We start from the raw sequence: 461,373 nt of genomic DNA, 5'->3' as shown, positions 1-461,373 counted from the left end.
TCGATTATGAGTTGAGATACGATCTGATTCCATTTATAGAATCAAACTACAAAACCTACGCAGATATAACAGTCACTTCACATGAGGGAATCATATATAACCGCACGCGCAGAGCGATCGCCGGGCTTTCGATGGGGGGAATGCAAGCCTTGAATCTGATCCTCGGCGGTTACCGATATGATTCGACGCGAATCACGGGCACAGAGAGTCCCTGGAACAACGGGTTGGATAAAACTGTGCTCGCGCCAGGCATGATAGATTTGTTCGCATATGTCGGAGCTTTTTCAAACGCTCCTACATCGAGTGATGGCGAAACTCTGGGAGTCAGTCTCACATCATGCGTCCATAATCTTCATTTGCTATATACCACCTGCGGCGATGCAGACGGAGTAGCAATTGGCAGCTATATAAAATCGATAGATGGGCTTATACACCAATCGGGGAATCATCTTAATCATTTTTATCAAATTCTGATTAAGGATGGTTTTCATGATTTCCATGTTTGGAATAACGGTGCCTACAATTTTAGTCGTTTGATATTCAGAAATTGTGATGATCATGTAAGGTCCCATGTTGTGAGGAAGACACTTTAATGAGTATTGTAGAGCAACACGAACAGATTCTTCGTTGGTTGGGCTTGTTGCGTTGATTTTTGGATTCCTGGTGACGCTGATGAACATAATTGGTTGATTGGACGCTGCAGACCAAGGGACATATCGTTTAGACGGGAAGGCAATTACGGAAGCAAAGTTATCGTAGCGTTCTCTGTGCGTTTGTGATTACGACTGGAAATCTGCCAGGATCTAGAGGAGTCCCTGAATCTATTCATGGGACTCCTGTATGTGCGCCACGCATGGCGATTAACTAGGTGGTGAAAGTCCACTGTGGGGGTTTGTAGTTACCAACCACTAGCCGAGAGCAAGGGTATCCATCGTAAGGTGGAATCTGAAGGAAGCTGGAGGCAAAATTCCGACCCAAGGAACACGAACATTATCAGGCATAAGGTATGGGATGAGTTTGCATAACAAAACGAAGTCCAATAACTACACGGACATACCAATGTAAATGATGTGGGTACATGGAAGGAAAGTGAATCGTCTTACCGTGGGAGATCTCATGGACGTGAGAAGATCATTTCGAATCACGGTTGAAATAAGATTTATCATGAGAAGTCAGCAGAGGCCATAGTACCTGATGTAGTCGACGACATGAGGGAAGGGCTGAACCTTAGGAGGTGTTAGTCAATGAAAGTTACCAATACAGGAATAAAGGGCAGCCAACTTCGAGGAGAAGGCTCCATGCAGAAAGATAATGCGGAACATGAAGGATATGCGGGAGTGCACAATCCTGAGAGGATAACTGAAACAGGCAACACCAACGCAACCGAGTCGAAGAAGGGACTACTTGAGGAAATCGTGAGCAGAGACAACATGAACCAAGCGTTTAAAAAGGTCAAAGCGAATAAAGGCTCTCATGGTATCGACGGGATGAAAGTAGATGAACTTCTGCAATATCTCAAAGAGAACGGAGAGAACATCAGGCAGTCCATTCTGGACGGAAACTATCGTCCGAATGCCGTTCGAAGGGTAGAAATACCGAAAGAGAACGGTAAGAAAAGAAATCTAGGAATCCCGACCGTGGTGGACCGAGTGATTCAGCAGGCAATTGCCCAGGTGCTTACGCCCATCTACGAGAAGCAATTCTCAGAGAACAGCTTCGGATTCCGACCCAAACGAAGTCAGCACGACGCCATTGGAAAAAGCCAAAACAACATTGAGCAAGGGTACAAATATGTTGTGGACATGGACTTGGAGAAATATTTTGACACGGTAAATCAAAGTAAGCTCGTCGAGGTATTATCAAGAACCATCAAAGATGGTCGAGTCATTTCACTCATACATAAGTACCTGAAAGCTGGCGTGGTCGTGAAACACCGCTTCGAGGAAACAGAGGTCGGTGTACCGCAGGGCGGAAACTTGAGTCCAATTCTCAGCAACATTATGCTGAACGAGCTGGATAAGGAACTGGAAAGCCGCGGACACAAGTTTGTGTGAATGCATGGCGCGTAAGAAAGCCAAAGCAATGCTGAACAAAAGATGAAGGCGGGCCCTTCGGAGCCGCTGTGCAGGCGGAGGCTTCAAACCACCTTAAGCTGCTGTGGTCAAAAGCCGTCGGTGGTGAGCGTTAAGGAAAAGGCAGAGCAAGACTCTGTCAGGTGAGTGTTACGGAGACGAACACAAGTCAATGGCTGATAAAGTGTCGAAAGCGTAGGGACGTCATCAAAACCAGGAGGGAGTCGTTGGCCTGGGATGAGTCTGGAGGAAACCTGTTTACTGTCCAGATGGTGACCGGCATGAAGGCGGCGTGAACGTAACACAGGCTTTTGTTCGGAACGTGGGAACCTACGACTCCGATGCGAATGGAAAAATCCAAGCGGAAATCCCGCAAGGATGAAAGTACAAATGCGGAGTATAGGGGCGGAATAGCCCGTAGTAGCGATGAACCCACTGAAAAGGTGGCGGAGCCAAGGGGTTGTGTTATCCAGTTTTGAAAATACGTCAACCGCGAAAGTGGGAGGAACAAATGGACAAAACAAAGTCGTATGAAATTTCAAAGCACACCGTTTGGGAAGCTTATGAGCGAGTCAAAGCGAAGAAGGGAGCAGCCGGAGTCGACGAAGAGTCGATTCAAAAGTTTGAGGAAAACCTGAAAGCCAACCTCTTTAAAATCTGGAACAGAATGTCCTCGGGAAGTTACTTTCCCCCACCAGTTAAAGCGGTAGAGATACCGAAGAAGAACGGCGGGGTAAGGATATTGGGGATTCCAACCGTCTCAGATCGTATCGCGCAAATGACAGTTAAGCTGATCTTTGAGCCGATGGTGGAACCTATATTTCACTCCGACTCTTATGGGTACAGACCGGGAAAATCCGCGATTGATGCGGTTCGAGTAACAAGAACCAGATGTTGGAGATATGACTGGGTGTTGGAATTTGACATTAAAGGTCTATTCGACAACATCGATCATGGGTTGCTTATGAAGGCAGTAAAGAAACATACGGACTGTGCGTGGATCATTCTCTACATCGAAAGATGGCTAAGAGCTCCGTTCCAAATGAAGAATGGAGACATCGTAGAACGAACCTCCGGCACGCCGCAAGGTGGGGTCATCAGTCCAGTACTTGCGAATCTGTTCATGCACTATACATTCGATAAATGGATGGGAATCGAGCATCCCAATAATCCGTGGGCAAGATATGCGGATGATGCAGTGATCCACTGTCGTACGAAAGAGGAAGCTGAACGGCTGCTTGAGCAACTCAAAGGACGGTTCACGCAATGTAAACTCGAACTGCACCCGGATAAAACGCGAATTGTGTATTGCAAAGATGATGACCGCAAAGGGGAGTATTCCGAAATTAAGTTCGACTTTCTGGGGTACACCTTTCGGCCAAGACGATCGAAGAATCGGTTTGGAAAACATTTCATCAACTTCACGCCAGCAGTGAGCAACAAGGCGTGCAAAGCAATGAGGCAAACGATTAGAGGATGGCGGATGCATTTGAAGCCGGACGTGGCCATTGATGACCTGTCGCGGATGTTCAATGCCTCGATTAGAGGGTGGATCAACTACTATGGACACTTCTGCAAGTCGCAATTATATCCCGTTTTACGCCATATGAACGAGGCACTCATCCATTGGGCAAGAAGGAAATACAAGAAACTGGAGAGGCACAAGACACGGGCGACAAATTGGATGGGACGACTGGCAAAGAATCTACCTAAACTGTTTGCTCACTGGCAGATGGGAATACTGCCTACGACTGGATAATGGGAGCCGGATGAGCCGAGAGGTTCACGTCCGGTTCTGAGAGGGCCTGAGGGTGCGATTCCCTCGGGCTACTTACCTCCTTATCTTCTGCAAAAGTAGAAGGAGTGCGGAGCGAACACTGGAAAACATCCTGCCCTTCATCGAGAAGAAGCTATTCCTCAAAGTGAATCGGGAGAAAACGGTAGTGGACGAGGCAAGGAGAGTCAAATTTCTTGGATTCTCGTTTTATCAACATAAAGGAGAAGCGAGGATCCGAATACATCCGAAATCCATTATCAAGATGAAAGCTAAAATAAAGGAACTGACATCGAGAAGCAATGGAATGGGGAACGCAGAAAGAGCAAAGAAGCTTAGTCGCTATATCATGGGGTGGGTTAACTATTTCAGAATAGCGGACATCAAGAAACTGCTCAAAACCACGGATGAATGGATGAGAAGGCGGATTCGCATGGTCTTCTGGAAACAATGGAAACGAGTAAAGACGAAGTTCGAAATGTTGATGTCACTCGGAATCCAAGAACAAAAGGCATGGGAACACGCAAACACAAGAAAGAGTTATTGGAGAACCTCAAAAAGTCCTATTCTCTCAATATCCCTCGGAAATAACACCATCAAAGGACTCGGATTTATATACTTTTCTGATTATTATCGACAAGTAAATGTGTGAACTAAGGAACCGCCGTATACCGAACGGTAAGTACGGTGGTGTGGGAGGTCGGCTACTCAATTAATGGGTAGCCTCCTACCCGATGTTAGAGGAGAGCTGGCTGTCCTTACGGGAGCGTCCGGGTTATCTTCTCTTGCGCGAGCGGGAATCGCTGCAATCCTGGCACAAACCTTTTACCCGATTGTCGATTACTTACGGCTTAAGTTCAATCGCCAGGCAGTTGACGTACGGCGTCGGCTGTCGGTCCGGCAGCGAAACGATTAGCCCTCCGTAAGGCTGTTCGAACGGTACTTCGCCAACGCCAAGCTGCCGGACGGATTCCACCTTGTCAGCCAGTGTCAATGTACGGATGACGGCACAATGATCTTCCGGCCACCGCATTTGGAATGCGTAAAGTGTATTTCTCTTTTGGGTGAAACGGAAGTCGCTGGAATTCCATTCCACTCTGTCCTCCTTGAAATGATCGATGACCACGCGCGACTGGCCTTCGCCCGATACGCGGAACGGCCTGGTGCCGTACACGCCTTCCCCGCATATCCGGATCCATTTGGCCATCTCCTACAGGATATACGTGCACTCATCATCGATCGTACCGTCCGGTTTCTGCGGAATGTTGAGGAGCAGGTTGCCGTTCTTGGCAATGATGTCGACCAGAATTTCGATAACGTGCCCCGGTTTCGCCAGATGCTCCGATACGCCAAAATGTACAAAGAAGACGAATACGTACGGTCATTCAAAATATGATGTAATTGCTGCACGCGTTGTACGGCATGCTAGGCTGATCTCCTATAAGTTCGACTGTTACAGCCCATGGTTCAAAGCGGCTCGGAGAGTGTACAATGCGATAAGCCTATAGTCATTTAAGAACCAAGTGAACCTACTATTTCCAAGCGACCAGTAATTTAGATGGCTTCTTTGAGTTACCCAAAAACAAAGAGAAAGTAGTCGAGTTAGAAAGGCATGAAGCCAGACAGAACCACAGATGAGTAAGAAGTACTGTCTTGATCACTCCGACACTTCTAACTACCTATATTGGGAAATTGAATACAAGGCCGTCACGTATACAGGAATATAATAAATCCTCTATACATGCTTGGGGCTCAGCTGTTAAACAAAGGAGCATCCCCGAGCATGTTCAGAAATACAACGGAGAAATAATCTTCGGTGATATTTTGACCTTAGAAACCACGGTTTCGCCAACGGCGAAGCCGTTTTTATGTTGTGTGAAGGAAATGTACCCCTTCCGGAAAAAAAATGTACCCGTCCCCGACAGCTTGCTATACAGGTTCGGATGACGGGCGGTTTTCTACATTTGGCTGATCCATGGCTCGACACGGCTGAACATGTAAATATAGGAAAGGGGGGGGGGACTGTTGAATCTGATCTCTGTCAACGAATTGACGAAAGTATATCATGTACGCAGTAAAAAGACTCAGCAATAATAATAGAATGCCGGTTCTCACTTCTTCATCATGATATTTGGCAGCCAAACCTGGGATGTAATTTCGGAAAAACAATTTTGAAAGATTGGTCCTATGTTGGCCAAGCCACACCCGGTGCGGATGTAAGCCAGACAGCAGTGCAGGATTCGACCAATGACAGGATTCATCCAAATTAGTATAGAAGTACATTCTTATTCGACGGACAGAGCTTTAAGAGCCTACCTGATTAGTAAGAAAAACTTAAGTTAAACTTTAGCTAATTATCGCATGATATCATAACCAATTTTCAAGGTAGTTTAGTCATTAATTACAATATAGAATGATTATTATCCATTCATTTACAAGGGGGATTATGGAAATAATTTATAATAATTTGGATTAATGTTATAAAGTGTTAGCGAAGTACAGCTGGATTAGAAAATGGGAGGTAGTTATGGACGAATTGTTATTAGTACACAAGCTAATGAAATCAGTAAAACTTAGTAATGAAAAAGAAGAAGATGGTGGTAAAAACATAGAGTATTTACTGTCGTGTATTAAGAAACACAATCTCCAACCATATTTTAAAAAAATTATGGATAAAGAGATTCCACAGCTCGAGAAGCAAATACAAGAAATTACGAATCACTATAATGCATCAATATCCTTTCTTAAGGAACTACAACAAAGCTTAGAGCAACCAGTAGTAGTTGTTAAGGGGTTTAGCAATCACCACATAACTAATGGAAGGGTTCTTCTCAGGGGTGCGTCGGATATTGATCTACTATCGTATGATCCGATTGCACTTAGAGATGCATTACTAGCTCAAGGATTTGATGAGAAGAAAACAGAAACAGGGCACGAACTTTCAGAGCTTCAAAGAAACAATATCTTAATTGATCTACATAAGTTTGTTCCCGTGATTTCATATCCCGCAGATATTAACAATATTTCTAGAGAAAATAAAATGACAACCGGCAAAGGAATTTTATTCGCTGGAGAAATTTCTTATAGCGACCTTGTTCAAAATTCAATTAAGTTATTCGAAAACGTTTTAATTCCTGATGTAAATATGTCGTTAATTATTTTGTGTACATCAATGTTTAGAGACTATATTACAAGTGGTGATGAAGTCCCTCATTTCAAGTTGATTAACTTGGTAGAGGTATACTTGTTACTACAAGAACCCAACTTTAATGCTACTAAATTCTTGGAACTCACTAAAAAATATCATGCTAACCACAGCGTGGAATTTGTTAATACCCTTTTACAACAGATTTATCAAGTAAGTATAGTGGACACCAAGACAAATCTAAGATGGTTTCCAAAGGTATTGTCTTGGGGATTCAATAAGTGGTTCATTCCAAATGATTTAATTAAAACTGTTTTTGATACTTCATTTGAAAACGTTTTATCAACTTTAGGAGCAGCTCCTATACAGTTGAAAAGTGATAATATACTACATCTTGATGTATTTGGAAATTTAGACTCAGTATCACATGCACATTATATAGCAAGGAATAACAATCAAAAGCAGGTGATTTTAAAAGTTGAATGGACGAACGATCTTCTTGTTCAAGTGATTATAAACGATGTTGAAAACATTCATGAGAAGGATATCATTAATTTTAATTTTGAAAATATGAATAAAAAAATAACATTATTCGGTTGTGAAGATAGACAAAAGAGCTTTGGGGTTCAAAATAGTTACGGAAGTCTTGTCTATAACGAAAAGTGCAAAACACTGGTAGCTGAGTTCATAATACCTAACAATGAGTTGAGTGACTATTTACTTGAGAATAACAAGCTAGGAATGAATATTTTTATTGAAAAGCATGAAAGAGAGAATGAGGTGAATTGTTATATACCGATGATCATTTTACGAAATGAGGCAAACTCTTGAGCCTTTACTTGAAATTTTTCAAATTATCTTTTATGGAGAAATATGTTTATAAATTTAATTTTGTCACTTCTGTTTTAGCTGGTTTTATCATGATTCTTATTCAGATTAATGTGTGGACTGCACTATATAAAAACAATGTAACTGGCGAATCTAATTTAAACGAAATGATTATTTATGTACTAATTTCTTCTTTTATTTTTAATATTACAAGATCAGAAGCTGGCAATAAAACTGGTGAAAAAATCGAAAAAGGAACCATCCTATCTGATTTCACAAAACCAATTCATTTCAGAAATTATATGTTCGCAGAAGATGTCGGTAACAATTTATTTCATTTAATTTTTATATTTTTACCATCTTTCTTATTCTTTTCAATCTACTATCGTCTGCAAATAAATGTTAGTAATATCAATTTTATATTTTTTGTTTTAAGTCTAATATTTGCTGTATTTATAGCGTTTCTAATTAAATTTATAATTGGTTTGTTTGCGTTCTGGTTAGAAACTTCTTGGTACATTCCATTTATTGTGGGAGCTATTTTTGAACTTTTTTCAGGATCCACAATTCCAATATGGTTCTATCCAAACTGGCTCATTCAGATTTGCAACTATTTGCCTTTAAGATTAATTTTTTATGAACCAATTTCAATATTTCTCGGAAAATACACACTATTACATACCTTATCGTTGTTGTTCGCTCAGTTACTCTGGGTTTTAATTTTATTTTGTGTAGAGAGATTAATTTGGAAAAGAGTGCAAAGAAAGGTGATAGTACATGGAGGGTAAATAAATGCAGTATGTTTCCTTATATTTTGAATTTATTAAGATCCAATTATTAGGGATACTTCAGTATAAGAAGGCTTTTACACTTGGATTGATGGCTCAATTAGCATCTTACGGAGCAGAATTTTTTTTGTTATGGATAATTATTAATAAATTTAATGAAATTAATGGTTGGGGTTCCTATGAGGTTCTACTTTTATATGCGTTTAATCTTTGTTCATATGCTTTAGCAAGCTTCTTCTTAGCCAGCCCAAGTTCTAGACTTTCAATGATGATTAAGGATGGTACTTTTGACGAGGTTCTGACAAAACCATTAAATAATTTCCTGTATCTGGTATGCAGAGAATTTAATTCAGGGTATATTAGCCACCTACTATTGTCTATCGTCGCAATGGTTATAGCACTATCAAATTTAAATATTTCTATGTCTCTTATTCACATTCTCTTCTTCATAATTGTTATTCTGAGCGGGGCTTTAATACAAGGAGCAGCTTTGTTATTAACAGCCATTCCATCATTCTGGGTGGTAGAAAATAGCAGTCTTAAAGACGTATTATTTTTTCAAATGAAGAATTTTATAAGATATCCTATTTCTATTTATCCAACATTCATTCAAATTTTACTGACGTTTGTTCTTCCATATGCTTTTATAAATTTTTATCCGGCACAATTTTTTCTCAACAAAAATGATTTCCTGCTCTTTCACCCACTATTTCAATTTATGGCTCCGGTTGTCGGTATAGTACTTTCCGTGATTGCCTATGCTCTTTGGTTAGTAGGAATTAATAATTACAAGAGTACAGGATCTTAGAATGGAGTAGGTAATAGAACATGGAAAATATTATTGAAGTAAAAAAAGTATCCAAAGATTTTAAAATTCATGAAAGACAAAAAGGTCTTTACAAATCCATTCAATCGCTTTTCCAAAATAAGTACGTTATAAAAAAAGCAGTGAATGATATTTCCTTTAACATAAAAAAAGGAGAGATAGTTGGTTACATTGGAGCTAATGGAGCCGGAAAATCCACGACGATCAAAATGCTTTCAGGAATTTTAGTTCCTTCTTCAGGTTCCATAATGATTAACGGAATAATTCCTTATGAAAATCGTAAAGAAAATGCTAAGAAAATAGGTGTGGTGTTTGGTCAAAGATCACAGTTATATTGGAATTTGCCAATGGAAGAGACATTCGACCTATATAAGAAGATATACAAAATTCCTGATAAGGACTTTAAGGATAATGTGAACTTTTATGTCGAATTATTGGGAATGACGTCCTTTTTAAGGACTCCTGTTAGACAATTGAGTTTAGGACAAAGAATGCGAGCTGAACTCGTAGTGGCTTTGTTACATAATCCAGAAATACTTTATCTGGACGAGCCTACCATAGGCCTTGATGTAGTTGTTAAGCAGAAAATAAGGACATTCATTAAGGAAATTAATAGAGAGAAAAAAATAACGGTTATATTAACAACACATGATATGGATGATATTGAGCAGATTTGCAATCGAATTATTACTATTCATAGCGGTGAAATCGTATATGATGGATCAATTAACCATTTTAAAAATAAGTACAGTTTAGGTCACCAAGTCATTGTAGAGTTTACACGAGATGATGTCTTAATAAACGATCCTCGTTTCAAAATTATAGAAAGCTATGAAAACAGAATGGTCATCAGTTTTAATAAAGATGAAATTAAAGTAGCTGAAGTTCTTAATATCTTATCAAAGGATAATGAGATCCTAGATATACAGTTAAAAGAACCCGACATCGAAGATGCAGTTGGTTTCTTTTATAAATAATCAATAGCGGATAAAACCGGTATGCTAATCCCAATTTTTTTTGTTTATTTCAAATACTCAGTTTATGGGGTGCTTCCATGATCCAAGCCAAAGAAACTAATTTGGAAGAATTGGCGAAGGAACTTCGCTTTTTGATCATTGATTCCATTGCCAGAAGTGGTTCCGGTCATATCGGTGGATCGCTCTCGTGTGTGGAGATTTTATTGTCTCTTTATGCCAATGTGATAAAGCACGATCCCGCCAATCCTCACTGGGAGTTAAGAGACCGATTTATAATGAGCAAAGGTCACGCTGAGGCTGTTTATTACGGAACACTCCATTTGTCGGGCTATATTCCGAAAGAGTGGCTTCTGACCATGAGGAAATTCGGCAGTCCGTTGCAAGGCCATCCTGATCCGAATTGGCTAGATGTAATCAATTTTGCGGGAGGTTCTCTGGGGCAAGGGTTGTCGTTTGCTGCAGGGCAGGCGATCCATGGCAAAAAGGTTGGATTCAGAACATTCGCTCTATTGGGAGACGGAGAACTGCAGGAGGGACAGATTTGGGAAGCGGCGATATTTGCGCCCAGATACAAACTGGACAACCTGTTTGCTTTTGTCGATTGCAACGGCTACCAGTTGGAGGGAAGCACACTTGGCACTGCCAATCTCGTAGACATGGAACGGGCGTGGGAAGGGCTTGGCTGGAATGTGCGCATTATTGATGGACACGATTTCGGGGAGATCTGTAGCGCATGCGTTAAGGTGGAAGGAAAACCGACGCTGATTCTGGCGAAAACGATTAAGGGCAAGGGCATCAGCTTTATGGAGCATAATAACGATTTTCACGGAAGGGGACTAACAGCCGAGGAGATCGAATCAGCGTACCGAGAATTGAGCTAAGGAGAGGGATGCGTACATGGATTCCCTAAGAGATGCATTTGGCCGAGAGTTGGTCAATCTCGCGAAAGAAGATGAGAGAATTGTCGCAATCGATTGCGATATGGCGAAGCATACGCGACTGAATTGGTTTTTCAGCGAATTTCCTGAACGGAGCTTTCAGGCGGGGATCAGCGAACAGCATGCCATAGGGCTTGCCGCAGGGATGGCGAACTGCGGATTAGTGCCTGTAGTTAGCTCAAGTGCTTCGTTTATTCTACCGAGATGTTGGGAACAGGTTCGCCATTCTGTGGGACTTACCATGCAGAATGTTAAAATCATCGGCACGCACGTAGGGTTTGCCGGGGGAGAGGACGGACCTTCGCATCAATGCTTTGAAGATATTGCTTTGGCACGGGCGATTCCCAACCTTGTTGTTCTGGCTCCTGCCGACTCGATTGAAATGAGGGAGATGACCCGCTTTGCCATTCAGCATCAAGGGCCGGTGTACATAAGAATGGGGAGAAAAGTGTTACCGACGATTTTTGCATCGTCTTATTCGTTTGAGTTGAGCAAGCCCGTCAAGTTGAGAGACGGGGAGAAGCTGGCGGTGATCTCTACGGGAGAAAATATTCATGAGTGCCTATCCGCTTGTGAACAGGTGAAGGTAGAAAATGGTATCGATGCTGCATTGATTCATATTCCAAGCATTCATCCTATGGATAGTGAATTGCTCCTTACCTACTTGGAAGGAATTAAGCATGTAGTGCTAGTGGAAGATCATCTTATCGCCGGGGGATTGTCCAGCTTGGTTAGCGAAAAACTGTTCGGACGTCTTACGGTGGAGACTTTCAGGATTTTGTCCGTTGGTAATCAATATGGGCAAACGGGCACAGAAGATGAATTGCGCAAACACTTCGGTCTTGATAGCCAAAGCATCATAGATGTGATGAGAGGGTGTTTGAATGCTGTCTAATCTCGAGTTTCCATATGTTAAACGTTTCCGGTTTGACTTTCTTGAAATAGAATGTTTTTCGGAGTGTGATTGGGAGCCGCATTTACTGTTAGATGCGGGAGTAGAACGTGAGATGATGGACGATAAGATAATGACTATCGATAGGGATTTAACCTGCGACCGTATTGTTGCCGATTCAGATGGGTTAATATGCGAGGTATCCGCTAACGATCAACAATCCGGCGAAATAGATCGATTCCGCATCTACCTTTTTAAAGAACAAAAAGATTTTATGAAAGATTGGGAGCAGTCGACCTACCGGGAACAAATTATGTTGAAGGGCTTTTACGTCGGCCATCATTTCGGCGCACCTGCGTATTACAAGCTTTTTGATGATGCGATGGTGTTCGTTACGACTGATCCCAACCGAATCGTATGGTCGTTCGCGGTCAAATATCTACTTACCGTCAAAAGCATCCAACACGGCTGGCTGCATCTTAAGGCCGGCGCAATTGAATGGAACGGTAGAGCAATCTTGCTCTTGGGTAGGGGCGGCTCGGGCAAGACGGTGCTGATTGAAGAAATGTGTAAGGAAAAAGCCAAATTGGTAAGTAATACCCACGCTTGCGTACAAGGAAAAATGGTTTCGGGCATGAAGACGAAGGTTCGCTATCGAGAGAACGGGACGGAGAGATTCGTCGATCCGCGAGAGTGGCTGAATGGCAGAGTTACGAACAACCGATTGGAGATCTCGGCGATATTCTGGGTTCAGTACCGAACCGATGACGTGGTGAATATAGCTCCGCTCAACGCCGATGTACTGTACCATAACGCCAAGCTCTTTAGCGAAGCCATCTGTAACTGGGAGCTGAAAGAAGATATCGTCGATTACTTTCACAACGATATGGAGCAAGTGGCCCGAACAATGCACGTTCTCGACTCCGGCTTGAAAGAACTATGTAATACCATCCCTGCCTATTACCTGAATGTTAATATCCATAATCCGAAAGCGCGCGAATCGGTTATTAAGCTGTTAGATCAACTCATTCACTAAATTCATGTATGGAGGAGAAACGATGTCACTATACACAATGAAAGAATTGCTGCAAGACGCATATGCCAAACAGTACGCTATTCCGGCTTTCAACTTTGACAATTTTGATCTGTTGATGGGGGTTTTTGAAGGAGCGACGGAAGCGCAGTCTCCCTTGATCCTGCAGATTACACAGCCTGCCATCGAATTTTTCGGGATTGAAAACGTGGTAGACATCGTGAGGAACGAAGCGGCAATACGAAAGCTTCCAACCGCACTTCATCTCGACCACGCGGATAATCTGGAGATCATCGAAAGCGCGATCAAGACTGGCTTTACATCGGTGATGATCGATTATTCGGAGAAAGATTTTGCAGACAACGCAAGGATGACGCAAAAAGTAGTGGAGCTTGCCAGACCATTCAATGTGACAGTTGAAGCGGAAATCGGTCAGGTTGGCGTTACGGCAGACCCGTTGAGCTGCAGTTCCATCTCCACCGATATGATGACAGACCCGCAAGCTGCTATTACATTCAAAGAAGCGACCGACGTAGATGTGCTAGCGGTCTCCATTGGGACGATCCACGGAATGAAAGTAAAAGAGATGCAGCTTGATATTGAGAGATTGCAAGAGATCAACGCCAAACTGGGCATTCCGCTTGTACTCCATGGCTCGTCCGGCGCTCGCGAGGCGGATTTGAAGAAAGTGATTAATTACGGCATCACCAAAACCAATGTTGAAACGGAGCTTCGCGTCACCTTCCGCAACACACTGGAAAAGATGCTTGCTGAAAATCCGAATGAAATCAAACCGCGTAACATCATGAAGCATGTACGCGAGGCGATAAAGCAAAAGGTGATCCAGCGCCAAACCTTGCTTAAAAGTGCTGGGAGAATTGCGATGAGTGTGAAGTCATGAAAATATGCTTAATTCCATCCGCCAAACTCTCATACGAATCGGGCAGCACACTGTATGCGGCAATGGTTGCAAACAGACTGACCGATCTTGGGCATGACGTACACGTGATTTGCAGTGAATTGCCGAAGAAATCGGTGGAAAAGGCAACGTTTCACCTGATTGATATTTTGGAACATCCCGTCATTGACGACTATCCTGTTTCCAATCGTGATTTGCTGGATACAATGAACAAGCTAGAAGAGCATCTGTTCGCGATTTTATCCGAAGAAGAATTCGATGTCGTGCACGCTCATTATGCAACCTTTAATAGTCTAGCCGCGATCAAAGTGGCGAAGACGCTGTTTGGTGTGCCGCTGGTTCTCTCCTGCTTCGGCAGAGATGTCTTCAACGGCTTTGAGAATGACAGGCGTTATCGGCGAATGGTGGAAATAAGCGTCCACGGGGCTGATGCGATCGTATGCAGCAACGAATCGGTATTGGCGAAGGTTCGTCTGCTCGGGGCCAAATGCCCGACGGAAATTCTCCGAATGCCGGTGGATGATTCCCAGTTCAGCTTGTCTAGCACCGAGAATCGCGTGCGGGAGAAATACGGATGTAAGGAAAAGGATATCGTCGTTTTAAATATCGCATCTTGCTTCGCTCAAGAAAAAGGCATCGATACGGCGATTGAGGGCTTTGCCAAGGTGTCACAATCTTTCAACAATGCAAAGCTGTTGATTGTAGGTGGAGATGAGCATCCCGAGTTAATAAATGAACACCGTCTGAGAAAAATGGTGAAGCGGCTTTGTCTAGAAGACAAGGTGATTTTCACGGGCTACGTAAGTCATTCCGATATTCCGCAATATATCGCCGAAGCAGATATTTTCATCGACTCACGCTTGGTCGGTAACTACAGTTCCGTCATTCTTGAATCGCTCTCTATGGGCAAAGCGATTCTCGCATCCGATGCTCCTGGCAATCGGGAATTTATCAAGCACGGCGAAAACGGACTCCTATACGCGCATGGAGATGCAGACGCATTGAGCCAATCGCTTGCGAAGCTGATCGCAGAGAAAGAACTGTCATCCGCATTGTCCTCACGGGCAAAAGCATGGTTCGCGGAAAACAAATCATTCTACGCACTTTACGATCATATAAAGCACTTGGAGAAGATTTATCTATATGTAAGGGAGAACAGTGCGCCATGAATTTCCACAATCTTTTTCAAGGGATTATTAAACAGGCGGAGTTGGCCTACACCAAGCACCGTCACACTGATGGAAATTTCAGCATCGTAGGAATAGGTGCGGACGGCACGGAGACGACAAAGCTAGACAAAGTCTTGGAAGATGTAGTCATCAACGAACTGCATCGATCAAAAGTGGGCGGTTCGGTTTTATCAGAGGAAATCGGTTGGACCGAACTGGAGGGAGAGAAGAGCGGCTATACCTTCGTTATCGACCCCCTGGACGGTACGTCTAATGCGAAAATGAACTTCCCTTATTTTGCGCTTTCGATTGCGGTCGTGAAGGAAGAGCAAATCGTGTCTGGGCTGATCTATAATTACGGTTCGAAGGATACGTTTTACGCCGCCCAATCAGGCGGTGCGTTTAACAATGGCAGACCAATTAGGATAGATAGTGAGACTCCGACGAAGGATAATCGACTTGTTCTCTCCCGTCCGTTTAGCTGGGAAGAATCGGATTTGTACATGAAGTGCATGATGAACACCAAGCGAATTCGTATGACCGGATGCCCTTCTCTTGATGTCGTTTCCGTGGCAAGCGGCACATTTAACGGCTACATCGACTACCATCCGGCAAAAGGTCTGATAAAAACTCACGACATCCTTGCGAGCCAGATCATTTTGGAAGAAGCTGGGGGTCTGTTACTCGACGAAACAGGGAAGCCGTTGAAATTATGTCTCGACGTAGAGTCGACGTATAACGTCTTTGCGGTGAACAACATGGAGACGTTCAGAGCAGTATCCACGTTTTTCGGATTATAAACATAAAGGAAGAGGTACTTATGATACTAGCAACCATTTTGTCACTCGATTACGACAAGCTTAATCCCATTGGCAGGTACGATAAGCTTAAAACGGAAGCTAAGTGCGAATTGACCCCGGTCGTCGATTTTGCCTACGCAGAGAATCTGGGGGAAATCATTCTGCTTACGCTGTATACGATCGATTTCATTCTCAAAGAAGAAGGGGAGGCCACCTACAACTTCTACATTCTCGGCGACCTTTCCGTGAAGAACCTGATCGAAAAGTCTTTTAACATCCAGCTTGAGTACAAATCCTTCATGAACCATCTGATCCTGATCGACGAAGCCAAGCTAACCTACCGTTTCACCTGCGCGAAGAAGTTCCTTATTTCCGACGATTCGATCAAACAGCTTCGCTTGAATAGTTGGGGGCATGAATATATCAAGGAGTACGACCTGCTGAACACATATGCGGATGAATCCGCCGCTCTGCGTGACACCTTTACCCGCTATTTCCGCGATAACAAAGAAACTTATTTCTCCATTATGAACCGTCTTCTCACCACCATCGACCCTGACAACAGTTTCGCCATTCAAGCGCTTAATGAAAAGATCGACATCAAGCTACTTTCATAGGAAAGGAACAAGAATTAGATGATAAAAGAAGAAATCGCCACAAACGCTGCACACCTTGACGAGATACAAGCGACGTCGCTGAAAATTTACGGCAGATACGACCTCGAAAAATCAATGATCTGGATGGTTGAAGAGATGGGGGAAGTGATTTCCGCTATTCGAAAGGGCAAGTCCAAGGAAGAAATCACCGGGGAGATGGGCGATTTGATGGCGTGGCTTTTCTGCTTGGGGAACATTCTCGACATCAAAGTATCCGACGCCGTAGAAGGCACATTTCACAAAGAAGTCAATCGCCAACTAAGACTCTACAGCGAATTGAAATATTATAAGACCATTGAAAAATAAGAAGAATGGGTGATTACTGTGATTCGCATAGGACTGCCTAAAGGTGTTGTAAAGATAAAGTCTCTTACGGTTATCGAGCATTTTTTACAAGAAAAGATTGATTCTAAGAAGCTTGGGTTCATCGGTAAGAACGATACCTACTTCTATCTTCTGAAACATCGGGATATTCCTAATTTGGTGAGCGAAGGCATTCTGGACGTAGGCATTACCTCCTCCGAGTGGATTGAGGAAAAAGGATTCTCGCTTCATATTAATCGCGAGCTGGATTGGTGTGATACGCGTGTCAGCCTGATCAGCGATATAAATATGCCTGTATTGGAGAAAACCACTCAGATCAAGTGCGTTACGGAATTTCCCAATTTGACGAAGCGATTTTTTGCAGAATACGGGTTGGAGAACGTGCAGGTGGACTCTATTTCCGGCTCAAGCGAAGGGCTTATTCCCACCATTTACGAATGTTGCGTGGATTGCGTAGAGACAGGCTCGACGCTTCAGCTTCACAACTTAGTTGAAGAAAAAGTTATCTACGAATCGAAAGTGGTGGTCATCACTAGAAACGGTTCTGATCCCGGGCTGAATTGCCTAATTAATGAGCTGTTAGCTCCGTTCTTCCCGAACATTCCGTTACCAAAACGGAAGGCATCTTCTGAGAAACAATCAACTATAATCACTTTTTAGTATATACAAATTTCGGTTAGGTTATGGTATCATTTATCCTGTGGTTGGGTAAATTACATACATTTAATACAACATTCTCGAAAATGTAGATTCAGTAATAACACTAGGATTCGTTTAACAGCAATTCAGTACCACAATAAAATAGACTCTCGGAGTTAGGGAGTCGATGTGAGCTAAGTTCAGTCAGAAGTGGAGAAGAGGGAAATACTGGAATTTTTAAGCCCGTTTTCAAAAATGGGAGGCTACTATTAAATTGGGAGGAAGGAATATATCTATGAATGAACAGTTTACATATGAAAAAGCGGGGGTTAATATTCAAAACGCGGACGAAACAAAACGAGAAATGGCAAGAAGTATGGATACCAAAGATTCACGTGTGCTAAACAGAGCAGGAGCATTCGCTTCTTTGTTTGAAGCTAACTTCGAAGGTATCAAAAATCCTGTGCTCGTTTTGAAAGCAGAAGAACCGGGTTCCAAGCAATTACTAGCGTTCCAAAACAACAAAATTAACAACATTTGCTACGACTTGATCAACCATCTTATTAACGATATTATCGTGATGGGTGCAAAACCGGAAGTGGTTCTCGACATTATATTGTGCGGCAAGATGGAGAAAGAAGTTGTAGTGCAAATCGTAGATGCCATATCCAAAGCTTGTAAAGAACAGGATTGCAGCCTCGTTGGTGGCGAAACGTCCGAACAGCCTAAAGTTCTAAACGAAGGTACATACATGCTCAACGCCAGTGTTCTTGGCGTTGTAGATAAAGAAAAGATCATCGACGGTTCCAAGATCGAAGCGGGAGACGTGGTTCTCGCACTTCCGTCCAACGGTTTGCATACCAACGGCTATACACTGGTTCGCAAGCTGATGGAAGAGAAGCCTGAGATTCTAAACGAAACCATCAACGGTGAATCTTTCATCGACGCGATTCTCACTCCGCATAAATGCTACTATCAAACGTTGAAAGGTTTGTTCGCCGTGGATGAACTTCACGGTTTGGCTCACATCACAGGTGGCGGTATCGAAGGAAACCTTAACCGCATTCTGCCAAGCGGAACCAGTGCAAAAATCGACCTCGAAAAACTTAAAGTTCTTCCAATCTTCGAATTGATCAAACGTTATGGAAACGTACCAGATTCTGATATGATGCGTACGTTTAACATGGGTGTAGGCATTACACTTGTTGCGAAAGCGTCTGTTGTTGGGCAAATCCAAGAACATCTTGCGAAAAACGGATGCGAGTCGTATGTCCTCGGCGAAATCGTGTCGGGCGATCAAAACGTTCTTTTGGAAGGTTGCGTAAACTACGCTATTTATTAAATAGACGCAACTTACAAAACCTATTCCAAGAGAGGGTAACTGAAAAAGGAAAACGATATCAAAATACCAAAAATCCTAGGCTGCCGCGTGCAGCCTTTTGTGTTAGTTGCGGAGCCAATATTTCAATTTCTATGATTATTCCTTCTTTATATATTGAAAGCGAATTTTATTTCTACATAAATCGATTTGGTTTTCCTCCTTGTACAACATGACCGGACAGATGTATATATCATGCTATTCTTTGACCTGAAAATCAGGGTTTAATGTCAACAGAGAAAACACTAATTTTGACGGGATTTTAAGTGGAATTTATTGGGTATTCTCATGAAAACGATTTCGTTATAATTGAATGACAAAGAGGTTGAGAGTGTGCCCGCATAATGAATCTGTGGAGCAAAACCTAAAGCAGGTTCCACCGCTGAGAGGGAGTTGATGAGGAAATGTCATAACAGCAGGAGTTCCAGACCTTCTAATATAGCTGATTTGAAAATCCAAGTAAAAGTAAAGCCGGAAGTAACGCTGACGGTATTCTCGACGCTGGCTAACTATGCCGGAGATCAGCCAGGATGGTTTGCTAAGCTGATCAAGGATAAGTTCAATATCAAATTGAACATCATCGCTTCCAACCTGGCCGGCGGTCAGCAAAAAATCGCCACGATGATGGCGTCCGGCGATTTGGGCGATATCGTTGTAGGACTCGGCGGAAGAGACTACACAGATGCCATCAAAGCCGGCATGCTGCTAGACTGGAAGAAAGACGGATACGGCAAAGACATCGTGAAATATGCAAGTAAGGCGCTCGATGCCAATAGCAAGCAATTCGGCAACGGTCCGAGCGAAGGCGCCGACATGACGTTTGGTCCAATGCTCCGTTGGGATTTGTATCAAAAACTGGGCAAACCGGAAATCAAGACGCTTGACGACTATCTGAAAGTCGTCAAGCAAATGCAGCAGCTTAGTCCGAAGAGCGATTCCGGCAAGCCGACGTACGGGTTCTCTCTGTGGTCGGATTGGGACAGCAACTATTCCATGAACGCGAAGGTCACGGCTCAAATGTTCGGCTATGCAGAAGGAGACTCCTTCAACAACAGCGACCTGATCCTGACGAAAGCGGGCGAAGCGAAATGGCAGGGCATGCTCGACGACAACAGTTACTACATGCAAGGCCTGAAATTCTTTTTTGAAGCTAACAAGATGGGGCTGCTTGATCCGGACTCCTTGACGCAGAAGTACTCCGATGCGAACAATAAGTACAAGGACGGACAAGTTCTCTTCGCGCAATTCCCTTTTGTAAGCAATATCTATAACTCGCCGGAGCATACGTCCGCGGGCAAAGGCTTCCAGTTCGTACCTTTCGCCGATGAGCAAATGTTCTCCTCCGGATTTTCGCCTTACGGCGGACAGCGCATTTGGTCAATCGGTGCGAAGACGAAGTATCCGGACCGTGTGATGCAGTTCCTTAACTGGCTGTACACGCCGGAAGGCATCGAAGAATCCAACTACGGTCCGAAAGGCTTGATTTGGGATATAAAGGACGGCAAGCCGACTTTGACCGATTTCGGTTACAAAGCAATCGTGAACTCCGTCAATATGCCCGGCGAATACGGCGGCGGGCTGTACAAGGACGGAACGAACTCTATCAACAACACGACGATCGCCTTGTCCATGACCAATCCGGAAACCGGAGAACCGTATGATTACACCTTGTGGTCTTCGTTCTTGAACCACAATCCGGATCCGGTCGTGAAGAGTTGGCGAGATACAATGGGCTCGATGACGATGAAAGACTACGTCGTCAAGCACAACCAAGTGCTCGTGCAACCGGCGTACTTTAACGGACAGCCGCCGGCGTCGGAACCGTCCGATATCAAGCAGAAGCACGGCGAAGTGGGTAAAGTCATCAAGGAGTACTCATGGAAGATGATGTTCTCGAAGGACGACAATGATTTTAACAGCCTGAAGCAACAAATGATCTCGAAAGCCAAAGGCCTGGGCTACGACGATGTTGTCAAGTGGGAAGCCGACCAATACGAAAAAACGGTTGCTACGGCCTTGAAAAAGTAATAAGTTTTTTTTCCGGCTTCCCGAAAAACCGGAACACCATCGGATGCAACCATGGTTGTAGCAAAATAAGTTTCATAAAAGGCGAAAAAATGCCCTCGATCTTGCCGCTTGGCGAGATTGAGGGTGTTTTTATGCTGCAAATGCAACACCGATCTTTTTTGTGTTAGGATTTAAATATCTAATATTGACATAAACCGAGCGGCACGTTCCAAATCGATTACAACGGCGAAAACGTCGAAGTTCGCCATCGAGTCTCTCGTTCCGGACGCAGAGGCACGGCTTTGAGGTGATCGGGGAAGCGGGCAAGGCCGGAAGGCGCTACGCTCCTTCGGCATCATGAGCTGAAGCCCGACCAGATGGTCATGGATGTCCGCATGTTCGAAGAAATTCGCAAGACCGATAAGGAATGCCAATATAATATTTCAAGCGGTCATGCCGATTTCTCGTACGCCAAGCGAGCGCTCTCCTGAGGGTAACCGCCTATTTGCTCAAGCCGGTAGATACGGATGAGTTTGCTCCGGAGCTTGCCAGGATCGGCGGAGTATTGCGCAGTGTAACCGTATCTTCCCGGAGAGTTGATGAGAGGTCGGCGGTCGGCGCCGAAACCTCCGCTCCGGCGCCCGATATAACCGAATTAGCAGATATGCTCGGATGCGCTTCCGATGGTTGCGGAAATTTATGGGCAGACGGATGTTCGAACTTTACTGCAAACGCTTGGGCACATGATGTGCGGGCTGACGGAGCGTTTGTGAACGTTCAGCAGCGAACCTGCCATCAAGCAAATTGGGGGAATTCCCTCCCGTTACAAGGGAAAGCCGCTGCAGAAATGACAAGTTTGCATATGATTTCGCAACCAGTTTACCGGGTATCGTCCTCCGAAAGAAAACGGTATCATGAAGGTATCAAATAAAAGGAGGGACGATATGGAATCGCTCACATCCCGGGAAATCCTCCAGACAGACCGTAGGATCAGGAAGAGGGGCTTCTGGAAAACATTTCTCCAGCAGCGTTATCTGTACATGATGTCTATCCCGTTCGTCATCTGGGTGTTCGTGTTCAGCTACATGCCGCTTTGGGGCTGGCTCATGGCATTTCAGAATTACAAGCCGAGCAAGTCGATTTTGGAGCAGAAATGGGTAGGCCTGCAAAATTTCCAGCAATTGTTTGCGGACGACAAATTCTACGTCGTGCTGCGCAACACACTGGCGATGAGCTTCATGGGATTAATCGCAGGCTTTACGGTGCCGATTCTGTTCGCGATTCTGATCAATGAAGTGAAGAACCGGGTGTTCAAACGGTCCGTGCAGACGATTTCCTATTTGCCGCACTTCGTTTCGTGGGTCGTCGTTGCCGGCATGGTGTCGAAGATGCTGTCGACCGACGGCGGGATCGTGAACGTGCTGCTGCTGAAGCTGCATCTGATCTCGGAGCCTGTACAATTTATGGCCAAAGGCAATTTGTTCTGGGGGATCGTAACCGCTTCCGACCTGTGGAAAGAAACCGGCTGGAACTCCATCATCTATTTAGCAGCCATTGCGGGTATCGACCAGGAGCTTTACGAAGCGGCGACCGTTGACGGAGCCGGAAGGTTCCGCCGCATTTGGCACATCACACTGCCCGGCATACGCTCGACGTTCATGGTGCTGCTGATCTTGTCGATCGGGAATTTGATCAGCATCGGCTTCGAGAAGCAGTTCCTGCTTGGTAATCAGCTGGTAACGGACTATTCGCAAGTGCTCGATTTGTATGCGCTTAATTACGGGATCGGGCTCAGCCGCTATTCCTTCGGTACCGCTGTCGGCATGTTCAATTCGGTTGTTAGCGTCGCCCTGGTGCTCACGGCGAACGCGCTCTACCGCAAAGCTACGAAGGAAAGCGTCATTTGAGAAAGGAGGGAGGAAGATGACCGGTGCAGTGGGTGACCGCTCCGAGTTTGGCTTCCAATTGTTTCTGTATGTGCTTCTGACCGCCGTCGCCATCGTCACGCTTTATCCGTTTCTGAATGTGCTGGCGATTTCGCTGAACGATTCGACCGATACGGTCCGAGGCGGCATCTACGTTTGGCCCCGCGAATTTACGTGGGCGAATTATGCGACGATTTTCCATTACCAGTCGCTGCTCACGGGCTTTCGTAATTCCGTGCTCCGAACGGTGCTCGGCACGGTAATCGGCGTGTTTAGCGCCGCGATGGTCGCTTATGTGCTCAGCCGGGCGGATTTTCAGGCAAGACGCCTGTTCTCGCTGTATCTCGCGCTGACGATGTATTTCTCCGGCGGGTTGATACCGGGGTATATGCTCATGCGGAATCTGCATCTGATCGGGACATTCTGGATTTACATCATCCCGGCGATCATGAGCGTCTGGAATGTCTATGTCATTCGCTCTTATATCGACGGCCTGCCTTATTCGCTGCAGGAGTCGGCCAAGCTGGACGGAGCCAACGACTTTGTTATTTTTACGAGAATTATACTTCCGCTCTGCAAGCCGGTGCTGGCCACCATCGCGCTGTTCATCGCTGTCGGCCACTGGAACGCCTGGTTCGACACGTATTTGTTCAACAGCAACAAGCCTAACCTGACGACGCTGCAATTTGAGCTGCAGAAAATTTTGCTAAGCACGACGCAGGACGGAAGCAACGCGCATAAAGTTAACTCCGTCGCCAGCATTGCGACTGTATCCCCGGAATCGATCAAGATGGCGATCACGATCGTGGTGACCGCTCCGATTCTGGTCGTGTATCCGTTCCTGCAGAAGTATTTCGTGAAGGGCATTACGCTGGGGGCAGTAAAGAGCTAGTACGAACAAGGCAAGCGGTAAGCGCAGGGAGACCTGTTCGCATACAATCATTCACTCAAGAAGATAAGGGAGGATCATTCACATGAAAAAGCCATTTCGTATGGCGGCGAGCCTCGTGCTCGCGGGGGTTATGACATTCACGGCCGTCGGCTGCAGCAAGACGCCGGCAAGCGATGTTGGACAAGCGCCAGCCCAATCCGCAGCGGGCGACGCCGGCAAAGGCGCTGCCGACAATAAGCCAATCACGCTAACGGGGTTCTCTGGCAATAATGCGAATTGGGACGACATGCAGAGCGAAGTCGGCAAAATCATTCAGCAGAAAACGGGCGTTAGCCTCAAGATGGAGTTCAGCCTCAGCTCGACGGATCAGAAAATTCCGCTCATGATTTCCAGCGGACAGTATCCCGATCTCATCCTGCCGAGTGGCGATGCCGGCAAGCTCGTGGATGCGGGCGCACTCATCGACTTGACGGATTTGATTGATAAATACGCGCCGAATCTGAAAAAAATATACGGCCCTTATATGAAACGTTTGCGTTGGAGCAATGATGACCATGCCATCTATGTGCTGCCGACACTGGGGGGCGTGGATCAAACGGATTTCGATGCGGGCGGCATCTTCGCTCTGCAGCATGCGGTGGTGAAGGAGCTCGGTTATCCGAAAATCCGCACGCTTCAGGATTATGAAAATGTGATCAAGACGTATAAAGACAAGCATCCGACCATCGACGGCAAACCGACGATCGGGCTGTCGCTTAATGCCGACGACTGGCGCATTCTGATTTCCGTAACGAATCCTGCCGTTTATGCGACGGGACTTCAGGACGACGGCGAATTCTATATCGATCCGAAAACGTACCAAGCGTCGCTGCATTACCTGCGTCCGGAAGAAAAGGAATATTTCCGCTGGCTGAACCATATGAACGATATTGGCCTGATGGATCCGGAGAGCTTCGTACAGAAGTTCGACCAGTACAACGCGAAGATCGCCTCCGGCCGCGTACTCGGCTTGATTGACGCGTGGTGGGATATCGGTGGCGGAGTGGATGCACTGAATAAAGACGGCAAGTCCGATCGTACGTACGGCTTTTATCCGGTTACGATGAACGAGAACATTAAAGACCATTCTTTCCAGGATAGAGGGTATTTGGCGGGATGGGGCACCGCCATTACGAAGAGCAACAAGGACCCGGTCCGCACAATCAAGTTTCTGGATTGGCTCGCTTCCGACGAGGCGCAAGTGCTGAACAATTGGGGCGTAGAGGGCGTCGATTACAAGGTGGAGAACGGCAAGCGCGTCATTCCGCCCGATCAGCTCGAACGCAGAACGAAGGACACGGCAAACTGGCAAAAAGCGACAGGCATAGGGAACTACGGCGGCTTTTCCGCGAGATGGGGCGACGGCGTGACCGATCCGACCGGCAACACGTATACGACGAATAACGTCGAACAAATCGTCCAGAAATATCCCGATGCGGCGAAGGACGTGCTCTCTCACTACAACGCGAAGACGTGGAAAGACCTGTTCCCGAAGAAGGAAGAGTTCCCAGTCAAGCCTTGGGGAGCAGCCTGGAATATCCCAATGCCGACGGGATCCGATGCCGACGTCATCTTCCAGAAATGCGAAGAAATCATGAAGAAGCGTGTCCCGGAAGCAATCTTGGCGAAGCCGGATCAATTCGATACGGTATGGCAAAACTTTATGAACGATTTGGATAAGGCAGGCGCGAAAAAGCTCGGCGAGATGTACACCAAGCTGGTGCAGGACCGCGTCAAACTTTGGAACGAGTAAATGAAGATGATCAATCGACTTTGTCGAATAGTTTCAGAAAAGGCGAAAAAATGCCCTCGATCTTGCCGCTTGGCGAGATTGAGGGTATTTTTATGCTGCAAGCTGGCGGGTCATCATGCAACGCCGATCTTTTTGTGCTAGGATATAAATATCTAAATTTGACATGAAATTACGATGAGTCCGCTGGGTAGGATGCTTTCGAAAGTTATTTTATAATAATTAATGCCCCATAGCAGAAGTATGAAACTAATTGTTTTACATTAATGAAAACGCTGTCAAGGGGGCGAGGTGCTTATGAAATGGATAGACAAAACGAACAACATTCATATGAAAAAGAAGTTGATCATTTCATTTATCCTTGTTGTGTTTATTCCGGTCGGGATCGTTGGCGCTTTGCTGACCCAATCGCTCCGCCAGACGGCACTTAACGATGCGGTCCAGCAAACGTCGAACGACGTGGAGAAGGTGAAGACGCGCATCGGCGAAATATTGAAGATGTCGATCGAGATTTCTAACAAGTTGTCGACGGACCCGCGATTAGAAGCTCTCGTCAATAAGCGTTATGAATCGAACTATTCTGTTGTAGAGGCTTATAGAGAATATCGGGAGTTCGAGCAATACGTGCGGCTGTATAAAGAAATCGCCAATATCCGGTTGTACGTGGATAATCCGACGCTGCTGAATAATTGGGACTATTTACAGCCAGAGCCGTCGATTGCGAATTCGGAATGGTACAAGGCGACGATAAAGAACTCGGATAAAATCGGCTGGTATTACATCGGAGACGAAACGAAAGGCAATAATGCTTACCTGAGCCTGGTGCGCCGCGTCTATTTTCCGAATTACCGAACGGTCGGCGTGCTCGTCATCGATATCAGCCAAACGGAGCTGAACGGAATTCTGAGGCAGGAGCAGTTCGATACGATGGTCATCGACGGGAACGGATATATCGATGCTGCCAAAAACACGGGCCTCGTGGGCAAGCATATTCGCGACTTTCACATCACCCAGGAAATGCTGGATAAACCGAGCGGCACGTACCAAATCGATTACAACGGGGAAACGTCAAAGCTCATTATAGAGTCCCTCATTCCGGACGTGAGCAGTAACGGCTTGAAAATCATATCCGTGTTTTCGGTGCAAAGCATCGTTAAGGGAGCGAACCGGATCAGCATGTTCGCACTCTCCATTATCATCATGAGCCTGTTAATCGCCTTGGTGTTCATCTATATTTTTTCCTCCCTGTTGTCAAAGCGCATCCTTCGCTTGAGCAAGCAAATCAATAAAGTGGCTTTAGGCGATTTGCATGCCAGCTCCGTGATTGATGGTGACGACGAAATCGGCCAGTTGTCACGGCAATTCAATAATATGGTCGGCAATATCCGCGAGTTGATGGAGGAAGTGACCGAATCGAATCGGCAAAAAGCGCAGCTGGAGCTCAAGCAGAAAGAAATCAAACTAAAAATGATGGCCAGCCAGATCAATCCCCATTTCTTGTTCAACGCCCTTGAGTCGCTACGGATGAAGATTCATTTGCGGGGGAGTGCGGATATCGCCGACATCGTCAGGGTGCTTGGGAAACTGATGCGCAAGAGCCTCGAGATCGGAGGCGGTACGATTACACTCGGCGAAGAGCTGGACATGGTCCGATGTTATTTGGCCATTCAACAATTCCGCTATGAGGACCGACTTACCTACGAGCTTGAGCTCGACCCGCCATCAAGCGAAATCCGGATTCTTCCGCTCGTCATGCAGCCTTTGGTGGAGAACGCCGTGATCCACGGGATTGAGAATAAAGAAGAGGCCGGCTTCGTACGGATTCGTACGGAACTACAGGATGACGCCCTGTATGTGACTGTTGCCGACGATGGCGCCGGAATTCCGGAAGCAAGACTGGATGCGCTGATCAGCTCGCTGGACGACCCCGAAGACGGGAAGAACCATCGCATTGGCCTGCGCAACGTGCATCAGCGGCTTATCCTTACCTATGGGGAGCAATCCGGACTCCGCATCGTCAGCCGGGAAAATAAAGGGACGGAAATTCGTTTCATGATACCGATTGGAGGAGATTCGCATGTATAAAGTTGTTCTCGTAGACGATGAAAATGCGATACGCCAAGGCTTGAAGGCGATTGTGGACTGGCGGCGGCACGGCTTCGAGGTGATCGGGGAAGCGGGTAACGGCCGGGAGGCGCTGCTTCGGCACCAGGAGCTGAAGCCCGACCTTATGGTCATGGATGTCCGCATGCCTGGGATGGACGGGCTTCAGGTTATCGAAGAAATTCGCAAGATCGATAAGGAATGCCAATTTATCATTTTAAGCGGCCACGCCGATTTCTCGTACGCCAAGCGAGCGATTTCATGGGGAGTGAACGCCTATTTGCTCAAGCCAGTAGATACGGATGAATTCGACGCAGAGCTTGACAGGATCTGTGGAGTGCTGAAAGAGGCCACCGGATCGCTGCAAAAAACGGAACAGACGTCGGCGCAGCAGCTCGCGGATCAGATCGTATCGCTGCTCATGTATGAAGAGGAGGGTCACCGTACGGCGATGGAACCGCTGGAGGAGCCGGAGCTCGATTGGCGTTCGTATCGGGTAATGCTCCTGAAGCTGCATCCGCCGCTTGGCAGTCATGCAAACGGTCGGGCCGAAGTCAGGCGAAAGCTGGCGCAGCGTTTTGAGTTGTCGGGTACAGGCATCGTATTCTCCGTAGAACCCTTTGTCGGCGTTTTGCTGAATGAGAGGGCGCCAATTGAGTTACAGGCTAATTCAATGTATCTGGATTTGGAAGAATCACTTCTGGGACTGAACGGCGGTTTCTCCGCAGCGGCGGGAGACCCGGTGCATCAGCTCGCCGATATCGGTCTATCCTATTCGCAGGCTGTCCGTCTGCTGAAGGAAGAGTTCCTGTTTCGCGGAGAACGGACGGTCATCCTTAAGCGTCCGCCGCTCAACCTTGCCGCGAACGGCGCAAGAGACAGCGAGCCGACCGGACCCGATATAAACGCTTTGGCGGATAAGCTATTTTATGCGCTCGATATCGGCAGCAAGGACGCAGTTCGGCGCATTCTGGATGAAGGGGGGCAGTCGATCGCCGCGTACGACGGCGCGGAGCAAGCGATGAAAACCGCCGTCTCGCAATGGATATCGCTCGCGCTGACCAAGCTGTCGAAGACAAGCGATACCGCCTTCACCGCCGTACAGGATGCCCTTTCGGTAGTCGCGGAAATCTATGAGCAGCCTGATCTTCGGTCGTTGTGTCAGATGCTTGAGGACAGGTTGCTCAAACTGACAGAGCACAAAAGCACGTTCAGCAGCGAGTCTGCCGTCAAGCAAATTCTCGACTTCGTGGAGCGTCATTACGCTGAGAACTTAAAGCTTGAGACACTCGCCGAGCTATTCAATTACAATAGCGGGTATTTGGGGAAGATGTTCAAAAGCTTCACGGGCGACACCTTTCACAACTACTTGGACAAAGTCCGAATCCGGAACGCCAAGCACTTGCTGGCCGGCGGGCTCAAGGTGCATCAGGTAGCGACGCGTGTCGGGTATGCCAACGCCGATTATTTCCATTTGAAATTCAAAAAGTATATAGGTGAATCGCCGTCCCGCTATAAGATGAAGCCGACTAAAACCACTTCGGGGTGAAACCTTCATGGATTCGGAAAGTCCGCTGGAAGCTCCTGTGTTCAACGAAGCTATGAAAACGCTTATTTTCACATGATTTATAGATGAATTTCTCGGGTTTTGGCGTCAGGCCGGGTACGTTTGTTGCACCGATCCGATTGAGAGGGGACCGCCATGGAGTGCGGTCCCTTATCTCATGCCGGCGTTATGGGGACAAAACTTAGTTCATACAGTTGGAGGGATAACTATGCTGCGGCTTTTTCGAACGAATGAAATACGCGATGTGCAAGAACTGGAAGGCGACTGGGATTTTCAACCGATTGACGGGACTGTGGGGTTGCCGTCCGTCTACCGGTACCGGATGCCTGTGCCCGGGTGCTGGGAGATGCATCCTCAGTTTACAACCTATCGGGGGAAAGGCGTATACCGGCGTACAGTAGAAATATCGCGGAAAGGCGCAATCCGGCTTGTTTTTAAAGGCGTGAGCCATACAGCTGACGTTTACTTTGACGGAAAGCCGACAGGGCAGCATTATAATGCGTACACGCCGTTTGCCGCTGTCGTTCCGGATGTCGAACCGGGCACGCATGAGGTTGCGGTTATTGCGGATAATTCGTTCGGGGACTCGTCCGCACTTCATGTCCCGAACGATTATTATACATATGGGGGATTGATCCGACCCGTAGCGATTGAGCTGCTGCACGAGTTGTTTATCGAACGAATCGCATTTACACCGATCCGTTCGGCTGAAGGCTGGCAGGGGACGATTCGCTTTTATGTACGGAATATCGGTAAACGAGTGCGGCGAGCGCGGGTGCAACTCCATCTGGCGGGTCGGGACATTACCGCAGGCGAGGTGGACGCGTTGCCGGGCGTGATCGCCGAGCTTTTGATTACGGAACCGTTCCCCGGCGTCGTCCCGTGGTCGGCGAACGATCCGAAGCTGTATCTATTGAAGGTGCAGCTGTATGTAGAAGGACAGGAAGCTCCCGTGGACGATTTGATCGAGCGGGTCGGCTTTCGAATGGTGACAACGTTAAATGGGCGCATTCAGGTAAATGGCGAGGACGTTGTTTTAAAGGGCTTCAACCGGCATGAGGATCATGCGTTGGCAGGAGCTGCCATACCTTACTCGCTCATGGTACACGATATCGAATTGATGTTGGATATGGGCGCAAATACCGTACGGACCAGCCACTACCCGAATGACGAACGTTTTCTTGATTTATGCGATGAACGCGGCTTACTCGTCTGGGAGGAAAATCATGCGCGCGGCCTAAGCCTGGAGCAAATGTAGCACCCCTTGTTCGCAAAGCAGTGCGAGGATTGCAACCGGGAGATGGTGGAAAGCCATTTCAACCATCCGAGCATCATCATCTGGGCGATATTGAACGAATGCGCAAGCGATACGCCGGAAGGCCGGGAGATGTACAGGACTCAGCTCGAGCAAATTCGTGCGATGGATGCGTCCCGACCGCTTAGCTTTGCTTCGCATCACCGCGACCGCGAGCTCTGCTTCGATCTTGCGGATATCGTCTCGTTCAACCTGTATCCGCTCTGGTACGAAGACGAAGAGCCGCAGGAACTGGTCAAGCGAGACTTTGGGCGGATCAGGCAGGCGGACTGGGGAAGCCGATGATCATGAGCGAATTCGGTGCCGACGGCTATTACGGATATCGCGACCCGAGCCGGGTTAAAGGAACGGAGGAGCGCCAGGCCGATATCATGGAGCGCAATTTGGCGGCTTATACGTCCGTCCCATTCTTGTCCGGCATGCTGATCTGGCAATTTTGCGACTGCAGGGTAACGGAAGGGACTGGATGGCTGTTGACCCGCGCCGGAACACAGAACAGCAAAGGAGTCGTCGACCGGTACCGCAGGCCGAAGCTGGCGTATTCCGTTGTAAAGCGTTATTTTACAGATCAGCATCCAAAATATTGAATTTCCACATGATTTTTAGATGATTTTATGAAGTATTATCGTAAACGTCATACAGTTAAAATAATAATGTCACCGCTTACATGAAGCGTCCAATAAGGAGGTGCAAGAAAAACAACACCGAAGTGCGGTCACAAATGCCGATGAGAATTGGTTTGCTCGAAAGGTAGCAGTGCCTATTTTTCAAAGCAGAGGAGGATATTCAGGCGTGCCTCAGTAAATGCACGGCAAGCAACACATGTACAGAATCAATCCAATATATGAAATCAAAGGAGAATTTCTATGCATACAAAAAGATCATATCTGTCGGTCGCAATGATCGTTGCCATGCTGATGGCGTTGTTTTCACCCGTCAGCTCGGCCGCTGCTTCCCCGAAAGAAACCAAACTTGCAAAACCCAAAGATCATTACCAGTTTCAAAATGTAGTTACCGGTGGTGGTGGCGGATACATTCCAGGCATCATCTTCAATCCGAAACAAAAAGATTTGATTTATATGCGAACAGACATAGGGGGGGCCTATCGCTGGAATCCGGAAACAAGCAGCTGGATTCCTCTGTTGGATTCAGCGGGATGGGAAGATTGGGATAAAATGGGAGTAGATGCGCTGGCAACCGATCCTGTCGATCCCAATAAGGTCTATGCTGCCGTAGGAATGTACACCAATAGCTGGGATCCTCATAATGGGTCTATCTTGCGTTCCGATGATCAAGGGAACACATGGAAATCAACGGAACTGCCTTTTTAAAGTCGGCGGTAATGAGCCTGGACGTGGGCAGGGACCTCGGTTGGTTATTGATCCCAATGACAATCATGTTTTATATTTTGGCGCTCGCAGCGGCAATGGATTATGGAAGAGTACAGATTCCGGTGTAACTTGGTCAAAAGTCAACAATTTCCCTGATGCGGGTACATATATTCCTTTTCCTGGTCAGGCTTATGGCGGTAATCCGACCGGTCTTTCCTGGATCGCTTTTGATCCGCGTACAGGAACTGCAGGCCACCCGACGCAGACTATTTACGCTGGTGTAGATACCAACACAGGCAACAATCTTTACCGCAGTACAGATGGCGGGGAAACTTGGGCGGCAGTGCCGGGACAACCAACTGGATTCCTTCCGCACCACGGGATCTTATCATCGACGGGCATGTTGTACATTTCCTTCAGCAATGGCGTAGGTTCCTATGATGGAAGCAAGGGGGATGTCTGGAAGCTCGATACCCATACAGGAACTTGGACCAACATCAGCCCAGTTGCAAGCAGTGATAGCAGCGATTTCTGGGGATATGGCGGACTTGCGGTCGATGCTCAGCATCCAGACACTTTGATAGTTGCGACACTGAATTCCTGGTGGCCAGACGCGAATATTTATCGGAGTACGGATGGAGGGAAAACGTGGAGCCCCATTTGGCAATGGGGGGCGTATCCGAACCGTAACCTCAAATACACAATGGATATTTCGGCAGCGCCTTGGCTTACGATGGGAAGTCCGTTCAATCTGCAGGCGCAAGCTCCAGCGCTTGGATGGATGATTGACGATTTGGAAATTGACCCTTTCAACTCCGATCGCATGATGTATGGAACAGGGGCTACTTTGTATGGGACTAATAATTTGACAGCATGGGATACTGGCAGTACTGTCAATATTTCCGTGATGGCAAAAGGGGTGGAAGAAACCAACGTTCTGGATCTGATCAGTCCGCCGGCTGGCCCTCATTTAATCAGCGCAATAGGCGATATAACTGGATTCACACATGAAGATATAACAAAAGCGCCATCCATGATGTTTACGAATCCTTATGTTGTCGTACCGACAAGCTTGGATTACGCGGAACTGAAACCAAACGTGATTGTTCGGGTAGGAGATTCATACAACAATAGTACTAAAAATCCGAGTGGAAAAGTGGTGGGAATTAGTACCGATGGGGGTACGACCTGGAGCCCGGATGCTACGGAACCACCTAATGCAAGCGGGGGAGAAATAGCTGTCTCTGCTGATGGAAGCGCGTTTGTATGGGGCGGTGGGGCTTCAAACAGTGTCTATTATACGACAGATAACGGAAATACATGGTCAGCAAGTCAGGGTGTTCCTAGTCAAGCGCAGGTCATTTCAGATCGTGTCAATCCGAAGAAATTTTACGCATATTGGGCAGGTAAGTTTTATGTGAGTATTGATCAAGGAGCTACCTTTACACAAACAGCAACGACAGATCTACCTCTAAATACTGCTCCGGGTGTCGGACCTACAATGTCGATCAAAGCTATGCCTGGTCATGAAGGGGATATTTGGATTGCAGGCGGAAATACGGTTGAGGGCAAATATGGCATCTGGCATTCTACAGATTCCGGAAATAGCTTTACGAAGCTGAAAAAAGTGGAAGAAGCAGATTCGATTGGCTTTGGAAAAGCAGCGCCGGAGGAGGACTACATGACATTGTATACCGTCGCGAAAATTGATGGACAACGTGGAATCTTCCGCTCCACGAATGGCGGTAATAGCTGGAAGCGGATTAATGATGATCAACATCAGTATGGAACTCCGAAATCCATTATAGGCGACCCACGAATTTATGGACGGGTTTATTTCGCAACCAATGGTCGTGGCATTATTTATGGGGATCCGGTGAAGGATAGGGATTAGGATCATCCTGATGGCAACAAAATCAAACAAAACCTCGCTATCAGTAGCAGCGAGGTTTTGTTTAGATGGATATGCGATTTGATCATACCAAGCGTTTATTGTTGGAAAGCGATGCACCCATTTATGAGATCGATCGATGACAGGTTTTGAAGATGACAACTATTTTAGTCGTCTCTAATTGTGTGCTAATTCATGGCTCGAAAACCAGGGATTACGGTGGTACCGAATTACTTATAAGAGAAATGGAACAAAAATCGAAAGTGATTATGAATTTTTCGGGAGGTGATGTGCAGTCTGAAAACGAGTTGATGTTGCATCATGAGTCTTCCGGCATGATAAAAAAGCTAATCTAAATAGGTAGGAGGATTGTTTAAAGAATGAAAAGAACAAGATACTTAAGACGATTGACAGCATTTCTGGTAACGTTATCGATTGTGATTACGTTTGATTTTGGCAATTTACAGCCCGCATCGGCTGCAGAATCCCAATCTCCGTCGCTGGCCTATGCTCAGGCAATGGGCCAAGGCTGGAACATATTTAATACGTTTGACAGCTTTAATTCGAACGACTTCTCGCTATCCGATGAGACTTCCTGGGGTCAGCCGAAGGTAACTCAAGATTTGATTCTGGCAGCTAAAGCGAAAGGCTTCAAAAGTGTGCGTATTCCAATGACCGCTTATACAAGATATACATTAGGAGCCGATGGTCATTACGTCATCGATTCGGCATGGCTGGCGAGATATAAGCAAGTTGTTGACTGGGCCGTAGATGCAGGTTTTTATGTAATGATCAACCTCCATCACGATTCCTGGATTTGGCTTAAGAACTGGGATGGAAATACGTCATCCGAGGAATATAAAAGATATGTTGATTTATGGACACAACTAGCGAATTATTTTAAGGATGAACCGGGTACCGTAAACTTCGAGACTATAAATGAGCCCCAATTTGCAAGCGATACAGGAACGATCACGCAACAAGACAAATTGAATATGATCAACAAAGCTGCATTTGATGTTATTCGTAAATCGGGTGGAAAAAATGCAACAAGAATGATTATAATACCATCGTATCAAACAAGCTCTGATGTTGATAAGGCTGATGCAACGTATAACTTTATTGCCGGTCTGAATGATCCGAACCTTATTGCCACAGTGCATTTTTATAGTGACTGGGTGTTTAGCGGCAACCTGGGCATAACAGGCTTTGACGAACAACTTTATAAAGGTTCTCCTGATACGCCAAGATCACACGTAGATTTGTTTTTCAATAACATATACAATTCTTTTATGGCCAAAGGGATCGGCGTTGTCATCGGCGAATACGGTTGGTTAGCTCCAGATCAAGGCGCTGCAGTTAATCAACCGGGTGAAAAGCTGAAATATTTGGAATATTTTAACTACAAGGCATCGCAATATGGAGTTTCTCCGATGATATGGCCGCCTGCATTTGATAGAGTTGCGCCATATGGCTGGAATTCTCTAATCGGCTCTACGATAAATGCAGCTATTCAGGGACAGCGTTCCTCCTATTCAACAGGGCTAAACGAAATCTATATCAAACAGAAGGTTACAAGCGGCATCCGGATTCCGCTTACTCTGAATGGCAATAGCTTCGTAGGCATTGCGGGAATGAAGAAAAGTGATTATTCCTATGATGCTACAACGGCAACCCTTACTCTTTCCAAGGAATTTGTAAATAAAAATTTCAAAGAAGGTTCATACGGCGTCATTGCCGATTTGGATTTGCAATTCTCGGCGGGTGCCGATTGGCATCAATATATAATCAAATATGCAACGCCTGTATTTCAAACGGCTACGGGCACAACAACAGAAGGAATTACGATTCCGGTAAGCTTCAATGGCGCTAAAGTAAGACGTGCTTCCGCCTACGATGCATCCGGCAACAGAATAGGACCTAATTCCTGGTTTCCCTATATGCAGTTTGGCGGTGAATTTACAGCAGACTATAATAAGGGCACATTCAGTATCTTAAGCGGCTTTTTTAATAACTCCGTATCGGATGGAACCATCAAGCTCACGATCGAATTCTACGATGGGCAAGTCATTAACTACGCAATACAAAAGAGCGGAACGAATGTTACGGGAATAGGTGTAGTTCCATGATTTAATGTTACTATAATTTCCAAGGGACTAGGGAGTGTACGTAGAATTGTTTTCACAAATCTATGTATGCTCCTTTATTTTATTGATTTTTTTAAGTCGTATGTTTAATTGTGCGAAGAACGCCATAGATGCCATTCTTCATTTGGCGCGTCACAACATTACCCATATGCTGTGGGACAACGGCACTCGTTTTGACCGCAACAACGTATCAGTGGAAAGATCAGGATACTTACAATATCACCATGGCAGCCTTGAAAAGCCGTTCCTCCAACGCCGAATCTGATCTGATCTTCGTCAGGAAAGGCGCGCCGGCCCAGGACGCCGGGATGGAGCCGCTGGCCTGTCCGCTATCCGAAGTGGCTGGCGTGTACGTGTCGGAGTACGACCCGATCGGCAAAGACGTCCACACTATTCGGGCGAAGAATGGGAAGACCTACACATGCATGCAATGGTGCGATATTCTGGAGCTTTCCGGCGGGGAACCGGTCGCATGGTACGAAGACGATTTCTTCGCCGGCAAACCGGCCGCTGCGGTTCATTATTTTGGAAGTGGCAAGGTGTATTATTTAGGGATGGTTGCGAGGAGAACTTTTATTTGGACTTTTTTCGGGAGACTGCTGCGAAAGCGGGCGCGAGCGTATTCCCCGATCTGCCGGAGGGCGTACAAATTTCGGTTCGCAAAAAGAGAGAGAAGCGATATTTGTTCCTATTGAATCTTTCGCGGAAGCGGCAAACGTTAACGCTCGGTCAAGGTTATCCAAGTGTTCTCAGCGAGAGACGGGTCGGGCCAAAGCTGGACATGGAGCCATACGCTGAAGAAATTGTCGAGCTTGCCTAAACCGGCTGCATTTCATCAACCGGGGCCTCAGCGGTAACCGGGTTTCGCATTCCGCTGGGACGGTCATGAAACCGGTCGGTTTTTTGAAAGCTAATGAATAGGAGCTTCGCCCTTGGCGTTTTCGAGGCAAAGCGATATGAGCCCATTCATAATTTTTGTATGATTTCTGTATTAATTCTTGGGGTAATTTTTTTTCATGATTGTTGTAAAATTATATCTATGTGCCCGTGAAGGGGGAAATCGTGGCGCTAACGCTCCGGCTCCCGAAGGGCCATGGAGCGATCCTGTCCCGTTAGTCTTGGAAGCGATCGATCCGGGGCTGGATTGGACACATACGGGGAAGTGAGAGTCATGTTCAAAAGCTTTCAATACCGGAGCTTTTGAGGGCTCCGGGGAAGCAACAATATATGGTCAGCTGCTTGGCGGCTGGGCTGTCAGATGCCATGAAAACAATTGGGGGTACATAAACATGTGGAGTTCATATGCTTCAGCGACGTCTCTATCGACGGCCACAAATTATATCATGAAAAGCGATTCCGTTTTTACGCATACGTACAGAGCTCACATCAAGATGGCTGAATGCGGGAAAATGGAGCTGAAATTCTGGTGCAGCAATCTGGTGGATTCTACATGGGCAGACGGCTCCGAATCGAGAGCCAATCTGCCGGGAGGCTTGTGGAAAATCGAGGCGGCTTACATCGCTGACGGCGGTCGACTGCCTGACGGGAGCGTTGTAGAGGGCACTCAAATCCCGGTAACGTTCGATTCGTCCATGGCCAGGACGGCGTTACCTGGAGAGACGTTCTGGAGCGATGCCGCCGAGATCACAATCCCGGAGGAGCATTATTTGGCATTTTCGTGGACGATCACGACACTCGCTTCCGGCGACAGCTTTCCTTACAATACGGAAGCACCATTGGTACCTGCCTATGATGCGCCCGGGAATGCCGCCGGCCAAACGTCGGCGGGTGGTTTCCGAAAATCCGCAAACTGTCTGTTTCTGCCGGATTTCATAGGCTGCAAACGAAAGGAGGCAAGGCGACTAGCGTTCTTTGGCGATTCCATCACCCAAGGCGTGCGAACGCGACCGGACACTTACGAATACTGGGTTGCCCGCATTGCAGAAAAGCTTGCCCCTACACACAGCGTATGGAACATCGGTTCGGGCTGGGCGCGAGCCTACGATGCCGCAAGCGACGGAGCTTGGTTGCATAAAGCCAAGCAGAATGATGAGGTTGTCGTAGCATTAGGGGTCAACGATATGACAGCCGGACGAAGCGCCACTCAAGTGCTGGAGGATTTGCAAACGATCGTGGCCAAGCTTAAAGGCAGCCGTAACGGTATGTCGGTGATCCTTTGTACCGTACCCACGTTCAATTTCACCGGCTCTGAGGAGCTTGTCTGGAGGCATGTGAATCAGGCGATAAGAAGCCATGCCATCTCCGGCGTTGATCGAGTATTCGATATAGCGAAAGTGCTCTCTCAAGCCGCTACTCGCGATAACCTGCTAATGCCTGAATATTTGTCCGAAGGGGGCGATCCGCACCCTAATGGAAAAGCGGGTTCAGCCATTGCCGCCGCATTCTTATCCTGGTACTGAATAAATGATTATGAATATGCTTTACACCAATTGAATCAAACTTTGAAACGAGTAGGAGTGCATCCAAATGCCGTATACGAATCCGGTCATTCCCGGCTTTTATCCCGATCCGAGCATCTGCCGGCTCGGGGATGACTATTATTTGGTGACAAGCTCTTTTGCATATTTTCCTGGAGTCCCCCTATTTCACAGCAAGGATCTCGTCAATTGGCGCCAGATCGGACATTGCCTCACAACCGAGCAGCAGTTGCAGCTGGCAAACAGTTGGATCGCGGGAGGAATCTACGCCCCGACGATCCGCCATCACGAAGGCTGGTTCTATATGGTAACGACGAATGTGAGCGGGTTGGGCAACTTCTATGTCCGCAGCAAGCAGCCCGAAGGTCCCTGGTCCGAACCGATACCCGTTGCGCAGAGAGGCATCGATCCTTCCCTATTATTCGATGAAGACGGCAGTGTATACTTTCAATCCACTTACGACGGCAATGAAGGCTGCGGCATTTATCAATGCGAGATTGACATATCGACCGGAAGTATGCTGACGGAGAGCCGTCTGATCTGGAGAGGAACGGGCGGAGCGCATCCGGAAGCGCCTCATCTTTACAAGATCAACGGACTTTATTATTTATTAATTGCCGAAGGGGGGACGGAATACGGCCATATGGCGACGATAGCGAGAAGCAGCGCTCCCTACGGGCCGTACGAACCGTGTCCCCATAATCCGATTTTGTCTCACAGAAGCTTGAAGAGCAGCATACACGCAACCGGGCATGCGGATCTGGTGCAGGCGCATGACGGCAGCTGGTGGGCGGTTTTCTTGGGCATCAGACCGGTCTCTTATCCCTACCGGCATCATTTGGGCAGAGAGACTTTTCTGGCGCCTGTGTCATGGACGGATGACGGCTGGCCGATCATCGGTAACGGTGGGCGTATCGAGTCCGTTATGGAGGCTCCGCAGCTGCAGGAAGTCCAGTGGCCGTATAAGGCAAACAGAGATGATTTTGACGATACAACGCTAGGTTTTGACTGGGTGTTTCTGCGGAATCCGACTCTGGAAAGCTGGTCGCTCCACGAAAGTCCGGGAAATTTGGTGCTACGCGGGAACAAGGTGTCGCTCGATGACGCCGGCGCCCCCGCCTTTGTGGGCCGGCGTCTGCGCCATTTGTCATGCAACATTGCCGCCCTACTCGATTTCGAACCAAAAAGCGAAGGCGAGGAAGCTGGACTTACCGTATTTATGAACGAAAGATATCATTATGATTTGGCCGTAAAGTTCAAGGACGGACGCAAGGTGATCGCATTCCGGAAGACCGTGGGATCATTGAGAACGGAGCACACGTACGATTGCGCAGCAGGCCCGGTCGTGCTAAAGATTGAGGCTCAGCCGGAATGGTTTGTTTTCACCATTCAGCCCAATCAATCCGAAGTCCTTGCGTTGGGCTCGGGAGAAACGCATCTGCTCTCAACGGAGGTAGCTGGCGGCTTTACGGGAGTAATCATTGCGATGTATGCCGTTTGCGAAACAGGACAGAGTACGCCGGCGCTCTTTGATTGGTTCGATTATGAGCCGTTAAATCATATCGAATAGGTCTGCTTGGGTGGTTAAGGATTGCAAGTGGTAATTAAATGGAAACATAAGGTAATAATCCAAATTTATGGAAAGGTATGACCGATATTATGGAAAGCAATATTAAACCTAGGCTGATAGGCAGTGATATGGAACGAATTATTCACCAAACCTTCGGAAGCCGGGTCGTCGAAACGAAAGAATTAACGGATGGGTGGGCAAACAGCGCATACGCGATCACCACAAGCGACGACCGCGACGTTATCCTCAAAGTGGCGCTGTTCAAGGGAACGAAAATGATGCGTTATGAGGCAAACTTGATGCGCACGGAAGTCGAGGCGCTACGCTTGTTTGGCAACAGCGGCACGCTTCCTGTACCCAAGGTGCTCGTACACGACGATACATGCACCATGATTCATGCGGAGTACTTTATTATGGAGCGGCTTTCAGGGGTTCCTTACAACAAAATCAAAGATACGCTTTCTCAGGGAGAAAAGGATGCGATCGAATTTGAGCTTGGCATTTATAGCCGCTTTATCAATGAAGTGCAAGGGGAGAAATTCGGCTATTTCATGCAGCAAGAATCGTGGAAGGACTCCTGGGCGGAAGCGTTTCAACAGATGATCCGGGGTGTGCCCAATGTCATTAAGTTAAGGCGCAGGGCCAAAAATCAAGAACAAGAGCAGGTTATCGAAAAGATAGCCCGCTCTTTTTTTTGTGCGAAATCGAGAAAAAAGACTTGACAAGCAGTTGGAAATGTGAGGCGAAGCCCCTTGAAAACCAAGGAGGTTACGCCAATGAATGAGTACGCGAATTCGCTAAAACAAACGCTGACATCCCTCATCCGAGAAATGTCAGCCGCACCAGCACCTTATGTCAAAAGCCCTGAAAAAGATTTTACCCGCAAGAAAAAGCTGCCCTTTGAAACGGTTATGCAACTCCTGATCTCCATGATGGCAACAGCATATCAAGGAACTCTTTATGGTCGACCGTTCCCCCATCAAGGGCAAAACCATTGTTACGGCCGATCGAGGTTATGAAAGTTACAACAATTTCGCGCATATGGAACGCAAGGGATGGAACTACATCATACGAGTAAAGGATTTGGATTCCGATGGTATTCTTTCGGGCTTGCTCTTGCCCTCTGTGCCGTTTCTGGAACAGGATTCTGTTCAAGTAGAACAGGGGGGAAGAGACTGCCGCTCATAAAGGTGCCTATTTGTTGATCAGCAATCGCTACGATGTTCCGAAAGACTTGGTGCAAACCTATGTTAAGCGCTGATGCATCGAAGAAAGAGTCCTTTATTTTGTTTTGAGAAAATTATATTTATTACGTGATTTTGAGAAAAGTCTAATATTTACATGAAAAGTAATACAAAAATATAGGTATTTTTAAAAAAAACAATATGGTAATATTTGTTAGATGAAAAGGGATATTTAGGAAAGTAAAGCTGACTTGCAGAGGGGGTTATTACTTTAGGGCTTATTGGAGAGGGCATACTTTCAAGTCCTCAGCAGGAATACTGAAGTTGTCGATATACGTGTGACATTCCGCTTGATTCTGATATTACGTGCGAAAAGAACTCAAAAAACATCTGATGGAAAATCCTTGTTCTGGGAGGGAAATTGAAAGAAAACATTAGGCAATATTGAACTGCTCAATGCCAATGAGCATATCAAAGAAAAACTCAAGAGACGGTTTTTTTATAAGAATTATCGAGAAAGCTGATTATTCCAAGCTATTCGAGCGGCTTCCACCCATACTTAAACAAGGAGGTGATCCTGTTTAACGGCAAAGCAGCGGGGTGCATGAATCGCTGCAACGGTAATGAGAGGTCAAAGAAAAATTCGAAACGAGGAGAGGATTTTGATGAAGGAAAAAATTATTCAAATGATCAGCCAAATTAAAAATGATCCGTCGTTATTGGACACGTTAAGCGGGAGCTCCAGCGTTTTGCACGATTCGGGGATGGAATCGCTGCAGATCGTCCATTTCATTTTGCAGGTGGAGGATGAGTTCGGCTGCGAAATTAATTTCGACGAATTTGATATGGAAAATTTGGGGTCTATTGATACCTTTTGTGAATATATTCGGCAAAACAATCACGATCTTAGCAAGCAAGGTCTGTGATGACATCAATAAAGAGGATTGCGAAAATTCATTGCGGCACATTCGATGCGGAGCAGTATTGGAGGGAGCCGGACCTGGCAAAGCTGCCCGGGCTTGCGGATCCTGAAAATTTGCGCATCGTAGCGATGATGGACGAGTTGCTGTTCGTTTTTTGCAGCCCGTCCGAAGCGCTCATTACCCGCAAAGCGATGAATCAGGCGCACAAGCAGTATTTGACCGGTATCGGCTTCCGTTTCGAAAACAATTCGTTCGACGTGGACGGAGAACTGAAACAACTGAACAAGAGCATGCTGCAGCTTTTGGCTGAAGCGGACGCTTCTGCATTTGCTAAAGTGGCGGCGGGGAAGCCGGAGCTTGTGCCCTTTGCGCCAATACCTTTTACCGGAGAAGCAAGCGAGCGGCACGGGTTTGTCTGCCGGATGCCCAGTATGGATATTATCCGCAGGGTGAACACGAAAACGTACTCGACGGACATGAAAGAGCGGCTCGGGCTGCCGAATGTGAGCTTCATCGCAAGCAGTTGCGCCGAGCTGAGGGAAACTGGCGCTTCGCTGCTGAAGAAAGGCGCCTTTCTGATCAAGGATAATTACGGCGTCTCTGGACAAGGCAATCTGTTCATCGATTCCGCAAGCATTTTGGAACGTGTTATCGCTTATACGGAGTCCCAAGAGAAGAAAGGCAAGCAGGTGCGGTTTGTCGTAGAGCCGTATCTGGATAAGCTGTGCGATTTTTCCTGCCAATTCTCCATCGACGAAAGCGGGGAATATCGGCTGATTTCGCTGCAAAGGCTGGCCAACGACGAATTCGCGTATCAGGAATCGTACACGCCGGAGCCGGAGTTTCTTCAGCTTCTTGAAGGTGAAGGCTATTTCGAGCTGATGAGGAGAACGGCGGAGGAGCTGTACAAGGACGGTTATTACGGGCATGTTTGCGTCGATTCCATGCAACTCAAAGACGGAGGGCTTGTTCCGCTCGTAGAGATTAACGCCAGAAAATCAATGAGCCTGATTAAACATCAGATAGATCGGTATTTGGCTCCGCATGAGCTGCAGGGCAACCTCCGGTACTTTTCACTAAGGAGCGTGAATGCGGATTTGCGGTTCGAAGACCTCATATCGGGTATGGAGGAAGCAGGCATCCTGTATCAGCCGGGGATGTCAGCCGGCATCATTCCGCTTACGGCCAATACTCTGACCATCAATCGCAAGCCAGGCAAGCCTTACAAAGGACGATTGTATGTCTCGATGGCCAGCCGGAACGCGGATATACGCAAAGACCTGCTAATGCAACTGCACAGCTTGTTCAAGACACTATCTCTCCAAGTATTGAACTGATTCGGCGTTAAAGAGAATGGAGGGTGACTAGTGATGGGGAGGAAGACGATTTTAACTTCCGGGTTCGGCCTCGGCTTCTATATTCCGGCGCTGTTGCTGGAATATCAACTAAGTGAACGTCAGGTTCCGGCGGAAGCCGTCGTGTTCGAGAATTTCATCGTGAAAGAAAAGAAGGATAAAATTGCCGAAAGCCGCCACGACTACCATATCAATTTTGCCGTTGCCCGCGTTGCGCAAAAGTTTCCGATGGATATCCGTGACAGCATTGATTTTGCCGCTGTTGACCAGCTGCTTGCCGCATGGGAACGGGAGCGGCGGCGAGATTTTATCGTATTTTCGGGCCACTGGATTTACATTCTCGACATGTATGGAGAGCGGGTCGGGAGCGAGTCTCTCAACGTGGATCTGCTCTATGTCGATACGGATTTATCGCCATCCTGGAAAAGCGTGAAGAAATACGTGCCTGACTATGCCGAACGTTATCGCGAAGTATGGCTCTTCGATGCGGCCAATGGGCAAATCCGCTGTCGGGTTCCGGCTGCGGACGAACCGGCCGTAACCTATGCGGGACGCCCGCAGCGGCTCGCCGTGCACGGCGGCGGCTGGGGAATGGGCACCTACTTGGAGAAGATTAACGAGCTGGAGCGCCATTATGAGCTGGATATTGTCATCGCAAGTGAAGCCGATTGCGACGTTTCCAATACAAGGCACCGCTATTGGATGAACGATCCTTCTTGGGAGGCTTGGGAGAAAGGCCCGGAAACAGGCAAACATACGTTTCCGAGATTCGGGGAGATCAAGGCGGGAGAGAGCCCTGTCTTTGCCACGCAGGAAAGCCATCATCGGCTGTATGATCTCATCAAGGGAGCGAAAGCGATCGTCAGCAAGCCGGGCGGCGCAACGCTGCTCGATTCCCTGTCGTCGGCGACTCCGGTCGTGTTTCTCGAACCGTTCGGACCGCACGAGCAAAGGAATGCCGATCTATGGACGCAGCTCGGTTTCGGGATTCCCTACGAGCAATGGAAGCTGGCGGACTTTTCGCCGGAGCTGCTTGAGCCGCTTCATGAAGCGCTGCTTGCGCATAGAAAGGCCGCTCCAAGCTATGCCGATTTATTGTTTGATAATTCTATAATGAGGTGAAACAGCCATGCAGCCGAAAAGCAGTGTCGTTATTGATGAGAAAGCATTTCAGGTCATGAAACGGACGATGAGAAATATGGCGGTTCCTTACCGGGAACGTGCCAAAAATCCGAAATACAGAACACCTGTTCCTGAATCAGTCGGCATCAAGCTGACAAACCGCTGCAACCTCCGCTGCATCCATTGCTTCCAATGGAACGAGGACGGCTATCATCATGCTATGGATAAAGAGGAGCAGAACAAGGATATCGACCTCGACGTGTTCCGCAAAATTATGGAGGAGACGGCCGAGGCGAAATCGCGATTGTATTTGTGGGGCGGCGAGCCGATGTTCCATAAACAGTTCGATCAAATATTGGAGATGCTGGCCGCTGATCCGCGGGAAATGACGATTTGCAGCAATGGTCTGCTGCTTGACAAGTATTTGGACGGCATTATCCGCATTTCACCTGGGCTCGAGCTGCTAATCGCCGTGGAAGGGCTTGAAGCGGAGCACGATTTTATCCGGGGGAAGGGAACCTTCGCGAAGACGATGAAGCAGATCGAGCGTCTGGTCGAACTGCGGGAGCAAGGGATTTACAAAGGGCGCATATCCGTCCATTCCGTTGTCAACGACAGCATGATCCCGAAGCTTTACGAGCTGCTAGAATATTTCGAGTCGCTCAAGCTCGATCTCGTCATCCTATGCTTCCCATGGTATATCTCCAAGGAAACGTCGGTGCAGATGGACAGTTACTTCATGGAAAAGTTCAGTTGGCTGCGCAAGCTGCAAGAAAATCAGGTCAATTCCTGGCACGCCTTCAAATACAAGATGAACGAGGATCATGTCGGGGCCTTGATCGAAGCCTTGGAACGGATCAACGAGCGCGTGTGGAATATCCGCGTCCGTTACCAGCCAGGGCTGGATTATGACGAAATCGAGCAGTTCGTCCGAGGCGAAGCGATGACAAGCCGCTGTGCGACGACGTGTATGGCGCTATCCACAAGAATGGACGTCTTGCCTACCGGCGATGTGACGGCATGCAAGTTTTTCTCGGAATTTACGGTCGGTAACTTGAATGAGCAGGGGCTTCAGGAGCTTTGGGATTCGGATCAATACGACCGTGTCCGCGAGATCATTAATATAGAAGGCTTGACGCCTGCCTGCTCCAAGTGCAGCGTGCTGTATTTGCACGGTATTTGATTAGCATGAAAACAAACAAAAACATCGGCGTCATCGGCTGTGCGGCCATCCTGCCAAGAGTGCTTCTCGAGCCGGTGAAAAGTATCGGGCATTTGCAAGTATACGGAGTCTCCAGCCGGACGAGGGTCAAGGCGGAGGCTTATGCGGAGCAATACGGCATCCCTGTCGTCTTCGACAGTTATGAGGCGGTGCTCGCCAGTCCGGAGATCGATTTTGTCTATATTATGCTGTGTAACGATTTGCATGCGAAATGGATTGTGAAGGCGATCGAGGCGTGCAAGCATGTGCTTGTGGAAAAGCCTCTCTGTCTGAACGGCAATGAAGCCGACAGCATCAGGCAGGCGCATGAACGGGGACGCGTTCATGTACTGGAAGGGCTCATGGTGCAGCATCATCCCTGGCAGCGTGCGATCAAGGAGATCGTCGATTCCGGCGCATACGGCGCGCTGCGAACAATCGAATCCACGATCAGCTTCCTGCCCAAGGAATCGTTTCAAACCAATTATCGCAGCTTTCCGGAACGGGGCGGCGGCTCCTTCTACGATCTTGGCTGCTATTGGCTGCAATTTCTACAGGCTGTTGCCGGGCTTGAGCTTGAATCGTACCGGGGGCAATCCTTGTTCGACGGACCGAACGGAGCCGATTGGACTTTCCACGCCGAGCTTCAGCTCGCGGGCGGCGTGCCCGCGCGCCTGACGACCTCGTTCGAAATGCCTTACAAGGCAGCTCATACGCTCATTTTCGAACATGCTACCGTCAGCATGGAGGATTTCTTCCGGGCCAATCTAGGCTTCTACAAGGTTTCGTTCAAGGTGACCGATCTACGCACAAACGAAACCCGCAAGGTCATGTTCGAGCCGCAAAGCTATTATGTGAATCAATTGAGTTTCTTTAGCGATGTGATCGACGGGCTCAAGACGAACATTCCGCTCGAGGCGTCGCTGGAACGAATTATTTTGCAGGAAAACATTTATCAAGCAGCCCGTCAGCTGGTATAGGCACATTTGCGGTACGCAATTATACTAGCGCGAGCAGTTGAGGTGATTACGATGGGTGATTTGCCTAAGGTCGTCCTGTTATGCGGCGGCTTCGGCACCAGATTGAGCGAGGAAACGGTCACGACGCCGAAACCGCTCGTCGAGATCGGCAACTTGCCGATCATGTGCCACATTATGAACGTATACAGCCATTACGGATTTAAAGAGTTTGTCATCGCACTAGGCTATAAGGGAGAAGCAATCAAGCAGTATTTTTTGAATTTCCCGTATTTACAAAGCGATTTTACGATCCGGCTCGCGGATTCGAGCGTCCAGGTAACGGAAAGCCGTTGCAAGGATTGGATTGTCCATCTGTGCGATACCGGATTGCGTACGTCGACCGGCGGGCGGCTTCACCGGCTGAGGGATCAACTAAAGAGCGGCACCTTCATGATGACCTATGGCGACGGGGTCAGCGACGTCAATCTGCGGGAGCTGCTAGATTTTCATTATTCGCATGGCAAATTAGCGACCGTGACGGCCGTGAAGCCGAGGGGCCGGTTCGGCACCATCAGCTTTGACAGCGATGAGGTGGTCGGATTTAAGGAGAAAGAACCCGCGGAAGACAGCTGGATTAACGGAGGCTTCTTCGTATTTGAACCGGGGGTGCTCGATTACTTGCAGGACGATCAAGCCCAACTGGAGGGCGAGGTGCTGGGCCGCTTGGCTCGGGACGGCCACATGGCCGCTTATAAGCATGAGGGATTCTGGGATTGCATGGACACACTGCGGGACAAACGATACCTGGACAGCTTATGGGAGCGCGGGGACGCTCCGTGGAAGCTGGTTTAAACATTCCATTAATGCTGAAAATTTGCGGGAGATTGAATGGATCGACAGCGAGCAGGCAACTGCTGGAGCGGCAAGCTCAGTTGCTGCATCATTTTGTTGACGATTTGAGGTCGCCTTTGCTGACTTGACAACCCATTTTCTGTAGGAGTTGGTCGGATGTACGATTTGGGTTTTTGGAACGGGCGAAACGTTTTTATAACGGGGAACACCGGGTTTAAAGGGGCGTGGCTCTCCATTTGGCTCCACAGGTTGGGGAGCCGTGTGACTGGGTATGCGCTTGAGCCTGATAACGAATGGAGCCTTTTTCGGCAAAGCAAGCTTGACCGGCATATTCCTACAGTCTTCGGCGATGTCCGTGATTATGAGAAATTAAAGCGGGCGATCGGGCAAGTCGAGCCGGAAATTGTTATTCACATGGCTGCCCAGCCGATTGTGCGGGAATCGTATCGTGATCCGGTCGGGACGTACAGTACGAATGTAATGGGAACTATCCATCTGCTGGAAGCCGTAAGGGAAGTTAATGCTCGCAAAAAGTCAATCCATGCGATCTTGAACGTGACGACGGACAAATGCTACGAAAATCGCGAATGGATGTGGGGCTACCGCGAGAACGAACCGCTTGGAGGCTACGATCCGTACTCCAGCAGCAAGGCATGCTCCGAACTGGCGACGTCCGCATACCGCTGTTCCTTCTTTCCGCCCGAACGTTATGCGGAGCATGGAGTCGCCGTCGCCACGGCTCGCTCCGGCAATGTGATCGGTGGCGGCGACTGGGCCGCAGACCGGCTCATTCCGGATTGCGTGCGGGCGATCATCAGCGGCCAGCCGCTTAAACTCCGATATCCGGAAGCCGTTCGGCCGTGGCAGCATGTGCTCGATCCGCTGTACGGCTATATGCTGCTTGCGGAGCGGTTAGTAAAGGAAGGGCCGGAATTCGCGGAAGCGTGGAATTTTGGTCCGCGCGACGACGACATGCGGACCGTCGAATGGATGGCCGGGCATTTCTGCAAAACCTGGGGAGGGGGAGCCTCCTATGGCCTTCCGGCTGACCGCCCGGAGCTTCATGAAAACCAATTGCTTCGGCTCGATTGCTCCAAAGCGACCGGCAGGCTCGGTTGGCATCCGCGCTGGAATGCCGGCCAAACGATCGATAAAGTTGTAGAATGGACGAAGCAATATATGCAGCGGGAAGACCCCTATGACATTTGTTTGCGGCAAATCGACCAGCACTTTATAGCAGAATGAATCAATGAGGCTGACGAAATTAATTTTTTTCAGCCTCGCTTTTATGTGCTGGAGCAGCTTACGAACTGCTATGTCTTGGGGGTTCCGATCCATTGGGACCGCCTGTATACGGGGGAAACACGGCTCAGAGCCCGCTGCCCACTTATCCGTTTCAACCGTATTCCTGCTGGTTTGATATGCCGGAGCCTGGCACTTCGGCCTGTTCCAAGTGCAGTGTGCTGCATTTGTACGGTGTATTGCTACTCTACATCACATTAAACGGGGTGCACCAGTGAGCCTAATCAAAGTCGAACAACTATGTAAAAGCTTCGAATATTACGAGAAAGAATTAGGGTTTAAAAATTCTCTGAAAAATTTGGTGAAACGAAGAACGTTAACCAAAGAGGCGGTAAGCAATATTTCCTTCGAAATCGAGCATGGGGAAATGGTCGGGTTTCTGGGTCCGAACGGCTCCGGCAAAACGACGACGCTGAAGATGCTGTCCGGCATCCTGTATCCGACAAGCGGCGAGGCGATCGTATACGGCTATGTCCCATGGGAGCGCAAGAAAGAATTCAAGATGCAGTTCTCGATCGTGATGGGGCAGAAATCGCAGTTGTGGTGGGATTTGCCTGCCAACGAATCGTTGTACCTGAATAAATGCATCTACGAGCTTGAGGATAAGCCTTACAATCTGGTTCTGGAGGAGCTAACGGAGCTGCTGGACGTAAAGGATCTGCTCAACATCCAGGTACGAAGGCTCTCGCTTGGTGAACGGATGAAGATGGAGCTGATCGCGTCGCTGATCCATCGGCCGAAGGTCATTTTCCTGGATGAGCCGACCATCGGTCTCGACTTGATTTCGCAGAAGCGCATTCGGGAGTTTCTGAAATATTACAACCAGCAGACGAAAGCGACGGTCATCTTGACGAGCCATTACATGGCGGATATCGAGGATCTGTGCAAACGGACGATCATCATCAATCGTGGGAAGCTCGTTTATGACGGCGATCTTCGGCGAGTGAACGAGCTGTTCAATGCCAAGAAGATCATCAAGCTGCAGTTTACGGACGAAGTGCCGATGAACGAATTGACCGGCTATGGCGCCATCTTGGAGCATGACGGCATGAATGCCGTACTGGAGATCGATAAGCAGGACCTTAAGCAGCTTTCCAAGATCATGCTTGAACGCTTCCCAATTCTGGATTTCACGATTGAAGATATTCCGATCGAGCAGGGCATTGAAAGCTTGTATCAGAAGGATGGGGTCAGACATGAAGTCCTTGCTTAAGTATAAAATAACGTACGTGCTTGCCCTTCAGAATGCGATGGAGTATCGGACCGATTTCCTGCTGAGCATCATCAGCGGCAGCTTCATCGTCGTCGTCCAATGCTTCCTATGGACGGCCGTTTATCAAAGCTCGCCTCATGAGATCATCAACGGCTATACCTATTCTCAAATGATCATTTATTCCGTGCTGTCCGGCGTTGTCTCCAAGCTGGTCTCGGCCGGCTTCGAAGGGGAGATCGCAAACGATATCAAGACGGGCGGTCTAAGTAAATTCATCACTCAGCCCATCCATTATTTCAGTTATCGGATATGCAGCTTTTTCGGAGGAAAGACGGTGCAGACAGGGATTGTTCTCGTTCTTTTCGTCCTTTTGATGCTGATCTTTTCCCGGATATGGGATATCCGCTTCAGTGCGGTCCAGATGATGCTGTTCCTGGTCAGCATCCTGCTCGGGCTGCTTATCAACTTCCTTCTATTCTATTCGATAAGCGCTTTCGCATTCGTCGTGACGGAGGTATGGGGAATATTTGTCGCATTTAACCAAGGGGTGTACCTGCTAAGCGGCGCCATCTTCCCCCTTAATATATTCGGTGATACGGCTACGGCGATCTCCAGCTATTTGCCTTTTCAATATGTCGTGTACTTCCCGGTTAACATCATCAATGGGAGCCTGGCGCACGCTGAGATCGTCAAAGGGCTTATGGTACAGGCGATCTGGGTGATGGTACTGATGGTCGTTTCCAGGCTTTCGTGGGCAGCGGGGATGAAGAAATATGTTGCCGTTGGAGGTTAAGTCGGTGAAGATAAGCTTGAGGGAAATACGGAAGCATTTACGTATGTTTTTTATTTTTGCCAAGAACAGCATGATCGGTTATATGGAATACAAAGCGAACTTCTACTCCAGCTTGACCATGGAGATCGTATTCCTGTCTTCCAAGCTGATCTATATCTTCTTCGTATTGCAGCTGGGGATCGAAATCAACGGGATATCCCCGGACGAAATGATGATATTCACCGGGACCTATACGATCATGATCGCGATCTATACCGGATTGTTCATGGACAATTTTTACAGCTTATCGGGCCATATTCGCAACGGGACGCTGGACTTGTATATGACGAAGCCGCTTTCCCTGCAGTTCATGGTTTCGTGCCGGCATGTCAACTTCGCTCTTCCGATCCCGAACCTGATCGCGGGAATTGCGCTGGTCGTTCTTGCTTGGAAGCGTCTCGGCATCGATCCAAGCTTCATCCACATTGCCGGTTATATCGGAGTGATTCTCAGCAGTGTGGTCGTCACCTATTCGGTGCTGCTGCTTCCGCAAATATTCTCCTTCTGGACGGTGAAATCCGGTTCGATTACCGAAATTCTAGACAAATGCTGGGAACTAAACAACATGCCGATGTTCATATACCCCAAGTGGCTGCGAAGATTGGGGATGTACGTGGTGCCGATCCTGTTCATTACCAACATGCCGTCGATTTATTTGATTCAACGGTTGAATGTATACCTTGGCATATGGATTTTTGCGGCTCCGGTCTTATCGCTAATTGCGGTCAGGCTATTCTGGAAGCTTGCCATCAAACGCTATGCGAGTGCCAGCAGTTAGTGGGATGGACAGCAAACAGACGAAGAAACGGCTGCCTAACGGGATCGAAATCTATCAAAACAACGAAGGCGAGACCGAGTTCCTCTTTAACGAGATTTTCCATAAGGAAATGTATTTCAAGCACGGCACGGTCATGGGCGTCGGAGCCAATATCGAACGTGAGGTTATTTGAGAAAGCGGTCTTGTCCGTGATCCGAAATCAGGATGTTACTTCGAATGTCCTGTTGTCGTGTGACGGGAACGCAATGCAGCGGACAGGGCCGCAAGGGATAGCGAACCAAGCCAACGCGGACACGAACATTGCGGACATCGGCGATTTTATCGCGCTTCCCGGCTCAAAGAAGTATCAAGAGATGAGAGACGGAACAGGGCAATACCCAATGATGAACCTTGTAAAGAGGTAATTCCAGAGGAGCAGGGGTGGTTCTATGAACACGACTTCCGAAATCATTCAACCGATCAAGATTTTTGATAGTTTCTGGATTGACTGCCTTTCGAATAATTTGATCAATCTGTTAATAACGGAAGACGAGTCCAATAAAGCCTTGCCTTTTCTGATGAAGAACGAATATTTTATGACACCGATCAAAGGGACTTACCCTGATATGAAATTCGATGAATGGCACATAACATCGGGAAGTTCGTGCGTACAGGTATCCTTCACTCCGCCATATGGAGAGTTGATCGACAAATTTGAACACGTGGACTACAAACCACATCACGACGAGGATTTAATCGGCAAAGTCGAGGAATGCATTAAGGAAGGATATTATGTATTTGTTACCGTTGACCGATTCTATTTTCCCTCTACACTCGACTATAAAAGAAAGCATTTGATTCATCCAACATTAATCTATGGATTCAACTCTTTAAAAAATGAATTTTATTTGATTGACGATGTTATCAAAAACGGAAAGCAAGATAAGTATGTTCTATCATACTCATCCTTTCTTGAATCGACCGGCAGTGTAAAGAAAACAGGCGAGATCGAAATAGGTGCCGTTCGTGTAAAAAAACCGATGATGGTTCATGACTTCGAGGAACGGATCATCTTGGATAATCTCCGTTCCATTCTGGAGTTTAAAATCGTACCAGATCCAAAATATGACAAGGATTGGATTTATGGAATCGATCTCCTATTGGAATACAGTAAGATTATGGAGGACGTTCTTCCGCTTGCAGAGGATTCGATGAGAAGTATCTTTCTTGCCAATCAAGCCTACCAAGTGCAATTCAAGAATTTGGAATTGGTAAACATCCTCTTCGAGAAGAAAAGATTACCTGACAACCAATTGCGATTACATTTTGAAAAAATTTGCTCGAAGTGGAAAGCATACAAATATTATATGATTTTATATTATGAGAAACAAAAAGCATTTGACATCAAAAAAATGAGTGGCATTTTGGAAAGTTTACATGCCATGGAAGTCGAAGCTACAGAGCTGTTTATCCGGCAATTGTCATGAGTGTGGGCCCATTGCTACACGATGCTTTTTGAAGCGAATGCGGATGAAGGAACTGGGGGATGTATCGCTCACGAACAGGATCACCTCGAATAAACCACGAAAATGTTCTTGCCCAGTCCGAACTTTACCTAGCAGGGCCGCGGCTTGGCCGGCGTTAAAAAAATTGTAAGTATTACACTGCCGCTGCTTTCTCAGAAAAGAAAATGCTTACATCGGAAGTAACCGCCAAATTACATCGGTACTTGTTCATATCCTCAAGAAAATACGCAAGACGAAACTGAAGAAGTTACTCTGGAAGTTCCTGTAGTTTTAACCGCCCATACGACAATTGAAGTCTCTGCGATATTATTACAGGGGATTATTGATGTACCTTATACAGTTACATTCGAAATTGAAATATCCAAATCAGAGGGTGGAAGAAACTTCCTCTGGCAAATTTAAAGGCGTTAACTCGGTACCGTTAACAGCGGAGTATAAAACGGTAGAATCTGTTTGAAAAGCTGGTTATCCATCCTCGAATCCACTTCAACAGCAGGTTCAATCAGGGATGATATATTCGCCTAGGCTCCAATATAGATAAATGTAAAGCAGCCAACTCGGCTGTTTTTTTTTGTTTGTATGATCCTGATAAAACAATGATTGACCGTATTGGGTTGCAAGGGGATGCAATGACTGTATCCGTTTGTGTAGAAAATCCCATGATTGATGACATTAAACTGTTCGCTCAGGCTCTAAATGATGATGGCGAAATGATTGGCGAACGACTTCACGTATTATCCCGTTTACTGAAAGAAATGGGGTATTAAGATATTTGGAAGGGAGAAATGTTATGAACACCCACGAAGAATACATGTTGTCCCCTGGACGACAACTGACAGATATAGAGAATCCAAGTCGTTCATCTACGATTCAGGCACTCAGATCGGGAAAATGTTGATGTTCAATGATATTACGGAATTGAAAGACAATGAGGCTCGATTGCGCGAGAACGCTAGGCAATTGTCCGAAATGAACACTTTCAAGGATAAAATGTTCACTGTCATAGCTCACGATATTCGTGATCCAATTGCGCTACTCGTCAGCTTAACCGAACTGTTGGGTGAGGAGCTTGCTGCCGTCGAAGCTGAGCATGCCGATTGTTCCTACAGATCCAAGGACAAGTACAAGGCATGTACCATCTCGTCGAGAATTTGCTCGACTAGTATCGCAACCAGAAAGGGAATCAACCGTTAGGCTGGAATTTGCAGCACGTTGTTCGGCAGTCTCTGTCGCTTGAAGGTGCGAAGGCAAGCATGAAGCAGATTCGGATGTCCGAATTAATTGATGAGAAGCTTTGGGTTATCGTGGATAAAGAGATGCTTGATCTTATTTTGCGAAATTTGCTCTCTAACGCGAATAAATTTACCGGTATCGTCGGGATGATTGAGATCGGAGCGTTTCTGGAAGGCGATCGGATCATTGTATCCGTAAGCGACAACGGGGTGGGAATCGATGAGAAGACGGCGGGCAATTCGACCGAACGACCTACCAGTGGAAGGATCCGGACGTATACAATATCATCAAGCAAAGCTTTACGGGCAGTTCGCCCACCGCAGACACGGACCTGATCTTCGTGAAGAGCGGCGCAGCTGTTACGGACGCATCCCTTGCGCTGAACTTGAACGGCAATAGCTTCGTCTCGCTCCAAAACGGCACTTCCACATTGAAATCCGGCAGAGACTATACACTGAGCGGCAGCACCTTAACCGTCAAGGCAAGCTATCTCTCTAAGCTCGCTTCTGGCGCGCTGGGCGAAGAAGAGGTATTGACCGCCAACTTCAACTCGGGTCCCGCATGGAAGATCCATGTGCGCTACTATAACACACCGGTGCTGCAAAACACATCGGGCACCACCAGCAGCTTTGCGATTCCCACAGCCTTTAACGGCGACCAGCTTGCGACGATGGAAGCCGTCTACGCAACTGGCGGCAATGCGGGTAACGGATAGATGGACTTCGTATAAGATGTGGTACTATAGTTTCGCACCTGACTATACCCAAAACACGATAAAGCTGACGACGGACTTCTTCAATGCAACGAATGACGGCGTTGTGAATTTGACGTTCCACTTCTGGAGCGGGCAAATCGTCAAGTACACTTTTGTAAAAAGAGGTACGAGCGTCATAGGCATGGCCCAGTAATATGGCAAAGCGTTCCGGCGGGGGATTTACATTCCTGTTGGAACGCTTTTTTATTGTCAGCCTGCACCTGCCGAGCACCTTTCTCCCGATTGACAATTTTGGAGCCTTCATAAACTGTTAAGGAGCGCTAAATTTGGAAGTGCGTCTTCCGAAAAGGCACGATGCCTGCGGAATTCTCGCTGCCGACCAATCCGCGTTATGGGGATGTATTGCCGGCTATTTTCCGGCACGGAAAAACACTAATTATGACTGGATTTTTAGTGGAATTTAAAGGGTATTATGGTGAAAGCGATTTCATTATAATCGAAGACAAAGAGGTTGAGAGTATGCCCGCATAATGAATCTGTGAAGCAAAACCTGAAGCAGGTTCCACTGCTGAGAGGGAGTTGATGAGGAAATGTCATAACGGCAGGAGTTCCAGACCTTCTAAGATAGCCGATTTGAAAATCCAAGTAAAAGTAAACAAATGAAAGAAAACATTATTTTAGAGTGGGGGAGAAAGATGAACACGAACCTGTCTGAACACGCTAATACCCCAGTTATTGGAAAGCGCTCTCATTTTAAAGATAAACATAAATTATTTCTAATGGCGTTTCCTTTTCTTGTACTCGTATTTTTATTCTCTTATTTGCCTCTGTACGGCTGGGTCTATGCCTTTTACGATTACCGGCCCGGCATTCCGTTGTCCAAGACCGAGTTCATGGGCTTGCATTGGTTTACCGCAATGGTATCGAATCCGATTCAGCGGCAGGAAATTGTCCGAGTACTGCAAAACACGTTCGCGATCAGTTCGCTGGGTATTTTGACTTCGGTTCTGCCGGTCATCTTCGCCATATTCCTGACGGAAATCAAGAACGTGACGTTCAAGAAAATGGTGCAGACGTTTACGACCCTGCCGAACTTTATCAGCTGGGTCCTGGTTTACGCGTTCGCTTTCATGTTGTTATCCGTCGATAACGGCTTCCTGAATAATTTACTGATGAGCTTGCATCTGATTGCCCACCCGCTAAATCTGCTTGCCTCGGACAGCCATACTTGGTTAGTCATGACCTTGTGGGGGGTATGGAAAGGGCTCGGTTGGGGCGCGATCATGTACATTGCCGCGATTACCGGTATCGATCCTGAATTATATGAAGCGGCGAGAGTTGACGGAGCAGGACGTTTCCGTCTGATGTGGCACGTGACGGTGCCGGGGATTCTTCCGACATACTTCGTACTATTGATCTTGGGTATCGCGAACTTCATCAATAATGGACTTGAGCAGTACTATGTATTCTCGAACGCGATGAACATGAATCATATCGAGGTTCTCGATCTGTACGTTTACAACATCGGGATGGCGAACTCCAACTTCGGTTTCGCGACGGCGGTCAGCATTCTGAAATCGATTGTAAGCTTGTTCCTGCTGTTCTTTGCCAACATCTTGTCGAAGCTGGTTCGCGGAGAAGGCGTCATCTAAGGCATCGTTAGAAGAGAGGAGAGTTGATATGGGAAAGATGAAGAAGATTACGATTTTTGACGTCCTGAACTATACGTGGTTTGCGATTTTCACTTTGGCTTGTTTCTTTCCGTTCTATTATTTGTTCATCAATACGATCAGCAATAACGACTTGAGCAGCAGAGGGCTCGTCATGTTCTACCCGAGAGGGTTTCATTTGAGCAACTACACGGAAGTATTCAAGATTCCCGGATTGGCTACTGCCACTCTCGTGTCAGTAGGCCGTACCGTGATCGGCACGGTATTGACCGTGGCTGCATCGGCTTTTCTCGGCTACTTGTTCACGAAGAACGGAATGTGGGGACGCAGATTCTGGTATCGGTTCTTGATCGTCACGATGTATTTTAACGCCGGTTTGATTCCCTGGTTCCTGACCATGCGCAATCTCGGCCTGACCAACAATTTCCTGGCCTATGTCTTGCCCGGGATCGTCTCGCCGTTCTTCATTATCCTTGTAAAAACCTTCGTCGAGTCGACGCCTATCGCCTTGCAGGAATCGGCGCAGATCGATGGAGCCGGATATTTCACAATCTTCTATAAAATCATCATGCCTTTGATTACGCCGATTCTGGCCACCATCGCCATCTTCTCGGCCGTCGGACAATGGAACTCTTTTCAGGACACGTTGTTCCTAGTCACGAATCAGAAGCTATTCACGCTGCAATTCATCCTGTATCGGTATATGAACGAAGCGACATCGCTGGCAACTTTGATGAAATCCACCCAAGGGGCTCTCAATATAAAATTGGCCAACATGCAGACGGCTACTTCGATTCGGACGACTGTATCGATGATCGTCGTCATCCCGATTTTGCTCGTATATCCTTTCTTCCAACGTTTTTTCGTCAAAGGCATTATGATCGGAGCCGTGAAGGGTTGATCCCTTCTTCGTTTTCAAAAGTCAGTGAAGGAGGTGAGGCGGGTTTTGTAAGCGTTTTTTGCAGAAGGACGGCATGTTTCTTGGCCGCATCACAAAAAGAAGCTTTTTGCAAGTACATTACAAGGAGGTCAACCAACGTATGATTAGGGGTAAAAAATGGACAGTGATCGCTGCTACGCTGAGTGCGATGCTGGTATTCTTGTCGGCATGCAGCAGCAGCGGCAGCAGCAATACAACGACAGACAACAGTTCTCAGCCGCAAACGAGCACTAGCGGCGACAAAGGAAGTACCAATCCTTCGAAGCAGCCGGAAGTCACGCTGACGGTATTCTCGACGCTGGCTAACTATGCCGGAGATCAGCCAGGATGGTTTGCTAAGTTGATCAAGGATAAGTTCAATATCAAATTGAACATCATCGCTTCGAACCTGGCCGGCGGTCAGCAAAAAATCGCCACGATGATGGCGTCCGGCGATTTGGGCGATATCGTTGTAGGACTCGGCGGAAGAGACTACACAGATGCCATCAAAGCCGGCATGCTGCTAGACTGGAAGAAAGACGGAATACTTGACAAATACGGCAAAGACATCGTGAAATATGCAAGTAAGGCGCTCGATGCCAATAGCAAGCAATTCGGCAGCGGCACGGCGATTTACGGTATCGGGTTTAACGCAGGCAACGGCGACGGTCCGAGCGAAGGCGCCGACATGACGTTCGGTCCAATGCTCCGTTGGGATTTGTACCAAAAACTGGGCAGCCCGGAAATCAAGACGCTTGACGACTATCTGAAAGTCGTTAAGCAAATGCAGCAGCTCGCTCCAAAGAGCGATTCCGGCAAGCCGACGTACGGGTTCTCTCTGTGGTCGGATTGGGACAGCAACTATTCGATAAACGCGAAGGTCACGGCTCAAATGTTCGGCTATGCAGAAGGAGACTCCTTTAACAACAGCGACCTGATCCTGACGAAAGCCAACGAAGCTAAATGGCAGGGCATGCTCGACGACAACAGTTACTACATGCAAGGCCTGAAATTCTTCTTTGAAGCTAACAAGATGGGGCTGCTTGATCCGGACTCCTTGACGCAGAAGTACTCCGACGTGAACAATAAGTACAAGGACGGACAAGTTCTCTTCGCGCAATTCCCTTTTGTAAGCAATATCTATAACTCGCCGGAGCATACGTCCGCGGGCAAAGGCTTCCAGTTCGTACCTTTCGCCGATGAGCAAATGTTCTCCTCCGGATTTTCGCCTTACGGCGGCCAGCGCATTTGGTCAATCGGTGCGAAGACGAAGTATCCGGACCGCGTGATGCAATTCCTTAACTGGCTGTACACGCCGGAAGGCATCGAAGAATCCAACTACGGTCCGAAAGGCTTGATTTGGGATATCAAAGACGGCAAACCGACCCTGACCGATTTCGGATACAAAGCGATCACCAACTCCGTCAATATGCCTGATGAATACGGCGGCGGGCTGTACAAGGACGGAACGAACTCTATCAACAACACGACGATCGCCTTGTCCATGACCAATCCGGAAACCGGAGAACCGTATGATTACACCTTGTGGTCTTCGTTCCTGAACCACAATCCGGATCCGGTCGTGAAGAGCTGGCGAGATACAATGGGCTCGATGACGATGAAAGACTACGTCGTCAAGCACAACCAAGCGCTCGTGCAACCGGCGTACTTTAACGGACAGCCGCCGGCGTCGGAACCGTCCGATATCAAGCAGAAGCACGGCGAAGTGGGCAAAGTCATCAAGGAGTACTCATGGAAGATGATGTTCTCGAAGGACGACAATGAGTTTAACAGCCTGAAGCAACAAATGATCTCGAAAGCCAAAGGCCTGGGCTACGACGATGTTGTCAAGTGGGAAGCCGACCAATACGAAAAAACGGTTGCTACGGCGTTGAAAAAGTAATCAACAAAGATGGAATGGCGACTATTCTATTAAATGTTCCATCGAAATTACTTGAAACGATTAAGCTTCGTGAAATCTAAATTCCGTGAGCATTACTAGCTCACGGAATTTTTACGATCAGCCTACTTTTTTATCGTTACTTCGTTGGTTGTCACGCTTCCGGTCCATCGGCCTAAGTTTGCAGTGAAACAGCCGTTTTTGTTTCAGATTATCAAAATAAGATACATTATTGCAATTATACGGCATTTTTTTTGCTTATTTCATCTGATAAAATACTTGTAGAATAGGTCTATTAAGAGGATCTGAATCATAAAGTTCATCGTTGCAATCATAAATTGTAAACGCTTTAGAACCATTTTATGGAAAAATTATTCCGAATTGGGTGGATTTAAATGAACAAAACCTGGTTTCGTCGAATGATATGGTCCTATCTTCCAATCTTTTTAATTATTTTCACGGTTATATTTTTTGTTTTTTTTCAAACATTAATTGAACAAAACAAGAAGAATGCGGTGGAAGCTAATAAAATTTTTGCCGGACAATTGATGCAATCGATCGATATTTCCCTTAAAACGATAGATCAATCGATCATTAATGAAATTTTAAAAAATAAGTTGATCCTACAATTTTTTGAAGAAATTGACGATCATAACGTCTATCTAAACTACCAAGTGGCTAAAAGATTACAAGAGCTAAAACAAGAAATGCCGATGATTGATTCCATTTATTTGGTTCGTCTTCATGACCAATTCATATATAGCGGCAATGTCTTCCATCAAGTGGAGGAATTCGGAGATCATGTATTTGTTCAGGAACTCGAGCGGAATTCGCATCAATCACAGTGGACAAATTTAAGGCAATATAGGGAATTTTCCGATCAAGACTATAAAAATGTAATTAGCTTGGTTCGTGAAGCTCCCATAAGTAATGGGACAAAAGGGTTCTTGGTTGTGAATATCAGTACCGCTACGTTTCAAGCTAAAATGAATGGAATGTATAACGTTAAGAATGCGTTCGTATCCCTAAAGGACCGTAATGGAAATGTTCTTCTTACAAATCAAGATCTTTCATCCGGAAATGAAAAGCCGCTTTCCAGCGTGATCTCCGAATATACCGAATGGAAAATGGAAAGCGGTTTAAATAATGGGATGCTTCTGGGGATTGTTTCAACTTTTTCGAGCATTTGGTTTGTACTGGGAGTTCTGGTTTTCATTTCAGGCATTGTTTCGATTGTTTATGTGACCAGAAAAAATTATAAACCTATAAGGGAGATCATTTCTCGAATTGATGCTTACGTGTTCAAACAAAGGGATTCGTTAAAAAGTATTGAATCGGATGAATTTACATTTATTCATTCCGCCATCGATAATTTTATCGAAAAATCCGAGTTGTTTGAGAAACAATTCGAAGAAATCGCAAACTTCAAAAGAAAAAATATCTTCAACGAATTAATCACAGGCAAATGTAAGAGCGTTCCGGATGAAGATGATATCGGAATGAAGCTGCCGGCTCATTGCAACAGACAACAGGTTATGATTATTGAGATCGATTATTATAGAGAATCGTTTTCTCTATACCAGGAGCATGACCAATATTTATTTAAATTTGTGATCAGCAGTGTGGTTAATGAAATAATGAACAATCATTCTTTCGCCATTAGATCGGAATGGACTTCAAATCATCAATTAACCGGAATCGTATTCTTGCCGGATATGATTTCCGATATGACTCCAACTTGTGAAAAAATAATTGAGTGGGTCAAACATAATTTAAACTTTACCGTCACGATCGGTATAGGGGGACCTGTAGAGAGTCTTTTGCATCTTTCACATTCGAATAATCAAGCTTATTTATCATTGAAATACAAGCCGGTCTTAGGAAATAACCGAATCATTCTATATGGAGGAACACCAAATCAATCAAACAAGGAGTCCCATAAATCATTACGTTTAATCCACGACGCGGTCGATTCTTACCGGTTAATGGCGGATGATTGGGAGGAAAAATTCGCGGCTATTTTCAATGAAATAAGGCTCTATTTTAAAACGAAGGATGAAATTATCGACCTTTTGACTTATTTCATTTATAACCTGGATCTGCAAATGTCACAAACGACAAAAGAATACCTTGAAATATGGAAAAATGAAGTCTTGCCCCACTTGCATGAAAGTGTGAAATACTTCGAAACCACAGAACAAATCCAGCATCGGTTGTTCCTTGTTTTACATACTTTCTCCGATCGAATTGCAGCATTACGGCAGGAGCGAAATTATCACCAGTTATTGAAAGAAGTCAGAAAATATATGGAAGAACATTTTTATAATCCGGACTTATCGCTTGATTATTTGAGCGAAAGATTTCAATTAAATGCAAAATATCTAAGCCAATTGTTCAAAGAACAATTTGGAGAAAACTTTTTGGATTTTTTGACGATGGTGCGGGTGGAACATGCAAAACATATGTTATTGAACACCAACAGCTCCATTCAAGAGATAGGAGACAAAGTAGGTTACACGAATGCGGTTTCTTTTCGCCGTGTTTTCAAAAGAATTGAAGGAATTTCGCCGGTCGACTTTCGCAATTTAAAATCAAAACGAATAACATCAGGGGGGGGTTCCTGATTGAGAAAAATGATTGTGATGCTGGGTTTAATTTTTGTCGCTGCGGGTTTGTTGCCGGCATGCCGATCACAAAAGGTTAACTTGATAACCGGACTAACTGATCAACCCGTTACATTGTCTACATTTGTTTCGCCTCCGTCGGATATTGAGGATGTACGCACAAATGCGTTTACGAAGCATCTGGAAACGGCTTTGCATATTAAATTTGAATTTGAAGTGGTGCCGGAATCGATCATGAACGAAAGGAAAAAAATTGTAATGGCTAGCAGTGATTATCCGGCTGTTTTTCTAAGCAGCGATTTCACGCAGGATGAACAGTTAAAGTATGGCCGGCAAGGCAGATTGATACCTTTAAACAATCTGATCGAAAAATATGGCAGTGAGATCAAAAAAACCTTTCAAAAAAACCCCGAACTGAAGAATGCAATTACCGCTCCGGATGGAAATATTTATGCGCTTCCTTCCGTCAACGAGTGTCTTCATTGTTGGTATGCGCAAAAGCTTTGGATCAATCAAGAATGGCTGAAAAAATTAAATTTGCGGGTACCGACAACGACAGAGGAGTTTTATCATGTATTAAAGGCTTTTAAAACCATGGATCCGAACGGCAACGGAAAACAGGACGAAATCCCTTTGATCGGTGCTTCAGAAGGGTGGCACACGAAAATAACCGGCTTTCTTATGAGTGCTTTCATTTACGACAATGAACAAGATTACTTTTACATGCAGAATGGGAAAGTAAAACTGGCGGCTGCGCAGCCTGAATGGAAAAAGGGCCTGGCATATATAAACAGGCTTTACAGTGAAGGTTTGATCGATCCCGCAAGCTTTACCCAAACTACGGACGCTTTGTGGCATTTGGCAAATCGGCCTGGGCCCAATATGATTGGAAGCGCAACCGTGGGACATATCGGCAAGGCCTTCAGTATGGAGCCGGGGGAAACAAGACATATGGAATATATGACCGTTCCGCCGCTTACAGGACCTTCCGGGTTTCAAGCGGCCGGCTATTTTAATACGGTGGGTAACGGCCAATTCGCGATAACCGATAAAGCAACGGAATCCGAACAAGCGGCTGCGATGAAACTGGCGGATTATCTGTATTCGGAAGAGGGGACTATTTTCAACGAGTGGGGACCCGATGGGTTGTGGTGGAGAAAAGGAAAGACGGGAGAAATCGATGAGCACGGAAGACAAGCTAAATATTTTTTGAAGCCGGAGTTTTGGGAACACCGAACACAGAATGTAAGCTGGAGCCAAATGGGCATTCTCTATCGGAATAGAGACCTTCGCGAATCTTGGGCCGTTCCTGACAATCCATATGATGATAATGGTTACGAGCACCGTTTATATATGGAAACGATTGAAAACTACAAGGGTAAAGAACCCAAAGAACTGTTCCCTTTGAATATGTTTATGGCATCGGACGATGCGTTCGAAGCGGCACAGTTAAGGGCACAAATAAATGATTATATTGAATCCAATACGGTACAGTTTATAACGGGCAGTAAAAAAATGGACAGCGACTGGGACGCTTATTTGAAAGGCTTTGAAGGCTTGAAATTAAACAGGTATCTGGAAATCTATCAAAAATCGTACGATACTTATTATAAATAATAAAAATGCAAAAATCCTAATTGTGCAGACCCGCACAATTAGGATTTTTTTCATTTGACAGAATATTGTACCGAACTGAATATTGTTCGCTTGTGATTTCTTTACTCACAACAGGCTATTTCTGAATATTGTCCTCGGCAGAATAGTGTTCGTTGACCTGTATCAACAGGATAGGCTAACGTTTTACCAAGAAGATGCAATTAAAAAAGAAAGGATGTCGAGGACGGAACATGAGCGTGAATAGCAGCGTAAAATTACAAAAATTTGGCAGCAGCAAAAACTCGTTAGCAATCAGCAGAAATGGAGCGGTAAAAAAAATCAAAAAGCATTGGCAGCTGTATGTATTGGTCTTGCTTCCCCTAGCGTACATCATTATTTTTAAGTATGTTCCGATGTACGGCGCTCAAATAGCTTTTCGCGATTTCAGTGTGATTCAAGGTTTCTCAGGCAGTGACTGGGTCGGATTAAAAAATTTTGAAGACTTTTTCTCATCCCCTAATTTCTGGCTGTTAATCAAAAACACCTTACTTATTAGCTTATATTCACTACTTTTAGGGTTTCCTGCACCGATTATTTTAGCACTGGCTTTAAATGAAATCGGCGGGGGAAAATTCAAACGTTTTGTGCAAACGGCTACATTTGCTCCTTATTTCATTTCAACTGTTGTAATGGTCTCTATGATCATTCTTGTTCTCTCCCCCCGTCTAGGTATTGTTGATCATATTGTAAGGTTATTCGGCTTCGAAACGATTAATTTTATGGGAAAGCCGGAATATTTTAAAACGATTTACGTGTTATCTAACATTTGGCAGGGCTTGGGATACGGAGCGGTCATATATCTCGCTGCCCTCGCGGGAATCAATCCTGATTTATACGAAGCCGCCAAAGTGGACGGCGCATCCAGATTTCAAAAAATGATCCATATTGATATTCCGGGGATTCTTCCGGCAGCCATTATTTTGTTAATTTTAAATGTAGGACAGTTAATGAACGTTGGCTTTGAGAAAATTTACTTGATGCAGAACCCGCTGAATATATCCGCTTCCGAGGTCATATCAACTAACGTTTATAAGATCGGGTTGCTCGGAGCGAACTTCAGTTTTTCTTCGGCAGTCGATCTATTCAACTCAGTCATCAATCTCATTTTGTTGTTAACAGTGAATGTTATTGCTAAACGGATGACGGAAACGAGTTTATGGTAGAAAGGAGGGAAGCAAATTGAAAAGAAGTGCAGTTAAGGAATCGTTGAATGACAAATTATTTTTATTAGGAGTTTACGCTTTTCTTGTTTTCATTCTAATTATTATTCTTTATCCGTTGATTTATATTTTGAGTTCATCTTTCAGTTCTCCTCAAGCCGTCATTAGCGGAAAAGTCTGGCTCTTGCCGGTGGAGCCGAGTTTGGCGGGGTATAAGGCGATCTTTGCAAACAAGCAGATTCTCACAGGTTATGCAAACTCCTTGTTTTATACGTTTTTCGGCGTGCTGATCAGCGTATCGTTAACCATTATGCTTGCATACCCGCTATCCAAGAAAACTTTTTACGGGCGAAGTTTGATCATGATTCTTCTCGTTATTACGATGATGTTTAGCGGCGGGTTGATACCTTTATACTTGACCGTGAAAAAATTGGGCATTCTTGATACCCGATGGGCGATGCTGTTGCCTGGTGCATTAGCGGTATGGCAAGTGATCATTACCCGCACCTTTTTTCAAATGACCATACCAAGCGAGCTTTCGGAAGCCGCAGAGCTTGACGGATGCAGCGATCTGGGATTTTTGACAAGAGTCGTAATTCCTCTTTCCAAACCGATTCTTGCCGTATTGGTATTGACGTATGCAGTTGGACAATGGAATGCGTTTTTCGATGCGTTAATTTATTTAAAGTCGCAACATTTATTCCCACTGCAGATTGTTCTAAGAAATATTCTCATTTTGAATACGATTGACCCGAGCATGATGGTGGATGCGAATGAACTGCAGGTAAGACAAGGTTTAAAGGATTTATTGAAATATTCGTTGATTGTGGTCGCGACGGTTCCGGTGCTGGCCATCTATCCGTTCGTGCAGAAGCATTTTGTAAAAGGGATTATGATCGGTTCGTTAAAAGGATAATTTTTCTCGGGTAAGAGCTTTGTTTAAAGGGGGTGATGCTATTCGATAAGCTGATCGATAAACGTATTTGCAACTCAAAAACGTAAATCAAACAAGACCATTTTCAAGGAGGAGTCAAAGATGGCAAAGAAATTTTTGAAGTTTCAAGCAAGCGCCGTGCTTGTCCTTTCGTTACTTTTATCGGCTTGCAGTAACAGCGACAGCGGCACCGATAAAGAGAAAGCAGCGTCGGATACTGTCGGGAACGGTAAGGCCGCAGGTATTGTGCAATTGCCGGTATTTGTAACCCCATCTTCCAAGATTGAGAATTTGGAAACAAATTCAGTTACTACATATATAGAAGACAAATTTAATGTGAAATTCAAGTTCGAGGTGGCCCAAGGCAGCAACGCAGGAGATAAGAAGAAACTGTTGCTTGCCAGCGGAGACTATCCGGCTGTTTTCCTATCCGGAGACCTGACTCAAGCCGAGCAAATCGAGTACGGGAAGCAAGGGGTATTGAAGCCTTTAAATGATTTAATTGAAAAATATGGGGTGGAAATCAAGAAGGCATTCCAACAGGATCCGGAGTTGAAAAAGTCGATCACGGCTCCGGATGGCAAAATTTATGCGCTTCCTCATATTAACGAGTGTTTCCACTGCTGGTACTCGCAAAAAGTATGGATCAATACGACATGGCTGAAGAAATTAAATCTTCAGATGCCTACTACGACGGATGAGTATTATCAAGTTTTGAAAGCATTCAAAACCCAGGATCCGAACGGGAACGGTAAACAGGATGAAATTCCGTTATCCGGCGCTGACAAAACATGGCATGGCAATCCGGCACATTTTCTTATGAACTCTTTTATCTATGATAATGATGATAACTTCTTCTTCATGAAGGACGGAAAAGTCGGACTGTCGGCTAATCAACCCGAATGGAGAAAAGGACTTGAGTACATGAATAAATTGTACAGTGAAGGTTTGATCGATAAGGAAGCCTTCACCCAGGATAACGACGCCATGTCTCAAGTAGGCAACCGTGAAGGGGATAATATTGTAGGAACTGCTGCTGCCGGACATATCGGCATGTATTTTAGTCTGGCGAAAGGTCAAGACAGACATAAGGAGTATGCTACCGTCGCCCCGCTGAAAGGGCCGCAGGGAGTAGCATACGCAGGATATTACAAAGCGTATGGCAATGGCCAATTTGCGATTACCAACAAGGCGACTGAGGCGCAGGCCATTGCAGCGATCAAACTAGCGGATTATTTATACTCTGAAGAACATGCGATCATGAATGAATACGGACCAGAAGGGAAGTATTGGAGAAAAGGACAGCCGGGTGAAGTGGATGAACACGGCAGACAGGCGAAATACTTCTTGAAACCCGAATATTTCTCCATCGGCTCTACGGAAAATGATACTTGGGAACAAATGGGCATTACCAGACGTACGAGGGATATTCGGGAATCCTGGGCCGTACCTAACGATCCATTGTCCGATAACGGTTATGAGCATCGCTTGTATTTGGAAACGGCCAAAAATTATGAAGGAAAACAACCGAAAGAGACTTTCCCGCTAAGCGTCTTTATGGAATCCGCAGATGCCAAGGAAGCGGCACAATTGAAAACTCAAATGAATGACTACATTCATTCGAACATGGCCCAATTTATAACCGGCGCCAAAAATTTAACGGATGCGGAATGGGATAATTACGTCAAAGGCTTTGATGGCCTGAAATTAAAGCGTTATCTTGAAATTTATCAAAAAGCATACGATACGAGCTTTAAGAAGTAATCGAGGTTACTTAAGCATCTAGGGGTCCCGCCAACAAATCATGTCTTGTTGGCGGGACCCATTTATGAAAAAGAGGGCAGCCTTTTCAAAAAGGCTACCTTCATGCTATATCTTATATTTACGGCTTAAGTTCGATCGCCAGGCAGTTGACGTACGGCGTCGGCTGCCGATCCGGGAGCGAAACGATGAGCGCCCCGTACGGCTGTTCGAACGGTACTTCGCCAACGCCAAGCAGCCGGACGGATTCCACTTTGTCTGCCTGGGTCAATGTACGTATAACGGCACGTTGATCTTCCGGCCACCGCATCTGGAATGCGTAAAGTGTATTTCCCTTTTGGGTGAAACGGAAGTCGTCGGAGTTCCATTCCACCTTATCTTCCTTGAAATGATCAATGACGACGCGGGAATGGCCTTCGCCAGAAACGCGGAACGGCCTGGTGCCGTACACGCCTTCCCCGCAAATCCGGATCCATTTGGCCATTTCCTGCAGGATATGCGTGCACTCGTCATCAATCGTACCGTCCGGCTTCTGCGGAATATTGAGGAGCAGATTGCCGTTTTTGGCAATGATATCGACCAGGATTTCGATCACGTGCCCTGGTTTCTTATAGACAGTTTTCACATTATAGAACCAATCCCCGACACAAGTATCGGTCTGCCATGGTTCAGGCTTGATACCCGGCTCCTGGCTGCGCTCAATGTCGAGGATGCCGATGCGGTAAATGTCCTGCCTGCGGTCTTTCTGGTTATAAACTGCGCGATTCACACCGCCACTTACCGCAGCGCTCGTATTGTACAAATGCGCGACCGCATTCAGTCCGGCTGCGAACGACGGGTCCTCCAAGGAGACGTCCGTTTTATCCCAGGAGCTGGCGAACGGCAGCCCGCCGTCGGAGTACAACAGATCCGGCTGGTACAGATCGATGACTTCCTTGATGATATCGAACCATCGCTGATGCCACCAAGGATTGGATGTATACCAGGGATCCTTGGGGTCCCACTGCGGTTTGTCCGGGTGATAATGCTTGCGGTTCGGCAAGTACAAATCCTCCTGCTCGGGATCGTTTCCGTCATAAGGGATGCCCGCATAAGAGCCTTCCTTATCCCGTCCTTTATTGAATTGAAACCAGCTGAACGTCGCTCCCAGATGCTCGGTCAATCCGAAGGGTAGTCCCCGGCGGGAAGCGGCAGATTTCCACAGTGCAACGATATCTTTCTTCGGTCCCATATTGACCGAATTCCAGCGGTGGATTTTCGAATCGTAGTTGAAAAAGTTGTCGTGGTGCATAGCCTGTGCGACGAAATATTTGGCACCGGCAGCCACGTACAAGTCCATCAGCGATTCCGGATCGAATTTCTCCGCTTTCCACAGCTGAACGATATCTTTGTAGCCGAATTTTGACGGATGTCCGTAATGGCGTATATGGTATCGGTATTGCTCGGAACCTTCGTAATACATGTTCCGGGCATACCAATCCCCGTACATTGGCACCGATTGTGCGCCCCAGTGCGACCATATGCCGAGCTTAGCATCCCGGAACCATTCCGGGCACTCGAATTTCCTGAGCGATTCAAATGTGGGTTCGAAAGGACCCTTGGCGATGTGCGCCTTAACCATACTGATCAGGCCTCCTATTTTTTGCTACAGCCTTATCCTAGCAGTATTGTGGTATACTCATGAATATAGAATCCTAACTTCCTGTTGTATAAAACTATCTATCTTTCCATATTCGGTGATCACCCATGGACAATGCTGAGCAACAACTGATCCGGCTTTATCTTGATAACCTTCAGGTTCACGTAACCGCAATGGGATATAACCAGGTTTGGACCGACTGGCGGGATCTCGATTACACACCGGACTATAACAAATTTTATTTGATTTGCGATGGCGAAGGCTGGCTGAAAATCGGCGATACGGAATATGCGCCTAAACCGGGTCAGTGGTTCCTAATGCCGCAAGGAGTGAAGCAATCGTACTCTTTTACGGACGGCCCGCGCTATACGAAATATTGGTGTCATTTTACGGCAAAGGTCGGGGAAAACAATCTTTTCGAATTGCTGAAAATCCCCGTATTTCTCGAGCTGGAAGATGATGATGAGCCGCAGCGACTGTTCCAGGAACTGCTTTCTTACGAACCCTATAGGTCCCTAACCGCTCCCTTGCTCGTAAAAGCCGCCATAATTAAGCTGATTGCATATTATATTGAGCATGCAGTTTCTGATGCGTCAGGCGTAGAACCCGCTGCAATGTCTGAACCGCTCCAAGCCGTTATTGAGTACATTCATCTTAACTACTATCGAAACTTAACGATCGACGAGCTGGCGGAACGCGCCCATCTGCATCCCAACTATTTTATCCGCGTGTTCAAAAGGCGATTCGGCACATCTCCGATTCAATACGTGAACAGAAAAAGGATCGAAGAAGCGAAGTGGCTATTGACCGCAACGAACCTCATGCTGGCGGAAATCGGCGCCAAAGTTGGCATCCCCGATATCTCCTATTTATCCAAATTATTCAAATCATCGACAGGCTTATCTCCGACTGCTTATCGATTGACTCATCATCCGAATACGTCTAATTCGACAATATGAATGAAGATATGGAGGGGGCAAAAGCCCTTTCTTTTTTTGTATGGGAAACTCCAACAGAAAGCTGTTTTCAATGATAACGACTCTCTCGTCGTCCAAGGTTTTAAGCGGCATAGAAGAGGAAGTTGGAACATAATGGAGGTTGTTATGGATCGTCTCATGCCCGTCAAAAATGTCGTTAAGATTAGCAATCAAACCGTCAGGAAACCTGTGAATTGGCGGCAGCACGCAGCGGGGTATTTGTTTCTTGCTTCACTGCTGTGCGTGATGGCCGTTTTCTTCGTGTATGCTTTTTAACTGAAGATTCCAAGATGCAGGAAACCATTCTTGATCGCCTGCGTTCCAATGGATTTCCGGATGCCCAGGCGCTGCCTTCGGCGATCGACCTTGCAGCGAGCCGGTTTGGTGTCATTCATTCTGCTGTCTTTTATAGCTCAATAAACTTACTGGCATATGCGATGAACATCAGGCCCTTTGATTTGGCGGTTAGTACCCGGGCCACCCAAATGCTGACCGACAAAGGAAGAGTTAGCGGCGTAAAGGTCATGACCACTTCCAAAGAAACATACACAATTAGAGCCAAAACGGTTGTGCTTTCGGCAGGGACATGGGAGACACTTCGCCTTCTTCTTCATTCCGACATACCAGGGAAAGCCATCGGGCACTATTTGGTTACTCATCCCAAATTAACTTCTGTGGCCAAAGCAAGCCGTGAGCAATTCGGCGAAATATCGGGAGTCATCAGCCTGATGATTCCAAATCAAGATAACCACAAGTTGTTGATTACCGGCATAGGGACTGGTCCTGAAGATTATTATTGGTATGCTTATCAACAAAAGCCGTTCATAGAGGAACCCAAATTCAGATTTTTCGGTCCCGGCAAGATGGAAGCGCGTTATGAAAACCATGTGTACCTGAACCCGGAAATCCTCGATGAGTACGGCATGCCTAAATTACAAACTACGTTTTCATATAGTAACCAAGATCGGGTTATGATAGAGGAGATGTTCCGGTTTATGCGAAATGCGGTTGCAGCTATGGGGTTGACTTTTGAAGTTGAGCCCTTCCTGCTTACACAAGGAAATGTCAACCATGAGACCGGAACCTGCCGGATGGGGCTCGATCCCAATACTTCAGCTACTAACCCACACGGACAAATTCATGGTGTTCCTGGCCTTTATGTAGCCGACAATAGCGTTGTGCGCCTTACCGGACCTGCCAACCCTACTTTGACTACGACCGCATTAGCTATTCGAACTGCATGATTATATCATCGAGACCATGTAATCAGGAACAAATAGTTGAAGTGAAAACATGACCGTCCCATTCGGGGCGGTCATGTTTTGCTTTTAGTCGGCATGGATGGCAAATAAATAACGAAAGCAAATTTATTACCAACGACATCAAGATAGTACATTCAATTTCCATTCAAATTATTATAAATTTACTCTAGAAGCGGAAATCATGAAATGGTGGTGGGAAAGATGTTACATTACAGAAAAAATTTAAAAATTGCGTTGTTGTTTTTATTTCCAGCACTAATCGTTTACCTGTTATTCGAAGTTATACCCATGTTGACCTCGTTTTATTTTGCTTTCCATGATTGGCCCGGCATTAAAAACGTTCCTTTGAAATTCGTAGGTTTGGCTAATTTTAAGGAATTATTCACTGACAAGGAATTTATAGCCTCTATCAAAAATGTGTTTTTATATGTTTTTTGGAGCGTTCTTACGCAAATACCTATTGGTTTTTTTATAGCTATTGTCTTGAGCCGTATCCAAATAGCGACGAGATTTTTTAAGGCAGTATTTTTCTTTCCTTTAATATTACCGGCCACCTCCGTTTTTCTGATGTGGAATTTTATCTTTTTCCCTACCGATGCTGGAGCGCTTAACCATTTGCTTCATTCTTTGGGACTTAGCAATTTAACGAGAACTTGGTTGGTTGACGAAAACACCGCTTTTGGGGTCGTTATTTTGGTTACTACTTGGTCAAGCTTTGGATATTACATGACGATTGGTCTTGCAGCTTTAGCGGGCATACCTGATGAAATTCATGATTCTGCCAAAATGGACGGAGCTGCAGGATTCCGAAAATTAGTGCATATTACACTTCCAATGATTTGGGAATCGATTAAAATTTCAGTTGTTTTTGTGATTACGGGCGTATTAAAAATATTCGATATCATTTTTGTTATGACGAATGGCGGTCCAAATGGTTCAACCCAAGTCCCGGCGACATTGATGTACGAAGAAGCATTCAAATATGGGCATTATGGCTTGGGAAGTGCAATTTCAACAGTCATATTTGTAATCAGTTTGCTATTAACAGTAATAAGCTTAAAGCTTATGCAGTGGAAAAAAGAAGAATTATAAAATAAAGGGGCGAACATTATGGTAAATCAAACATCAGCTATTCCACCGAAAATAAAAATCAATATTGCGTCCTTGTTATTTTATATGTTTTTAGCTGGATTTACTGTTTTTTGCTTGTATCCTATTTCGTTTTCAATGCTTTCTTCATTTAAAAGCAATGACGAAATATTTGCAAATCCTTTTAGACTGCCTGATTCGTTTTCCTTTGTCAACTATATCCACGCTTGGAATGCAGGTCATATCGGAATCTATTTTCGGAACACTGTTTTTTTGACGGCAGCTACACTTATATTTACCGCGTTGGTTTGCTTATTAGCCGCATTTGTTTTATCCAGATTTACACTGAAATTTAAAGGTGCTATTTTGCTTTTTTTTGTTGCCGGCCTAATGATTCCCGTACAATCGACCATTATTCCTTTAGCTTATGCCTTTGGTAAGTTTCAATGGAATGACAACTATTTTATTATGATCCTTTTATTTTCGGCATTTTGTATTCCAATGACTATATTTGTCCTTGTGGGATTTATGAAATCGATCCCAACGGAATTAGAGGAGGCTGCAGTCATAGATGGTTGTTCCCATTGGCGTATTCTTGCACAAATTATTGTTCCGTTGACTATGCCGGCTCTAGCTACAGCATCTATCTTCAATTTTATTCAAACCTGGAACAATCTGATTTTTCCGCTTATGTTTATTCATAAGCCAAGCTTGAGCACAGTTTCCATAGGGTTACTATCTTTTTTTGGTGAAAGGACGAATGATTATGGCGGAATAAGCGCAGCTGCAGTAATTACAATTATACCGCCTATTGCAACATATATTTTTTTACAGGAAAAAGTGGAAAAGGGACTTTTGGCAGGAGCGGTCAAAGGTTAAACAAAGCAATACAGCAATCTTTACGATGGACACGGCAAAATTTGTCGGTCCTTTTGTTGTTTCTATTCGTTACGCAAGGCTATATAATTGATTCTGAAATGGAGGCGTGTTTCTATGGCAAGATTAAACGGGATCTTACAGAAATGGTACTATGATTTGTCGATCATCAAAAAAATTATTTTCTCAAGCATCATTACTATTGTGATTCCGATTATTTTATTAGCTGCCCTAGCGAATAAGGTTTCCTCTAACATCATCATCCAAAAAACAATGGACAACTCCTTTCAGAACTTGGAATTGCTTACGCAGGGCTTGGATAGCTTGCTCAATTCCGCAGAGCATTCTGCCAACATTCTCATAGCAAATAACTTTGTGCAGGACATATTAAGTCAGAGCAAAATGACGGATAGTTTAGAAAGATTGAACAACGAAAAATTGCTGGGCGTTGTTATGGATAGTGTATTGGAGCCTAGAAACGAAGCGAGTACAGCCGTCATCTATGCCAATTACAATTTCACGGTTGGATCTGGTTTTGTAAACCCGAGCAAGCTAAAAACCGAAGCGATGAATTCCGATTTGCAAGATGAGCGTTTTAAAGCAGAAAATAGCAAATGGATAGATATGTATAAAATACACTATGAAACGACCCAACCGAGTACAAATGTCATTTCCTTCAAGAAAAATATTATTGGATATAACAATGGAGCCGTGCTAGGCAATATTTTAATTAATATTAATGAGGAAATCATCTCGAACAATTATTCGCAGTTGCATTACGGAATAAATGGGAGGTATTTTATAGTAAATGAAAAAGGAAGCATTGTTTCTTCGCAGAATAAGTCAGAAATATTCAAAAATATCAGCAATGAAAGTTACTTCATACAGGCGAAGGAAATGATTTTAGGAAACCAAATTGTTGATATTCAATCTGAAAAATATTTGATTACCTCTAAACATTTTGAACGGATGCATTGGATTGTGATGGGGGTCATTCCGCTAGATGAAATTACGGCTGACAACAGCAAAGTTTCCTTTATCATCTATCTAGCCGGTTTTATCTGTGTTTTATTAGCAGTTCTTTCCTCAATCTTACTTTCTCGTTCGATTTCAATGCCATTAGTAAAACTATCGAAGTCTATTAAAAAAATGGGGCTTGGCGATTTTGATGTGACGATTCCTACTCTAGGCAATGATGAGGTGGGCGTAGTGTCAAGACGCTTTAATATTATGACCAAACAAATATCCGAATTGATCGATCAGGTCTACGAGGAGCAACAAAAGAAAAGAAATTATGAGCTGCTTGCATTGCAAGCGCAAATTCATCCGCATTTCCTCTACAATACGTTGGAGAGTGTTTGCTCGCTTGTACAAATGAATCGAAACGAAGATGCTTTTCAGATGGTTAAAGCACTCGCCAGGTTTTATCGTTTCGTCTTAAGTAAAGGGGAGAAGGCTATCACTATTCGAGAGGAGCTGCAAATTGCAGAGAATTACCTTATGATTCAAAAATTCAGATATCAGGATAAATTTGATTTTAAAATCAACGTGGACCCTCAACTGCTAAATAACCTAATTATCTGCCTTTCCATTCAGCCTATTCTGGAAAATTGTTTATATCACGGCATTCGTAATATACGCAAAAAAGGGTTGATTGCAATAGAAGGTTATCAGGAAGGAGATAAGGCGATTCTTTACGTTTCGGATGATGGGGTTGGTATGAATGAGGACGAAATCACGCAAATTTTTGCAAATGAGAAAACATCGACAGGGCGAAGCTCCTTCGGTATCCGCAGTGTGAGCGAAAGAATCAAATTATTTTTTGGCCAGGAATACGGCATTCAAATTTATAGTACAATCGGTCACGGCACCCGAGTGAAAATCATTTTGCCTGTGTTACAGAAAACGGAGGAATCATGGGATGATCAAAGTATTGATCGTGGATGATGAATTTCTAATCGTACAGCTTATTAAAAATTCAATTGATTGGAATTCGCTGGGCATGGAGATTGTCGGCGAAGCTTTTGATGGGGAAATGGCTTTAGAATGTATATCGCAAATGGTTCCACAGATTATTATTATGGATATAAACATCCCATTCATAAACGGTATTGAGCTTTCCCAAATCATTCGAGAACGTCATCCCGAGCTGATGATCATTATGCTAACGGGTTACGCAGAGTTTGAATATGTGAAAGAAGCAATCAACATAGGCGTAATCAGTTATCTGCAAAAACCTCTCGAACATGACGAATTTATCCGCGCTCTATTAAAAGCCAAAAGCAACATCATGGAAAGATCGAGCCAAATCGGCATCATTCGAAACATGGAATACAAAAGCCAGTTGAATGAAAAGGAACAATTTCTAAATCGTCTTTTGGTTGCTGACAACAGTTTTTTTGTCCCGGAGGAGCCGATCAAGGAGAAGTGCAATTTGTTTCAGATACAACTGAATGCAGATAGTTTAATGGTTTGTATCATTAGCATTGATCATCTTAAGGAGAAATTTAATGATGAATTCAAAATTAAACTGAGAACGTTTGCAGTCTTGAATGTTTCCACTGAAATTCTTTCACAATTTTACCCTGCGGTGGTCTTCAATGGTTCAGATGATCAAGTCATTGTGCTCTTAAGTACGGAAGGTCAAACAGATGATAGGCTGCAACGAACATTCAAACTTATTTTCGGAAATATTAGAAATTTTATTCATACTCATTTTGGTCTAACCATTACAATGGCCGTTGGCGGAGTACACCAAGGATATACGAATGTGCCCGTTTCTTACAAGGAAGCGTTATATGCAATGAAACAACGATTTGTCAGTGGTAATAATCAAGTCATTTTTGTAAAGGAAGCGAACGAATCTACAGAAGTTCCAGCCAGTTATAGTCCCGCTGAAGTAATGATCGATCTAAGATTGGCTAATTATGACTCCGCCGTTCAAAAGGTGAATCAAACATTTAAAGAGCTGAAAGAGGAGCGTACCATCAAGGAAGTTGTGATGTTAATATCGGTAGGCTTTATTTCTGTACTTACAGAGTTTATCGTTGAAAATAATCTCGCAATAACCCATGTGCTTAAAAATAAAGCCGAATTTTTTGACTATTTAAACAGAAGGGAAACATTAATCGAGGTCGATACGGCTGTTAAACATTTATTTCAAGAGACGATCCGTTACGTTAGCAGCCATAAAAAATCCATTACTGTTAAAGTGGTCGAGAAAGCCAAAACCTTCTTGGAAAGTCATTACGCGAATGCGGATTTAACCATTGAAGAAATCGCACACCATCTCTATCTAAATCCAAGTCACTTAAGCCGGGTGTTCCGCAAAGAGTTAAATTGCTCTTTAGTTGAATACTTGACGAAAATTCGATTAGGCAAAGCCAAGGAACTGTTGGACGGCGATCTAAAAATTACATTAAGCGATATAACAGAACAAGTGGGTTATAGCGATCCGTATTACTTTAGCAAATGCTTTAAAAAATTTTTTGGAGTAACGCCTACTGTATATATCGAAAATAAAAGTAAATAAGAAGCAAAAATATTACCACTCATATCAAAGTAATACATTTTTTTAACCTTTCATTTTTTTTATAATAAATCTTGTAAGAGCGCTTACACGCACATCAGAAATTGGGAGGTCAAGAAAATGAAGAAATCAGGATTTAGCAGGACAAGCTTGGCATCATTGGCAGTTTGCGTATCGTTGGTCTCTGTTATCGCAGGCTGCGGTGGTGGAAAAACTGAAAGTACAACCTCACCGGATAAAAAAGCAGCGGAGGCTGGCGCGACTGCTTCAGTCGCCGGAAAAAAGGATGATGAGAAAGTAACGATCCACATTTTAACCCGGTATGCCGGGGACGATTCGCATGTAGGACCTTTAAAGGATGCCAAAGATGCTTTTATAAAACTGCATCCCAATGTAACGATTCAGGATGATTCCGTTGCTGAAGAAGCTGCCTACAATAATAAGCTGAAGACGGCAATCGCGACCGGTGAAACCCCAGGATTCTTCTACTATCCTTCTGTGGCAGGTCTGGCAGACTGGGCTAAAAATGGACTTCTTATGGATATAACCCCATTGATGGCTGATAAATCGTGGTCGGATGGCTTTATCTCGAACTCATTTGAAGTTTGGAATCTGGAGAAATTTGGAGTAAAAGGACATTATGCCATTCCTGTTGAGTTTGCTCCCGAGGTTGTATACTACAATCCTGATTTATTTGCTAAGGCGGGGATTACGAAATTACCAGAGACTATGGATGACTTGAATGCCGCTATCGATAAATTAAATGCCGCCAATATTATTCCTTTCGGTACCGGTGCGAAAGATACTTGGAGAACAGGCCATATTCATAATAATATTATTTATCGAACGGTTGGCGTAGATAAAGTGAAGGATCTCGGTACTAGAAAAGCGAAATGGACAGATCCTGATGTTGTTCAATCCTTAGCAATCTTAAAAGACATGAAAACGAAAGGTGCGTTCCAAAAGGGGTTTGAAGGTATTGACTATAACACGGAAAAAAGCGACTTTTTAGCGGGGAAATCAGCGATGAGCGTGAACGGATCATGGATGATTGGAGAAATTACGAATTCCAACTCGCCTTACAAAGATAAAATTAGCTTCTTCCCTTTCCCTTCTTTAAAGGATAAACCACAATTTAAATCGGATTCGGTTATGTTTAATGTTGGATTTATGCTAAGTGGAACGATGAAGGGCCTAGAAAAGGATATGACTATCGAATTTGCTAAATTTTTCACAGGAAAGGAACAGCAACAAAATAAATTGGACAAAGCGAAACTGCTAGGTTCAAGAACAGATACGACTTCACCTGAAGACGCGCCAAAAATCTTCAAAGATATGGTTTCCTACATGACAACCATTAAAGAGCCTGGCGGAGACTATTTTGATTATGACCCGGATCCAGCGTTAACGGACACCAGCCGCAATGCTATCATCGATATGCTTTTGAAATTTTCGCCGGAAGAAGCTGCCAAAAAGGTGCAGGATGAGATTGATAAATATGAGGCCAAGAAGAAGTAATCAAAAGTGTCATTACTTTTCTAAGCGCTAAGTCTCCGCAGTCTATAATACTACTGATCAATCTTTAATGATCATTCTTTCATAGTATTATAGACTATAGACTGCTTTATTTACGCAAATTTACTAAAAAGGTATGCCAGGCTTTTTATTATGAGAGGAGTAAGTTATGGGTAAGTTTGAACTGAATTTCCGTCAGGTACATCTGGATTTTCACACCAGTCCGTTGATTGAAGGTGTAGGCAGAGATTTCAATGCCGAAGAATTTGTGGATACCCTGGAGAAAGCCAGGGTGAATTCCGTCACCTGTTTTGCAAGATGTCATCACGGAATGATCTATTACGACTCAAAAATCAATCCTGAGAGAATCCATCCGCATCTTGTGAATAAAAACCTTCTGAAGGAGCAAATTGAAGCGTGCCATAAAAGAGGTATACGGGTACCTATATATATCACGGTTCAATGGGATTATTACACAGCACAGGAGCATCCGGAGTGGTTATCCGTAAATGAAGACGGCAGTATCATCGGATCTCCTGAAGATATCGTTCAGAAACCGTTTGAACCGGGATTCTATCATACGTTATGTGTGAATTCCCCATACAGAGATTTTTTGAAAGCCCATACCAAGGAAGTTCTCGAAACGTTTCATCCTGTGGATGGTTTATTCTTTGACATTGTGTTTCCTGTAGGCTGTGCATGCAGGCACTGTAGGCAGGGGATGGTTGAAAAAGGTTTAAAACCCCATAATGACATGGACCGTTCCATCTATTCGCAAATGACGATTGACGAATTCCAGATTGATATGACGAATTTTGTCCGCCAATATAGCGAAGATTGCAGTATATTTTACAACAAAGGGCATATAGGAACCGCGCACAGGTCCGTTACCGAGGCGTTCACCCATTTTGAGCTTGAGTCGCTGCCCAGCGGTCTATGGGGATATCTGCATTTTCCCATTACCATGCGCTATGGTCGCAATCTCGGACTTGATTGTCTCGCACAGACGGGGAAGTTCCACACCATGTGGGGGGATTTCCACTCTTTTAAAAATATGGCGGCCCTTGAGTTTGAATGCTTCAATATGCTTGCACTGAATGCGAAGTGCCTGATCGGCGATCAGCTTGATCCCAACGGCAAGCTGTCAGAGCCGGTGTACCAACTAATCGGGGGGGTCTATTCCGAGATTGAGAAAAAAGAACCCTGGTGCAAGGCAGCAAAACCTGTTACTGAAATAGGTGTATTTACATCTGAAGAATACGAAAAGAGATTTAACCGGGACTTGACGCCTTCGCTGAGAGGCGTTACTAGAATGCTGCAGGAAGGTGCGCACCAGTTTGACATTATCGATACAAAGAGTGATTTATCTTTGTACAGGTTGCTTTTACTCCCGGATGAAATTCCCGTATCGGAAGAGTTTGCTGTAAAGTTAGACAACTATATTAGGAACGGCGGCGCTGTAATCGCATCCTTTGAGTCGGGATTAGACGCAGCAAAAAGCAATTTCAATTTGAAGGAACTGGGTGTAAGGCTTAAAGAAGAAGCGACGCGAGATCTTGACGGAAATCTTGTCCGCGGTGAAAACTATCCTGTATTTAATTATGCGGACTATATAATTCCAAAGGGAGATATTGGGAAGGGACTTCCTGAAACCGAGCACGTCATGTATATGAAGGGGCTGGAAGTTGAAGCCCTTGCCGGCAGTGAAGTGCTGGCGGACGTGATTTTATCCTGCTTTGACCGCACTTATGAGCATTTCTGTTCCCACCGCCAGACTCCTTCTTCAGGAAAAACAGGTTACCAGGGTATCGTCAGGAATGGGAAGGTCATTTATTTTGCTCATCCCATCTTCAAGCAATATCACCAAAACGCACCAAGATGGTGCAAGCAACTATTCTTAAATGCTGTAGAAATGCTTATACCGGACCCTGTTCTAAAGCATAACGGGCCAAGTACAATGCTTACTGCCGTTAATGAGCAGGTGAAGGAAAAGCGGTTAATAGTTCACCTCTTGCACTATATACCGGAAAGGAGAGCTGTTGACCTCGATATTATTGAGGATGTCATTCCTTTATACAATATCAGTTTGATTTTAAAGCCGGGCAAAGAGGTGGATAGTGTCATCTGTGTTCCGCAAGGCAAGGAAATCGAATTCAGGCTTCATGAAGGAGGAATTGCTTTTACAGTCCCGGAAGTTCAAGGACATCAGATGATAGCATTAAACTACAAGTAGGGATTCCATGAACTTCCCCGCAGCAAGCTGCGGGGAAGTAGACCCACAGAGATTAAAACGAGAGGCCATTAAATTACAAGGGAGGAAGAATCATGTTCAAAAAGTACAAACTAATTGCGTACGCTATAATAACAGCATTACTGCTGCAGGTGTTTGCGCTTTCACCGGCGGTTGTCTATGCAGCGGATTATACCATTGGAACAGATGAGAATTTTACGTACAAGCTGGTTCAGGACACCGGGTTAAACGGATATAAACTGGAGATTTACAACGGCGCTTCTGTTGTATGGTCATCTCCAAACGGGCCTGTAGGAATAAGAACCGTAGACGCCAATAATGCTGTAAGTGATTTTCAGTATAAAGCTTATAGCACACTCGCAGTAAATGGGAGTGAGTACGTAGGCACAGCTTCATTCACTACCTCGAATGGAAGCACTATTAATGTCGAAGACAGATATACGTATGTCGGCGGAAAGATAAATATTAGCAGGAGGTCGACAGTTGCCTCAGCGAACCAGAATGATAAAGGATTTATGACTACCCTGGTGGTCAGGAGCTCGGATGCCAAACAGCCTGCAGACTATAAATGGTTTGCTCCGTCCATGTGGTACGGGAATGACAGCGATAATTTTACTGATCGCTCAAGGGCTGCATTTAAAGGCTTTGAATCTTCTCTGGCAGTTGATGCTCTGTCCGTTCCCTTGATTTCAAACTATGACGCATCTACCGGCCTTTCATTAAGTGTAGCAGATGCCACGAACGGGAAGATGGAGACGGTCGATGGAGATATGAACGTAAATTCGAAAATCCTTATCGATGACAGGATTAATGTGGCGGGCTTGGGCTTGAGGAAGGTAACTTCCGGTACAAGCAACTACACGGAAATGTTCCAGACATTCCCAGGTTATACCAGAGACTGGCAGGGAGCCTTCGGTGACAACCAGGTTATATGGCGGTTTTCACCCATGACGGCCAATTCAATCAAGAATTCCGATATCCGGCTTAGCTTAAAATCCTATGCTGACTTCAGCACATCCATCAAAACCAGATGGCGTGACGCCTACGGCAATGTTACGGATAATTACCGGAGTGATGTACAGTCTGTCTTTGAGGAGCTTGTTGCGTACATTGACAGGGGTTTCGGCTACGTTGGTTCGGCTGCCAAGTATATGGCTAATTCCACCATTGCGACAGAAGACAGTGGTTTTATTGGCAGAGCGGCAGATCTGGCGTCCATCATGCTCTGGGCCGGCAACTATTATGGTCATTCAGAATACCTGGACCATGCCAGGGCAGTCATAAATTACCAGATATCAAGCAACAAAGTGGGCGCCGGCTATATGCCTGACAGATCCTATGCAGAAGCTCTTCAGAATATATTGAAAGCATATATTGTGGATAAGAATAAAAACGGCGTTACAAATACAAGTTGGTATAATTACGTAATATCCAAGGTTGATTCGCTTTGGATCAGCCCGACCGGAACATACTATAACGACAGGTTTGGAATTCCTCTTCTGATGGAGGTATACAATTATACACATGATGTCAAATACCTGAATCAAGCCATAGCTATAGGCGATGCTCAATGGAACGGCGGATGGAATACGCTGAGGTTCAATAACGGCGTTGTCGATTATGGGCCAAGCGGTGTGTGCTTTGACAGGGAAATGGCCGGCAAAGCCTTGGAATCCTTTATGGCGCTGTATAGAGCGACTTCCGACAGCAAGTGGCTGGATCGAGCCAAGACTACAGCAGACTACCTTGAAACATGGCAGATCAGGGAAAATTTTCAGATGACGCCTTTCAGTACCAATCAATATGAAACTGATCAGATAGCGAAGCCTTACGGTTTAAGCTTTGTAAATGCCGGTTCAGCTTCGATAGATCAATATATGATAAACTGGGTGCCGGAATTCACCAAGCTTTACCAAGCTACAGGGGACTCGCACTACAAGGATTTTGCCAACGATGTACTGTATAACTCACTGGAATATGTCAATATGAATGATAGGATTGGCGCTTTGGGAGATACGCAAAGGGATACCGGGATCGGGTTCACACTGGAGGTTATGTGGTCTTCGGTGGACAGGGAAAGGACCTGGTGGAACAGGGGCAAGGGGCATGTTGACAATGTGCCGTGGGTTCCTTATACCATTATGACTGGAATTCAGCAGTTAAAGGACTTAACCGGATTCTGGGGACTTGATGCGACAACCTATCCAACTCAGGTTGTGAAGTATGAAGCGGAAAATGCCGCATTGTCCGGCGGCGCTGCCATTGCTACAGACCGTACGGGCCGTACAGGAGCAGCTCATGTTGGCGGTTATGGTTCGCAAGGGGCTACAACAACCTTTACGGTAAACGTTCCGCAAGCAGGCAATTACAGGGCTGTAATCCGATACGGCGCCGCTTCGGGAGACAAGAGAAACAGCTTATATGTTAATGGCAATAAGCTTGGCGTGCTTACATTCCCAAATACGGCAAATTGGGATACATGGGCGGACAGGCCGGTGGATTTAAGCTTGAATTCAGGCAGCAATACAATCGCTATTAAATATGATACGGGTGATAGCGGTAATATCAACTTAGATAATCTGATTGTTATACCGCTTGATCAGAAGTATGAAGCCGAGGATGAAGCTACGCTTATAGGACAATCCGCGGTAACGAATGGAAGCGGCAATTATTCCGGTACAGGCTTTGTCGGATGGACGCAAACACCGGGCGCAGGTATCAGGTTTGCATTTAATGTAACCAATGATGGGAACTATACTTTGAAAACAAGGTATGGCGCTGGTGACGCAAACAAAACCATGAGCCTGTATATTAACGGCGTGAAGACCAAACAGGTTGCCTTCAACAAAACAGCGAACTGGAATACCTGGGCGGACGAAAACGAAATCGTATATCTCAAGTCAGGACTGAACATGGTCGAGTACAAATATGATTCCGGAGACACAGGAAATATAAACCTTGACTACATTGTAGTTTCACCTTATGCAAAACGGCTTGAGGCGGAATACGATGCAGCGCGTGGTGGAAACGTAACGAAGGATCATGTCGGCAGCGGTTTCTCGGGAGGAGCTTACCTTAAAGTACCTGCACAGCAGGGAAATATGGTTTCATTCAATACAACCGTTCCTGCGACCACTTATGAGAAATTATCTTTGATCTATTCGGCAGGCGCCGGCACTGTCACTGCAAGTTTGTACGTGGATGGGACCAAGCTCAAACAGATCAGTTTGAACGGTACCACAAATTCGAATGCTTATGCTTTAAGGGAAGATTTTGTTAATCTCACTGCTGGATTCCATTCCATAGATTACAAGATTGATTCCGGCGATAGCGGAAATTTCAATATTGATTATCTTCAACTGGGTGAAGTTAAACAGCTACCTATACCGAGCGGAACTAACGCAGTATTGAACAAGACTGCGGCTGCAAATGCATTCTTTACCGCAGGTCGGGGCGTGATTGACCAGGATCCGGCATTAGCGGTTGACGGAACAACAGCTAACGGCAAGTGGTGCACAAATGTGGACTACGGCGCGCAGTGGCTGCAGGTCGACATCGGCCAGCCTGTCGACTTGAACAGGTGGGTGGTCAAGCATGCGGGAGCCGGCGGCGAAAGTGCTACTTTGAACACCAAGGACTTCAAGCTGCAAGGAAGCATGGACGGGTCGACGTGGTTTGATGTTGATACTGTAACTGGGAACACCGCAAGCGTAACCGATAGAACGGTGTCCAAATTTACTGCGCGTTATGTAAGGCTTTACATCACCACTCCGACGCAAAACACCGATCAGCATTCAAGGATTTACGAGTTTGAGGTTTATACGAGTACCGTCACAACCGTAAAGGTTGATGACAAGAATGCTGCGGTGACCTACAACCCGGCATGGGGCAATTGGAACGATGTAAATGACTACAATGGTTCCGAAAGCAGTACAAACACTGTGAACAGCTATGCGCAATTTACATTCACAGGAACCTCAATCAAATACATCGGTCAGACCCAGCCGAACTATGGCAAGCTTGATGTATATATCGACAATGTGCTTGATGCTGCCGACATTGATTTGTATGCGCCGGTCACAACCAAGCAGGCTGTTATCTATACAAAAACGGGACTTACAAATGCACAACATACCATAAAGATCGTTGCAAAGGGTACCAAGAATGCAGCATCATCCAACACGTATATCGGTGTTGACGCGTTTGAATACACAACACAATAGTATCGGGAACGACCTGCAAGATCATAGTCCGTCACAGCGGGAAAGTGCTTGACGTGAGCGGGGCTTCAACGGCTGATGCCGCGACCGTAATACAATGGTCGTGGAGCGGAGGCGGCAACGAGCATTGGTCGCTGGTCAAGCAGTAATAGGGATATCTATAGGACAGAGTAATGTATATTGCTGACAATTATTAATGCGGTAGTCTCTTTTGGTGGTGAATCATGGAAGGGGACTATTGCAAACCTTTAATCTCTAAGGGGCTAATTCCCCGCAGCTTGCTGCGTATCATAATTAAGTATTGCTGTATATTAGCACATAAAAGAGCGTAGAAGGAGAAGCTGTGATTTGAGTGAGTATATTCATAAATCACCCAATAAGTCGGTAAATATGTATCACTTTGTTTGGATATGTCTAAACGATATGAAATCGAGTTTCTGGAGATTGGAATCGAGAATAAAACGTACATTTCTGGTACAGTCGATGTCGAGGGATACTCCAATGATGGTCATACAAACGATAAGGAGTCTCACGGCTAGAGAGATATTCGCTAGACATCCCGAAGTTAAGAAGAAGTTACGGGGTGAGCAATTCTGGTCGGATATATACATCATCAGTTCGGTGAGTATGTTCGGAAGCGATGCGACAATCCGAAACTATGTGAAAAAACAAGGAACGGATCATGATTATGAAAAATTACATGAAAAGGTCGACGTTGGTTAACAGTGTATATCTGAGTGAGCAAAGTGGGTGACTATAAGATACCCCGCAGCTTGCTGTTGCTGCGGGGAAAATTTATTTTTAAATTTGATTAACTCTTGACCGTTTCATTACTGAACGGTCTTTTTTAACATATCAGAAGGAGGATAGTAATGGAGAATGCAGACAATGAAATAGACGATTTGCTCATGAAAAATATCCTGTTTCAGAGGTACGAGGGTTTAAGATCCGAAATGGAGATATTGGGTGCGGAATTAGGGCTTCATTATCCTGCGGTATTGAAGATTAGTCAAAAGTTAGATCAACTCCAAAACAAATTAGTGAAGTTGAGGGAAGGATAACGGCCGCGGAACGGAATTCCATATGCCTCCTCTCCCTGCGTATTTACGGCATATTTCTGTCAAGTTTTACGTCCGATTTCTTTTCAATGAGCTTATATTTTTGCTACAATTACAATACTATTAAATCTTCTATGAAATGGGTCTTGTATGATTTATCATAAGATGCAAAGGAAAATCCAACAAATCGTACAGAAAATAGACAACAATGAGGGGCTGACAATGATAAGGATCAGAGGTATTCCGTTGAAAAATTCGGTATTGGTGAAAACGGTGTTTTTTCATTCTATGCTCGTATTGATTTTGGTTAGTGTAGTTTCGTTTTTCATGACGAATACCGTCTCCAGAGGCTTAACCAAGGAAGCTAAAGCATCAGTTGATACAATGACGGAGCAAGCTTACCACACGGCTGACGTGCTTCTGAGGTCTACCTATTACTACTTCGGGCAGCTTTATACGAATGATACGGAGATATTTAATGCGATGTACGGGGATGAATTTACCGGCATGCAATCCAAGCGGATCCGGGATAAGCTCGTGGATTTAAAAGCAGCCAATCCCTTAATAGAATCGGTTTATATCTATAACATGAATCATGACATCGTCTTTTCCTCCGAAAGCACCCGAAACACGGTAGATTCCTTCTACGACAACGAGATGACCGAACTGTTAAAACAAGGACAGAAATTCTTCAGCAGGGGAGTTTTTATTCCAAGAAGGGAGCGGTTTTCTTATGATAACACGCCAGTAGACATGAATTTGTTATCGATCGTTTATACACAGTTTAAACAGGATGGAACTTCAGATGGGGCGCTGGTTGTTAACTTGAATCAACAAACGCTTCAAGAGCTTATTAGCAAGGCAGGGCAGGGAATATCACGGCAATCGATGATTATCAATCAGCACGGAATGGTGCTTTCCCATTCGGACCCACAATTTCTCATGAAACGTATTGCGGATGAACGTTATATCGATGAGATCTTGCATTCCGAACATACAAGGGGACAAATCAGTGTTTCGATCAAAGGGGATAACTATTTGGTCGCATATTTGAAATCCGATCAACTAGGATGGATCGCAATCAGTATGGTGGAGGAAAACAGCATTTTGGGTACCGTAATCATGGTTCAGTGGTTCATCCTCAGTATTACCGGTCTATTTATCATTATCGCAATTGTAAGTGCTATTCTCTCCATTCGGTCGATCTACATTCCCGTTCGGAATTTGGCAAGGAAAATAGGGGGGAGTTCGACCAAACCGTTGCATCCACCGCATGCGAACGAATATGAAATGATCGAATCATGGATTTCCCATCAAGAAGAACGGGTGCAGGATTTGCAGAGCAGTATGTCAAGGCACAGAGATGCCAGCAAGAGGGAATTGCTAAAGGAGATTGTACTTGGACAATTTAAAGAAGATCCCAACAATCTAAAGCGGCTTCATAGTCTTGGAATCGATTTGGCAGGTGGACCTTATCTGGCCGCTGCGATTCGGATTGATGATTATTATTCACTAAGCAACAGATTTCAATTGAAAGACCAAGCATTGTTCAAGTATGCGATTATGAATATGGTTGACGAAACTTTGGTTCCCTACTGTACTGCGGAGCTATTCGAATATAATGAAGATACGATCGCTGTTCTAATGAACATGGCTAAAGACCAACCAAACAATGCCGATGCTTATCTTAAAGCTTTCCATGAAGTGCTGGGAAATATAAGGGGATATCTCCCTTTATCCGTAACCATATCCTTTGGTACTGTTGTACAGCGTCTCGAGCAAATGACTTATTCTTGGCACGAGGCATGTCAGGCGGCACAATACAGAATTATTCACGGGACAGGAACGGTGATCCCTTATGTGCCGGAGATGTCACAGCGGATGCCAGCGGATGAATACCCCTACCAATTGGAAAAGATGATTACGGATCAGATGAAGACGGGAAACAAACCGAAGCATCGTGCGCTTGTAAATGAGTTTTTCGAGACGATATCGAAGTATCATTATGAAGAGATCATGCAGTACCTGTCCCAAATGGTAATCATGTCAGAACGTGTTGCGAAGGTGATTACAGATGATGATGAGCTGCTGCACATGGATATGTCCTCATTATCGGAATCCTTGCGCCAATGGGATACATTAGCCTATATCAAGGACGAATACATTAGAATATGCGAAAAGATCATGGATTTCCGGGATCATGATTTTTCGTTACGAGGTGTCAAGGTTGTTGATAAGGTGAAGGCGTACATCCACATGGAATACAGCAACCCGGATCTAACCATTGACGACCTGGTGAAGCAAACCGGAATGACCAAAAACCATGTCCGCAAAATTTTCAACGATCTATGCGGTGAGACCATTAGTCAATATCTCAGCAATTACCGTTTTGAGAAAGCCAAAGAACTGCTGACCCAAACTGATTATCCTGCGGCTAGGATCAGCGAGATGGTCGGCATAGCAAATTCCAACTACTTTTATGTCTCGTTCAAGAAGTACGTTGGCAAGTCGCCGCAGCATTACCGAATGGAGCATCGATTGAATTAATGGAAAGGAGGAAATCGCAAGTTGAAAAGAAAGTCGATCAAGAACGCAACCTTATGGATGGCGTTTGCAACAATGGTGCTATCCGTTGCAGCTTGCTCCGAAAGTAATGGAGATGCCGGAGCTTCAACTGCTCCGAGCGACGCCGCTTCCACAGCTTCAAGTGCACCGTCTACGCCACCGTCACCTGTAACATTGAAATTACTGTTCCAGCAATCCAAGCCGCCAGAGATGGATAAGGTGCTGGCCGAGTTCGAGAAGCGCACCAAGGATACACTAAATACCAAGCTCGATATCGAGTTTCCCAGCAGCGAACTAACGCAGATGCTTGGACTGAAGATGGCCGCTGGCGATGAAGTGGACTTGTCGTTCGACTATCTTGGCGCCGGAACCTTGTATCAGAATATTGCACGGGGGTACTATCAACCGCTAGAAAAGTATTTCAACAATGATGCATACCCGGGACTTACGAAAGCGTTTCCTCCGGAACTCATTGAAGCCAATAAAGTGAATGGCCATCTTTATAGCATTCCAATGACGGAGGCATGGAAGATTCCGGGCGCCATTTATTACCGTAAGGACTTGCGCGAGAAATATGGCTTGCAACCGATCAAGACCATGGAAGAGTTCCAGGTGTTCATGGATAAGGTGAAGGAGCAGAACCCGGAGCTGGTTCCTCTGGCTGTACGAAATACTCGCGGCTTTGCCAATGGTGAAATGTTTGCTAATGAAGAGGTACAAAAAAACATTCGTACCAACCCGTACTTCATCTCCGGCACAGGTGTGAATTTCAGCGTGGTTCTCTCCGATGACGGCAAAAAGGTATTAGGTGCTGTAACATTGGGTGACCGGGCATCGGATTATGCAAACCTCCCGGATCCGTATAATAAACCGGATTACCTGTACCAATACCTGGATAAGTATGTTCAATGGAACAAATACCTTGAGATAGATGTTTTGGCTCAGAAGAACCCCGGAGCACTGTTCAATTCCGGCAAAGCCGCAGCAAGCGAATGGAATGTAAGAGCGATGGCTGACGTTAAGAAAACGATCCAACAAGCTATTCCAGGCGCAGATATCGAGTACTTCGTCTATAACACCAAAGTCGCCAATCTTCAACCCCAAGCTCTCGGAACCAACTATATCCCATACAACCACGCTGTCGTTCCGGTTACGTCCAAAAATGTTGACCGTACGATGAAAGTTTTGGATTGGATTTTCAGCAGCCAGGAAAATAACGATCTGTTCACTTGGGGAATCGAAGGCGAGCACTGGACCAAGGTCGGAGATCATGGCTATTCGCGTTCGAACGATCAAGCTAAAAAATACAGCTTCCCGTGGTATGAATTGTCGATGAACTCGATGTATGAACGCATGAATGCTGATACGGATCCGTATGCGAAAAAGGTACTCCAGTTTGTAAAAACGAATAACGCGTATTTTACGCTTTCTCTGGCCAAATTTGTATTCGACGCAACGCCTGTAAAGACTGAAATTGCCAAAGTATCTCTCAAGCTTGAGGAATACAAGCCTCTCTTCGTAACAGGTTCTGATCCGAACTGGAGGGATACGGCCACGAAGATGAACAAGGAACTTCGTGCGCTGGGATTGGATAAGATTCGGGCAGAGCTGGTCAAGCAAGTCCAAGCGTATCTTGATAAAGGCGGTAAATAATCCTGTAGCCGTCACTTGAAACGCACGATTAGTCCGGAAATGAGCAAAAGGATCAGTTAAGAGGGGAAGGCATTATGCCTTCCTCTTTTCATTTTTGACATATACGATTCTTCATTCGGAGGACGTCCTTCTCATTTCTAAAATCATAGGAATCATGCACGATTGCAGTGTTTGAAAGAGTTCAATCACAGTGTTCGTTAAATATTAAAGTACTCTGCAAGCGCTATTTTCTGCATACTGAAAGCATTGAGAAGAAAGTATCTTGTTAAAGTGAGGAAAAAATTGATGAGCTTTTTAAAGATTTGGGAGGCACCCGTAGGGGCGGTAGGCCGGGATGATTTTGAGGTTAGCGTCCGCATTCCAGGGGAGAGCTGGCAGCCACTCTTCGTATATGAAGCGAAGGTGGACATGCACAATGTCAGACAGGCCTCCATGGCCTATTTTGACATGGAAGGAACGGTGGAGGTACGGGTCGAGTGCCGGAAGGGACCTGTTCATCAAGCCGTTATCCGGCCACTCTCGAAGCAAATTCCATTCGAGGTGGAAGGAGAGGCTGTTACCTTCCGTTTGAATGAACCTTGTAAGCTGTCCATAGAAGTGAACGGGGACCGGTTTGGCAATCTTCATCTTTTCGCGAATGCTCCGGAGGAGAATCCGCCGGAACCGGACGCCTCGAACGTGCTGTTCCTGAAGCCTGCCATCCATCGGATGGCGGATATTCATCGGCTGGCGGGCAGCCCGAAGGAGCCCGGGGGAGCGGCGCCGGAAGTGATCTATTTCGGGCCGGGGATGCATTATCTGGAGGAGACGATCTTCCGCATTCCGTCCGGAAAAACGGTCTACATCGCCGGTGGCGCCATTGTTGTCGGGTCTCTGGTTTGTGATCATGTGCAGGATGTCACGATCCGTGGAAGAGGGATACTGTATTTGTCCGACTTCCACCGGTTTTCCGCTTTCCGGGGCGTCCGTATTATTTATTCGCACCATATTACGGTGGAAGGAATCGTACTGCTGGACCCGCCGCATTACAGCATTTATATCGGCAAGTCCGAGCATATCCGGATCCGCAACTTCAAATCCTTCAGCATGCGGGGATGGTGCGACGGCATCGACATGATGGCCAGCTCGCATATTGAGATCGAGGATGTGTTCCTGCGGACGTCCGACGATTGTATTGCCGTATACGGAAGCCGTTGGGATTATAAAGGGGATTCACGCTGCGTAAGTGTCAAAGACTCCGTCCTTTGGGCTGACGTAGCTCATGCGATGAATATCGGCGGACATGGGGACTACCGTCGGGGAGGCGACTTGATCGAGGATATCGAGTTCAGCAATATCGATATTTTGGAGCATCATGAGCCCCAGCCCGGTTATTGGGGGGCCATGAATATTAATGTCGGTGATAATAACACGGTGCGGAACGTCACCTATGACAACATCCGTGTGGAGGATTTTGAACTGGGCCAGCTGGTGGACATCCGTGTGGTGTGGAACGAGAAATATAACCCTGTCGCCGGTAAGCGTATTGAGAACATTCATTTCCGGAATGTGACCTATAATGGGAAAAATGAAAACAAAAACCGCATATACGGGTTTAACCAGGAACGGGCCGTGGAGGGAGTTACTTTCACGAATCTGCGGATAAACGGCGAGTGGATTCTGGATGCGGAGCAAGGACATTTTGACATCAACGAACACGCCCAAGGCATTCAGTTTCGTAAAGAATCCTGAATGTAACTTCACCAGTGATCTAAGCGGTTGGACCTTGGACGAATTGGGGGGCTGCAAAATGAAAGTAGATCGTGTAGGGGGCAGGCTAAAATCCCACTATAGAAGAAATTCTTTATTAATAAAAATCTTATCATCCTATATAGTTATTGTTATCGTTCTATTATCCGTTTTTTCCTTCGTATTATTTCGTGCTTACAGCAAAAAAAGTATAGAGCAAGTAAGTAATACCTCTAAAAATTTTATATCTCAATCTTATTATATTGCGGATCTGATGCTCATAAATGTTTACTATAATTTTTATCAGTTATTTGTCAATAGTTTGGATAGTGATCTTAATTATGGTTTGTATGTTAATAAATCAGATTTATTCGCCGATCAGGATGTATTAAAAAAACTCAAGCAATATGTGACGTCAAGTCCGCTTATTCGCTCCATTTATATTTATAATTCAAAGGCTGACAGAGTAATTTTCAGTATTTCTGAGCATGGGGAAGGGATTCAGACTACAACTGATTTTTTGGATCAAGATATAATCCATATACTGAGAAGTCCGAAAAAAATCGTTTCAGATGCATATTTTACAAGACAAGTGGATTATGTATTAGATAATAAAAATGTAAGCGAAAATTTCTTGACCTTGGTTCTTACAAACACTACAAATAATGGTGAAATTGAATCATCATTGGTCATTAATCTTAATCAAAGAATACTACAGCAGATGGTTACCAGTGGAAGAACCGGAGATCTTAATCAGGTATTGATTATGTACAAAAACGGTAATGTATTATCTCATGATGACACTTCTATGATCAATAAAAATCTTGCCAATGAAAGCTATACAAAACAAATACTGGAATCTAATGATGAAAAAGGAAGTTTTATAACGAAGATTAACGATAAGGAATCCCTTGTCAGCTATGTGAAAGCAACGCATTTAGGCTTGATATTTATAGGCATTGGTGAATATAGCAAGCTTTTATCGTCAGCATATTCTATGCAAAATACATTATTGATTTTAACCATTGTTTTTATATTTGCGGGGATCATTATAGCAGCCTTTTTTACATCAAGTATATATAATCCCTTTAGAAAATTGCTTCATGATATACAACTAAGAGTTAGGAATCAGAAAAAAAATTCAGTTCTTGATGTATACGATTATTTGAAACATACTTTCAATGAGCTGGCTGACGATGTTGATAAATACAGACTGGATTCAAGTAGATTATTGAATACGAAGAAGAAGACATTATTGGAGAAATTAGTTGAGGGGAATATTGACGAAAAAATCTACGACAAAGATTATTTGATGGAATACGGGGTAAGTTTTGACCATCCATTCTTCTTGACCCTTGTACTTAAAATGGATTCTTTTGAAAAAGTTCTTTCAGGTTCATGGTCGAAAGATGTAAGATTAGTTAGATTTGCTATTCTTAACATAGCAATTGAACTCTTTCGTGAAAAACAATGTAAGGTAGAGGGAATTGATAACGGACATGATTATGTAAGCATTATTTTAAATGTGAACAATGGAAATGACGAGATTATGAGTAAATTAATCGATACTACAAAGGAAATACAAGATAAAGTAAACAAATATTTGAAGATTTCTGTATCTGCGGGAATTGGTGATCTTGTAGAAGGAGTTAAATCTATTAGTGAATCCTTCCAGAATGCGCTGTCAGCTTCGAATTACCGAATTATATTCGGTAGAGAAGCAGTAATAAAATATGGTGATATAGCTGAACGAAATAATAATGATCTTCATGAATATCCGTATGAAATTGAGAAGAGATTGATCGAAGCCATAAAGGAACTCAATTTGAGAAAAATAGACACAAGCCTTCAAGAGTTTTTTGAAATGCTTGCATTATTTAGTGCCGATATCATACAAATAACCCTGTTGCAGCTGGCAGTGCTACTTACAAAGACACTAAGCAGTATAACCAAGACTAGTATTGAGAATGGAGAATACAGCATAAAGGTGCTGGTTTCCAAGATACAAACTTGCGAAACCTTGGAGGAAATACAACAGTATCTCTATTCACTCTGTTCCGAAGTTGTAGAGGCAAAAGGGAATGATTCTAAAGAAAATGTCAAAACAATGATTGTAAATAAAATGAAAGATTATGTTGGAAAGCATTATGACGGTGCCAATTTATCAACGGATACCGTTGCAGATTATGTAGAACTGTCTCGTAATTATGTCAGGTCTATTTTCAAAGAGATAACGGGTATATCATTGTCAGATTATATTACACAATACAGGATGACAGAAGCACAGAGACTTCTAATTGAAACGGATTATCCTGTCAGAAGGATTGCTGAATTGGTTGGGTATCCAGAGAATAGTAAACACTTCTTTACATTATTTAAAAAACATTTTGGCAGTACTCCGGAGAATTATAGAATTAGTATGCAAAATAATGTGAGTTCAAAAAGTGGGTGACGGACAGGAAACCGGGCCAAGAAGGCGAAAAATCTAAAGCAAGCGAATACTGTTGCCGCTCAGTTTCCCTGTCGGGAAATGAGCGGTTTTTTTCTTGCCAAGGAGCGGCAACAGAATACCTTCGCCAGAAACCGCCTGAGTTCAAAAAGCATCGGGAACCTTTTTAGTAGTATTTTGAACAGGTTCAAAAACCATCAAACCGGCATTTTGGCAAAACGAGAACTTGAACACTCCTAAACTCGGTATTAAAGTCAAAAGGGGAAAGGTGTTAGTCGATTTCTGGGGGATTCAAATCCAACTCATATATAAGGAGGACGATAAATGTGAATGTAGCTTTGAGCAATAATAAAGCAGACAGCGTAGTAATTAAGAAGAAGAAAAAGACCTTCCTATCAGAGATCAAACAAAATTTTTATCTGTACTTATTGGTTTTTCCAGGTATTTTATATTTTTTCATCTTTAAGTACCTGCCGATGGTAGGGATCGTTGTTGCTTTTCAAGACTTTAATATTATGAAAGGATTTTTTAAAAGTAAATTTGTCGGTCTGAAAAATTTTGAGTATTTCTTCACTTCAAAGGATTGGCTGATTGTAACCTGGAACACGGTGTATTTAAATCTATTATTTCTTATCACCGGTTTGTTTTTTTCTGTCCTTATTGCCATTGTTTTATCTGAAATCAGCTCCAAGTATTTCAAGAAAGTGACACAATCTGTTGTCATTCTGCCTAACTTTATATCTTGGACCTTGGTTTCCATGTTTGTTTTTGCATTGCTATCTACGGATGTAGGATTTATTAATTCCGTTTTAAAAGCGCTTGGTTTTATACAAGAAGGGCAGGAAATCAATTATTATTCAAATACGAATTTATGGGTCGGAATACTTATTGTTTTAAAAATATGGAAAGGGGCAGGCTTCGGTTCCGTTGTATATTTGGCGGCTATAGCAGGTATTGACCAGGAAATCTATGAAGCTGCCAAAATTGATGGAGCCAGCCGTATGCAGTGTATAACAAAGATCACTCTGCCGCAGCTTAGATCAACAGCGGTGCTATTGACCTTATTTGGCATCGGCGGTATATTCCACGGGGATTTAGGGATGATTTATGCCATCGTAGGCGATAACCCCAATTTATATGACACTACCGATGTCATTGACACTTATGTATTCAGAATGCTTAGGCAAATGAATGACTTCAGCATGACTACTGCGATCGGACTTTATCAATCACTTGTAGGTTTTGTCATCGTCTATATAACGAATTATTTTGCCAAGAAATATGATTCGGATTCAGCCATTTTTTAAAGGAAGGAGATAAAAAATGAAAACCAACCTGGAGAATAAAGTAATAGATTTATTTTCTTATCTTTTCATGGCTATATTTTCAATATTTTGCATTGTGCCTTTTATCCTTATTATATCAAGCTCCTTATCAGACGAAAAAGCTGTACAAAAGACCGGCTTTGTTCTTATTCCAAAAGAATTCTCGTTATTTGCTTACAAGGTCATATTTCAGGATAACGCAATATTCAACGCTTACAAGACAACGATCATTTTCACGGTTCTGGGTACAATCCTTTGCCTGATCCTTACCAGTGCTATGGCTTATGCCCTTTCTGTTAAAACTTTCACTCACAGAAACAAGATTGCTTTTTTCGTGTATTTTACGATGCTGTTTAACGGAGGTTTGATCCCTTCGTATCTTCTAACCGCCAAATATTTAGGCTTAAGAGACAATATCTTGGTTTATATTCTACCGGTGTTGATTAATCCGTTTAATATGTTTCTGTTAAGAAATTTCTTCAAGCAAATCCCGGATTCGCTGGCGGAGTCCGCCAAAATAGATGGAGCTAATGACATCTATATTTTATTTAAAATCATCCTTCCATTAGCAAAACCTGCATTGGCAACGATCGGGTTGTTTTATGGACTCGGTTTCTGGAACGAATGGTTTACAGCCACCCTTTATATTGACAGTAAAGACCTGTATTCTTTGCAATATATGATCATGAAGGTACTCAGAGAAGTGGACTTTATGAATCAAATGAATGAAATGCAAGGATTAGTTATGGCTAATTATATAGTTCCAGCCAATACAGCCAAAATGGCTACTGCCGTCGTCACTGTAGGTCCCATTATTTTTGTTTATCCATTTATACAAAAGTACTTTGTTAAGGGATTGGTAGTTGGAGCAGTTAAGGGCTAGACCCGCAAAAGCGGTTTAGTATATATGATTATTTATCATTGGGGAGGAAAAAACATGAACAAAAAGTTCTTGGTATTGCCGCTTGCTGCAACAATGCTTGCCGCTTCAATCGTTGGATGCAGCAAGGAATCAAGCAAGCCGGCTGAAAGCACTGCGCCTAAAGGCAATACGGCAGAAAGTACTGCATCCGCAAAAAAGAAGGACCCGGTTACGCTTAATATTCGTTTCTTCGGGACGGAAAACGGGCATTACCGCGCTGTCGATCCCGCCTTTAAAGAGTTTGAGAAACGGACGAAGGATACTCTTAATACGAACTTGAATGTGGTATGGACACCGCCTGCCGACTATGGTACCAAGCATCAATTGTGGATGACATCGGGAGAAGATGTCGACCTCTTTATCCCGTGGGAATTGAACAAATTCGCCAAAGACGGCGTATTGGCAGATTTGGGTAAATACTTTAACAACCCTCAATATCCCGGACTTCAGAAAGCATTTTCACCAGAATATATCAATGACAATAAAATCTTTGGCAAAACCTATGCCATTCCGATTACAAACACGTTTATGGATATGGAAGGCGTAATTTACAGAAAAGATTTATTAAAGAAGTACGGAATGAAGGATATCAGCAGTTATGACGATTTGTATAACTACCTTGAAAAAGTAAAAGAAAACGAAAAAGACATGGTACCATATGGTAACTACGGAAATACAGCTTTCTTTAAATTATTTACCGATATCAATGCACAACAGCTGGAGGGGAAAGTATTTCCATTTACCGGCATCGGAAATCCGAAGAAAAATTTCGTTTACGCTCAAATAGCCGATGATGGGAAATCCGTTGCAGGTGTGGCAGCTCTTGGAGATCCGGCATCGGAATGGGCGAACTTTAATCCCAAATACGGTCTGGATTATCTGATGAACGAGTTTAATCAAGCGAAGCGGTTTAACAAATTTATCCCGGCAGATACCTTAGCAAACCCGGGTGGACTAGCAGGTAAGGAAGAGTTAGTAGCTGCCGGATATGTAACAGTAGGTGGTTTCAAGGGAGCTGCAGACAAAATAAAGGCAAAGAATCCGAACGCTGAACTAGGTTTCTGGCCTATTTTTAAGAACAATCAAGAAATGAAACCAGGCACTCAATCTACGGATGGCAAGGCGTGGAACTTCATTGCCATACCTGCTTCTTCCAAGAAAATTGACAGAACCATGGAATTCCTGGATTGGATTTTCTCCAATCAGGAGAACAATGATTTATTTGCTTACGGTATAAAAGGTACAAACTGGGAGCCTGTAGGAACGAATCAGTGGAAGGTTCCGGATGGAGTCGATCCGGCGAAAAATTACGCTTTCCCCGGTTACCAGTTGACCTGGAATCCGACATTAAACAGAATCCCTGCCGGATTGCCGGAGCAAGTTCAAAAATATTATGAATATCAATTTAAACCGGATACATTTAAGAAAAATGTACTGGCCGGATTTACATTTGATCAAGAGCCTGTAAAAAGTGAATTTGCCAAATGTAACACCGTTATGGATAAGTATCTTCCATTTTTACTGTCCGGCTTCGGCGACGTGAATGAGAACTTGTCGAAGATGAATGCGGATTTGAAGGCTTCAGGTGTAGATAAAATTAAAGCAGAATTAACGAAACAAATTAACGCCTTCCTCGCTCAAAAGAAGTAATTTGAAGTGATTTAGGGACACCTATAGATTTTGGTAAATCAAATCTATAGGTGTTTTTATCCTATCCTAGATAGATGCCGGCTATGTGAATCTTATTTAATCAAACAAAGGAGGATTATTGAAAACGCTTTAATTTTCTAACAAAATGAAAGGATGATTATAGATGAAACAAAAGGGAAAAAGAGTGGCATCCCTTGTTACAGCCATTGTAATGATAGCACAGATGCTTTTAATCGCTTTGCCGGTTGCCGTTAAGGCAGATACAACGTCGGTCTTTACAGATTATCTGCCGCAGATCACTCAAGTAACCGATGATGCCGGGTTTATCCATCCCGGTGTAGGACAAACCAAGGAGCTTCTTGACAACGTTAGATCGAAGATAAGGGCAGGAGCACAACCTTGGACGTACTATTTTAATTCCATGGTGCTCCCGGCTCCTGAAGCTTCAAGGACGATTGGTTCAAGCAACAGCAGAGATGGTGTGACAGTACTCAGCGATAATTTTGACAGTCAGGGTATTGAAGGAAGGTTTATTGCAGATGGCCTAAAGGCATATACACAGGCGTTAATGTATTATATTACCGGTGATGACGTATACCGTGCCAATGCAATGATGATTATCCGCATTTGGGAACAGATGGATCCTGCGAAATATGCGTACTATACAGATGCGCATATTCACGCTGGAATACCTCTTAACCGAATGGTCATGGCGGCGGAGATTTTAAGGTATACAAGCACTCAAACAGCATCACTGGCTTGGACAGATCAAGATACTACGAAGTTTACCAACAATCTTATTGTTCCGGTAACGGAAACATTACTTCATAGTCAAAACCATTTTATGAACCAGCATAATTATCCGCTTTTGGGAGCCATGGCAGGTTATATTTTCACAGGCAATAGAGCCAGGTATAACGAAGCCGTGGAATGGTTTACCGTTAACCGTACAGCGAATGACCAAGGCTTCAACGGATCGATTAAGGCGCTGTTCCGGTGGGTAACGGAGGAGGAACAACCGGGAACGATCGTCGGGCAAGGAACGCCGGTAGAACCCCACGTTCAACATATGGAGATGGGAAGAGACCAAGCGCACGGCGGCGGCGATTTAACCAATGCAGCCATCATAACCCGTTTAATCCAAGCCCAGGGAACCAAAATTGATCCAGTGGACGGAACCCCGTCTACAGCGGACAATGCAGTAGATATCATGAAGTTTCTGAATAATCGGATTTTAGGGGCAGCCAACTATTTCTGGCAATTCATGCTCGGTTATGACACGCCATGGACACCGCAGGCATACGCCATTACCGGTGGCGACCCTGATAACATTGGTATGGGTGGATATATAAGAGATACCTATAATAGTATCTCAACTGGTTACAAGGGAAGATTTGGGACGGCTAACTTCTGGGATTTTTATTCCTATTATACGTATGTCAAACATCAGGATGTAGCCCAGATCGCGCCCAAATATTATGAAGCCTTTACGAAGAAACTGGTGCCATCTGTTGGCGGGTGGGAAAATAAGGATGCAGGAAATGATTTCTGGATCTATTTGCCACCGGAGGCGGAGGCTGACGCGGCGAAGTTTATTCCTCAGGATCAAACAAGCGGCACTACCTTGCATCTCGAGGATCGCTACGCGAGTCTTGACAACAATACGGCTACTATGCAAGAGGGCGATACCCGCTTCATCCGATTTAATGCAACGCAAGAAGGAAGTAAAATTGCTGTACTCAGTTTTGGAGGCGTTGCAGGTTCAGGTACGGGACCCTTTGGATTCAAGATTCGTACCAATGGCGTAAGCACATTGGATGCGCTAGGTTCGACCATTACCCTTCCGGATACGAAGGGGCAGTGGAAATATGTAGTGCTGGCCGGAGTCTTTGGCGATTTTGTCACTATGACGGTAAAAGGAACGCCGGGTGTTACTGTCGATCTTGACTCCGTTGATACGGCGGCAGGTACGAATCTGACACCGCCGGTATTCAAAGCAGGAAGCTCGGATTTGAAGATTTATACCTATGTAGGAGCGTCCGTGAATGTGGATTTGTCTGCTACGGATGCAAGCAGCACGGATGTGATTACGTATGAGCTTCAGAATAATTCCAAAGGGCTTCCGTTAGATACCCATACAGGCGCATTTACCTGGCAGCCTACAGAGGCCGGAAACTATTCCGTTGTCCTCGCGGCTACGGACGGCACTACCGTTTCAGCCAAAAATGTTAACATTTTCGTAAGCAGCGATCGCGCTTCTGCAGTACAAGCAATCACTGCGTCCTACGATGCAAACCAGGTTTACGTGCAAGCAACACTCAACAATTTCCAAATGGTTTATAACGACACAATCAGTAAGATCAACACGGCGTCCAATGTAGATTTCGATAAGCAGTTGCAAGCGCTAAGGGCTGCAACCGAAGGTCTGGCTGTAGTCACACCTTTAAACAATTTAGGAGGTATGCGTTGGTCCAAGGTTATAGCCTGGTCCTCTTGGGGTTCATGGGCCTCTGTTATGGACGACGGAGACTGGGAAACCGGCGGAGGGTGGGGGCTGGGGTCACCGCCGCATTTGTACCAATTGTTGGATTTCGGTCCCGATTATAAGGTTTCAGCTACCAAGTTTGGGTTCAAGAGCAATATTTTCGTAGATCGTCTCGCCAACTCCACGGTATATGGATCCAATGATAAAATGAACTGGACTCGCCTGACACCGGGAGTCACCCAGTATACGCAAGCTTTTCATACCATTGATGTGGATCCAGCTTACCAAAATGAAAAATACCGTTATATCAAATTGGAAATGATCAAACCGCTGCCCGATGTTCTTCATAATGGTGTGGTTAATATTTTGGAATTGAGAGATTTTGACATCTTTGGAACGCGTTGCGAAATTGGCAACAAGCTTCAATCGGTTTCCTTAAGTTCGGATCAGGCTCTTAACGGCAGGGCTGCACTGGGCAATACAATCAAAGTATCCGTCACGGCCAAAGAAGCGATCCAAAACGTAAAGGTTAAAATTCAAGGCCAGGATGCCACAGTCAGTACGACGGACAATATCAACTGGACGGCTACGGCAATTTTGACCGGAAAAGATCAAACCGGCGATGTGAAGGTTAGTGTCGATTATCAAAGGCAGGACGGAACGAACGGAGATACCTTGTATGGCACAACCGATGGTTCCAAGCTGTTCGTTGCCGATGATTCGGATTTGCTTACGAATCTGGCCAGCCTCGCCAATTTGGTTGGTTACAGCGCGGCAGATACGTTAACACAAGCGAATTATCTATTTGACAACAATGCAAGTACGATTTTCTCTGGAGCAGCGGGAAGCTACATGACCTTTGACTTCAGGGAAGGCAATTTTGTGACGCTTTCGAATGTAGAACTGCTTGCAAGACAAGATTCATTATATTCCCGAATAAGCGGTTCAGTCGTTCAGGGCTCCAACGATAATACGACGTGGAAGACTATCACCAATGGAGCGACATCTACCGCGGATTGGCAAATGTTGAACGTTAGCGATACGACAGGGTACCGTTATATCCGAATTTACAATCCTACGTGGAACGGCAATATGGCGGAAGTAAAATTCCATGGCGTTGTGAAGTCCCTGAGCAAGATCGCGTCGGCTTCCATCAGTTCGGCTCAGAGCGTGGTCAACAGGATTGTTCCAGGCAACACGGTCAAATTGGCCTTCACATCCAAAGAAGCGATCAATAACGTCAATGTCACGATTCAAGGCCAGGCCGCGACGGTTACATCTACGGACAATATCAATTGGACGGCCACTGCGACCTTGAATCAAGGTGTTGCAACAGGCACAGTAAATTTCGCCATTACTTACAACCAGCAGGATGGAGCAGTCGGATTCCCGATTCACACTACTACAGATAACTCCACGCTGTTCCTTGTAGACGAGTCGGATTTAATTAAAAATGTGACTAGTATCGCCAATTTAATTGACTCTACTTCAGGAAGAACAGCAGCGCAAACCTTGCAGGCGGTGAACTATTTGTTTGACAGCAATGCAAGCACGGGTTCCGATATCCGTATCGGAAGCAACAACTCCGGCTCCGGAAGCTACATCATCTTTGACTTCAAGGAAGGCAATCAAGCCACGCTTACGAGTGTAGAGCTGCTTGCAAGACAAGATCAATATTATGCGAGAATCAATGGTGCAGTGGTCCAAGGCTCCAACGATAATACGACCTGGACGACTCTCACCAATGCGGCGGTATCTACACAGAATTGGCAAACCCTTGCGGTCAGCAGTAAAGTACCGTACCGTTACATCAAAATTGTCAATCCAAATGCTTGGTTTGGAAATATGAATGAAGTGAGATTCCACGGAAAAGTTGAAAATCTGATCAGAATCCAATCGGCTTCGATCAGTTCGGCTCAAAGCATCATGAATAGGATCGTGCCCGGCAACACAGTAAAACTGGCAATTGTAGCCAAAGAGCCCATTAAAGACGTAAAAGTCGCGATTCAAGGCCAGGATGCAACTGTAACCTCCACAGACAATATCAACTGGACGGCTACAGCAACCTTGAATCAAGGCGTGGCAGCAGGGCCGGTGAAATTCACCATTAATTACAATAAACAAGACGGAACGGCAGGGTATCCGGCTACTCAAACAACAGACAACACTTCTCTTTACGTTGTTGATGAGTCGGATGTGATTAAAAATGTCACCAGCATCGCGAATTTTATAGATTCAACTTCAGGAAGAACTGCAGCATCGACCCTGATACAGGTGAATAATCTATTTGACAGCAATGCAAGCACGGGTTCGGATTTCCGTATTGGAAGCAACAACTCTGGTAACGGAAGCTACATTATCTTTGACTTTAAGGCTGGCAATCAAGCTACGCTTACGAGTGTAGAGCTGCTTGCAAGACAAGATCAATATTATACAAGAATCAATGGTGCAGTGATCCAAGGCTCCAACGATAATTCGACCTGGACGACTCTCACCAAAGCGGCGGTATCTACACAGAGTTGGCAAACCCTTGCGGTCAGCAGTAAAGTACCATACCGTTACATCAAAATTGTCAATCCAAATGCCTGGTTCGGCAACATGGCTGAAGTGAGATTCCACGGGGCAGTGAAACCGGCAGACGTGACGCCTCCGGTAACAACCGATAATGCGGCGCAGGGATCGGTCAAGTATAATGCGACGGTAACCCTCAGTGTCTATGATGATAGCTCCGGCGTTGCGGCAACCTACTACAAAGTAGACGGCGGCGCGCAGCAAACCGGGAACTCGGTTGTGTTGACTACCGAGGGAACGCATACGATCGTGTATTGGAGCGTAGACTGGGCAGGCAATGCGGAGCAGCCGCACACGGTTACCTTAAACATCGCCGATACTACTCCGCCTGTTGTGGCCGGCTTGTACGCAGATATTACAGTGCCGACCAACAAGGATGTTCATGTGTCCATCTTCTATCCGCTTGACGCAGCGGTGCAGGAGTACAAAGTTGGCGATAACGGCGTATGGACAGCGTACACTGTTCCTGTAACGGTTTCTGACAACACCACACTGTATGCAAGAAGTGCGGATGCAGCAGGCAATGTATCGGACGTAGCAAGCTACACGGTCAGCAACATTTACAAAACAGCACCTTCGGATGCCGTCTTCACAGCGGACGTTACAGATCCGACCAACGGCAATGTTACCTTGACGATCAGCTATCCGAACAACGTGACGGTCAAGGAATACAAAGTCGGGGATAGCGGAGCATGGACAGCGTATGCTTCTCCTGTTTCCGTAACTGACAATGCTACCGTTTATGCACAGAGCAAGGACTTTGTGGGGAATGTATCGGATGTGACCCACTATACCGTCAGCAATATCGACAGGCTGCCGCCTGCGGACGCCGTATTGTCCGCTGACATTACAACGCCGACGAACCAGGATGTGACCGTAACGGTCACTTATCCGAGCGATGCGGCGGTGAAGGAGTACAAGGTAGGCGAAACCGGCGTTTGGATCGCGTACGGAGCACCTGTGGTGATCTCCGAAAACAGCACGGTGTATGCAAGAAGTAAAGATGCTGCGGGTAACGTCTCGAACGTCACCCATTATGCGGTCGGCAATATCGACCGAATCCCGCCAACCGACGCAACCTTGGCGGTAGATACCAAGGCTCCGACCAACCAAAGTGTTACGGTAGCGGTTTACTATCCGGAAGATACGGCGGTGAAGGAGTACAAAGTTGGCGATAGCGGCATGTGGACAGCTTATACGGCTCCGGTTGTTGTCCAAAACAATGATACTGTATATGCAAGAGGAACGGACGCTGTAGGCAATGTATCGAATGTAACTAGCGCCGTTGTCAGCAACATTTGGAAGATTGCTCCTGTCACCACCGCAACGTTAAGTCCTGCTACACCTAACGGCAAGAACAGCTGGTACAAAACGGATGTTACGGTTAGCTTATCCGTATACGCCAGTGTATATGGAGGTACGGTGAAAACGGAATATCAAGTGAATGACGGTGCTTGGATCGTCTACACCGGTTCCATTCCTGCATTTGGCGATGGAGTTTATAAGCTGGGTTACCGCAGTACGGATCAAGCCGGAAACGTGGAACAACTCAAAACGATTGAGTTCAAAGTGGACAAAACAGCCCCGGTATTATCTGTCCAGTTGGATAAGACGATGATTTGGCCGCCGAATCATAAGATGGTGCCGATCAATGCCACTCTGCTTTCGAGCGACGACGGTTCAGGGGTCGAATCGGTGGTGTTGACCTCCATCACGAGCAATCTGCCGGATAGCGGCAGAGGCTGCGACATTCAGGCCAATTTCGGCACAGCCGCCACTACCTTCAGCGTGCGTGCGGAAAAAGGAAGCATCTACACCATCACGTACACGGCTACCGATAAAGCGGGCAACAAAACGGTAGTAACGGCAACCGTAACGGTGCCTCATGATCAATCCGGCATTCAGTAATTAGAACCATTCTATGGGAGGAAGGCATTTGCGCCTTCCTCCGATAAAATGTTCTTTGTTACTGATTATTTGCAAGATGATGCGGTGGATGACGCAAAATGAATCACGTACAGGAAATCCAAACGGGGCGTGATGTGGGGCATTCTTATGACGACGTTACAGGGTTGTCCACATTGGCGCAAACCATCATCGGCGCAGTGAAGGGCTGATCCCGCAGATAGGCTGAACTCGCTTCGGCGGTTTAGTATAGATTTACGACTAAAATAGGGAGGAGAACAGAAATGTAAACGAAATTCAAACAGGTTTGTCGTTTTGCCCGCAATGGGCTCAATCTTGAAAGGAGGATTAGAAATGAAAGGGTTTCTGACAACTTGCAAGCGCTCTCTTTCCATCGTACTATCTCTGCTAATTTTAGGTAGCGCCATACCGGTTGGCAATACAACCGTACAGGCTGCCGAATCTTCGGCCGTTCCACCCTATACGCCTTATGTTTCCAATGTGCCGACGCCGCAAAATAGCGCAGTCATCAATCCGAACTATGACCGAAGCTATGACAACTATGTGGTCACAGGTCCGACGGGACTTGTCCACCCGGGTATTCTGCAGTCACGAGCGGATCTGAACACCATGAGGGATATGATTTGGCTCGGGAAAGAGCCTTGGGCGTCTGCATTCGATGTATTCAGAAAGAGTGCCGAATCTTCGAAAAATATAGCGGTCTATGGGAACGGAGGAACGCAAAAGCAATTCACTTTTCCCCAAGTCTCCGACAGCAACGGGGACAAGGAATTGCGCGAGGATGCCACGACAGCCTATCAACAAGCGCTCATGTGGTACATCACGGGTGACCAGGTTTACCTGGATAATGCCAAAAAGGTAATGGACGCCTGGGCCGTTGGTCTCAAGCAATTTTTCGATACGACGGAGCCGGCCAATTGGGATACGATCTCAAAGGTGTGGGGAGCATCCAGCGTTCTCGCTTCCGGTACATCAGGTCAGAAGATGGCTGCCGCGGCAGAAATTCTTCTCTATACGCCAAGCTCCGGATGGTGCCGGGACGCCCAAGGCAATATCGATTATGAAAAAAAGAAGCCCTTCGATAATTTCTTAAGACTCATCTGGCAGGAAACGAACAAGTGGTTCGGATTTTATAATCAAGCGGCCATAGGGAACATGGGGTATATGTCCATTTCCATCTTCCTGGACGATATTAACGGTTATAATGAAGCGGTGGAGCGGTTTGCCGTCAATAAAAAAGCCGTAGACCAAGATAATGCAAGCGGGGCAGAAAGTATCAATTTCTCGCTCGCCGCGGCGATAATGGATAATGGAGAGGTCGTCGAGATGGGACGCGATCAGGGTCACTCGAACCTTGACGTGGCGACATACGGCGTAACGGCCCGAACCATTCATGTCCAGGGGACGAAGCTTGATCCTGTTACCGGGGTTCCGGTTGCCGAGGGCGGAGTAGACCCCTTCGAATTCCAGGATCAAAAGCTGCTAAAGGCCCTCTCTTATTATACGAAATACAATGCAGGGTACGATGTGGAATATTTCCCTCATATCAACGGCGTGGGACAAAAGACCGGGTGGACCGGCATCAGTCCGAGAGGTGGATCCATAACAGAAGCCGCTTCCATCTACAATTATTATAAATATGAGAAAGGATATTCCGGCGGTAAATATGACGAATTGTTCAAATATCCCGAGATCTTGATGGAGCATCCTGAAGTCCCGGCCATCGATACACCGGGGTCTGGCACGCTTCTCTTTACCCCTGCGAACGGGGCCTTGGACACGGAGCCGAAGGGTCCGCCGCAGCCTTGGCAGGAAGTGGCAAATTTAAATGGTCTGTATAACCGGCACCCGGCTATACCTTTTTCTTTCAACAACCAAATTTTTTATAAGAACGGCTTTGTAAAACCTGGAATCGCCAGTTATCTGGACGAAAACGGTGCCGTCCAATACAAAGCCGAAGGGACGATGAACGGCAACTGGTTCGGCTACGAAAACTTCGATTTCGGTTCGGTTCCCGCAGATACGCTCGCGTTCACCTATGCCCAAAACTCGACGGCCGGGTCGATCATTTCCATGTACGTTACCGAGCCCGACGTGAAGTTGGACGACGCTTCCATGGCCTTAACGACGCCGACAGCCATCTTTAAGGTCCCCCATACAGGCTGGTGGACGATACCGAACACCTATGTTCAGAAATTCAATAACATCGGCGATACACTGAAAGGCAAGAAGAATCTGTATTTCAAAACTACGGGCTCCAACAATGCATATAATTTTTCCGCCGAAGCGCGCTGGTTTCAATTTTCCGGCGGTTTTGCCAAAACCGATAACAAGGCGTTTGAAGCTCCTATTGCGAGCGGAACAGGTTATGTGAAAAACGAGGCGTCGAATAACGTTACCCTGACAGACGGCGGTTATATCGGGTATCGCAACATGAATTTTGACAGCGGCACCGTACAGCTGCAGTTGAATCACATAGCCGCTGGAAGCGGCATGCTTGAAATGCGGCTTGGAGGCCCGCAGGGCCAGCTCGTCAAGAGCTATCCGATTGCGGATACGGCAGGCAGCACGGTGACCGCCGCTTTCAACCATCAGAATGATGAGATTATTTATGGCAATAACGGAGGCAACAACGATTTTTATTTGGTCTACAGAGGGACCGGCTCTCTGACCGTTAACAGTTTTAAATACGTAACGCCATCCTCTTCGGGATCGGTTCCGACGACAAAGAGGCAGGGCGGAAGCTATCTTTCCGATCTGTACGGCAATGCCCAAAAAATCGGGGATCATGTCGTATTACAAGGAGACAACTCCGCAGTCACATATCGTCAAGTCGATATGGGGGCTAAAGGTGATGACCGGCGCTATATGGTTTTGCGGGTGAAGAGCAACGAGCCTGTTGTCATGAAAGCCATCGATCTTGGCAATGGAGATGCGACTGCCAATACCGTAGCTGAATTTGCTGTTCCGAATACGAACGGCGAGTTCGTCACGATCCCGTACGATTTGGGGAAATCGGGTTATGCTGCGCGAGAAGGCATGATTTATCTCAGACTGCAAGCAACCGGTGGAACGGCCAATGGCAATGTGGAAGTCGATTACTTCAGCTTTGATAATGCCGATATCCCGTTTGTCAATCTGCTGCAATCAGTATCCATCGGGTCCGATCATCCGGGCAATCCTTCCATCGCAACGCGGGGAGATACCGTGACCTTATCGTTTACGGCCAGCGAACCGATCGATAATGTTGCCGTTTATTTCGGCAGTACGAAGCTGGATGCCGTTTCCACAGATGCGCGTCATTTTACCGTGACGCAGAAGCTTGGAGAAATTTATACGCTCGGCAAAGTCCAGTTCCGCATCGACTACAATCAAGGTGCGAATTTCGGGAAATCGGTCAAGGTTACGACCGACGGCACCTTGGTGACGATCGTGAATGAAGATGGGCTCATCAACGATGTATTCAAGAATCTTTCTTTGATTGATTCTACACCGGGTCGAAGCATGGATGCGACCATTCAGCAAGTCGCCAATATGTTTGATGGGAATGCAACTACCATCTCTGATTTTCGCTCCAGTAACGGAGGCTGGGGCTCTTGGGTGGCATTTGACCTCGGCGATCAGGATAAAGTGCAATTAACCCAAGTAAAACTCATTGGAAATCAAGGCGCTCCAGCCCGGACGGCAGGTGTTATCATCCAGGGAACCAACCACGTGGATTATGAGCCGTGGGTGACGTTGTCCGCCCCAGCTGTCAATACGGTGAATTGGCAAACGTTAACGGTCCAGAATCCGAAAGCCTATCGTTATATCCGGATTTACAATGGGGCCCAATGGTTCGGCAATGTTGCCGAAGCCAGTTCTATGGTACCGTCATCCATACGGGAAGCCCGGTCCTTCTGGACACCGTTTCGCTAAAGTCGGATAATCCGGAGAATGCTTCCTTAGCCGTGACGGGGAATACGGTCACCTTGGATTTTGCTGCCGGTAAAGCTCTTGAGAATGTCAAGGTTTACTTCGGCGATAAATTGATGGAGACCGCATCCGACGACCAGCTTCATTGGAAAGCCCGGTATACGGTTGGAACCGCTTATCAAACGGGCAAAATTCCATTTACGATCCTGTACGATAATGGGCCTGTCGTAACCGGTACCACGGACGGTACGTCGGTAACGGTCATTGACCCGCTTCAGATTGCACTCGATAATGCGGCAAAGCTTCCGGCGGGAGATTATTCAAGACTGAGCTATTATTTGTTCAGCAAAGAAGTTGAGCGCATCAAAGCGGAAATGAATGCTCCAGGTTATTCGGATTTGAAAATCGCCAAGGAGCTGTACGATGCGAAGAGCTTGCTTGCCCGCAACCCGATGTCCCTTTATTCATTTGAAGGAAACGCGGATAATGCATTCGGGTCTGCCAATGGGAAAATTTCCGGTACCCCTGCGTTCAAGGATGGGGAAGTCGGGAAAGCGATCGAATTGAACGGCACCAATAGCTATGTCACGCTGCCCGCTACGCATCCTTTGTCCAGTGACAATGAGATGACCGTGTCGACATGGGTGTACTGGAAGGGCGGCAAAGATTGGCAGCGAATCTTCGACTTCGGTAACAGCACAAGCCAATACATGTTCCTGACACCGAAAACGGGTAATTTTATGCGGTTTGCCATCAAGAACGGCGGCGGCGAGCAAATCGTGCAAACTTCGCTGCTCCCAACGAATACGTGGGTTCATGTGGCGGTGACACTTGGCAGCGGCAAGGAGAAGCTGTATGTGAACGGCGTGGAAAAGGCATCCACTAACGTCTCGATCAAGCCGAGCGACTTCAAACCGGCACTCAATTATCTCGGGAAGAGCCAGTTCGGTTCCGATCCGCTGTTCAACGGCATGCTGGACGAATTCCGTATTTATGATCATGTATTAAGCGCCGACGAGATCCTTCAGTTAGCAAACAATACGGCGCCAAATGGGGAAAAATCCTTACTGGTGTACTTGCTGGATAAAGCTGCAGCGCTTGACGCCAAGCTTTATACCGAATCGAGCTGGCAAGCGGTTGCGGCAGCCGTCGAGAACGCAAATGCATTGGCATCGAATGCCGATCAAGCTGCCATCGATGCTGCGGCTGCACAACTGCTGAGTGCGCTTAATGCGTTAGAATTCGACAAGACGCCGCCGGCGGACGCAGCGTTGTCGGCAGGTATTACAACGCCAACCAACAGCGATGTCAAAGTAACGATCAGCTATCCGGTTGACGCTGCAGTTAAGGAGTACAAAGTAGGAGATGACGGTACATGGACAGCATACGGCGCTCCTGTGGTTGTTTCCGAAAACGGCACGGTGTATGCGCGGGGAACGGATGCAGCGGGCAACGTGTCGAATGTGACGAGCTACACGGTCAGCAATATCGACCATATTGCGCCTGCCGATGCAACTTTGGCTGTTGATACCACTACACCAACCAACCAAGGCGTCACCGTGACGATCAGCTATCCGGACGACGCTGCGGCGAAGGAATACAAAGTAGGCGAAAGCGGGGCATGGACAGCGTACACCGCTCCGGTCGTTGTTGAAAGCAATGATACCGTGTATGCAAGGGGAACGGATGCCGTAGGCAACGTCTCGAACGTAACCAGCATGACCGTAAACAACATCTATAAGATTGCCCCTGTCACCACCGCAACGTTAAATCCGGCTGCGCCAAACGGTAAGAACAGCTGGTACACGATAGATGTTACTGTAAGCTTGTCCGTATACGCCAATGTGTACGGAGGCGCCGTAACAACGGAATACCAGGTGAATGAGGGTTCGTGGATTGTTTACAACGGATCCATACCTGCCTTCGGTGAAGGAACTTACAAGATTGCTTACCGCAGTAAGGATCAAGCAGGCAATGTCGAACATCTCAAAACCGTAGAGTTTAAGGTTGACAAGATGGTGCCAGCGCTTTCCGTCCAGCTTGATAAGACGACGATTTGGCCGGCGAATCATAAAATGGTGACGGTCAATTCCACGCTCAATTCGGGCGATGCAACATCGGGTGTTGACTCCGTGGTGTTAACGTCGATCACGAGCAATAAGCCGGATAGCGGTCAAGGCGACATTCAGAACGCCGATTTCGGTACAGCCGACACATCATTCAACTTGCGTGCGGAAAAAGACCGAATCTATACCATCACGTATACAGCAACTGATAAAGCGGGCAATAAAACAGTTGTAACTGCAACTGTCACCGTGCCTCACGATCAATCCGGAAATTAATAAGTAAGTAAGTAAGTAAGTAAGTAAGTAAGTAAGTAAGTAAGTAAGTAGAACCCAGTTTCGGGGAGGGCTTCAACACTCCGTTGCTCCTGGTCGTCGAGCCCAAAGGTTGTTCTAACAAAGTCACCGTAGACCGTATGTTGCCGAACCTTGATGTCAAGGGTGACAATCTGATTGCCGCACTGAAAGCCAATGACGGCACCCACGTCATGTTGAATGCTCATCAGGCGAATTAACGCCTCCACATGGGAGATCTTCAGTGTCGGGCAAGTGCACGGTGAGTTACCACTAGACGGATAACGCCGGCAATATATAAGCGGCGAAGGCGATCAGATTCAGTCGAAAGCTTCATCATGTAATAACCGTTTTTGTTCAGCCCCCCTCTTGTGCAGAAAGAACGTAACTAATTGACTCCATGCACAAGAGGGGGATAAATCAAGGAGGTGATTGTAGGGACGTATCAGATCGAAAGCACTTTGAACATCTTGTCAGGAACCGCCGGATTCAGGGCGAAGTGGAAAGTTAGCATGGGAGGGATGCGAGTAAAGAGGCGTTTGAAAATAGTTGCGAAACTGTCGGCTATGGTATGCAATAAAAAAGGAGGACAATTCATGAATCTCAACAAAAGGAAAAAACGCTTTCAAAGGATTGCTTTAAGTATTCTTTGCTTTATGTTGGCAATGACGGGCTTTCTCAGTATCGGCAGTCAGACAGCGAAAGCGGCCATTTCACCGTTGATTACGTCTTACAAACCGCAGGTAGTCAATACAGATACCAATGTGTCCTATACGGACGGTAACGGGAATACGATATCCGGAGTTCTCCATCATCCGGGCATTGCAATGAGACAGTCTGATTTGGACAATATGCGCGATCACGTAAGGGCGGGGGACGAGCCTTGGAATACGGCGTTTAATAAGTTTGCCAGCGACGGGCGTTCCAGTAAAACCCCCAGAATTTTATATGAAGGGAATTACATTTTTATCCACGTTCAAGGTCCTTGGGGGTTTACCGATCCGAACACGGGTGTTTTTTACAGCAACCCCAGCGACTATGTAGGAACCCGTGCCAACACGGATTCCGAAGTGGCTTTCATGCAAGCGATTATGTGGTATATTACCGGCGATGAGACGTACCGTTCCAATGCCATGACGATCATAAGGGATTATGCGGCTATCCAGGATTGTGTTACGCATTACAGCTTCCGTTTTGCCACAGCGACATATCTGCTCGGGGCAGCGGCGGAGATTTTGCGTTATTCCGATACGCCGACGCAGAGTCTGAAATGGGCGGGTACGGATACGACGAATCTGACCCATATGATGGATGTTCTTTCCGTCACCTATAACGCTCATTCTTTTTTTATGAACCAGCATCAGTTTACGGTTATGGGAACGATCGGAAGAGCCATCTTTAAAAATGACTATGCACTTTATGCCGAGGCCGTAGAAGCTTCGACCGTGAATTCCGCAGGAGATGTCGGAGGAAGAAACGGTTCCATTAAGTATCAGATGCGGTGGATGACGCAAAATGAGGTAACAGGAGCGGCACTCGATCCTGCGGATTATCACGTGCAGGAAATTGAAATGGGGCGCGATGCGGGGCATTCTTATGACGACATTGCAGGACTGTCTACATTGGCGCAAACCATTTATGCCCAAGGCACGAAAGTGGACCCGACAACCGGAGCCATGTCTACTGCTGCCAACGCAGTAAATGTGTTCAACTTCCTGGATGACCGGCTACTCGCAGGCACCAACTATGTGATCAAGTATCATCTTGGTTACGATGAGTTATGGACACCTGCATGGGCGAATCAAGCAAGCGATATTCAATATTACGAAACGATCAACTCAGGTGGCAGGGGCCGAATCGATGCGTTTTACAGTGTTCTATATGATTATTACAAATATATCCAACACGTGGATATGACCCAGGAAAAGTACAAGTACCTGGCTTATGTCTACGAAACGAGAATGCCGGAGGTTGCAGGTAAGGATTATCCGCTTGCGATGTTGTTGTATACACCGGATGCAGCAAAGTCTGTTGGCTTGAGCAACCAAATAACGTTAGGCGCGATAACGGGGCTCACAGCTACGGCTGCAGGCGCGAATACGATCAGCTTGAGCTGGAATGCCGTATCGGGTTCTTTGGGCTACAATATTTACCGTTCGACCCGGTTCGATGGTACCTATGCCAAAATCAACAGCGCGCCTGTATCGGGAACGTCTTACAGCAGCACGGGACTGGATCCCGATACGATCTACTATTATAAGGTCGGAGCGGCAGGTGGCTCGGCATCGAATGCGGTCTCGGCGCAAACAGGCGGCACTAGCGTGATCGACGCCGGTATGATGAACTGGTATAAATTCGACGAATCGAGCGGGACCACAACTTTTGACGCATCCGGATCGGGCGGCAGCGGGGCGGTCAATGGAGGTGCCTCCTGGGTTAACGGCTATAGCGGCAATGCGGTAGACCTGGATGGAACGGACGATTACGTTTCCTTGCCTTCCGGCGTGGTCTCCGGTGATGACGCGATCACGATCGCCGCTTGGGTCAATCTGGATTCCGCAAGCAACTGGTCGCGCATCTTTGACTTCGGTTCCGGAGCGAATACCTATATGTTCCTGACACCGAAGAACGGAGCCAATGGCAATATCCGCTTCGCGATCAAGAACAACGGTTCGAGTGAGCAGATCATCGACGGGACGTCGGCGTTGGCAACAGGGGGATGGCATCATGTGGCCGTTACTTTGAACGGCTCAACAGGCATCCTTTACGTCGATGGTGTGCAAGCAGGCAGCAATACTGCCATGACCATCAGACCTTCCGCTATGGGCGCTACCACGAGGAATTGGATCGGCCGCTCCCAATATTCCGGCGATCCGTATCTCGACGGACGAGTGGACGACTTTCGCATCTATAACCGTGCCTTGCCCCCCGCATTAGTGGCTGATGTGATGAATGGGGAGTCCGTACTGCCGACAGCGCAGCTTGCGTTCGACGAGACGAGTGGAACATCGGCCAGCGATGGCACCGGAGACGGCTGGAATGGCATGCTGGTCAACAGTCCCTCCTGGGTTTCCGGGTATAGCGGCAATGCGGTGGATTTGAACGGATCCAACCAATATGTCTCCCTGCCTAACAGCGTTGTTTCCTCCGACAGTACGGTCACCATTGCCTGCCGGGTGAATCTGGATGCCGTCAGCAATTGGTCGCGGATCTTCGACTTCGGTACCGGAACGAATACCTATATGTTCCTGACGCCGAAGAACGGGTCCAACGGCAAAATCCGATTCGCGATCAAGAATAACGGGTCGAGTGAACAGATTATCGAAGGGACGTCGTCGTTGGCCACAGGAGGGTGGCATCATGTGGCCGTCACCTTGAATGGTTCAACCGGCACTTTATACGTTGATGGCGTGAGGGTAGGCAGCAATACATCTATGACCATCAAACCATCCGATATGGGCTCCACCACGCAGAATTGGATTGGCCACTCCCAATACACCACAGATCCTTATCTTAATGGTCGAGTGGATGATTTTCGCATCTATAGCCAGGCATTATCGGCAGCAGACATCGCTGCCCTGGCTGCCCTGGCTGCCAGATCTTCATAAGGTAGAAAATGACAGATTCCATCGTGAGGACAACGCTCTATGGCTTCGCTCAGTACGAATGCGACATGGGTCATACGTGTAGCCGTCCGCCAGAAGGACGACCGCATTGGTGTTGATGATGGTTAGCGGGGTCTTTAACTCGTGGGAGGCATCGGCGATAAAACACTTTTGCTTCTCGAATGCCTCCTTGACTGACTTGTCCGAGTTCCGGGCAATACCGCGATGACCCTAAAACCTTCCACTATGGGAGGCACCACGCAAAACTGGATCGGGCGCTTCCAATACGCTATCGATCCTTATCTCGACAGAGGGGTGACGACTTCCGGCTCTAAGACTGTGCTTTGACCGCTTAGAAAGTATCTGCTGTGATGAACGAACAGATGAGCATTTGATCATAGCAGGAAGCTTCCTGCTGGCAAGTCGCCGCAGCATGTTTCATGTCCTTAAATTACAGGATTCATGCACGGTTAAAGTGATTAAAAGGGTTTAAGAGGAGTAAATTAAAGTGTTCGTTATATCTTAAACTGGTATGAAAATGATGTTTCGTGCATACTGAATGCATCAAAAAGAGAGAGTACAGAGCACCTCTTTACCGAAGGCATTCATCTCCTTGTTTATTGGAGCGTGGATCAAGCCGGCAAGGCGGAAGAGTCGCATACGGTTATGGTAAACATTGACTAGACAGCATCTGATACTACAACAACTGTAAATCCGTCATCGACGAACGGCAACAACGGCTGGTATACGTCGACCCTGTACGACAATTTATCCGGGGTTGATGGAAGTAAAACGACGGTAACATTGAATGACCAGGCTTTGGTCGCACGCTTTATGGATGCCAAATGGATCGACGGAAATTATATCTGGATCGATAACATGGTATCGCCATAAGCTTGCAAAGCAAATTGGCTGCGAATGGCATATTACCGGGAAAGCTGTTGATTATTTGTATTTGTTGAATATGAAATAGATCTTTGCACATGTTTCGGGAGGATGGTCGTAGCGCCTTCCTCCCGATAACATTTTTCTGATGCTGTTGAACCCTGCATTTTTTGCTACCGAGTATCGATTGAGGGGCATCATGAAGTAAAATTAAGACTGGAAAGGATGACTCTGTTATGGAGGATCACTACTATCAGTTATCAAAGGAGGGCGCTTGGGGAGATCAGGGGGACGGCACCTATGTTAATCCTGTCTTGCCAGGAGATTATAGCGATCCGGATGTCATTCGGGTCGGAGAGGACTACTACGCTATCTCCTCTACTCTGCATTGCTCTCCGGGGATGGCGGTACTGCATTCCAAAGATCTTGTGAATTGGAGAATGATCGGGCATGTTGTGAAAGATTTGATAAGCATCGGCCCGGAATATAATTACGATCGAATGAACCGTTATGGCAGAGGAGTCTGGGCAGGCGCGATCCGATTCCACAAGGATAAATATTGGGTCTATTTTTTCACGCCCGATGAAGGATTGTTTATGAGCACGGCAGCCGACCCGGCGGGACCTTGGGAGCCGCTACATCAGGTTTGGGCGGTTAGTGGCTGGGACGACTGCTGCCCGTTTTGGGACGATGATGGACAAGGCTACTTCGTTGCCACTCATTTTGCCGATAATTATAATATCCATTTATTTAAACTCAGTGAAGACGGCAAAGAGCTGTTGCATGACAGCGATACGATTATTCATCAGTACAAAGGGAGCGAAGCCAATAAGCTCTACAAAATTGAAGGAACCTACTATTTTTTCCACAGCGAGGTTCGTCGTGAGGAAGGAATTGAAGTCAGAGTCGTCATGATGTTAAGGTCTGAACATATTTATGGGCCTTATGAGGAAAAGGAGCTTATCCATACGCACGGCCCGGATGTAGACCGGGAGCCGAATCAAGGCGGACTTGTGCAGACGGTTTCCGGGGAGTGGTATTTTATTTCTCATCAAGGAAGGGCCGGTATTTACGAAGGGAGAACGCTTCACTTGCTGCCCGTAACGTGGGTTGACGGATGGCCGATCATCGGCAACGATACGGACGGCGACGGAATCGGGGAGATGGTATGGGGAGGCAGGAAGCCCATAAACGGGCATCCCGTGACGGTTCTTTCCACGAATGACGATTTTGACCGGGCGGTGCTTGAACCGTATTGGGAATGGAACCATCAGCCGAGAGCCGACAAATGGTCGTTAACGGAACGGCCAGGCTATTTGCGTCTATACGCATGCCAACCCATCGATAAGGACAATTTTTTTACCGTATGCAACATTCTTTCGCAAAGGTCGTTTAGAACGGTTCACAATGAGGCAACCGTTAAAATAGACATTAGCGGCCTGGCAGACGGGCAAGAAGCGGGGCTTTGCCATTTTTCAAAAACCTATTGCACGATTGGCGTACACCAACAGAATGGGACAAGGGTTCTGAAGTTTAACCATTCGGGGACGATGGAATGGGGACCGCAATTAACAGGTAACACCCTTTGGTTAAAGTCCGTGTGGAACATAGACGGAATCAACCGGTTCGAATATAGCATCAATGGGGACCATTTCACGGCCTTTGGAGACACCTATCAGATGGGGTGGGGGTATTACAGGGGAGACCGGATCGGGTTATACAGCTATAACTGCGAGAGTGAGCAGGGTTATATCGATGTGGACCAATTTAGCCATGAGGTCGCAGGAAAGGTAAGCGCACATGACCGTTCGAACATACTTTATAGTGGGAGTGGAGAATGAATGAAATCACCATTGTTTAGGGACCCAATCTTTGACGGTGCGGCAGATCCTGTAGTCATTTGGAATCGGCAGGCCAGGGAATGGTGGATGATCTATACGAACCGGCGGGCAACGCAGGAAGGTCCGAAATACGGATGGGTGCATGGCACCGATCTCGGTGTTGCTTCTTCATCGGATGGAGGATCAACCTGGTTATACCGGGGAATCCTGGAGGGGCTCGAAACAGAATGGGGCAGAAATACGTTCTGGGCGCCTGAAATCATTTGGCATGATGGGCTGTACCATATGTATGTCACTTATGTCCACGGCGTACCGGAAGGTTGGACGGGCAAGGCTCGTATCAGGCATTATACAAGCCCCGACCTAATTCGTTGGAAGTTCCAGTCCACGCTTGGAATTAGTGAGGAGAACGTGATCGATGCCTGTGTGTACCAGCTGCCGAACGGCACGTTTCGAATGTGGTTTAAGCAGTGGAATCATACCTACGCTGCCGAGAGTAAGGATCTGTATGATTGGCAGCCGATTGGTCCGGTGATAACCGAAAGAGGCCACGAAGGACCGAATGTATTCCGCTTAGGCGGCTATTATTGGCTTATTATAGACGAATGGAGAGGACAAGGTGTTTTCCGCTCCGATGATCTTGAGACGTGGGAACGAAACGGCCTCATTCTCGACCAACCTGGCAAGCGTGAGGATGACGGAACGATCGGCCTTCACGCAGATGTGGTCGTACAAGGAGAAGAGGGGTATATCTTTTATTTTACTCATCCTGGGCGTGTTCATGGGCATAATGAAGATTCGGGTTATGAAATGCGCCGCTCGTCCATTCAGGTTGCCAAGGTGGAAGTTGTGGACGGTGTGCTATACTGTGATCGTGACAAGGAATTTGAGTTAAATCTAGGAGCGGAAGATTGATAGGCTTGCTTTCATAGTAAAGTGATATAAATCAACCATCCGTATATCTATTAATGAATGAGGGGGACATAAGATCATCATGAATATCCAATTTCAATCTCCTGCCGTATATTGGACAGAAGCGCTTCCTGTTGGGAATGGCCGACTGGGCGCGATGGTATTCGGCGGTGTCGAGAAAGAGCGCATCGCTTTAAATGAAGATACGCTCTGGTCAGGCTACCCTAAGGATTGGAATAATCCGGGGGCGAAAGAAGTTTTACCTAAGGTGCGGGAGTTGATTACAGAAGAAAAATATGAGGAAGCGGATCGGCTCTGCAAGGAAATGATGGGTCCCTACACGCAATCTTATTTGCCTTTCGGCGATTTGCATGTAAGGATGGCACATGGCGATGTTAAACACCAGTATAGCCGGAAGCTTGATCTGTCTACCGGCATCGTGACTGTCACTTATACCGTTGGCGGCGTTCAGTACACCAGAGAAATATTCGCTTCTTATCCCGATCAAGCCATTGTTGTACGGTTAACGTCGAGCAAGGAAAGTTTGCTCAATTTTCGTGCTTGGCTGGACAGTCCCATTCGTTATGAATCGTCCTTTGATGCCGATCAATGCATGATATCCGGTACAGCGCCTGAGCAAGTATGGCCCAACTATTACTACACGGAAAATCCCATTATTTACGGCGACCCAGAGACTTCACAAGCATTGAAGTTCCATGGACGATTGGCCGTGGTGCATGAAGGCGGGGCGATGAAGGCCGATTCGGACGGTTTGCATATTATTGGAGCGACCAGCGCGACCTTATATTTCAATGCGGCGACAAGCTTTGATCCGAACATTGGCGCGAGCTGCAACAAAAGTGATCCGAAGCAAAGAACCGCTGAAGCGATCGATGCCGTTCGCGGAAAACGATACCAAGATATTCTTCAGCATCATCTTGACGATCATAGCAAGCTATTTGGCAGAGTTGCCTTGTCTCTAGGAGAAAGCAAAGCACCCTCAGATATGCCGACCGATCGGCGGATTGCTGAATTTGGCAGCAGCGATCCGGGGCTGGTTGAACTTTTGTTCCATTATGGACGGTACCTGATGATAGCAAGCTCACGCCAGGGAACTCAACCTGCCAATCTTCAAGGGATATGGAATGAGGAAACGAGAGCGCCGTGGAGCAGCAACTATACGCTCAATATTAATGCAGAGATGAACTACTGGCCTGCAGAGCCTTGCAATATGGCGGAATTGCATGAACCACTCCTTGATTTTATCGGCAGATTGGCACTGAACGGCAAGAAGACGGCTGAAACAAATTATGGCGCTAGAGGGTGGGTGGCACACCATAATTCCGACCTTTGGGCCCAGACGGCACCGGTTGGCGATTATGGCCATGGAGACCCAGTTTGGGCGTACTGGCCGATGGGCGGTGTCTGGTTAACGCAGCATTTATGGGAGCATTACGCCTTCAGTGGGAATGACGTATTTTTACGAGATACAGCATACCCCATTATGAAGGAAGCGGCGTTATTCTGTCTGGATTGGCTCATGGAAGATCAAGACGGCTATCTGATTACATCGCCTTCCACCTCTCCAGAGCTGAAATTCCGGGTTGGCGATAAGCGCCATGCCGTAAGCACTGCGTCGACCATGGATTTATCTTTGATAAGTGAATTATTTGACAACTGTATCCAGGCAGCGGAACAGCTGAAGATGGATGAAGATTTTATGATGACACTTGCAAAGGCGAAGCAAAGGCTACTGCCGCTTCAAATCGGCAAGCACGGTCGATTGCAGGAATGGTCCCAAGATTTCGAGGAGGAAGATGTCCATCATCGTCATGTTTCTCATCTTGTGGGGATTTATCCGGGCCGGCTGATTACGGAGCAATCTGCTCCCGATCTCTTTCATGCTGCGAGAACATCACTTGAAATCAGAGGAGACGGAGGGACGGGATGGAGCCTTGGCTGGAAAATCGGCTTATGGGCAAGATTCAAAGACGGTAATCGCGCAGAGCGGTTAATCTCAAATTTGTTAACGCTAGTAAAGGGTGACGCGCCGATGAATCACGGAGGCGGTGTATATGCCAATCTGTTTGACGCGCATCCGCCATTCCAAATCGACGGCAACTTTGCCGCAACAGCAGGGATCGCAGAGATGCTCCTGCAATCGCATCAAGACTATTTGGAATTCCTGCCGGCGTTGCCGGGTGCCTGGAATGACGGGTATGTCAAAGGACTGCGGGGCCGGGGAGGTTATGAAGTCGATTTGGAGTGGAAGAACGGCGCATTGGCAAAAGCAGAAATCGCAGCTTCAATAACGCAGAGTTGTAAAGTGCTTGCCAAGCAGATGGTCAGGATAACGCAAGATGGCGAAGAAGTAACTTATTCTCAAGTTGGGAACGGCTGTATCGGGTTTCATGTTGAGAGCGGAAAGCGTTACATCGTATCGACCGTCTGAAAGAAATGAGAGAATTGAAGCGGGAGTTAATTCGGTTGGTGCAAATCGATTTGATAAGGACGTAGTCTACAACAGATTGGAAAAAGGCAAAAAGGAGATTGCGTCGAATGATGAATATATCTTTGGCAATCATGACAGATCATAACAATCGATGCATCTTTTATGGCGAGATAGCGATCATAACACAATTGGAGCAATATTTTGGACAAGAGACTAGAAGGTTTACCCTGGATCAAGATTTTGTTAAAGAATTGCAAATAGTCGTAGAAGAACATCCGGATTATACCATAAGAAGAGCTCAGGAAGTATTCGCTAAAGTATTGGCGACAAACAGAAAATAGCACGAAGACGCGACTGGAAAACCGGTCGCGTCTTCGTGCTTTTAGAGTCTGTTATGGGCAAAAATAAATCGTGCTCCGATACGCCTATTTGACTCCAGATGTTTGTCAAAAAAAAGGAGCCAAATAAACATAAAGTTTATGTCAACCGGTTGACACATGACATGTCGACAAGTTATCATAATTTTGGTAGCGCATTCAAAAATACAGTTTCAAGGGGGAAAAGGTTTTGAAAAAGATGAAGAGTATCACCACAGCTGGAATTTGTTCAATCTTGTTGCTTTCCTCGTTGGTGGCATGTTCCCAAAACAATGAGCCAAGCTCCGCGCCGGCGGCCACCCAACAAGCAAAGGGAGTAAAGCTTACTTTCTTTAATACTTCAGCTGAAGTAAACAACGTGTTCGAGGACCTTTTTAAAACGTATCACGAACAAAATCCAAACGTAACGATTGAATTGATTCCGACGCCAATTGGAGGAGCACAATTAGAGAAATTTCAATCCCTGTTGGTATCCGGCAATCCGGCCACAATAGCCAACCTTGACCCGGGAACGATTCTCCAATATAAAGATAAGTTCATGGACTTGGAGTCGGAGAAAGCGAAATATGAAAAACTAACAAAGCCAGGGGCGGTTGACGGCGCTTTGCTGGACGGCAAATTCCTTGGCGTTCCATGGACAGCTCAAAGCTATGGCTTATTATATAACAAACGGGTGGTTGAGGAATCGATCGGGGGGACCTTTGTTCCGGCTTCCATAAAAACCCGTAATGATTTGGAAGCATTGTTCAAAAAAATCGAAGCTGCCGGCAAGGCGCCTGTGATGATTCACGGGGCGGATTGGTCCTTAGGCGCTCACTATCTGGGATTGGCCTATTCTTTGCAATCGCCAAAAGTGGAAGAGAATCGCAAGTTTGTAGAGGATTTGAAAAACGGCAAAGCCAACTTGGCGGACAATCAGCCGTTCAACGGTCTGATGGATACATTTGACTTATTGAAGAAATACAATGCCAGAAAAAGTGATCCGCTTGTCGCAGATTACAATAAAGACAGCACCGATTTCGCAAAAGGCAATGCAGCATTCTATTTTATGGGGGACTGGACTTGGTCTGTCATTGGCACTCTTGAAGGAAGAGATAAAGACTTTGGAATCATTCCGGTACCGATTAGCAACAATCCAACGGATTACGGCAACACTCAAGTAGCCTACACGGAGCCGAAGTTGTTCGCTATTGACAAATCCGGATCTACCCCTGAGCAGCAGGCAGCAGCTAAAGCATTCGTTGAATGGATGGTTACAAGTGAGCAGGGACAAAGTGCGATAGTGACCAAAATGGGCCTGTCCTTGCCCTATAAGGACGTAAAGGCAAAAGGCACGAATGTGATTTCCGATGCCATAGCGAAATATGTCGATCAAGGGAAGGTCCTGAATATCGGTGTTATTAATTATTTTCCGCAAGACTATTGGTCAAAGACAGGCGCTTCCATGCAAAAATATTTGGTAGAAAAAGCCGACCGAAAGGCTTTCACGACAGAGGTTCAGGATTATTGGAAATCGAATGCCGGGAAATAGGGGCTGAGGTTAAAAACTGGTTGTAAAGGGGCGGCGCTATGAGGAGTAAGATTTATATAAGGAATACGGGAGCCTTTCTGCTTTTTGGGGCTCCTTCCGTACTGGCATTTGCTGCTGTCGTTTTGATCCCGTTCTTGGTTGGATTGTACTTGACGTTTACGAATTGGGATGTACGAACGGCCGACATATCATTTGTCGGCTTGTCGAATTATACCAAAGTTTTTCATGATACCGTTTTTCTCGTCCAATTGTGGTTTACCATTAAATATGTAGTGTTTACGGTATTGATCTCCAATGCGGCGGCTTTCTTTATAGCACTGGCGTTGACCAGCGGGGTGAAAGGAGAGAAATGGCTTCGAACGGGCTTTTTTACTCCGAACTTAATAGGCGGAATCGTGCTCGGGTATTTGTGGCAGACGCTATTCTCGCAAATCATGCCATACATTGGGAATAAGTATGGCTGGGCATTGTTTAAATCATCGTGGTTAACGGATACGGATACCGCATTTTGGGCGCTCGTGATCGCAACAGCTTGGCAATTGGTCGGCTATCTCATGATCATTTATATTGCCGGATTCTCGGGTGTTCCTAATGATGTGTTGGAAGCTGCGAGCATTGACGGGGCGAACGGTTATGCAAGACTTCGTAGAATCATATTGCCGCTTTCGATCCCGGCTATCGTCATCTGTATTTTTATTTCCATCTCTCGCTCGTTTTTAACTTACGATATTAACCTTGCCCTAACGAAAGGCGGACCTTTTCATTCCACCGAATTAGCCTCTTATCATATCGTTCAAAAAGCGTTCTTGTCCAATCAATACGGAATCGGGCAGGCGGAAGCGGTTGTCTTATTTGGTGTTGTAGCCTTGGTTGCGCTTACTCAATCTTACTTACTCAAAAAATTGGAGGTCGAATCGTGATGGCTTTTCGACAGTCCATAGTAAGGATCAAATCCTTATTCCTGTATGCATTTTTAGTTGTTTTTTTAATTCCTTTTTTGCTGGTCGTCATGAACTCTTTCAAAAAAACGCAGCAGTTCATCGAAAATCCATTATCGATACCCAGCAATGTTCATTTCGAGAACTACACCAAGGCATTGACCAGCATGAAATTCATGCAAGGACTTACCAACTCCATCTTTATTACAGTTGCTGCAGTTTTCATTATCGTTATTTTTTCGTCAATGACCGGGTATTTGTTTGTTCGATTCAAATGGAAGCTGAATACGGTGCTATTTTTCATGATGCTTGGCTCCATGGCGCTTCCGTTCCAGGTCATCATGATCCCCATGGTCATGTTGTACGGAAAGCTGGATCTGCTCAATATGAAGGGAACTCTGCTGTTTTTATATTTGGGGTTTGGCGTTCCCTTCGGCGTTTTTACTTTCCATGGGTTTATCAAAGGGATTCCTTACGAATTGGAAGAATCGGCTTTTATAGAGGGCAGCTCGAGGCTGCGAACTTTTTTCCAGATTGTACTGCCCCTATTGAAACCGGTTTTCGTGACGCTTATTGTTTTGGATGTACTCTGGATCTGGAATGATTATTTATTGCCCAGTTTGGTCTTAATGTCGCCGGAACAAAGGACGTTGCCGCTTTCTACGTTTACTTTCTTCTCGTCTTACTCTGTTGATTACGCACCCTTGATGGCGGGATTAATCATGACGATTATTCCTGTATTGGTTTTATATCTTTTCGTTCAAAACCAAATCATCAAAGGGATAACGGAAGGGGCCTTGAAATAAGGCCCCATCACACATGGAACAGAGTTCACAACGGCTGAAATAATTGTAAATTAAGCGTATAATGGCTTTAAAAAAGTCAGGTGGTCAAGCGATGCCTAAAATCGAAGATGTTGCAGAAAAAGCAGGGGTTTCCGTTACGACGGTTTCCCGTGTTCTCAATAACCGGGGATATATCAGCCAGGCGACGCGTGATAAGGTATATCAGGTTATGATGGAGCTAAATTATCATCCCAATGAAATGGCCCGTTCTTTGTTCAGAAAAAAATCGAATATGATCGGCCTCATAATTCCTACAGTTTCTCATCCTTTTTTTAGTGAATTAGCTCATTATCTTGAATATTATGCTGACCAAAGCGGGTATAAAATTCTATTGTGTAATTCGAATCGAGATGTAACGAAAGAACGCAAATACATCGACATGCTGAAAAAGAATCAAGTGGACGCCATCATTATGGGCAGCATGGTTTTGGATGTTGAACATTATCGGAATCTGAACCTTCCTATCGTAGCTTTCGATCGAGTCGTAGATGATACGATTCCTGTTATTAACTCCGATAATCTGATGGGCGGCAAACTTGCAGCGCGGTTACTTGTGTACAAAGGTTGCCGAAAGCTGGCTTATATGCAAGGTGGAGTTGGCGGGCCGCATCATCATGGTCTGCTTGCTGGAGGAAGGTTACAAGGGTTTGCTGAGGAACTGCAACATGCAGGGGTTGAATATGTTCACTTGAATTTAGAGGTACATGACATAGATACTGTGGCAAGTGAGGATACAATTGTTCGTTTCCTTCTGGAGCATCCGGAAGTAGACGGTGTTTTTGCCAGCAGTGATGTGATCGGGGCGATGGTTATGCAAGCCTGTTATCAATTAAAAAAGAGGATTCCGGAAGACATAAAAATCATCGGTTATGATGATGTGAAGATCGCATCTTTAGTTGTGCCTCGTCTTACAACCATTAGGCAGCCTATTCAAAAGATGAGCGAGCTAACGATCGAATTAATTGCAAAACAAATTGAAGGGGAGGAGGTTCCGATGGTCAATTCTTTACCGGTTACATTAATTGAACGAAGTACGACGTAACAAATAGTGGAGGCTTGTTGAATGGACTTTAAGAACAGAGTGTTACCGGAAATTAGGGAATCTTTGACATCCCTTCCGCTTTTTCGGATTCCGGATGATTTGGCAATTATAAGGCAAACCCCTTTACCGCAGGCGTTGAAGTCTGATTTTGTTCGGGTCACCGACTGTACAATATCCGGTGCAGGTAAACAAGAGATGTTGGTCAAAATTGTCGAACCGGCTCAGAGGGATGAAACGAAGCTGCCTGCTTTACTTTGGATTCATGGCGGAGGGTATGTATTAGGACACCCTGACGGCGAGCAAAGTCTCTGCGAATGTTTCGTGAGAACCGTCAACTGCATTGTCATTTCGCCTGATTACCGGCTTGCCCCTGAACACCCGTTTCCGGCAGCAATCGATGACTGCTACGCTGCTTTGAACTGGATGACGAGGGCCGCGGATGAATTGAACATCGATTTGTCGCGGATTGCGGTTGGCGGAGGTAGCGCTGGCGGTGGGTTGACCGCAGCATTAGCATTGATGGCTCGTGACAAAGGCGGCCCTTCCATTTGTTTTCAAATGCCGCTATACCCGATGATCGACGATCGAAACATCACGCCTTCCAGCCATGAAATCACGGATCCTGCTGTTTGGAATAGGGCAAACAACCTGGCGGCTTGGAAGATGTACCTTGGCGGCGAATATGCCGATGGCGACATTTCTCCTTATGCGGCGCCTATTCGAGCGGAGAGCCTGGCCGGCCTTCCTCCGACATATACATGTGTAGGCCAGCTTGATCCGTTTCGCGACGAGACGATCGAGTATGTTGCACGGCTGGCCCAAGCAGGCGTCGACGTGGAATTTCAACTATATCCCGGATGCTATCATGCCTTCGAACACGTTGTTCCCGACGCGGAAATCAGTCAACGTGCCCGAAACGGATACGTGAATGCTTTGGCAAAAGCTTTTCAATGTTGATTTTTTATTCGGGAAAATGTCAAGCGGTTGACATATTCCCGAAGACACTATAAAGCTGTATGATGATTTTAATAGATGGAATGGGTGGAGAGAGGCTTACGCCTCTTTTCGCTTATTTTCGAATCGAAAAAAATGTTCTTTTAATGAGGAAGGATGACATGTTTAAGAGGACAAAGCCGGTTTCACTGGTTTTCAAATTTTCGCTTCAAATTACGTTGATATTGGCTATTCTTGTCGCTGTTCTGATTATTAGCAATGTATATTCCTTTAATGTGGTCGAAACGAATATCGTGAACAACTCCAAATACACCATGGGAATTCACATTAATAATATTCAAAATCGCTTGAACAGCGTCTCCAAAGATCTAAATGAAGTATTTGAAAATCATATCGACGATGTCGTTCTATTTCCGAAAAAAGATGAAAGCAGCAAATACTTCGAGGCCTTGCGCTTGAAAAATGCATTACTCTCGAAAGTGTCGAATAACGAAAGCATAGACGCTTTATTTATTTTGGAGCCCAGTGAACATCTCTTTTTGGTGCAGTTCGGCAAAAACATACGTTCCAATGAAAATCAAACTTTATCCGATTATTTAAAGAGTGAACAATTCGCGAGTAATACGATGATCGGAAGGGATTGGTCCTCGATTCAATTGAATGGAATTGGTTATGAAATCAAATGCTTCAAAGTATCGGACATTATGATTGGCGCCGCTGTCAAAGCAGACACACTCATGAATGTTGTGAAAAAAACGTCAGATTCCCAAAACCATTATGGATTAAGCGATAAAAATGGAAGGTTGCTTTCTGTAACTGATCCAGTCTTTAATCAACTGAGTACATTGCAGGACACCGGTAAAACTTCGTACAAGATTGCTGGCAACTATTTCGTTATTTCAGAGGACATTCCGGAGATCGGGAAACTTTCGAATATGATAGAAAGAAAGAGCGTTTTATCAGGGTTAGATTTTATCCAATGGGTGATTATTTCTCTTGGAGCCGTTTCCTTAGTGATCGTGCCTGCTGTATTAACTTCGCTTTCACGCCAGATTATTAAGCCAGTTCTTGAACTTGTTAAAGCGACGAAAGAATTGGAGAAGGGAAACTGGGACTACCAGCTGCCGCAGCATAAAGCGTCTATCGAGTTCGCCAAGCTCTTTCATTCATTTACATCGATGATTAAAGAAATCAAACAGTTAAAAATCCATTCCTATGAAGAGAAGCTGGAACGTAACAAAGCAGAGCTCAAGTATCTTCAAATGCAAATAAAACCACACTTTTTCTTGAATGCCATTACGACCATCTCCAGCCTTACGTATCACAATAAAAACGAAGAAATCAGGAAACTGATCAACTACTTGTCGGAACATCTTAGATATATGTTCAAAGGAGGCTTGGTGAAAGTAACGGTAAGGGAAGAAATCGAACACGTGACCAATTACATTCACATGCAAGAGATCAAATTCCCCAACCACATTTTCCATATGATCGATATCGATCCGGCTTTGGAACAATATATGCTGCCGCACTTTCTCATGCAAACCTTTATTGAGAATACGTTCAAGCATGCGTTAGTTTACGGAGATATTCTGTCGATATTTATAAAAGTGGAAGCATACTCGAATCATCAAGAGGACTTTGTCAAAATTACACTGGAAGATAACGGGGAAGGTTTTCCTTGTGAGATCATAGAAGAAGTGAATGCCGCCGGTATGCATGTCAATGATACGGGGCAAAGAATCGGTATTTCCAATATCAAAAAAACGTTGCGTTTACTTTATAAAAGGGATGGTTTATTAAAGATTTCCAGTAACGAACCGTCTGGAGCAAAGGTGGAAATTTTGATTCCTTTTCAGTCACCCGCGGATCAGGCTTAGGAGGGAACAAATTGAAGTGTCTCATGATTGATGACGATATTCCTACTGTAGAGGTCATGCGTGACTTTATCGACTGGAATTCGTTGGGAATTGGGGCTGTATTAACGGCACATAATATTACGGATGCCAAAGTTCTTATTGACGCTGATAAACCGGATATTATCATTTGCGATATCGAAATGCCCAGGGGTTCTGGACTGGACATGATCAAATGGGTGCGGGATAACCATCATGACTGTGCATTTATTTTTTTTACCTGTCATGAAAATTTTGAATTCGCGTCGACGGCGATTTCTTACAATACGGACGCTTACTTAATCAAGCCTTTTGACAAAAGTAAGGTTGAAGCGGCTCTCGCCAAAACTGTAAATTCGCTGAGGGCGAAAAATCAGTTGCAAGCATACAGCCAATTCGGTGCCAGTTGGTTAAAGAATAAGTCATTTGTCGAGCAAAGCTTTTGGAGGGATATTTTATTTGCCCAGATTTCCCCCCGTTTAGACTTGATTCATGGCGAAATTCGGAAGAGAGACCTGTCTCTGGAGTTGGAACATGGTTACTCTCTAGTGCTGACGAGCATTGGCAAATCGGATATACAGGATAGTTGGAATGAAAGCACCTTCATCTATGCGTTCTCCAATCTAACTTCAGAAACGATGCTGGACAATCTGCATCTCAGTCATGTCATCAATTATCAGCAAGACGATCGCTATTATGTTGCGACGATCATCAGCGGAAGCAGTTCGCTGGAAGAGATTACAACGAGATGCCGTCAGCAAATCCGTTATTGCCGGGAGTTTTTTCAGTGTACGGCGACCTGTTATATAAGCAAGAAAGTACCGATTGACGTATTGCATGCAACGAAAACGATCTTGGAGGTCATGGATAGGAATAACATTATTTATAAAGGAAACGCTCATTACCAAGAAGATCGCTTTGAATATGTAACGAATGAATCTTATACGCTTGATGTGAACGGATTCGAATCATTGTTTATCGAAGGCGAAAAAGTACAAATCGTGAACAAGCTAAAAAAAGATCTCGAATCGCTCACCAAAAGCAATAAACTTGACGCGGGCATCATGCATTCCATCAAACAGGACTTTATGCAGCTAGTTTATTCGATACTTTACAAAAATAAAATACATGCACATAAGTTGTTTTCCGATAACTTCTCCGGAATCTTGTTGCAGAAATCCGAACATAGTGTCATGGACATGATGAAATGGGCTGCTTTCGTAACCAATAAAACAATCGATTATTTAAGAGAAGTGAAGCAGTCCGAAAGTGTTGTGGAGAAGGTGAAAACGTTTATCCGCAATCATTACCATCAGGAACTGAGTCGCGAGGATGTTGCGGCCAGCGTCTATTTGTCACCCGATTATCTTGCAAAGATGTTTAAAAACAAGACAGGATTATCGATGAAGGATTACCTGAATGAGCATCGTATTCTTATTGCAAAAGAACGGCTCATTCAAGGAAACGAGAGCATCGGAACGATTGCCGTTGAGATTGGCTTTGACAGCATCTCTTATTTCTCAACGGTTTTCAAAAAAATAACGAATGAAACTCCGAATGCTTTTAGAGCCAAACATAAACAATAATGCAAAGAAGGCCGAAATGGCCTTTTTCTTTTTGCGACATCACGGATTTTTACAAAAAAAACGCTGATTTTTTAAAGATAATCACACCGATAAGGATTAAACTGAAATCGTATTCAGAAACTACTTCAGGAGGCTTCAAACTATGATAAGGACAAGGGGTATCTTAGCATCAGTCATGTCTGTAACACTATTCGGCACCGTCTTGACAGCTTGCTCGACCGGGACTGACAAATCGACCGAATCAACCGGTTCTAAGTCGGGCGGGACCAGCAGCAAGATGGAAAAAGTTGTTATAGCGTTGCCGTCATTCAATAAAATTCCCGATGATATGAGCAGCATTAACGAGGCGATCAACAAAATTACAACTAAGAAGATTAATGTGCAAGTAGACTTTAAAGTGTACGGACCTGCAGACTACGGTCAAAAAGTAAATTTGGCGCTTCAAAGCGGCGAACAACTGGATCTGTTCACCAGTCCGGGGCAGTTCCCGAGCTATGCCGCTAAAAAACAGGTTTATCCGCTGGAGGATTTGATCAGTAAATACGGTCAGGAAACAAAAGCGATACTGGACAAAGACTTCGGTGATGGTTTGCTGAGAGCAACAACGATGAACGGTCATATTTATGGCATTCCCGCCAATAAAGGAATGTCGGTTCCGCTGAATATTGTATATAACGCCGATTTACTGAAAGAAACCGGTTTTACGGCTGATGATATGAAGTCGGTCAACGATTTGCCGAAAGTGTTCGACGCCATAATGAAAAAGCACACGGATGTCGTGCCTTTTGCGCCGATTAATGTCAATCCAAGCGATACGAATCTAGTTAGACTGTTAAGAGGAACGAATGACATCGATCTGTTAACGGATGAGTCAGGGGTCGGGGTCGTTGTTGGCAATAGCAATAAAGTAGTCAATCTTTATGAGACGGATGTGTTCAAAAACGGCGTTAACATGATGAGAGATTGGTACAACAAAGGCTATTTGCAAAAAGATGCGGCGACAACGTCAACCAATTATGCCGATTTAGTTTCGTCGGGGCGCGGATTCTCCACGCTAGGCGGTTATAGCGGTTTGGAAGCCGGCAAAGCAGTAAGCGCACAGACCGGTAAGAATATCGCCATGAAACGAATTGCTCCGTTCTATTTTGATACACAAGCTGTGGATTTCGTTGTGTGGATGATGTCGAGTACAACCAAAGTACCTGATGCTGCCATGAAAGTTTTGAACTTGACTTATACGGATAAAGATCTGTTAAATACGATGCTCTATGGAGTCGAAGGCCGGGACTATGTCAAAGTGGACGATCATCACGTTAAATATCCGGATGGTAAGGATGCTGCAAGCGTACCGTATACTGCGCAGCTATCCTCCGGTATTCTCGGCTCCGAGTCGCTTCAATATCTGTTCGAAGGCGCGGATTGGAAGGATACCGAACTGAAACTGAAAGAAAACAAAGAAACGAAAAGATCGCCGTACTTCGGATTCATCTTCGACCAATCATCCGTAAAAACGGAGTTAAGTGCAGTAAACAATGTGGTTAACCAATACATTCCTGGTTTGGTCACTGGCGTGCTGGATCCTGAAACGACGATTACTAAATTTGTAAAAGCATTGAATGATGCCGGTGCTCAAACCATCATTCAGAAAAAGCAGGAGCAACTGGACAAATGGATCGCTGAGCAGAAAAAATAAGATTTGGGTGAGGAATGGAGCCGGAAACTGCTCCATTCTGTCTTCCTTAAGGGGGGCAGTGGCATGGAGAAGCCAATAAAGAAAAACAGCAAGCAAGCAAGCAATACGCTGCCGCTTTTACTAATTGCGGCTCCCGGTTTGCTATATTTGTTGATCAATAACTATATTCCGATGTTTGGGGTATTTATCGCTTTTAAAGATGTTGATTTTGCCAAAGGCATATTCGGAAGCGATTGGGTCGGATTGAAAAATTTCGAGTTTTTATTTCGGACTTCCGATGCGTTGATCATGACAAGAAATACGATTCTGTACAATGTTGCATTTATCATTCTCGGCACCATTGTTTCTATATTCATCGCGATTCTGATGGCGGAGCTGTTGAGTAAGTTTTACTCGAAGTTTTTCCAGTCTGGTTTGATTCTTCCGAACCTGGTATCGATGGTCGTCGTATCTTTTCTCGTATTTGCTTACTTGAATGCCGATAGCGGATTTATCAACCATACAATTCTAGAACCGCTTGGCATATCGGCTATTAATTGGTATTCGGAGCCTAAATATTGGCCGTTCATCCTTGTGATCATACAGCTTTGGAAGACGGCGGGATACGGTTCTATCGTATATTTCGGATTTATTGCAGGAATCGATAAAAGTATTTATGAAGCCGCTAAAATTGACGGTGCAGGCAAACTTAGACAAATTTCTATGATTACCTTGCCTTTGCTGACGCCAACCATTATCATACTGGGCTTAATGTCTGTAGGAAGAATCTTCAATTCCGATTTCGGACTCTTTTATCAAGTGCCATTAAATGCGGGGGCTTTATACAGCACGACACAAACCATCGATACTTATGTGTATCGTGCTCTCATGCAAGTTAACGATATTGGGATGTCGGCTGCTGCTGGTCTGTACCAGTCACTGGTAGGCTTTATTCTAGTCATAGTAGTCAATGGTATTGTAAGGAAAGTAAATTCCGACAATGCACTGTTTTAGGGGGAATCCATCATGACAAGTTTACAATCAAGAGGAGAACGGGCATTTACGATATTCTCTGCAGCAGCTATGACCCTGTTGACCATATTTGCTTTCTTGCCTTTTATTCTGATGCTGCTGGCATCGTTTACCGATGAAAAGACGCTTATTAGAGACGGATATAGCTATTTCCCGAACAAAATGAGCGCCGATGCCTACGTATACTTGTTCAGCAATGTGTCAACCTTTGCGCGGGCATACGGAGTGTCGATTTTTGTGACTGTTGTCGGAACCGTCATCAGCCTCGCCATCACGGCCATGCTTGCCTATCCCATGTCGCGGAAAGATTTCAAGTATCATAATGTCCTTGCATTTCTTGTATTTTTCACCATGTTATTTAACGGAGGCATAGTCCCTTCCTACATGATGTGGACCAAAGTGTTTTCGATTAAGGATACGTTAGCCGCATTGATCATACCGAATTTGCTCATGAATGGATTCAATGTTCTGCTGGTAAGGAACTTCTATAAGCATAATGTACCTGCCGCCCTCATCGAATCGGCTCAAATCGATGGGGCTAGCGAAATAAGAACGTTCTATAGCATTATGCTGCCGCTTTCGATTCCGGTTATGGCAACAGTCGGTTTGTTTACGGGACTTGCCTACTGGAACGATTGGATTAATGCCTTATACTTTGTCACGAAACCTCAGTATTATGGCATTCAGAATTTGTTGATCCGTCTGATGAATAATATCCAATTTTTAAAATCGAGCCAGGCGAGCAGCTTGCTGGGAGCTGGTGCAGCCAATCTTCCAACTACGGCGGTACGGATGGCCATGGGTATTATCGGAATCGTGCCGATCTTGATCGTACTGCCTTTTCTGCAGAAATATCTCACGAAGGGCGTCGTTGTCGGTGCCGTAAAAGGTTAATCGCTTTACGAAACGAAGGAGGGCTATAGCATGAATGTTCAACAGGTCATAGATGCGATTATTACGGATTCTTGCGGCACTTTCAGACTGGAAAAAACCGGCGATGTACTTGTGTCCGGAAGTCCGTATACAGAAGTAACCGGTATTGTAACGACGTTTATGGCAACTATCGATGTGATTCATCAGGCTATCGCTTGCGGGGCTAATATGATCATTACACACGAGCCTACCTTTTATACGGGGATAGACGAAACGGACTGGCTTCAGGAGGATCCTGTATATATAGTAAAGCGTAAATTATTAGAGCATCACCGGATTGCAGTCTGGCGCTATCACGATTACATGCATATGGCCAAGACTGACCGAATCTACGATGGACTGCTTAAGGAGATCGGATGGGAAGACAAATTGCTGGAAAAGCATCCGCCGCACACCTACCAAATTGATGAGGTCACTTTGAAAGAATTGGCCGCCTTTTTTAAATACAAATTGGGAATGAATGTTCTGCAAATCGTGGGCAATCCCGAGATGAAGTGTTCCAGAGTCGGAATTTTGGTAGGCGGAGGCAGTTTAGGTCTTGGGAGAGAGCAAATGCCGATGGAACTGATGCGAGATAAGAACCTGGATGTCATCGTCTGCGGTGAAATCGTGGAATGGACGCTTTGCGCTTATGTCAACGACGCCCGCATGCTCGGACTGAATAAGGCCATGATCGTCGTAGGACATGAGCGGAGCGAGGAATGGGGAATGAAGTTTATGGCCGAATGGCTGAAGCCGTTGGCCGGCGGACTCCCGGTTACTTTTGTCGATGCGAAGGAGCCGTTTCTTTACTTGTAAGACGAGGGCATAGTCCTGAAATGAGAGAAAAGGAGAATGGATACCATGGCGACACTGCAGGTTAATTTTTACTCAAAGGCTTTGCGGAGAGAAGTCACGTTCAATGCGCTTGTACCTTTGGACGATTTTGAATTTCCGGGGATGCCGAAAGCGGAGAAGAAGCCGCTTAAAGCGCTCTATTTGTTGAACGGATACTCAGGCAGCTATTCGGATTGGATTAGCTTCACGAGAATTCGGGAGTTGTCCGACAAGCACCGTATTGCGGTTTTTATGCCGGCAGGGGAGAACCACTTTTATGTGGATGATGTTGATAAAGGGTCATTATACGGAGAATACATCGGAAATGAACTGGTGGAGTTTACAAGGAAAATGTTTCCATTGTCGGAGCGAAGAGAAGACACTTTCATCGGCGGTTTATCCATGGGCGGGTACGGAGCCATTCGGAACGGGTTCAAATATGCCGAGCATTTTAGCCGGATCATCGCGTTGTCATCGGCTATTATTACCTATAAAATCGCTAACGCAAATCCCGATTATAATGACGGCATAGCGGATTATAAATATTTTACGAGAGTATTCGGTGATTTGGACCGGCTTCAAGGGAGCGATAAAGATCCGGAGGCTCTGGTCCTGGGCTTGAAAGAGAAGAAGTCGGCAATTCCAGCGATCTATATGGCTTGCGGTACCGAAGATTTTTTGTTGGATGTCAATCGTAGATTTCACGATTTCCTAGTTTCGGAACAGGTTGAGAACACGTATGTGGAAAGCCAGGGAGGACATATCTGGGATTTTTGGAATGAATACATTGAAAAAGCTTTACTGTGGGCGGTGGAATAAAAGTCGGGAGATGGAAGCGTGTTTGAATTCGAGGCTAGTATACTGTTCAGTGATAAGAAGTATGATATTTTGACCGTCGGTGAGCTTCTGATCGATATGATGACAACGGAATATGACGATAGCGATCAATGTGATACGTACCGAAGGCTATTTGGAGGCTCTCCTTCCAATATTGCATTGAATGCAAAAAAATTAGGGCTGCGCCCCCTTGTAGCTTCTTCGGTCGGAGATGACGGATTTGGCAGATTTCTCGTTGAACAGCTACAGCAAGCGGATATTGCTACGGATTTGATTCAGCGTGTCGATGATTCAACGAGCATGGTCGTCGTAACCAAGAGTGTAGCTACGCCGATTCCAATATTTTATCGGGGGGCGGATTGTCAATTAGCTTATACAACTGGGCTGACGGATGCCGTAGTCAACTCCAAAATCGTCCATTTCTCCTGTTGGCCTATATCGAGAGTTCCGTCCCGTTATACGATCGAAAGCGTGATGGACACGGTAAGAAAACACGGTACTTTGATCGGTTTTGACCCTAACTATCATCCGATGATATGGCAAAAGGGCGAGAATGGAATCGACTACGTGAAATCTATCATCGGTAAGGTTGACATTGTGAAACCTTCAGAGGACGACGCAGAGAGACTGTTTGGGAAAGCGTCGCCTGAGCGTTATCTCGAACATTTCTTGGAACTGGGCGCTAAGCTGGTTATTTTGACATTAGGGAAGGATGGCGCTATCGTTTCTAATGGAAAAGAGACGATTGCATTCGACTCTTTGGCTACTCAGGTCGTAGATACCACGGGAGCCGGCGATGCATTTTGGTCGGGATTTTATGCGGCGATCGTCAAAGGTTATCCATTGAAACAGGCTCTTTCTCTGGGATTTGCCGTCAGTGCCTATAAATTGAAGTATACCGGAGCCATCGTGGATTTACCGCATCTCGAGGTTATCAAAGGAGGTATCGCCGTTTTTTACCACGAGGATGAGGTCAGAGCGATAGACAACCGATGTCCTCATCTCGGCTTTCCGCTTCATTTAGGAAGCGTTTGCAACGGCATGGTGACATGTCACTGGCATCATGCTCGCTTCGACATCTGCAGTGGCGGGACGCTGGATCCCTGGGCAGACGACGTGCCCGCTTACGACGTTAAGGTCGAGAGTGAGGCAGTCTGGGTTAGCTCAAGACCAAGGAACATCGGCAATGCCGAGAAGCTTAAGCACCGTTTGCGGGAAGGACTTGAGCAGAACATCGGCATTGTGATCGCCAAGGCGGTCATCGGGTTGGTCGAATCCGGAGTCCCGGTTGATGAAATTGTCCGTATCGGCGTCACGTTCGGTACGTCGCAAGGGAATGGCTGGGGAGCGGGTTTGACCATTTTGACCGCGATGAGAAACGTACTGCCCAAGCTCGATGTATCTGGTCGAATTCTCGCCTTGTACCACGGATTGGTTCAAGTAGCCAGGGCTAGCTCAGGACGTGCTCCCCGTCACCTGCTCGGGGCGCTGCCTTCCTCACCGGCTTCCACGGAAAGACTGATGGAGTGGTATCGCAACTGTGTCGAGGTGCGCGATACCCAAGGCGCGGAAAAGGTATTGCTGACTGCCATAGCCAAGCGAGCTACATCTGAACAATTAGCGGACATGATGCTGATTTCGGTGACAGACCACTTTTATTTGGACGGCGGCCATACTTTTGATTTTCATAATAAAGCATTTGAGGCGCTGGAAGACTTGGGAGATTCACTTACGGAGCCTATCCTCGCTTCGCTTGTACCACTCCTCGGATCGCCAACCCGCAGCGAAGAACTTCATCATTGGCAGGCGCCGGTCGATCTCGTTACTCCGCTTCGGCAGGCTTTCGAAAAGTTACAGCAACCTCCAACTTCGGAACAATCCGACCAGCTTGATGAACAAGCTTTTGTGGAACAATTGCTCAGTGATAAGGCGATTGAGACGGTCGATCAGTTAACCAGGCTTTTGCTAGGAGGAGCGGCACCCGAACGGCTGGCCCAACTGATCTGCCTGGCTGCGGCCGAAAGGATCGTGCGGTTTCACACCCAAAACGAGTTCGGCGATTGGATAGCCGTGCTGCATACCTTTACCTACGCTCACGCGGTACACGAACGGCTGCGCCGCTCCAAGGAGCCGCTTCTGGGTAGGGCGCTCTATTATGGGGCGATGTCCATCTACCATGATCGTTTTCTTAATGTGCCGCGGGCACCGAAGCCCAAACCCGCTAGCGGCCGCAGCTACGCACCGGAGGAGCTGCTTGAGCTTATGGACCGCAGGCAGCAGGTGGATGAGGCCGCGAGTTGGGTAGCGGGATACCTTAGCGAACAGCGGGACCCTCAGGTTCTGCTCAGCACACTGGGTCTCAGTCTGCTTCGCGAGGACGCCGAATTTCACACATTTCAGCTTTATGAGGCTGCCGTCACCGAATATGATCATTGGGATACGCGTTCCGATGTATTTGCAAAGCAGGCTAAGGAGACTTGCCTGCTCGCCTGTGCCCGATATTTGGCGGCCCACGCCCCAAGTGCGCGGGAGCTGCCGCATACGGCTAAGATTGCTTGGCGTTTGTACCGCGGTGAAAGACTGTTCGAGGAAGAGTAGTCGCAAAAACAGGGTCGGCTAGGAAAACTCTTATTGATTCGTGCCTTAAATTCAAAACAATTCTGGAACAATAATAACGGAGCCACGCGGGTTTGCGGGCTCCGTTTTCTAATTAATTATGGAATATTGCAATAGATTTTCAAAATTGTTGAGAAATCTATCATTATGCTTTAACATACAGGAAGTAGTTTATCCAAGTGATAAGAAAGCACATGTACGCTTCATAAGTAGAGTAATTAAAGCTATATTTTCAATTACGAGACATGTTGAGTGCTGTTCACTCTTAGTTTGGAAGGGAATAAAGGGAAGTAACGCCGTTACAAATTTCTAGTTCAATCAATTATTCTGGTAATACCATTTTACTTCTTAGGAGCGTCTGAAGGATTATGATAAAGAAAGAACTCGCACATATTCGCAAACAGTTTAAGTTGGATCATGACAAGCTTGAAATTTTCAACATTCTTAACGTATATATTATGAAGGAAAGCAACGAGATCTATCACTACGAGCGACAGTCGTTCGCCCTTGTGGACAGGGAGAAGCAGGAGCTCTATATGGCCAATTTCAAAAAACTGCTGACCGGCGAATTGGATCAGAAAATGTTCGAGTTAAAGTTTCAGGAGGATGCGGAGTCGCCTTCGCAAGTGCTTCTCCATCAAGGTCTTGTGACTGGTAATCCGGAAGAATGGCAAGATCTGATGCTCTTGTTGGTGGAGAAAATGTTGGCGGATACCAAATATGAAAGGGATACGGTCGTTACTTTCGTCCACGGACAATATTTTAAGCCGACCAAGGCCCGGAATGAAGAAGCTGAGATTAGCGAAAAGGACGAGATGTTTTCAAACCCGTTCATTCTATGCAGTGTGAATTCCACGGAGCAACCGCGGAAAACCCTCATGTTTGATTATGTCGAGCGGGAATACAAGTATAATGTATTCGTAGATCCGATCATTAAATTGAACACACCGGAGCAAGGTTTTTTCTACCCTAGTGTGACGGATAATTATTCCGACGTAAATCGCATCTTGTATTGTGCGGGGAAAGCGCATGAACCTAATCCGCAATTTATTGAGCAAGTCTTAAATGCTGAGCAGACGGTGACGGCGCTAGAAGAGAGAGCCATTTTTGAGGATATCGTGAAGGAAATAGCGGGCGAACATCTGGATGCCTCTACGATCGCACATGTGTACGAGGAAATTCATCGAGTTATCGAGTCCAACGAGGAGGAAGAGCCTCCAAAACTGGATTATAAAGATGTAGAACGCATGCTGTCGGTGAGCGGCGTGGAGGACGTGACGTTGGAAAAGGTGGAACGAGCGTTCCAAAACGTTGTCGACGACAAAAACTATGAAATCAAAGCAAGCAGCGTCATTCCGAAGTTCACATCAAAATCGATTAAGATTGATACGAAGGTAGCTACAATAACGATCAGTCCGCAAGATTTAAAATACGTGAGACAGGTGAATTATCAAGGAAAACGATGTATCTTGATCGAGGTCGACGAAGACGCCGTGATCGAAGGATTTACGCTCAGCACGGAGACGTTGTAGAGTAGGGAGCGTTCATGCAGCGGCGCATTAAGAGTGCTGCTCACTGTTGGTATGGAAAGGAATCAACGAGTGAGAAGTCAATGTGGTTTGTCCTCTCATTAATAAGAATTAATGTCATTGGGAAAGTATTCCTTTTATTAGTAACGATACGATAACAACTCTAGATGTTGAAAAGCCCTTTTTTAGGGCTTTTTTTGCGTTAACTGCAAGTATTGTGCTTGAGAATAAGGCTCTTTGATTAAAAGGGGTTAATATCCTGAATTTGTAAATTGGTGATATAATAAGGCGATAGCAGCTAGTATAGTCTGAAAAGCGGTACAGGAGGATTTCATGGAAATTTCAAACAAAAGAACTGCTTTAGAAATGTGGAATGAGCAATTTAGTCAAGTTAAGGAAAATGGGATTCAATATTTTGAACAGGATTCATGGTTGAAAAGTTATCTGCCCATCCTGCATGAGAGAGGTTTCAAAAAAGTCCTTGAAATTGGTTGCGGTAGTGGAAATGATACAAGATTTTTGGATAGCAACGGATTTATTGTGACTGCGACTGACTTTTCAGAAGTTGCGGTGTCAATTATCAAAAACAACATTCCTAGCGTTCAAATTTTGCATCATGATACTCAAGACAAGTTTCCATTTGAGGATGATGGATTTGAATTTATTGTTGCTGGTTTGTCATTACACTACTTTGATAAAAACTTATTAAACCAGATTTTGAGTGAAGTTAGAAGAATGCTATGCGACAAAGGACTATTTCTTATAAGATTAAATTCCGTCAACGATGAAGATGCACAAAAAGAGCATGTTATTGACAGATACTTTTATAGTGTTGAATCGTGTAGAGAACTATTAAAAGGATGGAAAGAGATTGAACTTGGCGAATATGCCATAGATTACTATGGTAAAAATAAAATTATTATTGAAGGTTGCTTTCAAAAGTGAAGTTAATCTAGGAAAAGTTGACCTATTGAAAGCGCAAGAAACATACATAAAACTTCAATTTTAACTTAGGCATAGGATACCAAATTTCAGGAGAGGTGAAAAGATGAATCAAAGAGAATTAAAATGGGCGGATTTAAGCGATCCAGTTAAAACGATAATAGAACACATCGATATTAATCGTTGTGATGAAGATTTTCAAATTGGAACTAAGTTAAGTATACCGTATTTTAAAGGGAGATTTACTCAAGAAATGGCAGATGCAATTCTCGAATATCAATTTTCAACTGAAAATGTAAACGAAGGTTCTTATTCTGCCGAATTACTCAACAATGTTTTGTCAATGAAATTCCTAAAAAGAGAATTATAATCGTATGAAGTTGGTTGAAGAAATAGTAATTTCCTTTAACCGATTGAATGAGAAGAATGACTACTTCATAGAAACAATGGAAAGAGAAGAATTGGCGATAGAGCGCAACAACTTAAAGGCTGTCACATGGCAAGTCAATAAGGCAATAAAAATGATAATAGACCCCACACATAATGCGTGGAGTCTGTTATCATTTTTATTGAAGAGCTCGAACTAACCTTACAAGAATGTCCCCTTGTTCCATTGTAATTCGCTTGCCTCTTTGAGCATCAATCTCATGAATGAGAGCATCGATTTGCTGGTGTTCCAGCTTTTTCAAAAGTGAATTCTCGATACCTTGTTCACCAGGTCCCGTGACGAATTCACGGATTAAGTTCGCGAGACTGTTCTCAGTAACCTGCACTTTGTACGAAGCAGAACCTGTTCCTACGTTGCCTGCATGATCCGTAACTTGAACCGTGACATTGTGGGATCCGAGCTCCAATTGATAAGCCGGAGCACTAACCAACGGCTCAGCGCATGGGTTATACACGATGCCGGATACGGTATCTACAGCCGTGCACGTGATCGATACCATCTGATCGACGGTATACGCATTCGCCCCTGTAATTTGTATCGTCGGCGCCGCCCGGTCAATTAAGATTTGCACCGTTTGTGTTTGTTCTACGTTGCCGGCATTATCCGTAGAACGGTACAACAATGTATGAATACCATCAGTAGTTAAGGTGAAAGGAGATACATATAAATTCCAGTTTAAGCCATTATCCGTGCTGTATTCTGTTTGCTTTATACCTGTTAGATCGTCACTTGCCGATAGTTTAACCCGAACTTCCGACACATACCAATCGTTATTTTGGGTGCCTTCGATGGCAGATGCAGAGACAGGTGGTGTAACGTCGAGGATGTTGGTCATCGTAACGGGGGTGCTGGCAGCACTTTCGTTATGAATCCGGTCAACCGCTGTTACGATATACGTATATACTTTTCCATCTGTCACATTCTTGTCTACGTAAGTGAGATCGAAACCCGGTTGCTTACGAACTTTTGCGATAATATGAGAGGGATCCTGCAGGTCTAAGGCAGCCCCTCCGTCAAAACGATAAACGATATAATAGGCTGTGTTACTTGGTTGGGCATTCTTCCATGTAATCTCTATCCCTGCCGCTTTTCGAAGTGCGGATGCCAAGACCGGCGCATCGGGAGCAGTCTGATTGAGCCAAGGCATCGCAGGGACTAAAGCCGGGTACCGATAAAAGTCGTTCTTCAATTGATCCGTGAACCCGAGAGGATTTTCTTTAAACCATTGAGCACTGAAAAATATGCTGCCGTACACTTGGTCAAAGTTTCGATTATAAGCGATTTGGTTAGGCATTTCGTCGGGGTTTTGCCACGCCGGGTCGGCCGAACCTATCCGGTAGACCGCCTGACCGCTGTACAGGTGGACATTTTTCCCTGCCGTCACGCCGCTCCACCACTCGATTAACTTATCGTAGGATGCTGGCGAATAGCCCATATACCAATAAATTTGCGGCGCAATGTAGTCGATCCACGCTTGATCAACCCATCTTTTCGTATCCGCATAGATGGCGTCGTAACTGCTAAGTCCGTTGGTATCAGAGCCGTAAGGATCTTGGCTTTTGTTTTTCCATATCCCGAAAGGACTAATCCCAAACTTGACCCAGCGTTTTTCTTGTTTGATGGCGGCATTCATGTCCTGAACGAACGTATTTACATTGCTGCGTCTCCAGTCCGCTTTGTTCGGGAAAGAGGAGCCATATTTCGCATAGGCGTCCTGGTCCGGGAAATCCACGCCGGTAACTGGGTACGGATAGAAATAATCGTCAAAATGTACGGCGTCGATGTCGTAATTTTTCACTACTTCCATGATGCTGTCTGAGATGAACTGTTTTGCTTCCGGGATCCCCGGGTTGAAGTAAAGCTTTCCGCCATATGTAACGACCCAATCAGGATGCTGCCGTGCCGGATGATTGGGAACCAGTTTATCAATACGATCCTGCAGACTGATCCGATAAGGGTTGAACCAGGCGTGGAATTCCATATTCCGCTTGTGGACTTCCTCCAGCATAAACGCGAGAGGATTATAACCTGGGTCCTTGCCTTGTTCACCTGTCAGCCATTCCGACCAAGGAGCGTACGCCGAGGGATAAAAGGCATCTGCGGTCGGCTTCACTTGAACGATGACCGCATTCATGCCAGCCGCTTGCAGCTCATCTAACTGCTCGATAAAATCGCTCTTTTGCGCTTCCGCTTCGACAACGCCTTTTTTCGGCCAGTCGATATTATCGACGGTAGCAATCCAAGCAGCTCTTAATTCTCGCTTCGGCACAGTCGCCACTTTGTTCACCACCAGGTAAAAATCACTCGATTTGCCCCCGTACGTCGCCGTAATTCTCGAGGTTCCCATCTGCATTGCCGTAACCAATCCGCTTGCGTTAATGGTAGCGACTCCAGGGTTACTGCTTGTGTAGGCAACGCCACTTGTCAGTTCGACCGGATCAGGAAGCCATGTGTAAGTTCCGATTACTTTCGTTTGCCTCGACTCTCCGACGGTCATCGCCTTCAGGCCGGTTAGCTCGATTTTTTGCAATACCGGAACCGGGTTCGTTACCGTGAGTACGTATTGTGTGGAGATTCCGCTATAGGAAGCAGTGATCGTCGTCGTACCGGCCTTCACAGCTTTAATGAGTCCGGAGGCATCGACAGTCGCAATGTCCGGGCTGCTGCTCTGGAAGTTGGCTCCGGTCAGAATAGAGACCGGTTCTGCAGCGCCGCTGTATGCGGCGTACACTCTCAGCCGGTTTGTCGCGCCGGTTTCGAGCTTGGAGAGCGCTGAAAGCTCCAATTTCTGTGGAGTCGGCGCTTCTGCGGTGACCGTTAACGTAAAAGCCGCTTCCGGTGCATTACCGTATGCTGCAGCAATCGTTACCGTACCTGCTTGCAGCGCCCGGACGGTTCCGTTAGGTTCGACTGTCGCAATCCGTTCATCGCTGCTCCGATAAGTGATCCCACTTACGACAGGAACCGGTTCGGTGCCGTTTTGATAAGTAGCGTAAACAGTTGCTTGTTTCGTATCCCCCACTTGCATGGGTGGGAGTCCAACCACGTCGAGACCAAAGACAGTTGAGTCCGTATAGTAGGCATTCAACTGGTCAAACATCAGCACACCGCTGTTTTTGTTGTTGACCTTCGTTTCTACGACATAAATTTGATTGATCTTAAGAGGAGCTATGAGGTTGTTAGGCACAGTGATCGTGACATACTTCCAACCGCTCCAATTAAGACCGTTGCTGGTTGTGAAATCAACTACAGGTTTCGTTCCGTTCGCATCCTGTAGTTGTGCGCGCAGCCAATGGTTGTTTCCGTCGCCGTAAACCCACACCCCCAGCTTCTTCGGAATCCCTTGAAGTGTACGCCCGGCTGATCCGCTCGGGTCTTTGAAGTTGATATATGCTGCCGACGTTCCCGGCATCCCCGTGAAATCGTAAGCTAATTTTACAGCATGGTAACCATAATAGATTGTCTCCGGTCTGCTGATTAAGCCGATACTGACAGACTTAGCTTGTGCAGAGGAAGCAGACAGGTTTGTTGTCTGTTCAAAATTATCCACATTGGCATAAGCCGGCGAACTTGCAGAATTGATTTCGATTACAGAATCTGCATACACGGAAGGTAATACATTACCAAATCCCAAGATGATTGTACCGATAAAGAAGATAAATGCTGTTAGAATGGGAATCAAAATGGTCAGCTTTCGTGAACTATTTGTCACCAAATCACATCCTCCTAAAAGTATGAAACCGCTCTCAAATGTTTGTGTTCAAAATGCCTTGGCCCATCTCCTCCTTATCGTATCGTTTTGGTTTGGTAAAGATTGGGTATGGTTCAACTCTAGACTATTAAATTTTATTACAAAAATCAATAAGAATTTTAAAATTTTATTTCAATAAAAAATGAGCGAAATGAACACTTAGGTTTAGACAAGTAGTCATTTTATTGATGATCAGCATCATATTAAATTTGCGCCGCAAACCGATAAGTATGCGACGATCTTTACAACGCTTTCGGAGGATCTCCAAAGCATCGTTTTGGGCGGGCTGGATCCGGAAGCAGGGCTGGCAGTCCTAGAGAAGAAGATAAACGATATTTTAGCCAATTAGTTCGTATGGCCTTAATTTTGACAAGAGATGATGATCGAAACTAATTAGCTGTTTAGTTGACCAAAAAGAGGTTATCCTACATTAGGGATAACCTTTTTAGTTTTATGCTTATTTAATTCTATAAAAGCGTTTGAAAGTTATCTCTTTACCTAACTTTATGCTATAATATAGTCATATAGCGGTACAATTATTGAGGAGGCTTTTCGGTGCGTAAAATCAAAAAGCTACAGCTGCACGAAATCGCTGCACAAGAAATTATTGAATATATTAGGAAATCTGGTTTGCAAAAAGGGGACAAGCTGCCTCATATTGAAGAAATCGTTCAACTGCTAGGTGTAAGCCGTACCTCGATTCGGGAAGCGCTGCGCTCGCTGGAAGCCATGGATTTTGTCAAGATCAAAAATGGCAGAGGCATTTATGTTGAAGATCCCTCATCCTACCGGTTTTCGATGAAAATTGATATAGAAGACGAAAAATCGTTCATGATCCAAGCCTGTCAAGTTCGCAGGGCGTTAGAAGGACTCGCAGTTGAGCTCGCTGTCGAGCATGCATCGGCAGAACAAATCGGGCTCATGCAGCAATACTTGGATGAAATTCGGGGCAATCAAGAGGTAATTGAAATTACGACGGTTGCAGACAGGAACTTTCACAAGACCATTTATGAAGCATCTGGAAACTTGGTGCTGCAAGGCATTATATTATCGTTTTCCACTTTCTTCGAGAAGTTCTGGGCACGCGCTCCACTCGGTCAAGAGCGGCTTTTTGAAGATACCTTCCCATTCCACCCAATCATTGCTCAAGCCATTGCTGATCGTGACAAAGCAAAAGCGTTATCAACTTTCCATCAATTGATGGATGCTATTGAATTGGCTATTCTCAATGTTCCTGTTCAAGGAGAACCGAAGTATTGAACTGAGTGAATGGACGTATGCGCATATGAAGTTCCTTACTATGTTTTATTAATGAAAAAAACTTCAGAAATCTCAATTTAGTTGAGAGATCTGAAGTTTATTTTTTGTATCACCGTATAAATAGCAGCCTTGACATGTGTTCTAAATTGCACGCTGAGGATGAGCTTCAATGGCGGCAAACGCCTGTTCTAGGTCACGAATCAGATCATCAGGCTCCTCTAGTCCCACATACAATCGAACGATTACTCGATTATCGGGCTGATTTGGTATGTATACCAAACTCTCGAAACCGCCCCAGCTAATACCCTTGCGGAAGTACTTCAGCTGATTCGACCAACTCCGCATGCGCTCCTTCGGAATATGGGTTTCAAAGGAAAAGAGACTTCCACTGCCCGTCATTTGTGAATGATAAAGCTCATGCTGGGGATGGCTTTGTAACCCGGGATGGTTCATTTTTATGATAAAAGATTGATTTTCCAAGTAATGGGCAACCTTCAATCCATTCTCTTGAAGTTTATGCAACCTGAGTGGCAAGGTACGCAATCCGCGCATAAACAAGTTGGCGCTCTGGGGATGAAGGATGCCGCCGAACAGCTGAAACTCCTCTCGGAACAGTTGATCCATGTTCTGTTTGGAACCAATCACGACGCCGCCGATGAGGTCGCTATGACCGGAAATATACTTTGTCATGGAATGAACAACGAAGTCAATACCGAAGGAAAGCGGTTTTTGAAAAATAGGACTTGCCCACGTACCATCAATAATCGTCTTCGCTCCGATTTTTTTCGCAAGCGCTGCGCATTGTTTCAAATCCTGCAATTCAAATAAGATACTCGTCGGGCTTTCTAAATAAATCAATCTTGTGTTGGGCTGCACGGCGTTCTGGATCTGCATCATGTCTTTTCCGTCAACAAATGTCGTTTCGACTTGAAATTTCGAGAGATACTGTTCCATAAGTCTCTTAGCGGGTCCGTAACTGCCGTCTACGCAAATAATATGATCGCCTGCTTGAATGGTTGACAGGATTGCAGCCGTAATCGCCGCCATACCTGAAGCAAAACATCTAGCTTGCTCTCCGCCTTCAAGTAGGGCCAAACGCTCTTCCAATGCTTGAACAGTTGGATTGTTGCCTCGGGTATAAATGATATGGCTCACTTCAAACGCAAGCGCTTCTTCCAATTGTTCATGCGTCTCAAACGTGAACAAGCTGTTCTGATAAATGGGATGCGTGACCGCACCGTAGTGTCGTTCATCATGCAAGTCATGTGTAACTAAAGTCTCTGAGCTGTTTGTATGTAAAGCATGCATGTATTTCTCCACCTTCTCCTTGGCATCTATATATCTATTTATTCTTCTAGCCTTTTTCAGCGCCTTGCGTTAACCCTTCAACGATTAATCGCTGACATAAAGCAAAAATAATAACGGTAGGAATAACGGATAATACCGCTCCTGCGGACATCGGACCCCAGTCAATATTAAACTTGGTAATGAAGCCGTTCATAGCAACAGGAATCGTCTTAGCCGATTCTTTATCGATAAACATGATAGACATGAACAGCTCATTCCAATTCTGTACAAAAGCAAAAATGAATGTCGCCGCAATACCCGGCAGCATAACCGGCATAATAATGCGAAACAATGCAGATAGCCTTGAGCATCCGTCAATCATTGCCGCTTCTTCCAAGCTGGCAGGAATACGTTGAAAAAAACCGCGGAGCATAATCGTACAGAACGGGATAAGTCCGGCTGTGTACAAAATAACGAGCGAATATAACTGATTCAGCATGCCGAATTTCGACATCATGACATACAACGGGGCAAATCCGATAAAAGCCGGAATCATCTGCGTCATGAAAAAAGCGAACATAATTTGCTGGGCACCTTTAAATTTATGACGTGCCAATACATAGGCGCTGAGCGTTGTAATGAGAAGCACCGTGAATGCAGAAGCAAGAGATACAATTAAACTATTGAAGATATAAATGTGAAAATTAGATATTTTGAAAATATGAACGTAGTTTTCAAACGATAATGTGGAAGGCCAATATTCCAGCGGCATTTTGAAAATTTCCTTCGACGGCTTAAGGGAAGTGATAAAAATCCAATATAATGGAAACAACATGACAACCAGCACAATGCCGAGAAATAATACTTTACCGGGGAGCCTTAACTGTTTCAGCAGATGATTCATTAGAAATCAGCTCCTTTCTCAGCCTTGGTCGCCATTAAGTAAAACACTGTATACATGGCCAATAGGACCACCATGATGACTCCAGCTGCAGCCGCTTGACCATAATCCCCGCCGAACATGATTTTATCCATCATGAAGGTAGCTAAAATATGTGATGCGCCAGCAGGTCCTCCGTTTGTCATCGCATATATAATATCCGGAAAATTAAAAATCCAGATTACCCTCAGCAGTGTAGTAGCAATGATCGTCGGCATAATGTACGGGATCGTCACGTACCAGAGCTTTCGCCATGCGTTAGCCCCATCAATACCAGCAGATTCATAGAGATCAGCAGGGACCGACTGAAGCGCAGCCAGCAGCATGATGGCAAAAAACGCGACGCCGTACCAGACGTTAGCTGTAATCACCGAGGGCAACGCCCATCTAGGATCCGATAAGAAACCAATCCTTTCGGAAATGATGCCCATCTTCAGAAGCAGGTCGTTAATGACACCGATTTGACCATTAAACAACCATCTCCAAATAATTCCGATCAGGAATCCGGACATCGCCCATGAGTAGAAAATCAATCCCTGGTAGATACCTCTGCCTTTGAATGGTTTCTTTAAAACCAGTGCTAAAATGAACCCTAAAATAAATTGTAAAATGAGAGAGATAAACACCCAAAAGAAGCTGTTGGACAGAGCTTTCAAAAAGGCAGGCTGGCTAAAAATGAGTGTGAAATTGTCAAATCCAATGAAATGAATATCGGTTAAATCGAATAACGTATACTTCTGGAATGCCATCCCAACACCCCGGAAAAAAGGGTAAAAGGTAAATACAGAAACAAATAGTATAGAAGGCAGCAAGCAGTAAAATATAAATTTGTTCAAATTGACTTTCATATATGTTCTCCTCCTAGAAGTATCCAAAGAGAGGAGGAGCCCCTTTGAAAAAGACCCCTCCAAAACAATCCTGTCATCCTACTCATTTTTTCTGAGTAGCTTTTTCATTTTTCCAATATGCGTCCCATTTTTCTAGAACTTTATCCAGCTGCATACTGCCTAGGATCAACGCCTGATTGTCTTCAACTTGAAGTTTTTTGAATTGGCCATTACCTTGATAGTTTGTCGCATCTCTCATCAAAAAGTAATCTTTGGAATTATTATTCATATTGATAAAGGCTTGGTAGGCCCCAACTTTAAAGAATTCATCATCTTGCGCCGAAGTGTGAATCGGAATGAGTCCAATGCCCTTGGCGAACTTCAAGTTCTGCTCGGGGCTCGATAAGAATTCGATCAACTTCCAAGCCTCTTCTTTATGCTTGGTGTATGACGTCATTCCCCATCCTGCTGCGCCGACGAATCCTGGAGCTTTACCACTTGGTCCCAGTGGAATTGGCGCTGTCGCCCATGTTCCTTCTGCCATTTTCTCTTTCGTTACGGAGATAACTTCCGGATCGTTAATCAACATCGCGGTTACACCCGAGACGAAGCTTTCCACTGTTTCCGCAAAAGCCCAGTTCGTTGAATCCTTTGGCGAAGCTTCTTGATAAATTTTCGTGAATAATTCCATGGCTTGTTTCGCTTCCGGCGAGGAGAAGATCGTTTGACCGTCCTTCAAGAACATGGAATCGTTCGGATTAATTTTATCGCCAACAAATGCCTGCATGATCATGAGAGTAAAGTTATCGCCGCCGGCACCGCCACGGTAAGCGTATCCATATCGATTCTTAGCCGGATCGGTCAGCGCCTTGCCTTTTTCATATACCTCTTGCCACGTTTTGGGCGGGGTCAATCCTTTTTCTTTGAACCAATCTTGACGATAGTACAATACTTTCTGGTACAGCCCGTAAGGTATGTAATATGGCGTGTTATCGATGTACTCAGCTGACATTTTCGCACTATCATTTAATGATTTGTAATTCCCCCACTTGGTTGTAAACGGTTTCAAATCCTCTATAAAGTGATTCGTCACAAACTGTTTTGCCGTAACATCGCGTACTTCTAGAACGTCCAAACTTTCTTTCGCACTTAACATAGCTGCTATCTTCGTATCCGCATTCTGAAGTGGAGGCGAGATCAACTCTACTTTAATCGTTGGATTTTGTTGTTCGAATTCGCCGATCATTTGTTTAAGAAGCGTTGTTCTTTCTGGGCTGGTCAAGCTCTCGACCATTTTGAGTGTAACGGTTTCTTTCTTGTCTCCACTGACGGTGCCCTTCTTCTCATCCGATGAGCAGCCTGCCAATACCGTTCCAGCTAACATGACAACGGCTAACCCTGAGACGTACATCTTCTTTCTAATAACAGTCATGCAAATAACCTCCCTATGATTTGTTCTAGTTTTTTGTATGCTATATAACTGTATAGCTATCATACAGCTAAATCTTAATTGAGTTGTATTTTCCTGTCAAGCATGAAAAAAAGACGAAACCATCTTACGGACAAGAGTGTAGAATACTGCAATGTAATCGTAGATTCCAGTTATTGAAAGCGCGATCAAACGAGTTACAATGTAAATATAAGTCATTTATTTGGGAGGTGATAAATCCTATAAATTGTTGTGTTAAGGCGGTATCGTGTAATTTAAAACTCAATAATGGAGGTAGATGAGAGCGAAAGAAATGTGAGCGGTTTCTTCATATTGCTAGTAGCGGTATAACATGAAAAAGGAGCTGAAGAAATGCGTCGATTTTCAATATCTATACTTATAATGGCTGTATTATCCAGTGTATTTAGCTTTAATTTAACTGTTTTTGCTGCAGGACCGTACGTTATTGAAGCTGAAAACATGACATTAAACAATTTCACGACAGGTACTGTGACCTACATGAACTATGTAAATAATCAGCCTCTCGAAACGATGACGTATGTTCAAGGTGTATTAGGTCAAACAAGTACAGCCAGCGCCGTATTTAACGGTGTGTCCGGTACCTATGATATAGGTACACGTTTGGTCGGGCAGGTTCAAAATGGAGTAAGTTATACCGTAACGATCAACAGTAATGCTATTGATCAATGGAACACCTCGCAAAGATATGGCACCAATTATACCGACCCGCGTAACATCGATATTCATACGTCCAGCAAGGTTAACCTTAGCCCGGGAGACGTAATTAAGCTTACGGCTGTCTCTACCGGCGAAGTAGCGCGTATTGATAAGTTGACTGTCCAAACCTACCAGGGACCGCCAACAAGCACGCTATCCATCGATTCTCCTAATGCAACTTTAAATAATGGTTTTAACTGGGCTAAAGATCGGGCGTTGGGGCTCGCCTTCTATCCTGGGAATCCTATGATCGGACATGAGTCGGAATGGTGGCGTCTCTCTGATTCCACACACACCTCGCTTACACCCGGCTATTGGGGAGCGTACGTGAATCGTGAAAGCTTTTACAACCGTGATATTTCCCATCAGTCGGATGCCGGGCATTTGCTCAGCTTGGATAATGAAACCTTTAACATGATGAAACTATTTGCCGGTGATTCCACCGCTTCGGGCCAGAATAGCTGGCCGCTTTGGGCGCATAGCTCGTATGGCATCATGTACTATATTGACGGCACGGGCTTTAGAGAATTACCTTCGCCTTTTGATATCATGCATAAGGCATACCAACAGTATCTGTGGACGGGCAACAGCAATTGGATCAACGATCCGACGTTGTCAGCTTATTATGATTCAACGGTCGGACAATTTCTTACTAATCACGGTGTAGTTTGGAACGATGCAAATCCGTCGATCGAGCAGCCTGTAGTTAAGAAGATTTCGGGAGAATTCTCTTCCACGTACCACGAAGATTCACAAGACAGCTTGGTTTCTGCTGGCGATTCGTTGGGGGTGGAATACCAGTCGCTGCTCGCTTATGCGGGAATTAAAAAAGCGAAAGGCGATCTTACCGGGAGCACGCTCTGGAATAACCGGGCTCAGCGGTTGAAAGACTTTTATGAAGCACATTGGTTCGATGCGACTACCGGTAGGTATATACGCGGTTTCAATGCAACTGGAGGCTTCAAGAGCGATTGGGGTCATGAGAACAGCTTTTTCATGCCTCTGAAAGGATTGGGAGACTTTGGATCAAGAACAAATACTTATCTGAATTACATTGATGCTAACGATGACGGCTTGGGAATCGAAGCGACCACATATCTTCCGGAGATGTATTACAATTACAACAGGTCTGCAACTGGCTGGTCCTGGCTAAGCAAAATTTTGACCGATCGAAATACTTATCCCGAGGTAGCCTTCACAGCGATCAGCAATATCATTAGCGGTATGTTGGGTGTTCAACCGGACGCACCTAATCACAAAGTTTCTACCATATCGCGTCTTACCGCCGATGTACCGTGGGTGGAAGTGAATCATGTAAAGATTGGCGCAAATGATCTGAAAATCAAGCACAATGGAGTTACGAATTCTACACTGACCAATTATTCCGGCGGGACCGTTACTTGGGAAGCTCAATTCTATGGAACGCCAACCACCATATATGTAAACGGTGCAGCACAAACGCCACAGACCAAGACGCTGTACGGTCAAACGATTTCGTACGTTAATGTTCAGGTTAACAATGGTGCTGTTATGAATGTCGGTCCTCAACTTATTGATTACACGGCTCCAACAACACCAACCAATTTGACAGCAAGCAATGTAACTCAGACTGGCGTACAGCTGAATTGGACTTCGTCCTCTGATGACGTAGGAGTAACTGGCTATGATATCTATAGCGGTTCAACAGTGATTGGCAGTACAACTTCGACCAGCTATATGGTATCTGGGCTTGCTGTACCAGGAACGTCCTATACCTTTACCGTAAAAGCGAAGGATGCTGCCGGGAACGTGTCACCTGCAAGCAATTCTGTCAATGTAACGACGCCAAATGCACAGCAGGTTTATATGAGCGACCTGACATGGGTATCTGCAACAGCAGGATCGGGTACCGTGCAAAAGGATAAAAGCGTGGACGGACACGCAATAATTTTGAACGGAAAAACCTATACAAAAGGACTCGGAACACACGCCACAAGCAGTATTACTTATAATCTGAACGGACAATACACTTGGTTCCAATCGTTTATAGGCGTCGATGATGAGGTGAATTCTAGTGCAACCGTTGTGTACCAGGTATGGGCGGACGGCAACAAAATTTATGATAGTCAGACCATGACTCCAACGAGCGCAACGAAATCCATTGATGTTAGTGTAGCAGGTGTAAATCAATTGGTGCTTACTGTAACTGACGCAGGAGACGGGATAAACAGTGACCACGCCGATTGGGCTAATGCTCAGCTTTTTCGAAGTCAGGTCTATTTGAGTGACCTTACTTGGGCGTCTGCGACAGCAGGATGGGGTACAGTTCATAAAGATGCTAGTGTGAATGGAAATAATTTGAAGTTGAATAACCAGACTTATAGCAAGGGGATCGGAACGCATGCGAACAGTGAAATCGTTTACAGCTTGAACGGGCAGTATGCCACTTTTACCGCAAAAGTAGGTGCGGATGATGAAGTAGGCACTGCTAACGGTTCCGTCAAATTTCAAGTATTTCTCGATGGTGCTGCCAATCCGAGTTACGAAAGCGTAACGAAGAGAGCAGGTGACATTCCGAGTGATATAACGGTAAACGTCACAGGAAAAAACACATTGAGATTGATCGTAACCGATGCCGATGGCAGTATCTCTAACGACCATGCGGATTGGGCGGATGCAAAGCTATCCAGGTAATAGCAAACAAAGCACCCCTCGAGGGTGCTTTGTCCAGTTTGTCACAGCAACATCAAAACAACGTCAGTCAAACGATTTTTACGCGAGCGCTCTGCAGGCGGGTGACTTGGCAATAAGGAGGAAGCGGAAATTAACGACTGCAAATTCAGGCGCGTCGTGGTTGCTAAAATCACTATTTCTTGTGATACTGCTCCCGGAATTGTATTGGAGAACAACCATGTAATTCTGAAAAAATCTTTATAAAATGACTGCTGCTGTAGTAACCTAATTGCTTCGCAATTTCTTGTACCCTCATACCTGAGTCTGCGATTAATAATTCCTTGGCTTTGTGCATACGAATTTGAGTGACATACTTAGAGAACGTGACCCCGCATCGCTTACTAAACAGAGAACTCAAGTAATTAGGTGTAATATGAAGGATAGAGGCAATTTGATGAATGCCTATGTCGTCCATATAGTGCTTTTCAATATACTGGATGACTTGCTGAATCAATTCATGATGGGAGACTTCTTTCTTGGAGGATGCCGTTAGCAGCTTTTCGCCCAAGCCCCGTAATGCCTTCATCCATTCCTTTGTATCGTCTTGAGTCTCAATTATTTTTTTGATTGAAGTATTGAGGAATTCGCCTAAGCAATTTTTGATTTTTTGCTGATGCTCTGGAATGGCCAGTAATTGCCTTTCCATATGATCTAGCTCTTTCATGAACGGAAGGTAGTCGTTTTCTTGGTACAAATGACTTAACTTCTCTGCGCATTGGCTCAATTCGAATAATTTGGGGTCGTTCTGCTTATAAAAACTTACATCTTTCCATGACCATAGTCCGCTATGGGGAAATATAGCCCGCAATGAAGACAAGCTCTGCAGTTGAGCGATTTGCTCCAACAGCACATCGATGTGTTCACATAGCTCACTTTGAAAAGCGGTTAAAGCAAAATAATCCGTTTGATATTCAGTCATTTTATCGGTCACATAAGCAACGAGCTTCGAACGGAAATCGAGCATCTTGGAGCGATGTAACGGATTCCAAGCGCAGATCATCGCATAATCCCCATCTCGCAAATTGATGATTGCATATCGAATATCATTATCAAGCAGCGTCTTCTTCGAATAGGAATGAATCTCACTCATCCATTTCTGAATCAGCTGCATTTTTAACGACTCGGATAAAGAACTATCGAAACAAAGTAGTACACTGAATAGATGAAAGGAGTGGATGTCCGCAAGATCGGTAAACGATCGATTGCCCCAGGCATAAGAAGAGACCACGTATTCGAATTCCTCATTAAGCTTCAGTAAATCTTTATTGCAATCCACTATCATTTCATCTACGCATGCGGATAGGGATTTTCGATCAACAGGTTTTACTAAATAATTTTTGGCTCCCAAACGTATCGCTTCTTGCGCATAATGGAAATCGGAAGAGCCAGATAAGATGACCCATTTCGTGAAGGGGGTTAACTCCTTGCTTGCCTGAATGGCTTCAAGACCGTTTAATATTGGCATCCGAATATCAACAAAAACAAGCTGCGGTTGGTGCAGGTGGGCCATTTGAATGAGTTCTTCACCATTGCTGGCTTCTCCAACAATATCAATTGGAACGTCAAGTTCAAGCAGCATATTTCTAATGGTTGTTCTTACCCAAGTTTCATCATCTGCTATCACAATTTTCATTGGTTTACCCCTTTAATCGGAATGGTAATCACAACAGTCGTTCCATAACCGGGTCTACTCTGTATACGAAACACCGAGTCAGTAAAAGTCATTTGTAATCTTGCTTTTACATTCAATAAGCCTATATGCTGCTTTGTTGAAGAATTCGAATTTATCTCAAAACCTACGCCATCATCGCGAACTTCAATTCGTATAAACTCCGTTTCTTCTTGAATATGAATAGCTGCCTTGATTTCAACCGTACATGGTTTATGAGAAGGTTCAACGCCATGAATGATTGCGTTTTCGAGTAAAGGTTGAATGATCAATTTAGGAATTTGGAAATCTCCAACCGATTTTTCATGATAAATATGAATCTGCAATTTTTCGTCAAAGCGAAGCTTTTGGAGCATCGCATAACCACGTAGAATATCGAATTCCTGCTCGATTGTCGTATGTGGGTGGTTGGCTAAAATATAGTGCAGCATGCCGCTCAAAGCTAATATGGCTTCTTCCAGTTTCCGAGTCTCACCGATTTGATTTAAGCCTATAAATCCGGTTAACACATTGTTAAGGAAATGAGGTTTAATTTGCGACTGTAAGGCTTGATACTCCGCTTTTTTAAGCGCTAGTGCCGTCTTATATTCTCGGTTAATCATATCGTCTAATTGGAAGATCATTTTATTGAGCGACTGACCTAGCTGCGAAATTTCATCTTTCCCGGTCAAGGTATAGCGTGCTTGTAAATTTCCTAGTCGCGCTTTCGTCATGACGTCATTGATTTGTTTGAAAGGAGTTACAATCCAGCGTGTCAAATAGAGAAAGACAATAAACGTAACCAAAATCCCTCCGGCAGAAACAATCACGGCTATGATGAAAATCCATCGTATTTTGGAGGCCATCTCCGCTTCGGAGAGCAATACGACAATGTTCCACTTCGCAGATTCCACCTTCTTGGTCAGGGTAACATAATTCTGGTTATCCCATGAGATTTTGCTTTTTTTGTCTGCGAGTTGTGTCATGATATGATCAGGCAGATTGGTACTGGTATAAAGAAGTTGATTGTCTTCATCCATGATGGCAATCTTCGCATTCACGTCGAATGAAACTTCATTGATAATTTGGTTAAGTGCACGATAATCCGCATCTGCCAGTATGACCGCTAAGGGCTGCCTAGAATCCGGGTCTTTAATCAGGCGAGCAACGGAAAAGACGCGGTTAATGCCTATGCCAGATAAGTAGTCTTGATCATGTGAACCGATAAATGCAGCATGGCCATCGGCAAGGAGTGCTTTCTTGTACCAGCTTTGCTTCGTAAACGGAAAGTTCGGCAAAAGATCGGCAGAGTTAAATTTCGTGCTCAAATGGCCTTGTCCATCTTTCGTCACGATTAACGTATTAAGAATCTCTTTCCTGGTATTAATGAGGTAACTAGGAAGAGTTCCGTTGAGAGATCGATTCGTTCTTAATTTCGTGTAATCATCAAGTGAGCTCTCGGGTTGATATGCCGTAATTTTAAGCGCTTGCATCAGATCGTCATTGTAATAAGGCAGTGATGTCAGACGATCTAAATCATCCAAATACGTTTCAATGTTTTTGGATAAAGAGTTCATCGCTCCTGATGTCAGCTTCTGTGTTTCAGCGCTAATCAAATGTTTAAAGTAAGAAGGCAAGATAATAGCGAGCGTAAGAAATGGACCAACAATCGTGACGATAAAAATAATAGCCAATTTGCTGCGGAGAGACAAATTGATTGACATGATCCTGCCTCCCTGCTGTGTTCCGTTAGGTACAATGTCGCGTAAGCGTTTCCTCAAGGTAAGAATATCGCTAGGATGAAGACGTGTCAATATAAAGCGGAAATTGTAGAAAACAGCAATCTCAGTGTAGATTTGAATTATTGTAAACGCCATCATTCATGTTACGATAAGAATGTAAGCAGTTACGAAACGTATCTACTAGAGGGGGATAAACGAGTGAAAAATCTAAAATGGATATCCGTTGCTTGTATTTTGTCAGTGTCCATGGGGATTATATCCGCATGCGGTACGGCGAAGCCGACACCGACACCTGATACCAAGCCTGTTGCAACGACTGAAGCAAAAAAAGAAGAAAGCAAAGAGGCGGCCAAGCCAGTAACGATTGCAGTGGCAACTAACGTTGTCGGTGAACAAGCCAAAGTATTACAAACGATCGCGGATAATTTCATGAAGGAAAATCCTACGATTAAAGTTGAATTCAGCGCACCAGGTAAAGACTATGAGAACATGATGAAAGTGAAGATGGCAAGCAATGATATGCCGGATGTTTTCTCCACACACGGCTGGGCCAAAATCAGATATGGCGAGTTTCTCGCAGATTTGAAAGATCAAGCTTGGGCAGGAACGCTCGATGATGCCATCAAACCTGCAGTAACCGATGATAAAGGTAAAGTATATGCGCTGCCTATGGATCAAGATAAATCAGGTATCGTCTACAATTCGGATGTGCTTGCTAAATACAATATTGAAGTTCCAAAAACGTACGATCAATTGATGCAAGCAGCAGAGACAATCAAAACCAAAAGTAACGGTGCCGTAACACCTTTCCATATGGGTGGATCGGATAACTGGCCGGTTGGCCAATATTTCGATTATTTTGCAAACCCGCTTTATGCAAGTGCTAAGACCAACAGCGCATCCGCCTTTTTGGACGGCAGTTTTGACTGGACGAACTGGGATAAATTTGCCCAAATGTTCTATGATCTCTACAAAAAGGGATACTTAAACAAAGACGTGCTAACAGCGAAATACAATGATGATGCGAAAGCATTGGCAGAAGGTAAAACAGCTTTCCTCTTCTACGGAGCTTATGTCATTGAAGAGGCTAAGAAAGTGAATCCTCAGTTGAATGCTGCCTTTATGCCGATTCCATCTGTCATTGAAGGTGACACACCTTCCTTTGTAGGTGGAGAGAAAACAACATGGGGTGTTTGGAAAAACTCTAAAAACAGCGAAGCTGCCAAAAAGTTTGTAGCCTATTATGCAAAGCCTGAAAATGCTGAACTCGTAGCTGCTTCCAATGCGCTTCCTTCTGGAATTAAAGGTACGAAAGTGAATGCAGGGGATCTAAGCAAATTCTATGAGCAGTATAAAGATGTACGTGTACTTCCTTACTTTGACCGTGTTTATTTGCCAAATGGTATGTGGGATGTAATGTGCAAAAATGGGCAGGACATCATTGCAGGCGGAATTACAGCCAAAGAATTCTCTGAAAATATGAAAAAAGAATTTACACGTCTACGTGCAGCAGCAACGAAATAAATGAGGCGAAGAAGGTAAGTAAAGAGCCCGTGACAGAGCGTTTATTGTCATGGGCTATTTTCTTCCACCGTAGATGGTATAGGAGGAGAGACAGAATGAATACTGTGCGGAAAAACGCGATTAATATTATGTACATCCCAGCTTTGTTGTTATTTGCTTTATTTATTTTTTTTCCCTTGTTTAAAGGGATAAGAATTTCTTTTACGGATTGGGATGGCTATTCGCCTAGTTTCAATTTCGTTGGCTGGGATAAGTATGCTCAATTGTTCACCGACAAAAAAATTGTTCTAACGATGAAGAATACTTTAATTTATGGACTTGGAAGCACATTATTTCAAAATTTGCTCGGCCTTGGCTATGCGCTATTTCTGGATCAACAAATAAGAGGGAAGGGTTTGGTAAGGACCATTGTTTATCTGCCCGTTATTATTAGCCCTTTAATTATGGGATACATATGGTATTTCTTTTTCCAATATGATGGTGGAGCTATTAATGACATTGTGATATTACTTCAGCAATCTCCCGTAGACTGGCTTTCAAAAGGCCAAGTGGCGGTATGGATTATCACTTTTGTCAATACGTACCAGTTTATGGGTGTGGCGATGATTATTTACTTGGCTGGACTTCAATCCATTCCGAAAGATTACTATGAAGCAGCATCCATAGATGGCGCAAAGTGGTTATCTAAATTTAGAAATGTTACGCTTCCGCTTCTTATGCCTTCAATTACAGTCAATGTGGTCGTGAACATAATTGGGGGACTTAAGTTATTCGATGTTATTGTCGCAATGACGAACGGTGGTCCGGGCTATGCAACACAATCTTTATCCACAATGATGTATAATCTGTACTTTGCAAGGCAAGACGCTGGATATGCGGCTGCGCTTGGCAACGTTATGTTTCTGTTCATTGGTATCGTCAGTTTAACGACGCTTAGTCTGTTACGTAAAAAGGAAGTGAGTCTATGAGTAGAATAATGAAAACTATTCTCATCAGTGTGATAGCTATTGTTCATATTCTTCCTTTTTATATCCTCGTTAATATGTCATTCAAAAGTGGAATAGAAGTCAGTTCAAAGTGGCTTCCGGCACATACATGGCGTCTGTCTAATTTTGTGGAGGTCTGGAAAGCAGCACATTTGGGGAAAGCGATCTTGAACAATGTGATCATTACAGCCATAGTTTTGGTATTGGTCATCGTGCTCGGCTCCATCGCATCGTATCCGCTCGCGCGGAATCGAACCAAATTGAACAATTTCGTATACACACTTTGCGTGTCTTGTCTCATCGTTCCTGCACTGACAATTCTCGTACCACTGTATAAGCTGATTGTAGACTTAGGCGGTGTAAACACGTATTGGGCGATTTCATTGACGCAAGTGACCTTTGCTCTGCCAATGACGATCTTCTTATATACAGGCTTCGTGAGTACCATTCCCAAAGAATTGGATGAGGCAGGTCTAATCGATGGCTGCAATAAATTCACCATTTTCTTTAAGCTCATATTGCCATTGTTAAAGCCGATTACAGCCACGATTGTCATTCTTATCGGCGTACAGGTATGGAATGATTATCAGTTCTCCTTGTTCTTTCTGCAAAAGAGAGAGGTTCAAACCATTCCGGTTGTTCTCTCCATGTTTATTTCACAGTTCCAAAGCAATATCAACTGGGTGGCAGCCGGTTGCTTAATGGGCATGCTTCCTATTACCGTGGTCTATTTATTCTTACAGAAATACTTTATTAAAGGGATGGCCGACGGTGCGATAAAAGGATAAGATAAAAAACTATAACATAATTTAAAAGTAAATAACAAACATAAATAAGTATCTTCTGAAAATCGCTTTCAAAAGCGATTTTTTTTGTTTTCACAATAAAAAAATAAATCATTAAGGAGGGGCGTGAGCCCACGTGAGCAAAGTTGCTGCCATCAATCCATTCGCTTTACAAATGTATGGGCTACTAGTGTTTGCGTAGGAACGGTGGTTCCACCCCACTGCATTTGCATCAAATTTACAGCATTTATTCCCATCTCTACTTCATTTTGACGAATGAAACTGAACATAGGTTCTTCAAATAGATCGTCTGGTGAGTCGAAACAAACGATTTCGTATTTCGTGAGTAAACCTAGTTTATTTAATACCTGTCGTAAATGGATAGCTAATAAATATTCACCTACCACGAACGCTGTGATTTGCGGATTTCTCATAATGAATTGAGATATGATTTCACGGTCTTCCAAAATGTTGGAGTCCTTGTTCAATTGATTTGGAAGTGTAGCACTTAAATTTGTAATAAAATACTGCTTGTCTATACCCATCCCTCGGTGCAGTAATGCATCTGTATACCCATGAACTCTTTCTTCAATGGTAGATGTATTTTCTGGAGGAGTAGAAACAAAGGCAATATGTTTATGTTGTTTATCAAGTAAATAGTCTGTGAGTTCTTGCGCTGCTTTTTTATTGTTTGTACATACCGAACAAGCATTAATTCCTTTTAAATAGCGATCGAGTAGGACTAGCGGGAAATCATTTAAGACAAGCTTCAAAAGCTCTCCGTTGTAATGCTCTCCATGAATAGGATAAACAATTAATCCATCAATCCCCATTTTTACAAGTGTGCGAATCGCGATTTCCTCTTCTTCTCTTAGATCATTGGTTAGTTTTAAAATCATCCGAATACGAAGTTTGGTGCATTCACGTTCAATTGCCCGCAGCATTTTTGCACCATAAGATTCTGAGAAATCCGGTAAAATGACCCCTATTAAGCGCCAGTCGTCTGAAATAGGTTGTTCCATATCCGCCATTCCTTCTGTCAAAGCTAAGGATTGCAGTTCTGGTAAATGACTGCTTACATAGGAGCCTCTGCCGCGATGACGCTCAATTAAACCGGCTTGTGCTAACATTTCCAAGGATTTTTTTGTTGTAATGCGGCTGACATGGAATTGATCTGCTAGTTCTAGCTCGGTAGGGATACGATCCCCTTCTTTCAGTACGCCACTTTTTATTTCGTTCCATATATGTTGGTAAATCTGTTCGTAGAGTGGAATTGCCATATAAAACATCCTTCGCTTATTTAATGATATACCTAATATACTATTTAATTTTTGCGAATACAATACAATTAAACTAATCATGGCGCTAAATTAATGACCAAAATCAATGAATAAAATTATATTGACATAATGTTACAGGTGACAATATACTAAACACATAACATGTATATATCAATATTTATATTAACTAACAACGAGGTGCTGCCTTCGGATACGATTCCTTTTAAAGGAAAGGGGACTCGAACGAATTATACGGGCATGGTATGGTCGGGTTTTAGGCGGCCTAATTATGCAAGGGCTTACATCGAGGGATCACAAAGAGCAGGATGCCATTATTCAAATGCTGCTTCAAACGAATGCAGGAACAGGATTTATGCATGAAATGGGCTGAACAAAGGGAATTGATAAAGGAGGTATCATATTGAAAGCAATCGTGCAAAAAAAGAAATTAAAAGCCTTGATCACCGGTTATTTATTCATTTTACCTTCTATTATCGGCTTTAGTGTGTTTGTTGCTTACCCGCTCATAACCTCATTTTATTATGCTTTAACAGAATGGGATGGCTTTAATAAACCAAAATTTGTCGGGGTTGAAAATTACAAATATATGTTTACAACGGACCCTGCTTTCTGGACTTCTATTAAAGTAACCTTTTATTTTGTAATTTTTAGTGTTCCTGCTTCACTAGCACTGGGTCTTCTATTAGCAGTGCTTTTAAATAAAAATCTTCCGGGCATTAAGTATTTTCGCACTTTTTATTACTTGCCCACTGTCCTGCCCATTATTGCATCGTTGACCCTATGGAAGTTTATATATCAACCCCAATATGGCCTTGCCAATCAAATCTTAAATTTGCTGGGACTCCCTCAGGGAACTTGGTTGACGGATGAACATACAGCTTTGATCTCAGTTATTATTAACGGATTATGGCAGGTTGGAGGTACGATGATTATTTTTTTAAGTGGTCTCCAATCTGTCCCGCAGGACTTTTATGAAGCCGCACAAGTAGATGGAGCCACAAGGTGGATGAGCTTTATCAAGATTACCATCCCGATGATTACTCCAATTCTTTTTCTTCAACTCATCTTAGGGATTATTGGAGCTTTCCAAGGGTTCACTCAAGTACTTGTATTAACGAATGGAGGACCTAATTTTTCCACTATGCTTCTTAACTTTAAAATATTTAAGGATGCCTTCAATGAAAAGATGTTCGGCTACGCGATTTCAGAAGTCAGTATCCTGTTTGCCATCATTATGCTATTTACATTGATTACATATAAATTTTCCAATCGCTATGTTTATTACGAAAATGACAATAGATAAGAGGTGAGACGGTTTGAAGAATTCTGGTTTTCAAGTACTCCGATTTCTAATTCTAACAGTTGGATCCATCTCGATGTTATATCCATTATTTTGGATGATCATTATAGCGCTAAAGGGAAACGATGATGTATTCAGTCTTCCGCCTGATTGGTATCCTAAAGAATTCAATTGGGAAAACTTTGTAATTGGTACTGAACAAATTCATTTTTGGAAAGCGTTTTCAAATTCAATGATTATTGCAGTCCTATGTACAATCGGGCAGATTATTAGCTCTATTCTAGTAGGGTATGGCCTAGGTCGTTTGAGATTTCCAGGTCGTAAAATGTGGTTTTCTTTATTTGTTGGAAGTCTGATGTTGCCTGGATTTATTGGTTTGATTCCGTTATTCCATCTATACACATCACTGGGTTGGTATAACACATGGCTTCCTATCATCGTTCCTGCATTTTTTGGGAATGCATCCTTTACATTTTTGTTTATTCAATTTTCGAGTACCATTCCAAAATCCTTTGATGAAGCAGCGAAGATAGATGGTGCGAATGAATTGCGAATATTATGGAACGTTATTGTGCCGATGTCTATGCCCATTATTATCACGATGATGATTTTTTCGTTTCAGGGTTCTTGGAACCAGTATCTGGAACCTGTTATCTATTTGGTCGATCAATCCAAGTGGCCTTTAGCTGTTTCCATGGCTTCATACGCATCCACATGGACAACGCAATGGAATTATTTTATGGCGGCTGATCTGCTTTATATGCTACCCATGCTGATTATCTTTTTTGTCGGACAAAAGTATTTCATGCAAGGTCTTGGATCGGTCAATTCCGCAGGTTTGAAATAGCCTGGACGCATTGAAAGGGGGGATGTGGGGGGGAAACGGTTTTAAATTATCATTTAAGCCCTCATAGTAAAAAAGTTTCTATAATAAACGGGAGGTATTACAAAATGAAGAAATATCAAGTAAGAGCAAGTTTATTTTTAGCGGTCGTTATGGCAGTTCCTTTCGCTTTGTCAGCTTGCAGTACTAATGATAAGACGCCAACTTCAAGCGCTTCGCCTTCATCTACTACGAATGCTCCTGCAGCAACTACAAAGGAACCTGCAAAAGCGGCACCTATTGAAGTCACTATTATGACCTGGGAATCTCCCTCGATGAATGACAAGATTATGGCATCTATGAAAAAATTTGAAGCAGCGAATCCAGGTATAACTGTGAAAATGATTCCTGCGCCATTATCCGATTATGGCCTGAAAGTCAACCAAATGATTGCAGCCAATCAAGGTCCCGATATATTTATGACGGGCAATGATATGGTAATTGCAAACGGCGCAGAAGGAAGACTGTATGACTGGAGTGCCAAGGCAGCTGGAGACAAGGAGTTTATGGATAGTTTTTATAACGGTGTATTAGATGCTTGGAAACAAGATGGCGGTAAATTATATGGGCTGCCGGGTTTATTAAATACGTATGGTTATTTCTATAATAAGAAGCTCTTCAAGGAAGCGGGATTAGCTGAGCCCAAAGCCGGTTGGACTTATGATGAAATGTTTGCAGATGCCCTTAAGCTTACTTCTAAAAAGGGAGGCGTGCAGCAATATGGCTTGTATGCAACCGTTGATCCGTTCAAATTATCCTTATATTCGGTTTCTGCCGGTGGTGCGCCATTTGCCAATGGAATCGTGAAACCTACCAAAGTCGAAGTCAGTCCGCAGTTTATTGAAGGTTTGGAAAAATATAAGGCTGCAATCGCGAATGGTTCGATGATCCCGCCAACTTTCGATCAAACAAATGTCATGAGTAATTTTAAGGCTGGTACGGTGGCGATGACGCAACAAGGTCAATGGATTGCGGATGATTTGATCAGAACTGCACCTAATTTAGATTGGGGCTTTGTTCCAGGACCTGTAGTAAGCTCACAATCGGAAATCTACGATGCAGTTGGTTGGAGCAGCCCTTCCAACATTAAAAATCCGGATGCGATCTGGAAAGTACTTAAATATATGGATTCGACGATGTATGCAGAAGTATTGCCGCAAAATCCCGTTGCTCCTGCCGCACAAAAAGATGCAGCAAAAGCCTACTTCGACTTTTTGACTTCCTCTAAGCATGCGGATGTTGCCGAAGGTGTAAATCACATTCTCCAATCCAAAAATGTTCAACCCGTCCGGTTCCTAACCACATGGGCAGGTAAGGCAAACCCGTTTGTAGATGCAGCATGGAATAATATTTTGACAGGGAAAGCACCGATCAGCAGCTTAAATGATATGGTTGACAAGATTTCTAAGGTAATTAAATAGTTCTATTACGTTGGAGGTGTGAGATGGGATTGAAAAAAGCTAAACTATTTAAATTTATAGGATTAACATTGGCGTGTTCCTTGAGTTTAACTACAATTTCTTCCATGAATAGCACAAAAGCACATGCATTTACTTCATCAGATGCAGACGTTGCCATAGAAGCATTTAACGCCAAGTTTTGGGATAGCAATGCCAAGTATTTTTGGACGAATTCTAATCATGGCAGCAACTATCAAGGCTTCTGGGTAGAAGCGGAGCTTTGGGAAACGGTCATGGATGCCTATGTCCACACATCGAATCCTAGTTTGAAATCAAAACTTAGAACTCAGATCGATGATATATTTGACGGTACCGTAGCCAAATTCGGAGAAGATTGGACTAATAATCATTTCAATGATGATATCATGTGGTGGGCCATGGCGTCCGCAAGAGCTTATGACATTACTAAGGAACAGAGATATTTAGATAAAGCCAAGTATTATTTTGACTTTGTGTATAACACGCAATGGGATGACAACTTTGCCAATGGCGGCATTTGGTGGATGAATAGTGAGCATACCACAAAGAATGCCTGCATTAATTTCCCGGCGGCTGAAGCAGCTGTTTATCTGTATAACATGACGAAAGATGACCATTATTTAGATGCGGCTTCTCAGATATACAGATGGGGCAAGACTATGCTTACTGATGGGAATGGAAAAGTCTTTGACCGTATAGAGCTTGAGAAAGGCGCTGTCCCGGATGCAACTCATTATAATCAGGGTACTTTCATAGGCGCAGCAGTAGGCCTGTATCAAATAACCGGAAATACGGTATATCTTGATGATGCAGTGAAAGCAGCTAACTTTACCCAAACTCATTTAGTTGACACCAACCATTTGTTGGACTATGAAGGGCCGAATGGAGACTTAAAAGGCGGTAAAACGATATTAATTCGAAATCTGGCCTATCTTCAAAAGGCAGTGAATGAGAGAAGTGAAAGTGCATATAAGCAGTTTAGCAGCGGTTTTAATGACTGGCTCGCTTTCAATACTCAGATGGCATGGAACAATCGCAATTCAGAAAATATCGTAGATGGTAACTGGGCAGGGCAGCTGCTTTCCGGAACCTATGAATCTTGGGCGTCATCAAGTGCCGTTGAAGCCTTAACCGTTATAGAAGCAAAGGATGTTGCTATACAATATGCTGCAAAAAATCCTTACAAAACAATAGAAGCAGAAAACTATAATGTGGGCACCGGGTTTATCATGGAGGGCAGTACAGAAGGTACACTGCAACTTGGCGGCATTCAGCCGGGATTCTTTGCAGCTTATAAGAATGTTGATTTTGGTACTACCGGTGCGATCGGTTTTATTGCTAGAGCAGCAAGCGGAACAGGTGGAGGTAATATTGAAATAAGGCTTGATTCGTTGAATGGTCCCAAAGTTGGCACCTTAAACGTACAAGGAACAGGCGGATGGAACAACTATACGGATGCTGTTACCCTTCTTAAGGATGATCAAGGGAAACAAAGTACAGTAACAGGAATACATGATGTTTATCTTGCCTTCACAAAAACGAAAGATCAATACTTATTTAATTTAAATTCATTCAAATTTACTACAACGGATCCTACAAAAACAGACGCATATGCAAGGCTCAAGGCTGGTAATTTCGACAGCAGTTCAGGTCTAAGCAGAAATGCGGATTGGGGATTCATAGACGGTATTAAAAACAATGCTTATGCCGCTTATAAAGGAATTGACTTTGGATCCGGTGCCGCTGGTGTTACGGCTCATGTAACAAGTGGTAATCAAGGCGGTACGATTGAAGTTAAGTTAGACAGCTTGAACGGACCCACTGCAGGTGTTATTGGAATTCCGGCTTTAGGTAATTGGAATAACTGGGTAGACATCATGTCTAACCTCGATGATACCAAAGCCGTGGGTGTTCATGATGTATATCTCGTGTTTCATGGAACAAACGGAAGTGATTCACCCTGCAATTTGGATTGGTTTACCTTTACGACAGTGAAGGGCAAAACAAGAGATGCTTATGGTAAGCTAGAAGCTGAAAACTATACCAGTGGCGTAGGTTTCGGTACGGAAAATGGTGGAGGGCAAACCTACCTAGCAGGAATATATGGCCCTAATAATCCATATGCCATGTACAATTACGTCGATTTTGGAAGTACAAGTCCTTCAAAATTCTATGTTAATGCTGCAAGTGATACAGGTGGCGGAACGATAGAAGTCAGAATGGATAGCATGAACGGTCCCGTTATTGCGACTAATGCTGTTACTGGAACCGGCGGATGGCAGAAATTCAAGGTTTTCTCAGCGGATATAACGACGCCTATAACAGGAAAGCACATTGTGTTCATGTTGTTTAAAGGTGGGGATTGGTTATATAACTTTGATAAATTTACCTTCGGTGACCCGGCTGTATTTACAGCGCCAACTACACCTCCTGTACCTGTGAAAGACAATGTTCCACCAGGCGAGGTTGAAAATGTTCAAGTGATCAACGGAACTGACAATATGAAGCTGTATTGGGACGGCCCCTATGATGTTGATGGCAAAAAGGTGCAAATTACTCTTTTAAGCAATGGACAACAGGTTGGAAATGTAATAGATGTTAATAGAGGAGTACAAACTGCTGTTCTACCGGGAATTCAAAAGGGTAACGACTTTACTATTTTAATAAAGACTATTGATACCTCAGGAAATGTATCTCAGGGAAAAACGATAGCGAGTATGGAGTTGCCTTCATTTTCGCTTTCCGCTAACGGTAATATTTTGAAAGAAGGAGATTCCTTCGAAGATTACATGGCTCTAAATTTCAAAGTTTGGGATAACTTATCAGTCATCAAATCTGCAAAAATCATCGTGGATGGTACGGAGTATAAGATTAATCCTCAAACAATGCAAAGTATAGATATCGATATGGCCGGAAATGTAGGAGATAAGACGACAACGGTTGCAATCGAGGATGCTGCGGGTAACAAGCTTCAGAACACATTTCATGTTAGCGTTACAACTAGCGTGTATGCCATGGAGCATTTAATAACTCGTTTCACGGATTCAGGAGAATTGAGCGGAGCGATGATACCGCAGCTTACCAATGCTCTTAAGCAGGTTCAGCATCAACTTGAAATAGGGAAACAGGATAGTGCGATTAAACATATGCAGGATTTTATAAAGCACTTAAATAATGAAGCCTTACGTAATCAAGTTAAGGATAGTGCCAAAGCGATTCTTAATAAGGATGCTGAATCGCTTATAAATACCTGGCAGAAAGTCAGCTCAAAATAGATTAGGGGCAGCCTGGATGGGCTGCCCTTTCTTTTGAATATTCAATTCGTCACCCTTTCATCATCAACCGGAACGAAACCAAAATAAGAAAGACCGATAGTAGTTTTAAAAGCAGCTTGGCAGGAACACGTTTGGCCAGTCGTGCGCCGATTTGACCGCCGATTATGGCACCTGGTGCTAGAAATAACACCATATACCAGTCAATATTCAACAAGAAGGCATGCGTTGTCGTGCTTACGATTGCGGAAAGAAAAATTTGAAGCATAGAAGTTGCAACAGCAATATGCGGCGAAAAAGAGAGCAGCAAAGTCATTGTCGGAACCATGAGACTGCCGCCCCCTACACCAAACAGGCTTGCCATGAAGCCTACGAGAAAACTGATGACTATCCCGGTAGGCATATGATAAGCATATTCGAAGCGCTCACCGCTATGATCGATAAAGTTCCGCTTCACCGTTGGTTTGAAAGGCCAAGCGATTGGCTTTTTTGGCTTGAATAGGAGCAACAGAGCAATAAAGATTAAAAAAATGCCGAAGCTAACGAAAAACATTTTCCCTTCCATATGCTTTGCGAAGAGCGCACCTATCACCGAACCGGGAATAGAGGCTGCAGCGAACCGGACCGCTGCTTGATAATCGATTCTCTTCTGTTTTGCATACACATAAGTGCTTGAGATGGAATTGCAAAGAAGCATCGCCATGGATGTACCAGCTAGATGAGACGGCTGCATATCAGGAAAGATGAAGGTAAGTGCAGGTACGACGATGAACCCGCCACCAAGACCGACCAAAGAACCGGAAATACCCGCTGTCAGCCCAATGCCTAATAAAAGTAAGTAAGTTAACACACAACATGGTCCTTTCCGTATATCTTGGATTCATCAATCATTCATCTTTCCAGAAAAAACGACCTGCGAAAAGATCCGTTTTAAGCCAACTGCACTGTTCTGCCGATAAACGAGCATCTGCGCCCATTCTAGACATGATTTCTTTTGTTGCAAGCTTCAGGTCCATTTGAGCAACAGCATGTTCTTCACTCGCATCTAGCCAGAGGATTTCGGCAGACTGGGGATTGTTGGTCCACCGGTTCCAAGCAGGCAGTCCTGTACCGTTTGGATCACCCGCGTATAAAAAGCGCCGTAAATAACCACGCATTAGGGAAGAAAGCATCCTACGCCCAGGTTCGTTATGCTCGGAAATCATGCCCGTAGGAAAATTGTGCAGGACAGGCGAGAAGTCCCCCGTGTAGAAGGGGATATCCCCTCCATGAGGAGCACCAATCAGAAAACGGATGGACGGATCGATAACACCGTCTCGCAGCCCCCAGCGAAAGCGGTAAGCGAAAATTGGTATCTCCGGGATTGCGGTTATTAATTTCTCCGCTACTTGCTCTACATTGAATGCTGCATAAAGCTCGCTTCCATATTGAACCGCTGCTTCATAGAGTATCTTTTGCTCCGCATCTCCGGCTAACTGTCCCTTCTGTACCTGGGGTAAAAAGTGGGGATCCATTAATGCGAATCCGGAAAATTCGCTGGCAGTGCTCCCTAAGATGATCGGCAGGCAAGGTTGCTCGTGGTTATTAAGACATTTGAAGCCTCCTACCGGAATGACCGTGCCGTCTTCGAACAGATGGGGAAATGATGTCATTCGAAGTCCAGTCTCTCTGATTGTTTCGACAATGTGAATAGCCTTCTGACTATGCAGGTAATTGGAGATGGTGTCGGCTGATTGCGATGTTATCCAGTCTCGTGCCTCATCCTGATTTTTCGCTATCCCGGTTCTGACTAATAAGGCAATTAGAATATCGTTTGCTTTGGCTTCACCATGTTCAGACGTAGCAGTCGTTAAACCCCCGCTCATCAGAAAAAGCTTGTGAAAGAGTCCACTGCCTAGCGGTGAAAGATAAGTAGCTAATGCATTTCTTGCACCTGCAGACTGGCCTGCCAACGTTACATTTCCCGGATTCCCGCCAAAGGATGCGATGTTCTTTTGTACCCAACTTAGAGCATGAAGAATATCGAGAAGGGCGTAATTTCCCGAGTCATCCAAGGGATCGCCGGTTCGGAGTGCAGGATGTCGGAAAAATCCCATCGCTCCTAGACGGTAATTCACCGTGACTACAATACTATTGGTCTCACACGCCAAAAGTCCACCCTGGAAATCCCGTCCTGAACCAGATATATTACCGCCTCCGTGCAGGAAGACGAAAACAGGTAAGCTCGACTCGGCATGATCAGGTCGCCAAATGTTCAAATATAAGCAGTCTTCACTTCCGCTCGTTCCTTCTTGAAGGACTTGGACGCTGTTATTTTGAAAATCACATACTGGTAATACGCCCGTCCAAGGTTCGACCTCACGTGGTGCTTTCCATCGGAGCTTATCCACCGGAGGTTTTGCATAAGGAATCCCCAACCACGCGATCGTGCCGACCTCGGTCAGACGAATGCCCTTAATCCGACCGCCAGAGACTGTAACCGTTTCTACCATTGGTTCTTCTGCGTTCATGACTTAACCCCTTTACCTCTTCACATTTTAAGCTTTCTTACCTATTGTCTTCCCTCTATTATACGGTTCCGGTATTATAATTAATAATATATAGTTTTAAATATCATATATAACTGTATGGTTATGGTTATGGTTATGGTTAAAGGGGGGATCTCGATGGATTTACTTGCTCTTCGGTACTTTCAAACGGTTGCTCGGCTTGAGAATATGACCAAAGCAGCCGAAATGTTGCAAATCTCTCAGCCTGCTTTAAGTAAAGTAATCGGAAAGCTCGAAAAGGAATTGAAAATCAGATTGTTCGATCGCACCGGGAAGTACATTCGACTAAATGAATACGGGAAACGGTTTCTTGCGAAAGTAGATATAGCTCTTCAAACGCTGGAGGATGGAAAAATGGAGCTCCTGGACATGGCCGAACGACCGACAGGATCCGTTGTTTTCTTCATCCAAGTCGGATCCTATCTGTTTCCGGATATGATCACATGTTTTCGGCAGCAGCACCCGGAAGTCCAATTTAAGATCCTGCAGCATGATCAGGATATCTCTGCTGCTTACCCGGCCTTTGATCTGTGTATTTCTTCTTCTCCGTTCCAAATACCGGGAACCGAGTCCATCCCTTTACTAACGGAAGAAATCATGCTCGCGGTCCCAAGCGATCATAGGCTTGCCGACCGCGAAAGCATTCGCCTGTCCGAACTCTCGGAAGATGGCTTTATCAGTTTAAAGCCCGGCAAACAGCTGCGCGAAACGACGGATTCCCTCTGCCACGCGGCCGGATTTACGCCTAGAATGATTTATGAATGTGATGAGCCTTCGATGGTACGCAGCCTAGTCCGTTCGGGGCTTGGGGTTTCTTTTTTTCCATCTGTCACGTGGGGCGGTTCTCAAGGATCTTCAGTCGTTCTCATTTCAATTGAAGAACCAGTATGTACCAGGACTATTGAAATCTCATGGTATACCAACCGTTACATGACGAATGCCGCTAAGAAATTCAGGGAATTTGTTCAAAATTATTACAAACAGTTTGGAGATTACACGAAAATACGCTAAATAAGAATTGTCAAATGTTGAAGAGGTTGATAATTGAGGGTTAAAGGGGAGAGGGTTCAGGCCGTTGTGTGCAGCCTGAACCCTCTCCTTATGTCTTTGAAACGAGGAGTTGGGAGGTCAGTTTGTCCGGAGCGAGATAGGTTCTTTCATATCGGCGGTGGATGGCATCTCGACCGCTTGTTTTACACGTTTGATGAAGAACGAGAGCAGCAACCCGATAACACCGATCCCAACAATAACGAGATAGGCATCGTTGATCCCCTGTATGCTTGCTTCCGTGATCATTTGAGCTTTCGTTGCACCCGCTGTTCCACCGGAAGACATCATATCCTGCATATGCGTTTTTGTCCGGTCGGTCATGACGGTTACGAGCAGCGAAGTGCCAATAGCGCCGGAAACTTGACGAATGGTATTAGAGATTGCCGTACCGTGTGCACTCAACCGGTTTGGCAATTGATTCAAACCTGCGGTTTGGATCGGCATCAGAAGCAATGCCATCCCAATGCGGCGCGCAGTAGACATTAGCAACAGGTAGGTGTAGCTAGTCGAATCAGTTAAGTTAATAAAACCTAGCGTTGTAACGATCGTAACGATCATGCCAATGATGGATAACCATTTTGCGCCAAAGCGGTCGAAAAGCTTGCCTGTAATCGGCATTAGAAAGCCCATCACAAGCGCGCCGGGAAGCATCAGGAAACCGGATTCCAAGGCTGTATACCCGCGTGCATTTTGTAAATAGAGCGGCAGCAGCATCATATCCGCATACATGATCATCGTGACTGCGATATTAATGATCGTTGTCAAGGAAAACATATTATATTTGAATGCTCGCAGATCGAGTAAAGGGTTACTGGAACCCAGCTGACGCCATGTAAATAATACAAGTGCTAGGATACCTACAACGATAGAAAGAATAACCTCTGAGCTCGACCAGCCTTGGCTCCCCGCCCGGCTGAATCCGTACAGCAGTGTACCGAAGCCAATGGTGGAAAATACGACACTGAGAATATCAAGCCCAGTTTCAACACGTTCCGATACATTCCTCAAATAAACGAACCCGCAGGCAATGACAATAAGGGCGAGTGGAATCATGCCATAAAACAACGTTTCCCAAGCATAATTCTCCAGAATGTAACCAGCAAGCGTCGGTCCAATCGCCGGGGCAAAAATAATGGCAAGTCCCATCATTCCCATCGCAGCCCCTCTTTTATCGGGCGGGAACAGCGCTAAAATGACATTCGTAAGAAGCGGCATAATGATGCCCGCACCGGCTGCTTGAATCATACGTCCGGTAAGCAGGACGGGGAAGTCTGTCGCAATTGCGGAGATAATTGTTCCTATTAGGAATAATATCATGGAAGCCTGGAAAAGCTGTCTTGTGCTGAAACGCTGCATGAAATAGGCCGTAATGGGAATCAGAACGCCGTTGACTAACATATAGCCCGTGGTCAGCCACTGAGCGGTTGCGGCAGAAATGTTAAAATCGGTCATCAATTCCGGTGTCGCAACACTCATGATGGTTTGATTCAGCGTCGCTAGAAAGGCTCCCAAAATCATAACAAACAAAATGGGTCCTTTTTTGATTGGCTCCTTACTTTTACTCAATTTTCTCTCCATCCTCTCCATATTTCTCTAGACTTATTTTACAGGTTGTTAGATAATTAACACTGTATAAATTAGATTATATATAGATAGATGTTTCTTGCAAGCGACGATTATGGGCAAAAGTGTAAAGTAATAAACCTTTATTACATTTATGTAGCTTAAGTTTTATTTAAAAGACAAGAATGATGAAACTGTAAATTAACATGGAAAGGAATCATCCGCATGAATCAAGACAAGCCTCGTACGGACCCGAGGATACTTCGAACGCGCCAACTGCTGAAAGATGCCTTGATCGATTTATTACAGGAAATGGAGATCGAGAAAATATCGGTTAATCGAATCTCAGAGCGGGCAACCATTAACCGAGTAACCTTTTACCTGCATTATCGTGATATCCCGGATATGCTGGAGAAAATGGCCGATGAAATGATTGGGGACATTCAAAATGCCCTTAACAGTAAGCCGCTGCATCCAAATTCTGCTGAAGAAAAGGATTTGTGGGTTATGGTAAATTTGCTTGAACACATTGCAGAACATGCTAAATTTTATAAAGTAGTTCTAGGCTCGAAACGGACGCCAATTTTTACGGAGCGTTTGCTAAAAATGTTGTCAGAGACCATTACGAATAGTTTGGAGAACCACCGAAAATCCTTCATCTTAGATGCCGGAATTCAAAAAGACATCGCGATATGGTATGGTTCAGCAGCCTTGATCGGCACGATTGTGGCTTGGATTCGGAACGACATGCCTTATACACCACAATTTTTGGCTAAACAGTTTTTTTTGCTGCTGAAACTTCATCATAAGGATCTTTTCATTCCTCCCAAAATGGATCTTCACTAATTACGAGACGAAGCATTGATTACCATTTTGACGCATCATGAATTTACCACATATATAAATGACACGGTCCATTAGGCGACTGTGTTTTTTTTTGTTCATTTTTAGTAATTCGTCATTTATTACATACAAATTGGGCCCCAAAAAGGTCCTCAAATATTCTCAATCTGATTGTTTGTTCGGTTATATCGATTTAACACAAATGCGGAGTTTAAAAATGATATTGACACGACACCGAATGGTGTCTTATAATCGAAATGTCACCAAATGGTGTCCGATAAGGAGATAATTATTTGGAAGTTTGAAGTATGAATTTAGGTCACTTGAATCAACAATTATGAGGAGGAACAAAATGAGTGTGATCATCGGTGCGGAAACAACTGCGAAAGTACAAACCCAGCCTCGAGGGAAAGTTATCGCTTATTGGGTTACAACGTCAATGCTTGCATTCGTTGAGGGAAGCGGAGGAATTGGAGAGCTAACCCATCAATGGGGGACGCTCGAGACGGTGGAGATAGTAGGGTACCCGGTGTACTTTCTGACCATTCTCGGGATTTGGAAAGTTCTTGGGACGATAGCTATCCTCGTACCGGGTTTTCCGCGGCTTAAAGAATGGGCATACGCTGGCATTTTCTTTGGAATGACGGGGGCAGCTGTATCACATGCATTCGTGGGAGACTACGGGGCTTATGCGTACCACCTATTCAGCACCTTTGGTTTTGCAATTCTCACTCTCGCCTCGTGGGTGCTACGTCCGAAGAGCCGCATGCTTTAATTAGGTAGTATTCTACAAAATTTTGGAGTACAAATATATTGCGTTTGAACCAGCTATTAGAGGAGGAAGAAGAATGCTCGTGCGTTCGAAGACGCCAAGTATGGCTGGGTTAATATGGGCAGCGAGCTTGAGAAGGTGTTGGAATAATAACCACATTCGAAACATAGCCACGGCGGGATTCTTGCCGTGGCTATTTGTCATTTGTCGATGTAAATATAATCGAACTGACGAGTAGGTCTTTTTTGTCTTTTAAGAAAGTCGTTAAAACGTTAGTGAAGAGTCGTTAGATTGTTAGTTGCCTTTGGAGGATCCTTATAAAATGAGGTTGCAGCAATTAACCGAAGTTAAGGAGGAGTAGGCATGGCACTTCAATTTCCAGAAAGTTTTTTATGGGGGGCATCGACTGCAGCCCATCAGGTAGAAGGCAATAATACGAATTCTGATTTTTGGCTGATGGAAAACTTGGAGGGTTCCGTGTTCACGGAACCGTCAGGCAGCGCGGTAGATCATTATAACCGTTTTAGGGATGATATTGCTGAGATGGCCAAAATGGGCTTAAATTCCTATCGGTTCTCTATTGAATGGGCTCGAATCGAGCCGGAGGAAGGGCAATACGAAGCCTCAGAAATCGAACATTATCGGGAAGTTCTACTTGCGTGCAAAGAAAATAATATTACTCCAATTGTGACCCTACATCATTTCAGTTCCCCACAATGGCTAATTCGTCTTGGGGGCTGGGAGTCGGCGGATACACCTGCCCGATTTGCACGATATTGTACACATGTCATGGGTGAATTAGGCGAATTGATGCCATATGTATGTACGATTAATGAAGCGAATATCTCCATAGGGATCAAGAAAATTATGAAGCGATATGAACTTAAATCTGGCTCTCCTGGAGCACAGGTCGGCATGAATATGGAAAAAATGGCGCAAATGCAAACATACTTCGCGGAACTAAGTAAAGCCTTTGGTGTGCCTCCTACCGAGGTTCATTCGTTTTTGGCACCACGCTCGGAGCAAGGTCTGGCAGTTATCTTTCAAGCGCATGTGGAAGCGAGAGCAGCCATTCGGCAGGTTAGTCCGCAAACCAAAGTCGGAGTTACCTTGTCGCTCTACGATATCCAAAGTGTTCCTGGCGGTGAAGAAAACGCGAGACATGCATGGCAAGAGGAGTTTGTTCAATTTGTTCCGTACTTGCAAGATGATGATTTCTTCGGGTTGCAGAACTATACGCGTGCCGTATATGGACCAGATGGCCTTCTCCCTGTTTCAGAAGATGCAGAGACGACACAAATGGGGAACGAATTTTACCCGGAGGCACTTGGGGCTGTTGTCCGATATGTTAGCACGCATCTGAAAATGCCGATTATGATTACTGAGAATGGCATAGCAACGGATGATGATACACGGCGTATTGCTTTCATTGATCAAGCCCTGAAAGGTGTCCATGATTGTATTGCGGACGGATTCCAGGTTTTGGGCTATATGCATTGGTCCTTGATGGATAATTTTGAGTGGCAGCTTGGCTTCTCCAAACGTTTTGGTCTCATTGAAGTGGACCGTACCACTCAGGAACGAACCATTAAGCCTAGTGGCATTCATCTAGGGAACATCGCTAGAGAAAACGCGATCTAATGAGAGGAGATAGGGAAAGATGGGTATGAAACTGCAAAATAAAGTAGCTATTGTGACAGGAGCCGCTTCAGGTGTTGGTAAAGCGATTGCGGAACTGTATGCGGAGGAGGGCGCTAAGGTTGTGGTAGTGGACTTGAATGAGGACGCCATCTTAGCCGTTGTCGACGCGATTAGCCAAAAAGGGGGGACAGCCGTCGGCGTTGTCGCGAACATCATGAAGGAAGAAGACATCAATGCCATGGTGGAAAGGGCTTCTGAAGCATTTGGAAGCGTCGACATTCTCGTGAACAATGCAGGAATCATGGACGGCTTCCGATTAATCGAAACCATCGAGGATGATTTGTGGGACCGGGTCATAGCCATTAATCTGACAGGTCCAATGCGCGCTATTCGCAAAGCGCTTCCGTTCATGTTGAAACAGGGGGAGGGCGTCATTGTAAATATTGCTTCCGCCGCGGGGATAACAGGGGGGAAAGGGGGAGTTGCCTATACTTCCTCCAAGCATGGTCTAGTGGGACTCACCAAGAACGTTGGTTACATGTACGCGAAATCCGGCATTCGCTGTAATGCCATCGCACCAGGCGGTGTTCTAACTAGCATCATGAATTCGATGGGCAATATCGACATGGCAGCTTTCCAGGTGTTCCAAGAAGGTGCAGGTACACAACGGCGAGAACCGGTGGACCCGAGTGAAATTGCTACTGTTGCTCTTTTCCTTGCATCCGAGGATTCGAAGTTTGTAAATGGGACTGTCATTACGGCTGATGGTGGCTGGACGTCATATTAAGGCAAATGAAGGGCTGAACGGGTGAATCCCGGTCAGCCTTTATTATTTCAGGGAAGGGATAAGTCGTTAAAACGTCAATAGGAAGTCGTTAGATTGTTAGTTAGACAAGAACGTATCCATTATGATCAAGGTAAGACATTTGAGCATGAAACGGAAAGGAAGGGAACTTTTAATGGAAAAAGCCATATCAGCGACTGTACCGCGGGCGGGTATCCAGTACAAGAAAAAAGAAAATCGGTTTCGTAAATATTTGCCGCTTCTGACTATGATGGCCCCTGGACTTCTTTACTTGTTGTTTAATAACTATCTCCCGATGTTAGGGATCGTAATTGCCTTCAAAAAAATAAATTTTGCTAAAGGCATTCTTGAGAGCGACTGGATTGGATTTAAAAACTTTGAATATCTCTTTAAGACATCGGACGCTTTTATCATTACCCGAAATACGATTCTATACAATTTATTATTTATTGTTGTCGGAACCTTTTTGTCCTTAGCCTGTGCAATCTTGTTGAACGAGATCAAAAACAAAGTATTGCTTAAGTTTTATCAAAGCGTGATCACGTTGCCGCATCTGATTTCCATGGTCATCGTCAGCTATTTGGTATATGCCCTCTTAAGTGCGGATACGGGATTCATGAATCACACAGTACTCCCTTGGTTCGGACTAAAAGACGGCATTTCTTGGTACACCGAGGAAAAGTATTGGCCATGGATTCTAACTTTGGTTCACTTCTGGAAAAGTGTTGGCTACTCGAGCATTGTTTTCTTTGCGGCATTGCTTGGAATTGACGAAGAGTATTATGAAGCTGCGAGACTCGACGGGGCAAGCCGATTGCAGCAGATCCGCCATATTACCTTGCCAATTCTAACACCAGTCATCATTATGTTGACGCTGCTCAGTATCGGAAGAATTTTCTACTCTGATTTCGGGTTATTCTATCAGGTTCCTATGAATTCCGGAGCATTATTTAACACAACGGCGACGATTGATACGTATGTATTTAAAGGATTAACGGGCAATGGTGATATTGGCTTGTCCACAGCAGCTGGTGTGTATCAATCGGTAGTTGGATTTATACTTGTTATGCTTGCAAACTATATGGTGCGACTGTACAGCAAAGATAGCGCATTGTTCTAAGCTTATGCTTACGAGGCAAGTTTTTGCTGACGCAAAAACTCTAAGGAGGTAGACACCCTTGAAAAAAGAGAGCAGAGGCTTAACGTGGTTCAGCCATATCATGATGTTCTTGTTCACAGTCATTTGTATTCTCCCTTTCATTCTGCTCATTTCCGCTTCGCTAACGGATCAGAATGATATAATAGCCAACGGTTATTCGTTCATCCCCCATACGTTTAGTACAGCTGCGTATGAATATTTGTACGAAAGAGGGGGGGAAATTACCCGTGCTTACGGTGTGACCGTTTTCGTTACGGTAGTCGGAACGGTGTTAGGGGTAGCCATTACAGCGCTTCTGGCGTATCCTTTATCCAGAAGCGTGACCCCTTATCGCAATTTGATTATGTTTATCGTCTTCTTCACCATGTTATTCAATGGTGGCCTAGTTCCCTCATACTTGGTGTACACACAAATCTTCCATATTAAAAATACAATTTGGTCCTTGATTGTGCCGGGACTCCTGATGAATGGGTTTTACGTGATGTTGATGAGAACCTTCTTTCAAACAACCATTCCAAGTGCATTGATTGAATCCGCACAAATAGATGGGGCCGGAGAATACAGGACCTTATGGTCAATCGTCTTACCGCTGTCGACCCCCATATTGGCGACAATTGGTCTCTTTGAATGTATTATGTACTGGAATGATTGGCAGTTGGGCATGATTTATATTACCAATCCCAAACTGTTCAGTATACAAAATCTGCTTAACCGAATCATGCAAGATATTCAATTCATAAGCACGAATATGACGAACAATGCAGGTGATGCTATGCAGCAAATGCCTACAGATGCTGTGAAAATGGCTATTGCTGTCATTGGGGTCCTCCCGATCTTGGTAGCGTACCCATTTTTCCAAAAATATTTTATCAAAGGAATTATGATTGGTGCCGTAAAAGGATAAAGGTGCCGATTGGATATCCCATTTGCGTTAGCGCCACAACTTACTTACTATGGTTGTGGCGTTGCCAGTTCTTACAAGAGTATGATAGATTTGAAATTTAAATCTAAGTAACAAAAGGAGCCGAAACGATCATGTTTACGCCTGTAGGGTACTGGAGACGAGCCTCATTGCGAGCCAAATTAATCGTCAGCGTGCTTATAATGACGATGCCGCTGGTGGGGATGCTTTTATACAACAACTACTATGCTATTCATGTCGTTCGCGGTCAGGTTGCGGATTCTTATAAGAACATGTTGCACCTGTACACGAACCAAAGCGATTCTCAATTAGACGACATCGACTCTTATATGAGAACGGTGGCTGGTTCTGGTTATGATTTGCTTTCGCTTAGCCAGGAGGAAACGGATGGAGATTATTACAGCGCTAAAATATTTTTGTTTAACAAGTTGAATAAAGATATTAACTTGTACGATCCGATAAGTTCTTTTTTTGTATATACGGATCACAGGCAAGATTATTTTAACATTTCAAAGATTAACACTTCAGACATTAAGGAAAATGATATTATACAAAATTATATTATTGATTATATTCATTCTAAGCGATTTTCGACGGGGAGTTCCTCTAAGGTTTGGAAATATGTGCAGATTAACCAAGTTAATTACCTCATTGACATTGTGCGTGCGGGGGACACCTACCTTGGAGCTTTGATTAATACGGACGAATTAGTAAAGCCCCTTCGATCTCTTCAAATTGGAGAAGAGGGAGAGGTTTTATTAGCCAATATGCAAGGCCAGCCTATTTCCGATTCAAAACTAGTAAGCGAATATGGAATTGAACTGCAACAAAAATTAAACGAATATTATATTTCAGGTGTTAAAAAGAAATTTCTTGTAGTAGGAGCTCCGTCTCATCGAGGAGACTTCAGTTTAAATGCTTTGATACCCGATCATTATATATTGGCTAAGCTTCCTTATCTACAGTCCATTGTTTGGTTTATCACGATCGCTGCATTCCTCTTTATCCCTATAGGGTTGTATGCCATGAGGCAATCTGTTTTGGTGCCACTCTATCGTTTACTGCGCACAATGAAGAAGGTTCGAGAAGGAGATTGGAGCAGCAGGGTAGAGCTTAGTCATACTTCGGGGGAATTTCAACTAATAGGCGGGGCGTTTAATGCCATGATGTCAGAGGTTGAACGGCTCCGCATTAACGTTTATGAGGAGCAGTTAAATAAGCAAAAGGAGGAGTTGCAGCGATTGCAGCTGCAAGTCAACCCTCATTTTTTCCTGAATACGCTTAATATCGTTTATAATCTGGCCAAGATCAAGAATTATGAGTTGATTTTGGACATGACCATGTCGTTAATCGAATATTTCCGATTTATGTTTCGCAGTAATACTTCTTTCGTACCGCTCAAAGACGAACTTGAACATACTCGTAATTATTTAAAGATCCAGAACTTGCGGTTTCCGGAGAAGTTGAAGTGGACGATCCACTCGCCGGATTATTTATCGGATGTCCCTATTCCCCCGCTAGTCATTCAATCCTTTGTTGAGAATTCCATTAAACATGCGGTTACGTTGGATGAGCCGCTTACCATTGAGGTTCAGATTGAATTTCTGATTGAAGAGATCGGCTCCAGAATGAAAATAAGCATTAGAGATACAGGTCTTGGATTTAAGAACGACGTACTTGAAAACCTGAAAGCAGGTAGAAGTGTGGAAAATGAACGTGGTGAGCATACTGGGATTTGGAATGTGGAGCGGCGATTACGACTCTTGTACGGTGAAGCCGCATTCATCGTATATGATAACGACAAGGAATCCCACGGAGCTAAAATAGAGATGATTATTCCTACAAATCCAGGAATGGAGGAAACCAGATGAATGTTCATCTACTCATTGTTGACGACGAAGTTCTCGCCATTGAAGGGGTGAAATCTGATCTTGATCTGAATAAATTAGGCATCAGCAAACTGCTCACAGCCATTAATATCAGACAAGCCAAAGAATTGTTCGTAAAGGAAAGGATCGATATTCTGCTATGTGATATCGAAATGCCCCAAGGCAGCGGATTTGATTTGCTGACTTGGGTGAGAGAGCATCACCCGAATACGGCGACGATCTTCTTCACAAGTCATGCTGATTTTAAATACGCGAAAGAAGCGCTTCAGCTTGGGAGCGTTGATTATTTACTCAAGCCTGTCCGTGCAGTTGACTTGGAAAATGCCATACGAAAGGCACAGGACATTATAAATCGAAATAGTGAATTCAATAGAAATAGTCAATCCCATCAGTTATGGCTCAAGCATCATTCTTTTATTATCGAACGGTTCTGGGTGGACTTAATCAACCATTCCATACCCAGCCAGCCGGCCGCGATACGAGATCAAGTGGAATTGCATCACATTCCTATTACGGAAGAATCGGTCTTTCTCCCCATCCTCATTTCGGTCCAGAAATGGAAAAGAGAGTTAAATCGGAGAGATGAGAAGATCCTTGAGTATGCCCTTAAAAATTCAGCCGAAGAAATTCTGATCGGTGACGGCTCAAACGGAATATGTTTTCACTTGGATCGGGGAATGCTCTTGGTGATCATGGTTGCAAACAGGGGAACGAATTGGGAATACGAACAACTCTACCGAGCTTGTGAACGATATATCGATTCTTGTAACGATTATTTTTACTGTGACCTCTCCTGTTATTTTGGACAATCTGTAGAAGCATTTGAAATGGCTGAAATAGTAGCAGAATTGCGGAGACATGATCGGAACAATGTTGCCTTCGTGAACCAAGTCTATCTTCAGCATCATAACGGCACCTCCATGCCCCATGCAAAGCTGCCAGCATTGGGAGGAGTCGCCTCTCTTATGAAGACAGCTACTAAAGATGCAGTCGTTCATGAAGTGGAAACGATTGTAGGCAGTCTTGTCAACAATCAAGGAATAAATGCTGAAATCTTACACCAATTCAATCAAAATTTCACACAAGTCGTATTCTCCTATCTAAACTTGAGAGGCATTGAAGCCAACCAATTATTTGGAGATGAAGAGTCAAGACGTATTTCGGAGTCGGCGGTGCGGTCTATAACGGATATGCTCGCCTGGGTTCGTCATGCTGTGAGCAAAGCGATGATCCATGCAGAAGCGGTCAAAGAGACAGAAAAGATCGTTCAGACCGTGAAAAGCTTTATATCCCTTAACTTGGACCAAGATATGACGCGCGAAATCATCGCAGATCAAGTATTTCTCCATCCGGATTATTTAACGAGGATTTTTAAAAAAGAGACGGGTTATGTCCTATCCGATTATATTGTTCTTGAAAAAGTCAAAGTTGCCAAAGAGTTATTGTCGCATACGGAGCGCCCTGTAAGCGCTATTGCATCAACTTTGGGGTACACGAATTTCTCCTATTTTACAAAACTATTTAAAAAACACGTCGGATTAGGGCCGATGGAATATAGAAGCCAAAACAACAAAGATCAATAAGTCGTGAAAACGCTATTATGAAGTCGTTTGAGTGTTAGTCGCTCACTTCATTGAACGATATGATGAAGGTGTAAAGAATGATAACTTGTGGGGGGGATACGATGAAAAAGAAAGCGAAGTTGGCGACATTGTCGCTTGTCACAGTCATGTTAACGGGAGTGATTGCCGGGTGTTCGTCTTCGAAAAATGAAGGAAGCAGTGGCGCTGCTGCATCTCCGGCTTCCAGCACAAACCCGAGCAGTGCTACGAAAGACTCCTATGAGATTGCAATTGCCATTCCGGCATTCGGAGCAGCACCTAAGGATACCCAAGCGGTACAAGATGAAATTAACAAAATCACAAAGGCCAAAATCAATGCAACAGTAAAAATTATGCCGATCAGTATCGGGGCCTGGTCGCAACAAATGAATTTGATGACTTCTGGCCGTGAGAAACTGGATTTGTTCTTTGAATTTGGTGCGGGGTACAGCCCCGATGTGGCAACAGGAAAAATAGTCGCGATCGACAGTCTGCTCGATAAGTATGGCGACGGTATCAAAAAGCAGATCGATCCCGCCTATCTTTCTAGCGTTAAAATTGAAGGAAAAACCTATGGAGTGCCTGTCTATAAGGATTACACGTCAGGGGTTCCCGGGGTACTTATGCGGAAAGATTTAGTGGATAAGTACAAAATTAATGTAGCATCCATCAAGACGATTGATGACCTGGATCAAGTGTACAAGACAATTAAGGATAATGAGCCAACTATCGTTCCGCTCGGAGCTGGGCTATCTGTGCCGTCGGATTTTTATGTTTGGTATGATAAACTGGGGGACCGTTTGGGCGTGTTGCCTGGATATGACAATGGTCTAAAGGTCGTGAACTTGTTTGAGACCAAAGAGTATGAAGACTACTTGAACAAGGTTCATAGTTGGGCTAAGGCGGGATATATCAATAAGGATGCCGCGACAACGCAAGCTAACGCCTCTGATTTATTGAAAGCAGACAAGGCATTTTCTTATTTCATCGGTCTTAGACCGGGCAACTTGGAATCTGAAACCCGAGCGAATGGCAAAGAGCTCGTTTTTGCACCATTAATGCCTAATATTTATGCGACTACTTCCAGTACGCAATCGGGATTGTGGACGATATCCGCTAATTCTGCCAACCCTGAACGCGTCATGATGCTCATGAATTTGATGTACACGGATAAGGATCTTGCTAATTTGTTTGTATATGGTATTGAAGGGAAGCATTATGTGAAAGTGTCGGATAATGCGATCGATTACCCTGCCGGTATTGATTCGAAGACGGTTGGATATTCGATTCAAAGTTGGATATACGCTAATCCATCCATCGCATATCTGATGAAGTCAGACTTGCAGGCAATGTGGAAATTGACTGCAGAAGCCAATCAAAAAGCGACCAAATCAAAAGCACTCGGCTTCACATTCAATTCGGAGCCTGTCAAAAATGAGGTTATTGCTCTTAAAAACGTAACAGATCAGTATGCGAAGGGGTTGGAGTCAGGAACGCTCGACCCGGCCGAAAAGTTACCCGATTTCAGAGCTAAACTGAAAGCCGCGGGTATCGATAAAGTTATTGCTGAGAAGCAAAAGCAGCTTGAGGCTTGGGCGGCTGCAAACAAACAAAAATAAGTTCAAAACCAGGTTTCCATTTTAATGGGCCTGGTTTTTTCATTAGCCCATAGCTTGTAAACAGGATGTCGGTAAAACGTTATGGATAAGTCGTGAGAGTGTTAGTGAGTGATTTAGATTGACCTTATGATGTTAATAGATCCTTAAACGAGGAAAGGGAGATAAAATGGCTGATTCGACTATTCAATATTCAAACCCGGTAATCCCGGGCTTCCACCCCGATCCGAGTGTTTGTCGGGTAGGTGCAGATTTTTATCTGGTCACAAGTACATTTGAATATTTTCCGGGCGTCCCGATCTTTCATAGCCGAGATCTCGTTCATTGGAAGCAGATTGGACATTGCCTCACCCGCCAAAGCCAGTTAGATTTAGAAGGCTGTAGAAGTTCAATGGGCATTTATGCGCCAACCATTCGTTTCCATAACGGACGATTCTATATGATTACAACGAATGTTAAAATGTTTCGCAATTTCTATGTTTGGGCGGAAAAGCCAGAGGGACCATGGTCCGAGCCGATTTGGCCGGAATGGCCGAGTGTAGATCCATCCCTGTTTTTTGATGAAGATGGGCGCGTCTATATTACAGGAACTGGCGGATTCTTTGGGGATGAGCCGAAGGGGATATATCAAGCGGAAATCGACCTGGAGTCCGGAAAACTGTTATCCGAACGACGTCTCATCTGGCAAGGCACGGGCGGAAAATCTGCGGAAGGCCCGCATCTGTATCGGGTTAACGGGAAGTATTTTTTGATGATTGCAGAGGGAGGAACCGAGTATGGTCACATGGTTACGATCGCAAGGAGCAATTCGCCATACGGACCGTTCGAAAGCAATCCTGACAATCCGATCCTGACTCACCGGAGTTCGGGAAGTTCCATCCAGGCAACGGGCCATGCGGATCTCGTCCAACTGGAGGATGGAAGCTGGTGGGCCGTTTTCCTGGGGATTCGCCCCGTATCCGTTCCGTTTAGCGGGCGGCACCACCATTTGGGACGTGAGACCTTCCTAGCCCCGGTTACTTGGTCCGCGGACGGATGGCCGGTGATCGGGCAGGGCGGCAGGATTGCCGAGAAGATGGATGCTGGAACGCTTCCGCTTGTAGTCGATGAGACGCCTACGCCTGACGTTGATGATTTTAATTCCAACCGGTTGCAGTTGGAGTGGAACTTCTTAAGAAATCCGCAGGACGCGGACTGGTCCCTGGAAGAAAGACCGGGTTGGCTGACTCTTCGCGGCTCTGCCGTGACCTTGAATGATATCGGTTCTCCGGCGTTTATAGGACGGAGACAGCAGCATTTTCGATGCAGCGTTTCTACGCTTATGTCATTTGAACCCGTAGAGGAAGGCGAAGAAGCTGGGCTTACGGTGTATATGAATGAGAGGTTCCATTATGAGATAGCGCTTACCTGTGGAGCAAATGGAAGACGTCAAGTGATCCTTCGCAGGCGAATCGGGTCGCTCTGGAAAGTGGAGATGGAAGAAGAGTTTGAAGGCTCTGACATCATCCTCGGTTTGGAAGCGGATCCAGCTAAATACTCGTTCTATTACTCCTCCCCGAATGGGGAGCGAAAACCATTTGGGTCTGGTGAGTGCGCGTTGCTCTCGACCGAAGTGGCTGGCGGATTTACGGGCGTGTACTTTGGTCTGTATGCAACAGGTAACGGCAAATCGTGTACGGTTCCCGCAGCTTTCGATTGGTTTCAATATACGCCTACTATGTGACGTGGCACATGAACTGCGTAAAAGATCGATTCCGGACTTTAATTATCAATCTTAGCTTTGGGAGGTTACCAACATGTTGAAAGTAGTATCATTGCGAACGGAGTATTTGGAAAATCCCTTGGGATTGGATACGCAAAAGCCTCGTCTAGGTTGGAAACTTCGGAGTGACGGCAGGAACGTCATACAAACCGCATATCAAGTTCAAGCATCGGCAACCGAGAGCTTCACTAACAAGATTTGGGACAGCGGCAAGGTTGAGACGGACAAATCGCAGGGCACTCTGTATGAAGGTCCTGAATTAAAATCGCTTGAACGGATCTATTGGAGAGTTAAAGTTTGGAGTAATCATGAAGAGGAGTCACCTTTCAGCGATCCTGTTTTCTTTGAAACTGGATTGCTGAACGCTTTGGATTGGAAGGCTCGATGGATTGAACCGGAGAAAGAAGTGGATATTCACGCCTATAAGCCGGCTCCGTATATCCGGAAGGAATTCACCGTAAAGAAGGGGCTCAAATCGGCCAGAGCTTGCCTGACATCGAAGGGATTGTACAGCTTTTATCTGAATGGAATCGAGGGCACGGACCATCTGTTCACGCCCGGTTTCACTTCTTATTACAAACGCCTGCAATACCAAGTTTACGATGTAACTCCATTCTTGCAAGAAGGCGCAAATGCGCTAGGTGTCATTCTCGGGGACGGTTGGTGGAGAGGGGCTACAGGCGGAGCAAGTCTAAAGAACAATTTTGGTTATAAAGTAGCTTTTTTAGGACAATTAGTGTTGGACTATGAAGATGGAAGCCGCGAAATCATCGGCAGTGACGACTCCTTTAGAACTTCCATTGGACCCTTGCTTAAATCGGACATGAAAGCTGGAGATCTTTATGACGCCCGAATCAACATAGAGGGATGGAATCAACCTTCCTATGACGATTCCTCCTGGGAGCCTGCCCAGCTCGCAGCCGATGGATTCGACAACTTGATTGGTACCCGAAGCGTCCCGGTAAAACAGAAAGAAAGGTTTACGCCGATAGTATTGCAGACGCCGAATGGAGAAACGGTGCTGGACATCGGACAAAATATCGCGGGCTGGGTCGAGATGGAGGTTCAGGGAGTTGCGGGAACGGAAGTGGTTTTGATTCATGGAGAAGCCTTGGATCGGAACGGAAACTTCACGTTGCAAAACCTTGCGGGGCATGGGACACTAGAGGATTTCCAAGAGATTCATTACATTACAGCTGGCAATGGTGTAGAGAGCTACCGTCCACGTTTTTCGATCTTCGGGTTTCGCTATGTACTCGTTAAGAATTATCCAGGAGAAATAACTCCCGAGAATTTTACAGCTGTGGCGGTGTATTCCGACTTAGACGAAACGGGGGATTTCACCTGTTCGAATCCGTTAATCACGAAGCTGGTATCTAACTCCAAATGGAGTCAGAAGGGAAACTTTATGGAGGTACCTACCGATTGCCCAACCCGGGAAAGAGCGGGATGGACAGGGGACGCCCAAGTATTTTGTAGAACGGCGTCAGATTTCATGAATGTGTACCCTTTCTTTGAAAAGTGGATGGCCGACGTTGCGGCGGAACAATTTGCTGACGGTTCGGTCGGCAGCACAGTGCCAACCGTTATTGGGCATCACAGCGTGGAGGAATGGGAAAGATTCATGGAGCAAAATAACAATCCGATGGTGACCATGCGCAGGCCAAAACCTGGTACAGCCAGTATTCTTGACGGTTCTGCAGGCTGGGGCGATGCGGCAGTTATCATTCCATGGACGATGTATCTTTGTTATGGAGACAAGGCTATCTTAGAGAAGCAGTTTGATTCAGCGAAGGCATGGGTCGATTACATGGCTGCCTGTGCGAAGAATGCGAATGAGCTATACCAAGATTCGCCTCCTTATCAACATTATACGGACGGGGAACTTGACGCTGATTACATCTGGGATACGAGGTTCCATTGGGGGGAGTGGCTTGAAACGGATACTGAGTTTGGTGATCTCATGGCCGTTTTGAGCAAAACCAAAGGAAACCATCCGGATGTATCAACGGCCTACTATGCCTATTCCACCCGATTGCTCTCAGAAATGGCATCTGTGCTTGGGAAGACGGAGGAAGAAGCCAAGTACCAAGCCCTATATGAGAAAATTAGACGAGTATATAATCAGTATTTTATTAAAGATGACGGCTCTATATTGGAAGGCAGGCAGGCCCCGAATGTCCGTACTCTTGCATTTGACTTGGCGTCTGAGGATAAGAAACAAGCGGTCGCCGACAGGCTGGCCGAGATGGTCGAAGAACAGGATTATCACTTGAATACTGGTTTCCTATCGACACCTTTCATCCTTCAGGTGTTGGCGGATTACGGACATGCGGATATCGCTTTCCGGTTGTTGGAGCAGCATACGTGCCCTTCGTGGTTGTATGCCGTTAGCAACGGTGCGACGACCATTTGGGAGAGCTGGAAAGGAATTAAGCCGGATGGTGAGTTGTCAGGATCTCTGAATCACTATTCGTATGGCGCTGTTTGCGACTTCCTCTTCGCGGGTGTAACGGGAATTCGTCCCGTTTGGGAGGCCCCTGGTTACAAGCACTTTATGTTGAGTCCAACAGTGGGAGGTACGCTCACGCAGGCGTCTGCAACGTATGAATCCCTCTATGGAACCATTAAATCGAGCTGGGAAAAAATGAATCAGGGCGTAACCTATCGTTTTGAGGTGCCGGTGAATACGACGGCGACGATCATGCTTTCAGGCAATCAAGATGATCTTAAGGAAGTATCCAATGAATTCCCGGATGCACGATATGAAGATGGACGAATTGTATTTAATGCGGGAAGCGGCAAATATCAATTTACAATTTTGGTAAGGAGAGTGGCTGCACAATGAGAAGATGTATGGAGATGAATGATGCTTGGCGATTTATTCGGCAGAACGAAGAACAAGCTGAAAGTGAATTGTACAATGATGAGCATTGGAATATGGTGAACATTCCCCATACATGGAACGCGATCGATGGAGCAAATGGCTATGAATATTATCAAGGTGCGTGTTGGTACAGAAAGGCTTTTACGGTTGAGCCATCATACGAGGGAAGTAAAGTGTTTATCGAGTTCAATGGATCTAACAGTATTACTGATGTATACGTAAATGGTCAGCATATGGGGCAGCACAGAGGCGGGTACTCCACCTTCAGGTTTGACATGACAGACGTCGTTAAACATGGAGCTGAAAATGTACTTGCGGTAAAAGTTGACAATACGGTTGTGGATGACGTTTATCCTCAGAAAGCAGACTTTACCTTCTACGGGGGGATTTACCGCGATGTGAAAATGGTTGTTACGGATCCTGTTCATTTTGACTTGATGGATTATGGTTCAAATGGCGTATATATTGTTCAGGAAGAAGTATCTAAGGAAAAAGCCCAACTGAACATTCGATCAAGACTTGTAAATGACAGTCATGAAGAGAAAAAAGTTAGACTTTGGGCGGATATTCTCGATGCTGATAATCGTATTGTAACCTATGCCTCTAAGGAAGTTATCCTGGCTGCGGGAGAAACCAAAACAGAAGAGCTGCCTTGCGTTATTGACAATCCAACACTATGGCAGGGTAGAAAAAATCCTTATATGTACAGTGCCAACATTTCAATGACTAGCTTTAATGACACGATCGATGAATTATCGATTCCTTTTGGAGCCAGATACTTTCATGTTGATCCTGAAAAAGGCTTCTTCTTAAATGGCGAGCATCTGCCTTTGCATGGTGTATCAAGACACCAAGACAGAAAGGATATGGGCTGGGCCATTACGGAACAAGAGCAAGTCGAAGATATGGCATACATTCAAGAAATCGGAGCATCCTCCATTCGGTTAGCCCATTACCAGCACAGCCAATATTTTTATGATTTGTGTGACAAAGAAGGTATGGTGGTATGGGCTGAGATCCCCTTCATTTCGGTTATGTCGCAGAATGAATTGGAAGGGATTAATGCGAAGCAGCAGATGGTAGAATTGATCAGACAGAACTATAATCATCCTTCCATCGTATTCTGGGGGATACAAAACGAAATTCAAATCGGCGGTGAACGACCGGAGGTTAGAAGACTCGTTAGAGAGTTACATGAATTGACGAAAAAGGAAGACCCAACTAGGCTAACGACGATGGCCAATGTTTTATTTGTCAATGAGGAAGATGAATATAACCGTATGACGGATGTGATTGGTTACAATAAATATTATGGTTGGTATCACGGTAAGACTGAGGATTTTGCGCCTTGGCTTGATAAGTTTCACAGCATTAACCCCGATGTGCCGTTGTGTATATCCGAATACGGGGCAGAAGGTATAGTCCAATACCACAGTACGGATCCAAAGGTAAAAGATTACACGGAAGAATATCACGCCCTGTTCCATGAGAAGGTTTGGAAGACCTTCGAGGAGAGACCTTTCCTTTGGGCTACTTATGTATGGAACATGTTTGATTTCGGAGCGAATATCAGAGATGAAGGTGGAGTCAAGGGGAGAAACAACAAGGGTCTTGTCTCCTATGACAGAAAGATCAAGAAGGATGCCTTCTACATGTATAAAGCTCATTGGTCTGAGGAAAAATTTGTTCATATCACCAGTAAACGCCATATTGATAGAGCAGAGGGCAGCATTCATGTTAAGGTGTATACAAACTGCAATCAAGTAACGCTATACGTAAATGGAAATGAATTTCAATCTAAAACAAATGATGATAAAGTTTTCGTCTTCGAAAATGTATCCCTGGCTGAGGGCATGAATGAAATACGTGCAGTGGCCAATGAAGATAATGCTCAATACGTAGATATTGCAAAATTTAATAAGGTGAATGAACCGAATCCAAGTTATGAAGCCCCTGTAGAGGAAAAAGGCGGCGAAGTTACTAACTGGTTCCAAATGCCTGATTTAGATGGAGAGATCGAGGAGTTACAGTTTACGGACGATGTTTACTCCAGTCGTTGCACGTTTAAAGAGCTTTTTGAGAATAAGGATGCGGAAGCGGTCTTAAATAAATATTTAGGAGAAGGTTTTAGAGCGCAACCAACGTATGGCATGACGCAAGGATTTAAGATCGATATGTTGGCGGAAATGGCGCCTGAACACTTCACTGAAAAGCTGTTATATGCACTAAATAGAGAACTGACAAAAATTAAGAAGAACAAGTAATATCAAGAAGGTTTGAGCAGGCAAGGCGCCTGTTCAAGCCATCTTTGTTTTTCATAATCATAAGGATCTTTACAAGGGACCATTGCCGCGTACAATATGAGGAGACGACATAAGAGCCGAGGAAGTGCCACATATGAAGCAGAGCAACTGGATAGGAAGAATCATTTCAACGATAAGAAATATGAAGCTCCAGAGTAAGCTGATGGGGGGGTATCTACTTGGTTGCGTGATTCCAGTTCTAGTTGTAAGTACATTAATCTACACGCAATCGGTTGCGGGGCTCGAGGATTCTTCCCAAGAGTTCGCAACGCTGTATACTTCCCAAATTGAGAATTCCTTGGATCAACTGATGCAAGAATACGACAAAATAACCAAATCCGTATTGGTCGACAAAGATTTTATCTCAAAGCTAAGGGATACAAAGAAAATGTCCATGGACGAGTTAATTCTCCAAAGGGAAACGGTTCGGAGTACTTTAAGGCGAGTTGCTCTGCTCAAACAGGATATTGATACCGTCATGCTGATAAGCGCTGATAGCACTGTATTTCAATATACGAATACGGTAAGTACTGTCAACGAAAGTGCATTGTTATCCCAAGTTTGGTACAAGCGAACGCGAAACACGGACGATACGTTCTTTGTAACGGGGTTACATGACCGCTCTTACTACGAGGATAAAGGTGTAGGTGCTATAGTTACTGTAGGAAGGATGCTATTGACCGCAGATGGGGCGTTTGCGGGCTGGCTTCTCCTAGATTTGGATCCGTTCACGCTGCTTGCGCCGAATCCTGACTTTGTGCTGGCTCGTGATAAGTACGCGATGAGTGTGATCATTAGCGATGCCTTAGGGGAAACCGTCTATCACTCAGACGCAGCAAGCGGCAAGGTATCCTGGAAGCATGTTTTGGATTCCGGGATCAATTACACTGGGGACGTGAGCGATAAAGATCGCATCATCATTTCTGGAAGTACGAAATTAGGGCAGCTGATTATTAAGACAGAAATTCCCCGCCAAAAGCTGCTGCTAAGAATTCAAAAGATTCAAGCCGTAACAGGCATCGTCATCCTGATCGGGTTTATCATTATGGCGTTCGTTTCAGTTGGTCTTAATTATGCCATCTCCAAGCCGATCAAAAGCTTACGACGAAGCATGAAGCAAGCCGAAGCCGGACAGTATATGCCGATCGAGAAGGTGCAGTCACATGATGAGATTGGCAGTCTAGTCAAAAGCTATAACAATATGATCATAACGATCCGAACATTAATCGAGGATGTGTATATGGCGGAAATCAAACAACGGCAAGCGAAGTTTCTTGCTCTCCAGAACCAGATTAACCCTCATATGCTATATAACACCTTAGAATCAATTCGCATGAAGGCGCTGATGAAAGAGGACCAGGAAGTTGCCGACATGATTAAAATTCTTGCGCGCATGTTTCGGCTTGTTTTAAACAAAGAAGGCAGAAAGCATTCGATCAAAGATGAACTGGATTATACAATTAATTACTTAAAGCTTCAGAATATCCGCTTCGACGACAGGTTCCGTCTGGATATCCGTCTTTCAGATGACATGCTGAAGTGCGGCATTATTCCCCTTGTTTTTCAACCTATTGTGGAGAACAGTATCAGTCATGGTTTTATAGATTATACCCAGTCTATGACGATTGTCATCGAGGGTTCTTGGACGGAGGACGATGGGGTTTTAATTCGGATTATGGATGATGGCATTGGGATGACGCGAGACAAGCAGGAAGAACTATACGCCTTGATCGAAGAGGCGGAGTCGGCCAAATATAAGGTGGAGCAGAGCGAGGAATCGGTCGGCAAAGGGCTTGGTCTCAAGAACATCGCAGAACGCATTAAATTACATTACGGAGATCGTTATTATCTAAACATTGACTCGAAAGACGGGATAGGCACGTCAATCGAAATTCATATCCCTAAAATGTTCATTTAGCGCGATGAAACCGCATGGAATGGGAGGTAGCTTATGAAAGTTTTCCTGGTGGATGACGAGAAAGGCATTGTGGACGGGCTGAAAAAAATCATTGGCCGCTATATCCCGGAATGCGAAATTGTAGGTGAGGCATACAACGGTATACAAGGTGTAAGCTTGATCCAAGCATGCAACCCGGATATCGTGATTACGGATATACGGATGCCGCAAGCTGACGGTTTAGAAATGATCGCAATGTTAAAAGATGTCGATTGTCAGGCTAAATTCATTCTGCTGAGCGGATACGCCGACTTCGAATACGCGCGCAAAGGTATGCGGCTCGGCGTTCAGTTTTATATTAACAAGCCAGTGGAAGAAGAGGAATTGCGTGACTGTGTTCATAAAGTGATGGAGGCTATTCGGGAAGAACGAGCCAACATGCAAGAAGTGGACACCCTCAAAGTCCGCATGCTTGAGAACACGCTGTGTGACATCGTAGACGCCGGCAGCGATAACCCCATTTATGTGAGCGAGTTGCTGCGGCTAGCTCGTATTCCGATGGAACAAGCCAGATATGCCTGTGCACTGCTGGAGTTTGACAATAGTCAGGGTGCCTTGACGGAATACGAAATTATTGAGGTATTTAACCAAGTGGATCAGTTGTTAAAGAGGCAGTACCAAGGTGTGTATCGGTTCCGATATTCTGTCCTGCAAATCGCCATATTAGTAACGGATAGTGGTGTTATTGCTTACAATAAGCTGGTTCATGCCATTCACCGCTTGAAGGAGGAGGTATTCCGGGAGCTTCAAAAGACGATGACTGCTGGCGTTGGTACTGTAAAGGAGCAGTCGGTCGAGATCAGCTTATCCTTTGAGGAAGCCCGTCACGCCTTAAGCTATAAAGTCATACAGGGAGACGGGGCTGTAATTCCATACCCTGATATCATGAACTTGATGGGGGGACGGCATACCATCCCGGAAACGTTGATTGAGAAGCTTGAGGTTGCTTTGGATAATACAGATGAAAAGGAATGCGTGAATCTCATCCATGATATTTTCCGACATATGGAAGCAGAGCGAAGTATAAGTCCGACCAACATCCAGTTGCAATGCCTGAATATATTATTATCGAGTGTGCGCAAGATGTCCTTCCAGCAGTTGCAACAGAACGAGCTTCTGGGGCGTCATATCCTTTCGCTGGAGGCGATTTCGAGGTTTCGGACACTTGAGCGTCTGGAAGCGTGGATGGTTGAGGTTATACGAGGAATTATTTCGTTTAAATTGGAAAATAATATGACCAAGAAGAAAGATATCATTGCAGAAATCAAGAAATACGTAACAGAACACTACAATGAATCAATCAGCCTAGCAGAACTTTCCGCCCGATTTTTCATCAATCCCTATTACTTAAGCCAGCTGTTCAAACAAAAATCAGGGGACACGTATTTGAATTTTCTGGCGCAAACTCGGATTAATAAGGCTAAAGAACTGTTGGAGAAGACGGATCTTAAGGTGTATGAAATTTGTGAGACGGTAGGTTACTCGGATACGCAGTATTTTGCCAGGCAGTTTGAGAAACTTACAGGCTTTAAACCGAGCGAATACCGCAAGAACGCGCTGAAAAATTAAATGTTGGAGGCCCTTTCGCCATGTTCCTACGGTGATGGGGCTTTTATTATTTCTATAAAATGACCTTGTAAATACTTAAAAACGACCCTTTGAGCAATTTCACCCCCAAAGGTATAGTATGTGTAAGCGAATACATGCAACTAGAATTTAGGGGGAATCAAGTTGATCCATCGAATGAAGGTGTTTTGGCCGTTGTATATCATGGCCATACCGGGTATCGTTTTTCTCATTATATTTAAGTACATCCCGCTGGCCGGCTCCGTAATCGCTTTCCAGAACTATTCGGTATTCAAAGGTTTTCTGGATAGCCCTTGGGTAGGTTTCAAAAATTTCGAAACCCTGTTTCATTATCCCGATTTTATCAGAGTGTTCAGCAATACTCTGGTACTTGGATTTCTGCGCATTGTGATTGTGTTCCCAGTGCCTGTCCTATTGGCGCTTATGATCAATGAAATCCGGAAATCGGCTCTGAAGAAAGGGATTCAAACGGCGCTGTATGTGCCACATTTTCTGTCATGGGTCATCGTAGCCGGTATTGCCTTTGATTTGTTCTCATTAAGCGGATTGTTTAACGTGGTGATTGGGTGGTTTCATCATGATCCCATTCTGGTCATGCAGGAAAGCTCATATTTCCGCATAGTTTATGTGCTTACTTCCATCTGGAAAGATGCGGGGTGGGGAACTGTCGTTTATATGGCAGCCATGAGTTCGATTGATCCGCAGTTGTACGAATCAGCGATGATCGACGGAGCATCCCGGTTCAAGCAAATTCGCCACATTACTTTTCCACTGCTGCTGCCTACTGTATTAATCTTGCTCTTGTTGGAAATTGGCAACTTCTTGGACTTGGGCTTTGATCAAGTGTTTAATCTACAGACGCCAATGACATATAGCGTAGGGGATATCCTAGACACTTACGTATTCCGGACGGGTATTCAGCAAGCGCAGTATAGTTTCGCGACAGCCGTCGGTTTATTCCAATCAGTTATCGGATTCATGCTAGTTTACATGTTTAATAGGTTGTCCAGAAAAGTATCAGACGGGGGGTTATGGTAACCATGCTTGAATCAAGAGGGGAAAAACTATTCGGTTCCATCGTTACTTTCATCCTTCTGTTATTATCCTTTATCGCCATTATACCGATGCTTTCCGTACTCTCGACCTCATTCAGTTCTAAACGAATGGTGGATCTGAACCTGGTCACAATTTGGCCGAAGGAATTTACGCTGGCCTCCTGGGATTTCATGATGTATCGACCCGACTTATGGAAGTCATTCTTCCTGACACTGGGCTCTACCGTCATCGGTACGATTCTGGCGCTGCTCGTCACAGCCCTACTTGCTTATCCGTTGTCTAAAACGGAATTCCGTTGGGGCCCCGTCATTATGATCGGCGTCGTGATCGCGATGATTTTCAAGCCGCCAATTGTACCTTATTTTCTTACAGTGCGAGGTATCGGGCTTTACAATAATCCATTGGTCTTGATCATACCTCATATTCTAAATCCGTTTAACCTGATTATTATGCGAAGCTTCTTTAAGGGGTTTTCCAAGGAGTTGGAGGAAGCCGCCTTCATGGAGGGCTGCGGATATTTCCGAATGCTGTTCCAATTCGTACTTCCACTATCCAAGGCTGTGCTAGCCACGCTGGCGTTATTCTACGGTGTTGTGTTATGGAACCAGTTCCAGCATCCTTTGATGTTTTTGCAAGACACGAATTTATTCCCGTTGCAGATCAAGATTCGGCAATTCATCACTGATGATAACATCTTGACTACAGGAGCCGTCTCAACAGCTGGTTTAGCTTACAATGAGCGCACTCTTCGGGCGACAACTGTTATCTTTGCAATAATTCCTGTTGTAGTGGTCTATCCTTTCTTACAGAAATACTTCGTTAAAGGTGCCATGCTCGGTTCAGTGAAAGGATAATCTCTCATTGGTTTTACGACTCTTTGAGTCTTAGAACATATACGATTTCAAATCATAGGGGGAACATGGAATGGTCATTAAAAAGCTTGGGGTACTTGCTGCAGTCAGTGCTCTTGCATTTACAGTAGTAACAGGCTGTAGCGACAAAACGGATTCTTCTAAAGGTGCAAGTTCTTCATCGGCGGTGCCGAACCAAGGGACAGCTTCGAAGGCGGAAGAGATTGTTGATGTTGAAGTTTGGGGTACAAACATCGGCTATAAACCGATCACCAAAGGCAGCAAACTGTATGAATTTTACAAGGAAAAGTTGGGTGTTGGTGTTATCAGTCCCTATGTGGAATGGAACGGTGGGACTGCCTATTTAAATCAGTTAAATTTAAAGATTGCATCTGGTGAAATGCCCGATTTGTTTCTACCCAATTCGGGAATTGAAAATAGTTTGGCAAAAAACGGAGCAATCGCTGATTTGACCGACCTGCTGCCGAAATATGCTCCGAATTTATGGGAAGCGATTCCTAAAGATATGTGGGATGTTGTTAAAGCGAATGATCCTACTGGTCAGGGCAGAATATATTATATCCCTGGTATGGTAGACTACGGAAGATATTCTGGTATGATCCGCAAAGATTGGCTTGACAAGCTGGGTTTACAGATGCCGAAGACACAAGACGAATACGTCAAGGTTTTGGAAGCATTTAGAGATAAGGACCCTAATGGCAATGGGCAGAAGGATGAACTTCCGACTGGCGGCCGTCAAGAGGCGCGTTGGATGGATCAATTGTTTGCCATGTATGGTGTAGCCATGTTTGAAGGCTATCCGGATTGGGACATGTATGATGGCAAGCTGACGTATTCCGCGGTTTCACCGAATATGAAATCCGCCTTGGAGTTTATCTCCAAACTGTACAAAGACGGATTAATTGATAAAGAATCTCTTCTAAACGATAAAGCGAAGTGGGATGGCAAGGTTGCGGCTAACAAGGCAGGGAATTACTTCCACTGGGCAGAGCAAACGAATCTCTATTTGGATAATTTGCAAAAGAACAGTGGTGTGAAGGGGAATTTTGCTTCTCTTCCAATACCTGAAGTTCAAGGTTATAAAGGATTCTATACTTGGAAGAGGTTTACACCGCCAGCTTGGGTCGTGAAGAATCAGAAGGATCAAAAGAAATTGATGGCCACTTTAAAATTATTGAACAACATGTATGACAAGAAGAATTGGAATGCTCTGTACCTCGGCGTGGAAGGTATGCACTATACGATGAAGGATGGCAAAGCCATTAAACTTCCGGATGACAAGAGTACACAGGAAAATCTAATTCTTGATCCGTATGCCAAAATTTCGACCCTTGATTTTACAACCAATCTTCTAAAAAGTACGGCATCTGAAGATAGAATGTGGGAGATTGACCAAACTGTTCAAATCATGCAGGATGCTCAGAAGTATGCGAAAGTCATTGCTGGAGACGGCATGCCGGCCAGCGTTTATGATGGTTTCCCTGATATCAACAGTCGCACGCTCTATATTGAATACGCGAGTAAGATCATTACCGGACAATTCCCGATCAGCAAGTTCGATGAATTTGTAGAGAAGTGGAACAAATCGGGTGGTGAAGAGGTTACGAAGCGTGCAAGAGAATGGTATGCAAAAGTGAAAAAATAATAATTTGATCAAGAATATCCGCCTTGCTTCGATTCGAAGACGGGCGGATATTTCATTAACAGGAGGAAATCATGAGTAATCGTCTTAAGGAAGTGCTTGAGGGCCAAGAACAAAATTATATCCTTCCCTTTCTCTGGCAGCATGGCGAGGAAGAGCAGGTGATACGCGAGGAGATTGCCCGAGTTCATGAAGCTGGCATCGGAGCCGTTTGCATCGAAGCTCGTCCTCATCCTGATTTTCTAGGACCGAAATGGTGGACGGATATGGACATTATTATGGAGGAAGCGCGGAATCGGGGCATGAAGGTATGGCTGCTCGATGACGATCATTTTCCAACGGGCCACGCGGCAGGTAAGGTGAAGGACGCTCCGGAAGAGCTGCATCGCAAGTTTTTGGGTGAACGTTACATCGATACGATCGGTCCTGCCCAAGGAACGTCTCTGCTGCTGGATACTTTGCTGATGCGCGGGCTTCGACCGACCATCTCGGATGGCCAAAAAGCGATCGGTAAAAATAAGCTAATTTCCGTTGTCGCGGTCCGTCGAAATCCATCCGATGGAACATTACTCAGCGACTGTATCGACATCACTGAATTCGTGCATGACGGTATCCTATACTGGGATATCCCTGAAGGATATTGGCGAGTATTTATTATTTCCGAAAATAAGGATGGCGGCAGCCAGCAGCAGGAAGATCATCTGAACCCGCTGGATCGGGGTTCCGTTCGTATTCTGATCGATGCGGTTTATGAAGCTGTGTATGAACGATACAAGGCGGATTTCGGGAAAACATTCGCCGGCTTCTTCTCGGACGAACCCGGATTTTACAATGATAAGACCACCTTCGACTTCCATTCGAAGCCCGGAAAAAAAGGGGTGCCGCTTCCCTGGAGCAGTGAAATGCCGGCCTTGCTGGAGGAGGCGTTGGGCGAGGATTACCGTAAGCTCCTGTATCTGCTCTGGCACGATGCGGGAGAACAGACACATATCGTACGGTATACCTATATGAATATTGTCAGCAAGCTTTATGCAGAAAACTTCTGCAGCCAAATCGGAGAGTGGTGCAGATCGCGTGGGGTAGAATATATCGGACATGTACTCGAAGACAACAACGTTCATGCAAGACTTGGCCCCGGCCCAGGGCACTTCTTCCGTTCGATGTGGGGACAAGACATGTCGGGCCTCGATGTAGTGTTGTGGCAAATTGTCCCCGGCTTCGATGAATTGTCTTTCAGCAAGCCGGGGGGAGATACGGACAGCGAATTTTTCCACTATGGTCTCGCTAAGCTAGGAGTGTCTCTTGGACACATCGATCCGAAAAAACAAGGCCGGACGATGTGCGAAGTGTATGGGGCCTATGGCTGGGCAGAAGGCTTGAAGCTGATGAAGTGGATCACGGACCATATGCTCGTTCGCGGCGTTAATTATTTTGTCCCGCATGCCTTTACCCAAAAGGATTCGGATCCGGATTGTCCGCCGCATATGTATGCGGGCGGGAAAAATCCGCAGTACCGCTACTACAAGCATTTAAATCAATATATGAATCGGATTAGTCACCTGATTTCAGGTGGAAGGCACGTGGCTTCTGCGGCCGTCGTGTATCACGCCGAAGCCGAATGGTCCGGGGAAGCGATGCTTTTCCAGAGGCCTATGAAGAACCTGATGCAGCATCAGATCGATTGCGAAGTAGTTCCCGTCGATGTTCTGCTGGATTCGGCAAGCGTGATCGACAGCAAGTTGTACGTAAATCAAGAAGATTATGACTGCTTGATCGTGCCTTATGCAGAAGCGCTTCCGGATGCGATGATTCGGCGTTTGACCCAGCTTGCCGATCAAGGACTTGCCTTACGTTTTGTTGACGGGCTGCCGCTTCGATCGAGCGAGGGCAGAGAGGTTTCCGCTGAGCTGTCCTCTCTTGCTGATCACCGGAATGTGAAGGTTGTAGCATTAGATAAGCTGGCGCAGGAACTTCTTGCCGACGGACATTACGATATTACAGTCGAAAAGCACGAGCCGTATCTTCGGAACTATCATTATGTACATGACGGTTTGGATGTTTTTATGTTCTTTAACGAACATCCGCATCAAACGATCCGAACGAAGATTGGTTTGCCCATCCAAGGCGAAGTTTATGCATATAATGCCTTCCAGAATCAGTTGACCCTTTTGAATGCAACCAAGGAGGAAGGTGCGACAGCGGTGCAGCTTGAGCTTCATCCGTATGAATCTATCGTATTGCTTCACGGAGCTGACCTTGAAGGATATGCTGCGCTGCCACAGTACGAGGTAGGTTCGGAACTTGAGCTGAAAGGGAAATGGACTGTAGCCATCTCTGAAGCCGAACATTATCCTCATTTCAAGGAATGGGGAGAACTGACGGCTTTGACGAATATGAGCGCGCCTGGTCGCTTGCCTCGATTTACAGGCACCTTCCGTTATGAAACGGAATTCGAGTGGAACGAATCAGGGAACCAAGCTCTTTTAGATTTGGGGGAGGTCTATGAAACGGCGGAAGTATGGATAAATGGCGAGGAAGCAGGAGTACGCATCTGTCCGCCATACCGCATTGAGATCGATGGCCTGATCAAGAAGGGTAAAAACAAGCTAGTCATTGAGGTTACGAATACGTTGGTGAAAGAACAACCTGATTTCTTGTCTGCTTATGCGCAGCAGGAACCGAGCGGACTTATTGGGCCGGTACGAGTGATCCGGTTATAATATCCTGTTGGGCAGGGAAAAAGCGCTGCAGAGGTGCAAAATCACGGATGTACGCTTAACCTAAAAGGACCGTCAGGAGGATCTGACGGTCTTTTTTATGCACATTTCGTATTTGCTTTTTATATTGTAGTTCGTGGCAACGAACCGCGATTACAAATTAGACCCAAGCACAATAGGCAAACTCTTTAAAGACTGACCTGTGATAGACTCAGTCAAATGCTCGCCAACGTCGAAGCCATTCACCTGACGGATATCGTCAAAGCGTTTCACAACTGAGGCTATGGCCATATTCGCTTCCATTCGAGCGAGCGGAGCGCCTAAACAGAAGTGCGGACCTGAGCCGAATGACAAATGATACTGATTGCCTGGACGATGGATGTCGAATACGTCCGCACTGGCGAATTGGGACTCGTCCCGGTTAGCGGCTCCAATCCACGCTACGATGGCTTGCCCTGCCTTCATCTCGGGCCCGAAGACGTTGGTATCCTGGGCTATCCTCCGATCCATCGAAGCCGGAAAGCGGAACCGCAGTACCTCCTCGACCAGCTTGGGAACCAACGACAAGTCGGCTCTTAGTTCTTGATATATGCCCGGTTGGTCGTAAAGCATGGCATAAAAAATATTGGAAAGTAGCGTTGTCGTCGTTTCGTTGCCTGCTCCGAGCAGTCCGATGGCTGACATCACCACTTCTTCATTCGTTAGCTGTTCGCCTTCCAGTTCGGCCTTAGTCAAGTCGGTTATAATGTCATCTTCCGGGTGCTGACGTTTCGCCAGAACGATGGGATACAAATACTCGGCGAATTCCTTCATAGCTCTTCCCTTTTGCAGTTCGATGTCGGCATAAGCCTCTGTATTATATGGAAGGAAGAGGATGTCGGACCATTCTTTGATCAGGTGACGATCTCTGGAAGGAACTCCGAGCAGATCCGCGATAACGGTAATCGGCAAAGGAATCGCTAGCTTTTGCACAATATCTACGGTTGGAGTGCCTTCCATTTCAGCTATTAGCTCGTCGATGATGTTCTGGATTCGCGGTTCCCACTCTTTGAGGCTGCGGGGAGTGAAGGCTTGGGAGAGGAGGGCCCGCCTTTTACGATGATCCGGCGGATCGACCAGATTGACGTTGCTACGGCTTTCCAACCTATCGGGAATTGGAATCAAACTTCTCTGCTTTTTGTTGGAGAAAAGCTCGTGGTCGAACAGTACACGCTTGACATGGTCGTATAAAAACACATTCCAAACATCTTGCTGGGCATCATAATATACAGGATTATTGTCTCTCATTTCCTTGTACCAGGCATACGGTTCCCATTGTGCTTGTTTGGTGGCAAGTTTCGTTATTTCGTGCAGCATGATCATTTGTCGGTTCGCATTCATCGTAGTTTCCTCCGAACTGGAATAATTTTCTAGACTCGAATTTGTTCACTCTGTTAATCGACTGGCTTCGCATGATCAGGTTATAAAGAAATCTTTTGTAACGGAACACCTCCTTCATGATTGGCTTTTCAATCATTATATGTTAATCTTACATATGTTAGTTTAACATATAAATTTGGATTTTCGTTGTTTGGATCAAATCTTTCACTAAATATTCACACGAAGGTGGATCATATGTACGCAGACATATTAATACTGGGACAGTTATTGTCAGGTCCGAAGCATGGCTATGAAATTAAGAAAAACGTTCAAGAGGCGCTTGGAGAGTCGTTTGAAATCAACAATAATTTGCTTTACCCCGCATTGCGGCGTTTTGTGGAAATGGGAGCCATTACCAAGAAGGTTGAGAAGACGGAGGGCAAGCCCGATCGGCATGTTTATCTGTTAACGAATGCGGGGGAAGAAATTTTTAATGAGTTGATTCGTGATTTCCCGAGGAAAATGGCCGCCAATCCGATGGAATTTTTAGTGCGCGTCGCGCTGTTCGATCGAGTGGAGACCGATGTGCAGCTTGACATTTTGAACAATCGGATGGCGGTGTTGGAAGAGGAGATGGAGCATCAGAGAAAATTCGACGAGGTCCATTCGGAAAATCGGTTTGCCGTGGAGGTCATTCAATTCAGAATAAAACAAACCGAGCATGAATGGTCATGGTTGAAGCAGTTGATGCACATCGTCCAATCGTCGGCTTCGGAATCAAACAATGTGGAGGCTTAACTTATCTATAAATCGTATCGAAAATGGATGCTATCTTACTAACGATATCAAACCGACCATTGTCGAATTTCCAAGTAACAATTGTGCCAATAATAGCAACCGTAAATGTATCAATTAAATTTTTGGCAGTTTCAGTTGAATGAATTTCATTCAATTCGATAGCCTTATTGATTAAATCAATAGACTGAGGTTCTGCATTAAAATAGGTATAAAAATGTTTACCGTAAAGTTCGAATTCTGCCATAAGAATATGATACATAAAATCAATGCCTATTTTATTAATGGTATTTGCGTAATCCAGAGCATGTTTCTTCAGAATTTGTTTTGGAGACTCTAAACTCATATCAATTACAATATTGTTCTTCACTTGAGAAGAAAACCAATGTAACAATAATTCATTTTTACTATTAAAATGATGATAGAAAGAACCGCGTGTTACTTCTAACTTATTACAAATCATATTAATACTAACATTTTCAAAACCAAGCTCTTTAAACATAGTAATAGCTACTTCACACATGTTATCTTTTGTAGTAATCATATTTTTCAACTCCTACAATGGATTATAGCATAAAGAAAATAACTTCCCCTGTAGGAAGTTATTTTTGATAGAAGATATAAATTAATCCAGAATTTCCGGATTAGACCATCGGGAAGGAGTAATCTTACCAGCACTGGAGCCAGCATCTATTGATATAGCAGTACCACTTATGTAACGTGCCAAATCAGAAGCTAAAAATAGTGCTAAATGACCAACTTCCTTAGGATCACCAAGTCTACCACTCGGAGAAAATATCTTTGCGTATTCATTAATTACTTCTTCAGGTGCCTGTCCCCAAACCGAAGTTCTAAATGTTCCCGGACAAACAGCATTAACTGTAATGTTATATTGCGCATAATCTAGCGCAGCACTCTTTGTTAAACCTATTACGCCATGCTTAGCTGAAGAATAAATAGCCATTGAACTATTACCCAATATACCTGCTAAAGAAGCAACATTAATGATGAATCCACTAGATGACTTTGACTTAAGAATAGCTTGGGCGGCGAACTTCATACCCATGAAGACACCCTTTAAGTCAATAGACAATAATTTGTCAAATTCTTGCGTTGAATATTCATGCGTTGGTCTATTTTCGGCGGCAATACCAGCATTATTAACAAGACCATCTAAACGGCCGTAAGTTTCGACTGCAAAATCAACCAGTCCCTTCACATCTTCTTCTTTGCTTACATCAGCTTTAAAGAAAGATGCTTCTCCGCCTTTCGATTTTATATCCTCAACAACCTTCATACCCTTTTCAACATTGATATCTGAAACAACGACTTTCATACCGTTTTCTGCGTAACACAGTGAAATTGCCATACCTAGGCCATCGGCAGCGCCAGTTACAACGGCAACTTTGTCTTTTACACTTGAAAAATCTGTCATATAATCCTCCATTTTCAAAACATACATATGTATGTTTTTTCTATATTCTAAATTTGATATGCCTTCTTGTCAAGCGTACTTTTAGCTGGCTGGTCAGATGAGCAGTCAAGCAAAAAGTCGTAAAAATGCAATTTTGAAGTCGTTAAATTAGTAGTGTGGATGAAATGATATCCGTATAATTATGAGTATGATTAGAAGCATGCACCCAACAGAACAAACATCACTTTATGTGGGAGGAATTTCAATGGGGAGAAGTTACTACACGATTACGGAGATTACGGATTATGGTCCGTTCATTACTAAACTAGTACTACCGATGCCGGTAAACGTAACGGCAGAAGCTGTAAATCCGCAATGCTTTAGTGTCTATGTGGAACGGAAGGATCAGAAGGGAGAAATCCTTATGCTTCCAACTAGCTGGGTTGAGAAGGATATCAAGAAACCGAGCAAGGGCTACTGCGTGGTGAAGGATGTCTATCCTTCCAGTCAATACGGCCGGCGTACGGAGGAAGGAGAGTACGTGACTCTAGAAATGAAGTATGGACCGAATGATGCCCTATCCGCTGCAATTGCCGCACCGAACGGAATGAACGTGTTTGTCGCCAGCGATTACCGGGTTACCCAGATTGCAGAAGTTCCGGCAGAGGGAAAGAAGCTGACAGGTTTGGTATTCGACAAGTGTGCGGGCAATACGATGAAGCAAGCGGAAAAGTTCTTGCATGGGATTTCCTCCTATGAAGATGAGCCTTTAAAGTATGGCTACTTCGTGCCGCAGACTGGCAACGGCAGACGGCCGCTCATCATCTGGTTGCACGGTGCAGGGGAGGGCGGGCAGGATCCGACCATTGCCTATGCAGGCAACAAGGTGGTGAACCTGGCCAGCGATGAAATCCAAGCCAAGTTTGGCGGAGCTTTCGTATTGGTGCCGCAAACACCGACTTTCTGGATGAACGACGGCAGCGGAGAGTACGGAAGATCAGGTAAGTCCATGTATGGGAAGGCCTTGAAGGCCTTGATTGATGAGTTTATATCCAGAAATGATGCGGCGATCGACACGAACCGGATCTATATCGGAGGCTGCTCTAACGGTGGATTCATGACCATGCGAATGGTACTAGACTATCCGGACTTTTTCGCGGCAGCTTATCCGGTATGTGAGGCGCTGTATAATGAGGTTATCAGTGATGCAGATATCGAGGCGATTAAACATGTGCCGATTTGGTTTACGCATTCCAAGGATGATTTAATAGTGAAACCGGAAGAAACAGCAGTGCCGACCTTTGAGCGCTTGCTCAAGGCCGGAGCGAAGAGCGTGCATTTCTCTTTATTTGACAAAGTCGTAGATCTCCATGGCCTGTTTACGGATGAGAAGGGGGAGCCGTATACATATAATGGGCATTTTTCCTGGGTATATGCCTTGAACGACGACTGTCTCCTTGATTATGATGGGAAGCCGGTCGTGGAGGATGGTAAGGAAGTGTCACTGATGGCGTGGCTGGCTAGGCAGAGGATCAAATATTTTACATTACTCAACTCTAGCAATTAACATGATAATGGCCGGTGTCCCATGAAGGGAATACCGGCCATTTACGCTCATGCATTACACCACTTCGTGCTGATAATCATCAGCCGATTTCGTAAGATTGCGGCCGTCCCGCTTTGCGTTGTACATCGCCAGATCGGCCATTTCGAACACTTGATTGAAGTTATCCCCATGCTCAGGATAGCTCGCCAGACCTATGGACACGGTAATCGGTTTCCCCGTCGGGCTTACTGTACTTTCCACCTTCTTCCGAATTCGTTCCGCCAACTGTCTTCCTGCTAGCAAGCTTTGAGAAGGCATTACGATGACAAACTCTTCACCTCCGAATCTACAGACTAGATCTTCATCGCGTGTCTGCGATTCTAGTATGCGGGCAAGATGAAGGAGAGTTTCATCACCAGTCTTATGCCCAAAGGTGTCATTTACCGACTTGAAATGATCAATATCCAGGATAAGCAAAGACCAGTTGAGGCCTTCCGACATCCACTTTGACAACCGTTCGTCGAGCGCCAACCGGTTCGCTAAACCCGTCAGCTTATCGGTCCGTGCCTCTTCTGACATCTGATCCGCTTGATCCTGCAGCCCTCCGAATGCCCTCATCATTGCCCTGGCTAAGTGGTGTGCTTCATAATTCCAATGATTAGTAAAAGGCGGATCAGTGATCCGCTCCCCGACAAAAATACTACGGGCAGTTGCCGTCAAAAGCTTGAAAGGATGCGTTACTTTCTGCGCGACCCACAAGCTGACAGCCACTAATACACCGAAAAGCGGAATAACTACCTTGAGCTGCGAGATGATGAGCGACCTCATTGCTTCATCCACCGCTGTCGCAGGCGATTGAAAAACGACCCCCCACCCGATATTCGGTATCGCCACATAGCCAGCCAGATAAGCTTGACTGTTCACATCTATCGTTGCAGTGCGTCCTTTGTCTTTCATAAATTGAGCCTGAAGTTCCTCAGCGTCTGGAACCTCGCCAATTCGTCCTTTGTCAGGATTGAACATCAGCTTACCGGACCGATCAACTACATACGCATAGGATCCCTTTTGGCTTCGAATCGCATGATTGAAAATATCGCTGAACACGTTCAGTTCCTGCAAGTATATAAATCCGGCTATGAATCCCCGGTATTGCTTGGTCCTGTCGAATAACGGATGGGAGATCATAACGGTCAACTGCCCTTTGGAGTCCATATACGGCTCCGAAACGAACGGTTTTCTATCTTTCAGCGCTTTTGAGGCAGCAGGGGTATTGATTTTCCCTTCCCTTAATCCTGCGGATTCGGGTGTTGAAGAACGAATAACTCCACTCTCATCAAAGATAACTACTGAATTAAAAGACCGCTGGCCGCTCAACATGGTGCTCAAAAAGTTGGAACTCTGCTCCAGCGTCAGGTCGTTATCCGCAATATATTTCCCAGCCGAACCTAAACTGCGCTGCATGGAATCGAGCAGCATGTTCATGGCCACATTCAAGTTCCGTGCGCCCTCAAAGTTGGATTGCAACGTCGATTCGGTCAACGTATTCGTTTGTGATTTCAGTGCCACACTGGTAAGAATGGCTGTTGTTCCGAGCATGGTAAAAACCAAAAGCCCGATAATGAGAAGATGAAATCGAATTTTCCCTTTGTTTTTAAACATTTGTCCGGCCATTCTGGCGCTCCCCTCAAGTTCTTGAGCCAACACCTTTCTTTCGACATGATTCATCATTTTTCCTGCATGGCATGATAGTTTCGTGATTCGGATTCAAACAATTTAATGATCCATTGAACATCGGAAATGGCAGGTATTGACTTTGATGGCTCATTCTCATTCTGAGGTTCTTTTTTTCATGCTCGCCTTTGACGGAGGATAGCCTTTAATGGATCTGAATACATTGCTGAAATAGCTGATGTCTTTGTACCCGCATCGTTCCGCCACTTCTGAGACGGAAAACCCGCCGCCGGACAGCATCATTTCCGCGTTGTTGACCCGAATGATGTTGATGAAATGCTTGACGCTGAAGCTCGTGCTGGTTTTGAAGAGCTTACCGAGATACACAGGGTGCAGATTGACTACCTTGGCGACGGTCGCCAAATCCAGATCATTCGGGTAGTGGTCGATGATGAACTCCTTGACCTTGTCGATCCGGATATCGAAATGGGATTTCGGAGAATGGTGAAAGGAAATCGCCAGCAATCGGTGGAGAATCAAATGAAAGATGCCCCTCGCAAACATCCGATATCCGGGCTGCATGCCACTCCAAACGCGATTAAACTCAAGAATGTAGTTTAAGATTTCGCTTGAGATTCGATTTTTGGTTACGGTTTCAAACGGAAATCGGATATTACCTGAGGGCTGCAACAGAGTAAAGTTGAAGGCATAGGAATGCATGGGATCATCTTTGAAGGTATGCGCCTCGCGGATACTTCCCTGGGGAATGTAGAGCATATCCCCAGCCTCAACCGTGATTTTCTTGCCATTAATAAAATAATTCGATTTTCCTTCAAGGATGAACGTCAGGTCGTGAAAATCGATTTCCTGTCGGATGATTTCCCAATCAGGGAAACAGCGGCGGTCGACGAATAAGAAAACCTCGGGGACAATTGATTCGAACTGCTCGAAGTACATGGCAAGGATCAGCTCCAAGATTATTCAAGATCGCTTCCTTATTTTTTTGGAAAAGGAGGCACTATGTCCATCATAACATGCACATACGGCGCGTAAAAAGATATTTAATAATTACAAGTTTTCTTGTATTCTTCTATGGTAAAAAAAAGGGCCATTTTATAAAATAATATTAAATAATTGGTGCTTATCCTACAAATGCAACCGCACCAATTTGCGATGAAAATATTTAATAATTACAGGTTTTTATGACTCGGATAACGCGGGGAATGGCAATTGATGTGCCAATTACGTAGGCAATGTAACCGTTTTTCAGAACATCTTGTATGCGGTTTCAGAAAGCGCATACGAATCCAAGGGGCTGGTGATGAAGCGCGATTGCGAAGATTTTTTGGGTGTATGATTTAGGGACAATTTTCCAATAGAAAGTGGTGTGTGATTGTATGTCAGTTGCGAATAAGGCGGTTTTACTGACCCCTCTTCTGAGACACGTCAGGAAAGAGTGGAAGTTGTATTCCTTTCTAATTATTCCCGTTATTTACTTTATCATTTTCAAGTACGTTCCTATGCTTGGTAATGTAATCGCTTTCCGCAAGTATAGAGGCGGCACCAACTTGTTCGGGACGGAATGGGTAGGATTATCTTACTTTACCATGTTCATGAAGGATCCCTCCTTTTGGAGGGCCTTCCGCAATGATTTGTATTTAAGTGTGTTGTATTTAGTCATTCGTTTCCCGCTCACTTTGGTTTTTGCGCTGTTACTTAATGAACTGCGGCGGATTCGCATCAAGAAATTCGTCCAGACCGTATCGTATCTGCCTCACTTTATCTCCATGGTTATCGTCGCGGGCATGGCCAAGGAATTGCTATCCATGTCCGGGCCGATTAATACACTGCTCGCCAATCTGGGTTTCGAGAAAATGGCATTTATTTCCTTGCCGCAATGGTTCCCGACGATTTATGTGACGTCCGGCATTTGGCAGGGGCTCGGTTGGGGCACCATTCTCTACTTGGCGGCGATGACCGGCATCAATACCGATTTGTACGAAGCGGCCAAAGTGGATGGGGCTAATCGGTTACGGCTAGCATGGCACGTTACGATTCCAGGTATTTTGCCGACGATCATGACGCTGCTCATTCTCGATATTGGCGGCATATTGGGGGCGAATTTTGAGAAAATCCTGCTCTTGTACAATCCATTAACCTATGAGTCGGCAGATGTTATCTCCACGTATGTCTACCGGATGGGGATCACCGGCGGGAATTTCAGTTATGCCACTGCTATTGGTCTGTTCGAAGGCGTCATCGGTCTTATTCTGGTCACATCGGCGAACTACATTTCCAAGAAAACAACGAATTCGAGCTTGTGGTAGAAAGGAGCAGTTCTGGTGAAGGAGTCGGCATCTTACCGAGTGTTTCAGGTTTTTAACGGATTTATCATGGCCCTTGTCGTCGTCATGACTTTGTATCCGTTCCTATATCTAGTCGCCCAGTCGTTCAGCTCGGAGGCTGCCGTATATGCAGGGAAAGTAACCATATTCCCCGTTGACTTTACGGACCAAACGTACCGAGCCGTGCTAAGCAGGCCGGAATTCTTCAAATATTATGGCAATACGATCCTGTATGCCATTGTAGGAACGGTGATATCGGTAGCGGCGACGGCCGTCATGTCTTATCCGTTGTCGAAGGATAGGTTGCGCCTTAACAAATTTTTTATCCCTTTCGTCTTATTCACGATGTATTTTGGCGGCGGGCTGATCCCGAACTATATCTTGGTCGCCAAAACGCTGCACATGAGGGATACCATCTGGGCCATTATCATACCCGGCGCCATCAGCGCCTTTAATGTCATCCTAATGAAGACCTTCTTTGCAAGCTTGCCGAACGAATTGGAAGAATCGGCTAAGGTTGACGGCTTAGGTGTTTACCGCATTTTCCTAAGGATTACGCTTCCCCTATCCAAACCGATCCTGGCCACGATGGTGTTGTTCAGCATGGTCTCCATCTGGAACAACTGGTTCGGCCCATCTCTCTACCTGGAATCGAAGGACAAATGGCCGGTCGCCCTCTATTTGCGGCAGATCATCGACAGTGCGATTAATCCGACCGAAGCTGGACTCAGCAGCGATGCGACCGCTCAGATCGCGGCAACCATTAAATCCACTGCGATGGTGTTGACATCTTTGCCGATTATTTGTCTCTATCCTTTTGTGCAGAAGTATTTTGTGCAAGGCATGATGATTGGTTCCGTAAAAGGGTAATTACGTTATGTTTGACTCGGAAAGACTGCAATTGGGGGCTGTTACTAATAGGCATCTACATGGCAGCGTTTCTGTTATATAAAATAAACACATTTGAAAGGGTGGTATTAAATGAAGAGATATGCAAAAGTATTAGGGGTCGCATTGGCGGTCACGATGGCTGTCGGCATGACAGCATGTACGGATACCGACACGAGAGAATCGTCCAGCAGCGCATCCCCAGGGACGAGCTCCGCAGCACCACAGAATTACACCTTTGGCGAAGGCCAAACGTTCCGTTCGAATGAGCCTGTGAACTACTCGATCATGTTCAGTGATCAACCGACCTATCCGTATAAGAAGGAATGGCGGCTCTGGAGCGCGATCACGGAGAAAACAAACGTATCGTTTGACGTAAACGTAGTTGCGGCTTCCGAATACGAGAATAAGAAGTCACTTTTGGTCAACAGCGGCGACGCTCCTTTCATTATTCCTAAAACTTATGATGAATCCGCTTATGTAGCTGGAGGCCAAATCGTACCTATAAGTGATTGGGTGCAATACATGCCGAACTATCAGAAGGCTGTAAAAGCTTGGGGAATGGAAAGAGACCTGCAGCAGAAGCTGAAATCGGACGGGAAATATTACGTGCTGCCAGGGATGTGGGAATCGCCGGGTGCAGGATACTCCTACATGATTCGGAAAGACATTTTCGAGAAAGCGGGAGTCGACGTAAAAGGTCAGGAAGGCAAATGGACGTATGAAGACTTTTACCAGGCTCTCAAGAAAGTGAAAGAGTTTACCGGCGCGAAGTACGTATTGTCCGATGAATTTACCGGAAAATCGACGCTGAGTATTACGGCAGCTCAATATGGCGTAACCGGAGGTTGGGGAGTTGGCAACGGCACGCGCTTCAACGAACAGACGAAACAGTTCGAATTCGCTAATTCGACCAATGAGTTCAAGGATTATGTGACGTTCTTAAATAAGCTGGTCAAAGAGGGGCTTCTCGATCCGGAGTCCTTCACCCAAGACGATAAAACCGCACAAGCCAAGTTCTATAAAGGCGATACTTATGTCATGAACGCCAACTACCAGATACTGGCCGATTCCAAGACCAAGATGCAGGTGCCGAATGCCGATCTGTATATGATCGTTCAACCGGGCGGTCCGAAAGGGATGCTTCAAATCGAAACGTCCCGCCTCGAGAATGGAGTTATGATCAGCCAGAATGCGCTCAAGAAGCTCGGCAAGGACAATTTTATCAAAATGCTTCGCTTTGTTGACTGGCTGTGGTATTCAGACGAAGGCCAAACACTCAGTTTATGGGGTGTCGAAGGCGAGACTTATACGAAGGATGCGAGCGGGAACATTACGCTCAAACCGGACATCTCCTTTAACGGCATGAACCCGACAGCAACGAAGAAATTAAACGTCGACTTCGGCTTCGGCGGCGGCAACTTCGCGTACGGCGGTTCCACTAAACTGCGGATGTCCAAAATGACCGAAGGCGAGAAAGACTACCTAAGCCGCATTCAGACTCATCGTAAACCGAGAACAATAGCTCCGCCAATCATGGGGACCCCGGACGAAAGCGAACAAATGAACCTGATCTCGAAGCCGCTGCTGGATTATGTGGATACGATGACCCTGAAGTTCGTAACCGGTCAAGCTAACATTGCAAACGATTGGAATGCCTATGCGGCTCAGGTCGAAGCACTCGGCGCATCCCGCTATATCAAAATGGCGAATGATATTTTTAATAAGACGAAGAGCAAGCTTGGATACTAATCATAACAAATAGTGCCCTTATAGGATCTGCGACAATAGACATTGTCGCAGGTCCTGAATTTTATAATATGAAAATTACTCGTGGCGTTAGCCCGAGTCATTTATATATGAAATATCTTGGAGCCGGGAGTAAACGATGAATAAAAAGACACTGTTTAATAGTGGATGGGAATTTGCCAAGAGCAGCCTGGATGTGACGGATGGCGCCGGTTTGACATTTGAGCCGGTAGACCTCCCTCATGATTGGCTGATCTACAATACTTTGAATCTGTATGAAAATAGTATCGGCTGGTACCGTAAAAGATTTACATGGACTCGAGAAGCGGACCGGCAAATTTTATTATGCTTCGATGGGGTCTATATGGACTCATCCGTATATGTGAATCAGCAGTTTATAGGAGAGTGGAAGTACGGATATTCTTCCTTCGAACATGAGATCACGGATGCGATCATTGACGGGGATAATGAAGTCGTGGTGAAGGTCGTTCACCAAAGTCCGAATAGCCGGTGGTATTCGGGGGCCGGCATCTACCGCAACGTGTGGCTAAAGACGCGAGTCTGCAATCACATTGTAACAGATGGCATTTATGCTGCCGTAAAAAGGGTCGACGACAGCTGGGAGGTAGAAGTCGAGACGGAATTGAGCCTCCAGGAGGACGCCCAAATCTCGCATACGATCCTGTACAAGGGTGAACTTGTTGCAATTGCGACAGATAAGATTGTTGCAGGCGGCTTTATTCATCGACAAAAGTTATCGATAGATCGCCCTCATGTATGGAGCACGGCTGAGCCGCATCTGTATCAGCTTGTCACCCAATTGCAGCGTGATGCAGAGGTCCGGGATGTCATAGTCGTAGAGAGCATCACTCAGAATCTCGGGCTTCGTGAGATCAAGCTTGACCCTCAGCTGGGTTTTTATTTGAACGGCACAAGAATGAAATTGAACGGGGTTTGTGAGCACCACGACTTGGGAGCGCTTGGAGCAGCCTTCAATAGAGTAGCCTTGAGAAAAAGGCTAACGATTTTGAAGGAAATGGGCGTTAACGCTATTCGAACCGCTCACAATATGCCGGCGGTAGAACTTATGGATCTAGCGGATGAGATGGGGTTTCTGGTCGTCTCTGAAGCGTTCGATATGTGGGAAAGATCCAAAACCCCACACGATTATGCGAGGTTCTTTAAGGATTGGGTAAAGGTCGATGTGAAAAGCTGGGTCAAGCGGGATCGGAATCATCCGAGCCTGATGATGTGGAGTATAGGAAATGAGATTTACGACACTCATGCAGATGCAAGAGGGCTAGAAATCACTCGAATGCTTAGGGATGAAGTGCTGAAATACGATCCAAAGCAAAACGGCCGAGTGACCATCGGTTCCAATTATATGCCTTGGGAGAACGCACAAAAATGTGCGGATATCGTGAAGGTGGCCGGCTACAACTACGCCGAGAAATATTACCATAGGCACCATGAGGAGCATCCCGATTGGATCATTTACGGCAGCGAAACGGCCTCTCTCGTTCAAAGCAGAGGCATTTATCGATTCCCGTTCGAGAAGTCCATTCTTGCCGATGACGACGAGCAGTGCTCGGCTCTGGGAAATAGTGCGACGAGCTGGGGAGCCAAGTCAGTCGAGGCCTGTATTATCGCTGAACGAGATGCGCCTTTCTCTCTAGGGCAATTCATATGGACCGGCTTCGACTATATTGGGGAACCGACGCCTTATCATACTAAGAACTCCTATCTCGGACAGATGGATACAGCTACATTCAAGAAAGATTCGTATTACATCTACCAATCGGCATGGACTGATTACAGGACGAATCCGATGGTTCATATTTTTCCCTATTGGGACTTTAATCCGGGCCAATTGATCGATGTTCGAGTGTGCTCGAATGCGCCGAAAATCGAATTGCAATTGGGTGGCGCTATCGTGGGAACTTTTGATATCAATCATGAGCATGGAACTCAGCTGGTAGGCTGGTGGAAGCTTCCTTATGAAGCAGGGGAATTGAAAGCAATAGCCTATGATGATACGGGCCGTGTAATTGCGACGGATATAAGAAGGTCCTTTAGGGATGCGAAGAAGATTTGTCTGCTGCCGGATAAAGAGAGCCTGATGGCCGATGGCACGGACTTGATCTTCCTGGAAATCTTCATGGCAGATTCAGATGGCAATCCGGTGGAGAATGCAAATAATCGGGTTCGTGTTGAGGTGATGGGGGCAGGCCGTTTACTTGGTTTGGATAATGGCGACAGTACGGACTATGATCCGTATAAAGGGATTAGCAGAAGGTTATTCAGCGGCAAACTTATGGCGATCATCGGGGCTACCCTGCAGCCCGGCAAGATTCGGGTTGTGGTTTCTTCCGTTGGTTTGGAGAGTCAGACGGTGGAATTTGAGGCTCTTCCCGTAAGGGATGAAACTCCCTTAGAAGGGGTTTCCGCCCAAACCAAGAATCAAGAGCTGCCACCGGTCATAGGAACCATAGACGAAATCCCTTTACGCAAGATTGAAATCGTAAGCCCGTCCGGACAAATGTTCGACGAAGCAAGAAAAGAGATCACGGTGCAAGCCTATCTGTACCCATCAGATACCTCCTATCAGGAGGTCGAGTGGAGTGTAGTGAATGATGCGGGAATTGCCTCGAACCTTGCGAAAGTAGAAGCGTTCGGTCATGAAGCGAAAATCACCGCGTGTGGCGATGGCGATTTCCGGCTTCGCTGTGTGAGTAAGAACGGTACGAACAAGACGAAGCTCATCTCCCAGCTGGAATTTAAAGCAGTCGGACTCGGCACAGCTTACAAAGATCCATATGGATTTATCTCTGCAAGCCTTTTTGATTACAGTAAAGGGGAAGTTGGAAACGGGAACGAAAGAGGCGTAGCTACAAGCCGAGACGGTGAAACTGAAGTCGGGTTCCGGGATATTGATTTCGGAACGAACGGGTCCGATCTAATTACGATTCCGATTTTCGCCTTGTCCAGTGAAGAATATTCCCTGCAAATTTGGGAAGGCATACCGAATGAAGCGGGCAGTGTACTCCTAGCGGATGTCATCTATCAGAAACCGTCCAAGTGGAATGTGTATCAAGAAGAAACTTATCGGTTAACCAAGCGTCTTTGCGGGATCACTTCCATTTGTTTCGTCCTTCAGAAGAAGGTTCATATCAAGGGTTTTTCGTTCCAAAAGCAGAACAGAGCCTTCGAGAAAAATGACGCCACGGAATGCGACCGCATTTATGGTGATACGTTTACGATTTCGGAAGCCAGCGTTGAAGGGATAGGAAATAATGTTTCCTTGGAATTCGACCAAATGGATTTTACAAGTCTAGGGGCAACGCAGCTTGTCGTCTATGGCCGATCGCTTCTTGATAAAAATACCATTCATATTCATTTCGCTAGCCCGGAAGGTGAGGGAAATCAACTCATCGAGTTTACACAGTCCGATGGTTACGAAGAGCGGGTATTTGAATTGGAAAAAATAACAGGCCTCCAAAAAGTAACCTTCCTATTTTTGCCGGGAAGCCATTTCGATTTCGGTTGGTTCCGATTTGAGAGGTCGTTTACCTGAATGAACATAACTAGCGGAGGTAACACGATGAGTCACATCACGAACGCATATGCCTGCTGGTTGCGCAATGCGCCGATAAACGATGATAAGAGGGTAGAGGAATATCGGGAGTGGGCACGGGAGCTTGTCGTGCCCGGTTCTTTATCAGAGGTGCTTCAGACTGCGGTCGCGGAGTTAATGGATGGTCTCGATGCCATGATTGGCGTGAGGCCCCTCCGTTCAACGGCTTCCAATGGGAGCGTCGGCATTCTGATCGGCGTTCGCGGGCAGTTACAGGATCTTGATGCAAAGTTAAGTTGGCAGGATGGATCCGAGGACAGTTACGTGATCAGAAACGTATCGATAGATGGACAATCAAGGCTTGTGGTTGCCGGCCAATCGGCAAAAGGAGCCTTGTACGCGGTTTTCCATCTACTGCGGCTGATGCAATGCGGCGAGAGTTTGGCTGATCTTGCGATAACGGAAACACCTGCGAACGGATTGCGAATGCTAAACCAATGGGATAATATGGACGGTTCGATTGAACGAGGCTATGCGGGGAAGTCCATATTCTACCGAAATAACGAGATTGTTCGAGACATGTCGCGAATCCGTGATTATGCCCGCTTACTGGCATCGGTGGGGATCAATGCCATTTCGATCAATAACGTGAACGTACACTCCGTAGAATCCTTGCTGATTACGGATAAGCTGCTGCCGGATGTCGCTCGGGTTGCCGGCGTATTTCGGCGCTATGGAATCTCAACGTTCCTAAGCGTCAACTACGCCAGTCCGATAGAGCTTGGAGGACTGACCAGCGCAGACCCGCTTGACCAAAGCGTCAGGCAGTGGTGGAAGGAGAAAGTTGAGGGAATTTACCGGGATATCCCGGACTTTGGCGGCTTCCTGGTAAAGGCAGATTCCGAGGGGAGACCCGGGCCGTTCACCTATGGACGTGACCATGCCGATGGTGCGAATATGTTTGCTGAAGTGCTTCAGCCCTTCGGTGGGATCGTCATTTGGCGATGCTTCGTATACAATTGTCAACAGGATTGGCGCGATAGCAAGACAGACCGGGCGAGAGCGGCGTTCGATCATTTTACACCACTTGATGGGAAATTTCGCGATAACGTCATTCTGCAGATTAAGAACGGCCCCATGGATTTCCAGGTCCGTGAACCGGTTTCTCCGCTTCTCGGAGCGATGCCCGCGACGAATCAGGTGCTGGAGCTGCAGATTACGCAAGAGTACACGGGTCAGCAGAGACATCTGTGCTACCTGATCCCCCAGTGGAAAGAGGTTCTCGATTTCGATACGTTTGCCCATGGGAACGGAAGTACGATTGCGAAAGCGGCCAGCGGTCAGTTATTCGGGAGACGGCTTGGGGGCATTGCGGCGGTATCGAATATCGGAGACAACCCGAATTGGACCGGACACACGCTTGCACAAGCCAATTTATATGGCTTTGGAAGGCTTGCTTGGAATCCGCAGCTATCAGCTGAGCAAATCACGCAAGAATGGATTTACATGACATTCGGTTCTGACCCCGATGTAGTACGCAGTGTGTCGAAGATGCTTCTTCAATCGTGGAGAATCTATGAAAATTACACAGCTCCTCTAGGCGTTGGATGGATGGTCAATCCGGGTCACCATTATGGTCCAAACGTAGACGGCTACGAATATTCGAAATGGGGGACGTACCATTTTGCCGACTGCCATGGCATCGGCGTAGATAGAACCATCAAATCGGGAACAGGGTACACATCCCAATACTTTGCGCCTCGTTCGGAATGGTACGAGTCAAGGGAGTTATGTCCTGATGAATTGCTTCTCTTTTTCCATCATGTGCCATATACGCACAAACTGAAGACGGGTAAGACGGTCATTCAGCACATCTACGATACTCACTTCGACGGCGTTCTTCAGGTGGAGGAATTGGCCCAGATCTGGAGTTCGATAGAGGGGGAAATAGATGCAGAGCGCTTCGAAGATGTGAGGAGCCGACTGCGAGAGCAAGCGGCACATTCGAAGGAGTGGCGTGACCAGATCAATACTTACTTCTTCCGCAAATCGGGTATTCCTGACGAGTACGGCCGCATCATAAATTAAAATATGGATGGCGGGACAAACGAGATGACGTGGTCACCGGTGTCTATCTACAGTCCCGTCTATATTTTGCTAATCACTTTATATAAGGGACGGTTAGGATGACGATTACAATTGGACAGGTTATTGATCGATTGTTAGAGGAGGCTCCAGTAAACGAGCCCACTGTGGATTCATTGAGAGTCGGATCGGCCCAAACGGAAGTAACGGGAATTGTCGTTGTTTTTTTGGCCACGCAGGCTGTGATTGAGCAGGCAGCGGCTTTAGGAGCCAACTTGATCATTTCACACGAAGGGCCGTTTTACCGCCATCAGGAGGATATGAAGGGGGCGCAGGATGATCCGGTTATCAACGAAAAGCGCGAATTGCTTGATCGTACTGGAATCGCCATTTATCGTTATCACGATCATATTCACCGTTACAAAACGGATGGTATTATGATGGGGTTAATAAACGCACTGGGCTGGGCGCCCTACGTTGAAGAGCATCTGCCCGCTGCAACAGTTGTGCAAATTCCTTGCATGACCCTTGAACGAACGGTGCAATATTTGAAGGAAAAGCTTCAAATACCATTCGTACGCGTAGTGGGGGAAATAGAGATGCCTTGCACCCGCATTGGACTATTGGCAGGCTACAGAGGGGGGGCAGCCTTGGCGCTCCCTTTGCTGAAAGATTACAATCTCGACTTGGTTATCGTCGGAGAAGGACCTGAATGGGAAACGCCGGAATATATTCGCGACGCCGTTCATCAAGGCAAGAACAAGGCATTCATCGCATTGGGTCACGCGGAAAGCGAAGAGCCGGGCATGAAGGAATTGGCGGAACGACTGCGGGAACAGTTCCCCGGACTTCCCGTTCATTTTATAAGGGAAAAGCCTTTATTTCTTATTCTGTAAGATGTGAATTTATATGTTTTGAGTGATCGAGAGGTTACCCTTTATTATAGAGGTGCCGGAAAAGCCGATTAAATACAGGCAGATTTCGAGAGCTCAGAGGAATTATATTCCAAATACCATCTCGCGGTTAGTAAAATGATCGCTGATATATGAACAAAAAGGGGCAAAACGAATGTAATCATTCGTCGCCCCTTTTTAATAGCTATTTGTTTTTTATTTGCAGTCGAATAACGTTCCATGAAGCTTTGCTGAGATCAGCCTTAACATATCCGTCGTCGGCTTTGGCGCTACCGCCTTTATGAGGGACGACATGGTCCGGCTTCGTTTTTGTGTTGGTCGCTTTTAAATCTTCATTCTCCAACACGACATGCTCGATAATGCTAACTTCGCCGAAGCTGCGGACGTCAACGGTAAGCTCGAGTCCCTCTGATAAATGACGATTTACAGCGAAGATCGTAACTTCACCTTGCTCTTCATTGAAAACACTGATTGCTTCTAGATACGGAACATCGGTGAAATCCTTTGAATCGTATTTAGGTGACGAGATAATCGGGTGAAGCACCGTTCCTCTACCATACAAAGAAGCATGAAGGTACGGATAATAAGTGGTTTGCAGCCAAAGAGGGCCGCCATTTTCAGTCATAATCGGTGCAATCACATTAATCAATTGGGCGATGCACGCCATTTTAACACGATCCGCATGTTTCAGCAGTGTAATCAGGAAGCAGCCTACGGCAAGAGCGTCTTCCAACGTATAAACATCTTCGAATTCCGGCGGTGCAACCTGCCAGCGTTCAGTTGCACGGCTTGTTCCGATGGAATTCCAAACATTCCACTCATCTAATGAAAGCATGAGCTTCTTCTTGCTCCGTTTCTTCGCTTTCATGTAATCGCAAATAGCTGTTACACTGTAAATGAATTGATCCATATCCAACGATTTCGCCAAGAAATTAGAGGAATCATTCTCATTATTATTGTAATAGGTGTGCAAAGATAAATAATCCACTTGATCGTAGGTAAGATCGAGCACGGTAGCCTCCCAATCAGCGAATGTACTCATTCCACTTGATGAACTGCCGCACGCCACAAGCTCTATGGATGGGTCAACCCACCGCATCACTTTGGCCGTTTCATTCGCTAATCTGCCGTATTCGACAGCCGTTTTTGCTCCGATTTGCCAAGGGCCATCCATTTCATTCCCAAGGCACCACGTTTTGAAATTATGCGGATCTTTATAACCATGTGAGATTCGCAGATCACTCCAGTAGGAACCAGAAGGATGGTTACAATATTCGACGAGATTTCTAGCCGCGTCAACGCCGCGGGTACCCAGATTAACGGCCATCATGACTTCTGAACCGACTAGTTTAGCCCACTCCGCGAATTCATTGGTTCCCATCTCATTGGTTTCTGTTGTCCACCACGCTAGTTCCAATAGACGCTTCCGCTCGGCCTTTGGACCGACACCGTCCTCCCAGTTATACCCGGATACAAAATTTCCCCCTGGATAGCGAATGATTGGAACATTCAGTGCACGAATAGCATCAAGAGCATCGCGTCGGAAGCCGTTCTCATCTGCCGTTGGATGGTTTGGCTCATAAATTCCGCCATATACGGCACGTCCCAGGTGTTCGATGAATGACCCATAGAGCCTTGGATCTACTTCTGAAATGGTGAAATTCTTATCAATAAGCATAGTCGATTTCATGGACATAGCGTATAATCCCCCTAGATGAATTAATGAAATGATTAAATCATAAATGTTGATATTCTATATAATATTTATCATAATAGATAAATACTTTCAATGCGTTAAATGTGAAAAATATAGGATTAACTAAATTACTGATTCAAGAATGGGTGTGTAATCATGTACTTAACAACGGATTCGGAATCGCTTCGGGTCTACGAAGCATTGGCGAGTGAGGTGCGGCTGCAGATTATTGATTTATTATATACAAAAGAGATGCATATTAAAGAATTGGCTTCTGAGCTTTATCTAAGCAGTGCAATTGTCAGTTCGCACGTTACCAAACTGCAGAGAGCAGGCCTTGTAAGCTATAAAATGAAAAGGGTTAATGGCGGGACCTATAAGTATTGTTCGTTGTCAACGGAGTACCTGCAAATAAAATTATCCCGTTCTACTTTGTTGAAGAGAAAATTCGTTGAGGTTGTTATGCCTGTCGGCCATTACACGGATTTCGCAGCTTCCCCTACGTGTGGCATTGCAACAACAGAAAAGATGATCGGTTATTACGATAATCCGACCTATTTTTTGGATCCTGAACGCGTTCATGCAGGCATTTTGTGGTTTGCCCGAGGGTTTGTAGAATATAAATTTCCGAACTATCTCTTCAAAGATCAAATCGTACAAGAAATTGAAATCTCCATGGAGATCGGTTCCGAAGCTCCCCATATTAATGAAAACTGGCCATCGGACATCCGATTTACAATCAATGATCAATTACTGGGCATGTGGACGAGTCCCGGAGATTTCGGTCGAATGAGAGGTAGATTGTCACCAGATTGGTGGCATTCTGACGTTAATCAATACGGATTAATGAAAGTACTTCGAATAACTGCAAATGGTACATTTATAGATGGTCAGCAAATTTCTGATGTCACGATTAAGGATATACAATGGGATAGCACGCAGTGGACATTGCGAATAAGTGCAGAAGACACCGCTCGAGGTCGAGGTGGATTAACCTTATTCGGCAGGGGGTTCGGCAACTACGATCAAGATATCGTGATTCGAAGTTATTACGAATGATTGGAAGAAGGTAATAGAAATATATTGTGGAGGTAAAGGGATGGCTCGTTCTTGTCGTGTACTTATTGTAGATGATGAAATTTTAGTCAGACAGGGTATCAAGCACTTGTTGCACTGGGAACAAGAGGGGTTTCAGATCGTAGGAGAGGCTTCGAACGGCAAAGAAGCTCTTGAACAAATAGAGCGCATGCAGCCGCATATCGTTATTACCGATATCGTGATGCCTGTGATGGGGGGAGCGGAGCTTACTCGTGTGATAAAGTCGCGGTTCCCGGAAATTGAAGTGATCATATTAAGCAGTTTCGGTGAGTTTGATTATGTTAGATCAACCTTTCAAAGCGGGATTGCTGATTATATATTAAAACCAAAGCTTGAAGCTGAGCAGCTGCTCGACATATTGAAGCATACAGCGCGCAAGATTCCCTCTTTAAAGCTGGAAGAATCGAATGACGATGCCAGCTTGTCCATCAAGTTTGTCATCGATAAGCTTATTTCCGGTTATGAGGTTGATGACGATTTGAAAGATATCCATGTTTCTTTTCCATATCCTAGTTACATCCTGCTGGGGGCTGATCTCAAGCAATTGCCGAGCAAGAGCGAGGATCAACATACCGCTTCACAATGGATGGCGAAAATGGCTGCTGAGCTTGATAGTGGCTTGGAACATGCGGTTTATTTTCCCGTACCCACAGATCCTAACATGGTTGTTGTGCTGGTAAACATGGACAAGAGCGAGTGGGATCGTTTCACGTTTATCGTTCGGAAGCTTGCCGCTTGGACAAGGAAGCAGCAGCCGGAGATTGGTTGGACGGTCGGTGAGGCATTTAGCGATTTGAGACAGCTCGGCAAGAACTTTAGGGATGGGTTCCTGAAAATAAACGCTTATCGCTTTTTTTTACCTGCTTCCAACAATTTAATTGTATATGGGGAACTGCCGAAGCAATCTGAAGAGGTTGCGAAATTTAATATGACTCGCTTTACCGAACAAATGAATCGACAACAGTTCGAAGAGGCCTTTCAGGAGTTGCTTAGGTACGTGCAATCCGCGTCAAACCATTATCAAACGGATGTGTTTGAGTTCAAGTCCTTTTTGGGGAACATCATTTTTAATATAACCATTGTGCTTGGCCGTTTGGAATTGGATATGAAGAATTTGGAAGAAGCAAAATATGCTTATTTCAAATCAATAGGCGAAGCGTCGCATGTCAGCGAAGCGGTCAGGCTTCTTGAGACATTTATTCAGGAAACAAACGCTGTTATAAAAACGAAGCGGTCAACGGGCGGAAATCCAAATATGACGATGCTTCTTGATTATATCCATCAGCATTACGCTGAGCCACTCAGCCTAACGGAAATAGCTAAGCACTTTCATTTTAATCCTTCTTATTTGTCGAGTTATTTCACATCGCATAATAAAGAAGGTTTCAGCGAATATTTGAACAAGATCAGAGTCGAGAAGGCAGCGGATCTTCTGAAGCAGGATTTCGCATCCATATCCGAAATTAGTGGAAAAGTAGGTTATTCGGACCATAGTTATTTTACAAAAGTATTCAAGAAATTAACGGGCATCTCTCCGAGCCAATACAAAAAAATTCATCTCAACAAGAAAAGGAACTAGGTTATGAGGAGACTTCTGGACAAATTTAAATATCATGGTCTTTTTATTAAAATGTTTATCGTCACGGTGGTTAGTATTATATCCGTGTCGCTCTTCACTTCAGTTGTCACGATTCAAATGTCGGAGCAACTCTTCATGAATACGTTCAGTATTACGAACTCAAAAATCATTAGCCAGATCCAAGCGAATTTCGAATCGTTTAATTATTCTATCGTTACGGCATCGAATAATGTGCTGCAGAACGGCACGATAAAAGAGTTTCTGACGAATCCGGATATGGACACACTTTCTACGGTGCGAAGTCAGTATGAGGCTAGCCAACAGATGAAACGGATTCAGTCTAATGTAGCCGCCTACCCAGTTACAATTACGATCAGTGGCATGAATAAGAAAAGCCACTCGACGGATAGCTATTATTGGCCGAGCTCATTGGAAAAGCTGAGAAACAGCATGTTAACCGTCAATACCTTGGCCACGCCAAAGCGGCTTATCTATCAATTGGATAAAGAAAGCATAACCAATACGTCTGAAGCTGACCCGGTGATTGTCGCTTCTAGAGCACTTATGGAGAGAACGAGCGGCAATCCATATGGTGTTCTTTATTTTGCCATACGAGAAAGTGACTTTAAGCGATTCTTCACGAATTTCACCAGCGATGGCAACGACGTTATCATATTGGATCGTTCGGGCAACGTCGTATCAAGTAACCGCCATGAGTTAATTGGCGAAGAGGCACCTGATTTACTTGGCTATGCCAAAGAAATTGAACAAAAAAAAATAAATGTCAAAGATGTAAGTGTAATGGGGAAAAACAGTCTAGTGCTTTCGGTATACCTTCCTACGTATGATTTTTATCTAGTCAATCTCATTGATAAACAAATGGTGCTTAGCCAGATGGTTGATGTCAAAAGAGTTGCTCTTATCTGTATGGCTATCGTATTCGCAGCTCTGCTTATTGTATTTATGATTTCAAGACGTTTGACAAAGTCATTAACCCTCCTAGCCAAACAAATGTCGGGCATTACGGCAAATAATTTCGATAATTATATAACGGTTACTGGCAGCTATGAAATCAAGGAACTCGGACATGCCTACAATTACATGCTGGACGAGCTTAACGAATATATAAAGAAGCTGATTCAGACACAGAAGGACCAGCGCAACGCGGAGCTATCCGCTCTGCAAATGCAGATTAACCCGCATTTTCTATACAATACACTGGCATCCGTGAAAATTTTGGTCCAGCAGGGCAATAAAGAGAAAGCCGCCGCGACCATCAACTCCCTTATCTCCCTTCTCCAGAATACTGTCAGCAACATTAGTGAAACGATAACCGTGGAGCAAGAACTAGTTAATTTGAAAAATTATGTATTTATTAATCACGTGCGTTACGGTGAGCAGATCAAAGTCGATTATTTTGCAGCCGAAGATTGTATGTCCTATCATGTTCCCAAACTCATCATCCAGCCTTTTATCGAAAATGCATTTTTTCATGCCTTTCATGAAAGGAACGAAGGGTATATTTATGTCCTGGTGTCGCGCGAGGCAAATGCGCTGGTCTGCGAGGTCATCGACAACGGTATTGGAATGAAAGGCTTTGATAATGGGAATAATCCGCAGAGCTCCGTTAGCAGCAGTCGTTTTTTCTCAGGTATTGGCATTCGAAATGTACATGACCGTATAGCACTGCTTTACGGAGAGGAGTACGGCGTTACCATTGTGAGTAACATCGGCGAAGGAACGAGAGTGAAAATAAAGCTTCCGCTCCTTGATACCTAAAAAAAATACCAATAAACAAATTAATTGCTATTTACATAAAAAGCCAATAGAAAGCTAACAATAGAATGACAAATCCACACAAATATATTACTAACGGGTCATTTTAACGAATTGTTATAATGACTATTGTTAGCGGGCAAACGCTTTCAAAACTAATTTACAGTAATTTAAAAGGGGCTGAATTTTTGTGAAAAAGGTACTCGCCATTCTATTGGCCAGCTTAGTACTATTGACGGCATGCGCGAGCAAAGGGAATAACGTGCCGAAAACGGGTGGACAAACCGCTGAAGCTACGCCTGCAGCTGCAAAGGAAATTACAGTATGGGCGTGGGATAAAGTATTTAATATTGGTGCTATGGAACGTGCTAAAGCAGCTTACGAGGCGAAAAATCCCAATTCCGGTTTGAAGTTCAACATTGTGGAAAACGCGCAAGCCGATATCATTCAGAAATTGAACGCAGGATTGAATGCAGGCACGACAAAAAGCTTGCCGACAATCGTGTTGATCGAAGATTATCGTGCACAAAGCTTCCTGCAAGCTTATCCGGATTCGTTCTTTGATTTAACAAGTGTAATTAAACCGACTGATTTCGCCGATTACAAAATCGGACCTACAAGTTTAAATGGCAAACAATACGGAGTTCCTTTCGATTCCGGCGTTGCAGGATTGTATGTAAGAAGAGATTACTTAGAGCAAGCGGGATACAAGGTTGAGGATCTGCAGGATATCGACTGGAAGAAGATGATTGAGATTGGTAAAGCAGTGAAAGCCAAAACAGGCAAACAACTGCTAACGCAAGATCCGAACGATCTTGGGCTTATTCGCATGATGATCCAGTCCGCTGGCTCGTGGTATTTAAAAGAAGATGGAAAAACGCCTAACTTGGCAGGCAACGCGGCCTTGAAGGAAGCGGCTGAAACCTATAAAGAAATCATGAAAGCGGACATTGTAAAGGCAACATCGGATTGGAGCCAATTCGTTGGCGCATTCAACAGTGGCGATGTAGCTACGATTCCAACCGGTAACTGGATTACGGCTTCGGTTAAAAAAGAAGCATCGCAGTCCGGCAAATGGGCTGTCGTACCGTTTCCTAAATTGACAAACAACCCAAAATCCGTTCATGCATCGAACCTTGGCGGCAGCTCGTGGTACGTCATGAATGTCGATGGAAAAGAAGCTGCGGCTGATTTCTTGAAACAGACATTTGGATCTGACGTTGATTTGTATCAGAAGCTTGTTACGGAGATTGGTGCAATCGGTACGTTAAAAGCCGCGGCATCGGGACCTGCCTACACACAAGCTGACGAATTCTTCGGTGGTCAAAAAGTAATTGCTGATTTCGCCAAATGGACAGAGCAAATTCCTAAAGTGAACTATGGTATGCATACGTATGCGATTGAAGATATTCTTGTCGTCCAAATGCAAAATTATTTAAAGGGTGCGGATATCGACAAAGTGTTAAGTGACGCTCAAGCTCAAGCAGAAACACAAGTTAAATAATTGAGATCATACGGTAATGAATAAAACCTGGGGCTTCGCCTTCTCCTGATTCCTAAGTCAACGTTCCGGCTGGCAGGAGTTGGAGGAAGCTCCATGGTTTTATTTCCGTAAAGAAAGGGGTTAGGCTAACGTGAAAGCAGCGAGGCCTGGCGTAAATATTCGCACAAGAGCTAATTTGACTGGTTGGATGTTTATTATCCTAGCGGTCATCATGATTGCAGTGTTCTATTTCTATCCCATGATTCAAGCTCTTATTCTATCATTTAAATCGGGTAAGGGAATGAATTTACACTTCGTCGGCTTCGATAACTACGTTCGTCTGTTTAGCGATAAAACGTTTATAACCGCGGTTAAGAACACGTTTATTTATTTGATTATCCAGGTTCCAGTAATGATCGTTCTAGCTATGTTTATCTCGGTGTTATTGAACGACAGTAAGTTGAAATTGAAAAGCTTTTTCCGTACGGCGATTTTCTTGCCGGCTGTTACCTCGCTTGTAGCGTATTCCGTTATTTTTAAATATTTGTTTGCCACCGAGGGCTTGGTTAATCAACTTCTGATCAAGATTCATCTTATTGCAGCCCCGATTCAATGGATCACGGATCCTTTCTGGGCGAAAGTGACGGTTATTATTGCAATCACATGGCGCTGGACAGGCTATAATATGATCTTCTACTTGTCCGCGCTTCAAAATATCGATCCATCGATTTACGAGGCAGCAAAAATTGATGGTGCTTCATCAACGAGACAGTTTTTTGGAATCACGATGCCTCTGCTCAAGCCCATTATTTTATTTACTTCCATTACATCGACAATTGGTACGCTGCAGTTGTTTGATGAAGTTGTTAACATTACGAAGGGCGGACCGGGGAACGCATCGATGTCCATTTCCCAGTATATTTACAATTTATCTTTTAAATATTCAGCGGATTTCGGATATGCGGCAACGGTGTCGTATTCCATCGTGATCATGATCATTATATTGGCGTTTGTTCAGTTTAAAGCAGCAGGTGATAAAAATGGATAAATGGAAACGTATCTTTATTTATATATTTCTGAGTGTCGCTGCGTTTATTTCTATATTCCCGTTTCTATGGATGATTATCAGCGCCACCAATAAGTCGGCTGATGTGACGAAGGGAAGATTACTTCCCGGAAGCCACCTTGTGGATAATATTACAAATTTATTTAGTAAGGTAGACTTTTTACCTGCTTTACTGAGTTCTGCAAAAATATCGATTACAACGACCGTATTGGCCATGTTAATCGGCTCTTTAGCCGGGTACGGCTTTGAAATTTATAGAAGTAAGGCGAAGGACGTCGTATTTAACATTCTGTTACTTTCGATGATGATTCCGTTCGCGGCTATCATGGTACCATTGTTTCAAATGTTCGGTGGTATCTCGCGCGTTATTCCATTTATCGGGCTGGATACCGTATCCGGCGTTGTGCTGCCGACATTCACCACGGCATTTCTTATTTTCTTCTTTCGTCAAAATACGAAGATGTTTCCGAAGGAACTCTTGGAGGCGGGCCGAATAGACGGGCTGAATGAATTAAGTCTGTTCTTCCGTATTTTCATGCCAACGATGAAGACGACATACGCCGCAGCGGGCATCATTACGTTCATGTCAAGCTGGAACAACTATTTATGGCCGCTTATCGTTCTTCAATCACCGGAGAAAAAAACAATACCTATGCTGATATCGAATTTGGGATCAAGCTATTCACCAGATTATGGTATTATTATGATGGCTATCGTGATTTCGACGATTCCGACTGCGCTCGTATTCTTCCTCATGCAGAAGCATTTTGTAGCAGGTATGACAGGCTCGGTGAAATAGAAAAAAGAGTCAGGTGATTACGCACACAGCGCATATCATCTGGCTTTTAAATAACTTTACGGGGGAAATGTAATGAAATTGACGAAGCCAAGCCTAAACTGGCTTACAGATGTAGGCGTATTTGCTGTGAACCGTCTGGCGGCGCACTCTGATCACCGTTATTACGAAACATTAGAGGAAGCAGAAGCAGCAGCGCCGATGTCGCTGCGGCACGACCTGAACGGCAGTTGGAAATTTAACTATTCCGTGAAGCCTGCTGACCGTCCCGAGTTGTTCCACCAGCTCGATTATGAGTGCGACAGTTGGAGTCAAATTGAAGTGCCTGGACACATTCAATTGCAGGGTTATGGAAAGCCGCAGTATGTAAATACGATGTATCCATGGGATGGACATCACGATATTCGTCCGCCAGCTATTCCGGAACATGATAATCCGGTTGGCAGTTATGTGAAGTACTTCACACTGCCTGATCATATGAAGGGCAGGCCCATCTACATCTCGTTTCAAGGTGTGGAGTCAGCTTTTTACTTGTGGTTGAACGGAGAGTTTGTCGGCTATAGCGAAGACAGCTTCACACCGGCGGAATTCGACCTGACACCATTCCTGCAGGAAGGTGAGAATAAACTTGCTATTGAAGTTTATCAAAGAAGCACAGGCAGCTGGCTGGAAGATCAAGATTTCTGGCGATTCTCAGGTATTTTCCGCGATGTTTATTTATATACCATACCGAGCATTCACGTTCGCGATCTTTTTGTCCATACGGATCTTGATGCCGCTTATGCGAATGGCAACCTACGTGCAGATATCAAGCTTGCTAATAGGCAAGAAGCTGCTGTTTACCTTGAATTAAAGGATGCGGTGGGGCATACTGTTGCGACGGCTCGCTCTGAAGTGTCAACCATCGAAGCTATATCATTGTCTATCGATGCTGGACAAGTTACTCCCTGGAGTGCAGAGAAGCCTTATTTGTATGTTCTATACGTTAGCGTTTATGATCATAAAGGTAAGCTCGTTGAGGTTATTCCCCAGAAGGTTGGCTTCCGTAAATTTGAGATGATGAATAACATCATGCACCTCAATGGCAAACGGATCGTCTTCAAGGGTGTAAACCGTCATGAATTCAACAGTCGCAGGGGACGTGCCATTACGAAGGAAGATATGTTGTGGGATATTGCTACGCTAAAACGCAACAACTTAAATGCCGTCCGGACGTCACATTATCCGAATCAGTCGTTATGGTACGAATTGTGTGACATCTATGGCATCTATGTCATTGATGAGATGAATTTGGAAACGCATGGTTCATGGCAGAAGATGGGCGCAGTAGAGCCGTCTTGGAATATTCCGGCGAATAAGCCGGAATGGCAGGATATCGTGATGGACCGGGCCATTTCGATGGTCGAGCGCGACAAGAACCATCCTTCTATTCTGATCTGGTCGGTCGGTAACGAAGCCTATGCGGGTGAAGTCCTGCTAAACGTGTCGAACTATTTCCGGGAGAAGGATCCAAGTCGACTTGTTCATTATGAAGGGGTTTTTCATAACCGCAAGTATAACGATACGAGCGATATGGAGAGCCGTATGTATGCGAAGCCGGCAGACATTGAAGCCTATTTAAACGATAACCCGCAGAAGCCTTATATAAGCTGCGAGTATATGCACGCGATGGGCAATTCGGTAGGCGGCATGCATAAATATACAGAACTTGAACAGAAATATGCCATGTATCAAGGTGGCTTTATCTGGGATTATATCGATCAAGTAATCGTCAAGAAAGATCGTTATGGCAAAGAGTTTCTCGCATTCGGCGGAGATTTCGGCGATCGGGCCACGGATTATAATTTCTGCACGAATGGTATCGTTTATGCGGACCGCAAGGTGTCACCTAAGATGCAGGAAGTGAAATTCCTCTACCAGAACATCAAACTCGTGCCGGATCGCCAAGGTGTGAAGGTGACGAATGAGAACCTGTTCGAAGGTACGGAGGCCTATGATCTGCTAATTGTCCTTCATAAAGAAGGCAAGGAGATATTCCGAGGCAAGAGAAATATCGACGTTCCGGCGCAAAGCGAGGCTTATGTGCCGCTTGAGCTGCCGTCTGCTGATGAACCAGGTGAGTATGTTGTACATGCGTCGCTCAATTTAAAGGAGAACAACCTATGGGCTGATGCCGGACATGAGGTTTCATTCGGGCAGTACGTATTTCTGGTTGAGAATCTGGCTTCGTCTGCACAACCTGAAGGATCATTCAGAGTCGTGGATGGCGATGTAAACATAGGGGTTCATGGACGAGATTTTAGTATTATGTTCTCGAAGCAGGCGGGAAGCCTGATTTCACTGAACTATGCCGGCCGAGAGATGATCGCCATTCCGCCAGCGCCGTTATTCTGGCGTGCGACAACGGATAATGATAAAGGATTCTCGCTTGGCTTTGACTCGGGTGCTTGGTACGCGGCCAGCTTAACGCGCAAATGCATCGGCGTCGAATTGACGAAGCAAGCGGGAAGCGTAACAGTAACGTTTCAATACAAGCTTAGCATCAGCGCGGAGGTTCTAGTGACGGTTGCATACACGGTGTATGTCGACGGCAGTTTGAACGTCAAATCTCGCTACGAGGGAGCAACAGGTCTTCCGAAACTGCCGATATTCGCGTTGTCGTTCAAGGTTCCAGCTGATTATTTCCATTTGGATTGGTACGCGATGGGGCCTGAGGAGAACTATATCGATCGTGCCTTTGGAGCAAGGCTCGGGGTGTTCAAGAATGACGCTGCGGATAATGTGTCTGGCTATGTCGTGCCGCAAGAGTCGGGGAACCGCACAGGCGTCCGCCGTGTGAACATTACGAACAACGATGGCCACGGTATTCGGTTAACCGCACCAGCTGCTCAGCCGGTGGAATGTAATATTTCGCCGTTTACGGCGTTCGAGTTGGAAAATGCCTACCATCATTACGAGCTGCCGAACGTTCATTACACGGTCGTCACAGTAGCGGGTAGACAGATGGGTGTTGGTGGTGACGACAGCTGGGGCGCGCCGGTACATGATGAGTATCTGATCAAAGCCGATCAAGACCTAGCGTTTGAATTTAATATTCACCGGCTATGATGGCTTCATTCGACGAGCTTTGATCGGTGAAAACAAAGAAAAGTGGTTGAGTGGGGACTAATGATCCCTCTCAACCACTTTTTTGATGGAGGCTAGCCGCCCCCACTTACTCGATTTATGATTCGAATACGGATAATTAATTGTTTTCCAAGACATTCTATAAATAGCATAAATGTCAATGGAAGGATTTTCACAGTGACGACATGGTTACGGAAATGGTTAGTGAGCAATCCACCCATTATGGATGAAAGAGTTAATAATACTCTCGGCAAGGAAGCTGTGACGTCCAATATCGAACAAAGCGAAGCCTTTGTGAAACAAATGTTTCAAAAATGCTCGGATTTGGTTTGCCATAAAATTCATGCGGTTGACGGTAAAGCCAAGCGATTAATTGTCTATCTTGAAACGATAACTGACGAAAAAAAAGTGAGCGATCTAGTCTTAAAACCATATGAAGTTGCTGAAGAAACGGTAACAATGAATAGCGAATCATTTCCGGTCGGCAAATCGGTAACATCGTCGAATTGGGCGGAAATCGTCAAACTTTTGCTGCGCGGGTATGCCGTCGTGTTTACTGCCGATGAAGCGAGTGCTGTTTGTCTTACAGTAAATAGTACGGTTCATCGGAGCATCGAAGAGCCTTCTTCGGAACCGGTTATTCGGGGGCCAAAAGAGGGATTCATCGAAAGGCAGTCAGTGAATGTAGGGTTGTTGCGCAACTATATTCGTAGTTCTCGTTTGAAAATAGAGACCTTCACTGTAGGCGAGATGACGGAAACGAATGTGTTAGTGACTTATATCGAAGGAATTGCCGATGAATCGGTCGTTGATCAGGTACGAGATAAAATCGCTTCTATCCGGATTGACGGTGTATTGGAGAGTGGTTACATCGAGGCATTGATTCAGGACGATCCATTTCCTCTATTTCCAACCGTTCAAATCACGGAACGGCCCGATGTCGTAGCCGGGGGACTATTGGAAGGAAGGGTAGCGATTCTTGTAGATAATACCCCTTTCGTTCTCATTGTTCCAGTTACTTTTTGGAATGGAATGCAGGCAAGCGAAGATTATTATCTACGTTTCCCTATGGCTACTTTCATACGGTGGATCCGATTTGTTTTTATGTTTATCGCTATCTTTGCACCTTCTTTTTTTGTAGCGGTGACCACATACCATCAGGAAATGATACCCACCAGTTTATTGCTGAGCATCGCCTCCGCTCGGGAGCCGGTTCCATTACCGATTATGATAGAAGTCATGCTGATGGAAATTATGTTTGAAGCTTTACGTGAGGCTGGGATTCGCTTACCAAGAACGATAGGACAAACGGTAAGCATCGTTGGAGCGCTAGTCATCGGGCAGGCGGCCGTACAGGCGGGCACTATTTCAGCTCCCACCGTTATCGTCGTATCTACGACAGGTATTGCCGCCTTTGTCATACCGCGATTTAATTTTGCCAATGGGATCCGTTTACTTCGGTTTCCGATCATCTTCTTGGCGGGATCTCTGGGATTATACGGCATAGCCCTCGGTTTTTTAGGGATTTTGCTCCACGTCGTGCATTTGAAATCTTTCGGCGTTCCTTATTTTACACCTTTGGCTCCCTTTTCCCTAAGGGCAATAAAAGATGTGTTATTCCGGTTTCCACGAAAAAATGACGTTGGCATATCCGTTCCCTCTTACGAAAGGGCTACTAAAGCGCCGCAGCGGGAAGGAGGAGAATAGTTGAAGCGATGGTTACGAATCGGGATTTTATTGATTCCACTGGCCATTACGGGCTGTTGGGATCGCATGGAAATCAATGATATCGGTTTGGTTATGGGAACGGGAATCGACTTGATGGAAGACGGAAACATAAGAGCAACACTTCAGATTTCCGTACCTGCCCCGTCCTCACAAACTACAGGGGGAACCTCAAAAGAAGGGGACAGGTTCTTTCTGATTTCGGAGGTTGGAAAAAATGCGTTTGATCTTGACCAAAAGCTTCAGCAAAAAATGTCCAGAACGCTATTTTTTTCGCATCGCAGCGTTATCCTAATCGGTGAATCTTTGGCTAAGCATGGAATTAACGACATTCTGGACTCTTTCAGCCGTCATCCGCGGAACCGGCTGAAAACATATGTATTTGTCGTCAAAGGAATGAAAGCTGGGGATCTGCTGCAAATCCGTTACCCCTATGAATTGGCTCCCGCCGAAGCTTTGAAAGAAATGCAAATCATGCGGGGAGAAGGAATATCCACGACGTTGAGGGATTTCTTGATAGAATCGGCGAGCGAGGGAATATATCCGGCGGTCGGGGTTTTGGAGCCGACTCAATTTTTTAGTTCGTCGCAAAACAACAAGGACGAACTATTTCGTATGAAAGGTACGGCAATTTTCAAATCGTCTGCATTGGTCGGCTTTTTGGATAATGCGGAAACCCACGCTTTTCTCTGGTTCAAGAAAAACAAGAAGACGGATAAAATCGTTGCCGATCTGCCTGAAGGAAAGGGGAATGTTGGTTATTTTCTAACGAGCAGCGACGTCATTATCAAACCGGATATAGTAGGAAATCAACTTAAATTTAAAGTCGATATCAAAGGAAAGGGAGACCTGCTTGAAAACAATTCTCGGCTCGACGTAGGCAAAACGAACAATCAAAATCTTATCAAAAAGGCGTTGGAAAATCAGGTTGAACATGATATGAAGGTGTTCTTGCATAAAATACAAACTCAATACAAAACAGATATTGTAGGCTTCGGCCAGCAATTGCAAAGAATAAATCCTCAAAAATGGCGTACCGTAGAGGAACAATGGGATCAATATTTTGCAAAAGCTGAAATTTCCGTGTCCGTGAAACTTAACATCAACAATACGGGAGTTGTTGGACCTTCCTTACAATTGAAAGAAAAGGAGATTATGAAGTGAAGCTTGTCATGTCAGCAGGATATGTATTGTGTCTTTGTATGTACACCTTATTTCAAATTCGCCATTTATGGGGGAGTAATGAGAAGCGAGAGGCTTCAATTTATGCACTAGTTATGACCGTAGCCGCTGTCATTGGAGCGATTCTGATAGCGGGAGTTGAACTACCTAGCCTTGTCGTTCCGTACAAATTCCTATTCGAACCCCTCGGAAAAATGATGTTATCTCCATAACTTTGCGGCTTTTATTTTGAGAGTATCAATGATAAGCAGGATCAATGGGAGCAAGCTTTGCGTAAAGAGTGCCAATACGGGATAGGCGAACGTAATCCAGGCTTGAAATTCAGCGTCATTTTTAAAAATCCAGACGGAACCGACAGCAGATAACAGAGTTACCGGAACAACGGTTTTCCGATAATTTGACGTACCGAACAACTGACTTACACTTAAAGAAAACATATAGAGCAGCATCGAGATCTTGGTGAAAATCCCAAGAATCCATATGGCAATAGCAATGGCTTCCAGCCTTTCCACGGGACCGATAACACCGATATATTGGATGACTTTCAAAAAAGCGAACTTCAAACGGGGCGTTATCGGACCGAACATCATAATGGTAACGATGTCGATAGCCATGATTAACAGGACAACTCCTCCCATTGCCGATAACAAATTCATTCGGACATTTTGCGGCTTTTCGTTTAAATACGGGAGGAACCATCCCAAAAAAAAGAACTGGCTCATCCAAGCGGACGGAACCACTGCACCCTTAAGTACCGGAAATAGTCCATCTGCTAAAAACGGGGTCAAGCGACCCAGTTCAATCTCCCGGATAGAAAAAACGAAGATCGGGATCAGCAGGACGATGATAATGAGAACAATCACTTCATTGCACCTGGCAATAGCTTCGACTCCTGCCAGTACGGCCAGGCAGCACAAAAACAACATGGAGACCATCAATGCCAATGGGGGAGTATTCATCAGGAGGATGGTGTTAAGAAACCCGGCATGTTCGTTTACAGTGCTGGAAATAAAGAAAAACAAATAATAAGTCAAATAAAATCCAAAAATTTTGCCCGCCCAGTTCCCACAAATCTTGACAGTATACTGAATGATCGATTGACCGGGATAACGTTTGGACAGAGTGGTTAGTACCCAGATGTTCACGACTCCCGTAAGCGAAGCTGGAAAAATAGACAACCAGGCATTCTGCTTGGCGAAAGATACCATAATTCCGGGTACGGATAAAATGAGCGTAGAAACAATAAAGGTGAAAAAAAGTAAGCTTAACTGATTTCCGGATATTTTCCCGCTGGATTGCACTCTTTTTTCACTACCCTTAATGCTTATTTGATATTTACCTATTTTATCCTTATTGTTTAAACATTAATCCACATTGGTGGAGTTGTCGTCGGTAAAAGAAACATTCAAGTGTTGAAAAAGGCATTACATCATGTTGATGAAAATGAAGATAGTGAGCAGGTAGGATGAAGATAGATGCTGAGACTGTTGCTACAAAGGATCATGAGTGCGCTCATTGAAATAGCGGCAGCTTAGGATTATTTCTCTTCCAGGCTACCGCTGTTTCTCTTGTTGAGGTTGTTGTGTTCTGCGTCGCAGATTCACGTTGACACCGTAACCTTCCTTCCAAGGTAAGCAAGAAATGGAGAGTAGCCATCGGTCCCCTTGTAGGTCCGAGAAACCTTGAGGCAGGGGTCAATTGCGATTCCAGAAAACATGGTGATCTTTAAAATTCCTGGTCAAGATGTAAACCAAACAAGCGGCACTTCCTGCATATCGCAGATAGCACCGCTTGTTTAAATAAAAAAAGGTATTTTTGGATTTAATCTAAAAATTAACTTTGGAGTTGAGTCGGCTCCTACTCAGTACTGCGTTGAATCAGCTCAGTGTGGCAAGTGCCTCCCGCGTGAACGGTTGCAGCTCATCGGTGCGGTCATCGCGGATCTTGGCCGCCCAGGCTGGGTCAGTCAGCAGCGCGCGACCAACGGCGACGAGGTCGAATTCTCCGCGATCCATACGCTCGATCAGGTTGTCGATGCCTGCGGCCTGACCGCCCTTACCCTCCTCGAACAGGCTGGTGAAATCGGAGTCAAGGCCGACGGAGCCGACGGTAATAGCCGGCTTCCCGGTCAGTTTGCGCGTCCAGCCCGCAAGGTTGAGGTCTGATCCCTCGAACTCAGGCTCCCAGAAGCGCCGCGTGGAGGCATGGAAGATATCGACGCCTGCCGCAGATAGCGGTGCGAGGAAGCGCTCCAGATCTTCTGGATTCGCTGCCAGCTTGGCGCCGTAATTAACCGGTTTCCATTGGGAGTAGCGGAAGATAATCGGGAAGTCGGGGCCGACCGCGGCTCGCACCGCCTCGATAATCTCCACCGCGAATCTGGTGCGACCAACCAGGTCACCGCCATACTCATCCGTGCGCTTGTTGGTGACGTCCCAGAAAAACTGGTCAATGAGGTAGCCGTGGGCGCCGTGAATCTCCACCGCATCAAAGCCGATTCGCTTCGCATCAGCTGCGGCCTGGGCATAGGCCTGTACGAGACTGTGAATCTCCTCGACCGATAGCGGCTCGGATACGAGCTCTCCGGTCAGGCTAAGGCCCGACGGTCCGATCGGGTCGACATTCGAATCCGGGAATTTCTTCCTATCGCGGGCCGTGCCGGTATGCCAGATCTGTGGAGCGATTTTGCCGCCGGCTTCATGCACTTCGCGTACGACACGCGCCCATCCTTCCAGAGCTTCCTCCCCGTAAAAATGCGGCACCCCGTGGTCGGCAGCCGCAGCCGGATGGTTAATGATTGTTCCTTCAGTGATGATGAGGCCGACGGCGTTTTCCGCTCTCCGGCGGTAATATCCGGCCACGTTGGGACCTGGAACGCCTGTTGGCGAAAAGGTGCGGGTCATCGGGGCCATGACAATACGATTTTCAAGCTTCAGTCGGCCGTCTTCAAAAGGCTTGAACAGAGCCGCTGCTGTTTTGGATATGGTCATCTTATTCTCTCCTCCTGTATAAAAAGGTTTTTTATTTATCTATAAATACAAATATATAGATCAATAGATGGAAATGCAAGTGCTTCGGAGAAAACTTGGGCTACTCCTTCTTGGTCTGCAGCCCGGCTGCGAAGTTCTCCAAAAAGGCGGCGATCGCTTCTTCGTTGCGCCTGTAATAGGTCCATTGGCCATAGCGTCGGGACTCCAGCAGTCCGGTTTTCTGCATGGAGGAAAGGTACGAGGAGATGACCGACTGCGCCAAACCGGATTTTTCCTGAATGCTTCCCACGCAGACACCTCCAGGGAACTCCTCTTTGATAATGCTCGGCAGATTCTCGTTCATCTTTTCGGGCTCCCGCAGCCAGCAAAGGATGTTGAGACGAGTCTCATTAGACAGAGACTTCAGCACCGCAAGCATATCTTCATTTTTCAATACTCGACACCTCTTCTTAGTTGGTTTGTTCCTAGTATACCAAAAGTACCGCTCGTGAGAAATATGATAACCAAACGCCTCCGTTTACTTAGTTCTTTTTGACCCTTCCATTTTCTAGTTGTATTCGAATTAGATCATATCCGTGTAATTGATTTTCCAATGGACGTTCTTGATAAATGCTTCCAGGCCTTGAGCATCTTTCGCTTTGAAGTATTGGATAATTTGTCTGTGCTCTTCATTCATTTGGGCCAGGACAGTAAATAATTTTTGCTTGTCCTCACTTAAGTAAATTTGCCTGATGAAGCTGTGCTGCAAAGATTTGAGCAAATCGATCAGTGTGCTGTTGTTGCATTTTAGCAAGTACACGTTATGAAAATCGTTTTGATAGAGCTGGTAGTCAGTATAATTTTGCTCTTGTATGGAAATGTCGATTTTATCAGCGAGTCGTGTCATCTCTGAGATGTCTTCATTTGAAACGAAGGCCACGGATAAAGAGGCAGCTAAAGCGTCGAGTGCACCGACAATCTGAAAGACGTCCAGCTTATTTTTGGTTTCCATCTCTTTCACAATAAATCCTCTGCGCGGAATATTCTCCAGCAGGTTTTCGGAGGCTAGCTGGATCAAAGCTTCTCGGACAGGGGTGCGGCTTACACCAAGTTTTTGGCAGATGGAGGCTTCATTTAATTTCTGATTGGGGAGCAGTGAGCCGTTCTGAATCTTTTCAGCTATATAATTGTACACATGATCTTTTAAGGATTGGTATTTGTTAATGGTCATTTTCGTTACTCCCTCATACGCATAAAAAATACAATATACGGTATATTTCCAATCTATGATAAATAGTAACATTGTAAAATGCTTTATTCAAGATAATCGAACATCAATTTGAAAGCGCTTCACAAAATGGTTGATTTTTAAAATAAGCCGTGATATGATCGAAAAAAACAAAGAATACAATATATTGTATACAAAATTAGGATGCCTAAGTCAAGAAAAAAGGGGGTATTCGCTAATAATGGACGTTTTACGATCATATTTGTATACAATATACAAAATACAAAATATTTAAATGGATGAGTGAGGGTGAACGATATGCAGGAGAAAATGGATAATAAAGCACGAATTGGTACGCAAGCTGTATGGGCGGGAGAAAAAGATTATCGAGTGTTCGGTGGGACACAGGTTCCCGTGGTACTTAGCGTTGCTTACGATTATAACGATGTGGATGAATGGTACGATGTTGCGATGGGCCTCAAACAGGGCTATACCTACAATCGGATGTCGAACCCTACGGTTCGGGCGTTGGAAGAGAAGGTTAGGTTGCTCGAAGGGGCTGAAGCGGCTATCGCTTTTTCTTCCGGAATGGCAGCGATCAGCAGCACCTTGTACACGTTCCTGAGACCGGGGGATCGGGTTGTATCGGTTAAAGACACGTATGGCGGCACGAACAAAATTTTCACAGAGTTTCTGCCTAACATGAATGTCGAGGTTAATCTTTGTAACACGGGTGATCATGAGGAAATTGAAGCTGAAATCGCCAAGGGTTGTAAAGTGCTTTACTTGGAATCGCCAACGAATCCGACGTTGAAGATTACAGATATTCAGCGTTTGGCCAAAGCGGCTAAAGCAGTCGGAGCTCTTGTATTGATTGATAATACGTTTGCTACGCCGATCAATCAAAATCCGCTTCGTCTGGGCGTCGATATCGTGATCCACAGCGCGACGAAATTTTTAAGCGGTCATGCTGATGTGCTGGGCGGTGTTGTATGCGGCTCCTCGGAACTGATGGATAAAGTGTACCATTATCGCGAGATTAATGGCGCAGCGCTCGATCCTTTGGCGGCGTACCTGATTATCCGAGGCATGAAAACTCTTCATCTTCGTGTTCGTCAGCAGGCGCAAAGCGCGATGGCGATAGCGAAATATTTGCAAAAGCAGCCGCTTGTTGAAGTCGTTAATTACCCAGGACTCGAATCGCATCCTAATCACGACATAGCGAAACGGCAAATGAGCGGATTCGGTGGCATTTTAAGTGTTGTGCTAAAAGGCGGCATGGAAGCGATCAAGCTCTTGCTCCCCATGCTGCAATATGCGAACAGAGCGGGGAACTTGGGAGCTGTTGAAACGATATATGGACCTGCAAGAACGACAAGTCATGTTGAGTGCACGCTAGAAGAGCGCCAAGCACTTGGAATTTCCGAAGGGCTGCTTCGCATCTCGGTTGGAATTGAAGACACGGATGATTTGATTGCTGATTTGGCTCAGGCTATAGCCTACGTGGAAACACAAATGCCTGTAAGCCTTAATCATAAATAAGGGGGAGACGTTGATATGGAACTTAAAATAGCGCTGCTTGGATTTGGAGTCGTCGGTCAAGGTCTGACGGAAATTTTGGAAGAGAAGAGTAAAATTTTGGCCGGGGATACAGGTTTTCAAGCCAAAATTGTGGCGATTTCGGATATGATGAAGGGCTCTATCTACAATCCTGACGGCTTGAATGCAGCGGAAGCTCTTCGGGCTGTCAAAGAAACGGGGAAACTGGATACTTATCCCGATGAGCCAGGTCTAATCAGGGGCTGGGATAGCTTTAAGACGATACAAGAAACGAATGCGGATACGATTGTTGAGCTTACGTTCACAGATGTGCGCACAGGCCAGCCAGCTATTGATCATTGCCGTGCTGCATTTGAATGTAAGAAGCATGTCGTAATGAGCAATAAAGGCCCCGTTGCATTGGCCTATCAGGAGCTGTCTGAACTGGCGCGCAAAAATGGCGTTCGTTGGGGCTACGAAGGAACCGTCATGAGCGGAACACCGGCGCTAAGAATGCCGATTACTTCATTGGCGGGCAATCGCATTGATGAGATTAAGGGGATATTGAACGGGACGACGAACTATATGCTCACCCAAATGGAAGCGGGTATGAGCTATGAGGAGGCTTTGGCGGAGGCTCAGGCGCTCGGTTATGCCGAAGCGGATCCGACAAGTGATGTCGAGGGCTATGATGCCCAGTATAAAATCACTATTTTGAGCAATATTGTCATGAATATGCCGCTCAAGAGGGAGGATGTCGTCTGCGAAGGGATCAGCAAGCTGACGCAAGCGGATATTCAAAAGGCAAAATCAGAAGGGAAACGATGGAAGCTAATCGCCAAATGCTACCGGGAAGGCGACCGTCTTCTGGCAAAAGTAGGTCCTGAAGCGATTCCGTTGACCGATCCACTCGCTGGTGTCGGAGGCGCTGTGAATGCGATTACTTATTATTGTGATCTGGCAGGTCCGATCACACTGATGGGAGCCGGAGCCGGTCGCAAGGAAACAGGCTTCTCGATTCTGATAGATTTGATTAATATTCACCGCAGCCAGTTGTAGACAGAGAATCAAACGAATTAATCAAACCTAGGGAGAGGTGTCACATATGATTATGGAAACGATGACAAAGAATAACAAGATGTTTTTAGCTGGGCAATGGGTGCTTCGGGAGAACACAATGGATGTTTGTGATCCACAGGATAACCGGTTGATCGCGACAGTGCCGGCTGCTTCCATAGTGGATATGGCATTCGCCATCGAAGAGGCTCAAGAAGGGTTTCGTGTTTGCTCCGAACTCCCGATACATGAGAGAATCGCTATCCTCCAACGAGCTGCCGACTGGGTAGACGAGCATAAGGAAGAATACGCTGTCACGATTTCCTCAGAAGGCAGTAAAACGATCAAGGAAGCGCGGAAAGAAGTAAGAAGGTGCGTTGAAACTTTGCGGATCAGTGCGGAGGAAGCAAGACGCTTGAATGGAGAGACGATTCCTTTCGATCAGATGCCCGGAAGTGAAAATCGGTTCGGCTACTATTACCGTTCCCCGATCGGTATCATTGGCGCCATTACGCCGTTTAATGATCCTTTGAATCTTGTTGCCCATAAAGTAGGCCCGGCCATCGCAGCGGGCAATGCGATTATCGTGAAGCCAGCGCCAGCCACGCCATTAAGCGCGCTTATGCTGGCGGAAGCGTTCGACAAGGCGGGGCTGCCAGCCAAAGTCCTGTCTGTGATCACAGGCAATGCAAGTGAAATCGGCGATGTGCTGGTAACACACCCGTATGTAAGAATGATCTCCTTCACAGGAGGACTGAAGACAGGCAAAGCGATTATGCAAAAGGCAGGCTTGAAAAAAATGGGCATGGAGCTGGGCTCCAACTCGCCGGTTATCGTTTTGAACGATGCGGACATCAACGATGCTGTAGAATCCAACGTTTCCGGAGCTTTCTGGGCAGCTGGCCAAAACTGTCTGGGCGTACAACGCATTTATGTGCAAGAGGATGTATATGACACGTTTGTAGCTCAATTCGTTGGGAAAACAAAGCAGTACCGCGTTGGCAGCAAATTATCGGAAGACACAGATATGGGCCCTATGATCAACGAAAGAGAAGCCAAGCGTGTTGAAAGCTGGGTGAATGAGGCGGTAGACCGCGGAGGGAAGCTGCTTTGTGGTGGAAAGCGGGACGGTGCTTTCTACGAGCCGACAGTTATGACAGACGTTCCGAAGGACTGCCGCTTGGTGATGGAAGAGGTTTTTGGTCCGGTCGTCACCATCTTTCGCGTAGCCGATCTGGAAGAGGCGATTCTCGAAGCAAACAGTGTTGATTTCGGTCTGCAGGCAGGCATATTCAGCCGCGATATTGAAAAAGTATTCCATGCCGTGCGTAAGCTGGATGTCGGAGGCGTGATGGTAAATGACAGCTCGGATTACAGAATCGACGCGATGCCGTTTGGCGGTGTAAAAGGTTCGGGAATCGGCAGAGAAGGCGTGAAATTCGCCCTCCAGGAAATGACGGAGCCGAAAGTTGTTTGTATTAGGATGTCCCGCTAAGAAATGGATCAAGCCAATTGGCTTTAAGGAGAGAACGACCATGTCGAATCGCATTGAGAAAGATTTCTTAGGTGAGAAAACAGTTCCCGATTGGGCTTACTTCGATATACAATCGATTCGGGCAACTGAAAATTTTCCTGTAACCGGAACGTCAGTTAATGACCGTTGAAGAGTTGGAAGAGATATTAAATCCTTATGAAATGACGACACCTGGTATTGCTGGGTTTCAATACCTTGAAAACTTGGATAAGGGAGCGAATCGATATGAGAAGCATTAGCGGAAGCGAACAAAATAGTTTGAAGCGTACGATGAAAAGTAGGCATTTATTTATGATTTCTCTTGGGGGCGTTATTGGAACGGGGCTTTTCTTAAGTACAGGATATATATTGAACCAAGCTGGACCCGGAGGGGCTATCCTTGCCTATTTGTTTGGCGGACTCATTATGTATCTGGTCATGCTTTGTCTCGGAGAGTTAAGCGTGGCTATGCCGATAACAGGTTCTTTCCCCGTATATGCTGCTAAATTTATCGGACCTGCAACCGGGTTTACGATTGGCTGGCTGTACTGGCTCACATGGGTTGTCACGGTAGGCTCCGAGTTTACAGCGGCCGGCTTGCTGATGCAGCGATGGTTTCCTCATGTATCCGTTTGGATATTTAGCGCAATATTTGCCGTCATGCTGTTTGTATTAAATGCAGTTACTGCCAAGTTTTTTGCGGAATCGGAGTTTTGGATTTCCGGCTTCAAGGTTATCGTCATTATTGTGTTTATTGTGTTGGGCGGAGCCGCAATGTTCGGGTTCATCCCTATGGAAGGCCAATCGGCTCCGATGCTAAGCAACATTTTTGATAAAGGCGGACTATTTCCAAATGGTTTTCTTCCTGTATTGTTCGTGATGATTTCGGTTAACTTTGCCTTCTCAGGAACTGAATTGATCGGCGTTACTGCCGGTGAGACGGAAGATCCGGACAAGAGCATTCCGCGTTCCATTCGTACAGTGGTGTGGCGCACAATGGTATTTTTTATCGGTGCAATCATCGTGCTCGCTGGTCTTATTCCCTGGCAGGAAGCCGGAGTTATTGAGAGTCCCTTCGTTCTAGTGTTTGACAAGATCGGGATTCCTTATGCCGCTGATATTATGAACTTTGTTATTCTAACAGCACTCTTGTCCGTTGGAAATTCGGGGTTGTACGCTTCGACGCGTATGCTGTGGGCGCTTTCCCAGGAAAAAATGGTCAGCCCATGGTTAGGAAAAATAACATCGCGCGGTGTTCCGATGAATGCGCTTATTGTCAGTATGCTTGTTGCTTGCTTGTCACTTCTCTCCAGCGTCATTGCTGCTGATACCGTCTATGTGGTGTTGATTGCTATCTCAGGCTTCGCTGTTGTCGCCGTGTGGATGGGCATTGTGGCTTCCCAATTTATGTTCCGCAGACAATTTCTGAGAGAGGGCGGAAACCTTAAGGATCTGAAATACCGCACTCCGTTATATCCGGTTGTACCTATCGTTGCTTTCTTGTTGTGTCTGGCTTCTTGCGTCGGTTTGTACTTTGACCCTGCCCAACGAATCGCTTTATATTGTGGAATTCCCTTTGTTGCGCTTTGCTACTTGATTTATTATTTGAAAAACAGAAACAGGAAAACAGAGCAGGGTGAGTTAAGATGACAGGAACTGCAAGCGGAAGTACAAGCATTGTAATACGACTTGAAATTGCTAAGGATCTGGTAAGCTTCGGCCAAATTGCCACTGCGATTGGCGATGCCGGCGGAGATGTGGTTGCCATTGATGTAGCACAATCCAGTAAAGCGAAGACGATTCGAGACATTACGGTTCATATAACCGACCACCAACAAACCGATGTTGTTGTAAGCGCTGTTAGTAAATTGCCGGGCATACAAGTTAAACATGTATCTGATCAAACGTTTCTCGTACACTTGGGCGGGAAGATTGAAACCGTGCCGAAAATGCCGATCAAGAACCGGGACGATCTGTCGCGGGTGTATACACCGGGTGTGGCGCGGGTATGTATGGCTATCTATGAAGATCCCAAAAAAGCGTATTCGCTTACCATTAAGCGGAACACGGTAGCTGTTGTTTCGGATGGTTCCGCTGTACTCGGACTCGGCAACATTGGACCCGAGGCTGCGATGCCGGTGATGGAAGGGAAAGCCATGCTGTTTAAGCAAATGGCTAATGTCGATGCGTTCCCGATATGCCTGGGAACGCAGGATACGGAGGAAATTATCCGTATCGTCAAGGCGCTTGCCCCGACCTTTGGCGGCATTAATCTGGAGGATATATCTTCGCCACGTTGTTTTGAAATCGAGCAGAGGCTGATCGAGGAACTTGATATTCCTGTCTTTCACGATGACCAGCACGGTACGGCTGTCGTTCTGCTGGCCGGTTTGTTGAACGCCGTCAAGGTCGTGAAGAAGGAACTGAGCCGCTGCAAGATTGTCGTGTGCGGTATCGGCGCGGCAGGGATCGCATGTACCAAAATGCTGCTGGCTTCTGGTGCCGTTAACATTATTGGTGTGGATCGTGAAGGCGCCATTGTGCGAGGGGATATGTATAGCAATCCGGCCTGGCAGTGGTACGCAGACAACACGAATCCCGACAGGCTGAGAGGAACCTTGAGCGAAGTGATCAGCGGAGCCGATATTTTTATTGGCCTTTCGGGACCTAAAGTGCTAAGCGTTGCAGATGTGAAAAAAATGGCGCAGGATCCCATCGTATTCGCAATGGCTAATCCGACACCGGAAATCGCACCAGAGGAAGCGGAGCCGTATGTCCGTGTTATGGCGACAGGCAGGTCGGACTATCCGAACCAGATCAATAATGTGCTCTGCTTCCCAGGTTTGTTCCGAGGAGTTCTTGACTGCCGAGCATCGAGAATTACGGAGGAGATGAAGCTGGCAGCCGCAAGCGCGATCGCCTCCGTCGTTAGCGAAGAGGAGCTTAACGAATATTACATTATACCGAGTGTTTTTAATCAAATGGTCGTTGAGAAAGTACGTGAAGCCGTTATTTCCGCTGCGTACCAATCTGGAGTTGCAAGACGGAACAAGGGCTGGGAGCCTGCGAAAGAAGCCGCTGTTTTGACAGCTAACGGTGGGCTTGCATGAATGAGCATTTGAAAAATGGAGCCGCCATATTCGCTGGTTCAGCAATCATGGGCTTTGGCATCAACTATTTCAATACGGCTAATGGGCTGGCTGAAGGGGGTATTACAGGAGTCAGCTTATTGCTGAAATATATGTTCGGTTGGGAAACGGGAATAACTAATTTTTTGCTGAACCTTCCGCTTTTTTTTATAGGTTGGAAAGTGTTGGGTCGAAGATCATTCGCTTATACCGTCTTTGCAACACTGATGTTTTCACTCTTTGTTTACGTATTCAGAAACATTCATTTTGTAATGAATGATCTTCTTTTAGCTTCCCTATACGCAGGTGTAACCGTGGGGGTAGGCCTAGGGATCGTCTTTCGCTTTGGAGGAACAAGCGGCGGTACGGATATTCTCGCTCAGGTGCTGAAAAAATATTTGGGCTGGCCTATCGGAAGAAGTGTGTTTATATTTGACAGCTTTACGATTATCCTCTCTCTCATCTACTTGGATAGAGAGAGAGCGATGTATACGATCGTAGCTGTATTTGTAGGCTCCAGATTGATCGATTACGTGCTGGAAGGAACGGGAAAAGGCAAAGCGGCCATCATCGTGAGTCAGCATGCAGAAGAAATATCAAATCGCATTCATACTGAGTTGGAAAGAGGCACCACTTTTTTTTACGGAAAAGGTGGTTACAGTGATACGGATAAAAAAATCATTTACTGTGTTGTTAGCCGCTCCGAAGTAGGTAGGTTAAAAAAGCTGGTGTATGCTACAGACCGGCAAGCATTTGTTACTTTGAATGATGTATTTGAGGTGTTTGGAGAAGGCTTCAATATCATGCAGGAAAAGGCGTGAAACTTATTATGAATCCAATAGAAAACATTCTTAAAGATTTTCCTGTCATGATTCTAGATGGCGCATTATCAACAGAGATGGAACGCCGTGGTTGTGATATTAACGACTCACTTTGGTCTGCCAAAATGCTGATGGAAAACCCCGACTTGATCGGTCAGGTACATACAGATTATTTTGCTGCTGGAGCTGACTGTGCGATAACGTCAAGTTACCAGGCAACCGTTGAAGGCTTTGTCCGTCGAGGTTTAAGTGAATCCGAAGCGCTAAGGCTTATAAAGACATCTGTGGAAATTGCGGTTAAAGCAAGGGATGATTTTTGGGATAGTTTGTTGGAAAAAACAAAAAGACCACGACCGATCGTGGCCGCTTCCGTAGGTCCATACGGTGCTTATCTGGCAGATGGGTCAGAGTACCGTGGAAACTACAAACTAACTGAAAACGAGCTTATTGAATTTCATCGACCACGTGTTAAGGCTCTGATCGATGCCGGCGCTGATATACTTGCGTGTGAAACCATACCGTGTTTGATGGAAGCTAGAGCAATTGTTCGATTGCTGAAGGAATTTCCCGGAATTTACGGATGGATTAGTTTCAGTGCAAAAAACGAGCTGCAAATAAGTAATGGAGATCTAATAGCCGATTGTGCTGATTGGTTGAACTGCCATGATCAGGTGGCGGCAGTTGGCGTAAATTGCACGCCTCCGGAATATATTCCTTCATTGATTAGTGAAATCCGAAGTAAAACAAATAAGCCTATTATCGTTTATCCCAATTCCGGTGAGAATTATGATGCAAGTACACGAAGCTGGAAGGGTGTTTCTACAAATGAAAGCTTTGGCAGCGGCGCTCGAAGCTGGTATGAACTTGGTGCCCGGTTATTAGGCGGTTGCTGTCGTACAACTCCTGAAGATATCAAAACCATTGAAGCTTGGGTTAAAAACATATAGAAATGTTTGGATGAAATTGCGGAAGATTTGTCGTCGCAAAATGTAAACTTTTTCATAAGGTCGCCTTGGGACTGTCCCATTAGCTGTTTCTATGGCTTATGGGACAGTCCCGTTTTCATTAGCGAGTAGTACGATTGCTGGAACTAAATGACATGCTCTCGCAATATATTTCTGCTTCGATAAACAGAAGTTGCCTGTATATTGAAGACAGAGATATCCCAATGCTGTAGTTTTCGTCACTTCAAGTGGAGCTGATTCCTTCAAATGCATTCATAACCAAATGCTTCACATAGGAATCGTCCAATGTTCCGCCAGTCACCAGCAAGCGATAGAAAATCGGCCCGTAAATGAGATCGGTGCTTAATTCAATATCGAGATTTTTTTTCAATTCCCCACGCTGAACTCCCTGCTCTAGAAGACTCCTAGCCTCAAGCCGGCGTGGCTGGAAATATTGGGTCCGGTAGGCTTCCGCTAATCCTGAATCAAACTGCCCCTCGCCTAATAACTCCGTAATGATTATACCCTCCCGACTTGTCAAAAACCGTGCTAAATTCGTGGCATGAATAAGAATATCATTGAATACCGAACCTGTGTTAGGCAAGGGTAGTCTTGACGATGCGGCAGATAGAAAACCATCCATCACCACGGCAGATTTATTAGGCCACCATTTATAAATCGTGGCTTTACTAACCTTGGCGCGATCAGCAATCTTTTCAACTGTGACCGATCCGAAGCCATCTTCCAGCAATAAATCATAGGAAGCGGTAAGGATAGCCTTTTGCGTTTCGACATTACGCGGCCGCCCTCTTTTGACCTGCACGGAAATCATCCCTTTCGCTATTTGAATCTAAACTAAAAAATATAAACTATACGTTCAGTATACATAATACGAAACGAAAAGTAAAAATAAAAAGCTATTTACAAAACCGTACGTTCAGTATATGATTTAGTCAATAATTAATGAACTATACGTTCAGTATTTAATTTGAGGAGGGCCCTCAAAAGGAACAAGGAATGAAAAGGATCTGCATTTTCTAAAATAAGGAGTGATTTCTATGACTTTTTCACAAAAACAAGCCATCGAAAAGAATATTCCAACATGGTTAACCGTGATTCTGGCGACCGCATGCGGTATCATCGTAGCTAATCTTTATTATGCACAGCCTTTGGTGGGGTTAATTAGTTCTTCAATCGGACTATCTGCTAGCGGTGCTGGCTTAATCGTAACATTAACCCAGATTGGATATGTTGTCGGTTTGCTATTTATCGTACCTTTGGGAGATATTGTTGAAAACCGCAGGCTAGTAGTACTATCGTTACTACTCACAGCAGTTGCACTAATCGTCACAGCATTGACGAAAAACCCAATACTCTTCTTAGCGGCGTCCCTCTTTATCGGATTGGGGTCGGTCGCAGCACAAGTGCTCGTACCCTTTGCATCATACCTTGCATCAGAATCTACACGCGGCCGCGTTGTTGGCAATGTCATGAGTGGTCTGTTACTTGGCATCATGCTCTCACGTCCGATATCGAGCCTCGTGGCTGACTTTTTTAGCTGGCATGCCATATTCGCCTTGTCGGCCACAGCTGTCATTGTTTTGGCGATCGTATTGTCAAAAGCACTGCCTGCAAGAAAGCCAACGGCAAGCACGCACTATGTAGCGCTGCTTGGCTCCATGTGGCATCTGCTGCGAACAACCCCAATCTTACGTCGTCGCGCTGCCTATCATGCGTTTGTGTTTGCGACATTCAGCTTATTCTGGACAACGGTTCCGTTATTATTATCTGGCCCGGTTTTTCATTTTTCTCAAAAGGCCATTGCGTTGTACGCTCTAGTCGGAGTTTCAGGTGCGATAGCTGCGCCTGCAGCTGGCCGCTTAGCTGATCGCGGCTGGACTAGACCCGCCACAGGAATAGCTCTCGGTATTGTCATCGTTTCAATGCTGCTGCCGATGCTGTTCCAAACAAATTCACCTGTTGGAATAACAGTTTTAGTTATATCAGCCATTCTGTTGGACGCTGGAGTGTCCGCCAATCTTGTACTTGGACAACGCGCGATCTTCTCGTTGGGACCGGAAATTCGCAGCAGACTGAACGGGCTTTTCATGGCTATTTTCTTTTTCGGTGGCGCCTTGGGATCTGCTGTGAGTGGATGGGCTTACGCATCAGGAGGATGGAATGCAGCATTATGGATTGGAATCATTTTTCCGATCATGGCCCTGCTTTATTTCACGACGGAGAAGAAAAATCTGGGGAGTGGCGCTTGATTACGATAAACAGTTAATTTGTGATATAAATATACGAGTTTGAAATGGCGTTTCATATCTTCTGCATCGACAGTAGCCCCTATTCGAAAAAAGCTTAAGTACCATTAAAACGCAGGTTATCACTAACAAGCCATCCTGAAAATGCAAAAAAGACGACACTCTTAAGTTTCTTAAGAGGTCGTCTTTTTTTGTACTAATGTTTGTCAGGTAGGTAAAACAACCTACTTTCTCTCCGCTTTAAGCCGCTCCAGCGGTTGCTGAAAATGCGCTGAATGTCGTTCCATTCGATTTTTGCCTATTTACATGACACAATGTCTTAGTGTACTATTGAATTAATACAATAATGCAATTTCTTAATTCATTAAGAGGAGAGATTTGGATGAGGGCATGGGTAGCTTTATTAAAAAAAGATTTTAAATTAACAAGAACCGTATTTTTCGTAGGACTTGTCATTAATTTATTGATTGTCCTGTTGACGTTATATATGGGGATGAAAGCAGATCATACATTACTTATTTTCATACCCTTAGGAGTTGCTGTTGTTTTGCATATTTTATATGTTCCGATTATTTTATTTATCAGTTTGAAAACGGAGGCAAATCAGCTGCATCTATGGCTGCATAATCCCCACCCGGCATCTACATTGTTAATTAGTAAGATAGTGAATGGGCTGATGATGCTCGTTATTTCACTCGTGATGTTATATGTGATGTCTGGATTGCTAATCATACCCAAGTTCAACTTAATTGAAGCGTATTGGGCGGATACTTGGATATCGGGTTTACTCATATTTCTTCATATTATTATCATTTCAATCATAATTGGCGTTTGGGTGTTATTTCTTTGGGCGCTATATCAATCCCTTAAATTTTCCATCGGGCGTTGGAGCTGGTTAGTCGTTATTGGAGCAGTTATCATACCGTATTGGATAGATGTCCTATTGGAATCCACTAAACTGTATCGTTTAGTAACGAAATGGGGGAGTATGACTTATGAATTTCCTTCTTTTTCATTACAACCCATACAAACCTATGCAGGAGAATATTTGTATACCTTCCTTATCATCATTGGATTATTCTTTCTGAGCGCTTGGATCGTTGACAATAAAGTTGAGGTGTAGATATGGAAGAATTTAATGCTTCAAAACCCATTTATCTGCAATTAGCGGATCGAATCAATCGACAGATTGTAAGCAAAGAATTGAAAGCTGGTGAGAAGCTTCCTTCTGTCCGAGAAATGGGGGTCAAATACAGTGTTAATCCAAACACAATTCAGCGCACTTATAGTGAGTTGGAGCGTGAGGGTATCCTGGAAACGAAAAGAGGTCAAGGCACATTTGTCACAGAACAAGAGGATCGCTTGGTTCAACAACGTGAAAATTTAAAAAATGAGCAGATCCTATCGTTCGTCAAGGTGATGAAGGAAATGGGATTTAGTTCTTATGAAATCATATCAGGGCTCCAGGACCACTTAAGCAAAATTGATAAAGGAGATGAGTAATTTGATTCAATTGACGAATGTTTCTAAGAAATATGTTAAACAACCCGTACTCCATAACATTTCGGTCACTTTGCCTTTAGGTAAAATCATTGGCATTGTGGGTGAGAACGGCAGTGGGAAGTCAACGCTATTGAGACTTATCTCCGGACTGGCGCTTCCAACGAGTGGGAGGGTAACCGTAAATGGAGAGACTGCCAATCGAAGAATCAGCAAAGTAGTTTCTTATTTATCGGAGATTGGTTCTTTTTATTCTATATTCACAGTACGTGAAGCGATGGATTTTCAGGCTTCCCAATATACGGACTTTAACATGGCTAAAGCAGAAGAAATCATGATATTTATGCAGCTGGAGCCTCATATGAAAATCAAAGATCTCTCGAAAGGAAATCGTGGTCGATTAAAAATCATGCTTACTTTGGCGAGAGAAGTACCCTACATTCTAATGGATGAACCACTGTCCGGACTTGACCCGATGGTGAGAGAATCTATCGTTAAAGGAATGATTTCTTATGTTGACTTGGAATCTCAGACACTTATCATGACAAGCCATGAGATTGCGGAAATTGAATCATTACTGGACTGCTTCATTGCGGTCAAAGATGGATCATTACTTAAAATGGCTGATGTAGATGAATTACATGAATCAGAGGGTCTAGGAATCACGGATTGGATGAAGAAGAATTATGTCTAATAATCATAGGGAGTGACAACTATGAGAGCAATAATATACACCAATTACGGATCACCCGATGTTCTTCATCTGAAAGAGTTAGAAAAACCTACACCCAAGGACAATGAAATATTGGTCAAAAACTATGCGACAACAGTAACAGCGGGGGACTGGCGTATGCGAAAGGCTGACCCCTTCGTTGCAAGACTTTACAATGGCATCATAAGGCCCAAAAAAGTAACGATATTAGGGTTTGAATTAGCTGGGGAAGTTGAAGCAGTAGGCAAAGATGTCAAACGATTTAAGCAAGGTGATCAAGTTTTTGCGTTCTGTGGTATTCGCTTCGGTGCATATGCCGAGTACAAATGTCTACCTGAAGATGGCGTGATTGCTTTAAAACCGACTAATCTGACATATGAGGAGGCCGCGGCTATTCCTGTTGGAGGCATAACTGCATTGAATGCTCTTAAAAAAGGAAATATCGCGAGTGGAATGAAGGTTCTTGTTTATGGTGCTTCTGGAAGTGTAGGTACTTATGCGATACAGATTGCCAAATATTTTGGGGCGGATGTAACAGGGGTATGCAGCACTACGAATCTTGAATTGGTGCGATCTATAGGAGCAGATAAGGTAATTGATTATAAGCAACAGGATTTTACATCGAGTGGAGAGCATTATGATTTAATCTTTGATGCCGTTGGGAAAAAAATATCGAAAATCACAAAATCAACATGCAAGAAAGTGCTTCGTTCGAACGGAACCTATGTGAATGTGAATATGTCACAAAAGGTCCGTGTTGAACATCTAGTCTTCCTGAAGGAGCTTATTGAGGGAGGAAAGATAAAACCGGTCATCGATAAATACTTTCCGTTAGAACAAATTCCCGAGGCTCATAGGTATGTTGAGAAAGGACACAAAAAGGGGAATGTGGTCATAGCTGTTGAGGACATGAATTCAAAAAAGGAGATAAATAAATGAATACTAACAGGAAAACAGCAATAATTGTGGAGGTCTCATTGTTTCGTCTTTATTCGTTAAGGGCCCTGTACCTTCTTGTCGTCGTAGGACTCGGGATTGTGGTATGGCCTGGAGTCATCCACCATGAAAAGCCGTGGGAACTTATGGAAGGAGTGGTTCAATGCATGCTGGCCGCCTTTTCAGCTCTGTCAGTTCTGGGGCTGCGGTATCCGCTGCAGATGCTGCCTTTGCTTCTGTGGGAATTGGTGTGGAAGACGATCTGGATGTTTATCGTTGCGCTCCCACTGTGGACCTCCGGTCAAATGGACGAGTCAACCTTGGCGATAGCCTTAGAATGCTTGATAGTCGTGATTTTTCCTTTCGTCATCCCTTGGCGCTTTGTGTTTGCGCATTACGTGAAGAATCGCGGAGATCGGTGGCGCTGAGGGAAGATAGACAGCGCAGTCCGCTGCCGCATCTGAAAAGGGAACGTGGTCATAACTGTAAGGTAATAAATTCAAAAAAGGAGATAAACATATGAATACGAATAGAAAGAGCGCATTCATTGTGGGAGTATTGTTTATTCTTGCAGCGGTTACGGCGATCATAGGTCTTATTTTATACGATCCTATCTTAAATGGTCCGGATTACCTGATGGAAGGTTCCAAACATGCCAACCAGGTGATACTGGGAGCGCTTATGGAGTTAATTCTTGTTGTTTCAGCGGTTGGTACTGCAACTACAATGTTTCCATTTTTAAGAAAATATAATGAAACTATTGCTCTTTGGCATCTTTGTTTTAGGTTTCTTGAAGCCATCATTATTACTATTGGTATAATCAGCGTACTGTCTCTGTTGACCTTAAGCCGGGAATTTGCAGCAGCAGCGGCTTCGAATACTGCCTCTTTTCAAGCTTCTGGTATCGTATTAAAAGCAATACATGATTGGACCTTTATGCTTGGGCCTCTTTTCATGCTGGGTATAAATACGATGATGTACAGTTATATATTCTATAAATCCAAGCTCGTTCCGAGGTTTATACCCATCTTGGGTATGACAGGAGCAACTCTTGTTTTTATTTGTGCCTTGTTAGTCATGTTCGGTGTAATTCAACAAGTTTCTGCTTGGGGTGCTATTTTGGCGCTGCCAGTAGCAGCTAATGAAATGATTTTAGCAGTATGGCTCATCGTTAAAGGATTCAATGAATCTGCAATTGCTTCCATGTCTGTAAAAAGGGCCTAAATGAAAGTAATTGCAGCACAAAATTCGAATGACTGTGGTTGGTTATGGGTATGCGTCGAGTTTGAGCAGAAATTGTCGAAAAATCGTGTATGTATAGCAATTTCTCAAAGGAAAAAAGACACTCTTGAAGAATATACATAGTGACTATGTTAATTCTTGGGGGTTTTGGTTACGTCACCGAAAAAGCTATATGTACTGTTTCTTGTTTTCATATTCTCTGTACTGCTTCCTGGCGCATCTGTTTTAGGCAAAGACTCTCAGCCCGAGGCAGTGAAAGGCATTCTCGATTTGTCAAAGTGGAATTGGGAATACAGCGGACTTGCTAAGCTGGATGGCGAGTGGGAGCTGGTCTGGAGCAAGTTTTTGACGCCTGATGAATTTGGTCGCAGTTCGTACAACAGCTCTCCCACCTATGCGCAAGTGCCGAAGGAATGGAAAGGTTTGCGGATAGACGGCGGGCAGCTGTCGAACCAAGGCTACGCGACATACCGCCTGCGGATTCGTACAGATTCTGCCGATATCGGTAAAGATATGGGGCTCTATGTCCCGAGTGTTGCGACGGCATATAAACTATGGATTGACGGAAGGCTGGCAGCCGTGAATGGTGTTGTCGGGACGAGCAAAGAGGAAATGGTTCCAGCCAACTTTCCGAAGCCTGTATTTTTCCATCTACAGCGTAGTCAGACGGAGCTTGTTATTCAAGTGTCCAATTTTGTGCAGCGTAAAGGCGGTTTGTGGGAAGCTTTTCGTTTAGGTAATTCACAGGAAGTGATTTATGAGCGTGAGAAGGAGATGACTTCTCAACTGCTGATCGTTGGCAGCTTGTTTACGATGGGGCTTTACCATATGGGTCTCTTCTTGGCACGTAGAAAGGATAAGTCGCCGCTTGTTTTCGGATTCTTTTCCTTTGCTATTGGGATTAGGACAATGGTCACCGGGCAAACGCTAGTTGCTTACCTGTTTCCGCACATTTCCTGGGAAATACAAGTTCACATGGAATATTTGTCGGCGAGTCTTAGCATGATCATGTTCGCCTTGTTCGTCTATTACCGGTATCCCGCTGAAATGCACAAAGGATTGCGCAACCTGTTTGTTGGGGTGCTATTGGCATACAGCCTGTTCGTTCTTGTAACACATGCTTCCGTTTATACCTACACTATGCTGCATTTTCAACTTGTTATTCTTGCGTTGATAGGCTATGCTCTCTATGTTTTTGTGCGAGCTTTTATGCGCAAAAGAGAAGGAGCTCGCCTCAATATGGCAGCGGTGGTCGTGTTCTTAGTCTTTGCGCTGAACGATGTCCTTTTTGACAATCGGATTATTGCTAACGGACATTTGGTGCAGGTGGGAATGCTGTTTTACGTATTCATGGAATCAGTTAACTTGTCGCATCAATTTTCAAAGTCGTTTGCACGTGTCGAAACGTTGTCTGCGCAATTGCAAGAATGGAACGACATGCTGGAGGAAAAGGTGCAGGAAAGAACTGAGGCGCTGGAACAATCCAACGAGAGCATGCAAAGGGTCAATAAGGAATTGGTCAAAATGGAGACGTCGCGCCGGCATATGTTATCCAATATTTCCCATGAACTAGGGACGCCGCTGACGCTCATTCAAGGGTATGTGAAGGCGGTTTTGGATCGAATAGACGAAGATAATCACGATCGGTATTTGCGGTTGACCTATGAAAAGACGCTGATCTTGGATCGCATTATCGGCGACTTGTTCGAGCTTTCGAAGTTAGAAACAGGCAAAATCCGTTTTGACTGTCAAGCGGTTGCCCCGGCAGCGTATATTCGCTCGCTCTACAATAAATACGAGCTGTCTATTAAACAAGAAGGATTCATCTTTGAATTTATTGATCGTTCTGCTTCTGCTGCCCATCGAGGAGCCCCTGTGTGGATTGATGTGGTGCGAATAGAGCAAGTCGTTACAAACTTGTTGTTCAACGCGCGAAAATTCACTCCCCCAAGTGGTTTCATTTATCTAATCGTCGAGCAGTCAGGTTCCCAGGAGAAGGGTGACTTGGGTGTAAGGATCACTGTTCAGGATTCCGGAAGAGGAATTGACGAGGAAGATTTGCCGTTTGTTTTTGATCGCTTCTATAGAGGGAAGGAATCGAGCAAGAACAGTTCGACTGGATCGGGTCTCGGGCTGGCGATTTGCAAAGAGATTATTGCCCATCATGGCGGAACGATTGAGGTGGAAAGCAAGGCAGGCAGCGGAAGCGCGTTTACCTTTACACTTCCAGTTATGAACGATATGGAGGGGGAGCTAGGCGCATGACAAAGGCAGCGAAAATATTGATCGTCGATGATGAAGAAGAAATTCGGGGACTGATCGGCCTCTACTTGCGAAATCACGGATTTCAGGTAGTTATGGCGAAAGACGGGAGCCAGACAATTGCGCTGCTCAAACAGGAAAAACCTGATCTGATCGTGCTCGATATTGTGCTTCCTGATACGGATGGCGTAGAGCTGTGCAGGAGGATTCGCCAACACTCGGATATACCGATTGTTTTTCTAAGCTGCAAGCGGGAGGCGGAAGATATTATTGCTGGACTCGATACCGGCGGTGACGATTATATGACCAAACCGTTCGATCCGATGGTGCTTGTCTCACGGGTTAAGGCGAACCTGCGGCGGGCGGCAGCCGATCAAAAACGAGGCAAGGAAGATAGGCTTATCACGTGCGGCGAATTGCAGGCAAATTTGCAGAGCTTGGAGGTCCTGGTGAAGGGGGAGCTTATCGATTTGTTCGCCAAAGAACGGCAGCTGTTGCTTTTTCTATTGCAAAATCAGAACCAAGTGTTTAGTGCGGAGCAGCTGCACAAGCAGGTGTGGGGCTGGGACAGCTTTAGCGACGAACGGACGGTAATGGTGCATATTAGCAATCTGCGCAAGAAGATTGAATCTGATTCGGCAGCGCCCAAGTATATTCATACGGTTAGGGGCTTTGGGTATAAATTTTGTTTGGATGCGTAAATTTTAGTTTAAAGCAGAGCGATTATTCCTTACGAGGAATGTCGCTTTTTTTTGTTTTTTTAACCGTTTTTAAACTTGGGTTGATACAATCGTAACTTAAATATTACGTTTATCGTTTTGCCAAATGAACTGTTCTTGGGGAGGAACTGTATGTCTTCGTATAAGTATAATTTTGAAACAAATTGGAAATTTGAGTCTGATATCCATCAAGTTTGGGGACTCATCGCCGGATTTAAGTATAGCGATTGGTGGCGTGGCGTAAGTTCTGAGAGTATATATCAAGGCTCTAGGCAAGATGGGATTGGCGATAAGTACAACTATGTTTTCCGCACGAAGCTTTCCTATCAGCTAGCTTTCGTGACGGAAATAGTAAGAAAAGAAGAGCCGAAGTATTTAGAAATCAAAGCTACCGGGGAATTGGAAGGCAGAGGCGTTTGGAAATTAACACAAGAAGGTAACATTACGCATGTGCAATATGTTTGGCAGGTAAATGCAAATAAGAAATGGATGAACAGGCTAGCCCCGATCTTGAGACCTGCTTTCATATGGAATCATGATCAAGTTATGGATGAGGGTGCTAAAGGAATTGCTGCTGCATTGGGAGTAAAGCTGCTTTCTTATTAAGTTTATGTTTCAAGCCATCGCTTTTAAACTTTGAATAATTAACTTATAGAGGTGACAGAAGTTGTTTACGACAAAAATAAAAGGTTGTCTTATTTTGCTAATGTTGATTATTGGCGCAGCTGCTTTAGCGGGCTGTGTCTCCAACTCCACAAGCATTACTTTCCGAATCGAAAAAGGCTATATGACCGTTCAAGATTCCGTTTATGTCAGATATGCAGACAGTACCGTAACTAAAGCTGTTTATCAAGGGACGGCTCCCAACCTGACGCATGACGATTACTTGGTGAACAATGCTACGAATAAAACGATTGTAAGCGGTTTTGTAACGAATGGCACAGTAAGCTGGGCTCCTGATAATATTCAGAATGATATATGCAGATGTTACGTTATTTACAATCATGATAATAGGAAATTATACGATGACTGGGGCAAGCCTACGATCCCAGCGGTGAGCGCTGAAGTTCAAAGCGTATCGGCGAATGCTGCAAATGCTCAACATGTGGATGTGACATTCGCCGTTTATGGGGCTCAGCATCAGCTTGTTGATGGTCTTACCGAAATTTTTGCGCACACCAATAATCCAGATGTCAAATTTGAAATTAACAACTCACCAAGCTTGGCTTATGAAAGCGGCTATTCAAAAAGCGCAAGTGGCGGCTTGGTTACTTTCACGCTAGCTCCCGATCCGCTCAATGCTAGCGCGGCTCAGCTGGAAATCGCCAATTTGGATTCGTTTCAAATTTCCTTGAAATCGGGGTTCAAAGACATCCCGATCAATCATGAAGCGACTGCCATTTCGGTTAGCGATAAAACCATCAGTACGCCGAATGGAATTACATTGCATGGGAATGATTTGGCTAGTGATGCGGATACGGGAGATCAACTAAAAATCGGCTCAGCGAGTGCCCAGACTCCTGGCGTCGTGAATCTTACCGTGAACAACGGAGAATTGAGAATTATACCTCAGTCAGTTGGCTCGACCAACATAACGGCAGTTGTATACGATACGTATAGCGCAAGTGCGAGAGTCACTTTTAACGTGATCGTTGAGGCGTCTGCCATACCGAGACCAAGCGGCAGCACGGATCCGGACATCGGGCCCGTTACGAGTGCGCAAGCCGATGTAAGTCCGACCACAGGTGCCGAAGTGAAGCTGAAAGACCGAATTCGTGTAACGGTACCTGCGGGAGCTGTATCGGCGAAAGGCACCGTCAAGGTAGCCCTAGTTCCTGACAATCAGGCCCCAGTGGCGAATGGTCAGCAAGCATTAAGTCCGACATTTGAATTGACGAGCACGACAGGTCGTACATTCGCGAAGCCTGTGGAGTTGACATTCACTTACGATGCAGGGCATGTGGTCAACGGACTAAGAGGCGCGGTGTATTATTACGATGAGCAGCAACAGCGTTGGATTTTTATTGGAAGAACGCAGAACAGCGATGGGACAATAACAGCTTATGTCAATCATTTCACGAAGTTTGCCGTATTTGTTTATGAGCCGAAGATGTTTTCGGATATGGCGGGTCATTGGGCAGCGATATATACGGATCGTCTTATCGGTATGAAAGTGACATCGGGCTATCCGGATCACACGTTCCGTCCCGAGGAAAAGGTAACGCGGGTACAGTTTACCAAGATGTTCGTAGAAGCGCTTGGGCTGCCGATAAGTGATAGCGCGATAACTTTTTCCGATAACAGCGCTATTCCTGTGTGGGCGAAATCTGCTGTAGTCGCTGCTGTGAAAGCAGGCTACATCCATGGCTATGAGGAGAACAGCGCAACGCTGTTCAAGCCGGACCAGACGATTACGAGATCGGAGATGGCGGTACTCATCGCCAAGGCGCTTCAGACGGAAGTCGCGCCAGCTGCCAGCAAAGCGATTCGATTTAAGGATGAGACTGACATTCCGGTTTGGGCTAAGCCGTCAGTTGCCGCCGCCGTTTCAGCGGGCATATTGAACGGTTTCGAGGACGGTACGTTTCGTTCTAACAATGCGGCAACAAGAGCGGAAGCAGCAGCGATGATCTACAAGCTGCTGGAGGCGCTGCACATATAGCGATATAAGTACAGGGATTTGGAGGTATTGCCATGTATAGAAAATTATTAATAGTCGCTATTATTTTTTCAGGCCTAGGTTACCTTTTTGCATTATCAGGTGAAAATATGACGATGCGTTGGATCTTAAAGCCAGGCACTATCATTCTTATGATCGTACTGGCGGCAACAATGCGAAATGCAGCCAAACCCTATAAAAATCTAATCATTGCGGGGTTATTCCTCTCCGCCATTGGTGATAGCTTCTTATTGTTGTCAGGTAACCAATGGTTTACGTTTGGGTTGGTCGCTTTTTTAGTCGCACATCTTGCATATGTCGCTGCTTTTGCGACTCGTTGGCGTTTTTCTCCCTTCCATTTACTTGCTCTTATTCCGATTATGGCATACTCCTTTTTGTTGCTACGCGGACTCCAAGAAGGCATGCTTGCAGGTGGAAATGCTGGATTATGGATTCCGGTGTTGGTTTATGTCATCGTAATTTCTATGATGATTTGGAGCGCAGTTATTAGTAGGAGTTGGATTGCCATAGCAGGTGCAATTATATTCTTCATGTCTGATTCGCTGCTTGCTTGGAATATGTTTGTCTCTTCAGTTCCATGGGCGGGTTACGGAGTGATGATCTCCTACTATCTTGCTCAATTTCTACTTGCTGCAAGCATTGAAGAATCAAAGAGGAGTGTGATCTCATATGCAAATCATCATTCGCCCGTATGAACAGTTGAAGCAATTTTTTGAAACTGAAAGGCTCATTCTTCCTAGGGGACTGGGGTAGTGGAATCGGCCAATCTTTCAATTTTGGTTCTTTTCGGTGAAACAGGATTGAACTGGATGCCGCCGCCATGTAAGATAAAGCACATAGTGTTGCAATAGGAAAGGTGCATCTATGTGGACGTATACCGTAAATTTAGTTCGTGATTTATCTCCTGGAGTAAAGCGGTTCATCGCGACCGAAAGCTTGTTTGGCATCGGAGTGGGCATTTTAGGCCTCATCCTGAATTTACATCTCTTGGACCTCGGCTTCTCCAAAAGCGACATCGGCAGAATAACGTCGATGGGTGCTCTGACAATTGGCCTGGCTAGTCTGCCGGCAGGTTTCATCGTGAAGATCGTTGGGCGCAAAACGATGCTCGTCACCGGTATGCTCCTGGCATTCCTGTCACTCGTGCTCTTTGGCTTCGGAACCAGCCTTGGCACGGTTACCGCAGCGCAGCTCATCTGGTCGCTCGGCATTACAGCGATCGTGAACTCTGAGATTCAGTTGATCTTCCAATATTGCCGAAGCAAGAAAGAAGAGACGAGCGCGTATTCGTTGTTGTTCGCCATATTTACATTTTTTACCGGCCTTGGCACATGGCTCGGCGGCTACTTGCCGGTTTGGCTGCCAGGGAATACCACGTTGTACCAGTTTGCATTCTTCGTTGCTGGCGGATGCTTAGCACTCTCAGGTATATTAAGGGGATTGCTGCTTCCGTCTACACATGCAAGGGTGAAAAACGCAGCGGCAGATGATGTCAGCGGCATTCAACCATCGAAGCCTTCGGACAGGCCGAAGAGAGGGCAAACGATGTATTTTCTGCTGCTGCTTTCGCTGCTTATTTTCAACTCCGGCTTTACGTTCGGGCTGCTTAGCCCGTTCCTGAACGTCATCCTGAAATTCCGGTTTCAGATGGAGGACGGCAACATCTCCGGTTTGCTCGCGTTATCCGGATTTTTCTTCTTTCTCGGCTCAATCATTATGCCGTACGTTGTAGAAAGATGGGGCAGCCGCAAGACGTTCGTGTTCCTGTTTCTGTATAACATGTTTGTCGTGGCGTTGATGGCGCTCGCTATGCCGGCCTTCGTATTTGCAGTACTGCTGCTCATTCGCGGGACGGGCTTCACGATGTTAAACAACCTGATGGACAGCGAATGCATGTCGGCTGTCGCTGAAGAAGAGCGCAACTTGTTCGCAGTCATGCGGACGGTATCGCGGAGCATCGGCAACACGATCGCCTCATACTGGGCGGGTTATATTTTGGCTGGAAATCATTATTCGCTGCCCTTCCTTCTTACGGCGGTTGCTATACTAGCGGGGTATGCCGTTTATGCGTGGTTCGTGCAAGGCATGTTGGATCGGAGACTGAAAGGACAGTCTTGACGTGAACGTGCATGTCATTCGGGGTGGAAAAACGTGTGCCAGCCGTCAACGAGGTTCTCTACTAAATGGTTTCGGCTGTCATCACTAATGTAAAGCCAAGGGACACCTGGGTTGTCTGAAATGGAACAAATGAATGCTCATTGGCTCCTATACAGCATGATCCAAATCCTTTGGCTTTTTATTATCTCTTATTTGTAGGAAGATAACGGCGCTAGCCAAACGAGACCCGTCCCTCGGTACACGTTGACAAGCCCCTCACCAGATGTGGCTGATCCGAGCAGCGTTTTGCCAGACCTTTCAACCGTGAAGTCTAATGAATGCGACCACATCATTGCAAAATTTCCGTCCACTTTCAAGACATCGTTCGTCAGTTCCACAATGACCGCTTCTTCCGACGGGATCGGCGCTTCCAATACGAGCACTCCCTTGCCTTTGGCGCTAAGATTAAATAATCCTTCTCCTCCCAAAACAGTTGACGACACATTTTTGCGGGATACCATTTGTATTTGCAGCGTCGTCTCGCAGGCTAAAAAAAGACCATCATCCAAGACAATATGATCGTTGTCGACATCGATCAGCCACAAATATTTGAAGGTTGGCTCCATCATGATGGTGCCTGTCCCCTTATAAACGGGCTTGATCGCACTTTCCACGGTTACGGCTCCTGAAACAAGATTTCGGAATAAGCCCCCCGCTCCTTTTACCCCTGTTATCATCTCGATATTGCCGACATAATATTGCATCGCACCGGCGCTCATCATGATCTCACCGTTCAGCTCAATAATGACTTGCCTTTTTTTCATATTACTTTTGCTCATGTAGAAGTTGGACTGTGCGTCCGCGACCGTGGTGCTGCTCAAATCCTGTTTATATTCAAGTACACTAAAGGATCTCAATTTTTCTTTGATCTCGACATTGCTGTTATCCGTTAAATTGCTAATCGTAAATGTCATACTGTTTCCTCCGTAGTTTTGTGGTGATTATCGCGTCCGTCGATTCATTCATACAATCTTGAAGTGTTTAAATTGGAATCAAACGTCATATATGCTCACTTGAGGTTGCTGGTGAATGAATTTATATTCTCGCTTGAAAGATGTTATAGAAAGTGCAACAGTTTCCTTCTAGATCCCGCCATCTCCCCCTTAATGTTGTAAAATGTGCAACAATTAAGCCCGATTCTGGCGATTTCTCAGCAAATGGGCCTAAAATGTTGTACGAAATGCAACTTCGAGTAGCAAAAGAGCCTTTAGGCGTGCGAATTGTTGTAGAAATTGCGACATTGTTAACCAATATAGCCCATCTACTTTCACGATGCTGTTGAACGAGGCCAAAATCGAAATTTTGAAGTTCTGTCTGCGAGGGTCTATACCTTTAATAAGTAAAACGATACGTCCCTGAACCAAGTGTCAGTGATACACCTGATTCTGTTTGCCTAATTCCCCTAATGCCAGTGGTTTGTTCAAGCAATTCGCCATTCTCGCGAAGGTTTGTTTCTCTAGCATTCGGAAGAAGGACTGAGGCCGTCGTATTCGGAGGAATACTTAGCGTAATTCCCATTGCATGCTCGCTTAACTGCCGCCATTCAGTGTGAATCCATCCATACATAGAATCCAGCTTCGCTTCTGCCCAAGTTAATCCTGGACCTGGCTGAGGTTTGATATGAATATGCTTATAACCCGGTGCATCTTCATCTACATCAATACCGGCAACACAGCGGTACAACCATTCGCCAATCGCGCCGTAAGCGTAGTGATTGAACGAGTTCATGTCCCTGCTCCAGAAACTGCCGTCTTCCTTGATGCCATCCCAATGCTCCCATATCGTGGTGGCCCCTTTGGTAACTTGGTAGAGCCAGGATGGATAATCTTGTTGAAACAATAATTTATACGCCGATTCCGTATGGCCAATTTGGCTTAAGACGAGATTCAAATAAGGAGTTCCGACGAAGCCGGTGGTCAAATGGAACTTGCTTTCTTCTAAGAGCTCCAAAAGCTTTTTGACCGCTCGCTCCTTTGCGGTTCCATCCAGAAGATCGAACATGAGCGCCAATACGTTGGCAGTCTGTGTAGGGACAGATAGCTTTCCAGATGGGGTGACAAACTCGTGCTGAAAAGCATGACGTACTTGAGCGTATAAGCGCGTATATAATTCCCAATCGGCTTCCTTTGATAACACTTTTGCTGTTTTCGCGAGCAATGAAACGGAGTAGGCATAGAAAGCCGTTGCGATAAAGTCTCGATCCGTGGCGCCAATATAGCTATCTGGCTTCGCGTCCAAAGCTAACCAATCGCCAAAATGGAAGCCAGTATTCCAAAGGAATTCATTCTCACCTTGTTTGCGTATATAGGATACCCATGCTTTCATGCTCTCATATTGCTGTTCCAGAATCCGCTTATCACCATAACATTGATAAATGACCCACGGACATATAACGGCTGCGTCTCCCCAAGCGGCTGACGAATGACTGTTTTCACTCAATACATGCGGAATAACGAAGGGAACACCTCCATTTTCTAACTGGTCGGCTTCTAAGTCATGCAACCATTTGCTGAAAAATGGGGCTACATTCATTAAAAAAGCGGAGGTACGGATAAACATGTGAGCGTCTCCCGTCCATCCCAAACGTTCATCCCGCTGCGGACAATCGGTCGGCACATCAAGAAAGTTGCCTTTCTGACCCCAGAGGATATTGTGCTGCAGCTGATTGATTAACGGATCCGAGCATTGAAAATAGCCTGTGCGTTCCATAGCGGAATGAAGAACAATACTAGTAAAGTTGGCAAGCTGAATAGACTCGCCAAAACCGGCGAGCTTCACATAACGGAATCCTTGAAAGGTGAAATGAGGCTCATAGACTTCAGGTTCTCCACCTTTTAACACGTATCGGATGGCTTGTTTCGCGTTTCGCAAATTATCCGTATAGAAGTTGCCTTCCTGATCCAGGACTTCAGCATGCTGCAGCGTCACTTCCTGACCTGACTGGCCTTGAATCGTAAAACGTACCCATCCGACCATATTTTGTCCCATGTCGATGACCGTTTCTCCAGACGGTGTTGTGATGAGGGCAATTGGGGAGATTTCTTCGATTTTGCGAACAGGCTCGTTTTCTTGTGCCACCACCATATCTTTTGAGTGCTGTAGCAGCTCCACAGGAAACCAATCCGCATCATCATAGGCTGCCGTACTCCAATTTATTTTCTCTAAGCGAGCGTCATAGGTCTCCCCATGATAAATTTCGGACATTAAGACGGGACTTTCAGCTGCTCGCCAACTTGGGCTGGATGTTATAATTTCTTCTGTTCCATCTGTAAACTGAATGTGCAGCTGCATGAGAAAGGCCGTACGATCTCCGTACATATTTTTCTTTTCACGCCCAGTTAATTTCCCTTTATACCACCCATTTCCAAGCATGACACCGATCGCATTTCCTCCGTTTGTCAATAAGTCCGTTACCTCATAAGTCTGATACTGAAGACGATGTTTATAGCTGGTCCAGCCGGGAGCGAAAGCCTGTTCTCCCACGTTTAAGCCGTTCAATTTCATTTCATATAGCCCCAAGCTAGTCGCATAGATTCGAGCACGTTGTACATGACCATTCACCTGAAACGTATGTCGGAGTAACGGACATATCTCTGTTTCCAGAGGGAATTGCTCAGTCGGAGCGCTGATCCAATCGGCTATCCAATCACTGGATTGAAGCAATCCCATTTCCCAATAAGCGATATCGGACCAATCTGTCTGTTCGCCTTGATCACTCCAAACTTTGACACGGTAATAATAGCGCTTGTATTTTTCTACTACCAAATTGTGAATCTCGACGTGAACGGATTGATTTGAGAGGACTTTCTCTGAATTCCAGAGGAGGTTCTTAAATTCGATATCCTGCGAAATTTGTATGTGATAAGCTGCTTGAAGCCATGAGCGTTTATCGGACTGAATCTGCCAGCTAATTCTGGGTTGCCTACAATCAATTCCGATCGGATTCTCTTTGTATTCGCAACGCAGTTTTTTAACGATTGACATGATGGCTCACACCTTTCTGATAACTATGTTTGATTTACCCCTTTTTTGATTTCCATTATAATAATAAGAGAAAACCTGTTTCTTTTTATCTTGGCATAAAGGACATTCAATACCGGTAGAATAGACATTTTATTGGAAAATGGAGAACAATGGATGAAGCATTCGAAGCAAACACTCAAAGGGGAACGCTTTTTCCGTCATGATTTGAAGCTTTACGTCAATCGGGAGACAGAAGCTTTTCGCTTGTCGCAACATTCGCATGAATTTATAGAGCTGGCCTATGTGATGGAGGGTAGAGGCTTTCATTATGTTGAAAACGAGGTCGAGCGCATATCTCCAGGTCAGTTATTTGTCATCCCAATAGGGGTCTCTCATGTATTTCGCCCCGCATCCGCAGATATAGTCAAAGAACCGCTAATTATTTACAACTGCATATTTACACCAGAGCTCATCGAGAGCTTAATGCCTTCCGTCACGGATAAACCGATCCTTACTTTAATGGAAGAGTTAAAACAAGCAGGGCTCCGTTATTATTCGGTTTCGGATGTCGATGCTGCGATAGAGAAGCTGTTTCTTTCCCTTTATCGGGAATATTCTCTGTCTCAAAGCGGTTCTTCAACCTATTTAAACAGTCTTCTTCTACAGTTGATTGTCACGATGCACCGTTTTAAACATAATGAAAATAAGGCACTTCCAAGTAAACAAGATCGATTCATGCAAGTTCTTCTATATATCGAACAACATTACGCGATGGAACTCACCTTATCCCATTTGACCGAAAAATTTCAGTGGAGCGAGAGGCATTTACAGCGCTTATTCAAACAGCATACAAACCAAAGCTATCATAACTATCTTCAAAGCATGCGAATACGAAAAAGCTGTGAACAATTAAGAAATTCTCAGCTTAAAATCAGCAGAATTGCTGAATCAGTAGGGTACAAAGATATCAATTCTTTTATTGGATTGTTTAAAAGAATGATTGGACAGACGCCTAGCAGCTATCGCCAGCAATTCAAATAAACGCTTAAGGTACATGGATTCGCGGAATTGTTCAAAAAAATCGTGGAAAAGGGAAAGCATTCATGGAAAGGTCCTGCCATAATAAACAATAAAAATGCCGATAGATGGAAGCACTTCTATTGAAATGAAGAAAAAGGGCGGATCGGAAATGAAAAGGTCAGAACTGCAGCACATATTTTCAAATCCTCCTATAGAAAATCGTTCCGTACCGTTCTGGTCGTGGAACGGCCTACTTGAGCAGGATGAACTGAATGCCCAAGTCGAGGGATTCAAACAACAGGGCATGGGCGGTTTTATGATGCACGTGCGGGAAGGACTTGAGACACCTTACATGGGTAAGGAGTTCATGGAACATGTTCAACAAACGGTCGCCAAAGCGAAAGCGGAGGGCGTTCACGCTTGGTTATATGACGAAGACCGCTATTCTTCAGGTATGGGAGGCGGCAAGGTGCCCCAAATCGGCGGCGATGCTGTGCGTGCAAAGGCGCTATCGCTGAACATTTGCAGAAGTTTTGAATCCGATGAGTCCATACAAGCCGTATACCAAGCGAGAATACTCGGAAATGAGTTGTTAAGCTGCACTAGGGTGATGGACTTTCATGCGTGCATTTTACTCGATGAGGATCACGTGTATTTGGTCTTTAGCAGGCAGGTCGCTACTCCAAACGAGTGGTGCCACGGTGATACCTATACGGATAACTTGAATCCAGAATCAGCGGAAATATTTATCGAGACGACGTACGAGCGCTACAAAGAAGCCGTCGGAGAAGAGTTTGGAAGCACGGTACCCGGTATTTTCACGGACGAACCCAGTATCCTCGGCTTTCAGGAACAACTTAAAGCGCCAGAGATGACCTGGATCTCGTGGTCCGATTTGTTACCTCAAGCGTTTGCCGAAAAAAATGGTTATGAGATTTGGGAAGCGCTTCCCTACTTTTTTTATCACGGTTCGCCGTCCTCCAAGATTCGGCACGACTACTGGAAGACGGTCACGGAAATGTTCTGCGATGCTTATACGATGCAAATTGGTGATTGGTGCCGAGTGAATGGGATTTCATTTACCGGGCATTTCTGCGATGAGGCTGATCTGGTAGGTGCAGTCAGGCATAGTGGCTCCATCATGCCTCATTATCGCTATCTTGACATTCCCGGTATCGATACATTATGTGAGCAAACGGAGGAAAGCTTAACCATCAAGCAGGTGTCAAGCGTTGCGAATCAGTATGGCAAGAAAAGAGTCATCACGGAAACATACGGAGTAACGGGATGGGATCTGTCATTCGAAAGCCGCAAATGGATCGGCGATTGGCAGTTCGTACTTGGCGTCAACTTACTGACCCATCACCTGGCACTTTATACGCTTCGCGGATGCCGCAAGCGCGATTATCCGCCTTCGTTTAATTACAATGTGAATTGGTGGGAGCATAATCATGTGTTGGAAAATTATTTTGCACGGCTCGGAGCGGTACTGAGTGAAGGGCGTGTGACAAGAGACGTGTTGGTCATCCACCCGGCGACTTCCGTTTGGGCGAAGCTCGGGAGAGATGTGCGGGCGCATGAATGGCGCAATGAAGCAGGCAATACCGATGAGCTTGGCAAATACAGTCAGGAATTCAACGAATTTGTTCGCCAGCTGCTTGGTTGGCATTACGATTTTGACTTAGGTGACGAGCTGATCTTGAGAGAGGTCGGCCGCGTACAGGAGGAACGGTTATTCGTTGGTCAAGCAAGCTATCAAGTCGTCGTACTGCCGTCACTTAATAATTTGCTAAGTTCAACGTATGAATTACTAATTACTTACCTGAATGCTGGAGGATGGGTACTGTCTTTTGGAAACTTACCCACATTAATGGATGGAGAACCATCTGATGAATGGCAGCTCCTGATCGACCATTCGCGTTTTAAGCAGCTTTTGTCCCATAATGACCTTTCAGCTGAAATAGAAAGAATCGTACCCCGCTGTGTTAGCCTTTTGGACCAGAACGGACGAGAGGCAGATCGGCTATTGTACATGCGCCGTGAGCTGCAGGACTGCACGGTTGTTTTCGTCGTTAACAATGATCGGGATGCGGCGCATGAGGTAGAAGTACACATTCAAGGAGGTGGACGGGTAGAAGAGTGGAATCTGCTCACAGGAGAAGTATTCGACAAACCTATGAATACGCAAAACAACTATGCCGTATTCCACGAAAACTTCGGTCCCGCCGACTCCAAGCTGTACGTTATATCCCCATGTAGCGAAGGAGCAAGCTCGAAGGAGCGGAATACGAAAGTGCTTCAGCCAATGTCCAGTTTGGGGCCGGTCGCTTCTTTTACACGGACGCATCCAAACGCCCTTGTACTGGATAGATGCCAGTATCGACTGCGGGATGAAGAATGGTCGGAGAAGATGGATGTATGGCAAGCTCAGAGAAAAGTACGCGAACAACTGAATATGAGGCAAATCTATGCGAACGGCAATCTCCAACGGCATTTTTGGGTTCATGTTCCTCATGAGAATGATGGCACGATTGTCGCTTTCCGTTTCTTCTTCCATGTGAAGGATGTTCCTGCGACGGATACGTTCCTGGTCTTCGAACAGGCGGAGCGATTCGGTTTTCTTCTGAACGGACAGCTAATCATGGAAAAGCCGAATGGCTGGTATCTAGACCGCTCGATGTCAACGGTCAAGCTCCCTGTTCTGCTCGAGGGAGAGAATGTGCTGGAGGTCATCAGTGAATACACGCATGATATGGAAATCGAGGACGCGTTCTTGATCGGTGATTTCGCCGTGGATAACAGCTGCTGTCTCGTCACAGAGCCAGAGACGCTCAGATTCGGAGATTGGTGCCAGCAGGGCTATCCGCATTACTGCGGAAGCATAGTCTACCATTTCGACCTTGATGCGGATATTAGGAAAGGTGAACGGATCGTCTTGGAAGTAGGGACATATGAAGCGGTCACCTTGAATCTCAAAGTAAACGGACAACATGAGCAGGCCATTCCGTGGCGAGCTGCGGGGACGGTTGAGCTCACCGATTGGCTCGTCCAAGGAATTAATCAGATTGATATCGAGGTTATTGGCAGTCCCCGCAACCTTTTGGGTCCGTTTCACGAAATTCGGTCGGATCGGGCATGGATAGATTGGTGGTCGTTCCATCCTACAGGAGCTGATTATACGCCGGAATATATACTGCGACCTTACGGATTGATGGGGCAGATTCTTGTTAACCGTATGGAGGAAAGGCCATGACCGGGCCACATGAAGGGAGAACGGTTTACACCTTTCAACCTGTTTGTTAAGATATGTATCAACAAGAAGTTAGATTAATTATGATAAAAGTGGGGGTTGTATGAAAAATCTTCAACCGATCCTTTTCATTCGAAATAGATCTAATTCGCTTTTTATACGGCTCATTGCAGGATTTCTATGCATCATTCTTCTACTTGCCTCTTTTATCATGTATGCCTTCTCGGTTTCTAAACAGAATGTCAGGCAGGAAATTGTCAAATACAACACGCTGATGCTCGAAAATACGAGTGAGAGATATGAAAAACAGTTGGATCTGATCAAAAAACAGATGGTTCTGTTTTTTTTCAGTGAAGAAGTTCAGAGGTTGCAGAATACCCCTAACTACGTGAATTTTCTTCCTATCGTGCGTGAAATATCTGGTTTTACAGCGAATCCCTACCTATTTATCGATAACATCGTTCTATATTCGAAGAAAGATGGACTCGTGCTGGAGAAAAGTACGAGCACGAATGCAGAAGCGATGTTTAATGTGTTTTACTCAAGCGATAAATATTCTTTGGACTTTTGGAAACAACAGTTCAAAGAACCCTACACAAGCCGAATTTTCCCAGCTGCTCCGGTCATTAATTCCACTTTTCAGAACCAACCGCAGACGCTGGGTGAAATGATGCCGATCATCTTCAAAAATAAAGATGATTTTTACATGGTGGCTTTTCTCGATGCGATGAAAATGTACCAAGAGTTCCATCGAAGCATCTATAACGATTTTATCATTTACAACGAAGTTGGAGAGATATTGTTCAAAAGTGCGGAACATGAACCGGGCATTTCTTTTGACGATCTTCAGAAATATGGAAGCAACAACTTCATTCGGGATAATAAATATCATTTTGTGATGACAGGAAAGAGTACGGGTTATAAGTATCTCTACCGGGTTCCCGTTGAACGAATTGCGAACCAGTCCCGTTTGAGCATTACACTGATTGTCATTATGGCGGCAGCGATATCGCTCAGCATCATGTTTTCGTTCTTGTTTGCGGCACGCATCAATAACCCGCTCAAAAGAGTGATCGAGTCTTTGCGTCAAATGAAAGACTATGTACCATTTCGATCGAACATCAAGGAATTTAATATTATTAGTAATGAAATACACGGCAATCATATGATTCGAAAACAACTCTCTTTTATCAACCATCTCAAAGCGATTCGATATCACGAACATGATGCTTGGAAGCTTGATTTTACTAACAAGCCGTTCGTTTTTGTTCTTTTTCAAATCCAGCCTTACAACACGATTTCAAAATCATCCATCCAGCAATGGCTTTATTATATGAAGACCTACATTGACAGCAGGCTAATTCCGACCTATCCAGATTCACAAACGTTTCAAATTGAACGCGATCAGATATTAAGTCTCGTTTTTACGGATCAACTCACTGTTGTAGCCGATCTGCTTGGCGAAATGAAATCTGTTTTCGATCATGATCGGGAGTACGGCATCGTTACCATTGCAATTACTTCGATTTATACGGATTCAGCTCAGTTGACTGCAGCATACGAGGAAGTTCAGGAACTAGTTGGTGAACGTCTGTTAATTAACGAAACGCAGATTATACGCAAGCGTGCAGTGACACAAATGGCTGTGGGCTTTTCGCCCGATCAGGATAAAGAGCTTGAAGTTCATTTGAGAGAAGGGAATACGCAGCAACTGATTGCACTTATGGAACGTCAGTTTGCCAAATGGCATAGTAAGGAATTGACGGCTGTCGTGATGCTGCGGTTTGCCGAATCTCTGATCGACAAGATCAGGAATGCAACCATTCCTTATCACCTTGATCCTAATCGATTGGAGATCATTTTGGGCAAAGCGGGAGAAAGAATCCTGCAATGCAGCACGTTAAAAGAGCTGGAGCAGCTTCTGCTTGATTGGGTGACGCAAACCTCAGAAGCTGTTCGAGAAAAAAAGGAGGAGAAGCACCCGGTTACATCCTTCGTGATTGACTATATCAACGAGCACTTAGCGGAAGAAATATATCTGGAAATTCTGGCAGAAAAGCTAAAGATGAGCAGCGGATACTTGTCTTCTTATTTCAAAGCAAAGACCGGCAAGAGCATCGTGGATTATATCAATGAAACCCGGATCACGAAAGCGACAAGCCTCCTTACCGATAATCGGATCAAAATTCACGATGCCGCCATGGCTGTCGGGTATCAGAATATCACGTCTTTCAACCGGATGTTCAAAAAATATACAGGCATGACACCGAGTGAATATCGGAAAAGAATCGACTCCTCCACATAGAAAAATTGAAACGGATAGGCCAACTTTGGATGGCTTATCCGTTTTTTTTTACATTTCCGAACGTTTAACCCTCTTCCTGATTCCATCCGGACGACAAGCATGATTAGGCTCTTTTGCGGAAATTGGCATTTTTTTTGGAAGATTGAAGAAAAGTTGAACGATTGCAGGTTCTGTTCATATACGAGCCGATTCCTGACAAGTACTATTATTTTAACGAAAGGAGGGCGATTATTTGAAAGCGGATTCACACAACAAGAATCGGCAACTGTGATTTTTCAATAATGGATGGAGGGGATGATTTGAAAGTGAGAGGTTGGATAAAGGCAAGACAACTGGCGATAGGTATGGTTTTTGTGTTGATTGCAGGTTCACTTAATCTAAGTCCAATTTTGAACTCTTCCGTGGCTCTGGCAGCGTCTGCATGGCCTTCTTCGGTCTTAACAGGGTTTAATATGCCGTTCGGCCCGGAGGATTCGCTCGTGACGACGCAGAACCCACCTGATTTCAAATGGCCTGTTGTCTCTGGAGCGGACAAATACGACTTGCAGGTAAGCCGCAGTGCTACGGTTTCAAGCGTTGTCTACGAGAATGCTGAGCTGACTGTTAACTATTACAATTTCCCTCATGTGTTTGATAGCGGCACTTGGTATTGGCGAGTAAGGTATCATACTGTGGCTGACGGCTGGTCGGAATGGAGCGTTACTCGCAAATTTCGTATCGAGGAGCAAAATGTCCCGTTCGTCGTACCATCGGTTGATCAACTGATGGGCCAGGTCGGCAACCAGCATCCGCGAATCTGGACGAAAGCTGATAAGCTAGCTGAGTTTCGCAGTTTAGCTCTGACTTCGGGCAAGGAGTTCTATGATGAGAAATATGCATGGGTAATGGCGAATATAAACAAAAATCCGCCACCGGCGCCGACATCGGTTGACCGCGCCTATTCCGATAAAGTCGTCAACGAAATGATGGATATGGCCTTCGTCTATCTCATCTCGGGGAACACGGAGGTCGGAAATCGAGCGAAACTACGACTGCTTGATATTGCCGGTTGGGATACGAATGGGGTAACCAGCTACAAAAGTCATGACCAAATTCACCGCTACATTACCTATAAGTCTGCGATGGCATATGACTGGCTTTATGACTTATTGGAGCCCGTAGCAGAGAAGCCGAAGGTTCAGAACATGGTTCAAACCCGAACCGAAACGATGATGCAAGATCTCGTCAATAATCATTCGATTGCGAAGAATCCATTCGACTCACACGGTTGGACGGCATTCGGCTATCTCGGCATCATCGCAACAGCGATGCTTCACGATATCCCGGCTGCCGAGGATTGGTTCCGAAGTAGCGTTCCTGCCTATATCAATTTCATGCCGCCTTGGGGTGGGGAGAACGGGGGATGGTCTCAAGGAACTGGGTACTGGCAGTATTCGAACTTGTTCGGCAAGGAGTTTATGGATGTCCTTCTATCGGCAACCGGATTTAATTTGTATGACAAAGCGTATTCCCGAAACGAAGGCTTGTATCCGCTCTATGCTTGGCCGAAAGGCAGTCCGAAGGGCATCTTCGGCGATGGCAGCGAGGACTCGCCAGGAGGCTATAGTGTGTCCGCCTATACCCGACTTGCCCAAATGACGGGAGATCCGCGGCTCAAATGGGCGGCGCAAGCGGTCGGATCGGGGATGTACCCGGATTTGAGCAACTATTTCTACGGGGACAGTAATCTGGCTGTGAGACCGCCGGTCGATATGCCGGACTCCAGATGGTTTCAGGATATCGGGGTCGTGGCGATGCATTCCGAATTATACGATCCGGACGCCGTGTCGCTCTACTTTAGATCCAGCCCATATGGCAGCTACAATCATATGCATGCCGATCAGAACAGCTTCATTATCAATGCCTTCGGCGAACCGCTTGCTATAGAGAGCGGATTTTACGACGACTACGGCACGGACCATCATATGTATTACAACAAGCAAACATTCTCCTCCAATGCGATTACATACGACGGGAAGAACGGTCAGCCGATTAATGACATCAATGCCGACGGTAAAGTGGTTAGCTTCGTCACACATCCCGACTTTGACGCGGTGAGCGGCGACGCGTCCGTCGCGTATGGCGCTGCCTTGTCCAAAGCGGGCCGCAATGTCATCTATGTGAGGCAGAATATGTTCGTCGTCATCGATCAACTGCAATCGAAGAGTACAGAAGGAAACGAGTTTGCGTGGCGCCTGCATGCCGAGGATGAATTAAATATCGATGCAGATCATGCCGGAGCAACGATTCTGAAAGGCGCAGCGGGCCTCAAGGTCCGATTCCACGCTCCTTTAAATCTGCGAACAGAATACGATGACCAGTTTCTTGGCATCGACGGATCGGAACTAAAGCCTGGCGGGGCGTACGCCGGTGAGCAGCAGAAGCATGCGGCATTCATTACGCCGAAGACGGAGGAGGCGACGTTCGTCTCGACGCTGGAAGCCTATAAACGGGATTCGGCGCCGCAGAATGTCGTTTCGGAAAACCATGGAAATTACATGAAGTTGACATTTGCGGACGGTACAGTCGTGTACATCCGGATGACAACGACTGCTGATGAAATCGATACGGGCAGCATTCGCTTTAACGGAACCGCTGTGGCGCTGAAAGGCGATTCGGTACTGCTCGTCGACGGGACGAAGGTCGACAAGGATGGCGTCACGTTGATCGAGAGCGACCAACCGTCCACGATCGTGTATGGACGCGATCGGTTGTCCGTTTCGAGCCAATCGGATTCGCAGGTGGCTCTGCATGCTCCAGGAGTTGAACGCCTGCGCGACGGTGTCAGCGGTGCGGACATTCTGCGTGGCGGACCGGTGACGGACGGCATGGGATTGCGCGGTGTGCATTGGGATGCAGCCGGAAGTACGCTGACCATTCATGTCGAGAAGGGGCAGCGGGACTTCAAGCTGAACCAGATCGCGATGCCGCAGCCGCTCCCTGAGCTGGAGCTGCAGACCGTTATTGACGGCGTGTCGGGATCGACGACGCTGCATGCGTACAGCGATACGGAAGGGACATCCGTCGCTCGGGGGAATTTGACTAACATTGCTGGGCTGTACGAGGTGGAGGAGGCTCCTGAAGGATTACTATTCGAGCAGCATGGGCGGCGGAAGAGCGTTTACCTGGAAGCGAACGCAGCCGTCATCCTGCAAGGCGCGACCGGTATGCTGAAGATGAAGAAGATTGGATCGGGAGCTCCTTCCAATGCGGAACTTTGGACTAATCCGGATCAGATGAGGTCGAGCTTGTATGTCAACTGGAAGGAAGCAGAATCGTACGTCGCCTTCGGCGGCAAGAGCTTTTCCAAATATTCGACCCGTCCTTTCCTATCCGGCGGAGTCGGCTTAGCGGGCTGGGATCAGCCGGGACAGTGGGCGAAGTGGACGATGAATGTTCCGAAAGCCGGCAAATATGATCTCGTCCTGAAATATACGTCAGGTATGCCGGCAGGCACGATTGTAGGCCGATTGGCGATGATCGGAAATCAGGCATACTATCTCGAGGCGCCGCCGACGACCGATTCGAATGGAAATCCCAACTGGGGGACGACTCCCGATGTTTGGAAGGGACTCCGGGTCAAGACGAGACAGCAGCTGGCGCCTGGTCCTGTCGATATTACACTGTGGAACGCCGGTAGTGCGATGAATCTGGATTGGATCGGATTAATCGAAGAGCAGCCGGACGAGGAACGGCCGTTAGCTCCCACCAATCTGCAGTTGGTTTCTCAGGCGGACTCGACCGCTACCGTCAGTTGGACGGCGTCCACTGACAATGTCGGGGTGAAGGAATACGTTCTCTATGCCAACGGCGTGCAGAAGCTGGTTGTCCCGAGCAGCTCGACCACGGCAACGATCACGGGATTGACTGTCGGGAAGACGTATTCGGTCACTATTGTGGCCGTGGATACGAGCGACAATCGTTCCCTGGATAGCTTGCCGCTCAGCTTTGCGTCGATCGATACGATCGCTCCTGTATGGGAAGTGACGGCATCGCTCCAGACGGGTCATCTATTTCCGACAACCGCAAGGCTCATGTGGAGCCCAGCAACGGACAATTCGGGCAATGTAGCCACGTACTCGATCTATCGAAAGGATGGAGCCCAGTCATCCTTCATGAAAGTAGGAACAGTTGCGGGACATGTGAACGCATATGATGTGAATGGTCTGCAGCCGGGAGGAACCTATACGTTCCGGGTACTGGCGGCAGATGCGCAGGGGAACGAGACCGCCGATGGACCGAGCTTATCGGTCACGATGCCGAGTGAAGCCAGCGTAGGCGAGTATTATGAACCGTTCGACAACATGGCCACGGGCAATGTTACCGACAGTAACTGGAAGGTGGAGTTGAAAACCGGGTCGACGTCGACGGTAACGATCGAACCTTCTCCCGATTTAAGGGGCAACGTTCTGCAGGTGAAGGATTCAAACTATGTGAATAATGATGACTTTGCAGTAGACCCGATTGTGACGAGATCGAACACGGCATTAAACGGGAAGGTCACGTTCGAAACAAGGTTCATGTTTAAGAAGTTGAGCGGCACGAGCCCCGACTCCGATAACTTTGAGCTTAATCTCCGCAGCTTCGGGACGGATGTCGTAAGGTTTACCGGCTTTTCAGACGGGTCATTCGGCTTTTGGAAGTTGGATAACAATGGCGTCCTCTCGCCGTTCAAAATTCCGAAGCAGAGCGGTTTCACGCTGCCGCGCGACCAGTGGATCACGCTCCGCGTCGATCTGGACACGGCGACGAAAAAGGTTGACCTCACGTTGCAAGCGGATTCGCTCAAGGGCTATACTGGTTTGGCTGATAATGGATCGCTGAATCGGTCGACAGGTGTCTTCAAGGTCAAGGAGATTCCGTTTTATTACACCCCATCTCTCGAGGGGATCGATTCGTTCCGCTTCAGTACGAATCGATACGCGGGCAATTACCTATTCGATTACGTGACGATGTACGATTCAACGGAAGATACGACACCTCCTTCGTGGGAAGGAGCAGCTTCGGTTCGGCCGGCTCAGCTGTTCCCAAGCGTAGCAAGGCTGGAGTGGGATCCAGCAACGGACAACTCGGGCAAAGTGGCCTCGTATTTGATCTATCTGAAAGATGCAACGCAGACAGACTTCGTGAATGTAGGTACGGTTACTGGCGGCGTGTACGGGTATGACGTAACCGGTCTGACGCCGGGGGGCACTTATATGTTCCGGGTTCAGGCTGCAGATAGCAAGGGCAACGTATCGACGGATGGTCCGAGTACAACGGTGACCATGCCTGCTGCAAGCATCAGCGGCGAGTATTATGAATCGTTTGACGACATGACGACGGGCAATGTGAACGCCAGTAATTGGAAGGCGACACTCAAAACCGGGTCGACGTCGACGGTAACGATCGAGTCGTCTCCTGATGCAAGCGGTAAAGTTCTGCAGGTGAAGGATTCGACTTATGCGTCCGACAGCGACTACTCGGAAGACCCCATTGTGACGAGAACGAACGTGGCGCAAAGCGGGAAGGTCATGTTCGAAACCCGATTCATGTTTAAGAAGCTGAGCGATACGAGCCCGAACTTCGGCAACTTCGAGCTTAAGCTAAGTGGCGCAAGTAGTGATGTCGTACGGTTTACCGGCTTCTCGGACGGTACATTCGGCTATTTTAACAACGCGACAGCCTACAAGATCCCTAAGTCCACAGGCTTCACTTTACCACGTGACCAGTGGGTCACGCTCCGTATCGAATTGGATACGGTAACGAAGACGTATGATCTCTCGGTCCAGACGGATGCACTCAAGGGCTATGTCGGCACGACGGATGCGGGTACGGTGAATCCGACAACTGGCGAATACAAAGTCAGCGGGGTCAAATTCTACAATAACTCGTCTGCGACTTCGATCGATACGTTCCGATTCAGTACGAATCGGTTTGCGAGCAAGTACTTGTTTGATTATGTGGCATTGTACAAAAAAACGTTTGCTCCAGCGGATGCTACTTTCACCGCCGATAAGACGACGCCTACCAATTCGGATGTCAACTTGACGATCCATTACCCTGTCGATGCGGCGATAAAGGAATATAAAATTGGCTCTGGCGGCGCATGGATGGCATACACAGCTCCTATCGTCCTCTCTGCCAATGACACAGTGAATGCCAGGGGAACAAGTGCGGGGGGCAAGGTGTCCAATGTGAGCAGCTATACAGTAAACAATATCGACCGGACCGCTCCGGTGACAACGTCTAACGCATCCCCGTCGCAGCCTGATGGTCCGAACGGCACGTACTTGGGACCGGTCACGGCCACGCTCTCTGGCAGCGACGACGCATCAGGTGTGGCGAAAACCGAATTCAGTTTGGATAACGGGTCTTCCTGGCAAACGTATACAACGCCAGTCACGTTCGATAAGCAAGGGTCCTACGGGCTGCTTTTCAAGTCAACGGACCGGGCGGGAAATATCGAGCCCGCTAAGCAGCTAGCCTTTACGCTCGCTGCAACAGCCGTCAAGGTGCAGCTTAAGGACAGCAACGGCAATCCGCTCAGTGGCGGGGTCGTATCGTATTATGACGGCGGCTGGAAAGAATTCGGCGTCACGGACGCTTCCGGAACGGTCAGCAAATCGCTGCCGAATAAGTCCTACGACTTCGCGATCACGTATGAAGGTACGCGCAAGCAGAAGTCGCAAAACACGGGGACCGACGCCGTTGTCCTCTTTCAAACGGTAGGCGTCAAGGTGCAATTGAAGGACAGCCAAGGGAATCCGCTTAGCGGAGGCAGTGCAAGCTATTACGCGGGGAGTTGGCGTACAATCGGTACTGCAGCGAGTGGCGAGATCAGCAAAGAGCTGCTGCCCGGATCGTACACCTTCGCGATGACGTACGAAGGCACGCGCATACAGAAGGAGCAGGATACGTCAGTGAATGCTACCGTTGTCTTCCAGACGGTGAATGTCAAGGTACAGCTGAAAGACAGTCAAGGGAATCCGCTCAGTGGAGGCAGCGCTAGCTATTACGCTGACAGCTGGCGGACAGTAAGTACGGCTGTTTATGGCGAAAGCAGCAAGGAACTGCTGCCTGGGTCTTATTCCTTTGCGATGATGTATGAGGGCACGCGCATGCAGAAAGAGCAGAATACATCGGTGAATGCCGTTGTCGTCTTCCAGACGGCGAACGTCACAGTGCAGCTGAAGGACAGCCAAGGCAGCCAGCTTGATGGCGGTCAGGTTACCTATTACGCGGGCAGTTGGCGGACGTTCGGCACGACGAGCGGTGGCGTGATACGCAAGGAGCTCCTGCCCGGCTCGTATACGTTCAGCGTCGCTTACGGAGGAAGGCGCAAGGAAAGCTTGGCCGATACAGCGGTGAGCCCGACGATTGTTTTTCAGATGTAACTCCATTTGAAGGGTGCTGTCCAAAAAGGGTGATAGTCTTTGAGGGGTAGCTACAAGGGGTATTTAATTTGAAATAGTTACACGTATCCATGAGGACTTCCGCCAGTAGGGGGAGGTCCTTTTTGGTCAGCGTTATTCTGAACGGAACGACAAGCCTCTAAATTGTATAATATGAGCAGCAAATTGAATTGGCGGAACGAGAGGGTATTTGATGAAATTATAGGGGATGACCTGCAAAGGATACATCTAAATCGAACGTTTTATTCACTATTGGCGTTTTTCGAGCAAATGAGATGCAGGTTTTACAGGTAAGCACCTTGAAAACGGCAAATCCTTTAAAATAAGATGTACGTTTTGCAGGTCGAGGCTGGTCGGCAGACAGTGAAGTTTATTTGTTCGACTTATTCGGAAATCGAAAATATACCGCATAAGATTGTTCAGAAATTTGATCGGATGGATTCAGGAGATGCCGCAGTTCCCCCGCAGTTCGTTTGTGAAACCGGCAAGACTGGAATGGGCTTAGGAAAGCCCAATAAATGAATAAGCTTTTTTGTGGAAATTGGTATTATTATTAGAAAAGCTTAAAGTAGTTGCAACTTGATCAGTTCTGTTGATTTACTGATGTTGAAGAGATGACTTATGATGACGATATCAGGCAGGTTAACGCATTTGAAAACGAATACATAATCGCTTGATGCAGAACAATCTATTTTCCGAAGGACAAATAAAAAGGAGGGTGTATTCAACTTGATACAAAGAAAACAAATGAAAAATGGAGCCATTGTATTCACCGTAATAACAGCGCTGCTAGCAGGCTGTACGGGGAAAGAAAGCGGTACGAGTTCAACTGCCACTCCTAGCCCGAGCGCAGCAGCCTCAGTCAAACCAGCTGAAGCGGCAACTCTACGTTTATTAACCGATCTATCAAGTGCCTGGCCGGTTAAGAAAGATTGGGCTGTATGGAAGTGGGTCAAGGAGAAGACGAACATCACGATCAATCAGGAGACGCAAACGGGTCCAGAGTCATTGGCACTTGCCATCGCATCCGGAGACATGCCGGATTTAATGTCTGTTTTTCCGCCTGACGCTCAAAAGTATGGGCCGCAGGGCGCTTTCCTGGATTTGTCCAAACATCTGAACAAGATGCCTAATCTAAAATCCTTCCTAGCATCCAGACCCGATGTTGCTCAAAGAATGACGTCACCGGGTGGAGAAATGTACCATGTGCTCAATGATGGCATGGGGGCAGGAAACCAGACTGTCTATTTTTACAGGGATGATATTTTCAAGAAGCACTCCCTCCAGGAGCCGAAGACGTGGGATGAGTTATATGCAACTGCAAAGAAACTAAAGGAGCTATATCCTGATAGCTATCCATTCGTGTTCCGTCATGGAATCAATACCTTGAAATACTTTGCTCCAGCGTTTGGCGTATACCCATCTTTCTTCGAGGACAAAGCTACCGGTAAAATCAAGCATGGGGTGACCGATCCGGGCTTCAAGAAAATGGTGGAATATCTAAACAAGTTCCATAAGGAAGGTTTGACGCCTCCGGATTGGCTTTCGATGGACTATAAGGCCTGGACGCAATTCATTACAACGAGCAAATCGTTCATGACCATTCAATTTATCGGACAAATCGAAATCATGAACACGCAGCTTCAGAATGGCGGAAATGGCGCTCATTTGAAATTCATGGCACCACCGTTAGGCTACGGCAGCAAGGCGTATATCCCGAACACGAACTTTGAAGAATACGGATTCGCCGTATCCTCCAAAACGAAAAATTTGGACGCCGCACTGCGCTATCTTGACTTCATCTATTCCAAAGAAGGGAAAGACATTCTCAGTTGGGGTAAAGAAGGAGAAACGTACACAGTTGAAAACAATAAACGTAAGTTTCTGCCACGTTTCAAAGAGCCTAATGACCTGCGCAAAGAAATGGGTATGTTTACGACAGGTGCTTATGGGCTGGCTGATTTTGAAGCCTCGAAATCGCTTAGTAATGAAAATGAACAGTATTCTTTCACAGAAGCTGCGAAGTATCAATTCCCTGTCATCAACGCATTACCTCCATTAACAAGCGAAGAGAAGAGTGCGATCTCACTCTTAGAGGAGCAAATTAACAAATATTATGAATCATCTGTAGCCAAATTTATTTTGGGCGAGACCCCAATGACGGAGTGGGATGCATTCCTTGCCCAGCTGAACAAGATGGGCTCACAGAAGCTGATTGATACCTATCAGATTGGATTGGACCGACTCAAAAAAAACAATAAGTAGTGAGTATTAACGATAGGGCTGATCGCCTACTGAGGGTGCTTCAGCTCTATCTCTTCAGAAAGGAGAACCAGCATTGAAGCCATCTATTATAAAGCAAATAAAACGTGATCATATATTTTTGCTGCTGCTGGCACCCGTGCTGGTCTATTACATTCTGTTCAAGTATGTTCCTATGTTCGGAATTGTTATATCTTTTATGGACTACAATCTATTCAAGGGTTTGTCAGGGAGTCAATGGGTAGGTTTTAAATATTACAAGCTGTTCCTTGAAAATCCCGATGCCCTTATCATTATCAAGAATACAGTCGTACTCGGGGGATATAAGCTGCTTTTTGGATTTCCCGCTCCGATCGTGCTGGCCCTTTTATTGAATGAGCTTCGAAGTTCGGTTTATAAACGATTCGTGCAAACGGTAAGTTATCTTCCCTATTTTCTATCTACGGTAGTAGTTTCAAGCATCATTGTCATGTTATTATCGCCGAGTACCGGCTGGCTCAGCCATATGTTTCAACGGTTGGGATTTCCGACCATCAATTTTTTACAGGAATCCGAATGGTTTCGAACGATCTATGTCAGCTCGGAAATATGGCAGCAAGTGGGCTGGGGCTCCATTATTTTTCTTGCGGCCATGACGACCATTGATCCACAGTTGTATGAGGCAGCAAAAATGGATGGCGCCGGCAGGTTAAGGCAAATCTGGCATGTGACGCTTCCTGGCATTGCGACAACGGTTGTTATTATGTTCATTCTGCAGATCGGTCATGTTCTGGAAATCGGTTTTGAAAAAGTGTTTCTATTGTCCAATGCAGCTACTTACGACACGTCAGACGTCATCTCAACTTACGTTTACCGGGTTGGCCTATTGCAAAGCGGATTTAGTTACGGTACGGCCATCGATTTATTTATGGGGATCATCGGATTCATACTCGTATATACGAGCAATAAGCTCAGCAGCAGATTTGGGGAAACAAGCCTATGGTAAGGGAGAAGATGAGGTTTGAATAAGCGTACTAGTCTTTTTGACATTGTTAACGTCCTGCTGATGGGAATCTTCGCGTGTTTCATGCTATTTCCCTTCATTCATATGGCAGCAGTTTCAATAAGTTCCGCAGAATATGTGACCGGAAATCAGATCAGTCTATGGCCAAAAGGCATCAATTTCGATGCATACAAAGCCGTTCTAAAAGATAATCGTATTCTGGTCGGCTACAAAAATACACTCATCTATGTTGGGCTTGGAACTACGCTTTCGCTTGTTTTCACTACGATGGGAGCCTACGCACTGTCGCGAAGAAATCTCGTCTTCGGCAGGACATTTATGCTGATCATCGTGTTCACCATGCTGTTCACAGGCGGACTGATCCCGACGTATCTCGTTGTTCGCAGTTATGGTTTGTTAGATACCATATGGGCAATGGTCTTGCCTGGACTCGTTTCCTCCTGGTTCCTGATCATCATGCGCACTTTTTTTCAAGGCATTCCGCGAGAACTTGAGGAGTCTGGTAAAATCGACGGGTTGTCTGATCTTGGCATCCTGTTAAGAATTATTCTTCCCTTGTCTAAACCCGTGATGTTAACGATCTCATTGTTCTATGCCGTCCAAATCTGGGGCAACTTCTTCACCGCACTTATCTATTTACGAGATGCTAACTTATATCCGCTTCAGGTTACGATTCGGAATATCGTCCTGATCGGCCAACTCACGGATACCACTGTAAGTACAGCCATCGGAGATAAGGCGGTCGTATTGGAATCGCTGAAATATGCTGTCATTCTCGTCGGTACACTGCCGATTATGATCGTGTATCCTTTCATTCAAAAGCATTTTGTTAAAGGCGCAATGATGGGGTCAGTAAAAGGATGAGTCAGGCATAAAATCAAAGTAGCATGGAACATGGGGGAGTGGAAATACGATGGTTAAACCGTTTTGGAAGAGCAAATTGACGGAAATTGAGCATTGTATGAATGTCACGAAGGGCAAAGCGAGGGGACTAGCTTCCTCAGCAGGCGGACGTAACATTTATTTAGTCGAATACGGCGAGAAAGAGAACTTTGGACGAAAAGCTAATTATAATTCGGCTTGCGGAGCAGGAAATCCGGACCATTACGCACTTAAAAGCAAGGATAATAAACCTGTGCTATTGATTGTCGGAGGCATTCATGGCGGCGAACTGGAGGGCATCGTCGCTGTGATGAATCTTATCCAACTGCTCGAAACAGGGACTGATTACAGGGGGAAAGGGCATGATTATTTATTTGAAAACGCCCATCGATTCCGGCTGCTGCTCATCCCCTGCATGAATCCCGACGGACGAGCAAGGCTGCCGATCGATTCACTGATCGATGTGTCTTACGAGAAGTTCGTCTATTATATGCAAGGAACGTGGAAAGACGGCACGCTTTGTTCATGGCCAGACTGCAAGGCGGTTCATCCCATCAAGGACGCTGCTGATTACCTTGGGTCTTATTTTAACGATGATGGCGTTAATCTGATGCACGACAATTTCTTTGCTCCGATGGCAGAGGAGACTCGTGCGCTGCTCGCGCTTGCCGATGCGGAAGCACCAGATCTATCCGTTTTGCTGCATGGCGGTGCAAATAATGACAATCATTTTTGTGAAATCTCTTATTTGCCATATGCGGTCATGCAAAAACAGCAGGAGTTTAATCACAAACTTGTTGATGCTTACGCGTTGCAAGGACTCCCATTTACGGAAAGGAATCAATTGGTGGTGGATGATGGGAGGAAGCCAAATCCTTCATTTAATCTAACATCTGCGATCCACCACGTTTGCGGTGGAATGAGTATGACCTTCGAATCCAATATGGGGCTGGATGCTCCCGGAGTTAAATTGACGCCAGATGAAATCTTGGATAGCCATTTCGTATTGTTTGAGGAAATGTTCCGGTTTCATTTGGACGGGAGCGGGTCCTGATCACTTCATAGAAAAGAACCACCCTGCGACTAAATAGTCGTAGGGTGGTTCTTTTCATTTCCCTATTGCTTCAGCCAAGCATTGCTGAGCAGCATAGCACCGCGAGTTGATTCGGTTTCAGCCATGTTATTAAGCATGACAAAGTCGTGGATAATACCTCGAAAGCGCACGGAAGTTACCGGAACCCCAGCTTGTCTAAGCTTGTTGGCGTAAGCCTCTCCCTCATCTCGTAATACATCTGCTTCACCGTTAATGATTAGTGCTTTAGGAAGCCCCTTTAATTGCTCAATAGATGCACGAAGCGGAGAAGCATAGATGTCCTCTCTTTGTTTCGGATTGGTCGTGTACTGGTCCCAGAACCATTGCATCGTATCACGGCGGAGGTAGTAGCCTTCAGCGAATTGATCATAAGAAGCTGTATCGAACGCCGCATTAGTTACTGGATAAAAAAGCAGCTGCTTCTCGATCTTCGGACCCTTACGTTCTTTGGCCAGCAGTGTAATTGCTGCTGATATATTCCCTCCGACACTGTCGCCGGCTACCGTAATTTTTTTGTCATTCATCCCGTACCTCTTGCCGTTTTTAGCCACCCAATCTAACCCAGTGTAAACCTCTTCCAGGGCAACAGGATATTTCGCTTCTGGTGAAAGACTATAATTGATGAAAACGACGGCTGATTGTGAACCTACTGCAAGCTCACGTATTAGGCGATCATGCGTATGTGCGTTACCAAGTACCCAACCGCCTCCGTGACTATATAGAATTACAGGTAGATTTTTTGGTGCATTTTTCGGTTTAATAATCCGTATGGAAACCTTTCCAGTAGGTCCGCCTGGGATTATTAGATCTTGTATATCCACAGGAGGCTTATTAATTGGACCGGATTGAAGTTTATCAAGAGCCTCACGGGCTTTTATCGGTCCAAGGTCAAACGGATACGGCGGGTTAGCGGTTTCTTCTACATACTTCTGAGCTGCTGGTTCAAGGATAATTTCGTTCTGCTTCACGGGTTGTTGTGAAGATTGTGAATCATTGTTAAATTGTACTTGAGTTGGATTTGCTAAAGATGGTTTTACTCCATTTGAATGCAATGGACCGCAGCCAGTTGCTACAAGCAAGAATGTTAAGCTGGTTGCTACTAATGCATTTCCTTTTTTATTCATGACCGACTCCTCCAATTTATGATATTTCACATTAATATTTCCAGAGTCGAAAGTTCTTATGTATAGAACCGTATTGCCATTTCTACCGGAATGTTCCCTACTGCCAGGTAACTAGAAAATAGACCCATTAAAATCCGCCTGAATGTTATGGGGAGTATACAAGGAAAAATCAAAGAAGACATCAAACCATGTAAAAAACCAAAAACAATAGGAGAAAACGAAAACAGAACCAAGCCAAGGGGCTTGATTCTGTATTTTTGTTGTATAGGAAATTATGATAGATGCCGATCTGTGGACTAGTGTTGCAAAATGACGAAGTCGATTTTCGGCTTCTCAGACTCTATGGGCGAGCTTCGGCTCGTAGAGCTCTAGCTGTAAGCGCGGAAAACGCGCTTACAGCTAGGGACGCTCCTGAATAAGCGCGGTTTCCGCGCTTATTTGTTGTTCAACCTTACAACGTCCGGTTAAACTTTTCAACAAGATGATCAATAATTGGTTCTATGTTTGAATCGTCGACGATTGAAAGTTTTTCCGCTTTGAATAACTGTATTTTTTTGAACTGATAATAATCATTGAGAACTTGTTGAATCGACATTTGGTTATAAAGTAAATACTTAACATCAATAATCTCTCGGAGCAAAATATCGTCTTGAAGCAAAATGAATTTCTCGTTGATTGGATTAAAAATGCCTTTGTTTTTTCCTTCCTGGTAAAATTCGGAGGTCATCTTTTCACGCTTATTCAAAGCACCTTTTAGAATATCATATAAATCTGGATACATGGCTTGAAGATCCTTTAAAAATACGTCTGAAATCTTCCCGACAAGTGTCACCGATTGTTCAAACAATTTTTGGAACCAGAGGCCGAACCATTTTTCGTCATCTTCCTTCGTTCGATCTTCCAACTTTTCCAAATAATCTATAAAAATTTGTACTACACCCTCGATAACTTCTTCTTTTGAAGAAAAGTGTTTGTACATGGTGGCTCTGCTTACGGCCATATATTTGGCAATGTCGTCCATCCGCAAATGTTGAAAACCTTCCACCATGACTGATGAGATTAATTTTTTTAGTAATTTATATTTCGTGGTATCTTGTTCATTCTCAAAAATAATTTTCATTAGAAACCCTCCCACCAACTCTCCTACTTATTATACATAATTCATAAAATAAAATACACAAAAAATAAGATAGACAAAATATGCATAAAGTGTTTACTTTGGATATGTTGTGTGCTATAGTTCAAATCAAGCATTTGAGAAGGAGAGGCGAACAGCATGCATCAGTCCAAACAAATTATTTTAACCATTATCATTGCATGTCAACTAATGGTTGTACTCGATTCATCCATCATGGTAACGGCGTTGCCAGAAATTGGTCGTACACTTCATATATCGACAACCAATTTGACATGGCTGCAGAATGCCTATATTTTGGCTTTTGGGGGTTTCTTGCTGCTAGGTGCCCGGGCGGGGGATATCTTGGGGAGAAGGAGAATGTTTAGTGTTGGTATTGCGTTATTTACGCTTGCCTCTATCATGGTTGGTTTGGGACAATCAGCGGAATTTCTGATTATTACTCGTGCCTTGCAGGGCCTTGCGGCAGCAATAGCAACTCCATCTACGCTCGCATTATTGTCGGTGACTTTTGTAGAAGCCAAAGAGCGTACAAAAGCGATCGCCATTTACAGTGCAGTATCTGGAGCAGGCGGCAGTATTGGTCTCATCCTTGGTGGCGTACTGACGGATTTAATTACTTGGCGTGTAGGGATGTTTATCAACGTACCCATTGGTATTGCCTTGCTCGTTATGGTGCCGCGATATTTAAAGGAAACGGAGAAAAACACGGGGCGCTTTGATCTAATGGGGGCGTTGACATCCGTTATCGGAATAACGGCACTGGTATTCGGTTTTGTACAGGCGGCAGCTCATGGATGGGGGAATAGAGAGACATTGATTTCACTTCTGTTGGGTGCTGCATTGTTAGTGACATTCGTGTTTATCGAAGCTCGTGCGAAGCAACCCATTACACCGCTCCGTTTGTTTTCAAGCCGTCAGCGGTCGGGGGCATATCTCGGAAGGTTTCTGTTTTTGTGCGGCAATTTTTCATTGTTTTTCTTTATCCCGCAATTTTTACAAAATATACTTGGATTTAGCTCTTTTGAAGCAGGGCTTGCGTTTCTGCCTTTCACGGTTGTGCAGTTCGGGATGATGTATCTCATGCCTTGGTTGATAACCCGGTTTGGAAATTTAAAGGTGCTCATTACCGGCCTGATCATTGCAATGATAGGAACGGGTTGGTTGAGCCAAATCTCAGTAGATTCTCAGTTCTTTCCGCAAATCTTCGTTCCGTTTATCATTATGGGGATGGGCGCAGGGATGATATTTCAACCGTTAACGTCTTTTGGTTTATCTGGCGTAGATTCAGGAGATTCGGGTGCCGCGTCAGGTCTTATCAATGTCGCACAACAAACGGGTTGTTCGATGGGCTTGGCTATTCTTATTACCGTTTTTGAGACAGTAAACCGATCGGCGTCACCAATAAAACAACAATTTGCACACGCCATTTCAGTATCAATCATGGGTTCAGTCATATTTATAACAGCGGCTCTCGTTGTTGTGCTCCTCTGGTTTCTGCCGGCACGCAGAACTGTTAAAGAACCAGCTCGAAGAGCTGCTTAATATAAAGGAGGATTACAAAAAAGAAGACTTTCCGTTCATTGACAACCATCACCTACCATGTTATATTTCATTTAAGTGTTCAATCGTTTAGAAATTAGTTATTTAGAAGATCGGGGCTAAAGTATTTGGGATACGATAAGTATCTTCATACTTTTAACGCGATCTTTTTATTTTTTTATTGGAATAAAAGGAACAGAAAATAAAGTACAGGTTTGCATTTATGATTAGGGATGTAAGCGTTATCTCCTTCTGGCTGCATGAAAGTCTTGCCCGTTTAATAATTTTGAAGGCAATAAACTCGGTGATGTGTTTGATCTAAATAGTATGAAATAAGAATTGTAGGGGGAGATCCAATGACGAGTCCAGAAAAGACATCTTTTCCGATTGGTAAATTGTCGATGTTATTAGCAGTTTTGAAGGATCACTCATGGAATGATGCCGTTGAAAATGAGTTGAAAGAAAAAGGCTATCGTTACGTTGTAGGTAAGGTTGGAGCAATGGATTTAAACAAAGTTATCGCAGCCATAGAAACGACGGCTAAAAACAATCATATTATTAACAAAGATATTTATCACGAAGTCCACGCTTTATACCATGCTATCATTGAAGCTCTTCAGGGAGTTGGCAGAGGTATGGTACAGTTCGGTGATATTTTACGGACCGTAGGGCTGACATTTTCCATTGTTCGCGGGAAGTTAGGAGAATCTTCTGAGCAAGGCGGAGAGTGGATCGCTGTATCCATTTATGGAACCATTGGTGCTCCGAAAAAGGGTTTTGAGCATGAAGCCTTTGGCTACGGATTTAATCATATTTAGATATTAGATATTTAGTGACTAGTGACTATTCTTTGCACATGGAACAATGGAAGTGAATTTAATAATATAAACCAGGCTATAGTAAATTTAGTGATTTAGGAGCCGATACCTTTATTTGGTATTGGCTCCTTTTTATTTTTTCATACGAGGAGAGATTATCATGCAAACATTAAAGACAGAAATCTTAGTAGGCAGCGGAGTAACATTAACATTAAAAGATATCATTGAAGTTTCTCGAAACAAGGCTAAGGTGGCTTTGAATCATACAAGTATAGAAAAAATTAATCGCAGCAGAAGTTATGTGGAAAAGCTCCTCCGAGAGAAAAAAACGGTTTATGGACTTACTACAGGATTCGGTAAATTCAGTGATACTTATATTTCAAATGAAGATACCAAAGAACTCCAGGCAAATCTCATTCGCAGTCATGCTTGCGGAATAGGTCTTGCATTGCCAGATGAAGTCGTTAGGGCGATTATGCTGCTTCGAATCAAATCGCTTTCGTTAGGTTACTCAGGTATCCGGCTTGAGGTTGTCCAAACCATGATCGATATGCTGAACAAGGATGTCGTTCCGGTCGTTCCAGAGAAAGGCTCGCTTGGCGCCAGCGGCGATTTGGCTCCTTTGTCTCATGTGGCGTTAGTCATATTTGGAGAAGGAGAGGCTGTCTATGAAGGTCGGCGTATGGATGGCGGAATGGCTATGAAATTGGCGGGCATACAAACGATCCCCTTAGAAGCTAAAGAAGGATTGGCGTTAATTAATGGCACCCAAGTCATGACCGCGGTAGGGGCAATAGCGTGTTATGACGCTTTGAATTTGGCGAAATGGGCGGATGCGACAGGAGCATTAAGCTGCGAGGCCTTAAGGGGGATTAGAGACGCTTTCGATGCGCAAACGCATGAAATTAGACCGCACAAAGGCCAACTGCAGGTTGCTGAAAATATAAGAAGACTGACGATGGGAAGCCAATTGATGACAAATCAAGGGGAATTAAGGGTGCAGGATGCCTACTCTCTTCGCTGCATCCCACAGGTGCATGGAGCGAGTCGTGATGCTCTTTCGTATGTCGTGGAAAAAATCGAGGTGGAGATTAATTCCGTTACGGATAATCCACTCATCTTCGAGGAGCAAGAGAGGGTGATCTCTGGCGGCAATTTTCATGGACAGCCGATCGCCTTGGCCATGGACTTTTTATCCATCTGTATATCAGAATTGGCCAATATATCCGAAAGAAGGATCGAGCGCTTAGTAAATCCGCAGTTAAATGGTGATTTGCCGCCCTTTTTGACGAAACATGGCGGTCTTCAATCTGGGTTTATGATTGCGCAATATGCCGCTGCTTCAGTGGTGTCCGAAAATAAATCTTTAGCTCATCCAGCAAGTGTCGATTCCATTCCATCTTCAGGCAATCAAGAGGATCACGTAAGCATGGGGACGATTGGAGCCCGAAAAGCGAAGCAAATTGTGGAAAATGCGTATTCCGTTATCGCCATTGAACTATTATGTGCTTCTCAAGCTATCGACTATCGCAATCCCGAGCATCTAGGCAAAGGGACTAAGTGGATTTATGCCAAATGTCGTGAACAGGTACCATTTTTGGAGAAAGATAGAGTCCTGTCTTACGACATCAAGAAAGTAACTTCTATGCTACAAGAGACAGATCTTGCGGCTGAATTGGCAGCAATTACAACGATTCTATAAATTTGTTGGGTTCCCGTGGCGCAGCCCTACGGACTATTGCTCATCCACCGAGTGTTAATAACCATAATAAAAGCGAAAATCCAACCCTTTATAGGCTGGATTTTTTGCATTTCAAGCATTATATGTGGCTATAAGGCATCTTCGGGACAAGGATACTGCCGATAAAGTAAAGCAGCATGACGGTTCCAAAGCTGCAAAGAGCTGCCAAAACAACGATTAGACGAATAATGGTTGAATTAACTCCTAGCCATTCTGCAAGTCCTCCGCATAGGCCGGTAAATTTACTGTCTGTAGTGGATCTGAATAATTTGTTCATTGTATAAATCTCCTCTCAAATGTAAGCATTTTGGATGTCTGCTTCGTTCTTATGTCTTTATTGTAGCGTCTTCGAACTTCTACGAAAACGGACCGCCGACGGTTATGGAAGCTGTACTAAAGTCGGGGAAGCTCCAATACTTAAGGGGGAGTTTCGGCTGAGAGGAGTGATTATTTAATATGTTGGTCCTAACCAAAAAGAAAGTCGCAATAGGCGACTTTCGAATAATTTGAGCTATGAGAAACTTATAGCTGGCGGTTCTCGAATTACAAAATAGATAAGGCTACATTCACTGCATCCTGCAGAGATTGCCGATCGGAAGCAGTTTTGCCCATGACATAAAGGCCGTTGCGCGTATTAACCAAAAACCGTGAAAGCTCGCGTAGTGTATGGTGGAGCTTCATTTTTCCGTCTTTTTGCGCTTTCAGCAGAAAATGATAAAATCGGGATTCCATATCGAGGTTATAAGCTTCAACCCTACTTGCGATGCCGGGTTCGGTTGCTGCCCGCTCCATGGCCGTATTTGCTATAAAACATCCCCTTCGCTGGGTTCCGTTACCCAAAGCACTGTCGATCACCCTATCAAAGAAATGGGAAAGCACCTCTTTGGGAGAACCGGGTTCCTCTAAGATGGAAAAGATTCTATGGTTGGAAACTTGACGGAACCGATCCAGGCAGGTCAAGAAAAATTGATTTTTGTCTCCGAACGTATCGTACAGGCTCCCGCGGTGGACACCTGTCTGTTCCACGAGGTCTTGAATAGAAGTTCTTTCGTAGCCTTGCCGCCAGAATAGCTCCATGGCTTTATCTAATGCGAGTTCCTGATCAAATTCTTTCGGTCTGGGCATAAGATAACCTCCTTAAGGATAGTATAATTATTTAAGAATAATTAGTCAAAAATAATGGCTAATATTCTTTTGAAATCGATCAATAGGGCGTCTAAAAGCCAATATTTTATCCTCAAAACCAAATATTATAGTTGACTGATCATTCTTAAATAACGTATAGTTAATTATCATATTTGGGGCATATATAAGAATAAAGCTTGAGGAGGGTAAACAGTGACGTTTAAGATAGAGAACATTTCTGGCCCTGCAAAAGATCAGGGTGTTATGAAAGAAGGTGTGGTTACCCTTCTACTCGGTATAACGATCGTACTCGTCATCATGAACACGATGATGTTTAATTTGGCTTTACCTACTGTTTCAAAAGACTTTCATCTGTCTGCTTCATCTACTTCATGGATTGTGACGGGATATTCCATTGTTTTCGCAATGGCATCCATTACGTATAGCCGAATATCCGATTTCATTCCAATCCGAAGGCTCTTTATTATAGGCATATTGTTTCTCAGCCTTGCGGCAATCGCCGGATTGTTCACTCACAATTTTATCATGCTGCTAATCGTCCGAATTCTGCAAGCATCTGGCGCAGGTTCAATCCCTGCCTTGTCCCTAAACTTGATTTCCCGGTATGTTCCGATTGAGCGACGGGGTAAGGCAATGGCTCTGATCATGTCTTCCGTATCGCTCGGTCTTGGTTTAGGTCCGGTCGTCGGTGGAGCCATTGTTGAATATCTGGGCTGGCATATTTTGTTCGTCGTGACTGCCATTACATTGCTGTTAGTGCCTTTTTTTGTTGTTCTCATACCTAAGGAGGAGCCGCGTAAAGGGTCTTTTGACGCCCTAGGCGCACTATTTATTGGCATTGGAACGACAGGACTTCTTCTTTTCTTAACCAACCACTCATGGATCACGCTGATGGTTGGGCTTATAGCATTAGCTTTATTTATCGTTCGCATTCGATCGGTTAAGGAGCCTTTCGTACTCCCATCACTATTCCTAAATCGGTCTTTTCTCATACTAGGAGCAGTCGGAATCGCAGCGTATCTCTGCAGCTTTGCAACACTATTCCTAATGCCACAAATCCTAGTTAAACAGTATGGCCTAAGCGCTATTCAAGCGGGACTTGTGATTTTCCCAGGTTCGATATTGGCTATGTTCGTTTCCAGGCGGGTCGGACGTTTCATTGATACGCGCGGGAACAACTCTATTATCAGGATTCTTCCGTTGTTTCTTCTCGTTTCTGTTATTTTGTTCGCCTTGTTCGAAGGAACTTCTTTTATTTCGATCATGTTGATTTACATGTTAATGAGTGTAAGTTTCACTATCATAAATAGCAGTGTATCCAATGAAATGTCTAGAATCCTACTGCCTTCACAGATTGGATCTGGTCTCGGTCTGTTTCAGCTTCTCCAATTTTTTAGCGGCGCTTTTGGAATTGCTATGACAGCTAGTGCCCTTGTTTGGCAGAAGAACCTTCCGCTAGCAAGTGCTTTTAGCAACATCTATTGGGGATTGGCAGTTGTTGTAGTGTTATCCATCGGTTGCTCATTCGGTTACCTCCGATTGACATTAAGAAAACCACAGAGGGCATGAGTGATAAAACGATAGCGTAATAAACCAGTCCAACATGCATTCATGTTTGGCTGGTTTTCTTGTTATTCAGGTTGTACAGTCTTTGATTTTTGCTGTGAGATTTTGCTTCGAATTAGATGAAGGATAAAGAGTAGCGGGATATACCCATAAATAAAATAAAATCCAATCTCAACAACATTTTTTCCTAACCAGTGGATCTCAACGCGATCGTTGAATGGAAGAGTGGCCAGGAAGAATGCTATAAGGATAAAGAATAGTGACAATGAAGGTTTAAGATTCGTAACTCTTTTTATAATTCTTGTACAGCTCCAAATCGAGAGACAAAGCATGGGGATAATAATCATAAGCAAAATAGATATAAAAATAAATTCAACCCTTGCAATAAGTGAAAACTCAATCACTTTTATCATGACCAAGGTTGGCCAGTAGGTATGCCTTAATAACCCCTGACTAAAATATATGAGGGTTACAAACATTAGTAAGGAGTACTTGATTGTGCTTAAAAATAAACCGAGATGAGCCCATTTTACATTTTTCTCGGGGGCTTTTATAAATGGAAAATAAACGAGTAAACTTTCGAATCCCATAAACATGACGCCTGAGTATTTAGGAGACGTGAGCAGATCTTTTATAGAATGATTAAGTATAGGCAATATATGAATAACATGTCCATATTGGATATTGAAGTACAGTAACAATGGTATCAGCATCGAGAAAATAACCCCGAAAAAACAGTAGCCGGCTAATACTCGAAATCCTCCAGAAACGATGTAATAGATGATACAGATGAATAGGAATGCCAGAATCCAGGTTCTAAGGGTTGGAAACATCCAAACTTGTATGATTTCGATGAAGCTGCGAAAAAGCGTTAGAGCCAGTATAAAATAGTATCCGACCATCACTAAAGAAACGGCATTCCCAATGGATTTACCAAAAAGTAGGCGATGTAAGTCGATGACATCTTTGGTTGGATGGCCAAGCATCTTAAATATCATCCAAATGATGACATGAAGGCTTAATCCCATTAAAAGAACGGAGATCCAAGCATCGTTGCCTGCAAATTCAAAAATTAAATGTTGAAGACTAAAGCCACCAACTCCGACCATAGAAGCATGAATGAGGAAAAATACAAAGAAACCGGAGATCAAGTAGTTTTCCTTTACCACGTTCTGCACTAATGTCCAACTCCCAATGATAATATTCTAACATCTGTCTGCACATCAAATTGTATGTTTGGGTAAATTTGAGCAGTAAATTTTTGCTCATTCCAATTCCGTTGGCGAGATCTATGAAGATTGCCTATCCCAATGGGATCGACAAGATTCTTTTGGAAATTTTCCAGCGTGGCTTTAATTTCGGCTGTTAAGTTATTTTCGATTTGTTTCTTTAAATCAAGCATATCGTTGTTGTTTTCAAAAACTTTTAAGGTTACTGGATATTTTCCGAGGTCAATATCGAGCTTAAGTGAGATTAAGGCTTTTTCATTTTGTACGATCATTTTTCGTTTCGCGTAAATAATTTTAAATGAAATTTGCTCGTTTTGATCATTATTGAAGATATATGTGCTTTTCTTGATGTTGACTTTATCGTCTGTAAGGAGTTTAATGAATAAACCTTTATGATTTGTCAGCAAAAGCTTTAATTTATCACCATGAAAAACACCTACACCATCCATTTGCAAAACACCTTTAGGGTCTTTTACCAAAATGGGCAAAAAAACATCTTGGCCTTCTCCAAAGTATTGGTCAAGAAATATATGGCCATTTGTGGAAGGTGTATTCCCGTTCTCCATATTTTGTTTGATCAGATTTGATAAATAGATGGGTGGATATTTTAAAGTTTCAGCTAAGATATCTCTAGCCTGATCAGTTGATAAAACAAGTGTAGAGCGATTACTAATAAGGGGGTCTCGAACAACGGTGTTGGCAAGCTCTGAAATTCCTCTTCTTGCTATTTTTTCACTAATGACTAATGTCTGCAATTGACCGATTGCAATCTGGCGATCCGATTGCGAAGTGAAAATTGGAAGTACCTCAGTTAACGTTTTACCTTTTCCATCAAGCAAAAACAATTTCGCTTTCTTTTCATATGCAGAATAGGTGGCACTCATCTTAAATGTATTTCCTTGCAAGTCATATCCCATACTTTGTATGAGCTTAACCCGATCTATTATTTGTTCTTTTGCGCATCCCGATAAAATAAAGCAAAAGAAAAGGAGGGGGAAATATCTTTTCATTGACTCTAGTTCCCTTACTTAGAAATTTATTCGTTATTGTAATCGTCAGGAATATCCTTCGATTTGCTTACCTTATATCTTTTCAACGAGAGCGGGCGAAAGTAACGAGGTCGATTAAAAGTAAGACTGAGCGAGGAGCGAATAAAACTATCTTTGAATTCATGGAAACGAAATGGGAACAAAGGAACTATGTAGGGAGTACCCAACGATTTCAATCTCAATAAATGGCCTAATAGAAGCGTGAGCCCAATTATTATGCCTAAACTACCCCATGCTGCCGCTAAGCCTATCAATGGAAACCTTAGAAAACGTATAGTATTAGCCATTTTAAAGATGGGTGTAGTAAATGAGGAAAGTGCAGAAAGAGAAACAATGATAATTAATATATTACTCGTGAGAGAGGCTTGCACGGCTGCTTGCCCCAGTACGATACCGCCTACAATCCCTAATGTTTGTCCGACTTTGGTTGGCAATCTGACGCCAGCTTCACGTAGTAGTTCCACGGTTAATTCTAATTGCAATACTTCAAGAAACGGCGCAAAGGGGACGTTCGCTCTAGATTCGATAATCGGGCCTAGAAGAGATTGCGGTATGACGGAATAATGAAAAGTTAACACGGCAACATAGAAGGGAGTTGCAAGAATAGAGAAGGCAACCCCTAAATACCTTATGCATCGAAAGAAAGAAGCCAAAACCCATGGCAGATAATAATCTTCGGGTGAGACGAAAAAATCAAACACGGTGGTAGGTCCGGCTATGAAATAAGGAGACCCGCTGCTAAATATGGCCACTTGGCCGCTCAATATACTATATTTTGCCCTGTCTACGCGTTCTGAAGACATAAATAAAGGGAATGGTGATTTTGCGTTATCCGTTATGATTTGGTCAAGAATAGAACTATCAAATAACACATCAACACCTGCATCTTCAATTCTTTGTCTTACTGTATTTACATGCTGGGGGTTACAAACACCGTCCAAATAAACAATCGTTACTCTTGATTGGGAAAGTGAACCTACTATGTACTCCTCAAAACGTAAATTCTCAGAAATAAGCTCTTTTCGAAGTAAATTTAGGTTGGTATCGATATCTTCGACGAAGCCGACTTTCGGACCAATGACACTGTATTCGTTATCCGCTTCATTGTTAAGCCGATACCCGCGTCTTAGATCAGCAACATGGACTAATAGCCCTTCATTTAAATCAGGTTCCAGCTGAATATAAATGAAGCCTTTCGTCAAACTCTGTGAAATTTCGTCCACATTTGATGATAACTTGATATTCTCCAGCGGAATCACATTTTTTAACACAAGAAGATGATTAATTTCTGCTTCTGAGATTTGAATCCGGTGCAATAATTCATTCTGAATAAGTTCCTGGTCTACAATGGCTTTGCAATATGTAAAATGAATCCGTTTAGCGTGGATAGTATGCACTGTTTGCACAAAATCATTCGATTTAAAGGTATCTTTCAAAACCGTGTGTATATTTTCTGGAATTGGAATCAACACCTCTCAGTCATATCTTCCACTTATTATGAACATGGATATGGAAATTATTCGTAAAAAGGGAGTCGATTCACGTTAGGAGAAGGGAATAACCTCTGAATAAAGAAATGAACAATAGCAGGTATTTCTAAACTGGAGGCTGAACATGGGAAAAACGTTATTTCATCGGCTGCTGCTTTCGTATGTACCCATCTTTTTTATCGTGGTCACGTTTACGTTTTTCGTATTTTTTCAGCTGCTAAGCGAGCAAAGCCGAAAGGAGGCGCTGAACGCCAATAAAATGTTGTCACTACAGGCGATGCGTCTGATCGACACCTCCCTGAAAGCGATCGACAATATGGTGATGACCGAATCGATTAACAATAAACAATTGATTGATTTCTTTAATAATGAAGCGAAAGATAACGTTTACATTAACATAAGTGCGGTAAAAAAAATGCAGGAAATGATCTCTTCCTATCCGATTATCGATTCGATCTATTTGGTGCGTTTTGAAGACAATTTCGTTCTCAGCAATGCGACAAGCGATCAGCTCAGCAATTATAAGGATGAACCGTTCATTAAACGGGCCATGATTCCGCAGATGTCCAAACACTGGTCGGGTGTTCGAGACTTTGAGCAGTTTGAGGTGAAAGGCAGCAAACCGGTTGTCAGTCTTGTCCGGGGGGCGCCGTTCATAACGAGCGAGAAAGGGATGATCGTTGTCAACGTGGCGACCGATTCTTTGCAAAAAAATATTGCCGACCTCTACGATTCGAAAGCAAGCTTTATCGGGGTCCAGGACGCTTCAGGCAACGATTTGTTTAAAGATTCGAGCGCTAAGGAACAAGCAAGGGTCTTCTCCAATTACGTATCGAGCTATACGGGATGGTCCTATCAAAGCGGACTTGTCAACGGCAAGGTGTTTCATATCGTCTCCTCGCTGTATAACGTGTGGTTTATTATCGGGATCGCCATGATTGTGTTTGGATTCATATGGCTCGTTTATGTGACCAGACGCAATTCGAAACCGCTTGAGCAGATTGTGGCGCGTATTCGCGGTTACCGTCTTCCGCTATCAGGCAGTGTGTCCAAGGAGGGCGGGGATGAGTTCTCGTTCATCGAGTCTGCACTCGTTAATATTATTGAGCAATCTAATCAGTATCAGCAAAAGCACAAAGAGGACATGCATCTTAGAACGCGGTACTTGTTCCATCAACTCATTGAAGGCGGTACGGGCTTAACGATCGACGAATGGATAGAAGAAACGAGCAGTCTGCAGCTTCCGCGCCCTTCCACCGGACAAGTTGTGCTTGTGATCGAAATGGATAAATACAACGACTTTTGCCGCCAATACTCGCGCATAGACCAGAATCTGCTGAAATTCGCGCTTCGCAGCGTCATTCAGGAGCTTGCCCCCAAGCATGGACTCGAGCTGTGGGCAGAGTGGACTTCCGCGTCTCAGCTTAGCGTCATGGTGTTCGTCGACAGCGAGGAGGAGGCAAACGAGTATTCCGCGATTCTCGAGCTTTTTGAAAGCGTTCGTGTGTGGACGCAGGATAACCTGAAGTTTACGGTAACGATCGGTATTGGCGGCGAGCAGGTTGTACAGCTTTCCGATGTTGCAAATTCGTACAAAGAGGCGCTTACAGCACTGAAACACAAAATTGTGCTCGGAGAAAACCGGCTCATTACGAGCAAGCACATCGCAAATCACGGCCAAGCCGAAGTGTTCTCGCATCTGAATGCGATTCGTACTATTGTCCAGTCATTCAGACTGCTCGAAGAAGAATGGAGGACGAAGTACGACGAGCTGTTTGGCGAAATGAAACAGGGGCTGCTGACGAAGGACGAGATTACAAATCTGATGAATTATTTAATTTACTATTTGGGCCGTGAAATGGCGGGAATGACGAAAGAGTTTCAAGAAATATGGGCACGGGACGGTTTGCCGAAGCTTAGTGAAACGATTGATAATTGCCATTCTCTCGATCAAATGCGGGAAGAGACTTTGGCCGTGCTGAATAGTCTGGGCACCGTTTTGCAGGAAGCGCAGGAACAGCGCCTGCATGCGGCTACGATTCGCGATATGCGGAAATTCATCGAAGAACAATACGCCAATCCGAATATGTCGCTAGAATATCTCAGTTCAAAGTTCAATATCAATGCCAAATATGTAAGTAAGCTGTTTAAGGAAGAGACCGGGCAGAAGTTCGTCGACTTCCTGATTGATATCCGCATGCAGGCTGCACAGAGTCTCCTTGCGGAATCGCAAGTTTCCATGCAGGAGGTAGCCGAGCAGGTCGGTTATACGAGTGCAATCTCATTTAGCCGCGCATTTAAGAAAGTGGTCGGCTGCTCCCCTAGCGAATTCCGTGAGGAAGCGGCACGTAGGCAGACTGGGTGAAATTGGTTAAGCAGTAGAAAAGAGTTTGCAGAGCTTGCTCACCAATCAGTTTCATAATGATTATCAAGCAGCAGCTCCGGCTATTAACCGGAGCTGCGCGCATTTTCAGGCGATGCGAAAAAGGTTAGGGCCACGATTCTTGTTTCTTGCAGCAGCCTACTATTGCACTCTAGTATTAGGGTATGAAAGCGCAATCAGTACAGACGAAAGGAGAAGGAGCTTATGTCAATCATACAAAAGGAAATAAGGACGTCATTACCTCCAAAGATTCGCAAGCAGCATAAAACGGCAATGACCGGCAGCAAGTCATCTTTTAACATGGTTAGAAAAAAGATGAAGCGTCACTGGCAATTATATTTGGTCGTATTGCTGCCGCTGCTTTACTTGGTTATTTTTAAGTACATTCCGATGGCCGGTGTCGTCATTGCTTTCAAAGACTATAACGTCATCAAAGGCATTTGGGGAAGCCCCTGGGTCGGTATGAAATATTTTGAACAATTTTTCGAGTCGCCGAATTTTTGGTTGTATATGAAGAACACGCTCGGCATCAGTATGTACGGCTTGCTTGTTGGTTTTCCAGCCCCGATCATACTGGCGCTTGCTTTGAATGAAATACGTAATGGATTTTTCAAAAAGAGTGTACAGATGGTCACTTATGCGCCTTACTTTATTTCAACGGTTATCATGGTGTCCATTCTTATCGTAACTTTGTCGCCGAATGTCGGAATCATCAGCAAGTTCCTGCACATGCTCGGCGTGGAAAACACGAACTTCATGGGCATTCCCAGCTTGTTCAAATCGATCTATGTCTGGTCAGATGTTTGGCAGTATACGGGTTACGGTGCGATCATTTATATAGCGGCTCTATCAGGCGTTAACCCTGAACTGTATGAATCGGCTAAAGTGGATGGCGCGTCTAGACCGCAGAAGATCATTAATATCGATATCCCAAGTCTTATCCCGGTTTCTGTGATCCTGCTTATTTTGAATTTAGGTAACATTATGAAGCTTGGCTTCGAAAAGATATATTTGATGCAAAATCCACTCAATGTCAGCACGTCGGAAGTCATTTCGACCTATGTGTACAAGGTGGGTCTGCTAAGCTCCAGCTTCAGCTTCTCAGCAGCAATTGGCTTCTTTAATTCAGTCATCAATCTAATTCTTCTCGTAGGTGTCAATTATATAGCCAAGAAGCTGTCCAATTCGAGCTTATGGTAACAGACGGAGCTGCTAGAACTCGAAGTTGCGCACAAATCCGAGCGTCAGTCCGTGAAGTAAGGAGGATTAATTATGTTAAAAACGACAACGATTCGGGAATCGAAGAGCGACCGGTTGTTTCTGCTCGGCATCTACATGCTATTAACTGTGGTGCTGATCGTCGTCCTGTTCCCGCTGATTTTTATCATCAGCTCATCGTTTAGTTCGCCGCAAGCGGTTGTATCCGGTAAGGTGTGGTTATTTCCAGTCGAGTTTACGCTGGAGGGCTATAAAGCGGTGTTCCGCAATCCGCAAATCGTATCCGGTTACATGAATTCGCTCATTTATGCAATCGCCGGTACGGCCGTCAACGTTGCGTTGACTGTCATGCTTGCTTATCCGCTGGCGAGAAAAACGTTCTACGGCCGCAATTTGATTATGGTACTTCTGGTCATCACGATGATGTTTGACGGAGGGCTTATCCCGTTCTATCTGGTCGTGAAAAACCTGCATTTGCTCGATTCTCGCTGGGCGATGATTTTGCCGGGAGCGATGGCGGTGTTTCAGGTTATTGTCGCCCGCACCTTTTTCCAGACAACGATTCCCGATGAAATTGCCGAAGCTGCCGAACTTGATGGGTGCAGCGATATCCGGTTCATTACCAGTATCGTGCTTCCGCTCTCCAAACCGATTCTGGCTGTGCTGACGCTGATGTATGCTGTAGGCCATTGGAACGCTTACTTCGATGCCTTGATATTCTTGAAATCGCCGAATTTATTCCCTCTGCAAATTGTGCTGCGCAACATTCTGATTCTGAACACGATCGATCCGACCATGGTGTCCAAAGTCGATCAAATGTTGGCTCAGCAGGGGCTGAAGGACTTGCTCAAGTATTCGCTTATCGTTGTTGCGAGTGCTCCCGTGCTGATCATATATCCGTTTGTGCAGAAGCATTTTGTGAAGGGCGTCATGATTGGTTCATTGAAAGGGTAGCGCTATGATTGCCAAACAGCCCAATTCACATGAAAGGTGGTGGTGAGTTCGTCGTGCAGCTTAGATTACTTCCTTTGGGTTCAAATGGCAGGGTTCGATAAAATGGGAGGAGTCGTCAATATGAAAAAATGGAATAATGTTTACACGGGTACGATGGGGGTAGCATTGAGCTTTTCGCTCGTTTTGAGCGCTTGCAGCACAGAATCAGGTACGCCTGCGGCAAACACACCTTCAACCAGCGCGCCTGTCGCGACTGATGTGTTCTCACCTGTAGGACAATACCCGATCGTAAAGAAACCGATGACGATTAAAATGTTTGCACCTCAGCTCGCCAGCATCGAGAATATGGAGACCAATACATTTACCAAATACGTTCAGGATAAGACGAACATTCAAATTAAATGGGATCTCGTACCTGACAAAGCGCTTAACGACCGCAAACAGCTCATGCTGGCAAGCGGTGATTATCCGGAAGTAATTTTACATGGGTCCTTGACAAAAGATGAGCAGATGAAGTACGGCAAGCAGGGCGTGTTTATCCCGCTGAACGATTTGATTGATAAATACGCGCCGAACTTCAAGAAAGCGATGGCCGATCTGCCTTATCTGAAGAGCTCCATCACGGCACCGGATGGCAACATTTATGCGCTTCCGCAAATTAACGAATGCTATCACTGCAACTACGCCCAGAAGCTTTGGATTAACAAGTCATGGATCGATAAGCTGGGGCTAAAACTGCCGACAACGACGGATGAGTTTTACGAAGTGCTAAAAGCGTTTAAGGAAAAAGATCCGAACGGCAACGGCAAAAAAGACGAAATTCCGCTTACGGGTTCCGACGACATGTGGGCAGGCAACATCGCCTCCTTTTTGATGAACTCATTCATTATCGACGACCAAGTTGACAAAGACAGCGGCACGTTCCTCCAGTTGAAGGATGGCAAAGTGGATTTGTCCGCAAATAAGGCAGAATGGAAGCAGGGATTGTTGTATTTGAACAAGTTATACAAGGAAGGACTGATCGATCCAGCGTCATTTACGCAAAATTCCGATGCGATTCAGCAGTTGGGCAACCGCCAGGACGCAAATGTGATGGGAGGTATAACGACTGCTTTGATCAGTTACGCGCACTCGCCGGACGAAAAACATCCGCGCCATAAAGAGTATGTAACCGTCCCTCCGCTTAAAGGACCGAATGGTGTGCAGCAAGCAGGGTATTTTGCGGGAGTGGGCAGCTCGCAGATGGCGATAACGAATAAAGCGACGAAAGAACAGCAAATTGCCGCAATTCGATTGGCTGATTACTTGTACACGGAAGAAGCGATCGTACTTGAGGAGCACGGGCCGGAGAACCAAGGATGGCGCAAAGCGAAGGACGGCGAGCAAGACATGAATGGCAAGCCGGCGAAATATGCCATTATTCCGAGTGCTGATACTAAAACGACGCACAACGATGGTTGGGAACAGATCGGTCCGTCTCTCCGTACGTTCCAATACCGCGATTCGTGGGCAGCCCTTCAAGATCCGCTTGCTGAAGGCGCATACGAAGTTCGACTGAAGCGTGAATCGGCGAAATATGAGCCTTTCCAATCGAAGCAAATGTACCCGTCCAGCGTGTTCATCGCACTGGAAGATGCGGAAGTAGCAGCCCAACTGAAAACGACAATTCGCGATTACATTAAGTCGAACATGGCGCAGTTCATTACGGGCAGCAAAGACATCGAGAAAGATTGGGATAGCTATGTAAAAGGTTTTGACGGCCTGCAGTTAGGCAAGTATATCGAAATCTATCAAAAGGCAATTGCCAAAAAGTAATGCAAACTATGTTCCGCCTTCGGATCTGATCGGATGGCGGAACTATGCGATTTCTGACTGCTATAGCATAAAGCGAAGATCATATTTGAAAGAAAGCGAGTGTGGCTCAGTCATGGATACTGAAGTTTTAGCAAAACCGACCCTGCAGCAATTGGCCTGGCAGGACTTGGAGTTGGGCATGTTTTGTCATTTTGGCATGAACACGTTTTGCGATCAAGAATGGGGAGAGGGCACGGACTCACCGCAGAAGTTCAATCCAGCGCAGCTGGATGCGCACCAGTGGGTGAGGACGGCCAAACAGGCCGGGTTTAAATATTTTGTTTTGACGGCTAAGCATCATGACGGGTTCTGCTTATGGCCAACGAAGACAACCGACTATTCGGTCAAGTCGAGCCCATGGAAAGACGGACAAGGGGACGTTGTCCGCGAAGTGTCCGATGCCTGCCGGGAGGAAGGCTTGCAGTTCGGTTTGTACTTGTCGCCATGGGACCGCCATGAGCCGTGCTATTCGGACAAAGCGGCATACGACGATTTCTATGTGGAACAACTGACGGAGCTGTTGACACAATACGGCCCGCTTGTCGAGGTGTGGTTTGATGGGGCGGGCTCTCAGGGACGGGAGTACGACTGGCAAAGAATTATCGGACTTGTTAACCAGTACCAGCCGGATGCGATGGTGTTCAATATGGGACAGCCTACGATTCGCTGGGTTGGAAACGAAGACGGCGTCGCCCCATACCCATGCTGGAATACGGCGGAAAGCGCTAGAGAGAGCATGTTCACAAGCGACATGCTTACTTGGATGGAAGGAACTTCGTCTTGGGTGCCTGCGGAGTGCGATGTGCCGATCCGCAAACGTCACTGGTTTTGGCATCCGGATGACGAGAGCAGCCTCCATAGCTTGGAACACTTGATGGATCTTTATTACCGATCAGTGGGGCATGGCGCGACACTGCTGTTAAATATAGCTCCCGATGACCGCGGTTTACTGCCGGATGTGGACGTGCAGCGTGTAATCGAACTGGGCGATGAAATCCGTCGCCGGTTTGATGCTCCGCTAGCTGTCACAACTGGGGAAGGCATGGAAGTAACCCTACATTTGGATGGCGAGCAATCCGTCGACCATGTGATATTGATGGAAGACATCGCACATGGCGAACGGGTTCGGGAATATGTACTCGAAGCGAAGTGTAAGGGCGAGTGGGTGGAGCTTGTAAGTGGAAGCGCCATCGGCCACAAAAAAATCGACAAGTTTGCAGCGGTAGAGACAAGCGAACTGAGAGTCCGGTTTACCGCGTGCGCAGCGACACCGATCGTGCGCAAATTTGCCGCTTACTTGGTAAACGGACTAATTAATGAATGCTCGGAGGTATGAAGATGAAAATCGGGCTTAGTTCATATAGTTTATTGCCGGCGTTGAAGTCGGAAAAAATGACCATTCTGGATGTTGTTCAATGGGTGAAAGACAACGGCGGCGAGCATCTGGAGCTCGTTCCTTATGGCTATACGCTTGTGGATAACCTAGAGCTGGCGGATGCACTCAGGGATAAGGCGAGTTCGCTCGGCATCGACTTATCGAATTATTCCATTCCCGCTAACTTCGTGCAGGAGACGGAAGAAGAGTTCGAAGCGGAGATGGAGCGCGTCAAGCAGCACGTTGATCTCGTGCATCGATTAGGCATGAGGCATATGCGCCATGATGTTACCGCCTTCACACTGCCTCCGGAGAAAATGACAATCGAGTACTTTGAAAACAGTTTACCGCTCATCGTTCGCGGAAGCCAAATTATTGCCGACTATGCGGCAAACTACGGCATTACGACAACAATTGAAAATCACGGTTTCTCCGTGCAGGCAAGTGACCGGGTGCAGCGTGTGCTGGCCGAAGTGAACCGCCATAATTTTAAAACTACATTGGATGTAGGCAATTTTATGTGTGTGGACGAAGCCCCGCTTGTCGGTGTTCGCAAAAATCTGCCTTACGCGTCCTTAATCCATTTTAAAGACTTTTATTTCAGACCGTACTATCAAGATCCAGGAGAAGGGAACTGGTTCAGGACTACAAACGGCAATTACTTACGGGGCGCGATTGTTGGCCATGGGGATATCGAGATCAGAGAAATCATAAAACTGATCAAAAACTCGGGCTATGACGGCTATGTAACCGTAGAATTCGAAGGGATGGAAGACTGCGAAATCGGTTCACGGATTGGCATGAATAACTTAAGGAAATTGTGGAATGAAATGTAGGTGAAAGACTTCAAGCAGAGAAAGCAGCCGTCCAGAATGGATTGGCTGTTTTTTCTTCTGATTAGCAGCGTTAGCGACAGACTTGGTCGAGCCGAATGAGGATGTGGATATATGCATAGCCATTCGGTAAGTGACTAATTTCTCCAGTGGTTTCGTTTTCTGGCTCACGGGAGAAAGGAGGAAACAAGTAGGCAAGTTGTACAATGTACAACAATTTCCTTGGTTTTTTCTGGGTTTGCTGCAGATGTTGTATGATGTACAACAATTTATCCCTTTTTTGTGAGATTGAGCGGATTTTGGCCGAAATTGTTGTATGTGGAATGCAACAATGACGCGAAAAACGCTAATTAGCATGCGAAATGTTGTACAAAATGCAACAACACGTAAGCAAGCGGTGTTTAAAACTTATACGTCTTAAGCCGTTTTTCTCATATCGTAGCAAGCTAACTCAAACTTTCACTTTACAATATTTGGTTTTTCTCCTAAGGTAGAAAATAATTTATAACATTTCAAGGGGGAAGAATTATGGACGAAACATTACCGTTGTTTATAGTAACAGGTGCAAGTGGTTCAGGGAAGACAACAGTTATTAAGGATCTCAGAGGGTTATTACCAGATGTTGATATTTTCGACATTGATGCTATTCATCCATTTGTTGGAGACGATTGGAGCAAAATTCAAAATATTTGGCTTCGTGTTGCTAGAAATATCGCTGAAAGCGGACGTGTATCTATCATATGTGGAACCATGATGCCTTGGGATGTTGAAAAGTGTGAGGATTATCCATACTTCAAGCATATTTACTATTTGAACTTACATTGTGACGATGAAACCCGTGAATTACGATTACGTGCAAGGAACTGGTCAGAGGAAATGATTCAAGATCATAAATCCTTTGCCAAATGGTTGCTTGAAAATGCTGACAATGCATACACACCACCAATGCCGACCGTTGATACTTCTGAAACAGGAGTAAATGAAGTGGCTTTTCAAATAAGTGAATGGGTACGTGGACGGATGTTTTAGGGTTTATTTATAAAAAATGCTAGTAACTGGCTCGACAGCTTAAAATGATTACCTAACGATAACGATAGATAGCGGGGGGAGCTTGCAGTCGATGCAGCTCCTCTTTTTCAATTGAAAGGGCAGGATGGTGCAATAGAGGTTGTCGGTGGCTCTGCGGCCTTGCGGCCTCAAATTTCTAATAATACAGATACGTGCCGACACTCGAAAATCCTAGATACATTGGTGCAATCATGTGATTTGGAAAATGGAAATAACCATGTACCGGTCCGATAAAATGCACTCCCGGAGGAAGGCTCCCATAGATCTTGACACCGGTAATCCCGGGCGGCCATACCGTTCCGACATTTCCAACGGCTTCGGGTTGCCGCCATTCGTTTGCTATCATACCATCCAACCCCGCATCCTAATTATTTGGCCTGATGTCATGATATGAAGCTTTTGGTTATTCCGTACCCCGTTATGGACTTTGCATCAGGAATAAATCAAAATGAAGAAAGCATAAAACGAAAGAGCGGAATGAGAATGACTCATAACGCCAGGCAGACCATTGGGTCCAAATTGAAAAAAATTCAATTGAACTAACGGAGCTATTTGATCTTCTCAATTGATAGGCTGAGCTTATAATTTCCGTACTTCAGAACTTCCTCCAACAGCTTGTTCAACTCGGAACCGTCGCTGGTCCGAATGCATAGCCAATAGCAGCCTTCTCCGCCTACGCGATGCACCTCCGTCACGGACTCGGCCGAATGGACGAATTTACGGAAGGCTTGATGCGCTTGATTCGAGTTCATGAACACGATTAGAAAGGCGTGAACGTTGAGCCCGATTCTCTCGGGATTCCAACGAATCGTATACCCATCGATAACTCCTAGATCTTGCAGTTTGCGTACTCGTGCACCAACCGCCTGTCCAGTGAGATGAACAATCTCTCCGATCTCCTTGTGGGTGAGGAGCGCGTTGTTTAGCAAAGCTTGCAAAATCTGCAGGTCAATATCGTCAATTGATTGATTGGCCATTTGGCATGCTCTCCTTTCAAGGTGAAAGTAAATCTAACTGAATACGTTCATGAAGTTATGTATCTGACGCTGGGCCGATGCTATCATCAATATTATAACTAATGAACCATTCAGGGGGTATTTAAATGAACATTCAACTCATTCGCCATGCGACTTTATGGTTGGAATATGCAGGAGCAACCTTCTTAATCGACCCTATGTTCAGTGATCAGGGAGTCAATCCGCCGATCGCCAATTCTAGTAACGAACGGCGCAATCCACTCGTCCCATTGCCCGGCGCGCTGGACGCGTGGCTCGCTCCGAAAGCTGTCCTCGTAACGCATTTGCACCGCGACCACTGGGACGAAACGGCAACACGGATGCTACCCAAGTCGTCGGCAATATTATGCCAGCATGGTGATAGGGATGCTATCAGCTCTTCTGGATTTACAGATATAACGGAGATTCAAACCTCCGTGAACTTCCAGGGAATAACCATTCATCGTACGGGTGGCCAGCATGGAACTGGTGAAATTGGTCAGAAAATGGGGCAGGTATCCGGCTTTGTCTTTCAGGCACAGGGGGAGCCCACACTGTATATCGCGGGAGATACGATCTGGTGTGAGGATGTGAGGACCGCACTTGTTACCTATAAACCCAATATGACAATTATCAACGCTGGAGGGGCAAGATTCGTGAACGGCGATGCGATTACGATGGATGAAGATGACGTATTCGAGCTTATCGCATACGCGCCATATACTCGTGTAGTTGCTGTTCATATGGATACGATCAATCATTGCCTTATAACACGCGAGATGCTACGCAGTAAATTATCCTCAAAAAATTTACTCAATAAAGTCGTTATTCCGAATGACGGTGAATGGATATGACCCCAAATATATTGAATGCGAATGGTATTCATACCTCAAATATGAAGATTACTTCTGGGGTTATCCCGTTCTGGTTTATCTCGTAAGTTAAAGGAAAACAAACAAGGAGCAGCAGCCTCGAAAGCTACTCCTTGAGCTTCGTACCACAATCTCTTAAAAAGAGATGTACGCTTGCGTATGATCAAATAAGTATGCTCGATCCCAGAAGTATCTTTGATCCTCGTAGTTTTTTAATGCAAGTTGTCCAATTAGTTCCACTAATACTGACTCAATTAATTCGAATCTCACGGGTCCCCATGCCTCTTGCTTTAGTAGTGCGTAGTTCATGCTCTCCATCAAGGTCAGACCCTTGATTCGCTGAAAAAGAGCAGCCCACATAGTCAAATCGAACTTCAGGCTTTTACAAGGGATCGCAAATTTCCTTAAGCCAACTGCTCCCGTATTTGTAGAGATTGCAATTATCCCGCAGAAATCATCTGTCCCATGACCAAGTTTCAGCTTTTCTGCAAGCTCACTGTCAAATCGAAAACATTCTATTCGGGTAATCTTACACTGCTGCAAACTTTCAAAAGAAAGACCAATCGCCGTTTTTTCCAAATTTAGCAAAGTAATACGAAGGGGATGAATATCCTGGTGATACTCGACAGCTTCATCCATAGTAATATTGTCAGGAGTCGTGATCGGCATCCTGTCCCTCCTTTACACAAATTTAGTTAGTTCATGAAAGCAAAAATGACCTTCTCTGGAGTCAGAGAAAGGTCATAAATTCAAAGTCATATCCTCGCTCTTATCTCCCGGATTCACTTAGCAGCGTTTCCGCAAGAATTAGCACCGTGCACTCCTTTGTTTGACAAAGGTATGTCGGTTGCCGGGTTTCATCGGGCTAGTCCCTCCACCTACTCTTGATAAGAAAATTCAACATATTCGATTATTTCTATATTACTATAAAGCATTCTGATGTCAAGGGATTTCACATTCCCTGTTCAATCATGACTATGCGATACTAGTTGAATAATGAGTTGGAATGCAACTAACGGGCAGCATACTTCCAATATGTGTTAATATTATTAGTGTTCGAATTGTGATGAAACTCGGGCAAGAACTATCACGTCCCCTAGGGAGGAATGAGACTTACATGGCTTGGAGTGAATTTAAACCGATGCTAAACGAATATAACGAGGAATTTAGATCTATTGACGAAAGTCTAATAAGACTTTTAAAGGAGCGGAAAAGTCTTGCTAAAGGTAAAAGATTCTTCCCATCGAAGGAAATTATACAAGAGTGGGCGTCAAGTTACGAAATGGATATACCGCAAATTAATTGGTTAATCCATAGCCTTAATGAAGGTAGCTATTCTGTAATGCCTGATGAACCAGGGGAACTACTTAGTGTAATTCCAATTATGCAGAAATCCATCGTTGATGATTTTGAGTACCAATTAACACATTCGATGCAACATAAAAATGGAAGCATTATATTTCTTGAAATAAAGCTTCTCGAAAATGGCGAACATATTGGTCATATTCGTCCACAATTGCTTTTAGAAGTGAAAGGGAGCAAAGAGTACCAAGTTCGCAGAAATGGTTCTCATGGCGGTGGCGGACAAGCACAAGTACGCTATCTGGTCACCCCGCAACTACCGAATAATATTAGCGAAATAAGTTTTGCTTTAAAACCCTATGCTATTCCAATGGAAAACCCGCCAAAAGAAATAATTTTAGATAAGGAAGTTAATTTTGAATAGCCAATGAACTCAATTCAAGAGATTACGAGAAATGATAGTGAGGCGGAGCAAATTGCATTGAACGATCCGATTTTCATCCATAAAGTGGTAACAGCTGTCATCGCACCGTGGGAACCGCTATTCAACAGATATAACAACCTTAGCCCCGGCTACAATTCCGAAATGCTAAAACATTAGCTACACTTCCGCATAGCTGGCAAAGGTGAGATCCTGCGAATAAGTGAGCATTCGTGAGAAAACTGAATCCTACTGAGAGTGAGAACAAATTGTATGAGTGCTATTCCTGGTTATGAGTTACTTTAGGCAATACACCTTTGGCTGTTTCAGATGGAAAAAGCAGTAAAGACATGATCTTCAACAAAGCACAAAAACGCATTGTCGAAGACAGTGCGTTTTTGTGCTTTGTATTCATATTTAATGTTATTGTAGCTCTTTGAATCTGACCCATCAATCCTTCATTTCTGCTAAGTCGAGCTGGCGAACGCGCGCTTGATCGGCAATCATGTCGATCTCGGTGATCTTGCCATTCACAATTTTGAGTTCGAGTACGAAAAGCATTTGACCGCGAGGAGCAACAACCACGCCTACAGATCCGTTCACGAGCACCGGCCGTGCACCCTGAGCGCGACCAGCGAAGCCCTTGGCCACAGCTTCCGCACCGTGAACAACTGGCCATGCTGCGACCGGAGGAAACGCAGGGTCTTGTCGGAGCACAACATCGGGATCTAATACCGCAAGAAGCTTCTCAAAATCTCCAGAACGCGACGCAGCTAGGAAAGCATCTACAAGCTCCCGTTTTCGCTTGAAATCCTCTGAATCCGCAGTCGCTTTCGCTCCCTGAACCCGACGGCGTGCACGGCTTGCAAGTTGTCTGGCTGCAACTTCGTTACGCCCTATAATCGGGGCGATCTCCGAGAAAGATAAGGCGAAAATATCGTGCAATACGAATGAGATGCGTTCGGCGGGATTCAAATTTCCAAGGACCATCAGCATCGCAAGACCAACAGAGTCGGCCAACAATGTTTCGTGCTCAGGATTGCTTTCGTCCTGACGGCTATTAACCGGTTCAGGTACATCCACCAGCGTAAGCTCCTCACGCCGCGATTTACGATTTCGCAGCAGATCCAGACACACCCTAGAGACTATCGTTGTCAGCCAACCCCCCATATTCTCGACCTCTCTAGTATCGGTGCGGCTAAGACGAATCCATGACTCCTGTACAGCATCATCCGCTTCGCTTAAAGATCCGAGCATCCGGTAAGACACCTTTTGCAGGTGATTTCGATGCGCCTCGAATTGTTCCACAAGCCATTCATGATCGTTCATATATCATATTCCTTCCTTCGGTTCCTTTTTACTTATATGTCGTACGAAACTGGGCAAACGTGACAGGGAGATGTACGAAATCTGCATTTTACTCATCCTAAAAAAATTTCACCCGTATCCGTCACGTTTCCTCGCTGACTTACGACATAGTAAGTGACAAGGGAAACCGGATCATAGGAAGAATACCGGGGTGCCCCTGAAAGAACATTTAAACTAAGGAGTTGTTTATTGTGAGTACTTGTTTGATACCTTTTCTTGAAATGAATGGAAGTGCCCAGGAAGCAATAGATTTTTACGTAAAGGCACTGGATGCCAAGGTCGCCTATATGCTGCGATTCGGTGACATGCCGGAAGATCCCAAAGCTCCACTGCCTCCGGAAAAGAAGGACTGGGTTAATTACGCTATCTTGAAAATCGGCGATTCGGAACTACAGATTACCGATCATATCACAGGAAGCACCTACGAGAAGGGAACACAAATCACCATAGTTGTTCAAACCAACGATAAAGATAAAGCTACCCAATATTTTGAAGCATTGAAGGAAGATGGTCAAGTGAACAATCCGCTTCAAGCTAGTTTCTTCAGCCCCGCTTATGGCAATGTTACGGATAAATTCGGCATCACGTTCCGAATCCTTACAAAAGGTCGCCAGTAATCAATTAGGGAGGAAATCCATATGACTGTATTTTCCATCGTACTTCAAAGTCTGCTAGTTTTATACTATGCCTTTTCAGGAGGCGCCAAGATCGCAGGGGCCAAATACTGGGTTGATATTTTCAAGAATCTTGGGCTACCACAGTGGTTTCGTGTCGTCACAGGTATCGTCCAGTTAGTCGGAGCAGCATTACTCATCATCGGCTACTGGTATGTAGGGGCGGTTGCATGGGCTGGCATTTGGCTTGGAGTCACTATGTTATTGGCGTGTCTCGCGCATTTCAGGGTCAAAGATCCAATCAGCAAAACAGCACCGGCCATCGTTTTTACTGCGCTAATCATCATTCTAACCATTATGAATGCAGATGGTCTGATTCTTCCTTTATCTTAAGAAAGCATTATCTCTATTGTTTTCGGCGACTGGTTTTGTCGGCTACGAATGAAAGAGCACTCTTGTGGTACGGGGGTGCTCTTTCTTTGTTATAATTATACATATTCTATTTTAAGCGTTTGGGGGCATCTACAATGAAAGTACTAGAAACAGAACGGCTAATTCTTCGTCACCAAACCATTGAGGATGCGGCTTTTATCCTTGAGCTAATGAACGATCCTTCTTGGATCCAGTACATAGGCGATAGAGGCGTGAGAAACATCGATGACGCACGGGACTATATGTTAAAAGGAGCTCTAGACATGTATGCCCGTTTGGGTTTCGGATTTTATTTGACGGAGCTGAAGGATGGAGGCATTCCGATCGGCATCTGCGGATTGGTTAAAAGAGATTTCTTAGAAGATGCAGATATTGGATTTGCTTTTCTTCCTAAGTTCTGGGGGAAAGGATACGCCTTTGAGGCTGCTTCCGAAGTGATGAGTTATGCACAATCAGTATTAGAGCTAAAACGCATTGTGGCTATTACCTCTGAAGATAATCATGCGTCGGCCAAACTATTAGAAAAACTGGGGTTGCATTTTGAAAGCATGATCCGTTATGCGGGTACAGATGAAGAAGTCCGCTTATTTGCGATTAACGTCTAAAATGGACAATGAATTGAGGCATTCAATTATGAGAGAAACCAATGTCAGGGAAATTAGGGTAACTGATTATCACGATATTTATTTGTTGAATCAAGATTTTAACCCAAATCTGAATGTATTTTCTAAAGAGAAAGTAAAAGAGAAGATTGAAATCATTTCAAAGAATACTAAAGATATCATTTTTGTTTACGAACAAAACAACGAGGTAATAGGATACATTCATGGAAGCCCGTACGAATTACTTTTTTCCGACTCTTTAGTAAATGTCTTGGGATTTGTTGTTAAAAAAATTTATAGAAATCAAGGTAAGGGCAGCATGTTGATTGAGCGTCTTGAACAGTGGGGAAAGGACAATGGATTTTCTGGGATGAAACTGTTATCCCACCCAAGTCGAGTACATGCTCACCGATTCTACGAACGACGAGGCTATATATTTACAAAGGACCAAAAAAATTTCATTAAAAAATTTGAGGACTAACAAACGAGAAACGATAGAGAAGGAGCTTGCCTCGCGGGAGAAGGAGGGGACAAGTAGGCAATAAAATACAACAACACGTAAGTAAGCGGATGTTTAAAGCCTATACGTCTTAAGCGCATCTTGCCTTGCGTCAACTTTATAGACCCTCGTATTCAAGGACGGCGTAAGCCGTTTTTCTTATTTGATTAAGTAACGCTCAGGATAGTTTAATTAAAATGGGATTTTCTCCGTGCAAGGATAGTAAAATTAGGTTAAAAGCCTATGAAGGGGAATATAAAATGCTGAGTAATATTTGGTCTGGTTCAAAAGTCAGATTACGCCCTGTGATGCCATCGGACTGGAAAGCATTTCATGAGAATGACCAAGATTCGGAAGGTGCAAGACTGTGCGATTTTATACATTTTCCGAGATCTGAAGATGGAACAAAGTCGTGGGCGGAACATACATCATCTAAATCTTCCGAAGGCGATAATGTATTTCTTGCAATTGAAGCACTCGATGGAACTCTTGTTGGAAGTATAACGGCAAGCAGTTGTGACACACGTAATGGTACCTTTAAATATGGTGTAGCTATCTTCCGTAAACATTGGCGAAAAGGATATGCCTCTGACGCAACAAGGATATTGCTTCGTTATTACTTTGAAGAATTACGGTACCGTAAGGTAAATGCTTATGTTTATGCCTTCAATGAGGGGTCACGTGCTTTGCAGGAGCATCTTGGATTCGTTCAAGAAGGGGTACTCAGAGAAATGATTTTTACTATGGGCAAGCATCACAACGAGTACGTGTATGGACAAACCAAAGAGGAGTTTGAGAAACTCAATATTATTTGATGACAACTGATTAATTAACGGAACGATAGCTGAACGCCTCACTCTTGAGAGGGGGAAGCCGAGGAGTCCTCGTTCGAATGTGGGAGTAAATATTCGGGAAGAAGGCCAGTAAAAATGAAAAAAATATTGATAATTGATGATGAAGCTGATCTTCGAAAAATGCTGGCGGATTATTTTGAAGTTAACGGGTATCTCGTTTTGACGGCAAAGGATGGCAATGAGACCTTGCGGCAAGTAGAGAAGCAACCGGACATTGTTTTGCTGGATATCAATATGCCTGAGATGAATGGTCTCGACATATGCAGGAAGATCCGGAGTTATGTGTCTTGTCCTATATTATTTCTTACCGCTCGTGTAGAGGATGCGGATAAAATATCCGGTTTTCAGGCTGGAGGAGATGATTATATTCAAAAGCCGTTCAGCATCCACGAACTCGGCGCTAGAGTAGAGGCACATTTACGCAGAGAACTGCGGAGTCAAAAGAAATCTCTGGTAAAGTTTAGCGACGATCTGGTCATTGATTATTCAGAGCGAGCACTTTACTGTAATGAACTACAAATTTCATTGGCAAAAAAAGAGTTTGATATCATAGAGCTTTTGTCCACACATCCTGGAATGGTTTTTGATAAAGACCGCATTTATGAACGAGTATGGGGGACGGACGAAGAAGGAGGCAGCTCGGTCATCGCTGAGCATATTAGGCGCATTCGATATAAATTGAAGGAGCATGGCTGCGAAAACAGGTTAGAAACCGTGTGGGGTGTAGGATATAAATGGCGAAAATAATAAGCTATCTCCAACTGAAAAATATGACCCTACTGCAATCCTTCATCGCATTAAATTGCGCGTATTTAGTCACCGTTTTAACAGCCATTGTGTTCGAGTTCGAATGGGCCGATCGGATTAAGCGCCGCTTTGCCGATCATCCTTCAGGAAACGAATGGGTTCTAACTGCTCAGATTATCGCGATACTTTTGACGGTAGGATTTGGAATCGTTTTGATGGCCGGACTCTTTTATAAACTGAAATTGAAAAAACCTCTGGAAATTTTGATGAGCGCATCGGAGAAAATCTCTTCGAATGATTTAGGTTTTCACGTTTCCTATGACAGCAGGGATGAAATGAGTGAGCTTTGCCGTGCTTTTGAGAAGATGCGCAGCCAACTGGAAAGCAATTTTAAAGCCCTCTGGCGATCGGTCGAGGAACGCAATCAGATCAATGCTATTTTTGCCCATGACTTGCGAACGCCGTTGTCTGTCATGAAAGGATATTTCGAGTTTGTAACTATCTATCTTCCGCAAAAAAGAATTTCCGAGGAAAAACTTCTAGATACGATCAAAACGATGGAAACCCATATTTTGCGTATGGAACGTTATGTAGAGGCCATGAACTCGATTCAGAAGCTGGATGATATGCCGATTAACAAAAGGGAAATTGAAATCGACACAATGATCGCCTTACTGGATGACAGCGCCAGCAGGATCGCAGACCAAAGCGGCAAATCATTCGACTCATCCAGAGTTGCAGATATGACAACATTGGCTGTCGACATGGATATCGTCATGCTGGTTTTTGAAAATATGGTCGCCAATGGAGCGCGCTATGCATCTAGTCATGTGAATGTCGATTTCCTAGTATACAACGGTAGTTTTTCCATAACGGTCACCGATGATGGCAATGGGTTTTCCGATGAAAAGCTGCGGAAGGCTGTTCTCCCATTTTATCGCGGGGAGGTGCAGGGAGCGGACGAGCATCAGGGGTTAGGGCTATACATTTGTAAAACATTGTGCGAAAAGCATGAGGGAGGCTTTCAGGTGGCAAACAGTTCCCTTAGCGGTGGAAAAGTAACAGCCAGCTTTGTATGCCATGTTGATAAATAGTTGATATTTATAGGTTAGCATTTCCTTATCTCAAAATAAGGAGTGCTAATATGACTGTCACGTATAAGTTCATACCCGCTTGCTTAATCTGCTTGCTTCTGACGTTGTTTATTTCCACAATGCCTTCTGCCGCTGTTAAATCCTTAAGTAAAACAGAGATCGTGGCCGAAATTGATGACTATGTTAAGAAAAATATGGAAGCCAACCATATCTCTGGCGCATCTCTTGCAATCGCTTATGGGGAAAATATGTTTTATACGCAAGGTTACGGTGCATATTCCGATGGAAGAAAAATAACCGCCAGGACGCCCTTTCCAATTGCCTCTTTAAGCAAATCCATGACGGCACTGACCGTATTACAGCTCGCGGATAAGGGACTGATTGACCTTGATGCCCCTTATGTCTCATACTTTCCCGACATCTTGCTCACGGACGATCGTGTCAACCGCATCACGGTCCGGCACTTGCTAAATCAGACAAGCGGTCTTAACGATAAAGTGAATCCAGACATGACGAAAGCCGACCAATTTCAAGCATTACAAGAGATAAAAAAGTCGTTGGAGCAAGTAAACCTTGCCAATATACCTGGTGAAACTTATAGCTACCACAACCCAAACTACCAATATTTAGCATTGCTTGTTGAACAGATCAGCGGGCAGAAGTTTGCTGAATTTCTCCATGATCATGTCTTTGCGCCATTGGGGATGACCAATACTTTTAGTGTCAGTACCACGCAACAAATCAACGAGAATTCTGCTATACCGCAGGGGCACTATCTATTGTTGGGCATGCCGATAAGAACAGACGAACCATTATGGTTTATAGATGGTCCCGCCGGTGTGATTTCCACTGCCGAGGATATGGCAAAATGGATGCGTGCGCAGTATGATCCTCGGCTTCTATCCCCTAATTTTATGGAACAATACCATGCTGCCGGGCAACACGCCCCATATGGTATGGGGTGGCTTGCATCCAATGATAATGTTTGGGGCCAGACAATCTCCCATTCGGGAATTTTTTGGACTTATAAGGCGGAAGAAACCGTATATTTAGATAAGCGACTAGGGATCAGCATGATGTTCGACACAGGTATCAACGCTTTCGTTGATTATTCGGCGTTTGTAAGAGGCATTGCCCAAATCATGGATGGAGGAAAGGCCGAAATTTCTAACATCAACGGCCGAAACATGGAAATCGCGATCATTCTGCTGATGGCGGTAACGATCCTATGGGGAGGGTATTCATTCTACCGGATGAAAAAGAACAAGAACCGGCTCACGGCGGTTCGCCGAAAGCTGATCTTCGCGAAGGTAAATACTTTACTCCCCGTACTTGTTCTTTTATTTCTATCCCCTATTGTTTCCTTCATAGGTGGCGGGAGAGTTATCCCTTTGAAAGGAATATGGATGACGATGCCATCGCTTATATTATGGCTAGTCATATTGTGTCTGGTAAATATCGTACGATTTATTTACCGTTGCCGCATTTATTATCATGCAATAAAAGAGAGTAAAAGGTCCGCAATCCCATGGACAAAAGCCAATAGTACACAGCGGAATTGACCCCCTGAAATCGACAGAATTCGACGAATCCTTATAAAAGCTATGCATAAGGAGTGAATCACGATGGCGAATAATTACAAACGCTTCATTCAAAATCAATTCGAAAAAGCGAAGTCTACCGCTTCCGAATTCATTTCTTCAAGAAATGAAGAACAAGAAGAAGGTACTATACAACTCAATCCGCAATATTATGCCCAGCTGAAAGCAATCGCAGATATGCAGCATACGACCGTGCAAGAGATCGTCAATGGAATCATTGTCAAACACTTGGCAAGCGCCCCATACAAATCAATCCCCATCTCAGTCGATCAAAAGGAAGATAACCCGCTTCTGTATTTGGTTGGTATTTGCAAACTAGAGGATTAAGGAGTGCTGACATATGGATAACCACTTGAACGTTCAGGATGCAATTTTTCTGGATGAAACAGCTTTAGCTGCTTTAATGAACCCTGAAGACCCCCACTACGCGAAAGCCCGTTCCCTGTTTCTGGATTTGCATGATCTTGAGCGTAATTACTTGACGACAAACTCTATTATATTTGATCTACACGAATGGCTTCGCAATGAATACAGCTATCAGCAGGCGGAATATTTTCTGAATGCAATTGATAAAGCAGTGAGTAAAGGCAAGCTGGCGCTCGTCTCCAGCGGCCCCGAATTAGAGGGGGAATCGCGCAGACTGCTTATGGATAGGCCTGAACTCCGTTTCTCGCTAGGCGAAGCATTCACTGCTGTGACCATGTCCTATTATCAGGTAAAACGCATCTTTACTTTCAATCGCAATTTCATGATGCTTGCCAATTTGGATAAGGATATCCGAATCATTCCATCCAATTAGAAATACACAATTTTAAACCCCATTTATTCAATATCCCCTTCAAAGGCTGCCGGAACGATCGGTAGCCTTTTTGCTTAACTGATTGATGTTGGTGATGTCTCCCTTACAGCCGATGGTTTAAAGCAAGCACATGCGACAGCAAGTCATTTTAAGCAAATGCCCATATCAAGAATATTCAGCAGTCCACTTAACATAGCAAAACAGACCGCTCAGATTATTGGAAATGCAACAAGAATACCGATTTTTGAGTATATTCGCTTACGAGAGCGTGCTAATTGGGAGAAATACCAGGACAAACCTTTCAGGAATTTGTTGAAATGTGGAATCGATGCACAAAGGAAAGAGGCTTTTCGCCTCCCATCGGAGATTCCGCAAGAAGAGCTTATTATAAACACCTAGAGACGGTAGCCATTAATTGGCTGCCGTTTTCTCATCTAATGGCATAAAGTTCAACGAGATTCATTAGAATATAGCTACCAATAAGCTAGGCAAGCTCACTGATTAATTCTTCCATTTCAGTTCCTCTCCAGTCACATACATTAAGTCGGTGCAGGGCTGGTATTTTAAGTTGGTTACTACTGTCAGCTGAAAATAAAGTATTAGTCTGAAAAGTATTAGACTAGGAAAATAAAGTTGTAGACTGGCCGCAGCCGTTAAACGGGCAGGATAGTTGAATTAATTAGTTGAACCACACATTGCTGCTGCTAATCCTAAGCTTGCATCTTTACATGTTGACATGTTTACTTTAGTGTATTGGATTTTCAATAGCCCAATGAAACTTTGGCATTGTTTTTTCTTTTTCTTTGACATATTAAGAGGCCACGGCAATCTTACTCAGTAGCCTCTTATAACTAGAATAAAGTCATTTTGCCGCCATGAGCAATCAAATGTTCTGACCACCCGAGATTTCGATTCTCTGTGCATTAACCCAGCGATTGTCGGGATCGAGTAGACTGGCGACTGCGGGACCAATGTCGTCAGGCACGCCGACACGACCAAGGGTAACCATCGAAGCAAACGCATTATTGTAAGCAGGCGTGTCACGCACAGCGCCGCCTAAAAAATCGGTTTCAATTGCACCAGGTGCAATAGTATTAACGGTGATACCGCGGTGGCCCAGCTCTTTTGCCATATAAATGGTTAGAATTTCTACTGCACCCTTAGCTGCAGAGTAAGCCGAGAAGCCGGGATAAGAGACACGAGTAAGACCTGATGAGAAGTTAACAATACGACCACCATCTGCAAGAAGCGGCAGTAGGGCTTGAGTCAAGAAAAACACGCCCTTGACATGCACATTAAACAGGCCGTCGAATTGAGCCTCTGTTGTTTCGGTAAAGCTTACCATTTCTCCATGACCGGCATTATTCACCAGATGATTGAAAGTGGTGTTACCCCAATTAGATTGCAAAATAGAACCAACCGTCTCAGCAAAGTCAGAGAAGCTGGATGTGTTTTCAATATCGAGTTGTAGAGCGACCGCTTTACGCCCCAGAGCCTCGATCTCAGCAACGACTGATTTTGCTTCTTCTGCTCGGCTACGATAGGTCAAAATGACATCACCACCATGACGTGCAATACTAATGGCAGTATTACGACCAAGCCCACGGCTGCCGCCAGTGACGATTGAAATAGTGGTCTGTGTAGTTTCTTGTACTAAAATTTTCCCTTTCAACGATATACATCCTCTCAAAAATCGTTTTTTAATTACCTTGCTATCATAGTTTATGAAGTTCACTTTAAGTCAAGGTCTTTTTTGGAAAATAATTGGAGTATAATAGAACAGAAAATACCTTGATTTAATAGTATTTTTTTCTTTTATGGCATGAAATCAGAAAATCCAATTTGTAAAGTTGAAGAAATCATTTAAAGTATACTTTAACAGGAGGCGATGGAAGTTTATTATGCTGACTATAAAAGAAGTTACTGAACTAACGGAAATAGCCGCACACACACTTCGATATTACGAAAAAGAGGGATTGCTCCCGCATGTTAAAAGAAACGAAAATGGAAAGCGTTTATACGACGAAGAAGATTTAAGCTGGATACACTTTGTTACAGCGCTTCGGGCAACAGGAATGCCTATTGCTCAAATTCAGAAATACGTTTACTTATACAAAGAAGGGGACTCAACAATTTCAGAACGAAAATTGATGATGCTCAATCACAAAAAAGAAATAGAGAGAAGTATAGGGGATCTCTATTTTAACTTGGATAAAATAAATTATAAGCTTGCTCTATATGATGTTTTACAATCTCAGATTGAACGAACTAGTATTAAAATTTAGGCTCCATTTAAGAATCAGCGGTTTTTCATCAGAAATTTAACGCTAATGACGTAGGTATTCGCCTCAACGGCAAGGATATCGAGGTAAATCCAAAGGCGAAGGTGATTGATGGCAGTACGTGGGTTTAAGGTTGTTTTTTGATCGATGTGTTGGTTATTGTATTATGGATAATAGAACAAGTGCCTCAATGGGCGTTTTATAATATAAAACATAGGAGGATGAAATGGCCTGGAGCAAATTGAAACAACATCTGGAGAGTTTTCTCAGTCCTGCGTTATATGGAAGGGTCGAATACCTTTCAAGCAGCTACTGTTATTTACCAGATAAAGCAGGACTTTGTTATATTGCGGTAGATAAAAAGAACGTGCTCAATATGAGTGATACCTTAATCAAATGGTATCAGACGGAGTTGGAAATTAAGAATGATTCAGATATCCAGATTCCTATCAACAATGAAGATATCGAAGCGGTCAGAAAAGATACCAAAGGGAGTGTTCCGGAGGATCGTTTAGAAGTAATAGCAAGAAGTAGAAAAATATCGGAATATGCAAAGGAGCTTTTGTCAGCACAGTCATCATTAAGTAAATCAAATTTTATCGTTATAGCTAACAAGTTTTTATCCATTTCTATCGAGGAAAGCATAGAGAGCAATGATATCTTATTGAATATTCTAGCTTTGGTTGACAGACGGGTTGGAAAAAAGCGAATTTTAAACATGACCGAGAAGATAAAGTTAAAGCATCCAATTGTACAGTATTTTTTTGAGCTACGACTTAGTACATTATAAAAATAAATTACTCATTCACCTCCAAACGGGAGGTTTTTTATGCGAACATTCGCTTATTTGCGAAATGTTTACTCCCGCTCAATTTAATTAGGATAGATTTAGCAAAACAAACTAGATGATGACTTAACATTAAGTTCAACCCGCGGGGCTGCTGTATGACCGCCGCGACTACTGTTAGAGCTAACGTGACACAATATCTTAATCATGGCAGATGGCAGTCGGAAATAAAATTTGGTTGCAGTTTTGAAGCTAGCGGGCAGAAATCATTTGAGGTGACGCGGTAGATATGCAAAAAATCTCTAAGCAGTCATTGTTACGTTTGGTAACGGGCAGATAGCGTGGGAAGTTTCAGTTATAATAGCTGTTAGTAAGAGTACCAAAGAGAACCTCGGAAACCTAATGTTTTTCCCTTTACTGTTTACACTAAGTTAATGGTACGCGGCTAGCCCCATTTAAAAAACCTCTTATACATCACCATATTTCCTTGAAAGGGGACATCTGTTTTGGATGCGCAGTTTCTAGATTTATTGGCCCAGAAATATGATACGGAAGAAAAAGTTGTAACAGAAATCATCAACCTTGAAGCGATCTCCAATCTTCCCAAGGGAACTGAGCATTTTGTCAGTGATTTGCATGGGGAGTTCCAAGCTTTTCAGCATGTACTAAGAAACGGTTCGGGTACCGTAAAAGAGAAAATCAAAGCCTTGTTCCATGAGGTTTGGACGGACCATGAAATCAATGATTTTACGGTGTTAGTTTATTATCCGGAAGAAAAGATACAGCTGGTTAAAGGAGACCTGTGCAATAAACAAGCCTTGAACCAATGGTACAGACAAACGATTGAACAAATGCTTAAGCTCATTTCTTATGCCTCTTCCAAATATACGCGCTCGAAATTGCGTAAAGCTCTGCCGGAGCAGTTTGTATATATTGTAGAAGAGCTTCTATACAAGACGGATTCGACCAACAATAAGGACCCTTATTATGAGGAAATATACCGGCAAATTATTTCCTTGGGCCAGGCGGACAAGCTCATTATCGGCCTTGCTTATACGACCCAGCGCCTGGTGGTTGACCATCTTCATGTGGTCGGAGATATCTATGACCGCGGGCCGGACCCCGATAAAATTATGGACACGCTGATCAACTACCATTCTGTAGATATTCAGTGGGGGAACCATGATGTCCTGTGGATAGGCGCCTATGCGGGTTCCCTGGTCTGCCTTGCGAATATTATCCGGATCTGCGCCAGATATGACAATCTGGACATCATCGAAGACGTATATGGAATCAATCTTCGCCCACTGCTGAACTTGGCGGAGAAATACTATGATGACAATCCGGCCTTCAGACCGAAGTTGCAGACCGACCATAACGGTTCGGAGCAGGAAATCCTGCAGATTACCAAAATTCATCAAGCCATTGCCATGATCCAGTTTAAGCTTGAAATCCCTATTATCAAGAGACGCCCATTCTTTAATATGTCTGAAAGGCTTTTGCTTGAGCAAATCGATTATGACAAAACTGAAATCAAGATCGGCGGAAAAACGTACCCGCTGGAAAACACCTGTTTCTCAACCGTAAATCCGCAGCAGCCTGAACAATTGCTGGAGGAAGAACAGCAGGTGATGGAAAAGCTGCTGTTCTCCGTTCAGCATTCCGAAAAACTGGCCAGACATATGAATTTTTTTATGAAAAAGGGGAGCCTTTATTTAAAATACAACGGGAATTTGTTATTTCATGGCTGTATTCCTTTGGATGAAGAAGGAAACATGGAAGAAATGCAGATTGAAGACAAGACGTATTCGGGCCGTAAGCTGCTCGATGTTTTTGAATATTATTTACGTTACGCCTTTGCGCATCCGGAAGAGACGGAAGATCTGGCTACGGACATGGTATGGTACATCTGGACAGGGGAATGTTCCTCGCTCTTTGGAAAGAGAGAAATGACCACCTTTGAACGGTACTTTATTCAAGATAAAGAAACCTATAAGGAGAGAAAAAACCCTTATTACCATTTGCGTGAAAATGAGGAGATCTGCCGGAAAATTCTGATGGAGTTTGATATGAATCCGGATCATGGACATATCATTAACGGCCATACGCCAGTAAAAGAAATTCGTGGAGAGAACCCCGTTAAAGCAAACGGGAAAATGGTTGTCATTGACGGCGGTTTTTCCAAAGCCTATCAATCCACAACGGGCATCGCCGGATATACCTTGTTGTATAATTCCTTTGGTATGCAGCTCGTTGCCCATCAGAAATTTAATTCAAAAGAAGATGTGTTATGTAACGGAACAGACGTATTGTCTGTAAAAAGGCTGGTGGACAAAGAACTGGAGCGGAAGCTGGTGAGGGAAACCAATGTCGGGGAGAAGCTGCTGGAGAATATCTCGAATTTGAAGAATCTCCTGGAATCTCGCTACATGAAATGAAACAACTGTTACAGCCGCGAAACGCTCCCTCGAAATGATTTAGTTTCCTCACTCAGACTCATGAAAAGCATCCGCAGAAATTGCGGATTTTTTTTGAATCAATAGGAGGGCGATGAGGTGGTTCCAAAACATTGTGTTTCTGACGCAACAATTGTGCTTAATGAGTGTAACGAAATATTAGACCAATCGGAGGAGAGTTAACATGGAAATACGTAAGTTAGATACTTGCGAGTCGCCTCCAATGGAGCTGTTATTGTTAGCTGACCCTTCTGAACAGATTGTTAAAGAATATCTCAAACGAGGGCAATGCTACATAGCAGAGATGAATAACACGATTATAGCAGTTTATGTACTACTACCTACAAGACCTGGGACAGTTGAGTTGGTGAATGTTGCTGTCAACGAGAATCACCAAGGTAAAGGGATAGGTAAGAAAATTGTACAGCATGCAATTAAGAATGCTAAGTTTCAGGGTTATAAAACAATGGAGATTGGCACGGGGAACTCAGGAATAGGGCAACTCGCTCTATATCAAAAATGTGGTTTTAGAATTGTTGGGATCGATAGAGACTTCTTTGTAAAACATTACTCTGATGAAATTTTTGAAAACGGTATACAATGCAGAGATATGATACGTTTATCTCAAGACTTATAATTCGTTTTTCTCAAAATAAATGGAAAGTACCGAGATTTAGCAAAATTGAAGAAATATCGACCTGGTTATTTTCCAATTGCAGGTATAACATCAAGGATAACGAATAGATAACCTAAATACGAAGCTAGGTGGTGTGAAATTATGAAAGTTCTTGTTACCGGTGCTGCCGGCAATGGTGGCCAAGCTGTCTGCAGAGCATTAATTCAAGCCGGTTATTCGGTTAGGATGGCAGACGTTATGCCTCCAAGTGCGGACGATTTGAGCGAAATCGAATTCGTCAGGTGTGACACGAGATCACCCGGTGATGTACGTACAGCGGTAAATGGAATGGATGCGGTCGTTCATCTTGCAGCATGGCATTGCGCACATAATCCACCCGTAAGTGATGAAACGATTTTTGCTGTAAATGTGGATGGAACATTCCATGTTCTGGAAGCATGCAGGCAGGCTGGGATTCAATCTATTGTCTATGCTTCTTCAATGGCATATGGATGGTGGTCGGTCTATGGCGTTAGTAAAGTTATTGGGGAAGATCTGTGCAAGACCTATCATGAGATGACCGGTGCATCGATCGCTATGCTTCGTTATCATGAATTCATTCCTCGACCCTACTTAGAGTTCGGGGCTCGGCTGCTTCGTAATGGCGTGGATAGAAGGGACGTTGCTGAGGCTACAGTTGCTTCTGTCAAGGCAGTTTTGGAGAAGAGAGTGGGGCTTTTTCGTACAATTGTTCATACAAATCACGGCATGCCGATAGATGTAATTCAAGATTTCAAAACATATGGTCCAGCGTGGTGTGAGAAACAGGTTCCTGGCGCAATTGATTTGCTTAATAAATATGAGATCGAATTGCCTGAGCAAGTGGAACAACATGACCTTTCTGAAGCTGAAAAGGCAATTGGTTGGAAACCTCGTTATGGCTTTCTAGAGTTTTTAAAAGACTTAAAAGCACGCGACGAAAAAGGAATCGATGTAACACACTTGAAGGTGCCTTCTGAAATCCCGGCAATGTGAGTTAGTCGTTCAAATATAGACGGAGCCACGCGGGTTTGCGGGCTCCGTTTTCTAATTTATAATCATCTCTGTTTGTCTCACGGCGTCGCAACATATTGGATCGCGCCAATACTTGGGTTCGTCGCATTCCAGGCATTTCCGTAGAAATCTACGAATCCACTGCCCAGTACGGCAGCGTACGCATTCGTGCCGGAGGCTTTAATGGGCGAGCTGGATGTCAGCCTCAAATCGCGGTTGGCATAGTCTGCAAATAATGGATCCGCTGCAGTGTTCGCATCGCAGGTGTCCGGAGTCGTATTCGGACACGTATTCAAATCTGTGATCGTATAATGAGGGGCTGATGGTAGATCTTTGAAACGGGCAACTTTAGCGCTGGTATCCCAAAAATTATTGTTTTTTACGTATAAAGTTCCGACTACATTAGCCCAAACATCTAAGGCAACTTCTGCATTGACCGCGCTGTTGTAGCCATAATGCCCAAAAATATTATTGGCGATGACATTATTCGTGACGGTGCCAGCTGTAGCTGGATTGGAATCAAGCACTTGCAATGAAAATTCGTCAGTATCCAAGATGGTATTGTTGACAACATACAGATCACGGGCCTCCATTTGAACGCCATTATACATCCAAGGGGCAATATCAATCGCATACGGCTGCTTCTTTTGGTTTTGTGTTGTCAAAGTAACACCGGCAATTATATTACTGTAAAACTTGTTATCTCTTCCGCCAATATGACTCGTGCTGGTGAATTCATGAAAATAGTTTCGTCTTATTGTATTGTTAGTAGTTCTGTCAGGAAAGCCATCAACATCAAATGCATGCATATAACCGGACTTGCCAGCCGAAACATCATTCTGTTCTACGATCACATTATGAACCCCATAAACGTTTGTTGCTTTATAAGAAGACAGGACAATTCCGCCATGTCCAAAATTGAGCAGCGTATTTCCTCGAACCAATCCACCTTCCACCGCATCAAGGAGAAAGATACCATCCCCAAGTAATGCCACAGCGGTATTGTTTTCTTCCGTCGTCCAAACTTTATCGATTAAGTTATTCGTAATCGTAATGTTGGATACATGTTGAGACAAGTTTGTTGTACTGCTGTTCCAAACACGTATCCCGTGTTGATTCGATTCCCGAATGATACAATTATCGATTGTAATATTGGAGCTTGGCGAGTCAATATCCACAAGGCCGCCTCTTATATCAAGATCTTTGATTGTTACATAGTCGGTATTTTTCATCATCACAGGTGGATTGTTGGTAGGTAGTATCAGTTCCACTTTTTTAGGACCAACAGCCGTTGAACCTGAATTCGCATACACCCATCCAGATTTGATAAACCATTCATAGGTTTGGTCAACGTCTGTTTCGTTTGCGTTGGCATTGATGGTATTAACCTTGTATTTGGATACGCCGTTGACGAATAGACGCAAAGCGTCGGAAAAGTCGGATATCGGATGCTTCCACCGATTGTTAGCGCCATCGTAGGTCCAGCCTGCATCATCCAATAATTTCATGCTGGATATGATCGGATTAGCTCCGGTGCCGTATGCGCCAATTGTGATGGGATCGGTGGTGCTCCCCGATTTATTGGTCAAATTTAGAGTGCTTTCATACCACGCATCTCCTCTTTTAAATAAAATCGTGTTCCCTGTAGTTCCGGAAGTCAATAAAGTATTTGCTTTGGTAATGGATTTCCAGGGTGAGGCTTGGGTGGTGCCTAAATTCGAATCACTACCTGTTGACGAAAAATAATAGACATTTCCGCTAGCTGAAGCAACTTTCGCATGAGGGACGACAACAGAGCCAAAAGCCAATACGAGTAAAAGTAAAACTAGTAAAAAGTTTTTTACTTTTGAATCGTTGTGTACGGCTAACATCATACCACTCCTCCCAAGATTCGCGTTCAGGCTTATTGTAATGAATACTTCATGAACATGTAAGTCAATATGCAAAAAGTGTACAGATGTACAAATTAGTGTAGTCATTTACGTTAAAAACTTCAGTTCTTTCTATAGATTGTGAAGTATACGGGGGATTGCGGCGTCGACTACAATGAGATTAGGAAACCGATCATCCTGTTTTTGATTCCATTGTATAAGGAGAAATGAAGAACATGCCGATCTTGGATATGCCGTTAGACCAGTTAAAGCAATATGCAGGGCGCAATCCGAAGCCCGTAGATTTTGACGAGTACTGGAGTAGCGCGCTCGACGAAATGAAATCGGTCAACGCGAATGTTGAGCTGATTGAAAGTGATTTCCAGGTGCCGTTTGCGGACTGTTTCGATTTATATTTTACAGGTGTACGGGGGGCGAGAATTCATGCGAAATATGTCCGTCCGAAACATATCGCAGAGCCACATCCAGCCATCATTCAGTTTCATGGCTATTCAGGAAATGCGGGAGATTGGAACGACAAACTAATTTACGCTTCGCTTGGGTTTTCCGTAATTGCGATGGACTGTCGGGGGCAAGGCGGATTATCGGAAGATACAGGCGGAATAAAAGGAACTACGCATAGCGGTCACATCATTCGTGGGTTAAACGATACGTCCAATCATTTGTTATTTAGACATATTTTTCTGGATGCAGCACAGCTGGCGGGAATCGTGATGGATATGCCTGAAGTCGACGCGGATCGAGTTGTGGTTACTGGTTTTTCTCAAGGCGGAGGGATTACAATAGCCTGTGCAGCGCTAGAACCGCGAATTAATAAGCTTGCACCTGTCTATCCTTTTTTAAGTGACTACAAGCGGGTATGGGAAATGGATCAAGCTAAGGATGCTTATCTCGAGCTTAGAACTTTTTTTCGTCATTTTGATCCTCAACATACGCAGGAGGAAGAGATCTTCAAGAAGCTGGGTTATATTGATATTCAGCATTTAGCAGCACGAATCAAAGGAGAAGTGTTGATGGGTGTTGGCTTAATGGACAGCATTTGTCCGCCATCGACTCAGTTTGCTGCATATAATAAGATAACTGCGAAAAAGAGACTCGAAATTTACCCAGACTTTGGTCATGAGGGACTGCCAGGACTACATGATAAAATAATCAAGTTTATGTTGGAGCTTTAACGTGAGAGTCCATTTTTAAAGAAAGAAGGGATTCAATATTGGCGTATGTACTATCCCAAATTAACCAAATGGGCATTCCGCCGCTTTTGCATGGGATTGAGAGTTATGAACAGTGGACAGAGAAGCTGGCTGAAATTCGCCAGACCTGGCTTGATTACATTGGCGAACTGCCTGCAACGGTGCCTGTACGAGTTCAAATCAAATTCCAGAGCAAGCAATCAAGCCATATCCGGCTTCATGTTGAATATGATACCGTTTATGGCGATAGAATTACCGCTTATATCCTAATTCCGGATGAACATGTATCCAAACGTCCAAGGAATTCAGGCTACCCTGCTGTTATTGCACTCCATTCGACACATGAACAAGGGAAAGACTTTATTGCTCTTCCTACTGGCGGGATTAATCGCATGTATGCCGTTGAATTGGTTGAGCGCGGTTATGTGGTGCTGGTCCCTGATGCTCTGACTGCTGGTGAACGGATCTATCCGGGCAGAGGGGCATTTGAGAGTGAGCCTTTTTATGAACAGCATCCTGAGTGGTCAACGGTAGCCAAGAACTTAACAGATCACATACAGGGCATTGATGTTTTATGCTCATTGGATTATGTTAATCCGCTTTCCATCGGGGCGATCGGACATTCGTTTGGCGCTTATAACGCTTATTTTCTGGCTGGTATGGATGATCGAATTAAGGCTGTTGTTTCCAGCTGCGGGTTCAGTCCATTCACTGGCGATCCGCATCCGGAGCATTGGGGCCACCGGCCTTATCCATACACGCATATCCCGAACGTTTCGGAGGATTTGCAGCAGGATCGGATCCCATTTGAATTTCACGAAATTGTCGCCTTATGCGCCCCAACGCCTTTTTTCAGCTACGCAGGACAGGACGATCATATTTTTCCTCATTGGAAATCGGTTGGGGAAGGGATGCTGGAGCTTTCGAAACTGTACCGTTGGTTAGGTAAGGAAGACCGCTTTCAGTCCTACCTCGGGACGGGCGGACATGATTTTCCGGGGGAGATAAGGATGATAGCCTACCGGTTCCTGGATCAATGGTTGAAAAGGGATGGCGAATAACGGATGCACAACCAAATAAAAAGGCTTACGCTTGTATCTTTCTAGCGTAAGCCTTTTCGTGTTATGTTCCGTTATTTCGATATTCGGCTGGCGTAATTCCGGTATATTTTTTAAACACTTTATAGAAATAGGTACTATTGTTATAGCCGGTCTTCTGCGAGATTTCCTCAATTGGAGCAGGCGTGGAAACGAGAAACTCCTTGGCTCGCTCGATTCGGTATTCGTTTAAATAATCAGGAACCGACTGGTTGGCGAGCTTTTTGAATATACGCCCCAGATAGGCGGGGGATAAGTCGAGGAGCTCGGCGATTTTAAATAAGGACAATTCCCGGTCGGAATAGTTTTGATGAATGATTTTATCAATTGATGCGATCAGGTTATCATGCTTTGAGCTTTTCTTGTCTTTGAAGCGCAGACATAGCTGATCGATCAATTCGCAAAAATGATCGTGTACGTCTTGAAGCGTCTCCAGCTTATGCATGTGATGGATAAAGGAACTGAAATCGTAATCCAAAGGTAAGCCAGAGTTCTTATCCATTTGGAGTGCCGTCGTACTGAGTGAGAAAGCCAACTGATTAAATAACATGTTATAAACGATATAGGAGGGAGGTTCGACAGCATGTACGATTTCACCGAACCATTTTTTAGACTCTTCCGCTTTGCCAAGCTTAAGCGTCTCCAACATGTTATTCTCAAGAACAGCAGGATGGATGAACGGAGTGAGCGCTTGCGGACGATGCTGACGGCTATGTAAAATACAGCGGTAACCGTCGGTAAATTTGTATTTCAACTGCTGCAGCGCCTCGGTGAATAATTCGGATACTTCAACCAGACTATCGCCGGTTCTGCTGATGGAGGCGGACATTGAGATGCCAAGGAATTGCTCGGCTGAGTCTTGCACGTTTTTTACCGTATCCATCCATGCATGATCGCTCTGGAAGGTGCCGTTTAGTAGAACCGCAATGGTCTTCTCATCGATATCAATACATTCGCAGCTGCCGACTTTAGCGAATAGTTCGGAAGCGATGTTCATAATGCCGTATTTGAGCAGCACGCGGTCTTCAAAGTGATATTGCTTAGAAAATGAATCAAAATGGTCGATCACGAAAAGAACGATTGCATAGTCACTGGCCGGATCCATCGAAATATCGAATTCCTTGAGTTTGGTTTCTATTTCAAGCGGTTTCTTGAATCCGCTATTATGAAGAAGCTGGCGTAAGAAATTTTGCTTCAATTTATCATGATTATTGCGTTTTTCTTTCATCAGCATATTTAATTTGGATATGACCTTCTCAATTGGCTTATAAAGAGTTTTTGATAAGAAGAAGGAAATACTGAGCCCTATTAACAAAATGACGAAGCAAATGAGAAGAACGGTTTTCTTTATTGTTTCGACTTTCCCCATAATGGTGTCATAAGGAAGTACCCGGATGAAAAGCCAGTTGGTAACTTCATGTTTGGAGTATACGACTAACGATTTGACGCCTTCCACATCATCGACAAAATAATCGGATGCCTGATTGGCGGAAGCAGATAATACTTTTTGCACATAGGGCTTATCCTTCAGATCCGCCAGGAAAGGCATCGAATCGGTGCTGGTAACCAGCGTGCCCTTGCTGTCGATAATGAAAGTTGACCCATTTTTGTTCATATCAAGGCTTGTAATGGCTTCCTTCATCCATCGTTCGGGTACGTTAAGCATGATCATATTGTCGAGATCCTTGGATTGACCTTGCAGATCATAGAAGACAAATGTATACACATTGGCCGTTCTGACCTCCTGAAACGGAGTTTGAACAGGTATTGCCCGGGGAATAGGCGCCAAACGTTTGTAACTGCTGAAATGCTCGATCAGCTTGCGCGCGTCCGCATCGAAGAAATCGTCGAAGCTCTGAATCGTATTGACGGAGGACAAGGTGGCAGAGTAAAACGTTTTCGAGCTTTTGCTGTACATGTAGATGGAATGGATGAAATAGTTCATATTCAAATAAGCATTCAAGCGAATTAAAGCGGCGTTCGTCTCCACGCTGCCTGGGGACTTATAATGTAGGAGCTTATCGAAAAGCGGATCGGCGTATATTTGCAGCGCGTAGCTGGTCGAGTTATCGATCATCGACTTGGCGCTGTAGCTCGTCTGGGACAGGCTGCTTTTCTCTGATGCATAAATATTCGATAAGGCGATCTTCTCGAAGCTCGCGTAGAGCGTAGAGGACAAGGTCACGATGGTGAGGATGATGCAAACGATGAGCGAAAGAAAGATGTTGGCGTAAAGTTTATTGGATGTGCGAGCCGCTGTGAGTTTCATCGTATTGTCCATGCTCCTTCGTTATTCGGGATCGTTGCATTCATTATTATAATGAATAATTTGTAAACAGGTAAGTACACGTACAAAAAGTGTAAGGCTGAACAAATTCGTTTAGTTGCTTTTCACAAAAAAATGGAGACTTTTCACCGGTTTGTGAAGTATACGGGGAACTTGATTGTAGTCTACTATGAAATTAGGAAACCGGTTGTCCTAAACAAAGAAGTGATGGAGGGCTCCATGGAGAGTAAGCATACTTTAGAGAAATACGTGTTCCAAATCATCGGCTATTTCTTCATATCGCTGTTCGCAATCATGTGCTTGATTCCATTTTTGATGATTGTAATAGGATCAGTGACTGAGGAGTCCCATATTATTAAAAACGGCTATAGCCTCATTCCGAGCGTACTTTCATTAGACGCCTACGAGTTTATCTTTAAAAATCCGAAGCAGATCGTTTCCGCTTATCAAATTACGTTATTGGTCACGATCGTGGGTACGCTGATTGGACTGTTCATAACGGCAATGACGGCTTATGTTCTGCAGCGAAAAGACTTCAAGAACCGAAATGTATTTTCCTTCTATTTCTTTTTTACCACGTTATTTTCCGGTGGACTTGTGCCATGGTACATTTTGATCGTTAAGTATTTAGGGTGGAAGGATTCGCTCTTGGCCTTGATTGTGCCTCCTTTATTAAACGTGTTTTATATCATCATAATGAGAAGCTTCATTAGCTCTACGATCCCTGATGCGATTAGTGAATCGGCCAAGATGGACGGTGCCGGCGATTTCCGCATCTTTCTTTCCATGATACTGCCGCTGACTAAGCCGGCACTGGCGACGATTGGCCTGTTCATTTCCCTCAATTATTGGAATGATTGGTATCATGCCACCTTGTTCATTAACAAAGAGAATCTGTATCCGCTGCAATATTTTCTCTATAAAATCTTGAGCAGTATCGCCTTTGCCAACTCCTCGGTTGCTTCTCAGGGTTCAGTCGTTATGGATACGCCGAAGGAATCTTTCAAGCTGGCTATGACGGTGATCGCAACGGGACCGATCGTTCTGCTTTATCCTTTTGTTCAAAAGTATTTTATCCAAGGCATTACGATTGGCTCCGTCAAAGGATGACTCCGGCTTCAGCCGTTGATCATAGATGAGTGAACAAGTACAGGGGAGGTTTATTCAATGAAACATGTAAAGACACTGATGGCTGTCAGCTTGGCGGCAGTTATGCTTATGGCAGGCTGCTCGACGAACTCGGGCAAAGGAACGGCATCGCCTAATCCGACAGCAAGTACGAATAGCGGGGCCGTATCAAACAAGCCGGATATTTCCAAAGAAGTGAAGATGAAGATGTACCTGATCGGGGATCAGCCCAAAGACATCGGGCTTGTCTACGACGAAGTCAATAAGATGCTGAAACGTGATATCAACGCAACCGTAGAGCCTATTTTCCTGTCTTGGGGCGATTACCTGCAGAAGTATCCGCTGCTTTTTGCAACGGGTGAAGATTTCGATTTGGTTTTCTCAGCGAACTGGATCAAGTATGGCGAGCAAGCGATTAAAGGGGCTTTCCTTGAGCTTACGCCAGATATGTTAAATAAAAATGCACCGCAGACGATGAAGGAAATGCCGAAAGAAGCCTGGGAGCAGGCGAAGGTGCAAAACAAAATATATATGGTACCTGCTTCGACCAAAGATTTCTCTATGGCTGTTGTCGGCGTCAGAGGGGATTTGAGAGCGAAGTACAACATCCCAGAACTGAAAACGATCAATGATTTCGAAAAATACCTGGAAGTCATTTCCAAAAACGAACCGAACATGGTGCCTTTCGACGAAGGTATAAATGCGTATACGATGTACGACTTCATGGTCGGGACCGAATTCACGCCCAAGCTCATTATTGGTAATTCCCTCGTTTCAGTCGACTTAAAAGATAAGTCCGGCAAGCTGATTGACATTGCGCAAACGCCGCAATATTTGGAATTTGCGAAGAAAATGGCCGATTGGAACAAGAAAGGGTACTGGTCCCAAAATGCTCTGCTCAATAAAACGCCAGTCAAAGATTCGTTCCTTGCCGGCAAAAGTGCCTCGATGGCCGGAAACATTCAGGATATGAGTCTCGGTGTTACGGCAGCGAATCAGAAACATCCGGAATGGAAAGTTGAGCTGTTTGATCTTTACAACGGCAAGGCGACTTATGTGAACCCGTATATCGGTAATGGAATGTCGATCAACGCCAATGCCAAAAACCCGGAGAGAGCTTTGATGCTGCTCGATTTGTTCCGGAACAACGAAGATTATTTTAACCTTACGACTTACGGCATCAAGGGCAAACATTACGAATTGACGGCGGACAAAAAAATACAGGCGCTGGGTGGAACCGATTCCGGCTACAAGATCGATTCCGGTTCACCTTGGGGCTGGCGAACACAAGGGCTGATTAAGCCGCTTGCCGATCAACCGAAAGAGGTTGACGCCATTAAAGCAACTTGGACGAAAACTGCGATTACGAACCCGCTGCTTAACTTTGTGTTCGATACGACGAATGTGAAGAATGAATTGGCAGCGATCAAAAACGTCAAAGATCAATACCGGAATCCAATTACGCTTGGTGTCATTAATGATCCACTGGAAGCCGTCAAGACGCTCAACACCAAAAATAAAGAAGCGGGTCTGGATAAAGTGATCGTTGAAGCACAGAAGCAGCTAGACGAATATGTAAAGAATAATAAATAACGTTTGAGAAAGGACGAGAGAGGCTGAGGTGATCATGCAACAGTCACTCTCGTTTTTCTGTTAACAGGAGGAGATTCCTATGCATACGAAAGGTTTACTAGGCGATTTGCGGAAAAATCGCACACTGTATCTGATGATATTGCCAGCGTTTTTATTTTTTCTTATTTTCTGTTATTTCCCGATGGCGGGAATGGTGGTTGCTTTTAAATCCTATTCTTACAAGGATGGTATCTTTGGCAGCCCATGGGTCGGTCTGGCTAATTTCGATTTCTTCCTTCATTCGGGCAAAGCGTTCCTGGTTACGAAAAATACAATCGTTTACAACTTCCTGTTCATGATTGTGAACAACCTGCTGGAAATAAGTATCGCCATCGTTTTATTCGAGCTGGCAGGCAAATATATTAAGAAATTTTTGCAGTCAGTAATCTTTCTGCCTTATTTCATTTCGTGGGTCGTAGCCGGAGCAATTGTCTATAATTTTCTCAATTATGAGTTCGGTGCGGTGAATACGTTCTTAAAGTCGCTCGGCTTCACACCGGTAAATTTCTATAATAATCCGGGTTTGTGGCCTTATATTTTGATCTTTTTTAGCGCATGGAAGTCCGTTGGATATGGAACTGTCATTTATCTTGCGAGCATCGCCGGAATTGACATGGAAATGTATGAGGCGGCCAAAATCGACGGGGCGAACGTACTTCAGCGGATCATCCATATAACCATCCCGTCCATCATTCCTACGATGATCGTTCTGGTGCTGCTGAAAGTCAGCCAAATAGCGAGAGGCGACTTCGGCTTGTTCTACCAGCTGATCGGGAATAACGGACTGTTATACGATAAAACGGATATTATCGATACTTTTTCGTTTCGAGCGCTTCTCGACTTACAGGAATTCGGCATGGCGGCGGCAGTTGGCTTGTATCAGTCCGTCCTTTGCTTTCTCATTATTCTGATCACGAATGAATCCGTAAAAAGAATGAAAAAAGAAAGCGCCTTATTCTAAGAGAAGGTTGCGATGAAAGGGGGGATGTTCGACATTTCGAAAGGGTTAATTTGGATTGGAAGGACTGGATGTAAGGATGTATGTAAGTTGAAAAAGGAGCTGGTTATTGAAGATGATGGCCCGGAATTCAAATCGTCAACTCGCACTTATTATGGTATTTGTCATGATGTTTAGTTGTTTCAGTGCTTTGCCGTTTGTCCGTCTTCCCGTTGCGGAAGCGGCTGAGGGATGGCCGGCGTCTGTATTATCGGGGACAAATATGCCGTTCGGACCGATGGATTCCCTTGTTACGACGCAAAATCCGCCCGACTTTAGATGGCCTGCCGTTAGCGGGGTCGATAATTACGATTTGCAGATTAGCCGTAGTTCTACAGTAGCTAGTGTTGTATATGAACAAGAAACACTAACGTCGAATTTCTACAATTTTAATCATGTATTTGACGTCGGTACCTGGTATTGGCGCGTCCGATTTCACAAACCGGCCTCAGGCTGGTCGGAATGGAGCGACATTCGAAAGTTCCGGATTGAGGAGCAGAATGTTCCGTTTGTGGTTCCTTCCATCGATCAGTTATTGAGCAATATCAGTCCCACGCATCCGCGCATTTGGGCGAATTCATCGACACTTGCCGATTTTCGAAATCTGCGATTTACGGTCGGAAAAGATATGTTTCAAAGGATAAGTCAGTCGGTGAATGCCAATTTATGCACGCCGACTATCCAGGAACCGCATCGGTGCGACTTGATCGAGCCGAGCTTTCCTTATCCGGCTACCTATAATCATAATGCTCCTGAATTTGTAGCTGCACAACGTGTCCTCCGTACTTATTCGGAAGCGGCAATCAATAAGATGTTTAATGCTGCATTCATTTACTTCCTGACGGGTTCACCGGAAATCGGACAGTACGCGAAAGCCCGACTGCTCGACCTATCCGGCTGGAATCCGGACGGAACAACGAGCTACTTCATTCATGATCAGGTACATAGGCTCATCGCGTTAGATTCCGCCATGGCCTACGACTGGCTGAACGACTTGCTTTCACCATCGGAGAAACAGACGGTACTGAATATGGTGAAAGCGCGCACCCAGACACTGGTGAATGAAATCGTTGTGAAATACCCGATTCAGAGTAAACCTTATGACTCACACGGGTGGACGGCATTCGGATTTGTCGGCATCATCGCTACGGCGCTGCTGAACGATACACCGGAAGCTGAATCATGGTTTCGGCAAGTCGTTCCCGCTTACATCAATATTTTGCCTCCGTGGGGCGGGGAGAATGGAGGTTGGTCGCAGGGCACTGGTTATTGGCAATGGTCGTCTACACTTTCGAAACAGTTCATAGACGTCCTCCTGAGTGCAAGCGGTTTCAATCTCTATGACAAAGCCTATTCGCGTAACGAAGGTTTGTATCCGCTCTATGCGTTCCCAAAAGGCAGCCCGAAAGGGATTTTTGGAGACGATAGTGAATACGCCCCAGGCTCTGCCAGTGTGACGGTATATAACCGTCTCGCACAAATGTATGGCGATCCCCGGATGAAATGGGCGGCCGGAGCCATTGGAACGGGCTTGAACGGGGAATTGAGCAACTACTTTTACGGGGACGACAATCTGGAAGCGAGACCCCCGATGGATTTGCCGGACTCCAAGTGGTTTCAGGACATCGGTCTTGTGACGATGCATTCGAAATTATACGATCCCGATAGCGTGTCGCTCTATTTCAAATCGAGCCCATTCGGCACCTATAACCATAGCCATGCGGACCAGAATGGTCTCATCGTCAATGCCTTTGGTGAATCGCTTGCTATCGAAAGTGGTTTTTATGACTATTACGGCAGCGTTCACGATACAAACTATGCGAAGCAAACGTTTGCCGCTAACGCAATTACGGTTGACGGGAAGCAGGGGCAGCCGATCGACAATATTGATGCGGACGGCAAGATCATGAGCTTCGTCACGCATCCGGATTTTGACGCAACGAGCGGCGATGCTGCCGGCGCCTATGCGGGTAAGCTGAATAAGGCGAATCGGAGTATCGTTTATGTCAGACCCGATATGTTCGTCGTCATTGACCAGCTTCAGTCGGCTAATCCGCAAGGCTCGGAATTCGAATGGCGCCTCCATGCCGATAATCAATTGGATCTCGACGCTGATCAGGCGGGCGCGACAATTTGGAAGAAAGAAGCCGGTTTGAAAGTCCGTTTCCAGGCGCCAGAGGGGCTTAGAACGACATTTGAAGATCAATATTTGGACGCGGCCGGAACGGAATGGAAACCGGATAAAGACTCGGTTTATGCAAACAAAAAACAGCTGCATGCAGCTTTCATTACGCCGAAAACGAACGCGACCACTTTTGTTTCTACAATGGAAGCCTTTAAGCAGGGGACACAGCCTCAGAATGTGGTCTCGGAGAATCACGGGACTTATACGAAACTTTCATTCGAAGATGGTTCAGTTGTCTACGTGCGAACGACCTCGGGCGGGGAAGTGGACGCAGGCGGCATTCGATTCAACGGAACCGCTGTGGCAGTGAAAGGAAGTACCGTGCTTCTCGTAGACGGCACGAAGCTTGTGAAAGACGGCGTCACCCTTATCCAGAGCAGTCAGCCTGCGACGGTTGTATACGGCGGCGACCAACTATCCGTGTCGAGCCCGTCAGATACACAGGTAGATGTAAATGTGCCTGGAATCACACGTTTGCGTGATACAGACAGCGGCAGGGACATCCCGAGCGGCGGATTGGTCTCGGAAGCAATGGGATTGCGGGGCGTGCATTGGAGTGCGGCAGGGAATACCATTACCCTTAATGTCGAGAAAGGACAGCATGCGTTCAAGCTCGGCAATGCGCCGATGCCGCAAGCGATGGCTCCCGTAACTTTGCAGACCGTTTTCGACGGGGTGCAGGGGCAGGCGACGCTGCAGGTTTACAGCGATAAGGAAGGGATTCCCGTCGCTTGGGGCAAACTTGGCAATACAGCGGGTTTGTACCACGTTGTGGAAGCGCCTCCAGGCTTTATTTTTGAAAAGTACGGTCATCCGAAAGATCTTTACCTCGAAGCGAATGCCAACATTATCATTCGCGGGGACCTTGGTACCGTAAAACTGAGCAAGGTCGGAGGCAGTAATTTTGCGGATGCGGATTCATGGACGGACCCGGATGCGATGAGGAACCAACTATCCTTTGACTGGATTGAAGCGGAGTCCTATACGGATGCGGATCCCGGAATAAGCGTGTATGCCTCACGCCCGTTCTTATCCGGTAAGAAGGGCTTAGGTACCTGGGATCAGCAGGGACAGAAGGTGGCGTGGAGCTTTAACGTACCTAAAGCGGGTACCTACGATCTGGTGATGAAGTATGTAGCCGGTTGGGGCATGAATCCTGGAGAGCTCACGAGCAGAAGCGTCATGATCGGAGATAAAGCAACATCCTTTCAGGCGCCTAAGACCTTCGATTATGGGACGGCGCCGGAATATTGGAGAGGGCTTCGGGTCAAGCTGGGGCAGCAGCTGGTGGCCGGACCAGTCGACATTACGATGTGGAACGATAAGGGTCCTATGAATCTGGACTGGATCGGCCTTATCGAGCGGAAAAGCGATGAGGAGCGTCCGACAACGCCGAGCGGTGTGCATCTTATTTCGCAGACGGATACAACGGTTACTGTCGGTTGGAGCGCATCAACGGACAATGTTGCCGTGAAGGAATACGCTGTGTATGCAAACGGTGTATTGAAAACCGTCGTTCCGAGTGATACTGTGACTGCGACGATCACGGGTCTAACGGTTGGAAATACATTTGCCATCACGATTGTGGCAGTGGATACGAGCAATAATCGGTCGCTGGTAAGTGATGCGTTGAATGTATTGACCCAAGACACTTCGGCTCCTACGTGGGGGGAGTCGGCAACGTTAAGGCCGGAGCATCTGTTCCCGAGTTCAGCAAGATTTGTGTGGGATCAGGCGACGGACAATTCGGGCATCGTAACGACGTACTCGATCTATCGGAAGGACGGCGTACAATCGTCCTTCGTAAAGGTAGGAACGGTGAGCGGAAGTGTATACGGCTATGACGTAACGGGTCTGCAACCGGGGAGCACGTATACGTTCAGGGTTCAGGCAACGGATGCGCATGGCAACGAATCGGCGGATGGCCCGAGCAAGACGGTGACGCTGCCTGCGGCAGGCGGCAGCGGCGACTATTATGAATCGTTTGACGACAAATTGACTGGGGAAATGAGTTCCGGCAGCAGTTGGACGGTGACTACGAACAGTGGAACGTCGGTAGCGATCGTGCCGTCGCCGGCTTCGATCGGCAACGCGCTCCAGCTGACGGATAATTACGCCACGTCGGATAGTGACTATACGGAAAGCCCGATTGTTGTTAGAAATAATGCGGCTATTAGCGGTAAGGTCACATTCGAGACCAAATTTATGTTTAATAAGGTGAGCAGCGACATCGGCAATTTCGAGCTCAAGCTGCGCGGTTCCGGGACGGATGTCGTGCGGTTCAACGGCTTCTCGGACGGCACAATCGGCTACTGGAATATGATCGGCGGCACCAACACGTCCGTCAAAATTCCTAATGCAACCGGCTTTACGCTTCCACGCGACCAGTGGATCACGCTACGTTTCGATCTGGATACAGCCACGAAGACGTATGATATTACGTTGCAGGCGGAAGCTTTTAAAAGCTACACCGGACAGGTGGCGGCTCCTGGCAAGCTGGATAGGAAAACCGGCATTTATCAGGTTAGCGGGATTCCGTTTTATAACAACAATACGACGGCAACGGCGATCGATTCCTTCCGCTTCAGTTCGTTCCGTTATACAAGCAAATTCTTGCTAGATTATGTGACGTTGTACAAGATAACTTTGGCTGATACAACGGCTCCTGCATGGGGAGGGGCTGCCTCGATTCAACCGGTTTATCTGTTCCCGAACGCTGCCAGATTTACATGGGATCAGGCAACCGACAACTCAGGTACGGTAGCATCGTATTCGATTTATCGAAAGGACGGAGCACAATCGTCCTTCGTGAAAGCGGCAACAGTGAGCGGCAGTACGTACGCGTATGACTTGACGGGTCTACAGCCTGGAGGCACCTATACGATCCGGGTTCAGGCGGTCGATGAACAGGGCAACGAATCGGTCGACGGCCCGAGTAAGACGGTTACGCTACCTACAGCAGGCAGCAGTGGCGCATATTATGATTCCTTCGACGATTGGACGACAGGAAACTTATCGAATGGCAACAACTGGACGGTGAGTACGAATAGCGGGACGTCCGTATCGGTCGTACCTTCGCCGGATGGAGTGGGTAAAGCACTACAACTGCTAGACAATTATGCTTTATCGGACACTGATTATACGGAAAGTCCTGTTGCGTTGAGAGCAAATGCTGCTCTTGGCGGTAAACTCTCGTTCGAAACCAGATTCATGTTCAACAAGGTGAATAGCGATATTGCGAATTTCACACTGAAACTGCGCAATGCCGGAATCGATGTCGTGCAGTTCAACGGCTTATCGGACGGCACATTCGGCTACTGGAAGATGATCGGCGGCACCAATACGATCGTCAAAATTCCGAAAGCCGCTGGCCTTGCGCTTCCGCGCGATCAGTGGATCACGCTTCGCTTTGATCTGGATATGGCTGCGAAGACGTATGACATTATCATGCAGGCAGATGTTTTTAAAAGTTACACCGGTGCGGTGGATACTCCGGGAACCTTGGATAAAACGAACGGTACTTATCGTATCAATGGTATACCTTTCTATAACAACAATACGACGGCTACGTCCATCGATGCCTTCCGCTTTAGTACATCACGTTTTACTAGCAAAATTCTGCTCGATTATGTCATGCTGTACAAGAGTGCTGTGGCTCCGGCGGATGCCACTTTTACATCTGATAAGACAGCGCCGACCAATACAGATGTCATTGTGGTGATCCACTACCCTGCCGATGCAGCGGTAAAAGAATATCAGATAGGCCAGACTGGTTCATGGATGGCTTACACAGCACCTATCGTTCTTTCCGACAATAACACCGTGTTTGCTAGAGGAACGTCTGCTGATGGCAAAATGTCTAATATTACGAGCTATACGATAAACAATATTGATCGTACAGCGCCAGTTACGAGCGCGAGCGTATCACCTGCGCAACCGGACGGCCTGAACGGCACATATGTGAATCCAGTTACGGTCACCTTGGTCAGTAGCGATAGCTTATCAGGTGTGGGCAAAACCGAGTTCAGCCTGGACAACGGGACTTCCTGGCAGTTGTATACGGCACCCGTTACGTTTGACAAAAAAGGCTCCTACAGCCTGCTGTACAAGACTACAGATCAAGCGGGAAATGTTGAGCTTCCTCAGCAGTTGGGCTTTACGCTCGCAACGACCGCCGTCAAGGTGCAGCTCAAGGATAGCAACGGAAACCCACTTAGTGGTGGCAATGTGACGTACTATGACGGCGGCTGGAAAGATTTCGGCATCACCGATGCTTCCGGATCGGTTAGCAAATCGCTGCCGAACAAGTCTTATACCTTCGCGCTGACATACGAAGGGACGCGCAACGAGAAGGTGCAAGATACGTCGACGAACGCTGTCGTCGGCTTTCAGACGATGAATGTCAAGGTGCAGCTGAAGGACAGCCAAGGGAATCCGCTTGACGGAGGTGTGGCCTCCTATTATGCAGGCAGTTGGCGGACGATCGGCAGCACGAGTGGAGGCGTGGTCAGCAAGGAACTGCTGCCCGGGTCCTACACATTTGCGATGACATACGAAGGCACATACAAGGAGAAAGTGTTGGATACGTCGACGAACGCCGTCGTCGGCTTCCAGACGGTGAACGTCAAAGTGCAACTGAAGGACAGTCAAGGGAATCCGCTTAATGGAGGTGCAGCCTCCTATTATGCGGGCAGTTGGCGGACGATCGGAAGTACAAGCAGCGGCGAGATCAGCAAGGAGCTGCTGCCCGGGTCCTACACATTTGCAATGACATACGAAGGCACATACAAGGAGAAAGTGCAGGATACGTCGACGAACGCCGTCGTCGGATTCCAGACGGTGAATGTCAAAGTGCAGCTGAAGGACAGTCAAGGGAATCCGCTTAATGGAGGTGCAGCCTCCTATTATGCAGGCGGTTGGCGGACGATCGGAAGCATGAGCGGCGGCGAGGTCAGTAAGGAGCTGCTGCCTGGTTCTTATACGTTCGGGATCACCTACCTGGGGATATACAAGGAAAAGGTGACAGATACATCTTCCAATCCAACGGTAGTTTTTCAGCAGTAAGTATAGGTGAAGTATCTTTGAGGGCTATCCTCCGAATCCGAATGGAATCGGTCGGGGATGGCCCTTTCTTTACGGCTCGGCGAGCGGAACAAATATGAGCGAAAATCGCGCTTTCAGAGAACTCCGCGAGTCGAAGCTCGCCGACAGAGCCTGAGAAGCCGAAAATCGACTTCTCAGCAGTCAGTCCCGCGCGTCCGTGCCGTGTAAGCGCGTTTTTCGCGCTTATTCATGCGCCACCGAACAAATAGGTGCGAAAACCGCGCTTTCAGCGAGAGCTCCGCGAGCCACAGCTCGTCAATAGAGCCTGAGAAGCCGAAAATCGACTTCTCAGCAGTCAGTCCCGCGCATTCGTCCTGTGTAAGCACGTTTTTCGGGCTTATTCATGCGCCACCGAACAAATAAGCGCGAAAAACGCGCTTTCAGCGAGAGTTCCGCGAGTCGAAGCTCGTCAATAATGCCTAAGAAGCCGAAAATCGACTTCTCAGCAAATCCTCCCGTGCGTCCGTGCTATGTTTTCAGCAATGAAAAACATGAGTACGAGACTCATGATGCAATTTTTTTTCCATTTAGAATGAAAATGGGTTATTATATTAATGAAATAAAAATAGAAAGTGGGATTAATCGTGGGCCGAAAGTGGAATAACATTAAAGAGAAGAAAGCCTCTAAAGATGCAAATACAAGTCGAATTTATGCTAAGTTCGGCCTTGAAATTTATGTAGCCGCTCGGAAGGGTGAACCGGACCCTGAAGCGAATCGTGCTTTGAAAGTTGTACTCGAGCGGGCAAAAACCTACAATGTGCCGAAAGCAATTATTGATCGCGCCATTGATAAAGCAAAAGGCAGCTCAGATGAAATTTATGAGGAGCTTCGTTATGAGGGCTTCGGACCTAATGGTGCGATGGTCATTGTGGACGCACTGACGAATAACGTGAACCGTACTGCTTCTAGCGTACGTGCAGCTTTTAGTAAAAATGGCGGAAATATGGGTGTAAACGGCTCAGTCGCTTACATGTTCGATGCCACTGCTGTCATTGGTATTGAAGACAAGAGTATCGATGATATCATGGAAATTTTGCTGGAAGCAGATGTAGACGTTCGTGACATTACTGAAGAAGACGACATCGTTATGGTTTACGCTGATCCGGAGCAGTTCCATGCTGTTCAAGAATCATTCAAGAAGGCTGGAATCACGGAGTTTGCCATTGCTGAACTGACGATGTTAGCTCAAAACAACGTCACCTTATCGGAAGAAGGCCAAGCCCAATTCGATAAATTGATTGATGCTTTGGAAGATTTAGAGGATGTGCAGCAGGTGTATCATAACGTGGAATAATCCACAAGAAAATTGTTCTCATAAAACAACAAAAAAAGCTGGTTCCTGTACGCAAAAAGGGACCAGCTTTTTTTGAATAATCACAAGATATGTTTCAATGGGCATCAGTCTACGAGATCTGTCTGCCTTTATTAAGGGACTTCATATCTATATTGGAGTTGGCAAGCAGAGGAAGCATCTTCACGCTACTAATCATGTGAGAGAGGCACAGGTGGCAAGTTGGAACGTACTCAAACGCAAAATTGTCCCGAATCCAGCCCTTACAATCTACTTTCTTACAAGCCCAAATTTTAGTGTTTTCCTGAGGGAGATCCTCTAACGATTTTCTTCGGAAATACAAAGTTAACTCCTCCTTAGATTAAAAAACTGCCCTTAACACTTGTTAAGGACAGTTTACTTTGTTTGTATATTACAGTTTTACAACATTCTCGGCTTGAGGTCCGCGGTTGCCTTGAGCTACATTAAATTCTACACGTTGCCCTTCGTCTAGTGATTTGAAACCATCGCCTTGAATCGCGGAGAAATGTACGAATACGTCATTTCCGCCTTCCATTTCGATAAAGCCAAAGCCTTTCTCTGCGTTAAACCATTTTACTGTTCCTGTTTCCATAATAAATGACCTCCAAATAGTTATTTAACATGTTTTTTTAAACAAAAAAATCACACATTGAAAAAGGTACCATTACACAAATGATCACCTTTTCAATATGTGAATTTATGTTAGAGCTGTTTATAAGATCATCTTAACACACAAAAGTATGTAAAGCAAATTAGCATGGGTCCAATTTGCTGATCTCCCAAAGACCAATCAGATCATATAGTTGTATAATGCAAGTAGATAGTTCGTCATACAAAACTGGAGGGGAATCGTCATTAAGGCAAATGAAATCATGGTTCGTCAAGTCTACAAAGTAAAAGAAGGCGATACTGTACGCGACGTGATTGAGAAATTTATTAAACACAGAATCAGCGGACTTCCCGTTGTTAACGATCGGAATGAAGTGGTCGCTTACCTTAGTGATGGAGATATCATGCGATATATCGGAAAGCATGAGGACCAGGTCTTCGGTACTTATTTCTACACAGCAGTCATCAAGGGAGATAAAGAAGAGTTCCATGAAAGAGTTCGCAGCTTGCTTCCTTTGAATGTCATGAAAATTGCCCAAAAGAAGGTGATTGCCGTAAACTCCGATGAGGATATTGAGCAAATTGCTGCCATATTGGGTAAAAAGCGAATAAAAAAGCTGCCGGTTCTTAACCAAGGCGTTCTTGTCGGAATAATCAGCAGGGGAGATGTTATTCGGCATTCCTTCCAATCCATTTTATAAGGATGCCAAGGAAAGGATAGAACATACAGCGGCAAAATGGAGGAAGTAAAAACCGGATAAGTTGTCGACTGGTTAATAGTAGTTTTTCGAACGAGGAGCAGACTGCCGTTGCAGCTGCTCCTTGTTTTTAATTAATTATAACGTTTGTCCACTATCCACAGTAATGATTTGACCTGTCATTGCTTCTTGTTCCAAGGCTGCACAAATAAATTTAGCGATATCTTCAGGTGTTGAGATAGACTGCAGCAGAAGGTTAGGAGCTAACCTCTTCATTTGTTCTTCTCTTCCAGCCCACCATCTTGTCGCGACGGCTCCCGGCGCAACACAGTTGACTCTAATATCCGGAGCTAAGGCGCGGGCTAACGATTTCGTAAGACCGTGAACTGCTGCTTTGGATACCGCGTATGGAAGAGAGGAGCCTAATCCTGTTTGTCCCGCTATACTGCCGAGATTGACAATCGCTCCTTGTTTATTCATTTTCATGAAAGGGGCAACAGCTCGCGCGCAGTAATACATTCCTTTGACATTAATATCATAAAGTTCGTCCCATACTTCATCCGTTACCGCTTCTAGATCCTCAAAGGGGATATGCCGTGTAATGCTGGCATTATTCACAAGCAAATCAATTGTGCCGAATTGTTTTACCAAAGTATCAACCATTTCCCTAACTTCCTTGTCTTGAGAAACATTGGCTTGCACGGCAATTGCTCGTCCACCAGTTGAATTGATTATTTGTGCTGTTTCTTCCGCATCGGCTTTAGAGCGCGAATAGTTCACCACGACGGTTGCCCCCCGCTCGGCAAGTGCCAGGCAAGCAGCCCTTCCGATCCCAGTACCTCCTCCAGTAACAAGAGCCACTTTTTCCTTTAAATCCATATTAGTCATCTCCTTTTATTGCACTGTGATATAAATGATTGTATATTGTCATTTCAAATTTGTATAATTGAAGTAATTGATCAGTATGTTCAAAAAAAATGAACTGTAAACTAGGGGTACTACGATGGATCTTAAAACATTAAAAACGTTTCAAATGATTGTAAAGTACGGTAGTTTTAACCGTGCCGCTGATGAAATGAATTATGTGCAATCCACCGTTACGATGCAAATTCAAAAGCTTGAATCCGACTTAGGCGTTCAGCTTATCGAACGAGGAAAAAAAATCCGGTTAACTGAAGCCGGAAGACTGTTCTACGAACAGAGTTTGCAAATCATAAAGAATATAGATCAGTTACAAACGAATTTGTCGGATTTGAAAATTGGCGAAAGTGGGAATATCCGTTTAGGGGTGACGGAGCCAACTGCCAGTTATCGATTACCTGGTATCTTAGAGGGGTTTTTATCACAATTTCCGAAAATTCGTATCTCGGTGGAATTTGCTAACACACCAGCATTGAGCGAGCGCCTTCTCAAGGGGGATATTGATTTGGCTCTTTGTTCGGCACCGGATCTGGGTTCCGATCTCTATTTTGAACCCTTATTTAAGGAGGAATTTGTGGTCTTAATGCCGGAGAATCATCTGCTTGCCCAAAAAGCAGTTATTGCGCCGGAGGATATTCCGGGCCATCGTCTGCTCATCACGTCAGCAACTTGTCCGTACCGCAGAAAACTTGAAATGGTTTTGCAGGAAACGGGGAACATTCCGATAGATACTATGGAGATTGGCAGTATGACAGCTTTGAAATACTATGTCGAATGCGGACTTGGTATTGCCCTTGTGCCAGAGATTATTTTGAAACCTGTTCCTACTGGTACGACGATTCGGCCTATGAGCGGCAGCCTTATAGACATGACTTTCGGCATTCTCTCCAAGCCATCGGAATATCCGTTGAAACTGGCAAGCTCAAAGCTTTACCAATTTCTCAAGCAAGAACTGCTTGAACAATTCCCTAATTGACTCAAAATCTAAACCCTCAGCCCGTTGCTGTGGGTTTTTTGCTAGCAAATTACAAAGACCGTTAATTATCGTTATATTTCTGAAAATAATCGTGTAGAGATCTCTTTGATTTCATTCCTATAATGGACATGAATGTAATTACATTGTACAAGGAGAGATTTTATGCGAGAAAGGATTGCGAAATGGGTAGCTTTATTCATGCTTTTGTTTATGACGCTCCCAACCAATGTGGGACTTGGCGTTCAAACAACGTATGCGGAAAGTCAAACCTACGAAGCGGAAGCCTCGGTTAATGTGTTAAGCGGTAACGCATCAGTGGCCGAGTGCACCGTATGCTCGGGAGGAAAGAAGGTAGGCGGCCTCTATCAAGGAAGCTCGCTGCAATTCAACGGAATTACCGTGAATGAAGCTGGAAGCTACAAGGTGTCGGTTTCTTACATATCCGGCGATCCTCGTTCGGTGAACATCCGTGTAAATGGAGGGACTGCGGAAAACTTCGATTTTCCCAAAACGGTTGACTGGAGCACGGTTGGCACTTTTGATGTCACTCTTCAATTAAATGCCGGTACGAATACAATCGTGTTCGACGATGGAAGTTGGTATTCGCCGGACATTGACAAGATCGTTGTAGCGCCCACTTCAACTCCCGGTGGTGGAGGTGGAAGCGAACCGCAGCCGATATACGCACAATATTATGAGGCGGAGTCTGCTGTAAATATACTTACTGGCAAAGCTTCCGTGTCCAATTGCGGCACGTGTTCAGGAGGCAAGAAAGTCGGCAATTTGTATCAAGGTAGTTCGTTACAATTCAATCAAATCCAAGTGAATGCTCCCGGTATCTACACGGTGAAACTGTCCTATATTTCCGGCGATCCCAGGTCTGTTCAAGTCAGTGCGAACGGAGGGGCGTCCGAGCTGTTTGATTTGCCGAAAACGACGGATTGGAATACGGTCGGCACCTTTGACGTCGATGTTACGTTAACTGCAGGCAGCAATACGATTATCTTGTCTGACGGTAATGGTTACTCCCCTGATATCGATAAGATCGGAGTGTCGCCCAAAATCGTTACCTATGAAGCGGAAGCTTCTGCTAACACACTTGCTGGCAAAGCAAGCATTTCGAATTGCAGCAGCTGTTCCGAAGGCAAAAAAGTCGGCAATTTATATCAAGGCAGCTCCTTGCGATTTAATGGTGTCGAGGTGGGATCAACCGGGAATTATCAAGTAACCGTTTCTTATATATCCGGCGATCCTCGTTCTGTACAAGTCAGTGTAAACGGGGGAACTGCTGAAACTTATGATTTTCCAAAAACACCTGACTGGAACACGGTGAATACGTTCGTTATTCCTTTAGCTTTAGTGGCTGGCAGCAATACCATCCAGTTTGCTGACGGCAACGGCTACTCCCCGGATTTGGATAAAATCGTGGTCGGTCCGAAGATTGAACCGAATCCTGGTGAAGATGACAATGTCGGTGGTAGTCTTGGTGATCCCGGCGAGTCGAAACAGTACGGTTCCATCACCGTAACGCATTATACGTATGGTGCGACTTTTTCGAACGGTGAGATGACCATTTCGTATCATACAGACAGCGGTCTGGCGGATTATTCCTGGAAGGACGCCAAAATCGTAAAAGGCGTATACGGCAGCTTACAATTGGGCGAACTCATCACCAGCAAGAGTTATACCCGTCATACCTTGTCGGATGCTGCGATCGTCCCGGTTCATGACGGTTTCGGTACGGGGCTTCGCTTTACCGTCACCAATGAATCGCCTGGTAAACCTGCGCTTCATCAAATTTATACCGTGTATGAAGGAAAGAGCTTCTTCCTAACGCAATTAAAAGCGGTTAACGCTTCACCTATGACCACAAATAATATGGCTCCTATTGTTGTGAAGAATAGTAGCGGTGTTGATCTTGGAAGCTATGCGGATAACAGAGCGTTATTTGTCCCATTTGATAATGATAATTGGATTCGGTATAAGGCCCAATCGATCAACACTGCGAACACGGGCTATGAAGTAACGGCTATTTACGATAACGCGAATCGAAATGGACTCGTGATCGGCTCCGTCACTCACGATACGTGGAAGACGGGGATTACATGGAACGGGTTTAATAATAAATTGATTAACCTCACGGTGTATGGCGGAGCATCCTCCAACATCACGCACGACGCTGTGCCTCACGGAAGTATTTCTGGTATTGAATTAACATCACCAACCGTGTTTGTCGGCTATTTTGCGGATTACCGCGCCGGTCTTGAGGAATACGGACGTGCAAACGCCGTGTTCACTCCGCCTTTAAGCTTCCATGGCACTGTTCCCAATGAAGTTCCGGTGGGCTGGAACAGCTGGGGTGCCTACGGCAGCAATCTCACGTACCAAGATGTCATAGATACGTCGAATTACTTCAAGACGCACCTTCAAAACAATAATTTTAACAACAAAGGCGCACTCTACATGAACTTGGACTCCTATTGGGACAATTTAACGGATACCCAGCTGCAAAATGCGGTAGCAACAATCCGTCAAAATGGCCAGCAGGCCGGTATTTATTGGGGTCCTTTCGTTTACTGGGGCAATAATATGAGTCAGATTGTCGAGGGTACGAACAATCAATATACGTACGGAGATATTGTATTGAAGGATAGCGCTGGGAAAATCTTACCTACTTTGGATGGCGCCTATGCGCTTGATCCGACTCATCCGGGCACGAAGGCACGAATGGACTATTATTTGGGCAAATTTAAGACATTAGGTTTCACGTATATCAAATTGGATTTCTTAACGCACGGCTCTTTGGAAGGGAAGCATGCCGACCCAACTGTGACCACCGGTATTCAAGCTTATAACCAAGGGATGGCGGACGTGAACAGTGTCATTGATGGCAGCATGTTCATTAGCGAATCGATTGCGCCGTTATTCCCCAGTCAATATGCGCACAGCCGTCGAATCTCTACCGATGTCTTTGGAAAAATTAGTGAAACCGAATATGAGCTGAACGCGCTCACCTATGGTTGGTGGCAGAATGGTACGATTTACCCTTATACCGACCCAGATCATATGGCGTTGTCGAGGGCAAGTTCCTTGGACGAAGCGCGCAGCAGAGTGAATTCTGCCGTTATTTCCGGCACAGTTTTCTTGAATTCGGATGACGTTCATAATGAGAGCGCTCAAGCCTACATGAACGAATTATTGACGAACAAGGCAATCAACCGAGTTGCTTTACTAGGTAAAGCTTTCCAAGCGGTGGAAGGGAATACTGGTGCAAATGCAGCCGATACGTTCATGCTGAATGACAATGGCACTTATTATCTGGCAGTCTTCAATTACAATGGTGCTTCGTCTTCGACGAAGTCCGTTGATCTGGCTCGTGCGGGATTGAATGGCATCAGTAACTATCTACGAACGGATTTATGGACAGGAACCGAGGATATGGTGAGCGGTAAGCTGAACGTAACCCTGAAGCCGGCCGAGTCTAAACTGTTTAAGCTGCAGCTTGATTCAATGCCTCCAACGACGAGCGTCGTCTTCGATGGGATCAGCGGTTCAGGAGCTTTTACGAACAATGACATCACGATGACATTTAACGCAGCTGATCAGCCGGGAGGTACCGGATTACTGTTGACTGAATATCAGCTAAATGGCGGAAATTGGGCAACGGTTAACGGACCTGTAACGCTATCAGAGGAAGGTGTATACAGCGTACATTATCGTTCGAAGGATCGATACGGTAATGTGGAGGCCGCTAAACAAGCAACTGTAGGCATTGATCGTACAGCACCCGTTGTCCGAATAACCGATCCGTTAACCATATGGCAAACAGATCCATTGAATCTGTCTGTTCAGATCACCGATACGTTAAGTGGCGTAAGCAATAGTACCGTTCAACTGGATAAGAAAATGGTGAGCAATCCAATCACAGCTGCCCCTGCATCTTTAGCCGTTGGAAACCATCTGATCGAGATCACTGGGACGGATCTGGCCGGAAATGTAACGGCGAATACGTATACGCTTCAGGTACAGATTGATGCCAATCATTTCATGGATCTCATCAACATCGGTGTTGCGAACGGTTCGATCACGATTTCGGACAAAGGCAAGGAGCTGCTTGCCAAAGTGGAAGCAATTATTCGTAGCAACAATAAAGAAGTGACTGTCCGCCAATTAAAGGCGCTGCGCAACTTTGTGGAAGCTTTAACCGGCAAAAAGATCACCAAAGAATTCTCAGTGATCCTCATCGCCGATATCGATTATTTGATCGAAAATGCCAGTAAATAGCTGCAAAGCTAAGGGGCTGTCCTAAGACAGCCCCTTTTTTCAAATCATGTTTATGAACTAATACCGTGCAGCGGAATGCGAATTTGCGCCTTCGTCCCAATGCCGAACTTACTATAAAGCGTAACACCGTATTCGTCGCCAAAAGCTAATTTGATCCGTTGGTCCACATTGGTGATCCCATACCCCGAGACGTTGTCGGTTTTATTCAGAGCAGTTTCCAGTGTTTTAGTGCGCATGCCCATTCCATCGTCGATCACTTCCAGATAAACATCGCATTCATCCTTGTACACCTTGATGATGATATTAATTCCTACTTCATCGTCCCAAACGGCGTGATTGATGGCGTTTTCGACAAATGGCTGTAAGGCCAGCTTAACCGTCTGATAAACAAGCACGGAATCATCAATCGCATAATGGATTCGAAGCAGTCCTTCGAACCTAATCTGCTGGATGGCGATGTAATACTTAGTGAGTTTGATTTCTTCACTGATGGGTAATATCATTTTTCCTTTATTCAAGGAAATCCTGTAAAACTTGGCAAGATGTGAGACCATCTCGCTAATGGTGTTATCTCTGTGCTTAACGGCTAATGCGGAGATGGACGCTAACGTATTATATAAAAAATGCGGGTTGATTTGGGCTTGCAGCATATTCATTTCCGCTTCTTTCTTCGAAATTTCCTTCTTATAGACCTCGTTGATTAATTCTTTCAGGCGACCAGTCATTTTTTTAAAGGCAAAGGATAACTGGCCAATTTCGTCATGCCCCATAAACGTCATGTTGACATTAAAATCTTCCCGTTCAATCCGCCGGATGACTTGAAGCAGGGATTCGATCCGTTTGGTAAAGAACCGTGCGGTAATATAAATCAAAACAACGGAGATCGCTATGCTGCTCAAAGCCATGATCAGAATTCGCTTGGAGGCGATTTGAGCGTTCGTAATGAAGCTCTTGTACGGAATGACAGAGATCGTTTTCCAGCCATTCTTGATTGTGTTGTAAACGACCAGCGATTTCTCGCCATTGTACATGCTGTCGAAGCTTCCGGAATTTTTCTCACCGAAAGTACCGGGGATTAAGGTGCCGATATTTTGGTTCAGGAGCGCTTTGTTGCGATTCGATAAGATATTGCCATTCTCGTTAACGATATAAATATCTTTTTGCTTATCTTCCTTTTCCATGAGCCGATAAATATCGGCTTCGGCGATATCGAACGTAAGAATACCGTAAGGAAAGTTAAGGCTGTTGTTATTGAGCAAACGCGCCAGCTTGAATACGGGTTCAGTGACAGCCGTAGTTGCGGATACACTATAAGTCACATTACCGTAAGAATGGGCGATCGACTCGTACCAATTGGTTGATTTTGCCGCATCATCAATTCGCTTAATATATACGCTGTCCGCAGGAAATGTCGTATTGCTCGTGTAGATGGATACTGCCCGAATGTCGGGATTCGTGGCCAGTACATTATTAATCACATTATTGAAATAAATGTACGAATCCAGGTATTCTGTACTGTTTTCGGTGTAATCTTTGGTCAGCAGCAAGCGCAGCGTATTATCCAAATAAATGGATGCAGATATTTTCGAATAGGAATCTAGCTTCGTTTCCAAGTTGGCGTTAATTTGTTCTGTTGTTGCAATCATATTGGTATAGATTTGCGCTGTTAGCTCCCGTGTAGTCGTGTCATAGGAATATTTGACGAAAAACAACAACGGTAAGATCGAAACGATGCAAAAAACGGCAAATAGCTTGCTGCGCAAACTGAGATTAAGAAACGTTTTAACTACAAACCGGAGTGGCATGGGTAATCGTCCTTGTATCATAAAAGTTTTTTCCGGTATTCGTTGGGTGTCGTTCCTTTGAATTTCTGAAACACAGAGCAAAAATAAGAGACGTTTTCATAGCCAACGGATGCCGCGATCTCATGAATTTTTTTCGATTTGTCTTTCAGCAGTTCAGCAGCATGATGAATCCGTACACGAGTCAAATATTCCAATATCGTTTCTCCGGTTTTGTCCTTAAATAGGGTTCGCACGTAATTGGGTGACAGATACACCTGTTTAGCAATATCCTCGATGGTCAACTGTCTGCTGAAGCTGCGGTCGATGAGACTAGCGATTTGATGAATAATATGAAGGTTTTTGTCCTTGTCCTTTTCCTTCATAAGGGAGAGGATGGAACGGCAGACATCCAGGATGTGATCTTCGATTTCATTTATGGTTGAATAATTGGCGATACGCTTCCAATCGTCAACATACATCGAATGGACGGAATCACCTCCGATTAAATGGGCAAAATGCTGCTCAATGGCCGTAATAAGGCGCAACGAGCTTGAGCATACCAGATCTCGATCGACCTTCGAGGTGCGCATAGTGTCAAAGAAATCTTGAATCACGGTGAAAGCTGCAGATTCCTGAAGGTGGGAAATGGCATGACAAAGTGAGGCAATTGCCGGTTCAGGGTTCACCTCTTTGTACACCGGTTCGACGGCTTGATCTGCCTTCGTACACGACCCCAAGCCGAAATAAAATTTGCTTTCATTCGCTCGTTTGGCACCTGCACATAAATCGTATAGGCTTTCGAGGCCCATGCCAACGTCGGATACACCAATTGAAAGGATGGCGTCGTTTCTGTCGTTGACACACCGAATCAGTTGCTCCGCAGCATGGCTAAGCTCTGTTGACGGAGTATCAAGTTTGTGACAGAGAAGTACGAAAGTTCCTTCCTTGATCTGACAGAGAAAGGAACGGGGTATCTCCAGCTGCGCGAAATTACGGATAAGTGTTACGAGCTCCACGCCATAATGGCTGCTAGGGTCAACCGTTATATATAAAATTTGAAACAAACCGCTCGAGGGCATCATGGATGGCAGTAATAACAGTTTCTCAATCCATTGCGATCTAATTAGGGGACTACTTTCCAGGATCAGCTCTCTCAGATAGGATTCCTTGAGTACTTCCGAGGTTTGAGAGGAAATCCGGAGTTCCTCGCACTTTTGTTTGACTTTCTCCATTAAATGCTGGAGCTCACCCATGTCGAGGGGCTTTAATAAATAGCCGATCGCTTCCACGGATAGTGCCGCTTTAATATATTGAAACTCATCGTGGCCACTTAGGAAGGCGATCTGGACATTGCGATTGATCTGTTTGGCCCGTCTGCTGAATTCCAATCCGTCCATAATCGGCATACGAACGTCTGTTAATATGATATCAGGACGAAGCTCTTCCATGCGCTGAAGCGCTTCTCTGCCATTCTTCGCCGTTCCAGCGACACGAATGCCCATGTCTCCCCAACGAACGTAGTCGGCTAGCATCGCGAGCTCCATTTTTTCATCGTCTACAAGCAGTATGCTGTACATTGGAAGCGCTACCACCTTTCTAAACGCTTGATATTACCGATTTTATTGTAAAACGTATAGCTCAAATAAACAATGACTTCGCAAAAGGATCGTTCATTTGGAATATGTTTCTGAAAATGCTTGTATAGAATTGTGTTCTGCTCATTCCTATAATGAGAATATACAAAATGATTATGGTTGTGACGGAGCGGCACAAGCCGCCGCAGCCTGGAAAAGGCGGGTTATACATATGGAAGCGCGACTCAGAAGGATGAAAGGACAAAAATATTTATACTTAATGATCCTGCCCGCCTTCATCTCTACCATCTTATTTTCATATGGTCCGATGTTCGGCTTGTATATGGCGTTCATCAATTACTCGCCCGGGGGAGGGTCCTTTTTCCACCAGTTTTTTACGAGCAAGTTTGTTGGTTTCGAGTGGTTTCGGTACTTCTTTACAAGCGGTGATTTTTATATCATCATGCGAAATACGATTGCGCAAAGCTTCTTATCGTTATTGGTGGGATTTCCGGCTCCGATTCTGTTGGCCTTAATGATCAATGAAGTGAAGTCCGGTTTATTCAAAAAAGTGGTACAAACGGTATCGTACCTGCCTCACTTTATATCTTGGGTGATAGCGGCAAACATTATCATAACGCTGCTATCTTCACAGGGGCTGATCAATAAGCTGTTGATGCTCATGCACATCACGGAGCAGCCGGTGCAATTTTTCCAAAACGGTCATTATTTCTGGGGGATCATTGCGGTATCCAATATGTGGAAAGATATGGGATTTAACGCAATTATGTATTTGGCTGCCATATCGGCAATTAATCCCGAACTCTATGAAGCAGCAAGAGTTGATGGTGCCAACCGCATGCGCCAAATGTTTCACGTCACACTACCGTCTTTACGCCCTACGATTGTCATTCTGGCCATTTTGTCCATCGGAGGTATTTTGAACGCGGGGTTCGATCAGCAATATTTGCTGCAAAACAACACCATCTTGAAATATTCGGACGTTATCGATACCTATACGTACCGATACGGATTGCAGAACGGCATGTTCTCTTATGGTGCTGCGGTTGGGTTGTTCAAATCGGTCATTGCCTTTATTCTAGTCGTTAGCGTGAATACGCTGTCTAAGCGAATGAATCAACAATCTTTATTTTAAATAGAAAAAGGTAGGAAAGGGTGGGTCTGAATGAGAACGAGATCGAGTGGTGATATCGTCTTCGCCTGGTTCGTTTATGTGTTTCTCTTTCTGGTGTTTATCGCAACGTTCTACCCCTTCTGGAACATTCTTGTGCTGTCTCTAAACAGTGCCGAGGATACGATCCGGGGCGGCGTTTATTTCTGGCCGAGGGTGTTTTCCTTAACAAGTTATGTGCAGATTTTAGGTGATCAGGAAATTATTAATGGGGTCAAAGTGACTCTGGCACGTACTCTGATTGGCACGCCGCTAGCTGTATTGGTCATCTGTCTGCTTTCTTACCCGCTTAGCAAGCGCGATTTGGTCGGCGGGAAATTCATCACACTGTTCTTCATATTCACGATGTACTTCGGCGGGGGCTTAATCCCCTACTATATGATCTTAAAGAGTCTGCACCTTATTGATACCTTCTGGGTGTACATTGCGCCAGGTCTTATGAATGTGTTCTATATGATATTGGTACGCACATTTATTCAGCAGCTTCCTGGGGAATTAGATGAGTCAGCGAAGATGGACGGCGCGAACGATTTGCAAATTTTCGTCAAGATCGTATTGCCACTGACGACTCCGGTGCTTGCTACGATAGGATTATTTACGGCGATAGGCCATTGGAATTCTTGGTTCGATTCCTATGTATTCACCTATAAGCCTGAACTGAAGACACTGCAGGCTGTTCTCGTTAAAATATTGAATCAGTATCAGACATCTTCGATGGTGTCGGATGCGCAGCAAATGGCGGATTCAGCTAAACGCCTTGCGGTATCGTCGGATTCGATCCGTATGGCGGCGACAATTGTCGCAACGCTGCCCATTGTCATTGTGTATCCGTTCTTGCAAAAGTATTTTGTCAAAGGCATGACGGTTGGAGCAGTTAAAGCTTAGATCAGCTTTCTCATTCATGAAAGGCGGTGGTTGGGAGCGCAGTCCGTAGAGGATAGGGTGATATCCTAGTAAGTAATGTAATCAATTGTTTCTAATCCATTTAGTCAAGGGGGATTTTATTCCATGTTCAAGACCAGGAAAACGTTTAACGTGCTGCTTTCAACGGTTCTTATGGGTTCCGTCATCGCCGGTTGCTCTACAAAAGAAAATACGGCTACGCCAAGCGATAAGCCAGCAGCCACTACCGATAACAAAGCAAACGATCTGACACCGATTAAAATGACTTTCTTTGATAAAAATACAGGCGATGCCTTCACGAACGAGGTTGCCAAGGAAATTACGAAACGGACGGGCGTGACGATCGAAATACAGCAGCCAACGGGCAATCCTTCCGAAAAGCTGAATCTGATGCTCGCTAGCAGCGATCTGCCGGATCTTGTGCTAATGGACCGCGGTGGAGATATCGTTAGTAAGTACATTGCTGCAGGGGCGATTATTCCACTGGATGATCTGATCGCTAAATACGGTCCCAATGTGAAGAAAATGTACGGGGATACTTTGAAAAAGACGCGGTTTACCGACGGGAAAAACTACTATCTTTCTAACTGGTACGGCCCAGAGAATGAGCCTGTATTTGGCATAAATATGCGCAAGGATTGGCTTAAAGAGATTGCTCCGGACAAAGCTGAAGGCGGAAAGCCGTTCACGGCAGATGAATTCGAGGCGCTGCTGAAGGATTTCAAAACAAAGCTTGGCAAAGCGGACGGCAAAGACGTATTCCCGATGAGCTTCAACGGTGAAAATATGGGCGCTGTGCTCGGAACGTTTAAAGGCATGTGGGGAATGAAGACATACTACGAAGATAATGGAACACTGAAGTACGATGTGAAGGACCCGAAATATAAGGACATGCTGATGTACTTGAACAAGCTGTACCGAGAGGGCTTGATTGATCCGGAATGGCCAGTCAATAAGAAGCAAACGTGGGAGCAAAAGATTTCTAACGGACTCGTATTTGCATCACCAGGCGCTTATTGGGATTTCGGTACGCCTAACGGTGTGCTTAAGAAAGCAGGCGGACCTGAGAAGCAGCTTTATCCGTATAAGCTTGTGGGACCTGGCGTTGACCCTGCAAAAACGACCTTAGGGCCAAAAAGCTCGCTCGGTTGGGATGCGATTGCGATCACTAAGACGAATAAAAATCCAGAAAAAACGATGAAACTCATTGACTTCCTAGCTAGCGAAGAGGGCCAATACCTTCTCATGTGGGGGATTGAGGGCGTTCACTGGGATATGAAAGACGGCAAGCATACGCCGCGTCCGGAAGTTCTTCAAGGCTTTAAAGACGATTGGGATAACTTCGCAAAGAAAACAGGTATTCGCAAATGGACTTGGTTCGTGAAGAACGGTAAAGGCTCCGACGGTACGCCGTATGATTTGCCGGGCCGTTACCAGCGTGGCGAGATCGACCAGATGGCGCTGAAGAACTTGTCCGATACGGTGTGGGAAACGTCGGCTTATGATAATCTCGGCCCTGCCGGCGGCACCCCGGATGCGCTCGTCAGCCAGAAAATTTCAGATATTATGAGCCAAACGATTACGAAAGTCATCATCTCCAAGAGCGAGACGGATGCAGCCGCTCTGTTCGATAAAATGCTTGCCGATATGAAGGCAGCAGGTGATGAGAAAGTGGAGAAAATCATCAACGACACCTACAAGAAACGCTTGGATCTTTGGAAATAAGAGTGGATTCAGATCAGGAAGCCGAGGCACTGTTCCGGCTTCCTTCTTCATTTAAATGTCTAAAGGCATGAAGGAGCGGATAAGATGATATCCCGTACAGTGATTTTTCAAGAGTTGAGCGGGCAAGTGGTTGGAGAGAATGGGTTATACCGAATTATCGTCGATCTGGGAAGCGGATTAACGGAATATGAATGGGTTTCGGGAAGCCGCTTGAGCGGAGCTTACAGCGCAGCGCGGATCGGAGGAGTCGGTGGAGGCAAATATGTTGCTTCGACCGAATACTCGGAGCACAAACTGGCCGCTGGCGGCGCTCAAATGATCCATGATGATTTCGGCACGGGTTGCCGATTCTCAGTAATTCATTCAGCTGAGTCGCTTCCGGTTATGACGCAGACGTTTTGGCTTTATGAAAAAGTGCCCTACTTTTTCGTTCAGGTCGAGTTGGAAGGCGAAACGGAAACATTGGAGACCAACTATATTTCGCCATTGACGGTGAATGCAGCTAAGGGATCATCAGCTTTGGAAATGGCGGCAGAGGAGCTGCGCGCGCTGTTGGTGCCTTTCGATAACGACAAGTGGGTGCGTTACGAATCAACCGCCATGCCGAATCAGCTGGAAAGCTATGAGGTAACAGCTATTTTCGAACCTGCATCGAGAAAGGCGCTAGTTGTTGGTTCGGTTACACATGATACTTGGAAAACAGGTCTGAAAGTTATCGGAAACGAAGGTGCGGCTATTCACCATCTGGAGGTATACGGTGGTGCAGCAAGCGAGTATACGCGCGATACCATTCCTCACGGTACGCTGATCGGCACAACGATTGCTTCACCGCGTATCTTTGTGGGCATGTATGCGGATTACAGAACTGGACTGGAGGAATACGGAAAGGCCAATGCTGTGATAGCTCCGCCACTTCAATGGGAACACGGCGTTCCCTTCGGATGGAATAGCTGGTCGGCGGCAGGGGGAGAGCTCGACTACGAGCTTTACACCCATACGTCAGACTTCTTAAAGAGCTTGTACGATGGCGGGTTTCATCATCAGGGGACGGTCTACATAAATTTTGATTCCTTCTGGTCGAACTTAACACAGGAGCAGCTCGAGGACGCCGTACGTCACGTTCGTGACAATGGCCAAAAGCCCGGTATTTATTGGACACCTTTTGCCTTCTGGGGGAACGATTTCGACCGGGTAGTGGAGGGAACGGACGGCAAGTATATATACAGAGATCTACTGCTGCGTGATGAGCAGGGGGAGATATTACCCGATTTGGACGGCGGACTTGCGATAGATCCTACGCATCCGGGCAATCTGATGCGGACGGAGTGGCATCTTGAACGTTTTGTCAGGTGGGGCTTCGAGTACATTAAACTCGACTTTCTTGGACACGGTGCTTTGGAAGGCGTGCACTTCGAAAAGGGAGTGCGAACAGGGCTTCAAGCTTATAACCTCGGCATGGCGTTGATCAAGAATAGGCTGGATCCCAAGGTCATCGGACGTCCATTCTTTATCAACTTGTCCATTGCGCCAATGTTTCCGCATCAATACGCCCATAGCAGGCGCATTTCATGTGATGCTTTCGGTACACTGAAAGATACGGAGTACATGTTGAATTCACTCACATACGGTTGGTGGATGAATGGCACCATTTATCCTTTCAATGATCCTGACCATACCGTTCTTTATAAGAGCTTTAACCAAAAACCTACGACGGTACAGGAAGGTAGGAGTCGTCTAAACGCTTCCCTTATTGCCGGAACGGTTCTCCTCATGGGGGACGATTTCCGCAAAAAGGAAGCAAGAACAAGGGCAGAGAATTGGTTGACCCGGCCGGAGCTGCTAAAAATTGCAAAGACGGGAAAAAGTTTTATTCCGCTTGAGGGAAATACCGATGCTGCTTCTGATGATGTTTTTTTCCAAATGGCTGATGACAGCTGCTTCATAGCCGTGTTTAACTATAACCAAGATGAAACCGTTGAGAAACGTGTATCCCTTGTACGTTTGGGTCTGCCCCAAAATGCGACGTATGAGCTGCATGATCTATGGGAGGAAACCGCCCATAAGTCGTCAGGAGACATAAGTGTTCGCTTGGAGCCGGCAGAGTCGAAGATTTTTAAGCTGATATTTTAGGGGGAAGAGCTGCTTAGGCAGCTCTTTTTTAACCCACATAGAAAGTATAAGTTTTAATATTCTACCTGCCCTCGCATTCGATTTTTTCTTCAACATTAAGGTGTGATCGTGCTCCATAAATCTCTTACTACCCGCTGCAAGTACAGAGACTGCTGCCATCGGTCACTAATCTCTTTGTTCCTCCCGCTTGCTTCATTCGTTGTTATTGCATAAGGGGGAGGACCTAGTTCAATTACGACCGGGAATACATCATTTGTATTAGCTTGAAGCAGCCAATTCTTCATTCCCAATTGCCACCATTTCTTAAAATGGGAGAACATAGGATGATTTTGTTCCTCGCCTGGGTCAATCTGTATCTGCTCTCCGTTCGATATTCGTGTATGTATGCTAGAAGTGTTCGAAAGTAATGCAATAAGTAACTCGTCCGCTTCTTGAGAAACAGTGTGCAGTTCCCCAGCGACGATGTAATGGGAAAAGTCGATTGTTAAAGGTAGAGACTGTAGTTCCCTAACGTATTCAACGGTACGTATTAAATCTTGGGTAATAGTCCCCCTATGTGTTTCAATGAAAACAGGAATTCCCGCATCCTTAGATAGTTGCTCAATCCCCTTCAAGAGCTGAATGGCAGATTGACCTGTCATGAAAGGCTGGATGACTTGTGCATTAATAAATCCAATACCACCAAAGACTTTTGCTCTTTCTAGGAAATCAGCCATATCCTCATGCGATTTTGGGTAAGCGTTTACACTGAACGAAAGGTGATACTTGTCTAATAGATGCTTCCAATAATCAGCTTTCTCGGGTGAAGGAAGGAATCCATTAATGCCGTCATAACCACTGCTAGCGATTAAGGCTATTTTCTCTTCGTCGGACAGTACGTTTCCTTCAAAAATATCCAGATTATCCATCGCCCACCACGACATTTGAACTTCTAATTGATTGTTCATGCTTCTCACACCTTATCTCGAAGTTATAGGATGGTAATCCATCACACATTCTATAGTGTAAGTTGAATATTAATGAGGGGGAAGTAATAATCATGCTTTTTTATCATGTAATCCTGCTATTATGAAGATTATTTTTAACGGAGCCACGCGGGTTTGCGAGCTCTGTTTTACATTTATTTATGGTATTAGACTGGCCAAGTTATTTTAGCATAAAAATTCAGTATCATATAGGAATAAAGGATGTAGTAAGATGTTTCAACCACGGCATATGTACAAGCATAAACCTGCTTTTTGCCATAAACTAGCATTATTAATATTAATGTTAGGAGGATAATAGATGGCGATTTTAGATACTGGTCCAATTGATAACCAGAACAATCCGCGAACAACCCAGCTTACGATTCGACTATTAAATACAGGACGGAAAAACGCGATTGCCGGTATTGAGGCGTACTATATAAGTCCAACCGGGAATGGCTTCGGGAACTTGACTTTCTATGCTGTTAATCTCGTCTCCTTGAACCCGATAAATCAACTTGGCGCTACTTTTACTATAGAAAATGTCTACGCGAAATTTGATGTGTTCGGCGTTCGCGTGATTACAAGCGGGCTTGGTGCCAACGATATTGCAGTTACTGTCCTGGAAATAGGAGAGACAGGGCAAGTTATCGATCAACATGTGTTAAAAGGCGATATGGCTCAAATCGGGGAGCTGCTGTTTACCTATTTTACAAACTCAGGGGATGGCACCGTCTCCGTATTCGACACATTCACAAATACGTTCATTGGAGAGCCAATCCCTGTCGGCAACTTTCCTATTTTCATTGCTTTCACACCGGACGGGACAAGAGCCTATGTTTCGAATAATGCAGACAATACGGTATCCGTCATTAACACATCAACGAATACGATTGTGGGAGCCCCGATTCCTGTGGGGGTTGGCCCCATAGTCATTGCAATTACCCCTGACAGTACCCGCGCCTACGTTGCGAATCAGGGGGATAATTCCGTCTCCGTCATCAGTTTGATCACAAATACCATAATTGGTGCCCCGATCCCTGTAGGGACCGCACCTCTTTTCATTGCTATCACGCCGGATGGGACTAGAGCCTATGTTACAAATCAGGGTGGTAACACCATTTCCGTCATTGACACATCAACGAATATGGTTGTGGGAGCCCCGATTCCTGTCGGAGTTCAACCTACAGGAATTGCGATTACCCCTGACAATACCCGCGCCTACGTTTCGAATCGGGATGATAATACCGTCTCCGTCATCAGTTTGATTACAGATACTGTAATCGGAGCCCCGATCGCTGTCGGGATTAATCCTGGCGGTATTACCATTACACCTGACGGTACCCGCGCGTATGTCGCCAACCAGGGAGACGGGACTGTCTCTGTCTTAAATTTGATGACAAATGCGGTTATGGGAACTCCGATCCCTGTAGGGAATTTCCCGATCATTGCTGCCATTGCGCCCGACGGTTCACGTGCATTTATTACAAATATGAATAGCAATACGATTTCTGTTATCGATACTTTTAGCAATACCGTAATTGGATTCTTGCCAACAGGGAACAGCCCCTTAGTATCTGCGATTACCCCGATTCTTTTGTTTTAGTTTTAAAGTTGTCGGGGTGACTATACCAAACAGTTAAATCAGTTTATTTTTATTTTCAAACAATCAGGGATCGATAAAACGTGGCAGTCTAGAACTTTATTTTCTGTTCTTGACCGCCACATTTATATTCTATGAGACTTAGTCAAAAACTTATTATTTGGAAGTTGAGAGATTTTAAAAGTAAAAGTGCGCATAACTACTGATCTGTCAGTCTAATACTTTATTTTCACTGAACAGTCCTTCATTGCTTCAATCCATAATTACTTTTTCGAAATCGGTATCCATATTTCACTTTTAAAAGTTGGTGAAGTTACATCTTTATGCTCATTCCAAAGGATTTCTGGACCTTCTATTGCTTCATAGTTGGAGGATGGAAACCATTCAGAATAAATGCGTCCCCATACATTTTGCAGTGTATCGGGAAAGGGTCCGATTGCTTCGAATACAGCCCATGTTGAGGCAGAAACATCAAGGTGCGTTAGGTGATCTGGACACTTCTTCGTTGTTGCTACACCAATAAAGTGATCAAAATCCCCTTTTTCCTCCATCCTGCCCTCAGAAAAGTTTGTAGATGCACTAAGCAGTCCTAAAGGCTCGACATTAGAAAGGTTTTTAAGGTTAGCGATCGTTTCTCCATCCAAACTTTGCCACATAGACGCAATCTCCGGATTTACCCCATTGAATTGGATGGGAACCCTTTTCTTAATACCAACAATGCGAAATGCCTCTTTTTCCTCAATTCGATAGATCATTTCATTTCCTCCTTTGATGGTTAACTGAAAGGTCATTGGTGGGTAGGCTTTAAGTGAATGGCCATTACTTCTGGCTTCTGACGGTGTTAGGCCATGCAAACTTTGAAAAGCTCTTGCAAAAGAATCGGATGAGTTATACCCGTATTTCACTGCAATGTCAATGACTTTTGTGCTGCTGCCTTTAAGCTCAAATGCTGCAAGAGTAAGGCGTCTGCGGCGGATGTATTCCGATAGCGAAATACCGGCAAGGAAGGAAAACATCCTTTTGAAATGGTATTCGGAGCAAAAAGCACATCTTGCAACTTCTTTCAAATCAATATCGTTCGCAAGGTTTTCTTCAATATACGTTAAAGCGCCATTCATGTTTTTAAGCAAATCCATTTATCTGACCTCCTTTATCAAAAGAATAGCAGGAATTGAATGTATCCATCCGACATTTCGTGCACAATTTTGTAGGTTCTTGGAGTACCCTAAAAGGTACTGACTTTACTTGTATCCGGACACCAGCGGGAAGTGCGGTAATATCGAATCAAGATATCAACGGCTTCGTCCGTTCGCAGATGGGTGAGTGTTTCCGCCGCATAAGCTCTAACGTAGCGGTCTTTGCTGTAAAGTGCTTGCTCCAAGGAGCGGACAGCTTCTTTCACATCACCAACATTGCCGGTGCGCAGTAGTGAAAGTGCCGCCGTATATGCAACCTTATTGGTAATGTACGGCTGATCACCTACATACGACTTTTTCGAATCCGTATGATTCGATTCTGAAGCATCGTCAGTTTCACAAAGTACAGAATCCTTCAATACTTTTGCTAATGCCGATACAACCTCTTCACCAGCGTTCTTGAGCATGCCTAATGATTCAACCGCATTCCGGCGAACCCATTCGCTCTGATCCTGTAAGCTTGAGATCAGTGAGGGCACTACTTCACCTTCGGAGGATCCTATCATCCCGAGTACGAAAATCGCCAATGCCCTGCGCTTCTCATCCTCATGCTTCAAAACACCGAGGAGCTCGGGGATCGCCTCAATGCCAGCTCCTTGCAATCCGTATGCGGCTCGTTCCGCTGTCAGGTTCGACCCCTCCGTTATTTGCTTGATCAGCATTTCGATCCCTTGAGTTCCAAGGTGTCCAAGGGCATAGGCTGCATTCAAAGCAGTCGCTTCCACTGGATCGTTCAATAGAAGCGCTAGCGAGGGAGCGCAAGAAGCCGCTTCAGCTCCGATGTATCCCAATTCATCTGCCGCCTGCCCGCGATGGGCTGCATGCTCGGATTCAAGCTCTTGCCGTAATGCCAACAATCGTTCCGTGTTCTTTGGTGCGCCAACCAGCTTAGCCGAAGATTCTCCGCGGAGCCAATCCCATACGTCTTGCCATAAATTCATATGGATGGCGGGTGTTCCTTCCGGCACAATCATCTCTTTGTTTTGATGATTCCAACTCGGAAACTCCGGTGCGCTCAATCTAAGAAATTGGAACTTAAGCATATAACGATCTAGTTCTGACACATTAAGCGAAGCTTTATGCCACAAGTCAAAATGCACAAGTACCATCGTACCTGCCTTGCCTGTGGGCAGGATTGTCTCACCTTGGTCGCCGAGAAATTTCTCGTAGTATTGAGTGCCTGGCATGATCGCAGTAGGCCCTAAATCTTCGGTAATATCGTGCGTGTAATAGAAAATCATCGCCCACCACGGTCGATGACTGCGCATGGAAGACCAATAGCCGTCTTTGTGCCATTTTCCGCCACCCGGCGTCTGATTTCCTGGTTGGTTGTAATGACAGTGGCGATGCGGGTGCATGTAATAGTCTGAACCAAGTACGCTGCTTAAGGCTCCCTTGACGATCGGCGTATCGAACAACTGCTGAATGTCAGGGACACGGGGCAAAATGTTGTTGCCAGGGTTGCCTTCATTATGCATAACGTGATTGATCTGGTTCATGATGCTCACATGAAGTTGATGAGGCATGTCGTTCTGAAGTACCAGATATCCTTTGGTAATAAATTGCATCATTTGCTCATCTGTCAACAAATATTTGCTATCTAACATGTTAAATCCTCCTTAGAATTCTTCGTCTTCACTTATAAACATTACAGTATTCGGTTTAATTTGTATTTGCAAAATCGTCAATTATTTGTACAATCGTCATATCAATTACATTTTATTTTTGCGAATAAGGTGGTGACCGTGGATGGGTTTCGCCGATTTACATCCGTATGTGTACTTTGCAACCAGGTACCCATTCTCCAAAGGACAGGTTAGCAACAATCGGATCTGTTATGCCTCATCCCTATATTTGATCAGCGAGGGAAGAGGGGTCATTCATACTAATGGTCGCTCTTATGAAACGCTAGTTGGCTCTCTCGTGTACATACCAGCAGGGCAGCCCCACCATTGGGTTGCCGACAGCCAGGACCCGATGGTCCACGTTTGTTGTTATTTTGATTGGTCCTACATAGATCGTCGGGAAGAGTTCACCCACCCGAGCATGATCTGCTATGATGCAGCCACCCTTATTCCTGGTCTGATTGGACCTGCATTTCCATATTCTTTACCCGAACATGTGAAAGTGGAGAAGCTGCGGTTGTGGATGGATTTGTTCGAAAAGTTTTATACCGAAAATCACTATACAAACGAGCGGACTTACGTTCGCAGCCTAAAGGTCCAGAGCTGCTTTCAGCAGTTTATCGAATTTTTTCTAACTTTTGCCCTAAAAGAAGAGCATATCCCCAATCTCCGCATGTCTAAATTGCTCGAGCGATTGGATCAGGATCTCGTACAAGGCGATCTGCAGCCTTTGGAAAACTATTACAAAGAGCTGCGCATAAGTCGTGGTTACTTCTTTGATTTGTTCAAAGATGCAACCGGATTGCCGCCTACCCAGTATGTCATCCAATTCAGGATCAATCGGGCGAAGGACGATCTTCTCTTTACGAATCTGAGCATCACCGAGATCGCAGACAAGCACGGATTTTCGTCTTTGCATTATTTTTCCAAGCTATTCCGCAAGTTAACCGGCCTATCACCACGGGAGTACCGAGAAGAGAACAGAGAAGGTCTGTGATGAAAGAAGACGAAAGAAGCACCAGAAGGGCAGCATTTGAAGCGTAAAATGGAGCGAAAGACGTAACAAAAGCCGGTTAGGAGTCAAGCGACTCATAACCGGCTTTTGCCGTTTCAAAGACTACGAAAATTATTATTGATATATATGCATAATGCGGCAATAGCTATTTAGCTTTTGATTTTTTTGAGAATAGTTTTTTTATTGAAATTTTTTTGTTCGTATGTTGGCTCTTTTTGGCGTTCTTGTTGAAAATGCAGGAAAAGGTTGGTTACCCATTTGGCTAATAAAGCGACACCAAGAAATAGTAGGAAGATGTAAAAATAGTTCATTCCTTTGTATAAACGGAATAATCCGAATGTTACCAACGCAGGTTTACAGGCAGAAGAGGAATTAACTAAGAAATATATAGCTATTAATGGAATAATAAATATGCCTAGAATAAACCAAAATTCGCAAGTGTTAATATTTGAATTTGAATATTTAACCAATAATCGACGGATGTACTTGAAACTTTTTCGTGGTATCTTCTAATTTGTTCCAATTGATTGTTTGGTCAGTACCCAAATCTATCTCCCCCTTTCGTTAATGTTTACCTATTTTGTCCAGATATATAACACTTTATTAGAAACGTTGATCACGAATTTAATTCAGACTAAAATGCGCGGTCACTTTTTGAATAAAGGCTTTAGCCGCTTGACCAAGAAACCGATCAGACCGGTAGATGACCCCAATATTTCGGTAAGGCGCACTTTTGGCGATGTGAATGCATCTCAGATCTGGTTCATTGATGGATTGGATTAAGGGAAGTGGGAGGACGCTCGCCCCAATGTTTGCCCTTATTAAATGAATAATGGAAGTAGGTGAGGTGGTTTCCATCAACGTGGTTAATTCAAACCCGTACTCACGAAAAAAATCGTCTACGAGATCTCTGCCAATCATCCCTTTGGGAGGCATGACGGTTTCAACATGGCGCAGCTCGTCGATATCAATCGAATGCCTGCTGGCCAAGGCGTGGTTCTCGGAAACCGCTAGCACATATTCTTCACGGCACACAGGAATTCGTACCAATCGGTCATCCGGTTGAGGCATGATTCCAATGCCAATATCGACTTCATTTGCGAGAACTTGTTCAACAATTTCAACAGAAGATACGATTCTGAGCTTAATTTTAGGAAATTGGTGGTAAAAATCTATTAACATTTTTGATATTCTGTAATCCAAATCCGAGGGTAAGACACCTACGATTAATGTGCCTCTCTGCAAATTATGAAGTTCACTGATAAATTCGTTGACGTTTTTCAAACTTCGCAGAACAACACGGCTTTGCTCAAGGAGAATGGAGCCTGCCTCAGTGATCGCGATTTTTTTGCCAATCCGATCGAACAAAGGAATGTTTAATTCATCTTCAAGCGCGCGGATTTGTTGGCTTAATGCAGGCTGTGATATTCCTATTTTTACGGCAGCTCTAGTGAAGTGCAATTCCTCACATACGGCGATAAAATATTCTAATTGACGAAATTCCAATAAGTTCACCTCAAAATATCATAAGTGTTACTTATGATTATAATAGGAATGATAATATTGATCAATTGTTCGGTTTCTCTTACACTTGTGTAATTGAGCTGTGCTCAATGAGTACAAAATGAAATGTAAGGGGAAATACCATATGAAAGTAAGATTTGGATATTTAGTATGTGCATTGTTTCTAGCTTCCATTAATTTACGGCCGGCCATTTCATCGATTGCTCCCTTATTGGAAACGATGCGGAAAGATCTTGGCATAAACGGGGCTTTGGCCAGCCTTCTTACCTCGATTCCGGTATTATGCATGGGTTTATTTTCGCCTACTGCAATTAAGATAAGTAATCGGTGGGGGTTGGAAAAGACGCTGACTTGGTCTCTACTGCTCATAGGTGTAGGCACCATTCTTCGTTTTTTCGCGGCTTCCTCGCTGCTGCTTTTGCTTACCGCTTTTCTGGCGGGGATAGGTATTGCGATAGCTGGACCCTTGCTATCTGGGTTTATTAAACGATATTTCGCTGACCGAGCGTCTTCTTTAGTCGGCATATATTCCTCAGCAATGGTAATTGGAGCAGCCCTCAGTTCAGGATTATCCGTTCCCATTCAGCATCTTTTGCGTGATTCGTGGCGCGCATCCCTAGCAACTTGGGCTATATTCGCCATAGCTGCACTTCCAGTGTGGTGGCGGTTGGCTGCACATGCAGCACGATTGAATTCGAATTCAACAGCTTCAAAGAATACGTCAGTAGGGGTTAAGCTCCCATGGAGTAATAAGAAAGCGTGGATCATAACGCTGCTCTTTGGCTTAATGGCCGTCATTTTTTATTCAATAACAGCCTGGCTGGCTCCAGCGTTTGAAAGCATGGGGTACGATAAAGCATTTGCCGGGGGAATGCTAACCTTGTTTACGTTTATTCAAATACCGGTCAGTTTCGTGCTGCCGATCCTGATTGCGCGCTTTCCAAAACGGATGTACTGGTTATTGGGCTGCGCTATTTTACAGCTTACAGGGTTGCTTATTTTCATGATGAACGGTAATCCTTGGTACTGTGCGATCCTACTCGGCATTGGTGCAGGCGGACTGTTCCCGATTGTTTTGATGCTGCCGCTTGAAGAAACGGGTGATGCAGAAACCGCAAGTGCTTGGGCGGCGATGAACCAGTCTGGTGGGTATGTAATAGGCTCTTTTGGACCGATCTTCGTTGGTTGGGTACATGATGCTACAGGGAGCTTCGTTCCCGCATTTGGCGGACTGGTCATAGTCGTCGTGTTTATGATGCTCTTACATCTCATCGTTGGTAACAAAAAAGAGCAGTCAAGCTTGGAGTTTCCTAGTCAAGCGGCGACTTCGTCATCTCGATGAGATATGGGGATGATGTGAGGGGGAATAAGGGAATTGTTGTACTGCGTGCAACAATTTCCTTGATTTCTTTTGGATATGCTTAGAATGTTGTATGTTACACAACAATTTATCCTTTTTTTTATGCGATTTAACGTAAAATGGCCGAGATTGTTGTATTTTTTACAACATTATCGTGAAAAACGTTGATTAGCATGCGTAATGTTGTACAAAATACAACAACACGGATAAGCAAAAGGATATTTATATCATTTACATCAACCGTCCATTCCGTGTCGATTCTCCCGTATAGCCGCTCCTTCTGCCAAGTAGCCAAATATGTAAGGTTCACCCGCCTGTGAACCTATTCTTGATGATCTACCTGCCCTCGCATCAAACTTTTAACTATACCCTCCAATAACGGAGCACGTCCATACCATGGCCCAACAATCACCTGGCATCACCAGATATTGGCGGAACGAGAAGCCTCTATTTCCCGCTCTCTGGCTTCTCAGACTCTGTAGGTAAGCTTCGGCTCGCAGAATTCTCGCTGTAAGCGCGATTTCGCGCTTATTTTTTTGTGAAATTGGGTATGCTGAATGAATTATGCGGCTCCAACTCATTTCTATATCTTGTAAGCTGATCTTCTTTGCAGCAATATTGTGCTAGTGATCCGAATTATTATCTAGAGCACAATCCATAATGAGCGACTATAATTTTATTTACTGCAGCGTATTTCAAAGGAATATCGGTAATTTGAAAACGCTTTAAATCGCTTTGAAAGAAAGAAAAAGCAATGGGATGTATTAATATATTCGTCACGCTCATTCATGATTAGAGCAATCTTGTTCTAAACTGGAAAGCAAAATCGTGCTAGTGTTTGGCAATATTGTTTAGTTCCATCCATCCGTTTTGAAGGTATTCTAATGTTAATAAACTTAACATAAAAATTCAAGTTGATGAAGAAATTCATTTCTTGTTAAGTTAATTGACATTAAGGAGGGGCGCTTTGACTCTTAACCTGATAAAATTGCGGGGAAAGACGTATCATTTATTCATGTTAATACATTTTAAAAAAAGCGATTTTTCATAAATAGGGGGTTATTCAATGTCTGTACAACTGTCCATGAAACCTTATAAGATTGATGACGCTCCACTCAATAAGTTTCATCTGAAAATTACTGCACTTACGTTTGGATCTAATTTTTCTGATGGATATGCTCTTGGTATTATAGGTATGGCTCTGACTTTGATTGGACCTCAAATGAACCTTAGTCCGATTTGGAGCGGATTAATAGGAAGTTCAGCATTGATCGGACTCTTTTTCGGCAGTTTACTTCTCGGTGGATTATCCGACCGTATAGGTAGACAGAAAATCTTCCTTGCTAACTTCGTAGTCATTGCTCTAGCATCGTTTTTGCAGTTTTTCGTTCAAGATCCTACGATTCTTTTCATCTTGCGTATTTTGATTGGTTTTGCTTTAGGTGGAGATTATGCGATTGGATCGACTTTGCTTGCTGAGTTTGCACCTAGAAAACATCGCGGTTTTTTACTTTCTTTCTTGAATGTCATGTGGACTGTCGGATATGTTGTATCCAACATTGTCGGTTATTATCTGCTAAAGACAGGCCCAGATTCATGGAGGTGGATGCTTGCGAGCGCAGCCATTCCAGCGGTAATCGTTCTGCTTCTTCGGATTGGAACACCCGAATCACCAAGATGGCTGATTAGCATGGGACGTGTAGAGGAAGCGAGAGAAATCGTGAAGAAGCACATCGGTCCCGATGCGGAAATTGAAGAACCCGTTTTGGGTGATACCAAAAAAATATACGGCTTTCAGGATCTTTTCAAAAAACAGCTTTGGAAGCGTACAGCATTTGGCGGTCTCTTCTATGTATGTCAAGTGATTCCTTACTTCGCCATTTACACGTTCCTGCCGGATATTTTAGCTAAAATGGGATTTGAAGAAACGTTCCTTATGGACACCATTCTGAATTTATTCCTGCTTGTTGGTTCGATTGCAGGTCTGTGGGCTACAGAGAAATATTCACGTAGAAGCTTTACGATTAGCACGTTTATCATCCTTACAGTCTCTTTGCTTGCGCTTACGCTTTTACCAGCAGGTTCACATATCGTGGCCATTTCGATCTTTTGTTTGTTTACCTTTGTCATGTCAGCCGCCTCCAATCTTACCTTAGTCTATCCAGCCGAGCTATTTCCCACTGAAATCAGGGGATCTGGTGTTGGTGTTGTGACCGCAATAAGCCGAATCGGTTCGGCCATCGGAACTTTTATTTTGCCGGTAAGTGTTAGCTCTATGGGGTTGACCCCATCTATGATTGGTATGAGCGCAGTTCTGCTAATCGGAACAATCGTTTCTATTGCCTGGGCACCGGAGACGAAATCACTTGCTCTGGATGATGCCATCCATTATCATTAATCAAACTTTGACAAGAGATGTCTTCTGACATCTCTTGTATGCATATTTAACCGACAACTATTGCATAGTAGGTATTGTTTTAAAAGGAGATGTTTTTTCATGAAAATTGGTGCTGCTCCCATTCATCCTAAAGATATAAATAAAGTGATTCTTGGCGATCATCCGATATCTGTTTCCGAATTTGTCGCAGTGGCCCGCTATGGGGCAAAAGTGTCATTTTCACAAAGCTACTGCGATCGCGTCAAGCAATCCAGACAGCTTATAGAGAAATTTTTAAGCGAAAACCGCATCATTTATGGCGTAACGACGGGCTTCGGGAGCAATGTGACAGAGATCATCTCAACCGAAGATGCTGAAACCCTGCAGCGCAACATTGTTAGATCGCATGCCGTTTCCGTAGGGGAGCCTCTGGAGAAAGAAGTTGTAAGAGCTATTCAACTGATGATTCTCATCCATTTGGGTCATGGTTATTCTGGGGTTCGTTTGGAATTGTTAGAGCTTGTGGCATCGCTATTGAATGAAGGAATCACTCCGTTTGCTCCAGGTGATGGATCGGTCGGTTATCTTTCTCCGGAAGCTCATATGGCGTTAGTGCTAATTGGTGAGGGTAAAGCATGGTACAACGAAGAACTCATCTCTGGCAGTGAAGCGCTTGAAAGAGCAGGATTAAAGCCTACCACTTTAAGCTGCAAAGAAGGACTGGCACTGACCAGCGGGACGTCCTCCGTTACTGCAATGGCCATTCTAACCTTATATAATGCCATTCAAGCGACAAAAACCGCGGATATTGCTGGCGCAATGTCACTTGAAGCTCTAAAAGGAACGATTCACGCCTTTGATCCAAGACTCCATTCCTTAAAAAAACATGAGGAACAGGCTAAGACAGCCCAAAATATGATCCGAATCCTTAAAGGCAGTGAAATTGCCGAAACTTATAAAAACTATCGCTTGCAGGATGCGTTAAGCTTGCGATGCATCCCTCAAGTACATGGAGCTTCCAAAAAAAATCTGAAGGATGCAGCCTTCACCATTCATAATGAGCTCAACTCTGTAAGCGATAATCCTGTTATTTATCCCGAAGACAATGATGGGATTGCCCTCATGGGAGGTAATTTTGACGGTACCTATGTCGGCATCCAGGCGGATATCATGTGTATAGCTATGGCTAATCTGGCAAAAATAGCAGAGAGAAGAATTGACCGATTAGTGAATTATCACCTGAGTGAGCTGCCTAGTTTTTTAGTGAAAAATCCAGGACTAAACAGCGGATATATGATCCCGCAATATACAGCCGTAGGACTGCTGGGAGAGATTAGGATTCTTTCTCATCCAGCCTCCGTAGATAATGTTCCCACTTGCGCCAATCAAGAGGATGTTGTCAGTTTCGCCTATAATGCCTCAAGGAAAGCTTATCAAATTTCGAAGAAATTAACATATATGTTGGCGATTGAATTGATGACAGCCGTACAAGCTCTTGATTTTCATCGTCCGTTGAATCCTTCTCCGGTTATTGCGGAAGTATATCAACTGATACGATCGAAAGTGCCTGCGGTGGAGGAAGATCGCTTTCTCTATCCGGACATGTTGACGATCTATCAGCAAATTCATGAGGGCGACATCGTAAAGGTTGTTGAAGACATGATAGGTGAGATAGAATAAAATAACATGGAAGCAGTTTTCTCTGAAGGTTAGGGGCAAAACGGCTTCCTTTTTTAAGATAGGGGAGATGATTAGACAATGAAATTGGATACGGCCCAAGCCGCCTTTTCGCAACTTCTCATTTCCGGGACGTTAATCCATGAAGCGGATTTTGAAGAAATGCGTGAGCGGCTTGGCATCGAACCGCGGCCCCAAATCGTTATTGTTTTGTCCATAGACCGTTATACTGATTTGGCTTTGGACAAGTCGTTGCAATGGAGTATTGAAATTGGGCAGGTACTGGTGGAAGCCATTTTTGAGAGTATCACCTTGCCCTTCCTGTGGGTATGGGTGGGAGAAGGTGTGTTAGCCGTATTATTGGAACTCCAATCCATTCAGCCCATAGAACCGACCTATAAGCAAGTTACGTATGGCATGGTTCGGAAAATTCAAAACTTCGTAGATACGAAGGGTTTTTCTGTGTCAGCCGGAATTGGCACCTACTATGAAGATCCTTACAAGCTTCATCTTTCCTACAGCGAAGCCAAAGAATCATTAATCGACCGTTTCTTTCAAGGAAACCGGATGATTTTTCAATATGAGGGACAAAGAAGCATTCAGGAAGAACGTGCTAAGCCGGTGACCCACGAAGAGAAAATCGAATTGCTGTCACGTGTCCGGATCGGTGATGAAGAAGGCTCGATTTCGTATTTGGTCGAGTTACTAGAAAGCCTTTCCCGATCATATAAGCATAATATTGATCTATTCAAGTCGGAAGCCTATGATTTAGTCCTCTCTTTGTCAAGAATGGTTGTTGACTTAGGTGGTAATGCTTCTGAAATTTTATCTGAGAATGCGAGAATGCTTCAAGACTTGTACAGTACCATTCGATATGACAAATTTGTTAAAAAGCTGTGCGCATACTGGAGGAAGCTAGCCAAGCAAGTATCGGACGATCATGCCTTAGAGGTATCTCCCATTGTCCGATCCGCCATTGTTTATATCAGAGAGCATCATCAAGACAAAATGTTATTGAAAGAAATTGCCCAGCATTGTTACTTGAGTACCCATTATTTTGCCCATGTATTCAAAAAAGAAGCGGGTGTAAGCTTTGTCGACTTTCTAAATAAGGTTCGTATTGAGAAGGCCGTTTATTTGTTAGAGAAAACGGATTTGACCATGCAAGAGATTGCCGCGCGGGTCGGTTTTCAGGATGCGAACTATTTTGCTAGGAAATTTAAAATGATTATGGGGTGCAGCCCGACGGACTATCGGTCATCAGCCCAGTGCTAGTGTTATAGGTATAGCTTATTTAAGCCAATCCGCTCAGGGGTTGGCTTTTAAGCGTTTTCATCAAAATGGTCACTTTCAAGTTAAACCGTAATATCGTGCTATCTTTCCGCAAATTCGGCTAGATTCAGATGCCGTTTTTTTAAGTATGATGTAAACATAGAAACAAACCAAACATTGTTTCATCAACCTACAGGAGGGAAGCAGCTTTGAGACAAATTGAATTGCTGAATCCGCCAGAATTCGTACGAAAGTCCAATTGGCGGGATCGATTCGAGACCAAAGTATCCCAGTGGCTGACCCCTTGGGAAGGCGAGGAAGAAGTCCAATTCGGTTTTATCGGCATTCCGCTTTCTAAGACGTCCATCAGCATTTCAGGCGCTTCGATGACACCGAATGCCTTGCGGGAATTATTTGCAAATGTCACGACGTACAGTATCGACCATGGTGTCGATTTGCAAGAATTGCTGGCACGCGATCTTGGTGATATTCAGATGCATGTAACGGATCTGCTGCGCTGTCATGCCAATATCGAACAAGGGCTGAAGAACATTTACGCAGCCATGCCTCATTTGTTCCCGATTATTGCTGGCGGCGATCATTCCATTACTTGCCCCTCAGTAAAAGCGTTTAAGCACCATGTCGGCGGAAAGGTGGGTATCGTTCAGCTGGACTCCCACATGGATGTCCGGAATCTGGAGGACGGAGGTCCTTCCAACGGAACGCCAATCCGCGGGTTGATCGAATCGGGTACAGTGGAAGGCCGCCATATTGCGCAAATCGGACTCCACAGCTTTGCCAATTCAAGAGCGTATCATGAATATGCTATGGCGCAAGGAATTACCCAATACACGGCGCGTCAGGTAGCCAAAGAAGGAATCGAAGCTTTGGTGGAAAAGGCGCTTGAAGTTGCTGGTGACGGGACAGATGCTATTTATGTAACCGTTGACATGGATGTACTGGATCAAGCTTATGCGCCTGGTGTACCGGCGCTCGTTCCAGCAGGAATGACCTCATGGCAGTTGTTGGAAGCTGTATTCTTATTAGGACAGCATCCTAAGGTACGAGGCTTTGATATTGTTTGTGTAGATCCCATGCAAGATCCCCGCAGAGCGACAGTCAGGACAGCCATGCATGTCATCTTGACTTTCTTGACGGGTTATATGAAAAGAAACTGATTCAAACACAACATAGAGGAGTGACTATTCATGGAACAAACAATGAAACGTACGATTCGAGCAGCACACGGAACGAAGCTAACGGCAAAAGGCTGGCAGCAGGAAGCAGTCCTGCGCATGTTGATGAACAATCTGGACCCTGACGTAGCGGAGCGTCCGGAAGATCTCGTCGTTTACGGCGGAATCGGCAAGGCTGCACGGAACTGGGAGTCATATGACAAGATCGTAGAATGTTTAACGAACCTTGAAGCGGATGAAACACTTCTTGTACAATCCGGGAAACCGGTTGGCGTATTCAGAACGCATTCACATGCGCCGCGGGTTCTCATCTCCAACTCGATGATTGTCCCGGCTTATGCCAACTGGGAGACGTTCCATGAGCTCGATAAACAGGGTCTTATGATGTACGGCCAAATGACGGCTGGCAGCTGGATTTATATCGGAACGCAAGGCATTTTGCAAGGAACGTATGAGACTTTCGCTGAGGCAGCTAGGCAGCATTCGGGAGGCACTTTAAGAGGTACACTGACATTAACGGCTGGACTTGGCGGTATGGGCGGCGCTCAACCTCTCGCTGTAACGATGAACGATGGCGTCGTCATCGGTGTAGACGTAGATCCGACTCGTATTCAACGAAGAATCGACACTCGTTATTGCGACGTCATGGTTTACGATCTGGATGAGGCGTTGAAGCTTGCGAACGAAGCGAAAGCTGAGGGGAAAGCGCTAGCTATTGGACTAGTAGGAAACGCTGCAGAGGTGTTCGCGGAGTTTGTGAAACGCGGAATTGTGCCTGATTTCGTAACCGATCAAACTTCGGCTCATGATCCGCTTAACGGCTATGTGCCGGTCGGTTATTCTTTGGAAGCAGCGGCTGACTTGCGTAAAAACGATCCAGCGCAGTATGTGAAGCTATCCAAAAAATCGATGGCTGCGCATGTTCAGGCGATGCTTGATCTTCAAAAACTTGGTTCAACCGTATTTGATTATGGCAACAACATCCGTCAAGTGGCTCTTGATGAAGGGGTTAAGGATGCCTTTAATTTCCCTGGATTTGTTCCGGCTTATATTCGCCCGCTCTTCTGCGAAGGGAAAGGACCATTCCGCTGGGCGGCATTGTCCGGTGATCCAGAGGATATCTATAAAACGGATGAACTTGCATTGAAACTGTTCCCAGAAAATGCGCATCTGCGTAAATGGATCGAATTGGCCAGAGAAAAAGTCGCATTCCAAGGTTTGCCAGCTCGTATTTGCTGGTTGGGTTATGGGGAACGGGCCAAGATGGGGCTGGCGATTAACGAGATGGTACGCAACGGAGAATTATCTGCGCCAATCGTTATCGGACGTGATCACCTGGATTGCGGTTCCGTGGCTTCGCCTAACCGTGAAACCGAGTCCATGAAGGACGGCAGCGATGTTGTCGGCGACTGGGCAATATTGAACGCGCTTGTGAATACGGCATCCGGTGCGAGCTGGGTTTCCGTCCATCATGGCGGCGGCGTAGGCATGGGTTACTCCCTGCACGCAGGTATGGTTGTCGTTGCGGACGGTTCCAAAGAAGCGGACGAAAGATTAGAACGCGTCTTGAACACGGACCCTGGAATGGGCGTCATTCGTCACGCTGACGCCGGTTATGACATTGCCATTCAAACGGCGAAGGAACGCGGCGTTCGCGTACCGATGATGGGTATTTAATCGCTAACTGAAAATATAAAAGAATGAAGATAACTCGCAGCAAGCCCGATCGGGCTTGCTGTGTTTCGAGGGGGAGAAACGATGGAGAACAATCGGATTGACCTGCTGATCCATAATATTGGTACACTGATCACCATGCAAGGAACCCAGGAACCGCGCCGAGGCGATGAAATGTCAGAGGTTGCAGCAGTTCGAAGTGGTGCTGTGGCAATCACAGACGGTATCATTGTTGCAGTCGGAACGGAAGAAGAAGTTTTGGCACAAATCGGTGAACGGCCGGTAACTTCAAAGCATGATGCTGAAGGTAAGCTTGTTACCCCTGGACTTATTGACCCTCATACGCATTTGGTTCACGGCGGCTCTCGCGAGAATGAATTAGCCTTAAAGCTGAAAGGCGCTTCTTATTTAGAAATTTTGGCTCAAGGCGGCGGGATTCTCAGTACCGTCCGTTCAACCCGTCAGGCTTCGGAAGATGAGTTGTACGGTAAGGCTAAAAAAAGCTTGGATACGATGCTTTCTTATGGGGTTACTACAGCAGAAGCTAAGAGCGGATATGGTCTAACGCTGGAGGATGAGCTTAAGCAGCTCCGGGTCACTCGCAAACTCAATCAGGAACATCCGGTTGATTTGGTGTCTACGTTCATGGGTGCTCATATGGTGCCGGAAGAATACAAGGGCCGATCACAAGAATTCGTTCAGCTGCTCATTGAAGTAATGCTCCCCGAAGTGAAACGTCAGGGACTTGCTGAATTTTGCGATGTATTTTGTGAGCACGGCGTTTTCTCCGTAGAAGAATCGGAGCAAATCCTGTTGGCCGCAAAAGCGATGGGCTTCGGTTTGAAGATCCATGCGGACGAAATCGAGCCGATGGGCGGCGCGCAGCTTGCCGGTAAACTGGGCTGCACATCGGCCGAGCATTTGATCGCCGCATCAGATGAAGGACTAGAAGCGATGCAGCTGGCGGGCGTCATTGCTGTTTGTCTGCCAGCTACTTCTTTTAATTTAAGGCTGAAGCATCACGCCCGTGCACGTAAGATGATTGAAATCGGACTCCCTGTAGCTTTGTCCACGGATTATAATCCGGGAAGCTCGCCAACGGAATCTATACAGCTCGTCATGACACTGGGCTGTCTGAATTTAGGGCTGACGCCGGAGGAAGTCCTGACAGCCGTGACCATCAATGCGGCTCACGCTATCGGAAAAGCGGGTACCATAGGCAGTTTAGAAGCGGGCAAACAGGCCGATTTGGTTATTTTTAATGCAGATAACTTGGCCTATCTGCCTTATCACTTCGGGATCAACCATGTTCATTCCGTATTCAAACATGGGAAAATAGTAGTCTCGGACGGCAATCGGATTCATTAAAAGGTGTACGAAGACTAGAGGGGGATCATCATGGAAGCTCCGATGGAAGTAAAAGAGAAGCCTATGCAAGCGGAAAGCTTGAATGTTTTGAACAGAACGCAGCTTGTTATCCAAGCTGCTCTAGATAAAATGGGATGCGCAGAATCCCTATACGAATTGCTAAAGGAACCGCTTCGATTGCTTACTGTACGCATTCCAGTGAAAATGGACGACGGCTCGGTAAAGGTATTCACAGGGTACCGTGCGCAGCATAATGATGCGGTTGGACCGACCAAGGGGGGCATTCGCTTCCATCCTGGGGTCACTGAAGACGAAGTGAAGGCTCTTTCCATGTGGATGACCATCAAATGCGGCATTGCCGATTTGCCTTACGGCGGAGGCAAAGGCGGGATCCAGTGTGATCCGCGCACGCTCTCCTTCGGCGAGCTGGAGCGCTTAAGCCGTGGTTATGTACGGGCAATCAGCCAGCTTGTTGGGCCGACCAAGGATATTCCGGCGCCGGACGTGTTCACGAATTCACAAATCATGGCGTGGATGATGGATGAATACAGCCGGATTCGGGAATTCGATTCGCCAGGTTTTATTACCGGCAAGCCGCTCGTCTTGGGAGGATCGATTGGTAGAGAATCATCTACCGCCATGGGCGTAGTGCTGTTGTTGAGAGAAGCGGCTCATGTCGCTGGGATTCCGATTGAGGGCGCGCGTGTCATTATCCAAGGCTTCGGCAATGCAGGCAGCTTTCTTGCTCAGTTCCTTCACGAGGCTGGGGCCAAAGTGGTAGGCATTTCGGATGCTCAAGGGGCTCTTTATGATCCTGAGGGCTTGGACGTGCAGTATTTATTAGATCGACGGGATTCTTTCGGAACGGTGACGAATTTGTTTCCGAATGCGATTTCGAACCAAGAGCTGTTAATCCAAGACTGTGATATTTTAGTGCCGGCTGCAATTGAAAACCAGATCACGGAAGACAATGCGGCTGACATTAAGGCAAAGATTTTGGTGGAAGCGGCCAACGGACCGACGACCTTGAAAGCAACTGAAATTTTGACGGATAAGGGCGTTTTAATGGTGCCAGACGTGCTTGCCAGCTCAGGCGGGGTCATCGTTTCTTACTTTGAATGGGTCCAAAACAATCAGGGATATTATTGGAATGAAGAAGAAGTGAGTGAAAAGCTTCAACAAATATTGAAAAAGTCGTTTAACAACGTCTATCAGTTGTCCTTGCAGAAGCGAGTCGACATGAGATTGGCGGCCTATATCGTTGGTTTAAAGCGAATGGTCGAAGCGATAAAATGGCGCGGCTGGATCTAATCTATGCTCTGATCAAAATTCCTTGGAAGGTGATGAATCATGAACAAATTACGTGAAGATGCTCTTCACATGCATAAAAAGTATACCGGAAAGCTGGAGATTCTTGCCAAGGTTCCGGTAGGCACCGTCCGTGATTTAAGCCTTGCCTACTCCCCGGGAGTTGCAGAGCCTTGTAAAGAGATTTTTATTGAAGAAGATAAAGTATACGATTATACGATGAAAGGAAACCTGGTTGCAGTCGTTTCCAATGGAACAGCTGTACTCGGTTTGGGAAATATCGGTCCGCATGCGGCTATGCCGGTGATGGAGGGAAAGGCTTTACTTTTCAAAGTATTTGCCGGCGTAGATGCGATTCCGATCTGTTTAGATGCGTTGGATAAAGAGAAAGTGATTGAGACGGTTAAGCAGCTTTCACCTTCGTTCGGCGGAATTAATTTAGAAGACATCGCAGCCCCGGATTGTTTTGAAATTGAAGAGAGGTTGAAACAGGAATGTGCGATTCCTGTTTTCCATGATGATCAGCATGGTACGGCTATTGTCATTGCGGCTGGATTAATTAACGCACTCCAGTTAGTCGACAAAACGATGGACCAAATTCGTGTGGTTATTAATGGGGCAGGCGCTGCCGGCATAGCGGCCATGAAGCTTCTGGGTCATATGGGTGCTAAAGATATCATTGTATGTGATACAAAAGGTATCATCTATGAAGATAGACAAGAAGGCATGAATCCATTCAAGCTGGAAATAGCACGGATGACGAATAAAGAAAATCTAACAGGTAAGCTCGCCGATGCAGTGAGAGGAGCCGATGTTTTCATTGGTGTTTCTGCAGCTGGTGCGCTTACGAAAGAAATGGTCAGCTCGATGAACCGTGATTCCATCATATTTGCCTTGGCGAATCCGGTGCCGGAGATTATGCCGGAGGAAGCGAAAGCCGCCGGGGCTGCGATCATTGGCACGGGACGCTCCGATTTTCCCAATCAAATCAACAATGTATTGGCGTTTCCGGGCATTTTTCGCGGCGTCCTGGATGTACGTGCCAGCGAGATTAATGAGGCAATGAAACTAGCTGCTGTTTACGCCATTGCCGGTCTGGTCCCAGCAGATAAGTTAAATCGGGACTATGTGATTCCGCATCCGTTTGAACCGATGATTGCTCCGAATGTGGCTGCTGCGGTTGCTCAAGCAGCTATGGATACGGGGTGCGCGCGATTAACCATCCATGCGGAAGAGGTTAAGGATCGAACAAAGAAACGGATCCGTAAAAACGATGCGGTAGGTTCGTATTTTTCTTGGTACGCTGATATGACAGATAAAGAATAGGCATTGTTCAGACTTCTACGCGGGACTTGGTACTTTCAGGTCCTTTTTTTACATTCGTCATGGCCATACATTCAAGGAGATGCTTACATGTCTTATTCGATCAAAGTCATTAAGAAACATATGCAAATTACGACCGCTTGGTCTGGTGGAACAACAACGCAGCTAGCCATTTATCCTGAGCACGCGGAGTATAATAAGCGAAATTTTTTATGGAGAATCAGCACGGCCCGCATACAAGATGAGCAGTCATTGTTTACCTGCCTTCCTGAGTTTTGGAGAAAGCTTATGATTATTGAAGGAGAGGTGATTCTCGAATATGAAGGATCACATCAGGTGGGGTTAAAGCCCTACGAGCAGGAGAGCTTTAGCGGAGGATGGGTCACCCGGAGTATGGGGAAGGTAACAGACTTTAATCTCATTACAGCGGCGGGATGCCGGGGAGAATTGGAAGCTTTATTTATGAAAGATGGAACTTCTCATGAGATCGAATGTCACAAGGATGATGTGGAATTTTCACTAGTGACAGAAGCTTTTTATTGTACCGAGGGCAGAGTAAACGTTAGTATTAATGAAGATCAGTCTCTATGGTTAGAGACGGGCGACTTCTGCGTATTATCATGGAGAGCATCATTAGATAAGGTTAAGATTAAAATAAGCCAATTTAGCAATGAATCAGCCGCATGTGTCATTCGAGCTAGAATTGTAAATTGAACTTTTTTTCAAAGGAAGTGATGGAATGATGAACTATGACGTAATCATTGTCGGTGCAGGTTCGATGGGGATGGCTGCTGGCTATTATTTGACCCTTGAAGGGAAAAGCGTGCTGCTGTTGGATTCATTTAACCCTCCGCACGATCGCGGTGCACATCATGGCGATACCCGTATCATCCGGCATGCCTATGGCGAAGGGACAAGCTATGTCCCGTTAGCCCTCAGAGCCCAACAGCTTTGGTTTGATCTGGAGCAACAGTCGGGAAGAAAACTATTCTACCAAACTGGGGTGCTGAATGTGGGCACTCGTGATTCAACCTTTATACAACAAGTTATTTCTAGCTCTGAAGCCTATTCACTTCCGCTGCAAACTGTGGATTCCAGTAAAATTCATACCATTTGGCCTGGGATTTCGCTTCCAGAGGGCTACGTGGGCTGCTTCGAATCGGATTCAGGTGTGCTTAAGAGCGAGGACTGTATTCGTGCTTATCGGGAACTGTTGGAACATCATCAAGTTACCATCTTAACGAATACATCCGTACAGGATTTGTCTATTGATTCAACCGGGGTGAGAGTCCAAACGGCCGATGAAAGTTATACAGGACGCGCCCTAATCGTTACAGCAGGGGCTTGGTCTTCGAAGCTGCTTCCTCTGATGAATATCCATCCACCGCTTGTTACCAAAAGAAAGACATTTGCCTGGTTTGAAGCGGATGACTTTTTATTCGGAGAGGAACAATTTCCGGCTTTTACGTTTGAAACCTCCCTAGGACATTATTACGGTTTTCCCAGCATGGGAGGAGCTGGTCTTAAGGTAGGACGTCATGATGGGGGACTTCGGATTAATCCGGATGAAGCCATTCCTGAGTTTGGGGCACTGCAGGAGGATGAAGAAGACGTAAGAATGTTTTTAAGCCGGTTTATGCCTCTTGCCAATACGAAGCTGTGCATGGGAAAAACCTGCACGTACACCCTCACTCCTGATGAAAATTTCATTATCGATTCACATCCAGCGTATCCGCATATCGCCTTTGCTGCTGGATTTTCCGGACACGGGTTTAAATTCAGCAGTGTAGTCGGGGAAATCTTATGTCAGCTAATTACTAGAGGCAGAAGTGAGCATGACATTTCGTTATTTTCAATGAGCCGTTTCATTTAAAAGGATGAGTCTTCGCTAGTTTTGTGCTAGCGAGGGCTTATTTTGATTGTAGCCGTACCCCTAGTTCCTCTATCTATATCCCAACCTTGACAAGCACTTGGTATCACCAGATGTTTGCGGAACGTAGAAGCCTTATTTTGCTCAAAACTGGGTATATTACGCTTTTGCGGAACGAGGAGCCTCTATTTCCTACATTTGGGGTGTAAAACAGGTAAAACACCAAAATAGCGCATTCTCGTTCCGCTTGCCGGCCCTGTATCGGCATAATCACCGAAATAGCGCCCTCTCGTTCCCCGTGAACCTCAGATTAGTCAGCTTTTATGTCAGAAATTACTCCAAAGAGTTTAGTTTCGACCAGCTGTTTATCAGTATCTGGCCAGATTTCTATCTACCTGCCCTCGAATCAAACTTTTAACTATACCCTCCAATAACGGAGCACGTCCAAATCATAGCTCAATCACAGGCATACCGTATCTTTATCTATATCCCAAACTCGACAAGCACTAGGCATTACCAGATGTTAGCGGAACGTAGAAGCCTCAATTTCCCGATTTCCGGCTTCCCAGACCCAGTCTGCTGGCTTCGGCTCGCAGTGCTCTCGCTGTAAGCGCGGTTAGCGCGCTTATTTGTTCATTAAATCTCATAGTGCATTTAGGGTAGTATCAGAGATTGTGGACACACTTATTTGTGTAAGCAAAATACATTTGATAAGGTGGAATGAAACAATGAAATCGATTAGTAAGAAGATCATTGTAGGTACAGTAGCAGCAAGTTTAGTGCTAGGAAGCGGTGTTGTTGGACTGTTACATACAACAGCATTTGCTAATACAGTGGGGAAAGAATTAGAGGACAATACCGAACAACAAGATCAAGATCAAGAAGTTGCCGATGATGCAGTCACGAAACAAGAACAAGCAGACGGAGAGCAAGACGAACAAGATAATGAAACAAATGACGATCAACAATAAGCGAGTTTGAAATATTGGATCGCTAGCATATCGTGAGCAAAGTGATCGGGATCATGGAACAAATTCGCAAATTCGACATATAAATAACAATGTCAGACTCAGGATTCCTCTAACCACCTACCCATTTAGGTGGCCTTTTTTTGTAAAAAAATAGAGTGTTCTAATGAAGGCGGGGATTGAATGCCTGGTAAGTTAGGTCTACATTTATTTTTTTCGAAAGATCGTCATATCCGTTCATATTAGAGCTGATCTTGCATAGAACGCTTCCGCTTTCTTATCAAAGTTATAAAGGCTAAAACGACAGGTATGATTAAGGATGGGATTAGTGAGGAGAAGGGGTAAATTTCAAAGTCATAGGCACCCAAATCCATCATCCTTGTATAGCTAAAATAGGCTAAAGCATAAAATAATAATCCAGTTGGTATAATAAAAGGTTTCGTCTCTTTGATCTTGAAAACTTGTTTTATCACGAGTAGAAAAACGTAGTGGAGCACAATGAGTTCAAATAAAGTGAAAATGGTCCAAATTGCTATGATAAGAATTTCTATCCTTTCCATATATTCTCCGAATTTAACTAATTGTATGGAAGTGAAGAAGGGAAACGCCGACAATTTGGTTAAATGTATGCCAAGCGCACCGAATGTTAAATAACTTGATAGTAACAAATAAATACCTGATAAAGCTACTGCCGTTACTAGACTTGCGAACGTTTTTTTTGTATTTTTTACCCGTGATAGAAGAAAACCGAAGACTACGACTTTTCCAAATGGAAAACCGAAAGAGAGCATCCCACCGTAAATGATTGCGGATAATTTGCTTTGGAACATGGGCAGGAAAGGATTGATTTCCACTTCACGCAGAATAAACAAACTGACGATGCAGACGGACAGAATGAAAAACGGTAGGATAAATTGAACCGTGCGGACTAAAGTACCTAAACCTAAATAAACGGAATAGGAACTAACCAACACAATGAGTAAAATTAAAAAGTTAGGGGTGGTGTTTGGAAGGATAGCCGTCGTATAGAACCAAGATATTGCGCGATAAGCCAACACACCTGTATCAAGGAAATAGATAAGATAGATGACAAGTACGAGCTTGGCAAGCCATTTTCCCAACAATTTTTCACAAGCTTCCGTCATACTTAATTGAGGATGCTGCGATTGAACATAGGATAGAAGGCATAATACTCCTATTGAAAAAACAATTGCTAGAAGATTTGAAATCCAGACATCCTGCTTAACCAGCTTGGCTTCAATTAAAAACAAAGTAGAGAATCCAGACAAATAACTAAAACAGAGAAATCCCAATTGACCATGATTGATTTTTTCAGAATCGGTCATCTTCATTCCTCCACTCGTACTTTTAATAGGTCTATCATGTAATCGGAGACAGGACCATAAATAATCTTGTTTAAGGACTCCAAGGTAAGCTTTGAAAAACCCATGAAGGGATTTAAATAGACGATAATAACGAGATAATACAACAGGAGAACTATGGCATCCGTTTTGGCCTGTTGTTTCCATAAGCGAATAGATCCTTTCAGCCCCAAGCAAATAGCTATTAAGCAGAGCGAGTTATTAAGAAGCATTTATTGGCCACCTATGATTTGGGACATGCCCAGTTTTTCAATCTTTACATCGACATGAACAGGAATTGACATTGTCGGATATACATGATCCCAATCCTTTTTCAGCTTTTTCCATTCCTTTGGATGATGCTGGATGAAATATTCAGAAACCCCAAGTAGGTCTACTTTCAGATCTTGTTGAAAATGTTTTAAGCTATCATGAATGATTTTCTCCAAATGCTTGGAGGTAACTTGTTCCAATTGAGCCAATATAGCCGGATCGCTCAGTGCAAGATATTGATCCATTTCACCCAAAGTCGCTTTGAAATTCAACTGGACATCTAATTTTGGTTTGCCATTGACGTAATCGCTGTGAATTTCTCTTTTTGAGACTCGAAGAAAATAGGACACTTTCGTGGATTTGTATTCCAATGATTCTGTAAATTCATAGTTTTTCCATTTACTTTTCTCAGATAACCAATGGATAACCCGCACATCATCTCCATCCAGCCAGTCAACGAATTTCCCTTTGTTAATGACAGCTCCGCCATTTAAAAGCAGCGATGATGGAGAGGTAACAGACTTTGGTGACGCAATTATTCTTCCTAAAACAAAGCCCCTGTATGGATTAGTGTAGCGGTCGGCCACTTTATGTATCATTAGACTGTAGCTCTTGCCCCACTCCTTTTCATTTCGGACGATCCCTAGCAGCACATTCGAAGTTAGTTCGCTGATATTGGATTTTCTTTTCAGTAAATCCTCGGCTTTTCCCTCACTAACAAGTAGGTGACTTGTTATGCGGATTTGACGGTTCCTTGTTAGGAAATCTACGATATCATAGAGGGAATGACGTGCTGCAGCTTCACCTACAATAAAGAATTTATTATGCTGCCATACCAAAGATTTACCTACACGGTTACGCAAATTTTTTGCAGCGTCTAAGATCGAATCTCCAACTGCACTATCCACGAAATCCGTCTGTTTACCTGTTTTCTCCGTACTTGTCGATGCGGGTAAAACACAATAGATCGTAAATACATATTTCTTACTTTCCTTGTCATAGTCAATACCAGTTGCCATAACTAAATCAATATCGCTGATTTCCTTAATATCAGGTGAACAGCCCACTAATAGTGACAAGATTGAACACATAGCCAGAAACCATTTAACGTTCTTCATACCCCTCGCCTTCAATTCCAAAAATAAATTTCCCCTTCACCTTGCCGTACAATCTTATTTCCTCTTATACGATGAGGAACTTCGATATCGGGCCGGAAGGAGGATGAATTTCTTAAATGTATTTTTTAAGCTTTCAGAATCGACCGGTTCTAAGAAGGGTACTCCACAGAACCGTAAGGAACATAGATGTAAAAGGATTGCGAACAATCCCAGAGAGAGCCCAAAGACACCTGTAGAAGCTGCAAGAAGCATGAGAGGAAACCGTAACATTCGCAAAGCAATGGCTGTACTAAAAGACGGAATTGTAAAGGAAGCAATTCCTGTCATGGCAACTACAATCACAACCGGACGGGAAACGATTCCCGACTGTACCGCTGCTTCTCCGATGATGAGAGCACCTACGATGCTGACAGATTGGCCGATAGCGCGAGGCAGCCGCAAGCTGGCTTCACGCAGCACTTCGAAAGCCACCTCCATGATGAAAGCTTCAATAAAACTCGGAAAGGGGATCCCCGCTTTAGCAGAAAGGAAGGCCATCATTAGCGGTGTAGGGATCATTTCCAGATGGAATGTAGTCAGCGCGATGTATAAAGAAGGCCCCAAAAGGGAAGTGAACAGCGTGATTAACCGTATTAAACGCAAAAAGTTGGCAAAATAAAACCTTTCGTACAGATCCTCGCTGGGATGCATCATCTCGAAAAATGAGCTGGGGGCAATTAAAGCTATCGGAGTTCCGTCCGTTATGATCGCGATTTTCCCTCTGTTCAGGGCGGTAACAATCCGATCAGGGCGTTCCGTATTTAGAATCTGAGGGAATGGCGAAAACGTATTGTCCTGAATCCATTCCTCGATTTGGGCGCTTTCTCCCAGAACATTCAAGTCAATAGCGTCGAGTTTGCTCATCAATTTTTCTAGAACGGCATGATCAACCTGAGTATCCAGATACAAGACGGACACTTTTGTTTGACTCCGATGTCCAATAATGTAGGATTTGGATTTCAAATCCGATGTCTTCAATCTTCGATAAATCATACCCAAATTTATTTGCAAATCTTCGGTGAACCCCTCGCGCGGACCACGTACGTTAGGTTCTAGCTTTGGCTCTTCGATCGAGCGTGTCTCATAACCGGGTAAGATCATTCCATATGACTCGGAGCGACCTTCAACAAAAATAACGAAGCCTGCATCCGTGATCATGCTCACGACCGCATCTAGATGCGGCAAAAGTCTAACTGCGCCTAGAGAGTATAACGATCCGGTAATCGCCTCATCAACTTGTCCCTTCCAGTATAGAAGATCTTCTGACATTTTACGGATGATTTGTTGATTTAACATTGTTTCATCAACAAGGATATTCAAGTAAATAATAGACGCTAATAATTGACCGTCATTTTTGGTGAAGTTCCTGACAACTAGATAGTCATTTTGATTAAAATATTGTGATATTTTTTCTACATTTCGGGAAACGGAAGTACTGATGGGTTCCTGTCTTAGTTCCATTTTCCAATCCCCTCAAAGTGAAATGATCTTAGGTCAAATCGGAAACATTTCATAATAAAGGAATTATTCGCATTACCTCCTAGGATTATGCAATAAAAAAAGCATATAAGAAAAACAAAAAAACGGCTCTGTCGCAAATGATGTGAACAGGTCCGTTAAATCTGAAATAATATTTCAGAAATGTATAGACAAAATGAAATAAAAATCTATAATAAGGATATGCAAGTTCAAAGTTATAGATGAAACCGTAGAGGGTGACTCCCATGTTAAAAGGTGGATTAGTAAGTATAGAAGCGGCAATGGGGAGCTTAAAGCCCATGGAGCGCAAGGCTGCGCAATATATAATGGAGCATCCGGAACAGGTTGTCAGCCTTTCCGTGCAGAAGCTGGCAGAGTTTGCCGACGTAAGTGAAGCAACGATTGTTAGGCTCTCACGCTCCCTTCACTGTAAAGGGTTTCAAGAGTTGAAGCTAAGGATCGCTGGTGATTTATCACAATCGTCGCTGCCTACAGAATCGTACCAAGAAATCCGAACCGACGGATCTATCGTAGATCTCATTAAATCAGTATCCAATAACAATATTGTTTCAATCCAAGATACCTTAACCGTACTCTCTCCGGAAAGTGTGGAAAAAGCAATTAATTCCCTGAGCAGCGCAAGAAAAGTCGGCGTGTTCGGCGTAGGAGCATCGGCGGTTATCGCTAAGGATTTCATGCAAAAGCTAACGCGCATTAATCGCTGGTGTGAGATGGGTACCGGGTTTGATGCGCAAGCAACCATTTCAGCCAATTTAATTCCCGGGGACGTTGTTTTCGGAATTTCCTATTCAGGCCAAACCGAAGACATGATTCGTGCGCTGGCTGTTGCAAAGAATAACGGTGCCTCAGTCATTACGCTGACCCGGTTCGGAGCCAATCCAGTAGCGGAACTTGCGGATATACAGTTGTTCATAAGCACCTTAGAGAAGAGTATCCGCAGCGGGGCGATGGCTTCGAGGATTTCTCAACTGAACGTGATCGATATTTTGTACGCTGGAATCGCTGGCCGTCATTATGAGGAAAGCATCAAATCTCTGGAAAAGACGCGGCAAGCTGTCATGGCGGGGAAACGCAATGGATAACGTGGACCGCTTGATAGAAGGATGGGTGCACGATGGATTCTTACCCGGCGCTGTTCTAGATATTACGATATCGAACCGCTTTCGATTTCAAAAATCATATGGATCATTCTCCGACGGCACAAAGGAACAACCGATTCGTTTGAACACCATGTTCGACATCGCTTCACTTACGAAGGTAACCGCTACACTTCCAGCCATTCTGATACTAGTGGCCAAAGAGAAGCTGTCGCTGGACAGCTCTGTGCAGGCTTTCTTGCCTGCATTCCGCCATCCGCATGTCACGCTGCGTCATCTATTGATGCATGCGTCCGGGCTGCCGCCGGATTTGCCTTATCTTCCGCGCAAAGCAGCTCGGCCTAACCTAATCGAGGAAATTCTGGCGCAAGAGCTTTTATTTCAGCCAGGTAAGGAAAAGCTGTATAGTGATCTCGGTATGATTCTCCTTGGGATCATTGTAGAGCGTGTGTCTGGAGAGCCGCTGGATCGCTTCGTTAAGCAGCATATATTCGATCCGCTTGATATGCGGCATACGGTTTTTAACCCCGGTTCCGAGCTTCAAGATCGCATTGCGGCAACCGAGCTGGTAGATGGGTCTTATATCATCGGCGAAGTTCACGATGAAAAGAGCTTCCACCTAGGCGGTGTCACTGGCAGCGCGGGACTATTCGCAACAGCGGACGACCTAGCTCGCTATGCGGCATGGTGGTTGCAGCCGGAGCAGTGGGATATTGTTCCCTCATCGCTGATGCGGGAAACCTCAGCCGCTCCCGTAGGTGGCCGCGGACTTGGCTGGGAGGTTAAGCATGATTCAGCTGACGTTCCGAGCTGCGGAGAAAGCTGGCCCGCAGGTAGTTTCGGTCATACAGGATTTACTGGAACGAGCTTATGGGTTGCGCCCGAACAGGGCATCAGTGTCGTATTTCTAACGAATGCTGTTCATTTGGGTCGAAACAACAAGATCCGGGAGCTGCGTCCAATTTTACATGAAGCGGTTTTGTCCTCATATCAATCATGAGGTTAAAATAGATACGTACATTAAAGGGAGGCTTTCTAAATGAAACGTTTATTCAGTGGGGCATTATTAACTATGGTTGCTGCTTCTTCCATGCTTGTCGCTTGCAGCAGCAGCAGCAATACCGCAACTCCTAGCACAACCCCTGGTGGAGCTAGTACAGCGCCATCGGCAGCACCTCAGGAAAAAGTGAAGTTGACAATGGGCAGCTGGCGCACCGAAGATGTGGATGCTTATGCTAAAATCATTGCTGAATTTAAGAAAAACAACCCGAACATCGATATCGATTTCAAGCCGATTAAAAATACGGAATACAACACTGCCCTGAACACAGGTCTGCAAAGTGGCAATGGCCCTGATATTATTCATCTGCGTCCTTATGCTGCAGGTGCTGCGTTGGCAGATGCCGGTTACTTAGAGCCTCTAACAAGCCTCAAAGGTATGGACGTGTTCTCGAAGGACACTTTGCTGGCCGCTACAGGAACAGATGGTAAAGTCTACGGCGTACCGACGGTATTCAGTTCCACGCAAGTATTTTATAACAAGAAAATCTTCCAAAAATATAATCTTGCAGAGCCAAAAACGTGGGATGAACTGTTGAAAACGGCGGATACTTTGAAGAAAAATAAAGTAACTCCTTTTGCTTTCGGCTCTAAAGAAGGTTGGATTCTTTCCTTAACTCAAGGTACACTTGCACCTTCCGTTTACGGAACTGATTTCATTAAGAAGATACTCGCTGGCGACGCTAATTTCAAAAGCCCGGAATATGTAAGTTCAATTAAAATGCTCAAAGATTTGACCCCATACTTCCCAGATAATTATGTAGGCATCGGTATGGACGATATGAGAAACATGTTTGTTTCCGAGCAAGCAGCCATGATGGTCATGGGCGATTGGGAATATGCCGTTATGAAGAAAACGAATCCAGATCTGCAAATGGATGTATTCCCAGTTCCGCCGATGAAAGCAGATGGCAAAGCAACGGTTACCACTTGGGTAGACGGATCTTTTGCAGTGAATGCGAAATCTGCTCATAAGGCGGAAGCACTGAAATTCATGGAATTTTTGACTACGAAAGAGTTCGGAACGTTAGCTGTAAATGAATTGCAAAAACCAAGCACAATCCCAGGTGTAGCGGCGAAAGATCCGCTTGTAGCCAAAATTGCTAAGAATGCAGATACAATTTCTACACCTTACGCATCCGTTGTCTATTTCAATGCAGGCAACCCTACAACCAAGGCAACGTTAGAAAATGCCATTCAAGGGATGTATTTAAACAAACTGACTCCGGAGCAAGTGACGGAAGAAGTGCAGAAGAGCGCAGATACATGGTTCAAGCCTAAGAAATAAATCAGTGTAAGAAGAGGGGTGGGGGCACATGAATAACTTTGCAAAATCGCCTTGGTGGAAAAAGGGAGCAGTTCATCTGTTCCCGGTTCCTGCCCTCGCAGTTTACATTCTCTTCGTGATCTATCCGATCCTTTCGGCTTTCGGTTACAGTTTTTATGACTGGAAAGGTCACGCCCGCGGGGAGTTTGTGGGGCTGGGCAACTTTGTGAGCCTATTTACGAAAGAACCGTTCAACCATTTATTTTGGAATGCGTTCGGTCATAATCTTTATTATTTTGCTGTTGAAATGGCTGTTCAGAACGTGATTGCGTTCGTGCTTGCCTATTTTGTTTACAGCAAACTTAAGGGTTCGAACTTTCTGAAAATGGCTTACTTTTTACCAAGACTGCTTTCTGTCATCGTCGTAGGCTTTTTGTGGAAACTCATGTTGAACCCGAACAACGGTATTGTCAATGTGCTGCTCAAAAAGATTGGTCTTGTTTCGTGGGCTAAGCCTTGGCTTGGGGATCCGGCTTATGCGTTAACATCCATAACCATCGTCAACAGCTGGTTTGGCGTAGGTTTCTCTATGTTGATATTTCTCGCAGGTTTGCATGCTATATCGACTGAAGTCATTGAAGCGGCTAGACTGGACGGCGTAAAAGGTTTCCGCTTGATCCGTTCCATCATCCTGCCGATGATGAGTCAGTCATTAATCATCATTACTGTGTTTACCTTTATTCATGCTTTCGAAGCGTTCGAACTCATCTATGCCATGGAGGGTTCGCAAGGGGAACCGTACAATTCCACCGACACGTTGGCTGTGTTCTTTTATCGGATTGCGTTTGGCGGCTCGTCTGGCGGCGATTCGGTCGCATTAGGCCTAGGTTCGGCATTGGCCGTAGTACTATTTTTCATTATCGCAACCATTTCCGCTTTGTTCTTGTACTTCACTAGGAACCAATCGGCTCAGCATTGAGAAAGGAGGCACAAACACCATGAAAACCAACAAATCCGTTCGGGGGCTCCAATATGCTGCGGCGTACGTGGGAGCACTGGTCAGTTTGTATCCGATCTTTCTGATGCTGACCTCCTCACTCAAGACGAATATCCAGATTTTGAAAAACCCGATGTCGCTTCCGACTTCTATATCGTTTACGGCATATAGTAAGCTAATCCATCAAATTCCGTTTGGAACTTATTTTTGGAACAGTGTCGTGGTTAGTAGCGTTTCCGTCGTTTTGATTTTGCTGTTTGGCGTTTTGGCATCATTTTATATCGCCAGATATCCGTTCCGTTGGAATGGTTTGCTGTTCTTCTTTTTTCTCTTAGGCATGATGATTCCAATTAAACTTGGGATCGTACCGTTGTTCCTATTAATGAAGAAGCTGGCTCTTTTGAATAGTGTTTGGTCGCTCGTTAGCGTGTATACAGCGATCGGAATGCCGCTTGCTGTCCTGATCTTAACTGGTTTTTTTAGAACGCTGCCGAAGGAGCTAGAGGAAGCAGCGCGTATCGATGGTTCTTCGGATTTCGGTGTTATGTGGCACGTATTGCTGCCGCTTATTCGCCCTGCGCTGGGGACGGTCATGATTATGAATTTTATTATGGCTTGGAACGATTTCTTTTTCCCGCTGATTTTCATCCAAGACGATATGAAGAAGACGATACCGGTTGGCATGCTGTCACTTTTCGGACAGTACTCCACAGATTTAAGTATGCTGTTCGCCGGGCTCACGTTGGCTTCCGTGCCAATGATTGTCATGTTTTTCCTAGCGTCGAAACAGTTTATGGAAGGCATGACGGCAGGAGCGGTGAAATAATATGGCTGAAACTAGATATATTGGCATTGACGGCGGAGGGACCAAAACCGTATGCATTCTCGGCGATGCGGAAGGCAATATTTTGGCTGAAAGCCGAGGAGAATCCAGCAGTGTGAAGTCCCGTCCATGGGAGGAAGTTCAGCGAGTACTACTCACACTCATCCGGGACGTATTAGACCAATCGGGTACGGATGTTTCCCGGTTAGGTGGGATTTTCCTCGGACTTGCGGGGAGTGACCGCCCCGAAGACCGGAAAAGGATCGGTGACTGGCTGCAAACGGAATTGCCGGAAGGTGTTCCGATCACCGTGCACAATGATGCAGTGACCGCTTTGGCCGCAGGTACTTGGGGACAGAAGGGCATTGCGCTCATTTCAGGCACAGGCTCGATCGCCTATGGATTTGATCCGGCGACGGGCGGATTTGTAAGAGTCGGAGGCTGGGGTTATTTACTCGGCGATGAAGGAAGCGGGTTTGATCTGGGGCGGAAAGCGCTTGTTGCCGTTATGCGAGCGTATGACGGCCGAGGTGAGGCTACAGCGTTGACAGGGTTAGTCCTCGAACGTTGGTCCTTGCAGCACCCTGGGCAATTGATTAACACCATTTATGGCCAGGACAATGTACGGACCGCAATTGCGGATGGATCCAAGCTTGTCATGCGGGCAGCAGCAGATGAGGATCCAATTGCTGTTAAGCTTGTGGAAGAAGCCATTCAACAGCTAGAAGAACTCGTAAAGACGGTTATAACTTCCATGGAGAAACAGCAATATGAGGTAAGCGGTAACCATGACTTGGTGGAGAATACAACCCCTCTTGTGATAACAGGCGGCTTATTTTCAGACCAAATGTTCGAAAAACGCTTTATGCAAACACCGTTGATACAGTCTGGCCTGTTCGATGTCCAGCTGCTCGAACGCCCGCCAGTCATTGGAGCCTATCTACTTGCTTTGCAGGAGCGTGGCTTCGAATTAACGGAAGTCATGAAACAACGGATAGCCGCATTTGACTTCCGTAAATAGATGCTAAGTAACGTATTGATAAAAGGAGGCAAGGTAACGTGGTACAACAAGTTAATCAAGCGGTTACCGAGCAGAGAAATGCAAAGTCAAGTCACCTTGACCGATTGACTGTTCGGGAGATCGTGACACTAATGAATGAAGAAGACCAAACGGTAGCTCACTCCGTAAACGCAGCTTTACCGCAAATCTCCGCTGCAGCAGAAGCGGTGGTCGAAGCCTTGACTCGCGGCGGTCGACTATTTTATATCGGTGCTGGAACCAGTGGCCGTCTCGGCGTTCTAGATGCATCCGAATGTCCGCCTACGTTCGGTGTAGAGCCAGAGCTTGTGAACGGCATTATTGCTGGAGGCGAAATAGCCATTCGTTCAGCTGTAGAGAACGCCGAAGATGATGAAGATGCTGGTGTGCGTGCGATAGCAGATGTTGCACGGCCAGGCGATGTTGTCGTCGGCATAACAGCAAGCGGAACCGCTCCCTATGTAATTGGTGCTATACAAGAGGCTAACCGGTTGGGGCTATCGACGATCGGCATCAGCTGTAACCGGGATACGCAGCTAAGTACCGTTGTGAAATATCCGATTGAAGTGCCTGTCGGGCCTGAGATAATTACGGGTTCCACAAGGTTAAAAGCGGGAACAGCGCAAAAAATGGTGCTCAACATGATCTCCACCACCGTGATGATTCAGATGGGCAAGGTGTATGGGAATCTGATGGTAAATGTTCAGGCGACGAATAAGAAGCTCAGGGATCGAACCGTGCGGATTATTCAAGAGGCGACAGGCACAGATGAAGAATCGGCCCGCCGCGTCGGAATGGAAGCCAAAGGAGATGCAAGAGTCGCCATTTTGATGCTGATGTTTGGCGTAAGCCGCGAGAAGGCTTTGGATGCGCTTGTCCAAGTCAATGATCATTTCGGTAATGCTGTAAAGCAGCTTGAACAAGCTCAATAATTCTATTTTAATCAATGCCTAGGCTGATAATTATCAGCTTAGGCATTTTTTTAAAGATAGGCTTTGTTAAACATCATTGTTCAATTTCTTGTTTAGTAAAAGACAGGTTGGGTCATCATTTCTTGCCGGTCGCCCATGACTCGAACAAACTGCTTGCATAACATGACATCGTAAGTTTTAAAATTGCGTAAGGAGTGATGAAATGAGTGCTAAATTCATGAATTGTCCGCCAAGAAGAAATATAACACTACGACAAAGGCTCACTCAACTGATTGGTTTTCAAAGCGATAATATATCGAAGAAGTGTTAAAAAGTAAAGCTGTAAGATAATTAAGCATAGTTGTATGCATAACGATTCGATAAGTGACTATGTTTTTCCCAGTGTTTTGTTTTCAGTTTCGTGGGAGAAATGAGGAGTAAAGAAGGTGTAACCTGCCCTTACATCAACTATAAAGGATCACGTTGCTCGTTTGTTTGACATATAAGAAGGGTTGGAGCGAACTTTAACGAGAAGAAGTGACTAGGGGTGTGGTAAACCTGCAATTATACATGCTTTTCTTTTTTGAATAGCTACTATTCATAAATTCCTGCAATCATGCAGGCTTTTACGGTCTTTTTTTATTCTAGGATGGAAAACCTGATAATTCCTGCGCTTTAGCAGGCTTTTCCTCTTTTTAAACGATTTTAGCAAAAATATCTGCACTTTCGCAGTAATTGTGAGTCTTTAAATAATAGTTCTCCTCGTACGATGGTGAAGCCCCCTTGTACACCGGCGAACAGTTAACGCTTAAATGGATCGAATTCATGTGCAGCCCCTGATATGCTATAATGTACCCGATTAACAGCAGGAGTTGATGGCAGAATGGGATTCCGCAAGATGTACCGTAATTATTTGCAAAATAATTTGTTTATGAAACTGCTTCTCCTTTTCTCATTGATTACCGTCATTACGATTATTTCGTTTTCTTATTTCATGTATCATTCGATGTCGCAAGCGGCGATCAATCGAGAGCTGGATATACAGAAGAAGGCCATGACGAATGTGAACAATTATTTGGGGGGCAAATACGATTCGGCGCAATCTATCGTGTTCGGCTTATACCGGGATAGTTCGCTTGCCGCGGGGATCTCTTTTATGCTGCAGCACCCTTTCCAAGAATATGTGCAGCATGGTCTGGAGCAATACAATTTAGGCGGCAACAGCACGTGGAATGCCGGACTGCAATATTTTAAAAATAGGGTGGAAGACGACGAAGATATCCGCAGTCTGATGCTGTACAGCGTGGATCAGATGACGTTATACGTGCTGGATCGTAACCGGCAACTGAAGATCGTTCCAACGAATGCAGCCCATTCCTACATACCTGAAGTCATGGCGCTTGACAACAAAAGCGTTACCTTGCCGAATATATGGGTCCGTGAAGCCGCAGGTCAATGGGATAACCATCTATACTCGATAAGGACGCCGATTAACGACAAACAAACCTTGAAAAATATAGGGCATCAGATTGTTTACTTCAGCTCGGACGGCATTTGGAAGATACTGCGGGGTGATAAGGAAGAGTTAAAGGGAACGATTCTTGTTCTATCACCGGATGGAGGCGTTCTGTTTGATTCTTCGGATCAGTATTACGGCAAGGCCTATCCTTTCATGGAGCAGGTTGGTTCGTTGTACGAGAATAGTGGTTCGAATCAAAGCGGTTATGTGACGAAGCTGACGCAGAGTAAAGGAGACTTTATTGTCGTTGGAATCATCCCAAAGAATGAGCTTGACGCAACCTCTAAGCGAATCGGGAGCACGATCTTTATGATTAGTGCGATATGTATCTTTTTCGCCATTCTGATTCCTTCTCTGGTTGTGATGAACGTATCTAAACGCACCAACCAGATCATTCGCTTTACGCGGAAGGTCAAACAAGGAGATCTGAATGCCCGGATTCCGGATGTACGAGAGGACGAGCTAGGACAAATTTCTCGCAGCTTCAATGAGATGATCGAAGAGTTGAATCAATATATCGATAGGGTATATAAGGCCGATATAAAGCAGAAGCATACAGAGTTAACAGCTCTGCAAGCTCGCGTCAATCCTCACTTTTTGTACAATACACTTGAAGTCATTCGGATGCGGGCAATCTCTCACGGGGCTCATGACGTTGGCGAAATGATTTACAGTTTGTCGGCGTTATTCCGGAGTCTCGTCCAACAGAAAAAGATTTATACACTAAAGGATGAGCTGGAGGCCTGCCGCTTATATCTCGAGCTGTTCCAGATTCGCTATAAGGATAAGTTCACGTATACGATCGAGTGGGATCGGAAGCTGGCACCTACTCGCATCATGAAAATGTCGCTGCAGCCTGTCATTGAGAATTACATCGTTCATGGCCTCCGAAGCGAATGTACCGATAATGAGCTTCATATCCGTGTGAAACAAACGGAAGAGTTTCTTCATGTGCAAGTGGAAGACAACGGAAACGGTATTACACCTGAGCGTTTGAACGAGCTGGAGTCCTTCTTACAAGCAGAAGAAACCGAAGGGGAATCCTTCGGCCTGCGGAGTATCAATCAACGCCTCAAGCTGCTCTACGGCAGCAGGTTTGGCTTAAAATTAAATAGTGAGCCTGGTAAAGGAACGGTAGTTGATATATGGCTGCCTATGGATGACGGAAAAGAGGGTTATGATGTTTAGGGTTTTTCTAGTGGACGACGAACCTTTCATTATTGAAGGGTTGTATGACATTATTGATTGGGCCGAAGCGGGTTTGGAAATTGTCGGACATGCCAGCAATGGGCAGAAGGCTTTGGATGCTCTGCAGGAAACATCGGTGGATATTTTGTTGACGGATATATCCATGCCGGTGATGACAGGTTTGGAGCTGATTCGCCATGCCCGAACGGTTCATCCAGATTTGAAAGTCATCGTGCTCAGCGGTTTCGATGAATTTACCTATTTAAAAGAAGGCATGCAGCTCGGGATTGAAAATTACCTGCTCAAGCCCATTAATATTCAAGAGTTGAAGGCAACGCTACATAATACCGTCGAGAAGCTGAACACGTTCGAAGAAACACGGCAGGTACAGGCCTACAGCAAGCAAATATTGAAAGATAACACACTGCATCGTTGGTTAACCCATCAGATTGCGCCTTTGGAATTCTACGAACGCGCGGATCTTCTAGGCATGAACCTCGATCGTGCCTATATGATAGTTTCTGTACTCCGAGTGGCATGTGAGGCAGATGAGGTTTTCGAGTTGATCTCCGATCAGATGCAAGCCTATGATTGGATCACTGCATTCTTCGATATGGATGGCGATATCGTCCTCCTTGCTGCTATGGATGATGCTGACCGCGGCAGAACGGATTTGACCGCTCTGCTACAGCAGCTTCAGGCTGATCTTCAGGGTCGACCTCTCCGCATATCTATCGGCAGTGTACAGCTTCTGCCTGAACAGGCCGGACAAAGCTATGCGGCCGCGAAGAAAGCGCAGGAGTATTTCTGGGTATACCCGGAACTGAACATGATTGATGATACGGAACTTGTGATGAATCAAGACAATCGAAAGGTCGATTTCTCCATCATTGATTGGCCAGTCTATGCGAAACTAATTATAGCCAAAGATCAAGAGAATTTGCGCGAGCAAATTCAAACCGATTTCAAACGGATTCAAGCGCTTCCAGGCATTACGCCGCATGATTTTCAGAATATCGCGTTTGAGATGATCATTCATTTCAAGCTGGAGATCAAAGCGATTCGCCATACAGAGGAACTTGATGCGTATAATCACGCTTTTCACCAAATCAGGAGCGCGGTTACGCTGGAACAGCTGGAAACGGCCATCCTTGAAATTGCCCATACAACAGTCGGTTTCTTAATTTCAGACGTTCGAAGTCCGATCGTGCAGCAGGTTTTAAAATATATCCATCAATCTTATGCAGAAGAGCTATCGCTCAAAATGCTGGGTGCGCACTATCATATTCACCCTGTCTACTTAGGACAATTGTTCCATAAAGAGATTAATGAGACGTTTACGGAATATATCAATCGATACCGGATCGAGAAAGCAAAGGAACTGCTAAAGACAACGAATTCGAAAGTTCATATCATTGCCAATGAGGTGGGCTACTCAGAATTGGGTTACTTTTATAAACAATTTAAAAAGTATGTGGGAATCTCCCCAACGGATTACAGAGGATTGCTCTAGGGAAAACTGAGGAGCAGTCCTTTTTTTTGTCGAAAAGGATAAATTGCTGCTTTTTTCTTAACTTTAGACAGGGTTCATTTAGTTTATCGTCTATTTGTAACTGCTTTCATGCGGTACTGTAAAGGTAGCCCAACGGGGCGTAAACAATAGAGCATTAACAGGGAGGATACAAAATGAAAAAACGTTTGGTCACCACACTAGGATTGACGCTAGCCGTTTCAATGGCTCTTAGTGCGTGCGGCAGCAAAGATGCCGGCGGTGCGAAAGGGAATGAAACGACGACAAATAAACCGGTAGAGTTAATCTGGTACACCATCGGAACACCGCAAAAAGACGTAGACCGCGTCATGGCTGAAGTTAGTAAATATACCGCGGAAAAAATCGGCGTTACTGTGAAAATGAACATGGCGGACTGGGGCGACTACGCACAAAAAATGCAAGTCATGACAGCATCCGGTACACCGATGGACATTATGTTTACGTCTTCATGGGCTTTTGATTACGTGCAAAACGTGCGTAAAGGCGCATTTAAGCCGATTGACGAGCTTCTTCAAAAAAATGGACAAGGTATCGTGAAAGCATTAGATCCTGCATTTCTTAACGGCTCCAAAGTGGACGGGCATAATTACGGCGTACCTGCTAATAAAGAGCTGCCAGCTCAAGACGTATGGCGTTTCAACAAAAACTTGGCTGACAAATACAACCTTAGCCTAGATAATGTGAACACGCTTGAAAGCTTGGAGCCTTTGCTCAAAACAATCAAAGAAAAAGAACCTAACATTTATGGATTAGCCGTTGATAAAAATTACATGCCATATGTGCCATATGATTACATTATTGAGAAAATGCCGATGGCCGTGAAAGTAGAGAATTCGGATTTCAAAGTGGTTAACATTTTTGATACACCAGAAATGAAGCAAGCACTTAAAACCATGAACAAATACTACAAAGCGGGATATGTTCCAACGGAAGCATCAACACTTTCCTCGCTTAACGATGTACAAGTAACTGGCAAATGGTTCGCGGATAAAGCGACGAATCAGCCATTTGCGGACAACCTTTGGTCAGCTAGCTATGGCTATCCGGTTGTTTCCAAGGCGGCAAGTCCTGCTTTGATCTACAACTGGTCCGTTATGGGCTCCATGCAAGCGATCTCAGCTAATTCCAAATATCCGGAAAAAGCTATGGAATTCCTGAACTTGCTGAATACCGATCCTGTGCTACGTAATATGGTTGATTCCGGTATTGAAGGCGTCCACTACAAAAAAGTCGATAACGACAGAATGGAAAACTTACCAGATTCCAAAAACTACGATATGCCGACTTTCTCACTCGGAAACGTTCTGCTGACGTATAAAGATGTTAAAGATCCTGCGAACAAATGGGAAGAGTTCAAGAAGTTTAACGATACCGGCAAACCTGCACCTCTGCTTGGCTTCAACTTCGATCCTTCCAAAGTGATCAATGAGATCGCGGCGGTTCAAAACGTCAAAGAAGAATTCTGGGCAACTTTGATGACAGGTACGGTAGATCCGGATAAATACATTCCACTAGCCAACGAAAAGTTCAAAAAGGCTGGTTTGGATAAAATCATGGCTGAAGCGCAAAGTCAGATTGATGCTTGGAAAGCAGCTAACAAGAAATAATTGCAGCATAGTTGATTAGGCGAATGTTCAACATTCGCCTGATCTTTTTCACTACAATGATCTCGAGGGGTGATTTTATGAAAGGAATAGGAGCATTTTTTAGAGATGTTAAACAAAGTAGAGTTCTGCTGCTGATGGCATTGCCGGCGACGCTTTGGTTCCTGTTCTTCTCTTATTTACCGATGGCCGGCATGGTGATTGCTTTTAAGCAGTACCGCTATAGCCGCGACGGTTTTTGGGCAAGTATTATGGAAAGCAAATGGGTTGGATTGCAAAATTTCAAATTTTTATTCAGCACCAATGACGCTTATATCATTACGAGAAACACGCTGCTCTACAATATTGTATTCATTATTGCAGGGCTTGTACTATCTGTAGGGTTAGCCATTGTGCTATCGGAAATCGTCAATAAAAAACTGGCGAAGCTGTATCAAACAGGGATGTTCTTGCCTTACTTCCTATCGTGGGTAATCGTCGGATACTTCGTGTTCAGTTTTCTTAGTGTAGATAAAGGGATGCTGAATCACATTCTCTCCGGGTTTGGGATCGATCCAATCCGTTGGTATAACGACAAGACGTATTGGCCTCTTATTATCATTTTAGTTTACCTGTGGAAATCGGTCGGTTACAGCAGTGTGGTCTATTTGGCCGCGATCATGGGGATCGACAAATCGCTGTATGAAGCCGCGATGATTGATGGAGCGAGCAAATGGCAGCAAATCAAGCACATTACCTTCCCGATGCTGAAGCCGCTCATGACGATTCTGACATTGCTGGCAATCGGACGCATTTTTTATGCAGACTTCGGTTTGTTCCTGCAGGTGCCAAGAGATTCAGGAACGCTGTATTCCGTGACGAATGTTATTGATACGTATGTATACCGTGGCCTCAAATCTACGGGAGAAATCGGTATGAGTACCGCCGCTGGTCTATACCAATCGGTTATCGGTTTCATTCTGGTTATGACTTCGAACTATATCGTTAGAAAATTCGATAAAGATAATGCGTTGTTCTAAACTATTTTCATGGAAAGGAGGATTTCCAAATGATTGCTAAACCATTGAAAAGCCGTGACTTTCATAAATTGCCGCCTGCTTTGAATATACTTTTTAATCTTGTCGCGGGCCTCTTTGCGCTCGCTTGTATCTTTCCGTTTTTATTTGTAACGATCATTTCATTTACAGATGAGAAGTCATTAAGTACGAATGGATACCGGATTATCCCGGAAAAATGGAGCCTCGAAGCTTATCGCTATCTCTTCAAAGCGGGTGATCAGCTGCTGCTTTCCTATGGCGTTACCATTCTTGTAACTGTGGTAGGGACGATTGTAAGCTTGCTTATCACAGCTACGTTTGCCTATGCAATTTCACGTAAGAGCTTTAAATTCCGCAATGCCTTCGGTTTTTTTGCTTTCTTCACGATGCTGTTTAACGGTGGACTTGTACCGACATATATCGTTGTTACGCAATTGATGGGACTTAAAGATTCGATCTGGGCTTTGATTTTGCCTTTGGCCGGAAATGCATTTTATATCATGATTATGCGAACTTTCTTCGTCACATCTGTTCCTGACGCCATTATTGAATCTGGGAAAATCGACGGGGCCGGCGAATTTGGGATTTTCGTCAGACTCGTGCTGCCGCTCTCGCTTCCGGGACTAGCCACTATAGGTTTGTTCAGTACTTTGGGATACTGGAACGATTGGTTTAATGCGCTGCTCTATATCGATACACCGAAACTAGTGCCATTACAATCGATGCTGATGCGGATTGAGAACAGTATGCAATTCCTGCTGCAGAATACAAGCAACCCTTCTGTAGGTGTAGGCTTACTGCAATCACTGCCGCAAGATACGTCTCGTATGGCGATGGTTGTTCTAGCAACCGGACCGATTATTTTCGCTTATCCGTTCTTCCAACGGTACTTTATCCAAGGATTGACGATTGGCGCGGTGAAAGAGTAACGTATTAGTGTATTCTTCGATAATTAGAAAAATTTGGAGGACTTACCGTGGAACAATTCAGACTGCCGAAAATTCCGATGCCGAAACTGGAGCTGCCAAAGGCGATTCAAGAAGTATTGCAGGAAGCTGAAGAGAAGCTGGCGCATCGTCCGAAGCTGCTGCAGCTATTTAAAAATTGTTTTCCTAATACATTAGAGACGACGACCAAATTGATGGAGGACGGCACCACATTCGTCATCACCGGAGATATCCCGGCGTCGTGGCTGCGCGATTCTGTGGAACAAGTCATGCACTATGTGCCATTTGCCAAACAGGATTCAGATCTACAGCGCATCATTAGCGGCTTAATCAAGCGTCATATTCAATATATTCATATCGATCCGTATGCCAATGCATTCAACGAATCAGCGAACGACTGGCACTGGAATAAGGCGGATCAAACGGAAATGTCGCCATGGGTATGGGAACGTAAATTTGAACTGGATTCGTTATGCTTCTCGATGCGGCTGGCTTATGCGTATTGGAAGGAAACGGAGTTAACGGATATTTTCGATGCGGGATTTAAAGCTGCGATGTTTAAAATCTACGAATTGTTTAAGACGGAACAATATCACTTTGAAAAGTCCCCTTATCGTTTCACGCGCAATAACGGAATTCCGACGGATTCACTGCGCAATAACGGAATGGGGATGCCTGTGAATTACACGGGCATGGTATGGTCAGGCTTTCGTTCAAGTGACGATGCCTGTGATTTTCATTACAATATTCCAGCGAATATGTTCGCGGTTGTGGCCCTTCGCCATATGCAAGAGTTTGCGGAGTGGGTGTTCAGGGATATGGACTTCCTCCAAGATCTGAAAGCCCTTGAAGCGGATATCGACCATGGCATTAGGCTGTATGGCATCTATCGTCATCCAACATTTGGTCCGATCTATGCCTACGAAACAGATGGCTTCGGCAACTACTGCTTGATGGATGATGCGGGTACGCCAGGGCTGATGTCGATTCCGTATCTTGGTTATGTGTCGGCGGATGATCCGATTTATCAAAACACAAGACGGTTTGCCTTAAGCAAAGAGAATCCGTTTTACTTCGAAGGTAAAGTTGCTAAAGGCATCGGCAGTCCGCATACGCCAGACGATTACATTTGGCATATGGCCTTGTCCATGCAAGGCTTAACGGCTTCTACTGCTGAAGAAAAACTGGCGATGATCGCTATGCTTGAAGCAACGGATGCTGACACCGGGTTTATGCACGAGGGCTTTCATGTCGATGATCCAACGATTTTTACGCGGAAATGGTTCGCCTGGTCGAACAGTTTATTCTCCCAGTTGGTGTATAAAGCGATGAAGGATGGTTTGCTATGAGTCAACCGGTCATTATTTTCTATGATGCTGCATTCCCGATCAGCAATTCTTCTGATGTGCCTGCTGATCTACTTGCGGCACAAGGAGCCATTATTGTAGGCGCCGATGCGCTGGGAGAAGCTCTCCGAACGGCAGTTGGCGGATGCTTTGTTAATCTGCATGCTCCCTATTTCCCTAAGTCCGCATGGCCGGAGATCCTTGCATTCTTGAAACGCGGAGGCGGGCTGCTCAGTATTGGCGGCGCAGCCTTCAAGCGTCCAGTGCGCCGTGAAGTGGATGGCTGGCATATCGAATCGGAGCAGACCGCCTATCATCAGCAGTTGTACATTCATGAAATACTTCGTGTTGAAGCCGTTCCCATGCGTTCCTATACCGCGTTAGAAACCTTGCCGCTGCTTGAGGGGCAGGAATCGATGTTCGCGCTTGCAGATACGTGGAATCTGGTTCCGCACACGACACGCAACAGCGACCTGCCTGATCAAATGGGCGCTGCGGGTACCATGAGCACACAGATTTATCCGCTCTTGAAAAGCATTAGTAAGGACGGCCGCGAAGTGGCCGCGCCAGTCGTTCTTTGGGAAAATTCGCGCGGCACGTTTATCGGCTCGCGCTGGATGTTTGTCAATGTTCCGCTTAGTCCTTCGTTTTGGAACGAAGGCGGTGCCCAAGCGTTGATGGGGTGGGCGGCATTTTGTGAAAGTGGTGTTACGGAGCTGTGGATCAAGCCGAATTATGCCAGCTTCGAGCCGGGCGAGCATGCGATGCTGACGCTCCAAACTCAGCTTATCGGAGGGCTCCAAGCTGGTGCTGCCTCGAAGCAATGGACCTTTGATCTTCGTATAGCACATGAGGGTGATGCACAGATTGTATGGACCCATCGTATAACGGCCCAGGTGAATAAAGAATTCAACGTGGTACGAATACCGGTGCCGATTAACATACAACCTGGTTTATACCATATAATTTGCAAGGCAACGTCTGACGATGGAGAGCTTCGCGTGCTTCGCCAAGGCTTCTGGGGGCACGATTCCTCGCTGCTTGCTGAGGGACAACCGATTACCTGCGATCGCGATTATTTCATTAAGGACGGGCGTCCGCTGCCGATCGTCGGCATGACGTATATGACATCCGATGTCGCTCGCAAATTCTTATTCCTGCCCAATAGCGATGTCTGGGATCGAGATATGGCCCAAATGGCCAAAGCGGGCATCAATTGGATCCGAACAGGAATTTGGACGGCTTACCGCAATATCATGCAGGTGGATGGACATGCTTCCGAAGAGGTTCTGAGAGCGATTGATGCTTTCTTCTTAACGGCTAAGAAACACAAACTCCAGGTAACGTTCACCTTCTTCTCCTTTACGCCAGAAACTTGGGAAGGGGTTAACCCTTATCTCGATCCGCAAAGCGTAGAGGCGCAGAAGCGGTTTATCCGCTCCATCGTTTCGCGTCATCGTGAGACGACGCATGTGGACTGGGATTTGATTAACGAGCCTTCCATGTTTGATCCCGCTCTGATCTTTTCTGCGGGACCGCGATCCACTCGGGATATCTATGAACGGCAGGCTTTTGCAGAGTGGCTTAAGCAGCGTCATGGCCGTATCGAGCTTCTTCAAGAGCGGTGGAACATGTCGCCTGAACAGCTTCCGACTTTTGAAGCAGCGGCTATTCCGGAGGCTGGCGAAATCAATTTTGACGTGCAGGATATGCACAATGGCAAAAAAGGAACTCGCTGGCTGGATTACTGTCTGTTCTCGATGGAGATGCATAACCGTTGGGCCAAAGAGCTTTACGATACGATTAAAGAAATCAGTCCGGATCATCTCGTGGTGGTCGGACAGGATGAGGCGCTTGGCGCGCAGCGGCCTTCTCCTTTGTTTTATGAGGAGGCGGTTGACTATACAACCGTGCACTCGTGGTGGCTGAATGATAACCTCGTTTGGGACGGCATTTTTGCCAAAACAGCGAATAAGCCGAATGTCATTCAAGAAACAGGCATCATGTACGTGGAGACACCGGATGGGCGCGCTAAACGATCGGAGAACGAACTGCGCAGCCTGTTGGAGCGCAAATATGCCTATGCATTTGCTACCGGAGGTGCCGGTGCAATTCATTGGATTTGGAATACGAACTTTTATATGGATAATGCGAACGAATCGCATATTGGTGCGCTTCGGGCCGACGGTACTGAGAAGCCAGAAGCTGATGTTTCTTACGATTTCGGGCGGTTTATGGCTGGAATCAGAGATTTGTTCCACGATCGAACGTTGGAAGATATCGTCGCGATTTTCCCTTATTCGAACGATTTTTCCAACCGGAAATTGGCATTTGATGGGACGTCTAAAATGACGCGTGTGCTGTCGTATCAAATGAAGATGCCGTTCCGTGCGGCTTCGGAATATCATTTGGATGCGCTGGAGGATCAACCAGCGAAGCTGATCCTGCTGCCGAGCGCGCATAATTTTGATGAACAAGCATGGCTGAAGCTTGTAGCTATCGTACAGCGCACGGGTGCGACGCTGTTAGCGACAGGTCCACTCAGTCTTGATGCTTATTGGAAGCAAAAGCCGCGTTTAATCGATGAGCTGGGAGCAGCTGAGCTTCACAATGTAAGGCGGGAAGAAATGCTTGAGCTGCAAGGTGCAGCGTTCCCGGTATCCTTTGATAAGCGCCGAATAGCTGAAGTTGTGAAAGAAGTGCGGGCTGGTCAGTCGGAAGCGGGTGCTGTATCTGTGTCTGGTAGCTTTGGTGATGCGGTTGTCGATATTCCGCTGGGCAAAGGCAGACTCATTTGGAGTCCGTTGCCCGTTGAATTGAACGAGCGATTGGATACGGTGGTCGAACTGTATCGTTATGCCATCGATGCTGCGGGCTGTGATAGCGGATTGGAATGGCTGCAAGGCGGCGAAATTGCAGGTGTATACGGAAGGAAGTTACGCTTTAAGAATGGCTTCCTATATGTATTCGTTTCTGAATTTGCATGGGATGTGAATGTCAAAGTGAAGGATACGGATAGCGAGGCAACCTATGCATTTACGCTAGAGAAAGAGCGTTCTGTTCTCTTTGCTGCAGATACGCAGGGCAATCTCATCTCCGTATACCGTCATGGCGAAGTCCATATTGAAAGGAGTTAAACGATGGGCACCAAGAGAACCGCTCATATCATTTCCCATACGCATTGGGACCGGGAATGGTATTTACCTTATGAGAAGCATCATGTTCGACTCGTTAAGCTAGTAGATACGCTGCTGGATAAAATGGATCAGGATCCGAATTATCGCAGCTTCTTTTTGGACGGACAAACGATTATTTTGGAGGACTATCTCCAGGTCAGACCTGATCAAAAGGATCGATTGACCAAATTTATTCAGGACGGTCGTATTTTAATAGGTCCATGGTATATTTTGCAGGATGCCTTTCTGACCAGCGGTGAAGCCAATGTACGAAATATGCAAATCGGGCATCAGGATGCGAAGAAATATGGCGATGTATCAAAGATCGGTTATTTTCCTGATACGTTCGGTCTTGTAGGCCAAACGCCGCAGCTGATGCAGCAGTCTGGGATCACGAATGCTTTGTTTGGCCGCGGCGTGAAGCCGACAGGCTTTAATAATACCGTTTCTGACGGTGATTATGAATCGTCATTTTCGGAGCTGCTCTGGGAAGGACCCGATGGCTCCCAGGTACTTGGTATTCTGTTCGCCAATTGGTATTCGAACGGCAATGAAATTCCAGTAGATCGGGAAGAAGCGAAAGCGTACTGGGAGCGAAAGCTAGCGGACGCAGAGAAATACGCATCAACTGGTGAGCTGCTCTTTATGAATGGCTGTGACCACCAGCCGGTTCAGTTGGACTTGCCTGAAGCGATACAAATCGCGAGAGAGCTGTATCCGGATACGACCTTTGTTCATTCGAATTTTATCGATTACTTGCAAGCTGTTCAGCGTTCCTTGAAACATGAGCTTTCTACGGTAAAAGGTGAGCTTCGCAGTCAACGGACAGATGGTTGGTCAACGCTCGTGAACACCGCTTCAGCTCGTGTTTATTTGAAGCAGATGAACCAGGTGGGGCAAGCGATGCTCGAAAAAGTGGCTGAACCGTTGGCCGCTTTCGCGCACGTCCTCGAAGTGGGAGAGAAATACCCGCATCATTTATTCACATATGCTTGGAAAACATTAATGCAGAATCATCCGCACGATAGCATTTGCGGCTGCTCGGTAGACGAAGTGCATCGGGAAATGGTGACGCGCTTCGAGAAAAGCCGGCATGTGGCGGAATCGATCGTCGATGACAGTAAACGAGCGATTGCTGAAGCGATTGATACGTCGAGCTTTGCGAAAGCGGGCGAAAACGCCTTACCGGTCGTTGTTTTTAATACAACTGGTTGGGAGCGTACCGGCGTTGTAAGTATCGAGCTTGATGCTTTACGTTTGTACTTCCGGGATGGATACACACTTGAAGAAGCAAGCAGTTTTGCGAAAGCAGCGGATCTTTCGGGCCGTACGCTCGTGGACGAGCTGGGGAATGTCGTAGCATGTACGATTGAAGACCTTGGACTGCAATTCGGTTACGATTTGCCAGACGACAAGTTCCGTCAACCGTATATGTCCCGTAAAGTGAAGCTGACTTTTGAGGCGGAGAATGTTCCTGCTTTGGGGCTGAAGACGTACGCTTGGGTCAAAAGGGAAGAGAAGATTGTTGATTCCTCTCTGTTTGCGGGAGACCGGGTGCTGGAGAATGAATCGCTGAAAGTAGAAATCGCGGATAACGGATCATTCACGTTGACAGACAAGAAGAATGGACGTGTTTACCGAGATTTAGGCGTGTATGAGAATACCGGGGATATCGGTAACGAGTATATGTACAAACAACCGGATGGCGAGGCGCCGCTTACTACCCATGGCTTACCTGCACAAATCCGTATGTTAAAGGATACGTCCTATCAGGCAGCAATTGAAATTGTCCACGACTGGGAAATCCCTGCGTCTGCGAACGAATTATTGGAAGAAGAGCAGCGCGATTTGATTTACTATCCGCACAGAAAAGCTCAGCGGTCAACTCGCATGGTACCTATGCAGATCCGTACCATTGTCAGTCTGAGCCGCGGCGGCAATGGGGTAGAGATCGAGGCATCCTTCAACAATCAGGCCAAAGATCATCGTCTGCGGATGTTGTTCCCAACGGATCTGAATACACAAGTTCACCGTGTTGACTCCATGTTTGAAATCCCGCAGCGTGACAATACGCCGTCTGCTGAGTGGGAAAATCCAAGCAATACGCAGCATCAACAGGCATTCATTGATGTAAGCGAGGCGGAGGCTGGTCTTGTAGTTGCTAACCTCGGATTGAACGAATACGAAGTTCTGCAGGACGGACGCAATACGATTGCCGTGACACTGCTTCGCGCAGTTGGCGAGCTCGGCGACTGGGGCTTGTTCCCGACGCCGGAAGCGCAGTGTCTAGGAGAGCACACTGTCCGAATGGCCATCATTCCGTATAACGGTGAAGGCGAGCAATACGGCGCTTACGAGCAAGCCTACCAATTCCAAATTCCGTGGACGTTATGTCAAACGGGCATTCACAACGGACGCATTGCACCTACGTATGCACCATTCCGTTGGGAAGGCGATAAGATAGCCTTTTCCTCCATGAAAATGAATGAAGGCACTGGCGATCTGCTGCTCCGTTGGTACAACATGAGCTCCCAAAATACTGAGCTCAAACTAAATTCCAATATACCTCTTTACTCCTTCTATAAGAGTACGATTATGGAAGTGAACGGCCCGAGCATTGAAACTGACGCTGAAGGTCAAATGTCATTGCCGACAGGTCCTTGCGAAATTGTTACCATCGGGATTCAGCAATAAGATAACTGGAACATTCGAGTCGGTTTTCAGCATGAAATGAATACCTCCATTGGAATGTTTCCAATGGAATCAACTCTCATGCTTCGAAAATCGCAATTTCATTGGAAATATTCCAATGAAATCGGCTTCCAGGCTATCAAATCGCTACTTTCATTGGAGTTAATCCAATGGAAATAACGAAAAGAGGTGTAACTACTGGGGCAGCCGCTGCGAAGCATGATCATCCTACATTATTTGGCGTTCAAGCGCCTGATGGGGTCCGCGGATTGAACGGTACAGTGAGGCATAACGCTAAATAGATGCTAAATAGACGCAGAATAGACCAATCTAAGTCATTCAGACTTTAGGTTGGTCTTTTTTTGACATCTAACAGGCACATTTCATCCCATTAAACTTTTGGTATACGTTTGATTGAAATACCTGCTCACGAGGTCAGGATTGGACGTCAATCAGAGGCATTTTTTTCCTCTTCGCCTTGAAAGCTAGATAGATACTGGTTGCAACTGCGCCTATGGTACCGCAAATGATATCCGTCATTGTGTCGACCAAACTTCCGTTTTGTGAATGTAGACCGAACAGACCATCTGTCGTAAACTCGTAGATTTCCCAAACGCCGGCCATGGCGGTGGAAAAGAAAAGGCAAAACCACACAGCAACCTGTGCATTCGGGACGGACGCTTTCTCGCCATTGCTTGCTTTCATATAAACTAATAGACCGACGAAACAAAGGATCAAGCCCGAAAACAGATGCTCGATTTTATCCAGGTAAGGGATTACTTTATAAAATCCAAACTCGTTTGCCATAAACATCGAGACAAAAATGAACAATAGGACGGAAAACCGCAACGCAGCAAACATCGTTGTCTTTGTGATTTTGACCACGAGTCGGATGATCAGCAGCACAGCAACAATCAAAGCCGCCTGAAACATTTTGGCTGGGACGCCTTTCACCCAAAAATAAATAAAGCAGACTGCTGCAGTCACATACATGGCTAGTTCAAAGAGGTTGTTCCATTTGTCTTTGCGTTTTTGCTTGTGCATCTCTATTACTCGCCTCGAATTCCTAAATTAGTCGTTTCAGTAAATAGTAAACAATATATTTTGCTCTTAAACAAGACAGCACAATCATTTGGGAATTAAAATGTATGCTGCCTTTCCAATGATTGCCCAGCAAATAGCTAATTAGAGTTCCTTCTTTCCATTTCTACCCAATATCCATAGTCCATATTCCGAAAAATTTGTTTGATCAAGTCATTTTGACGAGAGAGGCATATCTTGACACATTGTCATTAAGTAGATATTATAGATATGTTAAGTCTATTATTTAGCGAGATTATGACTGATTTGGCTCACAAATTAATCGTAAGTTTGAGCTAAGTCATTTTTTTAGAAACTATTAAAGATATTAAGAGTCTACTATGACCTTGATTAATATTTAAAGGAGATGATCATCATGATTTATGATTGTGCCATTATTGGCGGTGGACCAGCAGGCTTGAATGCTGCATTGGTACTAGGCAGAGCAAGAAGAAGCGTGGTCTTGATTGACAATAATCAGCCAAGAAATGCCGTAACGCAGGCTTCTCATGGATTTATTACGCGAGATGGCATTGCACCGGCCGAGTTCAGACGTATTGCCTATGAAGAAGTGCTGCGTTATCCGTCAGTTAATCATTGGCAGACCGAGGTTTCTTCTGTAAACAAAACCGAATATGGATTTGAGATGTTCACTTCATCTGGTGTTAGCGTTCAAGCGCGAAAACTGATTTTGGCCACGGGGGTAAAGGAAATTTTTCCTGAGATCGAAGGTCTTTATCCGTTATATGGGAAGAGTTTGTTTAATTGTCCCTATTGTGACGGCTGGGAGCTTCGGGATCAACCGCTTGTCGTTGTTTCTGAATACCCTAGTGCTTTTCATACGGCAAAGCTTCTCCTCAATTGGAGTAAGGATGTTGTACTATGTACGAACGGTCATGCACCTTTGTCCGATCAGCAAAAAGAATGGCTTGAATCGAAGGGAATTAAGGTCATGGAACAACGCATTGGGGCTTTTATCGGTCAAAGTGGAATGCTTGAACAGGTACGATTTACTGATGGTACTCATATCCTGAGAGCCGGTGGATTCGTTAACTCTAAATTAGTACCAAAAGCATCTTTTGGAGAAAGCTTAGGCTGCGAAATGACGGAGTTAGGTGGAATTAAGACAGATGAGTTTGGAAGAAGTTCGGTCACGGGTTTATATGCCGCCGGAGATGCGTCTTATTTCATGCCTTCGCAATTAATTTATGCCGCGGCTGATGGCAGTAGAGCAGCTGTGGGAGTGAATATGGATTTGATGGAGGAATTCATCTAATGACCGTTTTTATTTTAAATATTTTTCATTAAATCTAAGATTTGAATCTATTTTTCAATCATGTTTTAACTACCGCCTTACGATTACCCATCGTAAGGCGGTTTCTTTTTATTTTATATATGACGTCATATATAAAATAAAGCGTTAAAATAATGATAAATGATGATATTTCTGTGAACTTTAAAATATATATTGTACATTATATAACCTTGTGATACATTTATGACATACTAAATAACGCAATAACGAATTGGAGGATGGAGATGCGAGTTGGAATTAGTGGTACAGGTAGAATCGGGAGGCTTTGTTTGAGAAAAGCATTGTCCGAGAAACAGCAGGAGTTTGAAATCAACGTGATCAATTCAACAAGCCCCATTCATGTATTAGCCCATTTGTTGAAATATGATTCGGTTCATGGCACATGGGACGCAAAAATTGATGTGGTAAATGACAACTTAATGAGGATTAACGGAAAGCTGATTTCCGTCATTAGTGAAAGAGAACCAGATTTATTGCCGTGGGAGGATTATGGAGCCCAGTTGGTTGTGGATGCAACCGGAAAGTTCAATCACCGGCATGGCGCTGAAAGACACTTATTTGCTGGAGCCAAGAAGGTTTTGATTACTGCACCAGGGACGAACATGGACCTCACAGTTGTCATGGGTGTGAATGAAGAGAAGTATGATCCGAAGCAGCATCGATTGGTTTCTGCAGCTTCCTGTACAACCAACTGTATCGCACCGGTTCTCCATATCCTTGATGAAGCATTTTCAGTTAAACAGGGTTGGATGACAACGGTGCATGCTTTTACGAATGATCAAAATCATATGGATAACCCGCATAAAGATCTTCGACGTGCGAGGGCTTGCACGAATTCAATTATTCCGACTTCGACTGGCGTGGGGAAAGCACTTATCGATGTGATTCCTCATCTGGCATCCCAAATTCAAGGTGTGTCCGTTCGCGTCCCGACACAAGATGTTTCGCTGCTGGATCTTCAAGTGGTGGTCGGTCGTAAAGTTAGTGTTGATGATGTGAAGTTCGCCATCAAGAAGGCGATTGCCGGCCAAATAGGAAGCTTTGTTGATTACAATGAATTGCCGCTTGTTTCTGCGGATTATATAGGCAATGAGAAATCTGCCATCATCGACGGTCTTAGCATTATGACGCACGAAAACCAAATCAAGCTGCTAGCCTGGTATGACAACGAATGGGGTTACACAAACCGAGTCATCGATTTAGTAGCTCATATGTCGCGTGCCGAAAGCACACAACTAAAGGGGGAAACGAAATGTCTAACACAAACCATGTAACATTGGCCGCCATTCATCGGTATGATCTTGGTGTTATCATTTGTAAATCATGTAATGAAGTGATTGCAACGTTACCTACGGACGGATATAAAAAATTTTATGGCGTGTGCAATTCACCCCTATGTCTCGAGAAAACTAAGGAGGCTAACAAGTGATGATTCAGAAACAAGTGGTACCCTTTCAGGAGGGAAATGCTTCAATGAAAGCTTTACTGGGAGGAAAGGGAGCTAATCTCGCTGAGATGACTCGTGCCGGACTTCCTGTACCACCGGGTTTCACCATTACAACAGAGGCCTGCTTAGCTTTTTTCAAGGTTGGTAATCGGATCTCAGAGGGATTGCTTGAACAAATTGCAGAAGCTCTCAAGCAGTTAGAGAAACAGAAGGGACAAACGTTCGGAGATGCCAGCAATCCGCTTCTTGTTTCCGTCCGATCCGGTTCTGTGTCTTCGATGCCGGGTATGATGGATACCATTTTGAATCTAGGTCTCAACGACTTAACGGTTCAAGGATTGGCAGCGCTAACAAACAATGAAAAGTTCGCTTACGATTGCTATCGTCGTTTGATGCAGATGTTTGGAAACGTTGTCCTTGGCATTGAAGCCTACCATTTCGAGCAGCTGCTGCACCGTTTGAAAGAGAAAGAGGGCGTCCATCAAGATCAGGATGTAACAGCTGCCGGTTGGAAGGGTCTTATCGAAGATTACAAAAAATGCATTCTGGCTAAAACGGGTCAAGCTTTCCCACAGCATGTCTATGAGCAGTTGCGATTAGCTGTTGAGGCTGTATTCAAGTCCTGGAATAATCAAAGAGCTCAGATTTACCGTAAAATTAATCGGATTCCAGATGAACAAGGGACAGCGGTTAACATTCAGAGCATGGTGTTTGGCAATATGGGCAGCAGCTGCGGCACAGGGGTTGTCTTTACGAGAAACCCATCCACGGGTGAGAATACATTTTTCGGTGAATACCTGATTAATGCACAGGGGGAAGATGTGGTTGCAGGTATCCGAACCCCGCTTGCGATCGCCGCGCTGCAAAGCGAAATGCCTCAGATTTATGAGCAGTTATTTGAAGCATCCAAGCAGTTAGAGAAACATTACAAAGATATGCAGGATATCGAATTTACGGTTGAAAATAATAAGCTTTACCTGCTTCAAACTCGTAACGGGAAACGAAATGCCCAAGCTGCGCTCAAGATTGCTGTCGATTTAGTCCATGAAGGTTTATTGACAAAACAAGAAGCTGTTGAGCGCATCGAAGTGTCGCATCTTGATCAGCTGCTGCATAGAGGTATTGATGAAGAGGCTGTAAAGGATGTGTTGGCCAAAGGACTTCCGGCTTCGCCTGGCGCAGCGGTTGGACAGCTTGTGTTTGACGCTGACACAGCTGCAGAATGGAGCCGTGCCGGCAAGACGGTCATTCTAGCTAGAAATGAAACAACACCCGAAGATATTCATGGCGTGATCGCATCCGAAGGCGTGCTAACGAGCCGCGGAGGGATGACGAGTCATGCTGCTGTTGTAGCAAGGGGAATGGGTAAACCTTGTGTATGCGGCTGCGAAGAGGTCCGAATTGTACTTGGTGAGAAGCGGATGTTGGCTGGAAGCAGGGTTGTGGAAGAAGGAGATTGGATCACGCTAGACGGTGCAACCGGACGTGTCATTATCGGTGCCATGCCATTACGAGAAGCCAAAATGACAGATGAACTTCTCATTATGCTGAAGTGGGCGGATGAGATTCGCTCGCTGAAAGTATACGCGAACGCAGACAATCCTGAAGATGCGAAAATCGCTAGACAGTTAGGAGCCGAGGGGATCGGGTTATGCCGAACAGAGCATATGTTTTTCTCGCCAACGCGTCTGCCTGTTGTTCAACGAATGATCCTCGCGGATGACAAAGCAGATCGCTTGCAGGCTCTTGCACAGCTGCTTCCCATGCAGAAGTCAGATTTTGAAGGCATGTTCGAGGAAATGGATGGTCTTCCGGTGACGATTCGGCTGCTGGATCCGCCTTTGCATGAGTTTTTACCCAACCTCGAAGATCTGCAAAAAAGATATACGGAGCTGACATATGATAAAGGTGCGTCAGATTTAGAAAGAGAAGAGACCGCCCACCTTCTCCGCAAAGTGCAAGCTCTCCATGAGGCTAACCCCATGCTGGGACAGCGGGGCTGCAGATTGGGAATTGTATATCCGGAGATTTATGATATGCAGATAGAGGCCATTTTCCGTGCAGCTTCAGGCTGTATCGACAGAGGTATCCGAGTTCTTCCGGAAATCATGATTCCACTCGTGGGCCATGCCAATGAACTGAAAATTTTGAGGGAGCTTGTTGACTTTGTTGCGGAACAGGTGCTGGGGAAAGACAAACTTAGAGATTGTCCGTACAAGGTCGGGACCATGATAGAGGTTCCACGAGCAGCGCTTACTGCACGCCAAATTGTGGCTTATGCCGATTTCTTCTCTTTTGGCACCAATGACTTGACGCAAATGACGTATGGTTATAGCCGCGACGATGCTGAGGGCAAATTTCTATCCCACTATGTCGATCAGAAGCTGCTTCCGCATAATCCGTTCCAAGTGCTTGACACGGAAGGCGTCGGACAATTGATTGACTTAGCCGTGAATGCGGGGAGGCTCGATAAGCCGTCACTCAAAACGGGCATTTGCGGGGAACATGGCGGAGATAAAGAGTCGATTTTCTTTTGCCACTTGACCGGATTGGATTATGTTAGCTGTTCCCCATACCGAATTCCTTTGGCTCGAATAGCAGCGGCACAAGCGTTCATCAAACATGGTGTTCCCGGTGAACAAAAAGTTGCTCAAGCCATTTGATACAGCGAGAAAATAGGTTAAAATTGGGATGAACATGAAAGTTCAGGGAGGGAAATACGATAGAACTTACATCCCGTCAAATGGAAATCATAGAACGTGTAAAGAAACATGCTCCGATTACTGGAGAAAACCTAGCAGAGATGCTCGGAATCGCTCGTCCAACCATTCGTTCCGACCTTGCCCTGCTAGTTATGCTAGGTTATTTGGATGCGAAGCCTAAGGTTGGTTATTTTCTCGGAAAAACGCTGGAGCGTGAAGAATCTTCGTACAAAAAACTGGATGGCATTTATGTGAAAGATGTAATGGGCTTACCTGTCGTTCTTCAAGAAACAGCTACGGTGAATGATGCCGTCGTCTCTCTGTTTCTTGAGAATGTAGGTACTCTGATGATTGTGAGCAGTAATCGGGCATTAGTTGGCATTGTCTCTAGAAAAGATTTGTTAAAGGTAACGTTAGGCAATGCGAGTGCTCCTTCCATGCCGATTAGTCTTGTGATGACGAGACACCCGAACATCGTTACCGTAAGTCCGGAGGACCACGTCATTGATGCCGCACGAAAAATGATTCATCATCAAGTTGACAGCCTGCCCGTTGTGAGTTTGGAACCTGAACAAGACCAGTATGGCGTAATTGGACGAATAACGAAAACAACCATGACCAAATTAATGTTGGAACTAGCAGCGAATTAGGAGGTATTCACGGGTGGAGGAGAAAGTCCATACGATATTCGTTTGTTCGGACTCGGTGGGGGAAACCGCAAACACGGTTGTTCAAGCGACAATTCGCCAGTTTAACGCCAGTCAAGTTCATGTAAGGCGTTTTGGAACGATGCGTACGGAGGAAGAAATCCGAAGTATGATGGAGGAAGCTTCCCGACTAGGCAGTTTTGTTGTTTACACACTCGTTCTTCCGGAATTAAGAGAGATGATGCGTCAAGAAGCGATTCGCTTAAACGTGACCAGCATAGACATCCTAGGTCCTGTTATGCAAGCATTCATTGATACTTTTAATGATTCTCCCAAAAGGAAAGCAGGGTTACTGCACCAAATGGACGAAGAATATTATAAGCGGGTAGAAGCGATCGAGTTTGCTGTTAAAAGCGATGACGGAAAAGACACGAGCGCATTAAAACAAGCTCATATTGTTCTGCTAGGTGTTTCAAGGACGTCGAAAACACCGCTTAGTATTTATTTGGCACATAAAGGGTACAAAGTTGCTAACTATCCATTAGTGCCGGAAGTAAAGCCGCCGCAAGGGTTGTTTACGCTTAACAAAAGCAAAATGATCGGATTGACGATGAGCGCTGAGCAGCTGGTGAAGATCCGTACGGAACGGCTGAAAACAGTAGGGCTGCCATTTGGCGCTAAATATTCAGCATTAGAAAGAGTGGCGGAAGAGCTGGAGTATGCATTCGGATTGTATAAGCAGCTTGGATGTACCGTGATCGATGTCACTGAGAAAGCAATAGAGGAAACGGCGGGTATCATACTGGACGCCATGTAACCGCGAATACTTGGTTAAATTATAGAATTACCTAAACGATAACGAACTTTAGAAGCGATTCTAGAGGCTCGTTTTTTTTCTGCTCTTTTATTTCCGGTCGTCTGGCCTTCGCTTAAAGCCGCTTAAACTGATCGGTTTTTCAATTTCCGCATAGTTATCATCGATATCAGAACGAATCGAATTCAATAGATGAAGCGCGTGGCTTCTTTCGTCATATTCAGGAATCAATTGGATCAATTCTTCCAGTCTTTTTAATCTCGTTTCTGTCACAAATCTCATTAGTGAAGCTCCTCTGCTTAAATCCTGTATCCTATAATATTCGTCAATGACTGTTAATATCGGTCTATACTTTTGACATCATGTAAAAGGTATTTATTCCTTTATCAATATTACTGATAGATCACATAAGATCATTCTAATTGACCTATTTCGACATACATGATAGTTTCAAGAGAGTGAAAATAATGAGAAAAATGTATAATAGGAATTCATATCATTGCAGGCTATGAGAGGTGGATATTCTTGGTACTTCAAGTAACAAACAGTCCTTTTAATCAGGAACAAGTAGAATTGCTCAATCGATTACTTCCTACACTAACGGAAACACAACGAATCTGGCTGAACGGGTATCTTGCGGCTATACAGGGGTCAGCAGTTGTGACGACTTCAGGTGCAGCCCCAGCGGCTCCCTTAGCAACTTTGGCGGTGAATGCGCCTGTAATCTCTAAAGAGGTGACCGTACTCTTCGGATCACAGACGGGTAAAGCTCAAGGTTTAGCGAAGAAAATGTCCAAAAAGCTAGAAGAGCAAGGTTTTCAGGTAACGCTCTCCTCGATGGCAGACTTCAAACCTAATAACTTAAAAAAGGTTCAAAACTTGCTTGTTCTAGTGAGTACCCACGGAGAAGGAGATCCACCGGATAACGCCATTTCCTTCCATGAGTTCCTTCATAGCAAGAGAGCTCCTAAATTGGAAGAACTGCGGTTTTCCGTGCTTTCACTTGGAGATACTTCTTACGAGCTATTCTGCCAAACAGGGAAAGATTTCGACAAGCGCTTGGAAGAGCTTGGCGGCAAACGCCTTGCGCCGCGCGTTGACTGCGACGTGGATTTCGATGAGCCTGCTGCAGAGTGGATGAGTTCCGTTCTAGGCTCTTTAAGTGAAGCTTCAGCGGGCTCGACTGTAGTAAGTGCTGCCCTAGCGGCAGTTGAGAGCGGCACTGAATCCGAATATTCGAGAACAAATCCGTTCCAGGCTGAGGTTCTTGAGAACTTGAATCTGAATGGACGTGGATCGGACCGCGAAACCCGCCACGTTGAGATCTCCCTCGAGGGATCCAATCTTCAATATGAACCTGGTGACTGCTTAGGCATTTATCCGGAGAACCACCCTCGCCTTGTGGACGAATTGATCGAAGCCATGGGTTGGAATGCCGAGGAGCAAGTTACAATTAATAAGAACGGCGAAAAGCGTTCATTGCGCGAGGCACTGCTCCGTAATTTTGAAATTACGGTACTGACGAAGCCGTTACTGGAGCAAACAGCAAAGCTTACTTTAAGCAAGGGGCTGCAAGAATTGTTGGCTGCTGGGCGTGAGCAAGATCTTAAAGCATATATCAGTGGGCGGGATTTATTAGATTTGGTGCAGGATTACTCCCTTAAAGGCGTACCTGCAGGCGAATTCGTAGCGATCCTTCGTAAAATGCCTGCTCGACTTTACTCGATTGCAAGCAGTTCCAAAGCTTTCCCGGATGAGGTTCATGTTACCGTTCGCGCGGTTCGTTATGAAGCCCGAGGAAGAGAACGTTACGGCGTGTGCTCCGTGCAATTGGCTGAGCGAGTTAAAGCTGGCGAAACGCTGCCCGTATACATTCAAAACAACCCGAATTTCAAGCTTCCCGAGAACCCGGAAACACCGATCATTATGATCGGACCTGGTACGGGCGTCGCTCCGTTCAGAGCCTTTCTCGGAGAAAGAGAAGAGACTGGGGCCGAAGGCAAATCATGGCTCTTTTACGGTGATCAGCATTTCTCCACAGATTTCCTTTATCAGGTTGAATGGCAGAAATGGCTTAAGGATGGCGTGTTGACGCGCATGGATGTTGCGTTCTCCCGAGATACCGACCAGAAAGTATATGTACAGCATAGGATGCTTGAGAAGAGCGCTGAGCTCTATAAATGGCTTCAAGAAGGTGCAAGCGTGTACGTATGTGGTGACGAAAAGAAAATGGCACACGATGTGCATGCGACCCTGGCAACAATTATTGAGCAAGAGGGCGGATTTAGCTCGGAGGAAGCAGCGGAGTATTTGACCCGTATGCAACAGCAAAAACGTTATCAGAGGGATGTATACTAAGTTCAAATCCCAAAGATCGCGAGAGGAGAAAGGCCAATATGTCAGAAAATAATTTACTTTCAAAGAACAGTGCACCGCACAGCGAAGTTGAGCACATTAAAATGAGAACCAATTACTTGCGCGGGAGTCTCGAAGAGACGCTGATAGATGCCATTACGGGTTCCATCCCTGAGGATGATAACCGTTTGATGAAGTTTCACGGAAGTTATATGCAGGATGACAGGGATCTTCGCAATGAGCGGCAAAAGCAGAAGTTGGAGCCGGCTTATCAGTTCATGCTGCGTGTTCGTGCCGCTGGCGGAATCGTTACACCTGAGCAATGGTTGATGATGGATCAGGTTGCACAGAAGTATGCAAACGGAACGATCCGTCTGACGACACGTCAATCTTTCCAGCTTCACGGTGTGTTGAAGTGGAATTTGAAGAAGACGATCCGTGAAGTGAATGATTCGTTGTTAAGTACGCTAGCTGCGTGCGGTGACGTTAACCGTAACGTCATGTGTAATCCGAATCCTTATCAGTCGGAAGTTCATGCTGAAGTATACGAATGGGCCAGCCGCGTTAGCAGCCACCTGGATCCACAGACCAAAGCCTATCACGAGATCTGGCTGGACGGCGAAAAAGTAGTGGACAGCCAAGATGGCGTAGAGCAAGAGCCGATCTATGGAAAGGTGTATTTGCCGCGTAAGTTCAAAATCGGTATAGCAGTGCCTCCTTCCAATGATGTGGATGTCTTCTCGCAAGATCTGGGTTTCATTGCTATTGTTGAAGATGGACGGCTGAAGGGCTTCAATGTATCTGTAGGTGGCGGCATGGGGATGACGCATGGCGATCCGTTGACTTACCCGCAAGTAGCCCAAGTGATTGGATTCATCACGCCGGATCAAATGATTGATTTGGCAGAGAAGACGGTTACGATTCAACGGGATTACGGCGATCGCTCTGTGCGTAAGCATGCTCGGTTTAAATATACGATTGATGACCGCGGCATTGATTGGTTCGTTGGTGAACTAACCGCTCGTTTAGGTTGGAAGCTGGAAGCGGCGCGTCCATACCATTTTGATCATAATGGAGATCGCTATGGCTGGGTGAAGGGCAGCAACGGGAAATGGCATTTCAACCTGTTTATCCAAAACGGCCGTGTCATGGATGAGGATAACTACCAACTGATGACCGGACTTCGTGAAATTGCCAAAGTGCATAATGGGGACTTCAGACTTACGGCGAACCAGAATCTGGTGATCGGTAATGTGAGCACTCAGAAAAAGAAAAAGATCGAAGAACTGATCAAAGAATATGGTCTTACGGATGGGCTTCAGTACTCCGCATTGCGCAGAAGCTCTATGGCCTGTGTGTCTCTGCCGACTTGCGGTATGGCGATGGCTGAAGCAGAGCGGTACCTTCCGGACTTAATGGATAAAATCGAGCCGATGTTGGAAGAAGCTGGTTTGAGTGACAAAGAGATCGTCATTCGCATGACCGGTTGTCCGAACGGTTGCGCCCGTCCAATGCTGGCGGAAATTGCGTTCATTGGTAAGGCACCAGGCAAATACAACATGTATTTAGGCGGTGGGCATTCCGGAAATCGACTGAACAAGCTGTATAAGGAAAACATCGGCGAAGTGGAGATTCTGGAGTCGCTGCGACCGATAGTCAATCAATATGCGAAGGAACGGCAAGAAAACGAGCATTTTGGCGATTTTGTCATCCGCGCAGGCTATGTCAAAGAAGTTCGTTCCGGACAAGATTTTCATTCATAAAATCGGGTTAACCCCAATATCTTTCCGTAAATTTATCGGAAATAGAAAGCAGTGCGTCACTTAGACGTACTGCTTTTTTTTGGTTCTGGTTATAAATTATTGTTGGTGTTACACCCAAATAAAGTAGATGGATCGAGTGCAATATTAATTCCAAATATTCCTTGACAGGAATATTCTTTTTGGGGTATATTGTTAATGGAAGTAAGGTAACTTGTTAACGAAACGAGGTGGCCTGGATTGACTAGAGCTGGAACTGGAACAGGAAATCATCATGGATAATACAACATTTAGCGCACTGGCCGAACCCAACCGTTTACGCATTGTTGAGCTTCTGTTAGAAGGTCCCTTGACTGTAGGAGATATCGCCGAAGGTCTTGGGCTTCGCCAGCCTCAAGCCTCGAAGCATCTTCGTGTCCTGCTGGAGGCTGGACTAGTGGAAGTGCAGGCTGTGGCCAATCGCCGGAACTACAAACTGCGATTGGAACCATTTCAAGAACTGGACACTTGGCTTGAAACCTACCGCAATGTCTGGGATGAACGATTTGAGGCTTTGGAGAATTACCTTCAGAAGCTGCGAAACAAAGAAAACAAACAAAACTAAATTTTAGGAGGATTTTCAATGTCAAATCAAATGAGTACGAAGGTAGAAGGTCAGGAACTAATTTTGGAGCGTGTTTTTAACGCGCCGCGCGAGCTTGTATTCAAAGCATTCTCGGAGGCTGAGCATCTTAAGCACTGGTGGGGACCTCGCGGTTGGACGCTTACGGTTTGCAACGTCGATTTTCGTCCGGGTGGTATCTGGCATTACTGCATGAAGTGTATCGATCAGAATCAAGGGGATTTTTACGGATACGAATCTTGGGGTAAAGCAGTCTATGGGGAAATTGTTGAGGCGGAGAAAATTGCTTACGTCGATTACTTCTCGGATGCTGAAGGGAATGAAACGCAGGGGATGCCATCGTCTCAGATAACGATGACATTTGTAGAGCATGAAGGGAAGACCAAGCTTATCAGCCACGCAAAATACGAATCCGCCGAAGCGCTCAAAACCGTCATGGAAATGGGGATGGAGCAAGGTATTACTGAAACTTGGGATCGTCTCTCCGAGCATCTGCAATCCATTCAATAAATCTCTTATCACGAGGCCGTCCGGCGTAGATCCGGCGGCTTTTTTTAATGATATTTATATGCTTTTTGGAAGTGGGGCAAGTAAAGCTTTCCCCCTGTTTAGCATCGTTAGCTAACAGGCTTGTCCGGTCTAGTGAGAATGTGTGTATATGCAGAATTTTACAACATTCGCGTGGATAAACGCGGATTAGCTTGTCTATTGTTGTATGGAGCACAACCTTGTCGTTCCATCTACAAAGAGGTGCAAAAAAACAGAAATTTTATTTGATGTTGAAATAATATTTCACAAATTTGTCATAAAGATTATCGACCCAATCATTACCTTTTTCAGCGTCCTGTTCTATAATAGCTATTGTACAAACCATCATTGAACAGAATTGGTGTGAATAAGTGAGATGGAACTACTATTATTAGAGAAAATCGAAGCATTACGCATTGAAATGATTGAAGAGGCGTATATACGCGGAAGTTTAACGCATGAGAAAGTAGTAGATCTTAGTCAAAAATTAGATGAATATATTGTTAACTTTCAAGAGTTAAAATGATATTACTTACATAGAGAATGGGTCAGGGATATGCAGCTGTATATCCTCTTTTTGTTATTTATTCAGGAAACTTATCCTGCCCTCGTGAGAACATCATGAACAAAATTCCGATTGAAAAAGCCACAAGCAGCAAAGGCGCAATCATAAGCAGAAAAAAATCCATCTTTTTCACCCTTTCTTGGAAGGATTCCCTCGCACATATTCAGCATCGAACAGGAACAGTCTCATCAGTAGAACAAGTGATGGAATAAGCAGACATAGTCCTGCCAGGAAAACGACAATTAGGGAGATAGCCATCGCATCGTTCGTAAAATTTTGGTGAATGGTAATGAACGGATAAAGGATATACGGCAAGTGGGAAGCTCCATATCCGAAGAAGGCAAAGGCGAATTGCAGCATGACAAGAATAAATGCCCAGCCAAAGCTTTTTCGTTTAAATATCAGATAGACGGCAGCTATGAAGCAAAGTAAGGAAGCAACGAACATCCAAGACAGATCAAGCATAGCCTGAAAATGCTCCGGATTGTGCCAGCGAATAGCGAAAAAAACAAATATACTGCACACGATTGTTGGTGGACTCCAACCTAGTGCGTAGCCCCGGACGATTTCGAGTGCTTCATAATCCTGCGCTTTGTTGGCATAGTAGGAAAGAAACATCGCAGAAATGTAAAGAACGCTAACAAGTGCAAGGAGCACGACCGACCATGAATAAGAGCTTGTGAATAGCTTGCTAAAGTGTAAAATAACCTTGCCATTCTCCTCTGTCATATAGCCGCCCTCCGATATCGTCAGAACGGTTGATAAGGAAGCGGGAATGAGGAGCCCGGTTGCTCCATACAAAAAGGTATACAAGTGGCTTTGCTTTTGCATTTGTCCATAAATACTAAAAGCATAATAAGAGCCGCGAATCGCAAGTAGAACAATCGCGATGCTTCCGGGCACCAGAAGGGCTGTTCCAAAGTAATACGAGCTATCTGGAAAGAAGCCGACGATACCGACAAAGAAGAAAACGAGGAAAACATTCGTAACCTCCCACACGGGTGATAAGTAACGTTTGATGATGTTTTCAACCAGATGTTTTTTTCCGGTAGCATAGGAGTAATAACTGAAGAAGCCTGCCCCGAAATCAATAGAAGCAACGATCAAATAGCCGTACAGAAATATCCATAGGACTGTAATGCCAATTAACTCATACTTCAATGTGTAGGTCCCCCCTCAATGCCTCTGCTCTTGAGTTCATCTTGTACATCGCTGTTCGTGAACATTTTCCTAAGCACTTTGACCAAAGTTAACCCAATCGCTACATATAGGATGCAGAACAAAAGGAGCATTAGATCCACATGTGTGGAGGTGGTCGCTCCATGGACGGTCTTCATATAACCTCGAAGGATCCAAGGCTGTCTGCCTACCTCAGCATAAATCCAACCCAATTCAATCCCCAAAATGGCTAGAGGGCCTGAAAGGACGATCAACCTCAACACCCAACTTGGATATTGGATACTTTTTAATTTGTAAACCATCCAAACAGATAGCATAGAAAGTACCGTAAGGAAAATGCCTATCGTGACCATCGAATCAAAGTAATAATGAACAATAAGAGGGGGCCGCTCATCCAAAGGTGTTTCATTTAAGCCCTGAACGACCGAATTCGGGTTATCGTGAGCTAGAATACTTAGGGCGAAAGGGATTTTAAACCCGTATTTAATCTGATGATCTTCTGTTAAAATCCCCCCTAGAACAAGCGGCACCTGTTTAGCCGTCTCAAAATGCCATTCAGCGGCAGCCAGTTTCTCGGGTTGGTATTTAGCCAAAAATTTCCCGGAAAGATCACCAATGAGTGCAGTTGACATTGAAAAAATAAGAGCAGCGACCATCGTTAGCTTGAGTGCTTTACGGTGATAGAGCGAATCGCGCTTTTTAAGCAAAGCAGCGCCGGCTATCGTCGCAAGGACGAAGGCGCTTGTCATATAAGCCGAAGAAAGCACATGTGCTACCTTCGTTGGGGTAGCGGGATTGAACATGGCTATAAGCGGCTGAATGTTTGTAATGGAGCCGTTGTCCAGCTTAAAGCCCTGCGGGGTATTCATAAACGCGTTAACGGTTGTGATAAAAAAAGCAGATGCTGACGATCCGAGCATGACCGGAATACTGAGCAGGAAATGAGTGATGGGCTTACGAAATCGATCCCAAGTGTATAGATAGATGCCTAAGAAGATAGCTTCAAAGAAAAAGGCGAAGGTCTCCATAAACAAAGGCAAGGCAATCGCCTGGCCGGCAACGCGCATAAAGCTCGGCCATAGCAGGCTTAGCTGGAGACCTATTGCGGTTCCTGTGACAACACCAACAGCGACGGTTATAACGAAGCCGCGGGCCCAGCGCCGCGCAAGAAGCAGGTAGTAAGGATCGTTTCGCTTAATGCCAGACCATTCGGCGAATGCGATCATGATGGGAATACCAACACCTACGGTAGCGAAGATTATATGGAAGGCGAATGTAAGTTCTGTAAGCATTCGGCTGTAAAGCACGGGATCATAGGCCATATGTGATGTACTCCTTTTCAGCTTGAAAATTACTTGGGAAATCAGTTAGTGCGAATTTGCAAACATCTGTCGGAGCCAGGAAAGAAGCATGAGAGAAGCAATAAGGATACAGAGCCTTATTAACCATTTTTCTTGCTTTTTGTACTTATCTATTTGATCACCTACTGTACAGGTAGAATGGATGTTTACTTCCTAATAGAATGCCAATATTATGAAATTTTACTCTACGTATTTGATTGCCAATCCGACATTTTTGTGAACAATAAACCCTGCTGATATTCATACATACAGGAAAACCCTCAGGCATAGTGCCTGAGGGTTTTCCATCGACAACAAACTAAAAAGTATAGAGTGCTCTTATCATCATTCATTTCGTTTTGCCACTAGATAATCATACTTGAATCGTAGAAGTTCAATGGCGTTAGTAACATCCTCATTTGACGTTAAATAAACAGATACCCAACCAGAATCAGGATAGATATGATGGGGTTGCGCACGCCCTGAAACGATAAGTTGATCGCGAATCGATCGTGGCATGAGCAAGTCGACTAGATGATCTCCATGTAGATGACCAATTTCTTTTCCGATAAACTGAAATTCAATCCCTCCGAAACGGTGTGGCTGCTGAGTTACTTCAGGCCATGAAAGCAATTGGTCGATAAAAATTTGCCTCACATTACCATTCATCTTTATGTTCCCTCCCCTAAACGTGATTTGTTCAATGTTCTAATGCAACGCTTGCATTCTTGGTACGGAATTGCAAGTGGTAGAAGAGCAAGATCCCCACATGCAACGCGGCAAGAATGAGATAAAAATTACTGAATACGTAACTGTTCGGATCGACATTTAATGGATTCCAATGCACGGATGAACCTTGTGCAACAACAATACCGTAAATGCCTGCAGCTATTCCTTGAGCAATAAAACTGACCATCGAGAAAAGTCCCATACCAACTCCAACCTGATCTTTGGGCAATGATATTGAAATGGAATTGGACATGGCAATCTGCAAGAAAGATTGGCCTACGTTACCGAATATCAAAAAGAATGAGATCCATAACGGCGAGATTCCTGTAAAGATGGACAACAAGACAAAACAAATAATTAAAGCACCGGTAGCAACAGAGAACAAATAGGAATTGCCTTTCCGATCCGCTAGTTTTCCGCCTTTTCTTCCTAGAAGGGCGGAGGCTGCCGCAGCAGGGACCATGGCGAAACCGATCCAATTGGAACCAAGATGATAAACTTGCGAAAACAGAATCGGAGTTAAGAAATACAAGGAAACACCAATGCCGCTGATGAGAAACGCCAGCGTTATTGCGATGGTATACTTCTTGTTGCGAAACAACCGAGGTTGGATAAAGGGTTCTTCGGCGGTACGAATTCGAATGATGAAGAGGATTAAGGTCGCTAAACCGACAAGCAAATACCACCAGGTTCGATTCGTGACCCCGAGCAGAAGCAGCGCAATGGATGCGGCGAGCAAGCCTCCGCCAAGCCAATCGAATTTGCGCGGAGCTTGCTTCACTTCATGCTCGAGATATTTTCGATACAGCGGCAGCAGTAACAAAATCAATAGGGATGGCAGAAACAGCCATCTCCAATTCGCAAAGCTGACGATAGTAGCGGAAATAACAGGCGCAAGGGCACTTCCGAGCGCAATCCCGACAGCTGTCATGCTTAATGCGGAGCCTCTCTTCTCAGGCGCAAAATACCTTACTGGGATAATCAGCGCAATGGCCGGAATAGCTGCAGCCCCAGCAGATTGCAGGCATCTTCCAAGAAGTGCGAACCAGAATGTTTGGGAGATGAGCCCCATTAGAGAACCCGCAGCAAACAACGTCAGACCGAACGTCAACAGGCTCTTCAGTTGAAATCGGTCCGCCAGTTTTCCATAGGTCACGGTACCAAAAGCATAGATAAGCGTATAAGCGGATGACAGCCAGCTCACCTGAGCAAGAGTAAGATGGAACTCCTTGCTGATTTGAGGAAGTACAACGTTAAACATAAGGGCGCTCATCGATGACATCATTACGGTAAACATCAATAATCGCATTAAGATAGGGCCTTTTTGCAGCATGGTTTCAGAATTCATGGTTCATCGCTCCTTTTTGAATATGAATGCAAGTACATACTTGCATGTGGGTTTATAAAAAAGCTAGGGAGTTAATGCCCTAGCGAATAACCGCACGCTTTCTTCAATAAATTCGTCCAAATCTACGGGGGACATGTTGCTATTGAACGCACCATGATTCATCAACATGAAAGCATATGCCTGGATATCAGGTTTTGAAGTGATCACTTTACCTTGCTCCGACATGGAAAGCAAATAATTCGTTATTAGCTTCTTAAGTTCCTGAGGATGACGGTGAGCCTCCTGATAAACTTCTGGTGGGAGACTGCTGCTTCCTTTTTGAATGATCTGAAACAGTTTTCTATTTCGATTCATGAGATTATGGTACTTGCGGCTGATGATAAGAAGGTCCTCATGCAGCTCGCCTGTCAGAGATTCGTTAAAAAGCTTTGTCATCTCTAAGGCATAGTGATAACGATTGAAGGCAGCCGCTAGCAGCTTCTCTTTCGTGCCGAAATGGCGAAATAACGTGACTTCGTTCACTCCGGCAGCAGCAGCGATTTCCTTGGTCGTCGTGCCATCGTACCCTTTTTCTGCCATGAGATCGATTGTGGCTAATAGAAGTTTATCACTCGTACTTGGATTGTTGCTCATTGATCTACCCTTCTTTAATGCAAGTGCTTACTTACATTTTTATTGTATTGGAGCCATGCAGCAATGTCAAGGGCTGGGAGCACAAAATTTTAAGTTAAATAATAAGCTGCCTTTCCGATGTAAATCGCGAAGGGCAGCTTACACAATCCTATTAACATTTCTGTGTTAATGCATGAAAAGCCTGAGCTAATTTGGATATGCCAGAAGCGATCTCATCCATAGAGGGACGAGCAAAGCTTAATCTCAGATATCCGGGCTCAGAGCCAAATACCGTTCCTGGCATAAACACAACTCCTCGTTTGATCGCTTCCTCCAACAACTTCTGATCGTCAAGCTTGTCCTTGATCTTGCACCATATAGTTAGACCTCCTCGAGCTGGGATAAAGCTGAGTTGATCGGGTAATTCTTGTTGAAGGGATCTGATCATGAGATGCTGCTTCAGAGAAAGGGAGTCTCTTAGGAAGAGCGTATGCTGATCAAACAAATCCGAACTCAAAAATTTATTGGCAAGCCACTGCGGGACAATGCTTAGGCCAAAGTCCATTTGCTGGCGAGCATCAGCTAATCGTTGTACGACAGCTTGGGGAGCTACCAACCAACCGATCCGTAATCCTGAAGCTGCAATCTTGGATAAGGAACCGACATAGAGCACGGAACCGTGAGTATCAATGGATTTCAACGTATCAGGAGTAGAATGATCAAAGGAAGTAAGGCTGAACGGATCATCTTCAACGATGGGAATACCGAGTTCAGCTGCGATCTTCAGCAAGGACTCTCTTTTAGATGTATGAAGGATCGTCCCTGTCGGGTTTTGATAGTTCGGATTCAAAAAAATCATGCGAATGCGATGTTGGCGGTACAAAGACATAATGTCTTCGGGTTCGATGCCATTTTCTTTTACAGGTAAGCGAAAAATGCGGAGCCCGGCAGATTGGAACATGGACAAAGAATAGTAATAAGACGGGTCTTCAATGGCAACCGCATCCCCAGGTGCTAACAAACATTGCATAATCAAATACAGAGATTGTTGTGAGCCGGACGTGATAAGGATGGAAGATTCTGTCGCTCGAATATGTAATTTTTCCTCCAAAAAACCTACAAGCGTCTCTCTAAGCGGCAAATAACCACTCGGATCGTCATATCCTAAGTAGGCTTCGAAAGGAATATCCCTCATTATTTGCTTAATCGCCTCATTGGGGAATAAGTCGGCAGATAACTCGCCACTAGCAAAGTCAATGATCGATTCTCGCTCACGCAGAACCTCACGAACCCGGCGGATGTATGGTAGATTTGGGGCAAATGTGCCCCCTTCCACATATTGACGCCAATTGGGTGTTAGATTGGGCCTTATTCCCCAAATGTGGTTGCTGACCATTGTGCCGCTTCCGCTGATACTTTCCACTATTCCTCTTGCACGTAATTCCTCATAGGCATGTACGACCGTGCTTCGGTTAACTTCCAGTCGTTCGGCTAGCTTACGTTCGGAAGGCAAGAAACTTCCGGGCGGATATTCGCCATGTATAATACTCCTCTCCATCTCATCAGAGATCTGTTGATAGAGAGGTTTTTTACTCGTTCGGTCAGGTTTGCGCATGTATACCACCATCTTAGAGAAATATCAATGTATTCCATAGTATAATACAGTTCTTGAATTCGTTGTTGAACTCGCAAGTAGAATATATGACAAACTCGCTAATCTTTTAGTAATGGTGGGGATAAAATGGGCAAGAATGGCGAAACGGCTTGTTTATTATTCACGTAACAATTGGAAAATATGCCTTGGAATTGGCCTTTGGAATAAACCCTTTACTCCATATTATTGTCATTGAGATACGTAAGTGAAATAAGCTATCGCCCGCTTCAACCCCTTCACGAGAGCATCAATATCTTCTTCCGTATTGTAAATATAAAAACTCGCACGTGCCGTGGATGAAACGTTAAGCCACCTCATCAAAGGCTGGCAGCAGTGATGGCCCGCTCGAATCGCAATTCCTTCCGAATCCAGAACGGTTGCGAGATCATGGGGGTGCACGTCTGCTACATTAAAGGTGACTAAGCCGCTTCTTAGTTCGGGCTGCCTAGGGCCATAGATCGAAATTTCTTCAATCTGTGAAAGCTGCTCAAGTGCATAGTTGACTAATTGATTCTCATGCTGACGAATGTTCGTTAACCCGATTTGCTGCAGGAAATCGATTGCGGCACCTAGCCCGATTGCGCCTGCTATATTCGGCGTTCCTCCTTCAAACTTCCATGGAAGCTCCTTCCAAGTAGATTCGTATAAGTCTACGTGATCGATCATTTCTCCGCCATATTCATAAGGCGCCATTTTTTCCAATAGGGCTTTCTTGCCATACAGAACACCAATGCCGGTAGGCCCTGCCATCTTATGACCGGAAATAGCTATAAAGTCACAATCCAAATCTTGAACATCCAGCTGAAGATGTGGTGCACTTTGAGCCGCGTCGACGCAAATCACGGCTCCGTGACGGTGAGCAATTGCCGCAATCTGTTTCACAGGATGAATAGTTCCCATGACGTTGGAAACATGGGTGATGGATACGAACTTGGTTTTCGATGTGATAGCTTCCTCCACATCCTCTAAGCGAATAGTGCCATCAGGTTGGATGGGAATATAGCGAAGTATTGCGCCCGTTTTTTTAGCTGCCTGCTGCCAAGGGATGAGATTGCTGTGATGCTCCATTAATGTGATCAAGATTTCATCGCCTTCTTGAAGAAATTCTCTCACATAACATTGGGCGACTAGATTTAATGAAGCGGTCGTTCCGCGAGTAAATACGATTTCTGCCGACTCCCTGGCATGGATAAATGATTTGACTTTTTCTCTGGCATTTTCGAATGCGTCCGTAGCCAATGAACCTAATGTATGTGCACCGCGATGAACGTTGGAGTTGTAATTCGTATAATAATCCCGTAACGCTTCAATGACAGCGTAGGGCTTCTGAGATGTGGCCGAACTATCTAAATACACCAGAGGATGTCCATTTACTTGCTGCTTTAAAATCGGAAATTGGTCTCTTATTTCTTGGATATTCATGGAGAAAACACTTCCCTTCAAAGAATGTCTATAGAATGACATGATTTGATCTATAATACAAATACTATTAATATTATATAATCATAATAATTTAGTTATATATATGGAGGCCCTTATGAATACGAAACACTTGTCCTTGTTCATGCAAGTGATTAAAAAGGGGAGTATTACTCAAGTTGCCAAGGAAACCTATGTCAGCCAACCAGCGATATCCATGCAGCTTAAGCGTTTAGAGCAGGAAGTAGGAGTTCCCCTGTTTACAGTTGTTGGCCGGGATATCGCTTTGACGGATGCAGGACATACTCTGATGGAGTATGCAGAAACCATGCTGTCATTGGAAGGGCAGATTTATCGGACCATGGAGGAATATCGCCTAGGGAGTCGAGGCAAAATCATTGTAGCTGCCTCCCAGGTAGTAGCCGCTTATTTGTTACCGAAAATCATGGTTTCGTTTACTCAAACCTATTCCGATATCACCGTAGAACTGCAAACAAGAACAGATGAGGAAATTGAGCGATTAGTCAAAATGGGCAGCATTGATATCGGAATGACGCTGCAGCCACCAGACGACCATTTTTCATTCCGAGTTACGCCATTCGCTCAGGAACGATTGATAGGTATTCAACCTTCGTTGCCATTCCATAGCCGAAAGCTGATCGTATCTCGAGATGGTATATCCATACCCATCAACGATACATGGGATATGGAGATCATGCATCTCGATTCCACCGAGACTGTTAAACAATTTGTGATGCAGGGAATGGGGTGCGGAGTGATCTTGGAATCTGCAGCCCGTTTAGAGCTGTCTTATGGGAGGCTGCTGCCTTGGACAACGTTCACATCAATACCTATCGTAGCGAGTGTCATTACACGGCCTGCTGAGCGTCTATCTAACAGCGTTTGGTATTTCTTGAATCATCTAAGGAACGTAGAGGACGGAAACCATACAGCGAATTAATCCAACTGAAATAGTAGGAATATTTCTTGACTGAATAAAGTTAGTAGTGTTAAGATGACAAAAGTTCAAATAACAACATGGGGGTCTTCAAATGAAAAAACAATATCTATCGGCAGGCATGATACTACTAGCGAGCTCTCTTATATTTACTGCATGTGGAACAAAAGAAACGGCTAATAAACCATCTCCAACTGCGGCAGCAACCAAAGAAGCTGTGGCGAAAGAAACAGCCGGACAAGCAACTCAAACTTTGTTGGATACGATCAAAGCAAATGGGAAAATTCGTGTAGGAACGGAAGGGACTTATGCACCTTTTACGTACCATGACAAGGATGGGAAATTAACTGGGTTCGATGTAGAGATTGCTCAAGAAATCGCTAAGAAACTTGGTGTTCAAGCCGAATTCATCGAAACGAAATGGGATGGCATGTTTGCTGGGCTGGATTCCAAACGATTTGATATTGTCGTGAACGAAGTTACCATTAAAGATGATCGTAAAGTGAAATACGATTTCTCAGATCCTTACATCGTGTCTAAAGCCGTTTTGATTGTACACAAAGACAATAAGGATATTAAAAAATTAACTGATTTGAAAGGTAAAAAAGCAGGGCAATCATTAACAAGTAACTTAACCGAAATTGCTAAATCCAACGGCGCAGAGATAGTACAAACCGACGGATTTAATCAAGCCATCGATCTGCTGCTGTCCAAACGTATTGATGCCACGATTAATGATGGGCTGTCTTACCTGGATTTGAAAAAACAAAAACCGGATGTAGCTATTCAAGTCGTCGATGAGACCAAGGAAGCATCGCAAAGCGCAGTTTTGTTAAACAAGGGCAATAAAGAGCTCGTTGATGCGGTTAACAAAGCATTGACTGATTCAAAGAAAGATGGAACTTATCTCAAAATTTCTGAAAAATACTTTGGCCAAGATGTATCGAAGTAGGGTTCTTTAAAATGGACGATAGAAAATGGCAAATCTTCATAGACTCTTTCCTTCCCCTGCTTAAGGCAGGGGTTACTTTTACAGTACCTTTGACTTTAATCTCATTTACACTGGGGCTTTGTCTTGCCTTGGTAACCGCATTAATTCGTATTTCTGATATTAAACCTCTTGTTCAGGCAGCACGTTTTTACGTGTGGATTATTCGGGGCACGCCTTTGCTGGTGCAATTGTTTATTATTTTTTATGGACTGCCAAGTATCGGGATTACACTGGATGCTTTCCCATCAGCTGTTATAGGATTTACCTTAAGTGTTGGCGCCTATGGATCTGAGATTATTCGTGGCGCTTTGCTCTCAACATCAAAAGGACAATGGGAAGCATCTTATTCGCTCGGAATGACTAAGCTTCAAGCGCTGCGGGTCATCATATTGCCCCAAGCAATTCGAATTTCGATTCCATCACTTTTTAACTCGTTCATAAGCTTGGTGAAAGACACCTCACTCGCAGCAACTGTCACGGTGACGGAAATGTTTCAAAAAGCTCAGCAAATTACGGCAACCGTCTATGAACCCTTATTGCTTTATTGTGAAGCTGCACTCATTTATTTGGTAATTAGCACAATTCTTTCAAATATTCAAGGTCGTTTGGAGAAAAAGTTTGACCTTCATACGGCTAGATAGTGGTGGATGTATGATTACAATCAACAATCTATTCAAGACCTTCGGTTCTCAGCAAGTGTTAAAAGGTATCAATATTACCTTAGAGAAAGGCAAAGTGATGGTAGTCATCGGTCCTTCCGGCTCCGGGAAATCTACCTTGCTTCGTTCTATTAACGCTCTAGAAATTCCTGATAAAGGCACGATTGAGATAGGAAGCACACAGCTTACATTTACAGAAATAGATAAGCCAAAACAGAGCGAAATCCTCGCGTTAAGGAAAAAGACCGGGATGGTTTTTCAGTCCTATCATTTATTTCCTCACTTAACGGTATTACAAAATGTCACGACAGCTCAGGTCGTTGTGAAGAAAAGAAGCAGGCAAGAGGCTAGAAGTAAAGCGGTCGAACTGCTTAGGAAGGTCGGTTTAGAGGACAAGGCTAGCTATTATCCGCATCAGCTGTCCGGAGGACAACAGCAGCGGGTAGGTATAGCCCGAGCATTGGCTATTGATCCTGAAGTGCTCTTATTTGATGAGCCAACTTCCGCATTAGATCCTGAGCTTGTGGGGGAAGTGCTTAAAGTCATGAAGGACTTGGCCGTGGAAGGCATGACTATGATGATTGTTACGCATGAAATGCAATTCGCTAAGGAAGTAGCGGATACTGTTGTCTTTATGAACGATGGCAGTATTATTGAGCAGGGTACACCCGATGCTTTGTTTAATCATCCTGCACAAGATAGAACAAGATTGTTTTTATCTAGACTTAGCGGGGCAACCAGTTAATAATAGCTGTTTGCCATAAGGCTAGTATGAACGATACTAGGACTGCCGAATCTTTCGGCAGTCTATTTTTTATTATTCAAAATCTTGGGCAGCGTTAACATAAGACAAACAGGACTTTCCTTTGTCTTTTCAGACATTTGAGAAGGTCCTTTTTCATAGGAACTGATTTTGATTCGTATTTATGCAATAATATAATCATATAGAAGCTTAAAAAGGAGAAAAAACATGCCAAAACAACGCAAACTGATAGAACCTTCTGACTTTGAAAGAATGCGGGTATTTCGACAGCCAATCGCGATCTTTTTACAAGGTGAACTAATAGGGGAGAATGTTATCATTCAATCTCATGATGATGAATTAGTTGTAAGCACGACTGGAGAGAAATACGTGAAGGCAAATTGTGAATTTCTAAGTAAAAGATAATGACAATTTCAGTTCACAATTAAAGTCATGTTATATTTAAATGGCATTATATAGTAGAAATAGGGGGTCCATTGACGACTGGAGGTTTTCAAATGCCTAAAGTAGATTTCGAGCGCGATTCTGTTTTTCAACAAATATTTACCTTTGCGCCAAATGCTATTGCGTTGGTGTCCATAGATGGCTCTATCATGAGGGTTAATCCATCCTTCTATCCAACCCTTGGTTATACGGAACAAGAAGCAATTGGACTTACACTTAAGGAAATAACCCATCCGGATGATTTGATTAAAATTAATGGACTAATCGAAGAGGTATTGAATGGGAATTCACCATTTTATGAGTTGGAGAATCGCTGTATTCAGAAAAACGGTCATCTTATTTGGGCGTCTGTAAGGCTTTCTTTGGTTCGTGACGAAAAACAAGAAACTCCCCTATACTTTATCGCACATATCATCGATATTTCAGATAAAATAGCCACGGAGCAAAAACTTTTAAAGATTGAAAAATTGTATGAACTTATCTCGCAAAATGCTCAGGATATTATTACGCTAGTGAATCCCGATGGTAACATCGAGTATTTATCACCCTCTGTGCGTGATTTATTGGGATATGAGCCAGAAGAATTGATCGGAAAAGATAGTACGGAATTAAATCATCCTGAAGATTTAGAAAAAATAAGGTCTGCCCCCTTTTCGGATAATGAGGTAGTTACCTATCGTTCACGTCATAAGAATGGTACATATATTTGGTTTGAGACTGCGATTAAACTCATTAGAGATGAACAAGGCCAACTACTGAAGGTATTAGGGATAGGGCGAGATATTACGGAGCGAAAGAAAGTAGAATTGAAGCTCCAAGAGTCTGTTGAGCGATATACCTCTCTGAAAAAATACAACCACGATGCTATTATTTCCCTGGATGTGAAGGGCAGGATTATTAACACCAATGAGATGGCAGAACGATTGACTGGATATAGGGTTATGGAGATGCGAGGAGAGCCAATTTCCATAATTATTGGTGAACGAAATCTCCGTAGGATACTTTCCTTTTCTATTGAAGACGTTACAACGGAAAGAAAGATTAATAAAATCAAACATAAAGATGGACATCATGTTGAAGTGCTAACAACGATTGCGCCCATCATCATAAATAAGGAAAAAGTCGGGTATTATGTGATTGCAAAAGATATGACCGAACAGAAACAACTGCTTATTGCTAAGGAAGCAGCTGAAAATACTAATAAAGCAAAAAGTGAATTTCTAGCCATGATGAGCCATGAAATCAGGACCCCTATGAATGGGGTAATAGGCATGACAGACTTGCTATTAAATACGACGGATTTGGATGAAGAGCAACAAGAATACGTAGAAATCATTAATAAAAGCGGGAATACGCTGATTAAGATTATTAATGATATTTTGGACTTTTCCAAGATTGAAGCGGGCAAGACTGAATTGCAAGCGCAGCCATTTGATATTAGAGACTGTATCGACGATGCGCTTGCAGTCTTGATGCCCAAAGCACATGAAAAAAAGCTGGAAATTCAAGTTTCCGTGATTTCTGAATTTCCTAATAAACTAATTGGTGATTACGATCGCATGAAGCAAGTGTTAATGAATCTCATTAGTAATGCGATTAAGTTCACGTATAGCGGCGGGGTTTCCATTGTGGTTGAAAATAATGGGCGCGAGAATCACAAGATCCAGCTGAAATGTTCAATAAAAGATACCGGGATTGGTATCCCCAAGGAGAAACTCAATCATTTGTTTGATCCCTTCTATCAATTGGATAGCTTCATGACGCGACAATCGGAAGGAACGGGATTAGGGTTAGCCATAAGCAAAAAAATTGTTGGGTTAATGGGTGGAGATATTTGGATTGAACAAACGGACGAGCCTGGTGCGACTTTTGTATTTACAGTTTGGTTAAAAGAAGAGGTATCAAATTCAAAAGACTCTTCTATACCAGAAATCGCATTTGTTCAAAAACCATTAAAAGTTTTAATAGCCGAAGATAACCAAATTAATCAGATCGTATTAAAGAAAATGATTGAAAAGATGGGGCATTTCACTAGCATTGTCGAAAATGGCCATCAGGTTATTCGAGCGCTCGCTTACGAAACCTACGATATCATCTTTATGGACGTCCAGATGCCTGCCTTGAATGGTCTGGAAACCACCAAACAGATCAAAGAAACAATGCCATCAGAGAAAATTCCTTATATTATTGCTGTGACAGCTAACGCTCTAAAAGGTGATCGTGAAAAATGTCTGGAAGCAGGAATGAATGATTACATAAGCAAACCAATCAAAAGCGAGGTCATACTCGAAAGGATTGAAAAGTACCAAAAAACGCAAAGGAGGGAAATAAATGACGGAGCATATAAATAAGGGACAAGACGAAAAGCCGAATGTCAAATTCATTGTGATTACAGATACACATGTTGAAGATCATGTAGAAAGCGTGTATTCGTTGAATTTCATCCAGGCTTTACAGGATATCAGGGAAAATTCACCCGATAGTCAAGGAATTATGCATATTGGTGATATGACTAACAATGGTAAGCAAACTGAGTTTGAAATGATGACAAGAATTTTGAAGGATCATACAGAGGGGCTGCCACCCATCTATTTTACTTTCGGCAACCATGATGTCCGTTGGGCGGACTTTGATACCCAAATGTCTTATTTTACAACGAGTACGGGTATGGATAAAAAGTATTATGATGTTTGGATGAACGACTATCATTTTATTTTCCTAGGGACTGAGAAGGGGTTAAAAGACTCTTCGTATTTATCAGAGACGCAGCTTGAGTGGTTAGAACTAAAGCTATCGGAGCACGAAGAGGTACACAAACCGTCCTTTATTTTTGTTCATCAGCCTTTGAAAAATACCGTTTCAGGGTCACAAAACAAGTTCGGTTGGCATGGTATTCGACAGGACAAGGAGCTTAAGACAATTCTAGCTAAACATCCGCAAACGATTGTATTTACGGGTCATACTCATTGGGAACTGGGTTCAGCAGACACGATGTACAACGCAAAGTATGCAACTATGTTTAATGCAGCCTCCACAGCCTACTTATGGACGGATGAGGATGTGGAGAAGGCCGGATCCCAGGGATATTTCGTAGAGGTATATGATCATAAAGTGGTCGTAAAAGGAAGGGATTTTCTCGCTAAAACGTGGATTGAAGATGCCACTTTCTCAGTAGCGCTTCCTTCGTTAATTCCGGTAGTGAACCCAGAAGTCGATCCCGATCTAACGCTTGGTAACCCAACAATGCAGATAGACAAGAACGTATATCGGACTCACGATTGGATTGAAGTTACTTACACGGGGTCATTGAGAGAAGATGCATTCGGTATTTTCCCGAAAGGTGCATTACCGAGTGAGATTCAACCGATTACTCCTATAGTGCATATTAGAACCAATTCGATTAGTCAGCCGGATGGGAAGCTCATATTCACTGATTTGAAACTGCCAGTTGGATCTTACGATATGATCTATTTGGGGGAAACGTTGAACACAGAGCTAGCTCGAATATCTTTTGAGGTTATTTCTGAAGATTAGATGATGATTAAGACTAAGTTGAATAAGTAAAGTACTAGGAATCCGGTTGATGCCGGATTCCTTTTTGTTATCTACTTTATTCTAGCTCCGCAAGCAAGTTCGCCTCTTCAAGCGATGGGATTAGTAATTTAGGCTCGATTGGTGATGACATCACGATTAGAATCGTATACGTCCCATATTTATCACATTGGTTGCCGAACTCTTCAAGAGACCGCGTGGAGTCGGTCATTACTTTCAATAAGTAGTTGTGTTCTCCGCTTATGCGGTTGCATTCGACGACATCGGGTGATGAGCGGCAAAAATCAAGGAATGCATGACAATCTCTAGTACGAAATAGGATGTAGGCGGCGGCTTGTTTCCCGATTTTTTCCGGGGAAATCAGGGTGCGATACTCCTTGATGATCCCTTTTTCCTCCATACGTTTTACTCTCTCCGTTACTGCGGGTTGTGATAACCCGACACACTTGCCTAGTTCTGTCATGGATATTCTCGCTTGATTTTGAAGATGGTAAAGGATTTGTTTATCAACTTGGTCCATCGAAATCGGCTCCTTTAAATTTAAGGTTTTGCTTAGAAACTAACTCGTTTTTATTTGTTTAAGGGCAGACATAACTTGAATGCCTTATGTAAAGCAAGTGACTTAATTATTATAATAAACTAACAATAGTGAAGTGATCAAATCTTTCCTATTCAGAGAGGATGAATCCCAATGAATGAGTTGAATACAAACGAATTGAATACGGACCGTTTACAAGCACGAATTGATGAAGTAATCGATCGTGCGCTTGCCGGCAAACGGTTGGTTGGCGTTGTCATTAAAGTGGCGATAGACGGGGTACTGGTTTATAACTGCGCTGCCGGTTTTGCAGACCGTGAGAAGAACCAGATGATGCAGGAAAATGCTTTGTTTAGGCTTGCTTCTGTCTCCAAACCTATCGTTTCAACAGCTGCGATGGTACTAGTTTCGCAAGGCCGCTTACGCCTTGACGACCGCGTTGATCGTTGGCTTCCAGAGTTTCACCCGAGTTTGGAGAGCGGTGAATTCGCGACATTGACGATTCGGCATTTGATGACGCACACGGCAGGGCTGACTTACCGTTTTTTTCAGGAAGAGAATGGTCCCTATCATCGCGCAGAGGTATCGGATGGTATGGATCAGGCCGGTATCACGTTGGAAGAGAACCTGCGTCGTATCGCTTCTGTTCCGCTTCTCTATACGCCGGGAACCCAGTGGAAATATTCAATTGCCACTGATGTTCTAGGCGCCGTGATTGCGAAGGTTACAGATTCAACGCTTGGTGAAGCCATTCGTACGCTAGTGACAGCGCCGCTTGGTATGGACGACACTGGGTTTACTGCAGTCGATCCAAAGCGACTAGCGACGGCCTATGCCAATGCGGTTCCAGAGCCACGGCCTTTACTTGACCCCGATAGCATTGATTTTATTGAGGGCACGGCTGGCTTTCGACTTGCCCCTAGTCGGGCACTTGACGTTACTGCCTATCACTCCGGCGGAGCCGGTATGGTCGGGAGCGCTGGCGACTTGCTGCTGCTGCTGGAAGCATTACGCAAGGGTGGAGCGCCCCTGATGCCTGAGAATATGGTTCGTGAGATGACTACCAACCAGATCGGTAATATGCCCATGGCCTTTTGGCCAGGGCGAGGCTTTGGCCTAGGATTTACGCTGCTCAAGGATCCTATCGCCGCAGACACTCCGGAATCACCGGGAACCTGGCGCATGGGTGGTACCTATGGGCATTCCTGGTTCGTTGATCCTGAGAAGCAGCTAAGTGTCGTAGCATTTACCAATACAGCTCTGGAAGGCATGTCAGGCCAGTTTACCGTTGATCTTTGTAAAGCCGTCTATGACGGAATCAGGAACGAATGAATAAGCTTAAGATAAACCCCATAATCTTTATCGCTCTGGGCTTATTCGGTGTGTATACGATTGAGTTTGGCGTTGTCGGAATATTACCAGCTATTACGGAGCGTTATAATGTCAGTACGTCTCAGGCCGGCATGCTCGTCGGGGTATTTGCACTTGTCATAGCACTATGCGGCCCCTTCATGGTGCTGCTTCTTTCAAAATATAATCGTAAAAATGTCATGATATTGTCTTTACTTATTTTTGCTGGAAGTAGTTTATTATCAGCTTATGCTCCTAATTTTTATATTCTGCTGGCGCTTCGTATTATCCCGGCATTGTTCCATCCCGTATATTTTTCCTTGGCTTTTACAGCTGCAGTTTCACTCTATCCTAAGGAAGCCACGCAGGCTTCTGCCAAAGCTTTTGTCGGTACTAGCATGGGGATGGTGCTTGGGATACCGATAACAACTTATCTCGTAGATCAATTCTCATTCGAGGCTGCTTTTATATTTTGTGCTGTTGTTAACACCGCTGCTAGTGCGGGGATCGCTATCATGCTTCCGAAATCGTCCAAAGCCGAGAAAGTTTCTTACAGGGAACAGCTAGGTATATTGCGTAAAGTCCCCCTTTGGATCAATATTGGAGCTGCAACATTCCTATTTGCTGCTATGTTTTCGGTCTACAGCTATGCTGCCGAATATTTGGAACAAGTGATGGGGTTGAGTGGGAAAATCATTAGTGTCATGCTTGTTATTTTTGGTGTTGGGGGAGTGGCCGGCAACTTATTGGCAGGGAGACTGATTGGAAAAAATAGGGTCAGAACGACTGTTTTCCATCCGATTGTATTAGCGATCTCTTTCTTACTGCTTTATATGGGGGAAAAATCCATTGTGCCAATCATTGTCATTATGGTTTTGTGGGGGGCTGCTCATACCAGTGGACTCATCGTAACTCAAATATGGTTAACTTCTGAGGCTCCGGAGGCTCCTGAATTTGCCACGGGAGTGTATATTTCCTTCATCAATCTGGGTGTGTCCATCGGTTCGTTAGTAGGTGGGTGGTTTATTACGGCTTCTGGCATGAGAGGGACGATATGGAGTGGCTTATTATTTATTTTGTTGGCACTTGTTTGTATTGTATTAAAAATAGTGTACTTTAATCCAAATAAAAGACCTTAGTTTGCGGCTGCCGCGTGCAGCCTTTTTTTGCTATCTGATAGGAATATAATAATAAATGTTTTTAGCACCTACACCCCCGTCTATTAATTTGGTACAATTCTATTCTATTAGAAACGAACCAGAAAGCCTTTTCAACTTACTTATCTGTTCTGGAGGAACATTATGAACCTATATAAAGAGCCGATTCTTTATGAGGATCCGCTTCTTCGTATTCAAGTGCTTAGCTTTAACAGTATGCAAATATGCCAGCACGGATGGCATTTCCATCCTCAAACAGAAATTATAGCGGTTCGGTCCGGTACAATGGAAATTCATACACCTGCTGAGGTGTACCATTTGCGAGCGGGAGATGTGCTGGTATTGGGTTCTAACCAGCCTCATCTCGATTTGAGAAAACAAAATGATTTCGTTGATTATGTAGCGCTTCAATTTGAGCTGGAAGCTTTTTTTGATTCCAACATGCTTCCATACTTGTATCTGTTTCAGGAATCAATGGTTCCATTAGTCGAACTAAACACATTGTTTAAAGAGAATTTGGAACTGCGGCAACAATTCTATAACACGGTCATTGAACTGCAGCAGGAACATCAGCAGAGGCAGAGGGGTTATGAGCTCGCTATTAACTATTTAGTAAAGAAATGTATTTTTTTATTATTGCGTCATGACAAAATTGGAATGCTAAGGCCAAGCCGATCGATAAACGACTCGAATGTAAAGCCGGTGTTGGATTATGTGGAAGCCCACTTATCCGATAAAATATCCGCGGAGCAAGCTTGCCAACTCGTCAATTTCAGCTATACCTATTTCCTTAAATATTTCAAACAGATCATGAGCATTTCCTTCACAGATTATGTGATTCATCGCAGAATCAAATATGCGGAACGTCTGCTTTTGACTGAAGATCTAAGCATTGCTCAGATTGCAGAGCAGGTCGGTTTGCCGAACTTATCCCACTTCTACAAATTGTTTAAAAGGCTCCATCAATGTTCTCCTAAAAGCTTTAAAGACTCAATGATAGCCCGAACTACTGGTATGAGCTCAGTAAACACAACAGAATAGCATCATAATGGAGCGGAATCGGATATGGGCAGCCCTTTTCTATACAGCTACTATAGATGAAGAGATGAATACGAAGGAGCTCATACAATGTTACCTAACTTTCCGACAAAAGGGCCACATGGCGTAAGATTTGTTTATTTCACACATTTGGAAGTGAATAGTGTCGCTTTAGCAGGGACCTTTAACAATTGGAATGGCGATCGCAACTATATGAATAAAATGGAAGATGGTAATGGTTGGGAAATTGAATTGGCGATACCTAAGGGGAGACATCTTTATAAATTTGTAGTGAATGGGGAAGCATGGATTTTGGACCCATTGAATCCAAGTGTGTCGGAAGATGGGCAAAATAACTCGGCTATTACGGTTACTGAGCAGGGAGAAGTATTGATCAGAACCCTTGAGATTTCCAAAGAAGAACCTGGATATATGTTTGAAAACTTTACGGCTATCCCAAGTCCCGAATGGCTTAAGAAATCGGTGATTTATGAACTTCATCTCAGGGGGTTTACAGAAAATGGTTTTAATGGTCTAACAAACAAAATCGACTATTTCAAAAAAATGGGAATCAATACACTTTGGCTGATGCCTTTCAACGAAGTTGGACTTATAGGTAGATTAGGTGAATTTGGCGACCCCTATGCGGTAAAAGATTTTTATTCCATGGATCCTAGCTTCGGAACCAAAGAAGATCTACTCTCATTTATTCGTAAAGCTCATGACAGCGGGATCAGAGTCATTATGGATTGGGTGTTGAACCGCACAAGTGTGGATCACGTAATGACAGGAAGCCATCCGGAGTATTTTACGCGTAATGAGCAAGGTGAGATTTACTATGATGTGCCCAATCGGGCGTATTTCGCGGGTCTAGATTTTAATAACCGCGAGATGAGGAAATATGTCATTGAGGCAATGAAATATTGGATCGTCCAGTTTGATTTTGACGGTATTCGATTGGACGATTCGGACATTACGCCTTATGATTTTCTCACTGAAATTAAGCATGCCCTTCAAGAAGTAAAAACTGATCTTATCCTGATCTCGCAATCCTACGATGAGTATCACCATATTGAATCTTGTGACTTGACCTACGACGGCAGTCCCCGCATTCTGATACGGGATATGGCTGACGGAACGATCACACAGAACGATTTTATAGCCATTTATAACTCTCATAAGTACAGCTTTCCGAGAAATGCGTTAAGAATGAAATGGCTGGAGGAAAAAGAACGTTCAAGAGCTAGTGACTATTTTGGCGAAAAGCTTGCAAAAGCAGCTGCATCTATCTTTCTGACGCTTGAAGGGGTCCCCTTCATTATGATGGGACAGGAATTTAATGAAACTACGTTGGAAACATGGACATCCTTATTCGATGAATACAGGCTGAATTGGGATCAATTCGATGCGGAGATGTTTGAGCACTATAAATTTCTGATCCATCTTCGAACGAATAATCCAGCATTTTGGAAGGGCGAACTAACGTTCATTCGCAATTCGGAAGAGTTGGTTTTATCTTACTTGAGGCAGTACGAGGGTAGTGAATATTTGGTGGTTGTTAATTTATCAAATGATTCATTATTTGTAAGTTTTGATCATGACACCTTGGCAGGCGAATTCATCAATGATAGAGTAAATTTGATCTATCGAACTGGAAGAGACAACCTTAGTTACGTAAATGATTCATCTAAACAATGGATTAATAGTTATGAAACAATCATATATAGAATATCCAATTAGAAAAAGATTTATCAAGTTTGTTTTGGTACAGTAAGCTTGTACCACAGCAACATGCTTAGAGAACTAAGACCTACCAAAAATAAAAGGCCATAAACGTGTTTGAAGGAATAAGGAAGTGGCGTATTCTTTTGAATCTCGAGAAGAATTCCACAAATCGCAACCGAAATTGAGCCTCCAAAAAATTGGATAAGCTGCATAAGTCCCATGCCAGAACCTATTAATGATTTTGGAAGAATACGTGAGGTCTCGTTGTTCAAAGATGCAATCGTTGCTGAAAAAGCAGGTGAAAAACAAAGATATCCAAGAAGTGTAACAAATGGCGAAGCACCAAGAGTCGTATAAAAACCAATCATCACCAAAGATAACATACAATGCCCTATAAACATAAAGCGTAGATTCCCGTATCGATCTATCCATCGTCCGACAAAACGTGTCAGGAAGGCTGACAAAATGGCCCCTGGGGCTATGGTTAAGCCAATCATCATAGCTGATTGATGGAACAACTTGGCTAGCACCAATGGCATTAGAAATAAATTACCAAGGTTCAAAACCAAGATGCAAAACCCGATCGTAACCAGTTTAAGATAAGTTGGATTTCTCAATAGTTCAGGGTTAATGAACGTATTGTCTGCTCGTTTCAAGTGCCAAGCATGTAGAAGCAATGAAAGACAACTGACGGCAAGCCAAGCGGCAGAAACTTGCGTCACAGCTAACAGCAGCGTAGTTGCATTAACGATCGTTAAGCAAGCACCCAGAATATCGAACCGAAAGGCTGCCGCATTTTCTTTGGGAAGCAGTCGCACTAGAATAGGAAGTATAACGAGAACCAGACAAGTAATTGCGAACAATCCGTTCCACCCAAAATATTCACTGATCAAGCCGCCAACGATTGGACCGAGCCCGAAAGCCATAGCGCTTCCTGCGGAAATCATGGCGATGGCTGACCCTCTTCTTTCAATTGGAATATATCGACTAGCCAGAACCAAACCAAGGCCTGCCATCACCCCAGCGCCTGCAGATTGAAGAATGCGAGCCATGAGTAAAGCATGGAATTCCCGGGCAAATAATCCGAAAATCGATGAAAGACCCAGCACCAAGAGCCCGACGATCAGCAGTTTACGAATCGGTAAGACATCTGAGAGCCTACTATAAATAACTGTCGATAAGGCATATCCGATGGAGTAGCTAGAGATCACCCATGATCCGAGATCTGCCGTGATGCCAAGATCTTGAATAATACTAGGGATAGAAACATTGAACATCGTTGTATTCATGACAACGATGAACAAGCCAATCGTCCATACCGGCATTACAATTTTATCGTTCATCCTTTACCATCCTGTCTTACTAGTATGTTATTATATCTATCCCCTATTATACAAATGTCACTCCAACATAAAAAGAGCTGCCCGCGGCAGCTCTTTTTATGTTTCCATGGTTCGCTGGCTTTTCCTTTCATGAATAATAGACTGTTTATTTATCCACACTACAGGTAGAGGAAGAAAGTAATTAAAGGGGGAAAACGGTATGGAAAAGATTTTATTGCGGATTTTATTTGCCTCATCATTAGCAGCTGCCCCATTCGTTTTGAAACGTAATAACTTGCTCATGTATCTAACCGTATTCTTTGCGAAATGCGTTTTGTCAAGTTCGTTAGATTCCTTCTTTATTAAAAAAGGGAAGATATCGTACCCCGTTCGTCCATTGGCCAAAGTATTTGATACCAATATTTTGTACGATTTGTTATTCTATCCTCTTTTAAGTGTAGTCTGGGTTAGATATACGTATCAAAGCAAACCACTTGAACTCATAACGAGAAGTCTATTTTTTAGTGGACCAATGACTTTGCTTCAATGGTTTTTAGAAAGGAAAACCGATTTGTTTAAATGGAAATCCTGGACGGCTCTTCATACATTTGCATGCATTAATTTTACTTTGTTTACAATAAGAGGGTTTGTGGGTTTATTAAAAAGAATTACACCTGATATGTATGTAAGAGGAGAAAATTATGTAGAGGAACGATCACACAGTAAGATGCTTTCACCTGAGATCATCGCAAGCATGGCAAATCACCGACTGCCAAATGACAACTATGCACAAATCCAATAAAATTGAGAAATTATTATGGAGCATCGCACTCCCTGGGTTTGGTCAGTTTTTAAACGGGAAGTATTTTAAAGCAATCACGTTGATCATCATGGAATTCATCGTGAACTACATGTCAGATCTCAATCAAATTATTATCGACAGCTTCAAAGGAAACATTCAAGAGGCCATCCAACAAACCGACTATCATTGGCTCATGTTTTACCCCTGTCTCTACATGTTTGGAATTTGGGATGCTTATAAAGACGGGGGAGATACCGCAGAGTATGCGTATATTCCTTTTGTATTAGGAGCTTTTCTAGGGACAGTAGGTATCATCTATTCGGATGAACTTCAACCTTTCGGTATTCTTTTGGGTCCCGTATGGCTGCCTATGTTGTTTTCATTCATTGGAATCGCGATAGGTATTGTTGTGTTTCTTTTTTTAAAACGACGCCACTCGATATTATAAAGGGTATCCCTGTCGGATATATAGGACAGATGGAGATCCCTTTTTCTTTTTGCATCTATCACTTCAGGATTATATATCATGTATGTTGTATATACCCAATCGTCATTTCTACCATAAGCATAAGATATAGTATGGGGAAATGGGGGGAAGTAATGTTGAAAAATGCATTAGTGAAGAAAGAGCTAATGAAGAAAGAACCAGTTAAGAAAGCACCAATGAAGCAAGAAAAAGCGAAGAAAGCCCCAGTGAAGAAAGAAATGGTGAATAAAGAAATATTGAAGCAAGAAAAAGTGATGCAAGAATTTCCAAGCAATATATTTGAGATGCAAGAAACAGAAGTCGTGCATAATTACATGAAAAGTCCGAGTACAAGGGAGGGGAGAAACGGTATGACGAGAGTCTCGAGAGAAGAAATTAATGACAAAATTAACGAAGCGATAGATGCACTCGGAGCCTCAAAGCGAAGTGTTTCGGCAGACAAACTGAGACGAGCGGATGAAGAAATTGAGAAGGCCTTACGTATTCTTTTAAGAGCGCAAGGTGAAATAAATACGAGAAGAAACTGGTATATAACAGAGTGAAAGTTATCATGTTGAAAATTGCAGAAGGTGAAGCGAAGCAGAGATGAAAATCCTTGCTTTTTTTATTTTAAGATGTTAATATTCAATTTAATGTTACTTGTATTAAGTAAGTGTGAATTTGAGATTTGAACCTTCGGGGCAGGGTGCAATTCCCTACCGGCGGTGAGGATACGTAAGTATCTCAAGCCCGCGACTCCCAGTCTGTTTAGACGGGGACTGACTTGGTGAAATTCCAAGGCCGACGGTATAGTCCGGATGAGAGAAGGTGAAGGACAACTTGTTAAAAATTCTATTTTTAACAGGTCTGTTTGTCAATGCCCCTGTTGCTTGTAAACAGGGGCATTGTCTCTTTCAGAAGGTTCAATTCAAAACATCATCTAGGGATCTTTGAGCTAATCTCAAAGTCTCGCCTATTGGGAGGTTTTTGAATTGGAAAATGTATTTAAGCTAGGAAGTAAGCGCGCAAGTTTGTATTCATCAAGTACCAGCGGTATCAATGGGATCTGGTATGTAGCACTTGGAGCTACACTTTGGGGGTTGGACCCTCTCTTTCGAATCTTATTGTTGAAAAGTTTTACCTCTGCTCAAATAGTGTTCATTGAGCATTTGCTACTGGCCTGCTATGCGCTTCCAGTGCTGATCAAGTACCGTAAGTCCTTAGCCGGAAAACTATCACTAGCCGTAATTGGTGCTCTTCTATTTATTTCTTGGGGTGGATCGGCCATAGCCACCATACTCTTCACTTCAGCTTTCGCTCACGGCAGTGCAAACTCCGTCCTGCTTTTGCAGAAGCTGCAGCCCTTATTCGCCATTGTATTGGCTCGTTTACTGCTTAAAGAGACACTGCCTTCCAAATTTTTTGTCTATGTCGGATTGGCGCTGCTGGGCACGTATCTGTTAACGTTTGGTTTTAATTCACCAGAGATGGGCTTAAAGGATTTAGGCACGTTAAGCTGCTTATTTTCAATATTGGCGGCTGTCTTATGGGGTGGTTCGACCGTCATGGGCAAGTACCTGCTTCAAAAAAACTTGGATTTCCCTGTTGTTACCTCACTGCGCTTCCTGATGGCGATCCCGCTGCTAACGGTTGTTCTTTTGGTAAGTGGCGATGCTTGGCATGTAGGCGGTTCTAGTGGTGATCTGACACTTATCGCAGTCAACCTGCTGTTTCAGGCCTTTTTCCCAGGGTTGATCAGCATGCTCCTTTATTATAAGGGGCTGTCATCAACCAAGGCATTCTTTGCAACGCTTGCCGAGTTAGCTTTCCCAGCAGTAGGAGTATGTATTAACTGGATCGTATTTGGTCAAAAGCTGACCTTAGGGCAATTAGTAGGTTTTGTATTTATTTGGTTAACCCTATGGTTCATGAGCCGTAGTAAAGGAAATGTTTAAGCCATATCAAACAAGAATTTCGATCATAGAATGTAAAAAGGAGCTGTCCCAAAAGTAGAAAATCTACTGAGGACAGCTCCTTTTTCTACCCCTCAAGGTGTATATAACCCTTTTGGACAGCTCTTTCTATTTTCTTAGAAACGAGTTGCAAGATCTTTTGCTTTAGTAATTGCTTTTTCTTTAATGGATTGCGCTTGATCCGGAGTTACAGCCATGCCTTCAACAAAAATGCCTTCGAAGGATGGGATACCGTAGAATTGTGAGATTTTTTTCAGGTAGCTGAAGCCACTTTCGAATGCAGCAGCAGGGCCTTCGGAATAAATGCCGCCACTTGCTTGGATATGCAATCCTTTTTTGTTTGTCAACAAGCCAACAGGACCACTTTCCGTATATTTGAAAGTTTTGCCTGCAACAGAAACGGCATCAATGTAAGCTTTCAAAACTGGAGGGAACGAGAAGTTCCACATTGGAGAAACGAAAACATATTTATCTGCAGCTACGAATTGGTCAACCAGAGCGCCTAAACGTGCTACTTTTGCTTTTTCTGCATCAGACAACTGGTCAAAAGCAGTTCCTGATTGTAGTTTTCCCCAACCGCTGAATACATCAGCATCAATTTGAGGAATATCTTCTTTGAACAGATCAACTGTAATAACCTCATCTGATGGGTTCGCTTCACGGTAAGCTTCGATAAATTCTTTACCTACTGCAAGGCTGAAAGATGTTTGGTGATCGTGCGGGTGTGCTGTGATATAAAGTACTGTTGCCATAATGAATAACTTCCCTTCTATACTTAAATTAATTACAGTTGTTATTATAACTTATTTTGCGTAAATTTCAAACAATAAATTAGTAACTTATAATATGTGTAAAAAAGGATCGCTCAGGGAGTTTATTTAGCTCTCAATGAGGCGGTCTTTTTTTACGAAAAGAAGCATAGAAAGTAATCAAGGTATTTGATTATTTTGAAGATTTACAAATTATTATCTTGTGGTTAACACAAGACAAACAGTTAAGCGTTATTTTAGATATGTGGGAACGGTCTCACACGAAGAAATGGGGTTACAGCATGGATCTTACGATTAAGGAAATTGCCTTGCGTGCCGGTGTATCCAAATCAACCGTATCGCGGGTGATTTCTGGCAAGGGCTATACGAGCTTGGAGGTACGCGATAAGGTGCTCCAGCTGATTGAAGAACTACAATATAAGCCAAATGCAGTGGCAAGGGCTATGGTTTCACAGAGAACGCACAACATTGGCGTACTCATTTATCGCCAGCATCATCCCATTGCGTCTCATCCGTTTTATGGCAAAATTCTTGATGCTATTTTGATGACAGCCGCCAAATTGAATTATTCCGTTTTCGTTACGACAGATCATGATATGTCGCTGCGTTCTGCCGATTTTATGATGGAAAAAAGGGTGGATGGGCTCATCCTGATCAGCCGCTTGCAGCAGAATGTCATTGACTACATCGCTAATTTCGGAGTTCCCTACGTGATGGTCAATGGCTCGACGGATGTCGACGGGGTCATGCATATAGTCAATCAAGACGAGGAAGGCGGGCGGATGGTCGCCGAGTATCTAACAGATGTAGGACATCGTCAGATTTTCGTAATTGCTGGGCCGCAGACGCATCGCAGCCACAATTTGAGGCTGAAAGGGTTTAAGAATTACATGTCAGAAATGGGGTATACGATCCTAACATCTTCCATCTTGCAAGCATCGACTTCCACCTTCGGAGAAGGGTATGAGTTAATGCGCACCCATTGGGAGCAGTTTCGTGCAGTAGGGTTTACCGCGCTATTTGCCACCAACGATATGATAGCCCTGGGTGCCATGAAGTTTATGTTGGAACAGTCCATACGCATTCCTGAACAGGTAGCGGTTGTAGGCTTTGATGATATTGATTTTGCCGCTATGTTCTCACCCTCCTTAACAACCGTCAGGGTGAATACTGAGGAGATGGGAACCCAGGCCTTTAGCTTGTTAGACAAGCTTATCCGCCAGGAAGCGAACATTGAGAATCCTAAGCAGCTTGTACCCAGATTGATTGTTCGGCAATCAACCCAATAAAATTCTCTCGAAAAGGAGTTGTTAGTCCGCATGCGTTGGTATTTAAAAGCGATAGGCCCACGGAAAATCGTGGAATTTATCATACTTGTCGTGTTTGTTATCTTTTTCTTGGGCCCGCTGCTCAACCTGGCCATACTGGCTTTTACCGGCAAATGGGCTTACCCGGATGTATTGCCCCATGAATGGTCACTGAAATGGTGGACATTTGTGTTCCAGCAGGAGGATATTGCGAAATCGATCGGCTTGTCGTTTATAATCGCATCTATCGTGACTGCTCTATCTATTGTGCTTTGTATCCCAGCAGCCTATGCGTTTGCCCGCATACGATTTCCGCTTAGTCGATTCTTCTTGTTCTCATTTCTACTGACACATGCTTTTCCTAAAATGGGACTTTATGTTTCGATCGCTGTGCTCTTTTACAAACTCGGACTGATGAACACGTTGATAGGCGTTGTTTTGATCCATATGATCAATGTACTAATGTTCATGACCTGGATTCCAACGGCCGCTTTCCGCAATGTGCATACAGCTCAGGAGGAATCAGCAAGGGATGTGGGGGCAAGCCCGTTCCGCGTATTCCGCAGTATTACGCTGCCGATGGCGATGCCTGGCATTATCGTGGCTTCGATCTTTACATTCCTTAACTCGCTCGATGAAGCACAGGGCACCTTCTTGGTGGGTATCCCCAATTATAAGACGATGCCGATCGTCATGTACTCTATCATCAGTGATTACCCTGCCTACGCTGGCGCTGTATTCTCTATTATTCTGACGGCGCCTACGATCATCCTGCTGCTGGCTGCGCAGCGATTTGTAAGTGCAGATATTATGTCCAGCGGCTTCCAACTCAAATGACGATAGATCAATTAGCAAAGCATATGCTTCCGAAGCGAGTTTTGTTTCGAAGTATCGCTTAGAAGCAACGCTCTACAAAACTTTTAGGGGGCACTTATGGATATTCAGCTTTCCGTTCAACAATTGACGAAGCGCTATAAAACAGGAGAAGGCGTAACTGGAATCTCCCTGGATGTTCGCAAAGGCGAGTTAATTACACTGCTGGGCCCTTCAGGGTGCGGCAAAACAACGGTGCTTCGCAGCATCGGAGGATTTCTCGACCCAGATTCAGGCGACATTCTTATTGAGGGTAAAAGCGTGCTAAAAGCGCCTCCGGAAAAGCGTCCGACTTCCATGGTGTTTCAAGGCTACAATCTATGGCCGCATATGACGGTGTTTGACAACCTGGCATTCGGTCTCAAAATACGCAAGATGAAAAAGGCTGACATCGATAAGGCAGTGAACGAAGTGCTTCAACTGGTTCGCTTACCTGGAGCAGAGCTTAAATATCCGGGTCAACTTTCCGGTGGTCAGCAGCAGCGCATAGCCGTTGCGAGATCCCTGCTCCTTAAGCCTGCCGTTCTGTTGCTGGATGAACCCTTTTCCGCACTCGATGCGAAGCTTCGTCACGAAATGAGAGAAGAGCTGCGAGAAATTCAATCTAAGACAGGTCTTACCATGGTATTTGTCACGCATGATCAAGAAGAAGCGCTATCGATTTCAGACCGCATTGTCGTTATGAACCAAGGCAATATTGAGCAAATTGCTACTCCGCAAGAAATTTACGATGAACCGAGTTCGCTGTTTGTTTCCCAATTTATCGGCAAAATGAACTTTCTGAAAGGGGTGATCACAGCCGGCGGGTTGACCGTAGGGCATCTAAGTTTTCCAAATATAAAAAATCTGTCCGGGCAAGTAAATCTGGCCGTTCGACCAGAAGACGTGATGATAGAAGGTGAAGAGGGAGAAGGCCTTTCCGGAGTGATCAAACAAGTGATGGTACTTGGGCATTATGCCGAAGTGTCCATCGATTTGCCAGAGTACGGCACAATCCGGGCGTTTCAACCACGGGATTTCGTCAAGGATCTTCATACAGGGCAACAAGTAAAAGTAAACTTTGCCAAAGTTTTAGCCTATCCAGAAAATTAGAGTCATATCCCAAGGAGGAATTATCTATGTTTCGCAAGAAATCCGCTGTTATGTTAGTGACATTAATGACCGCTACCGCTGCTTTTGTATCCGGGTGCGGCAGTTCTTCTACAAATGCAGGTTCCGCAGCTCAAAGCTCCAGTCCGGCCAAAGAAACAGCTGGTACTAAACAACAGCCTGTCGAGTTTAACTTCTATTTTACCGGCTCACAAAATGTAAAAGATCTATGGGATACGCTGATTCCTATGTTCGAGAAACAAAATGCGGATGTTAAAGTGAAACCAGTCTACATTCCATCGGGAACAGGAGCACAACCAACCTATGACCGTATCACGGCTGCCAAGCAAGCTAACAAAGGCTCAGGCGATATCGATTTATATGAAGACGGCTTGTCTTATGTAACTCGCGGGCAAAAAGATGGCCTATGGGACACTTTACCAGGTGACAAAATTAAAAACTTGGCAAAAGTTGATGAGAAAACGTTAAAAGATATCTCCAATCTTGCTATTCCTTATCGTTCCTCTGCGGTCGTTTTGGCCTATAACAGTGATAAAGTAAAGACACCTCCAACTAATTTGGATGAGCTGTACGATTGGATCAAGAAAAATCCAGCTAAATTCGCTTACAATGATCCATCCACAGGGGGTTCCGGTAATTCTTTTGTAGCGACAACGCTGTATAAATTCCTGCCAGAAGAAGCGATCCATAATTCCGATCCAAGTGTTGAAAAAGGGTGGGATCAAGGTTTTGCGCTGCTCAAGGATCTGGGGAAATCCGTTTACGGCAAAGGTATTTATCCAAAGAAAAACCAAGGTACTTTAGATTTATTGACAAGCGGTGAAGTTGATATGATACCGGCATGGTCAGATATGGTTCTTGAGCAATTGGCGAAAGGTCAGCTTCCAAAAACAACAAAAATGGCGCAAATTAAGCCAGGGTTTAACGGTGGACCAACCTACTTAATGGTTCCTAAGCTATCGGAAAAGAAAGATGCGGTTTACAAATTCCTCGACTTCGTACTTTCATCTGAGGCACAAGCTGTAGTTGTAGACAAAATGCATGGTTTCCCAGGGATCAAGCTTTCCAATATGTCAAAAGAAATTCAAGAATCATTCAAAGGTGCATCCGAAGGATTCCGCTCCTTCAATATCGGCGAACTGGACAAAGATATGACCAAACGCTGGCAAAGTGAAGTTGCTGCACAATGAGTAAACAAATGAAAATGGGGATACTGGGATTGCTTCTGGTCATCCCCTCTTTTTTATTGCTCTTCGTCACTGTCGTCATTCCGATCATTATTTCCTTAAAAGAAAGCTTTACCAATAAGTCCGGCGGTTACGATTTGTCCAATTATACGTATTTATTTACCGATAAGCTGATGCGCTCCAATATCATTTTTACATTGGAAGTAACGATTATTTCGGTCATTCTTGTACTCATTATCAGCTACGCCCTAGCGGCTTACATGAGGTTCAATAACGGTACGATGGTGAAATGGATTCGCAATATGTACATGATTCCAATTTTTATCCCATCCGTTATCGCAACCTACGGATTAATTCAATTGCTTGGCAACCACGGTTGGGTATCCCGTATGTTACTTCTGGTGGGCGGAGGGGAAATGCCCCGTATTATTTTTGATATGAAGGGGATTATTATCGCTAATTTGTGGTTTAACATTCCGTTTACAACGATGCTGCTGGGGTCAGCCTTATCCGCTG

General features: G+C 45.0%; 358 protein-coding genes, 4 pseudogenes and 2 riboswitches (2 of these 364 cut by a window edge). Of the genes and pseudogenes, 292 read left to right on the top strand and 70 right to left on the bottom strand.

Annotated elements, in window-relative coordinates:
• From NYR53_RS24355 to NYR53_RS24340, 4 genes are all read left to right on the top strand, one after another.
• On the top strand, positions 1-593 hold the 3' portion of the coding sequence (locus NYR53_RS24355) for an alpha/beta hydrolase (protein WP_261301724.1). 478 nt of this gene lie to the left of the window's left edge; the window shows 593 of its 1,071 coding nt (coding positions 479-1,071); its start codon lies beyond the left edge, outside the window; the stop codon is at positions 591-593.
• A 651-nt stretch (positions 594-1,244) separates the two neighbouring features.
• The gene (locus NYR53_RS24350; protein WP_261301723.1) at positions 1,245-2,054 is read left to right on the top strand and encodes a reverse transcriptase domain-containing protein; all 810 of its coding nucleotides are present in this window, start codon (positions 1,245-1,247) and stop codon (positions 2,052-2,054) included.
• 529 nt (positions 2,055-2,583) lie between these two features.
• A complete protein-coding gene (gene ltrA, locus NYR53_RS24345; protein ID WP_261301722.1) occupies positions 2,584-3,831 on the top strand; it encodes a group II intron reverse transcriptase/maturase in 1,248 nt (415 codons plus the stop codon).
• Between the two features lie 280 nt (positions 3,832-4,111).
• The gene (locus NYR53_RS24340) at positions 4,112-4,498 is read left to right on the top strand and encodes a group II intron maturase-specific domain-containing protein (RefSeq protein ID WP_261301721.1); all 387 of its coding nucleotides are present in this window, start codon (positions 4,112-4,114) and stop codon (positions 4,496-4,498) included.
• 192 nt (positions 4,499-4,690) lie between these two features.
• Here NYR53_RS24340 and NYR53_RS24335 read toward each other — a convergent pair whose 3' ends face one another.
• Entirely contained in the window at positions 4,691-4,942 is a 252-nt protein-coding gene (locus NYR53_RS24335) for an alpha-L-fucosidase C-terminal domain-containing protein (RefSeq protein ID WP_261301720.1), read from the bottom strand.
• Between the two features lie 15 nt (positions 4,943-4,957).
• On the opposite strand from NYR53_RS24335, the gene NYR53_RS34670 reads away from it, so the two are divergent.
• The 16 genes from NYR53_RS34670 (at position 4,958) to NYR53_RS24255 (ending at position 21,186) form a co-directional block, all read left to right on the top strand.
• A complete protein-coding gene (locus NYR53_RS34670; protein ID WP_437180069.1) occupies positions 4,958-5,242 on the top strand; it encodes a hypothetical protein in 285 nt (94 codons plus the stop codon).
• Positions 5,243-6,373: 1,131 nt separating this feature from the next.
• Positions 6,374-7,822, top strand: a complete 1,449-nt coding sequence (locus tag NYR53_RS24325) for a nucleotidyltransferase family protein (RefSeq protein ID WP_261301719.1) — start codon at positions 6,374-6,376, stop codon at positions 7,820-7,822.
• A 32-nt stretch (positions 7,823-7,854) separates the two neighbouring features.
• The gene (locus NYR53_RS24320) at positions 7,855-8,607 is read left to right on the top strand and encodes an ABC transporter permease (protein WP_261301718.1); all 753 of its coding nucleotides are present in this window, start codon (positions 7,855-7,857) and stop codon (positions 8,605-8,607) included.
• 4 nt (positions 8,608-8,611) lie between these two features.
• Positions 8,612-9,415: an ABC transporter permease gene (locus NYR53_RS24315; RefSeq protein ID WP_261301717.1), complete on the top strand. Its 804-nt coding sequence runs from the start codon at positions 8,612-8,614 to the stop codon at positions 9,413-9,415.
• Positions 9,416-9,435: 20 nt separating this feature from the next.
• Positions 9,436-10,410: an ABC transporter ATP-binding protein gene (locus tag NYR53_RS24310; protein WP_261301716.1), complete on the top strand. Its 975-nt coding sequence runs from the start codon at positions 9,436-9,438 to the stop codon at positions 10,408-10,410.
• Between the two features lie 77 nt (positions 10,411-10,487).
• The gene (locus NYR53_RS24305; protein ID WP_261301715.1) at positions 10,488-11,291 is read left to right on the top strand and encodes a transketolase; all 804 of its coding nucleotides are present in this window, start codon (positions 10,488-10,490) and stop codon (positions 11,289-11,291) included.
• 16 nt (positions 11,292-11,307) lie between these two features.
• The gene (locus NYR53_RS24300; RefSeq protein WP_261301714.1) at positions 11,308-12,243 is read left to right on the top strand and encodes a transketolase family protein; all 936 of its coding nucleotides are present in this window, start codon (positions 11,308-11,310) and stop codon (positions 12,241-12,243) included.
• Positions 12,233-13,276 carry a hypothetical protein gene (locus NYR53_RS24295; protein WP_261301713.1) on the top strand — a complete coding sequence of 348 codons (1,044 nt, stop codon included), beginning with the start codon at positions 12,233-12,235 and terminating at the stop codon, positions 13,274-13,276. Before NYR53_RS24300 ends, NYR53_RS24295 begins: the two co-directional genes overlap by 11 nt.
• A 22-nt stretch (positions 13,277-13,298) precedes the next feature.
• Positions 13,299-14,174 (top strand): class II fructose-bisphosphate aldolase, encoded by an 876-nt coding sequence (locus NYR53_RS24290; RefSeq protein WP_261301712.1) that lies wholly within the window; start codon positions 13,299-13,301, stop codon positions 14,172-14,174.
• Positions 14,171-15,361, top strand: a complete 1,191-nt coding sequence (locus NYR53_RS24285; RefSeq protein WP_261301711.1) for a glycosyltransferase family 4 protein — start codon at positions 14,171-14,173, stop codon at positions 15,359-15,361. Before NYR53_RS24290 ends, NYR53_RS24285 begins: the two co-directional genes overlap by 4 nt.
• On the top strand, positions 15,358-16,161 hold the full coding sequence (locus tag NYR53_RS24280; RefSeq protein ID WP_261301710.1) for an inositol monophosphatase family protein: 804 nt from the start codon (positions 15,358-15,360) through the stop codon (positions 16,159-16,161). The genes NYR53_RS24285 and NYR53_RS24280 overlap by 4 nt, the downstream gene beginning before the upstream one ends.
• Before the next feature lie 20 nt (positions 16,162-16,181).
• Entirely contained in the window at positions 16,182-16,778 is a 597-nt protein-coding gene (locus tag NYR53_RS24275; protein WP_261301709.1) for a hypothetical protein, read from the top strand.
• A gap of 18 nt (positions 16,779-16,796) precedes the next feature.
• Positions 16,797-17,123, top strand: a complete 327-nt coding sequence (locus NYR53_RS24270) for a MazG nucleotide pyrophosphohydrolase domain-containing protein (protein WP_261301708.1) — start codon at positions 16,797-16,799, stop codon at positions 17,121-17,123.
• Between the two features lie 18 nt (positions 17,124-17,141).
• Positions 17,142-17,801, top strand: a complete 660-nt coding sequence (gene hisG / locus NYR53_RS24265; protein WP_261301707.1) for an ATP phosphoribosyltransferase — start codon at positions 17,142-17,144, stop codon at positions 17,799-17,801.
• A gap of 274 nt (positions 17,802-18,075) precedes the next feature.
• Entirely contained in the window at positions 18,076-19,122 is a 1,047-nt protein-coding gene (gene purM / locus NYR53_RS24260; RefSeq protein WP_261301706.1) for a phosphoribosylformylglycinamidine cyclo-ligase, read from the top strand.
• 483 nt (positions 19,123-19,605) lie between these two features.
• Positions 19,606-21,186, top strand: coding sequence for an extracellular solute-binding protein (locus tag NYR53_RS24255; protein WP_261301705.1), 1,581 nt, complete (start codon positions 19,606-19,608; stop codon positions 21,184-21,186).
• Between the two features lie 170 nt (positions 21,187-21,356).
• Here the strand turns inward: NYR53_RS24255 and NYR53_RS24250 are convergent, their stop codons facing one another.
• Positions 21,357-21,599 (bottom strand): hypothetical protein, encoded by a 243-nt coding sequence (locus NYR53_RS24250; RefSeq protein WP_261301704.1) that lies wholly within the window; start codon positions 21,597-21,599, stop codon positions 21,357-21,359.
• A gap of 71 nt (positions 21,600-21,670) precedes the next feature.
• On the opposite strand from NYR53_RS24250, the gene NYR53_RS24245 reads away from it, so the two are divergent.
• From NYR53_RS24245 to NYR53_RS24035, 47 genes and pseudogenes are all read left to right on the top strand, one after another.
• Positions 21,671-22,096, top strand: coding sequence for a hypothetical protein (locus tag NYR53_RS24245; RefSeq protein ID WP_261301703.1), 426 nt, complete (start codon positions 21,671-21,673; stop codon positions 22,094-22,096).
• 13 nt (positions 22,097-22,109) lie between these two features.
• Positions 22,110-23,072 (top strand): ABC transporter permease, encoded by a 963-nt coding sequence (locus tag NYR53_RS24240; RefSeq protein WP_261306509.1) that lies wholly within the window; start codon positions 22,110-22,112, stop codon positions 23,070-23,072.
• 16 nt (positions 23,073-23,088) lie between these two features.
• On the top strand, positions 23,089-23,982 hold the full coding sequence (locus NYR53_RS24235; RefSeq protein ID WP_261301702.1) for a carbohydrate ABC transporter permease: 894 nt from the start codon (positions 23,089-23,091) through the stop codon (positions 23,980-23,982).
• 82 nt (positions 23,983-24,064) lie between these two features.
• Positions 24,065-25,774 (top strand): ABC transporter substrate-binding protein, encoded by a 1,710-nt coding sequence (locus tag NYR53_RS24230; protein ID WP_261301701.1) that lies wholly within the window; start codon positions 24,065-24,067, stop codon positions 25,772-25,774.
• 294 nt (positions 25,775-26,068) lie between these two features.
• Positions 26,069-27,856 (top strand): sensor histidine kinase, encoded by a 1,788-nt coding sequence (locus tag NYR53_RS24225; RefSeq protein WP_261301700.1) that lies wholly within the window; start codon positions 26,069-26,071, stop codon positions 27,854-27,856.
• Positions 27,849-29,423, top strand: a complete 1,575-nt coding sequence (locus tag NYR53_RS24220) for a response regulator transcription factor (protein ID WP_261301699.1) — start codon at positions 27,849-27,851, stop codon at positions 29,421-29,423. Before NYR53_RS24225 ends, NYR53_RS24220 begins: the two co-directional genes overlap by 8 nt.
• 175 nt (positions 29,424-29,598) lie before the next feature.
• Positions 29,599-31,041 (top strand): annotated as a pseudogene (locus NYR53_RS24215) (glycoside hydrolase family 2 protein).
• Between the two features lie 2 nt (positions 31,042-31,043).
• Entirely contained in the window at positions 31,044-31,343 is a 300-nt protein-coding gene (locus NYR53_RS34540) for a hypothetical protein (protein ID WP_367618580.1), read from the top strand.
• 279 nt (positions 31,344-31,622) lie between these two features.
• The gene (locus NYR53_RS34535) at positions 31,623-32,087 is read left to right on the top strand and encodes a hypothetical protein (RefSeq protein ID WP_367618579.1); all 465 of its coding nucleotides are present in this window, start codon (positions 31,623-31,625) and stop codon (positions 32,085-32,087) included.
• Positions 32,044-33,981 carry a WD40/YVTN/BNR-like repeat-containing protein gene (locus NYR53_RS24210; RefSeq protein WP_367618578.1) on the top strand — a complete coding sequence of 646 codons (1,938 nt, stop codon included), beginning with the start codon at positions 32,044-32,046 and terminating at the stop codon, positions 33,979-33,981. Before NYR53_RS34535 ends, NYR53_RS24210 begins: the two co-directional genes overlap by 44 nt.
• A gap of 152 nt (positions 33,982-34,133) precedes the next feature.
• Entirely contained in the window at positions 34,134-34,334 is a 201-nt protein-coding gene (locus tag NYR53_RS24205; RefSeq protein ID WP_261301698.1) for a hypothetical protein, read from the top strand.
• 24 nt (positions 34,335-34,358) lie between these two features.
• The gene (locus NYR53_RS24200) at positions 34,359-36,107 is read left to right on the top strand and encodes a cellulase family glycosylhydrolase (protein ID WP_261301697.1); all 1,749 of its coding nucleotides are present in this window, start codon (positions 34,359-34,361) and stop codon (positions 36,105-36,107) included.
• Positions 36,108-36,235: 128 nt separating this feature from the next.
• Complete coding sequence (locus NYR53_RS34530; RefSeq protein WP_367618577.1) at positions 36,236-36,820, top strand: beta-galactosidase trimerization domain-containing protein; 585 nt, start codon at positions 36,236-36,238, stop codon at positions 36,818-36,820.
• On the top strand, positions 36,703-36,945 hold the full coding sequence (locus tag NYR53_RS34525) for a Beta-galactosidase C-terminal domain (RefSeq protein WP_367618576.1): 243 nt from the start codon (positions 36,703-36,705) through the stop codon (positions 36,943-36,945). Before NYR53_RS34530 ends, NYR53_RS34525 begins: the two co-directional genes overlap by 118 nt.
• A 196-nt stretch (positions 36,946-37,141) precedes the next feature.
• Positions 37,142-37,291, top strand: coding sequence for a hypothetical protein (locus tag NYR53_RS24190; RefSeq protein ID WP_261301695.1), 150 nt, complete (start codon positions 37,142-37,144; stop codon positions 37,289-37,291).
• Positions 37,292-37,414: 123 nt separating this feature from the next.
• On the top strand, positions 37,415-38,545 hold the full coding sequence (locus tag NYR53_RS24185; protein WP_261301694.1) for an SGNH/GDSL hydrolase family protein: 1,131 nt from the start codon (positions 37,415-37,417) through the stop codon (positions 38,543-38,545).
• A gap of 67 nt (positions 38,546-38,612) precedes the next feature.
• The gene (locus tag NYR53_RS24180; RefSeq protein WP_261301693.1) at positions 38,613-40,133 is read left to right on the top strand and encodes a glycoside hydrolase family 43 protein; all 1,521 of its coding nucleotides are present in this window, start codon (positions 38,613-38,615) and stop codon (positions 40,131-40,133) included.
• 77 nt (positions 40,134-40,210) lie between these two features.
• Entirely contained in the window at positions 40,211-40,855 is a 645-nt protein-coding gene (locus NYR53_RS24175) for a phosphotransferase family protein (protein WP_261301692.1), read from the top strand.
• A gap of 54 nt (positions 40,856-40,909) precedes the next feature.
• A complete protein-coding gene (locus tag NYR53_RS24170) occupies positions 40,910-41,152 on the top strand; it encodes a hypothetical protein (RefSeq protein ID WP_261301691.1) in 243 nt (80 codons plus the stop codon).
• Positions 41,094-41,321, top strand: a complete 228-nt coding sequence (locus NYR53_RS34520; RefSeq protein ID WP_367618575.1) for a transposase — start codon at positions 41,094-41,096, stop codon at positions 41,319-41,321. Before NYR53_RS24170 ends, NYR53_RS34520 begins: the two co-directional genes overlap by 59 nt.
• Before the next feature lie 661 nt (positions 41,322-41,982).
• Positions 41,983-42,243 (top strand): acyl carrier protein, encoded by a 261-nt coding sequence (locus NYR53_RS24165; protein WP_261301690.1) that lies wholly within the window; start codon positions 41,983-41,985, stop codon positions 42,241-42,243.
• Entirely contained in the window at positions 42,243-43,577 is a 1,335-nt protein-coding gene (locus NYR53_RS24160; protein WP_261301689.1) for a hypothetical protein, read from the top strand. The genes NYR53_RS24165 and NYR53_RS24160 overlap by 1 nt, the downstream gene beginning before the upstream one ends.
• Positions 43,578-43,610: 33 nt before the next feature.
• The gene (locus tag NYR53_RS24155; protein WP_261301688.1) at positions 43,611-44,717 is read left to right on the top strand and encodes a glycosyltransferase family protein; all 1,107 of its coding nucleotides are present in this window, start codon (positions 43,611-43,613) and stop codon (positions 44,715-44,717) included.
• A 7-nt stretch (positions 44,718-44,724) separates the two neighbouring features.
• Positions 44,725-45,900, top strand: a complete 1,176-nt coding sequence (locus NYR53_RS24150) for a radical SAM/SPASM domain-containing protein (RefSeq protein ID WP_261301687.1) — start codon at positions 44,725-44,727, stop codon at positions 45,898-45,900.
• 5 nt (positions 45,901-45,905) lie between these two features.
• Positions 45,906-46,898 carry a Gfo/Idh/MocA family protein gene (locus tag NYR53_RS24145; RefSeq protein WP_261301686.1) on the top strand — a complete coding sequence of 331 codons (993 nt, stop codon included), beginning with the start codon at positions 45,906-45,908 and terminating at the stop codon, positions 46,896-46,898.
• A 51-nt stretch (positions 46,899-46,949) separates the two neighbouring features.
• Positions 46,950-47,729 carry a glucose-1-phosphate cytidylyltransferase gene (rfbF, locus tag NYR53_RS24140; protein WP_261306508.1) on the top strand — a complete coding sequence of 260 codons (780 nt, stop codon included), beginning with the start codon at positions 46,950-46,952 and terminating at the stop codon, positions 47,727-47,729.
• A 156-nt stretch (positions 47,730-47,885) separates the two neighbouring features.
• Complete coding sequence (rfbG, locus tag NYR53_RS24135; protein WP_261301685.1) at positions 47,886-48,974, top strand: CDP-glucose 4,6-dehydratase; 1,089 nt, start codon at positions 47,886-47,888, stop codon at positions 48,972-48,974.
• A gap of 271 nt (positions 48,975-49,245) precedes the next feature.
• On the top strand, positions 49,246-50,244 hold the full coding sequence (locus NYR53_RS24130) for an ABC transporter ATP-binding protein (RefSeq protein ID WP_261301684.1): 999 nt from the start codon (positions 49,246-49,248) through the stop codon (positions 50,242-50,244).
• Positions 50,228-51,037: an ABC transporter permease gene (locus NYR53_RS24125; RefSeq protein ID WP_261301683.1), complete on the top strand. Its 810-nt coding sequence runs from the start codon at positions 50,228-50,230 to the stop codon at positions 51,035-51,037. The genes NYR53_RS24130 and NYR53_RS24125 overlap by 17 nt, the downstream gene beginning before the upstream one ends.
• A gap of 43 nt (positions 51,038-51,080) precedes the next feature.
• The gene (locus tag NYR53_RS24120) at positions 51,081-51,854 is read left to right on the top strand and encodes an ABC transporter permease (protein WP_261301682.1); all 774 of its coding nucleotides are present in this window, start codon (positions 51,081-51,083) and stop codon (positions 51,852-51,854) included.
• A gap of 4 nt (positions 51,855-51,858) precedes the next feature.
• Positions 51,859-52,026, top strand: a complete 168-nt coding sequence (locus NYR53_RS24115; RefSeq protein WP_261301681.1) for a hypothetical protein — start codon at positions 51,859-51,861, stop codon at positions 52,024-52,026.
• On the top strand, positions 52,013-52,258 hold the full coding sequence (locus NYR53_RS24110; RefSeq protein WP_261301680.1) for a hypothetical protein: 246 nt from the start codon (positions 52,013-52,015) through the stop codon (positions 52,256-52,258). The genes NYR53_RS24115 and NYR53_RS24110 overlap by 14 nt, the downstream gene beginning before the upstream one ends.
• A 24-nt stretch (positions 52,259-52,282) precedes the next feature.
• Entirely contained in the window at positions 52,283-53,320 is a 1,038-nt protein-coding gene (locus NYR53_RS24105; RefSeq protein ID WP_261301679.1) for a hypothetical protein, read from the top strand.
• Positions 53,321-53,934: 614 nt separating this feature from the next.
• Positions 53,935-54,126, top strand: a pseudogene (locus tag NYR53_RS24100) (DUF6530 family protein); the annotation flags it as partial.
• A gap of 124 nt (positions 54,127-54,250) precedes the next feature.
• Complete coding sequence (locus NYR53_RS24095; RefSeq protein ID WP_261301678.1) at positions 54,251-54,553, top strand: histidine kinase; 303 nt, start codon at positions 54,251-54,253, stop codon at positions 54,551-54,553.
• An 8-nt stretch (positions 54,554-54,561) separates the two neighbouring features.
• Complete coding sequence (locus tag NYR53_RS24090; protein WP_261301677.1) at positions 54,562-54,927, top strand: ATP-binding protein; 366 nt, start codon at positions 54,562-54,564, stop codon at positions 54,925-54,927.
• 5 nt (positions 54,928-54,932) lie between these two features.
• Positions 54,933-55,307, top strand: a complete 375-nt coding sequence (locus NYR53_RS24085; protein ID WP_261301676.1) for a X2-like carbohydrate binding domain-containing protein — start codon at positions 54,933-54,935, stop codon at positions 55,305-55,307.
• A 16-nt stretch (positions 55,308-55,323) separates the two neighbouring features.
• Positions 55,324-55,500: a hypothetical protein gene (locus tag NYR53_RS24080; protein WP_261301675.1), complete on the top strand. Its 177-nt coding sequence runs from the start codon at positions 55,324-55,326 to the stop codon at positions 55,498-55,500.
• A 161-nt stretch (positions 55,501-55,661) separates the two neighbouring features.
• On the top strand, positions 55,662-55,838 hold the full coding sequence (locus NYR53_RS24075) for a hypothetical protein (RefSeq protein ID WP_261301674.1): 177 nt from the start codon (positions 55,662-55,664) through the stop codon (positions 55,836-55,838).
• Positions 55,839-56,002: 164 nt separating this feature from the next.
• Positions 56,003-56,959: an ABC transporter permease gene (locus tag NYR53_RS24070; RefSeq protein ID WP_261301673.1), complete on the top strand. Its 957-nt coding sequence runs from the start codon at positions 56,003-56,005 to the stop codon at positions 56,957-56,959.
• Positions 56,960-56,987: 28 nt separating this feature from the next.
• Entirely contained in the window at positions 56,988-57,878 is an 891-nt protein-coding gene (locus NYR53_RS24065; RefSeq protein WP_261301672.1) for a carbohydrate ABC transporter permease, read from the top strand.
• 139 nt (positions 57,879-58,017) lie between these two features.
• Positions 58,018-59,799 (top strand): type 2 periplasmic-binding domain-containing protein, encoded by a 1,782-nt coding sequence (locus NYR53_RS24060; RefSeq protein ID WP_261301671.1) that lies wholly within the window; start codon positions 58,018-58,020, stop codon positions 59,797-59,799.
• A 392-nt stretch (positions 59,800-60,191) separates the two neighbouring features.
• Positions 60,192-62,420 (top strand): AraC family transcriptional regulator, encoded by a 2,229-nt coding sequence (locus NYR53_RS24055; RefSeq protein WP_261301670.1) that lies wholly within the window; start codon positions 60,192-60,194, stop codon positions 62,418-62,420.
• Positions 62,421-62,429: 9 nt separating this feature from the next.
• Positions 62,430-64,037 carry an extracellular solute-binding protein gene (locus tag NYR53_RS24050; protein WP_261306507.1) on the top strand — a complete coding sequence of 536 codons (1,608 nt, stop codon included), beginning with the start codon at positions 62,430-62,432 and terminating at the stop codon, positions 64,035-64,037.
• A 230-nt stretch (positions 64,038-64,267) separates the two neighbouring features.
• Positions 64,268-65,239, top strand: coding sequence for an ABC transporter permease (locus NYR53_RS24045; protein ID WP_261301669.1), 972 nt, complete (start codon positions 64,268-64,270; stop codon positions 65,237-65,239).
• Between the two features lie 16 nt (positions 65,240-65,255).
• Positions 65,256-66,152: a carbohydrate ABC transporter permease gene (locus tag NYR53_RS24040; RefSeq protein WP_261301668.1), complete on the top strand. Its 897-nt coding sequence runs from the start codon at positions 65,256-65,258 to the stop codon at positions 66,150-66,152.
• Between the two features lie 120 nt (positions 66,153-66,272).
• On the top strand, positions 66,273-67,934 hold the full coding sequence (locus tag NYR53_RS24035; RefSeq protein ID WP_261301667.1) for an ABC transporter substrate-binding protein: 1,662 nt from the start codon (positions 66,273-66,275) through the stop codon (positions 67,932-67,934).
• Positions 67,935-68,052: 118 nt separating this feature from the next.
• Here the strand turns inward: NYR53_RS24035 and NYR53_RS24030 are convergent, their stop codons facing one another.
• Positions 68,053-69,552 carry an alpha-L-fucosidase gene (locus tag NYR53_RS24030; RefSeq protein WP_261301666.1) on the bottom strand — a complete coding sequence of 500 codons (1,500 nt, stop codon included), beginning with the start codon at positions 69,550-69,552 and terminating at the stop codon, positions 68,053-68,055.
• Positions 69,553-69,677: 125 nt separating this feature from the next.
• Between NYR53_RS24030 and NYR53_RS24025 the strand changes: the two genes are divergently transcribed.
• The 23 genes and pseudogenes from NYR53_RS24025 (at position 69,678) to NYR53_RS23915 (ending at position 111,878) form a co-directional block, all read left to right on the top strand.
• Positions 69,678-70,529 (top strand): AraC family transcriptional regulator, encoded by an 852-nt coding sequence (locus NYR53_RS24025; RefSeq protein ID WP_261301665.1) that lies wholly within the window; start codon positions 69,678-69,680, stop codon positions 70,527-70,529.
• 132 nt (positions 70,530-70,661) lie between these two features.
• Positions 70,662-70,823: a hypothetical protein gene (locus NYR53_RS24020; RefSeq protein WP_261301664.1), complete on the top strand. Its 162-nt coding sequence runs from the start codon at positions 70,662-70,664 to the stop codon at positions 70,821-70,823.
• A 14-nt stretch (positions 70,824-70,837) separates the two neighbouring features.
• Entirely contained in the window at positions 70,838-71,791 is a 954-nt protein-coding gene (locus NYR53_RS24015; protein WP_261301663.1) for a GMC oxidoreductase, read from the top strand.
• A gap of 219 nt (positions 71,792-72,010) precedes the next feature.
• Positions 72,011-72,901, top strand: a complete 891-nt coding sequence (locus tag NYR53_RS24010) for a carbohydrate ABC transporter permease (protein WP_261301662.1) — start codon at positions 72,011-72,013, stop codon at positions 72,899-72,901.
• 18 nt (positions 72,902-72,919) lie between these two features.
• A complete protein-coding gene (locus tag NYR53_RS24005) occupies positions 72,920-73,777 on the top strand; it encodes a carbohydrate ABC transporter permease (RefSeq protein ID WP_261301661.1) in 858 nt (285 codons plus the stop codon).
• 114 nt (positions 73,778-73,891) lie between these two features.
• On the top strand, positions 73,892-75,721 hold the full coding sequence (locus NYR53_RS24000) for a sensor histidine kinase (RefSeq protein WP_261301660.1): 1,830 nt from the start codon (positions 73,892-73,894) through the stop codon (positions 75,719-75,721).
• Complete coding sequence (locus NYR53_RS23995; protein WP_261301659.1) at positions 75,696-77,306, top strand: response regulator; 1,611 nt, start codon at positions 75,696-75,698, stop codon at positions 77,304-77,306. Before NYR53_RS24000 ends, NYR53_RS23995 begins: the two co-directional genes overlap by 26 nt.
• Positions 77,307-77,423: 117 nt before the next feature.
• Positions 77,424-78,821, top strand: coding sequence for an extracellular solute-binding protein (locus tag NYR53_RS23990; RefSeq protein ID WP_261301658.1), 1,398 nt, complete (start codon positions 77,424-77,426; stop codon positions 78,819-78,821).
• A 166-nt stretch (positions 78,822-78,987) separates the two neighbouring features.
• A complete protein-coding gene (locus NYR53_RS23985) occupies positions 78,988-81,051 on the top strand; it encodes a beta-galactosidase trimerization domain-containing protein (RefSeq protein ID WP_261301657.1) in 2,064 nt (687 codons plus the stop codon).
• Between the two features lie 92 nt (positions 81,052-81,143).
• On the top strand, positions 81,144-85,292 hold the full coding sequence (locus NYR53_RS23980) for a CBM35 domain-containing protein (protein WP_261301656.1): 4,149 nt from the start codon (positions 81,144-81,146) through the stop codon (positions 85,290-85,292).
• Positions 85,277-85,438, top strand: coding sequence for an RICIN domain-containing protein (locus NYR53_RS23975; protein ID WP_367618678.1), 162 nt, complete (start codon positions 85,277-85,279; stop codon positions 85,436-85,438). Before NYR53_RS23980 ends, NYR53_RS23975 begins: the two co-directional genes overlap by 16 nt.
• Before the next feature lie 199 nt (positions 85,439-85,637).
• A pseudogene (locus tag NYR53_RS23970) lies at positions 85,638-86,012 on the top strand (transposase).
• Between the two features lie 149 nt (positions 86,013-86,161).
• Positions 86,162-86,350, top strand: a complete 189-nt coding sequence (locus tag NYR53_RS23965; protein WP_261301654.1) for an aspartyl-phosphate phosphatase Spo0E family protein — start codon at positions 86,162-86,164, stop codon at positions 86,348-86,350.
• A gap of 219 nt (positions 86,351-86,569) precedes the next feature.
• On the top strand, positions 86,570-88,894 hold the full coding sequence (locus NYR53_RS23960; protein ID WP_261301653.1) for a helix-turn-helix domain-containing protein: 2,325 nt from the start codon (positions 86,570-86,572) through the stop codon (positions 88,892-88,894).
• Between the two features lie 21 nt (positions 88,895-88,915).
• Positions 88,916-90,565, top strand: coding sequence for an ABC transporter substrate-binding protein (locus NYR53_RS23955; RefSeq protein WP_261301652.1), 1,650 nt, complete (start codon positions 88,916-88,918; stop codon positions 90,563-90,565).
• Between the two features lie 285 nt (positions 90,566-90,850).
• Positions 90,851-92,296 (top strand): glycosyl hydrolase family 28 protein, encoded by a 1,446-nt coding sequence (locus NYR53_RS23950; RefSeq protein ID WP_261301651.1) that lies wholly within the window; start codon positions 90,851-90,853, stop codon positions 92,294-92,296.
• A 58-nt stretch (positions 92,297-92,354) separates the two neighbouring features.
• Positions 92,355-94,745, top strand: a complete 2,391-nt coding sequence (locus NYR53_RS23945) for a helix-turn-helix domain-containing protein (RefSeq protein WP_261301650.1) — start codon at positions 92,355-92,357, stop codon at positions 94,743-94,745.
• Between the two features lie 323 nt (positions 94,746-95,068).
• Positions 95,069-96,049 carry an ABC transporter permease gene (locus tag NYR53_RS23940; RefSeq protein ID WP_261301649.1) on the top strand — a complete coding sequence of 327 codons (981 nt, stop codon included), beginning with the start codon at positions 95,069-95,071 and terminating at the stop codon, positions 96,047-96,049.
• A gap of 16 nt (positions 96,050-96,065) precedes the next feature.
• Complete coding sequence (locus tag NYR53_RS23935) at positions 96,066-96,950, top strand: carbohydrate ABC transporter permease (protein ID WP_261301648.1); 885 nt, start codon at positions 96,066-96,068, stop codon at positions 96,948-96,950.
• 54 nt (positions 96,951-97,004) lie between these two features.
• Complete coding sequence (locus NYR53_RS23930) at positions 97,005-98,639, top strand: ABC transporter substrate-binding protein (protein ID WP_261301647.1); 1,635 nt, start codon at positions 97,005-97,007, stop codon at positions 98,637-98,639.
• 163 nt (positions 98,640-98,802) lie between these two features.
• On the top strand, positions 98,803-105,603 hold the full coding sequence (locus NYR53_RS23925; RefSeq protein WP_261301646.1) for an OmpL47-type beta-barrel domain-containing protein: 6,801 nt from the start codon (positions 98,803-98,805) through the stop codon (positions 105,601-105,603).
• A gap of 351 nt (positions 105,604-105,954) precedes the next feature.
• A complete protein-coding gene (locus NYR53_RS23920) occupies positions 105,955-109,539 on the top strand; it encodes a carbohydrate-binding protein (protein WP_261301645.1) in 3,585 nt (1,194 codons plus the stop codon).
• Positions 109,455-111,878 carry a LamG domain-containing protein gene (locus tag NYR53_RS23915; RefSeq protein WP_261301644.1) on the top strand — a complete coding sequence of 808 codons (2,424 nt, stop codon included), beginning with the start codon at positions 109,455-109,457 and terminating at the stop codon, positions 111,876-111,878. The genes NYR53_RS23920 and NYR53_RS23915 overlap by 85 nt, the downstream gene beginning before the upstream one ends.
• On the opposite strand, the gene NYR53_RS23910 is transcribed toward NYR53_RS23915, so the two are convergent.
• Entirely contained in the window at positions 111,875-112,102 is a 228-nt protein-coding gene (locus NYR53_RS23910; RefSeq protein WP_261301643.1) for a hypothetical protein, read from the bottom strand. The genes NYR53_RS23915 and NYR53_RS23910 overlap by 4 nt on opposite strands.
• Positions 112,103-112,489: 387 nt before the next feature.
• On the opposite strand from NYR53_RS23910, the gene NYR53_RS23905 reads away from it, so the two are divergent.
• Positions 112,490-115,501, top strand: coding sequence for a LamG-like jellyroll fold domain-containing protein (locus NYR53_RS23905; protein WP_261301642.1), 3,012 nt, complete (start codon positions 112,490-112,492; stop codon positions 115,499-115,501).
• An 84-nt stretch (positions 115,502-115,585) separates the two neighbouring features.
• On the opposite strand, the pseudogene NYR53_RS34515 reads toward NYR53_RS23905, so the two are convergent.
• Positions 115,586-115,696, bottom strand: a pseudogene (locus NYR53_RS34515) (histidine kinase dimerization/phospho-acceptor domain-containing protein); the annotation flags it as partial.
• A gap of 482 nt (positions 115,697-116,178) precedes the next feature.
• Complete coding sequence (locus tag NYR53_RS23900; protein WP_261301641.1) at positions 116,179-116,343, bottom strand: hypothetical protein; 165 nt, start codon at positions 116,341-116,343, stop codon at positions 116,179-116,181.
• 276 nt (positions 116,344-116,619) lie between these two features.
• Between NYR53_RS23900 and NYR53_RS23895 the strand changes: the two genes are divergently transcribed.
• From NYR53_RS23895 to NYR53_RS23795, 20 genes are all read left to right on the top strand, one after another.
• Positions 116,620-118,224, top strand: coding sequence for a glycoside hydrolase family 43 protein (locus NYR53_RS23895; protein WP_261301640.1), 1,605 nt, complete (start codon positions 116,620-116,622; stop codon positions 118,222-118,224).
• Entirely contained in the window at positions 118,225-119,139 is a 915-nt protein-coding gene (locus NYR53_RS23890; protein WP_261301639.1) for a glycoside hydrolase family protein, read from the top strand. It abuts the gene before it with no gap.
• Positions 119,140-119,218: 79 nt separating this feature from the next.
• Entirely contained in the window at positions 119,219-121,588 is a 2,370-nt protein-coding gene (locus NYR53_RS23885) for a glycoside hydrolase family 95 protein (protein WP_261301638.1), read from the top strand.
• 107 nt (positions 121,589-121,695) lie between these two features.
• Positions 121,696-121,929, top strand: a complete 234-nt coding sequence (locus NYR53_RS23880) for a hypothetical protein (RefSeq protein WP_261301637.1) — start codon at positions 121,696-121,698, stop codon at positions 121,927-121,929.
• A gap of 235 nt (positions 121,930-122,164) precedes the next feature.
• Complete coding sequence (locus NYR53_RS23875; protein WP_261306505.1) at positions 122,165-123,496, top strand: ABC transporter substrate-binding protein; 1,332 nt, start codon at positions 122,165-122,167, stop codon at positions 123,494-123,496.
• A 38-nt stretch (positions 123,497-123,534) separates the two neighbouring features.
• Positions 123,535-124,416: a carbohydrate ABC transporter permease gene (locus NYR53_RS23870; RefSeq protein WP_261301636.1), complete on the top strand. Its 882-nt coding sequence runs from the start codon at positions 123,535-123,537 to the stop codon at positions 124,414-124,416.
• Complete coding sequence (locus tag NYR53_RS23865; protein ID WP_261306504.1) at positions 124,416-125,240, top strand: carbohydrate ABC transporter permease; 825 nt, start codon at positions 124,416-124,418, stop codon at positions 125,238-125,240. Before NYR53_RS23870 ends, NYR53_RS23865 begins: the two co-directional genes overlap by 1 nt.
• A 91-nt stretch (positions 125,241-125,331) precedes the next feature.
• Positions 125,332-126,321 (top strand): LacI family DNA-binding transcriptional regulator, encoded by a 990-nt coding sequence (locus tag NYR53_RS23860; protein ID WP_261301635.1) that lies wholly within the window; start codon positions 125,332-125,334, stop codon positions 126,319-126,321.
• 21 nt (positions 126,322-126,342) lie between these two features.
• Positions 126,343-127,278 (top strand): alpha/beta hydrolase, encoded by a 936-nt coding sequence (locus NYR53_RS23855; RefSeq protein WP_261301634.1) that lies wholly within the window; start codon positions 126,343-126,345, stop codon positions 127,276-127,278.
• Positions 127,279-127,436: 158 nt separating this feature from the next.
• The gene (locus NYR53_RS23850; RefSeq protein ID WP_261301633.1) at positions 127,437-129,155 is read left to right on the top strand and encodes a sensor histidine kinase; all 1,719 of its coding nucleotides are present in this window, start codon (positions 127,437-127,439) and stop codon (positions 129,153-129,155) included.
• An 11-nt stretch (positions 129,156-129,166) separates the two neighbouring features.
• On the top strand, positions 129,167-130,756 hold the full coding sequence (locus NYR53_RS23845; protein WP_261301632.1) for a response regulator transcription factor: 1,590 nt from the start codon (positions 129,167-129,169) through the stop codon (positions 130,754-130,756).
• 142 nt (positions 130,757-130,898) lie between these two features.
• A complete protein-coding gene (locus NYR53_RS23840) occupies positions 130,899-132,449 on the top strand; it encodes an ABC transporter substrate-binding protein (RefSeq protein ID WP_261301631.1) in 1,551 nt (516 codons plus the stop codon).
• Positions 132,450-132,512: 63 nt separating this feature from the next.
• A complete protein-coding gene (locus NYR53_RS23835; protein ID WP_261301630.1) occupies positions 132,513-133,442 on the top strand; it encodes an ABC transporter permease in 930 nt (309 codons plus the stop codon).
• Positions 133,443-133,454: 12 nt separating this feature from the next.
• Positions 133,455-134,354 (top strand): carbohydrate ABC transporter permease, encoded by a 900-nt coding sequence (locus NYR53_RS23830; protein ID WP_261301629.1) that lies wholly within the window; start codon positions 133,455-133,457, stop codon positions 134,352-134,354.
• 30 nt (positions 134,355-134,384) lie between these two features.
• Positions 134,385-135,191 carry a Nif3-like dinuclear metal center hexameric protein gene (locus NYR53_RS23825; RefSeq protein WP_261301628.1) on the top strand — a complete coding sequence of 269 codons (807 nt, stop codon included), beginning with the start codon at positions 134,385-134,387 and terminating at the stop codon, positions 135,189-135,191.
• A 45-nt stretch (positions 135,192-135,236) separates the two neighbouring features.
• Positions 135,237-136,028, top strand: coding sequence for an alpha/beta hydrolase (locus NYR53_RS23820; protein WP_261301627.1), 792 nt, complete (start codon positions 135,237-135,239; stop codon positions 136,026-136,028).
• Between the two features lie 18 nt (positions 136,029-136,046).
• Entirely contained in the window at positions 136,047-138,644 is a 2,598-nt protein-coding gene (locus NYR53_RS34510) for a PfkB family carbohydrate kinase (RefSeq protein WP_367618574.1), read from the top strand.
• A 386-nt stretch (positions 138,645-139,030) separates the two neighbouring features.
• A complete protein-coding gene (locus NYR53_RS23805; RefSeq protein ID WP_261301626.1) occupies positions 139,031-140,194 on the top strand; it encodes a DUF4317 domain-containing protein in 1,164 nt (387 codons plus the stop codon).
• A 330-nt stretch (positions 140,195-140,524) separates the two neighbouring features.
• Positions 140,525-141,136, top strand: coding sequence for a class I SAM-dependent methyltransferase (locus NYR53_RS23800; RefSeq protein WP_261301625.1), 612 nt, complete (start codon positions 140,525-140,527; stop codon positions 141,134-141,136).
• Between the two features lie 103 nt (positions 141,137-141,239).
• Positions 141,240-141,503, top strand: coding sequence for a hypothetical protein (locus tag NYR53_RS23795; RefSeq protein ID WP_261301624.1), 264 nt, complete (start codon positions 141,240-141,242; stop codon positions 141,501-141,503).
• Positions 141,504-141,699: 196 nt separating this feature from the next.
• On the opposite strand, the gene NYR53_RS23790 is transcribed toward NYR53_RS23795, so the two are convergent.
• Positions 141,700-145,293 carry a family 10 glycosylhydrolase gene (locus NYR53_RS23790; RefSeq protein ID WP_261301623.1) on the bottom strand — a complete coding sequence of 1,198 codons (3,594 nt, stop codon included), beginning with the start codon at positions 145,291-145,293 and terminating at the stop codon, positions 141,700-141,702.
• A gap of 594 nt (positions 145,294-145,887) precedes the next feature.
• On the opposite strand from NYR53_RS23790, the gene NYR53_RS23785 reads away from it, so the two are divergent.
• Entirely contained in the window at positions 145,888-146,592 is a 705-nt protein-coding gene (locus NYR53_RS23785; RefSeq protein WP_261301622.1) for a FadR/GntR family transcriptional regulator, read from the top strand.
• 141 nt (positions 146,593-146,733) lie between these two features.
• Here NYR53_RS23785 and NYR53_RS23780 read toward each other — a convergent pair whose 3' ends face one another.
• From NYR53_RS23780 to NYR53_RS23765, 4 genes are all read right to left on the bottom strand, one after another.
• Positions 146,734-147,900, bottom strand: a complete 1,167-nt coding sequence (locus NYR53_RS23780) for a trans-sulfuration enzyme family protein (RefSeq protein WP_261301621.1) — start codon at positions 147,898-147,900, stop codon at positions 146,734-146,736.
• A 46-nt stretch (positions 147,901-147,946) separates the two neighbouring features.
• On the bottom strand, positions 147,947-148,783 hold the full coding sequence (locus NYR53_RS23775) for a carbohydrate ABC transporter permease (RefSeq protein ID WP_261301620.1): 837 nt from the start codon (positions 148,781-148,783) through the stop codon (positions 147,947-147,949).
• Positions 148,783-149,667 carry a carbohydrate ABC transporter permease gene (locus tag NYR53_RS23770; protein WP_261301619.1) on the bottom strand — a complete coding sequence of 295 codons (885 nt, stop codon included), beginning with the start codon at positions 149,665-149,667 and terminating at the stop codon, positions 148,783-148,785. Before NYR53_RS23770 ends, NYR53_RS23775 begins: the two co-directional genes overlap by 1 nt.
• Positions 149,668-149,749: 82 nt before the next feature.
• Positions 149,750-151,078 (bottom strand): ABC transporter substrate-binding protein, encoded by a 1,329-nt coding sequence (locus NYR53_RS23765; protein ID WP_261301618.1) that lies wholly within the window; start codon positions 151,076-151,078, stop codon positions 149,750-149,752.
• Between the two features lie 399 nt (positions 151,079-151,477).
• Between NYR53_RS23765 and NYR53_RS23760 the strand changes: the two genes are divergently transcribed.
• Positions 151,478-154,486 carry an NPCBM/NEW2 domain-containing protein gene (locus NYR53_RS23760; RefSeq protein ID WP_261301617.1) on the top strand — a complete coding sequence of 1,003 codons (3,009 nt, stop codon included), beginning with the start codon at positions 151,478-151,480 and terminating at the stop codon, positions 154,484-154,486.
• Positions 154,487-154,658: 172 nt separating this feature from the next.
• Here the strand turns inward: NYR53_RS23760 and NYR53_RS23755 are convergent, their stop codons facing one another.
• Both NYR53_RS23755 and NYR53_RS23750 read right to left on the bottom strand, forming a co-directional pair.
• The gene (locus tag NYR53_RS23755; protein WP_261301616.1) at positions 154,659-156,158 is read right to left on the bottom strand and encodes a helix-turn-helix domain-containing protein; all 1,500 of its coding nucleotides are present in this window, start codon (positions 156,156-156,158) and stop codon (positions 154,659-154,661) included.
• Complete coding sequence (locus NYR53_RS23750) at positions 156,155-157,897, bottom strand: cache domain-containing sensor histidine kinase (RefSeq protein WP_261301615.1); 1,743 nt, start codon at positions 157,895-157,897, stop codon at positions 156,155-156,157. The genes NYR53_RS23755 and NYR53_RS23750 overlap by 4 nt, the downstream gene beginning before the upstream one ends.
• Before the next feature lie 216 nt (positions 157,898-158,113).
• Between NYR53_RS23750 and NYR53_RS23745 the strand changes: the two genes are divergently transcribed.
• The 3 genes from NYR53_RS23745 (at position 158,114) to NYR53_RS23735 (ending at position 161,213) form a co-directional block, all read left to right on the top strand.
• Positions 158,114-159,439, top strand: a complete 1,326-nt coding sequence (locus tag NYR53_RS23745) for an ABC transporter substrate-binding protein (protein WP_261301614.1) — start codon at positions 158,114-158,116, stop codon at positions 159,437-159,439.
• A gap of 95 nt (positions 159,440-159,534) precedes the next feature.
• On the top strand, positions 159,535-160,407 hold the full coding sequence (locus NYR53_RS23740; protein WP_261301613.1) for a carbohydrate ABC transporter permease: 873 nt from the start codon (positions 159,535-159,537) through the stop codon (positions 160,405-160,407).
• Positions 160,404-161,213, top strand: coding sequence for a carbohydrate ABC transporter permease (locus tag NYR53_RS23735; protein ID WP_261301612.1), 810 nt, complete (start codon positions 160,404-160,406; stop codon positions 161,211-161,213). Before NYR53_RS23740 ends, NYR53_RS23735 begins: the two co-directional genes overlap by 4 nt.
• 152 nt (positions 161,214-161,365) lie before the next feature.
• Here NYR53_RS23735 and NYR53_RS23730 read toward each other — a convergent pair whose 3' ends face one another.
• A complete protein-coding gene (locus NYR53_RS23730; protein WP_261301611.1) occupies positions 161,366-162,571 on the bottom strand; it encodes a GntR family transcriptional regulator in 1,206 nt (401 codons plus the stop codon).
• A 208-nt stretch (positions 162,572-162,779) separates the two neighbouring features.
• On the opposite strand from NYR53_RS23730, the gene NYR53_RS23725 reads away from it, so the two are divergent.
• The 5 genes from NYR53_RS23725 (at position 162,780) to NYR53_RS23705 (ending at position 169,408) form a co-directional block, all read left to right on the top strand.
• Positions 162,780-162,881 (top strand): glycoside hydrolase family 125 protein, encoded by a 102-nt coding sequence (locus NYR53_RS23725; RefSeq protein WP_261301610.1) that lies wholly within the window; start codon positions 162,780-162,782, stop codon positions 162,879-162,881.
• Positions 162,882-162,911: 30 nt separating this feature from the next.
• Positions 162,912-163,814: a carbohydrate ABC transporter permease gene (locus NYR53_RS23720; protein ID WP_261301609.1), complete on the top strand. Its 903-nt coding sequence runs from the start codon at positions 162,912-162,914 to the stop codon at positions 163,812-163,814.
• Between the two features lie 13 nt (positions 163,815-163,827).
• Positions 163,828-164,658, top strand: a complete 831-nt coding sequence (locus NYR53_RS23715; protein WP_261301608.1) for a carbohydrate ABC transporter permease — start codon at positions 163,828-163,830, stop codon at positions 164,656-164,658.
• Between the two features lie 104 nt (positions 164,659-164,762).
• On the top strand, positions 164,763-166,115 hold the full coding sequence (locus tag NYR53_RS23710; RefSeq protein ID WP_261301607.1) for an ABC transporter substrate-binding protein: 1,353 nt from the start codon (positions 164,763-164,765) through the stop codon (positions 166,113-166,115).
• A gap of 23 nt (positions 166,116-166,138) precedes the next feature.
• Positions 166,139-169,408, top strand: a complete 3,270-nt coding sequence (locus NYR53_RS23705) for a carbohydrate-binding protein (protein WP_261301606.1) — start codon at positions 166,139-166,141, stop codon at positions 169,406-169,408.
• A 49-nt stretch (positions 169,409-169,457) separates the two neighbouring features.
• Here NYR53_RS23705 and NYR53_RS23700 read toward each other — a convergent pair whose 3' ends face one another.
• Together NYR53_RS23700 and NYR53_RS23695 are read right to left on the bottom strand one after the other, a co-directional pair.
• Positions 169,458-170,255 carry a sulfite exporter TauE/SafE family protein gene (locus tag NYR53_RS23700; RefSeq protein WP_261301605.1) on the bottom strand — a complete coding sequence of 266 codons (798 nt, stop codon included), beginning with the start codon at positions 170,253-170,255 and terminating at the stop codon, positions 169,458-169,460.
• A 37-nt stretch (positions 170,256-170,292) separates the two neighbouring features.
• Positions 170,293-171,915, bottom strand: a complete 1,623-nt coding sequence (locus tag NYR53_RS23695; RefSeq protein ID WP_261301604.1) for a carboxylesterase/lipase family protein — start codon at positions 171,913-171,915, stop codon at positions 170,293-170,295.
• Between the two features lie 156 nt (positions 171,916-172,071).
• Here NYR53_RS23695 and NYR53_RS23690 point away from each other — a divergent pair, with 156 nt between their 5' ends.
• Complete coding sequence (locus NYR53_RS23690; protein ID WP_261301603.1) at positions 172,072-172,965, top strand: LysR family transcriptional regulator; 894 nt, start codon at positions 172,072-172,074, stop codon at positions 172,963-172,965.
• A gap of 117 nt (positions 172,966-173,082) precedes the next feature.
• On the opposite strand, the gene NYR53_RS23685 is transcribed toward NYR53_RS23690, so the two are convergent.
• Positions 173,083-174,522, bottom strand: coding sequence for a DHA2 family efflux MFS transporter permease subunit (locus NYR53_RS23685; protein ID WP_437180196.1), 1,440 nt, complete (start codon positions 174,520-174,522; stop codon positions 173,083-173,085).
• Between the two features lie 270 nt (positions 174,523-174,792).
• Between NYR53_RS23685 and NYR53_RS23680 the strand changes: the two genes are divergently transcribed.
• The 18 genes from NYR53_RS23680 (at position 174,793) to NYR53_RS23595 (ending at position 202,601) form a co-directional block, all read left to right on the top strand.
• Positions 174,793-175,413, top strand: a complete 621-nt coding sequence (locus tag NYR53_RS23680) for a TetR/AcrR family transcriptional regulator (protein ID WP_261301601.1) — start codon at positions 174,793-174,795, stop codon at positions 175,411-175,413.
• Between the two features lie 349 nt (positions 175,414-175,762).
• A complete protein-coding gene (locus NYR53_RS23675) occupies positions 175,763-176,185 on the top strand; it encodes a DoxX family protein (RefSeq protein WP_261301600.1) in 423 nt (140 codons plus the stop codon).
• A 360-nt stretch (positions 176,186-176,545) separates the two neighbouring features.
• Positions 176,546-177,823 (top strand): glycoside hydrolase family 1 protein, encoded by a 1,278-nt coding sequence (locus NYR53_RS23670; RefSeq protein WP_261301599.1) that lies wholly within the window; start codon positions 176,546-176,548, stop codon positions 177,821-177,823.
• A gap of 25 nt (positions 177,824-177,848) precedes the next feature.
• Positions 177,849-178,610 carry a glucose 1-dehydrogenase gene (locus NYR53_RS23665; RefSeq protein ID WP_261306502.1) on the top strand — a complete coding sequence of 254 codons (762 nt, stop codon included), beginning with the start codon at positions 177,849-177,851 and terminating at the stop codon, positions 178,608-178,610.
• 172 nt (positions 178,611-178,782) lie between these two features.
• Complete coding sequence (locus NYR53_RS23660; RefSeq protein WP_261301598.1) at positions 178,783-179,748, top strand: ABC transporter permease; 966 nt, start codon at positions 178,783-178,785, stop codon at positions 179,746-179,748.
• A gap of 58 nt (positions 179,749-179,806) precedes the next feature.
• Positions 179,807-180,691 (top strand): carbohydrate ABC transporter permease, encoded by an 885-nt coding sequence (locus NYR53_RS23655; RefSeq protein ID WP_261301597.1) that lies wholly within the window; start codon positions 179,807-179,809, stop codon positions 180,689-180,691.
• Between the two features lie 131 nt (positions 180,692-180,822).
• Complete coding sequence (locus NYR53_RS23650) at positions 180,823-182,580, top strand: sensor histidine kinase (protein WP_261301596.1); 1,758 nt, start codon at positions 180,823-180,825, stop codon at positions 182,578-182,580.
• Positions 182,577-184,181: a response regulator transcription factor gene (locus NYR53_RS23645; RefSeq protein WP_261301595.1), complete on the top strand. Its 1,605-nt coding sequence runs from the start codon at positions 182,577-182,579 to the stop codon at positions 184,179-184,181. Before NYR53_RS23650 ends, NYR53_RS23645 begins: the two co-directional genes overlap by 4 nt.
• 101 nt (positions 184,182-184,282) lie before the next feature.
• On the top strand, positions 184,283-185,818 hold the full coding sequence (locus NYR53_RS23640) for an ABC transporter substrate-binding protein (protein ID WP_261301594.1): 1,536 nt from the start codon (positions 184,283-184,285) through the stop codon (positions 185,816-185,818).
• 166 nt (positions 185,819-185,984) lie between these two features.
• Entirely contained in the window at positions 185,985-187,538 is a 1,554-nt protein-coding gene (locus NYR53_RS23635) for a glycoside hydrolase family 43 protein (protein ID WP_261301593.1), read from the top strand.
• Between the two features lie 73 nt (positions 187,539-187,611).
• Positions 187,612-190,425 carry an alpha-L-rhamnosidase gene (locus tag NYR53_RS23630; RefSeq protein ID WP_261301592.1) on the top strand — a complete coding sequence of 938 codons (2,814 nt, stop codon included), beginning with the start codon at positions 187,612-187,614 and terminating at the stop codon, positions 190,423-190,425.
• Complete coding sequence (locus NYR53_RS23625; protein ID WP_261301591.1) at positions 190,422-192,728, top strand: glycoside hydrolase family 2 protein; 2,307 nt, start codon at positions 190,422-190,424, stop codon at positions 192,726-192,728. The genes NYR53_RS23630 and NYR53_RS23625 overlap by 4 nt, the downstream gene beginning before the upstream one ends.
• Before the next feature lie 133 nt (positions 192,729-192,861).
• Positions 192,862-194,685 carry a cache domain-containing sensor histidine kinase gene (locus NYR53_RS23620; protein WP_261301590.1) on the top strand — a complete coding sequence of 608 codons (1,824 nt, stop codon included), beginning with the start codon at positions 192,862-192,864 and terminating at the stop codon, positions 194,683-194,685.
• Positions 194,686-194,718: 33 nt separating this feature from the next.
• Positions 194,719-196,293, top strand: coding sequence for a response regulator (locus tag NYR53_RS23615; protein WP_261301589.1), 1,575 nt, complete (start codon positions 194,719-194,721; stop codon positions 196,291-196,293).
• A 162-nt stretch (positions 196,294-196,455) separates the two neighbouring features.
• The gene (locus NYR53_RS23610) at positions 196,456-197,349 is read left to right on the top strand and encodes an ABC transporter permease (protein WP_261301588.1); all 894 of its coding nucleotides are present in this window, start codon (positions 196,456-196,458) and stop codon (positions 197,347-197,349) included.
• A gap of 2 nt (positions 197,350-197,351) precedes the next feature.
• Positions 197,352-198,221 (top strand): carbohydrate ABC transporter permease, encoded by an 870-nt coding sequence (locus NYR53_RS23605; protein ID WP_261301587.1) that lies wholly within the window; start codon positions 197,352-197,354, stop codon positions 198,219-198,221.
• Between the two features lie 70 nt (positions 198,222-198,291).
• Complete coding sequence (locus tag NYR53_RS23600; protein WP_261301586.1) at positions 198,292-199,884, top strand: type 2 periplasmic-binding domain-containing protein; 1,593 nt, start codon at positions 198,292-198,294, stop codon at positions 199,882-199,884.
• 71 nt (positions 199,885-199,955) lie between these two features.
• Complete coding sequence (locus NYR53_RS23595) at positions 199,956-202,601, top strand: glycosylhydrolase-like jelly roll fold domain-containing protein (protein ID WP_261301585.1); 2,646 nt, start codon at positions 199,956-199,958, stop codon at positions 202,599-202,601.
• A gap of 150 nt (positions 202,602-202,751) precedes the next feature.
• Here NYR53_RS23595 and NYR53_RS23590 read toward each other — a convergent pair whose 3' ends face one another.
• Complete coding sequence (locus NYR53_RS23590) at positions 202,752-203,978, bottom strand: cytochrome P450 (RefSeq protein ID WP_261301584.1); 1,227 nt, start codon at positions 203,976-203,978, stop codon at positions 202,752-202,754.
• A gap of 234 nt (positions 203,979-204,212) precedes the next feature.
• Here NYR53_RS23590 and NYR53_RS23585 point away from each other — a divergent pair, with 234 nt between their 5' ends.
• The gene (locus NYR53_RS23585) at positions 204,213-204,755 is read left to right on the top strand and encodes a PadR family transcriptional regulator (protein ID WP_261301583.1); all 543 of its coding nucleotides are present in this window, start codon (positions 204,213-204,215) and stop codon (positions 204,753-204,755) included.
• Between the two features lies 1 nt (position 204,756).
• Here NYR53_RS23585 and NYR53_RS23580 read toward each other — a convergent pair whose 3' ends face one another.
• Both NYR53_RS23580 and NYR53_RS23575 read right to left on the bottom strand, forming a co-directional pair.
• Complete coding sequence (locus tag NYR53_RS23580; RefSeq protein WP_261301582.1) at positions 204,757-205,296, bottom strand: TetR/AcrR family transcriptional regulator; 540 nt, start codon at positions 205,294-205,296, stop codon at positions 204,757-204,759.
• Between the two features lie 81 nt (positions 205,297-205,377).
• Complete coding sequence (locus tag NYR53_RS23575) at positions 205,378-206,187, bottom strand: SDR family NAD(P)-dependent oxidoreductase (RefSeq protein WP_261301581.1); 810 nt, start codon at positions 206,185-206,187, stop codon at positions 205,378-205,380.
• Between the two features lie 244 nt (positions 206,188-206,431).
• Here NYR53_RS23575 and NYR53_RS23570 point away from each other — a divergent pair, with 244 nt between their 5' ends.
• Positions 206,432-207,733 carry a prolyl oligopeptidase family serine peptidase gene (locus NYR53_RS23570; protein ID WP_261301580.1) on the top strand — a complete coding sequence of 434 codons (1,302 nt, stop codon included), beginning with the start codon at positions 206,432-206,434 and terminating at the stop codon, positions 207,731-207,733.
• A gap of 54 nt (positions 207,734-207,787) precedes the next feature.
• On the opposite strand, the gene NYR53_RS23565 is transcribed toward NYR53_RS23570, so the two are convergent.
• Both NYR53_RS23565 and NYR53_RS23560 read right to left on the bottom strand, forming a co-directional pair.
• Positions 207,788-209,383, bottom strand: coding sequence for a sensor domain-containing diguanylate cyclase (locus tag NYR53_RS23565; RefSeq protein ID WP_261301579.1), 1,596 nt, complete (start codon positions 209,381-209,383; stop codon positions 207,788-207,790).
• Between the two features lie 156 nt (positions 209,384-209,539).
• Entirely contained in the window at positions 209,540-210,358 is an 819-nt protein-coding gene (locus NYR53_RS23560) for a helix-turn-helix domain-containing protein (protein WP_367618572.1), read from the bottom strand.
• Between the two features lie 422 nt (positions 210,359-210,780).
• On the opposite strand from NYR53_RS23560, the gene NYR53_RS23555 reads away from it, so the two are divergent.
• The 6 genes from NYR53_RS23555 (at position 210,781) to NYR53_RS23530 (ending at position 220,920) form a co-directional block, all read left to right on the top strand.
• Positions 210,781-211,710 (top strand): ABC transporter permease, encoded by a 930-nt coding sequence (locus NYR53_RS23555; RefSeq protein ID WP_261301578.1) that lies wholly within the window; start codon positions 210,781-210,783, stop codon positions 211,708-211,710.
• Between the two features lie 15 nt (positions 211,711-211,725).
• A complete protein-coding gene (locus NYR53_RS23550; RefSeq protein ID WP_261301577.1) occupies positions 211,726-212,598 on the top strand; it encodes a carbohydrate ABC transporter permease in 873 nt (290 codons plus the stop codon).
• 111 nt (positions 212,599-212,709) lie between these two features.
• Positions 212,710-214,368, top strand: a complete 1,659-nt coding sequence (locus NYR53_RS23545; RefSeq protein WP_261301576.1) for an ABC transporter substrate-binding protein — start codon at positions 212,710-212,712, stop codon at positions 214,366-214,368.
• 136 nt (positions 214,369-214,504) lie between these two features.
• Positions 214,505-217,939, top strand: a complete 3,435-nt coding sequence (locus tag NYR53_RS23540) for a glycoside hydrolase family 2 TIM barrel-domain containing protein (RefSeq protein WP_261301575.1) — start codon at positions 214,505-214,507, stop codon at positions 217,937-217,939.
• Positions 217,940-217,966: 27 nt separating this feature from the next.
• Positions 217,967-220,027 carry an alpha-glucuronidase family glycosyl hydrolase gene (locus tag NYR53_RS23535; RefSeq protein ID WP_261301574.1) on the top strand — a complete coding sequence of 687 codons (2,061 nt, stop codon included), beginning with the start codon at positions 217,967-217,969 and terminating at the stop codon, positions 220,025-220,027.
• A gap of 98 nt (positions 220,028-220,125) precedes the next feature.
• Positions 220,126-220,920 (top strand): Nif3-like dinuclear metal center hexameric protein, encoded by a 795-nt coding sequence (locus NYR53_RS23530; RefSeq protein ID WP_261301573.1) that lies wholly within the window; start codon positions 220,126-220,128, stop codon positions 220,918-220,920.
• A gap of 202 nt (positions 220,921-221,122) precedes the next feature.
• On the opposite strand, the gene arfA is transcribed toward NYR53_RS23530, so the two are convergent.
• On the bottom strand, positions 221,123-222,634 hold the full coding sequence (gene arfA, locus NYR53_RS23525; RefSeq protein WP_261301572.1) for an arabinosylfuranosidase ArfA: 1,512 nt from the start codon (positions 222,632-222,634) through the stop codon (positions 221,123-221,125).
• Positions 222,635-222,790: 156 nt separating this feature from the next.
• Between arfA and NYR53_RS23520 the strand changes: the two genes are divergently transcribed.
• The 10 genes from NYR53_RS23520 to NYR53_RS23475 all read left to right on the top strand — a co-directional run bounded on the left by NYR53_RS23520 (position 222,791) and on the right by NYR53_RS23475 (position 236,677).
• The gene (locus NYR53_RS23520; RefSeq protein WP_261301571.1) at positions 222,791-223,693 is read left to right on the top strand and encodes an ArsR/SmtB family transcription factor; all 903 of its coding nucleotides are present in this window, start codon (positions 222,791-222,793) and stop codon (positions 223,691-223,693) included.
• A 40-nt stretch (positions 223,694-223,733) separates the two neighbouring features.
• The gene (locus tag NYR53_RS23515) at positions 223,734-225,311 is read left to right on the top strand and encodes a response regulator transcription factor (RefSeq protein ID WP_261301570.1); all 1,578 of its coding nucleotides are present in this window, start codon (positions 223,734-223,736) and stop codon (positions 225,309-225,311) included.
• 3 nt (positions 225,312-225,314) lie between these two features.
• Positions 225,315-227,090 (top strand): cache domain-containing sensor histidine kinase, encoded by a 1,776-nt coding sequence (locus NYR53_RS23510; protein WP_261301569.1) that lies wholly within the window; start codon positions 225,315-225,317, stop codon positions 227,088-227,090.
• Positions 227,091-227,277: 187 nt separating this feature from the next.
• Positions 227,278-228,591 carry an ABC transporter substrate-binding protein gene (locus NYR53_RS23505; RefSeq protein WP_261301568.1) on the top strand — a complete coding sequence of 438 codons (1,314 nt, stop codon included), beginning with the start codon at positions 227,278-227,280 and terminating at the stop codon, positions 228,589-228,591.
• A 187-nt stretch (positions 228,592-228,778) separates the two neighbouring features.
• Complete coding sequence (locus NYR53_RS23500; protein WP_261306500.1) at positions 228,779-229,618, top strand: carbohydrate ABC transporter permease; 840 nt, start codon at positions 228,779-228,781, stop codon at positions 229,616-229,618.
• Positions 229,611-230,435 carry a carbohydrate ABC transporter permease gene (locus tag NYR53_RS23495; protein WP_261301567.1) on the top strand — a complete coding sequence of 275 codons (825 nt, stop codon included), beginning with the start codon at positions 229,611-229,613 and terminating at the stop codon, positions 230,433-230,435. The genes NYR53_RS23500 and NYR53_RS23495 overlap by 8 nt, the downstream gene beginning before the upstream one ends.
• 72 nt (positions 230,436-230,507) lie before the next feature.
• Positions 230,508-233,540, top strand: coding sequence for a beta-galactosidase, LacZ type (gene lacZ / locus NYR53_RS23490; RefSeq protein ID WP_261301566.1), 3,033 nt, complete (start codon positions 230,508-230,510; stop codon positions 233,538-233,540).
• Positions 233,541-233,735: 195 nt separating this feature from the next.
• Positions 233,736-235,265, top strand: coding sequence for a spore germination protein (locus tag NYR53_RS23485; RefSeq protein WP_261301565.1), 1,530 nt, complete (start codon positions 233,736-233,738; stop codon positions 235,263-235,265).
• Complete coding sequence (locus NYR53_RS23480) at positions 235,266-236,447, top strand: Ger(x)C family spore germination protein (protein WP_261301564.1); 1,182 nt, start codon at positions 235,266-235,268, stop codon at positions 236,445-236,447.
• Positions 236,444-236,677 carry a hypothetical protein gene (locus NYR53_RS23475; RefSeq protein ID WP_261301563.1) on the top strand — a complete coding sequence of 78 codons (234 nt, stop codon included), beginning with the start codon at positions 236,444-236,446 and terminating at the stop codon, positions 236,675-236,677. The genes NYR53_RS23480 and NYR53_RS23475 overlap by 4 nt, the downstream gene beginning before the upstream one ends.
• Here NYR53_RS23475 and NYR53_RS23470 read toward each other — a convergent pair.
• The 4 genes from NYR53_RS23470 to NYR53_RS23455 all read right to left on the bottom strand — a co-directional run bounded on the left by NYR53_RS23470 (position 236,666) and on the right by NYR53_RS23455 (position 240,665).
• Positions 236,666-237,766: a GerAB/ArcD/ProY family transporter gene (locus NYR53_RS23470; protein ID WP_261301562.1), complete on the bottom strand. Its 1,101-nt coding sequence runs from the start codon at positions 237,764-237,766 to the stop codon at positions 236,666-236,668. The two genes, NYR53_RS23475 and NYR53_RS23470, sit on opposite strands and share 12 nt — an antisense overlap.
• A 576-nt stretch (positions 237,767-238,342) precedes the next feature.
• Positions 238,343-239,455, bottom strand: coding sequence for an NADH:flavin oxidoreductase (locus tag NYR53_RS23465; RefSeq protein ID WP_261301561.1), 1,113 nt, complete (start codon positions 239,453-239,455; stop codon positions 238,343-238,345).
• Between the two features lie 100 nt (positions 239,456-239,555).
• Positions 239,556-239,873, bottom strand: a complete 318-nt coding sequence (locus NYR53_RS23460; RefSeq protein WP_261306499.1) for an ArsR/SmtB family transcription factor — start codon at positions 239,871-239,873, stop codon at positions 239,556-239,558.
• A 144-nt stretch (positions 239,874-240,017) separates the two neighbouring features.
• Positions 240,018-240,665, bottom strand: coding sequence for a GntR family transcriptional regulator (locus tag NYR53_RS23455; RefSeq protein WP_261301560.1), 648 nt, complete (start codon positions 240,663-240,665; stop codon positions 240,018-240,020).
• A 315-nt stretch (positions 240,666-240,980) separates the two neighbouring features.
• Here NYR53_RS23455 and NYR53_RS23450 point away from each other — a divergent pair, with 315 nt between their 5' ends.
• The 8 genes from NYR53_RS23450 to mmuM all read left to right on the top strand — a co-directional run bounded on the left by NYR53_RS23450 (position 240,981) and on the right by mmuM (position 249,666).
• The gene (locus tag NYR53_RS23450; RefSeq protein ID WP_261301559.1) at positions 240,981-242,204 is read left to right on the top strand and encodes a cystathionine gamma-synthase family protein; all 1,224 of its coding nucleotides are present in this window, start codon (positions 240,981-240,983) and stop codon (positions 242,202-242,204) included.
• Positions 242,205-242,219: 15 nt separating this feature from the next.
• Positions 242,220-243,260, top strand: coding sequence for a homoserine dehydrogenase (locus tag NYR53_RS23445; RefSeq protein ID WP_261301558.1), 1,041 nt, complete (start codon positions 242,220-242,222; stop codon positions 243,258-243,260).
• Positions 243,261-243,312: 52 nt separating this feature from the next.
• Positions 243,313-244,752, top strand: coding sequence for an aldehyde dehydrogenase family protein (locus tag NYR53_RS23440; protein ID WP_437180195.1), 1,440 nt, complete (start codon positions 243,313-243,315; stop codon positions 244,750-244,752).
• 40 nt (positions 244,753-244,792) lie between these two features.
• Entirely contained in the window at positions 244,793-244,921 is a 129-nt protein-coding gene (locus NYR53_RS23435; protein ID WP_261306620.1) for a hypothetical protein, read from the top strand.
• Between the two features lie 95 nt (positions 244,922-245,016).
• Entirely contained in the window at positions 245,017-246,420 is a 1,404-nt protein-coding gene (locus NYR53_RS23430) for an amino acid permease (RefSeq protein ID WP_261301556.1), read from the top strand.
• Positions 246,417-247,880, top strand: coding sequence for an NAD-dependent malic enzyme (locus tag NYR53_RS23425; protein ID WP_261301555.1), 1,464 nt, complete (start codon positions 246,417-246,419; stop codon positions 247,878-247,880). Before NYR53_RS23430 ends, NYR53_RS23425 begins: the two co-directional genes overlap by 4 nt.
• Positions 247,877-248,719, top strand: a complete 843-nt coding sequence (locus NYR53_RS23420; RefSeq protein WP_261301554.1) for a YitT family protein — start codon at positions 247,877-247,879, stop codon at positions 248,717-248,719. The genes NYR53_RS23425 and NYR53_RS23420 overlap by 4 nt, the downstream gene beginning before the upstream one ends.
• A gap of 8 nt (positions 248,720-248,727) precedes the next feature.
• Positions 248,728-249,666 carry a homocysteine S-methyltransferase gene (gene mmuM, locus NYR53_RS23415; protein WP_261306498.1) on the top strand — a complete coding sequence of 313 codons (939 nt, stop codon included), beginning with the start codon at positions 248,728-248,730 and terminating at the stop codon, positions 249,664-249,666.
• Positions 249,667-249,907: 241 nt separating this feature from the next.
• Here mmuM and NYR53_RS23410 read toward each other — a convergent pair whose 3' ends face one another.
• Complete coding sequence (locus NYR53_RS23410; protein WP_261301553.1) at positions 249,908-250,486, bottom strand: TetR/AcrR family transcriptional regulator; 579 nt, start codon at positions 250,484-250,486, stop codon at positions 249,908-249,910.
• Positions 250,487-250,721: 235 nt separating this feature from the next.
• Between NYR53_RS23410 and NYR53_RS23405 the strand changes: the two genes are divergently transcribed.
• From NYR53_RS23405 to NYR53_RS23345, 13 genes are all read left to right on the top strand, one after another.
• Positions 250,722-251,933, top strand: coding sequence for an MFS transporter (locus tag NYR53_RS23405; protein WP_261301552.1), 1,212 nt, complete (start codon positions 250,722-250,724; stop codon positions 251,931-251,933).
• Positions 251,934-252,312: 379 nt separating this feature from the next.
• Positions 252,313-253,053, top strand: a complete 741-nt coding sequence (locus tag NYR53_RS23400; protein WP_261301551.1) for a hypothetical protein — start codon at positions 252,313-252,315, stop codon at positions 253,051-253,053.
• Positions 253,054-253,055: 2 nt separating this feature from the next.
• A complete protein-coding gene (locus NYR53_RS23395) occupies positions 253,056-253,433 on the top strand; it encodes a GntR family transcriptional regulator (protein ID WP_261301550.1) in 378 nt (125 codons plus the stop codon).
• Positions 253,426-254,124: an ATP-binding cassette domain-containing protein gene (locus tag NYR53_RS23390; protein ID WP_367618571.1), complete on the top strand. Its 699-nt coding sequence runs from the start codon at positions 253,426-253,428 to the stop codon at positions 254,122-254,124. The genes NYR53_RS23395 and NYR53_RS23390 overlap by 8 nt, the downstream gene beginning before the upstream one ends.
• 21 nt (positions 254,125-254,145) lie before the next feature.
• Complete coding sequence (locus NYR53_RS23385; RefSeq protein ID WP_261301549.1) at positions 254,146-255,081, top strand: NAD(P)-dependent alcohol dehydrogenase; 936 nt, start codon at positions 254,146-254,148, stop codon at positions 255,079-255,081.
• A complete protein-coding gene (locus tag NYR53_RS23380; protein WP_261301548.1) occupies positions 255,078-255,506 on the top strand; it encodes a hypothetical protein in 429 nt (142 codons plus the stop codon). Before NYR53_RS23385 ends, NYR53_RS23380 begins: the two co-directional genes overlap by 4 nt.
• Before the next feature lie 91 nt (positions 255,507-255,597).
• A complete protein-coding gene (locus tag NYR53_RS23375; RefSeq protein ID WP_261301547.1) occupies positions 255,598-256,302 on the top strand; it encodes a DUF4386 domain-containing protein in 705 nt (234 codons plus the stop codon).
• Positions 256,303-256,458: 156 nt separating this feature from the next.
• Positions 256,459-258,585: a sensor histidine kinase gene (locus NYR53_RS23370; protein WP_261301546.1), complete on the top strand. Its 2,127-nt coding sequence runs from the start codon at positions 256,459-256,461 to the stop codon at positions 258,583-258,585.
• A complete protein-coding gene (locus NYR53_RS23365; RefSeq protein ID WP_261301545.1) occupies positions 258,582-259,283 on the top strand; it encodes a response regulator transcription factor in 702 nt (233 codons plus the stop codon). The genes NYR53_RS23370 and NYR53_RS23365 overlap by 4 nt, the downstream gene beginning before the upstream one ends.
• Before the next feature lie 150 nt (positions 259,284-259,433).
• A complete protein-coding gene (locus tag NYR53_RS23360) occupies positions 259,434-259,907 on the top strand; it encodes an SRPBCC family protein (RefSeq protein WP_261301544.1) in 474 nt (157 codons plus the stop codon).
• Between the two features lie 100 nt (positions 259,908-260,007).
• Positions 260,008-261,963, top strand: coding sequence for an S-layer homology domain-containing protein (locus NYR53_RS23355; RefSeq protein ID WP_261306496.1), 1,956 nt, complete (start codon positions 260,008-260,010; stop codon positions 261,961-261,963).
• Between the two features lie 32 nt (positions 261,964-261,995).
• Positions 261,996-262,676, top strand: a complete 681-nt coding sequence (locus NYR53_RS23350; protein WP_261301543.1) for a lysoplasmalogenase — start codon at positions 261,996-261,998, stop codon at positions 262,674-262,676.
• Between the two features lie 169 nt (positions 262,677-262,845).
• Positions 262,846-264,099 carry an MFS transporter gene (locus tag NYR53_RS23345; protein WP_261301542.1) on the top strand — a complete coding sequence of 418 codons (1,254 nt, stop codon included), beginning with the start codon at positions 262,846-262,848 and terminating at the stop codon, positions 264,097-264,099.
• A gap of 188 nt (positions 264,100-264,287) precedes the next feature.
• On the opposite strand, the gene NYR53_RS23340 is transcribed toward NYR53_RS23345, so the two are convergent.
• Both NYR53_RS23340 and NYR53_RS23335 read right to left on the bottom strand, forming a co-directional pair.
• Positions 264,288-265,052 (bottom strand): AIM24 family protein, encoded by a 765-nt coding sequence (locus NYR53_RS23340; protein ID WP_261301541.1) that lies wholly within the window; start codon positions 265,050-265,052, stop codon positions 264,288-264,290.
• A gap of 418 nt (positions 265,053-265,470) precedes the next feature.
• Positions 265,471-268,122 (bottom strand): alpha-L-rhamnosidase, encoded by a 2,652-nt coding sequence (locus NYR53_RS23335; RefSeq protein WP_261301540.1) that lies wholly within the window; start codon positions 268,120-268,122, stop codon positions 265,471-265,473.
• Between the two features lie 153 nt (positions 268,123-268,275).
• Between NYR53_RS23335 and NYR53_RS23330 the strand changes: the two genes are divergently transcribed.
• The 9 genes from NYR53_RS23330 (at position 268,276) to NYR53_RS23290 (ending at position 287,310) form a co-directional block, all read left to right on the top strand.
• Complete coding sequence (locus tag NYR53_RS23330) at positions 268,276-269,142, top strand: helix-turn-helix domain-containing protein (protein WP_261301539.1); 867 nt, start codon at positions 268,276-268,278, stop codon at positions 269,140-269,142.
• A 148-nt stretch (positions 269,143-269,290) separates the two neighbouring features.
• A complete protein-coding gene (locus NYR53_RS23325) occupies positions 269,291-272,374 on the top strand; it encodes a glycosyl hydrolase (RefSeq protein WP_261301538.1) in 3,084 nt (1,027 codons plus the stop codon).
• A gap of 100 nt (positions 272,375-272,474) precedes the next feature.
• On the top strand, positions 272,475-274,676 hold the full coding sequence (locus tag NYR53_RS23320; protein ID WP_261301537.1) for a helix-turn-helix domain-containing protein: 2,202 nt from the start codon (positions 272,475-272,477) through the stop codon (positions 274,674-274,676).
• 305 nt (positions 274,677-274,981) lie between these two features.
• The gene (locus tag NYR53_RS23315; protein ID WP_261306495.1) at positions 274,982-282,091 is read left to right on the top strand and encodes a fibronectin type III domain-containing protein; all 7,110 of its coding nucleotides are present in this window, start codon (positions 274,982-274,984) and stop codon (positions 282,089-282,091) included.
• Between the two features lie 345 nt (positions 282,092-282,436).
• Positions 282,437-282,631, top strand: coding sequence for a hypothetical protein (locus NYR53_RS23310; protein WP_261301536.1), 195 nt, complete (start codon positions 282,437-282,439; stop codon positions 282,629-282,631).
• Positions 282,632-282,838: 207 nt separating this feature from the next.
• Complete coding sequence (locus NYR53_RS23305) at positions 282,839-284,374, top strand: extracellular solute-binding protein (RefSeq protein ID WP_261301535.1); 1,536 nt, start codon at positions 282,839-282,841, stop codon at positions 284,372-284,374.
• A gap of 73 nt (positions 284,375-284,447) precedes the next feature.
• Complete coding sequence (locus NYR53_RS23300; protein WP_261301534.1) at positions 284,448-285,356, top strand: ABC transporter permease; 909 nt, start codon at positions 284,448-284,450, stop codon at positions 285,354-285,356.
• A 102-nt stretch (positions 285,357-285,458) separates the two neighbouring features.
• Positions 285,459-286,238: a carbohydrate ABC transporter permease gene (locus NYR53_RS23295; protein ID WP_367618570.1), complete on the top strand. Its 780-nt coding sequence runs from the start codon at positions 285,459-285,461 to the stop codon at positions 286,236-286,238.
• 49 nt (positions 286,239-286,287) lie between these two features.
• Entirely contained in the window at positions 286,288-287,310 is a 1,023-nt protein-coding gene (locus NYR53_RS23290; RefSeq protein WP_261301532.1) for a M14 family zinc carboxypeptidase, read from the top strand.
• 62 nt (positions 287,311-287,372) lie between these two features.
• On the opposite strand, the gene NYR53_RS23285 is transcribed toward NYR53_RS23290, so the two are convergent.
• Both NYR53_RS23285 and NYR53_RS23280 read right to left on the bottom strand, forming a co-directional pair.
• Positions 287,373-288,473 carry an alpha/beta hydrolase gene (locus tag NYR53_RS23285; RefSeq protein WP_261301531.1) on the bottom strand — a complete coding sequence of 367 codons (1,101 nt, stop codon included), beginning with the start codon at positions 288,471-288,473 and terminating at the stop codon, positions 287,373-287,375.
• Between the two features lie 451 nt (positions 288,474-288,924).
• Positions 288,925-289,593: a TetR/AcrR family transcriptional regulator gene (locus NYR53_RS23280; RefSeq protein WP_261301530.1), complete on the bottom strand. Its 669-nt coding sequence runs from the start codon at positions 289,591-289,593 to the stop codon at positions 288,925-288,927.
• A gap of 156 nt (positions 289,594-289,749) precedes the next feature.
• Here NYR53_RS23280 and NYR53_RS23275 point away from each other — a divergent pair, with 156 nt between their 5' ends.
• The 3 genes from NYR53_RS23275 (at position 289,750) to hutH (NYR53_RS23265) (ending at position 293,670) form a co-directional block, all read left to right on the top strand.
• The gene (locus NYR53_RS23275) at positions 289,750-291,153 is read left to right on the top strand and encodes an MFS transporter (protein ID WP_261301529.1); all 1,404 of its coding nucleotides are present in this window, start codon (positions 289,750-289,752) and stop codon (positions 291,151-291,153) included.
• A gap of 353 nt (positions 291,154-291,506) precedes the next feature.
• Positions 291,507-291,968, top strand: a complete 462-nt coding sequence (hutP, locus tag NYR53_RS23270; protein WP_261301528.1) for a histidine utilization transcription antiterminator HutP — start codon at positions 291,507-291,509, stop codon at positions 291,966-291,968.
• Positions 291,969-292,149: 181 nt separating this feature from the next.
• Positions 292,150-293,670, top strand: a complete 1,521-nt coding sequence (gene hutH, locus NYR53_RS23265) for a histidine ammonia-lyase (protein WP_437180194.1) — start codon at positions 292,150-292,152, stop codon at positions 293,668-293,670.
• Between the two features lie 118 nt (positions 293,671-293,788).
• Here the strand turns inward: hutH (NYR53_RS23265) and NYR53_RS23260 are convergent, their stop codons facing one another.
• Together NYR53_RS23260 and NYR53_RS23255 are read right to left on the bottom strand one after the other, a co-directional pair.
• Positions 293,789-293,986, bottom strand: coding sequence for a PspC domain-containing protein (locus NYR53_RS23260; RefSeq protein WP_261301526.1), 198 nt, complete (start codon positions 293,984-293,986; stop codon positions 293,789-293,791).
• 266 nt (positions 293,987-294,252) lie between these two features.
• Positions 294,253-294,834 (bottom strand): TetR/AcrR family transcriptional regulator, encoded by a 582-nt coding sequence (locus tag NYR53_RS23255; RefSeq protein WP_261301525.1) that lies wholly within the window; start codon positions 294,832-294,834, stop codon positions 294,253-294,255.
• Positions 294,835-295,047: 213 nt separating this feature from the next.
• Between NYR53_RS23255 and NYR53_RS23250 the strand changes: the two genes are divergently transcribed.
• Complete coding sequence (locus NYR53_RS23250) at positions 295,048-296,424, top strand: MFS transporter (protein WP_261301524.1); 1,377 nt, start codon at positions 295,048-295,050, stop codon at positions 296,422-296,424.
• Positions 296,425-296,486: 62 nt separating this feature from the next.
• On the opposite strand, the gene NYR53_RS23245 is transcribed toward NYR53_RS23250, so the two are convergent.
• From NYR53_RS23245 to NYR53_RS23235, 3 genes are read right to left on the bottom strand one after another with little or no spacing between them, the layout of a single operon-like run.
• Entirely contained in the window at positions 296,487-297,599 is a 1,113-nt protein-coding gene (locus NYR53_RS23245) for a GerAB/ArcD/ProY family transporter (RefSeq protein WP_261301523.1), read from the bottom strand.
• The gene (locus NYR53_RS23240) at positions 297,599-298,660 is read right to left on the bottom strand and encodes a Ger(x)C family spore germination protein (protein ID WP_261301522.1); all 1,062 of its coding nucleotides are present in this window, start codon (positions 298,658-298,660) and stop codon (positions 297,599-297,601) included. The genes NYR53_RS23245 and NYR53_RS23240 overlap by 1 nt, the downstream gene beginning before the upstream one ends.
• A 26-nt stretch (positions 298,661-298,686) precedes the next feature.
• Positions 298,687-300,135 carry a spore germination protein gene (locus tag NYR53_RS23235; RefSeq protein ID WP_261301521.1) on the bottom strand — a complete coding sequence of 483 codons (1,449 nt, stop codon included), beginning with the start codon at positions 300,133-300,135 and terminating at the stop codon, positions 298,687-298,689.
• A gap of 178 nt (positions 300,136-300,313) precedes the next feature.
• On the opposite strand from NYR53_RS23235, the gene NYR53_RS23230 reads away from it, so the two are divergent.
• The 7 genes from NYR53_RS23230 to NYR53_RS23200 all read left to right on the top strand — a co-directional run bounded on the left by NYR53_RS23230 (position 300,314) and on the right by NYR53_RS23200 (position 309,835).
• On the top strand, positions 300,314-302,554 hold the full coding sequence (locus NYR53_RS23230) for a helix-turn-helix domain-containing protein (RefSeq protein ID WP_261301520.1): 2,241 nt from the start codon (positions 300,314-300,316) through the stop codon (positions 302,552-302,554).
• 291 nt (positions 302,555-302,845) lie between these two features.
• Complete coding sequence (locus tag NYR53_RS23225) at positions 302,846-303,772, top strand: ABC transporter permease (protein WP_261306494.1); 927 nt, start codon at positions 302,846-302,848, stop codon at positions 303,770-303,772.
• A 72-nt stretch (positions 303,773-303,844) separates the two neighbouring features.
• Positions 303,845-304,744, top strand: a complete 900-nt coding sequence (locus NYR53_RS23220) for a carbohydrate ABC transporter permease (RefSeq protein ID WP_261301519.1) — start codon at positions 303,845-303,847, stop codon at positions 304,742-304,744.
• Between the two features lie 120 nt (positions 304,745-304,864).
• The gene (locus tag NYR53_RS23215) at positions 304,865-306,559 is read left to right on the top strand and encodes an ABC transporter substrate-binding protein (RefSeq protein WP_261301518.1); all 1,695 of its coding nucleotides are present in this window, start codon (positions 304,865-304,867) and stop codon (positions 306,557-306,559) included.
• Positions 306,560-306,671: 112 nt separating this feature from the next.
• Positions 306,672-307,934 carry an alpha-L-fucosidase gene (locus NYR53_RS23210; protein WP_261301517.1) on the top strand — a complete coding sequence of 421 codons (1,263 nt, stop codon included), beginning with the start codon at positions 306,672-306,674 and terminating at the stop codon, positions 307,932-307,934.
• A gap of 2 nt (positions 307,935-307,936) precedes the next feature.
• Positions 307,937-308,809 carry a sugar phosphate isomerase/epimerase family protein gene (locus NYR53_RS23205; protein WP_261301516.1) on the top strand — a complete coding sequence of 291 codons (873 nt, stop codon included), beginning with the start codon at positions 307,937-307,939 and terminating at the stop codon, positions 308,807-308,809.
• Positions 308,810-309,334: 525 nt separating this feature from the next.
• Positions 309,335-309,835 (top strand): AAA family ATPase, encoded by a 501-nt coding sequence (locus tag NYR53_RS23200; protein ID WP_261301515.1) that lies wholly within the window; start codon positions 309,335-309,337, stop codon positions 309,833-309,835.
• A gap of 175 nt (positions 309,836-310,010) precedes the next feature.
• Here the strand turns inward: NYR53_RS23200 and NYR53_RS23195 are convergent, their stop codons facing one another.
• Complete coding sequence (locus NYR53_RS23195) at positions 310,011-310,220, bottom strand: hypothetical protein (RefSeq protein ID WP_261301514.1); 210 nt, start codon at positions 310,218-310,220, stop codon at positions 310,011-310,013.
• Between the two features lie 202 nt (positions 310,221-310,422).
• Positions 310,423-310,851, bottom strand: coding sequence for an Lrp/AsnC family transcriptional regulator (locus NYR53_RS23190; protein ID WP_261301513.1), 429 nt, complete (start codon positions 310,849-310,851; stop codon positions 310,423-310,425).
• A gap of 125 nt (positions 310,852-310,976) precedes the next feature.
• Here NYR53_RS23190 and NYR53_RS23185 point away from each other — a divergent pair, with 125 nt between their 5' ends.
• On the top strand, positions 310,977-311,723 hold the full coding sequence (locus tag NYR53_RS23185) for an MBL fold metallo-hydrolase (protein WP_261301512.1): 747 nt from the start codon (positions 310,977-310,979) through the stop codon (positions 311,721-311,723).
• A 153-nt stretch (positions 311,724-311,876) separates the two neighbouring features.
• Here the strand turns inward: NYR53_RS23185 and NYR53_RS23180 are convergent, their stop codons facing one another.
• Entirely contained in the window at positions 311,877-312,410 is a 534-nt protein-coding gene (locus NYR53_RS23180; RefSeq protein WP_261301511.1) for a hypothetical protein, read from the bottom strand.
• A gap of 97 nt (positions 312,411-312,507) precedes the next feature.
• Positions 312,508-312,635, bottom strand: a riboswitch (SAM riboswitch).
• Positions 312,636-312,858: 223 nt separating this feature from the next.
• On the opposite strand from NYR53_RS23180, the gene NYR53_RS23175 reads away from it, so the two are divergent.
• Complete coding sequence (locus NYR53_RS23175; protein WP_261301510.1) at positions 312,859-313,467, top strand: hypothetical protein; 609 nt, start codon at positions 312,859-312,861, stop codon at positions 313,465-313,467.
• Between the two features lie 3 nt (positions 313,468-313,470).
• Entirely contained in the window at positions 313,471-313,644 is a 174-nt protein-coding gene (locus NYR53_RS23170; protein WP_261301509.1) for a hypothetical protein, read from the top strand.
• A gap of 270 nt (positions 313,645-313,914) precedes the next feature.
• Here the strand turns inward: NYR53_RS23170 and NYR53_RS23165 are convergent, their stop codons facing one another.
• Positions 313,915-314,793: a sigma-70 family RNA polymerase sigma factor gene (locus NYR53_RS23165; RefSeq protein ID WP_261301508.1), complete on the bottom strand. Its 879-nt coding sequence runs from the start codon at positions 314,791-314,793 to the stop codon at positions 313,915-313,917.
• A gap of 230 nt (positions 314,794-315,023) precedes the next feature.
• On the opposite strand from NYR53_RS23165, the gene NYR53_RS23160 reads away from it, so the two are divergent.
• The 11 genes from NYR53_RS23160 to NYR53_RS34505 all read left to right on the top strand — a co-directional run bounded on the left by NYR53_RS23160 (position 315,024) and on the right by NYR53_RS34505 (position 322,473).
• A complete protein-coding gene (locus NYR53_RS23160) occupies positions 315,024-315,449 on the top strand; it encodes a VOC family protein (RefSeq protein ID WP_261301507.1) in 426 nt (141 codons plus the stop codon).
• Positions 315,450-315,470: 21 nt separating this feature from the next.
• Entirely contained in the window at positions 315,471-315,839 is a 369-nt protein-coding gene (locus tag NYR53_RS23155; RefSeq protein WP_261301506.1) for a DoxX family protein, read from the top strand.
• Between the two features lie 134 nt (positions 315,840-315,973).
• A complete protein-coding gene (locus NYR53_RS23150) occupies positions 315,974-316,483 on the top strand; it encodes a GNAT family N-acetyltransferase (protein WP_261301505.1) in 510 nt (169 codons plus the stop codon).
• A 28-nt stretch (positions 316,484-316,511) separates the two neighbouring features.
• Positions 316,512-316,961, top strand: a complete 450-nt coding sequence (locus tag NYR53_RS23145) for a GNAT family N-acetyltransferase (RefSeq protein WP_261306493.1) — start codon at positions 316,512-316,514, stop codon at positions 316,959-316,961.
• A gap of 278 nt (positions 316,962-317,239) precedes the next feature.
• A complete protein-coding gene (locus NYR53_RS23140) occupies positions 317,240-317,794 on the top strand; it encodes a GNAT family N-acetyltransferase (RefSeq protein WP_261301504.1) in 555 nt (184 codons plus the stop codon).
• A gap of 114 nt (positions 317,795-317,908) precedes the next feature.
• A complete protein-coding gene (locus NYR53_RS23135) occupies positions 317,909-318,580 on the top strand; it encodes a response regulator transcription factor (RefSeq protein ID WP_261301503.1) in 672 nt (223 codons plus the stop codon).
• A complete protein-coding gene (locus NYR53_RS23130) occupies positions 318,568-319,674 on the top strand; it encodes a HAMP domain-containing sensor histidine kinase (protein WP_261301502.1) in 1,107 nt (368 codons plus the stop codon). Before NYR53_RS23135 ends, NYR53_RS23130 begins: the two co-directional genes overlap by 13 nt.
• A gap of 50 nt (positions 319,675-319,724) precedes the next feature.
• Positions 319,725-321,236 carry a serine hydrolase domain-containing protein gene (locus NYR53_RS23125; RefSeq protein ID WP_261301501.1) on the top strand — a complete coding sequence of 504 codons (1,512 nt, stop codon included), beginning with the start codon at positions 319,725-319,727 and terminating at the stop codon, positions 321,234-321,236.
• 63 nt (positions 321,237-321,299) lie between these two features.
• On the top strand, positions 321,300-321,602 hold the full coding sequence (locus NYR53_RS23120; protein WP_261301500.1) for a hypothetical protein: 303 nt from the start codon (positions 321,300-321,302) through the stop codon (positions 321,600-321,602).
• Positions 321,603-321,615: 13 nt separating this feature from the next.
• Positions 321,616-322,074, top strand: a complete 459-nt coding sequence (locus tag NYR53_RS23115) for a type II toxin-antitoxin system VapC family toxin (RefSeq protein ID WP_261301499.1) — start codon at positions 321,616-321,618, stop codon at positions 322,072-322,074.
• 78 nt (positions 322,075-322,152) lie between these two features.
• On the top strand, positions 322,153-322,473 hold the full coding sequence (locus NYR53_RS34505; RefSeq protein ID WP_367618677.1) for a histidine phosphatase family protein: 321 nt from the start codon (positions 322,153-322,155) through the stop codon (positions 322,471-322,473).
• 484 nt (positions 322,474-322,957) lie between these two features.
• Here NYR53_RS34505 and NYR53_RS23110 read toward each other — a convergent pair whose 3' ends face one another.
• Positions 322,958-323,746, bottom strand: coding sequence for an SDR family NAD(P)-dependent oxidoreductase (locus NYR53_RS23110; protein ID WP_261301498.1), 789 nt, complete (start codon positions 323,744-323,746; stop codon positions 322,958-322,960).
• A 229-nt stretch (positions 323,747-323,975) separates the two neighbouring features.
• Here NYR53_RS23110 and NYR53_RS23105 point away from each other — a divergent pair, with 229 nt between their 5' ends.
• The 5 genes from NYR53_RS23105 to NYR53_RS23085 all read left to right on the top strand — a co-directional run bounded on the left by NYR53_RS23105 (position 323,976) and on the right by NYR53_RS23085 (position 329,250).
• Positions 323,976-324,359, top strand: a complete 384-nt coding sequence (locus tag NYR53_RS23105; protein WP_261301497.1) for a MerR family transcriptional regulator — start codon at positions 323,976-323,978, stop codon at positions 324,357-324,359.
• 223 nt (positions 324,360-324,582) lie between these two features.
• Positions 324,583-325,146 carry an SF0329 family protein gene (locus NYR53_RS23100; protein WP_261301496.1) on the top strand — a complete coding sequence of 188 codons (564 nt, stop codon included), beginning with the start codon at positions 324,583-324,585 and terminating at the stop codon, positions 325,144-325,146.
• Positions 325,147-325,649: 503 nt separating this feature from the next.
• A complete protein-coding gene (locus NYR53_RS23095; protein ID WP_261301495.1) occupies positions 325,650-327,581 on the top strand; it encodes a fructose-1,6-bisphosphatase in 1,932 nt (643 codons plus the stop codon).
• A gap of 202 nt (positions 327,582-327,783) precedes the next feature.
• Complete coding sequence (locus tag NYR53_RS23090; protein WP_261301494.1) at positions 327,784-328,236, top strand: GNAT family N-acetyltransferase; 453 nt, start codon at positions 327,784-327,786, stop codon at positions 328,234-328,236.
• Positions 328,237-328,377: 141 nt separating this feature from the next.
• Positions 328,378-329,250, top strand: a complete 873-nt coding sequence (locus NYR53_RS23085) for an NAD-dependent epimerase/dehydratase family protein (protein ID WP_261301493.1) — start codon at positions 328,378-328,380, stop codon at positions 329,248-329,250.
• A 77-nt stretch (positions 329,251-329,327) separates the two neighbouring features.
• On the opposite strand, the gene NYR53_RS23080 is transcribed toward NYR53_RS23085, so the two are convergent.
• Positions 329,328-331,142, bottom strand: a complete 1,815-nt coding sequence (locus tag NYR53_RS23080) for a right-handed parallel beta-helix repeat-containing protein (RefSeq protein WP_261301492.1) — start codon at positions 331,140-331,142, stop codon at positions 329,328-329,330.
• A gap of 233 nt (positions 331,143-331,375) precedes the next feature.
• Here NYR53_RS23080 and NYR53_RS23075 point away from each other — a divergent pair, with 233 nt between their 5' ends.
• The gene (locus tag NYR53_RS23075) at positions 331,376-332,335 is read left to right on the top strand and encodes an alpha/beta fold hydrolase (protein WP_261301491.1); all 960 of its coding nucleotides are present in this window, start codon (positions 331,376-331,378) and stop codon (positions 332,333-332,335) included.
• Between the two features lie 38 nt (positions 332,336-332,373).
• On the top strand, positions 332,374-333,414 hold the full coding sequence (locus tag NYR53_RS23070; protein ID WP_261301490.1) for an alpha/beta hydrolase family protein: 1,041 nt from the start codon (positions 332,374-332,376) through the stop codon (positions 333,412-333,414).
• 61 nt (positions 333,415-333,475) lie between these two features.
• Here the strand turns inward: NYR53_RS23070 and NYR53_RS23065 are convergent, their stop codons facing one another.
• Entirely contained in the window at positions 333,476-335,731 is a 2,256-nt protein-coding gene (locus NYR53_RS23065; RefSeq protein WP_261301489.1) for an AraC family transcriptional regulator, read from the bottom strand.
• A gap of 120 nt (positions 335,732-335,851) precedes the next feature.
• Here NYR53_RS23065 and NYR53_RS23060 point away from each other — a divergent pair, with 120 nt between their 5' ends.
• The 5 genes from NYR53_RS23060 (at position 335,852) to NYR53_RS23040 (ending at position 348,077) form a co-directional block, all read left to right on the top strand.
• Positions 335,852-336,847 carry a carbohydrate ABC transporter permease gene (locus NYR53_RS23060; protein ID WP_367618569.1) on the top strand — a complete coding sequence of 332 codons (996 nt, stop codon included), beginning with the start codon at positions 335,852-335,854 and terminating at the stop codon, positions 336,845-336,847.
• A gap of 57 nt (positions 336,848-336,904) precedes the next feature.
• Positions 336,905-338,458: an ABC transporter substrate-binding protein gene (locus tag NYR53_RS23055; protein ID WP_261301488.1), complete on the top strand. Its 1,554-nt coding sequence runs from the start codon at positions 336,905-336,907 to the stop codon at positions 338,456-338,458.
• A gap of 79 nt (positions 338,459-338,537) precedes the next feature.
• On the top strand, positions 338,538-339,458 hold the full coding sequence (locus NYR53_RS23050) for an ABC transporter permease (protein WP_261301487.1): 921 nt from the start codon (positions 338,538-338,540) through the stop codon (positions 339,456-339,458).
• A gap of 112 nt (positions 339,459-339,570) precedes the next feature.
• The gene (locus tag NYR53_RS23045; RefSeq protein WP_261301486.1) at positions 339,571-346,743 is read left to right on the top strand and encodes a fibronectin type III domain-containing protein; all 7,173 of its coding nucleotides are present in this window, start codon (positions 339,571-339,573) and stop codon (positions 346,741-346,743) included.
• Positions 346,744-347,366: 623 nt separating this feature from the next.
• Positions 347,367-348,077 carry a YebC/PmpR family DNA-binding transcriptional regulator gene (locus NYR53_RS23040; protein ID WP_261301485.1) on the top strand — a complete coding sequence of 237 codons (711 nt, stop codon included), beginning with the start codon at positions 347,367-347,369 and terminating at the stop codon, positions 348,075-348,077.
• Positions 348,078-348,186: 109 nt separating this feature from the next.
• Here the strand turns inward: NYR53_RS23040 and NYR53_RS23035 are convergent, their stop codons facing one another.
• Both NYR53_RS23035 and NYR53_RS23030 read right to left on the bottom strand, forming a co-directional pair.
• Positions 348,187-348,417, bottom strand: a complete 231-nt coding sequence (locus NYR53_RS23035; RefSeq protein WP_261301484.1) for a cold-shock protein — start codon at positions 348,415-348,417, stop codon at positions 348,187-348,189.
• Positions 348,418-348,486: 69 nt separating this feature from the next.
• Positions 348,487-348,687 (bottom strand): cold-shock protein, encoded by a 201-nt coding sequence (locus NYR53_RS23030; RefSeq protein WP_056625586.1) that lies wholly within the window; start codon positions 348,685-348,687, stop codon positions 348,487-348,489.
• A 262-nt stretch (positions 348,688-348,949) separates the two neighbouring features.
• Between NYR53_RS23030 and NYR53_RS23025 the strand changes: the two genes are divergently transcribed.
• Positions 348,950-349,405 (top strand): CBS domain-containing protein, encoded by a 456-nt coding sequence (locus NYR53_RS23025; RefSeq protein WP_437180193.1) that lies wholly within the window; start codon positions 348,950-348,952, stop codon positions 349,403-349,405.
• Positions 349,406-349,540: 135 nt separating this feature from the next.
• Here the strand turns inward: NYR53_RS23025 and NYR53_RS23020 are convergent, their stop codons facing one another.
• Positions 349,541-350,281: an SDR family NAD(P)-dependent oxidoreductase gene (locus NYR53_RS23020; RefSeq protein WP_261301482.1), complete on the bottom strand. Its 741-nt coding sequence runs from the start codon at positions 350,279-350,281 to the stop codon at positions 349,541-349,543.
• A gap of 124 nt (positions 350,282-350,405) precedes the next feature.
• Here NYR53_RS23020 and NYR53_RS23015 point away from each other — a divergent pair, with 124 nt between their 5' ends.
• Complete coding sequence (locus NYR53_RS23015) at positions 350,406-351,299, top strand: LysR family transcriptional regulator (RefSeq protein WP_261301481.1); 894 nt, start codon at positions 350,406-350,408, stop codon at positions 351,297-351,299.
• 162 nt (positions 351,300-351,461) lie between these two features.
• The gene (locus NYR53_RS23010) at positions 351,462-355,583 is read left to right on the top strand and encodes an OmpL47-type beta-barrel domain-containing protein (RefSeq protein ID WP_261301480.1); all 4,122 of its coding nucleotides are present in this window, start codon (positions 351,462-351,464) and stop codon (positions 355,581-355,583) included.
• 50 nt (positions 355,584-355,633) lie between these two features.
• On the opposite strand, the gene NYR53_RS23005 is transcribed toward NYR53_RS23010, so the two are convergent.
• Both NYR53_RS23005 and NYR53_RS23000 read right to left on the bottom strand, forming a co-directional pair.
• Positions 355,634-357,388: a sensor histidine kinase gene (locus NYR53_RS23005; RefSeq protein ID WP_261301479.1), complete on the bottom strand. Its 1,755-nt coding sequence runs from the start codon at positions 357,386-357,388 to the stop codon at positions 355,634-355,636.
• A gap of 17 nt (positions 357,389-357,405) precedes the next feature.
• Positions 357,406-358,944 carry a response regulator transcription factor gene (locus NYR53_RS23000; protein WP_261301478.1) on the bottom strand — a complete coding sequence of 513 codons (1,539 nt, stop codon included), beginning with the start codon at positions 358,942-358,944 and terminating at the stop codon, positions 357,406-357,408.
• Positions 358,945-359,194: 250 nt separating this feature from the next.
• Here NYR53_RS23000 and NYR53_RS22995 point away from each other — a divergent pair, with 250 nt between their 5' ends.
• From NYR53_RS22995 to NYR53_RS22980, 4 genes are all read left to right on the top strand, one after another.
• Positions 359,195-360,097, top strand: a complete 903-nt coding sequence (locus tag NYR53_RS22995) for an ABC transporter permease (RefSeq protein WP_367618568.1) — start codon at positions 359,195-359,197, stop codon at positions 360,095-360,097.
• 30 nt (positions 360,098-360,127) lie between these two features.
• On the top strand, positions 360,128-361,018 hold the full coding sequence (locus NYR53_RS22990; RefSeq protein WP_261301476.1) for a carbohydrate ABC transporter permease: 891 nt from the start codon (positions 360,128-360,130) through the stop codon (positions 361,016-361,018).
• Positions 361,019-361,141: 123 nt separating this feature from the next.
• Entirely contained in the window at positions 361,142-362,761 is a 1,620-nt protein-coding gene (locus tag NYR53_RS22985) for an extracellular solute-binding protein (protein WP_261301475.1), read from the top strand.
• Positions 362,762-362,845: 84 nt separating this feature from the next.
• Positions 362,846-364,891, top strand: coding sequence for an alpha-galactosidase (locus NYR53_RS22980; RefSeq protein WP_261301474.1), 2,046 nt, complete (start codon positions 362,846-362,848; stop codon positions 364,889-364,891).
• A 95-nt stretch (positions 364,892-364,986) separates the two neighbouring features.
• On the opposite strand, the gene NYR53_RS22975 is transcribed toward NYR53_RS22980, so the two are convergent.
• Positions 364,987-365,838 carry a sugar phosphate isomerase/epimerase family protein gene (locus NYR53_RS22975; RefSeq protein WP_261301473.1) on the bottom strand — a complete coding sequence of 284 codons (852 nt, stop codon included), beginning with the start codon at positions 365,836-365,838 and terminating at the stop codon, positions 364,987-364,989.
• A 337-nt stretch (positions 365,839-366,175) separates the two neighbouring features.
• Between NYR53_RS22975 and NYR53_RS22970 the strand changes: the two genes are divergently transcribed.
• Complete coding sequence (locus NYR53_RS22970; protein WP_261301472.1) at positions 366,176-367,462, top strand: beta-propeller fold lactonase family protein; 1,287 nt, start codon at positions 366,176-366,178, stop codon at positions 367,460-367,462.
• A gap of 260 nt (positions 367,463-367,722) precedes the next feature.
• On the opposite strand, the gene NYR53_RS22965 is transcribed toward NYR53_RS22970, so the two are convergent.
• Positions 367,723-368,595 (bottom strand): AraC family transcriptional regulator, encoded by an 873-nt coding sequence (locus NYR53_RS22965; RefSeq protein ID WP_261301471.1) that lies wholly within the window; start codon positions 368,593-368,595, stop codon positions 367,723-367,725.
• Positions 368,596-368,684: 89 nt separating this feature from the next.
• Entirely contained in the window at positions 368,685-370,262 is a 1,578-nt protein-coding gene (locus NYR53_RS22960) for a HEAT repeat domain-containing protein (protein ID WP_261301470.1), read from the bottom strand.
• A 142-nt stretch (positions 370,263-370,404) separates the two neighbouring features.
• Here NYR53_RS22960 and NYR53_RS22955 point away from each other — a divergent pair, with 142 nt between their 5' ends.
• Complete coding sequence (locus NYR53_RS22955) at positions 370,405-371,277, top strand: AraC family transcriptional regulator (protein WP_261301469.1); 873 nt, start codon at positions 370,405-370,407, stop codon at positions 371,275-371,277.
• A gap of 642 nt (positions 371,278-371,919) precedes the next feature.
• On the opposite strand, the gene NYR53_RS22950 is transcribed toward NYR53_RS22955, so the two are convergent.
• The gene (locus NYR53_RS22950; protein WP_261301468.1) at positions 371,920-372,801 is read right to left on the bottom strand and encodes a LysR family transcriptional regulator; all 882 of its coding nucleotides are present in this window, start codon (positions 372,799-372,801) and stop codon (positions 371,920-371,922) included.
• A gap of 142 nt (positions 372,802-372,943) precedes the next feature.
• Between NYR53_RS22950 and NYR53_RS22945 the strand changes: the two genes are divergently transcribed.
• The 12 genes from NYR53_RS22945 to NYR53_RS22890 all read left to right on the top strand — a co-directional run bounded on the left by NYR53_RS22945 (position 372,944) and on the right by NYR53_RS22890 (position 389,215).
• Positions 372,944-374,161 carry an MFS transporter gene (locus NYR53_RS22945; RefSeq protein ID WP_261301467.1) on the top strand — a complete coding sequence of 406 codons (1,218 nt, stop codon included), beginning with the start codon at positions 372,944-372,946 and terminating at the stop codon, positions 374,159-374,161.
• Between the two features lie 1,084 nt (positions 374,162-375,245).
• Positions 375,246-376,577: an MFS transporter gene (locus tag NYR53_RS22940; protein WP_261301466.1), complete on the top strand. Its 1,332-nt coding sequence runs from the start codon at positions 375,246-375,248 to the stop codon at positions 376,575-376,577.
• A gap of 99 nt (positions 376,578-376,676) precedes the next feature.
• The gene (gene hutH, locus NYR53_RS22935) at positions 376,677-378,236 is read left to right on the top strand and encodes a histidine ammonia-lyase (protein WP_261301465.1); all 1,560 of its coding nucleotides are present in this window, start codon (positions 376,677-376,679) and stop codon (positions 378,234-378,236) included.
• Positions 378,237-378,314: 78 nt separating this feature from the next.
• Positions 378,315-379,508, top strand: coding sequence for a helix-turn-helix domain-containing protein (locus NYR53_RS22930; RefSeq protein ID WP_261301464.1), 1,194 nt, complete (start codon positions 378,315-378,317; stop codon positions 379,506-379,508).
• A 206-nt stretch (positions 379,509-379,714) separates the two neighbouring features.
• Entirely contained in the window at positions 379,715-380,683 is a 969-nt protein-coding gene (locus tag NYR53_RS22925) for an agmatinase family protein (protein WP_261301463.1), read from the top strand.
• 30 nt (positions 380,684-380,713) lie between these two features.
• Complete coding sequence (hutU, locus tag NYR53_RS22920; protein WP_261301462.1) at positions 380,714-382,378, top strand: urocanate hydratase; 1,665 nt, start codon at positions 380,714-380,716, stop codon at positions 382,376-382,378.
• 81 nt (positions 382,379-382,459) lie between these two features.
• Complete coding sequence (hutI, locus tag NYR53_RS22915; protein ID WP_261301461.1) at positions 382,460-383,743, top strand: imidazolonepropionase; 1,284 nt, start codon at positions 382,460-382,462, stop codon at positions 383,741-383,743.
• A 30-nt stretch (positions 383,744-383,773) separates the two neighbouring features.
• Positions 383,774-385,054 (top strand): Glu/Leu/Phe/Val family dehydrogenase, encoded by a 1,281-nt coding sequence (locus tag NYR53_RS22910; RefSeq protein ID WP_290428956.1) that lies wholly within the window; start codon positions 383,774-383,776, stop codon positions 385,052-385,054.
• A gap of 39 nt (positions 385,055-385,093) precedes the next feature.
• Positions 385,094-386,377, top strand: coding sequence for an NAD(P)-dependent malic enzyme (locus tag NYR53_RS22905; protein ID WP_261301460.1), 1,284 nt, complete (start codon positions 385,094-385,096; stop codon positions 386,375-386,377).
• Between the two features lie 87 nt (positions 386,378-386,464).
• Entirely contained in the window at positions 386,465-387,088 is a 624-nt protein-coding gene (locus tag NYR53_RS22900; RefSeq protein ID WP_261301459.1) for a HutD/Ves family protein, read from the top strand.
• A gap of 25 nt (positions 387,089-387,113) precedes the next feature.
• Positions 387,114-388,247 carry an N-methyl-L-tryptophan oxidase gene (gene solA / locus NYR53_RS22895; RefSeq protein ID WP_261301458.1) on the top strand — a complete coding sequence of 378 codons (1,134 nt, stop codon included), beginning with the start codon at positions 387,114-387,116 and terminating at the stop codon, positions 388,245-388,247.
• A 725-nt stretch (positions 388,248-388,972) separates the two neighbouring features.
• Complete coding sequence (locus NYR53_RS22890; RefSeq protein ID WP_261301457.1) at positions 388,973-389,215, top strand: hypothetical protein; 243 nt, start codon at positions 388,973-388,975, stop codon at positions 389,213-389,215.
• A 239-nt stretch (positions 389,216-389,454) separates the two neighbouring features.
• On the opposite strand, the gene NYR53_RS22885 is transcribed toward NYR53_RS22890, so the two are convergent.
• The 4 genes from NYR53_RS22885 to NYR53_RS22870 are packed head-to-tail and all read right to left on the bottom strand — an operon-like array spanning position 389,455 to position 393,464.
• Complete coding sequence (locus NYR53_RS22885; RefSeq protein ID WP_261301456.1) at positions 389,455-390,558, bottom strand: GerAB/ArcD/ProY family transporter; 1,104 nt, start codon at positions 390,556-390,558, stop codon at positions 389,455-389,457.
• 2 nt (positions 390,559-390,560) lie between these two features.
• Complete coding sequence (locus NYR53_RS22880; RefSeq protein WP_261301455.1) at positions 390,561-390,806, bottom strand: hypothetical protein; 246 nt, start codon at positions 390,804-390,806, stop codon at positions 390,561-390,563.
• The gene (locus NYR53_RS22875; RefSeq protein WP_261301454.1) at positions 390,807-391,964 is read right to left on the bottom strand and encodes a Ger(x)C family spore germination protein; all 1,158 of its coding nucleotides are present in this window, start codon (positions 391,962-391,964) and stop codon (positions 390,807-390,809) included.
• A gap of 54 nt (positions 391,965-392,018) precedes the next feature.
• Positions 392,019-393,464 carry a spore germination protein gene (locus NYR53_RS22870; protein WP_261301453.1) on the bottom strand — a complete coding sequence of 482 codons (1,446 nt, stop codon included), beginning with the start codon at positions 393,462-393,464 and terminating at the stop codon, positions 392,019-392,021.
• Positions 393,465-393,727: 263 nt separating this feature from the next.
• Here NYR53_RS22870 and NYR53_RS22865 point away from each other — a divergent pair, with 263 nt between their 5' ends.
• The 16 genes from NYR53_RS22865 (at position 393,728) to NYR53_RS22790 (ending at position 416,058) form a co-directional block, all read left to right on the top strand.
• Entirely contained in the window at positions 393,728-394,585 is an 858-nt protein-coding gene (locus NYR53_RS22865) for a MurR/RpiR family transcriptional regulator (RefSeq protein WP_261301452.1), read from the top strand.
• On the top strand, positions 394,578-395,600 hold the full coding sequence (locus NYR53_RS22860) for a serine hydrolase domain-containing protein (RefSeq protein ID WP_261301451.1): 1,023 nt from the start codon (positions 394,578-394,580) through the stop codon (positions 395,598-395,600). The genes NYR53_RS22865 and NYR53_RS22860 overlap by 8 nt, the downstream gene beginning before the upstream one ends.
• Before the next feature lie 39 nt (positions 395,601-395,639).
• The gene (locus tag NYR53_RS22855) at positions 395,640-396,947 is read left to right on the top strand and encodes an ABC transporter substrate-binding protein (RefSeq protein ID WP_261301450.1); all 1,308 of its coding nucleotides are present in this window, start codon (positions 395,640-395,642) and stop codon (positions 396,945-396,947) included.
• A 28-nt stretch (positions 396,948-396,975) separates the two neighbouring features.
• The gene (locus NYR53_RS22850) at positions 396,976-397,905 is read left to right on the top strand and encodes a carbohydrate ABC transporter permease (protein ID WP_261301449.1); all 930 of its coding nucleotides are present in this window, start codon (positions 396,976-396,978) and stop codon (positions 397,903-397,905) included.
• A gap of 19 nt (positions 397,906-397,924) precedes the next feature.
• Positions 397,925-398,749, top strand: a complete 825-nt coding sequence (locus NYR53_RS22845) for a carbohydrate ABC transporter permease (RefSeq protein WP_261301448.1) — start codon at positions 397,925-397,927, stop codon at positions 398,747-398,749.
• Between the two features lies 1 nt (position 398,750).
• Positions 398,751-399,767, top strand: coding sequence for an N-acetylglucosamine kinase (locus NYR53_RS22840; RefSeq protein WP_261301447.1), 1,017 nt, complete (start codon positions 398,751-398,753; stop codon positions 399,765-399,767).
• Between the two features lie 38 nt (positions 399,768-399,805).
• On the top strand, positions 399,806-400,717 hold the full coding sequence (gene murQ / locus NYR53_RS22835; protein WP_261301446.1) for an N-acetylmuramic acid 6-phosphate etherase: 912 nt from the start codon (positions 399,806-399,808) through the stop codon (positions 400,715-400,717).
• 862 nt (positions 400,718-401,579) lie between these two features.
• Entirely contained in the window at positions 401,580-403,403 is a 1,824-nt protein-coding gene (locus NYR53_RS22830; RefSeq protein ID WP_261301445.1) for a sensor histidine kinase, read from the top strand.
• 10 nt (positions 403,404-403,413) lie between these two features.
• Positions 403,414-404,916 carry a response regulator gene (locus tag NYR53_RS22825; protein ID WP_367618567.1) on the top strand — a complete coding sequence of 501 codons (1,503 nt, stop codon included), beginning with the start codon at positions 403,414-403,416 and terminating at the stop codon, positions 404,914-404,916.
• Positions 404,917-405,089: 173 nt separating this feature from the next.
• On the top strand, positions 405,090-406,562 hold the full coding sequence (locus tag NYR53_RS22820) for an ABC transporter substrate-binding protein (protein WP_261301444.1): 1,473 nt from the start codon (positions 405,090-405,092) through the stop codon (positions 406,560-406,562).
• Positions 406,563-406,639: 77 nt separating this feature from the next.
• A complete protein-coding gene (locus NYR53_RS22815; protein ID WP_261301443.1) occupies positions 406,640-407,578 on the top strand; it encodes an ABC transporter permease in 939 nt (312 codons plus the stop codon).
• Positions 407,579-407,607: 29 nt separating this feature from the next.
• Complete coding sequence (locus NYR53_RS22810; RefSeq protein ID WP_261301442.1) at positions 407,608-408,525, top strand: carbohydrate ABC transporter permease; 918 nt, start codon at positions 407,608-407,610, stop codon at positions 408,523-408,525.
• Positions 408,526-408,572: 47 nt separating this feature from the next.
• Positions 408,573-409,892, top strand: coding sequence for a glycoside hydrolase family 125 protein (locus tag NYR53_RS22805; RefSeq protein ID WP_261301441.1), 1,320 nt, complete (start codon positions 408,573-408,575; stop codon positions 409,890-409,892).
• Positions 409,889-413,026, top strand: coding sequence for a beta-galactosidase (locus NYR53_RS22800; RefSeq protein WP_261301440.1), 3,138 nt, complete (start codon positions 409,889-409,891; stop codon positions 413,024-413,026). The genes NYR53_RS22805 and NYR53_RS22800 overlap by 4 nt, the downstream gene beginning before the upstream one ends.
• A gap of 3 nt (positions 413,027-413,029) precedes the next feature.
• On the top strand, positions 413,030-415,759 hold the full coding sequence (locus tag NYR53_RS22795) for an alpha-mannosidase (protein WP_261301439.1): 2,730 nt from the start codon (positions 413,030-413,032) through the stop codon (positions 415,757-415,759).
• Positions 415,760-415,926: 167 nt separating this feature from the next.
• Positions 415,927-416,058 carry a hypothetical protein gene (locus NYR53_RS22790; RefSeq protein WP_261301438.1) on the top strand — a complete coding sequence of 44 codons (132 nt, stop codon included), beginning with the start codon at positions 415,927-415,929 and terminating at the stop codon, positions 416,056-416,058.
• A gap of 133 nt (positions 416,059-416,191) precedes the next feature.
• On the opposite strand, the gene NYR53_RS22785 is transcribed toward NYR53_RS22790, so the two are convergent.
• Positions 416,192-416,800, bottom strand: a complete 609-nt coding sequence (locus tag NYR53_RS22785; protein ID WP_261301437.1) for a DUF2238 domain-containing protein — start codon at positions 416,798-416,800, stop codon at positions 416,192-416,194.
• Between the two features lie 412 nt (positions 416,801-417,212).
• Here NYR53_RS22785 and NYR53_RS22780 point away from each other — a divergent pair, with 412 nt between their 5' ends.
• From NYR53_RS22780 to NYR53_RS22755, 5 genes are all read left to right on the top strand, one after another.
• The gene (locus NYR53_RS22780) at positions 417,213-418,112 is read left to right on the top strand and encodes an NAD(P)/FAD-dependent oxidoreductase (protein WP_261301436.1); all 900 of its coding nucleotides are present in this window, start codon (positions 417,213-417,215) and stop codon (positions 418,110-418,112) included.
• Between the two features lie 257 nt (positions 418,113-418,369).
• Complete coding sequence (gene gap, locus NYR53_RS22775) at positions 418,370-419,425, top strand: type I glyceraldehyde-3-phosphate dehydrogenase (protein WP_261301435.1); 1,056 nt, start codon at positions 418,370-418,372, stop codon at positions 419,423-419,425.
• A gap of 154 nt (positions 419,426-419,579) precedes the next feature.
• Positions 419,580-422,261, top strand: a complete 2,682-nt coding sequence (ppdK, locus tag NYR53_RS22765; RefSeq protein WP_261306489.1) for a pyruvate, phosphate dikinase — start codon at positions 419,580-419,582, stop codon at positions 422,259-422,261.
• 80 nt (positions 422,262-422,341) lie between these two features.
• Complete coding sequence (locus NYR53_RS22760) at positions 422,342-422,950, top strand: helix-turn-helix transcriptional regulator (RefSeq protein ID WP_261301433.1); 609 nt, start codon at positions 422,342-422,344, stop codon at positions 422,948-422,950.
• 13 nt (positions 422,951-422,963) lie between these two features.
• Positions 422,964-423,764 (top strand): pyruvate, water dikinase regulatory protein, encoded by an 801-nt coding sequence (locus tag NYR53_RS22755; RefSeq protein WP_261301432.1) that lies wholly within the window; start codon positions 422,964-422,966, stop codon positions 423,762-423,764.
• Positions 423,765-423,851: 87 nt separating this feature from the next.
• On the opposite strand, the gene NYR53_RS22750 is transcribed toward NYR53_RS22755, so the two are convergent.
• Positions 423,852-424,043 (bottom strand): hypothetical protein, encoded by a 192-nt coding sequence (locus NYR53_RS22750; protein ID WP_261301431.1) that lies wholly within the window; start codon positions 424,041-424,043, stop codon positions 423,852-423,854.
• A gap of 243 nt (positions 424,044-424,286) precedes the next feature.
• On the opposite strand from NYR53_RS22750, the gene NYR53_RS22745 reads away from it, so the two are divergent.
• The 5 genes from NYR53_RS22745 to NYR53_RS22725 all read left to right on the top strand — a co-directional run bounded on the left by NYR53_RS22745 (position 424,287) and on the right by NYR53_RS22725 (position 429,552).
• A complete protein-coding gene (locus tag NYR53_RS22745; RefSeq protein ID WP_261301430.1) occupies positions 424,287-426,119 on the top strand; it encodes an assimilatory sulfite reductase (NADPH) flavoprotein subunit in 1,833 nt (610 codons plus the stop codon).
• A gap of 38 nt (positions 426,120-426,157) precedes the next feature.
• Positions 426,158-427,879, top strand: coding sequence for an assimilatory sulfite reductase (NADPH) hemoprotein subunit (gene cysI / locus NYR53_RS22740; protein WP_261301429.1), 1,722 nt, complete (start codon positions 426,158-426,160; stop codon positions 427,877-427,879).
• 271 nt (positions 427,880-428,150) lie between these two features.
• Positions 428,151-428,480: an ArsR/SmtB family transcription factor gene (locus NYR53_RS22735; protein WP_261301428.1), complete on the top strand. Its 330-nt coding sequence runs from the start codon at positions 428,151-428,153 to the stop codon at positions 428,478-428,480.
• An 18-nt stretch (positions 428,481-428,498) separates the two neighbouring features.
• A complete protein-coding gene (locus NYR53_RS22730; RefSeq protein WP_261301427.1) occupies positions 428,499-429,008 on the top strand; it encodes an SRPBCC domain-containing protein in 510 nt (169 codons plus the stop codon).
• A 394-nt stretch (positions 429,009-429,402) separates the two neighbouring features.
• The gene (locus tag NYR53_RS22725; protein ID WP_084160547.1) at positions 429,403-429,552 is read left to right on the top strand and encodes an aspartyl-phosphate phosphatase Spo0E family protein; all 150 of its coding nucleotides are present in this window, start codon (positions 429,403-429,405) and stop codon (positions 429,550-429,552) included.
• 58 nt (positions 429,553-429,610) lie between these two features.
• Here the strand turns inward: NYR53_RS22725 and cydS are convergent, their stop codons facing one another.
• The 8 genes from cydS to NYR53_RS22690 form a co-directional block, all read right to left on the bottom strand.
• Positions 429,611-429,715, bottom strand: coding sequence for a cytochrome bd oxidase small subunit CydS family protein (cydS, locus tag NYR53_RS34665; RefSeq protein ID WP_437180065.1), 105 nt, complete (start codon positions 429,713-429,715; stop codon positions 429,611-429,613).
• Between the two features lie 5 nt (positions 429,716-429,720).
• The gene (locus NYR53_RS22720; RefSeq protein ID WP_261301426.1) at positions 429,721-430,752 is read right to left on the bottom strand and encodes a cytochrome d ubiquinol oxidase subunit II; all 1,032 of its coding nucleotides are present in this window, start codon (positions 430,750-430,752) and stop codon (positions 429,721-429,723) included.
• Positions 430,749-432,092 (bottom strand): cytochrome ubiquinol oxidase subunit I, encoded by a 1,344-nt coding sequence (locus NYR53_RS22715; RefSeq protein WP_261301425.1) that lies wholly within the window; start codon positions 432,090-432,092, stop codon positions 430,749-430,751. Before NYR53_RS22715 ends, NYR53_RS22720 begins: the two co-directional genes overlap by 4 nt.
• A gap of 363 nt (positions 432,093-432,455) precedes the next feature.
• The gene (locus NYR53_RS22710; RefSeq protein ID WP_261301424.1) at positions 432,456-432,779 is read right to left on the bottom strand and encodes a luciferase domain-containing protein; all 324 of its coding nucleotides are present in this window, start codon (positions 432,777-432,779) and stop codon (positions 432,456-432,458) included.
• Between the two features lie 31 nt (positions 432,780-432,810).
• Positions 432,811-434,187 (bottom strand): MFS transporter, encoded by a 1,377-nt coding sequence (locus tag NYR53_RS22705; protein WP_261301423.1) that lies wholly within the window; start codon positions 434,185-434,187, stop codon positions 432,811-432,813.
• A gap of 63 nt (positions 434,188-434,250) precedes the next feature.
• Positions 434,251-434,820 (bottom strand): TetR/AcrR family transcriptional regulator, encoded by a 570-nt coding sequence (locus NYR53_RS22700; protein WP_261301422.1) that lies wholly within the window; start codon positions 434,818-434,820, stop codon positions 434,251-434,253.
• Between the two features lie 151 nt (positions 434,821-434,971).
• Positions 434,972-436,414, bottom strand: a complete 1,443-nt coding sequence (gene pdxR / locus NYR53_RS22695) for a MocR-like pyridoxine biosynthesis transcription factor PdxR (RefSeq protein WP_261301421.1) — start codon at positions 436,412-436,414, stop codon at positions 434,972-434,974.
• Between the two features lie 228 nt (positions 436,415-436,642).
• A complete protein-coding gene (locus NYR53_RS22690; protein ID WP_261301420.1) occupies positions 436,643-437,875 on the bottom strand; it encodes a cysteine desulfurase in 1,233 nt (410 codons plus the stop codon).
• Positions 437,876-437,990: 115 nt separating this feature from the next.
• On the opposite strand from NYR53_RS22690, the gene NYR53_RS22685 reads away from it, so the two are divergent.
• The 7 genes from NYR53_RS22685 to NYR53_RS22655 all read left to right on the top strand — a co-directional run bounded on the left by NYR53_RS22685 (position 437,991) and on the right by NYR53_RS22655 (position 445,221).
• Positions 437,991-438,833 (top strand): LysR family transcriptional regulator, encoded by an 843-nt coding sequence (locus NYR53_RS22685; protein ID WP_261301419.1) that lies wholly within the window; start codon positions 437,991-437,993, stop codon positions 438,831-438,833.
• A 91-nt stretch (positions 438,834-438,924) separates the two neighbouring features.
• The gene (locus NYR53_RS22680; RefSeq protein WP_261301418.1) at positions 438,925-439,782 is read left to right on the top strand and encodes an amino acid ABC transporter substrate-binding protein; all 858 of its coding nucleotides are present in this window, start codon (positions 438,925-438,927) and stop codon (positions 439,780-439,782) included.
• Positions 439,783-439,793: 11 nt separating this feature from the next.
• A complete protein-coding gene (locus NYR53_RS22675; protein ID WP_047680023.1) occupies positions 439,794-440,462 on the top strand; it encodes an amino acid ABC transporter permease in 669 nt (222 codons plus the stop codon).
• Between the two features lie 10 nt (positions 440,463-440,472).
• A complete protein-coding gene (locus NYR53_RS22670; RefSeq protein WP_261301417.1) occupies positions 440,473-441,225 on the top strand; it encodes an amino acid ABC transporter ATP-binding protein in 753 nt (250 codons plus the stop codon).
• Positions 441,226-441,450: 225 nt separating this feature from the next.
• Entirely contained in the window at positions 441,451-441,648 is a 198-nt protein-coding gene (locus NYR53_RS22665; protein ID WP_261301416.1) for a hypothetical protein, read from the top strand.
• Between the two features lie 92 nt (positions 441,649-441,740).
• On the top strand, positions 441,741-444,038 hold the full coding sequence (locus NYR53_RS22660) for a PAS domain S-box protein (protein WP_261301415.1): 2,298 nt from the start codon (positions 441,741-441,743) through the stop codon (positions 444,036-444,038).
• Positions 444,019-445,221 (top strand): metallophosphoesterase family protein, encoded by a 1,203-nt coding sequence (locus NYR53_RS22655; protein ID WP_261301414.1) that lies wholly within the window; start codon positions 444,019-444,021, stop codon positions 445,219-445,221. Before NYR53_RS22660 ends, NYR53_RS22655 begins: the two co-directional genes overlap by 20 nt.
• A 76-nt stretch (positions 445,222-445,297) precedes the next feature.
• On the opposite strand, the gene NYR53_RS22650 is transcribed toward NYR53_RS22655, so the two are convergent.
• On the bottom strand, positions 445,298-445,759 hold the full coding sequence (locus NYR53_RS22650) for an Lrp/AsnC family transcriptional regulator (protein WP_261301413.1): 462 nt from the start codon (positions 445,757-445,759) through the stop codon (positions 445,298-445,300).
• A gap of 171 nt (positions 445,760-445,930) precedes the next feature.
• Between NYR53_RS22650 and NYR53_RS22645 the strand changes: the two genes are divergently transcribed.
• The 4 genes from NYR53_RS22645 (at position 445,931) to NYR53_RS22630 (ending at position 451,062) form a co-directional block, all read left to right on the top strand.
• Positions 445,931-447,109 carry a serine hydrolase domain-containing protein gene (locus NYR53_RS22645; RefSeq protein ID WP_261301412.1) on the top strand — a complete coding sequence of 393 codons (1,179 nt, stop codon included), beginning with the start codon at positions 445,931-445,933 and terminating at the stop codon, positions 447,107-447,109.
• Positions 447,106-448,266, top strand: a complete 1,161-nt coding sequence (locus tag NYR53_RS22640) for an MFS transporter (RefSeq protein ID WP_261301411.1) — start codon at positions 447,106-447,108, stop codon at positions 448,264-448,266. Before NYR53_RS22645 ends, NYR53_RS22640 begins: the two co-directional genes overlap by 4 nt.
• Before the next feature lie 162 nt (positions 448,267-448,428).
• A complete protein-coding gene (locus NYR53_RS22635) occupies positions 448,429-449,325 on the top strand; it encodes an AraC family transcriptional regulator (protein WP_261301410.1) in 897 nt (298 codons plus the stop codon).
• A gap of 87 nt (positions 449,326-449,412) precedes the next feature.
• A complete protein-coding gene (locus NYR53_RS22630; RefSeq protein WP_261301409.1) occupies positions 449,413-451,062 on the top strand; it encodes an alpha-amylase family glycosyl hydrolase in 1,650 nt (549 codons plus the stop codon).
• A gap of 11 nt (positions 451,063-451,073) precedes the next feature.
• On the opposite strand, the gene NYR53_RS22625 is transcribed toward NYR53_RS22630, so the two are convergent.
• Positions 451,074-452,390 (bottom strand): MFS transporter, encoded by a 1,317-nt coding sequence (locus tag NYR53_RS22625; RefSeq protein WP_261301408.1) that lies wholly within the window; start codon positions 452,388-452,390, stop codon positions 451,074-451,076.
• 199 nt (positions 452,391-452,589) lie between these two features.
• Between NYR53_RS22625 and NYR53_RS22620 the strand changes: the two genes are divergently transcribed.
• The 4 genes from NYR53_RS22620 to NYR53_RS22605 all read left to right on the top strand — a co-directional run bounded on the left by NYR53_RS22620 (position 452,590) and on the right by NYR53_RS22605 (position 455,592).
• Positions 452,590-453,171 (top strand): CBO0543 family protein, encoded by a 582-nt coding sequence (locus NYR53_RS22620; protein WP_261301407.1) that lies wholly within the window; start codon positions 452,590-452,592, stop codon positions 453,169-453,171.
• The gene (locus NYR53_RS22615; protein ID WP_261301406.1) at positions 453,155-453,619 is read left to right on the top strand and encodes a hypothetical protein; all 465 of its coding nucleotides are present in this window, start codon (positions 453,155-453,157) and stop codon (positions 453,617-453,619) included. Before NYR53_RS22620 ends, NYR53_RS22615 begins: the two co-directional genes overlap by 17 nt.
• A 152-nt stretch (positions 453,620-453,771) precedes the next feature.
• Positions 453,772-454,200, top strand: coding sequence for a hypothetical protein (locus tag NYR53_RS22610; RefSeq protein ID WP_261301405.1), 429 nt, complete (start codon positions 453,772-453,774; stop codon positions 454,198-454,200).
• A gap of 125 nt (positions 454,201-454,325) precedes the next feature.
• Positions 454,326-454,471, top strand: a riboswitch (FMN riboswitch).
• A 197-nt stretch (positions 454,472-454,668) separates the two neighbouring features.
• Positions 454,669-455,592: a DMT family transporter gene (locus NYR53_RS22605; protein ID WP_261306488.1), complete on the top strand. Its 924-nt coding sequence runs from the start codon at positions 454,669-454,671 to the stop codon at positions 455,590-455,592.
• Between the two features lie 134 nt (positions 455,593-455,726).
• Here NYR53_RS22605 and NYR53_RS22600 read toward each other — a convergent pair whose 3' ends face one another.
• Positions 455,727-456,362: an FMN-dependent NADH-azoreductase gene (locus NYR53_RS22600; protein WP_261301404.1), complete on the bottom strand. Its 636-nt coding sequence runs from the start codon at positions 456,360-456,362 to the stop codon at positions 455,727-455,729.
• Between the two features lie 218 nt (positions 456,363-456,580).
• Here NYR53_RS22600 and NYR53_RS22595 point away from each other — a divergent pair, with 218 nt between their 5' ends.
• From NYR53_RS22595 to NYR53_RS22575, 5 genes are all read left to right on the top strand, one after another.
• On the top strand, positions 456,581-457,669 hold the full coding sequence (locus NYR53_RS22595) for a LacI family DNA-binding transcriptional regulator (protein ID WP_367618563.1): 1,089 nt from the start codon (positions 456,581-456,583) through the stop codon (positions 457,667-457,669).
• 30 nt (positions 457,670-457,699) lie between these two features.
• Positions 457,700-458,524 (top strand): ABC transporter permease, encoded by an 825-nt coding sequence (locus tag NYR53_RS22590; protein ID WP_261301403.1) that lies wholly within the window; start codon positions 457,700-457,702, stop codon positions 458,522-458,524.
• Positions 458,525-458,620: 96 nt separating this feature from the next.
• Entirely contained in the window at positions 458,621-459,652 is a 1,032-nt protein-coding gene (locus tag NYR53_RS22585) for an ABC transporter ATP-binding protein (RefSeq protein WP_261301402.1), read from the top strand.
• 26 nt (positions 459,653-459,678) lie between these two features.
• On the top strand, positions 459,679-460,860 hold the full coding sequence (locus NYR53_RS22580; protein ID WP_261301401.1) for an extracellular solute-binding protein: 1,182 nt from the start codon (positions 459,679-459,681) through the stop codon (positions 460,858-460,860).
• Positions 460,857-461,373, top strand: partial view of an ABC transporter permease gene (locus NYR53_RS22575; RefSeq protein WP_261301400.1) — the 5' portion only. The gene runs 329 nt beyond the window's last position; only the first 517 of its 846 coding nucleotides appear in the window; the start codon lies at positions 460,857-460,859; the stop codon falls past the right edge of the window. The genes NYR53_RS22580 and NYR53_RS22575 overlap by 4 nt, the downstream gene beginning before the upstream one ends.

Origin of the sequence: Paenibacillus andongensis (assembly GCF_025369935.1) — a bacterium.
Taxonomy (GTDB): domain Bacteria; phylum Bacillota; class Bacilli; order Paenibacillales; family NBRC-103111; genus Paenibacillus_E; species Paenibacillus_E andongensis.
The sequence above is the reverse complement of the archived record's forward strand: the minus strand, read 5'-3'. Positions and strand labels throughout refer to the sequence as shown.

Bases quoted from the DNA above. Each gene is read 5' to 3' on its own strand.
- rfbF (WP_261306508.1), top strand. From the start codon at position 46,950: ATGGGTGATTTGCCTAAGGTCGTCCTGTTATGCGGCGGCTTCGGCACC.
- NYR53_RS22785 (WP_261301437.1), bottom strand. From the start codon at position 416,800: ATGCACAAGCAAAAACGCAAAGACAAATGGAACAACCTCTTTGAACTA.
- NYR53_RS22975 (WP_261301473.1), bottom strand. From the start codon at position 365,838: ATGAACAATCAATTAGAAGTTCAAATGTCGTGGTGGGCGATGGATAAT.
- NYR53_RS22905 (WP_261301460.1), top strand. From the start codon at position 385,094: ATGAACAAATTACGTGAAGATGCTCTTCACATGCATAAAAAGTATACC.
- NYR53_RS22625 (WP_261301408.1), bottom strand. From the start codon at position 452,390: ATGAACGATAAAATTGTAATGCCGGTATGGACGATTGGCTTGTTCATC.
- NYR53_RS23365 (WP_261301545.1), top strand. From the start codon at position 258,582: ATGACAAAGGCAGCGAAAATATTGATCGTCGATGATGAAGAAGAAATT.
- NYR53_RS23725 (WP_261301610.1), top strand. From the start codon at position 162,780: ATGCAAGGGCTTACATCGAGGGATCACAAAGAGCAGGATGCCATTATT.
- NYR53_RS22635 (WP_261301410.1), top strand. From the start codon at position 448,429: ATGAACCTATATAAAGAGCCGATTCTTTATGAGGATCCGCTTCTTCGT.
- NYR53_RS23205 (WP_261301516.1), top strand. From the start codon at position 307,937: ATGAAAATCGGGCTTAGTTCATATAGTTTATTGCCGGCGTTGAAGTCG.
- NYR53_RS22810 (WP_261301442.1), top strand. From the start codon at position 407,608: ATGATTGCTAAACCATTGAAAAGCCGTGACTTTCATAAATTGCCGCCT.
- NYR53_RS24000 (WP_261301660.1), top strand. From the start codon at position 73,892: ATGGCAAGATTAAACGGGATCTTACAGAAATGGTACTATGATTTGTCG.
- NYR53_RS23835 (WP_261301630.1), top strand. From the start codon at position 132,513: ATGGAGAAGCCAATAAAGAAAAACAGCAAGCAAGCAAGCAATACGCTG.
- NYR53_RS22900 (WP_261301459.1), top strand. From the start codon at position 386,465: ATGTCTTATTCGATCAAAGTCATTAAGAAACATATGCAAATTACGACC.
- NYR53_RS23195 (WP_261301514.1), bottom strand. From the start codon at position 310,220: ATGATAGCAAACGAATGGCGGCAACCCGAAGCCGTTGGAAATGTCGGA.
- NYR53_RS22660 (WP_261301415.1), top strand. From the start codon at position 441,741: ATGCCTAAAGTAGATTTCGAGCGCGATTCTGTTTTTCAACAAATATTT.
- NYR53_RS22650 (WP_261301413.1), bottom strand. From the start codon at position 445,759: ATGGACCAAGTTGATAAACAAATCCTTTACCATCTTCAAAATCAAGCG.
- NYR53_RS23420 (WP_261301554.1), top strand. From the start codon at position 247,877: ATGAATGAGCATTTGAAAAATGGAGCCGCCATATTCGCTGGTTCAGCA.
- NYR53_RS24115 (WP_261301681.1), top strand. From the start codon at position 51,859: ATGGACAGCAAACAGACGAAGAAACGGCTGCCTAACGGGATCGAAATC.
- NYR53_RS24275 (WP_261301709.1), top strand. From the start codon at position 16,182: ATGATACTAGCAACCATTTTGTCACTCGATTACGACAAGCTTAATCCC.
- NYR53_RS24295 (WP_261301713.1), top strand. From the start codon at position 12,233: ATGCTGTCTAATCTCGAGTTTCCATATGTTAAACGTTTCCGGTTTGAC.
- NYR53_RS23895 (WP_261301640.1), top strand. From the start codon at position 116,620: ATGGAGGATCACTACTATCAGTTATCAAAGGAGGGCGCTTGGGGAGAT.
- NYR53_RS24155 (WP_261301688.1), top strand. From the start codon at position 43,611: ATGGGGAGGAAGACGATTTTAACTTCCGGGTTCGGCCTCGGCTTCTAT.
- NYR53_RS23115 (WP_261301499.1), top strand. From the start codon at position 321,616: ATGGATAACCACTTGAACGTTCAGGATGCAATTTTTCTGGATGAAACA.
- NYR53_RS23460 (WP_261306499.1), bottom strand. From the start codon at position 239,873: ATGCTTGCGGTGCTGAAGTCTCTGTCTAATGAGACTCGTCTCAACATC.
- NYR53_RS23360 (WP_261301544.1), top strand. From the start codon at position 259,434: ATGTCTTCGTATAAGTATAATTTTGAAACAAATTGGAAATTTGAGTCT.
- NYR53_RS22585 (WP_261301402.1), top strand. From the start codon at position 458,621: ATGGATATTCAGCTTTCCGTTCAACAATTGACGAAGCGCTATAAAACA.
- NYR53_RS23695 (WP_261301604.1), bottom strand. From the start codon at position 171,915: ATGAACGCAGAAGAACCAATGGTAGAAACGGTTACAGTCTCTGGCGGT.
- NYR53_RS23615 (WP_261301589.1), top strand. From the start codon at position 194,719: ATGAAAGTTTTCCTGGTGGATGACGAGAAAGGCATTGTGGACGGGCTG.
- NYR53_RS22705 (WP_261301423.1), bottom strand. From the start codon at position 434,187: ATGAATTCTGAAACCATGCTGCAAAAAGGCCCTATCTTAATGCGATTA.
- NYR53_RS22645 (WP_261301412.1), top strand. From the start codon at position 445,931: ATGAATGAGTTGAATACAAACGAATTGAATACGGACCGTTTACAAGCA.
- NYR53_RS22780 (WP_261301436.1), top strand. From the start codon at position 417,213: ATGATTTATGATTGTGCCATTATTGGCGGTGGACCAGCAGGCTTGAAT.
- NYR53_RS24095 (WP_261301678.1), top strand. From the start codon at position 54,251: ATGTTGATGTTCAATGATATTACGGAATTGAAAGACAATGAGGCTCGA.
- NYR53_RS23445 (WP_261301558.1), top strand. From the start codon at position 242,220: ATGGAACTTAAAATAGCGCTGCTTGGATTTGGAGTCGTCGGTCAAGGT.
- NYR53_RS23875 (WP_261306505.1), top strand. From the start codon at position 122,165: ATGAAGAGTATCACCACAGCTGGAATTTGTTCAATCTTGTTGCTTTCC.
- hutP (WP_261301528.1), top strand. From the start codon at position 291,507: ATGACGAGTCCAGAAAAGACATCTTTTCCGATTGGTAAATTGTCGATG.
- NYR53_RS24315 (WP_261301717.1), top strand. From the start codon at position 8,612: ATGCAGTATGTTTCCTTATATTTTGAATTTATTAAGATCCAATTATTA.
- NYR53_RS24020 (WP_261301664.1), top strand. From the start codon at position 70,662: ATGGAGGTTGTTATGGATCGTCTCATGCCCGTCAAAAATGTCGTTAAG.
- NYR53_RS22820 (WP_261301444.1), top strand. From the start codon at position 405,090: ATGAAAAAACGTTTGGTCACCACACTAGGATTGACGCTAGCCGTTTCA.
- NYR53_RS22715 (WP_261301425.1), bottom strand. From the start codon at position 432,092: ATGGCCTATGATCCCGTGCTTTACAGCCGAATGCTTACAGAACTTACA.
- NYR53_RS23405 (WP_261301552.1), top strand. From the start codon at position 250,722: ATGACTTTTTCACAAAAACAAGCCATCGAAAAGAATATTCCAACATGG.
- NYR53_RS23555 (WP_261301578.1), top strand. From the start codon at position 210,781: ATGTCAGTTGCGAATAAGGCGGTTTTACTGACCCCTCTTCTGAGACAC.
- NYR53_RS23690 (WP_261301603.1), top strand. From the start codon at position 172,072: ATGGATTTACTTGCTCTTCGGTACTTTCAAACGGTTGCTCGGCTTGAG.
- NYR53_RS23030 (WP_056625586.1), bottom strand. From the start codon at position 348,687: ATGGAAACAGGAACAGTAAAATGGTTTAACGCAGAGAAAGGCTTTGGC.
- NYR53_RS34670 (WP_437180069.1), top strand. From the start codon at position 4,958: ATGATCGATGACCACGCGCGACTGGCCTTCGCCCGATACGCGGAACGG.
- NYR53_RS24080 (WP_261301675.1), top strand. From the start codon at position 55,324: ATGTGGTACTATAGTTTCGCACCTGACTATACCCAAAACACGATAAAG.
- NYR53_RS22980 (WP_261301474.1), top strand. From the start codon at position 362,846: ATGATATCCCGTACAGTGATTTTTCAAGAGTTGAGCGGGCAAGTGGTT.
- NYR53_RS23390 (WP_367618571.1), top strand. From the start codon at position 253,426: ATGAGTAATTTGATTCAATTGACGAATGTTTCTAAGAAATATGTTAAA.
- NYR53_RS23085 (WP_261301493.1), top strand. From the start codon at position 328,378: ATGAAAGTTCTTGTTACCGGTGCTGCCGGCAATGGTGGCCAAGCTGTC.
- NYR53_RS22735 (WP_261301428.1), top strand. From the start codon at position 428,151: ATGGATAATACAACATTTAGCGCACTGGCCGAACCCAACCGTTTACGC.
- NYR53_RS23155 (WP_261301506.1), top strand. From the start codon at position 315,471: ATGACTGTATTTTCCATCGTACTTCAAAGTCTGCTAGTTTTATACTAT.
- NYR53_RS23000 (WP_261301478.1), bottom strand. From the start codon at position 358,944: ATGTACAGCATACTGCTTGTAGACGATGAAAAAATGGAGCTCGCGATG.
- NYR53_RS23120 (WP_261301500.1), top strand. From the start codon at position 321,300: ATGGCGAATAATTACAAACGCTTCATTCAAAATCAATTCGAAAAAGCG.
- NYR53_RS24045 (WP_261301669.1), top strand. From the start codon at position 64,268: ATGAGCGTGAATAGCAGCGTAAAATTACAAAAATTTGGCAGCAGCAAA.
- NYR53_RS23645 (WP_261301595.1), top strand. From the start codon at position 182,577: ATGAATGTTCATCTACTCATTGTTGACGACGAAGTTCTCGCCATTGAA.
- NYR53_RS23355 (WP_261306496.1), top strand. From the start codon at position 260,008: ATGTTGATTATTGGCGCAGCTGCTTTAGCGGGCTGTGTCTCCAACTCC.
- NYR53_RS23090 (WP_261301494.1), top strand. From the start codon at position 327,784: ATGGAAATACGTAAGTTAGATACTTGCGAGTCGCCTCCAATGGAGCTG.
- NYR53_RS23465 (WP_261301561.1), bottom strand. From the start codon at position 239,455: ATGACCATATCCAAAACAGCAGCGGCTCTGTTCAAGCCTTTTGAAGAC.
- NYR53_RS23980 (WP_261301656.1), top strand. From the start codon at position 81,144: ATGTTCAAAAAGTACAAACTAATTGCGTACGCTATAATAACAGCATTA.
- NYR53_RS23905 (WP_261301642.1), top strand. From the start codon at position 112,490: ATGAATCTCAACAAAAGGAAAAAACGCTTTCAAAGGATTGCTTTAAGT.
- NYR53_RS22875 (WP_261301454.1), bottom strand. From the start codon at position 391,964: ATGAAGAACGTTAAATGGTTTCTGGCTATGTGTTCAATCTTGTCACTA.
- NYR53_RS23260 (WP_261301526.1), bottom strand. From the start codon at position 293,986: ATGAACAAATTATTCAGATCCACTACAGACAGTAAATTTACCGGCCTA.
- NYR53_RS24035 (WP_261301667.1), top strand. From the start codon at position 66,273: ATGGCAAAGAAATTTTTGAAGTTTCAAGCAAGCGCCGTGCTTGTCCTT.
- NYR53_RS23325 (WP_261301538.1), top strand. From the start codon at position 269,291: ATGAAAAGGTCAGAACTGCAGCACATATTTTCAAATCCTCCTATAGAA.
- NYR53_RS22590 (WP_261301403.1), top strand. From the start codon at position 457,700: ATGCGTTGGTATTTAAAAGCGATAGGCCCACGGAAAATCGTGGAATTT.
- NYR53_RS24185 (WP_261301694.1), top strand. From the start codon at position 37,415: ATGTGGAGTTCATATGCTTCAGCGACGTCTCTATCGACGGCCACAAAT.
- NYR53_RS23535 (WP_261301574.1), top strand. From the start codon at position 217,967: ATGAGTCACATCACGAACGCATATGCCTGCTGGTTGCGCAATGCGCCG.
- NYR53_RS23840 (WP_261301631.1), top strand. From the start codon at position 130,899: ATGATAAGGACAAGGGGTATCTTAGCATCAGTCATGTCTGTAACACTA.
- NYR53_RS24310 (WP_261301716.1), top strand. From the start codon at position 9,436: ATGGAAAATATTATTGAAGTAAAAAAAGTATCCAAAGATTTTAAAATT.
- NYR53_RS24005 (WP_261301661.1), top strand. From the start codon at position 72,920: ATGGTAAATCAAACATCAGCTATTCCACCGAAAATAAAAATCAATATT.
- NYR53_RS23935 (WP_261301648.1), top strand. From the start codon at position 96,066: ATGAAAACCAACCTGGAGAATAAAGTAATAGATTTATTTTCTTATCTT.
- NYR53_RS23145 (WP_261306493.1), top strand. From the start codon at position 316,512: ATGAGAGAAACCAATGTCAGGGAAATTAGGGTAACTGATTATCACGAT.
- NYR53_RS22815 (WP_261301443.1), top strand. From the start codon at position 406,640: ATGAAAGGAATAGGAGCATTTTTTAGAGATGTTAAACAAAGTAGAGTT.
- NYR53_RS23820 (WP_261301627.1), top strand. From the start codon at position 135,237: ATGGCGACACTGCAGGTTAATTTTTACTCAAAGGCTTTGCGGAGAGAA.
- NYR53_RS24125 (WP_261301683.1), top strand. From the start codon at position 50,228: ATGAAGTCCTTGCTTAAGTATAAAATAACGTACGTGCTTGCCCTTCAG.
- NYR53_RS23670 (WP_261301599.1), top strand. From the start codon at position 176,546: ATGGCACTTCAATTTCCAGAAAGTTTTTTATGGGGGGCATCGACTGCA.
- NYR53_RS24010 (WP_261301662.1), top strand. From the start codon at position 72,011: ATGTTACATTACAGAAAAAATTTAAAAATTGCGTTGTTGTTTTTATTT.
- NYR53_RS22830 (WP_261301445.1), top strand. From the start codon at position 401,580: ATGGGATTCCGCAAGATGTACCGTAATTATTTGCAAAATAATTTGTTT.
- NYR53_RS24165 (WP_261301690.1), top strand. From the start codon at position 41,983: ATGAAGGAAAAAATTATTCAAATGATCAGCCAAATTAAAAATGATCCG.
- NYR53_RS23100 (WP_261301496.1), top strand. From the start codon at position 324,583: ATGGCCTGGAGCAAATTGAAACAACATCTGGAGAGTTTTCTCAGTCCT.
- cydS (WP_437180065.1), bottom strand. From the start codon at position 429,715: ATGGATTTTTTTCTGCTTATGATTGCGCCTTTGCTGCTTGTGGCTTTT.
- NYR53_RS22760 (WP_261301433.1), top strand. From the start codon at position 422,342: ATGGAAATCATAGAACGTGTAAAGAAACATGCTCCGATTACTGGAGAA.
- NYR53_RS24075 (WP_261301674.1), top strand. From the start codon at position 55,662: ATGCCTGCGGAATTCTCGCTGCCGACCAATCCGCGTTATGGGGATGTA.
- NYR53_RS23500 (WP_261306500.1), top strand. From the start codon at position 228,779: ATGTTTATTATCCTAGCGGTCATCATGATTGCAGTGTTCTATTTCTAT.
- NYR53_RS22880 (WP_261301455.1), bottom strand. From the start codon at position 390,806: ATGCTTCTTAATAACTCGCTCTGCTTAATAGCTATTTGCTTGGGGCTG.
- NYR53_RS23730 (WP_261301611.1), bottom strand. From the start codon at position 162,571: ATGATTAGTTTAATTGTATTGTATTCGCAAAAATTAAATAGTATATTA.
- NYR53_RS23240 (WP_261301522.1), bottom strand. From the start codon at position 298,660: ATGAAAAGATATTTCCCCCTCCTTTTCTTTTGCTTTATTTTATCGGGA.
- NYR53_RS23580 (WP_261301582.1), bottom strand. From the start codon at position 205,296: ATGATTACTACAAAAGATAACATGTGTGAAGTAGCTATTACTATGTTT.
- NYR53_RS23400 (WP_261301551.1), top strand. From the start codon at position 252,313: ATGAGGGCATGGGTAGCTTTATTAAAAAAAGATTTTAAATTAACAAGA.
- NYR53_RS22795 (WP_261301439.1), top strand. From the start codon at position 413,030: ATGGGCACCAAGAGAACCGCTCATATCATTTCCCATACGCATTGGGAC.
- NYR53_RS23685 (WP_437180196.1), bottom strand. From the start codon at position 174,522: ATGATTTTGGGAGCCTTTCTAGCGACGCTGAATCAAACCATCATGAGT.
- NYR53_RS24160 (WP_261301689.1), top strand. From the start codon at position 42,243: ATGACATCAATAAAGAGGATTGCGAAAATTCATTGCGGCACATTCGAT.
- NYR53_RS23290 (WP_261301532.1), top strand. From the start codon at position 286,288: ATGGTTAAACCGTTTTGGAAGAGCAAATTGACGGAAATTGAGCATTGT.
- NYR53_RS24030 (WP_261301666.1), bottom strand. From the start codon at position 69,552: ATGGTTAAGGCGCACATCGCCAAGGGTCCTTTCGAACCCACATTTGAA.
- NYR53_RS23770 (WP_261301619.1), bottom strand. From the start codon at position 149,667: ATGAAAGTCAATTTGAACAAATTTATATTTTACTGCTTGCTGCCTTCT.
- NYR53_RS22840 (WP_261301447.1), top strand. From the start codon at position 398,751: ATGGCTGAAACTAGATATATTGGCATTGACGGCGGAGGGACCAAAACC.
- NYR53_RS23520 (WP_261301571.1), top strand. From the start codon at position 222,791: ATGTACTTAACAACGGATTCGGAATCGCTTCGGGTCTACGAAGCATTG.
- ppdK (WP_261306489.1), top strand. From the start codon at position 419,580: ATGATTCAGAAACAAGTGGTACCCTTTCAGGAGGGAAATGCTTCAATG.
- NYR53_RS24200 (WP_261301697.1), top strand. From the start codon at position 34,359: ATGAAAAGAACAAGATACTTAAGACGATTGACAGCATTTCTGGTAACG.
- arfA (WP_261301572.1), bottom strand. From the start codon at position 222,634: ATGTCCATGAAATCGACTATGCTTATTGATAAGAATTTCACCATTTCA.
- NYR53_RS23015 (WP_261301481.1), top strand. From the start codon at position 350,406: ATGGATCTTAAAACATTAAAAACGTTTCAAATGATTGTAAAGTACGGT.
- NYR53_RS23755 (WP_261301616.1), bottom strand. From the start codon at position 156,158: ATGAAAATTGTGATAGCAGATGATGAAACTTGGGTAAGAACAACCATT.
- NYR53_RS23735 (WP_261301612.1), top strand. From the start codon at position 160,404: ATGAGTAGAATAATGAAAACTATTCTCATCAGTGTGATAGCTATTGTT.
- pdxR (WP_261301421.1), bottom strand. From the start codon at position 436,414: ATGCGCAAACCTGACCGAACGAGTAAAAAACCTCTCTATCAACAGATC.
- NYR53_RS24290 (WP_261301712.1), top strand. From the start codon at position 13,299: ATGTCACTATACACAATGAAAGAATTGCTGCAAGACGCATATGCCAAA.
- NYR53_RS23530 (WP_261301573.1), top strand. From the start codon at position 220,126: ATGACGATTACAATTGGACAGGTTATTGATCGATTGTTAGAGGAGGCT.
- NYR53_RS23050 (WP_261301487.1), top strand. From the start codon at position 338,538: ATGCATACGAAAGGTTTACTAGGCGATTTGCGGAAAAATCGCACACTG.
- NYR53_RS23425 (WP_261301555.1), top strand. From the start codon at position 246,417: ATGACAGGAACTGCAAGCGGAAGTACAAGCATTGTAATACGACTTGAA.
- NYR53_RS23675 (WP_261301600.1), top strand. From the start codon at position 175,763: ATGAGTGTGATCATCGGTGCGGAAACAACTGCGAAAGTACAAACCCAG.
- NYR53_RS23990 (WP_261301658.1), top strand. From the start codon at position 77,424: ATGAAGAAATCAGGATTTAGCAGGACAAGCTTGGCATCATTGGCAGTT.
- NYR53_RS22800 (WP_261301440.1), top strand. From the start codon at position 409,889: ATGAGTCAACCGGTCATTATTTTCTATGATGCTGCATTCCCGATCAGC.
- NYR53_RS23295 (WP_367618570.1), top strand. From the start codon at position 285,459: ATGGCAGCAGTTTCAATAAGTTCCGCAGAATATGTGACCGGAAATCAG.
- NYR53_RS23660 (WP_261301598.1), top strand. From the start codon at position 178,783: ATGGAAAAAGCCATATCAGCGACTGTACCGCGGGCGGGTATCCAGTAC.
- NYR53_RS24190 (WP_261301695.1), top strand. From the start codon at position 37,142: ATGATTGTTGTAAAATTATATCTATGTGCCCGTGAAGGGGGAAATCGT.
- NYR53_RS23080 (WP_261301492.1), bottom strand. From the start codon at position 331,142: ATGATGTTAGCCGTACACAACGATTCAAAAGTAAAAAACTTTTTACTA.
- NYR53_RS22730 (WP_261301427.1), top strand. From the start codon at position 428,499: ATGTCAAATCAAATGAGTACGAAGGTAGAAGGTCAGGAACTAATTTTG.
- NYR53_RS23995 (WP_261301659.1), top strand. From the start codon at position 75,696: ATGATCAAAGTATTGATCGTGGATGATGAATTTCTAATCGTACAGCTT.
- NYR53_RS23915 (WP_261301644.1), top strand. From the start codon at position 109,455: ATGGTTCGGCAATGTTGCCGAAGCCAGTTCTATGGTACCGTCATCCAT.
- NYR53_RS23760 (WP_261301617.1), top strand. From the start codon at position 151,478: ATGGCTGTATTATCCAGTGTATTTAGCTTTAATTTAACTGTTTTTGCT.
- NYR53_RS23650 (WP_261301596.1), top strand. From the start codon at position 180,823: ATGTTTACGCCTGTAGGGTACTGGAGACGAGCCTCATTGCGAGCCAAA.
- NYR53_RS23255 (WP_261301525.1), bottom strand. From the start codon at position 294,834: ATGCCCAGACCGAAAGAATTTGATCAGGAACTCGCATTAGATAAAGCC.
- NYR53_RS23215 (WP_261301518.1), top strand. From the start codon at position 304,865: ATGAAAAAATGGAATAATGTTTACACGGGTACGATGGGGGTAGCATTG.
- NYR53_RS24320 (WP_261301718.1), top strand. From the start codon at position 7,855: ATGGAGAAATATGTTTATAAATTTAATTTTGTCACTTCTGTTTTAGCT.
- NYR53_RS23985 (WP_261301657.1), top strand. From the start codon at position 78,988: ATGGGTAAGTTTGAACTGAATTTCCGTCAGGTACATCTGGATTTTCAC.
- NYR53_RS23600 (WP_261301586.1), top strand. From the start codon at position 198,292: ATGGTCATTAAAAAGCTTGGGGTACTTGCTGCAGTCAGTGCTCTTGCA.
- NYR53_RS23775 (WP_261301620.1), bottom strand. From the start codon at position 148,783: ATGAATCATCTGCTGAAACAGTTAAGGCTCCCCGGTAAAGTATTATTT.
- solA (WP_261301458.1), top strand. From the start codon at position 387,114: ATGATGAACTATGACGTAATCATTGTCGGTGCAGGTTCGATGGGGATG.
- NYR53_RS34530 (WP_367618577.1), top strand. From the start codon at position 36,236: ATGCCATTCTTCATTTGGCGCGTCACAACATTACCCATATGCTGTGGG.
- NYR53_RS34520 (WP_367618575.1), top strand. From the start codon at position 41,094: ATGGTCGACCGTTCCCCCATCAAGGGCAAAACCATTGTTACGGCCGAT.
- NYR53_RS23005 (WP_261301479.1), bottom strand. From the start codon at position 357,388: ATGCCACTCCGGTTTGTAGTTAAAACGTTTCTTAATCTCAGTTTGCGC.
- lacZ (WP_261301566.1), top strand. From the start codon at position 230,508: ATGAAATTGACGAAGCCAAGCCTAAACTGGCTTACAGATGTAGGCGTA.
- NYR53_RS23885 (WP_261301638.1), top strand. From the start codon at position 119,219: ATGAATATCCAATTTCAATCTCCTGCCGTATATTGGACAGAAGCGCTT.
- NYR53_RS23800 (WP_261301625.1), top strand. From the start codon at position 140,525: ATGGAAATTTCAAACAAAAGAACTGCTTTAGAAATGTGGAATGAGCAA.
- NYR53_RS23125 (WP_261301501.1), top strand. From the start codon at position 319,725: ATGACTGTCACGTATAAGTTCATACCCGCTTGCTTAATCTGCTTGCTT.
- NYR53_RS24070 (WP_261301673.1), top strand. From the start codon at position 56,003: ATGAACACGAACCTGTCTGAACACGCTAATACCCCAGTTATTGGAAAG.
- NYR53_RS22985 (WP_261301475.1), top strand. From the start codon at position 361,142: ATGTTCAAGACCAGGAAAACGTTTAACGTGCTGCTTTCAACGGTTCTT.
- NYR53_RS23965 (WP_261301654.1), top strand. From the start codon at position 86,162: ATGGAGAATGCAGACAATGAAATAGACGATTTGCTCATGAAAAATATC.
- NYR53_RS23865 (WP_261306504.1), top strand. From the start codon at position 124,416: ATGGCTTTTCGACAGTCCATAGTAAGGATCAAATCCTTATTCCTGTAT.
- NYR53_RS23455 (WP_261301560.1), bottom strand. From the start codon at position 240,665: ATGACCATTAACAAATACCAATCCTTAAAAGATCATGTGTACAATTAT.
- NYR53_RS22620 (WP_261301407.1), top strand. From the start codon at position 452,590: ATGGAAAAGATTTTATTGCGGATTTTATTTGCCTCATCATTAGCAGCT.
- NYR53_RS23350 (WP_261301543.1), top strand. From the start codon at position 261,996: ATGTATAGAAAATTATTAATAGTCGCTATTATTTTTTCAGGCCTAGGT.
- NYR53_RS24280 (WP_261301710.1), top strand. From the start codon at position 15,358: ATGAATTTCCACAATCTTTTTCAAGGGATTATTAAACAGGCGGAGTTG.
- NYR53_RS22655 (WP_261301414.1), top strand. From the start codon at position 444,019: ATGACGGAGCATATAAATAAGGGACAAGACGAAAAGCCGAATGTCAAA.
- NYR53_RS23335 (WP_261301540.1), bottom strand. From the start codon at position 268,122: ATGTCAATCGTTAAAAAACTGCGTTGCGAATACAAAGAGAATCCGATC.
- NYR53_RS24050 (WP_261306507.1), top strand. From the start codon at position 62,430: ATGATTGTGATGCTGGGTTTAATTTTTGTCGCTGCGGGTTTGTTGCCG.
- NYR53_RS22710 (WP_261301424.1), bottom strand. From the start codon at position 432,779: ATGAATGGTAATGTGAGGCAAATTTTTATCGACCAATTGCTTTCATGG.
- hutU (WP_261301462.1), top strand. From the start codon at position 380,714: ATGGAACAAACAATGAAACGTACGATTCGAGCAGCACACGGAACGAAG.
- NYR53_RS22910 (WP_290428956.1), top strand. From the start codon at position 383,774: ATGGAAGCTCCGATGGAAGTAAAAGAGAAGCCTATGCAAGCGGAAAGC.
- NYR53_RS23830 (WP_261301629.1), top strand. From the start codon at position 133,455: ATGACAAGTTTACAATCAAGAGGAGAACGGGCATTTACGATATTCTCT.
- NYR53_RS24170 (WP_261301691.1), top strand. From the start codon at position 40,910: ATGAATGAGTACGCGAATTCGCTAAAACAAACGCTGACATCCCTCATC.
- NYR53_RS23345 (WP_261301542.1), top strand. From the start codon at position 262,846: ATGTGGACGTATACCGTAAATTTAGTTCGTGATTTATCTCCTGGAGTA.
- NYR53_RS24325 (WP_261301719.1), top strand. From the start codon at position 6,374: ATGGACGAATTGTTATTAGTACACAAGCTAATGAAATCAGTAAAACTT.
- NYR53_RS22870 (WP_261301453.1), bottom strand. From the start codon at position 393,464: ATGGAACTAAGACAGGAACCCATCAGTACTTCCGTTTCCCGAAATGTA.
- NYR53_RS22580 (WP_261301401.1), top strand. From the start codon at position 459,679: ATGTTTCGCAAGAAATCCGCTGTTATGTTAGTGACATTAATGACCGCT.
- NYR53_RS23320 (WP_261301537.1), top strand. From the start codon at position 272,475: ATGAAAAATCTTCAACCGATCCTTTTCATTCGAAATAGATCTAATTCG.
- NYR53_RS22860 (WP_261301451.1), top strand. From the start codon at position 394,578: ATGGATAACGTGGACCGCTTGATAGAAGGATGGGTGCACGATGGATTC.
- NYR53_RS24060 (WP_261301671.1), top strand. From the start codon at position 58,018: ATGATTAGGGGTAAAAAATGGACAGTGATCGCTGCTACGCTGAGTGCG.
- mmuM (WP_261306498.1), top strand. From the start codon at position 248,728: ATGAATCCAATAGAAAACATTCTTAAAGATTTTCCTGTCATGATTCTA.
- NYR53_RS23185 (WP_261301512.1), top strand. From the start codon at position 310,977: ATGAACATTCAACTCATTCGCCATGCGACTTTATGGTTGGAATATGCA.
- NYR53_RS23930 (WP_261301647.1), top strand. From the start codon at position 97,005: ATGAACAAAAAGTTCTTGGTATTGCCGCTTGCTGCAACAATGCTTGCC.
- NYR53_RS24065 (WP_261301672.1), top strand. From the start codon at position 56,988: ATGGGAAAGATGAAGAAGATTACGATTTTTGACGTCCTGAACTATACG.
- NYR53_RS24175 (WP_261301692.1), top strand. From the start codon at position 40,211: ATGACCGATATTATGGAAAGCAATATTAAACCTAGGCTGATAGGCAGT.
- NYR53_RS22855 (WP_261301450.1), top strand. From the start codon at position 395,640: ATGAAACGTTTATTCAGTGGGGCATTATTAACTATGGTTGCTGCTTCT.
- NYR53_RS24235 (WP_261301702.1), top strand. From the start codon at position 23,089: ATGACCGGTGCAGTGGGTGACCGCTCCGAGTTTGGCTTCCAATTGTTT.
- NYR53_RS23910 (WP_261301643.1), bottom strand. From the start codon at position 112,102: ATGAGCATTCAACATGACGTGGGTGCCGTCATTGGCTTTCAGTGCGGC.
- NYR53_RS23135 (WP_261301503.1), top strand. From the start codon at position 317,909: ATGAAAAAAATATTGATAATTGATGATGAAGCTGATCTTCGAAAAATG.
- NYR53_RS23045 (WP_261301486.1), top strand. From the start codon at position 339,571: ATGATGGCCCGGAATTCAAATCGTCAACTCGCACTTATTATGGTATTT.
- NYR53_RS22890 (WP_261301457.1), top strand. From the start codon at position 388,973: ATGAAATCGATTAGTAAGAAGATCATTGTAGGTACAGTAGCAGCAAGT.
- NYR53_RS23280 (WP_261301530.1), bottom strand. From the start codon at position 289,593: ATGAAAATTATTTTTGAGAATGAACAAGATACCACGAAATATAAATTA.
- NYR53_RS23825 (WP_261301628.1), top strand. From the start codon at position 134,385: ATGAATGTTCAACAGGTCATAGATGCGATTATTACGGATTCTTGCGGC.
- NYR53_RS23440 (WP_437180195.1), top strand. From the start codon at position 243,313: ATGGAAACGATGACAAAGAATAACAAGATGTTTTTAGCTGGGCAATGG.
- NYR53_RS24225 (WP_261301700.1), top strand. From the start codon at position 26,069: ATGAAATGGATAGACAAAACGAACAACATTCATATGAAAAAGAAGTTG.
- NYR53_RS23340 (WP_261301541.1), bottom strand. From the start codon at position 265,052: ATGACATTTACGATTAGCAATTTAACGGATAACAGCAATGTCGAGATC.
- NYR53_RS24120 (WP_261301682.1), top strand. From the start codon at position 51,081: ATGTTTTTTATTTTTGCCAAGAACAGCATGATCGGTTATATGGAATAC.
- hutH (WP_261301465.1), top strand. From the start codon at position 376,677: ATGAAAATTGGTGCTGCTCCCATTCATCCTAAAGATATAAATAAAGTG.
- NYR53_RS23220 (WP_261301519.1), top strand. From the start codon at position 303,845: ATGTTAAAAACGACAACGATTCGGGAATCGAAGAGCGACCGGTTGTTT.
- NYR53_RS22670 (WP_261301417.1), top strand. From the start codon at position 440,473: ATGATTACAATCAACAATCTATTCAAGACCTTCGGTTCTCAGCAAGTG.
- NYR53_RS24230 (WP_261301701.1), top strand. From the start codon at position 24,065: ATGAAAAAGCCATTTCGTATGGCGGCGAGCCTCGTGCTCGCGGGGGTT.
- NYR53_RS23435 (WP_261306620.1), top strand. From the start codon at position 244,793: ATGTCGAATCGCATTGAGAAAGATTTCTTAGGTGAGAAAACAGTTCCC.
- NYR53_RS23855 (WP_261301634.1), top strand. From the start codon at position 126,343: ATGGACTTTAAGAACAGAGTGTTACCGGAAATTAGGGAATCTTTGACA.
- NYR53_RS24300 (WP_261301714.1), top strand. From the start codon at position 11,308: ATGGATTCCCTAAGAGATGCATTTGGCCGAGAGTTGGTCAATCTCGCG.
- NYR53_RS23165 (WP_261301508.1), bottom strand. From the start codon at position 314,793: ATGAACGATCATGAATGGCTTGTGGAACAATTCGAGGCGCATCGAAAT.
- NYR53_RS22610 (WP_261301405.1), top strand. From the start codon at position 453,772: ATGTTGAAAAATGCATTAGTGAAGAAAGAGCTAATGAAGAAAGAACCA.
- NYR53_RS23765 (WP_261301618.1), bottom strand. From the start codon at position 151,078: ATGACTGTTATTAGAAAGAAGATGTACGTCTCAGGGTTAGCCGTTGTC.
- NYR53_RS23010 (WP_261301480.1), top strand. From the start codon at position 351,462: ATGCGAGAAAGGATTGCGAAATGGGTAGCTTTATTCATGCTTTTGTTT.
- NYR53_RS23880 (WP_261301637.1), top strand. From the start codon at position 121,696: ATGATGAATATATCTTTGGCAATCATGACAGATCATAACAATCGATGC.
- NYR53_RS23860 (WP_261301635.1), top strand. From the start codon at position 125,332: ATGCCTAAAATCGAAGATGTTGCAGAAAAAGCAGGGGTTTCCGTTACG.
- NYR53_RS23795 (WP_261301624.1), top strand. From the start codon at position 141,240: ATGAATCAAAGAGAATTAAAATGGGCGGATTTAAGCGATCCAGTTAAA.
- NYR53_RS23140 (WP_261301504.1), top strand. From the start codon at position 317,240: ATGCTGAGTAATATTTGGTCTGGTTCAAAAGTCAGATTACGCCCTGTG.
- NYR53_RS23190 (WP_261301513.1), bottom strand. From the start codon at position 310,851: ATGGCCAATCAATCAATTGACGATATTGACCTGCAGATTTTGCAAGCT.
- NYR53_RS23945 (WP_261301650.1), top strand. From the start codon at position 92,355: ATGAAAGTAGATCGTGTAGGGGGCAGGCTAAAATCCCACTATAGAAGA.
- NYR53_RS24270 (WP_261301708.1), top strand. From the start codon at position 16,797: ATGATAAAAGAAGAAATCGCCACAAACGCTGCACACCTTGACGAGATA.
- NYR53_RS23680 (WP_261301601.1), top strand. From the start codon at position 174,793: ATGAATCAAGACAAGCCTCGTACGGACCCGAGGATACTTCGAACGCGC.
- NYR53_RS24145 (WP_261301686.1), top strand. From the start codon at position 45,906: ATGAAAACAAACAAAAACATCGGCGTCATCGGCTGTGCGGCCATCCTG.
- NYR53_RS23595 (WP_261301585.1), top strand. From the start codon at position 199,956: ATGAGTAATCGTCTTAAGGAAGTGCTTGAGGGCCAAGAACAAAATTAT.
- NYR53_RS22990 (WP_261301476.1), top strand. From the start codon at position 360,128: ATGAGAACGAGATCGAGTGGTGATATCGTCTTCGCCTGGTTCGTTTAT.
- NYR53_RS23620 (WP_261301590.1), top strand. From the start codon at position 192,862: ATGAAGCAGAGCAACTGGATAGGAAGAATCATTTCAACGATAAGAAAT.
- NYR53_RS23710 (WP_261301607.1), top strand. From the start codon at position 164,763: ATGAAGAAATATCAAGTAAGAGCAAGTTTATTTTTAGCGGTCGTTATG.
- NYR53_RS22945 (WP_261301467.1), top strand. From the start codon at position 372,944: ATGAAAGTAAGATTTGGATATTTAGTATGTGCATTGTTTCTAGCTTCC.
- NYR53_RS22725 (WP_084160547.1), top strand. From the start codon at position 429,403: ATGGAACTACTATTATTAGAGAAAATCGAAGCATTACGCATTGAAATG.
- NYR53_RS23285 (WP_261301531.1), bottom strand. From the start codon at position 288,473: ATGAATAAAAAAGGAAATGCATTAGTAGCAACCAGCTTAACATTCTTG.
- NYR53_RS22930 (WP_261301464.1), top strand. From the start codon at position 378,315: ATGAAATTGGATACGGCCCAAGCCGCCTTTTCGCAACTTCTCATTTCC.
- NYR53_RS23200 (WP_261301515.1), top strand. From the start codon at position 309,335: ATGGACGAAACATTACCGTTGTTTATAGTAACAGGTGCAAGTGGTTCA.
- NYR53_RS23515 (WP_261301570.1), top strand. From the start codon at position 223,734: ATGGCTCGTTCTTGTCGTGTACTTATTGTAGATGATGAAATTTTAGTC.
- NYR53_RS24150 (WP_261301687.1), top strand. From the start codon at position 44,725: ATGCAGCCGAAAAGCAGTGTCGTTATTGATGAGAAAGCATTTCAGGTC.
- NYR53_RS22955 (WP_261301469.1), top strand. From the start codon at position 370,405: ATGGGTTTCGCCGATTTACATCCGTATGTGTACTTTGCAACCAGGTAC.
- NYR53_RS23960 (WP_261301653.1), top strand. From the start codon at position 86,570: ATGATAAGGATCAGAGGTATTCCGTTGAAAAATTCGGTATTGGTGAAA.
- ltrA (WP_261301722.1), top strand. From the start codon at position 2,584: ATGGACAAAACAAAGTCGTATGAAATTTCAAAGCACACCGTTTGGGAA.
- NYR53_RS23510 (WP_261301569.1), top strand. From the start codon at position 225,315: ATGAGGAGACTTCTGGACAAATTTAAATATCATGGTCTTTTTATTAAA.
- NYR53_RS22630 (WP_261301409.1), top strand. From the start codon at position 449,413: ATGTTACCTAACTTTCCGACAAAAGGGCCACATGGCGTAAGATTTGTT.
- NYR53_RS23565 (WP_261301579.1), bottom strand. From the start codon at position 209,383: ATGGCCGGACAAATGTTTAAAAACAAAGGGAAAATTCGATTTCATCTT.
- NYR53_RS22665 (WP_261301416.1), top strand. From the start codon at position 441,451: ATGCCAAAACAACGCAAACTGATAGAACCTTCTGACTTTGAAAGAATG.
- NYR53_RS22940 (WP_261301466.1), top strand. From the start codon at position 375,246: ATGTCTGTACAACTGTCCATGAAACCTTATAAGATTGATGACGCTCCA.
- NYR53_RS23175 (WP_261301510.1), top strand. From the start codon at position 312,859: ATGGCTTGGAGTGAATTTAAACCGATGCTAAACGAATATAACGAGGAA.
- NYR53_RS23275 (WP_261301529.1), top strand. From the start codon at position 289,750: ATGCATCAGTCCAAACAAATTATTTTAACCATTATCATTGCATGTCAA.
- NYR53_RS23060 (WP_367618569.1), top strand. From the start codon at position 335,852: ATGGAGACTTTTCACCGGTTTGTGAAGTATACGGGGAACTTGATTGTA.
- NYR53_RS23605 (WP_261301587.1), top strand. From the start codon at position 197,352: ATGCTTGAATCAAGAGGGGAAAAACTATTCGGTTCCATCGTTACTTTC.
- NYR53_RS23805 (WP_261301626.1), top strand. From the start codon at position 139,031: ATGATAAAGAAAGAACTCGCACATATTCGCAAACAGTTTAAGTTGGAT.
- NYR53_RS23545 (WP_261301576.1), top strand. From the start codon at position 212,710: ATGAAGAGATATGCAAAAGTATTAGGGGTCGCATTGGCGGTCACGATG.
- NYR53_RS23570 (WP_261301580.1), top strand. From the start codon at position 206,432: ATGGGGAGAAGTTACTACACGATTACGGAGATTACGGATTATGGTCCG.
- gap (WP_261301435.1), top strand. From the start codon at position 418,370: ATGGAGATGCGAGTTGGAATTAGTGGTACAGGTAGAATCGGGAGGCTT.
- NYR53_RS22685 (WP_261301419.1), top strand. From the start codon at position 437,991: ATGAATACGAAACACTTGTCCTTGTTCATGCAAGTGATTAAAAAGGGG.
- NYR53_RS23590 (WP_261301584.1), bottom strand. From the start codon at position 203,978: ATGAATGCGAACCGACAAATGATCATGCTGCACGAAATAACGAAACTT.
- NYR53_RS23950 (WP_261301651.1), top strand. From the start codon at position 90,851: ATGAGCTTTTTAAAGATTTGGGAGGCACCCGTAGGGGCGGTAGGCCGG.
- NYR53_RS23540 (WP_261301575.1), top strand. From the start codon at position 214,505: ATGAATAAAAAGACACTGTTTAATAGTGGATGGGAATTTGCCAAGAGC.
- NYR53_RS23850 (WP_261301633.1), top strand. From the start codon at position 127,437: ATGTTTAAGAGGACAAAGCCGGTTTCACTGGTTTTCAAATTTTCGCTT.
- NYR53_RS23075 (WP_261301491.1), top strand. From the start codon at position 331,376: ATGCCGATCTTGGATATGCCGTTAGACCAGTTAAAGCAATATGCAGGG.
- NYR53_RS23705 (WP_261301606.1), top strand. From the start codon at position 166,139: ATGGGATTGAAAAAAGCTAAACTATTTAAATTTATAGGATTAACATTG.
- NYR53_RS22790 (WP_261301438.1), top strand. From the start codon at position 415,927: ATGGAAATAACGAAAAGAGGTGTAACTACTGGGGCAGCCGCTGCGAAG.
- cysI (WP_261301429.1), top strand. From the start codon at position 426,158: ATGTCAGAAAATAATTTACTTTCAAAGAACAGTGCACCGCACAGCGAA.
- NYR53_RS22690 (WP_261301420.1), bottom strand. From the start codon at position 437,875: ATGAATATCCAAGAAATAAGAGACCAATTTCCGATTTTAAAGCAGCAA.
- NYR53_RS22750 (WP_261301431.1), bottom strand. From the start codon at position 424,043: ATGAGATTTGTGACAGAAACGAGATTAAAAAGACTGGAAGAATTGATC.
- NYR53_RS22995 (WP_367618568.1), top strand. From the start codon at position 359,195: ATGAAAGGACAAAAATATTTATACTTAATGATCCTGCCCGCCTTCATC.
- NYR53_RS23920 (WP_261301645.1), top strand. From the start codon at position 105,955: ATGAAAGGGTTTCTGACAACTTGCAAGCGCTCTCTTTCCATCGTACTA.
- NYR53_RS23585 (WP_261301583.1), top strand. From the start codon at position 204,213: ATGTACGCAGACATATTAATACTGGGACAGTTATTGTCAGGTCCGAAG.
- NYR53_RS23925 (WP_261301646.1), top strand. From the start codon at position 98,803: ATGAAACAAAAGGGAAAAAGAGTGGCATCCCTTGTTACAGCCATTGTA.
- NYR53_RS23780 (WP_261301621.1), bottom strand. From the start codon at position 147,900: ATGCATGCTTTACATACAAACAGCTCAGAGACTTTAGTTACACATGAC.
- NYR53_RS22885 (WP_261301456.1), bottom strand. From the start codon at position 390,558: ATGACCGATTCTGAAAAAATCAATCATGGTCAATTGGGATTTCTCTGT.
- NYR53_RS23150 (WP_261301505.1), top strand. From the start codon at position 315,974: ATGAAAGTACTAGAAACAGAACGGCTAATTCTTCGTCACCAAACCATT.
- NYR53_RS23395 (WP_261301550.1), top strand. From the start codon at position 253,056: ATGGAAGAATTTAATGCTTCAAAACCCATTTATCTGCAATTAGCGGAT.
- NYR53_RS24340 (WP_261301721.1), top strand. From the start codon at position 4,112: ATGAAAGCTAAAATAAAGGAACTGACATCGAGAAGCAATGGAATGGGG.
- NYR53_RS24180 (WP_261301693.1), top strand. From the start codon at position 38,613: ATGCCGTATACGAATCCGGTCATTCCCGGCTTTTATCCCGATCCGAGC.
- NYR53_RS23170 (WP_261301509.1), top strand. From the start codon at position 313,471: ATGAACTCAATTCAAGAGATTACGAGAAATGATAGTGAGGCGGAGCAA.
- NYR53_RS24055 (WP_261301670.1), top strand. From the start codon at position 60,192: ATGAACAAAACCTGGTTTCGTCGAATGATATGGTCCTATCTTCCAATC.
- NYR53_RS23180 (WP_261301511.1), bottom strand. From the start codon at position 312,410: ATGCCGATCACGACTCCTGACAATATTACTATGGATGAAGCTGTCGAG.
- NYR53_RS22675 (WP_047680023.1), top strand. From the start codon at position 439,794: ATGGACGATAGAAAATGGCAAATCTTCATAGACTCTTTCCTTCCCCTG.
- NYR53_RS23630 (WP_261301592.1), top strand. From the start codon at position 187,612: ATGTTGAAAGTAGTATCATTGCGAACGGAGTATTTGGAAAATCCCTTG.
- NYR53_RS23225 (WP_261306494.1), top strand. From the start codon at position 302,846: ATGACCGGCAGCAAGTCATCTTTTAACATGGTTAGAAAAAAGATGAAG.
- NYR53_RS24015 (WP_261301663.1), top strand. From the start codon at position 70,838: ATGCAGGAAACCATTCTTGATCGCCTGCGTTCCAATGGATTTCCGGAT.
- NYR53_RS24240 (WP_261306509.1), top strand. From the start codon at position 22,110: ATGGAATCGCTCACATCCCGGGAAATCCTCCAGACAGACCGTAGGATC.
- NYR53_RS23330 (WP_261301539.1), top strand. From the start codon at position 268,276: ATGAAGCATTCGAAGCAAACACTCAAAGGGGAACGCTTTTTCCGTCAT.
- NYR53_RS24350 (WP_261301723.1), top strand. From the start codon at position 1,245: ATGAAAGTTACCAATACAGGAATAAAGGGCAGCCAACTTCGAGGAGAA.
- NYR53_RS23575 (WP_261301581.1), bottom strand. From the start codon at position 206,187: ATGACAGATTTTTCAAGTGTAAAAGACAAAGTTGCCGTTGTAACTGGC.
- NYR53_RS23750 (WP_261301615.1), bottom strand. From the start codon at position 157,897: ATGTCAATCAATTTGTCTCTCCGCAGCAAATTGGCTATTATTTTTATC.
- NYR53_RS23450 (WP_261301559.1), top strand. From the start codon at position 240,981: ATGCAGGAGAAAATGGATAATAAAGCACGAATTGGTACGCAAGCTGTA.
- NYR53_RS34540 (WP_367618580.1), top strand. From the start codon at position 31,044: ATGAGCGAATTCGGTGCCGACGGCTATTACGGATATCGCGACCCGAGC.
- NYR53_RS23130 (WP_261301502.1), top strand. From the start codon at position 318,568: ATGGCGAAAATAATAAGCTATCTCCAACTGAAAAATATGACCCTACTG.
- NYR53_RS22700 (WP_261301422.1), bottom strand. From the start codon at position 434,820: ATGAGCAACAATCCAAGTACGAGTGATAAACTTCTATTAGCCACAATC.
- NYR53_RS23890 (WP_261301639.1), top strand. From the start codon at position 118,225: ATGAAATCACCATTGTTTAGGGACCCAATCTTTGACGGTGCGGCAGAT.
- NYR53_RS23375 (WP_261301547.1), top strand. From the start codon at position 255,598: ATGAATACGAATAGAAAGAGCGCATTCATTGTGGGAGTATTGTTTATT.
- NYR53_RS22615 (WP_261301406.1), top strand. From the start codon at position 453,155: ATGCACAAATCCAATAAAATTGAGAAATTATTATGGAGCATCGCACTC.
- NYR53_RS24025 (WP_261301665.1), top strand. From the start codon at position 69,678: ATGGACAATGCTGAGCAACAACTGATCCGGCTTTATCTTGATAACCTT.
- NYR53_RS23020 (WP_261301482.1), bottom strand. From the start codon at position 350,281: ATGGATTTAAAGGAAAAAGTGGCTCTTGTTACTGGAGGAGGTACTGGG.
- NYR53_RS23870 (WP_261301636.1), top strand. From the start codon at position 123,535: ATGAGGAGTAAGATTTATATAAGGAATACGGGAGCCTTTCTGCTTTTT.
- NYR53_RS22865 (WP_261301452.1), top strand. From the start codon at position 393,728: ATGTTAAAAGGTGGATTAGTAAGTATAGAAGCGGCAATGGGGAGCTTA.
- NYR53_RS23065 (WP_261301489.1), bottom strand. From the start codon at position 335,731: ATGGACAATACGATGAAACTCACAGCGGCTCGCACATCCAATAAACTT.
- NYR53_RS23495 (WP_261301567.1), top strand. From the start codon at position 229,611: ATGGATAAATGGAAACGTATCTTTATTTATATATTTCTGAGTGTCGCT.
- NYR53_RS22640 (WP_261301411.1), top strand. From the start codon at position 447,106: ATGAATAAGCTTAAGATAAACCCCATAATCTTTATCGCTCTGGGCTTA.
- NYR53_RS23055 (WP_261301488.1), top strand. From the start codon at position 336,905: ATGAAACATGTAAAGACACTGATGGCTGTCAGCTTGGCGGCAGTTATG.
- NYR53_RS24220 (WP_261301699.1), top strand. From the start codon at position 27,849: ATGTATAAAGTTGTTCTCGTAGACGATGAAAATGCGATACGCCAAGGC.
- hutI (WP_261301461.1), top strand. From the start codon at position 382,460: ATGGAGAACAATCGGATTGACCTGCTGATCCATAATATTGGTACACTG.
- NYR53_RS24305 (WP_261301715.1), top strand. From the start codon at position 10,488: ATGATCCAAGCCAAAGAAACTAATTTGGAAGAATTGGCGAAGGAACTT.
- NYR53_RS22965 (WP_261301471.1), bottom strand. From the start codon at position 368,595: ATGGATTTGCTTAAAAACATGAATGGCGCTTTAACGTATATTGAAGAA.
- NYR53_RS23230 (WP_261301520.1), top strand. From the start codon at position 300,314: ATGGGAAAAACGTTATTTCATCGGCTGCTGCTTTCGTATGTACCCATC.
- NYR53_RS24285 (WP_261301711.1), top strand. From the start codon at position 14,171: ATGAAAATATGCTTAATTCCATCCGCCAAACTCTCATACGAATCGGGC.
- NYR53_RS22850 (WP_261301449.1), top strand. From the start codon at position 396,976: ATGAATAACTTTGCAAAATCGCCTTGGTGGAAAAAGGGAGCAGTTCAT.
- NYR53_RS23665 (WP_261306502.1), top strand. From the start codon at position 177,849: ATGAAACTGCAAAATAAAGTAGCTATTGTGACAGGAGCCGCTTCAGGT.
- NYR53_RS24205 (WP_261301698.1), top strand. From the start codon at position 34,134: ATGACAACTATTTTAGTCGTCTCTAATTGTGTGCTAATTCATGGCTCG.
- NYR53_RS22970 (WP_261301472.1), top strand. From the start codon at position 366,176: ATGGCGATTTTAGATACTGGTCCAATTGATAACCAGAACAATCCGCGA.
- rfbG (WP_261301685.1), top strand. From the start codon at position 47,886: ATGTACGATTTGGGTTTTTGGAACGGGCGAAACGTTTTTATAACGGGG.
- NYR53_RS23105 (WP_261301497.1), top strand. From the start codon at position 323,976: ATGCTGACTATAAAAGAAGTTACTGAACTAACGGAAATAGCCGCACAC.
- NYR53_RS22960 (WP_261301470.1), bottom strand. From the start codon at position 370,262: ATGTTAGATAGCAAATATTTGTTGACAGATGAGCAAATGATGCAATTT.
- purM (WP_261301706.1), top strand. From the start codon at position 18,076: ATGAATGAACAGTTTACATATGAAAAAGCGGGGGTTAATATTCAAAAC.
- NYR53_RS34535 (WP_367618579.1), top strand. From the start codon at position 31,623: ATGCATACAAAAAGATCATATCTGTCGGTCGCAATGATCGTTGCCATG.
- NYR53_RS24210 (WP_367618578.1), top strand. From the start codon at position 32,044: ATGATCAAGGGAACACATGGAAATCAACGGAACTGCCTTTTTAAAGTC.
- NYR53_RS23430 (WP_261301556.1), top strand. From the start codon at position 245,017: ATGAGAAGCATTAGCGGAAGCGAACAAAATAGTTTGAAGCGTACGATG.
- NYR53_RS23380 (WP_261301548.1), top strand. From the start codon at position 255,078: ATGAATACTAACAGGAAAACAGCAATAATTGTGGAGGTCTCATTGTTT.
- NYR53_RS23640 (WP_261301594.1), top strand. From the start codon at position 184,283: ATGAAAAAGAAAGCGAAGTTGGCGACATTGTCGCTTGTCACAGTCATG.
- NYR53_RS23310 (WP_261301536.1), top strand. From the start codon at position 282,437: ATGTACGTTTTGCAGGTCGAGGCTGGTCGGCAGACAGTGAAGTTTATT.
- NYR53_RS23635 (WP_261301593.1), top strand. From the start codon at position 185,985: ATGGCTGATTCGACTATTCAATATTCAAACCCGGTAATCCCGGGCTTC.
- NYR53_RS22845 (WP_261301448.1), top strand. From the start codon at position 397,925: ATGAAAACCAACAAATCCGTTCGGGGGCTCCAATATGCTGCGGCGTAC.
- NYR53_RS23625 (WP_261301591.1), top strand. From the start codon at position 190,422: ATGAGAAGATGTATGGAGATGAATGATGCTTGGCGATTTATTCGGCAG.
- NYR53_RS24105 (WP_261301679.1), top strand. From the start codon at position 52,283: ATGAACACGACTTCCGAAATCATTCAACCGATCAAGATTTTTGATAGT.
- NYR53_RS23740 (WP_261301613.1), top strand. From the start codon at position 159,535: ATGAATACTGTGCGGAAAAACGCGATTAATATTATGTACATCCCAGCT.
- NYR53_RS23385 (WP_261301549.1), top strand. From the start codon at position 254,146: ATGAGAGCAATAATATACACCAATTACGGATCACCCGATGTTCTTCAT.
- NYR53_RS23210 (WP_261301517.1), top strand. From the start codon at position 306,672: ATGGATACTGAAGTTTTAGCAAAACCGACCCTGCAGCAATTGGCCTGG.
- NYR53_RS22600 (WP_261301404.1), bottom strand. From the start codon at position 456,362: ATGGCAACAGTACTTTATATCACAGCACACCCGCACGATCACCAAACA.
- NYR53_RS22680 (WP_261301418.1), top strand. From the start codon at position 438,925: ATGAAAAAACAATATCTATCGGCAGGCATGATACTACTAGCGAGCTCT.